The sequence below is a fragment of the Actinospica robiniae DSM 44927 genome, assembly GCF_000504285.1.
Taxonomy (GTDB): Bacteria; Actinomycetota; Actinomycetes; order Streptomycetales; family Catenulisporaceae; genus Actinospica; species Actinospica robiniae.
This window is the reverse complement of record NZ_KI632511.1, coordinates 2,587,691-3,044,201: the sequence shown is the minus strand read 5'-3', so window position 1 is coordinate 3,044,201 and position 456,511 is coordinate 2,587,691. Positions and strand designations below refer to the sequence as shown.

General features: G+C 70.8%; 406 protein-coding genes and 7 pseudogenes (2 of these 413 cut by a window edge). 223 read left to right on the top strand and 190 right to left on the bottom strand.

Features of this window, described 5'->3' with window-relative positions; translation table 11 throughout:
• Positions 1–252, top strand: the 3' end of a protein-coding gene (locus ACTRO_RS13075; RefSeq protein WP_157436128.1) for a hypothetical protein. It extends 1,902 nt beyond the left edge of the window; only the last 252 of its 2,154 coding nucleotides appear in the window; its start codon lies beyond the left edge, outside the window; its stop codon occupies positions 250–252.
• 59 nt (positions 253–311) lie between these two features.
• Here ACTRO_RS13075 and ACTRO_RS13070 read toward each other — a convergent pair whose 3' ends face one another.
• Positions 312–2,300: a hypothetical protein gene (locus ACTRO_RS13070; protein ID WP_157436126.1), complete on the bottom strand. Its 1,989-nt coding sequence runs from the start codon at positions 2,298–2,300 to the stop codon at positions 312–314.
• A 1,895-nt stretch (positions 2,301–4,195) separates the two neighbouring features.
• Here ACTRO_RS13070 and ACTRO_RS13065 point away from each other — a divergent pair.
• Entirely contained in the window at positions 4,196–4,591 is a 396-nt protein-coding gene (locus tag ACTRO_RS13065; protein ID WP_051450765.1) for a cellulose binding domain-containing protein, read from the top strand.
• Here ACTRO_RS13065 and ACTRO_RS13060 read toward each other — a convergent pair.
• The 7 genes from ACTRO_RS13060 to ACTRO_RS13030 all read right to left on the bottom strand — a co-directional run bounded on the left by ACTRO_RS13060 (position 4,588) and on the right by ACTRO_RS13030 (position 13,698).
• Positions 4,588–7,152, bottom strand: a complete 2,565-nt coding sequence (locus tag ACTRO_RS13060) for a tetratricopeptide repeat protein (protein WP_051450764.1) — start codon at positions 7,150–7,152, stop codon at positions 4,588–4,590. The two genes, ACTRO_RS13065 and ACTRO_RS13060, sit on opposite strands and share 4 nt — an antisense overlap.
• Before the next feature lie 76 nt (positions 7,153–7,228).
• Entirely contained in the window at positions 7,229–8,224 is a 996-nt protein-coding gene (locus ACTRO_RS13055) for a cellulose binding domain-containing protein (protein WP_034263399.1), read from the bottom strand.
• A gap of 104 nt (positions 8,225–8,328) precedes the next feature.
• Positions 8,329–9,222 carry a phytanoyl-CoA dioxygenase family protein gene (locus ACTRO_RS13050; protein WP_051450763.1) on the bottom strand — a complete coding sequence of 298 codons (894 nt, stop codon included), beginning with the start codon at positions 9,220–9,222 and terminating at the stop codon, positions 8,329–8,331.
• Between the two features lie 120 nt (positions 9,223–9,342).
• Positions 9,343–10,257 carry a LysR family transcriptional regulator gene (locus ACTRO_RS13045; protein ID WP_034263397.1) on the bottom strand — a complete coding sequence of 305 codons (915 nt, stop codon included), beginning with the start codon at positions 10,255–10,257 and terminating at the stop codon, positions 9,343–9,345.
• Between the two features lie 7 nt (positions 10,258–10,264).
• Positions 10,265–11,473 (bottom strand): glycine C-acetyltransferase, encoded by a 1,209-nt coding sequence (locus ACTRO_RS13040; RefSeq protein ID WP_034263396.1) that lies wholly within the window; start codon positions 11,471–11,473, stop codon positions 10,265–10,267.
• A 50-nt stretch (positions 11,474–11,523) separates the two neighbouring features.
• Positions 11,524–12,552, bottom strand: a complete 1,029-nt coding sequence (tdh, locus tag ACTRO_RS13035) for an L-threonine 3-dehydrogenase (protein WP_034263394.1) — start codon at positions 12,550–12,552, stop codon at positions 11,524–11,526.
• Between the two features lie 246 nt (positions 12,553–12,798).
• Positions 12,799–13,698 carry a DUF2382 domain-containing protein gene (locus tag ACTRO_RS13030; RefSeq protein WP_034263393.1) on the bottom strand — a complete coding sequence of 300 codons (900 nt, stop codon included), beginning with the start codon at positions 13,696–13,698 and terminating at the stop codon, positions 12,799–12,801.
• A gap of 170 nt (positions 13,699–13,868) precedes the next feature.
• Here ACTRO_RS13030 and ACTRO_RS13025 point away from each other — a divergent pair, with 170 nt between their 5' ends.
• Positions 13,869–14,957, top strand: a complete 1,089-nt coding sequence (locus ACTRO_RS13025) for an S-(hydroxymethyl)mycothiol dehydrogenase (protein ID WP_034263392.1) — start codon at positions 13,869–13,871, stop codon at positions 14,955–14,957.
• Positions 14,957–15,562 (top strand): MBL fold metallo-hydrolase, encoded by a 606-nt coding sequence (locus tag ACTRO_RS13020; protein ID WP_034263390.1) that lies wholly within the window; start codon positions 14,957–14,959, stop codon positions 15,560–15,562. Before ACTRO_RS13025 ends, ACTRO_RS13020 begins: the two co-directional genes overlap by 1 nt.
• Positions 15,563–15,644: 82 nt before the next feature.
• On the opposite strand, the gene ACTRO_RS47175 is transcribed toward ACTRO_RS13020, so the two are convergent.
• The gene (locus tag ACTRO_RS47175; RefSeq protein WP_157436124.1) at positions 15,645–15,782 is read right to left on the bottom strand and encodes a hypothetical protein; all 138 of its coding nucleotides are present in this window, start codon (positions 15,780–15,782) and stop codon (positions 15,645–15,647) included.
• Between the two features lie 194 nt (positions 15,783–15,976).
• Here ACTRO_RS47175 and ACTRO_RS13015 point away from each other — a divergent pair, with 194 nt between their 5' ends.
• Positions 15,977–18,022: an elongation factor G gene (locus ACTRO_RS13015; RefSeq protein ID WP_034263388.1), complete on the top strand. Its 2,046-nt coding sequence runs from the start codon at positions 15,977–15,979 to the stop codon at positions 18,020–18,022.
• A gap of 140 nt (positions 18,023–18,162) precedes the next feature.
• Positions 18,163–18,666 carry an NUDIX domain-containing protein gene (locus tag ACTRO_RS13010; RefSeq protein WP_063627991.1) on the top strand — a complete coding sequence of 168 codons (504 nt, stop codon included), beginning with the start codon at positions 18,163–18,165 and terminating at the stop codon, positions 18,664–18,666.
• A 20-nt stretch (positions 18,667–18,686) separates the two neighbouring features.
• On the opposite strand, the gene ACTRO_RS13005 is transcribed toward ACTRO_RS13010, so the two are convergent.
• On the bottom strand, positions 18,687–20,360 hold the full coding sequence (locus ACTRO_RS13005) for a cellulase family glycosylhydrolase (RefSeq protein ID WP_051450762.1): 1,674 nt from the start codon (positions 20,358–20,360) through the stop codon (positions 18,687–18,689).
• Positions 20,361–20,651: 291 nt separating this feature from the next.
• Between ACTRO_RS13005 and ACTRO_RS13000 the strand changes: the two genes are divergently transcribed.
• The 13 genes from ACTRO_RS13000 to ACTRO_RS12940 all read left to right on the top strand — a co-directional run bounded on the left by ACTRO_RS13000 (position 20,652) and on the right by ACTRO_RS12940 (position 34,586).
• Positions 20,652–21,056, top strand: coding sequence for a YciI family protein (locus ACTRO_RS13000; protein WP_034263384.1), 405 nt, complete (start codon positions 20,652–20,654; stop codon positions 21,054–21,056).
• Positions 21,053–22,222: an RNA polymerase sigma factor gene (locus tag ACTRO_RS12995; protein ID WP_034263383.1), complete on the top strand. Its 1,170-nt coding sequence runs from the start codon at positions 21,053–21,055 to the stop codon at positions 22,220–22,222. Before ACTRO_RS13000 ends, ACTRO_RS12995 begins: the two co-directional genes overlap by 4 nt.
• 69 nt (positions 22,223–22,291) lie before the next feature.
• On the top strand, positions 22,292–22,963 hold the full coding sequence (locus ACTRO_RS12990; protein ID WP_034263382.1) for a TetR/AcrR family transcriptional regulator: 672 nt from the start codon (positions 22,292–22,294) through the stop codon (positions 22,961–22,963).
• 13 nt (positions 22,964–22,976) lie between these two features.
• Complete coding sequence (locus tag ACTRO_RS12985) at positions 22,977–24,017, top strand: NAD(P)-dependent alcohol dehydrogenase (protein ID WP_034263381.1); 1,041 nt, start codon at positions 22,977–22,979, stop codon at positions 24,015–24,017.
• 40 nt (positions 24,018–24,057) lie between these two features.
• Positions 24,058–24,816: an SDR family NAD(P)-dependent oxidoreductase gene (locus tag ACTRO_RS12980; protein WP_034263379.1), complete on the top strand. Its 759-nt coding sequence runs from the start codon at positions 24,058–24,060 to the stop codon at positions 24,814–24,816.
• Between the two features lie 88 nt (positions 24,817–24,904).
• Positions 24,905–25,756: a GOLPH3/VPS74 family protein gene (locus ACTRO_RS48055; RefSeq protein WP_084316224.1), complete on the top strand. Its 852-nt coding sequence runs from the start codon at positions 24,905–24,907 to the stop codon at positions 25,754–25,756.
• Positions 25,757–25,924: 168 nt separating this feature from the next.
• On the top strand, positions 25,925–27,565 hold the full coding sequence (locus ACTRO_RS12970) for a glycosyl hydrolase family 18 protein (RefSeq protein WP_157436122.1): 1,641 nt from the start codon (positions 25,925–25,927) through the stop codon (positions 27,563–27,565).
• A 151-nt stretch (positions 27,566–27,716) separates the two neighbouring features.
• Positions 27,717–28,037, top strand: coding sequence for a hypothetical protein (locus ACTRO_RS12965; protein ID WP_157436120.1), 321 nt, complete (start codon positions 27,717–27,719; stop codon positions 28,035–28,037).
• Between the two features lie 225 nt (positions 28,038–28,262).
• A complete protein-coding gene (locus ACTRO_RS12960; protein ID WP_034263375.1) occupies positions 28,263–28,805 on the top strand; it encodes an RICIN domain-containing protein in 543 nt (180 codons plus the stop codon).
• 139 nt (positions 28,806–28,944) lie between these two features.
• Positions 28,945–29,919: a LysR family transcriptional regulator gene (locus ACTRO_RS12955; RefSeq protein ID WP_084316222.1), complete on the top strand. Its 975-nt coding sequence runs from the start codon at positions 28,945–28,947 to the stop codon at positions 29,917–29,919.
• A gap of 550 nt (positions 29,920–30,469) precedes the next feature.
• Entirely contained in the window at positions 30,470–31,426 is a 957-nt protein-coding gene (locus tag ACTRO_RS43270) for a hypothetical protein (RefSeq protein ID WP_157436118.1), read from the top strand.
• Positions 31,427–32,266: 840 nt separating this feature from the next.
• The gene (locus ACTRO_RS12945) at positions 32,267–33,871 is read left to right on the top strand and encodes a glycoside hydrolase family 6 protein (RefSeq protein ID WP_084317064.1); all 1,605 of its coding nucleotides are present in this window, start codon (positions 32,267–32,269) and stop codon (positions 33,869–33,871) included.
• A 169-nt stretch (positions 33,872–34,040) separates the two neighbouring features.
• Positions 34,041–34,586, top strand: a complete 546-nt coding sequence (locus tag ACTRO_RS12940; RefSeq protein WP_034263374.1) for a GNAT family N-acetyltransferase — start codon at positions 34,041–34,043, stop codon at positions 34,584–34,586.
• 81 nt (positions 34,587–34,667) lie between these two features.
• Here the strand turns inward: ACTRO_RS12940 and ACTRO_RS12935 are convergent, their stop codons facing one another.
• Both ACTRO_RS12935 and ACTRO_RS12930 read right to left on the bottom strand, forming a co-directional pair.
• Positions 34,668–34,961 carry a hypothetical protein gene (locus tag ACTRO_RS12935; RefSeq protein ID WP_034263373.1) on the bottom strand — a complete coding sequence of 98 codons (294 nt, stop codon included), beginning with the start codon at positions 34,959–34,961 and terminating at the stop codon, positions 34,668–34,670.
• Between the two features lie 93 nt (positions 34,962–35,054).
• On the bottom strand, positions 35,055–35,543 hold the full coding sequence (locus ACTRO_RS12930) for a carboxymuconolactone decarboxylase family protein (RefSeq protein ID WP_034263372.1): 489 nt from the start codon (positions 35,541–35,543) through the stop codon (positions 35,055–35,057).
• Between the two features lie 47 nt (positions 35,544–35,590).
• On the opposite strand from ACTRO_RS12930, the gene pdxR (ACTRO_RS12925) reads away from it, so the two are divergent.
• Positions 35,591–37,060: a MocR-like pyridoxine biosynthesis transcription factor PdxR gene (pdxR, locus tag ACTRO_RS12925; RefSeq protein ID WP_051450758.1), complete on the top strand. Its 1,470-nt coding sequence runs from the start codon at positions 35,591–35,593 to the stop codon at positions 37,058–37,060.
• Here the strand turns inward: pdxR (ACTRO_RS12925) and ACTRO_RS12920 are convergent.
• The 5 genes from ACTRO_RS12920 to ACTRO_RS12900 form a co-directional block, all read right to left on the bottom strand.
• Entirely contained in the window at positions 36,967–37,356 is a 390-nt protein-coding gene (locus ACTRO_RS12920) for a hypothetical protein (protein WP_034263369.1), read from the bottom strand. The genes pdxR (ACTRO_RS12925) and ACTRO_RS12920 overlap by 94 nt on opposite strands.
• Before the next feature lie 8 nt (positions 37,357–37,364).
• Positions 37,365–38,816 carry a ricin-type beta-trefoil lectin domain protein gene (locus ACTRO_RS12915; protein ID WP_034263367.1) on the bottom strand — a complete coding sequence of 484 codons (1,452 nt, stop codon included), beginning with the start codon at positions 38,814–38,816 and terminating at the stop codon, positions 37,365–37,367.
• Positions 38,817–38,921: 105 nt separating this feature from the next.
• Positions 38,922–39,932: a glycoside hydrolase family 5 protein gene (locus ACTRO_RS12910; RefSeq protein ID WP_157436116.1), complete on the bottom strand. Its 1,011-nt coding sequence runs from the start codon at positions 39,930–39,932 to the stop codon at positions 38,922–38,924.
• A 270-nt stretch (positions 39,933–40,202) separates the two neighbouring features.
• A complete protein-coding gene (locus ACTRO_RS12905) occupies positions 40,203–42,407 on the bottom strand; it encodes a sensor domain-containing protein (protein WP_051450757.1) in 2,205 nt (734 codons plus the stop codon).
• A gap of 118 nt (positions 42,408–42,525) precedes the next feature.
• The gene (locus tag ACTRO_RS12900; RefSeq protein WP_034274622.1) at positions 42,526–42,852 is read right to left on the bottom strand and encodes a hypothetical protein; all 327 of its coding nucleotides are present in this window, start codon (positions 42,850–42,852) and stop codon (positions 42,526–42,528) included.
• On the opposite strand from ACTRO_RS12900, the gene ACTRO_RS12895 reads away from it, so the two are divergent.
• Positions 42,803–43,507: a DeoR/GlpR family DNA-binding transcription regulator gene (locus tag ACTRO_RS12895; RefSeq protein ID WP_245594365.1), complete on the top strand. Its 705-nt coding sequence runs from the start codon at positions 42,803–42,805 to the stop codon at positions 43,505–43,507. The two genes, ACTRO_RS12900 and ACTRO_RS12895, sit on opposite strands and share 50 nt — an antisense overlap.
• A gap of 60 nt (positions 43,508–43,567) precedes the next feature.
• Here ACTRO_RS12895 and ACTRO_RS47165 read toward each other — a convergent pair whose 3' ends face one another.
• Complete coding sequence (locus tag ACTRO_RS47165) at positions 43,568–44,173, bottom strand: hypothetical protein (RefSeq protein WP_034263365.1); 606 nt, start codon at positions 44,171–44,173, stop codon at positions 43,568–43,570.
• 201 nt (positions 44,174–44,374) lie between these two features.
• Between ACTRO_RS47165 and ACTRO_RS12885 the strand changes: the two genes are divergently transcribed.
• From ACTRO_RS12885 to ACTRO_RS12870, 4 genes are all read left to right on the top strand, one after another.
• Positions 44,375–45,115, top strand: a complete 741-nt coding sequence (locus ACTRO_RS12885; protein WP_034263363.1) for an SDR family NAD(P)-dependent oxidoreductase — start codon at positions 44,375–44,377, stop codon at positions 45,113–45,115.
• Between the two features lie 790 nt (positions 45,116–45,905).
• A complete protein-coding gene (locus ACTRO_RS12880; RefSeq protein WP_034263362.1) occupies positions 45,906–47,213 on the top strand; it encodes an extracellular solute-binding protein in 1,308 nt (435 codons plus the stop codon).
• Between the two features lie 11 nt (positions 47,214–47,224).
• Positions 47,225–48,247 carry a carbohydrate ABC transporter permease gene (locus ACTRO_RS12875; protein WP_034263361.1) on the top strand — a complete coding sequence of 341 codons (1,023 nt, stop codon included), beginning with the start codon at positions 47,225–47,227 and terminating at the stop codon, positions 48,245–48,247.
• Complete coding sequence (locus ACTRO_RS12870; protein ID WP_034263360.1) at positions 48,247–49,131, top strand: carbohydrate ABC transporter permease; 885 nt, start codon at positions 48,247–48,249, stop codon at positions 49,129–49,131. Before ACTRO_RS12875 ends, ACTRO_RS12870 begins: the two co-directional genes overlap by 1 nt.
• A 59-nt stretch (positions 49,132–49,190) precedes the next feature.
• On the opposite strand, the gene ACTRO_RS45635 is transcribed toward ACTRO_RS12870, so the two are convergent.
• On the bottom strand, positions 49,191–49,646 hold the full coding sequence (locus ACTRO_RS45635; protein ID WP_084317063.1) for a LapA family protein: 456 nt from the start codon (positions 49,644–49,646) through the stop codon (positions 49,191–49,193).
• Between the two features lie 151 nt (positions 49,647–49,797).
• On the opposite strand from ACTRO_RS45635, the gene ACTRO_RS12860 reads away from it, so the two are divergent.
• Both ACTRO_RS12860 and ACTRO_RS47160 read left to right on the top strand, forming a co-directional pair.
• Positions 49,798–50,076: a hypothetical protein gene (locus ACTRO_RS12860; protein WP_034263359.1), complete on the top strand. Its 279-nt coding sequence runs from the start codon at positions 49,798–49,800 to the stop codon at positions 50,074–50,076.
• 36 nt (positions 50,077–50,112) lie between these two features.
• Positions 50,113–50,250 (top strand): hypothetical protein, encoded by a 138-nt coding sequence (locus ACTRO_RS47160; protein WP_157436112.1) that lies wholly within the window; start codon positions 50,113–50,115, stop codon positions 50,248–50,250.
• A gap of 19 nt (positions 50,251–50,269) precedes the next feature.
• Here the strand turns inward: ACTRO_RS47160 and ACTRO_RS12855 are convergent, their stop codons facing one another.
• From ACTRO_RS12855 to ACTRO_RS12840, 4 genes are all read right to left on the bottom strand, one after another.
• Positions 50,270–50,977, bottom strand: coding sequence for a histidine phosphatase family protein (locus ACTRO_RS12855; protein WP_034263358.1), 708 nt, complete (start codon positions 50,975–50,977; stop codon positions 50,270–50,272).
• A 1,547-nt stretch (positions 50,978–52,524) separates the two neighbouring features.
• On the bottom strand, positions 52,525–52,971 hold the full coding sequence (locus ACTRO_RS12850) for a response regulator (RefSeq protein ID WP_034263357.1): 447 nt from the start codon (positions 52,969–52,971) through the stop codon (positions 52,525–52,527).
• A gap of 5 nt (positions 52,972–52,976) precedes the next feature.
• Entirely contained in the window at positions 52,977–54,674 is a 1,698-nt protein-coding gene (locus ACTRO_RS12845) for a sensor histidine kinase (protein ID WP_063627989.1), read from the bottom strand.
• The gene (locus tag ACTRO_RS12840) at positions 54,671–55,993 is read right to left on the bottom strand and encodes a SpoIIE family protein phosphatase (RefSeq protein ID WP_063627988.1); all 1,323 of its coding nucleotides are present in this window, start codon (positions 55,991–55,993) and stop codon (positions 54,671–54,673) included. Before ACTRO_RS12840 ends, ACTRO_RS12845 begins: the two co-directional genes overlap by 4 nt.
• 350 nt (positions 55,994–56,343) lie before the next feature.
• Here ACTRO_RS12840 and ACTRO_RS43260 point away from each other — a divergent pair, with 350 nt between their 5' ends.
• Complete coding sequence (locus tag ACTRO_RS43260) at positions 56,344–58,230, top strand: hypothetical protein (RefSeq protein ID WP_157436108.1); 1,887 nt, start codon at positions 56,344–56,346, stop codon at positions 58,228–58,230.
• A 55-nt stretch (positions 58,231–58,285) separates the two neighbouring features.
• Here ACTRO_RS43260 and ACTRO_RS12830 read toward each other — a convergent pair whose 3' ends face one another.
• Complete coding sequence (locus ACTRO_RS12830) at positions 58,286–59,488, bottom strand: hypothetical protein (protein WP_034263356.1); 1,203 nt, start codon at positions 59,486–59,488, stop codon at positions 58,286–58,288.
• Positions 59,489–59,655: 167 nt separating this feature from the next.
• Between ACTRO_RS12830 and ACTRO_RS12825 the strand changes: the two genes are divergently transcribed.
• Positions 59,656–62,652 (top strand): AfsR/SARP family transcriptional regulator, encoded by a 2,997-nt coding sequence (locus tag ACTRO_RS12825; RefSeq protein WP_034263355.1) that lies wholly within the window; start codon positions 59,656–59,658, stop codon positions 62,650–62,652.
• Positions 62,653–62,680: 28 nt separating this feature from the next.
• Here the strand turns inward: ACTRO_RS12825 and ACTRO_RS12820 are convergent, their stop codons facing one another.
• Both ACTRO_RS12820 and ACTRO_RS12815 read right to left on the bottom strand, forming a co-directional pair.
• A complete protein-coding gene (locus tag ACTRO_RS12820) occupies positions 62,681–63,919 on the bottom strand; it encodes an acyltransferase family protein (RefSeq protein WP_169739886.1) in 1,239 nt (412 codons plus the stop codon).
• A 112-nt stretch (positions 63,920–64,031) separates the two neighbouring features.
• Complete coding sequence (locus tag ACTRO_RS12815; RefSeq protein WP_063628233.1) at positions 64,032–64,901, bottom strand: NAD(P)-dependent oxidoreductase; 870 nt, start codon at positions 64,899–64,901, stop codon at positions 64,032–64,034.
• 67 nt (positions 64,902–64,968) lie between these two features.
• Here ACTRO_RS12815 and ACTRO_RS12810 point away from each other — a divergent pair, with 67 nt between their 5' ends.
• Complete coding sequence (locus ACTRO_RS12810; RefSeq protein ID WP_034263354.1) at positions 64,969–65,469, top strand: GNAT family N-acetyltransferase; 501 nt, start codon at positions 64,969–64,971, stop codon at positions 65,467–65,469.
• A gap of 104 nt (positions 65,470–65,573) precedes the next feature.
• Here ACTRO_RS12810 and ACTRO_RS12805 read toward each other — a convergent pair whose 3' ends face one another.
• Both ACTRO_RS12805 and ACTRO_RS12800 read right to left on the bottom strand, forming a co-directional pair.
• Positions 65,574–66,455, bottom strand: coding sequence for a hypothetical protein (locus ACTRO_RS12805; protein WP_034263352.1), 882 nt, complete (start codon positions 66,453–66,455; stop codon positions 65,574–65,576).
• Between the two features lie 63 nt (positions 66,456–66,518).
• Positions 66,519–67,460, bottom strand: coding sequence for a hypothetical protein (locus tag ACTRO_RS12800; protein WP_034263351.1), 942 nt, complete (start codon positions 67,458–67,460; stop codon positions 66,519–66,521).
• Between the two features lie 412 nt (positions 67,461–67,872).
• On the opposite strand from ACTRO_RS12800, the gene ACTRO_RS12795 reads away from it, so the two are divergent.
• Together ACTRO_RS12795 and ACTRO_RS12790 are read left to right on the top strand one after the other, a co-directional pair.
• A complete protein-coding gene (locus ACTRO_RS12795; RefSeq protein WP_034263349.1) occupies positions 67,873–68,502 on the top strand; it encodes a muconolactone Delta-isomerase family protein in 630 nt (209 codons plus the stop codon).
• 107 nt (positions 68,503–68,609) lie between these two features.
• Complete coding sequence (locus tag ACTRO_RS12790) at positions 68,610–70,781, top strand: SpoIIE family protein phosphatase (protein WP_051450751.1); 2,172 nt, start codon at positions 68,610–68,612, stop codon at positions 70,779–70,781.
• A gap of 47 nt (positions 70,782–70,828) precedes the next feature.
• On the opposite strand, the gene ACTRO_RS12785 is transcribed toward ACTRO_RS12790, so the two are convergent.
• The 6 genes from ACTRO_RS12785 to ACTRO_RS12760 all read right to left on the bottom strand — a co-directional run bounded on the left by ACTRO_RS12785 (position 70,829) and on the right by ACTRO_RS12760 (position 78,089).
• Positions 70,829–71,344: a cation:proton antiporter gene (locus tag ACTRO_RS12785; protein ID WP_034263348.1), complete on the bottom strand. Its 516-nt coding sequence runs from the start codon at positions 71,342–71,344 to the stop codon at positions 70,829–70,831.
• Positions 71,345–71,466: 122 nt separating this feature from the next.
• On the bottom strand, positions 71,467–73,173 hold the full coding sequence (locus tag ACTRO_RS12780) for an aldehyde dehydrogenase family protein (RefSeq protein ID WP_034263346.1): 1,707 nt from the start codon (positions 73,171–73,173) through the stop codon (positions 71,467–71,469).
• A gap of 35 nt (positions 73,174–73,208) precedes the next feature.
• Positions 73,209–74,507, bottom strand: coding sequence for an MFS transporter (locus tag ACTRO_RS12775; RefSeq protein ID WP_034263345.1), 1,299 nt, complete (start codon positions 74,505–74,507; stop codon positions 73,209–73,211).
• Positions 74,508–74,619: 112 nt separating this feature from the next.
• The gene (locus tag ACTRO_RS12770) at positions 74,620–75,546 is read right to left on the bottom strand and encodes a TauD/TfdA dioxygenase family protein (protein WP_034263343.1); all 927 of its coding nucleotides are present in this window, start codon (positions 75,544–75,546) and stop codon (positions 74,620–74,622) included.
• Positions 75,547–75,641: 95 nt separating this feature from the next.
• Positions 75,642–76,238 (bottom strand): TetR/AcrR family transcriptional regulator, encoded by a 597-nt coding sequence (locus ACTRO_RS12765; protein WP_034263342.1) that lies wholly within the window; start codon positions 76,236–76,238, stop codon positions 75,642–75,644.
• Positions 76,239–76,262: 24 nt separating this feature from the next.
• The gene (locus tag ACTRO_RS12760) at positions 76,263–78,089 is read right to left on the bottom strand and encodes a glycoside hydrolase family 15 protein (protein ID WP_034263341.1); all 1,827 of its coding nucleotides are present in this window, start codon (positions 78,087–78,089) and stop codon (positions 76,263–76,265) included.
• Positions 78,090–78,309: 220 nt separating this feature from the next.
• On the opposite strand from ACTRO_RS12760, the gene ACTRO_RS12755 reads away from it, so the two are divergent.
• The 4 genes and pseudogenes from ACTRO_RS12755 to cydC all read left to right on the top strand — a co-directional run.
• Positions 78,310–79,692 (top strand): cytochrome ubiquinol oxidase subunit I, encoded by a 1,383-nt coding sequence (locus tag ACTRO_RS12755; protein ID WP_034263340.1) that lies wholly within the window; start codon positions 78,310–78,312, stop codon positions 79,690–79,692.
• A gap of 54 nt (positions 79,693–79,746) precedes the next feature.
• Positions 79,747–80,793 (top strand): cytochrome d ubiquinol oxidase subunit II, encoded by a 1,047-nt coding sequence (gene cydB / locus ACTRO_RS12750; protein WP_034263339.1) that lies wholly within the window; start codon positions 79,747–79,749, stop codon positions 80,791–80,793.
• Positions 80,790–82,475 carry a thiol reductant ABC exporter subunit CydD gene (gene cydD / locus ACTRO_RS12745; protein ID WP_034263338.1) on the top strand — a complete coding sequence of 562 codons (1,686 nt, stop codon included), beginning with the start codon at positions 80,790–80,792 and terminating at the stop codon, positions 82,473–82,475. Before cydB ends, cydD begins: the two co-directional genes overlap by 4 nt.
• A 26-nt stretch (positions 82,476–82,501) precedes the next feature.
• Positions 82,502–84,007 (top strand): annotated as a pseudogene (gene cydC / locus ACTRO_RS49635) (thiol reductant ABC exporter subunit CydC); the annotation flags it as partial.
• 150 nt (positions 84,008–84,157) lie between these two features.
• On the opposite strand, the gene ACTRO_RS50935 reads toward cydC, so the two are convergent.
• Positions 84,158–84,940 carry a DNA-formamidopyrimidine glycosylase family protein gene (locus tag ACTRO_RS50935; RefSeq protein WP_034263336.1) on the bottom strand — a complete coding sequence of 261 codons (783 nt, stop codon included), beginning with the start codon at positions 84,938–84,940 and terminating at the stop codon, positions 84,158–84,160.
• Positions 84,941–85,175: 235 nt separating this feature from the next.
• On the opposite strand from ACTRO_RS50935, the gene ACTRO_RS12730 reads away from it, so the two are divergent.
• The 12 genes from ACTRO_RS12730 to arfA all read left to right on the top strand — a co-directional run bounded on the left by ACTRO_RS12730 (position 85,176) and on the right by arfA (position 99,978).
• Entirely contained in the window at positions 85,176–86,435 is a 1,260-nt protein-coding gene (locus tag ACTRO_RS12730; RefSeq protein ID WP_051450749.1) for a glycoside hydrolase family 28 protein, read from the top strand.
• Positions 86,435–87,886 carry a pectinesterase family protein gene (locus ACTRO_RS44850; protein ID WP_051450748.1) on the top strand — a complete coding sequence of 484 codons (1,452 nt, stop codon included), beginning with the start codon at positions 86,435–86,437 and terminating at the stop codon, positions 87,884–87,886. Before ACTRO_RS12730 ends, ACTRO_RS44850 begins: the two co-directional genes overlap by 1 nt.
• A 113-nt stretch (positions 87,887–87,999) precedes the next feature.
• On the top strand, positions 88,000–88,632 hold the full coding sequence (locus ACTRO_RS12720) for a hypothetical protein (protein ID WP_051450747.1): 633 nt from the start codon (positions 88,000–88,002) through the stop codon (positions 88,630–88,632).
• Positions 88,633–88,771: 139 nt separating this feature from the next.
• Positions 88,772–89,284 carry a MauE/DoxX family redox-associated membrane protein gene (locus ACTRO_RS12715; protein WP_034263335.1) on the top strand — a complete coding sequence of 171 codons (513 nt, stop codon included), beginning with the start codon at positions 88,772–88,774 and terminating at the stop codon, positions 89,282–89,284.
• Positions 89,285–89,306: 22 nt separating this feature from the next.
• Positions 89,307–90,236: a DsbA family protein gene (locus ACTRO_RS12710; RefSeq protein WP_051450745.1), complete on the top strand. Its 930-nt coding sequence runs from the start codon at positions 89,307–89,309 to the stop codon at positions 90,234–90,236.
• Positions 90,237–90,528: 292 nt separating this feature from the next.
• Positions 90,529–92,196, top strand: a complete 1,668-nt coding sequence (locus tag ACTRO_RS12705) for a DEAD/DEAH box helicase (protein ID WP_084316220.1) — start codon at positions 90,529–90,531, stop codon at positions 92,194–92,196.
• A gap of 118 nt (positions 92,197–92,314) precedes the next feature.
• Positions 92,315–93,574, top strand: coding sequence for an MFS transporter (locus tag ACTRO_RS12700; RefSeq protein ID WP_063627987.1), 1,260 nt, complete (start codon positions 92,315–92,317; stop codon positions 93,572–93,574).
• A 357-nt stretch (positions 93,575–93,931) separates the two neighbouring features.
• The gene (locus tag ACTRO_RS12695; RefSeq protein ID WP_169739885.1) at positions 93,932–95,050 is read left to right on the top strand and encodes a LacI family DNA-binding transcriptional regulator; all 1,119 of its coding nucleotides are present in this window, start codon (positions 93,932–93,934) and stop codon (positions 95,048–95,050) included.
• Between the two features lie 126 nt (positions 95,051–95,176).
• Positions 95,177–96,460, top strand: coding sequence for an extracellular solute-binding protein (locus tag ACTRO_RS12690; RefSeq protein ID WP_084316219.1), 1,284 nt, complete (start codon positions 95,177–95,179; stop codon positions 96,458–96,460).
• 68 nt (positions 96,461–96,528) lie between these two features.
• The gene (locus tag ACTRO_RS12685) at positions 96,529–97,467 is read left to right on the top strand and encodes a carbohydrate ABC transporter permease (protein ID WP_034263334.1); all 939 of its coding nucleotides are present in this window, start codon (positions 96,529–96,531) and stop codon (positions 97,465–97,467) included.
• Positions 97,457–98,371, top strand: a complete 915-nt coding sequence (locus ACTRO_RS12680) for a carbohydrate ABC transporter permease (RefSeq protein ID WP_084316218.1) — start codon at positions 97,457–97,459, stop codon at positions 98,369–98,371. The genes ACTRO_RS12685 and ACTRO_RS12680 overlap by 11 nt, the downstream gene beginning before the upstream one ends.
• 92 nt (positions 98,372–98,463) lie before the next feature.
• Positions 98,464–99,978, top strand: coding sequence for an arabinosylfuranosidase ArfA (arfA, locus tag ACTRO_RS12675; protein ID WP_034263333.1), 1,515 nt, complete (start codon positions 98,464–98,466; stop codon positions 99,976–99,978).
• Positions 99,979–100,283: 305 nt separating this feature from the next.
• Here the strand turns inward: arfA and ACTRO_RS47155 are convergent, their stop codons facing one another.
• The gene (locus ACTRO_RS47155) at positions 100,284–100,895 is read right to left on the bottom strand and encodes a hypothetical protein (RefSeq protein WP_157436102.1); all 612 of its coding nucleotides are present in this window, start codon (positions 100,893–100,895) and stop codon (positions 100,284–100,286) included.
• A 741-nt stretch (positions 100,896–101,636) separates the two neighbouring features.
• Between ACTRO_RS47155 and ACTRO_RS12670 the strand changes: the two genes are divergently transcribed.
• A complete protein-coding gene (locus ACTRO_RS12670; RefSeq protein WP_034263331.1) occupies positions 101,637–102,314 on the top strand; it encodes an ATP-binding protein in 678 nt (225 codons plus the stop codon).
• 28 nt (positions 102,315–102,342) lie between these two features.
• Here the strand turns inward: ACTRO_RS12670 and ACTRO_RS12665 are convergent, their stop codons facing one another.
• Entirely contained in the window at positions 102,343–102,861 is a 519-nt protein-coding gene (locus ACTRO_RS12665; protein WP_051450743.1) for a GNAT family N-acetyltransferase, read from the bottom strand.
• Between the two features lie 79 nt (positions 102,862–102,940).
• Here ACTRO_RS12665 and ACTRO_RS12660 point away from each other — a divergent pair, with 79 nt between their 5' ends.
• A complete protein-coding gene (locus ACTRO_RS12660; protein ID WP_157436100.1) occupies positions 102,941–103,795 on the top strand; it encodes a hypothetical protein in 855 nt (284 codons plus the stop codon).
• On the opposite strand, the gene ACTRO_RS12655 is transcribed toward ACTRO_RS12660, so the two are convergent.
• The gene (locus ACTRO_RS12655) at positions 103,796–104,398 is read right to left on the bottom strand and encodes an HD domain-containing protein (RefSeq protein WP_034263328.1); all 603 of its coding nucleotides are present in this window, start codon (positions 104,396–104,398) and stop codon (positions 103,796–103,798) included.
• 121 nt (positions 104,399–104,519) lie between these two features.
• Between ACTRO_RS12655 and ACTRO_RS12650 the strand changes: the two genes are divergently transcribed.
• Positions 104,520–107,225: an ATP-binding protein gene (locus tag ACTRO_RS12650; RefSeq protein WP_034263326.1), complete on the top strand. Its 2,706-nt coding sequence runs from the start codon at positions 104,520–104,522 to the stop codon at positions 107,223–107,225.
• A gap of 196 nt (positions 107,226–107,421) precedes the next feature.
• A complete protein-coding gene (locus ACTRO_RS12645; RefSeq protein WP_034263324.1) occupies positions 107,422–108,699 on the top strand; it encodes a hypothetical protein in 1,278 nt (425 codons plus the stop codon).
• Here ACTRO_RS12645 and ACTRO_RS12640 read toward each other — a convergent pair.
• The 4 genes from ACTRO_RS12640 to ACTRO_RS12625 form a co-directional block, all read right to left on the bottom strand.
• Positions 108,696–109,772 (bottom strand): hypothetical protein, encoded by a 1,077-nt coding sequence (locus ACTRO_RS12640; RefSeq protein WP_063627985.1) that lies wholly within the window; start codon positions 109,770–109,772, stop codon positions 108,696–108,698. The two genes, ACTRO_RS12645 and ACTRO_RS12640, sit on opposite strands and share 4 nt — an antisense overlap.
• A 48-nt stretch (positions 109,773–109,820) precedes the next feature.
• On the bottom strand, positions 109,821–111,221 hold the full coding sequence (locus ACTRO_RS12635; protein ID WP_211244214.1) for a CoA transferase: 1,401 nt from the start codon (positions 111,219–111,221) through the stop codon (positions 109,821–109,823).
• A gap of 77 nt (positions 111,222–111,298) precedes the next feature.
• Positions 111,299–112,531: a cytochrome d ubiquinol oxidase subunit II gene (locus ACTRO_RS12630; protein ID WP_063627984.1), complete on the bottom strand. Its 1,233-nt coding sequence runs from the start codon at positions 112,529–112,531 to the stop codon at positions 111,299–111,301.
• Positions 112,532–112,547: 16 nt separating this feature from the next.
• Positions 112,548–113,966 (bottom strand): cytochrome ubiquinol oxidase subunit I, encoded by a 1,419-nt coding sequence (locus ACTRO_RS12625; protein ID WP_063627983.1) that lies wholly within the window; start codon positions 113,964–113,966, stop codon positions 112,548–112,550.
• Between the two features lie 187 nt (positions 113,967–114,153).
• Between ACTRO_RS12625 and ACTRO_RS12620 the strand changes: the two genes are divergently transcribed.
• Positions 114,154–114,795, top strand: a complete 642-nt coding sequence (locus ACTRO_RS12620) for an MBL fold metallo-hydrolase (RefSeq protein ID WP_034263322.1) — start codon at positions 114,154–114,156, stop codon at positions 114,793–114,795.
• 1,453 nt (positions 114,796–116,248) lie between these two features.
• Here the strand turns inward: ACTRO_RS12620 and ACTRO_RS12615 are convergent.
• The 8 genes from ACTRO_RS12615 to ACTRO_RS12585 all read right to left on the bottom strand — a co-directional run bounded on the left by ACTRO_RS12615 (position 116,249) and on the right by ACTRO_RS12585 (position 125,476).
• Positions 116,249–116,890 (bottom strand): HAD-IA family hydrolase, encoded by a 642-nt coding sequence (locus ACTRO_RS12615; protein ID WP_051450742.1) that lies wholly within the window; start codon positions 116,888–116,890, stop codon positions 116,249–116,251.
• Between the two features lie 31 nt (positions 116,891–116,921).
• Positions 116,922–117,305, bottom strand: coding sequence for a DUF302 domain-containing protein (locus ACTRO_RS12610; protein WP_051450741.1), 384 nt, complete (start codon positions 117,303–117,305; stop codon positions 116,922–116,924).
• 115 nt (positions 117,306–117,420) lie between these two features.
• Positions 117,421–118,125: a nucleotidyltransferase domain-containing protein gene (locus ACTRO_RS12605; protein ID WP_034263321.1), complete on the bottom strand. Its 705-nt coding sequence runs from the start codon at positions 118,123–118,125 to the stop codon at positions 117,421–117,423.
• A gap of 23 nt (positions 118,126–118,148) precedes the next feature.
• Positions 118,149–119,951 carry an ATP-binding cassette domain-containing protein gene (locus tag ACTRO_RS12600; protein ID WP_084316214.1) on the bottom strand — a complete coding sequence of 601 codons (1,803 nt, stop codon included), beginning with the start codon at positions 119,949–119,951 and terminating at the stop codon, positions 118,149–118,151.
• Positions 119,952–119,961: 10 nt separating this feature from the next.
• A complete protein-coding gene (locus ACTRO_RS12595; RefSeq protein ID WP_084316213.1) occupies positions 119,962–121,692 on the bottom strand; it encodes an ABC transporter ATP-binding protein in 1,731 nt (576 codons plus the stop codon).
• A 163-nt stretch (positions 121,693–121,855) separates the two neighbouring features.
• Positions 121,856–121,981, bottom strand: coding sequence for a SapB/AmfS family lanthipeptide (locus ACTRO_RS47150; RefSeq protein ID WP_157436098.1), 126 nt, complete (start codon positions 121,979–121,981; stop codon positions 121,856–121,858).
• Positions 121,982–122,080: 99 nt separating this feature from the next.
• Positions 122,081–124,714, bottom strand: a complete 2,634-nt coding sequence (gene lanKC / locus ACTRO_RS12590) for a class III lanthionine synthetase LanKC (protein WP_063627982.1) — start codon at positions 124,712–124,714, stop codon at positions 122,081–122,083.
• Between the two features lie 399 nt (positions 124,715–125,113).
• Entirely contained in the window at positions 125,114–125,476 is a 363-nt protein-coding gene (locus ACTRO_RS12585) for a TraR/DksA family transcriptional regulator (protein WP_034263319.1), read from the bottom strand.
• A 76-nt stretch (positions 125,477–125,552) separates the two neighbouring features.
• Here ACTRO_RS12585 and ACTRO_RS12580 point away from each other — a divergent pair, with 76 nt between their 5' ends.
• Positions 125,553–127,226, top strand: a complete 1,674-nt coding sequence (locus ACTRO_RS12580; RefSeq protein WP_034263317.1) for an ABC-F family ATP-binding cassette domain-containing protein — start codon at positions 125,553–125,555, stop codon at positions 127,224–127,226.
• 251 nt (positions 127,227–127,477) lie between these two features.
• On the opposite strand, the gene ACTRO_RS12575 is transcribed toward ACTRO_RS12580, so the two are convergent.
• On the bottom strand, positions 127,478–128,689 hold the full coding sequence (locus ACTRO_RS12575; RefSeq protein ID WP_051450740.1) for a cytochrome P450: 1,212 nt from the start codon (positions 128,687–128,689) through the stop codon (positions 127,478–127,480).
• Positions 128,690–128,922: 233 nt separating this feature from the next.
• On the opposite strand from ACTRO_RS12575, the gene ACTRO_RS12570 reads away from it, so the two are divergent.
• Both ACTRO_RS12570 and ACTRO_RS12565 read left to right on the top strand, forming a co-directional pair.
• Positions 128,923–129,375 (top strand): hypothetical protein, encoded by a 453-nt coding sequence (locus ACTRO_RS12570; protein ID WP_034263315.1) that lies wholly within the window; start codon positions 128,923–128,925, stop codon positions 129,373–129,375.
• A 112-nt stretch (positions 129,376–129,487) separates the two neighbouring features.
• Complete coding sequence (locus ACTRO_RS12565) at positions 129,488–129,949, top strand: HAD domain-containing protein (RefSeq protein WP_034263313.1); 462 nt, start codon at positions 129,488–129,490, stop codon at positions 129,947–129,949.
• Between the two features lie 10 nt (positions 129,950–129,959).
• Here ACTRO_RS12565 and ACTRO_RS43250 read toward each other — a convergent pair whose 3' ends face one another.
• The gene (locus tag ACTRO_RS43250; protein WP_051450739.1) at positions 129,960–130,583 is read right to left on the bottom strand and encodes a hypothetical protein; all 624 of its coding nucleotides are present in this window, start codon (positions 130,581–130,583) and stop codon (positions 129,960–129,962) included.
• 271 nt (positions 130,584–130,854) lie between these two features.
• Here ACTRO_RS43250 and mraY point away from each other — a divergent pair, with 271 nt between their 5' ends.
• Both mraY and ACTRO_RS12550 read left to right on the top strand, forming a co-directional pair.
• Complete coding sequence (gene mraY, locus ACTRO_RS12555; RefSeq protein WP_034263312.1) at positions 130,855–131,916, top strand: phospho-N-acetylmuramoyl-pentapeptide-transferase; 1,062 nt, start codon at positions 130,855–130,857, stop codon at positions 131,914–131,916.
• Between the two features lie 230 nt (positions 131,917–132,146).
• A complete protein-coding gene (locus ACTRO_RS12550) occupies positions 132,147–133,205 on the top strand; it encodes a glycoside hydrolase family 19 protein (RefSeq protein WP_034274558.1) in 1,059 nt (352 codons plus the stop codon).
• Between the two features lie 80 nt (positions 133,206–133,285).
• Here ACTRO_RS12550 and ACTRO_RS12545 read toward each other — a convergent pair whose 3' ends face one another.
• Positions 133,286–133,831, bottom strand: a complete 546-nt coding sequence (locus ACTRO_RS12545; protein ID WP_034263311.1) for a hypothetical protein — start codon at positions 133,829–133,831, stop codon at positions 133,286–133,288.
• Positions 133,832–133,926: 95 nt separating this feature from the next.
• Between ACTRO_RS12545 and ACTRO_RS12540 the strand changes: the two genes are divergently transcribed.
• Positions 133,927–134,526, top strand: coding sequence for a hypothetical protein (locus tag ACTRO_RS12540; RefSeq protein ID WP_034263310.1), 600 nt, complete (start codon positions 133,927–133,929; stop codon positions 134,524–134,526).
• A 28-nt stretch (positions 134,527–134,554) separates the two neighbouring features.
• Here the strand turns inward: ACTRO_RS12540 and ACTRO_RS12535 are convergent, their stop codons facing one another.
• Positions 134,555–135,214: a TetR/AcrR family transcriptional regulator C-terminal domain-containing protein gene (locus ACTRO_RS12535; protein WP_034263309.1), complete on the bottom strand. Its 660-nt coding sequence runs from the start codon at positions 135,212–135,214 to the stop codon at positions 134,555–134,557.
• Between the two features lie 69 nt (positions 135,215–135,283).
• Between ACTRO_RS12535 and ACTRO_RS12530 the strand changes: the two genes are divergently transcribed.
• A complete protein-coding gene (locus ACTRO_RS12530) occupies positions 135,284–135,745 on the top strand; it encodes an ester cyclase (protein WP_034263307.1) in 462 nt (153 codons plus the stop codon).
• Between the two features lie 193 nt (positions 135,746–135,938).
• Positions 135,939–137,660, top strand: a complete 1,722-nt coding sequence (locus ACTRO_RS12525; protein WP_034263305.1) for an NAD-binding protein — start codon at positions 135,939–135,941, stop codon at positions 137,658–137,660.
• A gap of 6 nt (positions 137,661–137,666) precedes the next feature.
• Here ACTRO_RS12525 and pdxR (ACTRO_RS12520) read toward each other — a convergent pair whose 3' ends face one another.
• Entirely contained in the window at positions 137,667–139,106 is a 1,440-nt protein-coding gene (gene pdxR, locus ACTRO_RS12520; RefSeq protein WP_211244213.1) for a MocR-like pyridoxine biosynthesis transcription factor PdxR, read from the bottom strand.
• 119 nt (positions 139,107–139,225) lie between these two features.
• Between pdxR (ACTRO_RS12520) and ACTRO_RS12515 the strand changes: the two genes are divergently transcribed.
• A complete protein-coding gene (locus tag ACTRO_RS12515) occupies positions 139,226–140,194 on the top strand; it encodes an aldo/keto reductase (protein ID WP_034263304.1) in 969 nt (322 codons plus the stop codon).
• Between the two features lie 22 nt (positions 140,195–140,216).
• Here the strand turns inward: ACTRO_RS12515 and ACTRO_RS50320 are convergent, their stop codons facing one another.
• The 3 genes from ACTRO_RS50320 to ACTRO_RS12500 all read right to left on the bottom strand — a co-directional run bounded on the left by ACTRO_RS50320 (position 140,217) and on the right by ACTRO_RS12500 (position 142,610).
• A complete protein-coding gene (locus tag ACTRO_RS50320; protein ID WP_051450738.1) occupies positions 140,217–141,035 on the bottom strand; it encodes an NUDIX hydrolase in 819 nt (272 codons plus the stop codon).
• 52 nt (positions 141,036–141,087) lie between these two features.
• The gene (locus ACTRO_RS12505; RefSeq protein ID WP_034263302.1) at positions 141,088–141,756 is read right to left on the bottom strand and encodes an HAD-IA family hydrolase; all 669 of its coding nucleotides are present in this window, start codon (positions 141,754–141,756) and stop codon (positions 141,088–141,090) included.
• 110 nt (positions 141,757–141,866) lie between these two features.
• The gene (locus ACTRO_RS12500) at positions 141,867–142,610 is read right to left on the bottom strand and encodes a glycerophosphodiester phosphodiesterase (protein ID WP_034263301.1); all 744 of its coding nucleotides are present in this window, start codon (positions 142,608–142,610) and stop codon (positions 141,867–141,869) included.
• Positions 142,611–142,748: 138 nt separating this feature from the next.
• Here ACTRO_RS12500 and ACTRO_RS12495 point away from each other — a divergent pair, with 138 nt between their 5' ends.
• Positions 142,749–144,197, top strand: a complete 1,449-nt coding sequence (locus tag ACTRO_RS12495) for an MFS transporter (protein ID WP_051450737.1) — start codon at positions 142,749–142,751, stop codon at positions 144,195–144,197.
• Between the two features lie 99 nt (positions 144,198–144,296).
• Positions 144,297–146,717, top strand: coding sequence for a glycoside hydrolase family 95 protein (locus tag ACTRO_RS12490; RefSeq protein ID WP_084316212.1), 2,421 nt, complete (start codon positions 144,297–144,299; stop codon positions 146,715–146,717).
• Here ACTRO_RS12490 and ACTRO_RS12485 read toward each other — a convergent pair.
• The 5 genes from ACTRO_RS12485 to ACTRO_RS12465 form a co-directional block, all read right to left on the bottom strand.
• A complete protein-coding gene (locus tag ACTRO_RS12485; protein ID WP_211244212.1) occupies positions 146,686–147,483 on the bottom strand; it encodes a metal ABC transporter permease in 798 nt (265 codons plus the stop codon). The two genes, ACTRO_RS12490 and ACTRO_RS12485, sit on opposite strands and share 32 nt — an antisense overlap.
• 17 nt (positions 147,484–147,500) lie before the next feature.
• Entirely contained in the window at positions 147,501–148,418 is a 918-nt protein-coding gene (locus ACTRO_RS12480; RefSeq protein WP_034263298.1) for a metal ABC transporter permease, read from the bottom strand.
• Complete coding sequence (locus ACTRO_RS12475; protein ID WP_034263297.1) at positions 148,415–149,227, bottom strand: metal ABC transporter ATP-binding protein; 813 nt, start codon at positions 149,225–149,227, stop codon at positions 148,415–148,417. The genes ACTRO_RS12480 and ACTRO_RS12475 overlap by 4 nt, the downstream gene beginning before the upstream one ends.
• A 54-nt stretch (positions 149,228–149,281) precedes the next feature.
• On the bottom strand, positions 149,282–150,268 hold the full coding sequence (locus ACTRO_RS12470) for a metal ABC transporter solute-binding protein, Zn/Mn family (protein WP_084316211.1): 987 nt from the start codon (positions 150,266–150,268) through the stop codon (positions 149,282–149,284).
• A 338-nt stretch (positions 150,269–150,606) separates the two neighbouring features.
• The gene (locus ACTRO_RS12465; RefSeq protein ID WP_034263295.1) at positions 150,607–152,742 is read right to left on the bottom strand and encodes an MSCRAMM family protein; all 2,136 of its coding nucleotides are present in this window, start codon (positions 152,740–152,742) and stop codon (positions 150,607–150,609) included.
• Between the two features lie 176 nt (positions 152,743–152,918).
• Here ACTRO_RS12465 and ACTRO_RS43240 point away from each other — a divergent pair, with 176 nt between their 5' ends.
• Positions 152,919–154,112, top strand: coding sequence for a serine/threonine-protein kinase (locus ACTRO_RS43240; RefSeq protein WP_169739884.1), 1,194 nt, complete (start codon positions 152,919–152,921; stop codon positions 154,110–154,112).
• Positions 154,113–154,119: 7 nt separating this feature from the next.
• On the opposite strand, the gene ACTRO_RS48845 is transcribed toward ACTRO_RS43240, so the two are convergent.
• Positions 154,120–155,802: a serine/threonine-protein kinase gene (locus tag ACTRO_RS48845; protein ID WP_051450734.1), complete on the bottom strand. Its 1,683-nt coding sequence runs from the start codon at positions 155,800–155,802 to the stop codon at positions 154,120–154,122.
• A 205-nt stretch (positions 155,803–156,007) separates the two neighbouring features.
• On the opposite strand from ACTRO_RS48845, the gene ACTRO_RS12450 reads away from it, so the two are divergent.
• Positions 156,008–156,634: an LbetaH domain-containing protein gene (locus tag ACTRO_RS12450; protein ID WP_034263293.1), complete on the top strand. Its 627-nt coding sequence runs from the start codon at positions 156,008–156,010 to the stop codon at positions 156,632–156,634.
• 170 nt (positions 156,635–156,804) lie between these two features.
• Here ACTRO_RS12450 and ACTRO_RS12445 read toward each other — a convergent pair whose 3' ends face one another.
• Entirely contained in the window at positions 156,805–157,359 is a 555-nt protein-coding gene (locus ACTRO_RS12445; RefSeq protein WP_034263292.1) for a DUF1697 domain-containing protein, read from the bottom strand.
• A 90-nt stretch (positions 157,360–157,449) separates the two neighbouring features.
• Here ACTRO_RS12445 and ACTRO_RS43230 point away from each other — a divergent pair, with 90 nt between their 5' ends.
• A complete protein-coding gene (locus ACTRO_RS43230; protein ID WP_169739883.1) occupies positions 157,450–158,070 on the top strand; it encodes a biliverdin-producing heme oxygenase in 621 nt (206 codons plus the stop codon).
• Between the two features lie 21 nt (positions 158,071–158,091).
• Here the strand turns inward: ACTRO_RS43230 and ACTRO_RS12435 are convergent, their stop codons facing one another.
• Together ACTRO_RS12435 and ACTRO_RS12430 are read right to left on the bottom strand one after the other, a co-directional pair.
• Entirely contained in the window at positions 158,092–158,934 is an 843-nt protein-coding gene (locus tag ACTRO_RS12435) for a MerR family transcriptional regulator (protein ID WP_245594671.1), read from the bottom strand.
• Positions 158,935–159,014: 80 nt separating this feature from the next.
• Positions 159,015–161,237: an alpha amylase C-terminal domain-containing protein gene (locus ACTRO_RS12430; protein WP_051450731.1), complete on the bottom strand. Its 2,223-nt coding sequence runs from the start codon at positions 161,235–161,237 to the stop codon at positions 159,015–159,017.
• A gap of 236 nt (positions 161,238–161,473) precedes the next feature.
• On the opposite strand from ACTRO_RS12430, the gene ACTRO_RS12425 reads away from it, so the two are divergent.
• Both ACTRO_RS12425 and ACTRO_RS43225 read left to right on the top strand, forming a co-directional pair.
• A complete protein-coding gene (locus tag ACTRO_RS12425) occupies positions 161,474–162,445 on the top strand; it encodes an L-threonylcarbamoyladenylate synthase (RefSeq protein WP_211244211.1) in 972 nt (323 codons plus the stop codon).
• A gap of 143 nt (positions 162,446–162,588) precedes the next feature.
• Complete coding sequence (locus tag ACTRO_RS43225) at positions 162,589–165,675, top strand: putative bifunctional diguanylate cyclase/phosphodiesterase (RefSeq protein ID WP_157436096.1); 3,087 nt, start codon at positions 162,589–162,591, stop codon at positions 165,673–165,675.
• Here the strand turns inward: ACTRO_RS43225 and ACTRO_RS51410 are convergent.
• The 5 genes from ACTRO_RS51410 to ACTRO_RS12395 form a co-directional block, all read right to left on the bottom strand.
• A complete protein-coding gene (locus tag ACTRO_RS51410; protein WP_051450729.1) occupies positions 165,612–166,472 on the bottom strand; it encodes a TMEM175 family protein in 861 nt (286 codons plus the stop codon). The two genes, ACTRO_RS43225 and ACTRO_RS51410, sit on opposite strands and share 64 nt — an antisense overlap.
• A gap of 197 nt (positions 166,473–166,669) precedes the next feature.
• Complete coding sequence (locus ACTRO_RS12410; protein ID WP_051450728.1) at positions 166,670–167,425, bottom strand: dienelactone hydrolase family protein; 756 nt, start codon at positions 167,423–167,425, stop codon at positions 166,670–166,672.
• 205 nt (positions 167,426–167,630) lie between these two features.
• Entirely contained in the window at positions 167,631–168,071 is a 441-nt protein-coding gene (locus ACTRO_RS12405) for a VOC family protein (RefSeq protein WP_034263290.1), read from the bottom strand.
• A 138-nt stretch (positions 168,072–168,209) separates the two neighbouring features.
• Entirely contained in the window at positions 168,210–168,866 is a 657-nt protein-coding gene (locus ACTRO_RS12400; RefSeq protein ID WP_034263289.1) for a maltokinase N-terminal cap-like domain-containing protein, read from the bottom strand.
• A 3-nt stretch (positions 168,867–168,869) separates the two neighbouring features.
• The gene (locus ACTRO_RS12395) at positions 168,870–169,742 is read right to left on the bottom strand and encodes a phosphatase PAP2 family protein (RefSeq protein ID WP_051450727.1); all 873 of its coding nucleotides are present in this window, start codon (positions 169,740–169,742) and stop codon (positions 168,870–168,872) included.
• Positions 169,743–169,837: 95 nt separating this feature from the next.
• Here ACTRO_RS12395 and ACTRO_RS12390 point away from each other — a divergent pair, with 95 nt between their 5' ends.
• Complete coding sequence (locus ACTRO_RS12390; protein WP_051450726.1) at positions 169,838–170,239, top strand: hypothetical protein; 402 nt, start codon at positions 169,838–169,840, stop codon at positions 170,237–170,239.
• A gap of 100 nt (positions 170,240–170,339) precedes the next feature.
• Here ACTRO_RS12390 and ACTRO_RS12385 read toward each other — a convergent pair whose 3' ends face one another.
• On the bottom strand, positions 170,340–171,503 hold the full coding sequence (locus ACTRO_RS12385) for an NAD-dependent epimerase/dehydratase family protein (RefSeq protein WP_034263288.1): 1,164 nt from the start codon (positions 171,501–171,503) through the stop codon (positions 170,340–170,342).
• Between the two features lie 217 nt (positions 171,504–171,720).
• Between ACTRO_RS12385 and ACTRO_RS12380 the strand changes: the two genes are divergently transcribed.
• The 3 genes from ACTRO_RS12380 (at position 171,721) to ACTRO_RS12370 (ending at position 174,552) form a co-directional block, all read left to right on the top strand.
• Complete coding sequence (locus tag ACTRO_RS12380; RefSeq protein WP_034263287.1) at positions 171,721–172,422, top strand: response regulator transcription factor; 702 nt, start codon at positions 171,721–171,723, stop codon at positions 172,420–172,422.
• The gene (locus ACTRO_RS12375; RefSeq protein WP_051450725.1) at positions 172,419–174,035 is read left to right on the top strand and encodes a sensor histidine kinase; all 1,617 of its coding nucleotides are present in this window, start codon (positions 172,419–172,421) and stop codon (positions 174,033–174,035) included. Before ACTRO_RS12380 ends, ACTRO_RS12375 begins: the two co-directional genes overlap by 4 nt.
• 61 nt (positions 174,036–174,096) lie before the next feature.
• Positions 174,097–174,552, top strand: coding sequence for a GtrA family protein (locus tag ACTRO_RS12370; protein ID WP_169739882.1), 456 nt, complete (start codon positions 174,097–174,099; stop codon positions 174,550–174,552).
• Positions 174,553–174,629: 77 nt separating this feature from the next.
• On the opposite strand, the gene ACTRO_RS12365 is transcribed toward ACTRO_RS12370, so the two are convergent.
• Positions 174,630–176,936, bottom strand: coding sequence for a glycosyltransferase family 2 protein (locus ACTRO_RS12365; protein ID WP_051450724.1), 2,307 nt, complete (start codon positions 176,934–176,936; stop codon positions 174,630–174,632).
• Between the two features lie 243 nt (positions 176,937–177,179).
• On the opposite strand from ACTRO_RS12365, the gene ACTRO_RS12360 reads away from it, so the two are divergent.
• Entirely contained in the window at positions 177,180–177,767 is a 588-nt protein-coding gene (locus ACTRO_RS12360) for a DUF3885 domain-containing protein (protein WP_211244210.1), read from the top strand.
• Between the two features lie 25 nt (positions 177,768–177,792).
• On the opposite strand, the gene ACTRO_RS12355 is transcribed toward ACTRO_RS12360, so the two are convergent.
• Entirely contained in the window at positions 177,793–178,668 is an 876-nt protein-coding gene (locus ACTRO_RS12355; RefSeq protein ID WP_034263284.1) for a fructosamine kinase family protein, read from the bottom strand.
• A gap of 298 nt (positions 178,669–178,966) precedes the next feature.
• Between ACTRO_RS12355 and ACTRO_RS12350 the strand changes: the two genes are divergently transcribed.
• Together ACTRO_RS12350 and ACTRO_RS12345 are read left to right on the top strand one after the other, a co-directional pair.
• Positions 178,967–180,529, top strand: coding sequence for an alpha-L-arabinofuranosidase B (locus ACTRO_RS12350; RefSeq protein WP_034263283.1), 1,563 nt, complete (start codon positions 178,967–178,969; stop codon positions 180,527–180,529).
• Positions 180,530–180,547: 18 nt separating this feature from the next.
• The gene (locus ACTRO_RS12345; RefSeq protein ID WP_051450723.1) at positions 180,548–181,273 is read left to right on the top strand and encodes an RNA polymerase sigma factor; all 726 of its coding nucleotides are present in this window, start codon (positions 180,548–180,550) and stop codon (positions 181,271–181,273) included.
• On the opposite strand, the gene ACTRO_RS12340 is transcribed toward ACTRO_RS12345, so the two are convergent.
• The 3 genes from ACTRO_RS12340 to ACTRO_RS12330 form a co-directional block, all read right to left on the bottom strand.
• Complete coding sequence (locus ACTRO_RS12340) at positions 181,258–182,754, bottom strand: glycoside hydrolase family 28 protein (protein ID WP_051450722.1); 1,497 nt, start codon at positions 182,752–182,754, stop codon at positions 181,258–181,260. The genes ACTRO_RS12345 and ACTRO_RS12340 overlap by 16 nt on opposite strands.
• Before the next feature lie 152 nt (positions 182,755–182,906).
• Entirely contained in the window at positions 182,907–185,282 is a 2,376-nt protein-coding gene (locus ACTRO_RS43215) for a Dyp-type peroxidase (protein ID WP_051450721.1), read from the bottom strand.
• 82 nt (positions 185,283–185,364) lie between these two features.
• A complete protein-coding gene (locus tag ACTRO_RS12330) occupies positions 185,365–187,134 on the bottom strand; it encodes a galactose oxidase early set domain-containing protein (protein WP_051450720.1) in 1,770 nt (589 codons plus the stop codon).
• A 151-nt stretch (positions 187,135–187,285) separates the two neighbouring features.
• On the opposite strand from ACTRO_RS12330, the gene ACTRO_RS12325 reads away from it, so the two are divergent.
• The 4 genes from ACTRO_RS12325 to ACTRO_RS12310 all read left to right on the top strand — a co-directional run bounded on the left by ACTRO_RS12325 (position 187,286) and on the right by ACTRO_RS12310 (position 190,239).
• Positions 187,286–187,687, top strand: coding sequence for a hypothetical protein (locus tag ACTRO_RS12325; protein WP_034263282.1), 402 nt, complete (start codon positions 187,286–187,288; stop codon positions 187,685–187,687).
• Positions 187,688–187,998: 311 nt separating this feature from the next.
• Complete coding sequence (locus tag ACTRO_RS12320) at positions 187,999–188,460, top strand: hypothetical protein (protein WP_034263281.1); 462 nt, start codon at positions 187,999–188,001, stop codon at positions 188,458–188,460.
• Positions 188,445–189,218 carry an IPT/TIG domain-containing protein gene (locus tag ACTRO_RS12315; RefSeq protein WP_051450719.1) on the top strand — a complete coding sequence of 258 codons (774 nt, stop codon included), beginning with the start codon at positions 188,445–188,447 and terminating at the stop codon, positions 189,216–189,218. The genes ACTRO_RS12320 and ACTRO_RS12315 overlap by 16 nt, the downstream gene beginning before the upstream one ends.
• A gap of 121 nt (positions 189,219–189,339) precedes the next feature.
• The gene (locus tag ACTRO_RS12310) at positions 189,340–190,239 is read left to right on the top strand and encodes a hypothetical protein (RefSeq protein WP_034274503.1); all 900 of its coding nucleotides are present in this window, start codon (positions 189,340–189,342) and stop codon (positions 190,237–190,239) included.
• Here ACTRO_RS12310 and ACTRO_RS12305 read toward each other — a convergent pair whose 3' ends face one another.
• Entirely contained in the window at positions 190,240–191,061 is an 822-nt protein-coding gene (locus ACTRO_RS12305; RefSeq protein WP_034263279.1) for a class I SAM-dependent methyltransferase, read from the bottom strand.
• Positions 191,062–191,188: 127 nt separating this feature from the next.
• On the opposite strand from ACTRO_RS12305, the gene ACTRO_RS12300 reads away from it, so the two are divergent.
• Together ACTRO_RS12300 and ACTRO_RS43210 are read left to right on the top strand one after the other, a co-directional pair.
• A complete protein-coding gene (locus ACTRO_RS12300) occupies positions 191,189–192,421 on the top strand; it encodes an NAD(P)/FAD-dependent oxidoreductase (protein WP_051450718.1) in 1,233 nt (410 codons plus the stop codon).
• A gap of 607 nt (positions 192,422–193,028) precedes the next feature.
• Positions 193,029–193,718, top strand: coding sequence for a hypothetical protein (locus ACTRO_RS43210; protein ID WP_051450717.1), 690 nt, complete (start codon positions 193,029–193,031; stop codon positions 193,716–193,718).
• Positions 193,719–193,774: 56 nt separating this feature from the next.
• Here ACTRO_RS43210 and ACTRO_RS12290 read toward each other — a convergent pair whose 3' ends face one another.
• Entirely contained in the window at positions 193,775–193,960 is a 186-nt protein-coding gene (locus ACTRO_RS12290) for a hypothetical protein (protein WP_034263278.1), read from the bottom strand.
• Positions 193,961–194,435: 475 nt separating this feature from the next.
• On the opposite strand from ACTRO_RS12290, the gene ACTRO_RS47140 reads away from it, so the two are divergent.
• A complete protein-coding gene (locus ACTRO_RS47140; RefSeq protein WP_157436094.1) occupies positions 194,436–195,284 on the top strand; it encodes a hypothetical protein in 849 nt (282 codons plus the stop codon).
• 14 nt (positions 195,285–195,298) lie between these two features.
• On the opposite strand, the gene ACTRO_RS12280 is transcribed toward ACTRO_RS47140, so the two are convergent.
• Both ACTRO_RS12280 and ACTRO_RS12275 read right to left on the bottom strand, forming a co-directional pair.
• Complete coding sequence (locus ACTRO_RS12280) at positions 195,299–196,459, bottom strand: carboxylate-amine ligase (protein ID WP_034263277.1); 1,161 nt, start codon at positions 196,457–196,459, stop codon at positions 195,299–195,301.
• A 567-nt stretch (positions 196,460–197,026) separates the two neighbouring features.
• Positions 197,027–197,569: a TetR family transcriptional regulator gene (locus tag ACTRO_RS12275; protein WP_281177966.1), complete on the bottom strand. Its 543-nt coding sequence runs from the start codon at positions 197,567–197,569 to the stop codon at positions 197,027–197,029.
• Here ACTRO_RS12275 and ACTRO_RS12270 point away from each other — a divergent pair.
• The 4 genes and pseudogenes from ACTRO_RS12270 (at position 197,537) to ACTRO_RS50915 (ending at position 200,008) form a co-directional block, all read left to right on the top strand.
• The gene (locus tag ACTRO_RS12270) at positions 197,537–197,893 is read left to right on the top strand and encodes an FAD-dependent monooxygenase (protein ID WP_281177965.1); all 357 of its coding nucleotides are present in this window, start codon (positions 197,537–197,539) and stop codon (positions 197,891–197,893) included. The two genes, ACTRO_RS12275 and ACTRO_RS12270, sit on opposite strands and share 33 nt — an antisense overlap.
• Before the next feature lie 114 nt (positions 197,894–198,007).
• Positions 198,008–198,907, top strand: coding sequence for an IS982 family transposase (locus ACTRO_RS12265; RefSeq protein ID WP_034263273.1), 900 nt, complete (start codon positions 198,008–198,010; stop codon positions 198,905–198,907).
• Between the two features lie 81 nt (positions 198,908–198,988).
• Positions 198,989–199,435 (top strand): annotated as a pseudogene (locus tag ACTRO_RS50920) (FAD-dependent monooxygenase); the annotation flags it as partial.
• A gap of 117 nt (positions 199,436–199,552) precedes the next feature.
• Positions 199,553–200,008 carry an aromatic-ring hydroxylase C-terminal domain-containing protein gene (locus ACTRO_RS50915; protein WP_342673761.1) on the top strand — a complete coding sequence of 152 codons (456 nt, stop codon included), beginning with the start codon at positions 199,553–199,555 and terminating at the stop codon, positions 200,006–200,008.
• 3 nt (positions 200,009–200,011) lie between these two features.
• Here the strand turns inward: ACTRO_RS50915 and ACTRO_RS12255 are convergent, their stop codons facing one another.
• Positions 200,012–201,238 carry a serine/threonine-protein kinase gene (locus ACTRO_RS12255; protein ID WP_034274489.1) on the bottom strand — a complete coding sequence of 409 codons (1,227 nt, stop codon included), beginning with the start codon at positions 201,236–201,238 and terminating at the stop codon, positions 200,012–200,014.
• A gap of 199 nt (positions 201,239–201,437) precedes the next feature.
• Between ACTRO_RS12255 and ACTRO_RS12250 the strand changes: the two genes are divergently transcribed.
• Positions 201,438–201,995, top strand: a complete 558-nt coding sequence (locus ACTRO_RS12250; RefSeq protein ID WP_084316199.1) for a DUF488 domain-containing protein — start codon at positions 201,438–201,440, stop codon at positions 201,993–201,995.
• A gap of 18 nt (positions 201,996–202,013) precedes the next feature.
• On the opposite strand, the gene ACTRO_RS12245 is transcribed toward ACTRO_RS12250, so the two are convergent.
• Positions 202,014–202,865, bottom strand: a complete 852-nt coding sequence (locus ACTRO_RS12245; protein WP_051450712.1) for an SDR family NAD(P)-dependent oxidoreductase — start codon at positions 202,863–202,865, stop codon at positions 202,014–202,016.
• A gap of 314 nt (positions 202,866–203,179) precedes the next feature.
• Here ACTRO_RS12245 and ACTRO_RS12240 point away from each other — a divergent pair, with 314 nt between their 5' ends.
• Both ACTRO_RS12240 and ACTRO_RS12235 read left to right on the top strand, forming a co-directional pair.
• The gene (locus tag ACTRO_RS12240; protein WP_034263266.1) at positions 203,180–204,910 is read left to right on the top strand and encodes a catalase; all 1,731 of its coding nucleotides are present in this window, start codon (positions 203,180–203,182) and stop codon (positions 204,908–204,910) included.
• Complete coding sequence (locus ACTRO_RS12235; RefSeq protein WP_034263264.1) at positions 204,907–205,377, top strand: DUF5709 domain-containing protein; 471 nt, start codon at positions 204,907–204,909, stop codon at positions 205,375–205,377. Before ACTRO_RS12240 ends, ACTRO_RS12235 begins: the two co-directional genes overlap by 4 nt.
• 145 nt (positions 205,378–205,522) lie before the next feature.
• On the opposite strand, the gene ACTRO_RS43200 is transcribed toward ACTRO_RS12235, so the two are convergent.
• The 4 genes from ACTRO_RS43200 to ACTRO_RS12215 form a co-directional block, all read right to left on the bottom strand.
• On the bottom strand, positions 205,523–206,110 hold the full coding sequence (locus ACTRO_RS43200) for a hypothetical protein (protein ID WP_157436092.1): 588 nt from the start codon (positions 206,108–206,110) through the stop codon (positions 205,523–205,525).
• Positions 206,111–206,150: 40 nt separating this feature from the next.
• Positions 206,151–207,158, bottom strand: a complete 1,008-nt coding sequence (locus tag ACTRO_RS12225) for a sensor histidine kinase (RefSeq protein WP_051450710.1) — start codon at positions 207,156–207,158, stop codon at positions 206,151–206,153.
• The gene (locus ACTRO_RS12220; protein WP_034263263.1) at positions 207,155–207,880 is read right to left on the bottom strand and encodes a response regulator transcription factor; all 726 of its coding nucleotides are present in this window, start codon (positions 207,878–207,880) and stop codon (positions 207,155–207,157) included. Before ACTRO_RS12220 ends, ACTRO_RS12225 begins: the two co-directional genes overlap by 4 nt.
• An 84-nt stretch (positions 207,881–207,964) precedes the next feature.
• Complete coding sequence (locus tag ACTRO_RS12215; protein ID WP_034263262.1) at positions 207,965–209,509, bottom strand: CYTH and CHAD domain-containing protein; 1,545 nt, start codon at positions 209,507–209,509, stop codon at positions 207,965–207,967.
• 118 nt (positions 209,510–209,627) lie between these two features.
• Between ACTRO_RS12215 and ACTRO_RS43195 the strand changes: the two genes are divergently transcribed.
• Both ACTRO_RS43195 and ACTRO_RS12205 read left to right on the top strand, forming a co-directional pair.
• Positions 209,628–210,188 carry a hypothetical protein gene (locus tag ACTRO_RS43195; RefSeq protein ID WP_084316197.1) on the top strand — a complete coding sequence of 187 codons (561 nt, stop codon included), beginning with the start codon at positions 209,628–209,630 and terminating at the stop codon, positions 210,186–210,188.
• A gap of 32 nt (positions 210,189–210,220) precedes the next feature.
• Complete coding sequence (locus ACTRO_RS12205; protein ID WP_034263261.1) at positions 210,221–211,141, top strand: EamA family transporter; 921 nt, start codon at positions 210,221–210,223, stop codon at positions 211,139–211,141.
• On the opposite strand, the gene ACTRO_RS12200 is transcribed toward ACTRO_RS12205, so the two are convergent.
• Both ACTRO_RS12200 and ACTRO_RS12195 read right to left on the bottom strand, forming a co-directional pair.
• Entirely contained in the window at positions 211,125–211,469 is a 345-nt protein-coding gene (locus ACTRO_RS12200; protein ID WP_034263260.1) for a transcriptional regulator, read from the bottom strand. The genes ACTRO_RS12205 and ACTRO_RS12200 overlap by 17 nt on opposite strands.
• Positions 211,466–212,260: a hypothetical protein gene (locus ACTRO_RS12195; RefSeq protein WP_034263259.1), complete on the bottom strand. Its 795-nt coding sequence runs from the start codon at positions 212,258–212,260 to the stop codon at positions 211,466–211,468. The genes ACTRO_RS12200 and ACTRO_RS12195 overlap by 4 nt, the downstream gene beginning before the upstream one ends.
• A gap of 268 nt (positions 212,261–212,528) precedes the next feature.
• On the opposite strand from ACTRO_RS12195, the gene ACTRO_RS12190 reads away from it, so the two are divergent.
• Positions 212,529–213,905, top strand: coding sequence for an ammonium transporter (locus tag ACTRO_RS12190; RefSeq protein WP_084316196.1), 1,377 nt, complete (start codon positions 212,529–212,531; stop codon positions 213,903–213,905).
• Here ACTRO_RS12190 and tmpA read toward each other — a convergent pair.
• Both tmpA and ACTRO_RS12180 read right to left on the bottom strand, forming a co-directional pair.
• Positions 213,884–215,050, bottom strand: coding sequence for a 2-trimethylaminoethylphosphonate dioxygenase (gene tmpA / locus ACTRO_RS12185; RefSeq protein ID WP_051450706.1), 1,167 nt, complete (start codon positions 215,048–215,050; stop codon positions 213,884–213,886). The two genes, ACTRO_RS12190 and tmpA, sit on opposite strands and share 22 nt — an antisense overlap.
• Positions 215,047–215,835, bottom strand: coding sequence for a GntR family transcriptional regulator (locus ACTRO_RS12180; protein WP_051450705.1), 789 nt, complete (start codon positions 215,833–215,835; stop codon positions 215,047–215,049). Before ACTRO_RS12180 ends, tmpA begins: the two co-directional genes overlap by 4 nt.
• A gap of 341 nt (positions 215,836–216,176) precedes the next feature.
• Between ACTRO_RS12180 and ACTRO_RS12175 the strand changes: the two genes are divergently transcribed.
• The 6 genes from ACTRO_RS12175 to ACTRO_RS12150 all read left to right on the top strand — a co-directional run bounded on the left by ACTRO_RS12175 (position 216,177) and on the right by ACTRO_RS12150 (position 222,559).
• On the top strand, positions 216,177–218,012 hold the full coding sequence (locus tag ACTRO_RS12175; RefSeq protein ID WP_034263257.1) for an SCO2524 family protein: 1,836 nt from the start codon (positions 216,177–216,179) through the stop codon (positions 218,010–218,012).
• 3 nt (positions 218,013–218,015) lie between these two features.
• Positions 218,016–218,978, top strand: a complete 963-nt coding sequence (locus tag ACTRO_RS12170; protein ID WP_034263255.1) for an SCO2523 family variant P-loop protein — start codon at positions 218,016–218,018, stop codon at positions 218,976–218,978.
• Positions 218,975–220,009 (top strand): SCO2522 family protein, encoded by a 1,035-nt coding sequence (locus ACTRO_RS12165; RefSeq protein ID WP_051450704.1) that lies wholly within the window; start codon positions 218,975–218,977, stop codon positions 220,007–220,009. Before ACTRO_RS12170 ends, ACTRO_RS12165 begins: the two co-directional genes overlap by 4 nt.
• Entirely contained in the window at positions 219,990–220,979 is a 990-nt protein-coding gene (locus ACTRO_RS12160) for an SCO2521 family protein (protein ID WP_034263253.1), read from the top strand. The genes ACTRO_RS12165 and ACTRO_RS12160 overlap by 20 nt, the downstream gene beginning before the upstream one ends.
• Positions 220,980–221,076: 97 nt before the next feature.
• Positions 221,077–221,691, top strand: a complete 615-nt coding sequence (locus ACTRO_RS43190) for a GNAT family N-acetyltransferase (protein ID WP_051450703.1) — start codon at positions 221,077–221,079, stop codon at positions 221,689–221,691.
• Between the two features lie 4 nt (positions 221,692–221,695).
• Positions 221,696–222,559: a hypothetical protein gene (locus ACTRO_RS12150; RefSeq protein ID WP_034263252.1), complete on the top strand. Its 864-nt coding sequence runs from the start codon at positions 221,696–221,698 to the stop codon at positions 222,557–222,559.
• A 37-nt stretch (positions 222,560–222,596) separates the two neighbouring features.
• Here ACTRO_RS12150 and ACTRO_RS12145 read toward each other — a convergent pair whose 3' ends face one another.
• The 6 genes from ACTRO_RS12145 to ACTRO_RS12120 form a co-directional block, all read right to left on the bottom strand.
• Positions 222,597–223,151, bottom strand: a complete 555-nt coding sequence (locus ACTRO_RS12145) for a GNAT family N-acetyltransferase (protein WP_169739881.1) — start codon at positions 223,149–223,151, stop codon at positions 222,597–222,599.
• A gap of 408 nt (positions 223,152–223,559) precedes the next feature.
• On the bottom strand, positions 223,560–223,997 hold the full coding sequence (locus tag ACTRO_RS12140; protein ID WP_157436088.1) for a hypothetical protein: 438 nt from the start codon (positions 223,995–223,997) through the stop codon (positions 223,560–223,562).
• Positions 223,998–224,017: 20 nt separating this feature from the next.
• Entirely contained in the window at positions 224,018–224,191 is a 174-nt protein-coding gene (locus ACTRO_RS12135) for a hypothetical protein (RefSeq protein WP_034263248.1), read from the bottom strand.
• A gap of 164 nt (positions 224,192–224,355) precedes the next feature.
• The gene (locus ACTRO_RS12130) at positions 224,356–224,712 is read right to left on the bottom strand and encodes an STAS domain-containing protein (RefSeq protein WP_051450702.1); all 357 of its coding nucleotides are present in this window, start codon (positions 224,710–224,712) and stop codon (positions 224,356–224,358) included.
• A gap of 72 nt (positions 224,713–224,784) precedes the next feature.
• A complete protein-coding gene (locus tag ACTRO_RS12125) occupies positions 224,785–225,267 on the bottom strand; it encodes an ATP-binding protein (RefSeq protein ID WP_051450701.1) in 483 nt (160 codons plus the stop codon).
• 114 nt (positions 225,268–225,381) lie between these two features.
• Positions 225,382–225,846 carry an STAS domain-containing protein gene (locus ACTRO_RS12120; RefSeq protein ID WP_084316192.1) on the bottom strand — a complete coding sequence of 155 codons (465 nt, stop codon included), beginning with the start codon at positions 225,844–225,846 and terminating at the stop codon, positions 225,382–225,384.
• Between the two features lie 232 nt (positions 225,847–226,078).
• Between ACTRO_RS12120 and ACTRO_RS12115 the strand changes: the two genes are divergently transcribed.
• From ACTRO_RS12115 to ACTRO_RS12105, 3 genes are all read left to right on the top strand, one after another.
• Complete coding sequence (locus ACTRO_RS12115) at positions 226,079–226,429, top strand: hypothetical protein (RefSeq protein ID WP_034263244.1); 351 nt, start codon at positions 226,079–226,081, stop codon at positions 226,427–226,429.
• 174 nt (positions 226,430–226,603) lie between these two features.
• Positions 226,604–226,984: an ATP-binding protein gene (locus ACTRO_RS12110; RefSeq protein WP_051450700.1), complete on the top strand. Its 381-nt coding sequence runs from the start codon at positions 226,604–226,606 to the stop codon at positions 226,982–226,984.
• A 50-nt stretch (positions 226,985–227,034) separates the two neighbouring features.
• On the top strand, positions 227,035–227,376 hold the full coding sequence (locus tag ACTRO_RS12105) for an STAS domain-containing protein (protein WP_051450699.1): 342 nt from the start codon (positions 227,035–227,037) through the stop codon (positions 227,374–227,376).
• A gap of 76 nt (positions 227,377–227,452) precedes the next feature.
• Here the strand turns inward: ACTRO_RS12105 and ACTRO_RS12100 are convergent, their stop codons facing one another.
• The 7 genes from ACTRO_RS12100 to ACTRO_RS12070 form a co-directional block, all read right to left on the bottom strand.
• Positions 227,453–229,072: a fused response regulator/phosphatase gene (locus ACTRO_RS12100; protein WP_051450698.1), complete on the bottom strand. Its 1,620-nt coding sequence runs from the start codon at positions 229,070–229,072 to the stop codon at positions 227,453–227,455.
• Positions 229,069–230,814: a sensor histidine kinase gene (locus tag ACTRO_RS12095; protein WP_034263241.1), complete on the bottom strand. Its 1,746-nt coding sequence runs from the start codon at positions 230,812–230,814 to the stop codon at positions 229,069–229,071. The genes ACTRO_RS12100 and ACTRO_RS12095 overlap by 4 nt, the downstream gene beginning before the upstream one ends.
• Entirely contained in the window at positions 230,811–231,911 is a 1,101-nt protein-coding gene (locus ACTRO_RS12090) for an ATP-binding protein (RefSeq protein WP_034263240.1), read from the bottom strand. The genes ACTRO_RS12095 and ACTRO_RS12090 overlap by 4 nt, the downstream gene beginning before the upstream one ends.
• Positions 231,899–232,318, bottom strand: coding sequence for an ATP-binding protein (locus tag ACTRO_RS12085; RefSeq protein WP_034263239.1), 420 nt, complete (start codon positions 232,316–232,318; stop codon positions 231,899–231,901). The genes ACTRO_RS12090 and ACTRO_RS12085 overlap by 13 nt, the downstream gene beginning before the upstream one ends.
• Complete coding sequence (locus ACTRO_RS12080) at positions 232,315–232,692, bottom strand: STAS domain-containing protein (RefSeq protein WP_034263238.1); 378 nt, start codon at positions 232,690–232,692, stop codon at positions 232,315–232,317. The genes ACTRO_RS12085 and ACTRO_RS12080 overlap by 4 nt, the downstream gene beginning before the upstream one ends.
• Before the next feature lie 150 nt (positions 232,693–232,842).
• Complete coding sequence (locus ACTRO_RS12075; RefSeq protein WP_051452364.1) at positions 232,843–233,655, bottom strand: STAS domain-containing protein; 813 nt, start codon at positions 233,653–233,655, stop codon at positions 232,843–232,845.
• A gap of 153 nt (positions 233,656–233,808) precedes the next feature.
• Positions 233,809–234,183, bottom strand: coding sequence for an STAS domain-containing protein (locus tag ACTRO_RS12070; RefSeq protein ID WP_245594363.1), 375 nt, complete (start codon positions 234,181–234,183; stop codon positions 233,809–233,811).
• Positions 234,184–234,390: 207 nt separating this feature from the next.
• On the opposite strand from ACTRO_RS12070, the gene ACTRO_RS12065 reads away from it, so the two are divergent.
• Entirely contained in the window at positions 234,391–235,170 is a 780-nt protein-coding gene (locus ACTRO_RS12065) for an STAS domain-containing protein (protein WP_169739880.1), read from the top strand.
• A 48-nt stretch (positions 235,171–235,218) separates the two neighbouring features.
• Here ACTRO_RS12065 and ACTRO_RS49625 read toward each other — a convergent pair whose 3' ends face one another.
• Together ACTRO_RS49625 and ACTRO_RS12055 are read right to left on the bottom strand one after the other, a co-directional pair.
• Positions 235,219–236,193 (bottom strand): ricin-type beta-trefoil lectin domain protein, encoded by a 975-nt coding sequence (locus ACTRO_RS49625; protein ID WP_245594362.1) that lies wholly within the window; start codon positions 236,191–236,193, stop codon positions 235,219–235,221.
• A 335-nt stretch (positions 236,194–236,528) separates the two neighbouring features.
• On the bottom strand, positions 236,529–238,205 hold the full coding sequence (locus tag ACTRO_RS12055) for a glycoside hydrolase family 130 protein (RefSeq protein ID WP_034263233.1): 1,677 nt from the start codon (positions 238,203–238,205) through the stop codon (positions 236,529–236,531).
• Positions 238,206–238,591: 386 nt separating this feature from the next.
• On the opposite strand from ACTRO_RS12055, the gene ACTRO_RS51400 reads away from it, so the two are divergent.
• From ACTRO_RS51400 to ACTRO_RS11995, 11 genes are all read left to right on the top strand, one after another.
• Positions 238,592–240,361, top strand: coding sequence for a phospholipase D-like domain-containing protein (locus ACTRO_RS51400; RefSeq protein ID WP_063627981.1), 1,770 nt, complete (start codon positions 238,592–238,594; stop codon positions 240,359–240,361).
• Between the two features lie 123 nt (positions 240,362–240,484).
• Positions 240,485–240,868 carry a gas vesicle protein GvpO gene (locus ACTRO_RS12040; RefSeq protein ID WP_084316187.1) on the top strand — a complete coding sequence of 128 codons (384 nt, stop codon included), beginning with the start codon at positions 240,485–240,487 and terminating at the stop codon, positions 240,866–240,868.
• Between the two features lie 46 nt (positions 240,869–240,914).
• Complete coding sequence (gvpJ, locus tag ACTRO_RS43185) at positions 240,915–241,334, top strand: gas vesicle protein GvpJ (RefSeq protein ID WP_063627980.1); 420 nt, start codon at positions 240,915–240,917, stop codon at positions 241,332–241,334.
• Positions 241,335–241,336: 2 nt separating this feature from the next.
• On the top strand, positions 241,337–242,074 hold the full coding sequence (locus ACTRO_RS12030; RefSeq protein WP_211244208.1) for a GvpL/GvpF family gas vesicle protein: 738 nt from the start codon (positions 241,337–241,339) through the stop codon (positions 242,072–242,074).
• Positions 242,075–242,081: 7 nt separating this feature from the next.
• Positions 242,082–242,348: a gas vesicle protein GvpG gene (locus tag ACTRO_RS12025; RefSeq protein WP_034263231.1), complete on the top strand. Its 267-nt coding sequence runs from the start codon at positions 242,082–242,084 to the stop codon at positions 242,346–242,348.
• Position 242,349: 1 nt separating this feature from the next.
• Positions 242,350–242,880, top strand: a complete 531-nt coding sequence (locus tag ACTRO_RS12020) for a hypothetical protein (protein ID WP_034263230.1) — start codon at positions 242,350–242,352, stop codon at positions 242,878–242,880.
• A gap of 5 nt (positions 242,881–242,885) precedes the next feature.
• Positions 242,886–243,869, top strand: a complete 984-nt coding sequence (locus ACTRO_RS12015; RefSeq protein ID WP_034263228.1) for an SRPBCC family protein — start codon at positions 242,886–242,888, stop codon at positions 243,867–243,869.
• Positions 243,856–244,212, top strand: a complete 357-nt coding sequence (locus ACTRO_RS12010) for a gas vesicle protein (protein WP_051450695.1) — start codon at positions 243,856–243,858, stop codon at positions 244,210–244,212. Before ACTRO_RS12015 ends, ACTRO_RS12010 begins: the two co-directional genes overlap by 14 nt.
• Positions 244,213–245,046 (top strand): GvpL/GvpF family gas vesicle protein, encoded by an 834-nt coding sequence (locus ACTRO_RS12005; RefSeq protein ID WP_034263226.1) that lies wholly within the window; start codon positions 244,213–244,215, stop codon positions 245,044–245,046.
• Positions 245,037–245,267, top strand: a complete 231-nt coding sequence (locus ACTRO_RS12000; protein WP_034263223.1) for a gas vesicle protein — start codon at positions 245,037–245,039, stop codon at positions 245,265–245,267. Before ACTRO_RS12005 ends, ACTRO_RS12000 begins: the two co-directional genes overlap by 10 nt.
• The gene (locus tag ACTRO_RS11995) at positions 245,264–245,554 is read left to right on the top strand and encodes a gas vesicle protein K (protein WP_034263221.1); all 291 of its coding nucleotides are present in this window, start codon (positions 245,264–245,266) and stop codon (positions 245,552–245,554) included. The genes ACTRO_RS12000 and ACTRO_RS11995 overlap by 4 nt, the downstream gene beginning before the upstream one ends.
• Here ACTRO_RS11995 and ACTRO_RS11990 read toward each other — a convergent pair.
• Positions 245,504–246,780 (bottom strand): annotated as a pseudogene (locus ACTRO_RS11990) (MFS transporter). The gene ACTRO_RS11995 and the pseudogene ACTRO_RS11990 sit on opposite strands and share 51 nt — an antisense overlap.
• Before the next feature lie 126 nt (positions 246,781–246,906).
• Between ACTRO_RS11990 and ACTRO_RS11985 the strand changes: the two are divergent.
• Positions 246,907–247,857: a LysR family transcriptional regulator gene (locus ACTRO_RS11985; RefSeq protein WP_034263220.1), complete on the top strand. Its 951-nt coding sequence runs from the start codon at positions 246,907–246,909 to the stop codon at positions 247,855–247,857.
• Here ACTRO_RS11985 and ACTRO_RS11980 read toward each other — a convergent pair.
• Complete coding sequence (locus ACTRO_RS11980) at positions 247,838–248,827, bottom strand: exonuclease domain-containing protein (protein ID WP_034263219.1); 990 nt, start codon at positions 248,825–248,827, stop codon at positions 247,838–247,840. The two genes, ACTRO_RS11985 and ACTRO_RS11980, sit on opposite strands and share 20 nt — an antisense overlap.
• Between ACTRO_RS11980 and ACTRO_RS11975 the strand changes: the two genes are divergently transcribed.
• Entirely contained in the window at positions 248,808–249,482 is a 675-nt protein-coding gene (locus ACTRO_RS11975; RefSeq protein WP_157436082.1) for a hypothetical protein, read from the top strand. The two genes, ACTRO_RS11980 and ACTRO_RS11975, sit on opposite strands and share 20 nt — an antisense overlap.
• On the opposite strand, the gene ACTRO_RS11970 is transcribed toward ACTRO_RS11975, so the two are convergent.
• From ACTRO_RS11970 to ACTRO_RS48830, 3 genes are all read right to left on the bottom strand, one after another.
• Positions 249,479–250,507: a 1-acyl-sn-glycerol-3-phosphate acyltransferase gene (locus ACTRO_RS11970; protein WP_051450694.1), complete on the bottom strand. Its 1,029-nt coding sequence runs from the start codon at positions 250,505–250,507 to the stop codon at positions 249,479–249,481. The genes ACTRO_RS11975 and ACTRO_RS11970 overlap by 4 nt on opposite strands.
• Positions 250,504–251,364 (bottom strand): patatin-like phospholipase family protein, encoded by an 861-nt coding sequence (locus tag ACTRO_RS11965; protein WP_051450693.1) that lies wholly within the window; start codon positions 251,362–251,364, stop codon positions 250,504–250,506. Before ACTRO_RS11965 ends, ACTRO_RS11970 begins: the two co-directional genes overlap by 4 nt.
• A 1,798-nt stretch (positions 251,365–253,162) precedes the next feature.
• Positions 253,163–254,260 (bottom strand): response regulator, encoded by a 1,098-nt coding sequence (locus ACTRO_RS48830; protein ID WP_063627979.1) that lies wholly within the window; start codon positions 254,258–254,260, stop codon positions 253,163–253,165.
• Positions 254,261–254,459: 199 nt separating this feature from the next.
• On the opposite strand from ACTRO_RS48830, the gene ACTRO_RS11955 reads away from it, so the two are divergent.
• Together ACTRO_RS11955 and ACTRO_RS11950 are read left to right on the top strand one after the other, a co-directional pair.
• Positions 254,460–254,819, top strand: a complete 360-nt coding sequence (locus ACTRO_RS11955) for a WhiB family transcriptional regulator (RefSeq protein ID WP_342673760.1) — start codon at positions 254,460–254,462, stop codon at positions 254,817–254,819.
• 80 nt (positions 254,820–254,899) lie between these two features.
• Complete coding sequence (locus ACTRO_RS11950; RefSeq protein ID WP_051452363.1) at positions 254,900–255,901, top strand: NAD(+)/NADH kinase; 1,002 nt, start codon at positions 254,900–254,902, stop codon at positions 255,899–255,901.
• A gap of 22 nt (positions 255,902–255,923) precedes the next feature.
• Here ACTRO_RS11950 and ACTRO_RS11945 read toward each other — a convergent pair whose 3' ends face one another.
• Positions 255,924–256,940, bottom strand: coding sequence for a phosphotransferase family protein (locus ACTRO_RS11945; protein ID WP_051450692.1), 1,017 nt, complete (start codon positions 256,938–256,940; stop codon positions 255,924–255,926).
• A 296-nt stretch (positions 256,941–257,236) separates the two neighbouring features.
• Positions 257,237–257,817: pseudogene (locus tag ACTRO_RS50900) on the bottom strand (PP2C family protein-serine/threonine phosphatase); the annotation flags it as partial.
• Between the two features lie 414 nt (positions 257,818–258,231).
• Between ACTRO_RS50900 and ACTRO_RS11935 the strand changes: the two are divergent.
• Both ACTRO_RS11935 and ACTRO_RS11930 read left to right on the top strand, forming a co-directional pair.
• Positions 258,232–259,758 carry an ABC transporter permease gene (locus ACTRO_RS11935; protein ID WP_034263216.1) on the top strand — a complete coding sequence of 509 codons (1,527 nt, stop codon included), beginning with the start codon at positions 258,232–258,234 and terminating at the stop codon, positions 259,756–259,758.
• 38 nt (positions 259,759–259,796) lie between these two features.
• Positions 259,797–260,498: an ABC transporter ATP-binding protein gene (locus ACTRO_RS11930; RefSeq protein WP_034263215.1), complete on the top strand. Its 702-nt coding sequence runs from the start codon at positions 259,797–259,799 to the stop codon at positions 260,496–260,498.
• A gap of 105 nt (positions 260,499–260,603) precedes the next feature.
• Here the strand turns inward: ACTRO_RS11930 and ACTRO_RS11925 are convergent, their stop codons facing one another.
• The 3 genes and pseudogenes from ACTRO_RS11925 to ACTRO_RS51395 form a co-directional block, all read right to left on the bottom strand.
• On the bottom strand, positions 260,604–260,885 hold the full coding sequence (locus tag ACTRO_RS11925; RefSeq protein ID WP_157436080.1) for a hypothetical protein: 282 nt from the start codon (positions 260,883–260,885) through the stop codon (positions 260,604–260,606).
• 45 nt (positions 260,886–260,930) lie between these two features.
• The gene (locus tag ACTRO_RS11920; protein ID WP_051450691.1) at positions 260,931–261,296 is read right to left on the bottom strand and encodes an STAS domain-containing protein; all 366 of its coding nucleotides are present in this window, start codon (positions 261,294–261,296) and stop codon (positions 260,931–260,933) included.
• A gap of 188 nt (positions 261,297–261,484) precedes the next feature.
• Positions 261,485–261,697, bottom strand: a pseudogene (locus ACTRO_RS51395) (NAD(P)-dependent oxidoreductase); the annotation flags it as partial.
• A 148-nt stretch (positions 261,698–261,845) separates the two neighbouring features.
• Here ACTRO_RS51395 and ACTRO_RS11910 point away from each other — a divergent pair.
• On the top strand, positions 261,846–262,454 hold the full coding sequence (locus tag ACTRO_RS11910) for a type 1 glutamine amidotransferase domain-containing protein (RefSeq protein WP_084316184.1): 609 nt from the start codon (positions 261,846–261,848) through the stop codon (positions 262,452–262,454).
• A 147-nt stretch (positions 262,455–262,601) separates the two neighbouring features.
• Positions 262,602–263,342 carry a GAF and ANTAR domain-containing protein gene (locus ACTRO_RS43180; protein ID WP_169739879.1) on the top strand — a complete coding sequence of 247 codons (741 nt, stop codon included), beginning with the start codon at positions 262,602–262,604 and terminating at the stop codon, positions 263,340–263,342.
• Between the two features lie 10 nt (positions 263,343–263,352).
• Here the strand turns inward: ACTRO_RS43180 and ACTRO_RS11900 are convergent, their stop codons facing one another.
• Both ACTRO_RS11900 and ACTRO_RS11895 read right to left on the bottom strand, forming a co-directional pair.
• A complete protein-coding gene (locus ACTRO_RS11900) occupies positions 263,353–263,637 on the bottom strand; it encodes an ANTAR domain-containing protein (protein ID WP_051450689.1) in 285 nt (94 codons plus the stop codon).
• 90 nt (positions 263,638–263,727) lie between these two features.
• Positions 263,728–264,432, bottom strand: a complete 705-nt coding sequence (locus tag ACTRO_RS11895) for a GAF and ANTAR domain-containing protein (RefSeq protein ID WP_051450688.1) — start codon at positions 264,430–264,432, stop codon at positions 263,728–263,730.
• Between the two features lie 362 nt (positions 264,433–264,794).
• Here ACTRO_RS11895 and ACTRO_RS11890 point away from each other — a divergent pair, with 362 nt between their 5' ends.
• From ACTRO_RS11890 to ACTRO_RS11865, 6 genes are all read left to right on the top strand, one after another.
• The gene (locus tag ACTRO_RS11890) at positions 264,795–265,253 is read left to right on the top strand and encodes an ATP-binding protein (protein ID WP_034263210.1); all 459 of its coding nucleotides are present in this window, start codon (positions 264,795–264,797) and stop codon (positions 265,251–265,253) included.
• The gene (locus ACTRO_RS11885) at positions 265,250–266,071 is read left to right on the top strand and encodes a SigB/SigF/SigG family RNA polymerase sigma factor (RefSeq protein ID WP_245594361.1); all 822 of its coding nucleotides are present in this window, start codon (positions 265,250–265,252) and stop codon (positions 266,069–266,071) included. The genes ACTRO_RS11890 and ACTRO_RS11885 overlap by 4 nt, the downstream gene beginning before the upstream one ends.
• A gap of 24 nt (positions 266,072–266,095) precedes the next feature.
• Positions 266,096–267,046, top strand: a complete 951-nt coding sequence (locus ACTRO_RS11880; RefSeq protein ID WP_034263209.1) for a sensor histidine kinase — start codon at positions 266,096–266,098, stop codon at positions 267,044–267,046.
• 164 nt (positions 267,047–267,210) lie between these two features.
• Complete coding sequence (locus ACTRO_RS11875) at positions 267,211–267,549, top strand: hypothetical protein (RefSeq protein WP_034263208.1); 339 nt, start codon at positions 267,211–267,213, stop codon at positions 267,547–267,549.
• Between the two features lie 37 nt (positions 267,550–267,586).
• Positions 267,587–269,641 (top strand): NAD(+) synthase, encoded by a 2,055-nt coding sequence (locus ACTRO_RS11870; protein ID WP_051450686.1) that lies wholly within the window; start codon positions 267,587–267,589, stop codon positions 269,639–269,641.
• A 4-nt stretch (positions 269,642–269,645) separates the two neighbouring features.
• Positions 269,646–270,017: a VOC family protein gene (locus ACTRO_RS11865; RefSeq protein WP_034263206.1), complete on the top strand. Its 372-nt coding sequence runs from the start codon at positions 269,646–269,648 to the stop codon at positions 270,015–270,017.
• A 28-nt stretch (positions 270,018–270,045) separates the two neighbouring features.
• Here ACTRO_RS11865 and ACTRO_RS11860 read toward each other — a convergent pair whose 3' ends face one another.
• Complete coding sequence (locus ACTRO_RS11860; RefSeq protein ID WP_034263204.1) at positions 270,046–270,570, bottom strand: pyridoxamine 5'-phosphate oxidase family protein; 525 nt, start codon at positions 270,568–270,570, stop codon at positions 270,046–270,048.
• A 232-nt stretch (positions 270,571–270,802) separates the two neighbouring features.
• On the opposite strand from ACTRO_RS11860, the gene ACTRO_RS11855 reads away from it, so the two are divergent.
• The 3 genes from ACTRO_RS11855 (at position 270,803) to trpS (ending at position 273,384) form a co-directional block, all read left to right on the top strand.
• A complete protein-coding gene (locus ACTRO_RS11855) occupies positions 270,803–271,252 on the top strand; it encodes a DUF6299 family protein (RefSeq protein WP_034263203.1) in 450 nt (149 codons plus the stop codon).
• A gap of 182 nt (positions 271,253–271,434) precedes the next feature.
• Complete coding sequence (locus ACTRO_RS11850; protein ID WP_034263200.1) at positions 271,435–272,100, top strand: class I SAM-dependent methyltransferase; 666 nt, start codon at positions 271,435–271,437, stop codon at positions 272,098–272,100.
• 207 nt (positions 272,101–272,307) lie between these two features.
• Complete coding sequence (gene trpS / locus ACTRO_RS11845) at positions 272,308–273,384, top strand: tryptophan--tRNA ligase (protein ID WP_034263199.1); 1,077 nt, start codon at positions 272,308–272,310, stop codon at positions 273,382–273,384.
• Positions 273,385–273,400: 16 nt separating this feature from the next.
• Here trpS and ACTRO_RS11840 read toward each other — a convergent pair whose 3' ends face one another.
• The 3 genes from ACTRO_RS11840 to ACTRO_RS11830 form a co-directional block, all read right to left on the bottom strand.
• Positions 273,401–274,096, bottom strand: coding sequence for a GAP family protein (locus tag ACTRO_RS11840; RefSeq protein ID WP_034263197.1), 696 nt, complete (start codon positions 274,094–274,096; stop codon positions 273,401–273,403).
• A gap of 134 nt (positions 274,097–274,230) precedes the next feature.
• Entirely contained in the window at positions 274,231–275,904 is a 1,674-nt protein-coding gene (locus ACTRO_RS11835; protein WP_034263196.1) for an amidohydrolase, read from the bottom strand.
• Positions 275,901–277,433, bottom strand: coding sequence for an APC family permease (locus tag ACTRO_RS11830; protein ID WP_051450685.1), 1,533 nt, complete (start codon positions 277,431–277,433; stop codon positions 275,901–275,903). Before ACTRO_RS11830 ends, ACTRO_RS11835 begins: the two co-directional genes overlap by 4 nt.
• Positions 277,434–278,417: 984 nt before the next feature.
• On the opposite strand from ACTRO_RS11830, the gene ACTRO_RS11825 reads away from it, so the two are divergent.
• Positions 278,418–279,251, top strand: a complete 834-nt coding sequence (locus ACTRO_RS11825) for a TetR/AcrR family transcriptional regulator (protein WP_211244204.1) — start codon at positions 278,418–278,420, stop codon at positions 279,249–279,251.
• Here the strand turns inward: ACTRO_RS11825 and chrA are convergent.
• Genes chrA through ACTRO_RS11810 form a run of 3 tightly spaced genes read right to left on the bottom strand, consistent with a single transcriptional unit; the run spans position 279,231 to position 282,245 of the window.
• A complete protein-coding gene (gene chrA / locus ACTRO_RS11820; protein ID WP_425394858.1) occupies positions 279,231–280,430 on the bottom strand; it encodes a chromate efflux transporter in 1,200 nt (399 codons plus the stop codon). The genes ACTRO_RS11825 and chrA overlap by 21 nt on opposite strands.
• A 34-nt stretch (positions 280,431–280,464) precedes the next feature.
• On the bottom strand, positions 280,465–281,370 hold the full coding sequence (locus ACTRO_RS11815; protein WP_034263195.1) for a glycosyltransferase family 2 protein: 906 nt from the start codon (positions 281,368–281,370) through the stop codon (positions 280,465–280,467).
• On the bottom strand, positions 281,367–282,245 hold the full coding sequence (locus ACTRO_RS11810) for a glycosyltransferase family 2 protein (RefSeq protein WP_034263194.1): 879 nt from the start codon (positions 282,243–282,245) through the stop codon (positions 281,367–281,369). Before ACTRO_RS11810 ends, ACTRO_RS11815 begins: the two co-directional genes overlap by 4 nt.
• 447 nt (positions 282,246–282,692) lie before the next feature.
• Between ACTRO_RS11810 and ACTRO_RS11805 the strand changes: the two genes are divergently transcribed.
• From ACTRO_RS11805 to ACTRO_RS11760, 10 genes are all read left to right on the top strand, one after another.
• Entirely contained in the window at positions 282,693–284,168 is a 1,476-nt protein-coding gene (locus ACTRO_RS11805) for a sugar transferase (RefSeq protein WP_051450684.1), read from the top strand.
• 11 nt (positions 284,169–284,179) lie between these two features.
• Positions 284,180–285,274 carry a Gfo/Idh/MocA family protein gene (locus ACTRO_RS11800; RefSeq protein WP_084316182.1) on the top strand — a complete coding sequence of 365 codons (1,095 nt, stop codon included), beginning with the start codon at positions 284,180–284,182 and terminating at the stop codon, positions 285,272–285,274.
• 68 nt (positions 285,275–285,342) lie between these two features.
• Entirely contained in the window at positions 285,343–286,329 is a 987-nt protein-coding gene (locus ACTRO_RS11795; RefSeq protein ID WP_034274395.1) for an NAD-dependent epimerase/dehydratase family protein, read from the top strand.
• Positions 286,326–287,480, top strand: coding sequence for a DegT/DnrJ/EryC1/StrS family aminotransferase (locus tag ACTRO_RS11790; protein ID WP_034274392.1), 1,155 nt, complete (start codon positions 286,326–286,328; stop codon positions 287,478–287,480). The genes ACTRO_RS11795 and ACTRO_RS11790 overlap by 4 nt, the downstream gene beginning before the upstream one ends.
• Positions 287,473–288,195 carry an acetyltransferase gene (locus tag ACTRO_RS11785; protein WP_051450682.1) on the top strand — a complete coding sequence of 241 codons (723 nt, stop codon included), beginning with the start codon at positions 287,473–287,475 and terminating at the stop codon, positions 288,193–288,195. Before ACTRO_RS11790 ends, ACTRO_RS11785 begins: the two co-directional genes overlap by 8 nt.
• 3 nt (positions 288,196–288,198) lie before the next feature.
• Positions 288,199–289,323: a DegT/DnrJ/EryC1/StrS family aminotransferase gene (locus ACTRO_RS11780; protein WP_034263193.1), complete on the top strand. Its 1,125-nt coding sequence runs from the start codon at positions 288,199–288,201 to the stop codon at positions 289,321–289,323.
• Positions 289,320–290,459 (top strand): hypothetical protein, encoded by a 1,140-nt coding sequence (locus ACTRO_RS11775; protein WP_211244202.1) that lies wholly within the window; start codon positions 289,320–289,322, stop codon positions 290,457–290,459. Before ACTRO_RS11780 ends, ACTRO_RS11775 begins: the two co-directional genes overlap by 4 nt.
• A gap of 137 nt (positions 290,460–290,596) precedes the next feature.
• Positions 290,597–294,262: a DUF4082 domain-containing protein gene (locus ACTRO_RS11770; protein WP_063627977.1), complete on the top strand. Its 3,666-nt coding sequence runs from the start codon at positions 290,597–290,599 to the stop codon at positions 294,260–294,262.
• Positions 294,263–294,330: 68 nt separating this feature from the next.
• Positions 294,331–295,377 carry a glycosyltransferase family 2 protein gene (locus ACTRO_RS11765; RefSeq protein WP_034263192.1) on the top strand — a complete coding sequence of 349 codons (1,047 nt, stop codon included), beginning with the start codon at positions 294,331–294,333 and terminating at the stop codon, positions 295,375–295,377.
• 50 nt (positions 295,378–295,427) lie between these two features.
• Positions 295,428–296,327 (top strand): class I SAM-dependent methyltransferase, encoded by a 900-nt coding sequence (locus tag ACTRO_RS11760; RefSeq protein WP_051450681.1) that lies wholly within the window; start codon positions 295,428–295,430, stop codon positions 296,325–296,327.
• A gap of 39 nt (positions 296,328–296,366) precedes the next feature.
• Here ACTRO_RS11760 and ACTRO_RS11755 read toward each other — a convergent pair whose 3' ends face one another.
• Together ACTRO_RS11755 and ACTRO_RS11750 are read right to left on the bottom strand one after the other, a co-directional pair.
• Positions 296,367–297,293 (bottom strand): RICIN domain-containing protein, encoded by a 927-nt coding sequence (locus ACTRO_RS11755; RefSeq protein ID WP_034263191.1) that lies wholly within the window; start codon positions 297,291–297,293, stop codon positions 296,367–296,369.
• 6 nt (positions 297,294–297,299) lie between these two features.
• Complete coding sequence (locus tag ACTRO_RS11750) at positions 297,300–297,707, bottom strand: hypothetical protein (protein ID WP_157436076.1); 408 nt, start codon at positions 297,705–297,707, stop codon at positions 297,300–297,302.
• Between the two features lie 361 nt (positions 297,708–298,068).
• On the opposite strand from ACTRO_RS11750, the gene ACTRO_RS50895 reads away from it, so the two are divergent.
• The 3 genes from ACTRO_RS50895 to ACTRO_RS11735 all read left to right on the top strand — a co-directional run bounded on the left by ACTRO_RS50895 (position 298,069) and on the right by ACTRO_RS11735 (position 299,810).
• Entirely contained in the window at positions 298,069–298,737 is a 669-nt protein-coding gene (locus ACTRO_RS50895) for a hemerythrin domain-containing protein (RefSeq protein WP_342673725.1), read from the top strand.
• Entirely contained in the window at positions 298,727–299,191 is a 465-nt protein-coding gene (locus ACTRO_RS11740) for a hypothetical protein (RefSeq protein WP_157436074.1), read from the top strand. Before ACTRO_RS50895 ends, ACTRO_RS11740 begins: the two co-directional genes overlap by 11 nt.
• Positions 299,192–299,396: 205 nt before the next feature.
• Positions 299,397–299,810: a DUF3592 domain-containing protein gene (locus tag ACTRO_RS11735; RefSeq protein ID WP_034263188.1), complete on the top strand. Its 414-nt coding sequence runs from the start codon at positions 299,397–299,399 to the stop codon at positions 299,808–299,810.
• A 50-nt stretch (positions 299,811–299,860) separates the two neighbouring features.
• Here ACTRO_RS11735 and ACTRO_RS11730 read toward each other — a convergent pair whose 3' ends face one another.
• Genes ACTRO_RS11730 through ACTRO_RS11715 form a run of 4 tightly spaced genes read right to left on the bottom strand, consistent with a single transcriptional unit; the run spans position 299,861 to position 304,350 of the window.
• On the bottom strand, positions 299,861–300,676 hold the full coding sequence (locus tag ACTRO_RS11730; RefSeq protein ID WP_034263187.1) for a glycosyltransferase family 2 protein: 816 nt from the start codon (positions 300,674–300,676) through the stop codon (positions 299,861–299,863).
• Positions 300,670–302,265 (bottom strand): oligosaccharide flippase family protein, encoded by a 1,596-nt coding sequence (locus ACTRO_RS11725; RefSeq protein WP_063627974.1) that lies wholly within the window; start codon positions 302,263–302,265, stop codon positions 300,670–300,672. The genes ACTRO_RS11730 and ACTRO_RS11725 overlap by 7 nt, the downstream gene beginning before the upstream one ends.
• A complete protein-coding gene (locus tag ACTRO_RS11720) occupies positions 302,262–303,632 on the bottom strand; it encodes an O-antigen ligase family protein (protein WP_157436072.1) in 1,371 nt (456 codons plus the stop codon). The genes ACTRO_RS11725 and ACTRO_RS11720 overlap by 4 nt, the downstream gene beginning before the upstream one ends.
• 4 nt (positions 303,633–303,636) lie before the next feature.
• A complete protein-coding gene (locus ACTRO_RS11715; RefSeq protein ID WP_051450678.1) occupies positions 303,637–304,350 on the bottom strand; it encodes a hypothetical protein in 714 nt (237 codons plus the stop codon).
• 397 nt (positions 304,351–304,747) lie between these two features.
• Here ACTRO_RS11715 and ACTRO_RS11710 point away from each other — a divergent pair, with 397 nt between their 5' ends.
• Both ACTRO_RS11710 and ACTRO_RS11705 read left to right on the top strand, forming a co-directional pair.
• Positions 304,748–305,419: a hypothetical protein gene (locus ACTRO_RS11710; RefSeq protein WP_034263186.1), complete on the top strand. Its 672-nt coding sequence runs from the start codon at positions 304,748–304,750 to the stop codon at positions 305,417–305,419.
• Complete coding sequence (locus ACTRO_RS11705) at positions 305,403–306,059, top strand: acyltransferase (RefSeq protein ID WP_051450677.1); 657 nt, start codon at positions 305,403–305,405, stop codon at positions 306,057–306,059. Before ACTRO_RS11710 ends, ACTRO_RS11705 begins: the two co-directional genes overlap by 17 nt.
• Here ACTRO_RS11705 and ACTRO_RS11700 read toward each other — a convergent pair.
• Positions 306,033–307,088, bottom strand: coding sequence for a TolB-like translocation protein (locus tag ACTRO_RS11700; protein WP_051450676.1), 1,056 nt, complete (start codon positions 307,086–307,088; stop codon positions 306,033–306,035). The two genes, ACTRO_RS11705 and ACTRO_RS11700, sit on opposite strands and share 27 nt — an antisense overlap.
• Positions 307,085–308,407, bottom strand: coding sequence for an MFS transporter (locus ACTRO_RS11695; protein WP_034263185.1), 1,323 nt, complete (start codon positions 308,405–308,407; stop codon positions 307,085–307,087). Before ACTRO_RS11695 ends, ACTRO_RS11700 begins: the two co-directional genes overlap by 4 nt.
• A gap of 197 nt (positions 308,408–308,604) precedes the next feature.
• Here ACTRO_RS11695 and ACTRO_RS11690 point away from each other — a divergent pair, with 197 nt between their 5' ends.
• Positions 308,605–309,822 carry a glycosyltransferase gene (locus tag ACTRO_RS11690; protein WP_034263183.1) on the top strand — a complete coding sequence of 406 codons (1,218 nt, stop codon included), beginning with the start codon at positions 308,605–308,607 and terminating at the stop codon, positions 309,820–309,822.
• 9 nt (positions 309,823–309,831) lie between these two features.
• On the opposite strand, the gene ACTRO_RS11685 is transcribed toward ACTRO_RS11690, so the two are convergent.
• The 5 genes from ACTRO_RS11685 to efeU all read right to left on the bottom strand — a co-directional run bounded on the left by ACTRO_RS11685 (position 309,832) and on the right by efeU (position 317,020).
• A complete protein-coding gene (locus tag ACTRO_RS11685) occupies positions 309,832–311,472 on the bottom strand; it encodes an FAD-dependent monooxygenase (protein ID WP_034274362.1) in 1,641 nt (546 codons plus the stop codon).
• A 120-nt stretch (positions 311,473–311,592) separates the two neighbouring features.
• The gene (locus tag ACTRO_RS11680) at positions 311,593–312,594 is read right to left on the bottom strand and encodes a hypothetical protein (protein WP_157436071.1); all 1,002 of its coding nucleotides are present in this window, start codon (positions 312,592–312,594) and stop codon (positions 311,593–311,595) included.
• Between the two features lie 236 nt (positions 312,595–312,830).
• Positions 312,831–314,129, bottom strand: a complete 1,299-nt coding sequence (gene efeB / locus ACTRO_RS11675) for an iron uptake transporter deferrochelatase/peroxidase subunit (protein ID WP_051450675.1) — start codon at positions 314,127–314,129, stop codon at positions 312,831–312,833.
• Complete coding sequence (gene efeO, locus ACTRO_RS11670) at positions 314,129–315,331, bottom strand: iron uptake system protein EfeO (protein ID WP_051450674.1); 1,203 nt, start codon at positions 315,329–315,331, stop codon at positions 314,129–314,131. The genes efeB and efeO overlap by 1 nt, the downstream gene beginning before the upstream one ends.
• 57 nt (positions 315,332–315,388) lie before the next feature.
• Entirely contained in the window at positions 315,389–317,020 is a 1,632-nt protein-coding gene (gene efeU, locus ACTRO_RS44830) for an iron uptake transporter permease EfeU (protein ID WP_211244200.1), read from the bottom strand.
• Positions 317,021–317,226: 206 nt separating this feature from the next.
• Here efeU and ACTRO_RS11660 point away from each other — a divergent pair, with 206 nt between their 5' ends.
• The gene (locus tag ACTRO_RS11660; protein WP_051450673.1) at positions 317,227–317,943 is read left to right on the top strand and encodes a thiaminase II/PqqC family protein; all 717 of its coding nucleotides are present in this window, start codon (positions 317,227–317,229) and stop codon (positions 317,941–317,943) included.
• Here the strand turns inward: ACTRO_RS11660 and thrS are convergent.
• The 6 genes from thrS to ACTRO_RS11630 all read right to left on the bottom strand — a co-directional run bounded on the left by thrS (position 317,932) and on the right by ACTRO_RS11630 (position 328,445).
• Complete coding sequence (thrS, locus tag ACTRO_RS11655; RefSeq protein WP_034263179.1) at positions 317,932–319,185, bottom strand: threonine--tRNA ligase; 1,254 nt, start codon at positions 319,183–319,185, stop codon at positions 317,932–317,934. The two genes, ACTRO_RS11660 and thrS, sit on opposite strands and share 12 nt — an antisense overlap.
• 204 nt (positions 319,186–319,389) lie before the next feature.
• The gene (locus tag ACTRO_RS11650; RefSeq protein ID WP_084316176.1) at positions 319,390–320,388 is read right to left on the bottom strand and encodes an arabinan endo-1,5-alpha-L-arabinosidase; all 999 of its coding nucleotides are present in this window, start codon (positions 320,386–320,388) and stop codon (positions 319,390–319,392) included.
• A gap of 186 nt (positions 320,389–320,574) precedes the next feature.
• Positions 320,575–321,978 carry a Re/Si-specific NAD(P)(+) transhydrogenase subunit beta gene (gene pntB, locus ACTRO_RS11645; protein WP_034263178.1) on the bottom strand — a complete coding sequence of 468 codons (1,404 nt, stop codon included), beginning with the start codon at positions 321,976–321,978 and terminating at the stop codon, positions 320,575–320,577.
• Positions 321,979–321,981: 3 nt separating this feature from the next.
• Positions 321,982–323,511, bottom strand: a complete 1,530-nt coding sequence (locus tag ACTRO_RS11640) for a Re/Si-specific NAD(P)(+) transhydrogenase subunit alpha (protein WP_034274347.1) — start codon at positions 323,509–323,511, stop codon at positions 321,982–321,984.
• 126 nt (positions 323,512–323,637) lie between these two features.
• Positions 323,638–326,928 (bottom strand): serine/threonine-protein kinase, encoded by a 3,291-nt coding sequence (locus ACTRO_RS11635; RefSeq protein ID WP_157436069.1) that lies wholly within the window; start codon positions 326,926–326,928, stop codon positions 323,638–323,640.
• A gap of 74 nt (positions 326,929–327,002) precedes the next feature.
• Positions 327,003–328,445, bottom strand: coding sequence for an arabinofuranosidase catalytic domain-containing protein (locus ACTRO_RS11630; protein ID WP_051450671.1), 1,443 nt, complete (start codon positions 328,443–328,445; stop codon positions 327,003–327,005).
• A gap of 560 nt (positions 328,446–329,005) precedes the next feature.
• On the opposite strand from ACTRO_RS11630, the gene ACTRO_RS11625 reads away from it, so the two are divergent.
• Complete coding sequence (locus ACTRO_RS11625; RefSeq protein ID WP_051450670.1) at positions 329,006–333,703, top strand: cation-translocating P-type ATPase; 4,698 nt, start codon at positions 329,006–329,008, stop codon at positions 333,701–333,703.
• Positions 333,700–334,560: an NAD(P)-dependent oxidoreductase gene (locus tag ACTRO_RS11620; RefSeq protein ID WP_034263177.1), complete on the top strand. Its 861-nt coding sequence runs from the start codon at positions 333,700–333,702 to the stop codon at positions 334,558–334,560. The genes ACTRO_RS11625 and ACTRO_RS11620 overlap by 4 nt, the downstream gene beginning before the upstream one ends.
• A gap of 92 nt (positions 334,561–334,652) precedes the next feature.
• Here the strand turns inward: ACTRO_RS11620 and ctaD are convergent, their stop codons facing one another.
• Positions 334,653–336,386: an aa3-type cytochrome oxidase subunit I gene (ctaD, locus tag ACTRO_RS11615; protein WP_034263176.1), complete on the bottom strand. Its 1,734-nt coding sequence runs from the start codon at positions 336,384–336,386 to the stop codon at positions 334,653–334,655.
• Positions 336,387–336,705: 319 nt separating this feature from the next.
• On the opposite strand from ctaD, the gene ACTRO_RS11610 reads away from it, so the two are divergent.
• From ACTRO_RS11610 to ACTRO_RS51390, 17 genes are all read left to right on the top strand, one after another.
• Positions 336,706–337,077, top strand: coding sequence for an STAS domain-containing protein (locus ACTRO_RS11610; protein WP_051450669.1), 372 nt, complete (start codon positions 336,706–336,708; stop codon positions 337,075–337,077).
• A 135-nt stretch (positions 337,078–337,212) separates the two neighbouring features.
• On the top strand, positions 337,213–337,833 hold the full coding sequence (locus tag ACTRO_RS11605; RefSeq protein ID WP_034274336.1) for an SIS domain-containing protein: 621 nt from the start codon (positions 337,213–337,215) through the stop codon (positions 337,831–337,833).
• A complete protein-coding gene (locus ACTRO_RS11600) occupies positions 337,830–338,036 on the top strand; it encodes a HypC/HybG/HupF family hydrogenase formation chaperone (RefSeq protein ID WP_034263175.1) in 207 nt (68 codons plus the stop codon). The genes ACTRO_RS11605 and ACTRO_RS11600 overlap by 4 nt, the downstream gene beginning before the upstream one ends.
• Entirely contained in the window at positions 338,033–338,737 is a 705-nt protein-coding gene (locus ACTRO_RS11595; protein WP_034263174.1) for a D-sedoheptulose-7-phosphate isomerase, read from the top strand. Before ACTRO_RS11600 ends, ACTRO_RS11595 begins: the two co-directional genes overlap by 4 nt.
• Complete coding sequence (locus tag ACTRO_RS11590; protein ID WP_034263173.1) at positions 338,737–339,006, top strand: HypC/HybG/HupF family hydrogenase formation chaperone; 270 nt, start codon at positions 338,737–338,739, stop codon at positions 339,004–339,006. Before ACTRO_RS11595 ends, ACTRO_RS11590 begins: the two co-directional genes overlap by 1 nt.
• Before the next feature lie 14 nt (positions 339,007–339,020).
• Positions 339,021–340,151, top strand: coding sequence for a hydrogenase formation protein HypD (gene hypD / locus ACTRO_RS11585; protein WP_034263171.1), 1,131 nt, complete (start codon positions 339,021–339,023; stop codon positions 340,149–340,151).
• Positions 340,148–341,248: a hydrogenase expression/formation protein HypE gene (gene hypE, locus ACTRO_RS11580; RefSeq protein ID WP_034263170.1), complete on the top strand. Its 1,101-nt coding sequence runs from the start codon at positions 340,148–340,150 to the stop codon at positions 341,246–341,248. Before hypD ends, hypE begins: the two co-directional genes overlap by 4 nt.
• Positions 341,249–341,250: 2 nt before the next feature.
• Complete coding sequence (locus tag ACTRO_RS11575) at positions 341,251–341,583, top strand: hydrogenase maturation nickel metallochaperone HypA/HybF (RefSeq protein WP_034263169.1); 333 nt, start codon at positions 341,251–341,253, stop codon at positions 341,581–341,583.
• A 1-nt stretch (position 341,584) separates the two neighbouring features.
• Positions 341,585–342,373 carry a hydrogenase nickel incorporation protein HypB gene (hypB, locus tag ACTRO_RS11570; RefSeq protein WP_063627972.1) on the top strand — a complete coding sequence of 263 codons (789 nt, stop codon included), beginning with the start codon at positions 341,585–341,587 and terminating at the stop codon, positions 342,371–342,373.
• Positions 342,370–343,755, top strand: coding sequence for a hypothetical protein (locus ACTRO_RS11565; protein WP_211244198.1), 1,386 nt, complete (start codon positions 342,370–342,372; stop codon positions 343,753–343,755). Before hypB ends, ACTRO_RS11565 begins: the two co-directional genes overlap by 4 nt.
• Positions 343,752–344,345, top strand: coding sequence for a hydrogenase maturation protease (locus ACTRO_RS11560; RefSeq protein WP_034263168.1), 594 nt, complete (start codon positions 343,752–343,754; stop codon positions 344,343–344,345). The genes ACTRO_RS11565 and ACTRO_RS11560 overlap by 4 nt, the downstream gene beginning before the upstream one ends.
• Before the next feature lie 51 nt (positions 344,346–344,396).
• Entirely contained in the window at positions 344,397–345,515 is a 1,119-nt protein-coding gene (locus ACTRO_RS11555) for an NADH-quinone oxidoreductase subunit B family protein (protein ID WP_051450668.1), read from the top strand.
• On the top strand, positions 345,512–347,305 hold the full coding sequence (locus tag ACTRO_RS11550; protein WP_034263166.1) for a nickel-dependent hydrogenase large subunit: 1,794 nt from the start codon (positions 345,512–345,514) through the stop codon (positions 347,303–347,305). Before ACTRO_RS11555 ends, ACTRO_RS11550 begins: the two co-directional genes overlap by 4 nt.
• Positions 347,298–347,885, top strand: coding sequence for a NifU family protein (locus ACTRO_RS11545; RefSeq protein ID WP_051450667.1), 588 nt, complete (start codon positions 347,298–347,300; stop codon positions 347,883–347,885). Before ACTRO_RS11550 ends, ACTRO_RS11545 begins: the two co-directional genes overlap by 8 nt.
• On the top strand, positions 347,882–348,526 hold the full coding sequence (locus tag ACTRO_RS11540) for a DUF5947 family protein (protein ID WP_034263164.1): 645 nt from the start codon (positions 347,882–347,884) through the stop codon (positions 348,524–348,526). The genes ACTRO_RS11545 and ACTRO_RS11540 overlap by 4 nt, the downstream gene beginning before the upstream one ends.
• Positions 348,519–348,728, top strand: a complete 210-nt coding sequence (locus tag ACTRO_RS11535) for a hypothetical protein (protein WP_034263163.1) — start codon at positions 348,519–348,521, stop codon at positions 348,726–348,728. The genes ACTRO_RS11540 and ACTRO_RS11535 overlap by 8 nt, the downstream gene beginning before the upstream one ends.
• A 30-nt stretch (positions 348,729–348,758) precedes the next feature.
• The gene (locus ACTRO_RS51390) at positions 348,759–348,863 is read left to right on the top strand and encodes a DUF6893 family small protein (RefSeq protein WP_425394857.1); all 105 of its coding nucleotides are present in this window, start codon (positions 348,759–348,761) and stop codon (positions 348,861–348,863) included.
• Here the strand turns inward: ACTRO_RS51390 and hypF are convergent.
• A complete protein-coding gene (hypF, locus tag ACTRO_RS11530; protein ID WP_034263162.1) occupies positions 348,850–351,183 on the bottom strand; it encodes a carbamoyltransferase HypF in 2,334 nt (777 codons plus the stop codon). The two genes, ACTRO_RS51390 and hypF, sit on opposite strands and share 14 nt — an antisense overlap.
• Positions 351,184–351,285: 102 nt before the next feature.
• On the opposite strand from hypF, the gene ACTRO_RS11525 reads away from it, so the two are divergent.
• Together ACTRO_RS11525 and ACTRO_RS11520 are read left to right on the top strand one after the other, a co-directional pair.
• Positions 351,286–352,119: a class II glutamine amidotransferase gene (locus tag ACTRO_RS11525; RefSeq protein ID WP_034263160.1), complete on the top strand. Its 834-nt coding sequence runs from the start codon at positions 351,286–351,288 to the stop codon at positions 352,117–352,119.
• Between the two features lie 93 nt (positions 352,120–352,212).
• Positions 352,213–352,938, top strand: coding sequence for a dienelactone hydrolase family protein (locus ACTRO_RS11520; protein ID WP_051450666.1), 726 nt, complete (start codon positions 352,213–352,215; stop codon positions 352,936–352,938).
• Positions 352,939–352,947: 9 nt separating this feature from the next.
• Here ACTRO_RS11520 and ACTRO_RS11515 read toward each other — a convergent pair whose 3' ends face one another.
• A complete protein-coding gene (locus ACTRO_RS11515; protein WP_211244197.1) occupies positions 352,948–354,858 on the bottom strand; it encodes a sigma-70 family RNA polymerase sigma factor in 1,911 nt (636 codons plus the stop codon).
• A 296-nt stretch (positions 354,859–355,154) separates the two neighbouring features.
• On the opposite strand from ACTRO_RS11515, the gene ACTRO_RS11510 reads away from it, so the two are divergent.
• Both ACTRO_RS11510 and ACTRO_RS11505 read left to right on the top strand, forming a co-directional pair.
• Positions 355,155–356,609 (top strand): MFS transporter, encoded by a 1,455-nt coding sequence (locus ACTRO_RS11510; protein WP_034263158.1) that lies wholly within the window; start codon positions 355,155–355,157, stop codon positions 356,607–356,609.
• Positions 356,606–357,202, top strand: coding sequence for a TetR/AcrR family transcriptional regulator (locus ACTRO_RS11505; protein WP_051450665.1), 597 nt, complete (start codon positions 356,606–356,608; stop codon positions 357,200–357,202). The genes ACTRO_RS11510 and ACTRO_RS11505 overlap by 4 nt, the downstream gene beginning before the upstream one ends.
• 1,691 nt (positions 357,203–358,893) lie before the next feature.
• On the opposite strand, the gene ACTRO_RS11500 is transcribed toward ACTRO_RS11505, so the two are convergent.
• Complete coding sequence (locus tag ACTRO_RS11500; RefSeq protein WP_051450664.1) at positions 358,894–359,523, bottom strand: TetR/AcrR family transcriptional regulator; 630 nt, start codon at positions 359,521–359,523, stop codon at positions 358,894–358,896.
• A gap of 125 nt (positions 359,524–359,648) precedes the next feature.
• On the opposite strand from ACTRO_RS11500, the gene ACTRO_RS11495 reads away from it, so the two are divergent.
• Positions 359,649–360,398: an SDR family oxidoreductase gene (locus tag ACTRO_RS11495; RefSeq protein WP_034263156.1), complete on the top strand. Its 750-nt coding sequence runs from the start codon at positions 359,649–359,651 to the stop codon at positions 360,396–360,398.
• Between the two features lie 28 nt (positions 360,399–360,426).
• Here ACTRO_RS11495 and ACTRO_RS43170 read toward each other — a convergent pair whose 3' ends face one another.
• Entirely contained in the window at positions 360,427–360,852 is a 426-nt protein-coding gene (locus ACTRO_RS43170) for a hypothetical protein (RefSeq protein WP_051450663.1), read from the bottom strand.
• A 176-nt stretch (positions 360,853–361,028) separates the two neighbouring features.
• Here ACTRO_RS43170 and ACTRO_RS11485 point away from each other — a divergent pair, with 176 nt between their 5' ends.
• Positions 361,029–361,538 (top strand): DUF1203 domain-containing protein, encoded by a 510-nt coding sequence (locus ACTRO_RS11485; protein ID WP_034263155.1) that lies wholly within the window; start codon positions 361,029–361,031, stop codon positions 361,536–361,538.
• A gap of 70 nt (positions 361,539–361,608) precedes the next feature.
• Here the strand turns inward: ACTRO_RS11485 and infA are convergent, their stop codons facing one another.
• The 4 genes from infA to ACTRO_RS11465 form a co-directional block, all read right to left on the bottom strand.
• A complete protein-coding gene (gene infA / locus ACTRO_RS11480; protein WP_034263154.1) occupies positions 361,609–361,833 on the bottom strand; it encodes a translation initiation factor IF-1 in 225 nt (74 codons plus the stop codon).
• 185 nt (positions 361,834–362,018) lie between these two features.
• Complete coding sequence (locus ACTRO_RS11475; RefSeq protein WP_034263153.1) at positions 362,019–362,912, bottom strand: carbohydrate ABC transporter permease; 894 nt, start codon at positions 362,910–362,912, stop codon at positions 362,019–362,021.
• Positions 362,905–363,894 carry a carbohydrate ABC transporter permease gene (locus ACTRO_RS11470; RefSeq protein WP_034263152.1) on the bottom strand — a complete coding sequence of 330 codons (990 nt, stop codon included), beginning with the start codon at positions 363,892–363,894 and terminating at the stop codon, positions 362,905–362,907. Before ACTRO_RS11470 ends, ACTRO_RS11475 begins: the two co-directional genes overlap by 8 nt.
• A gap of 109 nt (positions 363,895–364,003) precedes the next feature.
• On the bottom strand, positions 364,004–365,353 hold the full coding sequence (locus ACTRO_RS11465; RefSeq protein WP_034263150.1) for an ABC transporter substrate-binding protein: 1,350 nt from the start codon (positions 365,351–365,353) through the stop codon (positions 364,004–364,006).
• 226 nt (positions 365,354–365,579) lie between these two features.
• Between ACTRO_RS11465 and ACTRO_RS11460 the strand changes: the two genes are divergently transcribed.
• The 3 genes from ACTRO_RS11460 to ACTRO_RS11450 all read left to right on the top strand — a co-directional run bounded on the left by ACTRO_RS11460 (position 365,580) and on the right by ACTRO_RS11450 (position 369,456).
• The gene (locus ACTRO_RS11460) at positions 365,580–366,824 is read left to right on the top strand and encodes an ROK family protein (protein ID WP_034263149.1); all 1,245 of its coding nucleotides are present in this window, start codon (positions 365,580–365,582) and stop codon (positions 366,822–366,824) included.
• Positions 366,825–366,882: 58 nt separating this feature from the next.
• Entirely contained in the window at positions 366,883–368,085 is a 1,203-nt protein-coding gene (locus ACTRO_RS11455; RefSeq protein WP_034263147.1) for an ROK family transcriptional regulator, read from the top strand.
• A gap of 180 nt (positions 368,086–368,265) precedes the next feature.
• A complete protein-coding gene (locus ACTRO_RS11450) occupies positions 368,266–369,456 on the top strand; it encodes a GDSL-type esterase/lipase family protein (RefSeq protein WP_034263146.1) in 1,191 nt (396 codons plus the stop codon).
• Here the strand turns inward: ACTRO_RS11450 and ACTRO_RS11445 are convergent.
• Entirely contained in the window at positions 369,434–370,027 is a 594-nt protein-coding gene (locus ACTRO_RS11445; protein ID WP_034263144.1) for a TetR/AcrR family transcriptional regulator, read from the bottom strand. The genes ACTRO_RS11450 and ACTRO_RS11445 overlap by 23 nt on opposite strands.
• A gap of 104 nt (positions 370,028–370,131) precedes the next feature.
• On the opposite strand from ACTRO_RS11445, the gene ACTRO_RS11440 reads away from it, so the two are divergent.
• From ACTRO_RS11440 to ACTRO_RS11430, 3 genes are all read left to right on the top strand, one after another.
• A complete protein-coding gene (locus ACTRO_RS11440; RefSeq protein ID WP_034263142.1) occupies positions 370,132–371,037 on the top strand; it encodes an SDR family oxidoreductase in 906 nt (301 codons plus the stop codon).
• A gap of 152 nt (positions 371,038–371,189) precedes the next feature.
• Positions 371,190–372,002, top strand: coding sequence for an SAM-dependent methyltransferase (locus ACTRO_RS11435; RefSeq protein WP_034263141.1), 813 nt, complete (start codon positions 371,190–371,192; stop codon positions 372,000–372,002).
• Entirely contained in the window at positions 371,999–372,658 is a 660-nt protein-coding gene (locus tag ACTRO_RS11430; RefSeq protein WP_034263139.1) for a maleylpyruvate isomerase N-terminal domain-containing protein, read from the top strand. Before ACTRO_RS11435 ends, ACTRO_RS11430 begins: the two co-directional genes overlap by 4 nt.
• On the opposite strand, the gene ACTRO_RS11425 is transcribed toward ACTRO_RS11430, so the two are convergent.
• Entirely contained in the window at positions 372,647–373,531 is an 885-nt protein-coding gene (locus ACTRO_RS11425; protein ID WP_034263137.1) for an oxidoreductase, read from the bottom strand. The two genes, ACTRO_RS11430 and ACTRO_RS11425, sit on opposite strands and share 12 nt — an antisense overlap.
• 140 nt (positions 373,532–373,671) lie before the next feature.
• Between ACTRO_RS11425 and ACTRO_RS11420 the strand changes: the two genes are divergently transcribed.
• Complete coding sequence (locus tag ACTRO_RS11420; protein ID WP_034263136.1) at positions 373,672–374,511, top strand: helix-turn-helix domain-containing protein; 840 nt, start codon at positions 373,672–373,674, stop codon at positions 374,509–374,511.
• A 36-nt stretch (positions 374,512–374,547) separates the two neighbouring features.
• Here the strand turns inward: ACTRO_RS11420 and ACTRO_RS45605 are convergent, their stop codons facing one another.
• Together ACTRO_RS45605 and ACTRO_RS11410 are read right to left on the bottom strand one after the other, a co-directional pair.
• Positions 374,548–375,384, bottom strand: coding sequence for an aminoglycoside phosphotransferase family protein (locus ACTRO_RS45605; protein ID WP_051450662.1), 837 nt, complete (start codon positions 375,382–375,384; stop codon positions 374,548–374,550).
• Between the two features lie 36 nt (positions 375,385–375,420).
• On the bottom strand, positions 375,421–375,834 hold the full coding sequence (locus ACTRO_RS11410) for a VOC family protein (RefSeq protein WP_034263135.1): 414 nt from the start codon (positions 375,832–375,834) through the stop codon (positions 375,421–375,423).
• A gap of 390 nt (positions 375,835–376,224) precedes the next feature.
• Between ACTRO_RS11410 and ACTRO_RS11405 the strand changes: the two genes are divergently transcribed.
• Together ACTRO_RS11405 and ACTRO_RS11400 are read left to right on the top strand one after the other, a co-directional pair.
• Positions 376,225–376,779 carry an SPW repeat protein gene (locus ACTRO_RS11405; protein WP_245594356.1) on the top strand — a complete coding sequence of 185 codons (555 nt, stop codon included), beginning with the start codon at positions 376,225–376,227 and terminating at the stop codon, positions 376,777–376,779.
• A 134-nt stretch (positions 376,780–376,913) separates the two neighbouring features.
• A complete protein-coding gene (locus ACTRO_RS11400) occupies positions 376,914–377,192 on the top strand; it encodes a hypothetical protein (protein WP_034263134.1) in 279 nt (92 codons plus the stop codon).
• A gap of 22 nt (positions 377,193–377,214) precedes the next feature.
• Here the strand turns inward: ACTRO_RS11400 and polX are convergent, their stop codons facing one another.
• Positions 377,215–378,942 carry a DNA polymerase/3'-5' exonuclease PolX gene (gene polX, locus ACTRO_RS11395; RefSeq protein WP_034263133.1) on the bottom strand — a complete coding sequence of 576 codons (1,728 nt, stop codon included), beginning with the start codon at positions 378,940–378,942 and terminating at the stop codon, positions 377,215–377,217.
• A gap of 20 nt (positions 378,943–378,962) precedes the next feature.
• Positions 378,963–379,925 carry a DMT family transporter gene (locus ACTRO_RS11390; RefSeq protein WP_051450661.1) on the bottom strand — a complete coding sequence of 321 codons (963 nt, stop codon included), beginning with the start codon at positions 379,923–379,925 and terminating at the stop codon, positions 378,963–378,965.
• A gap of 29 nt (positions 379,926–379,954) precedes the next feature.
• On the opposite strand from ACTRO_RS11390, the gene pdxR (ACTRO_RS11385) reads away from it, so the two are divergent.
• Positions 379,955–381,475: a MocR-like pyridoxine biosynthesis transcription factor PdxR gene (gene pdxR, locus ACTRO_RS11385; protein WP_034263131.1), complete on the top strand. Its 1,521-nt coding sequence runs from the start codon at positions 379,955–379,957 to the stop codon at positions 381,473–381,475.
• A gap of 107 nt (positions 381,476–381,582) precedes the next feature.
• Here the strand turns inward: pdxR (ACTRO_RS11385) and ACTRO_RS50310 are convergent, their stop codons facing one another.
• Together ACTRO_RS50310 and ACTRO_RS11375 are read right to left on the bottom strand one after the other, a co-directional pair.
• The gene (locus ACTRO_RS50310) at positions 381,583–382,683 is read right to left on the bottom strand and encodes a glycoside hydrolase family 11 protein (RefSeq protein ID WP_034263130.1); all 1,101 of its coding nucleotides are present in this window, start codon (positions 382,681–382,683) and stop codon (positions 381,583–381,585) included.
• Positions 382,684–382,938: 255 nt separating this feature from the next.
• On the bottom strand, positions 382,939–384,399 hold the full coding sequence (locus ACTRO_RS11375) for an MFS transporter (RefSeq protein ID WP_034263128.1): 1,461 nt from the start codon (positions 384,397–384,399) through the stop codon (positions 382,939–382,941).
• A 121-nt stretch (positions 384,400–384,520) separates the two neighbouring features.
• Here ACTRO_RS11375 and ACTRO_RS11370 point away from each other — a divergent pair, with 121 nt between their 5' ends.
• The gene (locus tag ACTRO_RS11370) at positions 384,521–385,024 is read left to right on the top strand and encodes a MarR family winged helix-turn-helix transcriptional regulator (RefSeq protein WP_034263127.1); all 504 of its coding nucleotides are present in this window, start codon (positions 384,521–384,523) and stop codon (positions 385,022–385,024) included.
• Between the two features lie 504 nt (positions 385,025–385,528).
• A complete protein-coding gene (locus ACTRO_RS45600) occupies positions 385,529–387,427 on the top strand; it encodes an IS4 family transposase (protein ID WP_084316172.1) in 1,899 nt (632 codons plus the stop codon).
• Positions 387,428–387,891: 464 nt separating this feature from the next.
• Here ACTRO_RS45600 and ACTRO_RS11360 read toward each other — a convergent pair whose 3' ends face one another.
• Positions 387,892–388,929: a LacI family DNA-binding transcriptional regulator gene (locus ACTRO_RS11360; protein WP_245594354.1), complete on the bottom strand. Its 1,038-nt coding sequence runs from the start codon at positions 388,927–388,929 to the stop codon at positions 387,892–387,894.
• Positions 388,930–389,088: 159 nt separating this feature from the next.
• Here ACTRO_RS11360 and ACTRO_RS11355 point away from each other — a divergent pair, with 159 nt between their 5' ends.
• The 7 genes from ACTRO_RS11355 to ACTRO_RS11325 all read left to right on the top strand — a co-directional run bounded on the left by ACTRO_RS11355 (position 389,089) and on the right by ACTRO_RS11325 (position 399,094).
• Positions 389,089–391,053, top strand: coding sequence for a glycoside hydrolase family 127 protein (locus ACTRO_RS11355; protein WP_034263125.1), 1,965 nt, complete (start codon positions 389,089–389,091; stop codon positions 391,051–391,053).
• Positions 391,054–391,162: 109 nt separating this feature from the next.
• The gene (locus tag ACTRO_RS11350) at positions 391,163–394,243 is read left to right on the top strand and encodes an RICIN domain-containing protein (protein WP_034263123.1); all 3,081 of its coding nucleotides are present in this window, start codon (positions 391,163–391,165) and stop codon (positions 394,241–394,243) included.
• A 17-nt stretch (positions 394,244–394,260) separates the two neighbouring features.
• On the top strand, positions 394,261–395,550 hold the full coding sequence (locus ACTRO_RS11345) for an ABC transporter substrate-binding protein (protein WP_034263121.1): 1,290 nt from the start codon (positions 394,261–394,263) through the stop codon (positions 395,548–395,550).
• 32 nt (positions 395,551–395,582) lie between these two features.
• Positions 395,583–396,542 carry a carbohydrate ABC transporter permease gene (locus tag ACTRO_RS11340; RefSeq protein WP_034263120.1) on the top strand — a complete coding sequence of 320 codons (960 nt, stop codon included), beginning with the start codon at positions 395,583–395,585 and terminating at the stop codon, positions 396,540–396,542.
• Positions 396,539–397,381, top strand: coding sequence for a carbohydrate ABC transporter permease (locus ACTRO_RS11335; protein WP_051450659.1), 843 nt, complete (start codon positions 396,539–396,541; stop codon positions 397,379–397,381). The genes ACTRO_RS11340 and ACTRO_RS11335 overlap by 4 nt, the downstream gene beginning before the upstream one ends.
• Before the next feature lie 53 nt (positions 397,382–397,434).
• A complete protein-coding gene (locus tag ACTRO_RS11330) occupies positions 397,435–398,070 on the top strand; it encodes a TetR/AcrR family transcriptional regulator (RefSeq protein ID WP_034274297.1) in 636 nt (211 codons plus the stop codon).
• 97 nt (positions 398,071–398,167) lie between these two features.
• Positions 398,168–399,094, top strand: a complete 927-nt coding sequence (locus tag ACTRO_RS11325) for an alpha/beta hydrolase (RefSeq protein ID WP_084316169.1) — start codon at positions 398,168–398,170, stop codon at positions 399,092–399,094.
• A gap of 16 nt (positions 399,095–399,110) precedes the next feature.
• On the opposite strand, the gene ACTRO_RS11320 is transcribed toward ACTRO_RS11325, so the two are convergent.
• The 4 genes from ACTRO_RS11320 to ACTRO_RS11310 all read right to left on the bottom strand — a co-directional run bounded on the left by ACTRO_RS11320 (position 399,111) and on the right by ACTRO_RS11310 (position 402,210).
• Entirely contained in the window at positions 399,111–399,563 is a 453-nt protein-coding gene (locus tag ACTRO_RS11320) for a hemerythrin domain-containing protein (protein ID WP_169739877.1), read from the bottom strand.
• Positions 399,564–399,633: 70 nt separating this feature from the next.
• Positions 399,634–399,795, bottom strand: a complete 162-nt coding sequence (locus ACTRO_RS47125) for a hypothetical protein (protein ID WP_157436065.1) — start codon at positions 399,793–399,795, stop codon at positions 399,634–399,636.
• 134 nt (positions 399,796–399,929) lie between these two features.
• Complete coding sequence (locus ACTRO_RS11315; RefSeq protein ID WP_051450658.1) at positions 399,930–401,834, bottom strand: transketolase; 1,905 nt, start codon at positions 401,832–401,834, stop codon at positions 399,930–399,932.
• Positions 401,835–401,946: 112 nt separating this feature from the next.
• Positions 401,947–402,210: a hypothetical protein gene (locus tag ACTRO_RS11310; RefSeq protein WP_157436063.1), complete on the bottom strand. Its 264-nt coding sequence runs from the start codon at positions 402,208–402,210 to the stop codon at positions 401,947–401,949.
• Positions 402,211–402,380: 170 nt separating this feature from the next.
• On the opposite strand from ACTRO_RS11310, the gene ACTRO_RS11305 reads away from it, so the two are divergent.
• Both ACTRO_RS11305 and ACTRO_RS11300 read left to right on the top strand, forming a co-directional pair.
• On the top strand, positions 402,381–403,052 hold the full coding sequence (locus tag ACTRO_RS11305) for a phosphoribosyltransferase (protein ID WP_084316168.1): 672 nt from the start codon (positions 402,381–402,383) through the stop codon (positions 403,050–403,052).
• Positions 403,053–403,166: 114 nt separating this feature from the next.
• A complete protein-coding gene (locus tag ACTRO_RS11300) occupies positions 403,167–403,904 on the top strand; it encodes a DUF7873 family protein (RefSeq protein ID WP_034263115.1) in 738 nt (245 codons plus the stop codon).
• Between the two features lie 479 nt (positions 403,905–404,383).
• Here the strand turns inward: ACTRO_RS11300 and ACTRO_RS11290 are convergent, their stop codons facing one another.
• From ACTRO_RS11290 to ACTRO_RS11280, 3 genes are all read right to left on the bottom strand, one after another.
• Positions 404,384–405,310 (bottom strand): GH25 family lysozyme, encoded by a 927-nt coding sequence (locus ACTRO_RS11290; RefSeq protein ID WP_425394879.1) that lies wholly within the window; start codon positions 405,308–405,310, stop codon positions 404,384–404,386.
• 477 nt (positions 405,311–405,787) lie between these two features.
• Entirely contained in the window at positions 405,788–406,294 is a 507-nt protein-coding gene (locus ACTRO_RS11285) for a hypothetical protein (RefSeq protein ID WP_034263110.1), read from the bottom strand.
• A 35-nt stretch (positions 406,295–406,329) separates the two neighbouring features.
• Positions 406,330–407,844, bottom strand: coding sequence for a serine/threonine-protein kinase (locus ACTRO_RS11280; protein WP_425394878.1), 1,515 nt, complete (start codon positions 407,842–407,844; stop codon positions 406,330–406,332).
• 101 nt (positions 407,845–407,945) lie between these two features.
• Here ACTRO_RS11280 and ACTRO_RS47120 point away from each other — a divergent pair, with 101 nt between their 5' ends.
• Positions 407,946–408,197 (top strand): hypothetical protein, encoded by a 252-nt coding sequence (locus ACTRO_RS47120; protein ID WP_157436061.1) that lies wholly within the window; start codon positions 407,946–407,948, stop codon positions 408,195–408,197.
• A 38-nt stretch (positions 408,198–408,235) separates the two neighbouring features.
• Positions 408,236–409,198, top strand: a complete 963-nt coding sequence (locus tag ACTRO_RS11275) for a D-2-hydroxyacid dehydrogenase family protein (protein ID WP_034263108.1) — start codon at positions 408,236–408,238, stop codon at positions 409,196–409,198.
• A gap of 31 nt (positions 409,199–409,229) precedes the next feature.
• Here the strand turns inward: ACTRO_RS11275 and ACTRO_RS11270 are convergent, their stop codons facing one another.
• Positions 409,230–410,225 (bottom strand): hemolysin family protein, encoded by a 996-nt coding sequence (locus ACTRO_RS11270; protein ID WP_034263106.1) that lies wholly within the window; start codon positions 410,223–410,225, stop codon positions 409,230–409,232.
• 73 nt (positions 410,226–410,298) lie between these two features.
• Positions 410,299–411,702 carry a hemolysin family protein gene (locus ACTRO_RS11265; RefSeq protein WP_084317049.1) on the bottom strand — a complete coding sequence of 468 codons (1,404 nt, stop codon included), beginning with the start codon at positions 411,700–411,702 and terminating at the stop codon, positions 410,299–410,301.
• Positions 411,703–411,840: 138 nt separating this feature from the next.
• On the opposite strand from ACTRO_RS11265, the gene ACTRO_RS11260 reads away from it, so the two are divergent.
• On the top strand, positions 411,841–412,305 hold the full coding sequence (locus ACTRO_RS11260; RefSeq protein ID WP_034263105.1) for an HIT family protein: 465 nt from the start codon (positions 411,841–411,843) through the stop codon (positions 412,303–412,305).
• 10 nt (positions 412,306–412,315) lie between these two features.
• Here the strand turns inward: ACTRO_RS11260 and ACTRO_RS43160 are convergent, their stop codons facing one another.
• Positions 412,316–413,188: a polysaccharide deacetylase family protein gene (locus ACTRO_RS43160; RefSeq protein WP_051450656.1), complete on the bottom strand. Its 873-nt coding sequence runs from the start codon at positions 413,186–413,188 to the stop codon at positions 412,316–412,318.
• 140 nt (positions 413,189–413,328) lie between these two features.
• Here ACTRO_RS43160 and ACTRO_RS11250 point away from each other — a divergent pair, with 140 nt between their 5' ends.
• A complete protein-coding gene (locus ACTRO_RS11250; RefSeq protein WP_157436059.1) occupies positions 413,329–414,060 on the top strand; it encodes a hypothetical protein in 732 nt (243 codons plus the stop codon).
• A 60-nt stretch (positions 414,061–414,120) separates the two neighbouring features.
• On the top strand, positions 414,121–414,579 hold the full coding sequence (locus ACTRO_RS11245) for a GNAT family N-acetyltransferase (RefSeq protein ID WP_034263102.1): 459 nt from the start codon (positions 414,121–414,123) through the stop codon (positions 414,577–414,579).
• Between the two features lie 58 nt (positions 414,580–414,637).
• Here the strand turns inward: ACTRO_RS11245 and ACTRO_RS11240 are convergent, their stop codons facing one another.
• On the bottom strand, positions 414,638–415,567 hold the full coding sequence (locus ACTRO_RS11240; RefSeq protein ID WP_051450655.1) for an SGNH/GDSL hydrolase family protein: 930 nt from the start codon (positions 415,565–415,567) through the stop codon (positions 414,638–414,640).
• A 285-nt stretch (positions 415,568–415,852) separates the two neighbouring features.
• On the opposite strand from ACTRO_RS11240, the gene ACTRO_RS11235 reads away from it, so the two are divergent.
• Together ACTRO_RS11235 and ACTRO_RS11230 are read left to right on the top strand one after the other, a co-directional pair.
• Positions 415,853–416,221, top strand: coding sequence for a YciI family protein (locus tag ACTRO_RS11235; RefSeq protein WP_034263101.1), 369 nt, complete (start codon positions 415,853–415,855; stop codon positions 416,219–416,221).
• Between the two features lie 61 nt (positions 416,222–416,282).
• Positions 416,283–417,539 carry an RNA polymerase sigma factor gene (locus tag ACTRO_RS11230; protein WP_034263100.1) on the top strand — a complete coding sequence of 419 codons (1,257 nt, stop codon included), beginning with the start codon at positions 416,283–416,285 and terminating at the stop codon, positions 417,537–417,539.
• Between the two features lie 7 nt (positions 417,540–417,546).
• On the opposite strand, the gene ACTRO_RS11225 is transcribed toward ACTRO_RS11230, so the two are convergent.
• A complete protein-coding gene (locus ACTRO_RS11225) occupies positions 417,547–418,533 on the bottom strand; it encodes an STM4015 family protein (RefSeq protein ID WP_211244194.1) in 987 nt (328 codons plus the stop codon).
• Positions 418,534–418,657: 124 nt separating this feature from the next.
• Between ACTRO_RS11225 and ACTRO_RS11220 the strand changes: the two genes are divergently transcribed.
• Together ACTRO_RS11220 and hpnR are read left to right on the top strand one after the other, a co-directional pair.
• Positions 418,658–418,897, top strand: a complete 240-nt coding sequence (locus tag ACTRO_RS11220; RefSeq protein WP_034263098.1) for a three-helix bundle dimerization domain-containing protein — start codon at positions 418,658–418,660, stop codon at positions 418,895–418,897.
• A 118-nt stretch (positions 418,898–419,015) separates the two neighbouring features.
• Positions 419,016–420,533 (top strand): hopanoid C-3 methylase HpnR, encoded by a 1,518-nt coding sequence (gene hpnR, locus ACTRO_RS11215; protein WP_034263097.1) that lies wholly within the window; start codon positions 419,016–419,018, stop codon positions 420,531–420,533.
• Between the two features lie 17 nt (positions 420,534–420,550).
• On the opposite strand, the gene ACTRO_RS11210 is transcribed toward hpnR, so the two are convergent.
• Positions 420,551–422,347 carry an APC family permease gene (locus ACTRO_RS11210; protein ID WP_084316167.1) on the bottom strand — a complete coding sequence of 599 codons (1,797 nt, stop codon included), beginning with the start codon at positions 422,345–422,347 and terminating at the stop codon, positions 420,551–420,553.
• Positions 422,348–422,638: 291 nt separating this feature from the next.
• Here ACTRO_RS11210 and ACTRO_RS11205 point away from each other — a divergent pair, with 291 nt between their 5' ends.
• The 4 genes and pseudogenes from ACTRO_RS11205 (at position 422,639) to ACTRO_RS11190 (ending at position 425,014) form a co-directional block, all read left to right on the top strand.
• Positions 422,639–423,049 (top strand): TetR/AcrR family transcriptional regulator, encoded by a 411-nt coding sequence (locus ACTRO_RS11205; RefSeq protein WP_342673724.1) that lies wholly within the window; start codon positions 422,639–422,641, stop codon positions 423,047–423,049.
• Positions 423,025–423,708: pseudogene (locus ACTRO_RS11200) on the top strand (SDR family NAD(P)-dependent oxidoreductase); the annotation flags it as partial. The gene ACTRO_RS11205 and the pseudogene ACTRO_RS11200, both read left to right, overlap by 25 nt.
• A 75-nt stretch (positions 423,709–423,783) precedes the next feature.
• On the top strand, positions 423,784–424,254 hold the full coding sequence (locus tag ACTRO_RS11195; protein ID WP_034263096.1) for an SRPBCC family protein: 471 nt from the start codon (positions 423,784–423,786) through the stop codon (positions 424,252–424,254).
• A gap of 34 nt (positions 424,255–424,288) precedes the next feature.
• Entirely contained in the window at positions 424,289–425,014 is a 726-nt protein-coding gene (locus tag ACTRO_RS11190) for a GOLPH3/VPS74 family protein (protein WP_084316166.1), read from the top strand.
• Here ACTRO_RS11190 and ACTRO_RS11185 read toward each other — a convergent pair.
• Both ACTRO_RS11185 and ACTRO_RS11180 read right to left on the bottom strand, forming a co-directional pair.
• Positions 425,008–426,585, bottom strand: a complete 1,578-nt coding sequence (locus tag ACTRO_RS11185; protein WP_034263093.1) for an ATP-dependent DNA ligase — start codon at positions 426,583–426,585, stop codon at positions 425,008–425,010. The genes ACTRO_RS11190 and ACTRO_RS11185 overlap by 7 nt on opposite strands.
• Before the next feature lie 56 nt (positions 426,586–426,641).
• Positions 426,642–427,010 carry a MerR family transcriptional regulator gene (locus ACTRO_RS11180; protein ID WP_034263092.1) on the bottom strand — a complete coding sequence of 123 codons (369 nt, stop codon included), beginning with the start codon at positions 427,008–427,010 and terminating at the stop codon, positions 426,642–426,644.
• Between the two features lie 63 nt (positions 427,011–427,073).
• Here ACTRO_RS11180 and ACTRO_RS11175 point away from each other — a divergent pair, with 63 nt between their 5' ends.
• A complete protein-coding gene (locus ACTRO_RS11175) occupies positions 427,074–428,054 on the top strand; it encodes an aldo/keto reductase (RefSeq protein WP_034263091.1) in 981 nt (326 codons plus the stop codon).
• Positions 428,055–428,260: 206 nt separating this feature from the next.
• Here the strand turns inward: ACTRO_RS11175 and ACTRO_RS11170 are convergent, their stop codons facing one another.
• Positions 428,261–429,214, bottom strand: coding sequence for a phosphotransferase enzyme family protein (locus ACTRO_RS11170; protein WP_084316165.1), 954 nt, complete (start codon positions 429,212–429,214; stop codon positions 428,261–428,263).
• Positions 429,207–429,866, bottom strand: a complete 660-nt coding sequence (locus ACTRO_RS11165) for an NUDIX hydrolase (RefSeq protein WP_211244193.1) — start codon at positions 429,864–429,866, stop codon at positions 429,207–429,209. Before ACTRO_RS11165 ends, ACTRO_RS11170 begins: the two co-directional genes overlap by 8 nt.
• A gap of 110 nt (positions 429,867–429,976) precedes the next feature.
• Between ACTRO_RS11165 and ACTRO_RS11160 the strand changes: the two genes are divergently transcribed.
• The 4 genes from ACTRO_RS11160 to ACTRO_RS11145 all read left to right on the top strand — a co-directional run bounded on the left by ACTRO_RS11160 (position 429,977) and on the right by ACTRO_RS11145 (position 435,620).
• The gene (locus ACTRO_RS11160; RefSeq protein WP_034263088.1) at positions 429,977–431,731 is read left to right on the top strand and encodes an RICIN domain-containing protein; all 1,755 of its coding nucleotides are present in this window, start codon (positions 429,977–429,979) and stop codon (positions 431,729–431,731) included.
• A gap of 55 nt (positions 431,732–431,786) precedes the next feature.
• On the top strand, positions 431,787–433,268 hold the full coding sequence (locus ACTRO_RS11155; RefSeq protein WP_063627970.1) for an RICIN domain-containing protein: 1,482 nt from the start codon (positions 431,787–431,789) through the stop codon (positions 433,266–433,268).
• Positions 433,269–433,502: 234 nt separating this feature from the next.
• The gene (locus ACTRO_RS11150; RefSeq protein WP_051450653.1) at positions 433,503–434,111 is read left to right on the top strand and encodes a TetR/AcrR family transcriptional regulator; all 609 of its coding nucleotides are present in this window, start codon (positions 433,503–433,505) and stop codon (positions 434,109–434,111) included.
• Positions 434,112–434,354: 243 nt separating this feature from the next.
• Positions 434,355–435,620 carry a cytochrome P450 gene (locus tag ACTRO_RS11145; RefSeq protein WP_034263085.1) on the top strand — a complete coding sequence of 422 codons (1,266 nt, stop codon included), beginning with the start codon at positions 434,355–434,357 and terminating at the stop codon, positions 435,618–435,620.
• A 4-nt stretch (positions 435,621–435,624) separates the two neighbouring features.
• Here the strand turns inward: ACTRO_RS11145 and ACTRO_RS11140 are convergent, their stop codons facing one another.
• From ACTRO_RS11140 to ACTRO_RS11130, 3 genes are all read right to left on the bottom strand, one after another.
• Complete coding sequence (locus ACTRO_RS11140) at positions 435,625–437,124, bottom strand: IMP dehydrogenase (RefSeq protein ID WP_034263084.1); 1,500 nt, start codon at positions 437,122–437,124, stop codon at positions 435,625–435,627.
• 211 nt (positions 437,125–437,335) lie between these two features.
• Positions 437,336–438,613: an ATP-binding protein gene (locus ACTRO_RS11135; RefSeq protein ID WP_245594667.1), complete on the bottom strand. Its 1,278-nt coding sequence runs from the start codon at positions 438,611–438,613 to the stop codon at positions 437,336–437,338.
• A gap of 167 nt (positions 438,614–438,780) precedes the next feature.
• The gene (locus tag ACTRO_RS11130; RefSeq protein WP_084316163.1) at positions 438,781–439,809 is read right to left on the bottom strand and encodes a lactonase family protein; all 1,029 of its coding nucleotides are present in this window, start codon (positions 439,807–439,809) and stop codon (positions 438,781–438,783) included.
• A gap of 127 nt (positions 439,810–439,936) precedes the next feature.
• Between ACTRO_RS11130 and ACTRO_RS11125 the strand changes: the two genes are divergently transcribed.
• Both ACTRO_RS11125 and ACTRO_RS11120 read left to right on the top strand, forming a co-directional pair.
• Entirely contained in the window at positions 439,937–440,410 is a 474-nt protein-coding gene (locus ACTRO_RS11125) for a hypothetical protein (protein WP_034263081.1), read from the top strand.
• Positions 440,411–440,516: 106 nt separating this feature from the next.
• Positions 440,517–440,837, top strand: a complete 321-nt coding sequence (locus tag ACTRO_RS11120; protein ID WP_034263079.1) for a hypothetical protein — start codon at positions 440,517–440,519, stop codon at positions 440,835–440,837.
• A gap of 36 nt (positions 440,838–440,873) precedes the next feature.
• On the opposite strand, the gene ACTRO_RS11115 is transcribed toward ACTRO_RS11120, so the two are convergent.
• Positions 440,874–441,083: a hypothetical protein gene (locus ACTRO_RS11115; RefSeq protein ID WP_051450651.1), complete on the bottom strand. Its 210-nt coding sequence runs from the start codon at positions 441,081–441,083 to the stop codon at positions 440,874–440,876.
• 182 nt (positions 441,084–441,265) lie between these two features.
• Here ACTRO_RS11115 and ACTRO_RS11110 point away from each other — a divergent pair, with 182 nt between their 5' ends.
• The 6 genes and pseudogenes from ACTRO_RS11110 (at position 441,266) to ACTRO_RS11085 (ending at position 447,889) form a co-directional block, all read left to right on the top strand.
• Positions 441,266–442,303 carry an SDR family oxidoreductase gene (locus tag ACTRO_RS11110; RefSeq protein WP_051452352.1) on the top strand — a complete coding sequence of 346 codons (1,038 nt, stop codon included), beginning with the start codon at positions 441,266–441,268 and terminating at the stop codon, positions 442,301–442,303.
• Positions 442,304–442,379: 76 nt separating this feature from the next.
• On the top strand, positions 442,380–444,206 hold the full coding sequence (locus ACTRO_RS11105) for a thiamine pyrophosphate-requiring protein (protein ID WP_034263078.1): 1,827 nt from the start codon (positions 442,380–442,382) through the stop codon (positions 444,204–444,206).
• Positions 444,207–445,183 (top strand): annotated as a pseudogene (locus ACTRO_RS11100) (trehalase-like domain-containing protein). It begins immediately after the preceding gene.
• Complete coding sequence (locus tag ACTRO_RS11095) at positions 445,180–445,656, top strand: hypothetical protein (protein ID WP_051450650.1); 477 nt, start codon at positions 445,180–445,182, stop codon at positions 445,654–445,656. The pseudogene ACTRO_RS11100 and the gene ACTRO_RS11095 overlap by 4 nt, the downstream one beginning before the upstream one ends.
• Positions 445,657–445,673: 17 nt before the next feature.
• Entirely contained in the window at positions 445,674–446,264 is a 591-nt protein-coding gene (locus ACTRO_RS11090) for a gluconate 2-dehydrogenase subunit 3 family protein (RefSeq protein WP_063627969.1), read from the top strand.
• 32 nt (positions 446,265–446,296) lie between these two features.
• Positions 446,297–447,889: a GMC family oxidoreductase gene (locus tag ACTRO_RS11085; RefSeq protein WP_342673758.1), complete on the top strand. Its 1,593-nt coding sequence runs from the start codon at positions 446,297–446,299 to the stop codon at positions 447,887–447,889.
• Positions 447,890–447,896: 7 nt separating this feature from the next.
• Here ACTRO_RS11085 and ACTRO_RS11080 read toward each other — a convergent pair whose 3' ends face one another.
• The 5 genes from ACTRO_RS11080 to ACTRO_RS11060 form a co-directional block, all read right to left on the bottom strand.
• Complete coding sequence (locus tag ACTRO_RS11080; protein ID WP_051450649.1) at positions 447,897–451,844, bottom strand: DUF6531 domain-containing protein; 3,948 nt, start codon at positions 451,842–451,844, stop codon at positions 447,897–447,899.
• 70 nt (positions 451,845–451,914) lie between these two features.
• A complete protein-coding gene (locus ACTRO_RS11075) occupies positions 451,915–452,655 on the bottom strand; it encodes a WXG100-like domain-containing protein (RefSeq protein ID WP_211244191.1) in 741 nt (246 codons plus the stop codon).
• An 87-nt stretch (positions 452,656–452,742) separates the two neighbouring features.
• Positions 452,743–453,258, bottom strand: coding sequence for a hypothetical protein (locus tag ACTRO_RS11070; RefSeq protein WP_051450648.1), 516 nt, complete (start codon positions 453,256–453,258; stop codon positions 452,743–452,745).
• 105 nt (positions 453,259–453,363) lie between these two features.
• Positions 453,364–453,537 carry a hypothetical protein gene (locus ACTRO_RS11065; protein ID WP_034263070.1) on the bottom strand — a complete coding sequence of 58 codons (174 nt, stop codon included), beginning with the start codon at positions 453,535–453,537 and terminating at the stop codon, positions 453,364–453,366.
• Between the two features lie 75 nt (positions 453,538–453,612).
• Positions 453,613–454,029: a CBS domain-containing protein gene (locus ACTRO_RS11060; RefSeq protein WP_034263069.1), complete on the bottom strand. Its 417-nt coding sequence runs from the start codon at positions 454,027–454,029 to the stop codon at positions 453,613–453,615.
• 170 nt (positions 454,030–454,199) lie between these two features.
• On the opposite strand from ACTRO_RS11060, the gene ACTRO_RS11055 reads away from it, so the two are divergent.
• On the top strand, positions 454,200–454,700 hold the full coding sequence (locus ACTRO_RS11055) for a GNAT family N-acetyltransferase (RefSeq protein ID WP_034263067.1): 501 nt from the start codon (positions 454,200–454,202) through the stop codon (positions 454,698–454,700).
• Here the strand turns inward: ACTRO_RS11055 and ACTRO_RS11050 are convergent.
• Positions 454,697–456,193, bottom strand: a complete 1,497-nt coding sequence (locus ACTRO_RS11050) for an MFS transporter (protein WP_034263066.1) — start codon at positions 456,191–456,193, stop codon at positions 454,697–454,699. The two genes, ACTRO_RS11055 and ACTRO_RS11050, sit on opposite strands and share 4 nt — an antisense overlap.
• Positions 456,194–456,301: 108 nt before the next feature.
• Between ACTRO_RS11050 and ACTRO_RS11045 the strand changes: the two genes are divergently transcribed.
• Positions 456,302–456,511, top strand: the beginning of a protein-coding gene (locus ACTRO_RS11045; RefSeq protein WP_034263065.1) for a ferritin-like domain-containing protein. 324 nt of this gene lie beyond the right edge of the window; 210 of the gene's 534 nt are visible here — the first part of the coding sequence; its start codon is at positions 456,302–456,304; its stop codon lies beyond the right edge, outside the window.

Genomic DNA, 456,511 nt, shown 5'->3' with positions numbered 1-456,511 from the left:
GTCGCCACGTCCGCCGCCCAGCAGCCCGACAGCACGCCGCTCACGAGCAGCAGCCTGGGCACCTCGGCCGGCAGCGACCAGTGGTATCTGCAGGCGGTGGCCACGAACGGCACCTCGATCGCGGGCTCGACCACCTACCGCCTGGTGAACCGCGACAGCGGTCTCGCGCTCGAGTTCTCCCAGGGCCGCATGCGCCTTGAGCAGCAGAAGGCGGGCGACACGGGCCAGTTCGTGACGCTGAGCACGCGGTAGCCCCGAGAGCGGGCGGGCGGCATCGATCCCAGCGGATTGGTGCCGCCCGCGCGTTCGTGTCAGGGAGCGAGCATACTCAGGGCTCGCGCGGCGGCCGCGGTGGAGATGGGATCGGCCAGAGCCGCTTCGAGGCCGGGGATCAGTTCGAGGGCCTGCGGGCCGAGTTCGACGGCGTGGTCGGCGACGAATTCGGCCGCCCTGGCGACGGTCCAGCCGGTGAGGCTCTCACCAGCGAGATCGAGAACGTCGCGGAGCACCTCGATGACGAAAGCGGGCCGGGTCGTGAGATGCCACAGCGCGCGGCCGAGTGCCATGCGCGCCTGGTGGGCCGGCAGGCTCGGTGTCGGGACCGGAATATCTTGCAGCGCCTGGAGAAGCAGCGGGACGAGAAGGTCGGCATGCTCCGAGAGCTCGTCCACGGCGTCGGCCGCAGTGGCGCGATCATCTGGGTTCTTGCTCGTCGTTGTGAGCCCGAATTGCACCGCGGCCAGCAGCGGACCTGCTTCCCGTGTCAGCGTACGGATAGCCTGAGCCGCTGCCACGCGGGCTGGGACTGCGTCACGCCCGTCGGCGGACCGCGCGACGTCGTGCAGCGCCGCCACGCATGCGGGTGACTGCGCGCGGATCGCGGCCAACGCTCGGGCTGCGGAAACAGGCTTGAGGCCGAGAATCCGAGTCAGCTCCGGGGCGGCGGCTTGAGCGAGTGTGCCCCACGAGGTGAGGATCTTGGCGAGTTGAGCGGGCTCGTTGCTCGTCCGGACCAGGATGAACGGGTTCCCGACCTCGTCCGACGGTTCGTGCGCGGCATCGCAGATCTCGTTGAGGCGGCGCCGGATCGCAGCCAGCAGGTCGACATGGAAAGACATCGCGACGCCCTCGCGGTCTGCGCGATATCCCGCGACGGCGTCGAGCGTCTGGGGCCGATCGGTGAGCGCGCCAGCCAGCAGCCCTGGCACTACCGCGTCGTTCCAGCGGGCTAGGCAAGCGAGGGCTTCGTCGGCGAGCACCGCATCGTCGGAGTCTGGCTCGCTCTCCGTTCTGGCCAGCGCAACGAGACGATCCCGCGCGGCAGGGGCGGCTGCGGCAGGCTCAAGCAGCTCAAGCAGGCTCACGGCGCGGCGGGCGGGACCGGGCCAGTCCAGCAGACGCGCGAGCGGCGTCGCCAAAGGTCCCGATGCGGTGCGGTGAGCCGTTATCAGCCCTCTGGCCGCCAGCAGGTAAGGGTCGACCAGGCCGCTCGGCGCGCCGAGGGCGCGCTCCAGTCCCGCGACCAAGAGTTCGACCGCAGCCTGCGGACCCTGGCGTTCAGCCAGCTCATCGACGAGCACATAAAAGAGCTCTGAATCAGCCGGGATGGGAGCCAAAGCCGTATTGAGCGCGCGCTCGTCGAAGGCTCGCCCGGCGAGGATCCATGCGAGTGCGCAACTGACCCGCAGCACGGCCTCGTCCGGCGAGCGCTGGGCGGCGGCAGCGGTGGCCTCAAGCGCCTCGTCGGCCAGAACCGCGGCAGCAGGGGCATCCACGCGGACCATCGCGCGCAGCAGCTCGGCTCGCGGCAACGCCTCAGTCTCCGCGCGCCAACGCTGAAGAATCAGGGATCGTGCGCCGTCCTGCGCCGCACCGTGGACGAGTACGAGCGTCGCGGCCGTGCGGATCTCGGCGTCGGGATCGTTGAGGAGGGTTGCGATGGCGTCGTACTGCGCGGCAACCGCGCCGCGTACGGCGTCGGGCTCCTCGATCCCGCGCAGGTCCGTGCTCTTCGCGATGCGTCCGAGCAGCTGCAACACCTCCGCCGTGCGCGAGCCCGCTGCCCCGGACGCGGCGATCCCGGCCAGAAAGAGCACGGCCGGGACCGTAGCCGGATAGACCGAACCCTGATGCCAGATGCTGCCGTGCAGCTCGTCGAGCGCGGCTTCAGCCTGCTCGTCATCCCTGCTCGCGAGCGCGCGCAGCACAGCCGGAACGTCGTCAGCCAGTCCGTACGCATGCTCCAACGAAGCCCAGTCGACATCGTCGAGGCCTGCGAGGGCGGGAGGATCCGAAGTCATGAGCCGGATGATGGCAGAAGGCGCCGACAGAAGCGGCCACCGGTGTCAGTCCGATTCCCGCAGCGTGGTCAATCTCCCGGCGGCGTCGGTGCCGACAACGACGAAGCCCTCGGACTCGAAGAGCAGCCGTGCGCCATTGCCCTGCTCGACGCTCAGACTGATCCGCGCGAAGCTCCTAGCCGCCGCATCATCGAGAAGTCGACGCAGCAGCGAGCGCCCGATGCCTACTGCGAGTTGATGATCGTCTGGGTGCCGGTGGGATGTGGTGGCTTGTCGGTTCGGGGTGGTCGTGGGGTGTGGGCGGCCGCTTCGCGTCGCCCAGGTTCGTCTGACCGCCCGCCCACCCGTTGCGTTGGCGGGTGGGCTGAGGTTTCAAGATTGAAAAGCGCCGCTGGCGGGCCCTTCTCTCGGAGAGAGTGCCGGGTTCGCGTGGGTGCTGTCGTTGGTGGGGCGGGTTGACGTTGGGGGTGGTGGGGTTGCGGGGGTGTGCTCTCTCCTCGGCCGGTCCCCGGAGGCAATCAGGGACCTGCCGGGAGGTCAAGCGGCGGTGGCCCTCGTTGATGCTGGATCTTGCATGGCGCCGCTTGACCTCCCGGCAGAACCCTGATCGGGCTTCGCCTGCCCGACCGAGGAGAGAGCCCACCCCCTGGGGGAGTGGTGTGAGCTGTGCTCGGGCCGAGTCCCGTCCGGTGGCCCGGTCGCGCTTGATCCGGAGGGATTCTGCATCGCCGTGATCCGGCCTGGGCTTCCCGGTCCTCGATCCGCGCGAAGGTGTCGGTGCTCGGGTCGCGCCTGATGTGAGATCCTGCACCGCGCTGGTGCGTCGACCCCGATCCCAGACCTGCGGCAGAATTCCGCAGGCCGGCCGTGTCCGATGCGGAGGGATTCTGCATCGCCCCGGTCGGATCCGCCCGGGGCTCATGCACTGCACGGGATCGCGTGGCCCGGTCGCACGCCGAGGGGAATTCCTGCATCGTTTTCGGCCACACCCCTGGCGTCATCTGCCCGGCCATCCCGTCCACCACCCCTCCCGTCGCACGCCCCGATCCTCCGTACTCTCCATGCTAGACGCCACTACCGACAAAAGCCGTGAATCCGGCCTTTGCTGGAAAAGAAAAAATAATGGAGATTCCGGGCACTCGGGCGCGCTTCCCGGCGTTGAAGAAGTAGAGAAGAAGAGGGCGGTCTGGAACGGTGATGCAGGATTCTTCCGGATCGAGCGCGGCCGGGCCACGGGGCGGGATCCGGCCCGAGCGCAGCTCGCACCGGACCCTCAGGGGGTGTGTTCTCTCCTCGGTCGGGCAGGCGAAGCCCGATCAGGGTTCTGTCGGGAGGTCAAGCGGCGCGATGCAAGATCGAGCATGAGCGGAAGCCACCGCCGCTTGAGCTCCCGGCAGGTTCCTGATTGCCTCCGGGGACCGGCCGAGGAGAGAGCACACACCCGCAACCCCACCACCCCAAACAACAGCCCGCCCCGCCAACCACACCACCCCACAGAATCCGGCATTCTCTCCGAGGGAAGGGCCTGCCAGCGGCGTTTTTCGATCTCGAAACTGCAGCCCGCCCCGCCCCGCGACGCAACGGGTGGGCGGGTGGACAGAAGAACCGGGCGGCGCGGAGCGGCCGCCCACACCACGACGACCACCCGGCTGACAGGCCACTACGCCCCACCAGCACTCAGCTGATCATCCCTCGCGTTAGGCCACGCCACGGTTGCCGGAGTGCCAGCACCAACTCGGGCGTCGCCGCGTCGATAAAACCGTAGCCCGCAGTGTCGTCGGGCAGGGCCGCAGGGTAGGTCTCATGATCGAGCATCTGCTACTGGATTTCAGTTCGACCGTCAGTATGCTTTCACCGTGCTTGTCAGCATTCGTCGGCGGTGTCGAGGGGGCGGGATGCGCGGTCGGTTCTTGGCGGCCGGGGTCGGTGGGCTGCTTGTCGCGGCTGTGGCGGGAGCGCCTGCACAGGCGGCCACGTCGCCGGCGGTCTCGTGCACGTACACGATCGAGGATGAGTGGTCGGGCGGCTTCATCGCCCAGATCTCCATTGCCGACAACGGGCCTAGCGCCATCACGGGGTGGACGGTGCGCTGGACTTTCAACGAGTACACCACCGGCATTTCCGCTTGGCAGTCGAACCTGACGGCGCCGGACGGGTTCACCGCCGCCGCGACGAACGCGTCGTATAACGGGACGATCGCCAGCGGCGCGGTGACATCCTTCGGGTGGAGCGCACGTGCGGCTGCCACGTCCGTGCCGACGGACCTGACCGTCAACGGCATCCCCTGCTAGGGCGAACCGGGCCGATCGCCGTCGCGCTCGATGCCGAGCTTTCGGTGCAGGTCGTGGGCTAGCTCGCGGTATTTGCGGGCATCCTCGACGTATCCACCCTGCTCCAGTGCCGCGGCGAGGCCTCGTGCGGCTCGGGCGTGCTCGAAGCGGTCGCCGTTGCCTTCAGCCAGTTCGAGCGCGGCCTGGTGCCTGGCCTCGGCCGTGCCGATACGGCCGATGGCCAGCAGTGTCTCACCCAGGCAGTTCAGCGTCTCGGTCTCCAGGCTGCGGTCCCCGGTCTCCCGGCTCAATGCGAGCCCACGACGCAGGTACCCGAGTGCTGCGACGTGCCTGCCGGCGCGCCCGTGGACGGCGCCGATCGTGCTGAGTGCGCTGCCTTCGCCGCCGCGGTCCCCGCTCCGGCGGCACAGCTGAAGCGAACGCTCGAGGTGCGCCAACGCCTCCTCGGAGCGGCCGGATTCGCTGTGTACCAAGGCGAGATTGCCGAGCGCGTAGCCCTCGAGCCGCGCGTCGTTCAGCTCGACGAAGATTTCAGCAGCCTGCGATAGCTCACGGGCCGCCTGCTCGTGCTCGCCCAGCCGTCGATGGAGCGCGCCGAGGTTGATCAGCTGCGAGCCTTCGCCGTGCCGGTCTCCGGCAGCACGATGGCGCTCCAGGGCTCGGCCGAGGTGTTTCGCCGCGGCCTGATAATCGCCGAGCCGCTCTTGTACCAGTCCGAGCCGGGCCAGTGCCCGGGCCTCGCCGTCGTGGTCGCCGGCGTGCCGGTGTTCCTCCAGCGCCTGCTCGAAGTCCGCTCGGGCCGCTTGGTGGTCGCCGAGCCACCAGCGGATGCTGCCCAGGTTCGCCAGGACGGCCGCGTGCCCATGGCCGCAATCCTCTGCCGCGCCCACCGCTGCGGTGTGCAACGCCAGCGCATCCTGATAATGCCCACCCACCTCGAATGCGCGCCACAGCACACGCGATAGGTCGACGCAGTGCTGCGGCCAGCCGTGCCCCGCGGCGTGCACTCCTGCGGCAACCAGTGCAGTTCGCTGCCGATCAAGCCAGAGTGCTGCGTCGCTCGCCTGATGTACCGGCGGGACGGGAGTCAGGGGCGCAGTGACCTCGGGGCGGCTGTGCCGGTCATGCGGGAAGAGGGTGTTCATCGCCGCTGCCGCCGTGCCGAGGTAGTAGTCGAGGAGCCGGGAGAGCGCGGCATTTCGGTCGTCGCTGACGCAGCACTCTTCGGCTCGCTCGGCGGCATAGGCGCGTAGGAGGTCATGCAGGGCGAAGCCGTCACCCGCGGCGGCTTCGACGAGATGGGCACGGGTGAGCTGCGTCATCAGGTCTTCGGCGCCGGCCACGTCCAGATCGGTGAGCGCTGCCAAGGCGAAGGCGTCGAACTCGCGACTCGGGTGAAGCCCGAGCAGGGCGAACGCGCGCGCCACAGGCGCAGAGAGCTGACGAAACGACCACGAGAACACAGACCGCAGCGCTGTCCGCGGGTCCCCAGCGGCATCGAGCAGGTCGAGACGTCGTTGCTCGTCGCGCAGGCCGGAGAGCAGTCGTGCGGGTCCGTGCCCCGGCCCCGCCGAGGCCGACTCCGCGGCGATCCGCAAGGCGAGAGGCAGCCGGGCGCAACGCTCGGCCAGCTCGGTTAGTCCTGCCAGTTCCGCCAGTTCCGCCAGCTCCGCCGAGCCCGGAGTCCGCTCCTGCTCCTGCGGCTGCGTTCCGATCAGAGTACGAAGAAGCGCGGTCGCCTCATGCATCGGCAGCGCGGTCAGGCCGATCCGCCGCGCGCCCTCGCGCGCCACCAGCCCGGGCAGGTCGTCCCGGCTCGTCACCACGACGAAGCACGACGACGCGCCGGGCAGCAGGGGACGTATTTGCTCCGCGTCGGCCGCGTTGTCCAGCACGACGAGCGTGCGGCGCCCGGCCAGCAGCGTGCGGTAAAGCGCGGCGCGATCGGCGGTCTCGGCCGGTAGTCGCGGCTCGGACTCACCGAGTCCGCGCAGCAGCCGGGCCAGCGCCTCGGCCGGCTCCACCGGCGGTTCCGGGCCGTAGCCGCGTAGATCGAGGTACAGCTGTCCGTCGGGGAAGCGACGGGCGGCGCGATGAGCCCAGTGCACCGCCAGCGCGGTCTTGCCCACGCCGGCGGTGCCGGAGACGACCGAGATCGCGGCCGCGCGGCCATCCCCCTCGGATGGCGCGAAAGCCAACGCGTCCAAGGCCGCCAAGTCGGCCGCCCGGCCAGTGAACCCGTACACGTCCATCGGCAGCTGCCGAGGCGCGCGCTCCGCCACCCCCTCGTTTCGTGGCGGTCGCCGCGCCTCCTCGACCCCGTCCCGGGCCGTGGCCAACGCGCCCTGCTCCGCCGGGCTCGCACCGAGCAGGCGGACCAGGATGTCGAAGCGGTCGGTCGGCGGCAGCACCCGCCCGGTCAGGTACTCGCCGATGATCCCGTGCGACCAGCCGGTCGCCTCGGCCAGCTCGCGGTAGCTGGGCTCGGCCCGCCCGAGCCGCCGCGCGTGGCGGCGGCGCAGTTCGCGCAGGAGCCGGGCGAGCTCGGCGGTGGTGCGCACCGGGTCGCCCGGGTCTGTGCGCGGACGTCCGCCGACAGGGGAACCGGTGTCTATGGGCGACCAGACTAGCCGCGGATCAGGCTCCTGTGCAGGGCACGCCGTCGAAGCTGAACCCGCTCGGCGGGGTGGCCGCCGGCGCGGTGCCGGTGAAGCCGACGAGTAGCGATCCGCCTTGTCCGATCGTGCCGTCGTACGACGCGGCTGTGATCGTGCCGGTGTTGCCGCTGCGGGTGAGCACGCTGTTGAAGACGCTGCCGACGCTCGCGGTCGACACCAACGAGAATCCGAATGACCAGCCGCTGATATCAGAGGCCGTTGTGTTGACGATGTTCGCGGTGAGGGTGAATCCTCCGCCGCCGTACACCTGCAGGTTGGCCTGGCAGGACGGTGTGGCGGTGATGGCCAAGGTCGTGACGGTACCGGGGTCGGAGCGCGTCGAGGTGTTGCCTCGTGCGTCGAACGCGATTGCGGCGAATGTGTACGAGGTCGACGGAGACAGGCCACTGATACCTTGCGAGTTGCCCGACGGCGCGACGGTGCGGATCGTAGTCCAGGTGCCGTTCACCAGCTCCTGCAAGTAATAGCCGGCGACCTGGACGTTATCAGTGGACTGGCCCCAGAAGACGTTCACCACCGTCGTGGTGACGCCGCTGAAGCTCGGCGTACCGGGCTTGGAAGGCGGCACCGTGTCCGGCCCGGAAAGCGTGGTGAAGGAGACGGCGGCGGAAGGCGGGCTCTGCGCGTATCCGATGTCGGGCACCGCGGCCGAGTACACGCGGAACGTGTACGTCGTGCCAGGAGCCAGCCCGGTCAGCGCGAGGTATTCACAGCTCCCGGTCGCATAGGTCTGCCATGATCCGCTGACGTAGCGCTGCACCACGTCGCCCGTCGAGTAACACGAGCTGCTCCAGTACATGTCGGCCGTCGTGTCCGTCACGTGCAGGACTTCAAGCCCGGTCGGCGCGGGTAGCCGCGTGTCCGCATGGGCGGGCGCCGCGGCGAGCCCGCTCAGGCCCAGCGCGAGGGCCACGATGAGTCCGCGCAGGGTCCGCGGAATGCCAAGACGTGTCATGCCGTCATGGTGATGGCGACCCGGCCGCCCCGTGCCCGAACCTGGTCACGGTTGGACACGGTTGGACAAGGCGGCCGGGGCGAGTGCGCCCGGGGTCGAGCGCGTCATAGGCCGTCCGCGTCGTGCCAGTGGTTCTGCCACCGCTGGTCGATCTGGTCGGCGGCGGCCTGGTAACGGATGTCGGTGGACAGCCGCATCACGCCGCGCGGGTCCTGGTTGTCGAGCGAGGCGTGGATGATGTGCGGGCCGTGCACCATCATGTCGCCGGCCTGGAAGTCGGTCATCAGCCAGCGCGCGTCGTACTCCTCGGCCAGCGCGGGCAGGTCCGCGGTCATCGAGGCCGCGGGGCGCTTGAGCCGGCCGGCCGCTTCGTCCGCGCGCACCCGCAGGTGGCTGCGCTCCAGGTAGATCAGCGGGCCGCGCTCGATCGGGCAGTCGCCGAGCGGGATCCAGGAGGAGAGCACCCGATCCGTGCCCTCGCGCAGGTAGACGAGGTCGTAGTGCGCCTGCGTCGCCACACCGACGCCGGCCTCGCCGGGCCCGACGTGCCGGATGATCTTGCGGCGGTGCAGGTGCACTTCGTCGGCTCCGAGGAACCAGCGGTAGAACGCGACGATCCGCGGATCCCGGCACAGCGCCTCATACGCCGCACCCGGCACGATCTGCTGGAACAGCACGTGCCGCAGCCGCTCCCGGTCGAGGACGCCGCCCTCCGCCGCGATCCCGTCCGCAGGGTCGGTACCGAACCGTGTCAGCCCACTGTCAGCCAGCTGCGCGAAGTAGTGGCGACGGAAGTCCAGGACGCTCTCGCGGTCTAGGAATCCCGGCAGGAACAGGTACCCGTCCCGGGCGAGACGCGCCCTCAGGGCCTCGCGGTCATGGCGCTCGACGTCGGGCACGGGCTCGAGACGCCCGAGGCGGCGCGGATCGGCGTCGAGCTGGTAACCGTTGGAAGTCAGGACGGCTGTCGAAGTGGCGGGGGAGTGCGGTGCTGTCATAAGTCCATGTTCAGGGTGCGGCTGCCGTGATTGAATGCACGGATCACGAAGCAACTAGGACTTTTGTCGACCTCAGGGCGACGCAACGACACCCCACGCGATCGCGAGTACCGCGCGGCGTTACACGAGATGCGCGTCGGCCGCCGCGCAGCGAAGAGCGTCGAGAACAGGCCGGAGAAGGGGGTGTTCCTGCGCGCCGCGGCGGACGGCGGCGAACACGCGGCGGGTCGCCGGGGTGCCCACGAGCGGGAGCATGACGACGTCGGGCAGTTCGACGCCGCGCAAAGCCGAACGCGGCACGAGTGCGACGCCCGCACCCGCGCCGGCCAGCGCGGCCACTGCGCGGAAGTCGTCGGAAGAGTGGGCCAGCCGCGGCTGGAATCCCGCGGTCTCGCAGGCCAGCATCACCACGTCGTGGCAGGGATTGCCCGGGTAGGGGCCGATCCACGGCTCGTCCGCCAGATCGGCGACGGCGACGGCCGCCTGCTCGGCGAGCCGGTGGCCGCGCGGCAGCACCGCGTCGAAAGGCTCGGCGTACAAAGGGAATCGGGACAGCCGCTGGTCGTCCTCGCCGGGCGCGCCGCGATACTCCACCGCGACGGCCAGGTCCGCGCGGCCGTCCAGCACCAGCATCAGGCTGGCGTCGCCCTCGGCGTCGCGCACCTCCAGGCGGATCCCGGGCGCGCTCACCCCGAGCTCGCGCATCGCGGGCGCGACGATCGCGGCGATGCCGGTGGCGAACGAGGCCACCGTGACCTCACCCGCGGCGCCGGAGGCATAGGCGGCGAGCTCGGCCTGCGCCTGCTCGAGCTGCGCGAGCACGGCGTGCGAGTGGCGCAGCAGGATCTCGCCGGCGGCGGTGAGCCGCACCCCGCGGCCCTCGCGCACCAGCACCTGGTGCCCGACCTCCTGCTCCAGCGCCGCGAGCTGCTGGGAGACGGCCGAAGGAGTCAGGTACAGCGCGGCGGCCGCCGCGGTCACCGTTCCGTGGTCCGCGACGGCCCGCAGGGTGCGCAGCCGGCGGGAATCGATCACCCCTCGATCATCTCATCGACTCCCGCGCGGCCACGAACGCCGCCACCGCGCGCTCGACGTCCTCGGTCGAGTGGGCGGCCGAGAGCTGCACCCGGATCCGGGCCTTGCCGTGCGGGACCACCGGGAAGGAGAAGCCGATCGCGTAGACGCCGTGCTCGAGCAGGGCCTCGGCCATCCGCCCGGCCTGCTCGGCGTCGCCGATCATCACCGGGGCGATGGGGTGCTCGCCCGGCAGGATCTCGAAACCCTCCGCGGCCATCCGGGAACGGAAGAGCGCGGTGTTCGCGGCGAGGCGGGCGCGCAGCTCGGCGCCGGGGCCGCCGGCGTCCTCGAGCAGGTCAAGCACCTTGATCGACGCGGCGGCGATCACCGGCGCGAGCGAGTTGGAGAACAGGTACGGGCGCGAGCGCTGGCGCAGCAGCGCCACGATCTCGGCCCGCGCGCTGACGTAGCCGCCGGACGCGCCGCCGAGCGCCTTGCCCAGCGTGCCGGTGAGGATGTCGACGCGGTCCATCACGCCGTGCAGCTCCGGCGTGCCGCGCCCGCCCGGGCCGACGAAGCCGACCGCGTGCGAGTCGTCCACCATAACCATCGCGCCGTAGCGCTCGGCCAGGTCGCAGATCTCGGTCAGCGGGGCGATGTAGCCGTCCATGGAGAAGACGCCGTCGGTGACGACCAGCTTGCGCCGGGCCTCGCCCGCGGTGGCGTCTTTGAGCTGCTGCTCCAGGTCGGCCATGTCGCGGTTGGCGTAGCGCAAGCGCCGCGCCTTCGACAGCCGGATGCCGTCGATGATGCTGGCGTGGTTGAGCGCGTCCGAGATCACCGCGTCGCGCTCGTCCAGCAGGGTCTCGAACACGCCGCCGTTGGCGTCGAAGCAGGAGCTGTAGAGGATGGTGTCCTCCATGCCAAGGAAGCCCGAAAGCCGGGCCTCGAGCTCCTTGTGCACCTCCTGCGTGCCGCAGATGAACCGGACCGAGGCCATACCGTAGCCCCACCGGTCCAGCGACTCCTTCGCGGTCGCGACGACCTCGGCGTTGTCGGCCAGGCCCAGGTAGTTGTTGGCGCAGAAGTTCAGCACCTCGCCGGGACGCCCTCCGGCGGTGACGGCCACCGTGGCGCTCTGCGGCGTGCCGATCACCCGCTCGGGCTTGTGCAGCCCGGCGTCGCGGATCTCGTCGAGCGTGGCCTTCAGGTCCGCGCGGAGGGAGTCGAGCATCTTGGAACTCCTTGTTCTGCAGGTGGCGAAGCGGGCGGAAGCGAGCCGGCTCAGACGGTCCAGTCGAGGATGACCTTGCCGCAGCGGCCGCCGGCGGCGTCGTCGAAGGCCGCGTCGAAGTCCGCGTAGCCGTACCGGCCGGTGATCACCGGGCTCAGGTCCAGGCCGCCTTCCAGCAGCACCGACATGGCATACCAGGTCTCGAACATCTCCCGGCCGTAGATGCCCTTGAGGGTGATCATGGAGGTGACGATCCGGGCGAAGTCGACCGAGAACTCCTCGGCCGGCAGCCCGAGCATGGCGATCCGGCCGCCGTGCGTCATGTTCGCGATCATGTCGCGCAGTGCCTCGGGCCGGCCGGACATCTCCAGCCCGATGTCGAAGCCCTCGCGCAGGCCGAGCAGCTGCTGGCCCTGCTCGATGGTGGTCTCGGCCACGTTCAGCGCCAGGCTCACGCCCACCTTCTCGGCCAGCTCCAGCCGGTACGGGCTGACGTCGGTGATCACCACGTTGCGCGCGCCGGCGTGCCGGGCCACCGCCGCGGCCATGATGCCGATCGGGCCCGCGCCGGTGACCAGCACGTCCTCGCCGACCAGCGGGAAGGAGAGCGCGGTGTGCACGGCGTTGCCGAAGGGGTCGAAGATCGCCGCGACGTCCAGGTCGACGTCGACCCGGTGCACCCACACGTTCGAGGCCGGGAGCGTGACGTACTCGGCGAAGGCGCCGTCGCGCCCGATGCCGAGCCCGATCGTGCTGCGGCACAGGTGCCGCCGACCGGCCAGGCAGTTGCGGCACTTGCCGCACACCAGGTGTCCCTCGCCGCTGACCAGGTCGCCGACGGCGATGTCCGCGACGCCCGGGGCGAGCTCGACGACCTCGCCGACGAACTCGTGCCCGAGCACCCGCGGGGTCCGCACGGCCTGCCGGGCCCACGCGTCGAAGGCGCGGATGTGCAGGTCGGTGCCGCAGATCCCGGTACGCAGCACCTTGATCAGCACCTCGCCGGGGCCTAGCTCGGGCTCCGGCACGTCCATCAGCCACAGTCCGGGCTCGGCTTCGGCCTTCACGAGCGCTTTCACTTCGGCTGCCTCCAGGCAATGGCTGAACAGGGGAAACGGCGGGAATCGCGGCGTAGTCGCCGGCCGCGACCGCGTCCCCAGCCTGCCCTGTGGCGGCCGATGCGGTCCATCGAGAGTTGCTGAAGCCCGGGAGCAGCAAAACTTCACGATCGCGGGCAGGCGGCGTGGCGGCGGTTCAGCACCGCGTTTCCGCACCATGCTGAGTCGCCGCGTCGCCGCCTGCCCGCGTCGCCTGCCTCCGCTCGGTCAGCGGCTCTGATCGTCGTCGGGCGCGTCCTCGATCCGGATCTGCTCCCGGCGCACCGTGCCGCGGACGGTCTGCTGTTCGGTGTGCTCCTCGACCGCCAGGCGGACCCGCTCGGTCGGCTCCACCGTGGTCTCCACGACCGGCTTCTCCGCGTGCAGGGTCACCACGTGGTCGGACTCGGAGAGCTCCGGCCCGGCCACCGCGTCGCCGCGGTTCGCGTCGGTGATCGGCTCGCGGATCAGGCGCGCCTCCTCGTGGCGCAGCGGAATGGTCTCCTCGCGCTCTTCGGACTCGATGTACTTGTGCAACCTGGCCTGGCCGCTCTCGCGCCGCTCGACCCGCACGTGCATCTTCTCTTCCGACAGCGTCATCGCGTCGTCGGCCAAACCGGCGTCGGCGCTCATCGCGGCGTCCGCGCCTGCCTGCGGCGCCGCGGCCCGGGGAGCCGCTGCCTGCTGCTCCTCGGCCGCCCGCTGGCTCGCGGCCTGGCCGGACACCTGTCCGGCCGCTCGCTGGTCGGCTGCCGCCCGCTGCTCGTTCCCCATCCGCTGCTGCCCGGCGGCCCGCGGCCCGGGGGCGCTTCCGTCGATGCCGTAGAAGCTGTAGAGCCGGCGCTCCTCCTGCGCGGAGAGGTGGCCCTTCGCGTCGACGTCCACGTTCGGCGCGGACTTGATCTTGTCCTTGGAGTAGGGGACCTTCAGGTGGCCCTCCGATGCGACCGCGTCCCGGATCGGGATGAACGTCTCGTTGCCGCCCAACATGCCGGTCTTGACGGTGACCCACTCGGGCCGGCCGGTGGCGTCGTCGTAGAAGACGTGCTTGGCCTGGCCGATCTTCTGCCCGCTGCTGCCCAGCACCTGCTGGTTGAGCAAGCCGGAGATCTCCTGCTGCGTGATCATGGTGAACCCCTTCTCTCGACCTCAACTGGGTAACCTGGAGCGAGGGGTATGTAACGGGTGGCAAGGTAAAAACTTGGATCTTCCGGACGAATCGGATGCGTTACCCGTTCGGGCAGGTGCCGTGCGTACGATCCATGTGAAGTGTCCCCACTTGGAAAGGACCCCCCATCATGCCCCAGCAGGTCAAGGCGGTCATCGCGCGGACCAAGGGCGCGCCGGTCGAGCTGGTGACGATCAACGTGCCCGACCCCGGCCCGGGCGAGGCCGTCGTGAAGGTGCAGGCCTGCGGGGTGTGCCACACCGACCTGCACTACCGCGAGGGCGGGATCAACGACGAGTTCCCGTTCCTGCTCGGGCACGAGGCGTCCGGCATCGTCGAGGCGGTGGGCCCGGGCGTGACAGAGGTGGAGCCGGGCGACTTCGTCATCCTGAACTGGCGCGCGGTGTGCGGCCAGTGCCGGGCGTGTCGGCGCGGTGAGCCGTGGTACTGCTTCGCGACGCACAACGCGAAGCAGAAGATGACACTGGAAGACGGCACGGAGCTGACCCCGGCCCTGGGCATCGGCTCGTTCGCGGAGAAGACGCTGGTGGCCGCGGGTCAGTGCACGAAGGTGGACCCGGAGGCGCGTCCGGCGGCGGTCGGTCTGCTCGGCTGCGGCGTGATGGCGGGCATCGGCGCCGCGATCAACACCGGCGCGGTCACCCGCGGCAAGTCCGTCGCCGTGATCGGCTGCGGCGGCGTCGGCGTGGCCGCGATCGCAGGGTCCGCACTCGCCGGTGCCGATCCGATCATCGCAGTGGACATCGACGCGAAGAAGCTGGCCACCGCCCAGCGCCTCGGCGCCACCCACACCGTCGACTCCTCGGCCACCGACCCGGTCGCCGCGATCCAGGAGCTGACCGGCGGGTTCGGCGCGGATGTCGTGATCGAGGCGGTCGGGCGCCCGGAGACGTGGAAGCAGGCGTTCTACGCCCGTGACCTGGCCGGCACCGTCGTCCTCGTGGGCGTGCCCACGCCCGACATGAAGGTCCCGGACCTGCCGCTGATCGACGTCTTCGGCCGCGGCGGCTCGCTCAAGTCGTCCTGGTACGGCGACTGCCTGCCGAGCCGCGACTTCCCGATGCTGGTCGACCTCTACCGGCGCGGCAAGCTCGACCTCGACGCGTTCGTCAGCGAGGAGATCGGCATCGGCGACGTCGAGGCCGCCTTCGAGCGGATGCACCACGGCGAGGTCCTTCGCTCGGTGGTGATCTTCTGATGGCCGCCCGCATCGACCACGGCGTCACCTCCGGCACGTTCTCCCTCGACGGCGAGACCTTCGAGGTCGACAACAACGTCTGGGTCATCGGCGACGACTCCGAATGCATCGTCATCGACGCCCCGCACTCCGTGGACGGCATCCTCAAGGTCGTAGACGGTCGCCGGGTGAAGGCGATCGTGTGCACGCACGCCCACGACGACCACGTCCGCGTCGCCCCGGAGCTGCGCGAACGCGTCATCGCCCCGATTCTGCTGCACCCCGACGACCGCCCGCTGTGGGAGCTGACCCACGAAGACGAGCTCTGGGACGCGGAGCTGGCGGACGGCCAGGAGCTGACCGTCGCCGGCACCACGCTGCAGGTGCTGCACACCCCCGGCCACGCGCCCGGCGCAGTGTGTTTATACGCCCCCGAACTCGGCGCCGTCTTCACCGGCGACACCCTGTTCCACGGCGGTCCCGGCGCCACCGGCCGCTCCTACAGCGACCGCCCCACCCTGGTCGACTCCATCCGGGCCAAGCTCTTCGCCCTCCCGGACGACACGATCGTCCACACCGGCCACGGTGAGGACACCACCATCGGAGCCGAGCGCGCCGCACTCTGATTCAGAAGACGATTAGCCCGGCCGGGCGAAGAAGAGGCGGCGTTCTTCTTCGCCCGGCCGGGCTTTGCGTGTCGCGCTCGGGTCAGTGGAGGTAGATACCGACGACGTTGGCGATCGGTACGAAGGCGCCGTTGTCCGGTGTGGACAGCTGGTAGCGGCCGTCCACCGCCACCGACCGGTGGTCGTCGAGCAGCCGGAGCCGCCTCGAGGGCACCGTCACCGAGAAAGCGGTAAGGCTCGCGGTATCGCCGGGTGGAGAGTAGCGGACGGAGAAAACCGGTTGCCCCGCGGCTCGGCGTCCTGCTGTAGTGGCTGGCGTCCGAGTGAGCTCCCCGATAGACGGAGTTGAGATGCGAGCGCAGTTCATGTCCCACCACGTGGCCCTTTCCCCTGCCATCAAGGACATGAAGACCTTTGCGTTCGCTGAATCTCGGAATCCTGGCGCATGTCGACGCCGGTAAAACCTCGCTGACCGAGCGCCTGCTCTACGCCACCGGCGTGATCGGCGCCATCGGCAGCGTAGACGCGGGCAGCACCGTCACCGACTCATTGGAGTTGGAGCGTCGGCGCGGCATCACCATCAAGGCCGCCGTGGCCAACTTCGAGCTGGACGGGGTATCGGTCAACCTGATCGACACGCCCGGGCACTCGGACTTCATCGCGGAGGTCGAGCGCGCCCTCGCGGTGCTCGACGGAGCGGTGCTCGTCGTTTCGGCGGTCGAGGGCGTCCAGCCGCAGACGCGCGTGCTTATGCGTGTGCTGCGACGTCTGCGTATCCCGACGCTACTGTTCGTCAACAAGATCGATCGACGGGGCGCGCAGGCCGAGTCGCTGCTGACGAGCATCGCGGAGCTACTGACCCCGCACGTGCTGGCGATGGGCACCGTCCTGCATCCAGGGACCGCGAATGCTGAATACGTGCCCTTCGACGCGGCGGCCGACGACGCGTTCCGCAGTCGGTTGCTCGACCGCCTCACCGCGCTCGACGACGACCTGCTCGCCGCGTACGTCGACGGCGACGGAACGGTGGCCGGCCGCCGGGTGCGTCGGGCGCTGGCCGCACAGTCGCGGCGTGGACGGGTGCATCCGGTCTTCTTCGGCTCGGCGATCACCGGCGCCGGCGTGAGCGAGCTCCTCCAAGGAATCAGACATCTGCTTCCACTCGCTCCCGACGATGCCGACGCGCCTGCAGCAGGGATCGTATTCAAGATGGAGCGCGGCCCGGCTGGCGAACCCGTTGCCTACACGCGGATGTACGCGGGCACCGTGCGCGTGCGCGACCGGATCAGCTTCGGGGCCGTCGACGCTGCCGGGGCTTTCGCGGACTCCGTCGCCGTACGCGAGGGGCGCATCACGTCGATCGCAGTGTTCGAAGGTGGCGCTGCGGTACCGAGCGGACAGGCCACGGCCGGCGCGATCGCGCAGCTGCGAGGCCTTTCCGGGGTGCGGATCGGCGACGTCATCGGCACGGCCGACGCCCGGATCAGGGCACGGGCCGGGCGGCACCACTTCTCCCCGCCGACACTCGAGACCGTCGTCGAACCGCGCACCGACCGCGACCGGGCGCGCTTGCATCCCGCCCTCGCGCTCCTGGCCGAACAGGACCCGCTGATCGACCTGCGGCAGGACGACGTACGCCATGAGATCTCCGTCTCGCTTTACGGCGAGGTGCAGAAGGAGGTCGTGCAGAGCACGCTCGCCGAGCATTTCGGCGTCGAGGTGGACTTCCGGCCGACGACGACCATCTGCGCGGAGCGGGTGGTCGGCGTCGGCGAAGCGGAGGAGCGGATCAAGCAGGGCGAGAACCCGTTCATCGCCGGCGTCGGCCTGCGCGTCGAACCAGGGGAGCCGGGTGACGGCGTGCGCTTCGGATACGCGATCGAACTCGGGTCGCTGCCGTTCTCGTTCCACAAGGCGATCGAAGAGACCGTGCATGCCGTGTTGCGCGAAGGGCTGCACGGCTGGCAGGTGCGAGACGTGCGGGTGACGCTCATCTCGTCGCAGTACTGGCCGCGGCAGAGCCCGATGCACGCGACGTTCAGCAAAGCGTCGTCCAGCACGGCTGGAGACTTCCGGCAGCTGACGCCGCTGGTCCTGATGGACGCGTTGCGCCGAGCCGGCACGGTGGTGCAGGAGCCGATCCAGCGCTTCCGGGCCGAGGTGCCGGCTGAGGTCTTCGGGACGCTGCTGCCGGTGCTGACCGGGTTGCGCGCGGTGCCGCGCGAGTCCTCGGTGGCCGGATCGTCGTACCGGGTTGAGGGCGACATCCCGGCCGGGCGCGTGCACGAACTCGAACGGGCGCTGCCTCCGCTCACGCGCGGCGCCGGGGTGCTGGAGACGGCCTTCGACCGCTACCAGGACGTGGTCGGTGTCGAAATGCCCGAGCGCTCCCGCACGGATCTCAACCCGCTGGACCGGAAGGAGTACCTGCTCCGGCTGAGCCGGCGCGTGGCGACGTGAGCGGCGAGCGCGGCGGAGGGCCCCGAGAGTGCTAGGTTTACGCGATGCCGCAAGATCATGATCGCAGTGTTCGTGGACGTCGCAGTGCTCGTGGAAGTCGCAGTGCTTGTGGAAATCAAGATGATCACGAGCGTCGTGACGTGGTGGTGGCCGTCTGGCGCCGGCTGCGCCGGTACCAGTGGCGGCTGGTGTGGCTCAGGCAGAGCAAGTTCGTGGTCACCACTACCGGCCTGGTCCGCGACGACCAAGGCCGGGTGCTGCTGCTGCGCCACCGGTTCTGGCCCGTCGGCCGCCAGGCCGGGCTGCCCGGCGGCTATGCCGTCTCCGGCGAGCGACTCGAGGAGGCCGTGGCGCGCGAGGTGCACGAGGAGACCGGCCTGCACGTCGAGGTCGCGCACGTGATCCAAGTCCGCAGCGGCTACCGCCTGCGCGTCGAGACCGCCTTCGCCGCCAGCCTCGTGCCCGGCGGCGAACTGCGCATCGACGCGCACGAGATCCTCGCTGCGGACTTCTACGAGCTCGACGATCTGCCCGAAGACCTGATGCCCAACCACCGCCGGCTGATCCGGGAGAACGCCGACTGGTTCACGCGGCGCCCGCCGGCCCTTTCGAGCACCGAAAGGACCGGCGGACGAGGCGACTAGCGGATCAGCTCACTGATCTGCTAGCTGCAGGAGACGCTGGTCGGCAGCGCGTCGCTGCTCGACCAGGTGCCCTGGATACCGATGTTGGAGACGGAGGTGCCGGCGGCCACCGTGCCGTTGTACGAGGCGTTGGTGATCGTCACGTTCTTGCCGGACTGAGTCGCCGTACCGCCGTACGAGCTGGTGATCTGCTGGTCGCCCGGCCACGCGAAGCTGACGATCCAGCTTGTCAGTGCCTTGCTTCCCGCGGTGACCGTGATGTTGTCCACGAACCCGCCGGCCCACGAGCTCTGTGTGGTGACCGTCGCCGTGCACGTCCCCGACGATGGCGTCGTCGGGTTCGAAGATGGCGAGGCCGAGGCCGAGGCGGAATGGCTGGGCGACGCGCTCGCCGAGGCCGATGGCGAGGCCGAATGCGATGCGGAGGTCGCGCTCGCGCTCGGGGAAGTCGCCGTCCCGGATAGCGGGAACTGGATCGTGGCCAGCAGGGACTGCTTGGCGGCCAGTGCCGGTGTCGGATCGTACTGGCTGTCGAGCAGGGCGAACGAGTCCTCGCCGTTGAGCGCCCAATAGGTCCAGCTCAGATTATTGGACTTGATATACGAGACCAGACTGGAGAACCACTGGCCCTGCGATCCCGCAGCACTGCTCGAGACGTCGGCCGCGGTGTTGTCCGTGCCGAACTCGCCGACCCACAGCGGAGCGATGCCCTGCTGCGGAATGTAGCCCCAGTACTGGTTCCACACCGCGTCCAGGCTGGCGGACGTCGTGGACGAGTTGAACCACGTCTGCTGGAACAGGTCCGGGCCGTAGTCGTGCGCGGAGTAGACCACGTGGCCGGCCGAACTGAGCGTGACAGGGTACTGCGCCACGCCCTGCAGGTCGCCGCCCCACCAGGTGGAGTCGTAGCCGCCGGTGGCCGCGCTGTCCGGGAACTCGCTGATGCCCTCGCAGAAGATCAGTACATTGGGATCGACCTTGAGGATCGCGTTGCCCGCGGCCTCATAGGCCAGCCGCACGTCGGTGGACGTGTCGCCGGTGCCCCAGGTCGCGCCCTGGGCGTAGGTGTCGCCGGCCGGGGTGTGCGGCTCGTTGCGCAGGTCGAACCCGATGACGGTCGGGTTGTTCGCGAACGCGGTGGCCATGGTCACCCAGTCGTTGACCCAGTCCTGGTTCGTGTACGTGCTCGTGTACCACAGGCCGTTGGCCTCGGCGGTGTTGCCCGCCTCGGAGCGGTGGTCGTCCAGGATGACCTTGAGCCCGTCCTGCCCGGCGTAGGTCACGATCTTCTGCAGGATCTGCATCGAGGTCAGGCCCTTGAGATCAGTGTTGATCGGGCCGGTGCTGCCGTAGTAGCTGAGGTTGCTGGGCACGAAGGAGCTCTCCACCATCTGGTCGGAGAACGGGATCCGGATCGTGTTGTATCCCAGGTTCTTGATGTCGTCGACGATGCTGTGGTAGTCCTGCGCCCACAGGCCGTGGGCCAGCTCGTCGGTGGTCTCGAACCCGTACCAGTTGATGCCGGCGATGCGCACCGGGTTGCCGGCGGAGTCCAGGATCTGGCTGCCGGAGGTGTGCCAGTAGCCCGAGCCGACGGCCGCTGCCGTGGCTTCGGGCTGGGCGGCGGCCGAAGCCGCGGTGGTGAGTGTGGCGGCCGCGAGGCCGGCGGCGGCCACGGCGGCCAGCGCGGCCACGGCCCTTCGTCGGCGGTCCGGTTGACGCGAGAATCTGAGCACTGTCTTACCTCGGGAGGTCTCGGCGGAGTACGTGCTTCTTTCCAGCAGTGAACGTTCAGATTCGTTTGCGGGTCAAACAAACCCGGCCGCCGCGCGAGTGCCCCGGCGATCCTCCCCAGTACCGCGCCCAGTGGAGGGGGTGGGTCGGAGTGAAATTTTCTTGCTGATGTTGTCGAGAATGGGAGGGCGGCTCCGTCCCAGGGGGACGAGCGGCCGCGACCGGCCGCACCGGGAAGAAGGAGTACCGCCATGAAGTACCTGCTGCTCAAGCACTACCGCGGCGCGCCCGCGGCGGTCAACGACGTGCCGATGGACCGCTGGACGCCGGAGGAGGTCGACGCGCACATGCAGTACATGTACGACTTCGCGGCCCGGCTCGAACGCGGCGGCGAGTACGTCGACGGCCAGGCGCTGGCGCCGGAGGGGGCGTTCGTCCGCTACGACGGCGAGGGACGCCCGCCGGTGGTCGACGGGCCGTTCGCCGAGACCAAGGACCTGATCGCCGGCTGGATGATCATCGACGTGGAGAGCTGGGAGCGCGCGGTCGAGCTGGCCGGCGAGCTCTCGGCCGCGCCCGGCGCCGGCGGCCGGCCGATCCACGAGTGGCTCGAGGTTCGGCCGTTCCTGGCCGACGCGCCGTCGGCCACCGAGTGAACGAGCTGCTGCTGCGGGAGCTTGTGCCCGCGGTGATCGGCGTCCTCGTCCGACGCGGAGCGGACTTCGCGTCGGCCGAGGACGCCGTGCAGGACGCCCTGGTCCGGGCGTTGGAGGCCTGGCCCGAGGACCCGCCGCGTGATCCGAAGGCGTGGCTGGTGTCGGTCGCGTGGCACAGGTTCCTCGACGCCGCGCGGTCCGACGCGTCGCGGCGCAAACGGGAGCTCGCCCTCGAGGTCGAGCCGCCCGTGGGCCCGGCGTCCGCGACGGATGACACGCTGCGGCTCTACTTCCTGTGCGCGCATCCGAGCCTGCCGCAGGCCTCTGCGGTCGCGTTGACGCTGCGGGCCGTCGGCGGCCTGACGACGCGCCAGATCGCGGCGGCGTACCTCGTGCCGGAGGCCACGATGGCGCAGCGGATCAGCCGGGCCAAGCGGCGGATCGCCGGGACGACGCTCGACCAACCCGGCGATCTGGGCACGGTGCTCCGCGTGCTCTACCTCGTGTTCAACGAGGGATACAGCGGGAGCGTCGACCTGGCGGCCGAGGCGATCCGGCTGGCCCGGCAGCTAGCCGCCTTGACCGACGCTCCCGAGGTCGCGGGGCTGCTCGCGCTCATGCTGCTGCACCACGCACGCCGCGCCTCGCGCACCGGCGCGGGCGGCCGCCTGGTGCCGCTGGCCGAACAGGATCGGTCCCTCTGGGACACCAACCTGATCGCGGAGGGAGTGGCGATCCTGCAGGCGGCGCTGACCCGGGACAGGCTGGGGGAGTACCAAGCGCAGGCCGCGATCGCCGCCCTGCATGCGGACGCCCGCAGCGCAGCCGAGACGGATTGGGTGCAGATCGTCGAGTGGTACGACGAACTGCTGGCGCTCACCGGCAGCCCGGTAGTGCGGCTCAACCGCGCGGTGGCTGTCGGGGAGGCCGACGGAGCGCAGGCCGGGCTGGCCGCGTTGGCCGGAGTGGGCCCCGAGCTCGCCCGCTACAACGCGGTGCTCGCGCACCTGACCGAACGCGCCGGTGACCTCGAACGCGCCGCCGATCTGTACGCCGAGGCATCCCGCACCGCCGTCAGCGTTCCGGAGCGCGATCACCTCACCCGGGAGGCGGCTCGGGTTCGGCAGGCGCTGGTCCGCGGCGCGCGCGGCGCCCGCGGCGAATAATGTCTCGCTGAGACATATGTCTCGTCCAGACATATGTCCCACTGGGACACCAAAGCGTACGCTGGAAGCATGACGAGGACGCAGAGCGGCGGCGACCGCACCTCCGAAGACCGCAGGCGACTGCGGTCGCGCGAGACCCGCCGGACCATAGCGGCTGCCGCGGCGGACCTGGTCCTGGAACACGGCCTCGCCGCGGTCACTGTGGAGGACATCGCCGAACGGGCCGACGTGGCCCGGCGCACCTTCAGCCGGCACTTCGCCGGCAAGGAGGAGGCGGTGCTCGACGCCACCCGCGCCGACGGCGTCCGCATCAACGAGGCCCTGCGTGCGCGTCCGGCCGACGAGCCGCCGCTGACCGCCTACCGGGCGGCCGTCGACGAATGGCTGGCCGAGCACGAGCGCCTCGACGCCGTCGCCTACGCCCGCTGGCGCGACCTGGTCCGGCTCACCGAGATGGAGCCGACCCTCTTTGCCGCCTACGAGCGGATCCGGGTCGACGCCCAGGACGAGTCCGTGGCCATCACGGCCGCGCGGATGGGCTGCGACGCGGCGTCCGACTTCCGCCCTGCGATCGTGGTGTGGGCGGCGGCCGGGACGCTGACGGCGGCGTTGCGCGCATGGGCGCGGCAGGACCACGACCAGGTGGCCGGGCTGCGTGCGTGGGTGCGCGAAGCCTACCGGGCCCTCGTCGAACAGGCGGCCGAGGACATGGCCGCCGAAACCAGCACAGCAAAGCAATAAAGGTGCGTGAACCATGAAGGCATTGCAATACCGTGAGATAGGCGCGGCCCCCGAGGTCGTCACCGTGCCCGACCCCGAGCCCGGCCCTGGCCAGGTCCTGCTGAAGGTGACGGCGGCGGGCGTCTGCCACTCCGACATCGCCGTGATGAGCTGGCCCGCCGACGGCTTCCCCTACGCTCTGCCGCTGACCCTCGGCCACGAGGGAGTGGGCGTTGTGGCGGGCCTGGGAGCCGGAGTGACCGGCCTGGCCGAGGGCGATTCCGTCGCCGTGTACGGCCCCTGGGGCTGCGGCACGTGCGTGAAGTGCGCCGAGGGCAAGGAGAACTACTGCCTGCGCGCCGCCGAGCTGAGCATCATGCCGCCCGGACTGGGCGCGCCCGGATCCATGGCCGAGTACATGATCGTGGACTCGGCCCGCCACCTCGTCCCGATCACCGGCATGGACCCGGTGGCGACGGTGCCGCTGACCGACGCGGGCCTGACGCCGTACCACGCCATCAAGTCCTCGCTGCCCAAGCTCGTCCCCGGTTCGACCGCTGTGGTCATCGGCACCGGCGGCCTCGGCCACGTCGCGATCCAGCTGCTGCGCGCGATGAGCGCCGCCCAAGTCGTCGCGCTCGACGTGAGCGAGGACAAGCTCGCCCTCGCCCGCAAAGTCGGCGCGCACGAAGCGTTCCTCTCCGACGGCGAGGCGGCCGGTCGGGTTAGTGCACTGACCAACGGCCGCGGTGCGGCGGCGGTCTTCGACTTCGTCGGGATCGCGCCCACGGTCGAGATCGCCCGCCAGTCGGTCGGGGTCGAGGGCGACGCGACCATCGTCGGCATCGGCGGCGCCGGCCTCCCGGTCGGCTTCGGCCACACGCCGTTCGACGCGTCGGTCAAGGCACCCTACTGGGGCAGCCGCAGCGAGCTGTTCGAGGTGCTGGACCTCGCCCGGGCGGGCCTCGTCTCCGTGCACACCGAGACGTACTCGCTCGACGAAGCCCCACTGGCCTACGAGCGGCTGCACGAGGGCAAGGTCAACGGCCGAGCCGTCATCCTGCCCAACGCCTGAGCGATTCAGCACAAACCAGAACCAGAAGAAGTGATGCAAGATGAGCAATACGACGGAATTCTCGGGCAAGACGGCGCTGGTGACCGGCGCGGCCTCCGGCATCGGCCTCGCCGTGGCGCGTCGCCTTTCGGCCGGCGGAGCCAAGATCGTGGTGGCCGACTTCAACATCGAGGGCGCGTCGCAGGCTGTTGAGAACATCAAGGCCGACGGCGGCGAAGCCGCGGCGGTGCAGGTGGACGTCGCCGACCCGCAGTCGCTCGAAGCGGCCGTCGCTTTCGCGGTCAACACTTTCGGGGCGTTGCACCTGGCCGTGAACAACGCAGGCATCGGCGCGGACTCGACGCCGGTAGGCGAATACGACCTCGAAGTATGGCGCCGCGTCACCGGAGTCAACCTCGACGGTGTCTTCTACTCGATGCGCTTCGAAATCCCGGCGATGCTGGCCGCCGGCGGCGGCGCGATCGTCAACACGGCCTCCATCCTCGGTTCCGTCGGCTGGGCCGGATCGGCCGCCTACGTGGCCTCGAAGCACGCCGTGGTGGGCCTGACCAAGTCGGCTGCGCTCGAGTACGCCGACAAGGGCGTGCGGATCAACGCGGTGGGCCCCGGCTTCATCGAGACGCCGTTGCTGCAGGGCATGGACCAGGCCGCCTATGAGCAGCTGACCGCGATGCACCCGGCCGGCCGGCTCGGCCGCCCGGAGGAGGTTGCGGAGCTGATCGCGTTCCTGCTCTCCGAGCGGGCCTCGTTCATCCACGGCAGCTACCACCTGGTCGACGGCGGCTTCACAGCCCGCTGAGACCGACGTCGCGCTGCCCGATCCCCTGTCGCGTGGGCCGGGCAGCGCACGGCTGGTATGCCGGGGCCGCACCGGGTATATCAGTACCATGTATGCAATAGGGGAGGACGTCGTTCTGCTGGCCATCAAGCGGAACGGACGCGCCGTCGCGTCTGTGGGGGTGCACTTCGCACTCGGGGGCGCCGAACTCGCGCAACTCGCCGAGGCCGGGCGCATCGAGATCGACGACTCAGGGCACATCATCGTTCTGGACCGGAACGACGTCGGCGACCTGCCCGGCGACGCTCCCGTCAACGCGACGCTCAGGGCGCTCGGCCGAGAAGAAGTACCGCCCACCGCACGGGAGTGGGTGAGCGGTCGGCCCGTCACGTTGGCCGTCACGTATCTGGAATATCTCGCCGCGTCCGGTGTGCTCCGCGTCGAGGATCGCAAGGTACTGGGTATCTCACGTGGCCGGCGCTGGATCGTCGTGGACACCGCGCGGGTGGCCGAAGCGAAGAGCAGACTCGACGTGATCGCGACGTCCACCGGCGAGGTGACCGCGGAGCAAGCGGCCTTCGCCGGATCGATATGCGTGGCCGGGCTCACCTGGAGGCTGTACAAGGGCGCCGCCGAGCGCGCACGGATCGAGGAGATCGGCACGTGGGACGAGAGCGACAGACCCCTGGACCTCTCGGGGCCATCCACGCAGGACGCGGCCCTGTCCACCGACAACTCGCCGATTTCGGCGCCCCAGACCGCGGTCTGGTCCGCTATCCGCTCCACCCTGGACGCGACGCACCACGCGATGGACCAGTACGGCCATCCCGGCCACGACGGCGGATCCCATCACAGCGGCGGCGGATCCCATCACGGCGGCGGTGGATTCCATCACGGCGGCGGTGGATTCCACCACAGCGGCGGCGGATTCGACGGCGGCGGCGGTGGTGGTCACCACTGAGCCGGCCGGCCCTCCGGCCTCGACGGTTTCGACAAGCCCTACTTGACCGTCTCTTAAGGTCAGCGGGCTTGACGTCGCTATTGGTCTAGTCCAATCTTCCGTGGTGCGGTACCTTTCGGCGCGAAGAGGCGTCAGGGGCCGTCACCGTGAAGGGACCGAGACCCACCCATGACGCGAAACCAAGCGCCGAGCAGGCGCATGCGCGCCGCGCTGGCGACGACGGCCGCCGCCACCCTGGCCGCCGGCGGCGCGGTGTTCGCCGCCCAGGCCCAGGCGGCGAGCACCAACATCCTGACCAACGGCAGCTTCACCACCGGCACGCTGGCCGGCTGGTCCTGCGACGCAGGCACCGCCTCCGTCGTCACCAGCCCCGTCTACAGCGGCGACACCTACGCGCTGGCCGGCGCCGCGTCCGCCTCCGACGACGCCCAGTGCACCCAGACGGTCTCCGTGCAGCCGAACACCTCGTACACGCTGTCCGGCGAATTCGAGGGCGCATACGTCTACCTGGGCATCACCGGCGGCGCCGACAACTGGACCCCCTCGGCGACCTCGTGGACCCAGCTGTCGACCACCTTCACCACCGGCGCCTCGCAGACGTCTGTGACGGTCTACACGCACGGCTGGTACGGCCAGGGCACGTACTACGCCGACAACCTCGCGCTGACCGGCCCCGCCGGCAGCAGCCCTTCGGCCTCCGCCTCCGCGTCGCACAGCGCCTCTGCTTCCGCTTCCGCTTCCGCTTCCGCATCCATATCCGCATCGCCCTCCGCCTCCGCTTCGGCCTCGCATTCCGCCTCCGCCTCTCCTTCCGCTTCCGCTTCCGCGAGCAGCACCGGTTCGTCCGGCCCCAGCACCTGCGCGGTCAAGTCGCGGCCGACCGGCAAGGTGATCCAGGGCTACTGGGAGAACTGGGACGGCGCGCTCAACGGCGTGCACCCCGGGCTCGGCTGGATCCCGATCAACGACCCGCGGATCCAGCAGCACGGCTACAACGTGATCAACGCCGCCTTCCCGGTCATCCTGTCCGACGGCACCGCCGAGTGGCAGGACGGCATGGACACCAACGTGAAGGTGGACACCCCGGCCGACTACTGCGCCGAAAAGGCGGCCGGCGCCACGATCCTGATGTCGATCGGCGGCGCGGCCGCGGGCATCGACCTCAGCTCCAGCACCGTGGCCGACAAGTTCGTCTCCACGATCGTGCCGATCCTCAAGGAGTACAACTTCGACGGCATCGACATCGACATCGAGACCGGCCTGACCGGCAGCGGAAACATCAATACCCTGTCCACCTCGCAGGCGAACCTCGAGCGCATCATCGACGGCATCCTCGCCCAGATGCCCTCGAACTTCGGCCTGACCATGGCCCCCGAGACCGCCTACGTCACCGGCGGCAGCATCACGTACGGATCGATCTGGGGCGCATACCTGCCGATCATCAAGAAGTACATGGACGACGGCCGCCTGTGGTGGCTGAACATGCAGTACTACAACGGCAGCATGTACGGCTGCTCCGGCGACTCCTACGAGGCGGCCACGGTGCAGGGCTTCCAAGCCCAGACCCAGTGCCTGAACAACGGCCTCACCATCCAGGGCACGACGATCAAGGTGCCCTACGAGTACCAGGTGCCGGGCCTGCCCGCCCAGCCGGGCGCCGGCGGCGGATACATGACGCCGTCGCTCGTCTCGCAGGCCTGGAGCAGCGTGAGCGGCCAGATCAAGGGTCTGATGACTTGGTCGATCAACTGGGACGGCTCCTTGGGCTGGACCTTCGGTGACAACGTCAAGGGCCTAGAAGGCCGCTGACCTAGCCGCCATCGCATCGCGGGGTGCCGCGCCATCCAGGCTCGGCACCCCGCGCCGCGTCCCTCAGCAAGGCATCGGCCCGTCCGCCTGCGGCTACCCGAACGGTCGCCTGCGGGCGCGAACCCCGGGCCGCGAAGCCTAGCGTCCCACCATGGACGACTGCGTAATGATCATCGCCGGATTCCCCACCGAAGACGACGCCCACTCCGCCGTGCACGCGGCAGTGGCAGGAGAGGCCGCGGCGCGAGCCCGCCTCCTCGGCAAGCGCTTGACCACCTGGCGCGGCGCCGACGGCAAGACGACCGAGGAGTACGAGTGGACCGCCGTGTTCGAGACGGTGATCCTCAAGCGCCCGGACGTGGCCGGCCTGATCAAGCGGTACCGCGGCAGCGCTGAGACCGCCGCCTGCGCCAGCGTCCGCAATAGCGAGCCGGACTACCAAAGCTGGGTCCACACCGCCACCGGCACCTAGCAGCCGGCCAGCCGGCCCGGCTCGGCCTGCCTCGCCGCCGCTCTCGGCTTGTGTGCCCGCTGTCCGTTGTCCGGCGAAAAGAACCCGTCCTGTCTCCCCCTCGGCATGGAGCACTCCGCCACCCGGTTCTCCATAAGCGCGAAGTTATCCCTACGACAGCGCGCCGTCGCGGCTCTTGTTTTTCGACGGCGGCTACAAGGGCCGCTGCGGAGGGGGAGACAAGAGATGAAGATCGGTATGAGCACCGGCGTCGCGCGCACCCGGCGGACGCGGATCGCGGCGGCCGCGGGGGCGGTTGCGCTGGCGGCGACGGGCGTGGTCGCGGGCGCCGCCTCGGCGCAGGCCTCCACCGGATTCACCATCCACATCACGCCGGACAACACCGCGTTCCTGCTGCTGGACGTGAGCGGCGGTTCGACCTCGCTGGGCGGCGGGGTCATCGACTGGGTCGCCAACGGCGGGGCCAACCAGTCCTGGACCTTCATCCCGTACAGCACCAACGTCTACGAGATCGAGAACAACAACAGCGGGATGTGCCTGACCACTGACAACGTCGCCGGCGACCAGGTCTACCAGTTCACCTGCCTCGGCGCCTCGACGCAGCTGTGGTACACCCAGCTGACGCCGGGCTCGACCTCGGACTGGACGATCGAGAGCCAGTCCAGCGGGCTGTACCTGGACGTGAACGGCGACAGCCCGTGGCAGGGCACCAGCATCGACACCTGGTACTTCAACGGCGGCTACAACCAGTACTTCGGCGCTATCTGACGCCGCCGTACCAGCCGGCCGCGCTGACCCGGGAACCCTGAGCCGCATCCCGGGGGCCGTGGGCGCGTCCCGGATTCTCACCCGGCGCACGGGAGCGAATCCGGGGCGCGACGCCGTTTCGCGCTCTACTCTCACCGGCATGGCAGGGGGAATGGACACCACAAGGCTGCGGGCTTTCCGCGAGGTGGCGAGACAGGGTTCTTTTACCGCTGCGGCCACCGCGCTGCAGATCAGCCAGCCGGCTGTGTCCCAGCACATCACGCGTTTGGAGCAGGAGTTCGGCTGCGCGCTGTTGGAGCGCTCGAGCCGTCGGGTGCGGCTGACCTCTGCGGGGGAGGTGTTCCTGCGCTACGTCGAGACCCTGCTGGCCGGTCTCGCCGAGACTCGGCGCGAACTGGCAGCGCTTTCTCGTTCGGACAGCGGTCCGCTGCGGGTGGCGGTGTTCCCGAGCGCGGTGGCCACCTTCGTCCCGGCCGCTGTCGGTGCCCTGCGAGAGCGGTTCCCAAAAGTCAGCGTCCTGATGACAGAACTCGATCCGCCACAGGCTCTGCCGCGTCTGCAGGCCGGAGACGTCGATCTCGCGGTCTGCTACGACTACCCGACCGTGGCTACACCGCCCGATCCGCGCCTGCGGATCGCCTCGTTGGCCGTGGACCGCATGGCGGTCGCGGTTCCGGCCGATGCGGTCGCGATGCGGCGCGGCCCGGTGCCCTTGGCCGACCTCGCGGCCGAGCAGTGGATCGCACCCGGGCCCTCACTGTGCCGTACTGCTCTCAACGAGGCCTGCCGCCGGGCCGGATTCACTCCAGAAGTGGTGTCAGAGACCAACAATTACCAGGCGATGATCGGCCTTGTCGCGGCCGGCGTGGGAATCGCTGTGGTCCCACGCCTCGTCGCCGGGTTCGCCTTGGGCCGGCCAGTTCGACTGCTGCCGCTGTCCGGGACACGGCTGGCGCGTCGCGTCGACATCGTCGACCGGGCCGGCGGCGCCCGCACTCCGGCAATGGAGTGTCTGCAAGAGATCCTCGCATCCGAGCTGGAGAAGGTGCTTGCCGCAGCGACGACCGGAGCGCAGCCGCAGTCGACGACGGTGAGGTCCGCGGCCGCTGCCTGAGGCCGCCCATGGGCAGTAGCGTGCGGCCCAGTCGGACTTTGCGGGCAGCCGACATCCAGGCTGGTCAGGAGCTAATGCTGTGGGTCGCCTGCGGCTCCTGCGTGACGGGGCGTGTGGCCGCGTACGTGATTCATCTCGGGGTTGGCTCACGTATGGGGACCAGCCAGAGGCTGCGTGGGCTGGACCTGCTTGGTTGTCGATCGGTAAAGGTGTGGCGTGCCGATTCGCGTGTGGGGATACTGCGTCAGTGACCGGTTCCGCACTGCCTCGACTTCTTCGACCTCGTGCCCTGAGGCCCGCGATGTAGTACAGCCGCCAGGCCATTGCCGCGCTGCGCGAAGCCTTCGGGGCCTCGGGAGCCCCGGCCCGGGCTGTGTTTGCGTTCGAAGAGCGGCGTGGCGAGATGCGCCGGGTCTCTGAGGCAGACGTGGTCTGGCGAGCGGCTCATCACTGGTCGCGGCACAGTTGCAGTAAATCGCGTGGCGCCGCTGTTCGGTAGGGATACCATGCGATGTCTCAGTGTGGAAGTCATTGACCGGAGGTGGGGGCGGTGCGCGTGCGAGCGGCGCTGTCGGTGGTGCTGTGTCTGACATTCGCCTCGGTCGCGGGGCCGGTGGCCGCTGCCGCGGCCGCGAGTTCGGCGCCTTCGAGCCTCGCGGTCACGCCGGCGACTGCGGCGAGCTGCGGCTCGGGCGATCTGGCGATGTCCGCGTCCGGCGGTGGCGTCGAGGCCCTCTCTCCGGGAGCCCGCTCCATCGAGTCGGTCACCTTGCGCAACAGCAGCTCCGCTGATTGTCCGGTCAGCGGGTTCGACGTGGTGCTCCTCCAGAATGGGCAGAACCCGCCGGAGCCGACGCTCCAGTGGCGCGTCGACGGCGGCGCGTGGCGAGGGGCCTCCCTGTCGCGGGACCACGGCTCCTCCAGCGACCCCTTGTGTGCGAGCCCTTGCTGGAAGACGAACCTCATCGCGATCGATGTGCCGGCTAAGAGGACGCTCACGATCGACATCGCGCTGATCTTCCAATCCGCCGGCTACACCTCCGAAGGTTTCTCGGGCGCCGCGAGCTACGTCGACGACACCGCATTCCCGCAATATCTCAACGGACCCTTGCTCTACTGGTCGTACGACAACGCCCAGGCGAGCAGCAAGGGCAGCGGTACCGGCAGCGGAGGCGGCGTGTCCAGCAGCGGCTCCGGCGGCAGCAAGTCGTCGGTGGTCAGTTCCCGGACACCGGCGCCGTCGCCGACTCACTCCGCTGCGCCGAGCCCCAAGGCCAGCCCGAGCCCCAGCCAGTCGGCATCCGCCGCCAGCCCCTCGGCGAGGTCCTCCTCGCCCGCGGCCGTCCCATCGCCGCGCACCGCCGCTGTCGCCGACGTCCGCTCAAGCGGCTCCGGCATGTCGGGGGTCATCGCACTGATCGCCCTCGTGGTCCTCGCGCTGGCGGCCGGCGCCGGATTCGTGTTGATGAGGCGACGTCGTGCCGGTCAGGCGACCGGTGAAAGCTAGTACGTCGACTTCGTCGGCTGACACGCAGTGGGTGTCGTTGAGCTGCAAGGATTTCCGGGCCGTGAAGTGGCTCGAACGAGCGCAGGCCGCTCCGTGATCATCGTGTTGTGACTCGGTCTGATCAAGGAACGGCCTGCTCGGCCACTATTGCGGGAGGGTTCGAGGAGCGCTTCGCGGAGCTGACTCGACTGCTCGTGCCCGTCTTTGCCCGGTGTGACCTGCGATCGAACGCGGAAGCGTACGTGCGTGCCTTGCTGGTGCCGGGCATGGCCGGCAACTGTGACCGTGCTGACCGTCCCCGAGATCTAGTGCCTGCTGACCACGACCGACAGCCGGAGAACGCCTGCAACCCGGCACATCGAATTCCATCTGGCCCCCCGAGGCGAAGCTGTTGTGGATCCGGGTTTGCGGCGCCGCCGGGATTGAGCACTCGCGCGCGCCATCGGCAGCCTGGAGTGGGGGTTGGGGGGTCGGCAGGCGCGAACGGCGAGAGTCGAAGGCCCGTGGCAAGCGTGTCGGCGACGGCGGGAAGGATAGATGGGGCGGTGCTGGGTGTTCATGGTCGTTGATTGGCTGTCGTGGCGGGGTGCGCTGGGGTGCCCTTGCGGGCGGCCTGAAGTGCTGGTTAGTCACTGTAGAGCTGACTGAGGGTCAGGTAGTTGGCGACATGACAGGGCGGTCGGTATTGGGGTTGGGGGTGTAAGTAAGTTTCACGGCTGGTTATTCGGCTCTGGCGCAGATGATCTAGGCCTTACTTGCGCTGCTGGAGGGAAAGCGCTGGTGGTAGGGGTGATTGTGGCGGGTACGGATGGGTGTCGGCGGGTGGGGGATGGCCGGGAGATGGCGAGCGTTTACGTTGCGGCCTTGTCCGGATACTGTCTGGCAGCCCGTTGTGCCAGGAGAGGACGGAAAGCGATGCGTGTACCGAAAGTTGCTGAAGAGGGACCTCGGCGAACGCCTGCTGCGGGGCGGAGGCGACGTTGCGCGGCTGCTACCGGGGCTGCGGTGTTCGCTACGGTCACGCTTGCCGGGTTGACGCAGTTGAGCGGTGTTGCTGTCGCCGGGAGCATTGCCGGCAGCACCCAGTTCTACGTCGACCCGAACACCGCCGTGGTGCAGTGGGATGCGGCTAACGCCGGCGACTCGCGCGAGCCGGCGATTGCCTCGCGGATTGCTTCGCAGCCGCAGGGGATCTGGTTCTCCAACTACAGCCCGTCGACTGTTCAGTCGGATGCCTCGGCGATCACTTCCGCAGCGGCTACGGCGGGGAAGACGCCGGTGCTGGTCATGTACAACATTCCGAACCGGGACTGCGGCGGGGCTTCGGCTGGAGGTGCGCCGGACATCGCCAGCTACGAGACTTACATTCAGAGTTTCGCGAATGGACTCGGGACCCACCAGGTGATCGTCATCCTGGAGCCGGACTCGCTCGCGCTGCAGACTTGCCTCTCTGCGCAGCAGGCTACGGACCGCGACAACGCACTTGCTTTTGCTGGCAAGGCGATTCACACCGCCGACCCGGCCGCCAAGGTGTACATGGACGCGGGGCACTCCAGCTGGAACTCTGCCTCCGCCCAGGCTGCCGCGTTGAACGCGGCGAGCGTGAAGACGAGCGCGGACGGGATCTTCTCCAACGTCTCCAACTTCATGACGACCTCCGACGAGGTCTCCTTCGACAAGCAGGTCTTGGCCGCGCTGGGCAACCCGTCGAACCTGCACATCGTCGTGGACACCAGCCGCAACGGGAACGGCCCTGCCTCGGGTGACCCCTGGTGCGACCCGAGTGGGCGCGCGCTCGGCCAGACGCCCACGGCGAACACGGGCGACTCGGCGGTCGACGCTTACCTGTGGATCAAGCCGCCCGGCGAGTCGGACGGTTGCGCGGATGCTGCCGGCACCTTCGACCCGGCGCTCGCCTACGCGCTGATCGCCAACGGGCCGAGCCAGAGTGCTGTGCCGTCTGTCTCTGCGTCGGCTTCGCGTTCGGCCTCGGCCTCGGCCTCGGCCTCGGCCTCGGCCTCGGCGTCGCCGTCTGCGTCTGCGTCTGCTTCTGCTTCTGCTTCGCACTCCGCCTCGGCTTCCGCTTCCGCCAGCCCGTCGGCTTCGCGGACGACGAGCGCGCCGGCCGGTGGCTGCCACGTCACCTACGCGAACCAGAGCGAGTGGGCCGGCGGCTTCACGGCCAGCCTCTCGATCACGAACAACGGCAGTTCCGCCATCAGCAGTTGGACCGTCACCTATCGGTACGCCGGCGACCAGAAGGTCACCAGCGCGTGGGGGGCGACGGAGTCGCAGAGCGGGACGACCGTCACCCTCACGAGCCTGTCGTACGACGGCGCGATCGCTGCCGGTGGGACCCTCACGGGTGTCGGCATGCAGGGCACGTGGTCGGCGAGCGACGCCGCGCCGGGCAGCTTCACGCTCAACGGCGTTGCCTGCTCCTGACCTCTGCCATCTGAATGCGCTCGCCCCGGTGCAGGGGCCGGGGCGAGCGCTGACTCGGCAAGTTTCTGAGCCCCGAGGGTGGGAAAGCCCGACGTGGCGGCTGATTCTGCTAGAGCTTGGCCGTGCTTCGCGGCTGCGTGTTGTCGGACCCTCTGCATATCTTGTCTCTATGGCAACGATCTATGTTCCCCAAGTGAGCCTTGAGCCCTGGTCGGAGGGCGACCTGGAGCTGCTTCGTAAGACGAACACGCCCGCGATGACCGAGTACCTCGGCGGTCCGGAGACCGAAGAACAGCTCGTCGCGCGGCACCGGCGCTATCTCGACCCGGATGCGAATGGGAACATGTTTCGGATCGTGCTGCCGGAAGGCGAGGTTGTGGGGTCGACCGGCTACTGGGATCACGAGTGGCATGGTGAGCCGGCCTATGAGACTGGCTATGGGATCCTGCCGGAGTTCCAGGGGCGCGGCCTGGCGGTAGCGGCGACCGGCGCGGTCGTCGGGAAGGCTAAAGCCGACGGCAGGCACCGTTTTCTACAAGCGTTTCCCTCAATAGACCACCTCGCATCGAACGCGGTCTGCCGCAAGGCGGGGTTCGTACTCGTCGAGGAGTGCGAGTTCGAGTACCCCAAGGGTCATTTCATGCCCTCGAACGTGTGGCGGATGGACCTGGCGGATAGGCCTGGGGTGGTCGATGCCGAGTCGTTCGTCGGGTGAGCATGCTTACGAGGGCATAGCGCTGGTTTCGTCCAGACGAAGTAACGGGCTTGGAGGCGGAATAGCTCGCCGAAGATCGCCTCACCTGGGGGCATGTCCATGGTGCCGTCGCCGCGGGCCCGCCCGAACCGGCTGATGTACCCGGGATCCTCGAGATGTCTGATGGATGGCGACGCCATGGCCGATCGCCGAGGTGGGTCCGTCCACGAGTTCGCCGATGGCCATGGTGCTGCCGACCGGCGCCGCGCCGGCGAGGGCGGCCGTGACCGCGGTGAGCGTGGTCACGGCCGGCGCCTGTGCGAAGGAGGAGCCGATGAGGTTGGGTATCGCCCACCGCGTCGACGGAGACGGCAGCCGGCTGGCATCCATGATCACGCCCGTTCCTCGCGGCATGGGCCGATCAAGGCGCGGTCGGATCACCGGAGAAAATCATTTTTCTGCGACGCTCCCCGTCGGCGCACTGCCGGCTTAGTCAACTGGCCAGACATGTGCTGCAACGTTCACCCTGTTCCAGGCGTTGATAGTGGTGATCAGCCAGACCAGCTCGGCCAGTTCGGTGTCCTCGAACTCGCGGGCGGCCGCGGCCCACACCTCGTCCGTGACGGGCCCGTCGGAGAGCCGGGTGACGGCCTCGGTCAGGTCGAGCGCGGCACGTTCCCGGGCGGTGAACAGGCCCGTCTCGCGCCAGACCGGAAGGAGCAGGACGCGGCGCTGCTGCTCCCCGCCGGACAGGGCGTCGGTCAGGTGCGTCTCGACGCAGTAGGCGCAGCCGTTGATCTGGGAGGCGCGGGCACGGACCAGCTCCTTGAGTCCGCTCTCGAGCCCTGATTCGGCGGTGGCCTTGTCCAGGGCGTTCATGGCGCGCATGGCGGCGGGGGCGAGCTTGTCGGCGGCCACGCGTTGGGCCGGGGCTGGGACGTAGGCGGCGGTCGCGGCGGTGTTCGTGTTCGTTGTCATGTCTTCGAATCTACGCGCGGAGTGGACCGATGCTAAGGTCCACTTCTATGCGCAAGGATTGGTCCACTTCTACGGGGTCGGGCGTTGACCTGCATCTCGACCTCGCGGCCGGGGAGGGTCGGCGGGACGGGTTGGAGCGCGCGCTGCGGTCCGCGATCCGCTCGGGACGGCTCGCGGCGGGTAGCCGGTTGCCGGCGACGCGGGTGCTGGCGGCCGAGCTGGGCCTTTCGCGGGGGACGGTGAGTGCGGCGTACGACCAGCTGGTGGCGGAGGGGTATCTGCTGGCGCGGCATGGTTCGGGCACGACGGTCGCGCACGTGCCGGACGCCGGGACCCGCCGGTCCGCGCGTTCCGTGGCACCGCTGCCGCACGATCTTGTGCCGGGGACGCCGGATGTGACGGCGTTTCCGGTCGAGGTGTGGCTGCGGGCGGCGCGCCGAGCGCTGAACGCGGCGCCGTCCTCGGCCTTCGGGTACGCCGGTGACCTGCGCGGGCGACCCGAGCTGCGCGCGTCGCTCGCCGACTATCTCGGCCGGGCGCGGGGGGTCGCGGCAAGCCCGGAGCGGATCGTCGTGGTCGGAGGGTATGTACAGGGCCTGAGCTTGCTGGCGCGTGCGCTGGGTCCCGGTGCATTCGGGATGGAGGATCCGTGCCTGCCGTTCCACCGCGAGATCGTGACGAACGCAAGTCGAGAGATCGTCGCGCTGCCCGTCGACGGCGATGGCGCCGACGTCTCCGGTCTCGGCTCTGGCCGACGGTCCCCGAACTGTGCCGCGGTGGTCGTGACTCCGGCCCACCAGTACCCGTCCGGTGTGACGCTGGCACCCGCCCGGCGCAGGCTGCTGATCGAATGGGCGAGGTCGAGCGGCGGAGTCGTGATCGAGGACGACTACGACGGGGAGTTCCGCTACGGCCGGCAGCCGGTCGGCGCGTTGCAGGGGATGGATCACGAGCACGTCGTCTACGCGGGCACTTGCGCGAAGGCGCTCGCGCCCGCACTGCGCCTAGGTTGGCTGGTGCTCCCCGCCACGCTCGTGGACCCGGTGATCGAGCAGTTGCGGCTGACGACGCTGCAGGTGGAGGCGCCTGGCCAGCTCACGCTAGCGGAGCTGATCAACAGTCACGCGTACGACCGGCAGATCCGCCTCGGCCGCGCGCGCTACCGTCGGCGTCGAGACGCGCTGATCGAAGGGCTCGCGCGATTGCCCAGACTCGGCGCGGCGGGCATCAGCGCGGGTCAGCATGTTCTGGTGCGGCTGCCGCAGGACGGTCCGGGGGAGGCCGACGTGATCGAGGCGGCGCGGCGGCGCGGTCTCGCGCTCAGTGGTCTGGCAGAGCACTGGCACGCGGGCCACGCCGCCACACGGCCTGCCGATGGCAGCCAGGGGCTGGTCGTCGGCTACGGCACGGGTTCGGAGTCAGCCTATCGAGCGGCGCTCGTCGTGTTCTTCGACGTGCTCGCCGATTTGTACGGTGGGTTCGAGACGGCGACGAGCTCCTTGGCGAGCGTGTCGTAGTACGTCACGGTCCAGCCGGGGCCGAGGACCTCGGCGGTCCGGGCTGCGAGGCGCAGGCCGATCGCGTTGAACGCGGCTTCGACCGCGTCGTTCGCGAATCCTGACTTGGCCGGGTCATCGGGCACGTAGGTCGCCTCGTAGGCGCGCTCCCACGTGTCGATGTCGGCGGCCAACTCCTTCGGGACGCCCAGCGAGGCCGGATCGACGTTGTCGCGGAATCCCGCCTTCTCCACCCAGAACGAGTAGCACTCGTACTCGGCCATGATCTTCAGATCGCCGGTGCCCGGCCTGCGCATCGCGTCCCCTAGCCCATCTTCCAGGACTGGCTCGCCGCACCGTCGCAGGTGGCGACGTCGAGCAGGCTTCCGTCGGCAGTGGCCGCGCCCGTGGTGTCGAGGCACAGCGTGCTGTCAGCGGAGCTGACGATGCTGCCGTCAGTGTTGACGGTCCACTGCTGGGCGGCTGAGCCGGTGCAGCTCTCGATGACTACGCCCGAGCCCGCCACGGGAGTCGACGTGCCGGCCTGCATGCACATGTCGCCGTAGACGGAGAGCTCGTGCGTGCTCGTCAGGTCCCAGGTCTGGTTGCCGCCGCCGTTGCAGTCCCACAGGTCGAGCTGCGTGCCCGCGGTGGTCGAGAAGCCCGGCACGTCGACGCAGCGGCCGGATGCGGTGCCGCTGATCTGAACGCCGGGAGGCGCGGCCGGCTGGTCGTTGACTGGCGGAACGCTGCCGAAGCCGTAGCCCCACTTGAGCTGCGCGACGCCGGAGGCGCTGTTGTCCACCAGACGGCCGTCGGCGTTCACGCTCTCGATCGAGTAGGAGTCCCCGGTGCGCAGGCCGGGCCAGTAGACCAGACCCATACCCATGCCGCGGGCGATGTCCGTGGTCGCGGCCAGATAAGCGGTGGAGACGTTTCCGTTGTGCGCCCCGTAGTTCAAGCCGATCGTCATCGGGGAGCCCGCCTCGTCGATGATCGTACGGCTGGCGTAGCCGCCGATCCGCGGAAGCAGGTTGTTGATCCAGTCGGCTTCGGTGGTGTAATCGGCCCAGTAACCGTAGAAGTGCAGCGACAGCAGCGTGCCGTCCAGCGCCGCGCTCGCGCCGACGGCGGTGACGTTGTCGTTGTAGCCGGTGCCGCTGACCACGACGCGGCCGCGTGGGATGTCGGTGCGGTCGGCGAGCCACTGGGTGCAGATCTGGATCCACTGCGCGGCGGTATAACCGTAAGGCTCGTTCATCGGCTCGAAGAAGACGCGCGGGTTGCTGCGGTACGTGGCCGTGACCGTGTCCCACATCTGGTTCCAGGCGGCGGTGTCGTCGATGACGCCGTCGTTCGAGGACTTCTCGTCCCAGTAGCTCAGGATGACCTTGTCGCCGGCCGCGGTCGCCGCGTCGATCGTCGCGCGGTAGGACTTCCACCACGCGGTCCCGACGCTTGCCGGGTTGATCGGCAGCCGCAGCGTGTCAGCACCCAGATTCTTGCGGAAGCCGGAGACCATGCTCTGCGTGATCCGGTAGACGGTCCCGTAGCTGTCGGAGGTGCTCAATCCGCTCGGCACGACCGGGCCGCTGGCGTAGTTGTCGCCCGGGGCGGCCCAGTTCACGCCGTCGAAGCTGCTCGGCGCCGCAGGAGCCAACTTCGCCGCCGGTTCCGATGAGCCGGACGCGCCGGACGCGGTCGCGGTCACGCCGATGGCGAGCAGGCCGGTCACGACGGCGAGGGCGGCGGTGCGGCGCCACGTGGGCAGTCTCATGGTGTTCGTGTCTCCCTGAGGTTCGATGTGCGGGTGTGGCGGGTATGGCGGGTGTGGCGAGTGCGCGGCGGCGGCGTGCGGGCCGCCGCCGCGCGGGGGATGGAATCAGTACCCCCAGCCCCAGCGGACCTGTGTGACGCCGGAGGCGTTGTTGTTCGACAGGCTGCTGCCGCTGTGGGACTCCATCGAGTACGAGTCGCCGGTCTTCAACCCGGCCCAGTAGACCGACCCCATCGAGTCGGTGCGGGCGGTGTCGGTGACTGCGGCGAGATACGACTGGTATTGGCCGTTGCCATGGTTCGTCAGATAGTTGATGCCGGTAGTCATGGGTGCGCCGAACTCGGTGACGATCGTCCGGCTCGCGTAGCCGCCGATGCGGCTGTTGAAGTCGGACACCCAGGCCGATTCGGTCGTGTAGCTGTTCCAAGTGCTGTAGTAGTGCAGCGATAGCAGGGTTCCGCTCAACGCGGATGAGGCGCCTTCGCTGGTCACGTGGTCGTCGTAGCCGGTGCCCGCGACGATCACGCGCCCGTGCGGGACGCTGGGGAACTCGGAGAGCCAGGACGATGCGATGGAGATCCACTGGCTCGCCGAGTATCCGTACGGCTCGTTCAGCGGCTCGAAGTACACGTTGGCGTTGCTGCCGTACTCGCTGACGACCGTGCTCCACATGCTCTGCCAGGCCGACATGTTCGTGATCGTCCCGACGCTGGAGCTCTCGGTCCAGCAGGCGATGATGACTTTCATGCCGTCGGCCAGCGCCGCGTCGATCGCGCCGCGGTAGGCGCTCCACCACGCTTGGCTGACGGACGGGGGGTTGATCGGCAGGCGTACGGTGTTCGCGCCGAGGTTGGCCTGGAAGGCCTTCACGTCGGTGTTCGCGACCGAGTAGACCTGCGCGTAGGTGTCGGAGGCGCTCAGGCCGTCCGGGATCACCCACCCGGAGTTGTAGTTGTCCCGGGTGTCTGCCCAGTTGACGCCCTTGAACTGGTTGGTCGCCGCCGCAGCCGGCTGCGCCTCGGCGACCCACGCCGCCGACACCGCGACCATGCTCGCGACCAGCACGACCCGCGTCAGTACCCGATGCACCCGGTGCGACATTGCACGAGTGGACATGTTTGCTCCGATCGGAAAACGAACCGAGGAGTGTCTGATTGTGTTTGATTCAGTTCATGGTTACGTAACCATGGGCAGTGTGGCCGCGCGCCAGAGGGCTGTCAAGGGTCGGGCAGCAGGATCGGCCGCCGCGGGGCGGAGGGCACCGCGGTGAAGAAACGGAACTGAACGGAACCGCCGGACGGAAGTCACCGCGCCGACGGATCGGACCTGCGGGCCGGACCTGCGGGTCTTAGGGGAGGTCTTGGCGCGGATCCGATAGCCGACGCCTCACGGGTTGAGGCACGCGCCCGCCGGGTCGTCGAGGAGAGACGAGAACGCCTCCGGCTCGAGCGGCAGGGAGAAGAGGAAGCCCTGTCCGTAGTCGCAACCGAGCTCCAGCAGGCGGGCGCGCTGCTGTGCCGTCTCCACCCCTTCGGCCACCACCTTCATGCCGAGTGCATGGGCGAGGGTGATGACCGCGACGACGATCGCGTCGTCTCCGCGAGCGCCGAGGCCTGCGACGAACAGGCGGTCGACCTTCAGTGCGGCGACCGGGACGTCGCGCAGGTGGGCGAGCGAGGAGAAGCCGGTGCCGTAGTCGTCGAGCGCGAACTGCACGCCGGCCGCCGGCAGGGTTTCGAGAGACGAGCGGGCCAGGGGTGAGGCCCGGTGTACTGCGGTCTCGGTGACTTCGAGGCACAGCCGGCTCGACGGCAAGGCGTTGCGGCTGAGCGCGTTTGCGACCGCGTCGACCAGGTCAGGGTCGTGCGAAAGCTGCCGGGGGGAGAGGTTGACCGCCATGTTCAGCCGCCGGCCGGTCGGCTGGGCGCGGTCCCACTCGGCCAGTTGCCGGCAGGCGGTCTCCAGCGCCCACCTGCCGATCGGGATGACGAGGCCGGAGTCCTCGGCGATCCCGATGAACTCGGCCGGCGGTAGCAGGCCGCGCTCGGGATGGCGCCACCGGATGAGCGCTTCCGCGCCGGTGACCCGCCCGTCGGCGAGCTCGACGACGGGTTGGTAGACGAGTTCGAACTCGCTCTGCTCGCCGGCGCGGCGCAGCTCGTGTTCCAGGTCCACCCGGCGCACGACCGTCTTGCGGGCCGCGGGCGCGAAGAAGCGGTAGCCGCCGGTGGCACTCTCCGAGGCCTTCGCCTCGTACATCGCCGCGTCGGCGTCGCGCAGCAGCGAATCCGCCGTGCTCGAGCGGCCTTCGGACAGCGCGATGCCGATGCTCGCGCTCATGTGGACCTGCTTGCCGGCGCAGGAGAACGGCGGGGTCAGGCTCTGGCATACGTGCTCGGCGACCACGGCCGCCTCCCGCTGGTCCTCGAGGTTCTCGCACAGGACCACGAACTCGTCTCCGCCGAAGCGCGCCACCAGGTCGCCCCGGCGCACGGCCTGGCGCAGCCGGCCGGCCACGGCGGTGAGCAGCTCGTCCCCGACGGCGTGCCCGAGCCCGTCGTTGACCAGCTTGAACCGGTCCAGGTCGAGGAAGAGCAGGGCGAGCCGGCCGCGGTCGGCGTCCAGCTCGATCGCCTGCTTGATCCGGCTCACCAGCAGGGTGCGGTTGGGCAGGCCGGTGAGCGGATCGCGTACGGCCCGCTCGGCCAGCGCCTGCTCGATCCGCCGCCGCTCGGTCAGGTCCCGGCTCACCGTCAGGATGCTGCGGACCCGGCCCTCCTCCTCGGTCACCTCGGGTACGAAGCGGGTGTTGAGGAAGATCTCCCGGCCCCCCGCCAGCAGACTCAGTTCCCGTTCCACCCCGGCGCCGGTCTCCAGCACCTCCCGCAGCGCGTCGTCCCAGTCCCGGGTGAACTGCGCGGAGAAGCCCATCTCACCGATGGTGTGGCCCAGGATCGCGTCCAGCGAGAGCCCGGTCAGCTCCGCCGCCGCCGGGTTCGCGTAGGAGCAGCGCAGCTCCCGGTCGAACCGGGACATCGGGTCCGGGCTGGTGTCGATCAGCATCCTGAGCTCCCGGCCGACCCGGTCCAGCTCGGCCGTGCGCGCGACCAGCTCGCTCTCGGCGTTCTTGCGGGCGGTGATGTCGCGGCTGATGCCGAAGGTGCCGATGATCCGGCCGTCGAAGTCGCGCAGCGGCTGCTTGCTCGTGCTCAGGCACACCTCGTCGCCCGTGGGCGAGCGCATGTGCGATTCCTCGTGGTCGGTGACCGCGGTCCCGGTGCGCATGATCATCTGCTCGATCTCGACGGTGGCCGCCGCCTGCTCCTCGGTGAAGTACGCGGACGCCGGCCGGCCGATCATCGTGGCCGGATCCTTCGCGCCGGTGTACGCGGCGGCGCTGGCGCTCGCGCGCAGGAAGTTCGAGTCGCGGTCTTTGAAGTAGATGTTGTCCGCGCTGGCGGAGAGCAGGTTGTGCAGGCAGATGCGGTCGAGCTCCGACTCGTCGACCGCCGGCTCCCGGGCCTCGCCGGGCGCCGCGGCAGCGTCGGCCCGCCGTGCGCCGGCCTCGCCGTCTCCCGTATCCGCCGCCATCGAGGTGCCCGCTTCCTCACGTCGGGATGGGTCGCGCGCCGCGACCCGGGCGCCGGCCCCGCTCACTCCGCGCGTGCGGCTATTTTATCCGGGATACGGGGGTTTCACCCGGCGGTTCTCACGACTCGGCGCGAGGGATCTGGTCGAGCGAGGTGTAGACCGGGATGCCGCGTTCGCGGGCGATCGCGACGTCCTGATCGGCGCCACGGGACTCGCCAGGCAGGCGCAGCACGGCGTCGCAGTGCTGGAGCAGCCGCTCGGCGGTCGGGTACATCACCTGCGCGGCCAGGGGGTCCGCGGGGCCGCTCGGCCCGGCGCTCTCCAGCACCGGCAGCGCCACCCATTCGCCGATCTGCAAGGATCTACTGCTCGAACGCCTGAGCCGGGACGGGCGCGTGGTGGCCAAGGACCTCGCCGCCGAGCTGGGTATTTCGCCCGACAGCATCCGGCGCGACCTGCGCGAACTCGACGCGGCCGGGCTCGCCGTACGGGTCTGCGGCGGCGCTTTGCCCGCATCCCCGGCGGTCATCGACTACGCCGCCCGCACCGCCGTCGCCCTGGACAGCAAGCGTCGTGTCGCCGCGGCGGCGGCCACGCTCAGCCATCCGGGCGGCACGGTCATCCTCGACGGCGGGACCACGACCCGGGCTGTGGTCGACGCGCTGCCGCGCACGCTGGAATGCACGGTGATCACGCACAGCCCGACCATTGCCGCCGCGCTGCTCGATCACGCGGCCGAGGTCTTCTTGCTCGGCGGCAGGCTCTTCAAGCACTCCGCGGTGACCTGCGGCGCCGCGGCGGCGGAGGCTGCGGCGCAGATCAGCGCGGAGGTCTTCCTTCTCGGCGTTACCGGCGTGCACCCGAGCGCCGGCCTGACCACCGCGGACGCCGACGAGGCAGCGATGAAGCGCGTGCTGGCCGGCCGGGCCGCCGACACCTACGTCCTCGCGAGCGCGGAGAAGATCGGTACCGCCTCTCGCTACCGCGTCCTCCCGCTCGACGAGGTCACCGCGATCGTCACCGACGTGGAGGACGAGGGCGACACAGTGCTCGACGAGCTGGTCGCCCAAGGCGTGGAAATCATAAGGGAGCGTACATAGCGGCCCGGGTGTCTGACCGCTGTGCTGCGGTCGGGCACCCGGGCTCGTCTGAAGAGCTCGTCACTTCTTGACGATGGACTCCACCCAGGAGATGAAGTTCGCCGTGGACGTCGAGTCCCCGGTCGTCTCGGCGGTCGTGTGCGCTTGGGCCCACACAGTGGCGAACTGGATGTCGCGGACGCCGTAGTTCTGCAAGGCCAGCAGCAGGTTGATCTCGGTCGTGTTGGCGGTGTCGCCCTGCATGATGCCGGTGTGGATGCGCCAGTGCGGCGAGACCTTCGACTGGCGGTAGCCGCCGAAGGCCGGGGATACGATCGGAGCCGTGTGCGCCGAGTACCTGCCGAACCTACCCTTCGGGTTGACCCGCGCGGTGTACGTGCTGCCGTCGCTGTTGAGAGTCGCCGTCAGATACGCGCCCGGCACGTAGATCGAGAGGTTCTCGTAGTCCGGTGCCTCCGGGTTCGCGGCGTACACGTTCCCGATCTGGTAATAGACGTCGTTCGCAGCGTCGTAGGACCAGGCGGTCGAGTCGAACTGCAGCGAGTACGCGCCGTTCGAGGGCGAGCTGTCGGCGAAGGCCGTGCCGACCGAGCCCTCGGCGACTCCGAATGCGGCCAGTGCCGCGGCGCCGGCGCCCTGGAAGACGGTTCTCCGTCTGATCTCCACCCGTGGACCTCCTTGTACATCGGGGGTGCGCCGCCGGGGAGCGGCGGCCCGTCTGGAGGCTAACGGTCGCCATGATTGGTCTCAATACTATTGACAATTGTCTTCGGATGAAGATCCGAGTCAGGATCCTCATGAATCCCTCAGAACGCCAGGTCTGATTGCCGCCAGCGACTTTCCGCCGCGCCTGTGAAGCTCGTGGCCATGAACCGACTCGAAGGAAAAGTCGCCCTGGTGACCGGTGGGAGCCGGGGCATCGGCGCCGCCGTCGCGCTGCGCCTGGCCGAAGAGGGCGCCGATGTCGCGGTGACGTACGAGACGAGCGCGGAGCGGGCCGCCGAGGTCGTCGAGCAGATCAAGGGCCTCGGCCGACGTGCACTGGCCGTGCGAGCCGACTGCGCCGCCCCGGAGGCGCTGGTAGGCGCGGTGAATGAGGCTGCTGGGACGTTCGGCGCTCTGGACGTCCTGGTCAACAATGCCGCGGTGTACATCACCGGCCCGCTCGAGGAGCTGGGGGAGGCGGAGATCGACCGCACGTTGGCGGTGAACGTCCGCGCCCCGTTCCTGGCGGCTCAGGCGGCGGTGCGTCACATGGACGGCGGGGGCAGCATCGTCAACATCGGCAGCAACGTGGCCGGGCGCACGCCCTTTCCGCAACTGGCCCTCTACGCGATGAGCAAGACGGCCCTGATCGGCATGACCAAGGGCCTGGCCCGGGAGCTCGGACCGCGGGGCATCACCGTCAACCTGGTGCATCCCGGGCCGACCGACACCGATTCCAATCCGGCCGACGGCCCGGCCGCCGCCACGATCGCCGGCTTCACGGCCCTGGGCCGTTACGCCGAGGCTTCGGAGATCGCGGCCACGGTCGCCCACCTGGCGGGTCCGGACGGACGGTATATCAGCGGAGCGGTGCTCGCGGTCGACGGTGGATTCACCGCCTGAGAAGGACTCCCTACAGACGGCGATGTCCGACGCCGCGGGACCTCCGCGGCGCCGGGCATCGCTGACGGTTTTCGCCTCGCGGCGTGATGCGGCCAAAGAGCACGGCCGGGCCTGACGGCAGGACGGTCTCGAGGCACTCGGCAGGTCGGCGATCGCGCCGGCCTGCTTCGCGTTTTGATCACGGAATCGCGACGATTTGCTTGCCGGGCGGGTGCGGCGCGGACGGCGCGCTGATCGAAAGTTTCAGGCAATGGCCACGCCCCGCCCCGGCGGATCCCGGCCGTCGGCCGCGTGGAGCGACTCCAGTCGCACGTGGCTTCGACAACGCGTGGACACGAGTTGCGCAGCGTGTGCGCGAGGAATGTCCGGAAAGTCCGGTTAAAGAGGGAAATTCGAGGCCGATAGGAGCGCGAAGATCGAAACGTTTCGGGAACCGTCGCCGACTTCCTCTTGAATGTTTCGATGGGCTTTCGGAAATCAGTCATTGACTGGCGCCCCGCGCCGAGCGCATACTCTCCAGCGAGCGAAATCTCCCCGTGACGGAGACGAATCCGTGCGGTCACAGCCCGCCCACCTGGCCTGCCTACCCGGCATGCCCGGAGCCGGAAAGCAGGGTCGCCGTGCTCGTCACGACTTCGCGCACGCACCGAAACCAGAGGGTCGCGGCGGGTTTGTGGTGGACCGTTCCCGTTCAACCGTGCTCGAAAGTTTCGGTGCGCGGTAGGCCATCTCCATCCGCAAGCTCATCCCGCTCCATGCCACAACGACGACAGATCAGGGAGTTTCCACGATGACGAGGAAAACACGCGGCGCGACAGTTGCCGCGATCGGTTTGGGCATCGCACTGGCCGCCAGCGCCTGTGCGGGCGGCAGCAGTGGCGGCAGTGGCGGCAGTGGCGACTCCGCCGGTGGCAAGGTCACCGTGACGTTCTGGGAGAACGCGACCAACGGCCCGGACGGCCTCGCGTACTTCCAGTCCGCGGCCAAGGCGTTCGAGGCGATCCACCCGAACGTCACGATCCAGTACCAGACCATCCAGAACGAAGACTTCGACGGCAAGCTGCAGACCGCGCTCAACGCGAACTCGGCGCCGGACATCTTCCTGCAGCGCGGCGGCGGCAAGATGCAGGCCGAGGTGGATGCCGGGCAGCTGCAGGCGCTGAACCTCTCCGCCACGGACAAGACCAACGTCGGCGCGGGCGCGCTGGCCGGCCTGTCGATCGACGGCCAGGCCTACGCGGTGCCCTTCGACACCCAGCCCGAGGGCATCTACTACAGCAAGGACCTGTTCCAGCAGGCCGGCATCACCACGACGCCGACGACGATCGACGAGCTCGAGGCCGACGTCGCGCTGCTGAAGAAGATCAACGTCGCGCCGATCGCGGTGGGCGCCAAGGACGCGTGGCCGGCGGCGCACTGGTACTACAACTTCGCGGTGCGCGAGTGCAGCCAGGCCACTCTGGCCAGCACCGCCAAGTCGCTGCAGTTCTCCGACGCCTGCTGGACCAAGGCCGGTGACGATCTGGCCGCGTTCCTGAAGGTCAGCCCCTTCCAGAACGGCTTCCTGACCACCGCCGCCCAGCAGGGCGCCGGCTCCTCGGCCGGCATGCTGGCCAACCACAAGGCGGCCATGGAGCTCATGGGCAGCTGGGACCCGGGTGTGATCAGCAGCCTGACCCCGAACCAGAAGCCGCTGCCGGACCTCGGCTGGTTCCCGTTCCCCGCGGTGACCGGCGGCCAGGGCGACCCGAGCGCGATCATGGGCGGCAGCGACTCGTACTCGCTGTCCAAGAACGCGCCCAAGGAAGCCCTCGAGTTCCTCGAGTTCCTGGTCACGAAGGACCAGCAGGTGGCCTACGCCAAGGCCTTCCAGTCGATCCCGGTGAACCAGGCCGCGCAGTCGGGCATCACCGAGTCCTACAACGTCTCGGCGCTGCAGGCCGCCAACAAGGCCACCTACTCCGTGCTCTACCTCGACACCCAGTTCGGCCAGAACGTGGGTAACGCGATGAACACGGCCGTGGTCAACATGATGGCGGGCAAGGGGAACGCCGCGGGCATCGTCTCGGCTTCCAATGCTGCTGCCGCGAAGGGCTGAGTAGTTAGATTATGAGTGAGTCCCTGGGTACTGACACCGTCGCCGGGAGCCAGTCGCAGGGCACGTTCGGGGCCGGGGGCGCGGGTGTGACCGCGTCTCCGGCTCCGCCGCGAGCGGCCGCGCGCCGCCGCGGGCGTGCCCGGATGCGGTTGGAGATCACCCTGCTGTCCGGGCCGGCGATCATCATGTTCCTCGCGTTCGTGATCTTCCCGGTCGCCGTCGCCGCGTACTACGGCTTCTACCGGTGGCACGGGTACGGCCCGGCCACCGACTGGGTGGGCCTGAACAACTACAAGCTCATCTTCACCGACCCGGCGTTCCAGCAGGTGCTGTGGCACAACCTGCTGATCGTGGTGCTCTCCCTGGTGATCCAGGGCCCGCTCGCGATCATCATGGCGCTGTTGTTGAACCAGAAGATGCGCGGGCGCGGGCTGATCCGGGTGCTCATCTTCGTGCCCTACGTCATCTCCGAGGTCATCGTCGGGACCGGCTGGTCGCTCATGCTCCAGGCCAACGGCGCGATGAACGACCTGCTCGGGCACATCGGGCTCGGCGCGCTGCAGTCGGACTGGCTCGCGGATCCGAACCTGGCGCTCTGGACGCTGATGGCGATCATCTCGTGGAAGTACATCGGGTTCGCGGTGATCCTGATGCTCGCCGGGCTGCAGTCGATCCCGGACGAGATCTACGAGGCCGCCGCGATCGACGGGGCCTCGTTCTGGCAGATGCAGCGGCGTATCACGGTGCCGCTGCTCGGGCCCACGATCCGGATCTGGGCGTTCCTCTCGATCATCGGTTCGCTCCAGCTGTTCGACCTGGTCTACATCATCTGGGGCCAGTACGTCTCGGGTACCGCCGGGACCTCGACCATGGCGATCTACATGGTCGCCCAGGGCCGCGACGCGGGCAACTACGGGTACGGCTCGGCCGTGGCCGTGGTGATGTTCCTGATCTCGCTCGTGGTCGCCCTGATCTACCAGCGTTTCGTGCTACGCCGCGACCTGCGCGGGGCCGTTACCGAAGGGACCGTGTGATGGCCGCCGCCTCCAGTACCCGGGTCTGGACCCCGGCCGGACGCAACCGGGACCGGCGCCGCCAGAAGGAGCAGTGGGGCAACCCGGTCACCTACTTCATCGCGCTGATCTTCATCGCGGTGTGTATCGCCCCGGTGCTCTACCTCGTTCTGGGCGGGTTCCGTACCAACTCCCAGATCACCACCAGCCCCGCCGGACTGCCCCACCCCTGGGTGCTGTCGAACTACACCGGGATCCTGAAGTCCTCCACGTTCTGGGGCGAGTTCGCCAACTCCACCGTGGTGGCCCTGGTCAGCTCGGTGGGGATCGTGGCCCTCGGGCTGATGGTCTCGTTCGTGATCGCGCGTTACGACTTCAAGCTCAAGGGCGCGATGTACTCGCTGTTCGCCGCGGGCCTGATGTTCCCCCTCGTGATCGCGATCACGCCGCTCTACATCGTGATCAAGGATCTCGGGCTGATCGACAACCTGTTCGGGATCATCATCCCGCAGATCGCGTTCGGCCTGCCGACCACGGTGATCATCCTGGTGCCGTTCCTGCGCGCGATCCCCAAGGAGATCGAGGAGGCCGCCGCGCTCGACGGCGCCAGCCGCCTCGGGTTCTTCGCCCGCATGGTCCTGCCGCTCTCGCTGCCCGGGGTGGTCACCACCGGGATCCTCGCGTTCATCGGCAGCTGGAACAACTACGTCCTACCGCTCTACGTGATCAACTCCCAGCGCAACTTCACCCTCCCGCTCGGAGTCCAGCAGTTCTCCTCCCAGTACTCCACCGACACCGCGAAAGTCCTCGCGTTCACCTCCCTCGCCATGCTCCCCGCCCTGATCTTCTTCTCCATCTTCCAGAAGCGCATCGTCGGCGGACTCACCGGAGCAGTCAAGGGATAACAACACCCCGCTGAGACCACGGCTCCGCACCGGATGACACAACGCCCGGTGCGGAGCCGTCAGCGTGTGTGCAGCCGTCGGGCGGCCCGCTTGAGCTGGATGATCCGTCCGGTGCCGGGGACGACGACCAGCAGGACGCCGAACGCCGCAGCCATCAGGAGCGCGACCCCGACCGGGGCGTTCCAGTGCGCGCCGTAGAGATGGATCTCCACTCGTTGCCCGTTCTGGAGGACGAAGACGAGCAGGAGGACCAGGATCGCGGCGCCGAACGAGAGCATCACCCACAGGTCCCCGAGCCGGGTGCGCTGCACGGCCAGCGGGTCCGGATGTGCCGGCGCAGCGGGGCGGGCGCCCTCGTCAGGGGGAGATACGGGGTCTGGTTCCCGCCTCGGTTCCGTCCCCGGCGAGGTGTCGGCGCGGTCGAAGGTGCCGGTGACGCTGTCGCCGTCGGCGTTGTCGGGCTGCTGCGGCGGTTCGGCGCCGCGCGCTTCAGATGGTTCCGCTACTGATGCCATGGCGTCCTCTCCGACGGCGGGCACGGCAATCGCGGCCCTGCTATCCGCCGGATACCCGCACGCTGCGTTTTTCAACTCCGCGGCGGACGGCGCGGCGGGGGAGGGGAATACAAGTCGTGCGTCGGGATACTCGGCAGCCATGAGATATGAGATGACAAGACACCGTGGGATCGCGGCCGTGGTGATGGCCGTCGTCGGCGTGATAGCGCTGATCCTGGCGCTGCACATTATCTTCGTGCTGCTGGATGCCAACCGGGGCAATGCGATCGTCTCCACGATCGGCACGTGGTCCTGGCACTTGGCCGCCTGGTTCAGGGGTCTGTTCCAGACCGGAAGCGGCAACTGGAACACCGTCCTCGACTACGGCCTCGCGGCCCTGGCCTACCTGTTCGTCGGCCGGCTCGCGGCGAGCCTCGTCGAGCGTGTCTAAGCCGACTGAGAACCTTCGGATTCGAGAGGCACCGTCATGGCAGCAGTCTTCATCCTTGCACCGGTAGTCATGCTGCCGCTCGTCCTGCTGCTCGGACGCATCGAGCAGCGGGTGCTACGCCCGGAATCGCAGCCGGACGGCCCTGGCCGTCCGGCGCCGGGCGAGTCGGCCTAGCCCGGATCGTAGCCAGTCTCTACCCGGTCAGGTGAGCGGCGTCATTGAGCCGGACGAGGGTCCATCGCACCGGCAGACCCGGGTGGTGTTCCGGTTCCCACGGGGCTGACGGATCATCCTGCGTGACCCATTCGGTGATCGAGGTGGGGGTCACCTTGATGTCGAAGTCACGGTGAAGCGGAAGAGATCCGAAGGCGATCAACGAGGCCTCCACGGCCTCGGCGTGGGTGACCACCATTGTCGTCGTGCCGACGTGGCGTGTCGCGATGGCCGTGAGCGTCTTGCACACGCGCAGCACGAGGTCGGCCCAGGACTCGTTGCCTTCCTGGAAAGGGTGGAACACACCGCCGTCGGTGCGGCCGTGCTCGCGCCGGATCTCGTCCCACGACATACCGTCGGCCCAATCAGGCATGTGATACGTGCAGAGCCCGCAGTCCGTGATGACCTCAGCACAGGAGCCGGAAGCGGATGAGATCGGCCGGACCCCGGCGACAACCTCGGCCGTCTCGATCGCCCGTGGGATGATCGAACTGTAGACGACCGGATGATCGGAGACGTCGAGAGCGCCCAGCGCGACACCGTCTGACGACAGCCGGTCGCGCAGCCGGGCAGCCTGCTCGCGACCGAGGTCGGTCAACCCGCGACAGCCGCGCGGGCCGCCGTTAACCCCGTCGGCCTTGTGGTGAGAGTCTCCATGTCGTACCAACAGCAGGCGAGTCGTCGGCATGCTGCCTCCACTATTGCGATTTGGTGATCGGCTGAGCGCTGGTGGGGCGTGGGATGACGTGTCAGGTCAGGGTGAGTGCGGCCGCTTCGCTCCGCCCGGTTCGTCTGACCACCCGCCCACCCGTTGCGTTGGCGGGGCGAGCTGGAGTTTCAAGATCGAAAGTCGCCGCTGGCAGGCCCTTCCTCGGAGAGAGTGCCGGGGTCTGTGGGGTGGTGTGGTTGGTGGGGCGGGCTGGGGTTCGGGGTGGTGGGGTTGCGGGTGTGTGTTCTCTCCTCGGTTGGTCCCCGGAGGCAATCAGGAACCTGTCGGGAGGTCAAGCGGCGGTGGCTTCCGCTCATGGTCGATTGTGCATGGCGCCGCTTGACCTCCCGGCAGAACCCTGATCGGGCTTCGCCTGCCCGACCGAGGAGAGAGCCCACCCCCTGGGGGGATCAGTGCGAGCTGCGCTCGGGCCGAGCCCCGGCCCGTGGCCCGGTCGCGCTTGATGCACGATCATGCATCGCCGTTCTGGGCCGCTCTTTGCTTCTCTACTCCTTTCAACGTCGGGGAGTGCGCCCGAGTTCCCCGGAAATCTCCCGTATTTTTTCTTTTCCGGCAAAGGACGGATTCGCATCTTTTGTCGGTGGCGGCGTCTAGCATGGAAATGTACGGGGATCGCGGCTTATGACGGGAGGGGTGGTGGTCGGGATGGCTGGGCAGGTGGCGGCGGGGGTGTGGCTGAAAACGGTGCAGGATTTGTCCTCGGCATGCGACCGAGCCACGCGATCTTGCGCGTTGCGTGAGCTCCGGGCCAATCGGATCAGGGTGATGCAGAATCCTTCCGCATCGGGCACGGCCGGCCTGCGGGATTGCGCCGCGAGGTCTGGGATCGGGGTCGATCGCGCCGAGGCCATGCAGGATCCGACATCAGCGCGACCCGAGCGCCGACCTTTCGGGCGGATCGAGGATCGGGATGGCCGGGTCAAGGTGATGCAGAATCCTTCCGCACCGAGCGCGACACGGGACTCTTTCGCGTGGATCGAGGATCGAGATGACCGGATCAAGGTGATGCAGGATTCTTCCGGATCGAGCGCGGCCGGGCCGCGGTCCGGGACTGGGCCCGAGTGCAGCTCGCACCACTCCCCAGGGGGTGGGCTCTCTCCTCGGTCGGGCAGGCGAAGCCCGATCAGGGTTCTGCCGGGAGGTCAAGCGGCGCGAAGACGAAAACAGCACAGCGCGGGCCACCGCCGCTTGACCTCCCGGCAGGTTCCTGATTGCCTCCGGGGACCGACCGAGGAGAGAGCACACCCACGGCACCCGACCACCCCGAACCCCAGTCCGCCCCACCAACGCCAGCACCCACGCGACCCCGGCACTCTCCGAGGGAAGGGTCCGCGCCGGAGGCGAAAGCTTGAAACCCCAGCCCGCCCCGCCAACGCAACGGGTGGGCGGGTGGTCAGACGAAACGGGCGACGCGAAGCGCCGCCCGCAGCCAGACGACCACCCCGACCCGACCGGCCACCACCTCCCACCAACACTCAGCCGATCATCAAATCGCTCTAGGCGTATTAGAGGCGCTTCCCCTTGGGCAGCTTCACGACGGTGAGGAAGAAGTCGTCGATCTGGCGGATCGCCGAGACGAACTGGTCGAGGTCGACGGGCTTGGTGACGTAGGCGTTGGCGTGCAGGCGGTAGCTGCGCAGGATGTCCTCCTCGGCCGAGGAGGTGGTCAGCACGACGACCGGGATGCTCGAGAGCTCCTCGTTGGTCTTGATCTGCTGCAGCACCTCGCGCCCGTCGTACTTGGGCAGGTTCAGGTCGAGCAGGATCAGGTCCGGTCGCACCGCGTCGGTGTAGGCGCCGCGCCGGAACAGGAAGTCCAGCGCCTCCTCGCCGTCGCGCACCACGTGCAGGGTGTTGCCGATCTTGTTGTCCTCGAAGGCTTCCCGGGTGATCAGCTCGTCCGCGGGGTCGTCCTCCACGAGAAGCACGTCGATCGGAGTCGGTCCGGACATGGAATTCACAGGGCGCTTGCCTTCTCGACCGGGGCGGAGTCCTCGACGACGGCCGGGGACGGTTCTTCGGATTCTTCCACGTGCGGCGCCGTGCCGTCGGCCGGCGGCCGGGGCGCGGGGGACGCGGCGGGTGCGGCAGGTACGGCGGCCAGCGTGCCGGGCAGGGTGAAGACGAACCGGGTGCCCACCGCCGTCCCCGGCTCGATCCAGATCCGCCCGCCGTGGTGCTCGACGATCTTCTTGCACAGGGCGAGGCCGATCCCGGTGCCCGGGTAGGCCTCCCGCGAGTGCAGGCGCTGGAAGATGACGAAGACCTTCTCGGCGAACTCCGGCGCGACGCCGATGCCGTTGTCCGCGACCGTCAGCCGGATCACGCCTTCGCGCCCCGGCTCGGGTTCGGCCGTGATCTCGATCTCCGGCGGGCGGTCGGGGGAGCGGAACTTGATCGCGTTGCCGATCAGGTTCTGCCAGAGCATGCCGATCAGCGTCGCGTCTCCGGAGACGGTCGGCGCCGGCCCGTTCATCCGGACCACCGCGTCGCTGTCCTCGACGGCGTACTGGAGGCCTTCGAGCGCGCGGGTGAGCGAGGCGTGCAGGTCCACCGGCTCGCGCTCGTCGTTGAGCCGGCCTACGCGGGAGAACGCGAGCAGGTCGTTGATGAGCACCTGCATCCGCTTCGCGCCGTCGACGGCGTAGTCGATGTACTGCTTGCCGCGCTCGTCGAGGACCTCGCCGTAGCGCTTGTCGATCAGCTGGCAGAAGGAGGCGATCTTGCGCAGCGGCTCCTGCAGGTCGTGCGAGGCCACGTAGGCGAACTGCTCGAGCTCCTCGTTGGAGCGGCGCAGTTCGGCCGTCTGCGCGTCGAGCACGTCCTTCTGCCGGTGCAGGGCCGCACGCTGCTTCTGGGCGGAGGTCAGCGCCCTGGTGAGCCGGATCCGCATGGCCTCGAGGGCGCTCGCGAGCACCCGGACCTCGCGCGGGCCGGTGGCGGTCAGCGGCACGTCGAAGCTGCCCTCCTGGACCGCCTCGGCCTCCAGCCGCAGCCGGTTGAGCGGCCGGATCACGGTGGCTTGGACCAGGCCGGCGATCAGGCAGACGGCGGCGAGGACGACGATGAGCATGGCGATGAAGGCGCCGTCGCGGACGCGGTCGAGGTGGGCGAGGTTCGCCACATCCGCGGACCGCTCGGCCTCCAGGTCCTTCTCCGCCTTCATGAATTGCGCGCGCAGGTGGTCGAACGCGGTCTTGCTCGCGGCGATCTCGTCCGGGTCGACCGTCTTGCCGGCCCGGGCCGCGGCGATGAACGGCACCGCGTAGTCGTTCCTCCACGCGGAGACGGCCTGCTGCAGCGACGCCAGGTCGACCAGATCCGCCTGATGCCCGACGAGCAGGGTCTTGATCTGGGCCGTGTCCGCGGACTCCTGGGCCTGGCCCTGCGTGTACGGCTCGAGGAAGTCCTCCTCGCCGCTGAGCAGGTAGCCGCGGACGCCCGTCTCCTCGTCGATCAGGGCGCCTTCCATGTCGACCAGCGCGGTGCGGGCCGGGCTGACCCGGTTCAGCAGCGTGTCCGAGGCCTGGGACGCGTGGTCGAGCAGCACGGCGCCGATGGCGCTGAAGAGCAGCACCAGCACCGTCATCGTGCCGATCACGGCATAGAACCAGCCCCGGACGCCCAGCCGGGGTCCGGACTTCTCGTTGCTCATCGTCCGGAGACCTCTCTGAAAGTACTGTCATCGTGGCCGACGGCGCCGAGGTCGACGGCTCCGGCGCCGTCGGTCGTGCCGGTGTGGCGCAGGTGCAGCACGGCCACGTCGTCGTTGTCGCCGCGGCCGGTGCGGTCCCGGGTGGCGGCGATCAGCTGGTCCACGAACTCGGCGTCGGCGAGGCCGTCGAGGCCACGCGCGCACAGCAGCATCCGGTCCTGGCCCCACAGCAGGCCGTGTTCGTCCCGGTTCTCGTAGAGGCCGTCGGTGTACAGGATGATCTCCTCGCCCGGGCTGAGCGGGAGGAAGGTGACCGGCCAGTGCGAGAGGCCCGGGATGATGCCGAGCGCCGGGCCGTGCTCGCCCTCGTGCAGGGTGATCATGCCCGCTTTGCGGGTGAGGGCCTGCGGATGCCCGGCGCGGATGAACCGCACGTACGGCTCGCCCGGCCGCCACGTCAGGGTGGCGAGGGTGGTGTAGGTCTCGTCGTCGTTGCGTTCGGCCTGCAGCAGCCGCTCGAGGCTGTCGAGCAGTTCCGCGCCGTGCTGCCCGGCGAGCACGAGGGTGCGCCAGGCGACGCGGAGCGCGACGCCGATCGCGGCCTCGTCCGGGCCGTGGCCGGAGACGTCCCCGATCACCGCGTGCACCGCGCCGTCGCCGGTCTCGACCACGTCGAAGAAGTCGCCGCCGAGCAGCGCTCCGTCCCGGTGCGGCAGATAGCGGGTGGTGACCGAGATCGGCGCGTGGCGCAGCAGCGGCGTGGGCAGCAGGCCGCGCTCGAGCCGTACGTTCTCGGCGGCCCGCCAGCGCGCGGCGCGCAGGTCCGCGGCGGCGCGCTCGGTGCGCTTGCGCTGGACCGCGTAGCGGATCGTCCGCTCGAACCACTCCGGTTCGACCTGGCCCTTGACCAGGTAGTCCTGGGCGCCGGCCCGGACCGCGGCGAGCCCGGCCTCGCGGTCGTCGAGGCCTGTCATCACGACGACGCTGGTGGAGCCGAGCTCGGGCAGCCAGGAGCCGAGCTCGCCGATGCCGTGCAGGTCCGGCAGGTGCAGGTCGAGCACGAGGCAGTCGATGCCGCCCGCGCGCACGGCCGCGGCGGCCTCGCGCGCGGTCGCGACGCAGACCACCTTCGCGGTGAGGGCGGAGTCGTCGAGCAGTTCGACGGTCAGCAGCGCGTCGGCCGGATCGTCCTCGGCGACCAGGATCCTGAGCGTCTCCTGCTCGATCACCGAGTGCCGGGGCTCGGGCAGTCGCGCGCCGAGCGGGGATTCGGGTGGGCCGTCCGCCGAGATCCCGTCATACGAGACCGCGGAGCTCACGGACATCCTCGTGTCCGCAGGGGTCTGCGGGCAGCAGTCGACTCGAGCACGGGTCCTCCTCGGCGGCGTACAAACGACCACCGCTCGTACCCGGTCACGGCGGTTCCACACCCCTGGTCGCGCCACCACCGAAAGATCGAATCTGCACGCACGCGCCGTCACGCGCCGCTCGACGCCCCGCCGCGGCGGGCGCGGGCCCGACTTTGACGCCACTTTGACGCCCCCGGCGAGCATAGCGGCGAGCGGCCGCCGACCCGGTCACCGCCGGAACGCGGCCGAGATCCGCTCCGCACGAGAAGGGAACCGCATCCATGCTCCACGGCAGATATCCCGACCGGTACCCCCACCCGATGCGCAGGAGGCTGCGCCGGCTGCTCGGGGTGGCGGTCGTCGCGGTCACCGCCCTGGTGACGACCGCGGCGCTGGCTCCGGGCGCCTCGGCGCGCGCCGCCGCGACGGTGGCGCCGATGACCGCGCAGTCCTGGCACAGCGCCATCGCGCACGTCTCCACGCCCGCCAAGGGTTGTTACACCGCGACCTACCCCGCGCTGACCTGGCACAGCGTCAGCTGTGCGGCCGCGCCGAAGAAGACCTACGCGCCGCAGTCCGGCGCGGCCTCCACCGCCGGCGTCGGCACGGTCGGCCTCGCGCCCGAGACCGTCGGCAACGGCGTCGACTTCTCGGCCGGCGTGACCGGCCTGATGACCGGCGCGACCGGCTCGTTCCCCACCGTCACCGGCGTGACCGGCGAGACCAGCCTGGGCGTGGCGAACTCCTACTCGCTCCAGCTCAACTCGCGCCCGTTCCCGACGCCCGTCTGCGCGACCGGCGGCCCGAGCTGCCAGGGCTGGGAGCAGTTCATCCTGTCCAACCCGGGCTCGACCACCGGCTACGTCTTCATCCAGTTCTGGCTGATCAACTACCTGACGTCGACCGTCACCAGCTGTCCGACCGGGTGGACCTGGGCCCCGGGCAGCGCGCACTGCTACAAGAACGGCAGCGCCATCGGCGGGATCCCCTCGCAACCGATCACGACCCTGGGCAACCTAAGCCTGACCGGCACGGTGACCGGCGGCGCGAGCGGCTGGGACACCGCGCAGCTGAACATCGCGGGCAGCACCACCGTCTACTCGGCCTCGACCAGCGACACCACCCTCGACCTGTCCGGGGGCTGGACCGCCGCCGAGTTCATGATCGGCGGTGACGGCAACTCGTCCCAGGCCGCCTTCAACCCCGGTTCCACCATCACCGTCCAGACGGTCGTGCACAACGGCACGACGGCGGCACCGACCTGCATCTACGGCGGCTGGACCGGCGAGACCAACAACCTGACCCTGGTGGGCACGGCCACGTACGCGACCGGCGCGTCGCCCTCGATCCGCAGCGTCCAGAGCAACATCCCGGGCCTGCCGGCCTCCTGCAAGTCGGCCAGCGGCACCGGCGAACCGCATGACACGACCTTCGACGGGCTCTACTACGACTTCCAGGACCAGGGCACCTTCACGGACACGAAGACCTCGACGATGACCGTGCAGGCGGAGCACATCCCGGCGCCGCCGACCTACCCCAACCGCACAATGGCCGGCGCCGTCGGGACCCAGATGGGCTCGGACACGGTGGCCTTGTGCGGCGTCACCAACACCTCCCTCTACATCGACGGGGCCCTGACGACGCTCGCCAGCGGCAGCGCGATGGCCCTGCCGTCAGGGGACACGGTCACCCGCACCGGGAACACCTGGCTCGTGACCGATCCCCAGGGCGACTATCTGCAGGCTGACACCAGCAGTTCGATCTGGATGGACCTGCACGTCGGCCTCGGCACGTACCCGGAGGCGGTCGGCGGGCTGCTCGCCAACGCGCCCGGCAACCCCGGCGCGTTCGAGACCAGCACCGGCGTGATCATCCCCGCGCCGATCTCCGCCTCGGACACGACGACGATGTACCACGTCTACGGCGACAGCTGGCGCGTTCCCACCGCCAAGTCGCTGGTCGCGGTCTGCAAGATCCAGACCGCTGAGACCGATCCGACCACGACCGGCTGGGCGAACACCCTCCCGCAGGACGTCCAGGCCAAGGCGCTGACCGTCTGCCAGCAGGACGGCGTCAAGGACGTCACGCTGCTCGAGGCCTGCACGCTCGACGTCGCGGTCCTCGGGACCCCGCTCGCGGCGCGGTCGTTCATCGGCGAGCCGGCACCGGTGGTGGTCGGCTGGAGCGAGGACACCGTGGCCAAGTAACGGCGAACGGTGGCCGCGGGCCCGAAACCCCTGCCGGGTTTCGGGCCCGCGTACGTCAGGGGACTGCGTCGAAGGAGACCTCGAAGGGTTCGCGCACCGGATTGCCGTTGCCGTCCCAGCATTCGACCGGGATCGAGCCCTTGGACCAGTCTCCGGCGATCGCGCAGGACGCCGCGTCCGAGCCGACCGCGACGACCTGCGGGACGCCGGTGGCGAGGCTGAGCGGCATGGTGACGCTCGCAGTCAGCGTTTCGGGGTCATAAGACTGCGACCATCCGGCGCCGGTGCCAGGGTCCTTCGAGGCGAAGCGACGCGTCGGGTCCGGTGCCGATCCCGCGGTCGTGTCGACCCAGGCGTAGCCCGACGCCAACCCGCCGGCACTCCGCCCGGCGTCCGGCAAGCCGAGCAGGTTGCCCTGGGCGCCGTAGGTGAGCGTGAAAGGCGTGTCGGCGGGCGCTTTGCCGTTGAAGCAGGCCACGTCGGCGACGGAACTGCTGCTGTCGACGAGCTTGCAGGCGCTCAGACCGTTCGCCGCTCCGTACGCGGACACGAGATCGACTCCCGGCTGCGTACCCGATTCCGCGCGCGTGACGGTGTAGCGGCCGACTCCGGTCCGCCGCACCAGCGCCGGCACGCCGTTCCACGCGTACTGCTCAGTGGGCTGATACGCCTGCGCGCCGGGCTGGTCGGCGCGCAGGTAGCCGAAGACGGCGTACTTGGTCTGCTCGCTCGTGAACGACAGGCTGAACTCCCAGTCGACCGGAGCGCCCTTCGCGTCCGCGCAGAGGACTGAGACAGCCTCGTCGAACCCGTCCGGCCCCCACGCCCCGATCCGGCAGCGGTTCGCCGAGATCCCGCCGACGGCGGTGACCTGCGGGACGCCGTTCGTGCCGCCCAGGCCGGAGAACCAGACCACGTAGCTGCCGGTGCCGAGGTGCTCGACGGTGTTGGCCGTCGCGCCCGAGTTGTACTGCGCCCACGCCGGGGGGACCTCCCGGACGTCGAGCGGATCGCCGCAGCCCGGGTCGAGCACGAAGCCGGCGCCCGCGGGCAGCGATCGGCCCGCGCCGCCGCCGTCGGCCGGCGGCATCACCGGGAGGTTGGAGGCCGGTGCGCAGATGCCCATGTTCTCGTCGCCGTGCGCGGGCGGCATCCACTGGCCGGGCAGCACGCCGAGCGCCAGGCCGAACGCGACCGCGGCGGCCAGCGGAAGGCCGGCCCGCCGGCGAAGGAGGGGACGGGAATCTGCGCGATGCATCGTTGCCTCCGAGAAGTGGGTGCGGGCGGCGCGGCGAGGGGGCGCCCCCGGGTTCAGGTTCGGCGAAAACTCCCCGGAAGGGAAGAGCCCTGCGATGTCGGACAATCCCGGATCCGACGGCTATATTGACGATCAGGGCTCTCATCGACGCAGGCGGGAGGTCGCGGGTGGCCCACGAGCTCGCCGACGGTGCGCCTCGCCTGCTGCTGGTGACCGCGGCCGCGGGGTACGGCAAGACCAGCGCGGTGCGCTCCCGGCTGCGCGGCGTGCCCGTCAGCTGGTACTCCGGCTCGGCCGCGGCCGCGATGCTGCGACGGGCGGAACCCGGCCGCGCGGCGGCGCGCTGGCTGGTGCTCGACGAGCCGGCGCTGTCCCCGGCGGAGCTCGGCAGAGCGCTGACCGAGGCGATGGCGACGACGCCGGAGCGGCGGATCGCCGTGATCACAGCGCGATTGCCTGAAATTCCCACGGCGCGCTGGCGGGCGAGCGGGCTGATGGCGGAGCTCGGGCCTGCGCAGCTGGCGCTGTCCCCGTCGTCGGCGGCAAGGACGCTGCGCGGCGAATACGGGCTCGATGACGCGACAGCCGGGCTCCTCGTGCGGGCGACCGCGGGCTGGCCGGCGCTGGTGCGCCTGGCCGGGCAGGCGGCGGCGGGCCAGAGGTCGCCACACCAGGTGCTCGAGCTGTTGGGCGGACCGGAATCGGTCGTCGCGGACTACCTGATACAAGAGGTCTGCGACAAGCTGGATCCGAGGGTCCTGCGCGCGCTCGACCACGCCTCGCATCTCGGGTCGGTGACCTCCGATGCCCTGGACTTCGACGACGGCAGCGCCCTTACCGCGCTGGCGAGGGCCGGTCTGGTGGTACCGGCCGGGTTCGGCCCGCTGCGGTACCACGTCGTCCCGCTGCTCGCGGCCGTGGTGCGCGCACGTCGGCCGCAGAATACTGCGACGCGACGTCAGTGGTCTGAGCGGGCAGCGGCCGATCTCGTTGCAAAGGGCTGGCACGGTGAGGCGGCGGAGGCCCACCAGCGGGCCGGGGATCTGCGGGCGAGTGCGCAGATCCTCGAGCAGCACGGCGCGCGGATCCTGGCCCGGGACGGGCTGCTCGCGGTCATCGATCTCGTCGAAGCCTTGCCCGAGGAGCTACGCACAGCAGGCGTGCGGCAGGCTTACGGAGAGGCGCTGGCGCTGACCGGCGACACGGACGGGGCCCGCGCCCAGTACCGGCATCTGACCGGCGGCGCGGAAGCTACCGGCGGAAAACTGTCGCCGGGCCTGGCCAGGCGTCTGGGCTATCTCGACTACCGGGCAGGCGACCCGCTGTCGGCGCTGCGGCTCTACGCCCAGGGCTACCACGAAGAAGATCAGAGTGCTGAGGCGGCGCTGCTGGTCGCCTGGATGAGCGTCGCGCACTGGGCGGCAGGCGACACCAAAAGCGCTGCCACCGCAGCCGAAACGGCACAGCGCGTGGCACTTGCGTCCGGCGACTACCGCCCGATGATCGCCGCGCACGTCGCGCTGGGCCTGACCGCCGAGATCCGTGGCGAGTCCGCGGCGGAACAGCGCCACTTCGGCAAAGCACTGGAGCTCGCCGCCGCGAACGGCGACGTCGTGCAGGAGGCGATGGCCGGCAACAACCACGCCGCGCGCCTGCTGGGGGAGGGCCGCCTGGCCGAAGCCTTCGCGGCGGCCGAACGCTCGGTCTACCTGTGCGAGGCGATCGGCCTGCGCGCGATGCTCGGCATGGCCTTGAACAACGCGGGCGGCGCGCTGCGCCAGCTGGGTCGGCTCGACGAGGCGCTGGATCGGTTCGAGCGGGCCGTCGCGGTCGAGCACCGGGTCGGCTCGGCCTGGCTCGCGTATCCACTAGTAGACATCGGTGATATCCATCGCCTGCGCGGTAACGCGCAGCTGGCCCGCGCGGCGTACGAGGAGGCCGTCCGCATCGCCACCGACACCGAGGACCGTTACGGCCTCGTCCCCGGGCTCGCCGGCCTCGCCCTCGTCCTGGCAGACCTCGAGCCGGACGAGGCCCGGTACGCCGCTGAAAGGGCCCTGCGACACGCCGAAGGCCCGATGCGGGTGGAGGCGTTGCTGGCCGCGGGTCACGCCGCGCGTGGCCGGGGCGACGCGGCCGAAGCGGTCCGGATCGCCGACGAGGCGGCCGAGCAGGCTCGGTTCTTCCGCGACCGGCCCCGACTCGCGCACGCTCTCGAACTGGCCGCCGTAGCCGGGACGGTGCCGCGCGCGAGCAAGCGCGGATTGAACGAGGCATTGCAGATCTGGCAGGAGGTCGGCGCCGCGTTGGACGCCGACCGAGTGCGCGCGATCCTCGGTTCCCGGACCGACGCGGGCGCGCCCGAGCGCGTCGCCGCCAGACTGGCCAGAGAACGCCTGGCCGCGGCCGGGATGCCGCTGCCGGCCTACGCGGTGGGTGGCAGCGGCGGCGGTGTGGAGATCCGGACCCTCGGCCGACTCACGATCCTGATAGGCGGCGAGCCGTTGCCCGCCACGGCCTGGCAGTCGCGCAAAGCCCGCGATCTGCTGCGGATCCTGATCGCGCGCCGGGGCCGGCCCGTGCCGCGCGAGGAGATCGGACAACTGCTGTGGGGCGACGACGATCCGGGGCCGGTGGGCCATCGGCTCTCGGTGGCGCTCTCGACCGTCCGATCCGTGCTGGACCCCGGTCGGCGGCACCCGGCCGACTACTTCCTCATCGCCGACTCCGGCAGCATCGCCCTCGACACGACCCGGGTGGCCGTCGACGTGGAGCGCTTCCTGTCCGAAGCCGACCACGGGTTGCGCCTGCACGAACGTGGCGAGAGCGCGCAGGCCCTGGAAGCCCTGGCCGCCGCGGAGCGCGCCTACACCGGCGACTTCCTCGAGGACGAGCCCTACGACGAGAGCACCGTCGCCGTGCGCGAGACCGCCCGCGCGACGTACCTGCACCTTGTCAGGGTACTGGCAGAGCTGTACCGGCGGATCGGCGACACCGCCGGCTGCCTGCGCAGCCTGCACCACGTCCTGGATAAGGACCCTTACGACGAGCCCTGCCATCGCGAGATCATCGACCTGCTGGAGGCGGCCGGCTCGCACGGGCAGGCCCGTCGGGCGCGGGACCGCTACGCCGCGGCGATGCGCGATCTCGACCTCGACGAGTAGGCCAGCCCAAGCCCTGGCCCGATCCGGCTCAGTGCCCTCCGGTGGACACGTGCAGGGACTCGGTCAGCTTGCGCCGGATCGTCGGGCTCAGCGGCTTCTCCACGACCCGGTAGATCGACCACGCCGCCGCGATCATCGCCAGGATGAGGGTGACCAGCAGCAGATAGGCGTTGACGTGCCGGTCCAGCCGGCTGATCACGGTGAAGCCGATCTCCTGGTGGATCAGGTACAGCGGGTAGGTGATCGCGCCGAGGACGATCGTCCACCGGCCCCGGATCCAGGAGAGCCGGCCGGTCGCGACCAGGCCGATGAGCGCGAAGCAGACGGCCAGCAGGGCGAAGACGATCTGCAGGTTCAGGTGGTTGTGGGCGACCGTGCTCTGGGCCTGCACGTCGCCCTGGATCTGATCGGTGCCCACGACGTACGACACCCCGACGATGCACCACAGCAGCAGGTTCTGCCCGAACCGGTACATCAGGTAGAAGGCGATGCCGGCCACGAAGTACGAAGAGTACTGCGAAACCAGGATCTGCTCGGCGAAGTCCGGGGAGAAGGAGGGGACGAGGAGCGACGCCGTGGTCCACACCACGCAGAAGCCGACAGCACGCTGATACGTCAGGCCACGCCAGACGACGAGGGCGAAGAGCAGGTAGAAACGCAGCTCGATGAGCAGGGTCCAGTACACCGAGTCGATCGAACGGTCCCCGAGCAGGTTCTCGAGCATGGTGAAGTTCGCGAGGACCGTGCCGGTGTTCGTGTCCAGGCTGAAGCCGGGCCATATCGCCACCACCGTGGCGGTGAGGGCGACCGCTAACAGGTAGGCCGGGAACAGGCGGGCCACCCGGGAGACGAAGAAGGCGCCCACCGGGCGCCCCCAACTGCTCATGCAGATCACGAAACCGCTGATCAGGAAGAACAGCTCGACGCCCATCCAGCCGTACTGCGATACGGCGTGCAGCTTCGGGAACAGGTGCCGCACGGGAGTGTGCCAGCCGCGGCCGCGGGCCGAATAGTGGAACACCACCACCGTGATCGCTGCGACGAAGCGGAGGAGGTCGAGGGCGTGCAAGCGGTTGCCGGGCTTGGTTCGCGACGACGCGGCGGCCTCGGCCGGCGGCGCCTGCGCCGTGGCGGGGGCCGGGGAATCGGGCGCGGCGGGCGGGGAGGCGGCGACGTCGGTCGCCGAGCGGGCCTTCGGTACCAGAGCGGTGGATGAGGGCTCCGGTACGTCCGCCTTCGCGTCCGCCCTGGCAATGTCGTCCCGCACGCTTACGCCTCTCCATCGGCGCACACGGCTCGCAAGATGCCCCTTGCAACCGGGTCGCGTCGACTCGTCGGCGAAAGGCTATCACCGGCCGGTCGGCCGCTGTCTATCAACCTCAGAGCATGTTATCCGGATCATCGGCGCTGTTCACGCCCAGTTCGTCGAGTAGTCGCCGCACCGACACCGAGTCCGCGCCCTTGAGCGCGTGCCAGTGCTCGAACACGTCCGCGGCGGCCCGGGCGATCGCCGCGGGCGCGCCGACGGCGTCGCAGGCCTCGGCGATCTCGTGCATCTCCGGCGCCCACCGCCACGCGCGCGGGCCCGCGCCGGCGACCTGGTCCGGCCGGGCGAGCGCCGTCCCCGGCACCGCGTGCTCCGCCAGCTCGAGAAGCTCGTCGAGCACGCCGTGGCCGGACGCGAGGGCGTAGGCCTGGACGGCCAGCACGTAAGAGATCTTGTTGAAGGAGGCGAACGCCAGCTTGAGCGCGGAAGCGCGGCCCACGTCGCCCGCCAGCACATGCGGTTCGAGCGCGGTCGCCTCGAACAGTGCGCGGACCCGCTCCGCCGCGGCGCCCGGCCCGGAAAGGTAGAGCCGCGTCTCGCCCGGCCGGTGCGGCGGGCCGCCGACGATGCCGCCGTCCACCACCGACGAGGGGTCGGCGAACAGCGTGGCGATCGACGCGGCGTTCGCCGGGCTGATGGCGTTGAGGTCCGCGTAGATCCCGGCGAAGTCGAGGGCTGCGACCGAGCGCGCCACCTCGAGGGCGTTGGCCGGCGGGCATACGCTCAGGATGATCTGGCAGCGTTCGGCCAGCTGCTTGAGCGAGCCGGCGTCGCGCAGTCCCGCCTCCGCCGCCCGGGCACGGCTCTGTGCGCTGCGCCCCTCGGGCAGCCACCACACGATCGCGCCGTTGGCAGCCGCCTGCTCGGCGACCCTCGCGCCCATCGCGCCCGGATGAAGCAGCCCGATCTCGAATGCGGCCATGCTCTCCATCCTAGCTCTGTGATCAGCCCTCTTTCGCCTGCCACGGCGGCGGAACTACGCTCGCGCCATGATTGTGCGAGCGTTCGAGAGCGCCGACTGGGACCAGGTGTGGCCGATCGTCGAGGAGATCGTCCGTGCCGCGGACACCTACACCTACGATCCCGCGATGACCGAATCCGCGGCCCGGGACACCTGGATCGAGCCCGGCGACGGCCCCGGGCTGACCGTGGTCGCGACGGAGGACGACCGGATCTTCGGCACCGCACGGATGGGGCCCAACCGGCCCGGCCCGGGCAAGCACGTGGCGACCGCCAGCTTCATGGTCTCCGCCGACGCGCGGGGACGCGGCGTCGGCCGCCGGCTGTGCGCCCACGCGCTCGACTGGGCGCGGGAGCAGGGCTACGCGGGCATGCAGTTCAACGCGGTGGCGGCCTCGAACGTGCACGCCGTGCACCTGTACGAGACGCTCGGCTTCACCCTCGTCGGCACGGTCCCGGGCGCCTTCGAGCACCCGGAGCTCGGCCGGATCGGGTTGCACGTCATGTACTGCGACCTCGCAAAGGCCTGATCCACGCCGTTCGGTGGGCGGGCGCCGACCGGGGGCGGAAACACGGCGTCCTTCCCGCCCGCCGAGGCGGATGGGAAGGACGCCGGAGAGGTGCAGGGGGGCGATCAGGCCACCAGGTTGGTGAGATTCTGGTCGGGGCCGCCGTTGAGGATGGTGCCGCCGCACATGCTGTCCACGGCGGTGGTGTCCGCGTCCATCCGGCTCACGGCGGAGTCGAGCTGGTTCAGGGCGTTGTTGCTGAGGTTGCCGGTTTCGGCGGCCTGCATCGTCGAGATGAAGACCCCGAGGTCCTTGGCGACGGTGTCGACCGCGGCCTTGACCGAGGAGCGGCTGGAGAGCGCGCCGTCCTGCTCCAGAGCCGTCGAGAAGCCCTGCAGGTCCGAGACGTACTTGTCGACGGCGGCGAGGTAGGCGGAGATGCTGTTGCCCTGGTCCGCCTTGGCCAGCGCGTCGTCGTCTTTGCCGACCTTGGTCTCGAAGTCCGTCGTGGCCTGCGACTCGACGGCCACGCAGCCGGCGTCGACCAGGATCGAGTTCTGCGCGGCCGACTCCGCCGCCTTCAGCGGGGCGGCGAGGTTGCCGCCCTGGTCCGCGGCCTTGGCCGCGGCGGTGGCGTCGTTGTGCTTGCTGGTGAAGGAGCTGGACTCGACGCTGGTGCCGACGAGCAGCGCGACCAGCGCGAGGGCGGGCACCGCCAGGATCGCGGACTTCGCGAACACCGAGCGCCGCTTGGCCTTCTTGGCGGCCGCGGCCGCCTGCTCCTCCGGGCTCGGCATCTGCGTGTAGGCGAAGGCGGCGGCCTGCACGGCCGGGTCGACCGGCTGCGGCCAGGCCTGGACCTGCGCGGCGTCGGGCTGCTGCTGGGGGGCCTGGGCCTGCTGGGCCCACTCGGCCGGCACCGGCGGCTGCGGCGTCTCGGCGGGCTGGGCGGGCTGGGCGGGCTGGGCGGGTGCGGGCTCCGCGGGGAATTCTTCGGGCTGAGTCATGGGGTTACCACTCTTTTTGTGGTGAGGTGAAAAAGGTCTGGGGGAGGGGGCGTACCGCGCGGCCTAGTAGCTCGAGCAGAGCGCGTCGAGGTCCTTGCCCGTGCCGCTCAGCGTGGTCAGCGCCGCGGCGGCGGCGCCCTCGGAGGCGGTGGAGTGGTTCTGGATGTTGTCCAGCGCGGTCGAGAGGGCCTGCAGCTGGGAGTTCATCTTGTCCAGGTCGCCCTTGACGGGCGCGTGCGTGGCCCGGCCCGAGGCCTCGGTCAGGTCGGTCCCGATCGCGGCGATGTCGCTGGAGACGGTGGTGATCGAGCTGTTCGAGCTCGAGGCGCTGTCCTTGTTGGAGGTCAGCGTCGCCGTGTCGGCCTTCAGCGTGGCCAGATCGGCCGGCAGCTTCGACTCGACGCTCTTGCAGCCCTCGTCCAGAGCCGTCGAGGAGGAGACGGTGGAAGTGGCCTGCGACACCAGCGCGATGACCCCGCCGCCCACGATCACGGACACGACCAGGCCGATGATCGACAGGACCTTGCCGGTCTTGCGGCTGTAGGCCTTGAGCAGTCCGAGGGTGGAGAGGATCAGGCCGACCGGCCAGATGAGCACGGCGAAGATCACGCCGAGCACGGCCAGCACGTTGCGCTGCTTGGGCGCCGGCGGCAGGGCTCCGGCCAGCGCCGGGTCGAACGGCATGCCGGCGAACTGGGTCGCGTACGGGGCCGCGTAGGGGACGGGCGCGCCGTAGCCGGGCTGGAGCGGGGCGGTCGGCTCGGGGGCGATGGCGGCGGCGACGGGGACGATGTCGGTCGCGACCTGCTCGAGCGGGGCAGCGGGCTCGGGGGCGGCGACGGCGGCGGCCACGGCCACGACTTCGGTCGCGACCTGCTCGGCCGGGGCAGCGGGCTCGGCGTCGGCGGGCGCGGCCTGCTGGGGCAGCACGGCGATCGTTTCGGCCGCGGCGGCCTCGATACCGACGACTTGGGTGCTTTCGTCCCCTGCGGGCTCACTGTCCATACCCTGATCCTCCCCTTGGCTGTTCAACAGAATGCTCGTTTCTTTCAACGATGTGTGAGGTGAGCGGCGCAAGTATACTCTTGCGTTGACTGGCGCCATGCAGAAGGTTGATCAAGATTTGGGATCGGTCCCAGAACGGTTTCATGCCGCCTGGGAGGCCGCAAAACGTACATCGGGTTACGAATCAGGCCCCGAGTATACGAGGCGCCCTTGCGCCGGTAAGCCTGGTTTCTCAGGGCACGAACAGGCCCGACGTGCCGACGCGCGCGGACGGCGGGGCGCGCGCCGCGGGCTCGCCGGCCGATGCTTTCGACGACGTCCGCCGGAACCGTGATCTCCTCCGGCGTCGATTCCGGGACGGACGTAGCCTGATGCGGCCAGTCTGTTTGCCTCGATGCGAAAGGGCGGAGTCGTGGAGTTCCTCGTCACTATGACCACCCGCGTCCCCGAGGGGACTTCCGACGAGCAGGTCGCGCAGGTCAGGGCGCGGGAGGCGGAGAATTCCGCGGGGCTTGCGCGGGAGCGGAGACTGCTGCGGCTGTGGCGGCCGCCGCTTGGGCCGGGGGAGTGGCGCTCCATCGGCTTGTTCGCGGCGGCGGACGCCGAGGACCTGGAGCGGACGCTGGCCGGGATGCCGCTGCGCGTCTGGCGTACCGACGAGGTGACTGCGCTCGCGGCGCATCCCAACGATCCGACGGCGGTTTCGGACGACGGCCGGAATGTTGCGGAGTTCCTCACCGCTTTCCACGTCGCGGTTCCCGAGGGCGCTGCCAAGGCGGACTACGAGCGGGCCGACACCGCAGAGGCTGAAAGCGCGGCGACGCTGGCCCGCGAGGGAAGCCTGGTCCGCCTGTGGAAACTTGAGCCTTCAGCAACCGAGCCCGGCGTCAAGCAGGCGTTGGGCTTGTGGCGAGCGGCCGACTCGGACGAGCTCGCGGCGATTATGAGGTCGCTGCCGCTCGATCCGTGGATGACGGTCGAGACCACGCCGCTGACCAGGCATCCCAGCGATCCGGGGCACAACGCCGCCGACAAAGCTTAGCGTCAGGGGCTCGGCAGCCCGATCGCGCCGCCCCGGTGGCGGGCGTCCGCGATGGTGTGTTTTGATCGATTCGGCGGTTATTACCCGATCGTCTCCCAGGAGGCGCGATGAGTGCTGCGAGCGGTGCCGGCGGGGCCGCCGCGCGCGGCATGCGGGAGGTCAGCGAGCTCGACGCGGCCGTCCTGTCCGCGCTCTTCGAGTCGCCGATCAGCCTGTACGTACTCGATCCGGAACTGCGGCTGATCCGCTTCAACCCCTCCAGCCGGGGCATCCGCGACTTCCCGATGGCGGACATGCTGGGCCGGCCGATCCAAGAGGTGCTGCACCTGTTCAACCTGGACCGGCCCGAGGAGGCGGAGCGGCTCACTCGCCAGGTCCTGGCGTCTGGCGAGCCCGTGCTCGACGAGCGCTTCACGGCACGCAGCCGCGATCCGGTGGTCGAATCGGTGCACTCGGTCGGGTGCTTCCGCCTGCATGATTCGAAGGGTGCTGTGCTCGGCGTGCTCGTCGCGGTGACCGATGTCACCGAGCGGGCCGAGGCGGGGGCGCGGCTGAGCCTGCTCAACCTCGCCAACACGCATATCGGCACGACCCTGGACGTCTACCAGACGGCGCAGGAGCTGTGCGAAGTGTGCGTGCCGCAGCTGGCCGACGCCGTGTCGGTGGACGTGCTCGACTCGCTGTTGCGCGGCGAGGTGCCGGCGCCGGGTTCGAAACTGCGCGGGCAGTCGCTGCGGCGGGCCGGGTTCTTCTCGATCAGCGGCAACCCGGGCATTCCGGCCGTCGGCGAAGGCGCCTCGTACCCCTACGACACGCCGTTCGACAATGTCCTCTCGAGCTTGCATTCCACCCTGATCGGCCAGGTCGATCTGGGTGCCGAATGGCTCACGCACGACCTGCGGGGCACCCGGATGCGCGACGTCGGGCTGCATTCGATGATGTCGGTGCCGCTTTCCGCGCGCGGCGCGGTGCTGGGCATCGCCAGCTTCTACCGTTGGCGCAATCCGGTGCATCTGGGCCCCCCGGACGTCGAGCTCGCCGAGCAGATCGCCGCGGTCGCCGCGCTGAGCCTGGACAACGCCCGGCTCTACACCCGCGAGCGCTCGGTCGCGCGCCTGCTCGGGGCCTCGTCCCAGCGGCCCGGCGGAGAATCGGTGCGTTCCGCGGTGCAGATCGCGCACGCCTACCGGCCGGCCGGGGCGGGCGGGGCCTGGTTCGACGTGGTCTCCTTGTCCGGCTCCCGGGTCGCCCTGGTGATGGGGGACAGCACCGGCCTCGGCGCGCACGTCGCCGCTGCGATGGGCGAGCTGCGCGCCGCGAGCGCGGCCTTGTCCGGGCTCGATCTGCTGCCGGACGAGATCCTCGAGCGGCTGCACATCATGGCGGGTGGGCCGGACCGGCGCGCTTACGAGGCTTCGGCCGACGGCGGCGAGGGCCGATCCGAGGGCTCGGCCGACGCGGACGACGCCGACGAGGCCGGGGCGCGGCGGGAGACCTGCCTGTACCTCGTCTACGACCCGGCCACCCGGACGTGCTCGATCGCCAGCGCGGGCCACCCGCCGCCGATCGTGGCCTTCGCCGACGGCCGGATCGAACAGCTGGCCGTGCCGCAGGGGCCGCCGCTCGGGCAGGGCGAGGCGGAGTACGTCGCCTCCGAGCACGTCCTGCAGGAGGGCGCCGTCCTGCTGCTGCACAACGACGAGCGCCTCCAGCCCGGCCGGGAGGGCACCGAGGTCCCGTTCGAGCTGCTGGCCAGGGCCGCTTCGGGGCCCGGGGCCTCGCTCGACGAGCTGTGCGACGCGATCATGGACGCCGCCGCCTTCCCGCCGGAGCGGGACGCCATCGTGCTGCTGGCCCGCACCCGGGCGCTGCACGCCTCGCAGACGGCGTCCTGGATGCTGCCCGCCAGTTTCGAGGCGGCCGGGCAGGCCCGGCGGCTGGCCACCACCCAGCTCAAGGACTGGGGGATCGAAGAGCTCAGCGACAGCACCGAGCTCGTGGTCAGCGAGCTGGTCACCAACGCGCTGCGCTACGCGGAGGGCCCGATCGGCCTGCGCCTGATCTGCGATCGCGCGCTGACCTGCGAGGTCAGCGACGACAGCAACACCGCGCCGCGGCTGCGCCGGGCCCGCGACGACGACGAGGGCGGCCGCGGGCTGTTCATCACCGAGCAGCTGACCCAGAGGTGGGGCGCACGCCCGAACCGGCACGGCAAGACCATCTGGGCCGAGCAGCCGCTGGTGCGTTCGCCCGCTCTCGGCGCTACGCCGCCCGCGTGACGGCGCGACACATTCTCTCCGGTTGCTCCCGTGCGTGCCGACCGCACCTAGCTGAGGCCGCAGGCGCGGACCACGGCAGAGAGTGTCAGGCCTTGGATGCTCAGGGTGAGCGCGACGACGGACGCGGTGAGCACGAGAACCAGCGGCCGGTCCGTGGCCGCGTGCCCGCTGGCGTCGGCTAGCGGGATGGAGAGTGCGGCGGCCAGTGGCATCACGCCACGAGTGCCGGCCCACGTCATCACCCGGGTGGCTGGCCAGGCGGGGTAATGCCGAGTGGGCTCGGCAAGCGAGACAGTGGGGCGCATCCAGGCCAGGCGTACGGCGATCAGCGTCACGGCAAGGACGACGGCCTGCACCGGCCACCATCCGGTTCCCGGCGGCAGGTCGCCCACCAAGGCCGGGAGCTGAAGGCCGATCAGGGCGAAGACCACTCCGGGGATCACGGCGACGCCGATCCCGGCGAGCACCAACACCGAAGGCGCCGGCACGCTCCAGCGATCGGCGAACGTGGCCACCAGCGTGCTCGTGAGTACGAGGGCGAGAACGGCTCCGGCACCGGGCATGCGGACGCACCTCAGTCTGGATCACCGGGCCTCGCGCTGCTGCGCTGGATTCTTCCCCGGGCCGACCAGACTTCCCGGCACACCACCAGGCATTCTAACGGCCGTAAGGCAATGGGCCGTTGTCAGCCGCGGAGCGCGGAGGCGAAGACGGCGGGCAGCTTGCCGATCCTCGGGGCGGCGGTGAAGTCGGTCATGTGCCGGATGGTGGCAAGCCCCGTGCGGTTGGTGACGAAGTACGGCGGCCGCGGGGAGAGCGACGGCGAGCCGGAGACGAGGCCGCGCGGAGCCGGAGCGAACGGCGCGCGCAGCACGGTCTTCTCGATGTCTTCGAGCATGAACGCGTTGTGGACGAAGCCGATACCGCTTCCGATGGCCTGACGGGTGTGGCCGGGGTATGCGCCCCACGGCGTGTAGCCGAGCAGGAAGCCGATCGCGGACCAGCAGTTGACGCCTACCGTTCCATAGCGCAGCTCTGCGATAGCCCACGACAGGGCATTGCGAGCTGCGTTCTCGGTGCGGGGATGGACGATGACGGTCGCGCCGAGCGTTCCGGGGAGCTTCGTGTTCGCGAACTCGACGGCGTTGCGCAGGAAATCGGCCGTGCTTCCGCCCGCCAGGCGCACCACGCCGAGCGCACTGGCGAACACCTCCTCGGTCAGCAGGATGTCATCGTGGTCTGCGACGTTCGGGATCAGCAGGCGGCTGCCGGCCGCCCAGCATTCGGCGTGCGGGTGGGCGTCGCGGACGGCGGCCAGGCGCGATTCGGCGCCGGGGTAATAGTCGTGGCGCGGCGGCAGGTCCCGCAGCACCCCGCGGATCTCGTCGAGCAGCCGCTCGGTACCGTCCCATTCGCGCGGGAGGATTAGGATCTGGCTGGCGATGCAGTTGTGGCCGGAGTTGTTCATCTTGCTGGTGACGATGTGCTCCGCCTGGAAGCGGAAGTCCGCCGGGCTCCACTTTCCGGGCACGACGATGCACGGGCTCACCCCGCCGAGTTCGCTGCTGAACGGCTTGTCCAGCAACGGATCGTCCTCACGGCGGCGCCGTCCGGCTTGCCCGTCGATGCCCCAGACGATGGCGTCATGGGAGCGCTCGCTGCCGGTGATGTGGAGCGTGTCGACGTCGGCGTGCGCCGCGAGATAGCTGCCCACGTGCGCGCCGCCGTCGGCGAAACGCACCCAGTCGCGGTCGATGAACTCTGCGAACACCCGCTCGAAGTGCGGCCGCAGATAAGCGTTGACCGGGTTCATCTTCGCGATGACGACCTGGCCCTCGACGAAGAGCTTGTGCAGGACGTCCAGCGCCGTGATCGCGGCGACGTTGCCGGCGCCGAGGACCAGGGCGACGGCCGGCTTTCCGGGCCGGCCGCGGTACTCGCCGGCCGCCCGGGCCAGGGTCTGCTCGACGCCGACTGCGCCGCGCATCCGCACCCGGGCTGAGAAACCGCTCAGCAGAAGGCGATCCCAGCCGCTCGCGGGAAACACGTCCACCCAGGTGCGGCCCTCGGACTCGCGTACCGCCGAGGCGTCGAGCGGGCCGCGCCCGGTGGCTATGGTCCGCAGCACTCGTGAATAAGCACTCACGTTCTGCGCCAGCGCCCACGGCCCGCCGGCCCAGTCTTCTGCGGCCCACGGCGAGTCGGCTCCGTAGCCCTTGGCCCGGGCGCTCGCTGCCGCCGTCTCCTCGGCTCCGGACCGGATCCGCGGCAGCATCCTCTCCAGCAGGCCGATCCGCTCGTCGATGGAGGTCGCGGCCCAGAAGTGTGCGCCGCGGCGCAGCTCGGCCAGGTCGCGGTCGAGGCCGTCGGTGACGATGACGGTGCCGTCCATGAAGGTCCTTAACAGTGCGGGAGCGGAGCGGAAGGTCAGCCGGCGAGGCGGCGGGCGTCGCGGGCGGGATCGACAAGGGTGAGTGCCGCGATGCCACCGATCAGGAGCACAGCGGCGCAGAGCAGCACCGCGTGCCGGTACCCGGCCGGACCCTGGAGATCGACGAGCCGCCCGGTCACGGTCGGCGCGATCAGGCCCGCGGCGGTGCCGACCGCGCTCAGCAGTCCGAGCGCGCCGCCGCGCCGCCCGGCCGGCACCAGCTCGGCCACGGTGGTGAAGGAGATGCTCACCATGACGCCGGCGAGCCCGAAACCGACCACCAGCAACAGAATCACGGCCGGGCCGCGGTGAGCCGCCGCCAAAGCGACGCAGCCGAACGCGCCCAGCACCAGCGCGCAGCCGCCGACTCCGGCCCGGGCCCACCGGCTCGGCACGCCGCGGGCGGTCAGCCGGCTGGTCAAGCCCGCCTGCGCGAGCATCACGACGCCGGTGATCGCCCAGACCGCGGCGACGATCTCGGCGGCGGTGTCGGTCGGATAGCCCAGGCCGTCGTGCAGGTAAGAGGGCATCCACACCAGCGTCAGCGCGACCGCCCAGTACGCGGCGAAGTACGCGGCGGTGGCGCCGATCCACGTGCCGCTGCGCAGAATCCGCCGGTAGGAGGGCTGTCCCAGATCGGCCGAGGGGGCGAGCGCGTACTCAGTGGCAGGATCCTGTGCCACCGTCCCCTCGCGGCCGAAGCAGAACCAGAGCACTGCCCATACGAGCCCTGCGACGGCGACCACGGCGAAGGCGGAACGCCAGCCGTGCCGGTCGATCATCCAGGTCAGCGTCGGCGCGGCGATCACGACGCCGAGCGCGGTGCCGATGGTGATCAGCGCGCCCGGGAGATTGCGGCGCCGGTCGGTGAACCAGGTGAAGACGGTGTGCTGGGCCACGGGATAGGCCGGACCCTCCGCCGCGCCCAGCACGATCCGCGAGCCGACCAGCGCACCGAAGCCGGCGCCCAGCGCCATCGGCACCTGGGCCGCGGACCACACCACGGCCATCGCCAGCAGCAGCCACCGCGGCCGGATCCGGTCGGCCAGCAGGCCCACGGCCGCGCCGCTGAGCGAGAACAGCAGGAAGAAGGCGCTGTTCGCCAGGCCGAACGCGGTCGCCGAGAGCCCGAGGTCGCGGCGGATCGGGTCCGCCGCGAGTCCGAGCACGGACTTGTCCGCGAAGTTGACCACCATGAAGGCCATGAGCAGGGCGGTCACTCCCCAGGCCCGGCCCGCTCCGGAGGCGGCGGAGCGGGTGGCAGGGGTGACGGGTGCGACATCGTCGTCGATCACAAGGGCTCCGTCGGAGACTGCGGGAGGGGACGGGCGGTACGGACGGGCAGTGCTGGGCGGCCGATTCACCGCGGTCGGGTCAACGCTGTCGTTCCAGCGCAGGCGACGCTGCTCAGGCGAGCGGGACGCCGGCGATCGCGATGCGCTCCATCACGCGCCGCGCCGGGTAGTAGTCGTTGACCGCGTAGTGCTGGGTGGCGATGTTGTCCCAGATCGCGACCGAATCCGGCTGCCAGCGGAAGCGCACCTGGTACTCGGGGATGCGCGCTTGCAGGGCGAGCTCGTCCAGCAGCGCGCGGCTCTCGTCCTCGGGCAGGCCCACGATGCGGGTGGTGAAGGGCTCGTTGACGTAGAGCAGCTTGCGACCGGTGCGCGGGTGGCGTACGACCACCGGGTGCTCGACCGGCGGCAGGCTCGCCTGCAGCGCCAGGACCTGCTCGTCCGACATCGGGATGCCCCAGGTGGGGACCCAGTCGTGCACCGCGGTCAGGCCCTCGATCCGCGCCTTCAGATCGGGCGAGAGGTTCTCGTAGGCGGCGTGCATGTCCGCCCAGATCGTGTCGCCGCCCGCGTCGGGCACCTCGATGGCGCGCAGGATCGAGCCCAGCGCGGGCGCGGCCATGAACGAGTGGTCGCTGTGCCAGATGTTCTCCATCCCGATCGCCATGCCGTCCTTGGCCAGGCGGGAGACCCCGACGCTGGCGCCCTTGGGGAAGAACGGGTTCGGCTCGGGCTCGCCCCACACCGCGGCCAGGGCGCGGTGGGCGTCGTGGTCCAGGCCGTGCTGGTCGCGGAGGAAGAGCACCTTCCACTCCAGCAGCGCCGCGCGCAGTTCGGCGGCGAGGTCCGGGCCGAGCGGGCCGGCCAGGTCCACCCCGGCGACCCGGGCGCCGATGTGCGGGGTGAGCGGCGTGAGCTCGAGCAGCCGGTAGACGGCCGGCGGAGTGTCCGGAGCGGTCCGGTCGACCTGCCGGCGGCCGAAGTGGAAGAGCGTCTTGTCGATCGTGGGGCGCTTGAGCGCGGGCGCGGTGCCGGTCACGCGAGTCCTCCGTCGTCGCAGGTTTCGTTACCGGAAGTATCGATATTCGGCGACGGCGCGGCAAGGGTCCGTGCGAAGAAGTTTTCGACGCCCCGTCAGATCGCGACGGCGCGGGCTACCAGTTCCACCAGGTCCTCGACCAGCTTCTCGTCGGGCTGGGCGAGCTCGCCGATCATCCGGAAGATCAGCGGCGCGGCCACCAGCGTGGCCGCCGAACGGATCTCGACGTCCGGGCGCACGTCGCCGCGGGCGATGCCGCGCTCAAGCACGGCGCGGGTCTCGCTCATGATCCGCTCGGTGTAGGCGCCGTACGCGGCTCGCACCGGCCCGCCCTCGGCGGCCGCCGCGATCATCCCGGCGACGAGCCGGTCGGTGCCGGGTGTGCGGTAGGCGGCGAGCCGCGCGGTCAGGATCGCGTGCAGTTCGGCCCGGAAACCGCCCAGGTCCGGCACCGAGAGCACGCCGATCCGGGAGTCGGCCGCGGCGATGACCAGGTCCTGCTTGGTCGGCCAGCGCCGGTAGATGGCCGGCTTGCTCACCTCGGCCCGCGCCGCCACCGCGTCCATGGTCAGCGCCTGCAGCCCCTCCTCGGCCACCAGCTCGATCACCGCGTTCAACACCGCTGCCGTCACCCGTTCGTCGCGCGGGCGGCCCGGCCCCCGTTCACCCGGTCGGCCCTGTGCAGCAGTCATGGCGAGGAGCCTAACGCGGGCGCCTTAGGCTTCGCGCGCCTCGTTCAGCGCCCGGTCGAGTGCCGTGGCGGACATGATCAGGGCCAGATGAGTGAACGCCTGCGGGAAGTTGCCGAGCTGCTCCCCGGTCGGGCCGATCTCCTCGGCGAACAGACCGACGTGGTTGGAGTACGTCAGCATCTTCTCGAACGCGTAGCGCGCCTCGCGCAGTCGGCCGGCCCGGGTGAGGGCGTCGACGTACAGGAAGCTGCACAGGCTGAAGGTGCCCTCCGAGCCGCGCAGCCCGTCCGGCGAGGCGGCCGGGTCGTAGCGGTAGACGAGGCTGTCCGAGACCAGCGTGCGGTCCATCGCCTCCAGTGTGGAGAGCCAGGCCGGGTCGCGCGGCGCGAGCAGGCACATCCGCGGGATGACCAGCAGCGACGCGTCCAGCACGGCGTCGTCCCCGTAGTGCTGGACCAGCGCCTGCTCCTGCTCGTTCCAGCCCTTCGTCATGATCTGGTCGAGGATCGCGTCCCGGGCCCGGGACCACTTCGCCAGGTCGGCCGGCCGGCTCCAGTCGGTGGCCAGGTCGATCCCGCAGTCGAAGGCGACCCAGCACATCACCCGGCTGAAGGTGAAGTCCTTGCGGCCCCCGCGGGTCTCCCAGACGCCCTCGTCGGGCCGGTCCCAATTGTCGGCAAGCCAGTCCAGCATCCGCGAGAGCGCCTTCCAGCCCGCATATCCGGTACTGCGATGCACCTCCCGGCCCTCGGACAGGGCGTAGAGCGCCTCCCCGTAGATGTCCAGCTGGAGCTGGTCGGCGGCGCCGTTGCCGATCCGCACCGGGGCCGAGCCCCGATAGCCCTCGAGGTGGTCGAGGGTCTCCTCGGTCAGAGTCGGGTCGCCGTCCACCCGGTACATGATCTGCAACGGCTCGCCCGTCTTGCCTTCGCGCTCGTGCAGCCGGGCGCTGAGCCAGTGCACGAACTTCTCCGCCTCCTCGACGAAGCCGAGGTCGAGCAGCGCCCGGACGGACAGGGACGCGTCGCGCACCCAGGTGTAGCGGTAGTCCCAGTTGCGCTCGCCGCCGATCTGCTCCGGCAGGCCCATGGTGGCCGCGGCCACCGGCGCGCCGCTCGGGTGGTATGTCAGGAGCTTAATGGTGATCGCGGAGCGGTTCACCGCGCCGGACCACCGGCCCCGGTAGGTCGAGGCGCGCACCCACCGCTGCCAGAAGTCGATGGTGCTCCACGCGTCGCCCAGGATGTCCTGGACCGTCCGCGGTTTCGGTGCGGCGCCGTCTGGGTCGCAGACGGTGAAGGCGACCCCGGCGATGTCGCCCGCGTGCAGGACCACCTCGCCGACCACGTCCCGGCCGTCCTGGCTGATCGGGATGTTGCGGGACTGCAGGTACGCGGTGGCGCCGGGCGAGCGAAAGACGGCGTTGTCCCCGTCGACCTGCAGCTCGTGGTCCGCTCGCGCGTAGTCGAACCGGGGCCGGCAGGCCATCCTGAGGGTGACGGAGCCGCGCATCACCCGGATCCCGCGGTAGAGGGTGTGCCGGTCGGTGGGCGTCGGATCGGTGATCGGAGTCATCCAGTCGATGACCTCGCACACCCCCTCCGGCGACATGAAGCGGGTGATCAGCACCGCGGAGTCGGGGTAGTACAGCTGCTGCGCCATGACGTCGCGATGGGCCGGCGCGAGCGTGAAATGGCCGCCGCGGTCGTGGTCGAGCAAGGACGCGAACACGCTCGGCGAGTCGAAGCGCGGTGCTGCGAACCAGTCCACCACCCCGCCCGAGGAGACGAGGGCCGCGGTCTGCAGGTCGCCCACCATGCCGTGGTCGGCGATCAGTGGATAGCGGCTCATGGCGACTCCCTGGCTCGTGCGGACTAGGTCGATGCTCGCCGCCGCGTTCCGCCACCCGGCCGAAGCGGGTGGCCGGGGTCATCCGGACAGGTGAGTGAATGGGGCTGTCCGGGCTAGGCCGCGTCGGCGTGCCTACTGGAACGGGCCGGGTGTTTCTGGGTGGATATGCGTGACGCGCTATCTGCGTCGTGGACCGCCGTCACGGATCGGAGCTTGCCGCATGAGTCAGCTCGATCTCGCCCGGCTCCAGTTCGCCATGACCTCGATCTACCACTTCCTTTTCGTGCCGGTCACCATCGGCGTGTCCGGGCTGACCGCGGTGCTGCAGACCGCGTGGTACCGGACCAAGCGCGAGGAGTACCTGCGGCTGACCCGGTTCTTCGGGACGCTCATGGTGATCAGCATCGCGGTGGGCGTGGTGACGGGGCTGGTACAGGAGTTCCAGTTCGGGATGGACTGGTCGCACTACTCGCGCACGGTGGGCAACGTCTTCGGAGGGCCGCTCGCGCTCGAAGGGCTGGCGGCGTTCTTCCTCGAGTCGACCTTCCTCGGGCTGTGGCTCTTCGGGTGGGACAAGCTTTCCCCGCGACTCCACCTGGCCACCGTCTACGCCGTGGTGATCGGCGGCGCGCTGTCGGCGGCTTTCATCATGTCGGCGAACTCGTGGATGCAGCACCCGGTGGGCTATCAGACCAATGCGGCCGGGCAGCCGCAGCTGAACGACTTCTGGGCGCTGTTCACCAATCCGGTGTTCCTGCGTGGATATCTGCACGTGCTGCTCGCCGGAGTGGTGACCGGCAGCGTGGTGATGCTGGCCGTGTCCGCCTGGCAGCTGCGCAAGGGGCAGGAGCCGGAGGTGTTCCGGATCTCGGCGTCCCTGGCGCTGCTGGTGCTCGTGCCGTCGCTGCTGCTGGCCATGCTGGTGGGCAGCGAGCTGGGGGTGACCGAGGGCAAGTACCAGCCGATGAAGATCGCCGGCGCGGAGGCGCAGTGGACGACATGCCAGCCCTGCTCGTTCTCGATGTTCCAGATCGGCGGCGGGAACAAGGATCAGACCCCGACGAAGATCATCGCCATCCCGCACCTGCTCTCGCTGCTCGCCACCAACCACTGGAACGGCAAGGTCCTCGGCCTCAACCCGGTCAACGCCCAGTACAACCAGCAGTTCGGTCCCGGCTACTACGTGCCGAACATCTTCATCCAGTACTGGTCGATGCGGGTCATGGCGTATCTGGCCACTGTCGTGCTCGCCATCGGGGTCTGGGGGATCTGGCTGCTGTACCGCCGAAAACTGGGGCACGCCAAACTGTTCCAGCGCGTGGCCGTGTGGGCGGCGGTACTCCCGTTCCTGATGAACACCGCCGGGTGGCTGCTGACCGAGAACGGCCGCCAGCCGTGGATCGTGCAGGGCCTGATGCTCACCAGCAACGGCCTGTCCCCGTCCGTGAGCACCGCGCAGGTGGCCACGAGCATCATCGTGTTCTTACTGCTCTACGCCGGGCTCGCCATCGTCGCGGCCGTCGTGATGGCCAAGTACGCCCGCAAGCAGCTCGCTCCCGCCCGGGCCCACTCGGATCATCCGATCCCCGCGGTGAGCTACTAGCCGCGCCCGTCCGTCCCGATCTCTCGACCTCTTCCCGACCTTGCCGAGGTGCCCATGGGGTTCGCCACGTTCTGGTTCATCGCCATCGCCGTGCTGTGGACCGGTTTCTTCGTCCTCGAGGGCTTCGACCTCGGCGTCGGCATGCTGCATGCCTTCGTCTCCCGGGACGAGGCGGGCCGGCGCGCCTCGATCAACACCATCGGCCCGCTCTGGGACGGCAATGAGGTGTGGCTGATCGTGGCCGCGGCCGGGATGTTCGCCGCGTTCCCGGCCTGGTACGCGACCATGTTCTCCGGCCTGTATCCGGCTATGGTGCTGCTGCTCGCGGGCCTGATCATGCGCGGGGTCTCGTTCGAGTTCCGCGGCAAGATGGACAGCGTGCGCTGGCGTGCCGCCTGGGACGTGCTGCTCACCGTCGGCAGCCTGCTGGTACCGCTGCTGATCGGGATCGCGCTGGCCGACCTGCTGGGCGGGCTGCCGATCGCCGCGAACCAGGAGTACACCGGTTCGTTCGGCGACCTGTTCTCCGGCTACAGCGTGTTCACCGGGGTCACCATCGTCCTGCTGTGCCTGCTGCACGGATCCACGTTCCTGGCGCTCAAGACCACTGACGAGCTGCGGGCCAACGCCCGGCGCATCGCGCGCGTCGTCGGCCCGGTGACGACGCTGGCGGTGATCGCCTGGGTGGCCTGGACGCACAGCGTCGGCAGCGAGGGCGTGTTCCTCAACATTCCGGAACTGGTCACCGCGCTCGGTGTCGTCGGCGCCGCCGGGATGCTCGCGGCCGGGCGCGACGGCTGGGCCTTCGCCTCCACCACGCTCGCGATGGGGTCGGCCGTGGTGTCAGTGTTCGTAGAGCTCTATCCCCGCCTCATGGTCTCCAGCACGAACCCGGCCTTCGACATCACCGTGCACAACGGAGCTTCGGGTACTTACTCGCTCCAGGTGATGACCATCATCGCCGCCGTCTTCCTGCCGATCGTCATCCTCTACCAGGCGTGGACCTACCACGTCTTCCGCGCCCGCGTGTCCGCCGACCAGTACCGCAGCGGACCCGACACCGGCCCGGTCGAGCCCCCCGAGCCGTTGCCGGCCTCGTGAAACCCCTCGACCCGAGGCTGCTGCGCCACGCCTCCGCGGTGCGCGGCCATCTGATGCTCGCCGCTTTCATCGGGCTCTGCGATGGGGCGCTGCTGATGACGCAGGCTTTTGCGATCACCTCGCTGGTCATGCGCGCCCTGCACAAAGCGGACGCGACCGAATTGAGCGCCCCGGGGCTGACGCTGGCGCTGGTGGTGCTGGGACGCGCACTGCTCGCGTGGGCCGGTCAGGTCGCCGCACACGGGTCGGCTGCGCGCGTGAAGTCGCAGCTGAGGCGGGCGTTGCTCACCCACGTCGTGCGCCTGGGCCCATCGTGGCTCGCCACGCAGACCGCCGGCGACGTCGCCACTCTGGCCGTGCGCGGCACCGACGCGCTCGACGACTACTTCGCGCGGTACCTGCCCGCGCTCATCACCGCACTGCTCGTGCCGATCAGCGTCACGATCGTCGTGCTCGCCCGTGATCCGCTCTCCGGCGTCCTCGTCTTGGCGACGCTGCCACTCGTGCCGCTCTTCGCGGCTCTCGTCGGGATGACGTCGCAACGCCGCGCCCGGGCGCAATGGAGGGCACTGACGCAGCTCGGCGGCCACTTCCTCGACGTCGTCCAGGGCCTTCCGACGCTGGTGGTGTTCCGTCGCGCGCAGGCCCAGGCAGCCACGATCCGGCGCGTGGCCGAAGGCAACCGCCGCGCCACGATGGGCACACTGCGTCTGGCGTTTCTGTCCTCTGCGATCCTCGAGTTCCTGGCTGCCATCAGCGTCGCGCTGGTGGCGGTGACGATCGGTCTGCGCTTGCTGGCCGGGCGGATGGATCTGTCCACCGGCCTGCTCGTGCTGCTGCTGGCCCCCGACGCGTACTGGCCGCTGCGTCAGCTTGGTGCGCAGTTCCACGCCAGCGGCGAAGGGCTCGCTGCGGCGGAGCAACTGTTCGCCGTCCTCGAGACCGATCCACCCGGCGGCGTTCGCGCGCCGGCTGCCTGTGTGGCCGCGCCGGACTTCGCGGCTGCTGAGCTTCGGCTGGAGGGCGTTGCAGTGTCCTACGACCGTGCCAACGCGGCGCTACCCCCGCTCGATCTGACGGTTCGGCCTGGCGAATACGTGGGCGTGGTCGGTCCGAGTGGGTGCGGGAAGTCCACGCTGCTCGCGGTACTGCTCGGATTCGTCGCGCCGAGTGCTGGACACGTACGTATCGCAGGGCGCGACGGTGTGGTGGACCTCGCAGACCTGGACCTCGACGACTGGCGTGCGCAGATCGCCTGGGTGCCGCAGAATCCGTGGTTCGCCGCGCGCAGCGTCGCGGAGAACGTGCGGCTTGCGCGGCCGGAGGCCGACGACGCGCAGGTCGCTGAAGCCTTGCGGCTGGCCAACGCCGAGGAGTTCATCAGAGCCCTGCCGCACGGTGCCGACACGGTTCTCGGCGCCGGTGGGGCGCCGCTGTCTGCGGGCCAACGGCAACGTGTCGCTATTGCTCGGGCCTTCCTGCGTGACGCACCGCTGGTACTGCTCGACGAGGCGACCGCACATCTGGACCCTGACAGCGAGCGCGCCATCGCCGATTCCGTACGCCGCTTGGCCCGGGGCCGCACGGTGATCGCGGTCGCGCATCGGCCGGCGCTACTGGAGCATGCTGGCCGGATCGTCGAACTCGTGCCCGCACCGGTGGTAATGGCGATGGCGCAGTGAACGGGGAGCTGCGCCGCTTCGCGGCCATGGGCCGGCCTCCGGCCCGACGCCTCACCCTCGGCATCACCGCCGGCGCGGGGGCCTTGATGGCGAGCGCGGCGCTGACGATGACAGCGGGCTGGCTCATCACGCGAGCCTCGCAACGACCGGATATGTTCACCCTCTCGTTGGCGATCACCGCCGTGCGGCTGTTCGGCATCAGCCGTCCGCTGCTGCGCTATTGCGGGCGGCTGGGTTCCCACGACGCGGCGCTGCGGGCGTTGGCCGGACTGCGCGCGACCGTGTTCGAGCGCATCGTGCCGCTCGCTCCCGCGCGCCTCGGCCGGCATCGGCGCGGAGATCTGTTGGCCGGCCTCGTCAGCGACGTCGACGTGCTCGAAGACCTGTGGCTACGCCTGATCGAGCCTGCCGCCGTCGCCGCTCTCGTCTCCGTGTGCTGCGTCGGCTGCGCGGCCTGGGTGCTTCCGTCCGCCGCGACGACGCTCGCGGCGGGACTCGCCTGCGCGGGGCTTCTGGCGCCTCTGGCCGCCGCGGCTTCCTCGCGGCGGCTCGAGGCCAGGCTCGCGCCGGTGCGCGCTGCCCTGTCCAGCGCGGTCGTCGACCTGCTGCAAGGAGCGCCGGACCTCGTCGCCGCAGGGGCGGCCGAGGCCGAACTGGCCCGAATCGAAGGGCTCGACGCGGAGTTGACGCGCATCGCCCGCCGCTCCGCGTGGGCGACCGGCCTGGGTTCGGGCGTGGCGGCGCTCGCGTCGGGTGCTTCGGTGCTGATCACAGCCATGCTGGGGGCGACGGCCGTGCGCTCCGGGCAGTTGGCCGAAGTCAGTTTCGTCGTCATCGTGCTGCTGCCGCTCGCCGCCTACGAATCGCTCGTGCCGCTGCCCGCCGCCGCGGTGCTCGTCGCGCGGGTGCGCCGCGCGGGCCGTCGGTTGCGGGAGCTCCTCGACGCCGAGCCGGCCGTCACCGATCCGCCCGCGCCCGTCCCGCTTCCCACCGGCCCGCATGCCGTGGTGCTCGCAGGCGTGCGAGCGCGCTGGCCGCAGGCCGAGGCTTACGTGCTCGACGGGCTGGACCTCGAACTCTTGCCGGGACGACGCGTCGCTATCACCGGAGCGTCCGGCGCCGGTAAGTCGACCCTCGCGGCCCTGCTGTTGCGGTTCATCGACGCGAGGGAGGGCTCGGTATCGATCGATGGCGTGGACATGCGCAGGCTGCTGCTCGACGACGTCCGCCGAGTGATCGGCCTCGTCGCCGACGACGCCTACGTCTTCGCCTCGGATCTGCGGGAGAACCTCCGCCTGGCCAAGGTCGACGCCGATGACGCGCAGCTGGTGGCGGCCCTGGAGCGGGCCCGGCTCGGCGACTGGTACCGCGCACTGCCCGCCGGCTTGGACACGTGGCTCGGCGAGGGCGGCGCACTGATCTCCGGGGGAGAGCGCCGGCGCATCGCATTGGCCCGTGCCCTGCTCGCCGACCAGCCGGTGCTCGTGCTCGACGAGCCGACCGAGGGCCTCGACGTGCCGACCGCCCGGGCGCTGATCGCCGACCTGCTCGACGCGGCCTCCGGACGCAGCATCCTGCTGCTCACCCATCGGACCGAGGGGCTCGACCTCGTCGACGCCGTCTTCGAACTCCGCGACGGCCGCTTGCGTCCGACGGATCCGACGGACCCGACGGACCCGGCGTCACTTCTGGTCGTGCGGGCACCAGACGGCCGTCCGGCCGGCCAGGCGAGTGCGGCGCAGCGGGTTCCCGCAACGCGGACAGACCGGGTCGGGGTCGTCCCGGTGGCCGGTGAGCCACGAGTCGCGGGTCGGGACGCATCCCGCTTCGACGGCCCGGCGGAGGGTCGAGCGCATGTCGGAGTGGAGGCGGGTGCGATCGGCTCGGGACAGCTCGCGCGTCGGGTGGTCCGGACGGATCCGGGCCCGCCAGAGAATCTCGTCCACGAGCAGGTTGCCGAGACCGGCCACCACGGACTGGTCGGTGAGGGCTGATTTGATCTGGCCCCGACGGGACGCGAGGGCTTCGTCGAACTCCTCGCGTCCCACGGCCATCGCGTCGGGGCCGAGCGGGCCGAGCACCCGCTCGACGCCCGCTTCGTCGTGCGCCAGCCACAGGCCCTTGAGTTTGCGCTGGTCGCGGTAGCGCAGCTGGTGGCCGGAATCGAGGCCGAACAGGACGCGGTCATGCCTCTCCATCGCGTCCCCGGGCTCCGCGCAGACCAGGCGGCCGGTCATGCCGAAGTGCACCACGAGCGTCGGGCCGTCGTCGGTGCGGGCCAGCAGCCACTTGCCGCGGCGCTCCGGCTCGGCGAACCGCCGGCCTTTGAGCGCGTCGGCGAGGCCGCGGGCGCTGACGCCGTGCAGCACGCCGGCATCGCGCACCTCGACGCGACGGACGGTCCGACCCGTGGCGCAGGACTCGAACACCTTCCGGAAGCCTTCGACGTCGGGCAGCTCAGGCATAGGTGTAACGATATATCCGGATTGCGAAGTTCCCGGGCGGGCGCGCTGAAAGTTTCGAGAACGCCTCCGGCGGCGCGGCCGGCCCGTCCCTGGTGGACGAGCCGCCCCCGCCTTCCAGCGGCAGCCGGCTGTTAGCGGTGTCCGCGCGCTGCCGTCCCCTCAACGGAGAACACGCACCGCCGCTCGCGGCGACCAGCGTCGATCCTCACCCTCACCCACGAAGGATTCTTCTGTGATGTCCTCATACACGAATGATCGGCGGCCCTGGCCGGTGCTGGCGTTGGCCGTCACGACCTCGGTCCTGGTGGTCGGTTCGGTGGCGTCGGCACGTCCGGCGCACGCGGCTACGGTGTGCAGCGCGAAGTCGTACGGCGCGACCGGGAACGGCACGACCAAGGACACGGCCGCGTTGCAGAAGGCGCTCACGGCCTGTGCGAACGGCGGAGTCGCGGAGCTGACTGCGGGCAAGTACCTGACCGGCCCGTTGACCCTGCCGAGCGGGATCACCCTCCAGATCGACTCCGGCGCGACCCTGCTGGCCTCGCAGTCGGCCTCGGACTACCCGGCCTCCGGCGGCGACCTGACCCCGCTGCTGTCGGCGAACAAGGCGAGCAACGTCACGATCGACGGCGGCGGCGTGATCGACGGACAGGGCGCGCCGTGGTGGGCGGAGATCGAGGCGGAGAAGGCGGCCGGGCAGAGCCTCTCCCCGCGCCCCGCGATGATCAGCCTGAACTCGGTGACCACCGCGACGCTGACGAACATCACCGTCAAGAACGCGCCGAACGCGCACGTGACGATGAAGGAATCGACCGGGGTCACGATCACCGGGGTGACCATCAGCTCCCCGTCCACGTCCCCGAACACCGACGGGTTCGACATCTGGTCCTCGAGCAACGTGCACCTGACCAACAGCACGATCGACTGCGGGGACGACGACGTGGCGATCGACTCCTCGGCCTCGGACGGCGCTGCGCACGACATCACGATCTCGAGCGACACGATCCTGCACGGGCACGGCCTGTCGATCGGCAGCTACACCGACGGCGGGGTCTACAACATCAGCATGCACGACGACACGATGACCGGGACGGTCGCCGGCATCCGGATCAAGTCGGCCCGCGGGCGCGGGGGAGCGGTGCACGCGCTGACCTACACGCACATCACCATGACGAACGTGACCACGCCGATCCAGATCACCGCGTACTACCCGGACGTCCCGGCCGACGGCGACCCGGCGCAGACGGTGACGAGCACGACGCCGGACTACTACGGGATCGCGATCAGCAAGGTGACCGCAACCGGGGCGAGCGCGGCCGGCCAGATCGTGGGCCTGCCCGAGCAGACCATCACCGGCCTGACGCTCACCTCGGTCAACATCGCCTCGAAGACCGGTGTCACGGTGCGCAACGCGGCCGTGACCACGAGCTCTGTCACCATCACCGCGTCCTCGGGCTCGGCGTGGATCAAGCAGAGCAAGGCGTCGGTGAGCTGATGAAGATCGGGAAATTCACCTTCCTCGCCATCGCGGCCATGCTCGTCCCGACGTCGGCGGCGATCACCGTGGTGGTGCTGCCGAGCGCGGCCCAGGCGGCGACGGCGCCGGTGGCGGGCGGGATCTACACGCTGGTGCCGGGTGCGAGTGGCAAGTGCGTGCAGGTGCCGTCGAGTTCGAATGCGAGCGGGACGCTGTTGACGCAGGCGGCGTGCGCGACCGGGTCGACGTACCAGGAGTGGAAGGTCGTCGCGAGCGGCGGGAAGTACAACCTGGTCAACGTCGGCAGCGGGATGTGCATCGACGACCCGAGCGGTTCGACCACGTCGGGCACGCAGCTGCAGCAGTGGGGTTGTGGGGCGGCGCAGAGCAATCAGCTGTGGTCGCTCACCGGCTCCTCCGCGACCCCGGGCAAGTACGAGGTCGTCAACGGCGCGAGTTCCGAGTGCATCAGTGACCAGGGCGGCTCGACCGCCGGGAACAACCCGATCGTGCAGGAGACCTGCTCGGACATCTCCCGCATGCAGATCGCCTTCAACCTCGTCGGGTCCGCGCCGACCACCGGCACGACCACCCCGTCGAGTCAGCCGACCGTCGCTTCCGACGGCACCGGCAAGTACACGACCGTGCAGGCCGCGGTCAACGCCGTGCCCGCGAACAACACCAGCCGGGTCGTGATCACCATCAAGCCCGGCACCTACAACGAGATCGTGACCATCCCGTCGAACAAGCCCTACATCACGTTGGAAGGGCTCGGCACGTCCGCCAGCCAGACGGTCATCGTGGACAACCACAGCAACGCCGGCGGATACGGTACCGGCGGCAGCGCGACCGTCTTCGTCGAAGGACACGACTTCGAAGCCACCAACCTCACGATGTCGAACAGCTACGGCGTGGGCAGCCAGGCCGTGGCCGTGAACGTCGAGGCAGACCGGGCCGTGTTCAACAACGTCCGGTTCCTCGGCAACCAGGACACGCTGCTGGTCAACAGCTACCGCGGCTACTACGTCAACTCGTACATCGAGGGCACCGAGGACTTCATCTTCGGCGCCGCCGTGGCCGTCTTCAACGACTGTCAGATCTACGCGAAGGCGACCGGCGGCGGCACCATCACCGCGGCCAGCACGCCCTCCGGCAACACCTACGGCATCCTGATCTACAAGTCCACGATCACCGGCGCGGCCAACAACAAGACCACGCTCGGCCGGCCGTGGGGCGCGGCCGCCCAGGTGCTCTACAGCCAGGACTCGCTCTCGGCCACCATCGCGACCGCGCAACCCTGGATCGACATGGACGGCACGCCCTGGACCGGCGCTCGCTTCGACGAATACGACAACACCGGCGCGGGTGCCACCACCAACGGCAACCGTCCGCAGATGAGCAGTTCCACCGCGGCGAACTACACGCCGCAGAAGTACCTGGCCGGCACCGACGGCTGGAATCCGCTGTAAGACTGGATTTGCCGTAAGAAAAGCCGCTTCCGGAGCCGGGACCTGACACCCGGCTCCGGAACCCGCGGGGCTGCTTCCGCCGTAGCGCCACAGGTGGGAGGATGGCTGCCACGATGTCCGGTGAGTCCACTCTGCCGACACTGCGCGCAGCCACCTTCGCCGCGGTGTGCCTCGGCCTGGGCACGCTCATGCACGCGGTGACGTCGCAGGGCTCGATCCCGACCTCCGCGCTGACGTTCGGTGCGATCGGGGTGTTCGCGGCGGCCCGCCTGGCTGCCGGCCGCGGCGAGCGCAGCCTGCTGGCCATCGGCGGCCTGATGGGCGCGTCCCAAGTCGGCCTGGACGTACTCTTCGCCCTCACCCGGCACACCCCCGCGTTGCAGCTGGGGATCTGCCGGATGCCCGGGATGGCGCACACGGCGCTGCCGGCGCCGAGCGCGCGCATGCCGATGGAACCGGCCGCAGCCCGCTTCGACGCGACCGCCATCCTGCTGATCGCGCACGTGCTGGCCGCCCTGGTCTGGGTTCTTTGGCTGCGCCGGGGCGAGGCCGCGCTGCACGCCGTCATCCGCTGCGCCGCCTTCCGGCTGCGCCGGGTGTTGGTCGTCGTCGTACAAGCCCTCGCGCCCGCGGACCACGCCCCGCGGCGCCCGCGGGCCTTCTCCCGTGTTCGCTCCCTGCGGTCGCAGTGGATGCGCGGCATCCTCGAGCAGCGCGGTCCGCCGCGCTCGGCGGTGTACTGCTGAAGCCCGCGCGGGCCGGAACGGCCGCGCGCCGGGCGATCACCTGAGCTGTGCGCAACGCGCGTAACGACGTGCGTCGATCACGCCTGCCGCGGCTCGGGCCCGTATGCCTCCGGCTCCGCCGTGACAGGAGAACTCCACCTTGCCTGCTTTCCCGCTCCATCCGACGACGTTCCGCCGCCTCCAACCGTTGCTCAGCCTCCCCGCCCGCGCCGGCCTGTGCGCGATGTGGCTTTACTACGCGGTACCGAAACTGTCTTATTCGAACGACGCGCTCGGTCTGGCCGTCCGCGCCTACCGGATCGCGCCCGACGGTCTGGCCGACGCCTTCGGCACGGTCCAGCCCTTCCTCGAACTGGCTCTCGGCCTGCTCGTCCTCATCGGGCTCGGCACCCGTCTGGCGGCCGCGCTCTCCGCGCTGCTGCTGCTCGTCTACATCGCCGGGATCATCTCGCTCGGCGCGCGCGGCATCGCCATCAACTGCGGCTGCGGCGGCATCGCGAGCCAGGCCGCGGCCGGCCACACCCGCTACATCCTCGACGTGCTGCGCGACGTCGGCTACCTCGTTCCGGCCGGATGGCTGATCTGGCAGCCGCGCTCGCCCCTCGTCCTCGACTCCTGGCTCCTCGGCGAGCCCGAGCCGCGCTACCTCTAGACCTCACCGAAGGAGTACGACCATGACCAAGCCCGATCAGCGAACCAGATCCGACGCACGTCAGCGCGCGGCCGCCGCTCGAGCTGCCGAGCTCGCCCGGGCCCGCCGCAAGCGGCAGTGGCTGACCGGGGCGATGGCCCTGGTGGTGATCGCCGCGGTCGTCGGCATCGGCCTCGCCGCCAAGAGCTCGAACCAGAGCTCGAACACCGCCGCCACCTTCGCCGTCCCGAAGGGCGCGGTGGCCGACCCCTACGTCGACGCCAAGACCCACACGGGCAAGGCCACTGCGATCGAATACGGTTCGCCCGACGCCAAGGTGACCGTCTCCGTGTTCGAAGACGTGCGCTGCCCCTACTGCGACATCTTCGAGCTCGGCGCCCGCGGCGTGTACAAGCAGTACGCCGACGCCGGTGAAGTCAGAGTCCTGTTCCACGTCGTCAAGCTGATCGACGAGAACGACCAGGGCGCCGGCGAGAACGCCTCCGGCTCGCGCGCGGGCGGCAGCGCGCTGGCCTGCGCGCAGAACGCAGGGCTCTTCGACGCGTACCACGACGTGCTCTACGACGACCAGCCGGTGGAGACCACCGATCCGTGGTCCGATCCGTCCGCCCTGATCACGCTCGCGAAGAAGGTGCCCGGCCTCGACACGCCCACGTTCGAGTCCTGCGTCAAGAACACCACGTACGGCGGCTTCGTGGATCAGAACTGGTCCGACTTCAACGCGCTGCACATCGACGCGACGCCCACCGTGCAGATCGACGGCACGGCCCTGACCACGGCGCAGCTCTTCTCCGCCGCGTCCAAGTCCGGCGTCACCGCGAACACCGCCGAAGACGGCCAGGGCGCGAACGTCGCGGGCATCCAGTCGGCACTGCAGGCCGCGGTCGGCAAGGCCTACCCGGGCGGAGCCCCGGCTCCGTGGACCGCCGCCTCGGCGCAGCCGTCCTCCTGACAGGCGGTCACGACGCAGTCGGCCGGGCGGATCCGCCCGGCCGACGGCCCGATCGTGACTGTCGGTGAGCACGCATGCTGATAGCCGGCGAGGGCGCGGGGCGGAGGTGGACGACTGAGACGCGGTGATGAGGCCGTACACTGGTGGGTGTGAGCGCCATCCGGGCCTCATGCCGCATGCTTGATCCGCTCGCCGTATCCGCCGGACTTCACCGGCCCACGCAGTCACCCGCGTACCCCGGCCGGTGCCTGTCGTGCTCAGCCGCGGCCAGTCACGACGTTCGGAGTGCCCTATGGCGGCCCGCCGCCCAGCCGGTTCCACGGCGCCCACACGCGCACGCAAGCCCGCCCCGACGGCCGCGACCACGCTCGCGCCCGCGGCGCCCGCAGCCGTGCCCGCGGCCACCACCTTCACCGAGCTGGGTGTGCCGGAGAGCGTGGCCGAGGTGCTCGCCACGCAGGGCATCACCACGCCGTTCCCGATCCAGGCGGCCACCCTGCCGGACTCGCTGGCCGGGCGCGACGTGCTCGGCCGCGGCCGGACCGGCTCCGGCAAGACCCTCGGCTTCCTGCTGCCGGTGCTCATCCGGCTCGCCCGCGACCCGCGCAGGCGGCAGCCGAACCACCCGCGCGCGCTGGTGCTGGCCCCGACCCGGGAGCTGGCCACCCAGATCCACGCGGCCGCCGAGCCGCTGGCCAAGGCGCTCGGGCTGCGCACGGCCGTCATCTTCGGCGGCGTCGGCGCGCGCCCGCAGATCTCGGCGCTGCGCTCCGGCGTCGACCTGGTCATCGCCTGCCCGGGCCGGCTGCTCGACCACATCGAGGGCGGCCACGCCATGCTGGACGCGATCGAGATCACCGTGCTCGACGAGGCCGACCACATGGCCGACCTCGGCTTCCTGCCGATGGTCAAGCGCCTGCTGGACGCCACGCCGGCCGGCGGCCAGCGGCTGCTGTTCTCGGCCACCCTGGACCAGGGCGTGGACCAGCTCGTGCGCCGCTACCTGAACAAGCCGGTGACGCACGCGGTGGACTCCCCGCACGCCGAAGTGCCGACGATGACCCACCACCTGCTGCACATCGAGGCCGAGCACCGGCTCGCGATCCTGGTCGAGCTGACCTCCGCGCCCGGCCGCACGATCGTGTTCACCCGCACCAAGCACGGCGCGCGCAAGCTCGCCAAGCAGCTGCTCGCGAACCGGATCCCGGCCGTCGACCTGCACGGGAACCTCAACCAGGGCGCGCGCACGCGCAACCTGACGGCGTTCGCCGCCGGACAGGCCACCACCCTGGTCGCCACCGACATCGCCGCCCGCGGCATCCACGTGGACGAGGTCGCGCTGGTCGTGCACGCCGATCCGCCGGTGGAGCACAAGGCCTACCTGCACCGTTCCGGACGCACCGCGCGCGCCGGGAGCTCGGGCACGGTCGTCACGCTGATGACCGACGACCAGGTCGGCGAGGTGCGCGAGCTGACCCGCAAGGCGCGCATCTCGGCGACGACGACCCGGCTCGCCCCGGGCAGCCCGCTGCTCGAGCAGCTGGCCCCGGGCGAGCGCAGTTTCGGCGAGCCCGAGGTGCTCGCCGCGCTGACCGGCGAGCCGCGCGCGGCGAAGCCGGAGCGGTCGGCCGGGCCGGCGGCGGCCACGGCCGAGGCCGGGGAGCGCCGGCCGCGGCCGCGCGGCCGGGGCCGCGGCGGAGCCGGCGGCACCAAGACGAACGGCTCGGCGGCCAAGACGAACGGCACGGCGGCGAGGACCAACGGCACGGCGGCGAGGACCAACGGCGCGGCGGCCAAGACGAACGGCACGGCCAAGGCGAGCGGCGGCGCGGGCGGCGGTTCGGGCGCGAGCACGCGCGCGAAGCGTTCCGGCGGCTCCGGAGCATCGGGCTCCGGCGGTGCGGGCGGCCCGGGCGGCGCGGCCAAGGCCTCGCAGAACTTCCGCAGCCGCGGCCGCTGACCGCGGCCGGGCTCCTCGGCGTCCCGCTTCGGCGTAAGCGACTTCTCCCTCCTGGGGGAAGTCGCACGTCGTCGATATAGCTCCTTAACGGAGCTAAATATATACTGGGGACGTGGCTATGGTCTCCTCGCTGCGGCAGCGCAACTACCGGCTGTACTTCTTCGGGCAGCTCGTCTCCGTGATGGGCACCTGGATGCAGACGGTGGCGCAGTCCTTCCTGGTCCTGGACCTGAGCCACAGCGGGACCGTGCTCGGGCTGAGCACCGCGGCCCGGTTCGTGCCGATCCTGCTGTTCGGCCCGGCCGGCGGGCTGTACGCGGACCGGCACGACAAGCGGCGCATCCTCTACGCCACCCAGACACTCTCCGGCCTGCTCGCCGCGGCCTTCGCGATCCTCACCGCCACCGGCGTCATCCGGATCTGGTCGGTGGTGATGCTCGCGCTGGCACTCGGGTTCGTCAACGTCTTCGACAACCCGGCCCGGCAGAGCTTCATCACCGAGATGGTGCCGCCGGAGGACCTGGCGAACGCCGTCACGCTCAACTCGGTCGCGATGAACCTGGCCCGGGTGTTCGGCGCGGCGCTCGGCGGAATCCTGGTGGCCGCGCTCGGGCTGGCGACCTGCTTCGCCTTCAACGCGGTCTCCTTCGTCGCGGTGCTGGCCTCGCTGGCGGCGATGAACGCGGCGATGCTCTACCCCTCGAGACGGGTGAAGCAGCGCAAGGGGCAGATCCGGGCCGGGCTGGCCTACGTCCGCGAGACGCCGGGCCTGCTCATACCGCTGCTCATGATCGCTCTGGTCGGCATGCTCGCCTGGGAGTTCCCGGTGACGCTGCCGCTGATGGCGAGCCGGGTGTTCGGCGGGGGAGCGGGGACCTACGGGCTGATGACCTCGGTCATGGGCGCCGGCGCGGTCGTGGGCGGACTGGTCTCGGCCGCCCGGGCGAAGCTGCGGGCGCGCTCGCTGTGCCTGGCCGCGATCGGCTGGGGCGTCGCGATCACGGTGGCCGCGCTGGCGCCGTCGCTGTGGACCGAGCTCGTCGTGCTGCTGTTCGTCGGCTACGGCAGCATCACCTTCAACTCCTACGCCAAGACGACGCTCCAGCTCACCGCGCGGCCCGAGATGCGCGGACGGGTCATGGCGCTGTGGGGACTGGCCTGGCAGGGCTCGACGCCGATAGGCGGCCCGCTGGTCGGCTGGATCGCGCAGGCCACGGACCCGCGCTGGTCGCTGATCGTCGGAGGCGTGCCGACGCTGCTGTGCGGCCTGCTGGCGCTGCCCGCGCTCGCCCGCGTCGATCGCAGGGCTCTGGCAGCGGCGTCGGAGACGTCTGCGACGCCCGGTGCCGAGCGCGCCGCGGTCTCCGGCTCGGCCTGACCGGCGGGCCCGATTCGCCTCACCGGCAACGGTTTCCCGCTCTGAACGGCGCCGCGGCGGCGGCCATTGACGCCGCGCGCGCCGTGGACTACAGTCCCCGCCATGCTCAATCGTTAGAGCAGTTCGGCCATCGCCTCGAAAATCCGCGCCCCTGAACTAGGGGCGTTTTCGCCGGCCGACTGCTCAATCGATTCAGCTCAGGTGATCCGCAGTGGCGCGGCACAGATCGAAGGAGGCTGTCATGGGCAGGGATCGGGCACCACGAGCGGATGCGGCCCGGCCGCGCCGGGCCCCGGGTCATTGCCCGGCGGCCCGGTCGACCGCTAACCTCCGGGAAGACCCGTTCCGATGCCACCGGTGAAACGATTGACTGACCCGTCCGCCCCCCATGCGCCGACGCCCGCCGCGGGCCGCGCGCCGGTCACCCTGCGGGACATCGCGTCCGTGGTCGGGGTCTCGCCGAGCGCGGTGTCGATGGCCCTCGCGGACCACCCGCGGATCGGCCGGGCGACCAAGGACGCGGTGCGCACGGCGGCGCGCGAGCTCGGGTACGTGGCCAACTCGGCCGGGCGGGCGCTGCGGGCCGGGCGGGCGACGGCGATCGCGGTGGTCGTGCCGAACACGGCCCAGCACGTCTTCGGCCACCCGTACTTCTCGCACCTCCTGGTCGGCGTCACCACGTCGGCCAACGCGCACGAGTGCGGCGTGCTGATCTCGACCAACCCGGATCAGAACCATGAGGTGGCCGCGTACGACCGGATCCTGCGCTCGCAGGCGGCGTCCGGGGCGATCATCGCGTCGGCGGCGTCCAACGATCCGAACGTGAGCCGCATGGTCGACACCGGCCTTCCGGTGGTCCTGATCGGACGCTACCCGCATCTGCCGCAGTCGGTCTCGGTCGGCGTGGACGAGTACGCCGGGGCGGCCTCGGTCACCCGCCACCTCGTCGCCGACCACGGCCTGCGCCGGATCGGGCACATCAGCGGCCCGCTCGAGCACCAGACCGCGCTCGACCGGTACGAGGGCTTCCGGGCCGCGCTGGCCGAATGCGCCGAACCGTGCGCGCACACGCTGGCGATCGGCGACTTCAGCGAGGAGGCCGGACGCGCCGGAGCGGCCGAGCTGCTCGACGGCATGCCCGACCTGCAGGCGATCTTCGCCGCGAACGACGAGATGGCCTACGGCGCGCTGCTGGAACTGCGCTCGCGCGGACTGCGCGTCCCGCAGGACGTCGCGCTGGTCGGCTACGACGACTTCGGCGTCTCGCGGCTGACCTCGCCGGCGCTGACCACCGTGCGCGTGCCGGCCGAACAGCTCGGGCTGCACGCCGCGGACCGCCTGTTCGACCTCGTCGAAGGACTCGCCGGCGAGACCACGCACACCGAGCTGCCGACCGAGCTGGTCATCCGCGAGTCCTGCGGCGAGCATCCGCCCGCCGCCGCCGCCGCCGCCGCCGCCGCCGCCGCAGGCGACTGAGCCGGGCCGCCGCACCGCCTTCCCCCGAGACCGGGCACCGCGTCGCACGCCGACGCGCGCCTGATCATCCCCGAAGAGCCCCACCCGCACCACGCACGCCCCCACCGAATAAGGAGTTTGATTTTCATGGTCTCAATCAAGCGACGCGGGCGCACCGCGGCGGCCGTGGCCACGCTGACCGCCCTGTCCGCCGCCCTGGCCGGCTGCGGCAACAACGGCGTGAGCAGCACCACCTCCAGCGACGGGGTGGTCCAGCTGACCATGCTCACCGGCTTCACCGGTCCGGACGAGGCCTCGTACCAGGCGCTGGTCAAGGAGTTCAACCAGACACACCCCAAGATCCATGTCACCATGACCGTCGAGCCCTGGGCCACCGTGGCCCAGAAGCTGCCCGAGTCCTGGGCCACCGGGCAGGGCCCCGACCTGGCCACCCCGAGTTCCGACCCGGGCTCGATCTTCAACTACATCACCACGAACTCGGTGCTGCCGCTCACCGGCGCGACCGGCACCGGCGACGAGCAGATCGACTCGGCCGCCTTCCCCTCCTCGGTGCGCGACGCCTTCACCGTCAACGGCCAGCTCTACGCCGTGCCGGCGAACATGGCCACGCTCGTCCTCTACTACAACAAGGACATGTTCACCGCCGCCGGGATCACCTCGGCGCCGACCACCGAGGCCGACTTCATCGCCGACGCCAAGAAGCTGACGCTCGGTTCGGGCGGCAAGACGACGCAGTACGGGCTCTCCCTGGCCGACAACAACACGATCCAGATGTGGCCGATCCTGCAGTGGATGAGCGGCGGCGACATCATCGGCTCGGACGGCTGCGCCAAGGTGAACGACGCCGCCAGCGTCGCTGCGCTGACCCAGTGGAGCCGGCTGGTCATCCAGAACCACATCAGCCCGGTCGGCCAGGCCGGCGCGGACGCCGACACCCTCTTCTCCTCGAAGAAGGCGGCGATGGAGATCAACGGGCCGTGGGCCGCGGCCGGCTACAAGTCCGCGGGCATCGACCTCGGCATGGCGCAGGTGCCGGTGGGCTCGGCCGGACCGGTGACCCTGGCCTCGACCGTGCCGCTGATGATCGAGAAGGCCACGCCGCACGCCGCCGAGGCCAAGGAGTTCCTGGCCTGGTACACCAGCAAGACCGCGCAGACGAAGTTCTCCCAGATATCCGGCTTCCCGCCGGCCCGCACCGACCTGGCCTCGGCCGTGGCCGGCGACGCCACGCTCTTCGCCCAGGCTCTGCCGGACGCGCGGCTCTACCTGGCCGGCCAGCCCAAGGCCACCAGCATCGACGGCGACGTCTACGTGCCGATGATCCAGAAGATCGAGCGCGGCGCGAACGTCCAGTCCACCACGGACTCCGCGGCGCAGCAGATCAACCAGCTGACGGGCTGCAAGAGCTGACCCCGCCCCGGGCGGCGGGCGGCTCCGGCCCCCGCCGCCCGGGCGACCGACGAGTGGAGGAGGAAGAGATGGCACAGCTCGACCCCGCGCCCGCGGCGCGCGGCGGGCTCTCGCGCGGCCGGGCGCCCGCCCGGCGCGGGCGGCGGCGCTTCAACAGCGCCTACCTGTTCATCGCGCCGAGCCTGTTCATCATCGCCGTGTTCATCGCCGAGCCGATCCTGCAGTCCGGCTGGCTGAGCCTGGAGCACTACACGATCGGGGCGGGCAGCAGCCCGTTCGCCGGCTTCGGCAACTACACCGCGCTCTGGCACGACTCCCGGTTCTGGAACGCGCTGAAGGTCACGGTGATCTACACGGCCGTGGTCACCGTCGGCCAGGTCGTGCTCGGCCTGGGGATCGCCAGCCGGCTGCGGCGCACCACCTGGTACTCCTCGCTGCTGCGCACCGCGTACTTCTTCCCGTACATCGCCTCGCTCGTCGTGGTGGGCGTGATCTGGAAGTTCCTGCTCGACCCGCAGGTCGGCCTGGTCGACGCCTGGCTCTCCGACCTCGGCGTCTCCTCGCCGCCGAACTGGCTGCAGTCCACCGGCCTGGCCCTGCCCACCGTCATCGCGGTCGGGCTGTGGAAGAACGTCGGGTTCACCATGATCGTGCTGCTGGCCGGGATGCAGCAGGTGCCGGCCGACCTGTACGAGGCCGCGACCCTGGACGGCGCGGGACCCTGGCGCCGGTTCCGGCACGTCACCCTGCCCGCGCTGCGGCCGTCGCTGCTGTTCACCATGCTGATCGGCACGATCACCGGGCTGCAGCTGTTCGACCTCGTGTTCGCCATGACCGGCGGCGGGCCGGTCTTCTCCACCGAATCGGTCGTGATGTACCTGTACCAGAAGGGCTTCGTGGAATCCGACATGGGATACGCCAGCGCCATCGCCTGGGTGCTGTTCGTCATCATCCTGGCGGTCTCGGCCGTGCAGCTGAAGCTGGCGGGAGACCGCGATGACGATTAGCTCCCCGCAGCGGACGCTCGCTCCCGCCGGAGCCCGCGGCCTCGGCCGCGACGAGCCGCCGCCGATCCTTCCGCGGTTGCTGCGGCTGGCCTCCGGGCTCGGCGGTGTGGTGTCCTGGCTCATCGTGGTGGCCGGCGCGCTGGCCATCGCAGTGCCCTTCGCCTGGATGCTCGGCGTCGCCTTCCGTACCAACGCAGACCTCTACGCCGACCCCGCGCGGCTGCTGCCGGGCCAGTGGACCCTGCACGGCGTGCGCGCGGTGCTGACCCAGCTGCCGTTCGTCCGCCTGATCGTCAACACCTTCGTCTTCGCCGGCGGCACCACCCTGCTGCTGCTGTGGTTCGACTCGATGACCGCGTATGCGTTGGCCCGGCTCAAGTTCCGCGGCCAGAACGTGATCTTCCTGCTGATCCTGGCCACCCTGATGGTGCCGTTCCAGGTCACCCTGGTGCCGGTGTTCCTCAACCTGTTCCACCTCGGCTGGCTCAACAGCTATCAGGGCCTGATCATCCCGCGCGCCACCAGCGCGCTGGGCATCTTCCTGCTGCGCCAGTCCTTCCGGCAGCTGCCGCGCGAACTCGACGAGGCCGCCCGGATCGACGGGGCGAACGCGTTCACCGTCTACTGGCGGATCATCCTGCCCAACGCCAAGCCCGCGCTGGCCACGCTGTTCATCATCCAGTTCGCCGCGCTGTGGAACGACTTCCTCTGGCCGCTCGTCGTCAGCACCCTGACGCGGATGCAGACGCTGCCGGCCGCGCTCACGATGTTCTCCAGCCAGTCCGGCGTCGACCACGCCGCTCTCATGGCTGGCGCCGCGATCTCGTTGACCCCGCTGGCGATCGCCTTCCTGCTGCTGCAGCGCTTCTTCGTCCAGGGCGTGGCGACCACCGGCCTGAAGTAGCGCCGCGCATCCTCCCCGCAGCCGCATCCTCCACCACTGACCGTCCCCGGCCGGATCCGCAACGCCCGGCCTCCTCCCGAAACGGAGCACGCGTGTTCACCAGCACGGCGACCATCGACCCCGCCTTCGTCATAGCCCCCGTCCCACCCCGGCTGTTCGGGTCGTTCGTCGAGCACATGGGGCGCTGCGTCTACGGCGGCGTCTACGATCCCGGCCACCCGGCCGCGGATGCCGACGGCCTGCGCGCCGACGTGTTGACCCTCACTAAGGAGCTCGGCGTCAGCGTCGTGCGTTACCCCGGCGGCAACTTCGTCTCCGGCTACCGGTGGGAGGACGGCGTCGGCCCGCGCGAGGACCGGCCGGTCACCCTCGACACGGCCTGGCGCTCGATCGAGCGCAACACCTTCGGCCTCAACGAGTTCATGAGCTGGTCCCGGCAGGCCGGCGTCGAGCCGATGATGGCGGTCAACCTCGGCACCCGCGGCGTCGAGGACGCCTGCAACCTGCTGGAGTACGCGAACTTCGCCGGCGGCACCCGCTACTCCGACCTGCGCATCGCCCACGGCGTTCGCGACCCGCACGCGATCCGGTTGTGGTGCCTGGGCAACGAGATGGACGGCCCTTGGCAGATCGGGCAGAAGACCGCCACCCAGTACGGCCAGTTGGCCGCGGAGACGGCCAAGGCGATGCGCCGGATCGACCCCGACATCGAGCTGGTCGCCTGCGGCAGCTCCAACGAGCGCATGCCCACCTTCGGCAGCTGGGAGGCCGAAGTACTCGACCAGGCCTACGACTTCGTCGACTACATCTCCCTGCACGCGTACTTCGAGCAGACCCCGACCAACCGCGCGCAGTTCCTCGCCTCCGCCCACACCATGGACGCGTTCATCGAGGGCGTGGTGGCCACCTGCGACCACATCGGGGCGAAGAAGCGCTCGCGGCGCAAGCTCAAGCTCTCGTTCGACGAGTGGAACCTGTGGTACGAGAGCCGCTTCGCCGGCCAGGACAACCTGGACTGGGCCGAGGCGCCGCGGCTGATCGAGGACGAATACACCACCGAGGACGCGGTGGTCGTCGGCAGCCTGCTGATGAGCCTGCTGCGGCACGCCGACCGGATCGGCGTGGCCTGCCTCGCCCAGCTGGTCAACGTGATCGCGCCGATCCGCACCGAGCCGGACGGCACCGCGTGGCGCCAGACCATCTTCCACCCGTTCGCGCTCACCGCCCGGCACGCCCGCGGCCAGGTGCTGCGGGTCGAGCCGGCCTCGCCCGAGGTCGCCGCGCCGGACGGCGCCGGTGCGCCCTCGGTCGACGTCACGGCCACCCGCGACCCGGAGACCGGCGCGCTGACCGTCTTCGCGGTCAACCGGGACGAGCGGGAGTCCGGCCGGCTCGACCTGAAGCTGGTCGTCGGCGAGGACCTGCGCGTCGTCGAGCACCTGGTGATGGGCGGCGGCGACCTGATGGCGACCAACTCGCAGAGCGCGCCGGACCGGGTCACCCCGCGCGAGAGTGCGCAGCACGAACTGGCCGCGGGCAGCCTCTCGGTCGTCCTGCCGCCGGTGTCCTGGAGCGTTCTGCGGCTCGAGGCCGCCCCGGTCCGCTAGAGCGATTTGATGATCGGCTGAGTGTTGGTGGGGGTGGTGGCTTGTCGGGTCGGGGTGGTCGTTGTGGTGTGGGCGGCCGCTTCGCGTCGCCCGGTTCGTCTGACCACCCTCCCACCCGTTGCGTCGCGGGGCGGGCTGGGGTTTCAAGCTTTCGCCTCCGGCGGGGGCCCTTCTCTCGGAGAGAGTGCCGGGGTTGCATGGGTGGTGTGGTTGGTGGGGCGGGCTGGGGTTCGGGGTGGTGGGGTGCCGGGGGTGTGCTCTCTCCTCGGTCGGTCCCCGGAGGCAATCAGGGACCTGCCGGGAGGTCAAGCGGCGGCGATTTGCGCTGATGGCCGATTTTGCATGGCGCCGCTTGACCTCCCGGCAGAACCCTGATCGGGCTTCGCCTGCCCGACCGAGGAGAGAGCCCACCCCCTGAGGGTCCGGTGCGAGCTGCGCTCGGGCCGGCTCCTGGCCTGTGGCCCGGTCGCGCTCGGTGCGGAAGAATCTTGCATCGCCGTGATCCGGTCATCTCGATCCTCGATCCGCGCGGTCGAGTCCCGTGTCGTGGTCGCGTTCGGTGCGGAAGGATTCTGCATCGCCGTGATCCGGCCGTCCAGGTCCTCGATCTGCCCGAATGGACTCGGTGTGCTCGGGTCGCGCTTGATGTCGGATCCTGCATTGGCCTCGGCGCGATCGACTCCGATCCCGGATCTCGCGGCAGAATCCCGCATGCCGGCCGTGTCCGATGCGGAAGGATTCTGCATCACCCCGGTCGGATCCGCCCGGTGCTCACGCAACGCGCAAGATCGCGCGGCACGGTCGCACGCCGAGGGGAATTCCTGCACGGCTTTCAGCCACACCCCTGGCGTCAGCTGCCCGGCCATCCCGTCCACCACCCCTCCCGTCGCAGGTCCCGATCCTCCGTACTCTTCCATGCTAGACGCCATCACCGACAAAAGCCGTGAATCCGGCCTTTGCTGGAAAAGAAAAAATAATGGAGATTCCGGGCACTCGGGCGCGCTTCCCGGCGTTGAAGTAGTAGAGAAGAAGACGGCGCCTAGAACGGCGATGCACGATTCTTCCGCACCGATCGCGATCGGGCCGCAGGATGGTCTGCCCGAGCGCAGCTCACACCGGTCCCTCAGGGGGTGGGTTCTCTCCTCGGTCGGGCAGGCGAAGCCCGATCAGGGTTCTGCCGGGAGGTCAAGCGGCGCGATGCAAGATCGAGCATCAACGAGGGCCGCCGCCGCTTGACCTCCCGGCAGGTTCCTGATTGCCTCTGGTGCCCGTCCGAGGAGAGAGCACGCCCCCGCAACCTCACCATCCCGAACCTCAGCCCGCCCCGTCAACGCCAGCACCCACGCGACCCCGGCATTCTCTCCGAGGGAAGGGCCTGCCAGCGGCGCTTTTCGTCTTGAAACCGCAGCCCGCCCCGCCAACGCAAAGGGGTGGGCGTGGGTGGTCAGACAAACCGGGCGACGCGAAGCGGCCGCCGCCCGCCGCCCGCCAACCACCCCGACCTGACAAGCCACCACGCCCCAAGAGCATCAGCCGATCATCAATTCGCAGTAGAAGCCCGCCTTCGGGACGGCGCGGCGCCCCGGACTGATCCCGGTCCGGGGCGCCAGCATGACAAAGCACTGGTATACCGGGCGTGGCCACGGCATGATGGGCGGATGACCGACAAGCCGTTGAAGGTGATCCGCGGACAGTGGTCCGAGACGATCGTGTGCGGCGCATCCGGCACCGGCCGCACTCGATTCGCCTACAAGCTCGCCGACCGGTACAACGGCCACGTCGTCGACAGCAGCGACGTGCTCGTGGCGGCGAAGGCCATGGCCGGCGAGGGGCAGCATCCCGAGCTGTTCTACCGGGACGCCGAGGACTGGCGAGCGTTTCCCGAAGGCGAGACCCCCGCGACGGCGCAGGAACTGGCCGAGGCGAGGTTCCGTGCCGCGGACGTGCTGTTCCCGGCCGTCAAAGCCGTCCAGGTCGCGCAGCCTCGCCTGCACCTGGACGACTACTTCGAGTCTCCGCACACCGTCGTCACCGGCCGCCACGCCCTGCCCGCCCTCGGCTTCGACTTCGTCGTGCTCCTCATGGAGACCGAGGAGCAGATCCGCGCCAACCTCCGGTCCCGGTCCTGTCCCGACGACGTCCTCGACCTGCGGGTGCGCACCTCGATGCTGGTCCAAGCGGAACTCGTCCGCCGAGCCCAGGAGCACAAGGGCCGCCAGCCGCACTGCGACGTGATCTTCACCCAGGCGCGCCCCTGGGAGGACGTCGTCGAACGCGCTTACACCGCGATGAGTGATTGGTGGGACTACCGCACTGCTCTCGGCGGGATGTGGTGACTGGTAGTAGGCGCGCTCGGCGGACCTGCTACTCCGTGCGCATCGCGAGCAGCATGCCGGGCCAGTCCCCGGCCGGCGTCGCGACGGTGAACTCCTGCACCCGCGCGAAGCCGTAGCCCTCGTAGACGCGCACCAGCGATCCCTGCTCGCCGGCCCAGCAGTCGACACGGATCAGGCCGATGCCGCGCTCGTCGGCCTCCAGCCGGGCCCGGTCGATCAGTGCGGCACCGATGCCACGGCCGCTGTGGCGGCGCGAGACCAGCAGAAGATTGACGTAGAGTTCCCGCTCGTCGACGGCCGGGACGTAGGGCTGTGGGGTCTCGGTGATCACGAGGGCGCCGAGCACCGCGCCGTCCTCGTCGGCCATGATCCGCATGCCGCCGCCGTGCGCGCGTTCGCGCACCGTCGCTTCGCGCTTCTCGTTGCCGGTCCACGGCGTCGTGCCCCACTGCTGGGTGTTGCCGCGCTCGTTCATCCACACCACCGCCTCGTCGCCGAGCGCCAGGACCGCGGGGATGTCATCGGGACCGCCGTGCCGAATTCTCATGATCCCCTTCCTAGCAAACCCGTGCATTCCCGCGCGAGTGGATTCCCGTAGAGTAAGCGGGATTCCACGAGGGGGACTCTTGAGACTCAGCAGATCGATGCGCCGTGCCGCGGCTCCCGCCGTCCTCGGCCTGATCACGACGGTCGTGAGCGGTTGCGGGTCGATCATCGCCGACAACAACACGGACCCGATCACCGTGCAGCGATCGCAATACGTCCTTCTCATGCTCCAGGACTCCGTCGCGAACGGGCCGGGGGGCGAGGACGTCGCCACGTCGGTCGTCGAGGGCTACGGCGGCGGATACGTCACGCACACGAGCCTGTCGGGCGCGCCGGGGCCGTCCCAGGTGCTCACGCTCACAGTCGTCCTCGGCGGGGGCAGCCCACAGGACCACATGCAGGGTGAGACGGACATGGCCCCTTCGGGCATCGCCTGCTACACCTTCACCGTCGGGTACTACGGCTATAAGGACACGAAGTCGCATGCCTCGTGCGCGGCCTCGCTCACCACCGACGTGGCGAAGGCGACGGCCGCGCGGCAGCTCAGCGAGCAAGAGGACGCAGAGCACTACGGTGCCGGGATCGCGTTGAAAGCCATCCCGACGACGCTGTCCGCAGCCGAGAAGTCGATCGGGCTGAGCGGCCCCACCGGTGCTTCGGCGTTCGCCGGCGTCACCGCGGCGGACTTCGCCGGCGGCACGGACACGCTCCAGCACAAGCCCGACGCGGCCCTCGCGCTGCCGCAGCCCGGCGGCGGCTGCATCTATGTCAGCTATCGATGGATCCAGGCGTCCTGGGCCGACCACGGCTCGGCCGGCACCTCGGACTCGATGATGATGCGGGCATGGGCCGCGCCGACCGACGATCCGTGCACCGGAGCGGCGGCGCTCAGCGCCGGCGGCTTCCTGACCGCGGACACGAAAGCAGGGGGCTGATCAGCCGGTCGCGCCTAGCCCGGCGAACGCAATGCGCCAGGCGGCGAACCAGTCGCGGAACCACGGGTGGGGTTCGGCGAGCGGCAGGACACTGCGAACGGTCTCGTCGTAGTAGGCGCCGGCCTTCTCGCGCCGGGGATGGGTGTCGAGCCGCTGCGCGTTGCTGAGCCGGTCGGCCAGCTTCACCAGGATCGCCTCGTCCGGAGCGCCGCGCAGCCGCTCGAGATACGCCGCGCGCGCCTGCTCGCGGCTGACGCCTTCGTCGCGCGGAGGCTTGGTGACCCAGTCGACCAGGGTCGCGACGCGGTCGCCGAAGCGTTCCCGCACCTGATCGAGCGTGCAGTCGGTGTCCTCGACCACGTCGTGCAGCACCGCGGCCCGCAGGATGTCGGCGTCGGTGACCCCGACGGCATCCACGAGCACTGACGTCGCCTCGAGCAGGTGCTCCAGATACGGTTCGCCGGCCGGGCGCTTCTGGTCGCCGTGTTGGAGAAGTGCGAACTCCACGGCCTCGTCGAGGGCCGTCAGCACGTCCGCCGGCAGCCGGTCCGTCCAACGCCTGCGCGCGGCGGGCCATCCGTCCTTGACCGCGAAAGTCTGCATCACGCGCGATCCCCTCCGCCCCCGGGCGGGTCGGCCGCCTCGATCGGCGGCTGTGAATGACAGCATGTCACATCTTGTGAGAAGATCTCGTCTCCGCGTGTGGGTACCAGGGGAGTGGGTTGTGGCACACAGGAGCGGGTCAGAGCTTCCAGACGATCTCGAGCCACCGTTCCGGGCCCTGGTCAACGAACTCCGCATACTCAAGAACGTCCACCACCTGACACTCGAGGACCTCTCCGCGCGCACGCACTACGGGCGCTCGTCCTGGGAACGCTGGCTCAACGGCAAGCGGCTCGTCACGCGGTCCGCGGTGGAGAGCCTCACGGCCTCGCTCGGGATCGACGACGCGGCACTGCTGAGCCTGCTCGCCCAGGTGTCGCCGGGCCCGCGCACCCCGCACGAGGACGCACCGGCCCACGAAGCCGAGCCGCGCGCCACGGCGGGCGCCATATCGGCCGGGCCGTTCCAGCTCCCGGCCGACATCCGCACGTTCACCGGGCGGGCCGCCGAGATCGCAGAGCTCGAACGTACGATCACGGAGACGGCCGGGCAGAGCGACTGGCCGGTCGTCTGCTCGGTGGACGGCATGGGCGGGATGGGCAAGTCGGCGCTGGCCGTGCACGTGGCCCACCGCGTCAGCGGCCTCTTCCCGGACGGCCGGCTCTACCTGGACCTGCACGGCCACACCCCCGGGTTCGAGCCGCTGGAGCCGGTCAGGGCCCTGCTTCACCTGCTGCGGTCGCTCGGGGTGGCCCCCGAGCAGATCCCCGAGGGCGTGGACGCGCGGGCGGCGTGCCTGCGCGACCGGGTGCACGGGCGGCGGATCATGATCCTGCTGGACAACGCGGCCAACGCCGCCCAGGTCCGGCCGCTGCTGCCGGGCTCGGCGGGCTGCCTGGTAGTGATCACCAGCCGGGTGCGCATGGTCGACCTCGACGACGTGCTGCCGGTCTCGCTCCCGTCCCTGGCCGACACGGAGGCGCTCGACCTCTTCGTCAAGATCGCCAACCTGGGACCGGAGGCGCGCGCCGACCCGCGCCTGGTCGAGATCGTCCGGCTCTGCGGCAACATCCCGCTGGCGATCCGGATGACCGCCGCGCGCGTGCGCCACCACCCCGCGCTCGGGTTCGACGCGGTGATAGAGGACCTGCGCGACGAGCGCGGCCGCCTCGAAGCCCTGCGCACCGAGGACCGCGACGTGGCCGCGGCGCTGGAGCTGTCCTACTCCCGGCTGCCCGAGCGCGAGCGCCTGCTGTTCCGCCGGCTGGCCCTGGTGCCCGGCGTGCACTGGGACGCGTACGCGGCCGCGAACCTGCTCGGCACGGACATGCGCACCGCCGCGCGCGTGCTCGAATCGATCCACGATCACAATCTGCTGATTCCGTGCGGCCCTGGCCGCTACGGCTTCCACGACCTGGTCCGGCTCTTCGCCCGGTCCCTGTTCGAGCGGGCCGGCAAGATCAGCGACGACGACGAGCGCGCCTACGAGCGGCTGCTGGGCTACTACCTGCAAACCACGGCGCAGGCCTCTGATCTCAGCTCCCGGATGACGCGCAGCTGGCCGGTGTCTCGGACGCCGGCGCCGTGCTCGGTGCCGCAGCTCGCCTCCGAGGCCGCGAGCCTCGCCTGGCTGCGCACCGAGCGCGTGAACCTGATCGCCGCCATAGTGCATAGCCACGAGCAGGGAAGGCATCAGGTAGCTCACACGCTGCTGGCCGACCTGGCCGGATTCCTGCTGGGCGAAGGGCATTGGGAGCAGAGCAGGGCCCTGCATCAGCATGCCGCCGCCCGGGCCGAGGACGAGGCCGATCCGCTGTGGCAGGGCATCGCCCTGATGCATCTGAGCACGGCCAACCAGCTCTCCGGGAACAACGACGGCGCGTGCTCGGCCGGCGAGCGCGCGTTGGACATCTTCGAAGCGCTCGACCACTCCCTGGCCCGCGCCAACGCCCAGGTGCTGCTGGCCGGACACCACTACATGGCAGCGCGCCTTCCGGCCGCCGAGCAGCTCGCCACCGCGGCGCTGGAGACCTTCACCGAGCTGAGCGACCTGAGCGGGGAGAGCAGGGCGCTGTGGACGATCGGCCGGGTCAGATACGCCGAGGCCGACCTGGCCGGCGCCGCCGACCGGCTCACCCGCGCGGTCGAGCTCGCGTACGTGGTCGGCGACACCCAGTCGCTGGCCAACCGGCTGGTCGACCTCGGCCGGGTCTACCAGGGTTTCGGCGACCTCGACCTGGCCACCTCGCTCTACCTGGAGGCCAGGAGCGTGTTCGCGCAACTCGGCCGCAAGCACGGGGAGGCGAACGTGCTGTGGAACCTCGGCCGGGTGCACCTCGAGCTCGGCCGCTTCGCCGACGCGGCCGAGGCGCTGGAGGAGGCGCGCGCGCTGTACGCGGAGCTCGGCTCACGCAACGGCGAGGCGTACGCCCTCCTCGACCTGGGCCGGCTCTTCCTCGCCCGGGAGCGCACCGAGCTCGCGCGCCTGCACTTCGAGCGGGCCCGGGACCTGTTCCGCGACATCCGGCAGCTCGACGGGATCGCGAACGCCGAGCTGGGGCTGGGGAACACGGAGCTCGAAAGCGGCCGGATCGACGCGGCGGGGAAGCACCTGGAGTGCGCGCTGAGCAACTTCCGCACCACCGGAGACCAGCTGGGCCAGCGGATGGCCGGCTGCGGCCTGGCCGATCTGGCCGGGGTGAGGGAAGGCGCGATCTCCGCGCTCGACCGCTACACCGATCTCAAGCAGGACGCGCGGAAGTTCGCCAGCCCCAGCCTCGACGCCCGGATCCGCCTGGGTGAGGAGCGCTGGACCCGACGGCTCTGAGCCGGCGCGTCGCCGTGACTTCTCAGCGGTCCCTCTCCTTCTTCAGCGCGTCCGCCTTGTGCACGGCCCGGCCGCCGGCCTTTCCGAACGAGCGCGGGTACTCGCTGAAACGGATAAAACGCAAAGATCACTGACTACTCTACGAGCATGGACGGGAGCCCAAGGTGGGGCGCGGACGGCCATCGAAGGCTCTGACGTGGACGCGGCGCTGATCGTGGCGTCGTACGGAATCTTGAGGATCCGGAGCGCGTCCACCAGCTGTCAGCCGCCGATCGAGCGCTACAGCGAGGCGAACCTCGATCAGATCGCGATGTGGGCCGAGACGGTTTATCAGCTCCCGCAGATCGGTCTGGTCGCGCGGTTCTCCGGCCGCCGCGGCCGCGCGTGGATGACGGCGTTCTGGAGCGGCGCGGAGCAGCGGGTCCGGGACCAGTTCCTCGCCGGACTGCGGGAAGAGGGCTGCCATCGGCCCTGGACGCCACCCGCTCCGCGCGTCCGCCCGCCCGAGCTCCCCGTGCCACGTCGGCGCAGGGTCGGGGATTATGAAGCGGCGCTGATCATCGCCGGCGCGGCGCTCGCCGAGATCCGGGAGCTGGCCGATCCCGCTCGGCCGGCGAGCGAGCGGCTTGGCCGGGACACGCTGCAGCACATCTGGCAGCTGGCCGACCGGACTCACAACCTGCCGAGCGTGGCGCGGACGTCGCGGTTCGTCCCGCAGGGGATCGGCCGTCGGCCGATGGACTGGGAGTGGGGGATCGACTCGCCCGAAGTGCGCGAGCGGATGCAGGGCTGGATCGCGCAGGCCGGCTGCCGCTGGAGCCCGCCGACCCGGGTCGACCGTATCCTGCGGCGGGCAGAGCGCCGCGACCGCGGGGAGCGCAATCGCCCGCCCGACCGGCCCCGGGCGTGGGACCGGCTGACGGACCCGTTCGGCTGGCCGGTGCGGACCGGGCCGTTGCGCCGCCCCGTGCCGCCGGCGGCCCGTATCGTCAGGCCGATCGACGCCGAGACCTTCGTCGCGTGGACGATCGGATGCGACGAACCGAGCGGGCAACGCGACGCTCTGGCCGCCTGGACGATCGGCCACCTGGCCCCGGGCCCGGTCCACTTCCTGATGGCCGAACCGGACCGCTCACGTCGCCGGTCGGAGCACCCGGACGGACTGAGCTGGTTTCACGCCCTGCTCACGATGTCCGACGGGACTCAGCTCACTGGCTCGCGCCGACTCGCCGCCCGACTGGTGGACGCACTCCCCGCCACGCTGCCTCGTCCGCAGCAGTTCCGACTCGCGCACCAGATCGTGCGCCGCGCGAAGATCGACCTCCGCCGTCCCGGATCGCTCGGCGCATGGGAGTCACGCCACGCAGACGCATGCTCCGTCGAGCGCTGCGGCGCACCACCGTATCCGCATTCGTGGCGGAATCGACCGGCGGCGTGGTGCCCTGTAGACCCCCAGCCCGGGCCGCCTTTCTAGGCGAACCCGGCCTCTGAGAATGGCTGTATGAGCCAGCGGATGAGGCTGGTCTCGTCGCGTGCGGCCAGTTCCCGCGCGGTGCGGTGGTGGAGAGTCGGGTGGAAGTCCGGCACGGATCCCAGGCGGGCTCCGGTGTCGGGGTCCCAGACCTCGAGCCCTGATTCGGCGACGGCGTAGAGCAAGCCGTCCGCGGCGAAGAAACGGTCGCCGGGCCCGGCGAAGGCGAAAACCTCGGGGGCGGCGGACCGTTCGTGCGGACCGCTGGGGAAGCGGCGCAGGTCGAAGATCCGCGCTCCTGGGACGATGTTCGTCTCGCGGTCACCGATGCCGCCGACGGCGATCCGGTGGTCGTCGAGCCAGACCATCGCGTGGTCCCAGTAGTACTCCCGCCAGCACAGGGCCACCAGGCTGGCGCCGTCCTCCGACTCGAAGGGATTGTCGGCCAGCCACGGCTCGATCGACCACACCGAGACCTCGCCGAGCGGGTGCCAGAGCCAGCCGTCGTCGGCGATACGGGAGCCCGACGGGTTGGCGTGCAGCGCGCCGTGGAAGTAGTCGAGATAGTGGGGCGGGCTTTCGACTCCCGCGTCACTCGCGGGCTCGGGGGTCGCGCGCGCCGCCAGTTCTTCGCCGGTGACCAGGTCGGTGGCGTCGAGCCGGTTCCAATCGGTGCGGTGGATCAGGATCTCCCGGCCCTGGTGGTTCGCGAAGGCGATGGAGAACGGCACGTGCTCCTCGCAATAGGTCCCACCGTGAAGTTCGAGGACCTGCTGGCCGGTGGACAGATCGATGACCACGCCTTCGCTGCCGTAATCGATGACGACGGCGGCGAAACGGCCGCTGGGCGACGCGTGGATCCGCACGGAGGCGCGCTCGTGATCAGCGGCGTGCAGGGACGGGAGCTGCGCGACGAGTGTCGTCGTGCCGACGAGGTCGCACGCGCCGGAGTCGCTCTCCCAGCGGTGGATCCGGCCGTCCTCAGACAGGATCAGCCACGTCGGAGTCCCCGGTATCTCAAGGGGCGTCATCGCGTTGACGGGCAACGCCTTCGGCGGCAAGGGCGTGATGACCATTGCCGGATTATATCGAGCACTGATAAAGCGAGCGACGGCTTTTGAAGTTCAGCTCCATTGAGCGATGTCGGCGCCCCACACTGCGCCGACGCGCTGGTAGTCGTACGGCTCGGCCATCCGCGCCATGGGGTTGAACGCGGGCAACGGGTAACGCAGGCGGCCGGACGGGGTGTCCTGCTCGTTCATGCAGTCGTCCAGCTTCAGGGGCTCGTGCGTCGGGCCGGGCGAGTCCTCGCCGAGCTCGAGCAGCGCTTGCGCGGTACGCGCGAGGTGGGTGCTGACGTGCAGGCTTCCGCCTTGGCGCGTCTGCCGGGCCAGGGCGACGAGCACGCCGGCGGCGAGCAGGTAGCCGCTTGCGTGGTCGAGGGCTTGCGCCGGCAGCGCTCCCGGCCTCGTGCCGTCCGCCGATGTCAGCATCGAGATACCGGTCGCGGCCTGGACGATGCTGTCGAAGCCGCGGTGCTCCTGCCACGGTCCCGCGCTGCCCCAGGCGTCGAGCGTCGCGACCACGATCCCGGGGCGACGCCGCGTGATCTCTTGCGGGGTCAGGCCGAAGCCGTCCAGGGCGTGCGGGCGGTAGCCCGTCACGACGACGTCGGCCGTCTCCAACAGCTGGTCGAAGGTCTCGCGGTCCTGGGGCTTGCGCAGGTCGAGCAGCGCGGAGTGTTTGCCCATGCCGTTGTCGAGGTGCTGCGCCGCGATCTCCGGCAGTCCCGGGTCGTCGATGCGCAGCACGTCGGCGCCGAGCAGCGCCAGGGTGCGGGTGGCTACGGGGCCTGCGATCACGCGGGCCAGATCCAGCACGCGCAGCCCTGCGGCCGGACGGTTCTGGTCCCGCAGCTTTCCGCGCGACTCGCGGGCCGGCGCGTGCGCGTCGCCGAGTGCTGCGATACCGAGCAACGGCAGTCCGGCGACGGCCTTGGACTGCGGGTGGGCGGACCATTCCTTCGTCGTCCTGACCGCCACGGCAATGCCCTGATTCGCCCGGACGCGTTCCTCGACCTCGAGCGCGTCGATGTCCGCCAGTCGCGTGGTGAGCGCGGCACGATCGGCGTCGGGTGGCAGGTCGAGTGCGTCGAGCAGCCGCGCGCGGTGGTGCGCGTAGTTGGCGTGGGTGCGCACCCACCCCTCACGGGTGGGGAAGAAGCCTGATAGCTTGGCGAAGCCGGGGAAGCTCTCGCCGTCCACGCGCAGCAGCTGGTCGCCCCGGAACGAGGCCGCGACCCGGCGCGGATCCACCGTCCAGCGCGTGGTCACCGGCGAGGCCCCGCGCGCCCGGGCGAGATGCGCCGCGCCGGCCGCGGCGGCGGCGACCGCGCCCACGGCGAGTTCGGTGACGGCCAGTCGCGACGGCAGCGTCGGCTCGCTCTGCTCGATATAGGCCGAGGAGGCGGCGGACTCGTACGCGATACCGGTCGAGGTGCAGAAGTCAGCGAAGATCCGGTTCACCCGGCCAGTCTTCCACGGGGCTCGGGCCTGGGCGAACACCCGCGCGTGCGTGGCGTGCGGCGGGACCTGGCGTGCTGTCAGACGCCGGGCCGGTCCGGCTCCTGGGCGGCGAGCTGGTCGGGCCCGACAGCGGTGAAGCCCAGCACGGCCGCGACGGCGAAGGCGACGACGCCCACCACGTGCCCGGCGTCGTCGTCGGCGAAGATCAGCAGCACGGCCCCGGCGACGAAGCAGCCCAGCGCGGCTCGTCCGGCCCAGGCGGGACGGCGCGCGTCCACGCCGGCGGTGTGCGGCTTCGGACCGCGGCGGTCCGGCAGGAGCCTGCCGGAGAGGCTGAGCCGGAAGAGGAAGAACAGGCTGGGGAACAGGATCGCGCCGCCGATGATCACCGCGACCAGCAGCGCCACCAGGGTGGTGGTGTCGGCGGCCGCGGCGCTCACCGTCAGCCCCGGCAGCAGGTAAGGACGCTGCGCCGCGGCCCAGCCGCACAGCAGCGCGGCGACCGCGGCGACCGCGGCCAGCCGGGCGACCGCGTACCGGCGCCGCGAGACCAGGGTGATGCTGATCAGGCCCGCCAGCGCGGAGATGATCACAGCGGCCAGGCCGAGGCCGCGCGTCAGCCCGTGGAAGAGCGAGGGCGCGTCGTCGTGGGCCACGCCGAGCGCGGCCAGCGCCAGGATCCCGGTGGCGACCGCGGCGTCGAGGGCGCGGCGGCGGAAGGCGTCGTCGAGCCCTGCCACGGGCGAGCGGCGCGCGTCGGCGGCCAGGTAGATCGCGGCCAGGAACGCGCCGGTGCTCACCGCCATGAACCCGCTGAGCAGGGAGACCGAATTGGTCCAGCTGCTCCACAGCCCGCCCGCGGCGTTGCCGACCGGGACCCGGCCCGAGGCGATCGCCCCGACGCAGACGCCGAGCATGAACGGGGTGACGATCGAGGAGAGCGAGAAGGCCGTGTCGATCACCCGCCGTTCGCGCGGCACGTCGGTGGCGGTGTGCAGGGCGTAGCTCAGGCCGCGCAGGATGATGCCGAGCAGGGCGAGGAACAGCGGCACCGCCAGCGTGGAGAAGACCGAGCCGAAGAAGGCCGGGTAGCCGGTCCACAGCACCGTGAGCACGAAGACGAGCCAGACGTGGTTCGCCTCCCAGACCGGCGCGATGGAGCGGTGCGCCTGGTCGCGGATCTCCCGGCCGCGCTCGCCCCAGCCGGCCGACAGCTGCCAGAGCCCGGCGCCGAAGTCGGCTCCGCCGAGCACGGTGTAGAGCACGAGGCCGGCCAGCGCGATCGCCAGGATGAGCAGCCGCAGGAACATGGCGCCCTTTCGTCTCTCAGTCGGTGGCCGGGAACGCGCCGGGCACGCCCGGGCCGCCGGACGGGCCGGTGGTGGCGGGCGCCGGCGGTCCGGCCGCGGGCAAGGGGGCCTTGGCGAGCCGGTGCAGCGCCCAGAAGGTGGCCACGACCAGGACCGTGTAGGCGGCGGCGAGCAGGCCGAAGCCGACCGGGACGGACCGGGCGCCGGTGACCGCCGCGTCGGTGCGCATCACGTCGTAGACGACCCACGGCTGCCGGCCGACCTCGGTGGTGGTCCAGCCCGCGATCAGCGCCAGGTAGGCCAGCGGCCCGGCGGCGGCGACGGCCCAGTAGAACCACTTGGCGGCCGGCAGCCGGCGGTGGCGCCAGAGGATGAAGAAGAAGACCACGGCGAGCAGCGCCAGCAGGCTGCCGATCCCGACCATGGTCTGGAAGGCGTAGCGCACGAGGTTGATCGGCGGCCGGTCCGCCGGGAAGACGGTGTCAAGGCCCTGGATCGTCGCGCTCCAGCTGTGGTACGCGAGGATCGAGAGCAGGTGCGGAATGCCGATGCCGTACTCCACCCGCCCGTCGGTGTACCAGCCGAGCAGGTGCTCGGCCGCGCCGCTGGTGGTCTGGCCGAGCCCTTCGATCGCGGCGAGCTTGACCGGCTGCTCGGTGGCGACGTCGCGCGCGGCCCAGTCGCCGACGACCACCTGCATCGGCGCGGCCAGCACGGCGGCGGTCAGCGGCACGGTGAACGCGATGCGTTCGTAGCGGCCCCACCGGCCGCGCAGCCGGCCCACCGCGTAGGCGCCGGCCACGAGGAAGCCGGCGACCATGTTGCCGGCCAGGTACATGTGCACGAGCTCGTGCCAGAAGTACGTGTTGGCGAACAACGCCTGGAACGGGTGGATGTCGGTGACGTGGCCGTGCGCGTCGACGGTGAAGCCCTGCGGGTGGTTCATCCACCCATTGACGGCGATGACCATGAACGAGCCGAGGATCCCGGCGATGCAGATGGGCAGCGCGCACAGGAAGTGCAGCCGCGGGGGCAGCCGGTCCCAGCCGTAGACGTAGATGCCGAGGAAGATCGCCTCGAGGAAGAAGGAGAAGCCCTCGATGGCGAAGGCGAGGCCGAACACGCCGCCGAAGACCCCGGTGAACATCGGCCAGAGCAGGCCCATCTCGAAGCTCAGCACCGTGCCGGTGACCACGCCCGCCGCGAACAGCGCGACCATGACCCTGGTCCACCGCCGGGCCAGGGTGTGGAAGAGCGGATCGCCGGTGCGCAGGTAGCGCCACTCGACGAACGCCACCATCGCCGGGAACGCGATGCCGAAGCAGACCAGCGGGATGTGCACCACGAACGACATCGCCTGCATCTGCCGGGCCTCGAGCAGATAGGCCTGCATGACCGGCGGCAGCGTCGGAGCCGCGCTGAGTGTGGATGCCAAGGGTGCCAACTCCGGGATGCTCGTCTCAACCGCGTTATCGTCAGGCGTCCAATCTGTCAGCTCGTCGGCGCAGGTGCACGCGGCAACGCCGGGTGACTTCGGCATTCTCGCCGGAACCCGGCCGGGGCGAGCCAGGGCTCATACAATCCTGCCTGACAGACGTTCCGTCGCGACGAGGGATCCGAGAATGCAGCTGACCAAGCACGCCCACGCCTGCGTGACCCTGGCCAAGGACGACGTGCGCATCGTGATCGACCCGGGCGTCCTGACGCCCGACGCCGCCGAGGCCGTCGCCGACGCCCAGGCCGTGCTGATCACGCACGAGCACGCCGACCACTTCGACGAGGAGCTGATCACCCGGGCCCTGGACGCGCGCCCCGATCTGCAGGTCTTCGGACCGGGGTCGGTGGTGGGCCGCTGGGCGGCGCGCCGCGGCCAGGTCCGCGCGCTCGGGGCCGGGGAGCAGCTGAACATCGCCGGCTTCGACATCGCGGTCTTCGGCGAGCTGCACGGCCTGATCCACCGGGACCTGCCCAGCGTGGCGAACATCGGGTACCTGGTCGACTCCGAGCTTTACCACCCCGGCGACGCCTACCACGTCCCCGACGCCGACGTACCGACGCTGCTGCTGCCCACGAGCGGGCCGTGGACCAAGTTCGGCGAGGCGGCGGACTACGTGCGCGAGGTCAAGCCGCAGCGGCTGCTCCAGATCCACGAGGCCATGCTCAGCGAGATGGGCCAGCAGTCACTGGCCGGCCTCCTGAGCCCGGATCGGCTCACCCCGGTCCAGCTGACGATCGTGCCGGTCGGCAACACGATCGCGATCTAAGGCGAATTGATGGTCAGCTGAGTGCTCGTGGGGTGTGGTGGCTTTTCGGTTCGGGGCGGTCGTCAGGCTGTGGGCGGCCGCTTCGCGTCGCCCGGTTCGTCTGTCCACCCGCCCACCCGTTGCGTAGCGGGGGAGGCTGGGGTTTCAAGATTTCGCCTCCGGCGCGGGCCCTTCTCTCGGAGAGAGATGCCGGGGTCTGTGGGGTGCTGTTGTTGGTGGGGCGGGCTGAGGTTGGGGGTGGTGGGGTTGCGGGGGTGTGCTCTCTCCTCGGTCGGTCCCCGGAGGCAATCAGGGACCTGTCGGGAGGTCAAGCGGCGGTGGCTTGGGTTGATGGTCGATTGTGCATGGCGCCGCTTGACCTCCCGGCAGGACCCTGATGGGGCTTCGCCTGCCCGACCGAGGAGAGAGCCCACCCCCTGGGGGAGTGGTGCGAGCTGCGCTCGGGCCGGGTCCCGGCCTGTGGCCCGGCCGATCCGGAAGGATTCTGCATCACCCGGTCCGACCAACCCGATCCTTGATCCGTGCGATGGGGTCGGTGCTCGGGTCGCGCTTGCTGCTGGATCTTGCATCGCCGTCATGCTGTCGACCTCGGCCCCGTACCTCGCTGCAGAATCCCACAGGCTGGCCGCGTTCGATGCGGAAGGATCCTGCATCGGTCTGATCCGAGCGTCCCGATCCTTGATCCGTGTGAAGGCGTCGGTGCTCGGGTCGTGTGGCTCGGCCGCGCGCCGAGGGGAAATCCTGCACCGCTTTCGGCCTCACCCCTGACGCCATCTGCCCAGCCATCCCGTCCACCACCCTTCCGTCACAAGCCCCGACCCTCGCACTCTTCCATGCTAGATGCCGCCACCGACAAAAACCGCGTATCTGTCTTTCACCGGATAAGTAAAAATTCTGGATATTTGTGGGAACTCGGGCGTGCTCCCCGGCGTTGAAGGAGTAGATGGAAAGAGCGGCCCAGAGCGGTGATGCAGGATTCTTCCGGCTCGAGCGCGGCCGGGCCACGGGATGGGACTCGGCCGGAGCGCAGCTCGCACTGGACCTCAGGGGGTGTGCTCTCTCCTCGGTCGGGCAGGCGAAGCCCGATCAGGGTTCTGCCGGGAGGTCAAGCGGCGCCATGCAAGATCCAGCATCAACCCAAGTCACCGCCGCTTGACCTCCCGGCAGGTTCCTGATTGCCTCCGGGGACCGACCGAGGAGAGAGCACACACCCGGCACCCGACCACCCCGAACCCCAGCCCGCCCCGCCAACGACAGCACCCACGCAGACCCGGCATCTCTCTCCGAGGGAAGGGCCCGCGCCGGAGGCGAAATCTTGAAACCCCAGCCCGCCCCGCTACGCAACGGGTGGGCGGGTGGACAGACGAACCGGGCGACGCGAAGCGGCCGCCCACACCACGACGATCACCCCGACCCGACAAGCCACCACATCCCAGGAACATTCAGTCGATCATCAATGCGCAGGAGAGCCGGACAGGCCCTGGCAGCCTGTGCCGCCGATGAGAGCATCGCGGAGGTCTGCGAAAGTACGGAAGTGCAGGGCGGGCATGCCGAGGCTGCGGGCGGCCGCGACGTTTCCGACGGTGTCGTCGATGAACAGGCATTGATCCAGCGCTGCGCCTACCCGCCGCGCGGCATCGACGTACACGCGACTGTCGGGCTTCGCATAGCCGATGCGCGACGTGTTGACGATCACGTCCGCGACGTCTTCGAGCCCTTGCTTCGCCAGGTCCAGTTCAAGCCGCGTGGTGGCATTCGACACGAGCGCCACCGGTATGGTGCCTCGGGTCTGTCGGAGCAGGGCCGCGACCTCGGCATCGATCGTCGGCAGCTGCACCGACCACGCGGCGACCACGGCTCGTGCGGTGCTCCAGGAGCCGCAAGCCACTGCGAGGGCGGCTTCGACGGACTCCCGCCACTCCTCGTCGGTGACGAGCCCGGTGATGGCGGGGATCAGGCGCTCCGGCGCGAACGCCGCGCCGGCGAACGTACCCGAGGGCAGGGCGTGGTCCTGATCGAGGGTGTCCAGCGGAGGCCAGTGGCGCAGCACGCCATCGATGTCGCAGAGTACGGCCTTGTACGGCAACTCCGGCACGCTGCGTCTCGACAACCTGTCTCAGCCCGTTTCAGCTGGCGGCGGCCGCGGCGGCGGCGAGCTTCTCCACCATCCGCAGCGGGGCGATGACCTCGGCCGGGACGCCGTAGTCGGCGGCCAGGTCGTCGATCGGCCGGTAGAGCAGCTCGACCTGATCCTCCCGCTGCCGGATGAGCAGGCGCAACGGCAGCTCGTAGGCGATGTCCGGGCTCGCGTTCATCGCCGGCGTCCCGCCGCGCGCCGCGCCGAACACCAGCACGGTGGTCGGCGGCATCTGCAGGCCCGCTTCGCGCGCGTTCTCAGCGTGGTCGATGCGCGCGAAGAGCCGCACTCCGAGCGCGGCGAGCCGCTGCTCGACCCGGCTGACCGTCTCGGCGAAGCTGTGGGCGCTGGGGACGGACGTCAGCTGCGGCACTTCAGCTCCTGGTGTGCTGTGGGCATGGGCATACCCGATTATCCTCGCTCCCGCGCGCCCCGGGCGCCCGCCCGGACGGCCGAACGGGTCAGTCCGGGCCGCGAGCCCGGCATGATCATCTGACGGATGGCCGTTCACCGCCCGCGTGGAAGCCCTCGAACAGCGGCCCGCCGATCCGGTCGAGCATCTCACGGACGATCACCTCGATCGCGGCGACGTCGCCGAACGCGGCGGCCCATCGCTCGGCCAGCCGCGGATCCAGCTCTCGAAGCTGGCGCAGCAGCCACTTGCCGCCACCGGACCAGTGATCGGCGAAGGCGAGCACCTGCTGCGCGGCCGAAGTCCACGCCGTCCCGGCGATCACCGCTTTCTCTCCCGGGTCGACTGCGTGGACCAGGTCGTCGAGCAAGTCCGTCAGGTGGTAGCGGGCGTTGTCGCGTTCGTCCGTGCTCAGCGGCGCTGGCCCTTCGGCCAGAAGGCCCTCGCTCTCGGCCTGCCAACGCGACGGATCACCGACCAAAACCGCGCCGCGGGCGACCATCCGATGCATGGAGGGATTGCGCCCGTGCCGGCCTTGGTCGAGATAGTGGGTCAGGCTCTGCTCGTCGTGAACGAACAGCTCGACCGGCCAGCCGCGGAAGCGGCACGCGGCCCGATAAGGGGTCTGCGGATCGCCGTCCGGCAGCAGCACGACGATGTCGAGGTCTGATCCGGGGGTCCGCTGAGCCGTGATCACACTGCCCGCCAGCACCGCCCAGCGGGCGTGCGGGAAGCGCTCGTTGACCAGTGCGCGGGCGTCCGCCGCCGGATCTTGGTTCATGGGGGCAGAGTCTAGGGCGGGCCTTAGAACAGCGCGACGAGATTTGCGTACATCGGCGAGGTCTCGACGAGGTCGGCGTGGGTGCCGAGGTGCGCACGTGTCCCGTCGAGCAGCAGGATGCGGTCAGCTCGCAGGGCCGAGCTGATCCGGTGTGCGATGGTGATCACCGTGCCCGGCCGGCTGTGGAATGCCGCCTCCGCGCGGGCTTCGGCGGATGCGTCGAGGTGGCTGGTCGCTTCGTCGAGGATGACGACGTCGGCCGGCGACACGTAGGCGCGTGTGAGGGCGATGAGTTGGCGCTCTCCTGCGGACAGGCGGGCCGGATCGACCGGGGCGTCGAGGCCGCCGAGGCGGGTGAGCAGTGCGGTCAGACCGAGGCGGTCCGCGGCTTTGAGCAGCGTCTGATCGGAGCAGTCTTCGGCGAGATAGCGGAGGTTCTCGCGCAGTTCACCGGCGAATACGTAGGCCTCTTGCGGCAGCAGGACGCGGGCCTGGTGCAGGACGTCCGGTGCAATCCGCGGCAGGGGCACCCCGCCGATCAGCACGCTGCCGTCGTCGGGCGCGATGACGCCGGCGAGGATGCCTGCGAGCGTCGACTTTCCGATGCCGGACGGGCCCACCACGGCCAGGTGCTCGCCGGGGGCGACGACCAGGCTCAGATCGCGCAGGACGGGCTCCGCGCCGGGGCCGTACGCGAAGGTGACGTGCCGCACCTCCACCGGGCGCCGCTTCAGCAGGATCGAATGCTCCGGCGCCGGGGGAGCGGCCGGCAGCCGTGCCGCTTCAGCCAGCCGCTCGGCCGCCACGTTCAGCCGCAGGAACGAGCCGCCGAGCCCCTGTACGAGTAGGCGTAGGGCGGGTTCGAGGACGCCGACCAGGTAAGTCAGGACACCGACGATCCCGCCGGCGGTCATGCCGTGCCGCACCAGTGTCGGGGAGGCGAGCAGTACCAGCACGATCGGTACGTGCGCGCCGAGGGCGACGATGAGGCGTCGCAGTGCCGCGACCCAGGCGAGCGACCGCGCCGCGGCGGCCTGGGCCCGGGCGGCCCGCAATCCGCGGTCCACGCCCTGCTGCTCAGCCCCGCAGGAGATGAGGTCGCGCAAGGACTCGAGTGCGTCCACTGATACGCGTGCGAGCTGCTCCTCGGCGAGGAAAGCGGTCCGCTGACGGCGGATCATCATCGGCAGCAGCGTCACGAAGAGACACACCGCCGCGACCAGGGGCAGCGCGATGAGCGGCACGGCGGCCGGGGCGAGCGCCGCCGCGCCGAGCATGACGGCGACGGCGGTCAGGACGAACTGCCAGGCGATCATGAGCTGGCCGGACGCGGAGTCGCGCACCGCCTCCACTTGGCGGGTGATCTGTGAGACGGCGATGGCCGCGGAGTTCGTGCGTGGCGCGTTCGACCGCGCGGCGCGGTGCAGGGTGCCGGTGACGACGGATCGCAGCAGCGAGTCGCGCATCGGCTCCACGATGCCGGACAGGCTCGGATAGGTCTGCCGCTGCGCCCACGCCCCTGCCAGCGTCACCGCGGCGAACACGCCGAGCCAGCGCGCGGCCGCGGCCGGGTTGTGCGCGAGGAAGCCGTGGTCGACTGCTTCGGCCAGCACCTTTCCGGAGACGAGCGTCGGCGCGGCGGAGAGCAGCGACCACACCGACAGCGAGACCACGGCTCGGCGGCTGCGGCGCACGCTCGCGGCAATCAGATGCAGGCCGGCTCTGTTTCGGGCTTCGGCGCCGGGCCGGGCTTCGCGACGCGGCTCGGGGATGTGGTTCGCGCCCTGTTCCGGTCGTGCTTTGGTCGCGATCGCGCGGCCGGGCATCGTTCTCCTCTCAGGCCTGGGACGGGCGGAAGACGGCGCGGTAGTCAGGGTCCTGCCAGAGCTCGACGTGCGGGGCCATCGCGCGGATGCGGCCTTCGTCCAGCCAGGCCACCGCGTCCGCGCGGGCGGCGACGGCGGCGCGGTGGGTCACCACGAGCCGGGTCCGGCCGTCCAGCGCGCTGTCTAAGGCTTTTGCGACGACCGCCTCGGTGATCGTGTCAAGGCTCGACGTCGCGTCGTCGAGGATGATGAGCCGCCCGCCGTGCGCGATGGCGCGCGCGAGCCCCAGCCGTTGGCGCTCGCCGCCGGACAACGGCGTCTGCGCGATCGGAGTGAGGTAGCCGTCGGGCAGCCGGCGGATGAAGGCGTCGGCCTGGCAGGCGCGGGCGGCATCGTGCACCCGCTGGGTCGCCAGCGCTTGCGGTGCCAGAGCTATGACATCCTCGACGGTCTCCCCGGGCAGCGCGGGATCCGTGAACGCGTAAGCGATCGCCGCGCGCAACTCCTCCGGGCGGACCTCATCGATCGGCGCGCCGTCGAGGAGGACGCTGCCCTCGTCCGGATCCGTCAGTCGGCCGGCGACGGCCGCCAGCAAGGACTTTCCCGAGCCGGAGTTGCCGACCAGAGCGATGCAGGCCCCTGCTGGAATGGTCAGATCGAGTTTGTCCAGGATCGCTTTGCCTGCTCGAGAAACCCGGACCGCGCGCAGCTCGAGCTGCCCGAGGCCCGCCGGCAGACGGCGGGTTCCCGGGCTCCGGACCGGCTCGGCGAGCACCGCGGCGATCCGGGCGGCGCCTGCTCGCGCCCGGGCGAGGGCGAGCAGGGTCTGCGCGGTGCCGAAGAAGCTCAATCCGGTGGTGGTGTAGCCGATCGCGGCCACCAGGCCGCCCGTGCTCAGCGCGCCGGTGCCGACGCCGTAGCCGGCCACGGCGATGACGCAGAGCTGTGTGAACGGCGCCAGCAACGAAGTGGACCAGGCGATCCGCCGCTGGCTGTTCCACAGTGCGCGTCCACGCTCGGAGAGCGCGGGCACCGGCTGCATCACCCGTTCCACTTCGCGGTCCGCCGTGCCGGAAGCCGTGATCGTGCGGATCCCGGTGAGCGCGTCGAGCAGCCGAGCGGCGACGGCGGCCTGCCCTTGCTGGTACTCGACGACGAGGTTGGTCGTGCGCCGAAGGTAGCGCTGGACCAAGACGAAGCAGGCCGGCGCCGTCAGCAGGAAGGTCAGCGCCAGCGGGGGGTAGAGCAGGCCGAGCGCCACGACCGCTCCGGCGGACATGACGATCTGGGCCGCGAAGTAGACCACTGACGTCGAGGCCGCGCCGGCCTCCGCGGCGCTTCCGGTCAGTCTGGCCACCAGGTCGCCGGGGGCGCACCACTCCGGGAGGCGGCCGATCGCGGCGATGTGCTCCAGCAGCCGGCCGCGCAGGAACATGGTCGCGTCCGCGGTCGCGTGCGGGTCGGCTAGCTGGGTGAGCGCTTCGGCGAGGATCAGCACGCCGAGGGTGGCGAAGCAGGGGACGCAGGCGCGGGCGCCTTGCGCGGAGAGCGCGCCGTCCACCGCCTTGGCGAGAGCCGCGGGCAGGACGAGTGAGGCGGCGGTGCTGCCGAGGACGCAGAGTGCGAGCGCGATCGGCCATCGCGGGGTGCTTCGGGCCGTCTGCCGCAGCAGCCGGTCGGCGGCTGCGAAGTCCCGGTCGGGCCTTGAACCGGCCCGTCGGACGTACCCGGGTGTACGCATGGGAGTCCTTTCGGCGGGCGTAAGGTTCACGGCGGGGGGCGGCGGGAACCCCGACGGTGTCGGGGCCCGGAACGCCGGCCCGGGCGGGCTGATACCGCCCGGACCGGCTCCTGGATCAGCTCACTGCCTCAGGTTCGCGAAGTCTCGTAAGACCGGCGGAACCTCAGATGCAGAGCAGGGTGCTGACGGTGCTGGTCGTGCAGGTGACGACGCTGAGCGAGCTGAGCACGGAGCGGAACTCCGAGGAGGCCTCGGGGGCGCGCAGCGACTGCAGGTTCAGGATCGACATGGTTGTCTCCTTCTCAAGGGGTGAACTTCTTCGGTTGCCTTGCCATCCGGCGGGTTTCGCCGGAGTTCGGGGGCGACGGTGTCGCCGTCGCGAGGTGCTTCAGCCGTCGAGCGCCGGGGCGGCGTCCGCCGCGACGCCGGCCGTGACGCGGGCGGAGGCGGTGAAGGGGAGCGCGGTGACGTCCGCGAGCACGGAACCGAGGCCCAGGAGCACGCCGGCCGAGCCGGTCGCCACATCCATCGAGAGCCGCAGCAACTGGTCTCCGGGGAAGGCCGCGTGGCCCTGATAGGGCACCAGATGCCAGGCCAGCGAACGGATGTGACGGCGGATCACGGCGTCGAAGCCGTTCGAGCCGCCGCGCAGATGGGCGAGGTAGGCCAGGAGCCCCGCACGGCCGTTGAAGAGCCCGGACTGGACGATGAACTCGGGTTCCGCCGCCCGCCGGATCTGGTCCTCGAGCAGCCGCAGGGCCGGATCGGGCCGATGCGCCAGGTAGTCGTGCAGGACGAACCCGATCCCGGCGCTGCCGGTCTCGATGTACGGCAGCACCCGGGACCCCTCGTCCACCTGGAGCGTGCCGTCCTCGCCCAGCTGGCAGTGCGCCAGGTCCAGGTCGAGGGCTTCCCGGGCCAGGTCGAGCAGGGCACTGTCACCCGTGGTCTCGTAGAGCCGCAGGAACAACAGCGCGGAACCGCTGGCGCCGCGCAGGAGGCCCGTGCCCGCCACGAGGTCCGAGTCCGCGGCGTCGGCAGGCGACGCCGCGGCCGGCTGGTGCAGCGCGTCGGCCAGGCGGTCGGCGGCGTTCTCGGCCCAGTCCCGCAGCGCCCGGTCGCCGAGCACGGCGGAGAAGTGCAGCAGCGTCAGCCCGATCCCCGGCAGCCCGGCGAGCAGGTCGGTACCCGCCTCGTCGAAGGGACGGCCCATCAACTGGTCGAGCAGGTTCACCGCCTCCTCGGTGCGGCCGAGCCGCTCCAGCGCGTAGGCGACGCCGTGCGAGCCGATGAACAGACCCGGTCTGACCCGCTCTCGGTCGACGGCGTCGACGAGCCACTCGACGTGCTCGGGATCGACTGCGGCGCCGGAGACGTGCAGGGCGTGCAGGACTCCGGCCGCGCCGTAGGCCAAGCCGAGGCCGTCGTGGGTGAACTGCGCGGGGTCGCCGGGAAAGAGCCGGTCCTCGCGTTCGGGCGTGGCGCTGGCGGTGATCGCGGCGGCGATCGAGTCGCGCAACGCGGGCCAGTCGGCGCTATCGCCGCTCAGCAGGGCTCGAAGTCGCGGGCCGGGATCGCGCCGGGGCGCGTGGTCGGGCCGTGCGGCGGGTGACGTCGCCGACAGCCGGGTGCGTATGGACTCGATCATGTCGGCGGGCAGGTCGAAGCGCAGCCGGGCCGCTTCGGCGAGTTCGCCGACCTTGTTCGGATCCAGCGCGGTCAGAGGCAGCAGCGGGACGAAGCACCAGAGGGTCAGCGCGGCCATCGCGTACTCGTCCACCGCGAATCCGGTGACCGCCGCGGGCGCCGCGAAGCCGGCCGCGCCGAGCGCCGGACGCAGGAAGGCGTCCGCGGGCGAGGCGAGTTCGAAGTCGATGAAGGCGACCCGGCCGTCCGGCCGGACGATGAGGTTGCGCGGATGCAGGTCGCCGAACACGACGCCGCGCTCGTGGATGGCCCGCAGCCCCTCTTCGGCGCTCGCGAGGACCTTGAGCGCCTCCTGCCGGTAGTCGGCCACGGTCTGCTCGTCCGTGTCGGGGTGGATGAGCGGGAACCGCCGGCCGAACCAGAGGTTGAGCGGCTCGCCCTCGATGTACTCCTGGACCAGGAAATGGTGCTCCCACGCGGTCAGGTAGCCCAGGACCTCGGGCACCGCGTCCACCCCGCGCAGCCGCTCCAGGATGTCGCGTTCGTGGCCGAGCCGGGTCACCGCGTCCACGCCGCGCTGGTCGAGGCCGGCGTGCGGCCGGGCCTCCTTCAGGACGACCGGGCGCTTGTCGTCGCCGTCGGTGCGGGCGCCCAGGTAGATGCCGCCGCCGTTGGAGAAGTGCAGTGCCGACTCGATGCTGAAGGGGAAGTCGGCGACGCTGTTGGAGGCGCGCTGGGCCAGCGCGGTGGCCAGCACCCCCGGCACCGGCGCCCACTCCGGCACTTCGAACACGGCCCGGCGCACGTCCGGCCGCAGCCGGCCGGAGGGCTCGCGCAGCGCGAGCACGAGCTCGCCCGTCTCGGATCGGCAGTACTGCTCGGTGAATCCGCCGTAGCGCAGGTACAGCGGTCCGTCGCCCCACCGCAGATCGCTGAGAATATAAGGGCCCTGCTCCCCGGACAGAGCCGCGCCCAGATCCTCCAGACATCGTTCCAGCAGCTGGTCATCCGTCGGATACAGGGTGAGGAACTTCCCGCTGGAACCGCGGGCGGCGTACTTCGCGTTCTGCGTGTGCACGAGAGCCGGGCTGCGCAGGTATTTGAATGCCATCCGCTGCTCGAGGCAGTACGCGTGGACGATGGCGAGCACCCGCTCCGCATTCTCCAGCCGCGCCGAGACGTGGATCTTCCAGCCCTGTTCCGGCAGCTCCGCCTCCTCCGGCTGCAGGCCCACCCACACGTCACGGGCGTTGCGCAGCCACCCGGGCGGCAGCGGCTCGCCGGCCGCGGCGAACTCCTCGATCGAGCCCCAACGGACGGGCGAATCGTAGAAGAGCGCATCTGCGTACGAGTACGCTTCGTAAAGCATGTCCATGGCGGATCCTCCGTTGGCAGCACACGCAGAAGTCGAGACGCATCACATCATGCGAACGGCTCAGTAAATCAACGACGCGATCATACGCACCAACAATCAGGCTTCTGATAAATGTGGCGACACGAATCAACCTAACCCGGCCGACCCCGGGGCGTGAAGTCCGCATTCGAGGCGCACAAGACTGCGTGCCTGGGCTGGTGGCGCGCAGCCGGTGACTGTATGACAAGAGCGATGACCGTACGGCAGCGGGCGCACGCGGGGCGGCGGGTCGTGACGTGCACGCCGACGGGCGCCGATACGGATGCGGCCGGATTCCGTTGCGCGCTCGGGGAAATCCCGGCGTGCAGGCCTATCACGGAGTATGAAAGGGTTTTGCGATATATCCCGCCGCCCGGGCCGTCACGCGGGTCGCCGGAGCTTGCCGGCGCACCCCACGCAGGTGCTCGCCGCCGGCCGCACCTCGAGCCGTTCGGCCGGAATCTCCCCGCCGCACACCGCGCACCGTCCGTAGTCGCCCGACTCCACCCGCTCCAGCGCCTGGTCGAGCTGCGCCACGTGCTCCCGCGCCGCCCCGAGCAGCGAGGCCACATGAGCCCGCTCGAAAGCGGTGCTCGATCCCTCCGGATCGTGCTCGTCGTCGACCGCGACCAGGGCGTTCGCCTCCACCAGCCCGTCGAACTCCTCGCTCAACGCGGCGACCTGTGCGAGCGTGCGCTCGCGCGCGTCGGCCAGCCGTGTCCGCAGATCGGAGGAATCGCCCATATCGTTCACAGCGCCGGGGCGGGTGCGGGCATTCCTCGCACGCCGGGCCGCGGGCCCGACGGCTAAGATCGGTCGAATGAGCGCCACCCTGACTGTGAAGAACCTCAGCGCCGGGCACGGCGACCGCGTGCTTTTCTCCGGCCTCGACCTGGTCGTCGCGCCGGGTGAGGTCACCGGGCTCGTAGGCGTCAACGGCGCGGGGAAATCCACCCTGCTGCGCCTGCTGGCCGGGCTCGACGACGGCGCGGGGGAGGGCGGGACCATCACCTTGAGCCCGCCGACCGCGACCGTCGGGTATCTGCCGCAGGTGATCGGAGCGACCCGCCGGACGGCGTCCGACGAGGGCGCCGGCGAGAGCGTGCGCGCGTTCCTCGGGCGGCGCACCGGCGTGACGAAGGCCCAAGAAGCGCTGGACGCGGCCACCGAGCTGCTGGTGGAGCAGGCGCCCGGCGCGGATGACGCGTATGCCGTCGCGCTGGACCGCTGGCTCAACCTCGGCGGCGCCGACCTCGAGGAGCGGGCCGAGAAGGTCGCCGGGACGCTCGGCCTGCGGGTGAGCCTGGACCAGCCGATGGCGACGCTCTCCGGCGGGCAGGGCGCGCGGGCGAACCTGGCCTCGCTGCTGCTCTCCCGCTACGACGTCTTCCTGCTCGACGAGCCCACCAACGACCTCGACCTGGCCGGCCTCGAACTGCTCGAGGACTTCGTGCGCAACCTGCGCGCCGGAGCCGTGCTGGTCAGCCACGACCGCGCGTTCCTCGACCGCACGGTGCACCGCGTGCTCGAACTCGACCTCGCGCAGCAGCAGGTCCGGCTCTACGGCGGCGGCTACGGCGCGTACCTGGAGGAGCGGGAGCGGGCCAGGCGGCAGGCGCGCGACGCCTACGAGCAGTACGCGGACACCCGGGCCGGGCTCGAGGCCAGGATGCGCACGCAGGTCGGCTGGGCGGACAAGGGCGTGCGCGAGGCGAAGTCGAAGGCCACCGACAACGACAAGCACATTCTGCACGCGCAGGTCGCGCGCTCGGAGAAGCTGGCCGGGAAGGTCAAGGCGACCGAGCGGATGCTCGAGCGGCTCGACGTGGTCGAGGAGCCGCGCAAGGAGTGGGAGCTGCGGATGGAGATCGCCGCGGCGCCGCGCTCCGGAGCGGTGGTGGCGACGCTGCGCGAGGCGGTGGTGCAGCGCGGCGAGTTCACGCTCGGGCCGGTCAGCCTGCAGATCGACTGGGCGGACCGGGTCGCGGTCACCGGGCCGAACGGCTCCGGCAAGTCCTCGCTGATCGGCGCCCTGCTGGGCCGGCACGAGCTCGCCTCCGGGCAGGCTTCGCTCGGCTCCGGCGTGGTCGTCGGCGAGGTGGATCAGGCCCGCAGCCTGTTCACCGACAACTCGCCGCTGCTCGAGGCCTTCGCCGGCCAGGTGTCCGACCTCACTCCGGCGGATGTCAGGACGCTGCTGGCCAAGTTCGGGCTCAAGGCGGAGCACGTGCTGCGTCCGGCGGCGAGCCTGTCCCCGGGCGAGCGCACCCGCGCGGCGCTCGCGCTGCTGCAGGCCCGAGGTGTCAACCTTCTGATCCTGGACGAGCCGACGAACCACCTCGACCTGGCCGCGATCGAGCAGCTCGAATCCGCGCTGGCGAACTATCCGGGCACGTTCCTGCTGGTCACGCACGACCGGCGGATGCTCGACGCGGTCACCGTGAACCGCCGCTTCGCGGTCGAGGACGGCCGGGTGACCGAGCTCGACCGGTGAGCCGCGCCGCTGTCAGCCCATTGCCACATCAGCCCACTGCGACGGCTCACAGGTAGAGGCGGAAGGAAGACAGCACCTCGATATGGTCGATGAGGTAGGCGCCGAGCGTCCAGTGCTCGGCGTCCAACTCACCGGTGGGCCGGTATACGTGGCGTTCGTGGCCTCGGCCGTGTCTTCAAACTGTCGAACCGTCCGGCGCCCCCGGCCGCGAGGACGCCTCGGCCACCCGGGTGAGCCCGCGGCCCGCGCCGTCACCAGGCGGCGGGCAGCGCGATCATCGAGTCGACGATCTCGCCGCCGCTGAACTCCAGCTCCTCCCGTTCGACCGTCATCCGCAGCGTCGGCAGCCGCCGCAGCAGGGCGCCGAGGCCGATGCTCAACTCGGCCTTGGCCAGGTGCGCGCCGAGGCAGTAGTGCGGTCCGCCGCCGAAGATCAGCGGCATCGGGGCCCGGCGGTCGAACCGGATCGTGTCAGGGTCTGGATACGCCTCGGGGTCGCGCATCGCGCCGTTGCTGGGGATCGCGATCGCCTGGCCGGCCTCGACCCGGCCGGAGGGCAGGTCCACGTCCGCGACGGCGAGGCGCAGCATCGTGCTGTTGCTCAGGCCGGTGTAGCGCAGCAGCTCGTCCACCGCGGCCGGCACCAGGCTCGGGTCCGCCAGCAGGTCGTTCCACAGCTTGCGACCGTCGTTGAGCAGCTCGGCCAGGAACCGGCTCAGTGCGGTCGAGGTGGTCTCGTTGCCGACCGCGATCAAGCCGGTCACCAGGCTCAGCAGCTCGTGCTCGGTCAGCCGGTCCGCGCCGTCGCGCGCCGCGATCAGGTCGTCGATCAGATCCTCGCCGGGCTCCGCCCGCTTCGCCGCGATCAGCTCGGCCACGTACCCGAGGAACGCGCCGACCTGGGCCATCGTCTCCTCCGGCGTCATCTGCGCGCCGGAGGAGAAGGCGTTGGACCAGACCCGGAAGCGCAGCGCGTCGCGCTCCGGCACGCCCAGCAGCCGGCAGATGATGCGCACCGGCAGAGCGAAGCAGTACTCGGATACCAGCTCGGCCGGCGGCCCGGCGGTGACCAGGGCGTCGATCAGCTCGTCGGCCACCTGCTCGATCACCGGCTTCCACCGCTCGACCCGGCGCGGGGTGAACGCCGAGGCGACGATGCGCCGGATCCGCAGGTGGTCCTCGCCGTCCTTGTTGAGCAGGATGTCAGGGTCCTGCAGGAAGCTCGGCTCCACCGTCATCCGCGGCGCGTCGGGCCCGGTCAGATCGTGCGAGAGCCGGGTGTCGGCCATCGCCGCGGCCACGTCCCGGTAGGTCAGCAGCAGGATCGCCGGATCCCCGCTCGGCAGCCGCACCTGCCCGAACGGGCAGGTCGCCCGGCGTTCGGCGAACTCGGCCGGCGGGGTGAGCGAGTCGCTGGGGAACGGGTAAGACGGCAGATCGGCCGTCCCGACGGTCTCAGTCATGCGCGCGACCTTTCGGCTCTTGCGTGTCAGGACCGTGCGTTCGGCACGGTGCTCTTGAAGCTCAAGGTAATCCGGTCGCGTCGCCGCGCAAGGACCGCGCGGCACCTGATCCCCGGCGGCTGGGGCCCGGCAGTGCCACAGCCGCCGGGAATTGTCAACATACGCATCTGCCGATAGTGTCTGCTCGCCTCCGGGATCCCGGAAGGCGACCACCCGGAAGCAAGGGAACGAAAGTGCCCATCACCAAGAGCGGCATGCGCAACAAGGTCATCGAGACTCTGAGTCAGGTCGCGCCTCCCGGTGAGCAGTTCGTCGCCTGCGTGCACGGTATGACCGGCCCCAGCCCGTGGCTCGACACCGTGATCGGCAGCATCGGCGCGACCATCATGCAGGCCTTCCGCAAGTACTACTTCGTCACGGTCACCAACACCAGCGTGGTGGTCAACCGGGCCGGTCGGATCGCGGCCAACCCCAAGGAGATCGTCGCCGTCGTGCCGCTGGCGAGCGGGGCGATCGAGAAGGTCCAGAAGGGCGCGGTCTGGGGCAAGCTCTACGTCCGCTTCCCGGGCGAGGCCAAGGCCACCAAGATCAACATAGGCCGGATCTGGAACAAGGACCTCGACGTGCTCGCCGGTGCCGCCGCGCCGTTCGCCCAGGTCCCGACCGAGGTCGCCGCGCAGCAGTAAGCCCTGCGGCGGTAGAACCAAGGCTTGAGACCGGGGTGATGCCGGGAGCTACCCACCGCTCCCGGCATCACGCCAGTGTTCTGTGTCCAGCGCACGGCGGTAACGTTCGGCCATGGCCGATGACGCGTTCCTGCCGCTGGTCTTCCTGGACGTCGACGGGCCGGTGCTTCCGTTCACACGCGACCTGGCCGGGCTCAGCGCGTCGCTCGGGCTTCGGCTCGCCGCGCTGCCGGGCCGGCTCGTCTGGGCCACCGCCTGGGAGGACGGCGCGAACGCCGAGATCGCGCCGCGGATCGGGCTGCCCGAGCTGCCGGTGGTGATCTGGCCGGAGCCCGCGCCGCACCACGAGCGCGAGGACACCTGGTTCGGCCTGCACTGGAAGACCCGGGCGCTGGTCGCGTGGGCGCAGGGACGGGACTTCGTCTGGATCGACGACGAGCTCACGGACGCCGATCGGGAGTGGGTGGCGCGGGTCCACCCTGGCAGAGCCCTGCTTCACCACGTCGCTGCGGACCGGGGCCTGGCCGACGAGGACTTCGCAGCCCTCGACGAATGGCTGCGAGGGTCGCGGTAGCCGGATTCGGTCAGCGTGCCGGCGGCGAGCCCGGCTCGTCGGGCCACTCCGACCACGCCGCCGGATCCGCGACCAGGTCGCGCCGCAGCGCCTCCGCGTACCGCCGGGTCTGGCGCCCCGCGCGCAGACCGGTCAGGACGGCCGTAGCCGTCAGCAGCGTGCGGGCCTTCGGCAGCCGGCGACGGGCCTGGCGCGGCACCGCCCGGAGCGCCGAGAGAGCGAGACCGGGCACGGCCGCGAAGGACGCGAGATTTCCGTCCGGACTGCGCGAGACCCACTGCTTGAAGTGCTCGGCGGTGCCCTCGCGCGGCACGCTCGGGCCGCCCAGGCCGTACGCGGTGCGCAGTTCGGCGGCCACCCGAGCCCGCAGCGCGCCCGCCGCGGCCGACTCCCCGGCCGCCGCCAGCGGCGCCGCGCCCGGGAACGGCAACAGGGCGCAGGAGGCGCCGGCCGCGCCCACGGCGGCGGTGGAGCGCGCCGCGTCGGACACGAGCCGCTTGGCGAGCTCGTCGGGCCCGAGGCCCGGGTAGGCGCGCCGCAGCTCGGCCACGCTCCTCGCGTGGCGATGGGGCAGGTAGGAGGCCGTCCGCGACTTGAGCCGGGCCTTGAGTACGGGGACATGTACGAGGTCCATGTCTTCCGGATTACCTGATGAACCGCTCTCATGCGAGCCGGGGGAGGGCGTGAACCGCGACGAATTCCGATCCGGTCGCCGATTATCGGGCGCGCGCATCGAATGGCCTGGTCAAAACCCTTCGCGCAGCTCCCGTGGGCCGGGCACCCTCGTCCGTGCGGCCGCCATAGTGGGCGTGCCCGTCCCTACGATGTCGGATGTCCGTCCGGCGCCCGCCCCGTCGCGGCGTGATGGCCCTCGCTTTCCGACCCCTTGGAGGAGCCCCACCGTGATGAGAGCGGTTCTCTACGCCTCAGTCATCGCCCTGATCTGCTCGCTCGGCGGAACCCCGATCGCGATCAAGGTGTTCACCCGCCGCGGCTTCGGCCAGCAGGTGCGGACCGACGGCGTCCAGGCTCACCTGGTCAAGCAGGGCCGGCCCACGATGGGCGGCATCGTGATCGTGCTGTCCACGCTGGTCGCCTACTTCCTCACCAAGGCGTTGACCTGGCAGCGGCCGACGGCCTCGGCCCTGCTGGTGCTGTTGCTGATGGCGGGCATGGGCATGGTCGGGTTCGTCGACGACTTCATCAAGATCCACCGACGCCGGTCCCTCGGCCTGCGCGCGAAGGCGAAGCTCGTCGGCCAGTGGGTGGTCACGATCGCGTTCGCGTTGCTGGCACTGCGTTTCCACAACTCCATGGGGCTGACCCCGGCCAGCGACCACGTGTCGTTCCTGCACGACATCGGCTGGCTCGGCCTGGGCCCGGTGCTGTTCGTGCTCTGGAGCTATGTGCTGACCGCAGGCTGGTCCAACGCAGTCAACATCACCGACGGCGAGGACGGCATGTGCACCGGCGCCTCCGTGATGGCGTTCGCCGCGTACCTGGTGATCGGGGTGTGGCAGTACGGGCAGAGCTGCGGCTCGGGTTCCGCAAAGGGCTGCTACGAGGTGCGCGATCCGCTGGACCTGGCCGTCGTCGCGGCGGCGGTGATGGGCTCGTGCTTCGGATTCCTCTGGTGGAACGCCATTCCGGCGAAGATCTTCATGGGCGACACCGGCTCGCTGGGCCTCGGCGGCGCCTTCGCGGGCCTGTCCATCTGCACGCACACGGAGCTGCTCGCCGTGATCATCGGAGGCCTGTTCGTGTTCGAACTGCTCTCGGTGGTGATCCAGGTGGGCTGGTTCAAGCTTCGGCGCAAGCGGGTGTTCCCGATGGCCCCGATCCACCACAGCTTCGAGCTGATCGGCTGGCAGGAGGCCAACATCACCATCAGGTTCTGGATCATCGCAGGGCTCTGCGTGACGCTCGGGCTCGGCGTGTTCTACGGCGGCTTCGCGGCGAACGGCTGACGGCGGCGGCAGCGGCAGCGGGCTGACGGCCCCCGGTCCCCCGGTCCCCCGGCCCGGCGGACAGGTCCGACGAATGGTCTAGACCGATTCTTTGCCCGGGTGCTCTTGACTGGTCTGGACCAATGTAGCTAACTGTGAGGCGATGACACCACTCACCCACCATTTTCAAGGAGTGGCCCGTGTCCCACCTCCATGAGGCGCTGCGCCTCAGATTCACCGCCGTGCTGGCCATGCTGGTCGGCGCCCTCGGTCTGTTCGTGCCGGTCGCCACGGCGCAGCCGGCCGCCGCCGAAGCGGCGTGCGCCGCGGCGTGGAGCGCGAGCGCCGTCTACACCGGCGGCATGACCGCCTCCTACAACGGCGACAACTGGTCCGCCAAGTGGTGGACCCAGGGCGACATCCCCGGCAACAACGGCCAGGCCGTCTGGGCCGACCAGGGCGCGTGCAGCGGCGGCAGCAGCGGCGGATCCGGTGGCGGCGGCACCGGTAGTTGCAGTTACCCGGCGTGGGTCGCCGGTCAGAACTACAACGTCGGTGACATCGTCACCTACACCGCGAACGGCCAGCTTTACATCGCCACGAACGCGAATCCGGGCTACGACCCGACGATCAGCACCTGGTACTGGTCGCCGTACACCTGCTCCGGTTCCGGCGGCGGCGGTGGAACGGGAGGCGGCACCAGCGGGTTCGTCGTGAGCGAGGCGCAGTTCGACCAGATGTTCCCGGGCCGCAACTCGTTCTACACCTACTCCGGCCTGGTCGCGGCGCTCAGCTCCTACCCGGCCTTCGCCACCACCGGCGGCACCACGGTCGAGAAGCAGGAGGCTGCGGCGTTCCTGGCCAACGTCGACCACGAGACCGGCGGACTGGTCTACATCAACGAGATCGACCAGTCCGGGGACTACTGCGCGTCCGAGTCCTACGGCTGCCCGGCCGGCACCTACGCCTACTACGGCCGCGGCCCGCTGCAGATCTCGTGGAACTTCAACTACTACGCGGCCGGGCAGGCGCTGGGTCAGGACCTGCTCGACAACCCCAACCTGGTCTCCACCAACGCGGCCGTCTCCTGGGGGACCGCGCTGTGGTACTGGTTCACCGGCACCGGAAACGGCTCGGTGACCTCCCACCAGGCGATGGTCGGCGGCTCCGGCTTCGGCGCCACCATCCGGGCCATCAACGACATCGAATGCAACGGCGGCAACTCCGCTGAGATGCAGGACCGGGTCAACGACTACGAGTCCTTCGCCTCCATCCTCGGTGTCAGCCCCGGCGGCAACCTCACCTGCTGAGGCGGGGACTGTCCGGAAGCGACAGGCCGGTCGTCCCGCGGCGCGAGCCGCCGGACGACCGGTCGGCCCCGTTCCACGGATCAGGGCAGGTCGGGCAGCAGGGCTTCCCACGCCCGCAACCGAGGATCGGTCGGCTCCGCGCGCGCGGCACGCAGCGCCGACAGGGTCGGGGTGAGCATGTTCTTCACGCCGCGCAGACGGCGGATCGCCGCGATCTCGAGGTCGCGCCACCGCGGAGTCTGCTCCACGGCCTGGTCCAGCCCGAGCGGCACCTCGCGCAGGAACAGCGCCTCGATCCGCCGCGGATCGAGCAGCGCGGACTCTGCGCTGGGGTCGAGCACCTGCAGGAGCACGGCCGAGAGGTTCAGCCTCCGCACGACGGTGTCCTCGTGCGAGACACCGCCGGCGTGCTCCGCCGCTGAAAGCACCGCCGTGTACGTGCCGAGCGCCGCGATGACGCCCTTGCCGTCCAGCTGAGCGAGCTCGCCGGAGATCCGCGACGCCAGGACTTGGACGAGTCCGCGCCACTGACGGCGGGGCACCTCATCGGGCGCCTCGGCGACTGCCGTCGCCGCTTCGAGGAAATCGGGAAGCGCGAGCGATGAAAGCTGATTGAGGTCCGGCATCCGACGCAGTATACGAACTCTGCGTGCGGCGTGCGACGGTGTCGCACCGAGGCGGTAGGGTCCGGCTACCATCACCCGGACTTCGGGAGTACACCGTGGGCTTCAACGGCGACGTCGTCGTCTACCGCAGTCCGCACGCGCTGGCGGACCTTGACGCTTCGGTCGGCACCAGCGGGCATCCGGTCTTCGGCGAGTGGACGGGAAACGACGGCTGGCGCGTCGTGCACGTGAGCCACGACGACGACCCCGGCGAGTACGACCGGGAGTGGCTGACGGACATCGCCGAGGCCACCGGACATCCCGTGCTCGTGTGCAACGTCTTCGAGAGCGACGTGGCGCGGCTGCGGGGGGTGGCGGGCGCGCTCTTCGTGGACGGGTGGCTCGATCCGGATGCCGCGACGCATTCCCTTGCGGGCTGCTGGTTTCAGAAGCTCGCCGACGAGGTGAATGAGGACCCGTACTACGTCGGTGGCGACTTCGGCAGCGAGCAGTTCTATGACACACTCGCCGCGGAGGTCCGCGGGGCACTGGATCGGGCTCGGCCGGACGTGGTCGAGGCCGTGGTCGCCTGGGCGCGGGCGGCCGGCTACGACGTCGCCACGGAAGACGTGGATCAGCACTTGCAGCGGAAGAGAGAGCCGTACGTCGAGGATCTCTTCTTCGAACTGCTGCAGCTGATCGGGTTGATGCCGTAACCGGGACCGGAGCGTCTCGCCCCCTGAGCTACGAAGCGCTGTGCGCGAAGCCGGTGATGAGGCAGTCGACCGCAAAGGCGAAGCGCTCGGCGTCGTCGGTGCCGCGGCCGGTGGCGGCTGCCTCGACCATCAGCGGGTAGCGGGCGGGGTCCAGCGCGGAGAGCCACTCGGCGCCGCCGGCCTCGGCCTGCCGGGTCACCTGCGTCTCGGCCGCCACGTGGCCGACCACGAGGAGAACCAGGGTATTGATCATGTGCAGCGCGCGGCCTAGGTCGAATCCGGCGTGCGTCAGCATACGTAGATACACTTCCACGCGGTCGAGCGTTTCCGGGGTGACGGCCGGCCGCGAGGTGGCCAGCGGCAGGATCCCGGGGTGGCGCAGCAGGCCTTGGCGCAGGCCGTGGGCGAACTCGCGCAGGCCCTGCTGCCAGGAGGAGGCGTCGGCGTCGGCGCTGAGGGCGGGGGTGGCCAGGGTGAAGCTGCGTTCGAGCATGCCGTCGAGCAGGGCGTCCTTGGTGGGGACGTAGTGGTAGAGCGTCATCGCCTCGACGCCGAGTTCGGCGCCGAGCGCGCGCATCGTCAGTGCACTGAGCCCTCTGCGGTCCACGTAGTCGAGGGCGTGGTCGAGGACGGCTTGGCGGGTCAGGCCGGCCCGTTGGCCCGGGCCGCGCGGACGATCGGTTGACATTCTTACATCGTAAGGGCATGCTTGCGGTGTCGGAAACTTACAGCGTAAGAAAAAACGGGAGGGCTCCTCATGACCGCCACCGCCACGGCGCCCGCGCTGGCCGCGAACAAGCAGGTCGTCGTCGATTTCGCGAACGCTCTGAACGGCGGGCCGGACGCGGACTGGGACCGCTTCCTGGCGCCGGACGTGGTCGACCACAACAAGATCATCTTCGGTGAGCAGGACGCGCCGGGCGCGGCGATCGAGGGCTTCCGCCGGCAGCTGGAGGCCTTCAGCATCAGCGACGAGGGCGACGGCTTCCGGGTCGAGCAGCTGATCGCCGAGGGCGACGAGGTGACCGCCCGGATCCGGGTGGCCGGCGTGCACGACGGCTACCACCCGCGGATGCCCGAGCCCACCGGCCGGCGCTGCGACATCGAGCAGATCTGGATCTTCACCGTGCGCGACGGCCGGATCAGCGAGATCCGCGCGGTCAGCGACCGGCTGGGCATGTTCCTGCAGCTGGGCTGGGACTGGCCGGCCACCGACTGACGCCGGATCCGGAGCCCTGGCGACCCGGGTCGCCAGGGCTCCGGACCGTTCGGGCGCCCCCAAGGAGCTCAGAGGTCGTTCGGGGAGGATTCACCGGGCGAAACGGCTCTGGGTTCGAAGGCTGCAGGTCATCTCTGCCCGGGAGCGGCAGATCCTCCCCGGACGACCTCTCAGTGCTCTACCATCGGGCGTCATGTCGACTCGCGCGGACCATTACATCGTCTGCGGTTCCAACACCCTCGCGCACCGCTTGGTCGTCGAGCTGACCGAGCAGTACGACGTGCCGGTGGTCGCCATCGTGGCGAGCCGCGACCACGACCACGCGCCCGAGATCGGCAAGATCCTCGGGGCGGACGGCGTCGTGCCGGCCGCCACCGTCACCGAGGAGGCGCTGGCCGCCGCGGGCGCGGACGCCGCCCGCGGCATCGTCCTGGTCGGCGGGGACGACCAGAGCAACATCCACACCGCGCTGCGGGTGCAGGCCCTGAACCCGGGCATCCGCATCGTGCTGCGGATCTACAACCAGCGCCTCGGCGCCCACGTCGAGCGGCTGCTGAAGAACTGCTCCGCGCTCTCCCGGTCCGCCACCGCGGCGCCCGCCTTCGTCAACGCCGCGCTGCGCCGGCCGAACTCGGTCCGGGTCGGCGACCAGGCGGTCAGCGTCGAGATCAGCGCCGACCGGGAGCGCGAGGACTTCCTGTGCACCGTCGCCGACCGGATCGACCGGCAGGATCTGGCCCGGATGCGGATGCTGCCGGACGCGCCCGGCCCGGCCGCGATCTGGATCGGCCGGACCGAGCGGCAGCAGGTGGTCGATCCGGGCAGCCGGGCCGTACTGCGCTTCGTGGACGAGGAGCCCAAGCCGGTCGTCTCGCGCGGCGCCCGCACGGTCTGGCGGCTGGTCGACGTGGTGCGCTTCTTCACCGGCGTCCAGCTGCGGATGGTGCTGCTCGGCGCGGTCCTCGCGGTCATCTGCTCGTTCGTCCTGATCTGGGCGCTGGCCCGCCCGTTCGCCTGGGCGGTGTACCAGGCGCTGCTCGACTTGACCGGCTCCGCGGTGCCGGACGTCTACGGCCAGCTCGGGTCGGCCGGCGTCGGCGGAGCCTGGCAGCGGGTCGCCCAGGTGGCCATCACGCTCAGCGGCGTCCCGCTGATGGCCGTCGTCACCGCCGTCCTGGTCGAGAACGCCGCGTCTCGGCGCCGTTCGGCCCCGCGCCCGCCGAGCCGCGGCGTGCGCGGCCACGTGGTCGTGATCGGCCTCGGCAACGTCGGCACCCGTGTCGCGGCCCTGATACAGCAGCTGGGCATCCCGGTGGTCTGCATAGAGAGCGACGTCAGCGTGCGCGGCATCCTGGCGGTGCGGGCGCTCGACATCCCGGTACTCACCGGCGAAGCGCCGCTCGAGCACCAACTGCGCCAGGCGCGCGTGCACCGCAGCCGCGCGGTCATCGCGCTGACCGGTGACGACGCGGCCAACCTGGAGGCGTGCCTGGAGGCGCGGGCCATCGCGCCGGACGTGCGCATCGTCCTGCGACTGTTCGACGACGACTTCGCCGCGCACCTGTACCAGTCCTTTGACAACGCGGCCTCGCGCTCAGTCTCCTACCTCGCGGCGCCCGCGTTCGCCGCCGCGCTGATGGGCCGCGAAGTGCTCGGCACCCTCTCGGTGCACCGGCACGTCGTGCTCATCGCCGAGTTCGTGGCGGAAGAGGGCTCGGAGCTGGTCGGCCGGACGCTGCGCGACATCGAGGAGCCCGGCGAGATCCGGGTGATCGCAGTACGCTCACCCACCGCTCGCGACTACCTCTGGCGCCCGGACCACGGTCGGCACATCGGCGCCGGTGACAGGTACGTTCTCGTCACCACCCGCGCCGGGCTCGGCCGGCACACCAGTCGCGTCGCCCCGCCGCGCTGACACTCATCAGTGCTCTGCCATGACCACGGCCGCGCGAAGCAGGTCGGCCGCTCGTACCACCGCGTGGTCGGGCAGGCTGCCGTAGCCGATCACCAGAGCGCGGCCGACGTCCGCGCCGCTGCTGTGGAAGAAGTCCAGCGGCGAGAGCATCAGCCCTCGATCGGCCGCCGCCCGCACCAGCCGGGCGCTCCAATCCGGACCGCGCGGCCCAGGCAGCCGGATCACCAGGTGCAGGCCGGCGTCGGCGCCGCTGACCTCCGCCTGCGGCAACGCGGTCCGAATCGCCGCGATCAGCGCGGCCCGGCGGTCCCGATACCGGCGTCGCAGGGCCCGTAGGTGCCGATCGTAGCCGCCGGACTCGATGAACGAGGCCAAGGCCAGCTGGTCCACGACCGGCGGCGGCGTGGTCGGCGAGCGCCCGGCCAGCACCCTCGGCAGCCAGGCGGGCGGCAGCACCGCCCAACCCAGGCCGAGCCCGGGCGACAGGGTCTTGCTGACCGAGCCGAGCAGGGCCACCCGGGCCGGGGCGATGCCCTGCAGCACCCCGACCGGCTCCCGGTCATAGCGGAACTCGGCGTCGTAGTCGTCCTCGAGCACCAGGCCGTCCGCCGCCTCCGCCCACCGCAGCAGCGCGGCCCGCCGTTGCGGCGCGAGCACCGAGCCGGTGGGGAACTGGTGCGCCGGAGTCACCGCCACCGCCCGCAGCCGCGCGTACGGGTGTGAGCCGTCGCGCGCGTTCGCGAGCAGATCCGCCCGGATGCCGTGCTCGTCCACCGGAACGGGTACGCACGCGACCCCGGCCGCCCCCGCCGCCTGACGCACCTGCGCCCAGCAGGGTTCTTCGACGCCGATCTCCCGGATGCCTCTCTCGCGCAGCGCGACGCAGATCTGGCTGACCGCGTCCGCGATTCCGCGGCAGACCAACACATCTGGGCCGAGTGCCGCGGCGCCGCGGACCCGGCCGAGGTAGTCGGCCAGCACGGCGCGCAGGCGCGGATGGCCCCCGCGCGGGCGGGCGCCCAGATCGGCGTCGGCGGCCTCGGTCAGCGCCCGGTGCACCGCGGCTCCCCAGGCCCGCCGTGGAAAGGAGCGCAGATCCGGCTGCCCCGGCGTCAGGTCGAGCAGGGCGGTGGGCCGGACGCCGGTTCCCACCGGTACGGCCGGCGTCGGCGCAGCCGGGGTGTCCAGCACGCGCACCCGGGTCGCCGAGCCGGTCCGCGCCTCCAGATAGCCCTCGGCGATCAGCTGCCCGTACGCCTCCGTCACGACCCAGCGCGAACAGCCCAGATCCGCGGCCAGCTGCCGGCTCGGCGGCAAGGGCGAGCCCGGTGGCAGCCGCTGCTCCCGCACCGCCTCCCGCAACGCGTGGGCCAGCCGCCGATGCCGGCTCCCGGGGCCGCCCCCGCCCGCGATCTCCAGCCAGAACCCGCCGTCCGACGACTCCACCGCGATGCCCGCCCCTGTCCGTGATCGGTCTGGTTTTCCCGCGCGGTATTGGCCTGCTGAACCAGACCATTGACACGCTACCGTTTTCCGCGGAGCCCAGACCATCGGAAGGTAGATCAATGCTTTACCAAGACATCGGGCCGGAGGCGGCCGGCCTCCGGGTGAGCCGGCTGTGCCTCGGCACCATGTACTTCGGCACGTCCGTCGACGAGGCGACGGCCTTCGCCATCCTGGACCGGTTCCTCGACGCCGGCGGCAGCTTCGTCGACACGGCCGACTGCTACAACCAGTGGGTCGGCGCCAAGGACGGCGGAGAGAGCGAGGAGCTGATCGGCCGTTGGCTGCGCTCGCGCAAGGCGGCCGACCGCGTGACCGTCGCCACCAAGATCGGCTGCCGCACCACCGTGATCGGCCGGCCCGTCCCGGAGAACTTCGAGGGATTGTCCGCCGCGGTGGTGCGCAAGGCGGCTCTCGACTCGCTGCGGCGCCTCGACCTCGAGCAGGTAGGACTGCTCTACGCCCACTACGACGACCGGTCGACGCCGCTGGAGGAGACGGTGGGGGCATTCGCCGGCCTGGTGGAGGAGGGCGCCGCCGCCGTACTGGGCTGCAGCAATTCGGCCACCTGGCGGATCGAGCGGGCCCGGCGGATCGCCGCGGATCACGGTCTGCCGGGCTATAGCTGCGTCCAGCAGGCAGGCAGCTACCTGTGGCCCCATCCCGCTCCGGCACAGCTGCACGTGGTGACGGACGAGCTGATCGACTATGCGTCCGAGCACACTGATATGAGTATCCTGGCTTATTCGCCGCTGTTGGCCGGCTCGTACCTGCACCGGGACCGCCCGCTGCCCGGCAGCTTCGGCCACGCGGCTTCGCGCGAGCGCCTCCGCGTGCTCGACGAGGTGGCCGCCGAGCTGGGCGCCCCGGCGGGTCAGGTCGTGCTCGCCTGGCTGATGGGCGGCGCCCTTCCGATCATCCCGGTCTTCGGCGTGACTTCGGTCGAGCAGCTCGAGGATGTCCTGGGCGCGGCCGAACTGACCATCCCGGAAGAGCTGCGCGCACGACTCGATGCGGGCGGCTCCTGCTAGGTGGTGGAGACGACCGCGCTGATCAGGCCTCTCTCACCAGCGACAGGTAAGAGGCGTGCCGGTCGAACATCTCCAGCTCCCGGGCTGCCGCGAGGTCGGTCCAAGCGACGTCGGAGACCTCTGCTTCGGCGGGCGTGAGCACGGCGTCGGCCAGGTGGTCCTCGTCTCCGTTGACCAGCACGACCGTGTTCTCGGTCCACGCGTGCAGCGTGGTGATCGCGTTGGGGGAGCGCAGAGCGAGGGCTATCTCGGTGCGGGGCGCGGGCAGGACGAGGCCGGTCTCCTCGGCCAGTTCGCGCAGCGCAGCGTCCTGCACGGAGGCGTCTTCGCGGTCGACGAATCCGCCGGGCAGCGCCCACTTGCCGACGTCGCGCCGACGCACGAGCAGGATCTGGGTGCCGCTGCGGGCGCGGCGGGTGACGAGCGCGTCCACCGTCGCGTTCGGGCCCCAGCGCCAGAAGAAGCCGAGACCGGTGGGCAGGCCGATGCCCGGATGCGCGAGCAGGCCGCGCCAGTCCGGGTGGACGGGGCGTCCGTGCTGGTCGACGAGCAGGCCGGACGCTCGCCAGCGGGCGGTGAGCGCCGGGTCGACGATGGGCTCGCCGTCGAAGTCGGGCAGCTCGGGGTCGCTCATCGCGGCCGGCGCGTCGCGGCGGTTGCGGTGGCCGGTGACGTGCCAGGGGCCCGGCGGGACCCACAGGGTCGTCTCGTCGAAGCGCACCTCGGGGTGGGAGAGGAACAGCCGCGTGGAGGGGTAGCCGTCGGCGATGATGAGCGATGCTGCGTACCGATCGAGCTCTTCCGAGCCGAGCAGGACGTCACGCCTGGTGCCTACGTCCACGAGGCCCCCTTGTTCTCCGGGTGAATATGAGCTGCCGTCACCTGAAAGCGTCTCACACGCCCCCGACAGCGCCACCGCCCCTGATGTGCACGCCGCCGTCGGACGTCTTGGTGACCGAGAGGTCGTCGAAGTCCGTGACGTGCAGTGTCGGTCCGTGGGCGGCCGCCCGCTCGCCGATGCCGACCACACGCATGCCGGCGGCCTTCGCGGCGGCGATGCCGGCGCCGGAGTCTTCGAACGCGAGACAGTCGGCCGGATCCACGCCGAGCTCGGCGGCGGCCTTGAGGAAGCCGTCGGGGGCCGGCTTGCCCGCGCTGACCAGCTCGGCCGTGATCAGGACGGATGGCAGCGGGAGCCCGGCGGCGCCCATCCGGGCGCGGGCTAGCGGGTCGCTGGCCGAGGTCACGAGCGCGTGCGGGACGCCGGCGAGCGCGGCGAGGAGCCCGGCGGCGCCGGGGACCGGGATCACCCCTTCGAGGTCTGCGGTCTCCCCGGCGACCAGCTCGCGCGAGTCGGCCAGGTGCTGCGCCAGTGGCCGGTCCGGCAGGAGTTCGGCCATTGTGTCGTGCGACTGCCGTCCGTGCGAGATCCGGTAGGCGTAGCCGCCGTCGAGTCCGTGGCGGTCGGCCCAGCGGTGCCAGGCGCGTGCGACGGCGGCGTCGGAGTTCACCAGCGTCCCGTCCATGTCGAGCAGGATGGCGCGGGCGGCCGACAACGGCATCTGTCCTCCGCGAGTTCGTGGGGGCCACGTGTGCGTGATTTGTATTGCAATTGTACAAACGCGGCGGAGGGCGGCGGAACGCGGGGCCTGCGGCGCGGGCGGCGCGGGCGTCAGGCTTCTCCCAGCCGGTCGCGCAGGGCGCGCGCCCGGGCCGGACAGTTCGTGATCACCACCTCGACCCGGGGATCGCTCAGGAACTTCGCGATCAGCTCGTCCCGGTCCACCGTCCACAGCATCGTGCCGATGCCGTGGGCCGCGCACCGGCGCAGCACTCCGGCGTGGACGAGCCGGTAGTTCAGCGCGGCCCAGTGCGCCCCGCAGGCGCGCAGCCGCCGGATCGGGAACACGTCGCCCAGCCGCGCCGCGACGCGCCGGTCCGGACGCAGGCCCTGCAGATCCCCGCCGAGCGCGAGCGCGGTGCGGACCTCCGGGAACTCGCGGCGGATCCGGGCGATCGAGGCGTCCTCGAGCGTCGTGACCACGAACGCGTCCGGGCCGAAGGCGTCGAGCGCGAGCTTGACCGCCGGAGCCTCGTACCCGGCGCCCTTCAGGTCGAGGTGGCACGCGGCCTTGCCGGCGAGCACCCCCATCGCCTCCGCCGCCAGCGGCACGGCATAGCCCAGCAGTTCACACATCCGGCCGTATCCGAGGTCGGCGACGGCGCGGCCGTCCGGGCCGCAGAGCTCGTCGTGGTAGTCCACGAGCACGCCGTCACGGGTCTGGCGGATGTCGATCTCGACGTAGTCCGCGCCGCTCTCGGCGGCGGCCCGGTACGACTCGTGCGGCTTCGCGGAGCCGTCGGCCGCGTCGTGGCCGGATCCGCCGCGGTGCGCCGAGATCGCCGCTCGAGACATGGCCCGAACATAACAGCCCGCATGCTCCGTTCGGCCGTCCGCCGCGCCTTCTCCAGGGTGAACGTCCGTGATCCGCGGCCGCGTCTCGGCTTGGATGTCGCTCAGCCCGGGCCCGCCGATGAATGGAGAAGACGGCTCATGCGAAAGGGTCCGCTGGCCCGCCGGTATCCGGCGGTCGCGACGATGGTCGTCCTCGCGCTGGTGCCCTACCTGGCGCTCTCGGCGGCCCTGAACGCGGTCTCCCCGATCATCGCCGCCCAGCTGCGGATGAGCGAACAGACCATCAGCCTGGCCGCGGGCCTCGCCAACGCCGGCTACGCGGTGGGCACGATCCTGGCGGTGCAGCTCGCGCAGCACCAGCCGCAGCGCCGGATGCTGCTGGTGTACGGCAGCCTGCTGGTGATCGGCTCGGTGCTGGCCGCCGCGGCGACCGGCCCGGCGATGTTCATCGTGGGGCACGTGCTGCAGGGCCTGTGCACCAGCCTGCTGCTGATCGCGGCCGTGCCGCCGCTGATCCTGGGGTACTCGCTGGAGCGGATGCGCGAGACGGCGATGATCCTGAACGTGTGCATCTTCGGCGCGGTCGCGCTGGGTCCGGTGATCGGCGGGATCCAGGCCTCGGCGCACGGCTGGCGGCCGCTGTTCTGGATCATCGCGGGCATCGCCGTCGCCGCACTGGCCCTCTCGATCCTGACCTTCGAGGACGATCCCCCCGCCAACCCGGACGCGCCGCGCGATCCGATCGCGCTCAGCCTGGCCTTCTGCGGGTGCGTCGCAGCGTTCTACGGCGCGTCGGAGCTGCTCACGCACTCCTTCCGCAACCCCCTGGTGTGGGTTCCGCTGATCGGCGGACTACTGCTGATCGTGGGGCTCGTCGTGCACGAATACGTCGGCGCCAACCCCCTGCTGTGCGTGCGCGGCCTGGTCAGCACCTTCCCGATCGCCGGCATCACGGCCGCCGTGTGCGCGGCGGCGGCTTCGGTGTCGGCGATCTCGCTGACCGCGGCCGTGCTGACCGGCCGGTTCACGCCGCTGCACCTGGGCCTGCTCTACCTGCCCGAGTTCGGCGCGGCGTTGCTCACCGCGGTCATCTTCGGGATCGTCTTCAAGACGCGGCTGCTGCATTACTACGCCCTGGCCGGATTGCTGATGCTGGCCATCGGGATCCTGGTGGTGAACGCCGCGGCGCCGCCCACGGCCGTCCTGGTGGCGGTGGGGTCGGGGCTGATCGGCTTCGGAGTGGGCGCGTCGGTCGTGCCGGCGCTGTTCATCGCCGGATTCTCGTTGCGCTCGAACAACGTGCAGCGCGTGTTCGCGCTCATCGAGCTGATCCGGGCGGTCGCCGCGTTCATGGTGGCGCCGATCCTGCTCCGGGTGGCGCAGGTGGCCGAGTCGAATCCGATCGCGGGCACGCGCACGGCGCTGTGGATCTGCTTCGGGATCTCGTGCGCGGGCGTGGTGATCGCCGTCTGCCTGTACGTGCTCGGCGGCGTGCGGCCGCCGCGGCCGGCGCTCGAGCGGTGGCGGGCAGGCGCGGAGCCCGGCTGGGAGTCTCCGCCGCTGCTCGCGACTGTCCGCGCCCGCTAGGATGTTTAGCTCAAGGCCTTCTCGACGGTATCGGCTCTGAGCTGGGTTTTTACTAGACCGCTGGACAATCGAAGGGGTCCGCGACTATACAGACATCCTATGTATACGACGGTTTCCGGTATGCCGATGCTGTGGTTCACCGCTCCCGCCCGTGCGTGGGAGGAGTCCTTTCCCGTCGGCAACGGCCGCCTGGGCGCGATGGTGCGCGGTGGCCGGCCGGCCGAGCGGATCGCCTTGAACGAGGACACGTTCTGGTCCGGTCCGGGCGAGCGCGCGCTGCCCCAGGTGCCGCACGGACTGCTCGCCGAGGTAAGGGCCCTGATCGAAGCGGGACGGCACGCCGAGGCGGGCGAGGCGCTGCGGGCGACGCAGGGTGCTGACGCCGAGGCCTTTCAGCCGGTCGGCCATCTGGAGATCGAGCACCTCGAGGACGCGCCGCCGGATGTCTATCGGCGCTCGCTCGACCTGCGTGAGGGTGTGGCCGCCACGCAGTGGGAGTCCGCCGGACTGCTCGTGCGGCAGGAAGTGCTGGCGAGCGCGGTGGACCAGGTCATCGCCGTCCGCCTGGAGACGGGACATCCGCAGGGCCTGCATCTGCGGATCGGTCTCGGCTCACCGCAACCGCGCAGCGCTTGCCGCGTCGACGACGACGGCCGACTCTCGCTGCTGCTCGCGGCTCCCCGCCACGTCGTGCCGTGGCCGCGGACCGACGGGGTGATCAGCTCGGACGACGAGGTGCGTTCCGTGCGCGCGGCGGCGATGGCGCGGATCCTGGTCGAGCCTTCGCAGGAGTCGTCTTCCGCAGAGTCCTGCGTAGTGGCGGGCGAGAGCTCCATCGAAGTGCGCGACGCCGTGGCCGTGACGATCTTCGTGGCGATACGCACCGGCTTCACCCGCTGGGACGCGCTGCCGACCGACGACGCCGAGGCGTGCCTGCGCAACGCTCTGCTGGAGGTGAACGCCGCCGCGGACATGGGTTGGGAGGCGGTCCGTGCCCGGCACGTGTCGGAACATCGAGAGCTGATGGATCGGGTCACGCTCCGGCTGGAGACCGGCCAGGCGGCGCCGGATGTCCCGATCGACGAGCGGCTGGCCCGACGGGCCGCCGGCGAGTCCGACGAGGACCTGGCGGCCGCGGCCTTCGCCTTCGGGAGATACCTGCTCGCCGCGAGTTCCCGGCCGGGCACCCAGGCGGCGACGCTTCAAGGCATCTGGAACGAGCAGATCGCGCCGCCGTGGAACAGCCAGTACACCACCAACATCAATGTGCAGATGAACTACTGGCCCGCCGAGGTGGCCGCGCTCCCAGAGTGCCACGACCCGCTGCTGGGCTTGGTGGCCGACCTGGCCGAGGCGGGACGGGAGACTGCTCGGCAGCTCTATGGCGCCCGAGGCTGGACGTGCCACCACAACACCGACCTGTGGCGGATCACGGTGCCGGTCGGCGCCGGCGCCGGCGATCCGAAGTGGGCGCAGTGGCCGATGGCCGGGGCGTGGCTGTCCCTGCACCTGGCCGAACGGTGGCGCTTCGGCCGCGATCTCGACCACCTCGAACGCCAGGCGCTGCCGATCGCCGTGGACGCGGCGCGTTTCGTGCTGGATCTGCTCGTCCCGAACGAGGACGGCGACCTGGTCGTCTCGCCGTCGACGAGCCCTGAGAACTGCTTCGTCACGGAGCACGGCGTGGCCGGCGTGGACCGCGGCACCTCCTCCGACAGAACTCTGGCACGAGAGCTGTTCGGCTTCGTCCTCGAGGCTGCGGCGGCCCTGACTGCAGCGGGCCGGGCTCCGGCGGCCGAGGATCAGGCCGCGATCGGCGAGGTGCGAGACGCGTTCGAACGCCTGGCGCCGCTGTGCATCGGCAGCCGCGGCCAGGTGCTGGAGTGGTCCGGCGAGTGGGAGGAGACCGAACCACACCACCGCCACGTCTCCCACCTGATCGGCCTGTACCCCGGGAGCCTGCTGGCCACCGACCCGCGCCTGCGAGAGGCCGCACGCACGACACTGCACGAGCGCGGGGACGAAGGCACCGGCTGGTCGATCGTCTGGAAGATCGCACTGTGGGCCAGGCTGCGCGACGGCGCCGCCGCACACCGCCTGCTCGGGCACTACCTCCGTCCGGTCACCCCCAACGCTGACGGTGGCTGGGAGACCGCGGGCGGCGTCTACACCTCCCTGCTCTGCGCGCATCCGCCCTTCCAGATCGACGGCAACCTCGGCGTGACCGCCGCGATCGCGGAACTTCTGTTGCAGAGCCACGAGATCGACGACGATGGCACGCCGATCCTCGACCTGCTGCCCGCGCTGCCCCCGGCGTGGACCGCGGGGACGGTCACGGGTCTGCGGGCCCGCGGCGGGGTGACGCTCGAACACCTGTCCTGGCGCGACGGCCACGTCGAGTCAGCAGCGTTGCACGCGGCGCAGAACACGACCGTCGTCATCCGTTATCAGGGGACGAACGGCCAGTCGACGACTCGTAGCGTGTCGATCAAAGCCGACCAGACTGAGTACGTAGTCTGATGCTGATCTGACCGACCGCGCGAGCGAGCAGGTAGCAGCCGGCAGCGCCCACCCCGACGTAGAAGCCGATCGGCCAGTTCGTCTGATACGACAGCGCGATCGCTGCCCAGACCGTGACCAGTGCGAGCAGGACGCTCAGCAGCATCGCGGGCACGGGCTGCTTCGTCAGGATCCTGGCAGCGGCCGGCGGCCCGACCATGAGGCTGAACATCAGCAGCGCGCCGACCACCGGAACACTCGCGGTGGTGGCCAGGGCCACGACAGCGAGGAAGAGCAGGTCCATACGTCCGCTGCGGATGCCGCGCGCCGCTGCGGTCTCCGGCAGCGCGCTGGAAAGCAGCAGCGGCCGGTAGAGCAATGCGATCGAGGCGAGGCAGAGCACGCATAGCAGGGTCGTGAGGCCGACCTTCTGCGTGCTGATGCCGAGCACCTCGCCGAACAGCAGCGAGTAGACGGCTGGGGCGTATTCGTTGCTCCAGCTCAGAAACAAGGCGCCGAGCCCGAGCATCAGGGCGATGGTCAGGGCGGTGACGGCATCGTGGCGGCCACGCCGGGAGAGCAGGCCGATGCCGAGCGCACCGGCGAGTGAGAACGCGCCGAGCCCGAGCAGCGTGTCCCAACCGAGCAGGCTGGCTCCGGCCGCGCCGGCGAATGCGGCGTTGGGCACGGCGTGCGCGGCGAACGCGGCACCGCGCATCACGACGAAGAACCCGACGACGCCCGCGACCACGGCGACCAAGCTCGCGGTGATCCAGGTATCGGTCATGAAGGGGGCGAACACGATCAGGCCTCCGCGACCGTGGCGGCCGAGACCGTGCCCGTACCGACCGAGCGACGCTCGCGCAGCCGCGCGGTCGGGCCGCTGGCCAGGTACCCGAGGAAGATCAGGGCCATGATGAAGAAGCTGACCGGCCACCCGTCGCTTCCGGCCGGCGGCCAGTGGTAGCTGTCGTACGCCAGCAGCACGCCGAGCCACGTCGCGACGAGGCCGAGGGCCGCCGCCAGTGCCATCGCCGTGGCCGGGCGCCGGGTCAGGCGCAGCGCGGTCGCGGCAGGGCCGATCAACAGCGCTGGGCTGAGGATCGTGCCGACGGTCAGAGCCGAGAGCGAGACGGCGATGCCCATGGTGGCCAGGAAGGTCAGGCCGAGCAGGCGGACGTGCACGCCGCGGGCTGCGGCGAGGTCGTTGTCCACGGAGCTGAGCAGCAACGGCCGGTAGAGCAAGCCGAGCGTGGCAAGACCGAGTACGCCGAGGACGACCGTGGCGGGCAGAGTGTCGCCGGTGACCGTGAACAGCGAGCCGAAAAGGATCGTGACGGCCGCGCCGGTGGTCGAGGTCCGGGTCGCGTCGAGATAGAGGAAGAGGGCTGACAAGCCGAGTACGCCGCCGAGCACGATGCCGGTGGACACGTCGCGGGATCGCTTGCGCTCGGCGCCGAACAGGTCCATCAGCCCGGCCACGACCATGCCCACCCCGGCGATGCCGAGCAACGGGCTGGTCCCGGTGAGATAGGCGCCGGATCCGCCGAGCGTGCCGAGGTCGCTCAGCGCGTGGCCGGCGAAGGACTGGCTGCGCAGCACCGTGAACACGCCGACCGCGCCGGAGACCAGCGCCACCACCGCGCCGGTGACCAACGCGTCGCGGACCGGCCCGCTGCCGAAGAACCCGGGCTCGAATATGGCGGACAGCAGGGAGCTCATCGGGCGCTCACCCGCATCGGGCCCAGCGCCGGACTGCCCGTGGAGCCGGCGACGACCAGGATCCGGCCGTCGACCCGCAGAACCCTGACGGGGTGGCGGTAGAGCTCGGTGAGCACGTCGCTGCGCACGACCTCGTCGATACCGCCGGCCGCGGCCCGGCCGCCGGCCACGTAGATCACCCGGTCCATGACCGGAAGCAGCGGGTTCATGTCATGCGCGGTCAGCAGCACCGCGACCCGCTGCTCCCGGGCCACTCGGGCGGTGAGCTCGACGATCTCCTGGCCCGAGCGCAGGTCCAGGTTGGCCAGCGGCTCGTCCATCAGCAGCAGCTTCGGTCCGCCGATCAGGGCGTGCGCGATCAGCACCCGCTGCTGCTCCCCGCCGGACAGCGTGCCGACCCGCTCGTCGGCGAAGCCGGCCGCCCCGACGGCTTCCAGCATCTGCCCGACCTGCTCGTAGCGCCGGCGCGAGGGGAGCCGGGGCCCGAGCCGGTGCCCGTCGAGGCCGAGCGCGACCAGGTCGCGTGCGCGCAGTGGCGCGTCCGGCTCGATCTGCACCTTCTGCGGCACGTAGCCGATCGCGCGCCCGTGCCGGGCCGGCGGACGGCCGTCGATCAGCACGCTGCCCTCGTCGGGGCGGCGCAGCCCCATGACGATCCGCAGGATCGTGGTCTTGCCCGCGCCGTTCGAGCCGATCAGGCCGGTGAACTCGCCGGGCGCGAGCCCGAAGGCGACGCGGTCGAGGATCTGCCGGCCGCCGAGCCGGATGCTCACGTCCTGCAGGGTCAGGATCTCGGGCGGGTCAGTCATGGGAGCTCCTCACGGGCAGCGCCGGGACGGGGGAGTGTCAGGGCACGGCGATGGTCACAGGGTGGGCGCGGATTGGCCGGAGCCGATCGCCCCACTGAGCGCGGCCACCTCGGCGAGCATCCACTTCTGGTAGTCGTAGCCGGGGGTCGGCATGGTCTCGTAGACCCCGACGATCGGGATGCCGTTGTCCTTGGCCAGGGTGAGCAGCGACGTCGTCAGACTGTCGGTGACCTGCTGGTTGTAGACGAACGCCTTGATCTTGTGCTCGGTGAACAGAGCCTGTTGCGCGGCGACGTCCTGCGGCGAGGGGTCGGTGCCGTTCATCACGGCGGCCTGGAACGCCCACGGAGTCAGATTGCTGACTCCGGCGGCGTCCAGCAGATAGTCGGCCACCGGCTCGGTGGTGGCCACCGCCGCACCGCCGTAGCGGGTCTTCAGCTCGGTGATGGCGCTGGTGTAGGCGCTGAACGAGGTTTTGAACGTGGCGAGGTTCGCGGCGTAGTAGGCCTTGTGCGCCGGATCGATCGACGCCAGGTCCGCCGCGACGGCGGAGGCGACGGCCGGCATCGTCGTGGGCTGATACCAAAGGTGCGGGTTGGCGGTGGAGTCCGGCAGCGCGAGCAGTTGCTGCACGTCGATCACCTGCTGGCTCCCGTGGCCCGAGGACTGCTCGATCTGGTGCATGAAGTCGTCGTAGCCCAAGCCGTTCTGAACCACGAGCCTGGCCCGGCTGACCTCCGCCGCGACCTGCGGACTGGCCTCGTAGGTGTGCGGATCCGTGTTCGGGTTGCTCATGACGGCCGACACGGCGACGTACCGGCCGCCGATCTGGCCGAGCACGTCGGCGTACTCGTTCTCCGCGCCCACGACCACGATCTTGCTGTTCGCGGCGCTCCCGGCGGCGTCGGAGCCGGAACCGGAGCCGGACGGATACGAGCAGGCGCTGGTGAGCAGGGCGGCGGCGGAGAGCGCGAGCGTCGCGCAGAGTGCCCGGCCGAAGAGGCTGAGGCGGTGGGCGGGTCGGGCGGACGTCGAGGGCATGGTGAACAGCCCCTTCCTCGGTGTTGGCGGGGAGAACGAGCGCGCTGGCGGCGTGTCAGGAAGACGACCGCGCACTCAGGCCGGGCGCGCACTGGAAACGATAATGATTTTCATATCCATTGTCCAGGGCCCCCTGCCCCTCGTCCGCTTTGTCGCGTATATTCCCTTATTCACTCGAACCCGAACCCGCGATCGCCCCGGAACACCGGGCGATGCCTGGCGAACGCCCCGCCCGCGCGCGCTCCAGAGGCGGAAAAAGGCTCGTCCGGTCACCGTGGCCGGTGACCGGACGAGCCTGTCCCTCTGTTCGTTTCCTTACTCCAGGTGCGGTCTCCCGCTCAGCGACGGCTGGGCCGACGCCGCCGTGCCGCCACCGTGGCGAGTCCACCGGCGCCGAGGAGCGCGAGCCCCGCCAGTGCCCACATGCTGCCCTCGAAACCGGTCGAGGGCAGGTGGCCGTGGTGGTGTCCGTGCCCCCGCCAGTCCTTGACCTTGACCGTGGCGCAGGGGTGCTCCCGGTCCAGCGTGACCGTCGTCACCGACTGGCGGGGCCAGTAGCCGCGCGGGGCTGCGGTCTCCTGCCAGTAGTAGGTGCCGAGCGGAAGGTCCTTGGCCGAGCAGATGCCGGAGGCCGGGGTGACGCAGGGCCCGCCGACCTTGGAGTCCGGGTAAGCGCCCGTGGTCTGCAGACCGGGGATGCCGTTGGTCTCCCGCCACAGCTGGAAGGTCGCACCCGCCAGCGGCTTGCCGGTACGCCCGTCCACCTTCTCGACGGAGGTGAACCCAGGCTGCCGCTTGACCCGGTAGTCCTTCATCACGACGTTCGCGTAGGAGTGGTCGTATGACAGGACGACCTTCGTCACCGGCTGGCCGGGCAGGTCGTAGCCGAGAGGTGCCGCGATCTCCTGCCAGTAGTAGGTGCCGAACTGCAGGTGGTCCGCCGAGCAGACGCCGGAGTACGGGGTGACGCAGGGCCCGCCGACCTTGGAGTCCGGGTAGCCGCCCGTGCTCTGCAGGCCCGGGATGCCGTTGGTCTCCCGCCAGAGCTGGAAGGTCGCGCCGGCGAGCGGCTTGCCGCTGCGGGCGTCCACCTTCTTGACCGAGGTGGACCCGGTCTGCTTGATCATCCGGTAGTCCTTGGCGATCACGTCCACGTTGGTGTGGTCGCAGTCGATGACGACCGTCAACGTGGCGTGGTCGGGCAGATCGTAGCCGGGGGGCGCGCTGATCTCCTGCCAGTAGTAGGTGCCGAACTGCAGGTGGTCCGCCGAGCAGACACCGGAGTTCGGGGTGACGCAGGGTGCGCCGACCTTCGAGTCCGGGTTGCCGCCCATGGTCTGCAGACCCGGAACGCCGTTGGTCTCGTGCCAGAGCTGGAAGACGGCACCGGCCAGCGGCTTGCCGGTACGCCCGTCCACCTTCTCGTCGGAGGTGGATCCGGTCGGCGTCACGGTCTTGTAGTCCTTGGCCGTCACGTCCACCTTCAGGTGGTCGCAGTCGATGACGACCGGGATGGTGACCCGGCTGGGCAGGTCGTAGCCGGGGGGCGCCGCGATCTCCTGCCAGTAGTAGGTGCCGAGCTTGAGGTGGTCGGCCGAGCAGACGCCGGAGTTCGGGGTGACGCAGGGTGCGCCGACCTTCGAGTCCCGGTTGCCGCCCGTGCTCTGCAGGCCCGGGATGCCGTTGGACTCGCGCCAGAGCTGGAAGGTCGCGCCGGCCAGGGACCGCTGCGTGTACGCGTCCACCTTGTGCACGCTCGTCGACCCGGTGGAGTCGTCGCCCCAGCCGCCACCGTTGCCCCAGCCTCCGTTGCCGGAGCCGCCGTTGCCCCAGTTCTCGTCGTTCCGACCCGGCGAGCCGGCCTGGGTACTGTCCGACTGGGTGTTGTCGGCCTGAGTGCTGTCGGTCTGGGTGTTGTCAGCCTGAGTGCTGTCCGACTGGGTGTTGTCGGCCTGAGTGCTGTCGGTCTGAGTGCCGTCGGACGTGGTGTCGGTGCCCTGAGCGTCATCGCCCGGCGCGGCCGCGTCGCTCTGACCCATGCCGCTCTGATCCGAGCTGCTCTGACCCATGTCGCTCTGGTCGGTGCCGCTCGGGCTCGTGCTGTCCTGGTTGACGCCGCTCTGGCGGTCGTCGGTCGGGGCGGCCTGGTCGGCCTGGGTCCCGTCGGCCGGCGTCGACGCGTCGTCCTGGGCCCCAGCGGCGTTCCCGGCCGCTGGGACGTCGGAGGCCGTGCCGGTGTCGGACGCGTCCGTCCCGGTGTCAGACCCGTTGTCGCCGGCCGGCGTCGCGGCCTGGCAGTCCGCCCCGAGACAGGCTCCGGAACCGCCCGGAAGCGAGTCCGCCGAGGCGGTGGCCGGCGCCACCGTCAAGAACAGCGCCGTCGGCACCAGCGCCAGGGCCAGGGTGTGCCTGATCGGCTTGATCAGGCGTCCCCGGGTCGCAGCGTCCCGAGGCGCGGAAGCTTTCTTCACCATCACTCCTTTCCGTCAAGCAAGATCCATCAGGAGCCGAGTGTAAGAAGGCGATGGCCCGCATTTCCCGGACGCGACGAGGAATTGTTCAGAAAAGATCTGTGATACGTCCACTCGTGGTAAGTCGGCTTCCCGTACATCGCGAAAGGCATATGAGCGGATGGGCGTACGATGCGGCCATGAGTGTGAGCGTCGGCCAGGCGCTGGGGGACCGCTACCGGCTGGTCGAGCGGATCGGGCGCGGCGGCCACGGCGAGGTCTACCGGGCCCGGGACGAGAGCCTGGACCGATCGGTAGCCGTCAAGGTGCTGAGCCGTTCGAAGCACGCCGACCCGCGCACGACCGGCGAGTTCCACGCCCGGTTCGACCGGGAGGCCAGGGTGATGGCCTCGCTGCGTCACCCCAACATCGTCACCGTGCACGACCGCGGCGTGCATGGCGAGGCGACCTACGTCGTGATGGAGCTGCTCGCCGGGCCCGACCTGGGCACGCTGCAGCGTTCTGAGGTTGTTCTGCCCATCGAGCGCGTGACGGCCTACGGCGCGCAGACCGCGGCAGCGATCGAATACCTCCATCGCCGCGCCGAGCCGGTGGTGCACCGGGACCTCAAACCGTCCAATCTCGTCCTGGACGGCGAGGCGGTGAAGGTCTGCGACTTCGGTATCGCCGCAGTGCTCGAACCCGACCTGACGAAGATCACCCGCTCCGGCGAGATGGTCGGCACGCCCGTCTACGCGGCGCCGGAGCAGTGCCGCGGTGAGGACGCGACTGCGGCCTGGGACGTGTTCTCCTTCGGCACGGTGCTCTACGCGATGCTGGCCGGCGGCTCCCCGTTCGCCGGGCAGGGCGGCTGGGAGCTGGCCACCTACCGGGTGCAGTACGAGCAGCCCGCGCCGATCGCCGAGGTGCGCCGCGACGTGCCCGAGCCGCTGGCCGAGCTGATCGAGGCGATGATGGCCAAGACCGCGGACGACCGCCCGACGGTCTCCGAGGTGCGCCGGCGCCTGGCCGGCCTACTGGCGAGCGAGAGCCGGGCCGCCACCGTCACCCGGTCCGCGCCGCCCGAACCCACGCCGCCGACGCTGGCCCGGGCGCAGCTGCGGGCGGCCGAGCAGTTGCTCAACCTCGGCCGGTACGCCGAGGCGGATGAGGGCTTCGCCGCCGTCGGCCGCAGTCTCGACGCCGCCGGCTACGGCCGGGACTCGGCCCGGTTCGCGGCCGAGTTCGGCCGGGTCCGGGCCGGGTACGCGCGCGGCGAGGGAGTCAGCTGCGCGCTGCGCCTGGTGCGGCTGCTCGAGCATGCCGAGCAGGCGCTCGGCCCGGGCGACGAGCTGGTCCGCGCGCTGCGCCGGTTCCAGCAGGCCAGGAGCTGAGCCGGGTTCACTGGCTCGTCTGCAGCGCCCAGACCCGTGCGTACACGGTGGCGATGCCGTCGCCGGTGTCCACGCTCTGGATCTTCACCACGGCGAGCCGGTTGTTCAGGGTCTTGACGCAGATCAGTCCGCCGTCCGCGGCGACGCCTCCGTTCACGCTCGCGCCGCTGAGCAGGTTGGCGCACTGGGCGCGGCTGGGCACGCCGGTGCCGGTCCACAGCGCCATGCCCCACGAGGCGGAGAAGTCGTAGCCGGAGGACGAGTTGGTGCTGCCCACATAGAACAGGTCGTTGGAAATCGGGTTGTTGTCCGGCGGGATGTCGTCGAAGCTCAGCCCGTTCTTGCCGAACGTGGTCGAACCCTGCCACTGGACGGTGTCGTCGCTCTTGTCCGGGGCCGGAGATCCGCTGCCCAGCGCGCTGCCCTGGCCCACCTCCTGGTCCGCCGAGCTCGACACCTGCGGCGACGAGTTGTCCGCGGGCGTGACCTGACCGGTCGTGGCCGACGCGGACGGCGACGGCGGGTGCGAGCCGGCGCCGTTGGAACCGGGCGGGGAACGGAACAACGCCAGTGCGACGACCGCGCCGATCAGCACACCGAACGCGAGCGTGATCGCGCCCACCCGGAGCCGCGAGCTGAGCGCTCGGGCTGCAGGAGGCGGGACCGGCCCGCCCGCGAACCCGCCGTACTGCGTCGCCACGGTAGGCGGCACAGTCGGTTGCGGGACGGTCGACTGCGGCATGGTCTGCTGAGCGGTCACCGACGGGACGGTGGGCGGCGGCCGTGCCGCGATCGCGGCGATCGCGTCGGTGCGCGCCGCGACGGTTTGCGCGAGCGCCGGCGGCAGCCAGCCGGCCGCCGCGTCCGGCGGCGGCGTCTCGCAGGCCTGGCGGATCGCCCGGGTGTCCGGCCGCGCGGCCGGATCCTTGGCCAGGCAGGCGGTCACCAGCTCGAGCAGCTCCGGCGGAGTGCCCGTCAGATCCGGCTGTTCCTGCACGATCCGGAAGATCACCGCCAGATCCTCGCCCTCGCCGAACGCGGCCCGCCCGGTCGCGGCGAAGAAGGCGAGCGCCCCGAGCGCGAAGACGTCGAGCGCGGGCGTCGCCGGCAGCCCGCGGATCTGCTCCGGCGCCATGTACTGCGGCGACCCGACTCGCTTGCCGGTCAGCGACGCTGTGGTCGCGTCCGCGGCGCGGGCGATGCCGAAGTCGATCACCCGCGGCCCGTCCGCGGCGAGGATGACGTTGGCCGGCTTCAGATCGCGGTGGATCAGGCCGGCCGCGTGGATCGCGTCGAGCGCCTGCGCGATCCCGGCTATCAGCCGGCGCACGCAGGCCACCGGCAGCGGCCCGTGCAGCCGCACCGCCTCGAGCAGCGACGGGCCCGGGATGTACGCCGTCGCCAGCCACGGCGTGGCCGCGTCCGGCCCGGCGTCGAGCAGCTGGGCGATGTGGATCCCGTTGACCTGCTGCGCGGCCTGCGCCTCCTGGGCGAAGCGGCGGCGGAACTCCGGGTCCGCGGAGAACTCCGGGCGCACCACCTTGAGCGCCACGGGCCGTCCGCCGGGCAGGAAGGAGAGGAAGACCTGGCCCATCCCGCCCGCGCCGAGCCGCGCGTAGAGGCGGTAGCGGCCGATCTCGGTCGGTGCGCCCGGCTCGAGTCGGGAGAAGCCGTCGAACGGCGCGGTCATGGCATCCACCCCTACTTGGCTGCTCGCCGGACTCGAGACGATCTGAGTGGCGCTAGTATGACAGCCCGTCAGCGGACGTCGCACGCGTGCCCGCCCGCCTCGGAACGCGTGTGGTCGTGTCGGAACGCCCGGCTGGTGTCAATCGCATGACAACAGCCGAGGAAGCCGTCGAGCCGGCGTACCTGATCCTGCGTAAGGTGGGCTGATGGATCATTCGGATCTCGACGCACCCCGCATCGCGTACGGCTTCTTGACGATCGGCGAGTGCGTGGAGCTAGGGCGTCGCATCGGAGCGCTGTTCGACCCCTACTCGACCCTGCTTTCGCGCCACGCCCGGTTCGGTCCGGGCACGGTGATCTACCCCACGGTCAGCGTCGAGTGCGCGCCGGACGCGAGATGCGAGTTCGGCCCCGACAACATCCTGTATCCGGGCTTGCGGGTCACCGTCGGATCGGGCGCCGCGGTGGTGGTCGGGTCCGGGAACCGGCTTGGGGAGGGCGGGGCGCGGATCACTGCCGACGGGGCCGGGGCGAACGTGCACATCGCCGACCGCACGCGCGTGAGTGACGGCGCGATCCTCGGCGACGGCTGTGTGCTGGGTGTCGGCTCGCAGATCCTCGGGGCGATCAGCGCACGTGCGGTGCGCCTGGCCGCGGGCGGCGACTTCACCTGCCCTGATCCGGATCTGCGCGGCGCGGTGCTCAAGGGCCGCGGCACCGCACACGGCCTGTCGCTCGCGGTCGGTGAGGTCGTCAACGGCAACGGCCCGTTCGCCGACAGCCCGGTCGAGCGGCAGCGCGTCTATCACCCCGACGCTCCGCACGGATCATGACCGAACCGAGCGCGATCCGGGTGACCCTGCTGGTGATCTACACGCCGCAGTTGGAGGAGTGCCGCGAACCCGCCGCTGGCACCGGGACGTCACCAGATCAAGGATCCCGACGGCCGAACGGTCGAGGTCCAGGCCCGCTAAGGGCTTGGCTCCGGCCGGGGTCAGTGCCGTTACTCGTGCGCCGTCATCCCTGCCAGGGCCTTGACGGTGTTCCAGTTGCGGCCGGTCGCGGTGATTCCCTTGAGGCGGCTCGCCGGCCGGGACAAGGCGGTGGCCAGCGCCGAGCGGCCGATGCCGCCGGGGAGGTGCAGGTACATCACGCGGTCGCCGATGCGGAACTCCTCGGGCTCGAACGCTGCGCGGTCGATGTCCGCGTACCGCTCGTCGCCGATCTCGGCGGAGTAGAAGGTGGCGTGCAGATGCTTGCCGGCCACGTCGTCGGCGGGGAACGGGCAGGCCTTGATCACGGCGGCGAGGTAATCGCCGTCGCGGACGAGACAGGGGACGGAGAAGCCGAACTCCTCCTCGAGCGCCGCCTCGATGCGTGCGGACGCCGCGCCCTCGTCCTCGCCGTCGCGAGCGGTGAAGACGGCGTTTCCGCTGGCCAGGTATGTCTGGACGTCCGAGTAGCCCAGCCCGGCCAGCAGTTCGCGCAGCTGTGCCATCGGGACTTTGCGCTTGCCCACGTTGACCGCCGAGAGCAGTGCCGCGTAACGCGTCGCCATGTTCGGAGCCTACCCGCCCCCTCCGACAACGTCGTGCGGAGCGCCGTCGGCTCTTGCAAATTAGGTAAGCCTTACCTATGTTCTCTTCTTGTGGACGTATTCTCCCTAGTCGCGCGCGATGACGTGCCGCCGGTGTTCCTGCGGCTGCTGCTGGCGGGGGCGCTCGAGCCGCGGGAGTACGCCGAGTTGCTGGTGCAGTACCGCGAGATCTACGCGGCGCTCGACCGGGCCGCCGCCGCGCACGCCGCGGATGACCCGCGACTGCTCCGCCTCCGCGCGGGGATCCGGGCCGGGCTCGAGGATCTCGAGGCGGACTTGGCCGTGCTGCTCGGGCCGGGGTGGGCTGATCCCGACGCCGAGAGCCCGGAGGTCATGCCGGCCACCCGCGCCTACTCGGCGTGCGCCAGTGCCGCTGCGGCGAGCGTCGAGGGGCTGGTGGCCCATCACCTGGTGCGACATGCCGCCGACGGGCTCGGCGCAGGCCTGATTCACCTGACTTTGGGCGAGGCCTACGGACCGCTCGCAGGACGACTCGCCTTTCACACCGTCGCCGATTCGGCAGGCTCGAAGAAGCCCGGCGATGCGGCCATCGCCGATCCGTCCGCCTGGACGCGCGAGCAGCGCGAACGGGTCGCGGCCGAGGCGGCGGTCGCCGGTGCCTGCGACCGCGCACTTCTCGACGAGCTCGGCGCGGCGCTCGCGCGCCGTTGAAGCCTGCGAGCGATCACTGGATCATGCGAAGGGCACGGCGAACTCGCAGTCGGGCCAGACGGCCTCGCCCGGCTCCGCACTGGGCGTGTACGTGAGCCGAACGCCGAGGTCATCCGGTGTCGACGCGAGCTGCTCCGGATCGAGGCCCTGGTCCTCGGCCCAGGTGCGCAGCGCCTCCTCGGCCAGGCGCCACTGCGCCGTGCCGATCTGCTCGCCCGAGCCGAGGCTGACGTACGCCTCGCGGTGCGCGGGCTCGACGCGCAGCGTGAGCTGCGGGAACTGCGCGGCGATGGCTTCGGCCTCGGCTTCCGGCACCGGCTTGCACCACTCGACCGGACCGTCGCCGTCCGCGCTCACCTCGCCCCAGTAGATGCAGAAGAAGCCGCGCTCCCGGCCTTCTCCCTTGGGGAATCGCGGATCCTTGAGGATCCCCATGAACTCCTTGCCGAACGCCCACGCCCCGGACTCGTCGACGTTGCGCTTCAGGCACAGCAGACTGCGCGGTGGCATCTCCCGGCTTGCGACTTCGTACATGCCTCTGCTCCTCCCGGTAAGTCGGTCAACGAGGATGGTGACGAGCGTGGCTTGGGCGGCGTGGTCCGCCTCGGCTGCTCGCCAGAAGGCGGTCACCCGCTCCGCCAATTCGGGCGGGCCGAGACCCAGCCACTCCTTCGCCGTGGCGAGCGGGACCCCGACCTGGCGAAGCGTCGCGATCAGCCGCGCCTGCTCGAGCTGGCCGCTCGTGTAGTAGCGGTAACCGGACGCCTCGTCCACGCGTGCGGGCGAGAGGAGGCCGAGGCCGTCGTAGAGCCGCAGCGCCTTGGCGGACAGTCGCGACCGGCGGCCGAACTCGCTGATCCCCATCTCGTCCACATGCCATCATCTCCTCGTTCTCGGGCGAATCGCCCGATGGAGAGAGCGTGGCCTCTGCCCCAAGGGGAAGGTCAACAGGGACTGAACCCCGCCCACGCGCCAACGGCGTCGGCGGCGGTGTAGGAGCTGTCGACGCCGTTGAAATAGAAGCTGCGGTTCGCGACGCTGCCGCAGGACGACGTCTCCTCGACATTCGACCATGTGCCGTTCAGGTCGACTTTGTAGGCGAGCGTGGTGCCCGAGACGGCCGGGACGACGGCCTGCCACTCGTCGGCGGCGATCAGCGTCATCGGGTAAAGGCCGGGATTCCAGTCGTCGGCTGAGCTCATGCCCGTGCCGAGGGCGGAGAAGGCGCCGGCGATGTAGACGGTGTCGCCGCTCGGTGTGCCGGCCGGGACCGTCACGTCGATGATCGCCTGCGCGTTGCCGCACGTGTGCGGACCGGCCCAGTCGGCGACGGTGTCGGTGACGGTCGTGCCGTTGACGGTGAGCGATCGGTTCGCGGTCGCGGAGCAGGTTCTCGATTCCTCGATGTCGCTGAGCGAAGTGCCCAGGTAGTACTTGTAGGACAGCGCTGCTCTCGAGGTGGCGGTGATCGTGGCCTGATAGTGCGTATCGTCGACCTTTGTCATCGCGATTCCGTGGCCGGCACTCCAGTCGGAGCCGCCTTCGCCGAGGGCTGACAGGTTCCCGTTGAGGTAGACGTTCAGGCCCTCGGCCGCCGTGTCGACCGGAACGGTCACGTCGACGGTCTCGGTATACGTCGTAATCGCCGTGCCGATGAGCGAGTCGACGTCGAAGGCCACTGATCCGCCCGCCGGGACGGTGACGGTCGCCGATCCGCCCGAGACCACGATGCCGGTTCCGGAACAGGTGCCGCCGCTGTAGGTGTCGTTGACGATGTCGCAGTACGTCCCGTCGGGCAGCCCGGTGGCGAAGGTGTCGGTGAGCGCCGCGGAGCCGTTGTTCAGTGCGATCCAGGCGTCCGCGCCGCGGGCGAACGCGATCAGGTCGTTGCCGTCGGTGGTCCAGTGGGCGACGGCGTCGTTGTCGGTGTAAGCGAGGTTGTGCCAGCCGACCAGCGCGTCGATCGCCGCGTTGCGCTCGGTGCACTCCCACGCGCCAGTGCCGCACGTGGTGTCGGTGACGTCGCCGTTGGCGGTGTCCGGCGGTGCCTGGTTGTAGCTGCTGAACTCGAAGCCGGAGAAGATCTGCGGTGTGCCGTAGCCGTAGGCAAGCAGGAACTCGTCGGCCAGAAGGTAGGCGGAGCCGTCCGCGTAGTCGAGGGTCGGACTCGAGGCCCGCTCAGTGTCCTGGTTCGTCACGAAGGAGGATGCTGACGTGCTCGGCAGTGCGGGGCTGAGGCTGCCGAGCGCGGCGAGGTCGCCGTTCTCGAAGTCGTCGGTCAGGTCGTAGCTGTAGTCGAAGGAGGTGACGGAGCCCGTCGGCTCGAACGCGGCGGGGTTCAGCCGGGAATCCTGGCCGCTGGAGCCGGGATAGACCTCTTGGGTGATGAAGACGCCGGTTCCGGTACTCGCGTCGGGATCGAGCAGTGCATCGATGGCCGCGATGTCGCTCTCGCCGATCTCAGTGGCCGAATCCAGCCGGAAGCCGTCCACGCCCTGACCGATGAGGGTATTGAGATAGGCGGCCTCGATGTCGCGCACGGCCGCGGTGTTGGTCGCCAGGTCGGGCAGGCCGTCGAGCCGGCACGCGGTGACCTCGGTGTAGCTGAGCCAGTTGACGATGCTGTCGCTGGATTCGGGGCAGTCGGCCGGGTAGCTGTGGAAGTCGGCGGCGCCGTACGCCGGGTATGCCAGGGTGCTGGAATCGAACGAGGCGCCGCCGTAGCTGGTGTCGGAACCTCCGTCGCCGGCGGCCATGTGGTTGAGCACGACGTCCGCGTACACCTTCACGCCGGCGTCATGGCAGGCCGCGACCATCGACGCGAACTGCGCCGCGGTGCCGAGACGGCTCTCGAGCGAGTAATCGACGGGCTGGTAGACGTCCCACCAGTAGTGGTCGGCGTTGTCGTACGAGTCTTGCGGCGGTGAGATCTGCACGGCCGCGAAGCCGTCCGGGCCGAGGACGTCGGTGCAGTCGGCGGCGACCGAGTTCCAGTCGTACTCGAAGAGGTTGGCCGTGACGTTCCGGGACAGCGCGGTCGCGGCGTGGGCCGGCGTGGCGGAGGCGGCGAGCACGGCGGCGGGGGCGACCAGGGCGGACGAGAGGAGGGCGCCGACGGTGAACAGCGCGGATCTGGATCTGCGGGCAGGCGGGCGGGAGTCGTTCACGTTTGCTCCGTTGCATACGTGCGCCAGATTGGTTGTCTGTGCAAACAAACTCGGTGGGTCAGGCGCACCATAGCGAAGGAGACGGGGGCCTGGAAGGGTCGCGGACAACATCCTTCCGGCCCGGCCGCGGCGACTTTGTTGCCGGACAAGCGAAACCGGGAGCGGCCGCGGCCGATTTCTCCGCAGGTGGCCGGTCCTGGCAGGATCAAGTGCGGGGAAGTGAAAGGATGGCGGACGTGACGGGCGAGAGCGGCGGGATTCAGCAGGCGGCGGACGTGCTGCGGGCGGGAGGCCTGGTCGCCTTCCCGACGGAGACGGTCTACGGTCTCGGCGCCGACGCGGAGAACCCGGTCGCCGTCTCGCGCACCTTCCAGGTCAAGGGCCGGCCGCCGAACCATCCGCTGATCGTCCACATCGAGAGCGCGGCGCACCTGGACGGCTGGGCCGAGGACGTGCCGGAGACCGCGCGCGTCCTGGCGGAGCACTTCTGGCCCGGGCCGCTCACGCTGGTGCTGCGGCGCAGCAGCCGTGTGCCGCTCGAGGCGACCGGCGGGCTGGAGACGGTCGCCGTGCGCGTGCCCGACCACCCCGTCGCCCAGGCGTTGCTCGCGGCCTTCGGCGGCGGGCTCACGGCGCCCTCGGCCAACCGCTTCGGATCGGTCAGTCCGACCACGGCCGAGCACGTGCGGACCGAACTCGGCGACGCCGTGGACCTCGTGTTGGACGGCGGCCCCTGCCAGGTCGGCGTCGAGTCGACCATCGTCGACGTCAGCGCGGAGGCCCCCGCCATCCTCCGGCCCGGCGGCGTGACCCGCGAGGACCTCGAAGCGGTACTGGGATACCCCCTCGGGGTGCCCGCGACCAGCGACGTGCGGGTCCCGGGCCAGCACCCCTCTCATTACGCGCCGCGCGCGCGGGTCATCCTGGTCGAGCCCGAAAACGTCATCGCCGAGGCCGAGCAGGCCCAGCAGGCCGGGCGCCAGGTGGGCGTGCTGCTGCCCCCGACCTTCGCGGACGCCGAGGTCAAAGCGCACGCCGTGGTGAACGTGCCGGCCTCGCCGGCCGCGTACGCCCGCGCCCTCTACCGACTCCTGCGCGGCTTCGACGAGAGCGGGTGCGACCTCGTCGTCGCGTCGCTGCCGCCCGAGGACGGCATGGGCCTCGCGATCGCCAACCGGCTGCGTCGGGCCGCCGGACCCCGCGGTTAGGAACCTGCCGGACCGTCCCCTCATCCCGGTGGCAGACGGGCCGTGAGAGTTCGGCCACAGCGTGTTTTGATGGTCGTATGGCATTGCGGCCGGTAGAGGTCGGCGCACAGAGCGGTAAGCACATCGTGCCGCTACTGCGGTGGATGTATGCCGTCCTCGTGGCCGCGTTGATCGCCGCCCTGGTGCTTCTGCCGAACCACGTCGGCGCCGCCTGGGCCGTCTTCGGCACTGCCGCCTTCGCGGCCATGGTCGTCGGCGCCCTGATCCATCCGTCGAGCTTCCGGATCCCGCTGTGGCTGGGTGCGGGCGCCGGGGCGTCCATGCTCGCGGCCCAGCTGTGCGTGACCGCCGGCGTGAGACCCGGGCCACCCGACGGCATCACGCTGATCGACCTGTTCGCGCCGCTCGCCGCCATCTGCGCCTGCGGGTACCTGTTCGTGACGATCTCACGCCGGGTGCGGGGCTGGGACGCGGGCTTCCTGTTCGACGTGTGCATCATCGTGGGCGGCGCGACCGCGACGATCTGGCTCTATCTGATCGCGCCCTACCTTTCGCAAGGGCCGATGCCCTTGCTCGCGCGGCTGGCGCCAGGGATCTATCCGACGGTGTGCGCGGTGCTGCTGACGCTCGCGGCGATGCTGGTCAAGGGCGTGGGGCGGCGGCGCCGCGGCGTCGTGCTCACCGTGACCGGAGTCGCCGGGCTCGTCTACTCGAACCTGTTCATGGTGGTCACCCGGCTCAACGACCTCGAGGCCGCCGGCTTCTGGCGCCACGCCGCGCTGGCCGGGGCGGGCTGGATGCTGTTCCAGGCCTGCTGGGCGGTGGCGCCGCTGCACGTGCCCGGCCCGCGCTGCCCGAGCGCCGTCGGCCGCTGGCCGCGCCGGCCGATGAGCCTGCGGCGGCTGCTCGCCCTGCTCGTCGTGGTGCTGGCCAACCCGATCGTGCTGAACATCCAGATCAGCGGCGGCCGGGTGGCCCCGCTCGGCCACTTCCCGGTGGTCGGCGGACTGATCTTCATCGCGGTCATCGCGCGGCTGAGCTTCGTCGGCGCCGAGTACATGGCCTCGGTGCGGCGGCTGAACACGCTGATCGAGGCGCACCGGCAGCTGTCCGGCGCGCAGTCGGCCACCGAGCTGGCCCAGGTGACCGCCGAGGTCGCCGGCCGGCTGCTCGACGGGAAGGGCGAGGCGAGCGTCGCGCTGGTGACCGGCGGCCGGCTCACCTCGGCCACCTGGCAGGAGCCGTCCGCGCTGACCCGGTTCGATCCCGGCCGGTGGCGCTCCATGATCTCCGAGTGGAGACCGCTCGCCGGCGCCGACGAGCAGGCCGAGGGCCGCCCCGACCGGTCCGAGGACCGGTGCGCGGAGCGGCCCGGAGACCGGCAGCGCTTCCTGGTGTCGCAGGACGTGCCCTTCCGCGAGGGGGTCGGCTCGGCGACCGCGCTGGCCTGCCCGATCGACACGGCGCGCTCGCGCGACCGGGGCCGCCCGCTCGGGATGATCGTCGTCGCCGGCGCCGTCGGACGGGTGACCGGCGCCGCCGACCCGCTCGTCCTGCTCGCCGCGCAGGCGGGGGAGAACCTCGAGCGCATCGGCGTCACCATGCGGATGGCCCGCAGCCACCTGCGCGCGATGACCGCCAGCATCTCCGACGCCATCCTGGTCGTGGACGAGGACGGCCTGGTGCGCTACTCCAACATCGCGGCCGAGGCGATGTTCGGCGGCAAGGCGCGCCGGGGGATGAGGCTGTCCGATCTCGTCGGCCTCGACTACGCCCAGGCCGTCGCCGCGAGCACGCACGACGCGAACCTGCAGTGGGCGCTGCCCGGCCGCGACCAGATCGTCGACGTCGCCGTGGACGACCGGCGCGGCGACCCGACCGTGGAAGGCCTGGTGCTGACGCTGCGCGACGTGACCAAGCTCCACTCGCTGGAGAAGGAGCTGCGCCGGCGCGCCACCCACGACCAGGAGACCGGGCTGGAGAACCGGCTCGCCTTCACCTCCCGGCTGGCCCAGCTCCGGGGCGGGGAGGGGATCGCGCACGCCGTGCTCGCCGTGGCGATCGACGACCTGCCCGAGATCGCCGAGGAGTCGGGCCCGTCCACCGCGCACCGGGTCGTGGACGAGTTCGCCCGCCGGCTCGTCGGCGTGTTCGGGCTGGAGCGGCCCGAGGTGGCCCGCATCGACGCGACCACGCTCGCGCTGCTGATCTCCGGCACGCCCAACCTGCCTCCGGCCGAGGCGCTGCTGGCCCGGGTGCGCACCGCCGGCGCCCGCCCGGTCGCCATCGCCGACCGCGCGATCACCATCTCGGTCAGCGCGGGCCTCGCCGACTGCCCGCACGACCGCCCGAGCGAGGAGGCGCTGGAGGACGCGTTGCTCGCGATGAACACCGCCCGGCGCAACAGCCCGCGCGGCACGGCCGTGTTCTCGCTGGACCTGCGCGAGTCCAGCCGCGAGCAGGCCGAGCTGCGCGCCGGACTGAACGAGGCGCTGCTCGAGGGCGCGTTCTTCCTCCAGTACCAGCCCGTGGTCGACTTCTCGACCCGGGCGCCGCTGGGCGCCGAGGCGCTGATCCGCTGGCAGAAGCCGGACGGGAGCCGGGTGCGGCCGGACCTGTTCATCCCGTTCGCCGAGCAGACCGGCCAGATCGTCCCGATCGGCGGCTGGGTGCTGCACCGCGCCGTGCAGGACTACCGGCACTGGCCGCAGATCACCCGGGCCGCGGGCGATCCCCGGCAGCTGCGCGTGAACGTGAACGTCTCCCCGGTCCAGCTGCGCGAGCCCGACTTCCTCGACCAGGTGCGCGCCCTGCTCGGCGAGACCGGCCTGCCGCCCTCCTCGCTCGTGCTCGAAGTCACCGAATCAGGGATCGTCGAACAGGTGGAGACTCTGGTGCAGGCCCGCGAGCTCGGCATCGGGGTGGCGATGGACGACTTCGGCACGGGATATTCGTCCCTGAGCTCACTGCGCCGGCTGCCGATCTCGACCGTGAAGATCGACAAGGCCTTCGTCGACGGCATCGCCACAGACTCGGTGCAGTTCGCCCTGGTCGAGGGGATCGTCAGGCTCGCCGGCGAGCTCGGCCTGACGACCGTCGCGGAGGGCGTGGAGACCGAGGAGCAGCACGAGCGCCTGCGGGCCGCGGGCTGCCAGTGCGGACAGGGCTACCTGTACTCGCGTCCGCTCGGCGCCGCGGAGTTCGAATCCTGGCTGTTGGAGAGCGGGTAAGAGCCGGAAGAACCTGGTCGTCTTCGCCCACGGCCACGTGCGATCGTGGTCGACGTGAGTGCGTGCATCTTCTGCGAGATAGTCGCCGGCCGGCAGCGCTGCCATCGCGTCCTCGAAGGCGAGCACACGCTGGCATTCCTGGACATCAGACCCGCTAGACCAGGGCACACCCTTGTCGTTCCGCGCGTGCACGCGGGAGACCTCTGGGAGATTTCCGAAGCGAGCAGGTAGGCGGCCAAGCCGAGGGCGGAGCGCAGCTGGCCGTGGCGGACGTAGGCCGGCTCGACGGCCGGGTCGAGCAGCCAGGGGCGGCGGCGCAGGTAGGTGTACATGAGCAGCCAGCTGGCGCACATCGCGGCGGCGATCAGGGCGTAGGTCAGGACCGCGGTCTGGGAGTCGGCGCCTTCGACGTCCTCCTGCAGCGCGTCGGACAGGACACCGGTGGGGAAGGCCAGGGCGGCCGTCGTGCACAGGAGCAGCAGGTTCGCGGCTTGCAGCCCGCGGTCCACCTTCCGGATCCTGGCAAAGGCCTGATGGTGGTTGAGCCAGATGACGGCCAGGTAGCCGAACGACGCGAGGTAGCCGAGGTACGCGGGCCACTGTGCGAGCAGGGCGTGGCCGAGGCCGCCCGGGCCGTGGGCCGGGTCGTGGATCTCCAGGACCAGGATGGTGACGGCGATGGCGAACACGCCGTCGCTGAACGCCTCCAGCCGGGCCGAGTCCGAGCGGCTGAAGCGCGCGGCGGCGCGTGCGGCGGCGTCGGACGGGTCCGGCGGGTGGCGCGAGGGCTCGGGCATGGGCTGGTTTTCAGGGCGTCGGGAGGGTGTGCGGTCTGCGTGTGGCGTGCTTTGCCGATCATCACCCGACTCGGCCGTCCGGGGCTCGTTCGGCTGCTGCCGAAGTGATGCCGTGTCACCCGTTCGGTCCTACGCGGACGCCGCGTCCGGGCGGCCGGGGCACACGGCCCCGACCGCCCGGACGCCGCTGGTGCGGGTCAGCCGCACAGGTGCCGTTCGAAGAACCGGACCGCGCCCGCCGCCTCGAAGCGCGGCATGTCCATGTGCTTGCCCGCGTTCACGTGCAACGACTTCTCCGTCGAGGCGAAGGCGTCGAACAGGGCGAGGCCGCCTTCGCGCGGGATGTGCTCGTCGTCCCACTGCAAAGCGAACTCGATCGGGACGGTGATCCGCCGCGCCGCGTCGAGCAGCGTCGAGGGCCAGAACAGGCCGAAGACCGCGGCCCGGATCAGCGGCTCCTCGGCGACGAGCGGCACGCCGACCGCGGTGCCGAGGGTGATGCCCCAGAAGCCGACCGGCGCGTCGCCGATCTCGGGCCGGGCGAGCAGGCCGGCGAGCAGCGCGCGCCACTCGGGCACGGTGCGGCGGGCGAGATCGGCGTTGTAGGGCTCGACGATCGGGCCGATCGGCTCGCCCGCCCGCCGCGCCGCGTGCAGCGCGGCGACCACCTTTTCGTCCTCCGGCCCGCGCGGACGCGGGCCGTGGCCGTCGACGTCGAGCGCGACGGCCCGGAAGCCGGCGTCGGTCAGCAGCCGGGCGCGGCCGGTCATCGAGGGGTGGTGGCGGAACCGGCCGCCGCCGTGGCCGAGCGCGACGAGCGGTGTGCCGGGCTCGGCGTGCTCGGGTTCCCAGAGGGCGGCGGTCACGTCGCCGAGCACGAATTCGCTCGTGGTGACGCCGTCGGAGGCGGAGTGCGAGACCAGGCGCAGGTCAGCCGGGTTCAGGTCGTTCATGGGAGTACCTCTCACAAGGAAGGGCGGTGCTCCCGGCGGCTTCTCAGGCCGCACACCCCGTGACGGAACCGGGGAGCACCCACGATGGAGCGACGAAGTTGCTCACGGGGTCTCACCTCCCTGGTTCGGGTCACGGTCTCGGGTCATCGTACAGGGCGGGCGCGGTGCCGAAGTACGGCAGGTGTCGCGACCGATCGCCCGCCGGCTAGGCGACGTCGAACTCGTTGCCCTCGGGGTCGGCCATGGCCACGCCGTAGTGATCGAGGCCGGGCTCCGAAGGGCTGCCGAGCAAGGTCGCGCCGAGCTCCACCAGCCGCTGGGCCTCGGCGTCGACCCGAGCCTTGCGGGTCTCGATCGGGACCGAGCGGCCGCCGCCGACCTTGATGTCGAGGTGCAGCCGGTTCTTGATCGTCTTGGTCTCGGGTACGCGCTGGAACCAGATCCGCGGGCCCTCGCCGCGCGCATCCACGATGCTGTCCTCGCCGATACCGAGGTCTTCCTCGTCCACTCCGAGGTCGCGGTAGTAGGCGTCCCAGCTTTCGAAGCCGTCCGGGGCGGGCTCGAACGCGTAATGCAGCGCTTCGGCCCAGAAACGGGCGAGCCGGTCCGGGTCGCAACAGTCGATCACCAGCTGGAAGCGGACCACGTGCCGCGCCTTCCTCGAGACGGCCGCCGCGGAAGCGGCGGAAGGGCGCCATTATCGCGAAACCGGGCCGTCCGCGGCGTCCCCGCCGCCCGGGACCGTTCAGACCGGCGGATGCCCTGGAAAACGGGGCGAAACGTACTATTCGCGCAGTTCGGCGATCAGGCCGCGGGTGCGGGTGCCGTCGGCCGCCTCCCAGACGCCGGTGACCTGGCCGGCCGCGCCCGAGCGAAGCGCCGGCGCGTCGGTCGGCAGGGGGCGCAGAACCCGGTGCAGGCGCAGCGTCGCGCCGGACTCGGCCGTCAGCTCGGTCCCGTCCTGGTCGTCGATGGCGGCGGCGCCGGTGAAGTCGAAGTCCGTCTCGGTGCCTTCGACGTAGGCGGATGTCACGTCCTGGTCGAGCGCGTGGCTGACGCTCTGGGACTGGGCCACGACCTGGCCCTCGATCAGCGCCAGCAGTTGCGCGACCACCACCGGGTCGTGCGCGCCGTCGTAGATCCAGCGCGTCCCCAGCACTCCGTGCTCCATCGTGCCGACCAGCGCGTGCTCGGCGCCCTCGAGCGGGGCGCCTCGGTAGGAGAGCGGCACCAGGTAGCTCGCGGCCGAGGCGGTCGCACGGTCGGTGACCACGATGAACTCGATCCCGACCTCGCCCTCGGGATCGTCCAGCCGGAAACCGCCGGCCTTGACCAGTTCCGGCTGGTCCGCGCCGCCGAGGTACCACGCCCGGGTCGGCAGCCAGGGGGTGAGCAGTTCGGTTTTGGTCGGCTTGATGGTGGTGTTGTGGATGACGGCCATGATTCACATCCTGTCAGAGGTGAGTTCCACCCCGGCCAGCAGCCACAGCAGTGCGAGCGTGACCAGGCCGCTGCCGGCGAGCGCGATCAGGCAGCCCGCGTACAGCGCGTAGTGCGAGATCTCGTAACCGGGGGAGTAGTGGACACGGTGGTAGTAGGTCAGGGCGCCGCAGAGCACGGCGCCGCACACGGTGACGGCCGTGCCGGCGGCGATCGGGCCGTGGGTGAGCACGCTGCGGGCCGCCCGGCTGGCGAGGGTCCGCGGCGCCCTCGGCCGGACGTGCCGGAACGCGGCCAGGCCGAGCACGGCCAGGCTCGCGTAGCACAGCACGATCAGGTCGGCGCCGAGGGTGTCGCTCGGGCGGTGCCAGCGCGCGATGATGGTCAGCGCACCGATCTCCGTCGCCGCCGCGGCCGCGCACAGGGCTATCAGGCCGCGCAACCGGAACGGCGCGACCAGGATCAGCGCGAACATCACCGCCATCGCGATCGTGGTGTGCCCGCTCGGGAAGCTGTTGCCCGCGACGTACCCGTTCGGGTCCAGGTCCGGCCGCACCACGGTGCGCTTGAGGAACTCGGTCGTGCCGACGCTGGCCCCGATCACCGCCACTCCGGCGATCGCGGGCGCGATCTGCCGCCGCAGCAGGCCGATCAGCAGGACGACGGCCACGGCCGCGACCGAGGTCCAGGTCCCGATCAGGTTGAGCGCGCGGGTCGCCTGGGCCGGTCGCTGCATGGCGGTGTGTCCGGCGCCGCGCCAGACCGCGTCCTCGAAACGCTGTCCCGTCCCGGTGCGCACCGCGATGAAGTAGACGGCCGCAACGAGCAGGACGCTCGCGGCCGCGATGGCCAGGGACTTGCGCGTGGTGCTGGTCAATGTGTGTCCTGGATCTGTGGAGAAACGCGAGGCTACACATTCAAGGACGTCGGGACGGCGCGAGGTGTTGCGTCGGGCGCCGGGTCGGAGCCGGGGTGACCGTGCCGAGCCGGCCGGAACCGAGCCTGACCAGCGCCGGGAAGTACGCGCAGATCGAGCGTGAGCGTCGCTTCCTGCTGGCCGTCGCACCCGACGAGGGCATCACCCGGCAGCGGCGGATCACCGACCGCTACCTCCTCGGCACGCGGCTGCGCCTGCGCCCCGTCTGTGACCTGGAAACCGCCTGTGACCTGGAATCCGGCGTGTGCGAGCTGAAGTTCACCCAGAAGGTGCTGGCCGGAGAGCCCGGCCATGTGCAGGGGTTGATCACCAACACCTACCTGTCCGAAGCCGAGTACGACCTGCTCGCCACGCTCCCGGCCGCGATGCTCGCCAAGACCCGCCTGAGCATCCCGCGCCTGGGCGTCGACGTCTTCGATCCTCCCGGAGCGACCTGACCTTCTGGCTGGCGGAGTACGGCATCGCGTAGCGGTCGGAATGGCGGATAGGCCGGTGCGTGAGCAACCGGCCTATCCGCCGCTGTCTTCGCCGACGCCTCTACTCGCCTTGCGGCTTCAGAGCTCCGCGCCACCGCACGTTCGGGAGCAGGGCGGCGAGGTCGACCCGGCCGGTGTACTGGGCGACGATCGGGAACAGCGACTCGATCAGGGTGTTGGACAGCAGGTGCGGCTTGAGGCCCAGGTCGGGCAGGCCGGAGTGGACCACGTTGTAGTAGTGCTCCTCCTGCTCCACCCGCGGGTTCTCCAGGTGCTCGACCTCGACGTCGCCGGGGTAGACCTCGGCCACCGTCTTGGCCATCTCCTCGATCCGGAACGACTCGGTCATCTGGTTGAAGACCCGGAACTCGCCCACCGCGGCCGGGTTCTCGCAGGCCAGCCGGATGCACTCGACCGTGTCGCGGATCTCGATCATGCCGCGGGTCTGGCTGCCGTCGCCGTACACGGTCAGCGGCCGGCCGAGCACGGCCTGGATCACGAAGCGGTTGAGCACCGTGCCGAACACCGCGTCGTAGTCGAATCGCGTGGCCAGCCGGGCGTCCTGGGCGGTCTGGTCGGTGGACTGGCCGTAGACGATGCCCTGGTTCAGGTCGGTGGCGCGCAGACCCCAGACGCGGCAGGCGAACTCGATGTTGTTGCTGTCGTGCACCTTGGACAGGTGGTAGAACGAGCCCGGCTTCTTCGGGTAGAGCATCCGGTCGGTCCGGCCGTTGTGCGTGATCTCCAGCCAGCCCTCCTCGATGTCGATGTTGGGCGTGCCGTACTCGCCCATCGTGCCGAGCTTCACCAGGTGGATGTCCGGGTCGACCTCGGCGATCGCGTACAGCAGGTTCAGCGTGCCGACCACGTTGTTGGTCTGCGTGTACACCGCGTGCGCCTGGTCGATCATCGAGTACGGCGCGGCGCGCTGCTCGGCGAAGTGCACGATCGCGTCGGGGCGGAAGTCGCGCACCGCGCCGGTGGTGAACGCCGCGTCGGTCAGGTCGCCGACGTAGGATTCGAGGTTGAGCCCGGAGATCTCGCGCCAGGCGCTGATCCGGTCCTCGAAGGACTCGATCGGCACCAGGCTCTCCACGCCGAGCTCCCGGTCGTAGCCGCGGCGGGCGAGGTTGTCCAGGACGCCGATCTCGTGCCCGGCCGCGGACAAGTGCAGCGCCGTCGGCCAGCCGAGGTAACCGTCGGCGCCAAGAACCAGGATCCGCATGTAAACCACCTTTTCGGCATCGCGAACCGCCGGTCGGATCCGGTCGGATGACGGCGGCGGAGGGAAGTCAAGCCGAGCTTGCTGATCCGGTCCTGGCCGGTGTCTCGAAGATTCCTGCAGATCAAGGACGTGGCCGAGGTGGAGCGGGCGGGATTTTCAGGATGCCTGCAGCGGCTTGGTGGACAACTTTCAGGATCGGCGGCCAGGATGTCTTGCCATGGACACCACCCGGGAGCCGCTCGCCCACCTGCTGGTCGTCGACGACGAGCCGAACATCCGCGAACTGCTCTCCGCCAGCCTCAGATTCTCCGGCTTCGCCGTGAGCGCGGCCGCGGACGGGCGCGAGTCGCTCGCCGCCGCGGCCGCGCACCAGCCGGATCTGGTGATCCTGGACGTGATGCTGCCGGATCTCGACGGCTTCGAGGTCGCGGCCCGGCTGCGGGCCTCGCACCACGTGCCGGTGCTCTTCCTGACCGCGCGCGACGCGGTCGGCGACAAGGTCACCGGGCTCGCGCTGGGCGACGACTACGTGACCAAGCCCTTCAGCCTGGAGGAGGTCGTCGCCCGGATCCGCAACCTGCTGCGCCGCTCGCAGGGGCAGGCAGCGCCCGGCCGCTACACCGTCGCCGACCTCGAACTCGTCGAGGAGGCGCACGAGGTGCGCCGCGGCGGGCGCTGGATCGAGCTGTCCCCGACCGAGTTCAAACTGCTCAACTACCTGATGGCCAACGCCGGCCGGGTGCAGTCGAAGGCGCAGATCCTCGACCACGTGTGGAACTACGACTTCGCCGGGCAGCAGGGCATCGTCGAGTCCTACATCTCGTTCCTGCGCCAGAAGATCGAGGGCGACGGGCCGCGGCTGCTGCACACCGTCCGCGGCGTCGGCTACGTGGTGCGGGAGCCGAGGGCGGGCGAGTGAACATCCGGGCACCGGCCTCCCGGGTGCCGCTGTGGGCCCGGCTGGTGCTCGGCACGCTCAGCCTGGCCGCGATCGGATTGAGCGTCACCGGCCTCGTCGGGGTGCAGCTGTTCCGCGACTACCTGCTGGAGCAGAGCGGACACCAGCTGATGACCGAGGCGCACTCGATCTCCAGCGCGCATTGGAACAAACCCACCTATCAGTCCTTGAACTGTGGCAATGTGCCCAACGACAACGCCGTCGAGCTGATCAGCGAGGTACACGGCACCACGCTGCTCTCCTCCTGCGACGCCACAGTGCGCCAGACCACCGCCGCGTCGGCCGAGCCGACCGCCGCGATGCTGGCCGCCGCGGCGGCCGACGGCCAGCCGATGACGCTGACCAGCCAGGTCGGCGCGGGCAAGGTCACCTGGCAGATAGCGGTCGTCCGGGAGCGCTACCGCGACGTCTCCGCGGTGCCCGAGTACACCCCTCAGCCCGCCGACACCGACGCGGTCCACCACGTGGTGACGCCGACGCCCGACGGCGAGGCTGTGGGCGGCTACGTGCTGGTGGCCACGCCGCTGGACGAGATCGACGCGGCGGTGGGCCACCTGGTGGACCTCGATCTCGGCGTGGACGCCGCGGTCGCCCTCGCGCTGCTCGTGCTGGGCTACCTGCTGGTGTACCGCACGCTCCAGCCGTTGCGCCGGATCGAGTCGGCCGCGGTCGCGATCTCGGCCGGGGACCTGGCCCGCCGGGTCCCGCACGGCCACCCGAAGACCGAGATCGGCCGGCTCTCCGCCTCGCTCAACGGCATGCTCGGCCGGATCGAGTCCGCGTTCGGCGCGCAGGCGCGCTCCGAGGCCGAGGCGCAGCGTTCGGAGGCGCGGATGCGCCAGTTCATCGCCGACGCCGGCCACGAGCTGCGCACCCCGCTCGCGTCGATCCGCGGCATCACCGAGCTCTACCGCCAGGGCGCGGTCGAGGCCGGGCAGGTGCCGGACATGCTGGGCCGGGTCGAGAACGAGGCGACCCGGATGGGGCTGCTGGTGGAGGATCTGCTGCTGCTGGCCCGGCTCGACCAGCAGCGTCCGCTGGCCCGCGACCGGGTGCACCTGGTCGCGCTGGCCGCCGACTCGATCATCGCCGCGCGGGCCCGGGCGAGCGACCGCAGCATCGAGCTGGAACTCGGGCCGGAACGCGCGTACCGCGAGCGGGACGAGGGCGCGGAGTCGGCCGGTGAGCCGATCGTCATCGGCGACGAGAACCGCCTGCGCCAGGCCCTGGACAACCTGCTCACCAACGCGGTCTGCCACACCCCCGCCGGCACTCCGATCACGATGCGGGTGCGCCCGGCCGACGAGAGCGGCCACTGCGTGCTCGAGGTGGCCGACGCCGGCCCCGGCCTGAGCGCCGAGGACGCCGCCCGCGTCTTCGAACGCTTCTACCGCTCGGACCGCTCCCGTGCCCGCACCAGCGCCTACCAGGGCAGCGGCCTCGGCCTCGCCATCGTCGCCGCGATCGCGCACGCCCACGGCGGCACCGCTTCGGTGCGCAGCGAGGCCGGTCACGGAGCGTGCTTCACGCTGCGGCTGCCGGCCGCGGCCGCGGCCGAACCCCCGCGATCTTGACGGAGCTTTCAGCCGGATCCACTAGCCTTTGAGGCGATCAGTGGGAAGAAGGAGAGTGGCCGTGACCGAGATCGTCGCACCGTTTGCGCAGCGTTATGGGAGGTTGCTGCGCTACGCCGCCGGTTCCGTCGTCGCGACCGTCTGCAGTGAGGTGGCGCTCATCGCCGCCTACGGGCTTTTCGACGCCGACGCCCAGGCCGCGACCGTGGTCGGCTGGGTCGCCGGCGCGATTCCGAACTACGTGCTCAACCAGCGCTGGGCCTGGCGGGACCGTGGCAAGAGCGACAAGCCGCTGACCGAGGCCGCCTGGTACTGGGGGGTGACCGCCGTGACCGCGACGCTCGCGATCCTGGCCACCTCGGGCGTCGACTCCGTCGTGAGCGGCCACATCACCGGCCGCGGCGACCGCGCCGTGCTGCTCGGCGGCGTGTACCTCGCGGTGTACGGCGTGGTCTTCGTGGTGAAGTACATCATCTTCGACCGCTGGGTGTTCGGACGGACGCCCGAGGAAGCCTGACGCGCTCGCGGCCCTGACCCGCGGTGGAACACGGGGTCAGGGCCGCTTGAAGCGCGTTCGGCTTGCTTGCCTTCTTGCTAGATCCGCACTTCGGAACGCCCGCGGCCGAGGACGCGGCGGCGGGTGCGGCCCCACACCCACTCGCGCAACCAGGTGCCCAGGACGACCCGGGCGTAGCGGGTGCCGAAGACGAGGTTGTTGCCCTTCTTCGTGGAGCCGTGGCTGCGCAGGCGCATCGACATCGGCACGTCCGCGACCCGGTATCCCTTGGCCAGGGCGCCGATCAGGAACTCCGAGGTCTGATACTGCGACTGGGTCAGCCGCACGTTCACCGGCACCTGCGCCCGCATGGCCCGCCAGCCGGAGGAGGTGTCGGTGACCTTCGTGCCGGTCAGCTTCGTGACGCAGAAGCCGAAGAACCGCACGCCGGCGTGCCGGACCAGGTCCCGGTTCTCCCGGCCGCCGAGCACCCGGGAGCCGATCACCAGGTCCGCCGAGTCCTCGAGCAGGGGGGCGAGCAGCCGCGGCAGCTCCCCGGCGTCGTACTGGCCGTCGCCGTCGCTGGTCACGATGTAGCGGGCGCCGGCGGCGTGCGCCAGGTGGTAGCCGACGCGCAGCGCCGCGCCCTGGCCCCGGTTCACCGGCAGCACGCAGGTGGGGGCGCCGTGCTCGATGGAGATCCGGGCGGTGTCGTCGGTCGCGCCGTCCACCACGATCAACGGCTTGACGGCCATGCCGAGGCACTCGTCCGGCAGGTCGTCGATCACCGAACCGATCGCGTCCGCCTCGTTGTAGGCGGCGATCAGCACCACGATCGGGGCGAGCGCGAAGTCGGCGCCGTAGCGCTCGCGGAAGTCCGCGACGGCCGCCTCGTCCGAGGGCTCGGGGTAGGCGCGCATAGGCGGCCACATCCGGCCGAAACCGAGCAGCGCGGCGATGCCGTACGCGCCGCCGATAGGCAGGGTGACGAGCGCGGGCAGCTGGTAGCGCCAGGAGAACTCGAACACGTCCGCCGCGAGCAGCAGTACCACACCGGTGCTGGTCCACAGCGCGCACTTGGCCCGCAGCCCGCTGCGTCGCGCGCTGCGGGTCAGCCCGAGCGCGCCGCCGAGTCCGGCGAGCAGGAAGATGGCGTACAGCACGTTGGGCGTATAGCCGCCGCCGAGCTGGTAGTCACGCAGCAGTTGGGCGACGCCGGTATTGACCGCCGGGGCGCTCTGGCCGAACTTCGCCATCTCGGGTGCCGCCTGCAGCGGCGGGAACTCGGGGTAGGCGGTCTGGAACTGCCAGCGGGCCACGGCCGTGCCGCCGCTGACCTCCCCGTGCGGGGAGATGAACAGCTCGAGGAAGTCGTGGCCGACCGCCTCCGCGAACCGGAGTGGCTGATGCTCGATCACATAGCGCGAGAACTGGGCAGCGTTCTCCGGCGCGTGCTGGCCCGTAGCGGCCGCGACCGTGAAGTACGGCGACGTGTGCGAGCTCGAGTAGAAGTCCGGACCGAGCCGCTGCCGGTCGCTGACCGTCCCGGACGGGCACAGCGGCTTGAGATCGGCCGGCAACGACGCGCAGTCGGCGATCGTCGAGGTGCGCCCGTAGAGCATGACGCTGTTGCTCGCGCGGATGATCGCCGGCCCGGAGTAGGTGGCGGCGTAGATGGAGTAGGAGACCAGCGGCACGGCGCCCGCGACGACGAACGCGGCCGTCACCTTGAGCCGGCGCCGCCAGCTCGGTCCCGTCCCCAGCAGGACGAACAGCAGCGCCGGCACCAGCGCGGCCTCGCCGACGGCGCGCACCGCGACGGCCGCGCCGAGGATCAGCCCCGCCCCCGCGGCGAGCCACGGCCCGGGCCGGTGCCGCCAGGTCAGCAGCGTCAGCGCGGCCGTGATCATGACCAGGAACAGGCAGTCGGTCAGCAGGTTCTGCTCGATCTCCCACTCGTACGCGTCGAGCAGCACCGGCATGCTCGCCAGCGCGGCGACGGTCTTCGGCATGCGGTGCCGCACCATCAGCACGTAGACGCAGACTCCGATCGCGAGCCCCAGCAGGTGCTGGACCGCCGCGACGAAGGTGAAGTCGCCCACGTCGAGCAGCAGCTTGAGCATCAGCGGATACCCGACCGGCTCGGCGCCGGTCGGCCGGAGCGGCCCGGAGTTGGCGAGGTAGCCGAAGGAGTCGATGTAGAGCAGGGCGGGCCGGTATGCGACCATCGTCAGGACGCGACCGGTCAGGCCCACGGCGAACACGAGGGTGAAGAACCAGTGCGTGCGCAGGGCCGCGCCGATCGTCCGGAGCCGCGCGGCGCGCTCGGGAGACGTCGGGGCCGCGGCGGCCGGCGCGGAGGGCGCGGCGGGGGCCGCCAGGGAAGTCGTGAGCGGATCGGGCACGAGCGAGCCTCTCGAAAGCGGATTTCGAGGCCAGTCGACACCGCCGGGCTGAACCCTCCTTGAGTCCCGTCTGCAACGCCCCTGAACGCGCCAGCGCCGCGACGTGCCCGGCAGCGCGCCCGGCGCAGCGCCGAGCGCGGGCTTACAGCGAACGTTCGGGAAACCCACAGCGCGGCTTCAGGGCGGCGAGACGCGGAACCAAAATACTGACGCCGTCGACGAACGATAGCGTATGGTCGGGCCGTGAAGACGACGGAAGCGCAGCTCGCGGAGCTCGACGCCGCCTGGGAACGGAGCCGCGGCGGTCAGACGCCGCTGGGGTCGGAGTTGGGCCGGAACCGGCACGAGAACTGGGTGCGCTTCCACTCCCTGCCCGAGTCGAAGCGGTACGCGGAATCTGAGGAGGAGCACGCCGAGATCCTCAACCGGCACTACACGGTGCTGCGTGAACTCGCGTCCCAGAACGAGTTCTGGGTGATCTCCGCGCGCTGGACGGACGGGCCGGACCTGGGCCCTGACAATCCATTGCGGCACCGGCTGCATCCGTCGGGCCGTCACTGGCGCACCGTGCGCTGCGAGTCTGACGAGGAAGCCACCTTCTGGCAACTCCACGCTTCCCTCGAGCCCGCCGAACCCCAGCGGTTCGAAGGCCTTCTCCGAGCAGTGGCGGACTACGAGCTGGTCGAGGTGATCCTCGCCGATCGCGAACTCGGCTGGCTCTACCACCCGTACGACGGCGGCGCCGACGTCTACGCACGCGACGTCGCGCAACGCGATCGGCTGCGCGACGAGCACGCCGCTTGGCTCTCGAAGCATCCGCTCGGGTTCTGATGCCGCGGTCCCGGAACCACGCGTATCAGTGCCGGAATGGCTCCAGTATCGCGCGGACCTGTTCGGCGGCGCCCCAGTCGTAGTCGAACTGGGCGATGACGGCGAGGTGCTGGCGCAGCTGGATCAGCGGCATGCGGGTGCGCCAGTCGGGGTCCAGGCCGGTCAGTTCGGCGTAGGCGTCGAAGAAGCGCTTCGTTTCGGGCGGGTGCGGGGAGCACCAGAGGTGGGCCAGGTCGACCTCGGCCCACATGAAGGAGACCGCGGGGTCGATCACGGCGGGGCGGCCGTCCTCGGTGGCGAGGACGTTGTGCGCCCACAGGTCGCCGTGGGTCAGGCAGGCGGGGCGGGGCGGCAGCAGGTCGGGCAGGCGCTCGCACAGGCGTTCCAGGGCTCTGCGATACCCGGCGTCGAGCGCGGCTTGGACGCGGCGCTCGGGCAGCCAGCGCAGCAGACGGTGGCGGGCGAAGAACTCGAAGCCGTCTGTGGTCCAGGCGTTCTGCTGGCGGTAGCGGCCGAGCCAGTTGTCGCGCTCCCAGCCGAACCCGTCATGCACGGTGGAGGTGTGCAGCCGGGCGAGTTCGCGGGCGAACCGCTCCCAGAAGGCTTCGTCGGCCGGACGCGGCCGCAGCAGGGAGAGCACGAGGACTTCCCTCGTCGCGAGCACGACTTCGGGCGTGCTGAGCGCGCCGCGTTCCCGCAGGGCTTCGAGGCCCTCGGCTTCGGTCGCGAACACGTCGTCGGCCGGCACCTCGGTGAACGACTTGACGAACACGGGGGCCTTGCCGGGCCGGTGGGCGATGCCGGCGGTCGCCGCCTGACCGCCTTCGACCAGCTCGACCTTCGCGACGTCGTCGAAGCCCGCGGCGCGCAGGCGATCCTGGAGGAAGGAGGGTGTGGACACGGGGATCAAGGCTATCCCCGCCGCCGTCCGGGTGCTGCCGGAAATTTTCACGACCCGGGATCGCGCCTGACCTGCGCAGCGGACTGTGCGCGCTCACAACGCCTGGCGGCACGATATTGACGGCCTGTCAGTTCCGAGCAATGCTGTGCTTCGCAAATACCCACACATCCCCAAGCGGTTCCCGTAGACGAGGGTGACTTCCCGTCGCGTTTGTTAGCGTTAACATTGGTTGAACCAATTGTTTGCAGTGATCCGGGCCTGCGGGGGCCGGGGATTCGACCCGAACAATGGAGTTCAGATGAGCGATCGGCGATCGGTCAGGGCGCGTGCGGTGCGAAGGCGGTTGTGGGCGGCGGGAGGCGCGGTCGCCCTCGCCGCGGGGCTGGCGGTGGCGGCTGCTGCGCCGTCCCAGGCGGCGTCGCAGGGTCCGTGCGACATCTACGCGTCCGGTGGCACGCCTTGCGTGGCGGCACATTCGACGACGCGCGCGCTGTACGCGGCGTACAACGGCAACCTCTACCAGGTGCGGCGCTCCTCGGACAACTCGACGCTGAACATCGGCGTGACCTCGGCCGGCGGGTACGCGAACGCGGCGGCGCAGGACTCGTTCTGCTCCGGCACCTCGTGCGTGATCACAGAGATCTACGACCAGTCCGGCCACGGCAACAACTTGACCGACGCCCCGGCCGGCGGCGAAGCGGGTGGCCCGGACGGCCTGGCGAACGCGACGGCCGCGCCGACGACCCTGAACGGCCACAAGGCCTACGGGGTCTACATCGCCGCCGGTGACGGCTACCGTGACGACTCCACCAGCGGGATCGCGACCGGCGACAACGCGGAGTCCGAGTACGCGGTGCTCGACGGCACGCACTACAACGGCGGCTGCTGCTTCGACTACGGCAACGCCGAGAAGAACAACGACGACGACGGCAACGGCACCATGGAAGCGATCTACTTCGGCAATATCAAGGTGTGGGGTTACGGCACCGGGAACGGCCCGTGGATCATGGCCGACATGGAGAACGGCCTGTACTCCGGCGTGAACGCGGGCTACAACGCGAACGACCCGACGACCAGCTACCGCTACACCACCGCGATGATCGAGGGCGGCGCCAACAAGTGGGCCATCCTCGGCGGCAACGCCCAGTCCGGGGGCCTGGCCACCGACTACAGCGGCGCCCGGCCGAACGTCTCGGGCTACAACCCGATGAAGAAGCAGGGTGCGATCATCCTCGGCATCGGCGGCGACAACTCGAAGGGATCGGCCGGCACCTTCTATGAAGGCGTCATGACCACCGGCTACGCCTCGTCGTCCACGGAATCCGCCGTGCAGGCCAACATCGTTGCGGCCGGGTACGGCGCCGGCGGCAGCACCAGCTCTTCGCCGTTCACGCCCGGCGCCCGGGTGTCGATCCAGGCGACGACCCCCTGCTGCACCGGTGACTACATCCAGCACGACTCCGCCGACACGAAGGTGGTCATCGCCGCCGTCACCTCGAGCAGCTCCTCGACCGCGAAGGCGGACTCCACCTGGATCGTCGAACCCGGACTTTCCAACAGTTCCTGTATCTCGTTCCAGTCCGCCAACGAGTCAGGACAGTACCTACGCCATTACAACTTCGAGCTCTACCTCGAACCCAGCGACGGCACCTCGCAATTCGCGCAAGACGCGACATTCTGTGTCCAGCCGGGCAACAGTGGCACCGGGTACTCGTTCCAGTCGGTGAACTATCCGACCAAGTACATCCGGCACTACAACTACACCGCCTATGTGGCCGGTGACGGCGGATCCAACGCCTGGGACAGCACGTCGTCGTGGACGCAGGACACCTCGTTCCTCGCCGCAAGCCCGTGGAGCTGACAAAGGGCTGATGGCGAAGTGATCACGGCGGTCCGGTCGACGCTCGTGGAGGCGGCACGCGCCGGAGACGAAGCAGCGCTGACGCGGCTGCTCGGCGAGTACCTGCCCCTGGTGTACAACGTCGTCGGGCGGGCCCTGCAGGGGCACGCGGACGTCGACGACGTGGTGCAGGAGACGATGCTGCGCGTCGTGCTGCGCCTGCCGGAACTGCGGGACCCGGATCGCTTCCGCTCCTGGGTGATGGCGATCGCCAACCGCCAGATCCAGGACCGGGGCCGGGCGGTCGGCACCGCCTGGCCCCGGTTCCTGCCGCTCGAGGCGGCCGAGGAGGCCGCGCCCCCGGTCGGCGACTTCGCCGACGAGGCCGCCGACCGGCTCAGCCGGTTCGCCCAGCGGGAGGACCTGCTCGCCGCCGCGCGCTGGCTCAGCGCCGACGAACGGCAGGTGCTCTCGCTGTGGTGGCAGGAGCTCTACGGCCGGTTGACCCGGGCGCAGACCGCCGCGGCGCTGTCGGTCACACCGCAGCACGCGGCGGTGCGGGTCGCACGGGTCAAGGCGAAGCTGATGCTCGCCCTCACCGTGGTGCGCGCGTGGCGGGCCACCCCGCGTTGCCCGCGCCTCGCCTCGGCCGCTCCGGACTGGAACGGCCGAGGCGATGCGCGGGCCTTCCGACGGCTGTCAGAGCACGTACGCACCTGCCCGACGTGCAGCGCGGCGGGGAAGTCGGCCTACAGTGCCGGGTAAGCCGGGAACGAGCAGCTCGGCACGCTGCCGCTGCCGGAGACCGAGCTCGTGGTCACGCCGGTGCCGCTCGGGGTGAGGTTGGAGTTGTACAGGCCGACGCTGGCGTAGGCGGCGGTCGTGGTGGTCTTGTCCAGCGACACGTTCTCCAGCGTCAGGCCGATCAGGTGCGACGAGTCGTACCCGTTGATGACGTTGCCGCTGCCGGACATCGAAGAGGTCGACTTCAGGCCGTTGACGAGGATGTTCGTGTACACCGGGATCAGCGAGCCGGTGGAGCTGTTGTAGCGGGTGTCGAACACGAGCGGCTGCTTGACCTGGGTGACGCAGTTGTTCAGGTAGCTGACGGTGGAGACCGCGCCGCCGGCCGCGGAGTCGCTCTTGATCCGCAGGCCGATCGGGCTGCCGCCGACCGCGCCGTTGGCGTCCACGCCGGTGATGGTGTTGTTCTCCACCAGCATGTTGGTCAGCCCGCCGTTGGTCTCGCTGCCGATGGAGATGCCGTGGGTGCCGTAAAAGTGGTCGTTCTCGATGGTGATGTTCTTCGAGGCGGAGCCGGCCTTCACCGCCACGCCGTCGTCGCCGTCCATGATGTAGCTGTTCGCGATCGTGACATTGGTGGCGCCGGCCGGGTCGATCCCGTCGGTGTTGCCCGCGGTGGCCGGGGTCTTGATCCGCACGCCCCACGCGGTGAATCCGGTGCCGTTCTCGTAGACCACGTGGAAGTTGGCCGCGTTGAGCAGGTCGATGTCGAAGAGGGTGAAGTTGTTGGCCTTCTCCGCCTGGATCAGCCGCGGGTTGTTCTGGGTCAGGCTCTCCGACTTGGCCGTGGCGGCGAGGCCGAACCAGCTCGTGCTGGAGTTGTAGAGGTCGAGGTCGCCGCGGCCGTCGATCCGGCCCTGGGTCCCGCTGGACGCGCGGACCGCCTCGATCCCGGCGTTCGCGCCGCTGACCGTGATGAACGGGTGGCAGCCGCCGGAGTTGGCCGAGACCGTGCCGCAGGTGGCCGAGGACCCGCTGACCTGGTAGTTGGCCGGGTTCAGCGAGGCGTAGAGGGTGACGTTGCTGTCGAGCAGCAGGACCACGCCGGCCGGGATGGTGAGCGGGCCGCTGAGGAAGGCGGCGTGGGTGGAGTCGCTCGCGACGAGCTTGACCGCGACCGGCGTGGAACCGCTCTGGGAGCAGGAGTTGAGCGCCGACTGGATGCGCGAGGTGTCCGGCGGCGTGGCCTCCTGGGTGGTGCCGGACTTGCGGCTGGCCATCTGCAGGCCGGAGGAGATGGTCGCGCAGATGGTGCTCGGCACCGTGGGCTGGCTGACCGAGCGGCTGTCGCCGGTCGCGGTGGTGACGGCGGCGGGCGTGGCGGCCGCGGCATGCTGGGCCGCGCCGAGGATCAGGCCGGCCGGGAGCGCGAGCAGCGCCGTCGCGCCGGCGACCGCGCGGCGGGCGCCGCCGCCGACCCCGCCTGTCGTGGATCGAAGCATCTTGACGTCCGTTCTGAGTGGTGGGACAGAAGGGACGGGACCTGCCGGCCCCATCGGCTCGTAGACGGCCCGCCGACCCGCGCGATAACGGGTCGGCGGGCCGGGCGCCCGGATCCGCGGGCCGCCGACCGGGAGGGCTTCGAAAGTTTCACTCAGCCCAGGTTCACCCACTGCCCGAGCGCGCGGTCCGCGCCGACCAGCGTGTCCCGGTGCTGTTCGCCGTCTGCGATGGAGACGGTCCGCACGCCCTGGGGGTGCAGGACCCAGAAGTGGCTCTTGCCCGCGGCCCGCTGCATCGTCGGCACCGGGAGGAACGCGTCGACCTTCTCCACGCCGGCCAGCGACGTCCACCGACTCAGCTCACTGTCACCGCCCGCGCCGGAGTCGAGGTGCTCGTGGCCGTCGGCGATGGAGATCATCCGGCACTTCTGCGCGCCGTGCCCGGCCGCGGCAGCCGGCGTGTGGAAGATCCAGTAGCGGCTCTCTCCGCCCACGCGCTGCCGGTCCGGCACCGGCAGGATCGCGTCGATCCGGGCGACGCCCTGCAGCGAGCGCCACGCGCTGAGCGGCCGGTCGGCCACTTCGAGCTTGCTGGTATGCCTCTCGCCGTCCGCGATCGAGATGATGCGGTACATCTGGGCGCTGCCGATGGAGTGGAAGACCCAGTACCAGCTCTTGCCGCCCACGCGCTGTATGTCCGGAACGGGCAGCACCGCGTCGACGCGCCGGACGTCGACGAGCGCCGGCCAGCTCGCGATGTCGTCGGTGGGCCGCAGTACCAGGTCGGTGCCGTCGTCGCCGTCCGGTACGACGATGGTGCGCTGTTTGCCCTGCTGGAACAGCCAATACCGGCTCACTCCGCCGACCCGCTGCAGATCCGGCACGGCGACGATCTCGTCCACCCGCGCCGTCGTCGGCATGTGCCCGTCCAGCCGTCCCTCGGCCAGGGCCTTGAGGGTACTGATAGACGGCGCGAACGCGTACACGGCGCCCTCGGTCCGCACGAAGCGTCGGAGCGTGAGCGGCGTGCACCGACGCTCCGTACCCTCGGCGTCGACGCTCTCGAAGTGGATGCAGCCGTCGTTGATCGGTGCCTGGGCCTCGCCGGATCCGGGCAGCCGGCCGCTGATCATCGCGTCCGGCCCGGGCGGGTTCTCCCGGCCGCGCGGGAAGTCGCCGGTGTTGACCCAGTCCTTCTGGATGAACTCGAACTGCTCCACCAGATCCGCCTGGTAGCACACGAACAGCAGGCCGCGCGCGGCATCCGGGCCGCCGGCCGCTCCTCGGGCCGGGTCGAAGGGCTGCCCGTAGGGCGCGCCGCGCCGGATGATGCGGCGCGCGTCCATGAACTCCTCCGGGACCGGTCCGCCGTCGACGAGGCCGTCGCGCGGAGCGGTCTGGCGCAGGTGCGAGAACAGCGGGGTCTTCAGGCCGTCCGGATCGTCCTTGAAGCTGAGGTCGTTGTCCCCGGCGGCGGCGCGGTCGTTGATCGGGTCGTGGGCCGGGAACTTGTGCACGGGCGCGCCAGAGCGCCACCGGCCAACCATCCGCGCGGCGAGCCACTCGACCGTCGCGCCCTCCGGCGCGACGCCCTTGGCCTGCTTGAGCACCTGGAGCTGGTCGGCGACCTGCGCCCACCAGCCGGGAACGTCCTGCGCGAGCCGGCGGACCACCTGGAACGAGCCGTCGTTCATCCACGGCGGCACCGCCTCGGCCGGGTAGCCGCGGCGGTCGCCCGCCACCTCGACGCGGGGGCGGCCGATGACGAACTCGCCGGGCGGGATCAGCCGCGTGCCGGGGTGCTTCTTGACGTAGCCCGGGCGCTGCGGGTCCTCCTCGTCGAACCCGCGCACGCCCGGTTCGCTCACCCCGTCCTTGAAGCCGAAGTGCTCCTTGCCCCGCCGCTCGCCGACCAGCGTCGCAGCGTTCTGCTGGAACACCAGCAGCGCGGCGGCGCGGGTGGCCGCCTCGCGCTGGTCGTCGATCGCGCTCTGCAGGCCGCCCGCGGTGTCGGAGGCGATGGTGACCACGGCGTGGATCTCGCGGCCGTCTCCGTGCCCGAACAGCCAGCGGTCCGTCGCGCTGTCCTCGATGTCGCCGAGTTCCCGGGCCCGCGCCGCGGCGCCGTGGACGAACGCCTCCAGCGTCGTGCCCGCCGGCACGGTCGCGATCGGATCCGCTTCGCCCGAGAACAGCCGCAGGCCGGGGTAGGTGAGGCTGACGCCGAGCCAGGTGGCGTTGAGGGCCTCGGGATCGTCGCCGCCCGAGGTCCGGCGGGCCTGGCTGAACTTCTCGTTGAAGGCCGCGACCTGCCGGGTCGTGGCGATCCGGGGTGCGAGCTCGGCGAGCCAGGATCCGGCCCGCGCCGGATCCTCGAAGTGCAGGAACAGCAGGCTGACATGGTCCTTCTTGAACCCGGCCAGGATGTCGCCCTGGATCTCGGCGCTCTCCCGCAGCGGGAGCGGCGCGGCCTCGACGGCGCCGGCGCCGGGCGTGCCGGTGGTGGTGCTGATGCTGGTGCTGGTCAACGGTTTCTCCGAAGGGGAAAAGGAACCGGGGGCGGCCGCCGGAGGACGGCCGCCCCCGGAAGGTGGGCGGAAAAGGCCTGGATCAGGCCTGCGGGTCGAGCTGGACCCACTTCGCGATGCTGGGCACGCCCTTCGCGTCGAGCAGGAAGAGCATGTAGTAGCCGGGAGGCGCGTCCTCGGCGGTCTCCGGCGACTTCAGCAGAAGCTGGTTGCGACCGGTGTTGGTGATCGGCAGTTCCAGGATGCGCTGGCTGGTGTCCACCGAGTGGGTGGAGGTGATCGGCGCGACCAGGACCGCCTTGGTGATCCCGGTGCTGGTCGTGCTCACCGGGAAGTAGTGGCCGTAGCCGATGGGGGTGTCCGGGACCTTGGTCAGCTCGGGACGCGGGCCCTTGAACAGGTAGGACGGCTCGTAGATCTCGATGGTGCCGTTGACGGCGCGGTTCTTGATGTCCGGGTTGTTCGCCAGCTCCTGCAGCTCGTCCCCGGTCACCATGATCCGGCCGTCCGGCAGCAGCACCGCGTTGGAGTGGTAGCCGCGCGGCAGCCGCTCGGCCGGGCCGAGCGTCCACTTGCCGCTCGCGTCGCGCATCTCGACCTGCCGGTACTTCAGGATCGAGTTCGGGTTGTAGTCGCCGAAGCCGTAGTTGCGGATCCCGTACGAGCCGTTGAGCGTGATCAGGGTGCTGTCGGGCAGGATCAGCGTGTCGTCCATGGTGCGGCCGAACGCGCGCGAGGTGCCCTTGGTCCACCGGCCGCCGGAGAACAGGTAGGTGCTCGGGTCGTCCTTGTTCCCGCCCAGGATCATCACCGAGTTCGGGCCCTTGGTCCCGTTCGGCATGGCCACCGCCGAGCCGTACTCGCGCATCCCGCCGTCCGGCCGGTTCGGCAGCGAGGTACGCGCCTGCGTCTTCGGGTCGAACACGAACTGCTGGTCGGCGTCCCGGCCGAAGGCGTAGATCTTGCCGTCGTTGAGCGAGAACAGGTGCGGGTAGTCCATCCGGAACGGCGCGTCCGACTTGGTCCACGCCTCGTTCGGGTTGCCCTCGGTGTAGTCCTTGCCGTAGGGCACCTCGGCCGAGTTCACCGGGAACTGCTCGATCACCGGGGTGGGGGTGCCCCAGCCGAGCTCGCTCTGCCCGGACATGACCACCTCGCGGCCCTGGGCGGTCTCCACCACGCTCGGGTACCAGCGGCCGACCGACATGTCCTGCTGGCTCAGCCACTTCTCGTGCCAGGGGTCGAAGACGAGGACGAACTTGGCCCCGGATCCGTTGTTGCCGCCGAAGTTGCCGCCGAACACGGCCACCATGCCGTTGGGCAGGTAGGCGTGGCCGGCGCAGAAGATCGGCGCCGGGCGCGGCTCGTTCAGGCCGTCCGGCAGGTCGACCACCGGCGGCGGCACCGCCTTGAACGCGTTGAGCCCGGTGCCCAGGCTCGGGTCCCACAGGTAGGCGCGGCCGGCGTTCTCCTTGCCGATGGTCTGGGTCGGGGCGGGTTCCTGCTGCGGGTTGTCGGTGATGCGCTCGAACGAGAAGAGCAGCACCTTGCCGGTGGGCAGCAGCGCGACGTGGTCGCCGAAGTCGGGGGAGGAGAAGTAGTCGGTGAACCGGCCGTACTTGGCCAGGTCGGTGAACTGGGCGTTGAGCGAGGCCTGCGAATCCGTCAGGGATTTCAGGCGCACGGCGCGGATCGGGTCCGGGTAGTCGCCCACGGCGCGCACTTGCGGGGTGAGTTTCCCGTCGGGCTGGTCGGCGGCGTGGCCGGGGCCGGTGAAGGCCGCGGAGAGGGTCGCCGTCGTGGTCAGCACGAGGGTGGCGCGCACGAATGCCGCGGGCAGTCTGCGTGGCATGGCTGGAACACTCCTAGGGTTGTATGTGGCGGTTGTTATGGAAGCAGCTGAAGTGACGAATGTGATGCAGACACGCGTGGCGGAGGTCTGATTTCGCCCATGATCGTGATCCAATGACGCCGCAACCGGTCCGACTAGGTAAGGAACCTCCATGGCCCCCCGCGCCGCCCGCCTCACCCTCGCCGCCGTCGCGGCCCTGTTCGCGGCCGCCGTCGCCGCGCCCGCGCAGGCCGCCGCCCTGCACGCGGACTTCAACCCGCGCTCGATCACCGGGCCGACGATCCGTCAGGGCGCGGACGGCGCGGACCACACGCTGATGTGCCCGCCGGAGGAGAACGTGCTCGGCGGCGGCTTCACCGTCTCCGCCCCGGCCGGCCGCACCCTGGACGCGAAGTCGAGCGACCTGATCTCCAGCCGCCCGGACGCGGACGCCACCGGCTGGATCGTCGCGGTCCGGAAATCAGTCAAGCCCACCGACGGGCACGCCCGCGTCGCCGCCGACCTCACCGTGCAGATCGTCTGCACCGAGGGCGAGGTCTCGCCCGGGGCCTGACCGGCCGTCCGGCACCGGATAACGGCTGGTCACCGCAGCCGCCGACGGCGAGGCCCGCCGCCTCGCCGCCGGCGGCCGCCGCCATGCGCCACTCCCCGCCATCCCTCGGTCGTGTGGATCGGCAGATAGTGAGTGGTTTCATCCATGAATCGGTGAAAAGAATCCACTATCGACGCAACCTGCGCGACATGCACGGCCTCACGTGCATCGGGTAAGTCAGCGGGCGCCTTGGGGCGCCTCGGACGGGAGAGGGACGTGGTCCTCTCCGGTCCGGGAGCGTCCCGCGGGGCTCAGGGATATGGAGGGAACTGATGTCCATCTTCAGCAGGAGCGGCGGCGGGGCCGGGGCGGGCGGCGCGGCCGGACGGATCGCGCGCCGCGCCGCGGTTCCGGTGATCGCGGCGGCCTCGGTGGCCCTGGCCGCCGGACCCGCCCTGGCCGCGGGCACCTCGGTCGGCATCTCCACCACCAGCGCGGGCGTCTCGGTGGGGCAGCTGACCGTCAGCGGCGCCTATCAGTGCCAGGACGCCGCCCCGTACGCCGAGCTGGAGGTCTCGGTCAGCCAGGACGGCCCGCGCGGCGCGATCGAGGCGAACACCCGTGAGCGGGTGGCCTGCACCGGGTCCACCCTGGTCTGGCAGTCCATGCTCGCGCCGCGGCAGGCCGGGGAATGGTTCTCCGCCCACGGCACCAGGGTCACCGTGACTCTCTGGACGCCGGGCCGCTGGAACGAGCGGGCGAGCTCCTCGATCGTGCTGTGGCCTGCGGCATAGCCTGGCCCGCCGGCCGCGAACCGCGGCGGGTGTCCGGGCCGGCGACGAACGTCAAGGTGGTCAACGACTTCACCGTCACCGCCACGATCCCGCCGCACGCGCCCGGCGCCGTCGACGTGACCGTGGCCACGCCCGCCGGTACCAGCGCGACCGGCTCGGCCGATCAGTATGCGTACATTCCTCCTGCCCCCGCAGTCACCGGCGTGAGTCCGGGCAGCGGACCGGTGGCCGGCGGCAGCACCGTCACCATCAGCGGTTCGTCCTTCACCGGCGCCACCGCGGTCGACTTCGGCGGCACTCCGGCCACCACGTTCACCGTGTCGAATGACGGATCGATCACCGCCACCGTCCCGGCCGCCGCGGCCGCGGGCACCGTCGACGTCAAGGTCGTCACGCCGTATGGCACCAGCGCTTCGAGCGGCGCGGATCAGTACACCTACACGGTCGACGGAACGAAGCTGACCGCCGCTCCGCTGCTGTTCTCGCTGAGCCCCAGCCAGGTGACCGTCACCCTCGATCTGTCGGCCACCCTGACCGACACCGTCACCGGGCAGCCGGTGCCGGGGGCGACCATCACCTTCAGCGTCGGCGGCAAGACCGTGTGTACCGGTACGACCAACGCGCACGGCACCGCGACGTGCAACGCGCCGTGCTCGGTGCTGGCGGTCCTGCTGGCCGGCCGCTACACCGCGACCTTCGCCGGCTCGCCCGCGCTCGGACCGTCCAGCGCGACGGCCGGGCTGCTGAACATCGGTTAGCGCTACGTGGTCCGCGGGAGTTGCGGAACCTCGCCCGAGGCTCCGCAACTCCCGCGAGCGCCCGGCGTGTGTGACCGTTTCGTTCAAGACCGCAGCGCCCCGGCGTGGCAACGTGGGCCCCATGAGTATCGACTTGCAGAAGGCTGCTTCGTTCCTCGCCGGGTACGGGCGGGTGCTCGACCGGCGCCGCTTCGCCCTGCTCGCCACCGACGCGGGCCCGACCGTCGAGAACCGGCGGGCCGTGCTCGCGGCGCTGGACGGCTACCGCAACGCCGACGACGGCTACGGCTGGGGGATGGAGCCCGATCTGCGGGCGCCCGAGAGCCAGCCGGCCGGCGCGCTGCACGCGCTGGAAGCCATCGCCGACGTCGGGCCCGAGACCGCCTTGGCCACGCCGGCTCTGCTCGACTGGCTGCACCGGGCCACGCTCGAGGACGGCGGCCTGCCCTTCGCGCTGCCCGTCGCCGACCCGACGGCCTGCGCTCCGTTCTGGGCCCAGGCCGACACCGGCACCTCGTCGCTGCAGATCACCGCCGCGGTCGCGGCCCAAGCCCACCGCGCCGCCCGCTTCGACCTGCGGATCACCGGGCATCCGTGGCTGGAGAAGGTCACCCGGTACTGCTTCGACGCGATCGCAGCCCTCGATGAAGCACCCTTCGCCTACGTGCTCTCCTTCGTGCTGGGCTTCCTCGACGCCGCCGCCGACACCCGGCCGGAAGCGCTGGAGCTGTTGCGGCACGTCGGCAAGTTCGTGCCCGAAGACGGTGCGGTCCCGGTGGCCGGGGGAGCGGAGGGCGAGACGCTGCACCTGCTGGACTACGCCCCCAGGCCCGGCCGGCCCGTACGCGGACTCCTCGACGAGCAGGCGGTGATCCGGGACCTCGACCGCTTGGAGAGCGGGCAGCTGGAGGATGGCGGCTGGGCCGTCGACTTCACCAGCTACTCCGAAGCGGCCGCGCTCGAATGGCGCGGGTACGCCACCGTCGGCGCCGTGTCGATCCTTCGGGCGAACGGGCGATGATCACGCAGGCTCGACGGGCCGGCGCCCCCACGCGCTGATCATGCCGGGGGACAGGTCGGCCACGGCGGGCGAGGACAGGTAGTCCAGCGCCTCGTCGAGCACGCCGGGCTCCAGGGTGCCGCCCGGCTGCTCCAGCGCGTCGCGCATGCTCAGCCACGTGGTCCGCCAGAAGGCGGTGATCGGCGCGTCGGGAACCAGCGGCGGCAGCAGGACCTCCGCGCCGACCTCGAGCAGGCCCGACTCGCGCAGCAGCTGCGGGTAGCCGGTGACCCAGGAGACGTCCGTCCCGATCCGGCGGCGCAGCGCCTGCCACATGGCAGCCATGGTCCGCCGGTACGCGGGATGCGGCGAGCCGGCCGTGGTCAGGTCGACCGCGTCGCCGACCACCAGCCAGCCGCCGGGGACGACCCAGTCGGCGAGCCGTGCCAGCATCTGCGCGTATGAGGGCAGGTGCATGAGCACGAAGCGGCAGTGGACGAGGTCGAACGAGCCCGGGTCGAGAGCCGGGTCGGTGACGTCCGCCACCAGCGTCCGCAGCCGGCCGTCGGGACGGGTGGCGACGAACCTCGGATCGCGGTCGAGGGCCACCACCTCCTCGACCCAGGCCTGCTCGGCCAGCCAGCCGCTGATCGTCCCGGTCCCGGCGCCGACGTCGAGGCAGCGCCACCGCCTTCCGGCGCCCGCGCCGCCGCTCGAGGCGCCCAGCGCGCTCAGCCGAGCCTGAGTGAACCCGTCGTAGGCCCGGGCTCCGTGGTCGACGCGCGCGGCCTCTCCCGCGTCTTCCGGCTCGAACAGATCCCTGCCATACCCCGCCTCCGCCACATCAGGCTCCTTCCAGTCGCTGATCGCATTGTCACCTGCGCACAGCATCTCCGGTCGCCGACACCGGCGGCGCGTCGCCGCGCCGGGCCTGCCGACCGCTCCGGCCGCGCTGTGCCAGACTGGCGAGATGGCTGATCATGGGGACGCGGGCGCGGACGCGGACGTCGATGTCGCCGTGGTCGGCGCCGGCCCGGCTGGCGCGGTCGCCGCGTGCACGGCGGCTCGCCGGGGACTGAGCGTCGCGTTGATCGACCGGGAGACCTTCCCCCGGGACAAGACCTGCGGCGACGGCATCGGCCCCGGCGCCGTGCGGGTGCTGCGCGACCTGGACCTGGACTCCGTGCTCGGCGGACGGCGCCGGATCGAATCGGTCACCGTGTTCGGGCCCGCGGGGGAGCGGAGTGAGAACCCTGTCCCGGTCCTCCCGCGCAAGTCCACCGACGTGTTCGTGGTGCCGCGCCTCGAGTTCGACGAGCACCTGTTCCGCGCGGCGCTCGCCTCCGGAGCCGAGGACCTGAGCGGCACCCGCTATCTCGGCATGGCCGACGTCGGCGAGCACGGCCGCATCGTCGAACTGCGCGACGCCGCGGGCGCGCGCCGGCGGGTGCGGGCCCGCCTCGTGATCGGCGCGGACGGCGCGTACTCCGCGGTACGCAAGGACCTGGTCGGCGAGGACCGGACCAGCCGCAAGTTCGTCGGCGTCGCCATGCGCGCCTACGCCGAGAGCCAAGGCTTCGACGACGGCCCGAGCATGCTCTTCGAGTTCAGCCCCGACCTGCTGCCCTCCTACGGCTGGATCTTCCCGGTCGGCGAGGGCACGGTGAACATCGGCGTCGGCCTGCCCATCGCCCAGCTGCGCGACCGCGGCGTGGACCTGCGCATGCTGCTCGGCCAGTTCGCCGATCGCCTGCGGGAGCGCGGCGTCGCGCTGGGCGAGCTGCGGCAGGAGCGTGGGCATCAGCTGCCCGGCGTGATGGGGATGCCGCAGCTGGCCTTCGGCCGGGCGGCGCTGATCGGCGACGCCGCCTCGATGATCAACCCGGTCAGCGGCGAGGGCATCGCCTACGCCATGACCTCCGCCCGCCGCCTGGTCGACGCGCTGCCGGTGGACCTCGCCGACGGCGTCGCGCTGAGCACCGCGCTGGCCGGGTTCGAGCGGGGCTTCCGGTCGGACCATCGACTGCACTTCCTCTCCTGCCGCTTCACCATGGCGCTGCTGCGCCACGCCGTCCCCGCCGGCGTGGTCCTCCGGGCGATCCAGAACGACCCGCGCGTGCTGAGCGGCGTGTTCGACATGCTGTTCGGCGACGGACGCCTGCAGGCGGGCACCGCATTGCGGATCGCCAGGCACGCGCGATAACGCTGGGTGTTTGTATTGATTCATGAAGTGACATTGCGGCGGGGTGGTCGCTTTCCGCGTTTATGGAATTGCGGAGAATAGCGGCGGGCGGTCGTTGTTACGCTCGGCTATGGGTATTTCACGGAATGCGGCGAAAGGCGCTTGGTCGGGCGTCCGTGCAGGTGGGGCGGTGGTTCTGGGGTGTTTCGCGGGCTTTTCGGGTGGGTTTTTCCTGACCTCGGGTAATGGCGTCATCACGGTCGGTTGAGTTTCCGCCGGAATTTGGACATACCGGTCATCTCGGGTAATGTTCTTGTCGTGGCCCGGTCCACGCCGTGAAAACAAGTTCCGGCACCGGGCACCCGCCGAGTCCGATACCCGGGCGGCGCCGCGGTCGACGAAGCTCCCGCAGCGCGAACCCGATCGGAGCCGGGGACCCAATGAGTACCAGGCACTCAACCGTGCCGGTCCCCCGGGGTGAATCGGCCCCCCGCACCCAGCAGACGCACCCCGCACGGAGCCCCGTGCGTCCGCGTCACGGCGTGCACGGGGCTGTAGGGCGAACTCCCCTTCCGCCCGAACCCGTCAGCTAACCCGGTAGGCGGCCGAAGGAGAGGCCCCAGAACTCGTGCTGAAGAACCGCATGTCCACCTCCGCGTTCCGCACCTTCATCTCCAACCCGCGCCACTACCCCGCCGCCGCCCTCGCCCTGGCCGGCATCGCCGTCGGCGTCGCGCCCATCACCGCCTCCGCGGCCACCGCCCCGGCCAAGCCCGCCACCGCGCACGTCGCCCCCGCGAGCGTGACCACCACGGCCAGCCCCGCCCCGGCCACCGCCACCGCCACCGCGGCCAAGGCCGTGACCCCGACCAGCCTGTTCGCCGGCTCCACCACCGCGACCCTCGAGCCCACCGGCACCGTCGGAAGCCAGTCGCACATCACCCTGGACTCCGACCAGTGGTCCAACGCCACCTCCATCGTCAAGGCCGCTGAGGACATGCACCTGTCCCCGTACGCCGCGACCATCGCGGTTGCCACCTCGATGCAGGAATCCAAGCTCCAGAACCTCAACGTCGCGGTCGACCACGACTCCCTCGGCCTGTTCCAGCAGCGCCCCTCCTGCGGCTGGGGCACCCCGAGCCAGCTCAACGACCCGACCTACGCGGCCAAGGCGTTCCTGAAGAACCTGCCGTCGGGCTACCAGAGCATGTCCCTGCACCGCGCCGCCCAGGACGTCCAGGACTCCTTCAACGGCTCCCTGTACTCGCAGTGGGAGGACCAGGCCGCCCACATCGTCTCCACCATCGTCAACCACTGATAAACACGACGAAACCCCTCCCGGACACACCGGGAGGGGTTTCTCCATGTCCAGGGTCAGCCCGAGAAGCAGTAAGGCAAATGCCCGACGACCTCGGCGGGTACGGCCGTGCAGGTCATGGAGGAGCCGTACTCGATCACGCTCCAGGCACCGGTGCTCTGGTCGTAGCGGAACAACACCGAGCTGGAGTCCGCCGCGTCCCCCCTGCGCGGACGCGTCACCGCGCCGAACTCCGCCTCCACCGGCAAGCCTCCCCGCCCCGTTGCCGAGACCTCCGGTCGTGCGCCGGAATCCATCACTCGTGACCCCACACCGGTGCATACGCCGAGGGCACAGCGAAGGTTGCCGTCAACGCGCAGAGGATTCTCAGGCGCATTGCGGCAGGTGTGCGGCGATGTCGTCGGGAACGAGGCCCGCGCACAGGTCGGCACTTCCGACGTTCTTGGCCGTCCACCGGCGCGACGCCGGTGGAGACGAGCAGCGAGGTGGAACGGCGATTCATCAGAGGATTTCCTTCCCGGTGGAATCTGAGTTCTGTGAACACACCTGTGCATACGACGCGCACGCCGCCGAGGTTGCCGTCGGCCGCGGGCCGATCGCAAGCCGTTCACCCGGGCGCGTACCCCCGTGCGCCGGTGGCCAGGGTATGGGGAGTCTTCGTACCCTGTGTTTCGATGCGGTGGCGGGCGACGAGAGGGCGGAGCCGTGGAGCTTTCCGTGTCACGTTCCTGGAGCGACGGACGTGACGTGCTGTACGTGAACGACGCGCTCACCGGCCGGGAGCTGGGGCGCTACGACCGGCAGTCGGGCGAGTTCGCCGTCGGCGACCCGATCCGCGTGCACGCCGTGGCCCGGGCGCTCTGGGACTTCCTGGACTACGGCGTCGTCGCCGCACGGGTGGTCGAGGAGGTGTGGGCGGCACAGGCGCCGGCCGAGGCCGAAGCACCTGAAGCCCCTGAAGCTCCTGAAGCCCATCAGGATTCTGAGGCGGCTGAAGTACCCGAAGCGGTTCCGGCAGCCGAACTGCCGCCCGAGCCCGCGCCGGCTGCGGCGCCTGCTGCGGCACCGTCCCTGACGCCGCCCGCAGCACCGCCCGCCGCGCCGGAAGCCGGCCACCGGGCCGCGCGCGTGCTCGACCGCGCGCTGACCAAGCTGCGGCGGGACGGCTGGGTGGTGCTCTCGCCCGGCGGCAAGCGCGTCGGCGCGGACTTCGACCGGCTGATCATCGGCCCGGCCGGCGTCTTCGCCCTGACCGTCAAGCAGGCCGGGCCGCCCATCGGCTCGCACGAACGCGGCCATGACGCGGACTCGGCCACGCGGATCCTCAGTGACGCCACGGGTCTGGCGGTCAAGGTCCGGCCGGTGATCGTATGGGTCGGGGCCGGGATCGGGCGCCTCGACGCCTGCGCGTTCACCGGCCACGACGGAGAACCCTGCGACGTCCTCGCGGCCCGCGACGAGAACGTCGTGGACATGCTCTGGAGCCTTCCGGCCGTCTACTCCGCGAAGGAGCGGCACCAGTTCCTCGACGTCGCGCGTCACGCCGACTTCTGGCGCGCGGCCTGACGCCGCACGTCATCTCACCTCACCGGGGAGCGGGCCTCGTCGTCGCTGAGCGCAATGGTCTCGCGGGCGAGGTAGTCGACCAGGCCGGTCCAGGAGCCGGTGCGGGCGTACTCGGCGCGCTGGCGCTCCGCGCCGCCGCCGTCGCGCAGCAGGCGGTGCAGGGTGGACACGGCGAACGGCAGGTCGCCGAGGGCGTCGAGGGCCGGCTCGGCGAACTCGAGCAGCGCGTCCAGCAGCGCCGGCACCGGCTGGTCCTGGCCGGTCGCGGAGTCGAACAGGCGCGCGGCCATCCCGTACCGCGCCGCCCGGTAGTGGTTCTCGACGAGGCGGTCGTCGTCGATCTTGCCCGCGCCGGGGCGGTGGTCCAGGCGCTGTTCCAGGCCGGCCAGGATGACGGTGGCCAGGCCGCGGAGCAGAACCGCGAGCAGTACGGTCGTGTCGAGGTCGCCGTTCACGTCGGCCACGCGGGTCTCGAGCGTCGGGTAGTGCGCGCTCGGCCGGGCGTACCAGTAGAGCATCGCCGGGTCGATGATGATGCCGGTCGAGATGAGCTCGGCCACGGTCTTGTCGTAGCCGCGCTCGTCGAGGACCGGAGCCGGGCCGACGGTGGGCCAGCGTCCGTACGTCAGGCCGCGTCGGCTGGCCCAGCCGGTGTCGGCCTCGGCGGCGAAGGGGGCATTGGCCGCGAGCGCCTGCAGCACCGGGAGCCAGGGCCGCAGGGCAGCACTCAGCGCCAGGGACTCGCCGCGGCCGAGCGAGCCGAGGTGCACGTGCAGGCCGCTGATCTCGCAGTCGGCCTTCACCAGCACCGGGCCGAGATGCTCGGCGAGGCGCAGGTAGCGGCCGTAGCTGCGGATCGGCAGCGGCCGGCTGGTGAGGACCGCGCAAGGGCTGGCCACCAGCAGGCATCGCGCGTCCCGAGCGGCGCGTGCCGCTACGCGCCGGCAGCGGGCGAGATCGCGGCGCAGCTCGGCAGCGGTGCCGCACGGCTCGCTGTGCGTCTCGAGCTGACTGAGATAGAACTCGGACTCGATCTGGTCGCCGAGCTCCAACCGGGCCTGCGCGATGACCTGGTCGGACCGTGCGGCCGCCACCCGCGTCTCGGCGTCGACCAGCAGAAACTCCTCTTCGACGCCGAACGTCAAGCGGTCGCGCCCGAAAACCTGCTCCACCACGTCGCCTCCGTCGGTTGGGTGATCCGAGAGGAGGCGGATACCCGCGCAGCCGATTGATACGCCTGGCGAGCTACGAGGCGGAGCCCTGGATCCACGAGACAGCGCGGTGGCCACGCGTCACGACGAGCTCGCCGTACGCTACGAGGCCACCGCGCTGACAGCCGCCGTCAAGGCCGGCTATGACGTCCTGGGATGGCACGGCCTAGCCGGGGAAGCCGATCGCGTAGATGCCGACGTTCGGAAGGTCCAGCACCGCGATGACCTCCTACAGAACGCTACGAAGTTCGCGCTATCAGGGAACAGATTCCGTGGCAACAAGATTTTTTCGCATGGTTGCCGGCGTGATGTCAGCCAGGGGATGGAAACCCCATGCCAGGCAGAGATGAGCGCACAAGGCTCCGCAGGCCGAGCCTACCGGGGGCCCGTGTGTCCCTGTCTGGCAAAGGAGCCGCCATCGGGGTTCGTTGTGACTTTTGTGGCTACAGAAGACTGAAGTGTGCTTCCGAGTATTGAAGTTTCAGATTTCTGGTGAGTCGGGCCAGGTCTTCAAAGGAACGTCGGATGGGGTCAGGCGCCGCGGCCGTGCTCGAGGATGTCGAACGAGCGATTGATCAGGTCCCTGATCCGTTCCTTGGCCTCCACGTCCTCGACGCCCTGGGCGGTGAGCTCCTCCGCCACGCGCAGGGCGAGGGGGTGGATGCTGAGCACCTGGTGCGCGAGGATGCGCGGAGTCGGGTCGGCCGGGGCCGCGCCGAGGAGTTCGGCCAGGGCGGCGGCGATGGCGTCCTCGTGTGTTGCCCACATCTGCTGGCCGCGGCCCTGCAGGGCGGCGCTGCCGGCCATCACCCGGCGGAAGCGGGCGGTCCGGCCGTGCGGGTGGTCGTCGAAGCGGCCGAGCGATCTGCGGCGCAGCCCGGCCAGGACGCTCTCGTCCGGCGTGCGGTCGGCCACCGCTTCGAGCCAGCGCTGTTCGACCTCGTCGGCCCGGTCGAAGAAGAGGTCTTCTTTGGCGGGGAAGTAGTTGAACACGGTCTTGACCGACACGTCGGCCGCCGCGGCGACCTCGGCCACCGTGGTCTGGTCGAAGCCCTTGTCCGCGAACAGCTGCAGCGCGCAGTCCGCGATCCGGGCGCGCAGCTCGCGCTTCTTGCGTTACACGCGAGTATGGGCGCGGACCCGAGTCCGTCATCCTTCTGCTTCTGCCCGCAGGTGCTGCTCGAGCCGGTGCTGACCGGACTCGCCCGGGAACGCGGCGCCCAGGTGCACTTCGACGCCGAACTGACCGAGCTGCGCCAGGACGCGCACGGCGTGGCCGCGATCGTGAACGGACGCGCTCTCACGGCCGACTACGTCATCGCCGCCGACGGCGCCGCCAGCCCGATCCGCGAGACGCTCGGCATCACCAGCTGGACGCTGCCGCCCACCCACCACTAGATGACTGATCGGGTTTCATTGCGTGGGGGTGGCGAACCCGTCGATCTGCTGTGAACGATCACGAAGGGTGTCCAGGCTGGATAGCGAATAACCAATCTCACCTGGGAGTTCGCTATGCACATCGACCTGGACACCCTTCTGACTGCACTCTACGTGGCGCTGACCGACTGCATCATGCCTTCGCTGGAATCCGCCCCCGACCGCCCCGGTCGACCGCCGGAGGTTACCGACGCCGAGGTCGTGTGTATCGCCGTAGCCCAAGCCCATCTGCGCTTCAACGACGAGCGCCACTGGATCCGCTCGGCCCCGAAGCTGATCGGGCACCTGTTTCCCAGGCTCTTGTCTCAATCGCAGTACAACGTGAGACTGCGCGCCGTGGGCCCGCTGATGCAGCACACGGTGTTCTACCTCGCGACCGCGTGCCCCTCCAGTCAGGACGTGGTCCGTCTGATCGACGGGACCAAGGTGATCTGCGGAACCTCGCGCACGACGGTGCGCTGCTCGAACCTGTTCGGATACGCCGGCTACGGCTACGACAAGTCCCACAGTGTGTACTTCTGGGGCTGCAAACTCCTCCTCGAGGTCACCGCTGACGGCCTGGTCACCGGGTTCGTCCTGGTCAACCCGAAACTCATCGACGAGCGCCGGGCCGTGCTCCTGATGCAGGAACAGCCATACACGACGATGCCCCACGCCACCACGGCCGTGGGCGACAAGGGGTTTCGCAGCAAACCCTTCGAAGCGGAACTCCTCGATCAAGGCGTCGTCCTGGTGCGCCCGGCGATGCGCAACGAGACAGATCCGGGGGTGTTTCCCAAGTGGTTTCGCAACCGGGTCGAATCCGTCATCGACACCCTCAAGGGTCAACTCGGCATCGAGCATCCAGGAGCACATGAACCGTCCGGACTGTTCGCCCGCGTAGTCCAGCGCATCCTGGCCCTGAACGCCGCCGTCTGGCACAACTGGAGCACCGGCGCGCACGTCAAGCGCTCCCTGATCGCCTACGACCACTAACCAACGACCCGACCAGCCAAAACGCTCGCGCCACCCCCGCGCAATGAAACCCGATCAGTCATCTAGGTCAACGTCTTCGCCCGGGCGGATCTGTCCGAGCTGGTCGAGGGGCGCACGTTCAGCCAGTGCGAGGTCGCGAACGAGACCGTCCGCGGGGTGATCCTGTCCAAGAACAACACGGACGAGTGGTCGTTCCACTTCGAGTTCGACCCGCAGCGCGAGAGCCTGGAGGACTTTCCGCCGCAGCGCTGCGCCGAACTGGTCCGCGCGGCAGTAGGCGACCCTGATATCAAGGTCGAGATTCTGGCCGGCAGTACCTGGGACACCGGCGTGCACGTCGCGGACGCGTACCGCGTTGGCAGGGTTCTGCTCGCCGGTGACGCGGCGCACCGGCACGCGCCGTGGGGTGGATTCGGGGCCAACACCGGCATCGCCGACGCGCACAACCTCGCCTGGAAGCTGCCGGCGGTCTTGGCCGGCCACGCCGACCCCGCGCTCCTGGACACCTACCAGGCCGAGCGGCGTCCGCGCGCCGTGCTCGCGGCCGCACAGGCCAGGCTGCGCACGGATTTCCTGGCCAGGTACGGCGTCGTGACCACCGAGAACGAGAAGGACGTGGCTCGCCAACTCGACTCCGCCGTCATCATGACCCGCTACCGCTACATCTCCTCGGCCGTGGCCGACGACGTTGCCGCAGCTGATGGCGAGTGGGTCGAGCAGCTCAGCGGCCAGGTCGGCACCCGGCTGCCGCACGTGTGGCTCGAGGCCGGATCAGGGGCCGAATCAGGAGCCGATTCCAAGGCTGGCCAAGGCGAGCAGCTCTCGAGCCTCGACCTGTGCGGACCCGGATTCGCCCTACTCGTCGGCCCCGAGGCCGCCGACTGGTCGCAAGCCGTGCAAGCAGTGAGCCGCGAGACCGGCATCGATATTGCGTTGTGCCGCAAGGGCGAGTGGTTCGACGCCTGTGAGCTTCCCGCCGACGGCGCCGTCCTCGTGCGCCCGGACGCCCACGTCGCGGCCCGTTCGGACCGCGGCCTGAGCCCGGAAACCCTCCCCGGCATCGTGCGCGCGCTTCTCAGCCGCACTCCGGCAGGGTTCTGATTGCTACCGGCCGGAGACGTGCCCGGGCGGGGTCTTGCCGGGCTTCTTGGCCAGCCCCGGCGGCACCGGCTGGGTATGCGACGCCTTGTCACCGGCGTCCCCGGCGGCAGGCGGCGGCACCGCCGGTTTGCTGCTGTGACGCGGGGATGAGCTCGCAGTGCTCTTACTAGCGGAGCCGGCCGGCGTGGACGACGTCGTCGATCGCGGAGTGGGGTGTGTCACGGTGCTGCTGCTGACGGGCTGCGCGGCCGAGGACGAGGCGGCCAGCGGCACGCCGATCGCGCCGGCGAGGCAGAGGCTGCCTCCGGTCACGATCACCGCGGCGCGTGAACGGGCCGACCCTGAGCGCCAGCGGCTGGGGCGTCGCGCGGCGGGAACGGGCGCGGGTGCGGGCGGAGCGGCGCGGCGGGCCGGGTCGAGTGCGGCGGCGACGGCCGTGGCCGTCGGCCGGTCCGCCGGGTCCTTGGCGACGCAGGCCCGGTAGAGCGCGTCGATCCGCGCGTCTTGGCCGCGGTCGGGCAGCGCGGGCGGAGCGGCCTCGAGGTGCGCCACGGCGAGCGCGGGCAGCACCCGCTGGGCGAACGGTGCCTGGCCGGCCAGGCACCAGTAGAGCAGGCAGCCGAGCGCGTAGACGTCGGTGGCGGGCTCGGGCGTCTTGCCGAGCCACTGCTCCGGCGCCATGCACGCCGGCGTCCCGATCGCCGACGGCCCGGTCAGCTCGCTCTCCGCCTCGGTGCGGGCGATTCCGAAGTCCAGCAGCTTGACCCCGTTCGCGGTGAGCATGACGTTCGCCGGCTTGACGTCGCGGTGGATCACCCCGGCGCGGTGCGCGGCATCGAGGGCGTCGGCCACCTGCGCGCACAGCCGCAGCGTCTCGTCCAGCCCGAGCGCGCCGCGCCGGAGCCGGGCGGCCAGATCCTCGCCGGTCAGCAGTTCGGTGACGAGAGCGAGGGCGCCCTCGGCCGGGTCCGCGTCCTCGACCAGGTCGTACACCGCGGTGATGCCCGGGTGGTTCAGGTGCGCGAGCGCGTGCGCCTCGCGCCGCAGCCGCTGCTGCTCCGCGCCGCCGGCCTCGCCCGTCGCCCGCAGGATCTTGACCGCGACGTCGCGGTCGAGCCGGTCGTCGTGCGCGATCCACACATACGCGCTGGCCCCGGCGCCGAGACGGCGCACGAGCCGGTACCGGCCGCCGACGAACTGCCCGGGCCGTTGTGGCTCGACCGAGGGCACGGCGGTGTCGGCACCTTCGGTGTCTTCGGTGAGACTGCATGCGACTGTGGATGTTCCCAGATGGGTGAGGGGACCCATACGACTTGCCTCCGGCCTGGACCTCGGAGTCCGAGATCTTCCGGTAACCCCCGAATGGCGGATGAAACGCCGATGCGGCATCGCCGCCGGTGGGACGGGCCGAACGGGGTACCCGCCCGCCATGCCAACCGGATCGCTGCCGCTGTTCACCGTCGGCCACGGCACGCTGGAGCGCCCTCAGCTCGCCGAGCTGCTGCGCGACGCGTCGATCGGCCGGATCGTCGACGTGCGCACCGCGCCCGGCAGCCGCCGCAACCCGGACGTCGGCCGCGAGCGGCTGCTGCAGTGGCTGCCGGAGGAGGGCGTCGAGTACCGCTGGGAGGGGCGGCTCGGCGGCTTCCGCAAGACGGCCCCAGACTCGCCCGACACCTTCTGGCGCAACGATTCCTTCCGCGGCTACGCCGGCTACACCCGCGACCCAGAGTTCGTCGCCGCGATGGACGAGCTGCTGACCCAGGTGGGCGCCGACGCCGTCCGCACGGCCGTCATGTGCAGCGAGACGGTGTGGTGGCGCTGCCACCGCCGCATCATCGCGGACTTCGCCGTCCTGGCCCGCGGCGACGAAGTGCGACACCTGATGCACGACGGCAGGCTCGCGCCGCACACCCCGACCGCCGGGGCGCGGCTGCGCGACGACGGACTGCTGGTCTACGACCTCGATGGGAAGAACAACCCGTGACCGAGGTACCCGAACTCATCAGCCCTTGGAGTCGGAGCTGGAATCGGAACCCGACTCGGTCGTCGAACGCTGCGTCTTGGCGCCGGCGGTCGCCGGCATGACCCGGGCGGCCGCGGCCTGCGCCTTGCTCCGCCACGACCCGACGACCACGTGGTCCTTGCCCGCCATCAGGCCCTGGTAGGCCTCCCGGGCGACGTCGGCCGGGTCCTCCTTCGGGCCGGAGCCGGGTTTCGTGTCCTGCGTGCGGGCCCGCTTGAAGAACTTCGTGTCGGCCGGGCCGGGCATGAGCGAGGTCACCGTCACGCCGGTGTCGCGCAGCTCCTCGCGCAGCGACTGCGACAGCTGCCCGACGAACGCCTTCGACGCCTCGTACACGGCGTGGTACGGCCCGGGCGCGGCGGCCGCGATCGACGAGGTGAACAGCACCTTGCCCGCGTGCCGCTCGACCATGTCGGGCAGCATCCGCTTGGCCAGGTGGACCGAGCCGGCGCAGTTGAGCGCGACCAGGCGCAGCTCGGTGTCCAGATCGAGGTCGCGGGCGAAATCGCCGCCGCCGCCGCCGCCGGCGCCGACGCCCGCGTTCACCGCGAGCACCTCGATCGGCCGGCCGACCGAGCCGGTGGCGCTGACCAGCTGCTCCACCCCGTCGAAGGTGGACAGGTCGGCCCGCACCGGGCGGACCACCGCACCGCGGGCGGTGAGGCGCTCGGCCGTCTCCACGATGCCCTCGTCCTCGGCGGCGACGACCAGGTCGAAGCCCTGTTCGACGAGCTCGTCCGCCAGGGCGGAGCCGATGCCGCTCGACGCCCCGGTGACCACGGCCATCTGCCGCGTCGGCGCCATCCTCAGCGTTTCTTCCCCGGTAGTCATCGGTGCCGCTCTCCTCACGTCGGGCCGGGGGACCGCGGGCCGGGCAAAGCCCGCCGATCCGGCGGCTTGCGGACAGTCGCCTGTAGTGCCCGTTTCGGCCCCGGTCATGCGCGTGGGCGACAGGCCCGAACGGGTTGATCTCCACACCGCCGCGCATGTTTGCCCGGTGGGGGGGCATGGGTCGCGCCGCGTCGGAACGAGGTCCGCCGCTCCGGAGGCCGGCCCCAGAACCCGGCCGCCGACCGCGGCGGACCTCCCCGACTGCCGCAGTCCTCTGCTATCCGAACGAAGGCGTGCGTACGAGCGGGAGTGCCATGAACGAGCCTGGTCCGGTCAGGAAGATGGTCGAGAAGATGACGGAGGCGGCCTCCGGCGGCGATCGGCCGCACGCCGAGGCGCCGGGCGCGCCCGGCGCGGAGCCGGCGACGGTCTCCGAACCCACCGAGCCCCGGGCGCCGCTGCCGCCGAAGCCGGACCAGGCGCAGCCCGCGCCGCTCTCGGCCACCGGCCGCGGACCCGACGCGGGCGACGACGCCCGGGCGCAGAACGGCGAGTACCTCACCACCGCGCAGGGCGTCCGCCTCCCGGACAGCGACCACTCGCTCAAGGCGGGCCCGCGCGGGCCGATCCTGCTGCAGGACCACCACCTGCGCGAGAAGGTCATGCACTTCGACCACGAGCGCATCCCCGAGCGGGTCGTGCACGCGCGCGGAGCCGGCGCGCACGGGGTGTTCCGCAGCTACGGCACGGCCGCGAAGATCACCAAGGCGGCCTTCCTCACCGGCGAGGTCGAGACGCCGGTGTTCGTGCGCTTCTCCACCGTGCTCGGCTCGCGCGGCTCGGCCGACACCGTCCGCGACACCCGCGGCTTCGCCACGAAGTTCTACACCGATGAAGGCGTCTTCGACCTCGTCGGCAACAACATGCCGGTCTTCTTCATCCAGGACGCGATCAAGTTCCCGGACGTCATCCACGCCGGCAAGCCGCACCCGGACCGGGAGATCCCGCAGGCGCAGAGCGCCCACGACACCTTCTGGGACTTCGTCTCGCTGCACACCGAAGCCACCCACCACACCCTGTGGAACATGTCCGACCGCGGCATCCCGCGCTCGTTCCGGATGATGGAGGGCTTCGGCGTCCACACGTTCCGCCTGGTCAACGCGGCGGGGGAGAGCACCCTGGTCAAGTGGCACTGGAAGCCGAAGCTCGGCGTGCACTCGCTGGTGTGGGAGGAGGCGCAGCTGATCGGCGGCGCCGACCCGGACTTCCACCGCCGCGACCTCTACGACGCCATCGAGGCCGGCGCCTACCCGCAGTGGGAGCTCGGCGTGCAGACCTTCCCGGACACCCCCGAGCAGACCTTCGAGGGCATCGACCTGCTCGACCCCACCAAGATCGTCCCGGAAGAGCTCGCCCCGGTGCGGCCGCTCGGCCTGATGACCCTCAACGGCAACCCGACGAACTTCTTCGCCGAGGTCGAGCAGGTCGCCTTCCACGTCGGCCACCTCGTGCCCGGCATCGACGTCACCGACGACGCGCTGCTGGCCGGCCGGCTCTTCTCCTACCTCGACACCCAGATCACCCGGCTGGGCGGCCCGAACTTCGCCCAGATCCCGATCAACCGCACCCACGCGCCGGTCAACGACATGCTGCGCGACGGCTTCCACCAGGACGCGGTGCACACCGGCGTGGCGCCGTACAAGCCCAACTCGCTCGACGGCGGCTGCCCGTTCTTCGCCGGCGCCCCCGCGCCCGCCCCGGACGCGCACCCCAGCCGCGACGCCAAAGCGGGCGCCCCCACCGGCGCGCAGCACGCCGTGGACCCGCGAATCACCCTGCTGCTCACTGAGGCCTGGCGGCACTCGAAAGCCATCGGCGCCTGGGGAGACGGCGAACTCGCCCTACGGGCCACCGGCATTCCCGGCGACGCGCCGGGCATCGTCGTCGGCGCCGACGGCACGACCGTGCTGAGTCAGATCAGCGAGCTGATGGGCACGCACCGGGTCTGGGACCGCTTCCCCTCGCTCACCGGGGCCGCTTCATGAGCGACGACGAGATGGGCGACGACGTCTACCAGCCCGAGAACGAGGAACAGGCCGACGCGGCGCCCCTCGACCTCGAGGACGCGGTCGGCGAGCGCGACTACGACGAGACCCTCGACGAGGGTTACTCGCCGCCGGAGAAACCGCTGGGAGCCGAGAAGATCGGCATCACCGCGGCGGAGCAGCGCGAGGGCGAGACGCTCGATGAGCGGTTGGCCCAAGAGGAGCCCGACGTGGGCGAGGACCAGCAGCGGGACGGGGTCGGCGACCTGCCCGGCGGCACCGGCGAACCGATCGACCCGGAGGCGGGGGGCGCTCGGTCCGGCCGGCTGGTCGCGCCGGACGAAGGCACCCACTCCGACACCGACAATGAGCTGACGGCGTCCGACGTCGGCATCGACGCCGGTGCCGCGAGCGCCGAGGAAGCGGCGGTGCACGTGGAGGAGGACCCCGACATCGATCGGGAGTAAGAGATCTGCGTCAAAGCGAGACGGCTCGCAGTAGTCTGAAGACTACTGCGAGCCGTCTCGCTTCTTCGCGATGAGCATCCGCCTCGGCAGGGTCCATGACCGCAGGGTGTCGAGGAGCGACGACACTGGCGCCCCGTCCTCAGCGTCAGCCGCACGAAGACTTGGGGGTCGTGCCGGCCGGGGTCAGCGAGATCTCGACGGCGTTCTCGGCCATGTTGCCGGGCAGACTGCCCACGGAAGGATCAGCGGAAGCGTCCGCGCCGAGGTTGGCCATCGCGATGATCAGGCCCGTATATCCGTGGCCGGTGAAGGTGAACTCCGCCATGCCCTTCGCGGCCCCGGTGGTGGGGTCGGAACTCAGTGTGTTGACCGTGATCTGGTAGCCCGCCTGAGGAAGAGCCGCAGTGTAGAAGGTCGACGCCTGAGTGGGGGTCACCGAGCCCAGCTCGATGAGGACCTCCTTGCCGCAGGGCATGTTCGCCACCACCTGCGCACCGCTCGGAATCGGGAAGGAACCGATCGGCCCGTCTACGTGGACCGTACCGGCCGCAGCGGCGGAAGCCGACGTCGCATGAGTGGGGGACGCGGTCGGCGAGGATCCGGCGCGGCTCACGGCAGCGGAGACGGGCGTCTTCGGGTCCGCCGAGGTCACCCCGGCGGAGCACGCGCCCAGCGACGCGATTGCCGCGCAGGTCGTCGTTACGGTCATGGCCATGCGGCGGTACGTGTTCATCGAATGCCTCCAGGTAAGTCCGGTCGTTGCCAAATTCACCCTAGGCACGCGCTTTGCCGCGGAAATCGCGGCGCTGTCGCGGGACTGCGACAGCGGGCGCGATTCCGGTACGGCCCTGCACCGGAAGCCGGATGCTGACCACCGTGCCCTGCCCGTCCCGGCTGCGGATCGCGACCTGCCCGCCGTGCCGGGTGATCACGACACGGACCAGGGCGAGCCCGATCCCGGTACCGGGCACACTGCGGGCCGCGCGGCCCCGGGCGAGCTCGTGCCAGACCTCGCCGATCTCGTCCTCGGGGATCCCCGCCCCGGTGTCGGCGACCTCCAGCAGCACCCAGTTGCCGTCCTCGCTGGCGCGTATCTCCACCGTGTCGCCGGGTGCGGAGAACTTGACCGCGTTGGCGACGAGGTTCTGCAGCGCGATGAACAACAGGTCCCGGTCGCCTTCGACGAGCGGAAGCGGCCACGGCGCCTGCGGCACGTTCACCCGGACGACCCGCTCGCTCGCCAGCGGGATCGCCTCGGCGGCTTCGGTCACCTCGTGCAGCAGAGCGGGCAGGTCCACCGCCGCGGCCTCGATCGCCCTGGTCTCCAGGTCCGCCAGCTTGCGCAGATCGCCGACGAGCCGGGCGATCCTGTTCGCCTGCGCCGAGACGCTGGCCAGGGCGGCGCTCGCGGAGGTCTCGGCCGCCACCACCGGCCCGACCTGCTCGATGTTCGCCAGCCCGGCGCGGATGGCGGTCAGCGGGTTCTTCAGCTCGTGGTCGAGCCGCATCAGGAAACGCAGCCGGTCCTCGGCCGCCTTGGCCACCGCCTCGCCCACCGCCGCCTCGGTCGCCGCGGCGGACCGCTGCCGGATCACGGTGAGGAAGGCCGGAACCACGGTGCCGAGCAGGCCGGCCACGCCCACCAGCAGCGCGGGCGAGACCAGCGCGTACAGCCTGGTCTCGGGTTCGGTCAGCTCGATGACGAGGCCGAGGGCGATTCCGCCCAGCAAGGGAGCGAGCAGCCGCAGCCGTAGCAGGCTCCCGGGTACCAGCCGCGTCATCGCACCTCGTCCACTCGCGCGACGAACCGATACCCCTGGCCGGGCACGGTCGCTATCCACTCCGGGCGGGTGGGCTCGTCGCCGAGCGCCCGCCGCAGTTCCGCGATCCGGTTGTCCACGGCGCGCGTTCCGACCGGGAAGTCGAACCCCCACAGCACCTCGAGTAACCGATCTCGGCTCATCAGCTCGTCCGGGTGGGTGAGCAGGTAGTCGAGCAGCAGCATCGCCTTCGGCGTCAGCAGGAGTTCGGTGTCCTTGAGCCAGGCCCGGCGCGAGATCCGGTCCATCCGCAGGCTGCCGGCCCGCAGCGCGGGCGACGCGGACAGCGGCCTGCGCCCCGGCCGGGCGCGGCGCAGCACCGCGCGCAACCTCGCCAGCAGCTCGTACGGGTCGAACGGCTTGTTGAGGTAGTCGTCCGCCCCCTCCTCCAGGGCGATCGCGCGTTCGGTCGATTCACCCACCTGCGTCAGGAGGATCACCGGCAGCCAGTGGCCGTCGGCGCGCAGCCGGCGCAGCACCTCCCGGCCGTCGGCACGGGGCATGAGCACGTCGAGTATGCATCCGTCCGGGTCGAGCCGTTCCACCAGTTCCAGTGCGGCCTCGCCGTCCGAGGCGACGTGCACGGCAAGCCCGGCCCTTTCGAGGAAGGGGGCCAGGTTGGACGTGATCGCGTCATCGTCGTCGGCGAGAATCACCACAGGACGTGAATCTTGTCTTCCCATGCCCGGCATTATCGTCCGTACGGGCGGACGGCATGACGTCGCAATAGTGGTACTCGGCGAATCAGTGGCAGTTGATCAATATTCTTACGATTTCATCCAGGCTGTGCGCTTGCGCCGGTTCGCCCGTAGCCAGTCGTGGCGCGCGTGCTCGGCGGATCGGTCGCGGTGTGCGGCCAGCCGTTCGTGCAGCAGGCCGTACGTGTACGCGTTCTCGCCCTCGGCATGGGCCCGCAGTGCCACGGTCCGCAGCACGTCGGACGCGATCGCCGCGTCCTGATGACGGCCGAGGCTCGACTGAAGCTTCTTGAGTGCCTTCGCCGACTTGCGCGGCTTCTTGCCGAGGGCGAGCGACGCGGCCTCCGCGGCGTATCGCGCGCGTTTCGCGGCCTTGCGCGCGGAATGCAGGGCACTGTCACGCTCGCCGGGAAGCGACTGCGTCGCCGCGCGCATTCTGCGCCCGACGCGGCGCTGGGAGCGGCGCACCATCCGCGGGAGCGCACGCTTCGCAGGACGCTGAGCTTCCTCCGCGTCGGCCTCGATCGACGGCGGGGCAGCGACGAAGTCCTCCAGATCGTTGAGCAGGTCCAGATACCGCGGCGAGTTCAGCACTTCGCCGACACGCCTTTCCGCGTCGGCGACGAGCGGCGCGAAGTGGCCGGCGATGCGGGCCCGCACCGGACCGAGGACGGACTCGACCGGGATCTCATCGAGCTGGCGGAGAAACAGATCCCGCAGCACCTCCTGGTCGCGGGCCGCGCCGAGCTCTTGGCCGAGCCAACGCAGCTCATTGATCAGCTGCTGGGTGCGCAGGCCGCCGAACAGCGTGCCGAACTCCTGCAACGCGGCCCGGCTGCGGCGGGCGGCCACCCGCATGCGGTGGATCGCGTCGGCTTCGGAGCGTCGCACGAGCAGGTCCATCCGCAGGAGTTGTTCGCACTGCTCGCGCAGGTAGGCGCGCACGACGTCGGCGGCACCCGCCTTCTGCAGCCGCAACTCCGGCTCCTGCGGCAACGCGTCCGCCAGTGCGGCGGCGAGCTTCATCCGATGCGCAGACGGCGTCAGCCCCCTGCTACGCAGCGTGCGGTCGGCCGCCTTCAGCAGCCGCGCGCCCTGGCCGGCGTCCACGTCGGCGGCGAGCTCGACCTCGACCTCGGTCCACCGCTTGAGCGCCGCCTCGCTGCCCATGGCCGCGGCCGTGACGGTGTCGTGCGCGATCTCGGCCAGCGGGCTACCGTCGGCGTCGACGAGAGCGCACAGGCTGCGCCGCGTGGTGATCGTGGCCACCGGGTGCAGCGGCCGGCCCCGCAATCGCGCGGTGAGCAGCTCGACGAACTCGGCCGGCGGCTCGGACCCCTGCGGAAGCCCCAGCTCGGTCCGCGTGCTCGCGGCACCCTCCGGAACCTTCAGGTGCCAGCCGGCGTCCTTGCCGCCAGTCCGTCGGCGCAGCGTGATGCCGGCCCGGGCGAGGTCGTACGCGGCGGTGTCGTAGTACGTCGCGTCCAACTTCACGGTCGCTGCCGCCGACTGCGAGGCCACATGCGGCAGCTCGCCCAGGTCCAGCAGCTCGGGCAGCGGTGTGCCGGCCGGTGCGTCGTACTTGAGCTCGGTCTCATGAATCGCGGTAGCCATGCGCATTCGGCTACCCGAATTGTGGCGAATGATGAGCCGTTGTAGGCCGTCCTTCACAGGGCGAGGGCTCACCGATATCAGTGGCGCCCCGCGCGCCGACCTTGGCATGCTGACCTCCATGGACACGCTCGCGACCCCGCCGGCACGCCCCGCGTACGAGAGCACCGCCCGCCGGATCGGCTGGGACGGGCTGCCGGCCGGAGTGCGCGCCGTGATCTCCGCCCGGGTCGGCGGGCAGGCACGCGCGGAGGCGAGCGCGGGCTGCGGGTTCACCTCCGGCTTCGCCGCCCGGGTGCGCGGGCGCGGCGGCTGCTGGTTCGTGAAGGCCGCGGGCGCGCGCGAGGCGCCGTTCGCCGCCGAGAGCTATGTGATCGAGGCGCGCATCAACTCGCTGCTCCCGGCCGGGGTGCCCGCGCCCCGGCTGCGCTGGACCGAGCGGACCGACGCAGCCGCGGACGGACACGATGCCACCGCCCTGCTGGCCCGGCATCCCGCCGCGGCGGGGGCCGACCCGGAGCAGGTCGACAGCGTGCTCGCGGGCATAGCCGGCTTCTTCGTCGGGCGCTGCATCCAGCCGGAAGACGCGCTGTCGCCCTCCCTGCGCATGCACCAGCGCTACAGCGCGCACACCATGCTCAGCTGGCTGGCCGAGCGGCGCGCCGACCTGAAGGCCGCGTGACGCGGCAAGATCCGGCTGGAGATAATCCCTGAATGGCCACCACCTTGCACGTCGACGACGGGGCCGGCCGCGCGCCGGCCCTTCGGCTCGCACCGACCGTCTCAGCCCGCCGCGCCTTCGGCGAGATCCCGCCGCCGGCGCTGGTGCTGCTCGGCATCATCAGCGTCCAGGTGGGCGCCGCGCTGGCCACGCACCTGTTCGGCACGGTGGGCAGCCTCGGCACGGTTTCGCTGCGGATCTTCTTCGCGGCGGCGGTATTGATGCTCGCCTGGCGGCCGTCGCCGCGGCTGACCCGCCGCACCTGGGCGGTGATTGCCGGCTACGGGGTGACCCTCGGCGCGATGAACCTGTGCTTCTACCTCGCGCTGGCCCGCATCCCGCTCGGCGTCGCGGTGACGATCGAGTTCCTCGGCCCGCTGGCGGTGGCGCTGCTCGGGTCCCGGCGCTGGCTCGACGGCCTCTGGGCGCTGCTCGCGGCCGGCGGCGTGGTGCTGCTGATGGACGCGGGAGGAGGCGGCCTCGACCTCGTCGGCATACTGCTCGCCCTTGCCGCCGGGACGTGCTGGGGCGTGTACATCCTGGCCGGCGCGGCACTGGGCCGGCACACCACGGCCGGCAACGGCCTGGCTCTGGGCATGGCCGTCGCGGCGTTGATGGTGGTGCCGTTCGGCATCGCGCAAGGGGGAACGGCGCTGCTGCGCCCCTGGGTGCTCGCGGCCGGCCTCGGCGTCGCGCTGATGTCGTCGGTGATCCCGTACTCGCTCGAGCTCGAGGCGCTCCGCAAGATCCCGCCGCGGGTCTTCGGCATCCTGATGAGCCTCGAACCCGCGGTGGCCGCCCTCGTCGGCCTCGTCGTGCTCGGCGAGTCGCTGCACTGGCCGCAGTGGCTCGCGGTGCTGTGCGTGGCCGCCGCGTCGGTCGGAGCGAGCCTGAAGGCTAAGGCGGAGAGGTAGGCCCGGCCTGGTGGCGTCGCAGCAGCTGCTCGAGGGCGGACATCTCGCGGGCGAGCGCCTTGCGCCCGGACTCGGTGATCTTGACCCAGGTCTTCGGGCGGCCGCCGCGGGTGTCCTTCTTGCGCAGGGCGATCAGGCCGGCCTTGGACAGCACGGCGAGGTGGCGGTTGAGGTTGCCGGCGGTCAGGCCGAGGACGTCCTGGAGGAAGGAGAACTCGGCCTCGTCCGCCTCGGCCACGACGGTCAGGATGCCGAGCCGGTTGCGCTGGTGGACGACGTCGTCGAGGTCTGCGGTGGGGTGGGCGGCCGGCGGGTTCTCGAGCGTCATCGGGCGGCACTCTTCCGCTTCGGCAGGTGCGGCGGGCCGGCGGCGACGGCCGCGCCGATGAGCAGCACGGCGGCCGGGAACAGGACCGCGGCCATCGGCGCGAGTGTATACGGCATCTGATCGTCGCGCACTCCGCACCAGGAGAGCACCCGGAAGACCGTGTTCTCCGGGTCGCCCAGCATGCTGTAGACGGCGGTCGCGCAGAAGGCGAGAGCCGTGACGGCGAGGAACAGGCTGCGTTCCGTCGCGGCCAGGACGCACAGGCCCAGGCCGATCACGAGCAGCGCGAGCGTGCCGCGGTAGCTCGCGTTCCACCCCAGCTCCGAGATGAACCAGTTCCGGCCGAAGAGCGGCAGGCCGATCACGAGCGCGCTGACCGCCGCCCAGGTCAGGATGCTCGGCGCCACGCGGCTCCGCACGCCGGTCTGCCGGGCGTGGCGGCGGTACCACAGCACCATCGCCGCCGCGCCGACCGCGATGGCGGCGAGCCAGAACACGGCGAGCGTGACCGGAGCGGAGTCGCGGTAGCCGTCCACCATGCCGCCGAAGCTCTGGACCCAGGCCGGATCCGGCCCCGACACCCCGGCGCTCAGGCCCGGATGCGGCTCATGCTGGACGTAGAGCGGAGCGGCCGCGGCGATCAGGACCCCGAAGACCAGCAGCGGGAAGCCGTACGCGCGGCGGAGGCGGCGGGTGCGCCGCCGGATCGAGCGCAGCTCGGCGACCAGGTCGCCGGCCGCGGCGGCCGCGCCTCGATCGGGCTCGGGAATCTCTGCCGGCACGGTGGTCACGTCGCCCCCTGGCTCGTCGCGTCAAAGTTTGCATCGCAAAGTTTGCACTGCAAAGTGTGCGCTGCCGGGCCCGTGGACGCAACCCCCGCCGCGTCCCGCCGGGGCGCGCGTCAACTAGACGTAACCTTCGCGTTGCATCTGTCACCGGAACGAAACATCTCGCGCCGCGCCCGGTAACCGGGCGCGGAGATCGTATGGGCGCATCGCATCGCGCTTGCTGACCTTGACGAGAGCTGCGCCGACCGGAGGAACCGTAATCGTGCCGACTGTGGACACCGGCAACACCGCGTGGGTGCTCGCGAGCTCCGCGATGGTCCTGCTCATGACGCCCGGACTGGCGTTCTTCTACGGCGGCATGGTCCGCGCGAAGAGCGTGCTGAACATGCTGATGATGAACTTCATCTGCATCGCCGTGGTCAGCGTCGCGTGGGTTCTCTACGGATGGTCCGTGGGGTTCGGTAACGCGAACGACGCACACGGCAACGGTTTCTGGGGCACCTTCGCGCAGTGGGGCATGCACGGCGTGGACACCGGGATCAAGCCCGGCAGCCACCTCGCGCTCTACGGCTCGAGCGGCGTGCCGATCTTCGCGGTGGCCTGCTTCCAGCTGATGTTCGCCATCATCACCCCGGCCCTGATCTCCGGCGCGATCGCCGACCGGACCAAGTTCGTCGGCTGGGCCGTGTACGTGGCCGGCTGGGTGACGCTCGTCTACTTCCCGATCGCGCACTGGGTCTTCTCGCCGAACGGCTTCATCAACGCGAAGCTGCACGTCATGGACTTCGCCGGCGGCACGGCCGTGGAGATCAACTCCGGCGCCGGAGCGCTGGCCTGCGCGCTGGTGGTGGGCAAGCGGATCGGCTTCCGCAAGGACCCGATGCGCCCGCACAACGTGCCGCTGGTGATGCTCGGCGCCGGACTGCTGTGGTTCGGCTGGTTCGGCTTCAACGCCGGCTCCGCGCTCACCTCGGCCGGCCAGGCCTCGGTGGTGTTCCTCAACACCCAGATCGCCGCGTGCACGGCGGTGTTCGGCTGGCTGGCCGCGGAGAAGGCCCAGCACGGGACGTTCACCACGGTCGGCGCCGCCTCCGGCGCGGTGGCCGGCCTGGTCGCGATCACCGCCGCCTGCGGCTCGGTCTCCCCGACCGGCGCGCTCTTCGTCGGGCTCATCGCCGGATTCGTGTGCTGTTACGCGGTGAACCTCAAGCACCGCTTCGACTTCGACGACTCGCTCGACGTGGTCGGGGTGCACCTGATCGGCGGCATCGTCGGCACGCTCTGCATCGGCCTGTTCGCCGCGCCCGCCGAGGTCGCCGGGTTCTCCAACGGGGCCAGGGTCGGGCTGTTCTACGGCGGCGGCTTCGACCAGCTCGGGGCCCAGGCCGAGGGCGGCGGGATCATCCTGGTGTACTCGTTCGTGCTCTCCTTCGCGCTGGCCAAGCTGGTGCACGCCACCGTCGGCCTGCGGGTGAGCGCGGAGGCCGAGATCACCGGCGTGGACCAGACCGAGCACGCCGAGACCGCCTACGACTGGGGCGGCCTGGCCGGGACCCTGCACCGCGCGGCGGTCAGCTTCGGCGGGGCCGCGTCGGCCAGGCCCGCGCCGGCGCCGTTCTCGGCGAGCTACGAGGACTTCGAGCCCTGAGCCGCCTCCGCCCGCGCCCGTCGCAGGATGCTGCGGGCGCTGGCGGCGGCGTCGAGGTCGGCGTAACAGCCCTGCAGGTGCCGGTGCCCGCCGGCGGTGAAGCCGGTGCGCGCGTGCAGGGTGCGGGTGTTGTCGAAGACCACGCAGTCACCCGGCTCGAGCCGGAAGTTCAGCTGGGCCCCGGGCCGGTAGAGCAGCTCCGCGAACGCCCGGTAGGCCTGGTAGAACTCTGCGACCCGCTCGACCGGCAGCCGGCCGGTCAACGGCCGCATCGAGCGGTTGTTGAAGCGGATCCCCTTGATCCGGCCGAGCACGTCGACGTCGATCATCGGGTTCGTCGCGGCCAGATCGGCCGATTCGTCGGCGTACCGGAAGGTGACGGGCGTACGAGCCAGCAGGTCGAACGCGTCAGGGTTCTGCTCGCGCAGCGCGGCCGCGGCTTCGAAGCCGTCGACCAGCCCGGACTCCCCGCCGCCGGCCGCGTTCGCCAGGCAGTGCAGGAGCTGAATGGTCGGCACCGGGTCGCGGTACGGGTTGTCGGTGTGCGGCGTGATCGGCAGCGAGCTGAAGGCGAGATTCGCAGGATTCTGCTCCACGCGCACGTCGAAGAGCGAGCCGTAGTTGGTCTCCCGCACGTACCCGAACGTCTCGGCGACCTCCAGGACGGCGCGTTCGCGGACCGCGACGTCGTGGAGCAGAAAGAAGCCGTACGTCAGCAGGGCATCGAGGCAGCCGAGGCGGGTGGACTCGTCACGAGCGAACTGCGCGAACGAAGCGCCCGGAAGCGAATCCGCGGAGGCGAAGGTCGCTCTGTTCCAGAGCACCTTCGCATCCTCGGCCCGGTCGTCGTACGGCAAGTTGGCGCCGAGCCGGTGCGCACGAAGCCAGGACTCTGCGAAGCGCGAGGTGTGGCCGCCGGGCGCGAAGCGGACGGATACTTCGCCGGACCCGTATGCGGCCTCGACGATCGTCAACTCGGCGGGGGAGGGGAGGTCGGTGATGCCGAAAAGCTTCTGGCCGCTGCCGGGTAGCGCGCAGTCGGCACACGGGCAGTTGTCCCGAAGCCAGATGGCGGGGTAGCGGGCATCGTCGAGGACGAGTTCGGCGCCGCCGGCTTCGATCCGGGCGGTAGGTTGCGGGTTCACGGAGCGCTTCCTGTCGGGGGCGGGGTCGGGGTCGGGGGAACGGCCCGGTCGCGCGTCAACGGCGCCAGGGCGAGGGAATTGCGAACGGTGAAGGCGACGCCGTCGCCGATGTAGCGGTCCTCCGACCACTCCAGCGGCCGGCCCTGCGGGTCGGTCGTGCGCCGGCGTTCGCGCAGGATCGCGCGCCCCAGCTCGATCTCGAGCAGGCGCGCGTCCTCGGCGCTCGCGTTGACGGCGTCGATGGTGTGCTCCGCGTGGGCGAAGACGATCCCGTGCTCCTCCAGCCGCTCCGAGATCGACTCCCGCTCCAGGTCGAGGAAGGACAGCCGCAGCCCGGCCCGCTCCGCGTACGCCGTCCGCTCGATCATCATCGGCACGCCGCTCAGCAGCCTGACCCGGACCAGGTAGACCAGCGGATCCCCGGCGGCCAGGCCGAGTTCGCGGGCCTGCGTCTCGGTGGCGGCCCGCCGCTCGAGCAGCTCCACCCGCCCGCCCGGCACCTCCCCGATGGACTGCGCCCAGCGCGAGAAGGAGCGCAGCCGGCTGAAGCTCTGCACCCGCGGCTGCGCCAGCACCGTCCGCCGCGCCCCCTGCTGCGTGGCGATCACCCCGTCCTCCGCCAAGATCCCCAGCGCCCGCCGCACCGTGCTCCGCGCCAGCCCGTGCACCCGGGCGAGCTCGTGCTCCGAGGGCAGCTGCGACCCGGGCGGATACGTGCCGTCGCCGATCGCGCGCCGAAGCCCGGCCGCGAGGTCCTGGTAGAGCGCCGCGTTCTCGGCCGCCATGAAGCCTCCTCACACTTGTAGGTACAAGCTAGATCCTGTTCCTACAAGTTGGCAACTGCCGTGGCCCCCGCGACCACCGGGGTCCATGGGACTGGAAGCGACCCCCGCGAACGGAAGATGAAGTGAGTGCCCTTATTCGCAGAAGGGGTCGGAAATGGCGTCGTGCGCCCAGATATACCGGGCGTTGAGCGTGTCGAGCCGGTCCTAGGAGTGGGGTTCGATACACCCATTGTTCAAAGAATCAGAGCTCTTCATCATGGGTAGGAGGTCGGCAGAATTCAGTCGCAGCCACGGCCACCGCCCGCTTGGGAAGGACCGGCCGGCAGGGGGCGGGAGCCGCATTGAAGACCAATCCGAGACAACGCCTGCTCGATCTGTGGACTGCCTACGCGCGGTACTGCTACGGCGAGGAGCAGTGGCGCTGGGGCGGGCGAGACCAGTCCAGTAGCATCAACGACGCCGAGCAGCTGCTGATCCTGCTCTACCCGTCCACGGAGATCGAATCGCTGGCCCTGGACCGGCCGGACTCGATCCGGGACGACGTTCTCGAGACGCTCAAACCGCTGGGCGACGAGCGCGACATCCCGCGACTGCTGGTCCGGCAGATCACCGAATACCTCGACCGGTACACCGACGACGCCGGCAACCCGATCTTCAGCTCGAAGAGCTACCTCTCCGCGCTCTCGGCCGACGAGACGATCTCACCGGAGCAGACCGAATACGAGGTCGTCGACGCCTACTCGATGGCCCTGACCTTCTGCCTGGCCGCCAAGGGCTTCGCCCGCAGCTTCCAGCGCCAGCTCACCCGCAAGGATCTGGTGGACGAGATCGACGTCGTCTGCAGCCGGCTCGACCGCCGGCTCGACGCCTCGATGGTCGGCCTGCTCCGGTCCTTCTCCATCAGCGTCATGCCGACCGGCTCCCCGGCCGAGCAGGCGCTGGTGCGCACCATCAGCCAAGGGCGCAACACCGGGCGCACCGCCAACAACGCCCTGCTCACCCGGCTGGCTCCGATCCGGGCCAAGCTGCGCGACCTGACCTTCGGCCTGCGTTCGGTGGAGGACGAGCTGGACGCGGGCAAGTTCTTCGAGTGCGGCTGGGCCTGGGGGGTGACCAACAACGCGCCCGAGGTCGACATCGGCTCGGCGGCCGAGGTGAAGCAGAGCGACGGCCTGGCCGAACCGCGCCCGTCGCTCTACTTCACCGTCCAGGCGCTCGACGGTCTGATCGACCTCTTCTCCGAGCGCACGAACCGGCTCGGCCTGCTGACCGGGCAGCAGCAGGTGATGCGCGAGGCCCTGCAGCTTCGCTGGGGCCTGACGCTCGAGTACTGGTCCGCGATCGCGCTGTTCGGCGACAACAAGCTGCCGGTCGAGGACATCCCCTGGGCCACCACCGACGACCAGGTCTCCGAGTACTATTCGCTGCTGGCCGCGGCCCTGGTCGTGCAGCGAGTCGGCAACTCGCGCGAGCCGACCCAGGAGCAGCTGCTCGTGCGGCTGGCCGCGATCTCCGAGGAACTGGCCCAGCGCGGCCGGATCAGCCGCCGCGCCCTGAACGCGCAGGACGGAGCCGTCGCCCTGCACCACCCGGGCCTGCGCATTCCGATGCCCGGCTCGGAGAAGGGCGGCCCGGCGCTGGCCTGGAACGTCGTCGACTTCGCCCCGCAGCTGGGCAAGACCGCCCTGCGCGCCGCGCGCAACTCGCTGGACTGGCGTACCCGCTCCCGGCTGCTGCGCGTGTCCGACGACATCGGCGAGCACATGCAGACCCGCCGGCTCGCCAACGGCCTGTGGGACAACGTGGCCGGCGCGTTCGCCTTCGAGACGAACGACTCGGACCTGCCGGTCTGGGGCATCACCGAGCGGGTCATGGAGATGCTCGTCTCCGCCTCCCTGTTCGCCGAGTCCCCGGTGGCCCCGGACAACAGCCTGGTCGAGACCGCCCAGGCGGAGGTCGCGGAGGCCGATCACCTGCTCTCCCAGGAGCAGCTGACCGCTCCCTCCGACCCGCGCTCGCCCACCCAGGAGCGGCTGCGCGAGGCCGGGCTGCGCCTGCAGCGCGCCGAGTTCCTGGTCGCGAGTCGTCCCGCCAGCGCCCGCTCGATCGTGGAGCAGGTGCTGCGGGATCTCGACGAACTGGCCGCGGCCCGCCAGGACGCGGATCGGAGGCTGTGACCGGTGATCGTCTTCGCCACATCCGACAAGGGCGGTACGGGGCGTTCGGTGACGAGTTGCAACATCGCCTACCGGCGCGCGCTCATGGGCGACGACGTCGCGTACCTCGACTTCGATTTCGGTTCGCCCACCGCCGGAGCGGTGTTCGACATCCCCAAGGCCGAGCGCGGAGTGGACTCCGGGGACGGCCTGCACAGCTATTTCCTGCGCGGCAAGCGGCCGCAGCAGCTCGAAGTGGCCGCCGTGACCGACAACGACAGTCTGCGCGACCTGCGCCGCAGATCGGCGGGCCGGCTGGTGCTGATCCCCGGCGACCTCGACGGGGGTGAATTCGACACCCGCAGCCGGCCGGGACCGCGCGGCCGGGCCGGCCGCGGCGAGCCGAACTCGATGGCCGAGAGCTGCGCCCGGCTGCTGGTCGACCTGGACAACGAGTTCGACTTCATCATCGTCGACCTCTCGGCCGGCCGCTCCTACGCGGTGGACCTGGTGCTCGAGGCCACCGCGCTGCCGCAGATGGACCAGGCGATCTGCCGCTGGCTGGTGTTCCACCGCTGGACCCGGCAGCACATCATCGCCGCGGAGGGCCTCGTGTTCGGCCGCAAAGGCCTGATCGAAGGGGGCGTCGACCGGGGCCACGACCGCGAGACGCTGCGCAAGTCGCTGCGCTACGTGCGCACCGCCGTGGTCAACCTGAAGGAGGCCAGATTCGGCGCCGAGACCGCCGCACAGGAGTCCTGGCTGCGCGAATACGACCGGAAGCTGACCGAGCTGGCCGACCAGAAGAGGCTCGGCCGGGCGAACACGGCCGGCCAGATCCCGTTCGACCCGGTGCTCCAGTGGCGCGAGCAGATCGTCTCCAACGCCGACGTCGAAGTCTCGAAGGTGGCCAACCAGGCGACGGTGCGGGCCTTCGTGTCGCTGGCCGAGAACCTGAGCAACGAGACGCTGTGGGAGGACTGGTGAGCGAGGACATCGCCGTCGAGTACCACGAGGCGACCGAGTCCGCGGGCGTCGAGCGGGTGCCCTTCGCCCACCTCTCGGTCGAGGCGGGGCATCTGTATCTGCGTCAGCTGGCCGACCTCGGTCTCGTGCGCGACCAGTTCGCGGCGGTCCTGCCCCGGGTCGCCCTCGCGGTCGAAGAGGCCCGCGCGGCGCACGGCAAGGACGCCCGGATCAGCACCTGCCTCATGATCGACGACTACAACACGAACCCGACCGATCCGAGGCCCAGCCCGGCCGTGGCCCTGGCGATGCTGAACGAGGCCATGCGGGAGACCGGACTGCGCATCGACTACGTCGCGCGCGAATCCGGGTGCGTCGACGCGAGCAGCATGTTCTACCCGGACTCCCGCTCGCGGGTGCCGCTGGCCGAGATCGTCCTCGGGTTGATCACCCCCGAGCCGATCGAGGGGTCGAACGGCTCGGGCAGCTCGCCGCTGCTCAGCGGCTGGGTCAGCAACGGCCGCCGCTCGGAGGACGTCGGCGCCGCGATGGAGGCGATCGAGTGGCGCCAGCCCGAGGAGTACGGCAATCACGGTCACTCCGTGCTGATCGACGCCGAGCTCTACAACGACCGCGTCGCCGCCGTGCCGGAACCCGGGGGCGGCAAGCGCATCGAGCGCGTGTGGTCCTGTTCGATGCTCACGGCGGTCTGGCATCTGCTGCGCCTCGGCATGCTGCGCAACGACGGCCGCCGGGTGGCCGTGCCCTGCGACATCTCGGCCGCGACCAGCCTTCCCCGCACCTGGGAGGAACTGCCGACCGTGATCAAGGTCAACCCCGCCGCGGCGCCGTTCTGCGCCTATCGGGCGGTGTCGATCCTGCCCAGCTCGGCTTCGATCACGGAGGTCGCCGCCGACGTGGTGATGAACCACATCTCCCTGGTCGACGAGGCCTTCGAACTCGCCACCAAGGCGGCCGCGGCCGAGCCGTACCCCTACTCGATCTCCTCCAACTGCTCGCATCGGATCCGCCGTGAATACCTCTGGGACTGAGCGGATCGGTCCGCAGGACGGCGGCGCGCTCGTCCTCGGGGCGGTCGAGACCTGCCTGGTGCAGAACACGGCCGTGCTGACCGACGAGGTCGGCCGGGAACTGCTGCAGTTCATTCCCGGGCGCACGGTCAGCCGGGTCGACTATCCGGTCAAACGCGCCGTCTCGCCGGATCAGCTCGAGGGCGTGGACTGCCGGCTGCGACTCAACGGCAAGGGCCGGGCCCGCGGCATCGGCACGGTGGCCTGGCACGCCGTGCTCAGCGGCGGCCGGGTGCTGCAGGGCTCCGCGTACTCCCGGCTGGTGGCGGCCACGGCCGACTACCGCCGCACCTGGGACCACTACCTGCGGCAGCCGGGCGTCGTCGAGGTCATCGGCAAGCACGACTCCATCGCGCTGGAGGACGGCTATCTGGACGTCGCCGACAACCAGGCGGAGGCCGCGGAGGGCGTGGACATCGCCGCCATCGGGAACAAGGCGGTCCAGGCGGTGCATCGGACCATGGGCGAGAAGAGGCTCGACTACCGCACCCCGTTGAACACCACGCCCGGGCAGCTGCGCTGGGCCGCGATCCTTCAGCAGGGCGGCCGGCAGACGGTGGGCATCCGTAAGGAGAACGCCGGCAAGAACTCCTACACCTTGCGGCTGACCGGCGGCCCGGATGACCTGAAGACCTTCGTCCGGTTCGCCGAGGACCTGGCCCTGCACATCTGGCTGCTCGGCGTCGCGGCCAGTGCCAACGAGAAGGCCACGCGCGGCGAGGCGTCCCGGATCGTGCCGGTCTTCATCGACGAGTTGTACGGGCTCTGGCTCCCGGCGCGCGGAAAGGCGATGCGGAGGCTGTGGGAGGGCGTGTTCGAGGTCACCGGATACCAGGACAGGTGGGAGATAGAGATCAACCGCCTGATTTCGAAGGCGCCGGCCGGGCGGGAGGCGATCGGGTACCGCAGATCCCCGGTCCGGGACCGGTGACCGTCCGGGCCGAGCGGTCACCGGGAACCTCGTCGTCCCCTCGCCTCGGCCGAACCTCGGGTCGGGCGCGCTTCGCACGCCCAGTATGGAGTAGCTCATGAACTCGTCCGGCGACGCCTCGACAGTCAGCCGTTCCGATCACAGATCGGATCAGGACCGGGCTTCGGCCGCCGGGGCGGAGTTGCGCTGGGCGAGGCGTGAGGATCTTGAATCGGTGGCGGACCTGGACCGCGAGGTATTCCCCGAGATGCCTTATCCGCTGTTCGTCCTACGCCAGCATATGGACGCCCGGCCGCAGAGCATCTTCCTGGTGATCGAGGCCGACGAGACGATCTGCGGATACGCTCTGGCGACGGTGGTGTCGAACCACCGCAAAGCATGGCTGCTCGCTCTCGCGGTCTCGGAAGACTACCGGGGCCAAAGCTACGGCGACCGGTTGTTAGCGGCGGTCTTGGCCAGTTGCGCGTCCCGGGGTGCGCGGCGGGTATTGATCACCGTCCGGCCGAACAACGAAGCGGCCCTGGGTCTCTACAAGAAGTACGGCTTCCACAAGACCTCCAGCGAAGAGAACTACTACGGAAATCGGGAGCCCAGGGAGATCATGCAGGCCAAGCTCCAGGGCGACCCCATACGGGCGAGATTGGGGGGCGGCCTCTCGCACGGCTTCGGTTCGAAACCAGGCGGCCTGCTCAGCGGCGAGGCAGGATCCTGAAAGAGTGTCGGACTTCTTCGAAAGCCCGGCAGACAGCAGTATCGTCATCTGGATCGAGCGGCGCGTGAACGAGTACGCGCCGATGCTGGAGGAAGCTCTCCAGCCCGGTCCGGCGAAGGAGAGCCAGGCGGCGCCGCCGAACGAGGAGGCCCTGCTCGCCGACTTGGACGACCGGCTCGACCGGGCGGTCGAGCTGTTCAACATCAGCTTCGCCAGCCGACCGTACGGCCGAAGCGGCAGTCTGCGGCTCGAGCCGGTCGAACTCGATCCCCGGATCGAGTCCGAGAACCCCGCCGTGCGCAGGCGGGCGCTGGTGCGCGGGCTGCTGGCCGCGGAGATCGAGTCGCAGGGCGAGTACCGGCTGCACCGGGCCCAGAACACCGCGCTGGCTAAGCGCTACGAGACCCTCGGCGCCGAGTTCGGCCGGGTCGGTTGCTTCGCCCACGCCGCGTTCGCCTTCCAGCGCGCGGCGAACGTCTACCTGTCGCTGCAGGATCACAAGGCCCAGGACCGCTGTGCGCTGGCCGAACGGCAGATGAAGTGCCGGTACCGGCCGCCGGGACTCGTGCGGATCGGCATGCGGCTGGCCGATCTGCTCTGCGGGTACGGATACCGCCCCGGCCGCCTGCTGCTCGTCATGGTCGTCCAACTGGCCGTGTTCAGCGGCCTGCTGACCCTCTTGTCAGCGGACGACTTCGCCCTGGCGCTGCACATCTGCCTGGTCAACTACCTCAACCCGCTCGGCCTCAGCGATCTCAAGGGCCTGCCGCTGCCGGGCATCTACACCGTGACGGTGGAGTGCTACGCGGGTGATTTCTCCATAGCGATCTTCAGTGTGCTGCTCACGCGCAAATGGTTCCGGCTCTGATGGGGGGCTTCATGCCGGCGGCTTGTGGGGCGAAGACCTAGGCGCTGTAACTGAACGGGCTCGGAGCCTCGTAGAGTTTAGACCGCAGGATCTCCCTGGGCTGCAGATCCCCGTAGTAGTTCTCTTCGCGTGAGGTCTTGCGGAAGTGGTACTTCTTGTACAGGCCCAACGCGGCGTCGTTGTTCGGACGCACGGTGATCAACACCTGCCGCACGCCCTGGTTCCGGCACTGTTCCAGGACCGAGGAGAGCAGTCGGTCGCCGTAGTGCCGGCCTCGGTACTCCTCCGCGACCGCGATCCCGAGCAGCCAGGCCTTCCGGCGGCTCGAGATCACCAGTGCCAGCGCGTACCCGCCCACCACCCCGTCCTCCTCGATCACCAGGAAGATGCTCTGCGGCTTGGCATCCAGATGCTGGCGCAGCACGAACAGCGGATACGGCATATCGGGGAAGGTCTTATGGTCCAGATCCGCGATCGCTTCGAGATCCTCACGCTCCACCCAACGCAGCTCGACCTTCCGGTCCGAACTCCCAGCCTGGCCCGGCGCGGCCTCGGCAGGCCCGGTGCCCGGAGCGCGGGTGGGTAAGCTCATGAGCGACTCCATACTGAGCGGACGAAGCGCCCGACCAGAGGATTCAGCCGAACGAAGTCAAATAGTAAACGATTCGTCGAGGTCTTGGAGACAAAGGCACTAGCTGCTCCCATAGATCACTCTGAGGCAGTAATGGGAGGGGAATCGATCTTGCTCGAGTCCTGGTCGGGCGGCTGCCGCCCACCAAGGCGGCGTACCGCGGCGACGACGCCCGGCGCCGTTGCGCAAAGATTCAGGTCATTGATATAAGCGCGATTCGCGCAGAGCCCGGGCGGCGACGACTGCGTCTGATCCGAAACGATGGGGAACATCAAAGCGGTGGGGCTCCCCGATTTCACGGGGAGCCCCACCGCTTTGACGTTCAGCGCGGCGTTCGGCCGCTGGGTCGGTCCGCCCGGGCGTCGCCGGCTACGCGCGCGCGGTGCCGAAGGCCGCGGTGTGCGCCGCCTGCAGGCGGTCGAAGTCCTCGTGCCGGCGGTGCAGCCGGTCGAGTGCGGCCTGGTGCACGCGGCGCAGCTGCCCGTCGATCTCGGCGAGCTCGAGGCGGGCCGCGGCGAGGTCTTCGGTGAGGTTCGTGCGGGCCCGGCCGAGCATGCGGCGGGCGGTGGCGATCTCACGTGCGTCCCCGCTCCCCTCGGCGTGCTGGAGCAGCTTCCAGGCCGCCTGGGCGGTGTCGCAGGAGGCGCGGACCTGGTCGGAGACCCGGCGGCGCAGGGCGGCGAGCTGGTCGACCCAGGCGTGCCCGAGGATGTCCTCGGCCACGTCCACCGCCTGATTCGCCCGGACCTGCGCGCGGGTGTGTTCGTACCGCGCGACGAGGATGGCGCTGTGCTGGCCCTCGGTCATCTCCACCACCGCCCCCCGGCCTACCAGCGGCCGTACCAGCGGCGCCGGCCGCCGGACGACTCGCCGCTCCTGATGCCGAAGCCGATGAGCCAGGCCACGAAGACGATCACCGCGATCCACCACAGCACGTGCGCGGCGAAGCCGAGCCCGCCGAGCACGAGCGCGAGCAGCAGGACCAACAGAATGACACCCACGATGGAAAACCCCTTATCTGTCCGGTATCGCGTGACGGCTTACTGATGCGCGTCAGGATTCGCTGAACTCGGGGTTGCCGATCGGACCGGGCCCAAACGGGTCGGGTTCGCAAGGATGTTCTTCTCGCCGGGGGCCGGTGCCGGGGCCGGCGGCCGGCCGGGGCTCAGCCCGCCGCGAGCGCGCTGGCCACGTCGGGGTAGGTGGCGATGATGCCGGTGGCGCCGGCCAGGTCGAACACGCGGGTGAGGGCGGCCGAGGGGGCGGCGATCCGCAGGGCGGTGCCGTACTTCTGGGCGTGCCGGTGCGCTTCGATCACGGTGCGCAGGCCGGCCGAGTCGCAGAACGTCAGCTCCCGCATCTCCAGCACGACGGTGTGCTCCCGCAGCGCCCGCAGCAGGATCAGCCGCAGCTCGCCGGCGGAGGCCAGGTCGAGCTCTCCGGCCGCGGCGAGGAGCAGATGGCCGGTCGCGTCGTCCACGGTCGGCGGCGTGCTCAACGCGAAGCCCTGATGCTCGTCCACTTCCGACACCTTGTTTCCGGGGGTTCAGGGGCGGCATGGCGTGGCGCGGACCGCGTTGTGCGATCCTACCGGTCAACGGCCTTGCGCCGTGAGCCGGTGCGGCTCGTCCGCCTCGCGGCACCACACCGCCCGCACGGTCTTGCCGCCCGCGGGCACGCCCGCCTCCACCTCGAATCGGGAGACGAGGCGGGCCACGATGTGCAGGCCCAGGCCGCCCTCGCCGGTGTAGTCGGGCCGGCGCGGTTCGGGCGGGGCCGGGCTGCGGTCCTCGATCTCGACCGCCAGCTCCTCCTCGCCCGCGCGTACGCGCAGCAGCCACCAGCCGTCGGCGTGCCGGATCGCGTTGCTCACCAGCTCGGAGACTGCCAGTACGACGCCCTGCGGGGAGACCCAGGGGCAGTGCGCGGTGACGTAGTCGGCGACGGCGGCGCGCGCCTCGGCGATGGTGGCGTCGCCGGATCCGCGCTCGAGCGGCTGCGGATCCGGGCCGTACGAGGTGTCGGCGAGCTGCGTGTCGGCGAGCTGCGGGGACGGCACGCGGCGGTCTGACGACATCACGCCGGCGCCTCCTTTCCAGCGGCACTCTGATCGCGCCGCCCGGAGCAGCTTATCGACTCGGCCCGGCGCGGTTCACCCGGCATTCGCCGGAGCTTCGGGCCGGGTGCGGGCTCAGGCCGCCGCGAGGCCGGCCGCGGCCGGCCGGGCCACGGCCGGCTTGCGCGCCGGGACCGGCTCCCACGCGGGCCCCGCACCGATGCCGTCCTGTTCATCCAGTTCAGTATATTCGTCTCCGAAATCCGCGCAGGCCTGCCGGAGGAACTCGCGGATCCGCGGGCGGATCGCGGCCAGCGCGAGCCGCCGGCCGGCCGCGGCGAGCGAGGCGGCCAGCTTCTCGAATTCGGCCAGGCCCGCCAGGTCCAGGAAATACAGGCGGCTGAGGTCGAGTACGACGACGTCGCCGGGCTGCCCGGCCGCCTCGGCCACCGTCGCCCGCCACTCCGGCGAGGCCACCGTCGAGCGGTCCAGCTCGCCCTCGATCGAGAGCACCGGAGTGCCGCGGCGCCCCCGGATCGGCCCGGACGTGCGCAGGCGCAGGCTCAGGTGGGCGAAGGCGTCGGGATCCACAGGCGGCATGGCGGTACTCCTCGAGCGGGTGACGGTGGGGCTCCCGCATACCCGAATGTGCGCGAGTCATTCGAGTCAGGCGTGAGTCAGGCGTGAGACGGGCGGGTCTGAGCGGATGCGGCAAAAACCCGCGGGGGCCACCGTTTGGCCGAGATCACGCCGGGCATACGGACTCGCCGGTCTCGACGGGTTCCCGGCGCCGCAAGATCGGCCGGAGTCATTCGTGGAAAGGACATGGTTATTGAGCCCGCAGCACGTTGCCGAGCCGCCCGGCTCCACCAGCTACCAGCTGCGCCTGCAGCCGCACGCCGACATACGCAGCCCCGAGCCGGCGTTCATCGCCGCGCTCGGCGAGCAGTTCGACCAGGCCGCGTCCCTGGCCGGGGGGCGCCTGTGCGTCACGGTGTCCGGCGCGGTGGCCGGCGATGACACCCAGGCGGCAGTGGCGACGCTGCTGCGCGCCGCCGCCACCCGCCGCGCGGCCTCGAACCTCGATTCCGTACGGGTCCTGGTGGACGAGGCGCATTACACCGACGACGGGCACTGCCACGTCCTCGCGCACTGCGAGACCGACGGCCATGCGCGCGACTGAGCGCCGTACGCACCGTGACCACGCCGAGGTGGCAGCGTGATCGACGAGGCGACGGATACGGAGACCGGCCCGACCCCGCGGGGGTACGCTCGGGCGCGGACGATGTCGCACCCCGCGCGGCAGCGAAGAGGACAAGTGGGGCTGAGCAGCATTGTGGATGACGACAAGCGGTGTATGACGCGCGAGCTGCCGGGGGGCTCCGGTTCGATTCCCGCCGCGCGCGAGTACGCGCGTGACTTCCTGGAGCGGGCCGAGCCGGCGGTGGCCGAGACCACCGTGCAAGACGCCCTGCTCGCGATCAGCGAGCTGGTGACGAACGTGGTGCGACACGCGCCCGGGCCGTGCACGCTTCGGCTCGCGCTGGACGAGGGGTACGTGCACATCGCCGTGAGCGACACCTCGAGCGTCGTGCCCCGGGCCAAGCCGCCGCAGCCCGAGGGCCTGGGCGGTTTCGGCCTGCACATGCTGCGCAAACTCGCCGGCGAGGTCGAGACCCGGGTGCACGCCTCGGGCAAGACGGTGTCGGTGTCCCTGGCCCGTGGCCGGGCCGGATGACCGGCCGGTCGGCCGACATCGGAATAAGCATGAGTGGATGGGTGGCAAGGATGGATGTGGCGGGCGAACTCGATGTCCGGATCGACAGGTCCGCGCAGCACACCGTCGTCCGGCTGGCCGGCGACCTCGACCTGGGGTCCTGCGAGCGGATGCGGGAGGCGGTGGCGGACCATTTGCTCGACGGCCCGGTGATCCTGGACATGTCGGGGCTGGGGTTCTGCGACTCCTCGGGGCTGCGGGCGCTGCTCGACATCCACCGCCGGGCGGTGGACCACCAGGCCTCGCTGCGGCTGGCGGGTGTCGGGATGGAGGTCAACCGGGTGCTCGAGCTGACCGGGACGCTGGAGTACTTCGATCTCTACCCGGACGTGGAGCACGCGGTGGCGGGCTGACCCCGACCCATGGCCGCCGGCCCGGCCGGTCCCACTCTGTGTCAGAGCGGGACCGGCCGGGCCGAAGCCGTCCGGGTCAGGCGCCCGGCGTGAGATCGGCCGCGAGCAGGGCGATGTCGTCGTCCTTGGCCCGGCCGAACTCGTCCAGCAGGGCGTCGCAGAACTCTTCCAGTCCGGCCGGGCCGCGGCGCGCCGCGTCGGCGAAGCCGGCCAGCGACTTGCTCAGATCCTCCCGGCGCACCTCGACCAGGCCGTCGGTGCACAGCACCAGCCGGGTCGGCCCGGCCAGCTCGATCGCGGTGGCTTCGTAGCTGCCGCCGCCGAGGCCGAGCAGCCGGCCGTGCTCGGTGACGAAGCGGTCTCCGTCGGCGGCCAGTAGCAGCGGCGGGACGTGGCCGGCGTTGGCGATGCGCACCCGGCGGCAGCCCGGCTCGACCAGCACCAGGCAGAGCGTCGCGGTGGCCAGCTGGGTCCGGCCGTGCAGCAGCACACTGTCGAGCAGACTCAGGATCCGCTCCGGCGGATGGTTCTCGATCGCGTAGGCCCGCAGCGCGTGGCGCACCTCGCCCATCAGGATGGCCGCCTCGAGCGAGTGCCCGACCACGTCGCCGATCGCCAGCAGCAGGCCGCCCGGCGTCTCGATCGCCTCGTAGAAGTCCCCGCCGATCTCGGCCTGCGCGCTCGCCGGGACGTAGCGCACGGCCAGCCGCACGCCCTGGGTCTCGGGCGGGCGGCTGGGCAGGAAGGAGCGCTGCAGCTCGAGGGCGAGCGCGTGCTGCTCGGTGTAACTGCGCAGGGATTCCAGGGCCAGCGCGCAGGCCTGGGCGATCTGAATCAGCAGCATGCGATCGTCGTCGGCGGGGGCGCGTTCGCACGAGATCGCGACGCAGACCGGTGGACGGTCGGCGCGGGCGCGCACCGCCGCGACCAGGATGTCCCCGCTCAGCCGCGGCTTGGGCACGATCTCGCGCCACTCCTGCTGTGTCATCAGCGCTATGCCCGCGCCCGGCCTCGCGCCGAGCGCGCGGTAAGCGATTTCTTCGAGCAGCTCACTCGAGATCGGCTCGTTCACCACCGCGTCCTCGCCGGTGAGCCGGTAGGTGCGCACCGGCCGGCCGGAGACGCTCAGGTACACGCCGGCCGCTTCGACCCCGAGCACGGTCCGGGCGCCGGAGACCGCGGCCATGGCGAACCGGGCGAAGTCGGTGGCGCGGTACAGGTCCAGAGTGGCCTCGTTGAGCCGCAGCAGCCGGTCGGCCAGCCGCTGCGCGATCCGGCGGGCCCGGGTGTAGCGCAGCACCGCGGTGAGGGTGGCGAGCAGCTCGTCGTGGTCGACCGGCTCGGTCAGGTAGGCGTCGGCGCCCTCGTGCAGGCCCTGCGCGCGGTCGGCGACGGAGATCGCGGTGGCCGAGACGTGGATCACCGGCATGTCCGCGGTCGCGGGCGCGGCCTTGATCCGGCGGCAGAGCTCGAATCCGGTCATGTCCGGCAGGATGACGTCGAGCACGGCGACTTCCGGCGTGGCGTCCGGCGAGAGCCCGGCCAGGGTCTCGAGCGCCTCGGTGCCGTCGAGCGCCTCGACGACCTCGTGGCCGGCCCGGCGCAGCCACTGCGCCAGCAGATAGCGGTTGGCCGCGTTGTCGTCGACGATCAGGACGCGGCCGGTCTCGATCCCGGCGGCGCCGTCGGCGATCATCGGGACTCCGGTTTCCGGGCCGGCACGCCGAGGGCGCGGGCGAGTTCGGGGACGTCGACGCTGTCCTTCGCCAGGACGGCCCGGGCGTGGGCCAGCCGGGTCCGATCCACTTGCTCCGGCGGGAACGCGGTGACCACCACGACCGGGACGTCGACCAGATCCGGGGCGTCGGCCAGCCGGCGCACCGCCTCGTAGCCGTCCACCTGCGGCATGTCCAGGTCGACGACCAGCGCGGCCGCGTGCTCCTGGCGGGCCGCGGCGAGCAGGTCGGCGCCGTCCGCGACCTGCACCACCCGCTCGGCGATGCGGTCCAGCAGCGGCCGGAACGCTGCCGCGAAGGCCGGGTCGTCGTCCGCGCTGACCAGGCACGGCACCTTCGCGAACGAGGTGGGCGCCGGGTCGGCGGCGACGGGCAGGGTGACCGTCATCCGGGTGCCGCGGCCGGGTTCCGAGTCGACGGTGAGGCTTCCGCCGAGCAGCTCGGTCAGCCGGCGCGCGTAGGGCAGGCCGAGCCCGGTGCCGGCCTTGCCGCGCTGGTGCGCGCCGCGGACTTGGTAGAACTCTTCGAAGATCCGCTCGTGTTCGGCCTCCGGGATGCCGATCCCGGTGTCCTCGACCAGGATCGCGATCCGGCCCGAGTCCGGTTCGGGCTCGGCCACCTCTATCCGCACGTGGCCGGACTCGGTGAACTTGACGCTGTTGGAGATCAGGTTGCGCAGGATCCTGATGAGCATCGTCTCGTCCGTCACCAGGGCCGGCAGTCCGGTGGGCCCGGGGAAGCGCAGCTCGACCTGCGGCCGGGGGAGCGAGGGCCGGATGACGGCTTCGAGCTGCACCAGCACCAGGCCGAGATCCACCTGCACCGGCTGCGGCACCAGCTGCCCGGCCTCGGCCTTGGCCACGTCCAGCAGCTCGTCGACCAGGGCCCGGAGGGTCTCGCCGGACGCTGCGATCAGCGCGACCTGGTGGCGCTGCTGCTCGCCGAGCTCCCCGTCCGGGGCCTCGGCCAGCAGCCGGCTCAGGCCGATCACCGAGTTGAGCGGCCCGCGCAGCTCGTGGCTGACGTTGGCCCAGAACCGGGTCTTGGCCTCGCTCGCCTCGCGCAGCCGCCGGCTCTTGTCCTCCAGCTCGGCGTGCAGGGCGACCACGCCGATGTTGGTCTGCTCCAGCTCGCTGGAGAGCTCGGTGTAGAGCGCCATCACGCCCGCGTTGGTCTGCTCGAGCTCCGCGTTGAGCGCTTGGAGCTCGTCCCCGTGGGCGCGGGCCTGTTCGAGTGCGAGTATCAGATCTCTGGTCTGCATGCGCAGGTCCTCCTCCCGGCTGGTGGCCGAGCCGTCGTGGACGGCCGCCGCGACGCGTTCGGCCGCCTCGGCGAAGTGTGCTTCGGGCAGGCGCACCGGCTGGCGCAGCACGATCCGGCCGCCGGTGCCGCAGATCTCGTGGTCCAGGTCGCTCACCAGCCGGTGCGCGGAGCGCAGCGCGTCGGCGCCGGGGGCCGGCCCCCCGGCCCAGCGCAGCGTCACCTCGAGGGTGGCGGCGGGCTGCGCGAGCAGGGTGAAGCGGATGGTGACCTCGGCGCAGCCGAGCCGGTCGCGGCCGAGTTCGCTGAGCGCGGTGGCGAGCCGGATCTGGTCCTGCGGGGCGAGTCCGAGCACCTCGGCCACCGTGCGCCCGTCGCGCCGCAGCGCGAACACGTCCGGCTCGCTCGACAGGGCCGTGGCGAGCAGCGGGACGCCGGTCACGGCCGGCCTCCCGGCGCCGCCTCGGCCGTCTTGACCACCACGACGCCGGCGTCGTCGCGGCGCACCCCGGCCTCGCGCAGCAGCTGCGCCGCGATCACCGTGCCGGGATGGCGCAACAGGCCGGCCATCGAGGACGGATCCCAGCGCTCGGTCAGCCCGTCGGAGTGCAGTACGAGGCTCGCGCCGGCCGGCAGATCGGCCTCGAAGCCGCGCAGCCGGGGCAGGTGGTGGCCCACGATCCCGGGCGCGGAGAGCAGGCTGGAGCGACCGAGATCGGTGACGATGAAGGCACTGATATTGCCCACGCCGCAGTAGGACACCCGTCGCGTGCGCAGGTCGATCCGGGCCACGCCGAGGGCGCCGCCGCGAGTGCCGGCCATCGCCGAGTGCAGAGCCCTGACGATCTCGGTCGGCTCGGTCGCGGCCGCCCGGCGGAAGGCCGTCACCGCGTGCGCGCTGGCGCGGGCCGCCAGCGGCCCGTGGCCGAGGCCGTCGCAGAGCACGACCAGCAGCTGCTCGGCGCCCGGATCGGACTCCTCGCCGGCCGGCTCCGCTTCGGCCGGCTCCCCGACCGTGCGCACCGCCCAAGCGTCGCCGCACACGGTCTCGCCGCTGAGCGGCCGGGTCAGCCCGACCACCGCCGGCTCCGGGTACGGCGCGTCCGCGCGGTCCTGGAACCTCGCCAGCAGCACGGTGCCCCGGCCCATCAGCGACTGGACGTCGAAGGTGTCGGCCATCCGCTGCACCACGCCGAGGCCCACGCCCAGGGTGCCGGCCGAGGAGTAGCCGTCCCGCCGCGCCGTGGCCAGGTCCGCGATGCCCGGCCCGTGGTCGATGGCGAGCAGTTCCACCGTCGGGCCGGCGGCTGTGCGCAGCAGCCGCAGCAGCAGGGAGCCGTCCTCCGCGTGCCGGTTGAGGTTCACCGCGACCTCGGTCACGGCGAGTTCGATCTCTGAGATGCGGTCCGCGCCCAGGGCGGCCCGGCGCGCGAACTGCGCGGCGGCCCGGCGGGCCTGGCCCGGCAGCGCGACCTGCTGGCGCAGCCAGACGCCCTCGTGCGGGTCGGGCGGCAGATCAAGCGCGTTCAGTGGGCCCACTTGGTCACCGTCACCGTCGTGCCCTCGCCCGGCCCGGTGCGCAGGTCGAACTCGTCGACCAGCCGCCGGGCGCCGCTCAGGCCCAGGCCCATGCCGCTGCCCGAGGACCAGCCGTCGCTCAGCGCCAGGTCCACGTCCGCGATCCCGGGCCCGTCGTCGGCGAAGCTCAGGCGCACCCCGCGCCGGCCGGTGCGTTCGAGCACCCCGCCGGACATCAGGCCGCCGCCGCCGTAGACCAGGGTGTTGCGAGCGAGCTCGCTCGCGGCGGTGACCAGCTTCGTCTGGTCCACCAACGACAACCGGCACTCCACCGCGAGCGTGCGCGCCAGCTGCCGCGCACGCACCACGTCGTCGGAGGTGGTGATGGGTTGGGTTCGGCCGGCCGCCGCGTTCGTGGGCGTGGTCACGGACCCGCCGTGGTCGCGGCGGAGCGCTCGGCCAGGATCGCCAGCCCCTGCTCCAGATTCAGCGCGGTGCGCACGCCGCCGAGGGAGAGTCCGAGCTCGACGAGGGTGATCGCCACCGCCGGACGCATCCCGACCACGACCGTCTCGGCGTCCAGCAGCCGGCTGATCGCCGCGATCGTGGCCAGCATCCGGCCGACGAAGGAGTCGACGATCTCGGCCGCGGTGATGTCGATGATCACGCCGCGGGCACTGTGTTTGACTACCTCGTCGGCCAGGTCTTCTTGCAGGTTGAGCACCGTCTGATCGTCCAGGTCGACCTGGATGGAGACCAGGAGGGTAGAACCGATCCGCAAAATGGGCAGTCTTTCGCTCACGACGCGACCTCGCTAGAGCTCGGTCGGCGCGTTCGCGCACACTCTGTGCTCATTGATTCGCTCGCAAGCTCGCTCACGACGCGACCTCGCTAGAGCTCGGTCGGCGCGTTCGCGCACACTCTGTGCTCATTGATTCGCTCGCAAGCTCGCTCATGCGCTCGCCTCCGTGCGCCGGGCATTGGTCTCGGCGGAGCGGCGGAGCGTGTGACGCAGCGCGTCGGCGAGGGTGGCCTTGGTCACGATGTCGCCGAACTCGATGCCCAGCGCCACGATCGTCTGGGCGATCTGCGGCCGGATACCGGACACGACGCACTCGGCGCCCATCAACCGGGCCGCGACGACGGTCTTGAGCAGGTGCTGGGCGACTTCGGTGTCCACCGCCGGCACGCCGGTGATGTCGATGATCGCGTGCTCGGAGCCGGTGTCCACCAGGGCTTCGAGCAGCTTCTGCATCACCACCTGGGTGCGCGCGGAGTCGAGGGTGCCGACCAGCGGCACGCCGATGACCCCGTCCCACAGCTTGACCACCGGCGTGGAGAGCTCGAGCAGCTCCTCCGCCTGCGCGCTGATGATCTCCTCGCGGGTGGCGGCGTAGCTGTCCACGGTGAACATGCCGAGCTCGTCGGTCAACCGGCTCAGCGCCAGGTACGCGCCGATGTCGGCGGACGAGCCCTCGTCGAGCAGCTGCTGCAGGCTCTGCTTGAGGGCGAAGACGCTGACCGCGGTCTCGGCCGGGGTGAAGCCCTGCCGCGCGCGGTTGCGCGAGAGTTCGGCCAGCAGCGCCCGCACCTCGGTGTAGTGCTCGCCGCCCGCCTCCAGGCCGCCGGTGTGCACGGCCTGGACGATGGCCGCGTAGAGCTCGTGCAGTTCCCGGTCGATCTCGGCCTGGCTGATCCGGCCGGCCAGGGTGGCGGAGACCACCTCGATCCAGTTGGCGGCGAGCTCCTCCCGCCGCGTCGTCATCAGACCGAGCAGGTGATCTGCGGACCCCTGATTCACTTTTTTACCTCTTCCCTCGGCGCGCAGCGCCTAGCGCGGCCCGTGCGTCCATTCGCCGGGGCCTGCTTCGCGTTACCCGGTCGCGCCGGAAGGAAACGGGGTCTACGGCCGAAACGTTCATGGAGAATCCGGCGGGTGCTCGGGCGGGAAGAGCGCGCGAATCCCGGTGAGCTCCAGCAGATGGCGCAGATGTTCGGGCTGCCGGCGCAGGCTCAGGCCCACCCCGGCCTCCTCGGATCGCTGCCGCGCCAGCAGCAGCGCGGCCAGTCCGCTGGAGTCGCAGAAGTCGAGCCGGGCGCAGTCGATCTCCAGCCGCGCCATGCCGTGCCGGCCGCAGTCGGCGAGCCGCGCGAAGACGACGTCGAGCAGCACCGGCGCGGTGTCGATGTCGAGGTCGCCGTGCAAGGCGAGTCGCGGGCCGTCGGCGATCACGCGTATGCCCCGCTCGATCCGCGCCATGGTCGGGGTGTCGAAGTTCTCCACGTCACTCACTCCGCGCACTAATGGTAATACACTGATTTGTTGTCGGCGCGCGCGCAGTCGGCCGCCGCGAAGCCCACCGGTCCGCGTTCGCGCCGTCAGCCTGCGGCGTCCGTCTTCGGGTGCCCGACCAGCGTCGGGTTATTCGGTGCGACGTGATGCGCGACGCGACGGCCGCGGAGGCTATGGTGGGTGGATGTGCTGGATCGGAGTCAGGCAGTGAGGTGGTCGTCCCCGGGCTCGGCCTTGCGCTCCGCGGTCACCGTGAGCGAGCGCACGGTGCTGCTGCATGTGGCGGGTGAGCTGGACTACGGCTCGGTCTCGGCGTTCGAGGCGCTCCTCGAGCGGGTCCGGTTCCGGGCCGCGAACCGGCTGACCCTGGACCTGAGCCGGCTGACGTTCTGCGACGTCCCGGGTGCGCGGGCGATCTACCGGCAGTATCTGCGGCTGGCGGAGCTCGGCATCCGTCTCGACATCGCCAACCCGCACAGCTCGGTGCGCTATGTGATGCAGGCCACCGGTCTGCCCTACCCCTGGGACTTCGGGCTCGCGGTCGCGGCCGAGGACGCGGCGCAGGCGCACGTCGAGACGCTGTCCGACGCGCTGGCCCAGGCGATGAGGGCGACCGGTGCGCGGATGGGCAGCGCGCAGTACTTCCACCAGGCCACCGGGACGCTGCGGCTGGTCGCGACTCCCGGCTTCGGCCAGCGGTTCTCCTCGTTCTTCGAGACGGTGCGGGGCTACGGCACCAGCTGCGGCGCCGCCGCCACCGATCAGCGCCCGGTCTACGTGCGCAACGTGTCCAACTCGCCCATCTTCGCCGGCAGCCCCGAACTCGAGGTGCTGATCCGCTCCGGGGTCGGCTCCTGCGTCTCGATCCCGGTCGTCACCGCGGACGGGCTGCTAGGCGTCGTCTCGACGCATCAGCCGGTCTCCGAGGAGTGGCGCGGCGATCCGGAGGAGCTGACCGCCGAAAGTCTCGCCGACCTCGCGCTGTGACCGGCCCGCCCTCGGCGAAGTGCCGGGGCGGGCCGAGACGGAGTGTGCTTAAGGCACGGTCCAGTCCTGGTTGGACGTGCCGGTGCAGGACCAGATCTGCACCTGCGTGCCGGCGGCGCCGTAGCCGGTGTCGTCGAGGCACTTGCCGGAGGCGGGATTGAGCAGCTCGCCGTTGGACTGGTGTTGCCAGACCTGGGCACCGGTGCCGTTGCAGGAGTAGAGATCCACCTTGGTGCCGTTGGCGGTGCCGGCCGCGTCCACGTCGAGGCACTTGCCGAGCACTTCGAGGCTGCCGTTGGACTCGGCCGTCCACGACTGCGCGGTCGTGCCGTTGCAGGTGTAGACCTGGATCGGGTTGTAGTTCGCGGTGCTCGCGCTGCGGTCGTCCAGGCAAAGCCCCTGATATCCGGTGACCGGGCCGGTGGAGCCGCCCGGCGGAGGTGTCGTCCCGCCGCCGCCTCCGCCCCCGGTGAAGCCGGCCGGGTTGTAGCAGGCGTTGGTGGAGGAGTTGAACAGCGGCGTGGTGTCCACCGGCTCGTTGCTCGGCGGATCGACGATCACCGGGGCGGAGTCCTGGGTCAGGTCGTCCTCGCAGTTGATCACGTCGTTGGAGTTGCCGCCCTGGCCGCCGATCCACAGGTCGATGTGGTAGGACCCTGATCCGCTCCAGTCCTGGTCGCACTCGACGCAGTCGTCTTCCATGATGAAGTACCGGTGCAGATAGGAGTAGTAGACGATGGTGCCGACGGCCAGCTCGGACTCGTCGGTGGCGTAGGTGATCGGGTTGGCGTAGGTGCCGGTGCCGCCGGCCGCGTTGTGGAGGGTGGGGTTGCCGTCGCTCGCCGGGTAGGCGATGTCGTTCCCGGGCGGGGAGTTGTCCGGCCAGCCGTAGAGGGTGACCAGGAAGTTGCGCGTCGTGCTGGCCTGGGCCGTGCCGGTCGCGGCGACGATGCCGAGGGCGGCCATGGCCGCCGTCAGCAGCGCCGTGACCAGCATGGTCAGGTGGCGCTTGGTCAAGCGCATGGGTGTGGGTCCCTTCTGGTGGTGGTCTGCCGAAGGTGGGTGTGGCGGCCGCCGCAGATGGTTAGGTAACTTTACGAACCTTGGCCGGACCGTACGCCCGGCCCGGAGCAGTGGTCAAGACCACTTCGGGTAAAACCGCCGCGAATGCCGATTTCCGGAACCGGCCCGGACCGCCGGGACGCAGGGCGGAATCAGGGCACGGATCCGCTTGGGCTGCGGCCTCGGCCGGAAACGCGCCGGCCCGCGGCAGGGCGGAAGCCGTTGCCGCGGGCCGGATTTGTTGTATCAGTTCACATATGTCGGCAGGCCGGCCGGGGCCAGCCGGATCAGCCAGGTCAGCCGGTCAGGCTGATGTCGTCCACGTAGCCGCGGTAGGTGCCGTTGCCGCCCGGCTGGTCGTAGCCGAGGTCGATGCGCTGCAAGGTCTTGCCCGCGGCCACGGCGCCGATGTTCGCCGTGACGTGGTTCCACTGGTTGAGCGTCAGATGCCCGCATTGGGAGGCCGGATGCAGACGGTTGCCGCTCTGGTCGACGGCGCCGAGATTGCGCAGCGCGGTGCCGTCGGAGAAGACCATGTCGAGCGCGACGCACGTGCTGGCAGCCGAGTTCTGCGGGTAGATCCAGTACGACAGCGTGGTGCCGGAATCGATGGCCGGTGGATGCGCCGACGTGTCGAACACCTTGGTGTAGGCGTAGTCGGCGGTGCCGCCCGTCGCGTCTCCCGAGTACATCAGGGCCGTGGTTCCGCTGTGCGCGTTCTCCTGGCGCATGCTGGTCTCCGGCCCGGTCAGGCCGTAGCCGGGATACGCCGTGACGTTGCTGATCCCGCCGCTCTGGCCGCCGCCGGTGTCGACGACGTCCGCCCAATCGGGATACCGCTGCCCCGGCTCGAATCCGGTCGAGCTGAACGCGGTCTGCGCGCTCGGCCGCAACGGCGCGGTGGCCAACCCGATCGAGGTGTCGGCGGCGCCGTAGTACATGTACCACTGGTTGTTGTGGAACAGGATCGAGTTCATGAACACCGTATTGGCCGTGCGCCCGTTGAGCTCGTAGGGCTCGGCCGGACTCAGTGAGGCCTCGGTGAGCTGACCCAGCTGCTGGGTGAGGTTCGTCGAGGAGAACTCGACTTCGCTGATCCCGTAGTACCAGCGGTCGTGCGCCATCAGAGTGCCGGCCACGAACATGAGGATGTTGTGGTTAACAGGCCCGTTCGCGACGGTCTGGTAGTTCGTGACGGTCACGCAGATCTCCCAGGGCGCGTAGTCGCTCGGGAAGTTCATGGTGAACGGTGTGATGTTCGTCCAGTGCAGCATGTCGGTCGAGTAGGCGATGAACCGGCCCTTCGCCGGATCCGAGTCGCCGAAGTACATCACGTACCGCTGGCCGTACTGGGTGTTGATCAGGACCGGGGTGTCGTTCCCGTCGGTAACGACCGCCGGGTCGTAGTTGGTGTTGATGATCGGCACGGCCGTCGTCCAGTGCACCAGGTCGGTGGACGTGGTCTCCATGATCGTCTGCGGCGGGCTGTTGGACCAGTCGTAGCCGGAGATGAAGCTGTAGTACGTGCCGTTGAGCTCGTAGAGCCGCGGATCGTCGACCCCGCCGGATTCGTAGGGGTCGACGTTGTTCGTGATGACCGGGTTGCTCGCGCTGCGGGTGAAGCTGAGCCCGTCGGTGCTGGTGGCCAGGCCGATCTGGTCGGGGTTGCCGCCGTCGGCCCGGTAGAGCATGTCGAACTGGTTGTTGCGGTACACCACGCCCGGGTTGAGCACGTGCTGCGATTCCCAGCTGTCGTTCGGGTTCGCGGTCAGGACGGGCGCCGGATTCGCCTGCGGCTGGCGGGTGAACGGTCCGATCGCCCAGTCCGGCAGGTTGCTCGCGGTGTAGTCCGAGGCGTACGAGGCCGTCGCCGGCAGCGCGAACAGCGCTCCGACGAGCAGGCACAGCAGCGCGAGGACGCGCGTCGGCCGGCGCCGGCCGGTCGTGCAGGTGAGTGTGCGTAACAGGTGCACCGGTCCTCCTTGATCACGTGGTGGCGGAGTAGACCGTGGCAGACATATGACATCGTTGTCACGGCTCGCAGACAGGGTTACACCGGCACTGCGGCGCGTCAAGGCAGAGCACCGACCTTTTGCGGGCCCTGCGATCAGTGATCGACGATATCCGCAGGCCGTGGTCTCGGGGCTCGATTAAATCATCGGATGCATCGCGGTCGAGGGCTGCCGATCGCGGCGCCGATCAGTGAGCAGATGTGACGATCCGTCAAGTCTTCGCATCGGCCGTTCACGCGAGCGTCATGACGCGGGCGCCCCTGGGTAATCAAGCCTCTGCATCGTCCGGGAAACCTGCCGGATGCCGCTTCATCGGCGACCCACCGATCTCGAAAGGCCCCACCCACATGCCCCGCAAGCGCAATCGCACAGCCGCCGCGACCCGGCGGCTCGGGCTCGCACTCGCCGCCGCCACCACCGCGGCGGCCACCGCCCTCGCCGCCGCGCCGGCCCACGCGGCCGGCGGCACCTATTCGCTGCTGATCCTGCCGGACCAGGGCGAGAGCTCGATCTACAGCTTCGTCAACGCGGCCACCAGCTCGATCGACATGACCATGTACGAGCTGCGCGACACCACCATGGAGAACGACCTGATCGCCCGGGAGAAGGCGGGCGTGAACGTCCGGGTCATCCTGGACGGCCAGGAGACCTCCGTCAACAGCGCCGCCTACAGCGCCCTGCAGGCCGGCGGTGTCAGCGTCACCTACTCCTCGTCGTCGTTCACTTACACGCACCAGAAGACGGTCACCGTCGACAACAAAGAGTCCTACATCTCCACCGGCAACCTGGACACGACCTACTACTCGACCTCGCGCGACTTCGGGGTCTTCGATACCGACTTGAACGACGTCAACGCGATCGTCGCGGTCTTCAACGCCGACTTCGCCAAGACCTCGATCACCCCGGGCGACGGCGACGACCTGGTCTGGTCCCCGACCGACTCGCAGACCCACATCGTCGCGCTGCTCAACGGCGCCCAGCACACCCTCGACATCGAGCAGGAGGAGTTCTCCGACTCCGCCGAGCTCAGTGCGATCGTGGCCGCCGAGAACCGCGGCGTGACGGTGCGCCTGGTGCTCGAGAACGAGAGCAACGAGTGGGCCTCCGGCATCAGCCAGGTCGAGGCCGCGGGCGCCAAGGTCACCACCTACACGTCCTCGACCGGCTTCTACGTGCACGCCAAGACGGTCGTGGCCGACTACGGCACCTCGAGCGCGAAGGTGTTCCTCGGCTCCGAGAACATGACCGCCAACTCGCTGAACAGCAACCGGGAGCTCGGCCTGATCGTGTCCGACGCCGGCGTGCTGAGCGGGGTGGAGAACACCTTCGACACCGACTTCGGATCGAGCACGAGCAGCGGCTCGGTGACGGTGACCAACCCCGGCAGCCAGACCGGCACCGTCGGCACCGCCGCGAGCCTGCAGATCTCCGCCTCCGACGCGGCCGGCGGCACCCTGGCCTACACCGCCACCGGCCTGCCCGCCGGCCTGTCGATCAACTCCAGCACCGGCGCGATCTCCGGCAAGCCGACCACCGCCGGCACCTACTCGACGACGGTCGTGGCGACCGACTCGACCGGCCCGTCCGGCTCCGCGTCCTTCACCTGGACCATCAGCGCGTCCGGCGGCGGCAGCGGCTGCACCGCCGCACAGCTGCTCGGCAACCCGGGCTTCGAGACCGGCACCGCCGCCCCGTGGACGGCGTCCTCCGGCGTCATCGCCGACAACAGCAAGGAGCCGCCGCACAGCGGAACCTGGGACGCGTGGCTGGACGGCTACGGCAAGACGACGACCGACACGCTCTCCCAGTCCGTCGCCGTGCCCAGCGGCTGCTCGACGTACAAGTTCACCTTCTACATGCACATCGACACGGCAGAGACCAGCACCACCACGGCCTACGACACGCTGAAGCTGCAGGTGCTCAACAGCTCCGGCACCGTGCTCACGACGCTCTACACCTACTCCAACCTCAACGCGAACACCGGCTACACCCAGCACACGTTCACGACGCTGGGCAGCTACGCCGGACAGACCGTCACGTTGAAGTTCACCGGCGCCGAGGACTCCGTGGACCAGACCTCGTTCGTCATCGACGACACGGCGTTCAACGTCAGCTGAGCCCCGTGTTCTGATTGCTTTTCGATCGTCCCGAGGCGGGGCGGGCCGCGATGGCGGCCCGCCCCGCCACTTTCGGCTCATTCCGGAGTGCACCCCGGTCCGGCCCCACGAAGACTGGGGACCATGGAATCCGAGGCCGCCACCGCCGAGCGCCGCTCCGCGCGCTCCAGCCGCCCGCGCGCCGGGAAGCGCGCACCCCAGCGCGAGTCCGGCCGTGCGTCCGGCCGTGAGTCCAAGCGCGCGTCCCGGATCGCCAACGCCGAGGACGCCGCCCGCCGCGCGGCGGCGAGCCTGAGCGGGCTCATCGACCACCCGGCCGAGGGCAGCTCGGAGGTCAGCCGCGGCGAGGAGGGGAACTGGCGGGTCTGCGTGGACGTCGTGGAGCTGCGCCGGATCCCGGACACGATGAGCCTGATGGCCACCTACGAGGTCGACCTGGGGCAGGACGGCGACCTGCTCGGCTATCGCAGGCTTCGACGTTACCACCGGGGCACCGCCGACGCGTGAGCACGCCCGCCGCCCGGACCATCCCGACCCGAGGAGCAACGCCGCCGTGACTGTCCTGACCAACGACGTCATCTACGCCCGCCGGAGCGGCACGTTGTACGACGTGCTGGAGCTGATCCTGGACCGCGGCATGGTCATCGACGCCTTCATCCGAATATCGCTGGTGGGCATCGAGATCATCAAGATCGACGCCCGGATCGTGGTCGCCAGCGTCGACACCTACCTGCGCTTCGCCGACGTCTGCAACCGGCTTGATCTGGAGCACGACCGCACCACCCGCACCGTGCCCGAGCTGTTCGGCGGCATGTCGGGCAGCGCCGCCAAGGGCGCGGCGAAGAAGGGCGGCAAGAAGGCGATCAGCTCGGCCGGCGAGAAGGCCAAGGGCCTGAAGGACTCGCTGATCGGCGGCGACGAGGACGAGCACGGCTCGCGACGCCACAAGGGCAAGCAGAAGCAGGAGGCCTGATCGTGCGCCTGTATGTGTACGGCGTGACCACCGCGGCCGAGGGCGCCGTGCCCGCCGGGCTCAGCGGCGTGGGAGGAGCGTCCGCGCCGGTGCGGCTGCTGCCGGCCGGGCCGATCGCGGCCGTGGTCAGCCCGGCGCCGGCGCTGGTGCGCGCCCGGCGCCGCGACGTGATGGCGCATCAGGAGGTGCTCACCCGCCTCTCCCGCACGGCACCGCTGCTACCGGCCACCTTCGGCCTGATCGCCGAGGACGAGCCGTCGCTGCGCGCGTCGCTCGAGCGGGACGCCGAGGCGAAGCTCGCCGCGCTCGAGCGGGTGCGCGGCCGGGCCGAGATGAACTTGAAGGTCGCGGCGGTCGAGCGCGGGCTGGCCGAGCTGGTCCGGGGGAGCGAGAAGCTCCGCAGGCTGCGTGCCGAGGTCGAGCGCAACCCCGACTACACCGCGCGGATCCGGCTGGGAGAGGCCGTGGCCGACGGTCTGCGGCAGCGGGCCGAACTCGTGGCCGAGGAGGCACGGCGTCTTCTCTTCGACCTGGTCGAGGACGCGGTGCCGGGTCCCGAGGCCGACGGGTACGTCGCCAACATCAGCTTCCTGGTGGACCTCGGGCAGCTCGACGCGGTCTCCGAGGCGGTCGAACGCCTCGCCGCGGAAGCCGCCTCGCACGCGGAGCTGCGCCTGACCGGCCCGCTGCCCTGCTACAGCTTCTGCGCGCAGCCGACGCCGCAGCCGGTCGGGGTGTGACGGGGTCATGGGACTGATCTCGGGACTGCTGCTCCTGCCGCTGGCGCCGGTGCGGGGGACGGCGTGGGTGGCGGATCTGCTGCTGGACACGGCGGAACGGGAGCTCTACAGCGCCGACGCGCTCCGGGCCCAGCTGGCCGCGCTCAACCACGCCTACGAGGACGGAGACCTCGGCGAGGAGGAGTTCGAGGCGGAGGAGGACCGCCTGCTCGACCTGCTCGAGCAGGCCCAGGAAAAAGCCAAGGCAGGCCACGGAGCGAGAAGAGACACGTGAAATGGACAAAACCTGCAGGACTGCGATGGCCGCGGCGGTGGCGGGCGGCTACTTCTTGGGGCGGACGAAGAAGGCGAAGCTCGCCCTGGGACTCGCCATGTTCGCCGCGGGGCGACGGCTGAAGCTCTCGCCCGGCGACCTGGCCGCCGCGGGCATGCGCCAGCTAACGGAGAACCCGCAGCTGGCGGGCCTGCGCGATCAGGTGCGCGACGATCTTCTCGGCGCGGTCAAGACGGCCGCGACCGCCGCGGTGGACCGCCAGGTCAGCTCGTTGAGCGGTTCGCTGCGCGACCGGACCGAGGCGATGGCGAAGCTGCACGAGCAGGGCGGCCCGTCAGAGGACGAGGAAGCCGAGGAAGACGAAGACGAGGGCCAGGAGGCCGACGAGGACTACGAGGACTACGAGGACGAGGCAGAGGACGAAGGCTACGAGGAAGAACCCCCGCGTCCGAAGCCGAAGAAGCGCGCGGCCGCCAAGAAGGCGCCGGCCAAGAAGACGCCGGGCCGCCACCCTGCCAAGGCGGGGCGGTGAGCGGGATGGCGAAGGAGGATGAGGACTCGAAGAAGGGCGGCGGGCTCGAGGAACTGGGCAAGGAGCTCGTCAACTACCTCAGCCATGTGGCCCAGGGCCTCGTCGACAAGTCCGAGGGCAAGATCGGCGACGTCGTCGGGCGGCTGACCGACTCGGCGATCTCGTCGGAGGACGCCTCGCCCGCGATGAAGGCGGGCGCGCGGGCGCTGAAGGGTGAGAACCCGGCGAGCTCGTTCTTCAAGGAGCGGGCCAAGGGCTTCGGCGGCAAGGTCAAGAACGCCATCCCGGGGATGGGCGGGGGCGACGGCGACGGCGGCGGAGGCGGTGGCGGAGGCGGTGGCAACATCAAGGTCATCAACATCATCGAGTCCATCGACGTGCCCGTGCCCCTCCGCAAGGTCTACGACCAGTGGACGCAGCTCGAAGAGTTCGGCTCGATGGTCAAGGGCGTGCAGAGCGTCGACGCGAAGGACGAGGTCACCACCAGCTGGAAGGCCAAGATCGCGTTCTCGAACCGGAGCTGGACCGCGACGGTGCAGGAGCAGGTCCCGGACGAGCGGATCCACTGGACCTCCGAGGGCGCCAAGGGCAGCACGGAGGGCGTGGTCACCTTCCACGAGCTGGGCCCGAACCTCACCCGGATCGTCGTCGTGGTCGAGTACACGCCGGCCGGATTCTTCGAGAAGACCGCGAACATCTGGCGGGCCCAGGGCCGGCGGCTGCGGCTCGACCTCAAGCACTTCGCCCGGCACGTGTCGCTGCACCTGGACGAGGACGTCGAGGGCTGGCGCGGCGAGATCCAGGACGGCGAGGTCGTCAGCTCCGGCGAGGAAGAGGAGCCGGAGGAGGGCGAGGAGGAGTACGAGGGCGAGGACGGCGAGGGCGAGGGCGAGGAAGAGGGCTACGACGAGGACGAAGACGAAGACGAGGACTACGACGACGAGGACTACGACGAAGACGAGGATGAGGAAGAGGATGACCGGCGTTAACACGGCGACCACGGACCGCTACGGACACCGCACCGACCGAGATCCCTCGCCCTGGGCCGCACCGGCGACCGCCAGCCTCGCCGACGTGCTGGAACGGGTGCTGGACAAGGGGATCGTGATCGTCGGCGACGTGAAGATCGACCTGCTCGACATCGAACTGCTGACGATCCGGCTGCGGCTGTTCATCTCGTCGGTGGAGACGGCGCGCAAGGCCGGGGTCGACTGGTGGGAGACCGATCCGGCGCTCTCCTCGACCGGCGCGCTGCACGAGGCCGAGCGGCAGCAGCTGCTCGAACGCGTCGCCCAGCTCGAACAGCTCGTCGGCGAATCGGCGGGAGCGTGAATGGTGGGCGCGTTCGCCGAAATCGAGGTCAGCACCCTGACGTGTATCTTCGCGGTTCAGGACACTGACGGCGGCCCGCCCGTCGGCTGCGGCGGATACGCGGGCGGCTCGGCCCCCTACCGGCTGGCGCTCGGTGGCGAGGCCGCCGGCCTGGTGGTGGTCGCGCAGGACGTGCCCGCCGCCGAGTTCTCCGAGGAGGCGTTGCGCGGCCGGCTCGCCGATCCGGCGGATCTCGAGGTCCTCGCGCGCACGCATCACTCGATCGTCACCACGGTCGCGGCCTCCGGCCCGGTGATTCCGCTGCCCTTCGCGACCCTGTTCACCGACGCGGACCGGGCCGCCGCGTCGCTCGAGGCCAAAGCCGGCCAGTTCCGCGCGCTCCTCGACCGACTGCGCGATCACGCGGAGTGGGCGGTGAAGGTCTACGCGAAGCAGATCGGCGCACCCCGAGACGGCGCGGAGCCGCCTCGATCGCCGTCGGCATCCGTGCCCGCGCCCGGGGCCGGCCGGGCGTATCTCGACCGGGTGCGCGCCCGTCGGCAGGATCAGGAGGCCAAGCAGGCGGCTGCACTGGCCGAGGTCGAGCGGATCGACGCGGCTATCAGGGCTCTGGCCGACGGCGCGGTCCGCCGCCGTCCGCACGGCGCTCAGGTGACCGGCAAGCACCGCGTCCAACTGTTCAACGGCGCGTATCTGGTGAACGTGGACCACGCCGAGCAGCTGCACGCCGCGATCGACGCGCTGCGGGCGGACACCGTCGCCGTCGAGATCGAGGCGTCTGGGCCCTGGGTGCCGTATTCGTTCGCTGAAACGAGTACTGAATCATGCCTCTGATCGAACGCGCTCACCCCTGGACCGGCCCGGACAGCGACGCGCCGGTCGGCGTGCCGCTGGTGGACCTGCTCGACCGGGTGCTGGCGACCGGCGTGGTCGTCGAAGGCGACCTCGTGATCGCGCTGGCGGACGTCCCGCTGATCCGGCTCTCGTTGCGCGCGCTGCTCGCCTCGGTCAGCGACAGCCTACCGGCGCCCTGGCACGAGGGCGGGCCGCTGTGAGCACCGCGACCACCGCACGGGTGGACCTCGACCCGGCCGAACCCGCGCGTGATCTGGCTTGCCTGGTCCTGACCGTAGTCGAGTTGCTGCGCCAGCTGATGGAACGCCAGGCGATCCGGCGGATCGATCGGGGCGATCTTTCGCCTGACCGCGAAGAGCGGCTCGGCACCGCGCTGATGCTGCTGGACGAACGTATGACGCAACTGTGTGAAAGCCACGGCATCGGGCGCGAAGACCTAGGCCTGGACCTCGGCCCGCTCGGCACTCTGCTCGCCGACGACTGGTGATGCGGACGCGTCCGGCACGGGTTGCTCACGACGCGGCAGCAGTAGCGGGCTGGCGAGGATGAGCAGCCCGGCGACCGTAAGGGCCGTCTGCGTGCTCGTCACTCCGGCGAGCAGTCCACCGAGTGCGGTGAACGTCGCGATCGAGGCCTGCTGCCCGATCGACCAGGCCGACAGAGTGCGGGCGACGCGGTGCTGCGGGGTCTGCTCGAGCCGGTAGGTGGCGAGGACCGGGTTGTACAGGCTCATGCTGACGATGATCGCCAGCTCGACGGCTATCACGGTGAGCAGGCCGACGACGCCGGGGCGGATGAAGGCCAACCCGATCAGCCAGACCGCGCGCAGCGCGCCGACGATCCGGAACACCCGGTGCCGGCCGTAGTGGGCCACGAACCGGCTGGCGAGGCGCGAGCCGATGAGACCGCCGACACAGGGTGCTGCGAAAGCGAGACCGTACTGCCAGGGCGGGAATCCGAGCTGGCGCAGCAGGCGCACCGCCAGCAGCGGCTCGGTGGCCATGATCAGGCCGCCCACGGTCAGGTTGTTGAGGTAGAGCGCGCGCAGGACCGGATGGGTCAGGATGTGGCGCCAGCCCTCGAGCAGGTCCCCGGCCCGTACCCGGCCTTTGCCGGCCGACGGCGCCGGAGCCTCGTCCCGGCCGCCGATCGCCAGGACGCCCAGCGCCGAGAGCAGGTAGCTCAGTCCGTCGGCCACCACCGTCGTCACCGGGCCGAACACACCGATCGCCGCGCCGCCCAGCGGCGGCCCTACGGCGATGGAGCTCCAGTTCGTCGACTCGAACCGCGCGTTCGCCACCAGCAGGTCCGCCGGTTGAACCAGGGTCTTGAGATAAGCGCCGCTGGCCGAATTGAAGACGATCTTGGCTGTGGCCAGCACGGCTGAGACGGCGAGCAGTTGCGCGAAGCTCAGCACGCCGAACGCGTAGGCGACCGGAACCGTGGCCATCGCCGCGAACCGGGCCAGGTCCATCGCGATCATGACCGGGCGTTTACGGCGCAATTCCACCCACGGTGCGAGCGGTAGCGCGAGCAGCGCGCCCACGGCCGTCCGATCGCGGAGAGCGCGGAGACCTGCGCCGGTCCGGCGTGCAGCACCAGGACGGCGATCAGCGGGAACGCCCCGAAGCCCAGCCCCGACCCGTACGCGCTGACCGCATACGCCGCCCACAGCCAGCCGAAACGCCGCCCCAGAGTCCGTCGTCCGGCCACCCCGCACACCCGCCTTCCACAACGCTTCGTTGACCGTGCCGAATCCAATCAAGGCGAAGCCGGCGGGTCAAGCAACTGACTCTGCGGCAAGGCACAACCTCTGGTTGTTCAGGTAGAGTCCGGCGCGTGGACATCGAAGCCGTGCGCACCTTCGTCGCCGTCGTGGACAACTCCAGGTTCCAGGAGGCCGCCGACGCGCTCTCGATCACCCAGCAGGCCGTCTCCAAGCGCATCGCGGCACTGGAGAAGGACCTCGACGTGCGCCTGTTCATCCGCACCGCTCGAGGCGCCCGGCTCACCGTCGACGGCCAGGCGTTCCTGCCGCACGCGCGCGAACTGCTGCGGGTGGCGGAGCGGGCGGACGCTTCGGTCCGGCCCGGCCGGCGCGCGCTGCGGATCGACGTCGTCAACCGGCGCGTCGCGTCCGCGGTGCTGCTGCAGGACTTCTACCGCACGCACCCCGAGATCGAGCTGGACGTCGTCACCCTGGACGCCGACGTCGACGCCGCGGCTGCCGCCGTCGCGGCCGGGACGATCGACGCGACCTTCCACGGCGTGCCGCCGCAACGGCTTCTGCCCGAGAAGGTCCGCACCGGCCCGGTGATCGCGGAGCCGCATGAGCTTCTGGTCGGACCGCGCCATCCGCTCGCCAACGCCCGCTCCGTCACGCCCGCGCAGCTGGCCGGACACCGGATCTGGATGCCCGGCCTGGGCGCCCGGGGCGAGGTGGCCGACTACTACGCCGAGCTCGCCGCCGCGTTCGGGCTCACCATCGACATGATCGGCCCGGTGTTCGGCAACGAGGCCCTGCTCGACGAGCTCGCCGACTCGGCGGACCTGGCGACGCTGGTCGGTGTGCGGTCCCGGTACATGTGGCCGGACAGCTACGACCTTCGCCGCATCCTGATTCGCGACCCGTCGCCGATCTACCCGCTGTCGCTGATCTGGCGCGGCGACAACGCCCATCCGGCGCTCGCGACCCTGCGCGACTACCTCGGATCCAGGCGGTCAGACACGCCGGAAAGCGCGTGCTGGACACCGAAATGGGACGTCCCGGCTATCCGGCGTGCAGCTTGAGCAGAGCCATCAGGTCCTCATGGCCGATCGAGCGGATCAGCTGCTTGCGTTGCCCGGTCCGCTTGCGGTTCTCGGCTTCGAGGGCGATCCCCTTGCCCGGTGCGGAGGCCATGCCGTCCCACGCCAGGATGTCCACCCGGCCCGAGATCGCGCTGACCGCCCTCGCCCCGGCCCGCGCCAGCGCCGACTTCAGATCGCTCCGGCTCAGCCCGCCGTGCTCGCCGCTGACCAGGATCGTCTTACCGGCCAACGGACCCGTCGCCGTCAGGGCACTGAACCAGTTCGGCGCGGGCCTCGTGCCGGCCGCGCGGACGGCCCAGCTCGACGGCCCGCCGCCGAGCGGCCGGGAGACGTCATCCGGTGCGGCGAGCGGCCGCGGCAGGGCGGCGGCCAGCTGCCTGGTCCGCACACCTGCGGCGAGAATCAGCTCTCGTATGCCGCCGGCGTCCACCGTGCGGGCCGCGGCCTCGAGGAGACGGAACGCGGTGACCGCGTCGTCGAGCGCGCGGTGGTTCGGCTGGGCCTGAAGATTCAGCGTCTCGGCGAGATTCGAGAGTTTGTAGGACCGGGCCGGCCAGACCCGCCGCGCTGTCTCGAGCGAACACAGGAATTCGAGGTCTGGCAAAGGAAGTCCGAACACCGCACAGCTCTGCTCGAAGACCTTCATCTCGAAGCTCGCGTTATGCGTGATCAGCAGCCGGCCGTCGATGAACTCGAGCATCTCCTTGAGTACGACGTCGAATTCGTCGGCGTCGCGGGCCTCCGGCGGCATCAGCGCGTAGGCCGGATCCCACCGCCGCTGCACGTCGTAGGGTGCTCGAGGCCTGATGAGCCGGTGGAAGGTGGCGATCGGAGCCCACTGCTCGGACACCGCCACCATGCCGACCTCCCACACGCTGGCGCCGTGCAGGTTCGCGGTCTCGAAGTCGATCGCGACCCAGGATTCCCGGGTGGACGGCGGCTGCTGCAACTTCGACTCCTTCTCGCCCGGTCACGGAGGTGGCGATCATGAGCACCTTAGCAAACCGGGTTTGCGCCCGGCGCCGCGCGGTTACCCGACGCTTCCGAAAACGACTGAGTCGGCTGGAGGCTGGAACCTGATGGCTGGTGAAGTACGTGAAGCAGAATTGGAGTCCGATCGGACGGCGCGGCAGATCGGGCGGATGGCGCTGACTTTCCTCGCCGTCGCCGCCCTGGTGGTGAGCGCGTTCGTGGATTGGGCCGGGCCGCTGGTCGGCGACAAGCTGACGCTCAAGGCGCTCGTGAACACCGAGTTCCACACCCAGAGTGATTTCACCAAGACGGTCGGTGCGCTGGCCATTCTGGTCGCACTGGTCGCGTTGCTCGGTCTGGTGGATCGCACCGGCTGGGTGACGCGGCTGGCCGGAGCGGCGTCGCTGATCATCTTCGTGATGTTCGCGGTGCAGGCCTACCGGTACTTCGGCGACGACGCGGGCGCGGCCGTCCACCACAGCCGCGTCGGCGTCTGGCTGCTCCTCGGCAGCGGGGTGCTGCTGCTGATCGGCGGCTTCCTCGGCGCGAGGGTGGTGGCCGTCCCCGCGGTCGTCGAGGCCGAGATGGCACGCGAGGCGCGCGCGGAGAACCGGGCGCGCCTGCGTGACTAGGCCGTCGAGTCCCCACTCGCGGTGATCGCCTGTTGCCGGTTCGTGCTGAGCGAGCCGGCATCGGCGTCTTCCGGCGCCGGCGCGTTCCGCTCGATCCAGGCGTCCATCCGGAGCCACTGCTCGCGCAGCCACTGCTCGCGCTGCGCCTCCTCGGCCGGGATCGCCTCCACCGGGACCGTCCACCAGGTCGCCTCCACCGGCGTGGTCAACGGCACCGCGACCCAGGCGTCGCGCACCGACTCGATCCAGTCCAGCCCGGTGTGCGCCAGGAACGCGACCTGGGTGCCGGCCGGCGCGGCGTCGATCGCCGCGAACAGGCCGGAGCTGTGCGGCGGCAGGACGTGCTCGAGCTTGCGGGCCGTCGGCAGCAGCTTGGCGCGACGCGCGCGCAGCCGCTCGATCAGCCTGCTGCGACGCGCGGTGGTGAACTTGCAGCCCTCCGGGAAGATGACGAGCGCGTCGTCCGGCCCGAGCGTGCCCGCGATCGTGGCGATGCGGTCGGGGACGCGGCGCCGCTGGTCCGGCTCGAGCCCGACGAAGCAGTTGGGCGTGCGGCGCAACAGTATGTCGATGAAGGGATCCATCGTCAGCAGACGGCTGAGCACCACCCGGGGATGGTGCCCGGAGACCGCCAGCAGGCCGTAGACCAGCAGGAAGGAATCGCCCGGACCGGCGTGCCGCGCGGCGAGGATCATCGGCCCGCGCGGAAGCAAGGGAGCGGGGGAGGGCGGCGCTATCTGCAGGTCGAAATGCCGGCAGGCGGTGCGGTAGAGGCGTCCGAGCGATCGGTGTAAGAGCTCGTAGTGGGCCTCCGGCCCGGCCCTGCGCAGCCGAGCCAGCTGCCACAGGCCGGTCGCCTCCACCGCCAGATAGCTGCGGGCGAACGCTGCGAAGCGGCCGGCGCGCCGGCTGACGAGCGTCGCGACGGGCAGCAGAAGCGCCGCGAGCAGCACGCAGAGTGCGAACAGGGCGAAGCCGGCGATCCGGCGCGGCAGCGTGTGGCGTAGCAGAAACCTGATGATCACAGCCCGGCCGCCCCGAGGTACGCGGCGGACGCGACGTACGCGCGCTCGATGCGGTCGCCGGTCCGTCCGTAGTCCCGGTAACGCAGGTAGCGTCCCCAGTCGCCGGACGCCGGCGGCGTGGCGCCGGAGGGCAGCAGGTGCGCCTCGACGCCGTCCGGCAGGTCGGCCAGGGTGCGGTGCAGGCGATGGCGCCGGGAGATCTCGAAGGCCACGGAGGCCACCTCCCACGGCTGACGCGGAACGCCCAACGCGTGCTCGACCCGCCCGGCGTGCAGGATGAAGATCCGGGTGGCGCCGAGCTCGACCGCGCGGCCCGCGGGCACGCTGTCCACCAGGCCGCCGTCGAGGAAATGCTCGCCCCGGTAGGCGACCGGCGGGAGCAGCCCGGGCACGGCGCTGGAGGCGAGCACGGCCGGCACTACCGGCCCGGAGTCGAACCACACCTCGGCGGCGCGTTCGATACACGCCGCTACACACTCGAAACGCACCGCGAGGTCAGCGAACTCATAGTCGCCCAACGCGTCCTCGAGCAGCCGCCGCAGCGGTACGTTGGAGTGGAAGTGGGTCCGGCTGCGCAGCGCGGTGCTCACCCGCCCGGCGAACGAGCCCTCGAACACGCCGCTCGCCTCCAGGCCGGTCCACACCGCCTCGAGCCGGGCGACCCGCTCCGGGCCCGGCTGCGCGGCGAAGAACGCGCCGTTGACGGCCCCGACCGAGGTGCCCAGGATCAGATCCGGCTTGATCCCGGCGTCCATCAGCGCGCGCAGCATCCCCACCTCGCAGGCGCCGCGCGATCCGCCCCCGCCGAAGACGAAGGCCGTGGTCGGATTGGTCGCACCGCGTGGTCGCACGGTCATCCTCTGTTCTCCTCCGCTGGGCCGCAGGACAGGAGACGGATAACCGCTGCGAACCGGGTTATTACGTCCGGGTGCGGGTGAGCGAGTCCGTCAGGGCACTGTCGACGTCGGGGAACCTGCGAAGAGCTGATCCGCCCAGCCGGGCTCGGTATCGCCCGGTCGTGGGCGGTACTCGCCGACCTTCGGCTGTCCGCAACGGCGCTCGGCTTGGATGAGTGGGGGCATTCGATACTGGAGACGACCGCGCTGACGGACGGTGACGACGCACCGGAGACCTCAAGCGGCGCGCTAATGCGATTTGATGATCGGCTGAGTGTGGGTGGGGCCTGGAGTGGCTTGTCGGGTCGGTGTGGTGATCGTTGTGGTGTGGGCGGCCGCTCCGTGTCGCCTGTTTTGTCTGTCCACCTGCCCACCCGTTGCGTTGGTGGGGTGGGCTGGGGTTTTAAGCTTTCGCCTCCGGCTGGGGCCCTTCTCTCGGAGAGAGATGCCGGGGTCTGTGGGGTGCTGTTGTTGGTGGGGCGGGCTGACGTTGGGGGTGGTGGGGTTGCGGGTGTGTGCTCTCTCCTCGGTCGGTCCCCGGAGGCAATCAGGGACCTGTCGGGAGGTCAAGCGGCGGTGGCTTGGGTTGATGCTTGATTCTGCATGGCGCCGCTTGACCTCCCGGCAGAACCCTGATCGGGCTTCGCCTGCCCGACCGAGGAGAGAGCCCACCCCCTGGGGGAGTGGTGCGAGCTGCGCTCGGGCCGAATCCCGTCCGGTGGCCGGCCACGATCGATGCGGAAGGATCCTGCATCACCGTGATCCGCCATCCCGACCTTCGATCCGTGCGATGGGTCGGTGCTCCGGTCGCGCTTGCTGCTGAATCGTGCATCGCCTTGGTGCGGTCGGCCCCGATCCCAGATCTCGCGGCAGAATCCTGCAGGCCAGCCGTGCCCGTCGCGGAAGAATGCTGCATCGCCGTGGCGCGATCCATCCGGTGCTCCCGCGATGTGCGGGATCGCGCGGAGCGGTCGCACCCCGAGGGGAGATCCTGCACCGTTGCCGGCCCCACCTGCCCAGCCACCCCGTCCACCACTCTCACGTCACAAGCCCCGACCCTCGTACTCTTCCATGCTAGATGCCACCACCGACAAAAACCGCGTATCTGGTCTTTGCCGGATAAATAAAATTTCTGGGGATTTGCGGGCACTCGGGTATGTTCCCCGGCGTTGAAGGAGTAGAGAAGAAGACAGCGGCCTGGAACGGCGATGCAGGATTCTTCCTGATCGAGCGTGATCGCGCCGCGGGACGGGAATCGGCCCGAGCGCAGCTCGCACCACTCCCCAGGGGGTGGGCTCTCTCCTCGGTCGGGCAGGCGAAGCCCGATCAGGGTTCTGCCGGGAGGTCAAGCGGCGCGATGCAAGATCGAGCATCAACGAGGGCCGCCGCCGCTTGACCTCCCGGCAGGTCCCTGATTGCCTCCGGGGACCGACCGAGGAGAGAGCACACCCCCGGCACCCGACCACCCCGAACCCGAGCCCGCCCCACAAACGACAGCACCCGAAGGACCCCGGCACTCTCTCCGAGGGAAGGGCCTGCCAGCGGCGCCTTTCGATCTTGAAACTGCAACACGCCCGGCTAACGCAACGGGTGGGCGGGTGGTCAGACGAAGCGGCCGCCCACGACCCAACGATCACCACGCTGACCCGGCAAGCCACCCCACCCCATGAGCGCTCAACCGATCATCAATTCGCAGTGAAGCCGCGCATCACCATCCGGAAGTCGCCGAGACGTCCTGACGATTGCCTGACCCGCGCGGTCAGGCAGCGATCAGGCCTCTGATCAGACTTAAGAGCAGTTCGACTTCCACCGGCTTGGTCACGTGCCCGTCGAAGCCGGCGGCGAGGCTGCGTTCGCGGTCGGCTTCGGCGGCGCGGGCGGTGACGGCGATGATGGGCAGGTACGCGGACGAGGGGGTGGCGCGTATCCGCGCGGTGGTCGCGTAGCCGTCGAGGCCCGGCATCATCAAGTCCATCAGGATCAGGCTCACGTCCGGGGTGCGCTGGAGCATCTCGATCGCCTCGAAGCCGCTGTCGGCGGCGAGGGCGGTCAGGCCGTACAGCTCCAGGGCGCTGACGAGGGCGAAGACGTTGCGCACGTCGTCGTCGACGATCAGCACCTTCTCGCCGCCGAAGCGGATCCTGCCGTAGCCGGGGTCCGCCACCTCGACGGTGAGCTCGTCGGCGCTGGGGGCGCTGGTGAGCCAGTGCAGGGTCAGCCGCTCGGTGGCCTGCCCGGCCGAGCGGGCGATCTCGGCCCGGGAGTGGCCGCGGGCGGCCTCGGCCGCGCGGTCGGCCGCCGAGGGGTCGCCGTCCGGGGCGAAGAACACGGCCGGGATGTCGGGCAGGGCGGAGGCGAGTCGGTCGGCCATGGCGGCCAGCGCCTCGTGCGGCCCGCGCGCGTCGAGCAGGGCGCACAGGATCTGGTAGCGCGCGGCGGCTTCCCGCAGCTGCTCGGGGGAGTGCACCCGCAGCACCTTGGCACTGTCCCAGGCGCCGCCGAGCCCGCGCACCACGTTGCTCGCCATCGCGTACATCGGCTCGAGCCCGTCCGGCGTGTCCGCGTTCTCGAACACCGCGATCGCCGGCAGGTCGTTCGCCCCGATCCGCGGCGGCTCGGACCCGGTCCGGGAGGCGCGTGTGGATCCGTCGGCCGCGGCGCGGGCGGCGCTGCCCCGCTCCTCGAGCAGCTGCGCGCGTTCCGCGATCGCGTTGAACAGCCGGACCAGCTCCGCGACATCGTCGGTCTCACCCGGCACGATCGGCGCGCGCGCCGCGACGTCTCCGGCGTGGAACGAGCGCATCGCCCGCAGCAGGCCGGCGAGACGTCCGCCTCCGGCCTCGTGGACGCCGCTCAATTGCTCCTCCTGCCTTCACCGTCACGGTGATCGCGGTCCGCCCGCACAGCGAAGCTATCAGGCCGCACCCCCCTCGCGGCACCCGTGGTGCGCCGCCGAGTCGCGGTTTATCCGTGCCCTGAGCGGTTATCCGTGAGGCCGGGCCGATGCGGGGAGGTCCGCAGATCAGCGACGTGAAGGGTTGTGGGAATTGAGCACCGTGGACACCATGCCGGTGCCCCGCGCACGAATCGTGGGCCGCGCCCGGCCCGGTGGCCGAGGACGTTCGCTCGCGCCGCGGGTGCGCACCACCGAGATGCGAGCGCTGGACTGGCAGCTCGCCGGCGCCTGCCGGACCGAGACCGAGGAGCTGTTCTTCGGCCCGGTGGCGATCCGGGAGGAGCGCCGGGAGAAGTCGCGGCGGATACGCGAGGCCAAGCGCGTCTGCGCACGCTGCCCGGTCTGGGAGCTGTGCCGCGGCTATGCGCTGGAGAACGAGGAAGAGTTCGGGGTGTGGGGCGGCCTGAGCGAACTGGAGCGCTGGGAGCTGATCAACGAGCAGCGGGTCCGGCGGCGCTGACCACGCGCGTCGCCCCCGCAATGGACGCCCCGACAGGACAACGCACCCCGACCGGCCGCAGGATCGAGCCGGAGGCGAACGTGGCGGTCACCAATGTGGGCCTGGTCGTGCACGGCGGGCGGCCCGAAGCGGCGCAGGCCGCCGAGGACGTCCGGCAGTGGTGCTCCCGCAACACCGTGCAGTGCACCGACCTCGACGTGTGGAGCGAGGGCGGTCGGCGCAGCGCGCGCGAAGAGATGCGCGCGGCCGGCCGGCCCGACCTGATCGTCACGCTCGGCGGGGACGGCACGTTCTTGCGCGGCGCCCGGCTCGCGGCCAAGAACGACGCGCTCGTGCTCGGCGTCGACGTGGGGCGGGTGGGCTTTCTCACCGAGGTCCCGGCCGCGCGGGTGCGTTCCGCGCTGAACGCGGTGCACGAGGGCCGGTTCGAGACCGACGTCCGGATGCTGCTCGCGGTGCGCGCCTCCCGGCGCTTGGAGGTGCCCTCCGAGCTGGAGAGCCTGATGGTCTACGACCGCGGCCGTCGGTTGCCCCCGCCGCAGGTGACCGGGGACGAGGCCGGCGGCGAAGGCGTTCCGCTCGACGTGCACGCACTGAACGATGTCGTGGTGGAGAAGCTGGCTCGGGACCGGCAGGTCTCGGTCGGCGTGTACGTCGACGGCCGGCTCCTGGCTTCGTACTCGGCCGACGCGCTGCTGGTCGCCACCCCTACCGGCTCGACCGCCTACAGCTTCGCGGCCGGCGGCCCGGTCGTCTCGCCGTGCGCCGAGGGCCTGGTGTTCACGCCGGTGGCGCCGCACATGACGTTCAACCGATCGGTGGTCACGGGGCCGGGGGAGCAGGTCGGTCTGCGCATCCTCGAGAAGTCCGCGCAGGCCGTCGTCACGATCGACGGCGAGGTCCGCGGCGTGCTCGACCCGGGGGACTGGATCTCGGTGTATACGGCCATGGATCGGCTGCGGGCCGTGCGGCTGGCGCCGATGGACTTCTACAGCCGGCTGCGCAACCGGATGAACCTGACCGACGCCCCGGCCGCGGTCGCGGATGGCGCGCCCGTGCCCCCTCCGCCGCTGGCCCGCTGAGGGAGCGCCGCCGGTCCGCTCCTCAGCGCAGGCGTTGCGCGGCCGCGAAGATACGTCGGGGGCACTCGGTGGCGAACCATTCGAGGTAGCCCGGGTCCGTGTAGCCGCGCGGCGTCATCTCGATCAGCAGCAGCAGTTGCATGTAGAGGTGGTAGAGCGAGATGCGCCGTTCCGCGGCCTGGCCGGCCTCGATCGTGCCGCCCGCGCGCAGATATCCGGCTCTGATATCAGGGTCCTGGTCGGCTCGGCCGAACACGTCCATGCCGACGAACTCCATCAGCGGGTCGCCCCAGATCATCCGCTCGCCGTCTATCAGACCCGTGATGCGGCGCGCGGTCCCGTCGGGCGGAGTGGAGACGAAGATGTTGCCAGTCCACAGATCGAAGTGGACGAGTACGGGTTCGATGATCTCGGCAAGGTGGACGGTGTTGTCCGCGACCAACTGCCGCAGCTCGTCGGCTGGCAGCGGCAGCGCGACGTTGTAGCGTTCTGCGTCACGCAGCAGTTCGCCGAGCATCGCCGTGTAGGCCTCCGGCCAGGAGTCGGCGGACAGTTCCCGGACGGCCGGGTAGCCGAATCTTCCGTTGGGGTTGGTCACCGTGTGCAGGCGCGCTGCCGTCGCCCCGAGTTCGGTGCGCAGCGCAGCTTTCTCCGCGTCGTCGAGGTCGGCGTCGACCGAGTCCCAGGTGACGCCCTCGAGCGCGGCCAGCACCAGGAAGTCGCCGTCGATGGCGGCACGTTCGAACCCTGAATAGAGTACCTCGGGCAGCGGCACGCCCGAGATCGCGGCGGCCCGGAAGAACACGTCCTCGCCGCGCATGATGTCCCGCTCGTAGCCGAGGAGCGCAGCCGCGGGACCCGGGGAGATCTTGAGCACGACGTCCCGGCCGTCCTCGAGCAGGATCCGGTACGCCGCATTGAAGAAGCCGTCGTTCAGCTCGGTGCACCGGGCGATCGCGGCCCCGGGCCCGAAGGCCTCGCGCAACAGCACGGCCACGGTCGCTTCGTCGACGCGGCGCTTGGTCAGACTGTCGGGCACAGGCGGCATCCTTCGATCAGATGATCGTCCTTCGGGTGGCTGTCACCTTAGCGGGAACGGGCCCGCACAGCGCGGCGCCCGCCGACGTCTTGGCTGCCAGTCGGCGGGCGGCGCTGGGCCCTCCCGCGGGCTTGAGGGGCGGGGCGGGAGGCTCGGCACCGCGGAACGGGGGGAGAGTCCGTCGGTGCCTCGACGTCGGGTACCCGGGCCGCGGATCCTGACACGGGGGCGCACCATGATTCTTTCGGTGCGCGGCCGGGACCCCTCCGGAGCAGGGTCCTTACTGGTCGGCCCCGCCGCGCGCGGCGTGCGCCCGCGTCGGCGCCGTGCCAGTCCAGGCACAGCACCGTGGCGTCGTCCTGCATGTTGCCGTGGGAGGCCCGGATGACCGCTTCGGTCACGCTGCGGACGAACTCGCGCGGGCGCTCCGCGGTCTCGCGCATCAGGCGGCGCAGGTCGACGGCCTCCGCCTGGCGTTCCTGCGCGCCGTCGGTGTAGAGCAGGAGGCGGTCGCCGGGGCGCAGGTCGAGATCCTGGACCCGGTGCGGACGCGCTTCGAGCAGGCCGAAGGGCATGTCGACCTCAAGGTGTGGTGCCATCACCGCGCCGTCGCGCAGGATCAGCGGCCAGGGGTGGCGGGCGTTGACGATCTGGGCGCTGCCGCCGTCGAGGGCGAGGCGCAGCAGCTGGCCGGTGGCGAAGGTCCCGCGGCCGTGGTGTCGTAGTCGAGCACGTAGTCGTAGCTGTCGCCCGCGATCGCGTTGGCCGGCACCAGCGCACAAGCCAGAGCGAACTCGGCCGCTTCGCAGGAGGGGGCCGTGGGCAGCAGCTGCCGCTGGATCTCCGCGGCCAGGCTGATCGGCGCGGCGCGCCGGCCCTGCTGGGTGTCGGTCTCCTCGGTCACCCGGACCATCTTCAGCCCGACGATGTCGAGGTGCTACCACGTCCAGCGACGCCACCGGCGAGGCGTTCTCCGCCTCGGCGAGGACGTCCGCCAGGATGATCCTGTCCCCGTTCATGCTCCGCCTTCCCGCGCTGCCCGCCCTCTCCTCAAGGAGGCGCCGCGTACCCGCGAGAGTCGATCTTCAAGCGCAGCCGGCCGCGTGAATCCCCGGCGCTTCCTTCGCTTCTCACAGCTTCGGTCAAGGTCCGCTGCACATCTCATGGCAATCTCATGGAGCGCTCACTGGACCTAGAGGTGATCGGCTTTAGATTCTCAGGCCGACCGGGGGCGTGGCGCTCGTCCGCCGCCGGTCCCCGTCTCGCCCGAATCAATGATCGAGGACCTTGTATGTTCCTTACCTATCTGGGCCGTGAGCTGCGCAGGCGCAGCCGCCAAGCCCTGGTCATCGCCCTGGGCCTCGCCATCGGGATCGGGCTGGCCATCTCGGTGGACGCGGCCTCCAACGGCGCGAAGGCCGCGCAGGCGCAGGTGCTCAAATCCCTTTACGGAGTCGGCACCGACATCACCGTGACGCAGACCGCGACCCGCGGCACCGGCGGCGGCCAGTCCTTCGGCATCACCGGCCAGCAGCAGACCTCCGGCGGGACGAAGAGCACCTCGGCCACCCAGGACGTCGCGTCGGTCGCGCCCGGCACCGGGACGATCGCCACCTCGACCCTGGACGAGATCAAGGGCGGCACCGGCGTCTCCGCGGCGGTCGGCAGCCTCAGCCTGGTCGACTTCAAAGTGTCCGGCACGCTGAGCCAGACCATCACCCAGGACAAGTCGAGCGGCAACTCGGGCAGCGGGTTCCCCGGCGGTTCGCGCCAGCCGCAGCCCGGCTTCACCGCCGGCCCGCCCCGGGGCAACTTCGACTTCAATCAGACCACGATGGAAGGCGTCGACGTCACGGCGCCCGCCATGGGCCCGATGTCGACGCTCGCGGTGAGCTCCGGCCGGGCGCTCGCGGCTTCTGACGCCTCGTCCGCGGTGGCGCTGGTCAACAGCAGCTACGCGACGCAGAACAGCATCAAGGTCGGCGCGACCGAGTCCCTCGGCGGCACCAAGTTCACCGTCGTCGGCATCGTGAGCACCACCGCGGCGCAGGACTATTTCATCCCGCTGGCCGAGGCGCAGAAGATCTCGAGCCAGACGGGCAAGGTCACCACGGTCTACGTCAAGGCCGCCAGCAGCACCCAGATCGACTCCGTCGCCGCGCAGATCAAGAAGACCGCGTCCGGCGCCACCGTCTCCACCTCGGCCGACCTGGCCAACTCGGTCTCCGGCTCGCTCGCCTCCACCACCTCGCTGCTCGACAGCCTCGGCAAGTGGCTCGCCATCGGCGTGCTCGCGGTCGCGTTCCTGGTCGCGGTGCTCTTCACGATGTCCGCGGTGGGCCGGCGCACCCGGGAGTTCGGCACCCTCAAGGCGATCGGCTGGACCTCGCGCCGGGTGGTGCGCCAGGTGGTCGGCGAGTCGATCGTCACCGGCCTGGTCGGCGGCGCGCTCGGCATCGGGCTCGGCTTCCTCGGTGCCTACACGATCGACAAGGTCGCCCCGGCTCTGTCCGCCTCGTCCTCGACCAGCAGCGCTAGCAACACCGCGGGCGGCTTCCCCGGCGGCGGCGGTTTCCCCGGCGGTGGCGGTGGCGGCGGCTTCGCGACCGCGGCGCCCAACGGCGGCGGCGGCGCGCGGACGGCCGGAGCGGGCCGCGGCGCCGGCGACATCACGGTGCACCTGACCGCGCCGGTGCACCTGAACATCCTGCTGATCGCGGTCGGTCTCGCGGTGCTGGGCGGCCTGATCGCCGGTACGGCCGGCGGCTGGCGTGCCTCCTCCCTCCGCCCGGCCGACGCTCTGAGCAAGGTCGCCTAGGACCTGCGTCTCCGGGCTTTCGCTTCCGAAGGAACAACATGTATGAGATCAGTGGTCTGACCAAGGTTTATCAGGGCAAGGGCAAGAACGAGAAGGTGAACGCGCTTCAGGGCGTGGACGTGGTGATCCCGGACAACGACATGCTCGCGATCCAGGGTCCGACCGGGCATGGGAAGTCGACGCTACTGCAGTTGCTGGGCGGTCTGGACCGGCCGACGGGCGGTTCGCTGAAGTTCGACGGCCAGGAGATGGCGAAGATGGGGGAGATGTCGCTGACGAAGCTGCGTGCGCAGAACTTCGGCTACATCTTCCAGGGCTTCAACCTGATCCCGACCCTCACCGCGCAGGAGAACGTCGAGACGGCGCTCGTGCCGATGGGTGTCTCCAAGGCCGAGCGGCGCGAGCGCGCGGCGAAGGCGCTGGCCGAGGTCGGTCTGGGCGACCGGAGCGGCCACCTGCAGACGGAGCTCTCCGGCGGCCAGCAGCAGCGTGTCGCGATCGCGCGGGCGCTGGTGAAGGAGCCGAAGGTGATCCTGGCCGACGAGCCGACCGGAAACCTCGACGAGGAGACCCGGGACGACATCTTCGGCCTGCTGGAGAACCTGTGGGCGGACCGAGGCCTGACCGTGATCATGGTCACGCACGACTCCGTGCTGGCCAAGCGCGTGCCCCGGCTGGCGCAGATCAAGCACGGCAAGCTCACCATCAAGCGTGACGGCAGGGCCAAGCAGGCGGCGTGACCCGCCGACGGGTGCCCCGGGCGCGGGGCACCCGTCTCGGTCGGCTGGCTGCTGATACAAGCGCGGCGCGGCGGTGTGCCGATCGCGCGCGCTCGGGCACGACCCCTAGCGGCGCGCGCCGACGCCGTTCGCGCTGGTCATCTGGTAGCTGCGCCAGGCCTGCGCGCCGGCCATGGACGCGTGCCGCGCCTGGCGCATCCGGTCCGCCGCCATGGTGCTGGGCGAGACCTCCTTGCGCGCCATCCACTGCCGCGTCGCGCGGGTCAGGGCGAGGCCGATCAGGCCGCTGCCGGCAGCGGCCACCATCATGCCCGCGCCGGCCACGATCGCGCCGATCTTGATCATCCGGAAATCGAGCATGAACGCCGCTTCTTCGGAATTCGTCATACATTCACCCTGCAACACCTCGGCGCCCTCGCGCGCCCGCACCGCTCATCCGGGTGACGGCGCCGCCACTCTCGCGCGGGCCTCGTCCAGCGTCTCGGTGGTGGGGAAGAGCACCTGGGCGCCGCTGAGCGCGAGCAGCCGCACCACCTGCTCCGGCGGCGCGGCCAGCACCAGCCGGCCGCCCGCCTCCTCGGCCCGGCGGCGCAGCCGGATCAGCGCGTTGAAGCCGGACGAGTCGCAGAAGGTGACCGCGGACAGGTCCAGGATCAGGTTGTGCCGCTCCTCCACCGCGTGGGCGCCGCGCTGGTAGAGCTCGGGAGCGGCGAGCAGGTCGAGGTCGCCGGACATCGCCAGCACCGCGGCCTTCTCGTGCTCCCCGGTGATCTCGCGGATCTCCATCGGGCTGCTCATGACGCTCGCTTCCTCGAGGCTTGGCTTGCTTGCCGGCGCTCGGCCATCTCAGCCCGACGCGATCTCGCCGCCGAGGGCGGAGAGGACCTTCTCGGCTCCAGTGTGGAGGGGATCAGCGGCGTCCACACCGGTCCGGGCGCGACGGCGTTGACCCGGATGCCGCGTTTCGCCAGGGCCTGGGCGAGCGAGTAGGCGACGGCGACGTCCGCGCCTTCCTTCGCGGAGCCGACGGCCGTGGCGCGGCCGATGCCCGAGTCGCCGCCGGTGATCAAGGCCTTGCGGCCGGCCGGCAGGCCCCGGCCGCGGTATCCGGCCATCGAGTCCCGAGGCAGCGGGTACACGGCGCCGATGGTGCCGGGCGCGTCCTGCTGCCGGCGCAGAAAGGCCGAGCCCTCGCGCATGCAGTCGCTCATGTCTGCTCCTGCCCGGGTTCGGTCGATCATTCCGGGACTCCGTCCGTTACCCGGCCCGGCCCGTTCCATGCGTGCGTATCCAGCGGATTCCCGGGTACTGGCCGTGCCGTTTCATCGTCGGAGAAGGAGAAGCGAGATGGGCACGAACAACACCAGCACGGCCTCGGCGCGCTCGTTCGACCGGCCCTCGCTCGAGGGCAGGGAGATCGCCTTCCTGATCGCGCCCGAGGGCGCCGAGGAGTCCGAGACGATGCGGCCCTGGGAAGCGGTGGCCCAGGCCGGCGGCCACCCGGTGCTGATCAGCCCGACGGAGGGCGAGGCGCAGCTGTTCGACCATCTCGACCGCGGCCGCACGATGCAGGTGGACCGGACCCTGACGGCGGCCAGCCCGGCCGATTACGACGCGCTCGTGCTGCCCGGCGGAGTGGCGAACCCCGACATGCTCCGCACCGACCCGGAGGCCGTCGCGTTCGCGCGCGCGTTCTTCGAGGCCGGCAAGCCGGTCGCGGCGATCTGCCACGCGCCGTGGCTGCTGGTGGAGGCGGGCCTGGTCGAGGACCGCGCGCTGACCTCGTGGCCGAGCCTGCACACGGACGTGACGAACGCCGGCGGCAACTGGCGCGACGAGGAGGTCGTGGTCTGCGAGAGCGGCCCGAACACGTTGATCACCAGTCGCAAGCCGCAGGACCTGCCGGCCTTCTGCGACACTTTCGTCGAACAGTTCGCCCAGGCCGTCGCCCGCTGACTTACCGTGCCGGATCTGGCAGGGTGTCGGATCGCCTTCAGGAGCCGGTCTCTGACGAGTCGTCAGTCAGTACGTCACGCGCGGACCGATTCGGCGGCGCCGGCGCGGGCAGATGCTAGGGTCCGAATGAATAAGAGCGGTGTGAAGATGACGGAGCTGGGAACCTCGGTGGACAGGGTCAGCCTTTCGGCGAAGCTCGCCGGGATGGCGGAAGCGGTCGCCGGGTGCGCTTCGACGAAGACCGCCGGCGAGCAGATCGTGCGTACGGCGGCGGACGTCGTCGAGGGCACGGCCATGGCGGGCTTGACCGTCTTCACGCACACGGGCCTGATGCGGACCCGCGCGTACACCAACACCCACGTCGTATTGCTCGACCACCTGCAGGCGCGCTACCGCGAAGGCCCCTGCCTGGCCGTCGCCTCGGTCCGCGGCCGGGAGGTCATCGTGGTCGAGAACATGGCCCGGGAACGGCGCTGGCCGCGCTTCGCCCCCGCGGCGGCCCAGCTCGGCGTGCGCAGCACGCTCGTGTGCGGCCTGCCCCTGCCGGGCGGCGGCACGGTGGCGCTCAACCTGCACGCGTACGAGCCGGACGCCTTCGACGCCACCGCGGTGGAGCGCGCGGCGCTGTTCGCCGCCTACTCCTCGGTGGCCTACAGCCAGGCCCGGCTCGCCGAGAACGTGGTGACGGCGCTGACCAGCCGGCAGTGCATCGGCGAGGCCACCGGCATCCTGATGGAGCGTCGCCAGCTCGGCTCGGCGCAGGCGCTGGAGCGGCTCTCGCTCACCGCGCAGCGGCTGAACGTGCAGCTGTGGAGAGTGGCCGAGCACGTGGTGCGCACCGGCGCGGATCCGGACGAGATCACCGCCGCGGACCTGCCCGAGGAGTAAGCGCTGCCTCTCAGAGCAGCTCGCCGGTCGGCTTCGCCTCCGGCATGGGCACCGGTCCCAGCACGTCCTCGGCGCGCAACGCCCGGTGCACGACCGCCCGGGCCGCGTCGGTCATCCGGACGCCGTGCTGCCGGGCGTAGACGCGCAGCGCCGTGCCGGCCTCCTCGATGGAGATGTGGCCGGACTCGGCCAGGAAGCCCTTGGCCTGCTCGATCGCGACCTTGTTGCTGATGGTGGCCTGCAGCCGGGCCAGCACGTCCTCCGGGCCGGTGCGCCGGTCCGGGCGGCCGAGCATCGCGAACGCGGCGACGTCGGCGAACGCCTCAGCTGCAGTTCCCGGCTCATCTCCGCTTCCTCCTCCCGTCCGCGCGGTCCGATCCTCGTCTCACTCATCCTCGTCCAATCGCACGCGGCGCGAAACCACCTCGCGGGACAATCCGGTCAGATCCATCCCGACGGCGAACGCGCGCGCCCGCAGCCGCAGCAGCGCCTCCTCCGGACCGACCCCGCACTGCACCATCACCATGCCGGTGGCCTGGTGCACCTCGTCGTAGTCGGCCTGGCCGGGCAGCCAGGAGGACAGTTCGCCCTCGCCGCGCTCGTACTCGGCCTCGCCGCCGGTCGCGTAGAGCCGCAGCACGCCGAGGGTGACCGCGTCGGCCAGCAGCAGCGCGGCGCCGATCTCCGGCTCGGCCAGCGGACCGGGGCGGCGGCGGTACAGGTCCATCGTGCCGACGGCGATCGCGCCGACGGACAGCGGGAAGGCGAAGAGCGCGGCGGTCTCGAGCTCGAGCGCGCGGTGCGCGAACATCGGCCAGCGCTCGGCGTCCGAGGCCCGCCCCAGGTCGGCCACCAGGACGGGGCTGCCCTCGGCGAAGGCGTGCAGGCCGGGGCCGCTGCCGAGGGAGAGCTGTGCCTCGCACAGTTGGGCGGCTGTGTCGTCGGTGGAGCAGAGCAGCTGCCGGGCCGCCCCCTCGGCCAGGAGCGAGACCGAGGCGCCGTCTACCGGGAGCAGCCGGGGCCCGAGGTGGCACAGCCGGCCGACGAACTCGCCGGGCGGGGCCGCCTCACCGGCGCAGGCGGCGATCATCCGTGCCGCCTCGGCGGGGTCGCTGTCGATCTCCTCGCTGTCCAGCGGACTTCACCTCCGGGCCTTCGCTTCGCGGGTCCGATGATCCCACAAGGCTTTCCCGAATACCCGGATCCCGGTGGGCCACGCCCGCGGCGGGTGCCTCAGTCGCCGCTTTCGCCGAACAGCGCGCGGCGAACGCGGGGCGGCGACGTCCGCGCGCCCCGGACAACCTCGGCCCGAACGCGGAACCACCCGAACGAGTGATGACTGGGCTATCGGAAGAGTGGTATGCGACTTCTGCATTGAATTCCCGGTTTATCCGCGCTCCAAAGGGTTATCCGTCGGCGCATCCCCCCGACACGAAGCCGAGGAGCCGTCCCATGCACTCCGATGGCCACGATGGATCCGTCCGCGCACCGGCGCCGCCCGGGTCCCGCGCCCGCACCTGCGAGCTGCTGGCGGAGCTGACCATACCGGCCGAAGCCGACTCGCTGGGCCTGGCGCGGCTCGCCGCCGTGCACGTGGCCGGCGTGCTCGGGGTGCCGGTGAGCCGGCTCGCCGAGCTGCGGCTGGCCGTCAACGAGGCCTGCGCCCTGCTGTTCCACGCCCCGCCCGCCGCGGCCGCCGAGCGGGTGGCGCCGCCGTCGGCGGTGTCGCTGCGGTTCGAGCGCGACGGCTCGCACCTGTGCATCTCGGCCCGCGGCGCCGCGCCGTACCGCGGTCCCGCGCCCGGGGAGATCGGCTGGGTGCTGCTCCAGGCCCTGGTCGAGGACATCCGGATGGAGACCTCCGGCGGCATCATGACCCTGACACTGCGCGAACCGCTGCCGGCTTCGTGAGCACCGGCGTACACGAGGAGCCGGGCCCGTTCGCCGCCCCGGCGCGGGCGATCGGGCCGGTCGAGCGGGCGGAGCAGCGGGCTGAGACGATGCGCACGCTGACCCGGCTCTCCGCCCTGGACGCCGATCACCCGCAGCGGGCCCGGCTGCGCGCGGAGGTGATCGAGGATCACATGGCCTACGCGCGCCACCTGGCCGGCCACTACAGCCGGCGCGGGGTGAGCGACGAGGACTTCGCCCAGGTCGCCTATCTGGGGCTGGTCAAGGCGGTGGACAACTTCGACCCCGGGCGCGGCACCGGCTTCCTCGGCTACGCGACCCCGATGATCATCGGCGAGATCAAGCGCTACTTCCGGGACGCCACCTGGGACGTGCACGTGCCGCGGCGGATGCAGGAGATCACCGGCGCGCTGCGCCGCGCCCGGGAGGAGCTGACGGTGCGACAGGGCCGGGAGCCGACGATCTCTCAGCTCGCCGAGCACGTCGGCCTGGACGCGGACGAGGTGGTCGAGGCCCTCGACGCGGCGGAGGCGTATTCGACCTCTTCGCTCGACCGCCCGGTCGGCCTGGAGGAGGGCGGCGCGACCCTCGGTGAGACGATCGGGCACGACGACCCGGGCTTCCGGCTGACGGAGGACCGCGAGGTGCTGCGCGGGCTGGTGGCCGGACTGAGCGAGCGGGACAAGCGGATCCTGCTCATGCGGTTCTTCCGGGGCATGACCCAGGCGGAGATCGGCGAGGAGCTCGGCATCTCCCAGATGCAGGTCTCCCGGCTGATCACGAAGGTGCTGGGGCAGTTGCGCGAGGGCTTCGGCTGACGAGACGGGTGCGAGAAGGAGGCGGTGGAAAGGGTGACGGGGCCGGACGAGACGCGGTTCGCGCATGAGGCGCTGCTGTACCGGGGCGAGCGCGGGTTCGCCGCGCAGGTGGCCGCCTTCGTCCGGGAGGGCCTGGACGCGGGCGAGCCGGTCGCGGTCGCGTTGACCGCGCGGCACGCGGACGCGCTGCGGGACGAGCTCGGCGCGGACGCGGCGCGGGTGCGGTTCCCGGACGCGGCCGATCTCGGCCGCAACCCGGCCCGGCTGGTGCCGTGGTGGCGGGACTGGGTCGCGGGCAACTCCGGCGGCGGCCGGTGCCGCGGTGTGGGCGAGCCGGTGGGCGGCGGGAACGGCGCGGCGTGGGACCGGGCCTGCCGGGTGCACGAGCACATGACCAACGCCGCGTTCGAGGCCGGTCCCGGCTGGCGGCTGCTTTGCCCCCACGACCTCGGGCTGCACTCGCCCGCGATGATCGAGGCGGTCGCCCGCTCCCACCCCCGGATCTGCGGCCTGCCGCTGCCGCCCGGCGCCGGCGGTTTCGACCCGCGCGGCGCGCTCACCGCGTTCGAGGAGCCGCTGCCCGAGCTCGGCAAGCCGCTGTTCGAGACGGCGTTCAGCCTGCCGGATCTGCCCCGGCTGCGCGGAGCGGTCCGGGACCACGTGCCCGCGCTGGGCCTGCGCGGCGGCCAGGTGGCGGACTTCGTCCTGGTGGCGGACGAGCTGGCCGGCAACAGCGTCCAGCACGGCGGCGGCGACGGACGCATGGCCCTGTGGGTGGCCGAGGGCCGCGCCGTGTGCGAGGTAAGCGACAAGGGCTTGATCATCGACCCGTTGGCCGGACGGCGGCGCCCCGACCTGCGCGAGCACGGCCCCGGAGCCGGGCTGTGGAGCGCCAACCAGATCTGCGAACTGCTGCTCATTCGGTCCGCCCCGAACGAGGGGACCACCGTGCGCGGCTACTTCGACGTGCGCTGAAGCCCGAAGCGCGACGACAGGCACAGCTCGCGGGCCGGGTCGCGCACGTCACCCGGGAGGCGGGCGTGCGCCAGCGGCTGTGAGCGATCCGTTCGTATGGTCTTGTTTATCCGGTTCTTTCCGGGCTAACCGGCAGAGACCGGGCCGAGCGGAAGGTGGAGAGCATGCGATGGGGTAGGCGAGCACACAAGCCGCAGGAGACGCCCGACACAGCGGACACGGGCGAGACCTACGCGCTGCAGGAGGCGCGCAAGGGCACGGCGGCCGAGCACCCGGCCATCGTCGTCACGCCGGACAAGAAGGCGCACTCCGGGGCCTTCGTCGACGGCGTCTTCGTCGAAGCCCGGGAGAGTTCGTACACCGAGCATCCTCCCGGCGAGCCGGAGCGGCACGAACGCGACGTCGCCGCGGGCGAGGTGCCCGGCGAGAACGAGACGATGAAGGACAAGTGGTGGGTCGGGCGGGGCGGCGGCCCGAACGTGGGCGGAGACGAGGAAGGCTAGAGTCGTCTCGTCTGTCCACGACAGTTGGGGAAGCGCGTTGAACTTCTGGTCCATTTATCAGCATGGCTTCGCGCGCGTCGCGGCGTGCACCGGCCACACCGCGATAGCCGACCCGCTCGCCAACGCGGCGGCCGTGGTGCGGCTGGCGCGCAGCTGCGCGCAGGAGGGCGTCGCGCTCGCGGTCTTCCCCGAGATGTGCCTGACCGGGTACTCGATCGAGGACCTGCTGCTGCAGGACGTCGTGCTCGACGAGGTCGAGACGGCGCTCGGCGAGGTGGTGGCCGGCTCGGCGCAGCTGCTGCCGGTGATCGTGCTCGGGGCGCCGCTGCGGCACCGCAACCGCGTCTACAACTGCGCCGTCTTCGTCCACCGGGGCCGGATCCTCGGCGTCGTGCCCAAGTCCTACCCGCCGAACTACCGGGAGTTCTACGAGCGCCGGCAGATCGCCTCGGGCGAGGACGAGCGCGGCGGGCAGATCCTGCTCGGCGGCGCGAACGTGCCGTTCGGCGTGGACCTGCTCTTCGAGGCGCAGGACGTGCCCGGCCTGGTGGTCGCCGCAGAGGTCTGCGAGGACATGTGGGTGCCGATCCCGCCGAGCGCCGAGGCCGCGCTGGCCGGCGCGAGCGTGCTGGTCAACCTGTCCGGCAGCCCGATCACGGTCGGGCGGGCCGAGGATCGCAAGCTGCTGTGCCGCTCCGCGTCCGCGCGGTGCCTGGCCGCCTACGTCTACTCCGCGGCCGGGCTGGGCGAGTCGAGCACCGATCTGTCCTGGGACGGCCAGACGATGATCTACGAGAACGGCACGCTGCTCGCCGAGACCGACCGGTTCCCGACCGGCGACCAGTACGCCGTCGCGGACGTCGACCTGGACCTGCTGCGCCAGGAACGGGCGCGGATGGGCACCTTCGACGAGAACCGCCGGACGCACCGGGCCCGGACCGACTACCGCCGCATCGACTTCGAGCTCGACCCGCCGGTCACCGACCTGGGGCTGCGCCGCGAGGTGGACCGGTTCCCGTTCGTGCCCGCGGACCCGGACCGGCTCGCCCTGGACTGTTACGAGGCCTACAACATCCAGGTCGCCGCGCTGCAGCAGCGGCTCGCCGCGATCGGCGGCCCGAAGGTGGTCATCGGCATCTCCGGCGGCCTCGACTCCACCCACGCGCTGATCGTCGCCGCGCGGGCGATGGACCGGGCAGGCCGGCCGCGCAGCGACATCCTGGCCTACACCATGCCCGGCTTCGCGACCGGGGACCACACCAAGGGCAACGCGCACAAGCTGATGAGCGTTCTCGGCGTCACCGCGCACGAGCTCGACATCACTTCCACCGCTCGGCTGATGCTGCAGGAGATGGGCCACCCGTTCGCGGGCGGCGAGCCGGTGTACGACGTCACCTTCGAGAACGTCCAGGCCGGGCTGCGCACGGACTACCTGTTCCGGCTGGCCAACCAGCACGGCGGGATCGTGCTAGGCACCGGCGACCTGTCCGAGCTGGCGCTCGGCTGGTGCACCTACGGCGTGGGCGACCAGATGAGCCACTACAACGTGAACTCGGGCGTGCCCAAGACGCTGATCCAGCACCTGATCCGATGGGTCGTCAGCAGCGGCCAGTTCGATCCGGAGGCGGACGAGACCCTCACCGCGATCCTGGACACCGAGATCAGCCCGGAACTGGTGCCGGGGGAGGAGCTGCAGTCCACTGAGGACCGGATCGGGCCCTACGCGCTGCACGACTTCACCCTCTTCTACGTGCTGCGCCACGGGTTCCGGCCCTCGAAGATCGCCTTCCTGGCCTGGCACGCCTGGCACGACGCGGACGCCGGGGCGTGGCCGCCGGGCTTCCCCGCGGCCAAGCGGGCGGCCTACGACCTGCCGGTGATCCGGCACTGGCTCGAGTACTTCTGCCGCCGCTTCTTCGGCTTCGCCCAGTTCAAGCGCTCGGCCATGCCCAACGGGCCGAAGGTGCTGGCCGGCGGCTCGCTCTCGCCGCGCGGGGACTGGCGCGCGCCCTCGGACGGCTCGGCGGACGCCTGGCTGCGCGAACTCGACCGGGTCGTGCCGAGCGACCCGGCGTCCGGAAGGTCAGAATAGGGACATGATCGACCACGTCTCCGTCCAGGTCCGCGACTTCGCCGCGAGCTGCGCGTTCTACGACTCCGTCCTCGCCCCGCTCGGCGGGCGGCGGCTGATGGACGAGGGCGACGCGGTCGGGTACGGCACGGAGCAGGCGGACTTCTGGATCTCCGACAAGCAGTCCCGGGAACCCGCGGCGGAGGTGCACCTGGCTTTCTCCGCCGCGACCCGCGACCAGGTGCACGCGTTCTACGCCGCGGCCCTCGCGACCGGAACCGAGATCATGCACGCGCCGCGGGTGTGGCCGGAGTACCACGAGTTCTACTTCGCCGTGTTCGTGCGCGACCCCGACGGCAACAACGTGGAAGCGGTCTGCCACGCGCCCGAGGGCTGAGCTCGCTCCGGCGCAGCCCGTCCGCGTCTCAGTGCGCGAAGGTCCAGCGCGTCGCGCCACCGGGTTCCGTGGTGGTCAGGCCGACCGCGGCGTGCAGGGTGAAGCGGTACACGTGCCAGGGTGCCGGGCCGGCGCTGGGCGCGCTGTAGGGCGCGGTGAGCGCGTCGTCCTGCACCTCGGCGGGCCAGCCGCCGGCCCGGTAGCCGGCCGCGATGCGCTCGAGGGTGGCCGCGTCCGTCTCCCGGCGCGCCTCGCCCTCGAGGACGAGGTCGACGCCGGGCAGCCGCACCGACATCGTGCACCGCGGGTTGACGGCCAGATCGCGGGCCTTGCGGGTGGTCGGGTTGCTGGTGAAGTAGAGCGCGCCCTGACTCCACTGGGCGCCGAGTCCGGCGGCGTGCGGCGTGCCGTCCGGCCGGCAGGTGCCGATGAAGTAGGTGACTTCCGGCGTCGGCCCCTGGGCCAGCGCCTCCTCGGCGCGGGCCCAGTCGACGACCGGCAGGCCGTAGCGTTCGCCGAGGTTCTTGGACGCGAGGGGGGTCAGATCGGTCATAGCTCATTCGAGCGCACGGGGACGAGCCCGGCAATCCCCGCGGCGGTTCCGACACGCCGTCACGTCCAGCGTAGAGCCCGCCACCATTCGCTATCGTCCGGCGCGTGGCGCGGCGGCATGGTGAGGCGGAGCGGCGGCGGATCGCATGCCATAAAAGGCTCATGACGATCAATCACGTATGACGCGTGGTTGAACCCTACGGGCGCGATCGCGCCTACGAGGAGGCTTTCCCATGAGCTTGTCGTTCTTCTTCACCAAGGCCGGCGCCGTCAAGACCGCTCGCTGGGCGACCGTGCCCGCCATCGCCGCCGGCGCCGTCGCGCTGGCAGCCGGCCCGGCCCTCGCCGCCGGTTCGCACGCCCGCGTCTCCACCACCTCCGCCGTCGTCTCGCACGGGCAGGTCACTGTGAACGGGCGCTACCAGTGCGCGTGGCGCTCGCGGTCCGAGGAACTGCAGGTCTCCGTCAGCAGCGCGGACCGCCGCGGCCGCGCCGAGGCCACCCGCGAGGTGCGGGTGAACTGCAACGGCTCGCTGCAGACCTGGCGTCTCACGTTCGCCTCGAACCACCGCGGCCAGCAGTTCTCGCCCGGCGCGGTGCGGGTGGACGCGACCCTGTGGAGCCCGCAGAACCGCTACGACCGGGCCAGCTCCTCGCGCACCCTCATCGCCCGCTGGATCTGATCCGACCCACCTTCCAGACCGGCCGGGTAGGCCGGGCGCGGCCCCCGACCGGGCCCGCCCGGCCTACCCGGCTTTCACGGGCCGGCCGCGAACAGGCCCGGATTACTCCATTCGGGTGAGGATCGGCGAGAACGTGGCGCAGCTCGCGCGGCGTGGCAGGATCGAGGGAGAGGTGATGCATCGTGTCCGCAGCAACGAGCGACCTGTCCCGCGATCCCTACGGCGACCGGCGGCGCACCAGCCACGAGCGGCTCGCCGGGCAGCCCTGGGAGGCCTCCTACCTGGGCGAACCCGCGCCCTGGGACATCGGCAGGCCGCAGCCGGCCGTCGCGCGGGTGGTGGCGGACGGCGGGTTCACCGGGACGGTGCTCGACGTCGGCTGCGGGACCGGCGAGAACAGCCTGCACATCGCCGCCACCGGCCTCGACGTGCTCGGCGTGGACGTCGCGCCCACCGCGCTGGCCATAGCCCGGGCCAAGTCCGAAGCCCGCGGCATCCCGGCCCGCTTCGCGACCGCCGACGCGTTCCGGCTCCAGCGCCTCGGCAGCACCTTCGACACCGTGCTCGACTGCGGGCTCTTTCACACCTTCGACGAGGACGAGCGCCGGGACTACGTCGCCAGCCTCGCCCTGGTGACCGCGCCCGAGGGGACGCTGCACGTGCTCTGCTTCAGCGACGAGGGCCCCGAGCCCGGCCCGCACCCGGTGGGCCGCGCCGAGTTCGACGTCTCGTTCAACGCGGAGTCCGGCTGGCGGATCGAAGCGCTCGAGAGCACGCGCATCCAGACCCGCTTCCATGGCGAAGACGGCGCTCCCGCGTGGCTGGCGACCATCGAACGAATCGCGTAACGCAGTCCCCTCCGGCGCCGATCTTCGCTAGAATGCGGGCATGCGATCTTCCTCGTGTCTGGGCTGGTGGCGCTCCACTTAGGAGCGGCCGCCTCGCAGGCGCGAAACAAGGGCCGTTCGGATGAACGGCCCTTTCGTCGTCCCCTGGGGAGCACCGGGTCGTGACGTCCTGACGGCGTATGCGACTGACCTCAAGGAGACTTCGACATGTCCGCCATCGCCACTACCACTCCCGCCGCGCCCATCTCCATCTCCGCGGCGCAGGCGCGCAGCAGTGATCTGGAAGAGCTGATCAGCGCCGACCCGGGGCAGTTCCGCATCCTCACCGGCGACCGGCCCACCGGCCGGCTGCACCTCGGCCACTACTTCGGCACGCTGCACAACCGCGTCCGGCTGCAGGACCTCGGCGTGGAGACGTACGTGCTCATCGCCGACTACCAGGTGCTGACCGACCGCGACGTCGCCGACAACCTGACCGAGTACGTCGAGGAACTGGTGCTCGACTACCTCGCCATCGGCATCGACCCGGCGCGCAGCACGATCTTCACGCACAGCGCCGTGCCCGCGCTCAACCAGCTGATGCTGCCGTTCCTCAGCCTGGTGTCCATCGCCGAACTCGAACGCAACCCGACCGTCAAGGACGAGATCGCCCACTCGCGCCAAGCCGCGGTCAGCGGCCTGATGTACACCTACCCCGTCCATCAGGCCGCCGACATCCTGTTCTGCAAGGCCAACCTGGTGCCGGTCGGCCGCGACCAGCTTCCGCACGTCGAGCTCACCCGGACCGTGGCCCGGCGCTTCAACGAGCGCTACGGCGTCGTCTTCCCGCGGCCCGACGTGCTGCTGTCCAACGCGCCGCTGCTGCTCGGCACCGACGGGACGAAGATGAGCAAGAGCCGGGGCAACGCGATCGCCCTCGCCGCCGACGCGGACGAGACGGCCCGCCTGATCAAGGGCGCCACGACCGACGTCGAGCGCCACATCACCTACGACCCGGTCGCGCGGCCCCAGGTCGCGTCGCTTCTCCTGCTGGCAGCCCTCTGTCAGGACCGCGCTCCGGAAGCCGTCGCCGAGGAGATCGGCTCAGCCGGAGCCGCGGCGCTGAAAAGGACGGTCACCGACGCCGTCAACAGCTACCTCGCGCCGATCCGCGCCCGCCGTGCCGAGTACGCCGAGGACCGCGGCTACCTCCGGCAGATCCTGCGCGCGGGCAACGAACGGGCGAACGCCGTCGCCGACGCCACGCTCGTCGAAGTCCGCCAGGCCATGGACGCCCTCTATTAGGGATCCGCGCGGCCGCTCAGCCGATCAGACGCGCGAGCCCGTTGATGGTGAAGTAGACCCCTGCTCCGGTCAGCGCCACGATGACGATCGTGCGCCCGTGCACGGCCAGCCATGCGTTGGCGCTGTGGAGCAGGGCCGCGGTGCGGTCCGGGGCCAGGGCGAACAGGATGATCGGCACCTCGGCCATGAGCAGCACGACGACCGCGAGCAGCAGCACCTCGAGGGCGCCGACCGCGCCGCCCGGGCGGCCTTTGGTGACCGAGTGCAGCGAAGCCAGGTAGAGCGGCGAGGGCGAGCCGACGAACGCGCCGAGCGCGATGACGGCGAGCAGCCCGGTCTTGCGCTCCCACCACGCCCGCGAGTCCGTGGACTTGCGGTGGAAACGGGAGGTCCGGGCCGGCCGGTCCTTCGGGTCCGGTTTCGGCTTCGGCGACCGCCGGGCGAAGTAGGGCACGAAGACGAGGACGGCGATCCCGAGGCCGAGGTCGATCGCCGGGGAGACGGAGTGGTGCTGGTGCCGGTTCTCCAGGTCGGTGTTGCCCAGCGCCTCGACCACGAGGAAGCCGACGAGCAGGGTGATGGCCGCGGCCGTGGCCAGGAAGATCAGCGCGTGATGCATCGGACGCTCGCGGCTGAGCAGCGTGGCCACGATCAGCAGCGTCCACGGCGCGAATCCCGCGATCAGCGCCGCGAGCACCGCCTCCCACAGCATCCGCCGCTCCGCGTTCGCGCCCTGGTCGGCGCGGCCGAATCCGGCGAGCGCACCCTGCCAGCTGCCAGGCTAGTTCCGGGCGGTCCGGTCTCCTGGCACTGACACGCGGGCGCGTCCGCCGGTCGGCCGACTCGTCAGGCCTGGAACACCGCCTGCCCGGCCACGTACGTGGCGGTCACCCGGGCCTCGTGGATCTCCTCCTCCGGCGCGCCGAACGGGTCGCGGTCGAGCACGGCGAGGTCGGCGAGCATGCCGGGGGCGATCCGGCCGGCCTGGTCGACGTGGTTGACCCGTGCGGAGCCGGCCGTGTACGCCGCGAGCGCCTGAGCGAGCGTCAGCTTCTCGCTCGGGATGAGCGCCGCGCCCCCCTCACCGGGCGCGACGCGGTTGACCGCGACGTGGATGCCCTGGATCGGGTCGGGGCTGGTGACCGGCCAGTCGCTGCCGGCGGCGAGCTCGGCTCCGGCGGCGCGCAGCGCCGCGAACGGATACTGCCATTGGGCGCGCTCGGGGCCGAGCAGCGGGATGGCGAGCTCGTCCATCTGCGGTTCGTGGCAGGCCCACAGCGGCTGGATGTTGGCCGTGGCGCCGAGCGCGGCGAACCGGGGCACGTCGTCGGGGTGCACCACCTGCAGGTGGGCGAGGTGGTGGCGATGGCCGAGGCCGCCGTTGGCCGCGAGCGCCGCCTCGAGCGCGTCGAGAGCCTCGCGCACGGCCCGGTCGCCGAGGGCGTGGAAGTGCACCTGGAAGCCGAGGCGGTCGAGTTCGGCCACGTATCCGCCCAGCTTGGCCGGGTCGACGAAGCTCAGACCGCTGCCGCTCTCGCCGGCCGGCTCCCCTCCGTGCCCGCGGCAGGCGCAGGGCTCGAAGTAGGGCGAGTTGAGGGCGGCGGTGCGGTTCTCGATGATGCCGTCCTGCATGATCTTCACGCTGCCCGGGTCGAACCGGCCGTTTCCGGCACCGCGCCCGATCCGGCGCCGCTCGAGCAACCCGGCTATCTGCTCGGCGCCGCGCTCGCGTTCCCACCACAGTGCGCCGCGTACCCGTGCGGTGAGCCGGCCGGAGACCGCGGCCCGCAGGTAGACCTCGAAGTTGTCCGGCAAGCCGATGCCGGCGCCGACCAGCGCGTCCTGCCAGCCGGTGATGCCCAGCGAGTGCAGCAGCGCCTGCGCCCGGTCGAACGCCGCGTCGTACTCCTGCTCCGAGATCTTCGGCAGCAGCGACTCGACCAGGACGACCGCGCCCTCCTGCAGCACGCCGATCGGCTCGCCGCGCCCGTCCCGCTCGATCCGCCCGTCCGCCGGATCCGGCGTGTCCCGGGTGATCCCGGCCAGTCCCAGCGCTCGGCTGTTGACCCACGCGCCGTGGTGATCGCGGTTGGGCAGGAAGACCGGGCGGTCCGGGACCACGGCGTCGAGGGCCGAGGCCGTGGGCAGCCCGCCCGGGAAGGACTCGAGCGACCAGCCGCCGCCGGTGATCCACTCCTGCTCCGGATGCGCGTGGGCGTAGTGGCCGATGGCCGCCAGGTACTCCTCGGCCGTCTTCAGAGCGCTGAGATCGCAGCGGCCGAGTTCGAGGCCGCCGAAGACCGCGTGGATGTGCGAGTCCTGGAAGCCGGGGACGAGCAGCCGGCCGGCCAGGTCGACCCGCTCGGTGCGCGGGCCGGCCAGATCCAGGGCCTGCGCCCCCACCGCGAGGATCCGGCCGTCCGCCACCGCCACTGCCGTGCGCGCCGGTCCGGACGCGCCGTCCGCGGTGAACACCGATCCAGAGTGGAAGAGCAGTTCTGCCTGAGGTGTGCTGTTCATGCCGCGCTTTCTTCTTCCGTCAACGAGACCACGAGGCTATGCGAACCGTCGAAGGCGCCGCGCGCGAAGTAGGCGGACCGCCGACCCCACTTGGCCCAGGCCGACAGCACGATCCCGGCCGCCACGACCGCGATCGGCACGAGCGCGAGGAACCGGCCGTTCTCGGCGCTGAACGCGAAGTCGGGGCTGGCCTGCCAACTGCTGACGGACAGGAAGATCCCGAGTCCGAGCAGAAGCAGGGAGCTGATCGCGGGGATCACGACCGCGACCAGCGCGCTCCTGACCCCGGCGGTCAGATCGCGGCGGAAGCGCCAGGCGCAGGCCAGCCCGGCCAGGCCGTAGTAGCCGGAGACGAGCGTGCCGACCGAGGTCGCCATCGCCAGCACGAACTGGTTGAGCGTGCCGATGCCGATGCCGAGGACCGCGATGACGGCGGCGATGCCCGCGATCAGCAGGCTGCCGACGGCCGGCGTGCCGTACTTCGGGCTCACCCGGGTCCAGGCGCGCCCGAGCGTGCCGTCGCGGCCCATGGCCAGCGCGCCGCGGGCGTTGGGCAGCACGCCGGTCTGCAGCGAGGCGATGGAGGAGAAGAGCATGGCCAGCAGCGGCAGCGCGGCCAGCGGCTGCTTGGCGATCGCGGTGCCGAGGTAGGGCAGCAGCTGCGCGCCGTTCGCGCCCATCGTGTCCAGTGAGAAGTAGCGCTCGAAGCCGAAGGCCGCGAGCAGGAACATGCCGAGCATCAGGAAGATCGAGCCGAAGCCGGCCCGGGCCGAGTCGCGGGCGCTGCGGGTCTCCTCGGTGAGAGTGAACGCGCTGTCCCAGCCCCAGAAGCAGTACACACACAGGATGAAGCCGGTCGCCGCGAGCTTGGCCGAGGGCGCAGCGAACGGGTTGAACCAATCCAGCGTGATCGGGTGGCTGCCGCGGATCGCGGCGTAGCCGCAGAAGCCGATCAGCACCAGGTACTCGAACGCGATCATCGGGGTCTGCAGCCGCGCGACCACGTCGGCGCCACGCAGCGCCAGCAGCGTCAGCCCGGCCAGTACGAGAACGCCGATCACAGTGGTCAGCGCGATCGAGCCCGGGTCGAGCTCGAGGCCGAAGACGCTGGTCCAGTGGCATTCGCGGGCGAAGGTGAGCACCATCGAGCCGCAGACCTGGCTGCCGTAGGCGAGGTAGAGGGTAGAGCCGGCCAGGTTCACCCAGCCGCACTGGAAGCCGAGCCAAGGGCTCAGCGCACTGCCGACCCAGCTGTAGCTCGCGCCCAGATTCCGCTCGACCCGGTTGAGCCGGCTGAAGGCGAGCGCGATGCCGAGGATCGGCAGCGCCGCGAGCAGCACCATCGCCGGGACCGCGGCGCCGGTGTCCAGGCTGATCAGGCCGAGCCCGATGCCGATGCTCAGGGTGGGGGCGGTGTTGGCCATGGCGATCACGGCGGTCGCCCCGGCGCCGACGCTCGGCCGCAGGCGCGCCTGCCCGGCCGTGTCGGGGGCGGGCTCGGGGTGGTCGGGCGCGGGGCTCTCGGTCATCGCACGTCCTTCGCGTCGGGGAGGGCGGAGGTAAATGCCCAGGGGTTGCCGACGATAGTGCGGCCTCCGGAGCCATCAGTCAACAGTGTTGACCGAACTTTTTTCCAGGCCGGGCCCCATGTCGTCCGAATCGGCTGCGCAGATGACTTCGTGAGTGCGAAGGGCGGCGCCGGGACCGATCCAGTCGCCCGCGCCCCGTGATGCCTCGGCACCTTCCTGCGCGCGGTTGGAATCCTCAGATGTCTCTCTAAGACTATGACCCGCTTTCGCAGTATTTGTCGCGAGCAGCGTTTACGCTGAGGGCAACCAGATGAATACGAAGTGCAATGGCGTGCACGATGGCCGATCAGAATTCTGCGGCGCGACCGGCCATGAAGAATCTCCCCCGGACCCGCCCCCGGCGAGGGCACCGGGCACCGGCCCGGCGCAGGATTCTCCCTCGAGGTGGTGCTCTCTCGGCGTCGGGCATGCGCGGCACGATCAGCGTCGTGGCGCAGGCGCAACCGGCGAATGCGGAATCCTGCGACAGCCGGGCCGAGCCAACGCCGGTTGCGCATGCGCCACGACGCTGATAGCCCCTCGGGTGTCCGGCGCCGGGAGAGCGCCGCCGAACCCCACCACCACGAACCCCACCACCACGAACCCCACCACCACGAACCCGACCACCTGCGAACCGAGACCTCGCCCGGCTACCTGCTCGGCGGAGGGCCCGCCGGAGGCGCACGCCTTTGTCACGCCAGGAGCCGGCGTGACCCGACCCCGCGCAACGCCGCGCGTGGTTGAGCCCCCGAGCGTGCGAGGGTCGCGCAGCGCAGTGCCTCGACGACCGGAGGGAGGTAGAGCTGAAGGCCAATCAGCAATCGGTACTCCAACCGGTTCGGTTCCAGCAGAGCCAAGGGCCTGGCCCCGTTACCATCCCGTGGCAGCCACCGGCCCGAAGCCGTCCGTGATTGAATGTGCGGCGACCAGGAACGAGGGCGGCAGGTGGCAGATGACGTGGCGGGCAAGCGGGCCGAACGGGCGGCGGACAGTTCCGCCGGCGAGCCGCCCAAGCGGTCCGAATTGTCCGAGCCGTCCGAGCCGTCCGAGCGGTCCGAGCCGGCCGAGCCGGCCCCGCGGGAGCGGGTGATCGCCAAGCGCACCCGCAACACCCGGACCCGCTCCGGCGCGGTGCTCTCCAAGGAGCTGATCGTGGACACCGCGATGGGCCTGGTGGGCGAGCACGGCGCGGCCTCGCTCTCGGTGCGCCGGCTCGGCGCTGCGCTCGGCTGCGACCCGACCGCGATCTACCGCCACTTCGCCGGGATGGATGCGCTGATGCTCGCCGTCGCGGACCGGCTGATCGGCCAGGCGCTTTCGAACTACCGCCCCGGCGGAAGCTGGAAGGAGAACCTGCGCTCGCTGGCCCGCGCCACCTACGCGGCGTACCTCGCCCACCCGCGGGTGGCCATCGCCGTGGCCGCGCGGGTGACCGGCGGCGAGAACGAGGCTCGGGTGATCGACCTGCTGCTCGGGCAGCTGCGCACGGCCGGCTTCGAGGGCGAGCAGGCCGTGCGGCTCTACCGCAGCCTCGGCGACTTCATCCTCGCCTTCAGCGCCGTCGACGCCGACTACCTGGCCAGCCCGGCCGAGGAGCAGGAAGCCGACAGCCGGCGCTGGCAGGAGGCGTACGGCGACGTCGATCCGGAAAAGCTGCCCAACCTGGCCGCGTTCGGTCCGCTCGTGGTCGAGCACGCCCAGATGAGCGCCTTCGAGTCCTGCCTCGGACTCCTTCTCGACACCTTCGAGCGGCTGGCGTCAGACGGGCGCTCCGGCTAGCGCCGCGACGACGCCGACGAGGGCGGCGAGCAGCAGGATCGAGACCACGCCGCGCCGGCCGAGGAAGAGCCCAGCGGCCGCGGCGGCGAGCAGCGGGTACTGCCAGCCGTGGCTGAGGGCGAGTGTCAGCGGGACGGCGGAGCCGGCGATCGCCCCGATGACGGTCGGACCGGCGCCGGTGAGGAACGCCTGGACCGGCTGGTTGCGGCGCAGCCGGTCGAAGTGGTGTGCACCGAGCAGGACGAAGAGGAACGACGGACTGAATGCGACGGCCACGGCCAGCAATCCGCCGCCGATCCCGGCCGCCGCGTAGCCGACCGCGCCCGTGGTGAGCACCACCGGGCCGGGGGTGACCTGGCCGAGGGCGACCGCGTCGAGGAACTGCGCGCCGGACATCCAGTGGTACGTGGTCACCGCGTCGTGCTGCATCAGCGGAATGATGACGAATCCGCCGCCGTACGAAAGGGCGCCGACCTTGAGCGCGGTCCACGCCAGCGCGCCGAGCCCGCCGGTGCCGACGCCCGCAAGCGGCAGCGGCAGCCCTGCCGGGGACAGTGCCGCCGGCTTGATGCGCACAGCGATCTCGATCAGGCCGCAGGCGAGCAGGACCAACACGAGGAACGGCCCGATCGTGGCCGCCGCGACGCCGCCGATCACGGCGTAGCCGATCCAACGTCGGCGCGACGACGCGGGCGCGTGCCGGCCGGGCTGGGCCGGGTCCTGCATCCGCTTCCAGCTGGCCGGGGCGAGACCCCACGCCGCGTGCACCGCGACGGCTGGAACGGCGGCCCCGGCGCCCGCCGCGGCGCCGAGCACCCAGGTCGGCGGGTGTGCGGCGAGGAAGAGCGCTGAGAGCGCGAGGATCAGGACCAGGCCGGGCACGATGAAGCAGACCCCGGCGACGACGGCGCCGAGCCGGCGGCGCAGCCGGTAGCCGCACCAGATCGCCAGCTGGGTGGAGGCGGGCCCGGGCAACAGGTTGCAGGTGGCGATCGCGTCCTCGAACTCGTCCGCCGGGATCCACTTCCGCTCGGCGACGCACAGCTTGCGCAGCAGCGCGATGTGCGCGGGCGGGCCGCCGAAGCCCGTGATCCCGATCCGGCCCCATTCCCGGGCGATCCGGGGTAGCGGCACGTCGGGCGTGGTCTGCTCAGGCAGGGACTCGGTCACGGCGCGCACGATAGCGCGCCCGGGCGAACTTTCGGAGAAGTCGTCAGGGCACGGTGACGGGGCGTAGCCGCAGCAGCGCCGTGACGGCGGCGCGGCTGGTGCGGCGGCCGAGCACGGCTCGCGGGGTCTCGCGGAGCATGACCGCGGACCAGTAGAGCGCGGTGGCCGGAGCGCTGTGCCGGCGTCGGTACAGGCGCACGCGGTTGACCGAGAGCAGCGCCCACAGCCGGGCCGAGGTGTTGGACTCGCCGCCGAGGTGGGTGACCCTGGCCTCGGGCGCGAGGCGGGTGGCGAAGCCGTGATCGCGGGCGCGCAGGGCGAACTCGGTCTCCTCGGAGTAGAGGAAGAACGATTCGTCCCACAGCCCGCACTTCTCCAGGCACTGCGCCGAGATCAGCATGATCGCACCGGTGGCCCAGTCCACCGTCGTCGCCTCCTGATACGCGGCGGGGTCGAGCACGCTCTCGCCGAGCCACCCCACCCGGCCCGCCCGGCCGCCGAGCACGGCCTCGCCGAAGGCGCGCGGGATCGAGGGCTCGCGGCGCAGCGAGTGCGCCAGTTCGCCGGTCGCACTATAGATACAGGGTACGACGATACCCGTGCCCGGAGCGTCGAGCGCCGCCAGCAGCCGCGCCGCGGTGCCGGGCTCGAGCCGGATGTCAGGGTTCAGAATCAGGGCCGAGGTATAGGGCTCGGCCGCTCGCAGGCCCGCGTTGATCGCGGCCGCGTAGCCGGCGTTGCGGCCGGTCTGCAGGACGCATCCGTCCACGCTCTCGTGCGCGCGCAGCCAGGTCTCGGCCAGGCGCACCGTCTCGTCCGCGGAGTCGTTGTCGACGACCGTCAGGTGGTAGGCCAGCCCGTCCAGGCCGGCCGGAAGCGAGTCCAGCAGACCGCCGAGGATCGCCGCGCTGTTCCAGGTGACGACGACCACCTCTATATGAGTACTCATACGCTCGTGCCTCCCGTGGACGTGGCCGACTCCCGGCTGCTCTCGTCGCGCAGCCAGGTCGCGAAGTCGCCGGCCGCGACGGCTTTGCGGGACTTGCGCCGCGTGACCACGGTGACGTACAGGAACCAGGCCACCCGCGGGGTCATCCGGACCGGCGCGCTGCGTATCAGGGCCATGAGGTCGGCGCGGCTGGTGCGGGCCTCCGCGCCGGCGCCGGCGAGCTCGGCGCGCGCTCCGGCCTGGGCGGTGACGGTGTTGACCCGGGTCCGCCGGCGCACCAGGTCCGCGAGCGTGCGCGGCGGGTATATCAGAGCCCGTGCCTGCTCCACCACGGTGCGCTCCTGCTCGCTGAACGCGAGCGAGGCGGCGAGGTCGTCGCCCATCAGCTCCGGGATCGCGGCCAGCCGCTCGTATCCGGCCGCGGACACGGCGATCACGCCGCGGCCGAAGAGCCCGGAGCGCACCACCGGCAGCCGCAGCCACACCTCGTAGTACCAGCGCACCGTCCAGGAGCAGCCGGCCAGCGGGATCTCCCGCTCCGGCGCGGCGGCCAGCACCGGGCCGGCCTGCACCGCCGCCGCCAGCGCCCGCGCGTCCGCGCAGCCGAGTTCGACGTCGGAGTCGAGGTAGATCCGCGGGAAGCTGCCGGCCGCCTCGTCGCCCAGCCGCAGCGCGCGGAACTTGTTGGCCACCGGGGTCTCAAGCACCCGCACCGCCGGGCCGAAGGAGCGCGCCGCCTCGGCCGAGTCGTCGGTGCAGCCGTTGGCGATCACCACGACCTCGAACTCGTCCGGCTCCGCGCCCGCCAGCAGGCGCGGCAGAAGACGGCGAAGGGCCGGGGCCTCGTTGTATGCGGGGACGATGATGCTGGGCACGCGGGCCAGTATCAGGGCCGCTCGTCGACGCTGTCCACCGGAACCGGGAAAATATCAAGTAACGGCAATCTACGGTAAAGTACGGCCAAGATCGAGGATCTCGGCGGTCCGATGGCTGCCCGATTGGTTCCAAGCGTCCTGTTATGCCGACATCGAAACGTAAGTCGAGCCTCACTCCGCGTGACAAGTCACGCGGGGCGCGCGCTGTCACCGCAGCTCGCGCCCCTGTGCACCAGGCGGCTTTATGAAGCTTTGGTGAAACCCTTTCAATCGGACCCCGTTTGCCGCTAGCTTGCTGCCGTGTAGGAAGCTGCTGCCGCTTCTGGTTCCCCAGGCTGTCAGGGTGTTGAAGGGGAGGGACCTTCACCTGTGACAGAGGTGGTGGCATTCGCGTTTCCACGTGCACTGTCTGTTCCGCCGTACACTGATCATTGTCCGGGGAGAGCGATGACTTCAGTCAGTTTCACCTCCACGCGTCGAGAACCGGATGCGGAGTTCCGCGGGCTGCTGGCGGGCCCGCGCCGCCCCCGAATCTGGACCCTGGTCCTATCCGATGCCTGCGCCGCCGGGGTCGCGGCGGCGCTGACCACCGTCTGGCACCTGGGCGGGAGCGATGCCGCAGGGCTGCGCGGCACCGCCACCCGGGTGGCCACGGCGGCGATCGTGCCGCTGTGGGTGCTCGGCCTGGCCGCCTGCGGCACCTACGGCCGGCGCCTGCTGCCCGGCGACGACGGCCTGGGCGGACGCGTGCTGCGCGCCGCCGCCCGCGTCGGCGTGCTGCTGGCCTTCGCCGGCCTGCTGGTCGACAGCGTGGCCCTGCTGCGCCGGGTCGTGCTCGCGGTGGTGCTCGCCGCGCTGTTCACGCCCTTGCTCAGGGTCCTGGTCCAGCGCCTCGGCGCGCAGGGCTACGGCCAGCGGCACGGCCCGCGCCGCGGCCTGATCGTCGGTCAGGCCGGGCCGATCGACGAGTTCCTGCGCCACCTGCGCCCGGCCGACGCCCGCCGGCTGCGCGTGGTCGCCGCCTGCGTGCTCGGCGAGGACGAGCCGGACGGCCTGCTCGACCTGACCGTCCCGGTGGTGGGCGGCGCCAACGAGATCGTCCGCGCGGCCCGGGCCAACGGCTGCGACGCGGTGATCCTGCTCGGCGGCTCCGGCCTGAGCCGGGCGGCGCTGCGCCGGATCTGCTGGGAGCTGCACGAGGCCGGCGTCGACGTGGCGCTGGCGCCGATACTCGCCGACGTGGCGGCCGAGCGGATCGCGGTGGCCAGCAGCGGCGGCCTGCCGCTGCTGCACCTGCGCGCGCCGGTGCTCACCGGCCCCTCGCGCTGGGCCACCGACCTCTGCCAGCGCCTGGCCGCGCTGCTCATCCTGACCCTGCTCAGCCCCCTGATGCTGACGCTGGCGGTGCTGGTGCGCGCCACCAGCCCGGGCCCGGCGCTCTTCCGGCAGACCCGGGTGGGTAAGGGCGGCGCCGAGTTCACCTGCCTGAAGTTCCGCACCATGGTGGTGGACGCCGAGGCCCGGCTGGCCGCGCTCGCGCACCTGAACGAGATGCCCGCGGACTCGCCGCTGTTCAAGATCAGCAACGACCCGCGGCTGACCCGGATCGGCGCAGTGCTGCGCCGCTACTCGCTGGACGAGCTGCCGCAGCTGTTCAACGTCGTCGGCGGCTCGATGGCGCTGGTCGGACCGCGCCCGCCGCTGCCGGCCGAGGTGGCCCGCTACACCGAGGAGATGCGCCGGCGCCTGGTGGTCAAGCCGGGCCTGACCGGCCTGTGGCAGATCAGCGGCCGCTCGACGCTCTCGGGCGCCGAGTCGGTGCGCCTCGACCTGAGTTACGTGGAGAACTGGTCGCCCAGCCTGGACGCGATGATCCTGCTGCGCACCACTACGGCCGTCGTGCGCGGCGACGGAGCCTACTGATGGGGGAGAGTATGACCACGGAGATACCCGGAGCCCGAGCGGCGGAGGCCGACGGCCGGCTGGGGGTGGCGGTGGTCGGCGGCGGCTACTGGGGCCCGAACCTGGTGCGCAACTTCCAGGCCTCGGAGTCCTTCGAGCTGCGCTGGATGTGCGACCTGCAGATCGAGCGGGCCCGCCGGGCCCTGGGCCGGTACTCGACGGTGACGGCGACCGACGACTACGCCGCGGTGCTGGCCGACCCGAAGGTCGCGGCCGTGGCCATCGCCACGCCGGCGGCCACCCACCGCGACCTCGCCCTCGCCGCCCTGCGCGCGGGCAAGCACGTGCTGGTGGAGAAGCCGCTCGCGGCCAGCTACGCCGAGGGCCGGGAGCTGGTCGAGGTGGCCGCCGAGCAGGGCCTGACCCTGATGTGCGACCACACCTACTGCTACACCCCGGCCGTCACCTACATCAGGGATCTGATCGCCTCGGGCGAGCTGGGCGAGGTGCACTTCCTCGACTCGGTCCGGATCAACCTCGGGCTGGTGCAGCCGGACGTGGACGTGTTGTGGGACCTGGCTCCGCACGATCTGTCCATCCTCGACTTCATCCTGCCCGCCGGGATGGAGCCGATCTCGGTGGCCGCGCACGGCGCCGACCCGATCGGGGCCGGACGCGCCTGCGTCGGCTACCTCACCCTGCGCCTGACCGGCGGCGCGATCGCGCACTTCCACGTCAACTGGCTCTCGCCGAGCAAGGTGCGCACCACCATGATCGGCGGCTCCAAGCGCACTCTGCTGTGGGACGACCTGAACCCGGCCCAGCGGATCGCGCTGTTCGACCGCGGCGTCGACCTGACCCCGCTGGACCAGCAGAACGAGCAGACCCGGCGGCAGATGCAGATCAGCTACCGCTCCGGCGACATGGTCGCGCCCGCGCTGGTCGAACGCGAGGCGCTGCGCGCCATGGTCGAGGCCTTCGCCACCGCGATCACCACCGGAACCCCGCCGCCGACCGACGGACGCGCGGGCCTGCGCGTGGTGGACATCCTCGAGTCCGCCTCGCGCAGCCTCGAACTCGACGGGGCACCCGTCGCTCTGAAAGGTATGAAGGGAACCAGCGCGTGAACAGCTTGCACAACGCCTCGGCGGAGCACAACGCCTCGGCGGAACACGGCGAGGCGCAGGGCGCCGCGGTGCCGGTCGCGGGACGCCGCGTCCTGGTCACCGGCGGCGCCGGCACCATCGGGTCCAACCTGGTGGACCTGCTGGTGCGGGAGAAGGCCGCGGAGATCGTCGTGTTCGACAACTTCGTGCGCGGCCGTCCGGAGAACCTGGCCTGGGCCCTCGCGAACGGCCCGGTGCAGGTGATCGACGGCGACGTGCGCGATCGCAAGGCCCTGGCCGAGGCGACCGCGGGCGCCGACCTGGTCTTCCACCTCGCCGCGATCCGCATCACCCAGTGCGCGCAGGAGCCGCGGCTGGCCAACGAGGTCCTCGTCGACGGCACCTTCAACGTGCTCGAGGCGGCGGTGGAGGCGGGCGTGCGCAAGGTCGTCGCCTCGTCCTCGGCCTCGGTGTACGGGCTGGCCGACGTCTTCCCGACGCCGGAGGATCAGCACCCTTATCACAACGACACGTTCTACGGCGCGGCCAAGGCCTTCAACGAGGCCACGCTGCGCAGCTTCAAGGCCATGTACGACCTCGACTACGTCGCGCTGCGCTACTTCAACGTCTACGGCCCGCGGATGGACATATTCGGGCTCTACACCGAGGTGCTGATCCGCTGGATGGAGCGGATCGCCCAGGGGCAGCCGCCGCTGATCTTCGGCGACGGCGCGCAGACGATGGACTTCGTGCACGTGCGCGACATCGCCCGGGCCAACCTGCTCGCGGCCGAGGCGCCGGTGACCGACGAGGTCTTCAACGTGGCCTGCGGGGTCGAGACCAGCCTGCTGCAGCTGGCCGAGGGCCTGCTCGCGGCGATGGGCGCGCAGGGCCTCGCGGTCGAGCACGGCCCCGAGCGCGCGGTCAACGGCGTGCGCCGCCGGCTGGCCGACATCTCCGCGGCCGAGCAGCGGCTCGGCTTCCGGGCCGAGATCGGCCTGGACGAGGGCCTGCGCGACCTGGTCGACTGGTGGCGGGCCGAGCGCGCGGCCGAGGCCGAGGCGGCCGCCCGATGAGCACCCTGACCGACCGGATCCCGGTGATGGTGCCCTACCTGGGCATCGAGGAGGAGCAGGCCGCGGCCGAGGCGGTGGCCTCCGGCTGGATCGCGCAGGGCCCGCGGGTGGCGCAGTTCGAGCGCGCCTTCGCCGAGAGCGTCACGGCCGCGCACGGCGTGGCCGTCAGCTCCTGTACGACCGCGCTGCACCTGTCCCTGGTGGCCTGCGGGATCGGCCCCGGCGACGAGGTCGTGGTGCCCTCGCTCTCCTTCATCGCCACCGCCAACGCCGCGCGCTACGTCGGCGCCGACCCGGTGTTCGCGGACGTGGACGAGACCACCGGCAATCTGACCCCTGACACCGTGCGCGAGGTGCTCGGCCCGCGCACCCGGGCGATCGTGCTCGTGCACCAGGGCGGCGTGCCCGCCGACGTGCGCGCGATCAAGGAGCTGGCCGAGCCGCTCGGCATCGCCGTGGTCGAAGACGCGGCCTGCGCCGTCGGCTCGGTCTACCGCGGCGCCCCGGTCGGTGCCGAGGCGCAGGTGGCCACCTGGTCCTTCCACCCCCGCAAGCTGCTGACCACCGGCGAGGGCGGCATGCTCACCCTCGACGACGCCGACCGGGCGACCCGGCTGCGCCGGCTGCGCGAGCACGGCATGTCCGTCTCGGCCGCCGACCGGCACGCCAGCGCCGGGCCGGTCTTCGAGCAGTACCTCGAGGTCGGATTCAACTTCCGGATGACCGACATCCAGGCCGCGGTCGGCCTGGTCCAGCTCGGCCGGCTGGCGGAGATCGTGCGCCGCCGCCGCGAACTGGCCGCGTACTACCACGCGCTGCTGGCCGGCGTGCCCGGGCTGCGGGCGGTGCGCGACCCCGAGTACGGGCAGAGCAACTACCAGTCGTTCTGGGTGCTGCTTGACCCGGACTTCCCGGGCGGCGGCCGCGACGGCGCGCTGGCCCGGCTGGCCGAGCGCGGCATCTCGGCCCGGCGCGGGATCATGGCCGCGCACCTCGAGCCGGCCTACGACACGGTCAAGCACGTGGACCTGCCGGCCACCGAGCGGATCACCCGCGACTCGCTGATCCTGCCGATGTTCCACACCATGACCTCCGCCCAGCAGGAGCGGGTGGCGGCCGCGCTGCTGGAGCCGGTGGCCTCAGGTGTCTGATCACGCACCAAGCCAGAGCCCGTCCGAGCTGCTGATCGTCGGCGCGGGCGGGCTCGGGCGCGAGACCGCCCAGGCCGTCGCGGCCGCGTGCGCGGCCGGGCGGGACTGGCGGCTGCTCGGTTTCCTGGACGACAACCCCCTGCTGGCCGGGGGAGAGGTGGCCGGCACGCCGGTGCTCGGCGGCAGCGAGGCCGCCGGCGCGATGCCGCATGCCAGAGTCCTGCTGTGCGTGGCCGGCGTGCGCGACCCGCTGATCCGGCTGCGGGTGGCCCGGCGGATGGACCTGCCGGCCGAGCGCTACGCCACCTTCGTGCACCCCTCGGTCGAGGTCTCCCAGGACTCAAGCATCGGTGCGGGCTCGATCCTGCTGGCGCAGAGCGTGCTCACCGCCGCGGTGCGGATCGGCGAGCACGTGGCCGTGATGCCGCGGGTCGTGCTCACCCACGACGACGTGGTCGAGGACTACGCGACCATCGCCTCCGGGGTCGCGCTGGCCGGCGGCGTGCACGTCGAGCGCGGCGCCTACATCGGCGCCGGCGCGACCGTGCGCGAATACGTGCGGGTCGGCGCCGGCTCCGTGGTCGGCATGGGCTCGGTGGTGCTCGATGACATCCCGTCAGGGCAGGTGTGGGCCGGGAACCCGGCGCGGCACTTGCGGACCCTGGCGTTTTCCGAAGAGGGCCGCGCCGCGGCCGCGAACAGGGGAGGATCGTAAGTCATGAGGGGGATACCGCTGGTCGACCTCAAGGCCGCGCACGAAGAGGTCGAGGAGGAGGTGCGCGAGGGTTTCGCGCGCGTCCTGGCCACGACCGGCTTCGTCGGCGGGCCGGAGGTCGCCGCGTTCGAGCAGGAGTTCGCCGCGTTCAGCGGCGTGAGCCGGTGCGTCGGCGTGTCCAACGGCACCGACGCGCTCGAACTGGTGCTGCGCGCGCTCGGACTCGGCGCGGGTGACGAGGTGGTGCTGCCGGTCAACACCTTCGCGGCCACCGCCGAGGCGGTCAGCCTGGCCGGCGCCACGCCGGTGTTCGTGGACTGCGACCCGGACACCCAGCTGATCGACGTCGAGGCTGCGGCCGCGGCGATCGGCCCGCGTACCAAGGTGCTGATCCCGGTACACCTCTACGGCCAGCTCGCGCCGGTCGAGCGGCTGCGCGAGGCGCTCGCCGGCGCCCCGGTGCGCATCGTCGAGGACGCCGCCCAGTGCCAGGGCGCTACCCGTTTCGGCCGGCAGGCCGGGGTCGGCGGCGTCGCGGCCACCAGCTTCTACCCGGGCAAGAACCTCGGCGCCTACGGCGACGCCGGCGCGGTGGTCACCGATGACGCCGAGCTCGCGGACGCGGTGCGGATCCGGGCGAACCACGGCGGCCGGAGCAAGTACGAGCACGTCGTCGTCGGCCGCAACAGCCGGCTCGACGCGCTGCAGGCGGTGGTCCTGCGGGCCAAGCTCAAGCGGCTGGCCGGCTGGAACGAGGCGCGCCGCGCCGCCGCCGCGCGCTATCACGCGCTGCTGGCCGGGCAGGACGGGATCCAGCTCCCGGCGGTGCTCGAGGGCAACGAGCACGTCTGGCACCTCTACGTGGTCAAGGTCGGCGAGCCGGGCGAGGGCGCCGAGCGCCGCGACGCGGTCGTGGAGAAGCTCAACGCCGACGGCATAGGGGCCGGGGTGCACTACCCGTACCCGCTGCACCTGACGCCGGCCTTCGCCGACCTCGATCATTTCCGGGGCGCGTTCCCGCACGCCGAAGACGCGGCGGACCGGATCCTGTCCCTTCCCCTGCACCCCCATCTGACGGCCGAGGAACAGGAGCGGGTCGTGGAGAGACTCTTGGCGGCGGTCGGGTGACCGCGAGAAGGCACGGCGGCTCTTCCACCCCGCGACGGGCCCTGCTGGTCGCGGGGTTCGTCGCGTGCGGACTCGGCCTGGCCGCGTGGCTGGTGCTCGGCTCCGGCGGCTCCGGACCCTCGAAGATCGTGGTCGGCGAGCCGTTGACCGGCAAGACGGTCCCCGGATCGAGCGCCGGCGCGCCGCTCTCGCCGAGCGCGAGCAGCAGTGCGAGCGCGACCGGCACCGCCAAGGCCTCGGCCGGCGCGGTCCCGTCGCACACGCTCACCGGCACGGCCGCCGCGGCCGCCTCCTCGTCCGCCGCAGCCGCCGCGGCGCAGGCGTGCTCGACCCCGCAGGCCTGCGGCTACCCGAGCGCGTCGAGCACCGGGCCGCGCACGAGCAGTCTCAGCGCGCACTCCGGCGACATCGAGGTGAAGACCAACGGCACGACGATCAGCGGCTGGAACCTCTCCGGTTCGCTGGACATCTACGCCGACAACGTCACCATCATCGACACCAAGATCGATTCGAAGAACTGGTGGGCGGTGAACCTCCGCTCCGGCTACACCGGCCTGAAGATCCTGCACAGCAACCTGACCGGGACCCCCGGCGCCGGACCGGACAACGGCGGCGAGGACTACGCCGTGTCCAACATGGGCGAGGGGAACATCGAAGTAGGCTGGGACGACGTCTCCGTCTTCGCCAACGCCCTGTCCATGGGCCACGGCTACATCCACGACGACTACGTGCACGACATCGTCCCGTTCATCAACCGTTCCGGCGGCTACGCCCACCTGGACGTGGTGATCAGCGACGGCGACGACACCGCGGGGCTGCGGGTCGTCCACAACACCCTGATGAACCCCGTGCCCACCGGGCAGGGCACGACCTCGGTGATCGGACTGCTGCCGAACACCGGACCCATCTCCAACACCACGATCACCGACAACTGGCTGGCCGGCGGCGGTTACACCATCTACGGCGGAGGCACCGGGGCCAGCGGCGTCGTGGTGACCGGCAACATCTTCTCCACGACGTACGCGAGCGGGTGCGGGTACTACGGGCCGGTCGCCTACTGGAACACCGGCGGCAGCGGGAACCAGTGGTCGGGCAACCGGCTGACCAGCGGGGCGCAGGTCGTCCCGTCGAAGTGACGGGATAGCTCAGCACAGGCACGACGGCGCTGCCGGCAGCCGGCAGCACATCCGAGGGAGGGCGGCGGGTCCTGGTGGGGTCCCGCCGCCCGAGAAGGGCGAAGAGAAAGATGAACTTGCGAAGATGGACGCGCAGCGTGCGCACTGCGATTTTCTCCGCGGCGGTGGTCCTGGTCGCGACGGTGGCCGCGCCCCAGGCGGCCTCGGCCGACACCGGCCCCTGCGGGCCGGGCTCCAACGCGATCGTCTGTGAGAACTCGCAGCCGGGCACGCCGCTGTCCGACTGGTACTCCCCGGGAGCCTGGGGCGACATCGAGGCCTTCCCGACCACGACCAGCGTGGCCGTCGGCGGGACGATCAACTTCTCGGTCAGCTCGCCGGTCGGCTACAAGGTGGAGATCTACCGGCTGGGCTGGTACGGCGGCGACGGGGCGCGGCTGATGCCGACCTCGCCGACCGCGGTCTACCCGGCCGTCACCCAGCCGGACTGCGACAAGTCCGCCTCCACCGGCATGGTGGACTGCGGCAACTGGTCGGTCAGCATGAGCTGGACGGTGCCCTCGAACGCGGTCTCCGGGGTCTACCTCGCCGAGTTCGACCAGAGCGACAACCAGGGCCTGATGCCCTACCCGTTCGTGGTCACCAACCCGTCGAGCACGTCCGACATGGTGGTGCAGACCTCCGACCAGACCTGGCAGGCCTACAACATGTGGGGCGGCGCCGACCTGTACGAGGGCAACGGACCCGCTCCGGACGGCCGCGACTACGCCGTGAGCTACAACCGGCCGATGAACATCTCCGGCGAGAACGGCATCTTCGGGTCCGAATACCCGATGATCCAGTTCCTCGAGCGCAACGGCTACGACGTCAGCTATCTGTCCTCGGTCGACATCACGCAGCATCCCTCGCTGCTGCTCAACCACAAGGTCTTCGTCTCCTCCGGGCACGACGAATACTGGGACCAGCAACAGTTCGACGCGGCCACCGCGGCCAAGGACGCCGGCGTGAACGAGGCGTACTTCAGCGGCAACGACGTGTTCTGGCGCACCGTGCTGCAGCCGAGCATCGCCAACGGCGCCGCGAACCGGACCATCGACGAGTACAAGATGACGAAGCTGGAGTATCCGCAGCCGGACGGCGTGGCCGACCCGAGCGGCCAGTGGACCGGCACCTGGATGGACCCGGCCGGCGCTGCCACCGGAGCCGAACCGGAGAACCAGCTGACCGGAACCCTGTTCAACGTCAACGGATACCGCGCCGACGCGATCACCGTCTCCTACCCGTACAGCCAGGACCGGATCTGGCGCAACACCCAGGTCGCCTCGCTCACCTCCGGCCAGACCTACGAGATGCAGACCGGCACGCTCGGCTACGAGTGGGACTCGGACATCAACGACGCCACCCGGCCACCGGGTGAGATCGACATGTCCTCGACCACGATCTCCATCACCAACGGCACGCTGCGCCAGGACTGGGGCAACCTCTACGGCAACGGCACCGCCACGCACAGCCTGACCGAGTACCGGGATCCGAAGTCCAACGCGCTCGTCTTCAGCTCGGCCACCGTGCAGTGGGCCTGGGGCCTGGGCACCGTGCACGCGGACCTGACCACCACCGAGGACCCGGTGATGGAACAGGCCACGGTCAACCTCTTCGCCGACATGGGCGTGCAGCCGAGCACCCTGCAGTCCGGCCTGGTGGGCGCCGCGAAGTCGACGGTCGGCACCGGCCCGACGGTCAACGTGGCCACCCCCGCGCCGAACGTGTCCACCCCCGCCATGTCCCCGCTGACCATCAGCGGCACCGCGACGCCGGCGAGCGGCGCGGTCGTGGCCCGGGTCGAGGTCTCCACCGACGGCGGCACCACCTGGAACCCGGCCAGCGGCCTGGGGAACTGGACCTTCAGCTGGACGCCGCTGCAGACCGGCGCGGCCACGATCCTGGTGCGGGCCGAGGACGACAGCGACAACATCGGCGCGACGGCGAGCATCCCGGTCACCGTGACCGCCGCCGTGTGCCCCTGCTCCGTCTTCCCCGACGCGTCCACCCCGGCCAAGCCGGACAGCGGTGACGCGCACGCGGTCGACGTCGGCATGAAGTTCAGCCCGACCCAGTCCGGCGAGATCACCGGCATCCAGTTCTACAAGGCCGCGACGAACACCGGCACGCACGTCGGCTCGCTGTGGACCTCGACCGGGACCCTGCTCGGCAGCGTCACCTTCACCAACGAGACGACCTCCGGATGGCAGGAGGCGAACTTCACCCAGCCCATCCCGGTCACCGCCGGCACCACCTACGTGGTCTCCTACTACGCCCCGAGCGGCCACTACTCCGCCGACGCGAACTACTTCGCCACGCAGGGCGCCGGCATCGCGCCGATCCAGGGCCTGTCGAACACCGCCGCCAACGGCAACGGCGTCTACAAGTACGCCAGCGCCACCGCCTTCCCGACGACCGCGTACCAGGCCAGCAACTACTGGGTGGACGCGATCTTCCAGGGCAACGTCAGCAGCACCACCCCGCCGACGGTCACCTCGACCACCCCGGCCACCGGTGCCACCGACGTCCCGGTCAACAGCACCCTGACCGCGTCGATGAGCGAGGGCCTGACCGCGAGCTCGGTCAAGCTCACCGTCACCGACCAGAACGGGGTGAGCGCGCCCGGCTCGATCACCTACGACCCGGTCGGCCACACCGTGACGTTCCAGCCGGCCGGCCAGCTGGCCATGAACGACACCTACACGGCCTCGCTCACGGCCACCGACCTGTGGGGCAACGTCATGCCGTCGCCGTACACGTGGACGTTCACCACGTCCGCCACGCCGCCGGCGTACACCTGCCCCTGTTCGCTGTGGAACGGCACGGCCGTGCCCGCCAACACGAACACCAGCGACCAGCACGCGGTCGAGGTCGGCATGCGGTTCCAGTCGGCCGTGGCCGGCTACGTCACCGGAGTCAGCTTCTACAAGGGCACCAAGAACACCGGGACGCACATCGGGAACCTGTGGACGAACACCGGCACGCTGCTGGCCACCGGCACCTTCACGGGTGAGAGCGCGAGCGGCTGGCAGACGCTGACCTTCGCGAACCCGGTGGCGATCACGGCGAGCACGCCGTACGTCGTCTCCTACTACACGCCGACCGGCTTCTACTCGTCCAACTCGCAGTACTTCACCGCGCCGATCAGCAACTACCCGATCACGGCGCTGGCGAGCGTGGCAGGATCCGGCAACGGCATCTACCACTACGGCACCGGCTCCGCGTTCCCGACCACCAGCTACAACGCGACGAACTACTGGGTGGACGCGGACTTCACCACCCAGGCGCCGTCGTCCGGCGGCAGCGGCGCCGAGGACGCCTCCGCCACGATCGGGACCTCGACCATCACGCCGACGACCAGTTCCTGGGAGAACGCGGTCTACCCGGCCACCGTCGGCTTCTCCCAGGCGATCGAGCCGCAGAGCCTGAAGGTGACCGTGACCACCACCCAGGGCTATCAGGGTTCGGAGTCCGCCGCCGGCACCGCGGTGACCGGCACGGTCTCCTACAACCCGAAGACCTTCACCGCCTCGTTCCACCCCACCACCGCGCTGGTGCCCGGCCAGACCTACCACGCGACGGCGACGGCGACGACGGTGGCGGGCAAGGCGGTGGCCCCCATCACCTGGACCTTCACCGCGGTGGCGGCCCAGCCGGCCACGCCGGCCGGCGGGACCGTCCCGGCGGACGGCACCTCGCCCCCGGTGGTGCTGGCGGTGGAGACCAAGCTGCCCAAGCGTTACTCCGTCCCGCTCGACGTCTGATACCGCACCTTCGATATCAGGCTCCAGATAATGCAGTGACACGATGACAAGCTGGAAAGGCTGACCGCGTGAGCACGGTGAGCGTGATCGTCCCCTGCTACAAGTACGGCCACTATCTACAGGAGTCCGTCGGAAGCGCGTTGAACCACCAGGACGGCGTCGACGTGCGCGTCCTGATCATCGACGACGCCTCCCCGGACGACTCGGCCGACAAGGCCAGGGCGCTCGCGGCCGAGGACCCCCGCGTGCAGGTGCTGGTGCATCCCCGGAACAAGGGGCACATCGCCACCTACAACGAGGGCCTGCTCGAGTGGGCCGAGGGCGACTACGTCGCCCTGCTCTCGGCCGACGACCGGCTCACCCCCGGTGCGCTCAGCCGCGCCGCGGCGCTGCTCGACGCCCACCCGGAAGTCGGGTTCTGCTACGGCCACCCGGTGCGCTTCCAGCACGGCTCGGCCCTGCCAGCGGCGAGGACCGCGGGCCGGGGCTGGACCGTCTGGGACGGCCAGTGGTGGCTGCGGCGGCACTTCGAGACCGGGCACGGGTGCATCACCTCGCCCGAGGTGGTGGTGCGTACGAAGCTGCAGCGGCAGGTCGGCGGTTACGACCCCGGCCTGCCGCACTCCGGCGACATCGAGATGTGGATGCGCCTGGCCGCCCACGCCGACGTGGGCTACCTGCGCGGCGTGGACCAGGCGTACTACCGGGTGCACGGCGCGAACATGTCCACCACCGACTTCGGCGGCCAGCTCGACGACCTGCGCCAGCGCAAGGCCGCCTTCGAGGCGGTGCTGGGCCGGTGCGGCGAGCAGATGAAGGACCGGGACGAGCTCGACCGGCTCGTCCACCGCAAGCTCGCCCGCCAGGCCCTGCGCCGGGCGGTGCGCGCGTACGACCGCGGCCGCACGGAGCAGGTGCCGGTCGACGAACTCGTCGGCTTCGCCCGGGAATGCTGGCCCGAGCACGAGGACCTGCCGGAGTACCGCGCGCTGAAGATGCGCCGGCGCATAGGCACGAAGGCGATGCCCTACCTCCAGCCGCTCGTGCTCACCGCCGTCACCCACAAAGTGCGCGAGCGGATGTGGTGGCGCACCTGGCGGCGCACCGGAATCTGACGAGGGCCGGCCGGGCCCGCAGGAGCAGGAACCGACGAGGGGAGCCGTAGATGCTGGGAAACGTCAGACGCCTGCTGACGGCGGGGACCGCGATCCTGCGCGAGCCGCCGTGGGCCGCGCCGGGCCACTTCTACTCGCCGATGCCCGGCGGCGCGGACACCGACCGCGCCGTGCGGCGGCGCGAGGAGGAGCTCGAAGCGGCGGCGCAAGCCGGCCTGCCCGGCATCGACCTGAACGCGCAAGGCCAGCGGATCCTGTTCAAGGAGCTCGCCGCCACCTTCGCCGACGTGCCGACCACGGCGGCGGAGGGGTGGCGTTACCGCCCGGAGAACAACATGTACGGCCTCGGCGACGCCGCCGTCTACCACGGCATGCTCCGCCGCTTCCCGCCGAGCAGGATCGTCGAGGTGGGCTCGGGCTTCTCGTCCGCGGTCGCGCTGGACACGGCCGACCGCTTCCTGTCCGACGCGGACCTGAAGTTCACCTTCATCGAGCCCTACCCCGACCGCCTGCTCGCCCTGCTCGGCGATCGGGACCGCGAACGCTGCACCCTGATCCGCAAGCCGGTGCAGGATGCCGGCACCGAGGTGTTCGAGGAACTGGAAGCCGGCGACCTCCTGTTCATCGACTCGTCCCACGTCAGCAAGGCCGGCAGCGACGTCAACCTGCTGTTCTTCGAGATCCTGCCCCGCCTCGCCGACGGCGTGCTCGTGCACGTCCACGACATCGTGTGGCCCTTCGAGTACCCCGAGCGCTGGCTCCGCCAGCGCCGCGGCTGGACCGAGGCCTACCTGCTGCGCGCCTTCCTGGCGTTCAACAGCGCCTTCAGCATCGAGCTCTTCAACGCCTGGCTGTGGCACTGCGAGCCGGAGCTGGTGCGCGAAGCCCTCCCCTCGGCCGCCGGCCAGGTGCCCGGCGGCATCTGGCTGCGCAAGGGCAGGCGGCCGTAGGAGTGCCATAGTAGGGGTCTGTTGTTCCGGGCGACGAGCTCAGGACGAGTTGTCGATGTTGAACAGCTCGCTGCCGCTGTCTCCGGTGCACGACTGCATGGTGATGGAGCCGTTGTCGGGCACCGTGCTGATACACAGCGCAGTGTCGGACTCGATGACGTAATTGCCCGAGACCCGGTTGAAGGTCCAGCGTTGGCCGGCGCTGTTCTGGTTGCAGGAACTCGTCACGGTGGGAGTGCTGCCCGCGGAACCGGCGGCCAGGCAGCGGCCGCCGGAGTCGATCTGGATCAGGCCGGTGTTCACGTTGTACTGCCAGTCGCCGCCGTACTCCGATTCCTCACACGGGTTGCCCTCATTGTTGTCGAGGCCGACCCAGAAGTCGGTTCCCGCCGGATTCTGCTGATAGTGCAGGCAGTAGAGCGTGTTGCTGACCGGTTGGAAGCCGATCACGCTGCCGTTGCTCGCGCCTGAGGGCAGAGCGCGGCTGGTCTTGGCCGGAGCCGGCGTGGGCGAGGCGGCGGCAGGGTGGCTGGCGGCGGCCCCGTTGGCGGTGGTCTTCGCGGGGGCCACCACGTGGCTTGCCGTGGAGGCGGCGACCTGCGGATTGTTCGTCTGGTCGGTGCTTCCACGGGTCAGCGAACTGCGGCTGACGTGCGACGCGGTGGCCGACGCCCCGGGGCTGGCCGCGCCGGTACCGCCCGTCCCGATGTCCAGCCCTCCGCCGCCGCGTACGACGTTCGAGTTGGCGCCGCCACCGGTGCCGCCGAGCGCCCGGACGCCGTAGTAGCCGCCGACCCCGAGGCCGACCACCACCACGAAGACGATGGCTGCGACGGCCCGGTAGGAGAGCCCGGCGACGTAGGTCTGCCGGTTGCCCGTGCCGCCCTGCTGGATCTGCGTGGGGCCGCGGAAGTCATTTCCCTCGACGCGGTTGGAGCCGCCTCGACGGTCGCCAGTCGTCGGCACGCGGACTCAGCGACGGGTCTGGGTGTTGTGGTGGCCGCCCTGCTGAATCTGGGCCTGGCCGCGGAAGGTGTTGCCGTTGATCTCGTGGCGCCCGTCGGCCGGCCCGGCGGAGCCTTCGAGCTCGGCGAGCAGCCGTGCGAGCAGTCCGGCCGCGTCCCCGTCTTCGCGCATCAACCCATGAAGACGTACTCGCCAGTAGGCTTCGAGATCCGCCGCGGCCCGGGCGTCCCCGTGCCGCCGTGCCTCCTCGAGCGTGGCTCGAGAGGTCCTGAGCTCCTCGGCGGCCTTGCCCGGATCCTTTTCGCCGCGGCCGAGAAGCGCGGCGAAGCGGTCCTCGGCCGCCTTCCAGCCGTCGGTCACCATCAGATTGACGAGTGTGCTTGCTCCCGCCGACACCAGTGCGGAGACGTCCACCAAGCCCCCTATGCCACAGCTGCGATGAAGTGTTCGCGTCGATTGTAGAGGCGAGGCTAATCGCAAAAGTCTGAGGATATCGATTCGTGTCCCCGGCGAAGTCGATTCGATTCCCATGAAGCGGTGAGGTGTCCGGAACGGAGTGATCCCGGCGGCATCGCGTTCGGCTTGCTTTCGAATCACCCACGGATGGGTCAGGAGAAGCAGGATTTTCCGGACACCAATGCAGGGGAGTTCCCTGTTGCGGCGAGGCTCTCCCGGCGTCGGGCATGCGCGGCACGATCGGCGTTGCGGCGGGGTGCTTTCACCCGATCATCAATCACCCGATCGACTGGACCGGCTTGCCGCCTGACCGCGGGATGTGATCGGCTGGGGGCAGCATCGCGTGCTGGTGACGGACTGCGTCAAGCATGGAGGTGTTGAACCGAAGGGACCGCCACCCGTGGCTTCCCAAGAAGGCGATCGCGTGATCGCCCTTAGTTTGCAGCTCGCCGCGGCACATCGACGACTCCGTCATCAGATCACTGAGGTCAGGGCGGGCCTCGGGCAGCGCCGGATGCGCGATGACACACTCGTGACCCACTGCCTCGCTTTCTGCGACGCGCTGACGGCACACCACCTCGGCGAAGACGAGGGGATCTTCACTGCCCTCGTGGCTCAGCGCCCTGATCTCGCCGGGACTATCGCGAAGCTGGTCGAGGACCACGGGATGATCGCCGCGATCCTCTCGCGCGTCCGCGAGCTCGCCGACGCGGCCGCCGTGTCGGACGGCGCCGCAGTGGAGGCGATCAGGCGTGAGCTCGACGGGTTGGCGGCGATCATGGAGTCCCACTTCCGCTACGAGGAACGGGCCGTCGGCCGGGCGTTGGACGAAGACGTGGCCGAACATCCCGAGGCCCATCGAAAGGCTCTGCCACGGTCGGTAGGATCCGATCGACACCCATCGGCACTCCGTCGGGCCGCTGACGACGCTGGCGGGTCGGGGCAGGTTCACCCACAACGAAGCAAGGACCAGAGAAGTGATCAGTAGGGGCAAGCAGATGGTGGTCGGTCTGGCCGCAGCCACCGGTATCGCGTTCGGCGCCGCGGGCACGGCGCATGCGGACACGGTCGGCACCCTCGGCTCCAGCAGCGCCGTCAACCAAGCCACCGCGAACGGCTCGGGTGACGCGACGGTGTCTTGGACCGACCGGAGCGGGACGATTTTCCTCGGTTCCAAGACCATTCCCGCCTACGCGATGGCGGACTGCATTGACTACAACACCGACTACACCATGGACTGTTGGCTGGAGCGGAGCACCGACGGCGGCGCGGACTGGTCCCAAGTCTCCGGCACTCACGAGCTGACCAGTTCAACCTCCGAGGCATTCCAGCCGGGCACGGCCACGGGTGGCTACTACGACGGGCCCGGCTACCTGGCCCGCGCTTGCTTTCGGTTCACGTCGTGGTCCGGTGCGGCAAAGCACTGCACAGACGGCATCTGACCGTTCAGGTCGAAGCGGCATGGCGGAGTCGTCAATGCCCTGACGTCCAGTGGTCCCGCGGCTTCGAGTCGCGGGACCGCGCCTCTGCGGAGGTTGAGATCATGCCTTGATTCCGCACGCCGAGTGAGCGACGATTGCGGACATGGGGAGGAAGCAGGCGTTGGGGCGTCCGCGGGACACACGACGGAGCCCGAGGAGGACCTGGGTGCGGGCCGCGCTCTTCGCGGCTTTCGGCGTCGGGGTCAGTGTGTGGGCCGTTTCAGCGGCGTACACACAGTTCGCCTTGCGATATGACGGAATTACCACGCAAGCACGGGTAGTGGTGACCCAGGCGGCCGGTAAGGTCGTGCAATGTGAGGTCTCTTATCAGGACTCCGCAGGTGTCCGGTACGAGGCGTGGCTCGACAGCCAGTGTGGGGGCGCGCAAGCAGGGCAGAGCGTCCTGGTGCGGTATCTGCCGAGTCGACCGACGACGGTCGCCGCTGTCAGCTCCCTGACCTTGCCGTCGATCCTGAGCAACGAGTCAGGCTATCTGTTCCTCGGGCTTCTGGCGTGCGCGGTCGCCGTGGTGGGCATCCTCGCGGTCACAGGAGTGCTCGGGCGCTGGGCCGCACTTTGAGAGCCCTGAAGGAACCGCTTCAGAGCGGCAAGCTCAGCCGCCCGCGCGAATCAGGAGGCTGCGGCTGCCGCCTCGTCGCCGTCCCAGGTCGTGTAGTACGTCTGCGGGTTCACCAGGTAGCGGACGGTGCCGCGGGGGATGTGGGTGACGCGGTGGCGGCGGGCGAAGGGGTAGAGGGTGGCCCAGTCCTCGCGCGGGAGCACGCCGCGGTCGCGTCGCAGCCTGCTGAAGCGGAGCCTCGCGTCGGCGCGGACCACGAAGGCGTTGGCGTCGAGGTAGGCGCGCTCGCGGGCGGTGCGGACGTCGAACGGCTCCGATATGACGTCGTAGTCCGTGCCGTCCGGGAGCATCCGGCGCAGCGCGGTGTAGACGCCGGCCAGGCGCGGGTCGGCTTCGAGCGCCTCGATCGTGACGGCGAGGTGGTCCGGCTCCCAGGTGTTGTCGTCGTCCAGGAACGCCAGGTACGGCGAGTCGGCGAGGCGGATGCCGACGTTGCGCACGACGCCGAGGACCGCGCAGTTGCGGGACAGGCTCAGCGCGGTCAGGCGCGGATCGTCCGGCAGGTCGGGCAGTCCGGCGCCGTCGTCCACGACCAGGACCCGGTGCTCGCGCACCGTCTGTTCGAGAGCTGATACCACTGCCGCGCGCAGCTGTTCCGGGCGCCGGTAGGTGGGGATGACCGTGGTGACCAGCGGCGGTTTGCCCGCCGGCGGCGGTAGCAGGGCCCTGAGGCTCTTGACCTGCGCGTTCTCGAAGCGCAGGACCGCCGGCACGGTGTGGCCCAGCAGTACCTTGTTGCGCAGCTCGTACGGCGGCAGCCAGCCGACGCGGGCCCGGACCGCCTTCTTGACCTGTGCCTTCACCACTGAGGCTCTCCTTGGGGGACGTCCCAGGTGTTCGGGGGACGGGGGTCGGTACGTCTCAACCGCGCGGTCCGCCATTTCGGCCGGCGGTGCAGCCGACCGGGGCGCCGGCCGCGCATGCGGGCCACGGCCGGCCAGATGATCACGGCGTAGACGGCCAGCGCGGGCACGGAGGCGACGAACAGCACCGGCGTCCCGTGCAGGCCGCCGAACCGGGCCACCGCCAGCGAGACGGCCGCCATCGCCGCGCCGCCGACCACCGGGCGCCAACAGGCCCGCAGTACCACCCCGGGCTTGATCCCGGCCCGGGACAGAGCCCACAGGAAGAACGGGGTCACCAGCGGGCCGGCCACCAGGATGTGCCCGGCGCCGACGCCGGCGATGCCGCGCATCCGGGCGGCGAAGATCAGGGCCGGAATGAGGGCGACCAGCCACCAGCCCTGCACCAGGATCAGGGCCCGCTGACGCCCGGCCGCGACCAGGCAGTCGTAGGCGAGCTCGAAGGCCACCCGCAGCACGCCCAGCATGGCCAGGAAGCTCAGCGCGCCGGAGGCCCCGGTCCATTCGTGCCCGTAGACGAAGGAGATGGCCGGCTTGGCCAGCGTCAGCAGCAGCACGCAGGGCGGCATCGCGGCCGCCATCAGCAGGCTGAGGCTGTTCTCGAAGCCCTTGGCGATCCGGCCGGTCTCGGCCAGCCGGGAGAAGCCGGCGAAGGACACCCGCCGGGCCACCTCGGAGACCGCGCGCACCGGCCAGCCGGACATGTTGAACGCCAGCTGGTAGAGCCCGAGCGCGACCGGTCCGAGCGTCGCGCCGACCACCACCGAGTCGACGTTGAGCATGCACAGCACCAGCAGGCTCGCGCCCGCCAGCGGCGCGCCGAACCGGATCAGGGCCTTGGCCTGCTCCCGGTCCCAGCCGGGCTTGAGGTATCCGGGGGCGCAGACGGCGCAGCCGACCAGGCCGACCACGTTGCCCGCGACCGAGCCCCAGGCGAAGCTCATCGCGCCGATCCCGGCCACGGCCAGCCCGATCGTCAGGCCGCTGCCGACGACGAAGTTCGCCGCGTCGATCCACATCCGGCGCTGCTGGGCGAAGGTGCGGTTGAGCACCCCGGCCGGCACGCAGGAGATCCCGTCGATGATCACGGCCAGGCCCAGCACCCGCAGCACGCCGGTGGCGTCGCCCGAGCCGAGCAGCCGGGCCGCCTCCGGCGCGATGACGAAGAGCACGGCGTAGAGCACGGTGGACGAGAGCGTGGAGAGGGTCAGCACGGTCGGCGCGAACCGGCGCACGTCCCCCTCCCAGCGCACGATGGCCAGGCTCACGCCCATCTCGTTCGCGGCCAGCAGCACCGCAAGCGCGGCCAGCCCGATCGCGTACAGGCCCCAGTCCCGCGGGCCGAGCAGCCCGCGGGCGAGCACGACGCCGGTCAGGAAGTTGCCGATCCGGATCACCACGGTGTTGACCAGGCTCCAGCGCACTCCGCGCCGTACGTTGCCGTGCAGGTCCTCGTGCGGATCGGTGGGCTGGTCGGTGGGCTGGTCGGGGTCGGGTGCCGGGATCTCCCCGACGCGCGGCCGGACCCTCACGCTCCGCCCCCCGCCCCGTCGATCGCGGGCACCCGCTCCATCCGGATGGTGGCGGCCTCGGCGAACAGCGCGTCGCGGCGCTCGGCCGCCTCGCGCCGCATGATGCCGAGATAGGCGCCGGACAGGCCGATCAGCAGGAAGAGCAGGCCCGCGAACATCGGGAAGCCGAGCGAGTCGAAGGTGGCGCTCAGGATCAGCGACGCGGCCATCGCGGCGGCGAAGCACTGCCCGAGCTCGCGCCGCACCGGATCGTCGGTCAGCCGACGGCCCAGCCGGGCGCAGCGCCAGCCGGTCAGGTACAGCCCGAGGATCGCCAGCACGCCGACGACGCCGATCTCGACGATGGCGAGCAGGTACATGTTGTCCGTGTACCGGTACAGGCTCGGGATGAACGTGCCGTAGCCGCGGCCGAACCAGGGCCGCTGCTCGATGTACTGCGCCACCCCGGCGTAGTCGGCGGTGCGCGCCTGGGTGCTGTCGTCCGAGTTGCCGAGGAAGGAGGCGAACAGGCCGAAGGTGGTCGAGACCAGCCCCGGCACGGCCAGCTTGAGCAGCCCGATCCCGCACACGATCACGCCGAGGGCGGGCCACCGGCGGTGCGACGGCCAGGTCGGGATCAGCAGCATCAGCACGACGGCGAGCCCGATGATCGAGGTGCGCGAGACCGTCAGCGGCATCGCGCCGCCGATGCAGATCACCGGCACCCAGCGCCGGGCCCAGCCCTCGCGGGCCGGGTCGAGCGCCTGCTGCAGCGCGAACGGCAGCAGCAGGGCCAGCACGGCGGCGAGCTCGAGCGGCTGTGAGGTGTTCGAGGACGGCCGGATGTAGGCCCCGCGCGTCATCAGGGAGCTGACCAGGCTGCTGGCCCGCAGGCCCGGGATGTGCACCCGGGCCAGCAGGTTGCTGGAGGTGAAGAACTCGACGATGCCCAGCGCGCCGACGAAGGACCCGTAGACCACCGCCCGGCGCAGCAGCAGCTGCAGGTCGGCCAGGTCGCGGATGCCGGCGGAGGCGATCACCACCACCCCGATCCAGGCCGCGAAGCCGATCAGCCCGCGGTCGGCGGCCTGGATCTCCAGGGCGGCGGCCTGCCGGTCCGAGGAGGCCAGGGCCAGGTAGGCGAGCAGGATCGAGGCGCCGAACACCCACATGGCCACGCGCACGGCGCCGGTGCCCGGGGCCGGGCGGACCCGCCCGGCCAGCCAGGACGCGGCGTACCAGATCAGCGCGACCAGCGCGAAGATGTTCGCCGGCGTGCCCACGTCGCCGAACGAGGGCAGCACCCAGCCCGAGGGGATGAACTCGACGAGCACCAGGTAGGTCGTGAGGACCACGACGCTGCGGGCTCGGATGCGCGGGGTTGCCACGTTCTCAGTCGCGCACTTCCGACAGCGGGCTGATCAGCTCGCTGGTGATCTGCGTGCTGCGGTCGCCCGGCCGGGAGGAGCGGCGGCGCACGTGCGCCGGCTCGCCCGTAGGCCCGGCGGCCGGCGGCGCCGGCGGCTCGTAGGAGGACGACGGGGGAGCGGCGCGCCGCTTGCCGGCGCGGCGGCGCAGGGCCAGCGCGTCGACGGCGAAGGTGGCCAGCAGGGCCAGGGCGAAGCCGCCGGCGCCGGCGCCGAGGGAGTCCTGGGTGCGCTTCTTGGTCTGCGCCAGCGCCGGGCTGCCCGGCACGATCACCGCGGACTCGATCATCGCCTGGGCCGGCACGCCCTGCTGCTGCTGGAGCTGCTGGAGCTGCTGGCTGGTGTAGGCGATCAGCTTGCTGATGGCGGCGCTGGCCGCGGCCGGGGTGGACCCGTTGGCGGTCAGCTCGATGAACGGGCCCTGGCTCGCGGCCAGCACGGCCGTGTAGCCGGAGACGCCCTCGTCGCCCAGCTGCTGGGCCGCGTCGGTGGAGGCGAGCCTGCGCACCAGGAAGTCGGCCGTGTCGTTGAGCGAGGAATCGAAGTTCATGAACGGGTTCGAGGTACCCGGGACCGTGGACGTGCCCTTGATCGACTGCTGTGACGCCAGCAGACTCATCATGGCACTGGTTTGATACTGCGCGGGTATGGACACGTAGACGCCCGCGGTCAAACCCATGACAAGCAGGATGGATGGCAGCAACACGTACCATCTCCTGCGTATGACCCGCCACATTTCGGCGAGGCTCATCGACCCCTCCAGGGACACCGGGGCGGACCCCGGTAAGGCTGTGCTCGATCAGATCACTTGCACACTGGCTCGCGCTCCGTGCGGGAGGAACCCACCTTGCCACTCCCCCCGGAGCACGTACGGATGCGGACTCGCTGTGCCCGCGGGGCCAAGTCTGTCAGACGCGGCGCGGGATTTCACCGTCCTCGCGTGAAATCCGTGCCGAGCGCGCCTTCCATGCGCCGCGCGCGCGCCGGTACGCTGGCCGCCGACGGGGCGCGACCGGCCGTACACCGACCGCTGCTGCGAGACCGTCTGTGTACGACGTCCTTAGGGAGAGAGGCCGTTGACGTTCCAAGAGGTGCTCACCGCGCTGCGCGCGCGCTGGTATGCCTTCCTCGCCGTGCTGCTGTGCGTGGCCGCTGTGGGTTACCTGGCCATCCGGGAGAAGCCGCTCTACCAGGCGACCGCGGTGGTGGCCCTGGTCCCGCCGAAGGAGCCGAGCGTGCCGAACCAGCTGGCGGCGGCCACGCCCTCGCTGGCGGCGGTCGGGGTGGCCGTGGACGACCTGCTCACCAGCGGGGCCGACGCGGACGGGCTGCGCGCCCAGGGCGTGACCGACACGTTCACCATCGCGCCGAGGAACAACGGCACCAGCGAGACGCCCGCGTACCGGGTGCCCAGCGAGCTGATCACGGTCACGGGTCCGGACCCTGACGCGCTGGTGCGGGAGGCCGGGGTCCTGATCCAGGCCTATGGCGCGGGCCTGCACACCATGCAGGCGAACACCGGCGTGGTGGACAAGGTGCAGATCAGCGACGCCACCCTCGCGCCGCCGACGGCGGTGCAGTTGCACGGCTCGCATTCGCGCGGCGCGATCGGCGTGGCGTTGCTGGGCTTCGGGCTGGCGGTCGCGGTGTCGCTGCGGCTGCACAACCGCCGCAAGGGGCGGTCGGGCTCGGCAGCGTCCTGGGATCAGGAGACGAACACGGAGGAAGCGGATGCTGTCATCGTCTGAGCCGGACACCGCGGCGGCACCGGAGCCGGCAGGCGTCCGGATCGCGCCGAGCGCGAGCGTGGAGCCGGGGGCGAGCGTCGGCGCCGGCTCTTCGGTGTGGGACCTGGCCACGGTGCGGCAGGACGCCAGCGTCGGAGAGAACTGCGTGATCGGCCGCGGGGCGTATCTGGGCCCGGGCGTGCGGGTCGGGAACAATGTCAAGATCCAGAATCAGGCCCTGATCTACGAGCCCGCGGAACTCGGGGACGGCGCGTTCGTCGGCCCCGCGGTGGTGCTCACCAACGACACCTACCCGCGCGCGGTCACCCCGGAGGGCCGGCTCAAGACGGCGGACGACTGGGAGGCCGTGGGCGTGCGCGTCGGGGAGGGCGCCTCGCTCGGCGCCCGCAGCGTGTGCGTGGCGCCGGTGCGGATCGGCCGCTGGGCGCTGGTGGCCGCGGGCGCGGTGGTCGTGCGGGACGTGCCCGACTTCGCCCTCGTGGTCGGTGTGCCGGCCCGGCGGATCGGCTGGGTGGGCCGGGCCGGAGTGCCGCTGGTGGACGAGGGTGAGGGCCGGTTCCGCTGCCCGACCACCGGGCGGCTGCACCAGGAACGCGACGGGGTGCTGACCGAATCAGGAGCCGCCGACCACCACGGGTGACTTCCCGTTGCGGATCAGGAGACGGGGAGTGCCGGTGCCGTCCGCCGGCACCGCCCAGATGTCGTAACCGGCGGGCGAGGGCACCTGGTACATGACGGTGTCGTCGCCGAGCCACGCGGCCTGGTCGTCGATGCTGCGCGTCTCGGCGAGCGGGGTCTCCTTGAGCGTGGCGAGGTCGAGCACGTAGAGGCGCCACGGCGTGGCGAGATTCGTCGAGACCCGCTTCTTGAACACGATGCGGGTGCCGTCCGGCGAGAGCGAGGGGCATTCGACGTTCGAGATCACCGAGGTCAGTGTGCGCGTGGCCAGGTCGCCCCGCATCAGCCAGGTCTGGCCGGCCGAGCCCATGGTGACGTAGAAGTGGACGTCGTCGGGTTCGAAGGTAATGCCCCAGTAGTTGATGTCCACAGCCTTATAGATCTTGCCGTTCACCTTGGCGGTGAAGGTCTCCAGGCTCTGGATGACCGTGCCCGTCTTGACGTCGTACACGCCGGTGCGGGTGGAGAACTGCGGCCCGTTGTAGGAGTCTCCGCTGACGAACACGGTCCAGGCGACCAGTCGTCCGTCCGGGGAAACCCTGGTCCGACTGGGATTTCCGGGCAGGGGGATCTTCGTGAGGAGTTTCGGCGTACCGGTCGTGTCCTGATACACCTCGGTGTACTGCGTCGGATTGAGCGCACTGCCGGCGTTCAGGCAGGAGAGGGTTCCCGCAGCGGCGTACGACCGTTCGCACTTGAGCGTGGACAGGTCCGGGGAGGCTCCGGCATCGGACTCGGGAACCTCGGCGAGGTGGTACTCGTCCGCACCCACCGCCGTGGACATGTAGAGGATCTTCGGTGTCCCGGACAGCGGCACGGTGCTGGAGAACGCGTGCGCGGTCGACGCGACCTCCGAGGAATGCCGCTGCGCCGCGTAGACGCTGTAGCCGGCCGCCGCGCCCAGGAACAGCACGCTGCCGAGGACGAACGCCCAGATCCGCCACCGCGCGATCCCGGGGCCGTCAGTGGTCTGGTTGCGCGTGGCACTCATGACGTCGAGCTCATCTCTTTCTCGGGGCGGAGCAGCTTCTCCGGACGGGCCAGCTTCACCGCGACGACGAGGGCGAGCACGAGGGCCAGGACGTAGCCGCCGACGACCGCGCGCGAACCCGCCATCGACCAGGCGAAGCCGAAGGCCAGCGACGAGACGAACGCGCCGAGCGCGCGCACGCTCTGCAGCAGGGCCAGGCCCGCCGTCCGCAGCTCCCGCGGCAGCATCGGACCGGCGTGCGCCATCAGCACGCCGTCGGTCATCGCATAGAAGAGCCCGTGGATCGGCAGCGTCACGACCAGCAGCACGACGCCGCCGATCGGCCCGGCCAGCAACAGGTAGACGGCCAGCAATGCCAGGTGCCCGTAGAGGAAGATGCGCCAGCGCCCGACCCGGTCCGCGATCCGCCCGGCCGGGATCGCGAGCAGCAGGTAGGAACCCGAGGTGCCGACGGCGAGCAGGGCGTATTCGACGGCTGTCAGGTCGAGCCGTTGCTGGATCACGAGATAGATGAACGTGTCGCTGATCCAGGCGGCGCCCAGCACCGTCGCGGCCACGCACACGCGCCGGAACCTCTTGTCCGCCAACAGCCGCAGCGCCGCGCGGAACGAGGTCCGCTCGGACTTCCCGGCCGCGGCCGGCTCGCGGTGGTCGGACACCAGCAGGATCAGGGCCAGCAGGCCGATCGTCGCGATGCAGAAGCTGACCACGAACACCGCGTCGAACGCGGTGGCGGCCACCGACAGGCCGAGCGCGACCACGGCGATCAGCGGGCCCAGGAAGGCGCCGATGGTGTCCATCATCCGGTGCACGCCGAAGGCCCGCGCCTGGATCGGCGCCGGGCTGGAGAGCGAGATCAGCGCGTCCCGCGGCGCCGTGCGCAGGCCCTTGCCGAGCCGGTCGGCGCCCTGCACCAGCCCGAGCCCGGAGATCGAGCGGCCCACCACCGGGAAGCCGAGCTTGCTCACCGCGGACAGGCCGTAGCCGACCCCGGCGAGCAGCTTGCGCCGCTGGAACCGGTCCGCGAGGTACGCGGCGGTCAGCGAGAGCAGCACTGGCACCGCGGAGTAGAGCCCGTCCAGGAAACCGACCGTGACCGTGGAGACCTGGAGGTAGACCAGCAGGTAGTAGCCGACCACCGAGGTGATCATCTCGGCCGAGACGTCCGTCAGCAGGCTGACGAACCCGAGCGCGTACACGTTGCGCGGCACCCGCTCCGGGGCCGCGCTCGGCCGCGGTTCGCCCGCCTTCCCGACCCGCGCCCGGGCAGGGTCGCGCGTCGCGGAAGCAGTCGCCGCGCCACCACGCGGGATGTACATGAAAGCCTCCCCTTCGCCCCCGATGATAGGGCTGCCTCAGTACCGCGCGCAGGCAGTGTGCGAAGATCCCGCCCGGAGATCACGGATCCGTCACAGTGCTGCCACGCCGCGACCGGGTCGGGCCCGGGCCGTTATCGTCGGTCCCGTCCGTGTCGTCGAGCTCGCATACCCGCCTCGGGTGGAAGCCGGGAGAGCCCGTGCCCTCACGCAAGAACCCTGACCGCGCCGCCGTGGCGACCGGCCCGGGAGCGGTGATCGTCGTTTTCAACCTGCCCGTCCCGGACGATCACCGGGTCTGGGCCGAGGCGCTCGCCCTGCGGGACGCCGGATTCCGGGTCGCCGTCGTGTGCCCGTCCATCCGCGACGCCCGACCCGGACGGCGCCGGATCGACGGCGTGGAGATCCGGTGCTTCCGCTCCTTCGAGGGCGAAGGCAGGCTGGCGACGATCTTCGAGGGCGCGTGGACCACGTTCGCGGCCGGCCGCGAGGCGCGCAGAGCCCTGGCGGAGCTGCGCGGCGCGCCACGCGCACTGCAGGTGTGCAACCCGCCGGACCTCGCGTTCGGGCTGCTGCGCCGGGCCCGCAGGCGCGGCGTGCGCACGCTCTACGACCAGCACGACGTGGTGCCGCTGCTCGCTTCCTCGCGTCCGTCCTTCCGCAAGCTCGCGCCGTTCTTCCTGGCCTGCGAGCGCCGGACCGTCGCCGCCGCGGACGCGATCCTCACGCCCAGCATCGAACAAGCCGACCGTCTCAGGGAGCTGTACGGGCGCGAAGCGGTCATCGTGCGCACCGCGCCGGTCGAATCCTCGGCGTCCGCGGAGGCGGAAACGGATGCGGGCCGCGGCGACGGCGAGGGCCACGAGATCGTGCTCGGCTACCTCGGCGTCATCGGCGAGCAGGACGGCGTCGGCGACCTGATCGAGGCCGTGCACGCGCTCAAAGCCAAGGGCCGCAACGGGTTCCGGGTCGACCTCGCCGGTGACGGCCCGGCTCTGCCGGCGGTCCGAGCCCGCACCGCCGAGCTCGGCCTCGAAGACGTGGTGCGGATCAGAGGGTGGCTCGGCCGCGACCAGATCGACCGGTTCTTCCGCGGCATCGACGCCATGCTCGTGCCCGACCCCGACATCGAGTTCAACCACTACTGTGCGATGAACAAGGTGACGCACGCGATGGCCCGCGCCATCCCCGTGGTGCTGCGGCCGCTGCGCGAGAACGCCCGCCTCGTCGCAGGGGCCGGATTCGTCGCCGAGGACATGGGCCTGCCCGCGTTCACCGCCGCGATCGAGCGCTTCCTGGACGCCTCCGTCGCCGAGCGGGAGGCCCAGGGAGCCCGGCTGCGCAAGACCTTCGAGGCCGAACTCGCCTGGGAGGCCTCGAGCGCCCGCTACGTCGCCGCGTACCGATCAGCGCTCTGAGCCGAGGCGTCAGGCCGCTGCGAAAATGCGGTCCAGGTGCTCGAACAGGGTGCTGTCCTCGGTCAGGTCGACCCGGGTGCCGAGGTAGCCGTCGGGCCGGATGAGGAACGCCTCGGCGTCGTGCGGCGCGTACGCGGCCCGGAACTGCCCGGCGGAGTCGTGCACGACCGGGATCCCATCACCGACCACTTCGACGCCCTCGGCGAGCACCGCGTAGGCGTCGAGGTGCCCGCCGGCCCGGTAGGCCGCGTCGGCGGCTAGACGCGGGAAGACGGTCTCGGCGGCCGCCGCGTTCTGCGCGTAGAGCAGCAGGGTGGGGTCGGTTCCGCGCAGCAGGTCGAACAGCCGCAGCGGATAGGTGGCGATCGCGCTGTGCAGCTCCCGGCAGTCGGGCGCCCGGCCGCCGGGCCGCGCGCCGGAAGCGGCATCGTCGGACTGCGTAGGCGTCGGCCCGGTGAGCGGGCTGTCCGGATACGCGACGAGCAGCTGGGCCTCGCGCTGCATGATGGTGGACGGGTCGTCCGGGTCTCCTTCGAAGCCGCTGCGGGCGTGGCGCACCGTGCGGCCGACGACCTCTTCGGCCACCGGGCGCCGCTCCGCCTCGTAGCTGTCGAGCAGTCCGTCGGCGGACTGGCCGTGCACGGCCAGCGCCAGCTTCCACGCCAGGTTGTACGCGTCCTGGATGCCGGTGTTCATGCCCTGGCCGCCGGTGGGCGGGTGGATGTGCGCGGCGTCGCCGGCGATGAACACGCGCCCGTGCCGGTAGTGGTCGACCAGCCGGTGGCTGATGCGGAAGACTGAGGACCAGCGCAGGTTCGAGGCCGTGACCGGCTCGGGGGAGAGCCGGTCGAGCACCGCCTGCAGGTCCGAGAGCTCCGGGGCCCGGCCCGGCTGCAGACCGTGCACGACCTCGTCGCGGGCGGCCTGGCCGGACTCCGCCGAGGGCGTCGGCAGCTGCATCGACATCCGGTACCGGCCGTGCCCCGGCAGCGGCACGCACACCAGCAGGTCGTCGGTCTTGCCGTCGGTCTGGTGCATCGCGCGGATCCCGTAGCCGCGCGGCAGCGACCAGTCCACCTCGAGGTCGCCGATCATGTACTCCTCGGGGAACGCGTCCCCTTCGAAGCGCAGCCCGAGCCCTCTGCGCACGGTGCTGTGCGCGCCGTCGCAGCCGACCAGGTAGCGGACGGCGATCCGATCCTGGGTCTTGCCGCCGGGCGCCCGCTCCAAGGTCGCCTGCACCACGTCGGCGTCCTGAGCGAAGGAGACGAGCTGGGTGTTGTGCTCGACCTGCACACCGAGCGCCGCCAGGTGCTCGGTCAGGATCCGCTCGACCTCGTACTGCGGGAGGGCGGCGAAGCCGTAGGGCACGTCCGACGGCAGCTCCAGCGTGAGGGCCGAGACCTCGCGCCCATTGAGGTAGACGCGCTGGCCCAGCAGCGGTTCGGCGGCGTCCAGCGCCTCCCGGACGACGCCCATCGCGTCCCAGACCTCCAGCGTCCTGGGCTGGATGCCGACGGCCTTCGCGTACGGCATCGGCGCGGTGAGCTGGTCGATCACGCGGCACTTCACGCCGCGCCGGGCCAGCTCCGCGGCCGCGGTCAGCCCGACCGGGCCGGCCCCGACCACCAGGACATCGCAATCCACCACCATGGCAACCTCCTCCTGCCGCTCCTTCCTACGGCAGCACGGCCCGCCGGGCGGGGCCACTCGAGCCTGCCCGGCGGGCCGTGGGGTGCTACTGCATTCGGTGGATGCCGTCCGCGGGGCTCACGCGAACGTCAGGAGCAGCAGCGATACGAGAGCGCCGAGGAGCAACTCGGCGGTGAGGGCCGCGGCGACCAGGCCGACCAGCACTTTCTTCCATCCCGCGGCCCTGCGCACGCCGCTCAGGTCGAGCGGTGGAGCCGTGGCACCGGTCGCGGCGCGCCACCAACCGTCGACGGCCCACGCCTTGGCCGCGAAGTCGTCGTCCCACAGCAGGAAGCCGATCCGGGGGCCGGAGAGCCGGGTACGCCGCCCGGACACCTCATGGGCGACGAGGCGGCTGCCGTGCCAGGTGGTCTCGACCGAGAACGAGGCGATCTCGGTCCACGGCAGCAGGCGGCCGCGCTGTTTGTGTACCTGCAGCCCTTCGGCTCGGGCGGTGACCCCGGCGTTCACCGCGAAGACCCTCGCCGCCTCGACGAGCAGGCAGGTGACGACCAGGCAGATGGTGGCGGACAGGACGCCGGGACCGCCGTCCGAGTCGCCGGCCGGTGCGAGGACGAAGCCTGTGAACGCCTGAAGGGTCAGGGAGCCCAGCAGCATCAGGATCATCACGATCTGCACGGTGGCCAGGCGTATGCGCGAGGTCGGGCGCCACCACGCGCCCGGGTTCCGCGCGTTCCAGCCGCCCGCGCCCCACCCGCCGCCGAGCTCGACGCTGGCCTGGACGGAGTCCTGGACGCCGCGATGCGTCTCCCACCACCGGCCGATGACGTCGGCCTTCTCCTCGAACCGCTTGTCCCAGTTCAGGAATCCGGTACTCGGCGCGCGCAGCCGGGTGCGCCGTCCGCCGGCTTCGTAGAGCACGACGACGCGATTGCCGGAGAAGCGCTGGATCTGAACGTACTGGACGTCGCGCCACGCGATCTGCCGTCGGCGCAGGGTGCGGACGATCGCGCCCTCCGGGGTGAGTTCGACCCCGGCACGACCGAGCAGGAGCCAGGTGCCGAGCGCCGCGGCCAGCGGCGGAGCCGCGAGGGCGATTCCGACGGACGGGGAGATCACTATCATCTCCGTCGGCAAGATCGCGAAAACCAGTAAGAACGGCGCCCGCTGCCAAGCCGTCGGGCGCAGACGCACCTGCGCGCCTGCCGTCCATGCGCCCTGCGCATCCACCGAGATCCCCCTTTAGAGCCCGCACCGATGTGCGGGCAAGGAAATCTAGAGCTTGAGGCTGCGCGTAGGCAAGCAGGGGTGTCCGGTGCCCGTCGGCCGATCCCGACGGGCACCGGGCACCGGTCCTAGATGAACAGCTCCTTGCCCCACCAGTCGCCGGCCGCGGACAGCCCCGGCGGCACCGCGAACAAGGCGCTGCCGGTGTGCCGGATGTACTCGTTGAGGCTGTCCTGCTGGCCGAGCTTGCGCTGGATCGGCACGAACTGCTTGCGCGGATCCTTCTGGTAGGCCAGGAAGAACAGGCCGGCGTCGAGCAGGCCGGTGTCCGCGTCGATGCCGTCGGTGTAGGAGTAGCCGCGGCGCAGGATCTTCTGGTTGGCGTTGGTCGACGGGCTGGCCAGCCGGATGTGCGCGTTGAGCGGGATGACCGGCTTGCCGTCGGCGCCCTTGGCGGCCAGGTCCGGGGTGTCGAACTCGTTCTTCCCGCCCAGCGGCGCGCCGTTGGTCTTGTACCGGCCGAAGACGTTCTCCTGGTCGGAGAGGAAGTCGGTGTCCCAGGACTCGATCAGCATCCTGATCCGGCGGGCGACCAGGTAGCTGCCGCCGCGCATCCACGGCTGGTCGGTCTCCCGGCCCACCCACACGTAGTCGTCGAGGTCGGCGCCGTCCTCGCCCTTGATGTTGCGGGTGCCGTCCTTGAAGCCCATCAGGTTGCGCTCGGTCTGCTGGGTCGTGGAGGTGGACGAGGTGCGGCCGAAACCGAGCTGGGACCAGCGGATCACCGCGGTGCCGCGGGCGAGCCGGGCGAAGTTGCGGATCACGTGGAAGGCCACCGTCGGGTCGTCCGCGCAGGCCTGCACGCACAGGTCGCCGCCGCTGCGGGCCTGCTGCAGCGAGCCGTCGCCGGGCAGCGTCGGCAGGTCGGCCAGGGCGGCCGGGCGCTTGGAGGCCAGGCCGAAGCGCTGGTCGAACAGGCCCGGGCCGAAGCCCACGGTGACGGTGAGCGAGGAGGCGCCGAGCCCGTCGGCCTCGCCGGTGTCGATCGGCGGGGCCTGCGGGTCGGTCTCCACCGCGCCGATCGGCAGGCCGCGGGTCATCTGCGCCGCCGCGGCGGCCCAGGTGCCCAGCATGACCTGCAGATCGGTGGCGCTGGTGCTGGTGACGTCGAACGCGGCGAAGGCCAGCCGGTCCTGCGCCGGGGTGGCGATGCCGCCCTGGTGCCCGCCGTAGAAGGCGACCAGGTCGGAGGTGGACGCCGCGGGGGCGGCGCCGCCGGAGGATCCGGCCGCCCGGGCCACGCCGTACCCGGCGCCGCCCGACGCCGCGACCACTCCGGCGGCGCCGAGGGTGCGGCCCAGCAGCGTGCGCCGGCTGGTGCCGCCGCCGCCCGCGGGGCCCGCGCTCACCGTCTCAGGCTCGTCCATCAGGCGCTCGCGACCTTCGCCGCGACCTGCGAGAGCGGCTCCTGCACGGCCTTGACCGCGGCGGCGAGCTTCTGCTTGTCGGTGTCGGTCAGGGCGGTGTAGAGCTGGAAGCCGGAGGCGTTCGCACCGGTGCGGTAGGTGTCCACCAGCTTGTCCAGCGCGCTGAACTGCTGCGCGATGTTCGAGGTCAGCGACGCGTCGATCTTGGCCAGCGCGGGCTGCAGCGCGGCGAAGGCCTGCTCCGCGCCCTCGTCGTTGGCCTGGAAGTCGAGCAGGTCGATGTGCGAGTAGCGCTCCTCCTCGCCGGTGATCTTGCTGCTGGCCACCTCGTCGAGCAGGTCCTGCGCGCCGTTGGCGAGCTCGTACGGCTTGTAGGTCAGGCCGGTGGTGAGCGACTGGAGCTTCTTGACGTCGGCCACCAGGCCGTCGCCGTAGGTGGCCAGGCCGCTCAGGCTCTTGTCCTGGAACAGGCCCTTCTCGATCCGGTGGAAGCCCTCCCACTGGCTGGCCGGCACGTCGTCGACGCGGGCGTCGATGTCGCTGTCGAGGTTGTCCTTGCCGACGGTGAAGGACTCGGCGACCGGCTCGATCTTCTCGTAGTACGGCCGCGCCTTCATGTAGGCCTGCTGAGCCGCGGTCAGATCGCTGCCCTGCAGGGCGGTGTCGAGCGCCTGGGCGGTCTGCAGCAGGTAGGTGATCTGGCTGGTGACGTAGGTCGCGTACTCCTTGGTGCCCTGCGCGAGCAGCGCGTCCACGCTGGAGTCGCCGCTGCTCGCGGCCTTGCCGGTGACCGTGATCGTGGTGTTCTCCTGCGCCGCGCCGGGGCAGTAGAGGGTGTACGTGCCGGCGTCCACGGTCACCGAGAAGCTGCCGGAGAAGCCGGGCGGAAGGTTCTCCTTCTCGCCCACGATCCGCTGCCCGCTCTGCAGCTCGACCTCGCTGACGGCGGTGGCGTCCTTGTTGGTGATCGCGAAGGTGATCGCGCCCGCCGCGAAGCTGGTCTTGTCCGAGCTGCACCCGCTCGCCGCGGTGATGGTGACGCTCGCCTTGTGCGGGTCGCCGCCGGCACTCTGCGTGCTCGCGGCGTCGGCCTTGGCCGAGGAGGACGAGCTGCATCCGGCCAGGGCGCCGGCCGCGGTGACCGCGGCCAGGGATATCGCGAGGACGGCTCGCGGGCGGCGGGCGGCGGGGATGGTGGGCACGGGTTCTCCTGTCGAGGAACGAAGCGCTGAGCTGTTGTTAGGTAAGGCTAGCCTAAGTCAGACCTGATCGGCAGTCGACGCGGCCGGGGCGCGGGTGACGTGCGTCACCGCGACGCGCTCACGCTTCCGACGCTCCGTCAGCACCAGCGCGGCCGTGCCCAGCAAGGCGAGCACGGCGAGGGTGCCGGCTGCCTCCGCGCCCTCGGCCAGGCCGGAATGCCGGTCCAGGGCCGTCAGATCCGCGCGAGCGGCCGACGCGGCGGCGGCCGAGTCGGCCGCCGGCATCGCGGCCGTACCGGTGGCGACGGGGCTGTCCAGCGGAACCGTGCCGACCTGAGTGCCCGTCAGGGTGGCGAGCACGCTTTCGGTCCAGCGCAGGTCGAGGACGCGGCCGGTGCGCGGCTCGACCCACGCGGTCAGCACGCTGCTGTCGGTGTAGTGCACCTGCACCGTCGCGTTCGCGTCGGTCGTGCGCACGCCCAGCGGCAGCCTGCCCCCGTTGAGCGCGGCGACCTGCTCGAACGTCAGCTGCGCCGGCCGGCTCGCCGACGCGCCGCCGGGCACGGTGGCCGTGTAGACGTCGGCGGCGAGCCCGGCGTGCTGCGCGGATCCGCTGCGGTGCAGGGTGATCGACGTCGCGGCGGAGCCGGACGTGCCGCCCGCCGGGCTCTGCGCGATCGTCCGCACCACGGCCGTCTGGCCGGGCGTGCCGGCGAGCTGCGCACTGAAGGAGCCCGCGCTGGTGGCCGGATCCGCGGCGGGGGCGGACGGGGCGAAGGCGACCAGCAGCGCCGTCGCCAGGACGCCGAGCCCGGCCAGCGCCGAGCCGCCCTTGATCAGCGCGCGCCGGGAGACCGGCCGGTTCGGCGGCCAGGCCACGAACGCGCCCACCGGGACCAGGTAGGCGAACCAGCCGATCACCTCGATCAGCACCGGGTGCTCCTGCACCCCGAGCATGCCGGTCAGCAGCGCGGACTGGACCGAGCCGGGAGACACCAGCCAGGTCAGGTCCACCGTCGAGCTCTGCCCCGCGTCCAGCCAGCCCGCCTCGTGCGCGGTGTGCAGCGCCGTGACCACGAGCCCGGCCGCGACCAGGACCAGCACGATCCCGGTGCCGCGGAAGAACTTGGAGAGGTTGAGCTTGACCCCGCCGCGGTAGATCCCGTAGCCCAGCAGCACCGCGAGCAGGATGCCGGCCACCGCGCCGCCGGCCGCCTCGGCCGTGCCGCCGTTGTTCTCGTTGAACGCGGCGAGCAGGAACACGACGGTCTCGAAGCCCTCGCGCAGCACGGCGAGGAAGGCCATCACCACCATCGCCCGGCCGCCGCGTCCGCCGCCCTCGCCCATCGCCTCCGCGGCCAGCCCCTCGAGCTGCCGCTTGAGTTCGCGCGAGTGCTGCTTCATCCACACGACCATGTACGTGACCATGCCGACGGCCAGCACACCCACGACCGTCTCGAGGCCCTCCTGCTGACGCTGCGGCAGGTCGGCCGAGACCGCTTCGAGCGTGGCGCCCACCCCGATGCACAGCAGCACCGCGAGGCCGACGCCGAGGTAGACCCAGCGCAGCAGATCGCGGCGGCCCTGCCGGCTGAGGAAGGCCGCGATGATCCCGACGATGAGCGAGGCCTCGAGTCCTTCCCGCAGGCCGATGACGAAGGTAGGCAGCATCGCGAGCGTCCCGTCCAATTCGATAAGGGTAGGCAGTCCTTATTAAGGTATGCCTAACCTAGGTTAGCCGACAGGGCGCGCGTTCCCTCACGCGCCCCCGTCCGCCCGGCGCAGTGGCCGCCGGGCGCGGCCCGGCGCGGGCTGACGCGGTTTCCGATGTGTCCTGATTTAGGCTGTTCGCCGACTGCGGTTCGGCGCAGCGCCCGGCGACGGAAGAAGGCTCCATGCTGCTCACCTCGGCCCGCTCAGCGCGCGACGTGCTCGCCATGGCCCGCGGGACGCTCGCGCCGGCCGAGGGCGGCAACCGGCTGCTGCCGCTGCTCGCCTCCGGCCGGGCGCCGCGCTCGGTGTTCGCGACCATCGCGGCGGAGGAGACGCGCATCGTGCACAGCGACTGGCGCAGCTTCCTGACCGTCGCCGGCCGCTGCGCCGAACCGCACAGCCGGCGGCTGTTCTCCGCCCTCGCCGACGGCGAGGCGCTGGCGCTGAGCCGGCTCGCCGCGCTGCGCACCGCGATCGGCATGTCCCCGGCCATGCTCCGGGCCTACCAGCCCAAGGCGGGCTGCCAGGCGTATCCGGCGTACGTGGCCTGGCTCTGCCTCTACGCCGAACCCGCCGACGTGATCGTCGCGCTGCTGGCGAACTTCGCCGCGTGGGGCGGATACTGCGGCGCCGTGGCCGCCGCCATGCGCGAACAGTACGGGTTCGACGACGAGGCGTGCGGTTTCTTCGACTTCTTCGCCGCCCCGGCCCCGGACATCGAGGACCTGGCGGCCGACGCACTCCAGGCCGGGATCGACGCGGGGCGGGACAGCGAGGAAGCCTTCATCTACGGCCGGCTGTTCCAGTCGTACGAGCTGATGTTCTGGAACACCGTCGCCGACGAGTGCGCGCCCGACCTCGTCGATGCCGACGCCCGCGCACTCACGTCACTCGCCTGACTTCGGCGCGGACGCGGCCGGCTCTTCGTCCCAGAGTCGCGCGCCGTCCCGGCGGGCGATCTGCTCGAGCACGCGCGCGAGTACGTGCTCGATCTTCATCGCCGCGAGCCGCCGCCCGTCCCGCAGGCGCAGCGAGATGTCGCCGCTCGCTGCTTCGCTCGCGCCGACCACGGCCTGATACGGCACCAGCCGGGCCTCGCGGATGCGGGCTCCGAGACTGCCGCGGTCCGGAGCGTAGAGCTCGACGCGCAGACCCCGCTCCAGGCAGCGGTCGCGGATGGCCTGTGCGTACGGGAGTTCCGCGTCGCTGAGCGGGAGGACGGCCACCTGGACCGGAGCCAGCCACGCCGGGAACTTGCCCGCGTGCACCTCGAGCACGTGTGAGATGGCGCGCTCGATGCTGCCGATGACACTGCGGTGCACCATCACCGGCCGGTGCTTGTTGCCGTCCGCGCCGATGTAGTGCAGGTCGAACTGCTCCGGCTGATGGAAGTCGACCTGGACGGTGGACAGGCTGAACTCGCGGCCGGCGCTGTCGGCCAGCTGCACGTCGATCTTCGGGCCGTAGAACGCCGCCTCGCCCTCGGCCTCCTCGTAGTCGAGCTCGGACGCCGCCAGGATCTCGCGCAGCAATGCGATCGAACGGCTCCACATCGCCGGGTTGTCCACGTACTTGGCGCCCGGGCCGGGCAGAGAGAGCCGGTAGCGCGCGCCCACGATGCCCAGCGCGCGGTGCGCCTCCCCGATGAGAGCCAGCGCGGCCCTCGCCTCCTGCTCGACCTGGTCCTCGCGGCAGAAGACGTGCGCGTCGTTGAGCTGGATGGCGCGCACCCGGTTGAGGCCGCCGAGGACGCCCGAGCGCTCCATCCGGTACATGCCGCCCAGTTCCGCCATCCGCAGCGGCAGCTCGCGGTAGCTGTGCGCGCGGGACCGGTAGATCACGGCGTGGTGCGGGCACAGGCTTGGGCGAAGCACGAGCTGCTCGCCGCCGACCTCCATCGGCGGATACATGTCCTGGCTGTAGTGCGACCAGTGGCCGGAGATCTCGTAAAGCTCGCGTTTCCCGAGCACCGGCGAGTACACGTGCTGATAGCCGGCGCGCCGCTCCAACTCGCGCACGTACTCCTCGAGCGCGTGGCGCACGGCCGCGCCGTCCGGGAGCCAATAGGGCAGACCCGCGCCGATCAGCGGGTCGGTGTCGAAGATGCCGAGTTCACGGCCGAGCTTGCGGTGGTCGTTCATGGTGGCCTCCTGCGGTGAGAAGGGCGCACGGCCACGGGAAACGTGAGAACGACGAAGCCCCGGGGCCGCTCGCCCCGGGGCTTCGAGAAAGGTGACGGAAGTCAGCGCGCCGGGACAAGCTCCGGCGTCGTCGTCTGCAGGTGCAGGGGTCGCTGATTCACGGTGTCGAGTCTAACAGCACGCACCGCGCCGCGACCAGGTGTTTCAGCTCGTCACCGTGGGCCAGCCGTTCGAACCCCAGGTCAGGTGATTGAGTCCGAGCTGCGCGGTGCCGTTGAGGTTGCCGCTGTAGTAGTGGTAGACGAGCACGTCGCCGTCGGTGTCGTGCAGGACCGTCTGGCCGCCCGGGCCGATCACGTACCCGTGCGTCCCCAGGATCTGCGTCCCGCCGCCGGACATCGCGGCCACGCCGCTCTCGTCCGCGTACGGGCCGGTGATGCTGGTGGCGCGGGAGACCATGATCCGGTACGTGCTGCTCGTGCCCTTGCAGCAGTAGTCGAAGGAAGTGAACAGGTAGTAGTAGCCGCCGTGCGGATAGACGTAGCTGGCCTCCTCCGCATCCGGGCTCGGCCGCTCGGAGATGTTGTAGCGGGTGGTGTTGCTCGCGAGCTGCTTGCCGGTGGAGGGGTCGATCTGGATCATCTTGATGCCCGACCAGAACGAGCCGAAGGACAGCCACCACTTGCCGGAGGTGTCCACCACCAGCGCCGGATCGATCGCGTTGTAGTTGCTCGAACTCGACGACGAGTAGACCAGGCCCTTGTCCGTCCAGGATCCGGGCGCGGCGGTGGTGCTGGTGGCCAGGCCGATCGCGGAGACGTTGGAGCCGAACGAGGAGACGGCGTAGTAGAGCCAGTACACGCCGTTGTGGTACGAGACGTCGGGCGCCCACAGGTCGTTCCAGCCGCCGTAGGCCTTGGCCCACGTGGCTCCGCCGGAGAGCACCTGGCCGTCCGCGCTCCAACTGGTGCGGTTGGTAGAGGTGCTGATCTCGATGCCGCCGCCGGTGTAGAACAGGAAGTAGCGGCCGGCGGAGGTCTTGACCATCGACGGGTCGTGGGCGTAGGTGGAGCCGCTGATGGTCTCGGGGTTCGGATAGGTCGCGGCGCTCGCGCGCCCGGCCGGCAGCAGCGCGGCGGCCAGGGTGGCGAGCGCGGTCAGGAGCAGGAGTGCGACGGAGAGCCGGGCTCGGTGGGTGGTCAAGTGCGTCTCCGTTTCCGGTGAGCGCGTCCCCGGCTCCGTTGCCGTGAACGCTCCCAACGGAACGTACGGAGAATGCGGCGCTTCAGCAAACAGGGCTTCGAAAGTTTCAGGGGCGGTGGACCGCACGGCCGCCGGCCGCCGGTCCACCGCCCCTTCTGAAGACGCGTCAGGCCGCGTCGGGCGGCGTCAGATCGCGCGCAAGACCTCTTCGACCATGGTCTTGGCGTCGCCGAACAGCATCTGGCTGTTCTCCCGGAAGAACAGCGGGTTCTGCACGCCCGCGTAGCCGGCGGCCATCGAGCGCTTGAACACCACGACGTCCGAGGCCTCCCACACCCGCAGTACCGGCATGCCGGCGATGGGGGAGCCGGGGTCTTCGGCGGCGGACGGGTTGACGGTGTCGTTGGCGCCGATGACGAGGACCACGGAGGTTTCGGCGAAGTCGTCGTTGATCTCGTCCATTTCGAGGACGATGTCGTAGGGGACCTTCGCTTCGGCCAGCAGGACGTTCATATGCCCGGGCAGGCGGCCGGCGACGGGGTGGATGCCGAAGCGCACCTGGACGCCGCGTTCGCGAAGGCGTGAGGTGAGGTCGGCGACGGGGTACTGGGCCTGGGCGACGGCCATGCCGTAGCCGGGTGTGATGACCACTGATTTGGCGTTGGTCAGCAGCGAGGCGACCTCGGTGGAGGTGACTTCGCGGTACTCGCCGAGGTCGGCCTGCGTGCCGGTGGGCGCCTCGATGCCGAAGCCGCCGGCGATCACCGAGATGAAGGAGCGGTTCATCGCCTGGCACATGATGTAGGACAGGTACGCGCCGGAGGAGCCGACGAGCGCGCCGGTGACGATCAGGAGGTTGTTGTCGAGCAGGAAGCCGGAGGCGGCCGCGGCCCAGCCGGAGTAGCTGTTGAGCATCGAGACCACCACCGGCATGTCGCCGCCGCCGATGGAGGCGACCAGGTGCCAGCCGAGGGCGAGTGCGACCACGGTGACCGCGACCAGCAGCCCGAGGCTGGGCGAGCCGACGAAGAAGCCGGTCAGCACGGCGAACGCGGCGAGCGCGCCGAGGTTGAGCAGGTTCTTGCCGGGCAGCATCAGCGGCGCGGATTTGATCCGGGCGGAGAGCTTGAGGTTGGCGACGATCGAGCCGGTGAAGGTGACCGCGCCGATGAACACGCCGATGAAGACCTCGGCGTGGTGGATGTGCAGCAGTGAGCCGGTGAACTCGGTCTGCGCGCCATCGTGCTCGACCGAGTAGTAGCCGTCCCAGCCGACGAGCACGGCGGCGAGGCCGACGAAGCTGTGCAGCAGGGCGATGAGTTCCGGCATCCCGGTCATCGCCACGATCTTCGCCCGCCACAGGCCGATCACGGCGCCGCAGGCCATGGCCACCACGAGCAGGGTGACCGCGATGGCCGCGGCGTTGTGCACCGCCACCCCTATGGTGGCGGCCAGCGCCACGGCCATGCCGGCGATGCCGTAGACGATGCCCTGGCGCGAGGTCTCGTGCTTGGAGAGCCCGGCGAGGGTGAGGATGAACAGCAGGGCCGCGATGATGTACGCGGCGTCGGCGATGCTCTGCGCGGTCACGGATCAGCCCTTCGAGAACATGCCGAGCATGCGGCGGGTCACGGCGAATCCGCCGAAGATGTTGATGGAGGCGAGCAGGATCGCCACGAAGGAGAGCACCCGGATCACCGTGCTGTCGCTGCCGATCTGCAGCATCGCGCCGACCACGATGATCCCGGAGATCGCGTTGGTGACCGACATCAGCGGCGTGTGCAGCGCGTGGTGCACCTTGCCGATGACGTAGTAGCCGATCACGGTCGCCAGCATCAGCACCGTGAAGTGCTCCGGCAGCGGCGCCGGCGCGAACGCGTTGACCAGCCACAGCGCGAGGATCCCGATCCCGGTGAGGGTCAGCTTCCGGGTGTGCGACATCTTCGGCTTCTCCGGCTTGGCCGCCACGGCCGCCACCGGGGCCGCGGGCGCGGCCGAGACCTGCACCGCGGGCGGCGGCCACAGCTTCTCGCCGCGGTGCACGACCGTGATGCCGCGCTGGACCACGTCCTCGAGGTCGAGCACGAGCGCGCCGTCCTTGCCCGGGGTGAGCAGCTTCATCAGGTTGACCAGGTTGGTGCCGTAGAGCTGCGAGGCCTGCGCGGGCAGCCGTCCGGCCAGGTCGGTGTATCCGATGATCGTCACGCCGTTGCCGGTCACCACGACCTCGCCGGCCCGGGTGCCCTCGACGTTGCCGCCCTGGGCCGCGGCCATGTCCACGATGACGCTGCCGGAGCGCATCGAGGCGACCATCTCCGCGGTGATCAGCCTCGGTGCCGGGCGGCCGGGGATGAGCGCGGTGGTGACGATGATGTCGACCTCGGGTGCTTGGGCGGCGTAGAGCCGGGCGGCCAGGGTGTTGTAGTCCTGCGACATCTCCTTGGCGTAGCCGCTCGCGGAGACCTCCGCCTCGGCCGACTGCACTGCGAGGTACTCGCCGCCGAGCGACTTGACCTGGTCGGCGACCTCGGGGCGCGGGTCGGTGGCCAGCACTATGGCCCCGAGGCTGCTGGCCGCGCCGATCGCGGCGAGTCCGGCCACGCCGGCCCCGGCGATCAGCACCTTGGCCGGGGGCACCTTGCCGGCGGCGGTGACCTGGCCGGTGAAGAAGCGCCCGAAGACGTGGGCGGCCTCGATCACGGCGCGGTAGCCGGCGATGTTGGCCATGGAGCTGAGCACGTCCAGGGACTGCGCGCGGGAGATGCGCGGAACCGCGTCCATCGCCAGCACGGTGATCGGCCGGGCCGAGAGGGCCTCGACCAGGTCGGGGTTGAAGGCCGGGGCGAGCAGGGAGACGAGGGTGAGCCCCTCGTGGGTCTGCTCGATCTCCGCCGCGTCCGGCGCGTTCACCTTCAGGACGACGTCGGCGGCCCAGGCCTCGTCCGCGCCGCCGATGCTCGCTCCGGCCGCGGTGTACGCCTCGTCCGGGAAGGACGAGAGCGTACCCGCGTCGGCTTCGATGATCACTTCGTAGCCCAGGGCGCGCAGTTGCTCGACGGTTCGCGGAGTCGCCGCCACGCGTGTCTCGCCGGCCAGGCGCTCCCGGGGCACTCCGATGCGCATGTTCATGGTTCGAGCCCTCCTCAAGCGGGTCTCGATCGTGTCCTGCCATGGGTCGAATGCGGCAGGGCTGGTGAGAGCACCTTAAAGAAACTCGGGACGCCGATCCAAGACTTGTATTTCGCGTCGTCATCCCCTAAGCCGCGAAGAGACGAAAGACAGGAGTCGATCCCTGATGCACTTGGCGTCGGCGTGCATGCCGATACGCTCGTAGATCGTCAGGGCCTCCCGCAGCCGCGCGGCGGCCTGATCGTTGTCTCCCTCGGCCTGGTAGTGGTCGGCGAGCCCTTCGAGCGCGACCGCCTCGTCGTCGGGCTTGTCCAGCTCCCGGTTCATGGCCCGGGCCTGCTGGTAGAGCTCGAACGCGCGCACGCGGCGGCCGGACGCGGCGAGGGCGGAGGCGAAGTGGTTCAGCGCCCAGGACTCGTTGCCGCGGTCGCCGAGCTCCCGGTAGTTCTCCAGGGCCTGTTCGAGGGCGGCGACGGCGCCCGCGTAGTCCCCGTCCGCCTGCCGTACCCGGCCGAGATTGGTCAGGGCGTTGGCCTCGCCTCCGCGGTGGCCGGCCGCGCGGCAGATCTCCATGGCGTCGACGAGGGAGGTAGCGGCGGCGGTGAGGTCGCCGGTCTCGAGCTGCACCTGACCCAGCATGGTCAGGGCGTTGGCTTCGCCGAGGCGCAGGCCGAGCTCGCGGTAGCTCTCCAGCGCATGGCCGAGGGCCTCGATCGCGCCGGGGAAGTCGCCGAGCAGGTGCCGGAGGTTGCCGAGGCTGGCGAGCGCGGTGGCTTCGCCGTGACGGTGGCCGAGCTCGCGGAAGATCTCCAGGGCTCGGGTGAGGGTTTCCGCAGCTGCCGCGTTCTCGCCGCTGAGGTACTGCATCTCACCCAGGTCGTTGAGCGCGGTGGCTTCGCCGTGGCGGTGGCCGAGCTCGCGGTAGAGCGCCAACGCGCCCGCGTGGGCCTGCATGGATTCGGCGTAGTCCCCGGTCATGTAGCGCACTCGGCCGAGGTCGTTGAGGGCGTTGGCTTCGCCGGAACGATCGCCGGCCGCCCGGGAGATCTCCAGTGCCCGCTCGATGGCTTCGCCCGCGCCCGGATAGTCGCCGATCAGCTGACGTACACGGCCGAGGTCGGTCAGGGCTGCGGATTGCGCGACCCGATCGCCCTGGGCGTCTGCGGCCTGGGCGGCTGCTTGGTGGATGTCGAGGGCGCGGCTCCAGGGACCGTCGCTGAGCAGGATCTCAGCCAGCCCGGCGGCCAGCGACGTCTGTATATCGCGGCCCTCGGCGTGGGCGTGGGTGAACGCCGCGTCCAGGTTGGCGTGTTCGGTGCGCAACCACGAGCGGGCGGCTTCCGGGTCGGACAGTGCGGGGGAGTACGAGGGTGACGCGCCGTCAGGTTCGGGCCTGGGGTGGCGGGCGACGAGCAGCGTGGCGCGCTGCGCGGTGTGGGCGTAGTAGCGCAGCAGCCGGTCCATGGGCGCCGCCCGCTCGGCCTCCGGGTCTAGGGTCACCGCTAGGGATCGGGCGTGGGCGCGGATCAGGTCGTGGAGGCGGTAGCGGCCGGGGCCGGCCGCGATCAGCAGGCTGTGATCGGCGAGCCGCTGGAGCGCCCGTGCGGCGGTGTCCGGGTCGCTGTCGAGCAACGCCGCGGCCGCGTGCGCGTCGATCTCCGGGCCAGGATGCAGGCCCAGCCGTCGGAACAGCAACTGCAGATCCTCGGGCAGCTGCCGGTAGGAGAGATCGAACACCGCTTCCACGCTGCGCGTCTCGTCCGTGTAGGCCGCGAGCTCCTGGCCGGGACGACGCGCGGTCAGCCGGTCGATCAGGATGCTCAGGTTCCAGGCCTCGCCGCCGGTGCGCAGCAGGGCTCCGGCGATCAGCAGCGCAAGCGGGAGGTGGCCGCACAACTCGGCTGCCTGCTCCAGCAGCGGCTGGTCCTGCTCGCGCTCATGCTCGCCGAGGCGGGCGGCTTTGCGCAGCAACGCGACGGCTTCCGGCTGCGGCAGCACGTCGAGCGGCAGCGGCAGTGCGTCGTCCAGGGCCTTGAGGCGCCGACGGCTGGTGACCAGGACGAGGCAGGCCTCGGTAGCCGGTAGCAGCGGTCTGACCTGCGCCTCGTCGGCGGCATTGTCGAGCAGGATGAGGGTGCGGCTGCCGGCCAGCCGGTCTCGGTAGTAGGCGGCGCGCGAGTCGGTGTCCGCGGGGATCTTCTGCGGCGGCACGCCGAGACCGCCGAGCAGGGCGGCCAGCGCGTCGCCCGGATCCCGGGGCGCGGTGCCCTGGGTGAACCCGTACAGGTCCAGGAACAGCTGGCCGTCCGGATAGTTCGGGGCGAGCCGGTGCGCAGCGCGGATGGCCAGTGCGGTCTTGCCGATGCCGCCCATCCCGTCGATCGCCGAGATCACGACCGTCCCGGCGGCGCCCGCGGTGCGCGTCTGCTGCGAGAGCGCGAGCAGGGTCTCGAGCTCCCGGGCGCGTCCGGTGAACAGGCCGGTGTCCGGCGGGAGCTGGCGCGGACCGCCGCCCCCGACCGGCCCGGAGGGTCGTTGGCGTTCGGTGGGCGGCGCGGACAGGGCCTCGATCGAGGTCGTGCCCGGATCGCTCACGCCCGTGCGGAGTTCGGCCAGCCGTTCGCGCACCTCCCACGCGCTCTGCGGACGTGCCTCGGGTGCACGCGCCAGCAAACGCGCGACCAGGTCGGCGAGCGGGGGCGGCGTCCCGGGCCGCGCCAGCTCCAGCCGTGGCGCGTCGGTGGTGGCCTTGGCGGCCATGACTTCCCACGCCGTGTCACCGGTGAACGGCGCGCGCCCGGTGAGCATGGTGAACAGCACGCCGCCGAGCGCGTACAAGTCAGAGCGCGCATCCCCGCGTTCCGCGGTGAGCTGCTCCGGCGCCGCGTACTCGAGCGTCGCGGCCGGAGCCAGCCGCGAGGAGTCGACCACCGAAAGGCGCCGCGCCTGCAGGAATCCCGCGATGCCGAAGTCCACGACCTTGGCGACGCCCGCGGTTGTGATCATCACATTGCGCGGCTTGATGTCGAAATGCACGACGCCGGCCGCGTGCGTCGCCTCCAACGCGGCGCAGACCTGCTCCGCGAGCTCCAGCGCGCGGTCCGGCGGCAGCACGCCGGAGGTCTTGATCAGGGCGCTGAGCGGAACCCCGTCGACCAGCTCCATGGTCAGAAAGAGCGTGCCGTCGTGCACGCCCCGGTCGTAGAGCGCGACCACGTTCGGGTGATTGATCTGCGCCGCCGCGACCGCCTCCCGCTCGAAGCGCGCGGTCAGGTCCGCGGCCGAGCCTTCACCCAGCGGCAGCAGCTTGAGCGCGACATCGCGTTGCAGCACTCTGTCACGGGCGGACCAGACCTCGCCCATGCCTCCGCGCCCCAGACGCTCGCCGACCTCGTACCGACCGGCTAGCAACGTTCCATGTTCCACGTTCGCCCCTCTCCGACGCTCCTACTATGCCCGGTCGGCCGGAGAGGGGCGACGGGGCGTCAGTCGAAGATCAGATCGAACTGCTCTGACGAGGTGGAGATCGAGGCCTGACTCGCGATCAGGGGCGAGGTGCCGGAGTTGGGCGTGGTGACGTAGTCGTCGTCCGCGTGGGCGCGGAGGCTCACGCTGCCGTTGCCGTTCGCGATCAGGTCGAAGGTCTCCCAAGGGCCGATCGCGGTGCGGTTGGCGATCAGCGGCGAGGCGCCGTCGCTCTCGGCGGTGACCCATTGGTTGTCGTTCAAGGACTTCAGGTTCACTGTGCCGTCAGTGCCGGTGACCATCTCGAAGGTCTCCGCCTTGCCGATCGAGGCGGCGTCCGCGATCAGCGAGGTCGTGCTGTTCGCGGCGTCCACGTACTTGCTGTTGGCGTGCGCCTTGAGACTGACCACCGAGACATTCGTGGAGAACGCGGTGGTGTTGTCGGCGTAGCCGGCCGCGACGACGTTGGCCTGGACGGCGTTCTCGGTCGCGTCGGAGGGGTAGCCCGCGGTGACGGCGCCTTCGAAGAACTCGCCCTTGCCCAGGTCGCTGTTGTCGCCGCCGGTGCCGAGCTCGATCGAGTTCTGCACCTTCATCGGGTTGTAGCCGCTCGGCAGCGCGCCCGAGTACGCCGTGGTCAGGCCGCCGGACTGGCCGTTGCCGTACTTCAGGGTGAAGTTGGTCGTGCCGTTGTTCTTCTCCCACGCGGTGAGGAAGGAACCGGTCTCGCTCGGGATGCTCGCCGGGTTGTTGCCGGTGTCGCTGAAGTACATGCCGTTCTCGAGGTCGCCGCCGACCCACGGGCCGACGCCGGTGCAGTTGCCGGTCCAGCAGGCGGTGCCGTAGTAGATCGCGTTCATGGTCGCGTTGCCGTCGTCGCTGTCGTTGGTCTCGGCCGACCCGAAGTCGAAGCAGCAGCTGCCGCTCGTGAGGTTGGACGAGGTCAGCATGTAGACGCCCTCGGGCTGCGAGCCGGTGGGCACGTTCTTGGCGGCGTTGTTCCGGTAGCCGGTGCCGACGGCGTTGAACAGTGCGCCGTACGTCGTCTGGCCGCCGACGGTGACCGGCAGCGCCATGGCGTTCGCGCCGATGTCGGCGCGGTTCGCGGCGGGGCCGCCGAGGCCGTTGGAGCAGCCGGAGCAGGACTTGCCGGGGGAGACGGGCAGGTTGTTGCCGTTGGCGGTCTGATCGTAGATCAGGGTGATGGTGCAGGTGGTGCCGTTGCAGAAGGAGACCTGCGGCGCGGAGTTCGCCACGCCGCCGGCCGACTTCGGCGCGACGTTCAGGGTGCTGCCGTCCGAAGCCCGCTGGATCCGGTAGAGCGAGCCGTTGTAGGAGGCGAACAGCGCGCGGGTGGTGCTGTACGCGGCCTCGCACGGCGTTCCGGCCGAGGCGAAGATGTCGCAGGGCAGGGTCGAGGCCGCGGCGGCGGCTCTGGTGGCGGTCGTACCGGATAACGGCACTGCTATCGCGAGCGCCAGCAGCAGCGCACCAGCAGACGCGCGCGTCGGCGGACGGTGGAGAGGGCGAGCACGTGGACCTCCGTCGGGTCGGTGAGCGGTCGGCCGGTCGCGCGGGCAGGGCGGAGCGCGGCGCGGCGCCGCGGTGGCGTCGCCGTCGCCGGATCAAGGGGTGCGCGGCCGAGCGGCCGTGACGTGTCATCGGTTTGTGCCAGGGCCCTGCGTCGCGGAATGGTGTGGGCTCGCGAGCCGGTCCCGGGGTGATTCAGGACCCATATTCTGCCGACTCTAGGTCGAAGTCAAGGGCGCGCAATCCCCGTCAGCGGGACATTTCGACGGTGGTTCGGGCTGGATCCGGCTTTACCCAGGTGGCGTGCCGGACCGGTCCGAGAGCGCTCTCCGGAAGCCCGGGTTCCGGAACCGGGCGCCTCCGACCATGGGCTCTTCCGCGGACCGCGCGTCCCCCGGGCGGCCCATCGGCGAGGGGCTGTGGCGCGATCGGTTAAGCCATTCGGCGCTATCGCGATGTCGTTTGAATCCGATCTGTCGGGTACTAGGCCCGCATGCCCCGACTGCTCGCAAGCCCGCTCGCCCTGGTCTCCGCCACCCGGTACGCCGGGGCCACGGGGTACCAGTCGGCGCGGCTGGCGTGGACCGCCGCCGCCGGCGCGGCGACCGTGGCGCGGGCTGTCGGCACGGCGGCCGTGGCACAGGCGGCCCAGCGCCCCGGGCCGGTGCTCGCCGCCATGGCCGACGTCGGGGCCGGCCGGCACGTGCGCCGGGTCTGGACCCGCTCGGGGCACGCCCACGTGGAGGTGCGCGGGCTCAGCGGGCGCGGTGCCCGGCATCAGAAGGTGGCCGGCGACGTCACCGAGGCGCTCGGCCGGCTCGAAGGGGTGCACTGGGCCCAGGTCAACTCCGTCACCCGGCAGGTCCTGCTCGCCTTCAACGAGGACGCGATCGGCCTGGACCAGATCGTCTCGGTGATCGAGTCGGTCGAAGAGCAGCACGGCACCGACGACGGTGAGTTCGCGGCGGCAGGGACGGAGGTGACGCCCGAGCATCCGGCCGACGACACGCCGATCGCCGTCACCGCCGTCGCTCTCGCCACCGACCTGGCCGGGCTGGCCCTCGCCGGCGCCGGCCGGATGATGCACGTCGGGCTGCTCCCGCGCTCCGCCCGGTTGCCGCTGCTGATCGCCAACACACACCCCTGGGCCCGTCGGCGACTCGAGCGCCGGCTCGGCCACCTGCAGGCGGAGCTCCTGGTCGCGCTGGGCACCGCGGGCGTCAACGCGGCCAGCCTCGGCCCCGGTCCACTCGCCGTGGACAGTGTGCACCAGGCGCTGCGCCTGACCGAACGGCTCGGCCGCCGCTCCGTGTGGCGCCGGCGGGAGCCCGAGCTGGTCGGCGACGGGGTCGGACTCGGCCACGAGACGCCCGACGTCGGGGAACGGCCGCAGCCGCTGCCCGAAGGGCCGGTGGAGCGGCTGGCCGACGAGACGGCACTCGCCTCGCTGCTCGAGGCCGCCGGAGCGCTGGCTTTCGCCCGCGACCCCGGACGTGCCGCCGAGCTCATGCTCACGACCATGCCGATGGCCGGGCGGCAGGGTCGGGACGCGTACGTCGCGATGCTCGGCTGGAACCTCACCCGGCACGGAGCGGTGCCCATGGACGGCACCGCGCTGCACCGGCTCGACCGCGTGGACACCGTCGTCATCGACTCGGCCGCGCTGTTGACCGCGCAGCGTGTCGTGCTGCAGGCCGAGGTCGCCGGACGCGCGACGAAGATGACGGACGCGGACGTGTGGCGCATCGCCGAACAGCTCATCGCCCCCGCGGCGCCCGAAGGCCGGGAGGCGGGCGCCAAGGACTGGAGGCTTCGGACTCCCCGGTCCGCGAAGGCGAAGCCGCAGCCGCAGCCCGGCGCCGAGGAGTTCGACCTCGTCGACCGCTCCGGCCACCGCCGTGGCCGCGTGGCGCTCGGCCACGCGCTCGACCCGCTCGCCGAGGCTCTGCTGGAGGCCGCGCACCAGGCCGCCGACCGGATCCTGCTCAGCCACGACGCGAGCACGGCCGAGCTGGTGCAGTGGGCCGACGACGTGCTCCCTGCGAATGAGGATCTGCACCCTCATATCAGGCGTCTGCAGAATGAAGGCCGCGTGGTGCTGCTCGTCTCCGGCGCGGACGAGGCGGCGCTGGCGGCCGCGGACGTGGGCGTGGCAGTGCTGGCGCCGACCGCAGAAGGAGCCGGACCGGCCGCGTCGAGCTGCTGGTCTGGCGACCTGATCACCGGGCCTGGGCTGGCCGAGGCGTGGCGGGTCGTCAACGCGGTGCCCACAGCGAAAGCGGTCAGCCGCCGGTCGAGCCGGCTGGCGCTGGGCGGAGCGGCACTCGGCGCGCTGCTCACGGTCCGCGGCGGACGGCGGCGGACGCGCGTGCCGCGGATTCAGGTGTCGCCCGTGCACAGCGCCGCGATGGCCGCCCTCCTCGCGGGCGCTTACAGTGGCCTGCGATGCGGTCGACAGGATCTGCCCGAAGGAACTTCGCGGGCTCCGTGGCATGCCCTCACTGCTCAGGATGTGTATAACAGGCTTCTGCAGAGTCGACGCGACGCCGATCGGGAGGCGGCTGCGGCGCGACGTGCTCCTGCGCCGGTCCGGGCGACCCGTGCGGCGGCGTCACGCGTCGCGGCCTTCACACCGGTGCGCGTGTCCGGTGAATTCGCACAGTCCGTCGCCGACGAGCTGCGCGATCCGCTCACCCCGGTGTTGGCGCTCGGCGCCGCAGCCTCGGCCGTGGTGGGTTCGAGTATTGACGCGTTCCTCGTCTCCGGAGTCATGGGCGGCAACGCGATCATCAGTGCCGGACAACAGATGCGCGCCCGCAAAGCCCTGCGGCGCCTCATGCTCGGCGAACGCCCGGCCGCGCGCCTGGCCCGGTGGGAGCCGCTGGGCCTGGCAGACGAGGGCGAGGACTGGATCGACGGGCTCGAAGACGCTCGGACGCGCAGCCTCCCGGCCGCGCGGCTTCGCCTGGGCGACGTGATCGTGCTGCGGTCGGGAGACGTCATCCCGGCCGATGCGAGGCTCATCCGCGCGGAAGAACTCGAAGTCGACGAGTCCGCACTGACCGGCGAATCGTTGCCCGTGGCCAAGTCCGTCGAGCCGACGCCGGGCGCCGACCTGTCAGAACGTGCCTGCATGGTGTACGAGGGCTGCGTCGTCGTGGCCGGCACCGGGTACGCCGTCGTCAGCGCCGTCGGCGCGAAGACCGAGGCCGGCCGGGCGACCGCGGCGGCAGGGACGGCCCGCGCGCCGCGCGCCGGAATCCAGGCGCGGCTCGTCGAACTGACCCGGATCGCCCTGCCCGCCACGGCGATCGGCGGCGGCGCGGTGACGGCTTTGGCCGCGGTGCGCGGGGTGCCGCTGCGCCAGGCGCTGGCCTCCGGGGTGGCGGTCGCCGTTGCGGCCGTGCCCGAAGGCCTTCCGCTGGTGGCCACGGTCGCGCAGCTCGCCGCCGCCCGTCGGCTGTCCGGCAAGGGCGTGCTGGTGCGGTCGGCCAACGCGCTCGAAGCTCTCGGCCGGGTCGACACCGTCTGCTTCGACAAGACCGGCACGCTGACCGAGGGACGGCTCTCGGTGGCGCGCATCGCAGCATTCGACGAGGTGCTTCCGGCAGACCGGTCGGCGGTCGTGCTGCACACCGCCGCGTGCGCGTGCCCCGATCCCGGCGACGAGAAAGGCGCCACCCGCAGTTTGGTGCACCCGACGGACATCGCCGTCGTGCAGGCGGCGCGGGAGCACCCGGCTGAATCCGACGCATGGGAGCGCGTCGCTGAACTGCCCTTCGAGACCACCCGTGGCTATTCGGCGGGCCTGTGCGCTCGTGACGGCCACCGACTGCTGGCAGTCAAGGGTGCGCCGGAGACCGTACTCGAGCTCTGCGTCACCGTGCATACCGAGAAAGGCGACCGGAAACTGACTCGTGAGCGTCGCAGCAAGGCCGCGGCCACGTTGCGGCAGCTCGCCGACGACGGATTGCGCGTGCTGGCCGTGGCTCGGCGTGAGCTAGACGGGCAGCAGCTCCCCGACGACGCGCAGGCACAGCTGGCCGAGCAGGTCAGGGAGCTGACACTGCTCGGTTTCGTCGCCATCGCCGACACCGTGCGTCCGAGCGCGGCCGAAACAGTCCGCCTGCTGACGGAAGCGGGCGTGCGTACCGTCATGATCACCGGCGACCACCCGCGCACGGCCGTCGCCATCGCCCGGCAGCTCGACATCCCGGACACCGAGACCGTGCTCACCGGCGCCGAACTCGACCGGCTGCCCAAGACCGAGCGCGATGCGAAGATCGCCGCGAGCACGGTGTTCGCGCGGGTGTCGCCTCAGCACAAAGTGCGCATCATCCAAGCTCTGCAAGGCGCGGGCCGCGTCGTGGCGATGGCCGGCGACGGAAGCAACGACGCCGCCGCGATCCGTCTGGCCGACGTCGGGGTCGCGCTTGGCGGCGCCGGCAGCCGGCCAGCGCGCAACGCCGCCGACCTGGTGCTGGCCGAGCCCGACCCGGTGGGTATCGTCGCGGCTCTGCAGGAAGGGCGCGCACTCTGGCGCAGCGTGCGCGACGCCGTGGCGATCCTGGTCGGCGGCAACGCCGGAGAGATCGCCTTCACCCTGCTCGGCACCGCCATCGGCGGACGCGCGCCGCTGGGCACCCGCCAGTTCCTGCTCGTCAACATGATGACGGACATGCTGCCCGCGCTGGCCGTCGCCCTCGCCCCGGCCCGCCCCGCCGCCGAGGGCGCCGCGCAGGGCCCGGATTCCGCCCCGGTTCCCGGCACCTGGGGCCCGGAACTGGTGCGCGACCTCGCCGCGCGCGGCGGCGCCACCGCGCTCGGTGCGATGCTCGCCTGGCAGGCCGCGCGGGCCACCGGCCGGGAGCGTCGCGCATCCACGGCGAGCCTCGCCGCGCTGGTGATCACGCAGCTCGGCCAGACCGCGGTCACGAGCCGGCACAGCCCGCTCGTACTGGCCACCTGCGTCGGTTCGGCGGCCATGCTCTTCGCCGTCGTCGAGACGCCCGGCGTCAGCCAGTTCTTCGGCTGCACGCCGCTGGGACCGGTCGCCTGGACGATGGTCGGCGCCTCCGCGGCGACGGCCACCGCCGCCGGCGCGCTCGCTCCGGCCCTCATCGAGAAGATCGCCGCGCATCTGCACCCGACAAAAGCCCGCATGAACGAGACGAAGGAGGCAGGACGATGACGAAGGTCACGGTGCTCGGCACCGGTTTGATGGGAGCGGGGATGGCCCGCAGCCTGGCCAGGGCCGGAATGACGGTGACGGTGTGGAACCGTACCGTCGAGAAGGCGCGGCCGCTGGAGGCGTTCGACATCGCAGTGGCCGAGGACGCCGAGTCCGCGGTCCGCGACGCCGACGTCCTCGTCACGATGCTCTTCGACGCCAACGCCGTGGACGAGGTGATGACTCCGATCCTCGGCACCTTGCAGGACCACGCGGTGTGGGCGCAGTGCGGGACGGTCGGGATCGAGGCGACCGAGCACCTGGCCAGGACGGCCGAGAGCCGCGGTGTCGCGTTCGTCGACGCCCCGGTTCTCGGCACGCGGGCGCCCGCCGAGAACGGCCAGCTGATCGTGCTGGCCGGCGGGCCGGGCGGGGTCAGGGACGCCGTCACCCCGGTCTTCGACGCCATCGGCTCGCGCACGGTGTGGGTCGGCGACCAGCCGGGGGCCGGACACCGGCTCAAGCTCGCCGCCAACGCGTGGGTCCTGTCCGTCACCGGCGCCACCGCCCAGAGCGTCGGACTGGCCAAACGACTCGGCGTCGATCCGGCCCTGTTCCTCCAGACCATCGCCGGAGGAACGCTGGACTGCGGCTACGCGCAGCTCAAGGGCAAGTCGATGATCGAAGGGGACTTCGCCGTGTCGTTCAGCCTGGCCGGCGCGATGAAGGACGCGGACCTGATCGAGCGGGCCGCGGACGCCGCGGAGAGCGACGGTCGGCTGATGGGCGCCCTGCTCGGCTGCTTCGAGGCCGCCGCGCAGGGCGAGGGCGACCCGACGGAGCTGGACATGTCCGCCGTCATCCGCGCTTTCACCTGAGCCGGTATCAGAAGGCGAAGAGCACGAGAAAGCGAGGAACACGAAGGCCCGCGGCTCAAGCGCCGCGGGCCTTCGTCGATCGAACCGTTCGCCTACTGGTCGCGGCTCTTGTGCGCCTGTTCCTTCAGCAGCGCCTTCTTCGCGGCGTGGCCGCGCTCGCCGTTCTGGATCTCCATCAGCGCCACCTCGGGGTGGTGCAGGTCGAAGGCCGGGGACTCCGAGCGGACCCGGGGCAGCGAGTTGAAGTTGTGCCGCGGCGGCGGGCAGGAGGTGGCCCACTCGAGTGAGCGGCCCCAGCCCCACGGGTCGTCGACCGTCACCCGGCGGCCGACCTTCGAGGTCTTCCAGACGTTGTAGAGGAACGGGAACATCGAGAGACCGAGCAGGTAGGAGCCGATCGTGGACACGGTGTTGAGCGTGGCCCAGCCGTTCGAGGCGAGGTACGTGGCGTAACGGCGGGGCATGCCCTCGGCGCCGAGCCAGTGCTGGACCAGGAAGGTCGTGTGGAAGCCGATGAACAGTGTCCAGAAGTGGATCTTCCCGAGCCTTTCGTCGAGCATCTTGCCGGTCCACTTCGGCCACCAGTAGTAGAACCCACCGAACATCGCGAATACCACCGTGCCGAAGAGTACGTAGTGGAAGTGGGCGATGACGAAGTATGAGTCCTGCACTGCGAAGTCGATTGGGGGCGAGGCCAGCATGACCCCGGTCAGGCCGCCGAAGAGGAACGTCACCAGGAAGCCCACGGACCAGAGCAGCGGTGTGTCGAACGATAAGGAACCTCGCCACATCGTGCCGACCCAGTTGAAGAACTTCACGCCGGTGGGCACCGCGATCAGGTACGTCATGAACGCGAAGAACGGGAGCATGACCGCGCCGGTGGTGAACATGTGGTGCGCCCACACCGTCACCGACAGGCCCGCGATGGAGAGCGTCGCGAAGACCAGGCCCGAATATCCGAACACGGGCTTGCGGCTGAAGACCGGGATGATGTCCGAGATGATGCCGAAGAACGGCAGGGCGACGATGTAGACCTCGGGATGGCCGAAGAACCAGAACAGGTGCTGCCAGAGGATCGGTCCTCCGTTGGAGGCGTCGAAGACGTGCGCGCCGAGCCGGCGGTCGGCCTCGAGCGCGAACAGCGCCGCGGCCAGGACCGGGAAGGCGAGCAGCACGAGCACCGAGGTCAGCAGCACGTTCCAGGTGAAGATCGGCATCCGGAACATGGTCATACCCGGCATGCGCATCGTGATGATGGTGGTGATGAAGTTCACCGAGCCGAGGATCGTGCCGAAGCCGGACAGCGCCAGGCCCATGATCCACATGTCGCCGCCGGCGCCGGGCGAGTGCACGCCGTTGGACAGCGGCGAGTACGCGAACCAGCCGAAGTCCGCCGCGCCCTGCGGGGTGAGGAACCCGCCGATGGCGATCAGCGAACCGAACAGGAACAGCCAGTAGGCGATCATGTTCAGCCGCGGGAAGGCGACGTCGGGGGCGCCGATCTGCAACGGCATGATCGCGTTCGTGAAGCCCGCGAACAGCGGGGTGGCGAACATCAGCAGCATCACCGTGCCGTGCATGGTGAAGGCCTGGTTGTACTGCTCGGGGGAGAGCACGTCCAGGCCGGGCCGGGCGATCTGGGTGCGGATCAGCAGGGCCATGATGCCGCCGAGGCCGAAGAAGATGCACGAGGTGATCAGATAGAGGAAGCCGATCACCTTATGGTCGGTGGAGGTGATCCACCTGATGAACACGCTCCCCGGTTGGCGGGGCCGGACCGGCTTGACCGTGGAAGCCCGCGGCTCCCGCTCCTCGACAGTAGTCACATGGACGCCTTAGCTGGACGGTGGTTCGGTGGACCGTGGCGCTGCGGCCGCGCGGCGTGGCGGACCGCGCGACCGTGACGATGCGTCAGGGCATCGGCGGAGGTGGATGTCCGGAATTAGAGCACTTAAACCCTATTGATGGCAAACGCCACTGAACGCCAGCGTTTGACCGTTCATCACACCGCGGTGGCCCGGCACCGCCCGGAACGCCTCCGGAACGCGCCCGGGCCCGCGTGCCGAGGCCGCCTTGCCGCGCCCGGCCGCCCGGGCCGGGTACCGTCGAGCCGCCGGAAGAATCCTGACCTGGACGGATCCGCTCGTGCCGACCCACCTCTCCCTCGTCTCCGAACACCGCGGCGGCACCGAGATGCTGCTGGTCTCGGGCGAGGTGGACCTGTCCACCGCGCCCCGGCTGCAGGAGGCGATCGCCCGCGCCGCGGAGCCCGGCCGGCCGCTGGTCCTGGACCTGACCGGGGTCGAGTTCCTCGACTCGGCCGGCGCCCGGGTGCTCGCCGAGGGCCACCAGGACCTCGACCGGCGCCGCGGCAGGCTGCTGATCGTCCCGTCCGGCGCGGTGCGCCGGGTCTTCGACCTCGGCGGGCTCGAGCAGGTGCTGCACGTGCACGCCACCGTGGACGACGCGAACGAGGCCGGCCGCCGGTTCCTCGCCTCCCACCGCCACGACGGCTGAGGGCGGCTCAGGTCGTCGCATTGCTCTCAATGGATGAACTTGGCCGCGACCGGCCGGAAGCACCGTTTAGCCCGCGGCCGGGCTGGCAACACCAGCCGTCGAACTCGACCCGGACAGGACGGAACCGCCGTGACCTTGGCAGCCGACACCTCCGCGCCGGCGGTGAGCGCGATCTTCGAGCGGCGGGCCGACCCCCTGCGGGCCCTCGCCGACCAGGCTCGGGCGCTCGCCGACGCCGCCCGCGCCATGGCCGCGCGCTTCCAGGCCGGCGGCAAGCTGATCGTCTTCGGCAGCGGCGGCACCTGCACCGACGCGCAGCACGTCGCGGTCGAGTTCGTGCACCCGGTCATCGTCGGCAAACGCGCGCTGCCGGCCGTCTCGCTCACCTCGGACGTGGCCACGCTGACCGGCGTCGCCGAACGGCACGGGCTAGCCGAGGTGTTCGCCCATCAGCTGCGGCTGCTCGCCGAGCCGGGCGACATCGCGCTCGGCCTGTCCCCGGACGGCGACACCGCGCACGTCCTGCGCGGCCTGATCCACGCGCGCGGCCAGGGGCTGCTCACGGTCGCGCTGCTCGGCGGGGACGGCGGCGCGGTGGTGGCCCGGGGCGCCGCCGAGCACGTGCTGCTGGCCCGCTCGGACGACTCGCGCGTGGTCAAGGAGGTGCACGTGACGGCCTATCACATCCTCTGGGAACTCGTGCACGTCTTCCTCGAGCATCCCGGCGCGCTCGAGTCCGGGGCGGTGCGGCCGTGACCGAAGGATTCTGCCTCACCTGCTCGGACACCGCCCTGCCCGTCACCGTGCTGGAACTGCTCGAGGACGACCTCGCCGTGGTCGACGCCGGCGAGGGCCGCCGGGAGACGATCAGCGTGGCGCTGGTGCCCGCGGGCGTCGGGGACACCGTGCTCGTGCACGCGGGCGAGGCGATCGGCATGGTCAGGGAGCTGACGAGATGACGGCGACCGGTCTCGAGGCCCTCTACCCCTTCCTCTACGCGGACGGCGGCGCGCTCGAAGCGCTGCTGGAGGCGGCCCGGTGCTCCACCGAGGCCAAGGCCGCCGAGATCACCGAGCTGCGGGCCGAGCTCGCCCGCGCCCACGGCGCCCGGCTCGAGCTGTGCGCGCGTCAGATGGCCGGGCGCTTCGCGTCCGGCGGCCGGCTGCTGGCCTTCGGCAACGGCGGCAGCTCGACCGACGCCCAGGAGCTCGCGACGCTGTTCCTGCACCCGGGCGGGCGGTTGCCGCCGCTGCCCGCCATCGCCCTGACCAACGACGTCGCGGTGGTCACGGCGCTGTCCAACGACGTCGGGTTCGAGGTCGCCTTCTCCCGCCAGATCGCCGCCTTCGCCCGCCCCGCGGACGTCGCGGTGGGCATCTCCACCAGCGGCAACTCGGCGAACCTGCTGCTCGGGCTGGAGGAGGCGGCCCGCAGGGGCCTGCTGACGGTGGGCATCGCCGGGTACGACGGCGGCCGGATGGCCGAGCTGGAGTTCCTCGACCACCTCTTCACCGTCCCCTCGCCCTCGGTGCACCGGGTGCAGGAGGCGCAGACCACGCTCTACCACGCCCTCTGGGAGCTGACCGTGGCCGCGCTCGCCCCGGCCGCCACCCCCATCCCCGCGCCGACCGGGCGCGCCGAGACCCGCGGGAGCAACTGATGTGCCTGGCCATTCCGGGCGAGGTGATCGAGGTCGGCGTCGGCCGGCCGGAGCTGGCGAAGGTGGAGGTGAGCGGGGTCCGGCGGACGGTGAACCTGGGACTGCTGGCCGAGCCGCCGGAGCCCGGCGCGTGGGTGCTGATCCACGTCGGCTTCGCGCTGTCCGTCATCGACGAGGCCGAGGCGCGGGCCACCCTCGCGCTGCTCGAGGACCTCGGCCAGGCGTACGAGGACGAACTGGCCGCCATGGCCGGTTCGACGATCGAATAGGAACGGGACCGGCGATGCGCTTCGTCGACGAATACCGCGACGCCGAGACGGCGCGGGCGCTGGCCGCCCGGATCGCCGCGCTGTGCGAGCCCGGTCGGCGCTACACCTTCATGGAGGTGTGCGGCGGGCACACGCACACGATCTACAAACACGGCATCGAGGACTACCTGCCCGAGCAGGTCACCCTGGTGCACGGCCCGGGCTGCCCGGTCTGCGTCATCCCGATGGGCCGGGTGGACGACGCGATCCACCTCGCCCGGCAGCCGGACGTGCTGATGACCTCGTTCGGCGACATGATGCGGGTGCCCGGCGGCGACGGCAGCTTCTTCGACTCCAACGCCGCGGACACCGACATCCGGATGGTCTACTCGCCGCTCGACTCGCTGCGGCTGGCCCGGGAGAACCCGGACCGGCAGGTGGTGTTCATGGCCATCGGCTTCGAGACCACCGCGCCCTCGACCGCGATGACGCTGCTGCGCGCGGCCGCGGAGAAGCTCGAGAACTTCTCCGTGTTCTGCAACCACGTCACCATCGTCCCGGCGATCAAGGCCATCCTCGACTCCCCGGACCTGCGGCTCGACGGCTTCCTCGGCCCGGGCCACGTCTCGACCGTGATCGGCTGCCGCCCGTACGAGTTCATCGCGCGCGAGTACCGCAAGCCGGTGGTGGTGGCCGGGTTCGAGCCGCTCGACATCCTCGAGTCCATCCACCGCCTGATGGTCCAGGTGCGGGAGGGGCGCGCGGAGGTGGAGAACCAGTACGCCCGGGTGGTGCCCTGGGAGGGCAACCCGGTGGCGCTGCGGGCGATCGGCGAGACGATGCGGCTGCGGCCCTACTTCGAGTGGCGCGGGCTCGGCTTCATCTCGCACTCCGCGCTGCGGCTGCGCGAGGAGTTCGCCCGCTTCGACGCCGAGGAGCGCTTCGAGGTGCCCGGCGTCCGCGTCGCCGACCCCAAGGCGTGCCAGTGCGGCGAGGTGCTCAAGGGCGTGCTCAAACCGTGGGAGTGCAAGGTCTTCGGCACCGCGTGCACCCCGGAGACGCCGATCGGCACCTGCATGGTCTCGCCCGAGGGCGCCTGCGCCGCGTACTACAACTTCGGCCGCTTCAGCCGTTCCCGGGTGCGCGAGGCGGCGGTGAGCCGATGAAGTCCGCCGACATCCCCGCGCAGGACGCGCGCGAGCGGGAGGTGCTCGACCGGATCGACCGGGCCCGGCGGGCCCGCGCCCGGGTGCGCGAGGAGCGGGTCACCCTCGCCCACGGCTCCGGCGGCAAGGCCACCCACACGCTGATCGAGGCGATCTTCCTCGAGGCCTTCCGCAATCCCCTGCTGGAAGAGCTCGACGACGCCGCGCAGCTGCGCCTCGGCGACGCCGGCGTGGCCCTGACCACGGACTCCTTCGTGGTCAGCCCGCTCTTCTTCCCGGGCGGGAACATCGGCGACCTCGCCGTCAACGGCACGGTCAACGACCTGGCCGTCTCCGGGGCGGTGCCGCGCTACCTGTCCGCCGGGTTCATCCTGGAGGAGGGCTTCCCGATCGCCGACCTCAACCGGATCGTCGCGTCCATGGCGGCCGCGGCGCGCGAGGCCGGCGTGGAGATCGTCACCGGGGACACGAAGGTGGTCCAGCGCGGCAAGGCGGACGGCTGCTACATCAACACGGCCGGCGTGGGCGTGCCGCGCCGCCCGCCCGGCGCGCTGAGCCTGGCCTCGGCGCGGGCCGGGGACGCGGTGCTGGTCTCCGGGCCGATCGGCGAGCACGGCATCACGATCATGCTGGCCCGCGGCGGCCTCGACCTCGAGGCCGACCTGGTCTCGGACACCGCGTCGGTGGCCGGCCTGGTGGCCGGACTGCTCGAGGCCGTGCCGGGCGTGCGCGCGATGCGCGACGCCACCCGCGGCGGCGTCGCCACCGTGCTCAACGAGCTCGCGATGGCCGCGGAGGTCTCGGTGGTGCTCGACGAGGGCGCGGTGCCGGTGCGGCCCGAGGTGCGCGGGGCCTGCGAGCTGCTCGGCATCGACCCGCTGTACGTGGCCTGCGAAGGCCGGATCGTGGTGGTGGTCGACGGCGACCAGGCCCAGGACGCGCTGGCCGCGCTGCGGGCGCACCCGCTGGGGGAGCAGGCGGCGGTGATCGGCCGGGTGGCCGCCGACCCGCCCGGCCTGGTCCTGCTCTCCACCGCCTTCGGCGGCACCCGCATCGTCGACATGCTGGTCGGCGACCCGCTGCCGAGGATCTGCTGACCGTGCACGAGCTCTCGATCACCCAGAGCGTGGTGGACGCCGTCGTCGAGCGCTTCGACGGCGCGCGGATCGCCGGCGTGCGCCTGGAGATCGGCCGGCTCTCCGGGGTGCTCCCGGACGCGGTCCGCTTCTGCTTCGACGTGGCCGCGGCCGGCACCCCGGCCGAGGGCGCCCGGCTGGAGATCGACGAGCCGGCCGCCCGGGCGCGCTGCCGGGATTGCACAGACGAATTCGAACTCGAGGACCCGATCCCGCTGTGTCCCTGCGGCAGCGCCCACATCGAGGTGCTGGCCGGAGCGGAGCTGCGGATCGTGTCGGTGGAGGTGGCTGCCTAGCATGTGCGGAACCTGCGATTGCGCGGAGGGCGGGCGCGGCCCGGCCGAGCCGCACCGGCACGCGGCGACGCGGACCGAGGACCTCGAGCACCGGGTGCTGGAGAAGAACCAGCACCTCGCCGAGCAGAACCGGGACTGGCTGCGCCGGCACGGCGTGGTGCTGGTGAACCTGATGAGCTCGCCCGGTTCCGGCAAGACCAGCCTGCTCGAGCGGGCGGTGGCGGATCTGCGCGGGCAGCGGCCGATCTGCGTCATCGAGGGCGATCAGGCCACGCCGCTGGACGCCGAGCGGATCCGGTCGGCCGGCTGCCCGGCCGTGCAGATCAACACCGGGGCCGGCTGCCACCTCGACGCCTCGATGGTCGGCGACGCGGTGCGGGCGCTGGAGCCGGCCCGCGGGGCGCTGGTGTTCGTGGAGAACGTCGGCAACCTCGTCTGCCCGGCGCTGTTCGACCTCGGCGAGGACCACCGCGCGGTGGTGATGTCGGTGACCGAGGGCGTCGACAAGCCCCTGAAGTACCCGCACATGTTCGGGACCGCGGACGTGGTGCTGCTCAACAAGATGGACCTGCTGCCGTACGTGGACTTCGATCCGGTCGGCTTCCACGCCCGGGTCCGCCAGGTGAACCCGGACGCCGAGGTGCTCGAGCTCTCGGCGACCCGCGGCGACGGCCTCGAGGCCTGGTACGACTGGCTCCAGGAGCGTTCCCGTTCGATGTCCCTGCTGCAGCCGGCCGGCTTCGGTGAGACGGCCGCGGTCACCGTGCCCGCCGAGAGGCCGGCGTCGTGAGCACGGCCGCCGTGTCAGCCGGCGGAGCCTCCGGCGCCGGCTTCGACGGCGCCCGGGCCGTCGCCGACGCCGTCCTGTACGAGGGCTACCTGCTCTACCCGTACCGGCGCTCGTCCGCGAAGAACCGGATGCGCTGGCAGTTCGGCGTCCTGGCGCCCAAGCCGTGGCTGCCGGCGGACGTGCTTCAGGACACGAACGTGGCCGGTTCCGCCGACGCCTGGCGGCAGCAGACGGAGTGTCTGATCCAGGTCCGTTCGCGCGACGCCGCCACGATCACGGTGTGCGTCCGGTTCCTGCAGATGCAGCACCGCCGGGTGGAGGAGCGCACCGAGGCCGGATACGCCCCCGTCGACGCGCTGACCGTGTCAGGGGTGCGCTTCCTCACCTTCGACGAGGCGGTCCCGCGCGAGCACGAGTTCGTGGTCGGGCTCGCCGGCCTTCGCGAGGCTCCGCTGCTCGCCGAGATCGAGGTGCCGGGCGGCGAGGAGATCGAGCAGCTCGCGGACTCGGGCCGGATCGTGCGGGTCCGCCGGCCGCTGCACGCCGTGCTGAGTCTGTCGGCGACGCCGCTCGAGGCGGTCGTGCCGCTGTTCCGGCTGCGGCTCGAGGTGAGCAACGCGGCCGCTGCCCCCGGTGCGGGGGCGCCGCGGGCCGAGGCGCTCGGCGCCTCGCTGATCGCCACGCACAGCCTGCTCGGCGTGGCGGGCGGGCGCTTCGTCTCCCTGCTCGACCCGCCCGCCTGGGCCGAGGACGCGGCGAAGGGCTGCCGCAACATCCACACGTTCCCCGTGCTCGCGGGCGCCCCGGACGAGTGGGGCGTGGTGCTCTCCGCGCCGATCCTGATGGAGGATCACCCGCGGGTGAGCCCGGAGAGCCCCGGCGACCTGTTCGACGCGACCGAGATCGACGAGATCCTCTCGCTGCGCACGCTGACCCTCACCGACGAGGAGAAGAGCGAGGCGCGGGCGACCGATCCGCGTGCCGCCGCGATCATCGACCGGGTCGAGACGATGCCGCCGGAGGTGCTCGGCCGGCTGCACGGGACGATCCGGGGGCAGCGGCCCGCGGCGCCGGTGGAGGAGCGCGCCTGGTGGGAGCCAGGCGCGGACGACGCGATCGATCCCGCGACCGACCGGGTGCTGGTCGACGGCGTCCCGGTGACCAGGGGCGGCCGGGTCCGGCTCAACCCCCGCAAGCACGGCACCGACGTGCACGACATGTTCCTGATCGGCCGCACCGCGCGGGTCGAGGCCGTGCTGACCGACGTCGACGGCACCCGCTACGTGGCCGTGAGCATCGAGGACGACCCCGGCGCCGACCTGCACGGCCGCCACTATCACTTCACGCCGGAAGAGCTGACCAGGATCGAGGGCGAGCGGTGACGGCGGATCAGCCGCGCGGCGTGCTGGTCGCCGGCGTCGGCAACGTCTTCCTCGGCGACGACGGCTTCGGCGTGGCCGTGGTCCGGCACCTGGCCGGCCGCGAACTGCCGGAGGGCGTGACCGTCGCCGACTACGGCATCCGCGGCCTGCACCTGGCCTACGACCTGCTCGACGGCCGTTTCAGCACGCTGATCCTGGTGGACGCGGTGCCGGTGGACGCGCCGCCCGGCACCATCGTCGTGCTCGAGATCTATCCCGAGACCGAGGACGGCGCCGAGGCCGAAACCGAGTACTGCGTCGAGCCCCAGCCCGAGGACGGCGCCGAGGCCGAGGCCGGGCCCCGGTTCGCCGGCGTCCCGGACGCGCACGGGATGGATCCGCAGACGGTGCTCGACCTGCTGCGCACCCTCGGCGGGCTCGGGCCCGGCCGGGTCGAGCGGGTCTGCCTGGTCGGGGTCCGCCCGGCCCGGCTGGAGGAGGAGATGGGCCTGAGCGAGCCGGTCGCCTCGGCGCTGGAGCGGGCCGCCGAGGCGGTGTTCGGCCTCCTGGGTGTCGCGACGGCCGCCCCGGTCGCCCACACGTATAAATAGACGCATATTAGAGATGGAATCATTGGCGTCCGAGCACAGAGGAGAGCGGCGATGACCGCCACCGAGGCAACACACCGGCGCGAGCAGCCGCAGCGCGGCGTCGAGGAAGTCCACATCCTCTGGATCTCCGAGGGGATGAGCTGCGACGGCGACACCGTCTCGATCACCGCCTCGTCCCAGCCCGCCATCGAGGACGTGGTGGCCGGGCTGATCCCGGGCCTGCCCAAGGTGCACCTGCACAACAAGGTGCTCTCCCCGTCGCTCGGCGGCGAGGACTACCTCGCCCCGTTCCGCGCCGCCGCCCGCGGCGACCTCGACGCCCCCTTCATCCTGGTGATCGAGGGCTCCATCCCGAACGAGCGGATCAACGGCGAGGGGTACTGGACCTCCTTCGGCAACGACGAGCACACCGGCGAGCCGCTCACCCTCAACTGGTGGATCGACCACCTCGCCCCCAAGGCCTGGGCCGTGGTCACGGCCGGCACCTGCGCCGCGTACGGCGGCATCCACGCGATGGCCGGCAACCCCACCGGCTCCATGGGCCTGGCCGACTACCTCGGCTGGGACTTCCGCTCGGCCGGCTCGCTGCCGATCATCAACGTGCCCGGCTGCCCGGTCCAGCCGGAGAACTTCATGGAGACCCTCACCTGGGCGCTCTTCCACGCCGCCGGCAGCGCGCCGCCGCCCCCGCTGGACGCGCAGCTGCGGCCGCAGTGGCTCTTCGGCCGGACCGTGCACGAGGGCTGCGACCGGGCCGGGTACTACGAGCAGTCCGACTTCGCCAAGGACTACAACTCGCCCAAGTGCCAGGTGAAGGTGGGCTGCTGGGGCCCGGTGGTCAACTGCAACGTGCCCAAGCGCGGCTGGATGAACGGCGTCGGCGGCTGCCCCAACGTCGGCGGCGTCTGCATCGGCTGCACCATGCCCGGCTTCCCGGACAAGTTCATGCCGTTCCTGGACGAGCCCCCCGGCGGCGGCTTCTCCTCGATGGCCTCCAAGCCCTACGGCATGTTCGTGCGCCGGCTGCGCGGCATCACCAACCGCACGATGAACGCCGAACCCAAGTGGCGGCACAACCAGGACGCGCTGACCTCCGGCTACGACCCGCGTTGGCGCCCGAACCGCTCCACCGGCACCGCAGGCACACCGACCAAGGAGACGAACAGATGACAGCGACCCGCGAAGCGCCTTCGAGTACGGCGCCGGGCCAGCTCGTGGAGATGTCCTGGGATCCGATCACCCGGATCGTGGGCAACCTGGGCATCTACACGAAGATCGACTTCGCCAACCAGCGGGTCGCCGAGTGCCACAGCACCTCCTCGATCTTCCGCGGCTACTCGGTGTTCATGAAGGGCAAGGACCCGCGCGACGCGGGCTTCATCACCAGCCGGATCTGCGGGATCTGCGGCGACAACCACACCACCTGCTCGATCTACGCGCAGAACATGGCCTACGGCATCGCCAACCCGCCGCTGGCCGAGAACATCATCAACCTCGGCGAGGCGGCCGAGTACATCTTCGACCACACCATCTTCCAGGACAACCTGGTCTTCGCCGACTACTGCGAGGCGATGGTCAAGGACACCAACCCGAGCGTGCTCGCCCGGGCCGAGAACACCCAGGCGCCGCACGCCGCGATCCACGGCTACCGCACCATCGCCGACATCATGCGCGCCTTCAACCCGTTCGAGGGCGAGATCTACCGGGAGGCGCTGAAGGTCAGCCGGGTCACCCGGGAGATGTTCTGCCTGATGGAGGGCCGGCACGTGCACCCCTCCACGCTGTATCCCGGCGGCGTCGGCACGATGCCCAGCCCGACCCTGTTCACCGACTACCTCTCCCGGCTGATCAGCGTGCTCGACTTCATCAAGAAGTCCGTCGCGCTCAACGACGACGTGTTCGACTTCTTCTACGAGGCGCTGCCCGGGTACGAGGAGGTCGGCCGCCGCCGGGTGCTGCTCGGCTGCTGGGGCGCGTTCCAGAACCCGGAGATCGTCGACTACAAGTACGAGCACATGACCGAGTGGGGCCGGGCCATGGGCGTGACCCCCGGCATCGTCGTGGACGGCAAGCTGCTGACCACCGACCTGGTCGAGATCAACCTCGGCCTGCGGATCCTGCTGGGCAGCTCCTACTACGACGACTGGGTCAACGAGGACCCGTTCGTCACCCACGACCCGCTCGGCAACCCGGTGGACCAGCGCCACCCGTGGAACCAGACCACGCTGCCCGCGCCGGGCAAGCGCAACTTCGAGGACAAGTACAGCTGGGTGATGAGCCCGCGCTGGTACGACGGCCTGAGCGGCGAGCACCTCGCGCTCGACACCGGCGGCGGCGCGTTCGCCCGGCTCTACACCACCGCGCTGGCCGGCCTGGTCGACAGCCCGTACGTGAAGTCGACCGGCCGCAGCGTGCAGATCTCGCTGCCGCGCAGCCGGGAGCTGCCGGAGCAGACCCTCGAATGGCACATCCCGAAGTGGTCCAACGCGATCGAGCGCAACCGGGCCCGGGTCTACTTCGTCGCCTACGCCGCGGCGATGGCGGTCGGCTTCATCGAGGAGGCGCTCGGCCGGGTGCGCTCCGGCGACACCCGCACCTTCACCGACTTCGAGGTGCCCGAGGAGGCCATCGGCTGCGGCTTCCACGAGGCCGTGCGCGGCGTGCTCTCGCACCACCTCGTCATCCGCGACGGCAAGATCGCCAACTACCACCCGTACCCGCCGACGCCCTGGAACGCGAGCCCGCGGGACAGCTACGGCACCCCCGGCCCGTACGAGGACGCGGTGCAGGACATGCCGATCTTCGAGGAGAACGGGCCGGACAACTTCAAGGGCGTCGACATCATGCGCGCGGTGCGCAGCTTCGACCCCTGTCTGCCCTGCGGCGTGCACATGTACCTCGGCAAGGGCCGCACCCTGCAGAAGACGCACTCGCCGATGTTCGGCGCCAACCATGGCTGAGGCGGCGCGGCGCGATCCGGTGAGCCGCTCCCGGCTGCCGGACGAGGAGGTCCGGGCCCGGCTCGTCCGGCTCGAGGAGACGCTCGAGCTGATCGAGAAGACGCCCGGGCCGGCCGGCGAGCTGGCGTTGTCGGCGGTCGCGGAGCTCGCCCACATCTACGGCGAGGCGCTGGCCCGCGCGGTCGACCACGCCGCGGCCGCGCAGCAGCCCGAACTGCTCGACGCCCTGGTGCGCGACGAGCTGATCGACCATCTGATGGTGCTGCACGAGATCCACCCTGAGCCGCTCGAGCCCCGGGTGGAGCGGGCCATCGCGCAGCTGCGCCCGGCGATCGAGGAGCGCGGCGGGCGGATCACGCTGCGCGGCGTCGAGCACGACGTGGCCACGGTGGAGCTCACCGTCGAGGGCTGCGGCTCGACGGCCCAGGGCATGCACGACGCCGTGCGCCAGACGGTGCTCGACCTCGCGCCGGAACTGGCCGACGTCGCGGTCATCGCGAAACGCCCGCCGTCCACGGCCGCGCCCGCCTTCGTGCCGTTGACCAAGCTGACCACGCAGACGACGGGCGCGAACTCGTGACGGCCGTCGCGGCCGAGGCCACGACCGCGCTGGCGCGGGCGATCCGCCGGCCGCCGGTCCGGGACGAGGCGGAGGAGCGCTGCGACGTGTGCGGCGTCGCGCTCTCCCCGACGCATCGTCACCTGGTGGACGGGCAGAGCGGGGAGCTGCAGTGCGCCTGCCCGGCGTGCACGGTGCTCTTCCAGCGGGACGCCTCGGCGGCGGCCGGCCCGCCCGGCACGGTGGGCCGCTTCCGGCTCGTGCCCACCCGGCGCGAGCAGCTGCCCGAGCTGCCGGTGGACGAGCTCGCCGAGCTCGGCCTGCCGGTGGGTCTGGCCTTCATCGTCGCCCACCCGGACGGCACGGCGCTGGCGCACTACCCGAGCCCGGCCGGCGCCACCCGCTGGGACCTGGACGCGGCGGACTGGCGGCGCGTCACCGAGCGCTGTCCGCCGCTCGCCGCGCTGGAGCCGGAGGTGCAGGCACTGCTGCTCAACACCGCGCGCGGGCGGCACGACCACTGGATCGTCCCGATCGACGACTGCTACCGCCTGGTCGCGCTGATCCGCCGGGAGTGGCGCGGCCTGTCCGGCGGGACCGCGGTGTGGCCGGCGATCGCGGGCTTCTTCGCAGACCTCGGAGAAAGGAAGGACCATGGCTGAAATCCGCGTCGGCGAACCCGACGTAGAACCGGACGCCTCCAGCCACATCAAGGGCGTGGCCCAGGGCAACGCCAAGGGCGCGTACGACAAGGAGGTCGGTCACAACGACGACGGCACCGCGGACTCGCGCCGGTCCACCGGGGTGAACCCGAAGGCGCACAACCCCATCCTGCCGGTCATGCCGAACCTGCCCCCGGGCTGAGCGCCGGGGCGAGAGAAGGAGCGAAGCGTCATGAAGCGCCTGTTGTTCTCCATGATGGCCGTCGGCGGTCTCGCCGCGATGGTGTGGCGGGAGTACCCGACCCTCCAGCGCTATCTCAGGATCAGAGGCATGTGAGGTGCCCCTCCCGCGGGATCAGCCCTCGGGCCTGCGCTGCCGCGACGGCCGCCTGGCCCAGGCTGATCCCGCCGTCGTTCGCGGGCACCTGCCGGTGCGTCAGCACCCGCAGGCCGGCGCCTTCGAGCCGCCGCACGACGCCGGTGGTCAGCAGCACGTTCTGGAACACGCCGCCCGACAGCGCGACGGTCCGCACGCCGTTCTCCTCGCTCAGCCGCTCGCAGACCCGTGCGATCGCGTCCGCGACGCCGTGGTGGAAGCGGGCTGCGATGACGCCGGGATCGACCCCGGCCAGCACGTCCACCGCCGCCGCGCGCACGAGTTCCGCGCCGCGCAGTCTCAGCGGTTCCTCCGCTCCGGCGGGCTCGGCCACCGGTAACAGGTAGGCGCCCCGCTCATCGAGGTCGGCGATCTGTTCGAGCGCGATCGCGGCCTGGCCTTCGAAACTGATCTCGTCGCGCAGCCCGAGGAGCGCGCCGACCGCGTCGAACAGGCGGCCGGCACTCGACGTCAGCGGCGCGTTCAACCCGGCCCGCGCCAACACGACGACCTGCGTCCACCGGGCCTCGTTGCGGCGCAGTACCGCGAGTTCGACCGGCGCCCCCTCGTCACCGAACGCGGCGTCGAGGTACGCGGCGGCCATCCGCCACGGCTGCCGGATCGCCGAGGTGCCTCCCGGCATCGGCACCGGCTCGAGGTGGGCCGCGCGCCGCGCCGAGCGCAGGTCCGCGAGCAGAAACTCGCCGCCCCACAGCGTGCCGTCGGTGCCGTATCCGAGCCCGTCGAAGGCGACGCCGATCACCGGGCCGCACTCGCCGTTGTCCGCGAGGCAGGAGGCGATGTGCGCGTGATGGTGCTGCACCTCGACCCGGGTCAGCCGCTCGTCGCCCTCGGCGAGTTCGAGCGCGTACTTCGTGGACAGATACTCCGGGTGCAGGTCGTGGGCGATCACGGCGGGGTCGAGGTCGAGCAGGCGACGCAGATGAGCGATGCCCTGGTGGTAGGAGCGGAGCGTCTCGTGGTTCTCCAGATCGCCGATGTGGTGCGAGACGACGGCGCGCCGGTCCCGGGCTAGGCAGAACGTGTTCTTCAACTCGCCCCCGCACGCCAGGATCGGGCGATCGGCCGCCACCGGCAGGGTCACCGTATCCGGGACGTAGCCGCGTGACCGGCGGACCATCATCGGGCGGCCGAACAGGGGCCTGACGACGGAGTCGTCGGTGCGGGTCTGGATCGGCCGATCGTGCACAAGGAACGCGTCGGCGATGCCGGCCAGCCGCTTGGCCGCGTCCCCGTCGAGGTGCGCGATCGGCTCATCGGAGACGTTTCCACTCGTGAGGACGAGCGCCTCGCCGACTTCGCGCAGCAGCAGGTGGTGCAGCGCAGTGTACGGCAGCATCAGCGCGAGGTGCCGATTGCCCGGAGCCACTGCCGACGCCACCCGCGCCTCGGGCAGGCGATCGAGCAGCACCGCAGGACGCTGACGGCAGCTCAGACACTCCGCGCCGACCTCATCGACGCGGCACAAGGTCCGAGCCTGCGCGAGATCCGCGACCATGAGCGCGAACGGCTTCTCCTCGCGGCGCTTGCGGCGTCGGAGCTGCGCAGTCGCCTCCTCGTCCGCGGCGAGTACAGCGAGGTGGTAGCCGCCGAGCCCTTTGACCGCGAGCACGCCGCCGTCGCGCAGCAGCCGGGCGGCCGCGGCGATCGGCTCGCCCATGTCCCCGGCGCCGTCGCGCTCGAAGCGCAGCCGTGGACCGCAGGCGGGACAGCAGGTCGGCTGGGCGTGAAAGCGCCGATCCGCAGGATCGTGGTACTCGGCCGCGCAGGCTTCACACATCGGGAACCCGGCCATCGTCGTCAGCGGCCGGTCGTAGGGCACGCCTTGGACGATGGTGAAGCGCGGCCCGCAGTCGGTGCAGTTCGTGAACGGATACCGGAACCGGCGATCGGCCGGGTCCTCGACCTCGCGCAGGCAGTCCGCACAGGTCGCGGTGTCCGCCGGGATGGGCGCGGGCCGCGTTCCGCGCGCGGCGCTGGCCACGATGCTGAAGCCGGGCGTGCCGGTCGTCGGCGCGGGCGCCCATTGCACGCGCTCGACGCTGGCGAGCGCCGGGGCCTCGAGCCTCAGCCCGCTGAGGAACTGCGCCAGCCGCGGCTCGGGCCCCTCGACCTCGATGAAGACCCCGTCGACGTCGTTGCCCACCAGCCCGTCCAGCCCCAGCCGCCCGGCGAGCGCGTAGACGAACGGCCGGAAGCCGACCCCCTGCACCACGCCCTCGACCCTGACCACGCGCCGTTCCCGCTGCTCCGCCGTCATGGCGCGATTCTGCCAGCGCGCGCCCGCCGGGCCGGGCGGCGGCGCACCGGCGGCCCGGCGTGTCGGCGTGCGCGGCGGCCGGGGCTTGGGCACAGTGGCGGCATGTGTCGCTGGCTCGCGTATTCGGGCTCTCCCATGCTGCTCTCGCACGTGCTGTACACGCCGATGCACTCGATGATCGACCAGAGCCTGCACGCGAAGATGGGCGCCGAGCCGACCAACGGCGACGGCTTCGGCATCGGCTGGTACGACGACGCCGGTCCGGTCCCGGGCGTCTTCCGCAGCACCGAGCCGGCCTGGAACGACCAGAACCTGCGCGAGGTCAGCGGCCACGTCACCTCCCGGCTCTTCTTCGCGCACCTGCGCGCCGCGATCGGCTCGTCGGTGCAGCAGTCCAACTGCCACCCGTTCCGGCACGACCGGCGGCTGTGGATGCACAACGGCTTCATCGACGGCTTCCACCTGGTCAAGCGCGACCTGGTGCTGGCGATCGACGAGTCGCTCTTCCCCGAGATCGCCGGCACCACCGACTCCGAGCTGCTCTTCTACACCGCGCTCACCTTCGGGCTCGAACAGGACCCGCCCGGCGCGGTGGCCCGCGCGATCGGACTGGTGGAGCAGCTCGGCCGGGCCCGCGGCGTGGAGAACCCGTTCCAGGGCACGATCGCGACCAGCGACGGCGAGACGCTGTGGGCGTTCCGCTACTCCAGCGCCGGCCAGTCGCGGTCGCTGTTCTTCAACCGCACCGTGCCGGAACTGCGGAAGCTGTTTCCGGGCCGGGAGATCCTGCAGGAGGCGTCCGACGACGCGCGCCTCGTGGTCTCCGAGCCGATCGGCGACCTGCCCGGCGCCTGGGTCGAGATGCCCGAGTCGTGTTACGCGGTGGTGCGCGACGGTGACGACGAGCTCAGGGAGTTCTCGCCGCGCAAGCCGTAGCGAGATCCGGATGTGACCCGGCACATCTCGTATACATTACATTATTGTGATACGGTGTCAATAGATCGCAGGAATCTGGGATAGCCTGCGTCCATGAGCATCGAGCGCACTCTCTCCTACGCCGACGGGGACACCCCGCTGCGCGGATATCTGCACGTGTGCCACGCGGCGGCCGGACGGCTCCCGGGCATCCTGCTGGTGCACGGCGGCGCCGGCCTCGACGCCCACGCCCGCGAGCAGGCCGGGCGCTACGCCGACCTGGGCTACGCCGTGCTGGCCGCCGACATCTTCGGGCCGGCCGTCCCCGGCGCCGGGCGCGAGCAGACGGTGGCCGCGATCAAGGCGCTGCGCGACGACCCGGACACCCTGGTCCGGCGCGCGACCGCCGGGATCACCGCCCTGAACGAGGCCCCGGAGTCGGCGGGCTGCTTCGCCGCGGTCGGGTTCTGCTTCGGCGGCATGACCGTGCTCACCCTAGCCCGCGCCGGAGCGGACCTCGCCGCCGTGGTCAGCATGCACGGCTCGCTCGCCACCGGCCGCCCGGCGGAGCCCGGAGCGGTACGTGCCCGGGTGCTGGCCTGCCACGGCGCCCGCGACCCGCACGTCCCGATGGCCGACGTCGCCGCGTTCTCCGAGGAGATGATCAAGGCCGAGGCGGACTGGCGGCTGGCGATGTACGGCACCGCGGTGCACGGCTTCACCCACCAGCACGCGGTGCCCGGCGAGATACCGGGCGTGGACTACGACCGCACGGCCGACGAGGAGTCCTTCGAAACGGCCAGCGCGTTCCTCTCGGCCGCCACGCCGGGCATCGGCTAGCACCCGCGCTCACTGCGCCGCCTCGAACGCCGCGCCGACCGGAGTGATCACCGGCCCGGCTTGGAACAGCCCGGTGTTCGGCAGCGCGCTGGTCGCGGGCAGGCCGAACCAGGCGTAGCGCTTGACGTAGGAGAGCTTGTCGAGCATCGCCGTGGCCTGGGTCAGGAACGCCGCCTGCACCGACTCGCTCGGATACTGCTCGCCGCCGGAGAAGCTGATCAGCGCGAACTCGGTGAGCCAGATCGGCAGGTGGTACTTGGCGTAGACCGCTTCGATGTACGACTGCAGCTGTCCGGTCGCGGCGCTCGGGTCGAAGTCGGAGCCGTACCAGTGCAGCGTGATGAAGTCGACACGGTAGCCGTCCTGCCGGGCGCCGGACATGAACTGGTCCAGCCACCCGCCGGAGTCGGCGCCGCCCGCCGCGACCGCGGGGGAGCCGAGTTCCAGCCCGGTCGACTGCAGTTGCGGCCAGAGCGCGAGCGCCTGAGCCGGCGTCATGTTCGACTGGCCGCCGTTGTCCGGCTCGTTGAAGCCGAGGACGCAGCCGCAACTCGTGGTCTGCTTCGCCTGGGCGAGCGCGCCGGCGGTGACGCTGCTGCTGCCCCAGATCATCGGCACGAAGCCGGCGTGCGGGGCGGATATGCCCTGAGCGCTGGTTGACCACGTGTAGAACCAGGAGGCGCCGGACTCGGCCAGGGCCTGGTTCTGGCCGGTGAAGGTCCAGACGCCGACGCCCTTGCGTGAACTCGTCTGCGCGCTCGTCGCCGGAACGACCACGGCCGCCGCGGAGGTGCGCGCCGCTTTGCTCGGACTGGCGGACGGCGACGCCGAGGCAGCAGGGCTCGCGCTCGCCGTCACCGTGTCCGTCGGCTCGGCGGACGGGCTGGGCGAGGAGAGCCCGATCCCCGAGGCCTGCTGCGTGCCCGCCGTCGGCGTCGTCGCCGGGTGGGCGTTGGGGATCACCGCGTACGCGGCCACCGCCACGGCGACCACGGCGACGCTCGTGATCAGCGCCGGATGGCTCGACGCGAGCGACTTCGGGCCCGAGCGCCGCGGCCTGGCCCGCCGCCCGCCGTGGCCGGTGCGCGCGGGCTGCGCGACGTGGCCGCTCGCACTGCCGTGAGCAGCGGCCGCCAGCAGCGTCGGCGGCAGCGGCACCAGCGGAAGCCCGCGCAGCAGGCTCGCCACGGGCACCAGCGCGCGGTCCCGTGCCGAGCACACCGCGCAGTCGCGCACGTGCCGGGCGAAACGCTTGCGCCACAAGGGATTCGGTGTGCCGTCCCAGCCAGCCGCCAGCTCGCCGAGCGCTTCGCAGCGGCCGACGTCCCGCAGCGCGCGGACCACCGAGCGCGCGGTATCAAGCTGCTGCTTCATCCGGTGCACCCGCACCGCCGCGTGCGGCGCGGACAGGCCCAGCGCGTGGGCGAGCTCGGGCCGGGCGAGGTGCCCGCTCTCCTCCAGCCACCACAGCGAGAGCAGCTCGCGGTCCTCCGGGTCCAGCCAGCGCGTCGCCTCGGCCACGTCGCGCCGCTGCTCGGTCAGCCCGAGTCGCAGCACCGTGACGGAGGCGAAGTCCGAGTCCCGGTCGGCGTGCTCGCGCCCCGGCTCGGAACGCGTCGTGCGCGCCGTGGCCACCCGCTGCCGTGCGCCCTGGTCCCGGGCCTGGCGCAACGCGATCGCCACCAGCCAGGACCGGTAGGACTCCGGCCGCTCCAGGTCCCCGATCCGGCGCACCACCCGCAGCATCGTCTCCTGCACGACGTCGTCCACGTCCGCGTGGCCGCGCAGCGCCCGGCCCACCAGGTTGTAGACCAGCGGAAGCGACGCCGAGACCAGGGCGTCGAGCGCGCGCGGGTCGCCGGCGCGCGCGGCCGAGACGAGTTCGGGCGCGGGGTCTTCCTGCCGGACTGACATCGACATGGTTCCTCTTCCGGTCGTGGGGCGCGGTCTTCGGGCTCTCGCCCCGCTGGTGCACAGGAGACCGGCGCGTGCGCCCCAGGATTACCGAAAATCTCCGGCCAGGGCGCACGGAGGTGTGCCGGGGCGGGTGGAATCCCGTAAACGGAGAAGCGACTCCGCTTGTGTTATGCTCCGACTATCCGGAGTTCGCCTCCGCTTAGCTTCCCCTGCGGATCGGTCATCGGTGCCCGGCTCCGGCAGGTCCGGCTCCGCCATCCCCGCCGGCTTTCGGCTCTGTGATCTTCGAAGGAACCGCCATGGCCTTGGCCAACCGACGTCCGCATTACACCGTGACCTTCACCGTGCTGGTGGTCGCGGTCACCGCCTACTCGCTGCTGCAGTCGATGATCGCGCCGGTGCTGCCCACCATCCAGGGCCACCTGCACAGCTCGGAGGCCGCCACCACCTGGCTGATGACCGGCTACCTGCTCTCCGCCTCCATCGCCACGCCCATCCTCGGGCGCATCGGCGACCTGGTCGGCAAGGAGAAGATGCTGGTCGTCACGCTGATCGGGCTGACCGTCGGGTCCGCGCTGGCGGGCGTGTCGCACAGCATCGGCCTGATGATCGTGGCCCGGATCGTGCAGGGCGCCGGCGGCGCGATGCTGCCGCTCGCCTTCGGCATCGTCCGGGACGAGTTCCCGGCCGCCAAGGTGCGCGGCGCGGTGGGCGTGATCGCGGCGCTGACCGCCGTGGGCGGCGGGCTCGGCCTCGTGCTGGCCGGCCCGATCGTGAGCCACCTCGACTACCACTGGCTGTTCTGGTTCCCGATGTTCGCCACCGCCGCCGCGGCCGTAGGGGCGTTCGTCTTCGTGCCCGAGTCCCCGGTGCGCGGCAAGGGCGGGCTGAGCTGGCTCGGCGGCCTGCTGCTCTCGGCCTGGTTGGTCACCCTGCTGCTCGGGGTGAGCGACGGCTCGTCCTGGGGCTGGGGCTCGGCCGGGATCATCGGCCTGTTCGCCGCCACCGCGGTGCTGATCCCGGTGTGGATCTACGCCGAGCTGCACTCGGCCCACCCGCTGATCGACATGAAGATGATGCGCATCCCCGCGGTGTGGACCGCGAACCTGGTCGCGCTGCTGTTCGGCGTGGTGATGTACACCTGCATGACCTTCCTGCCGCAGCTGCTGCAGACCCCGAGTGCCACGGCGGGCTACGGCTTCAGCGCCGACGTGACCAAGTCGGGCCTCTACCTGCTGCCGATGACCGCCACGGTGTTCGTCGGCGGCGTGCTGGCCGGCCGGCTCGGCGAGCGCTTCGGCTCGAAGCTCGTGCTGTTCGCCGGCAGCGCGCTGAGCGTGCCGCCGTTCGTCCTGCTGGCCCTGGCGCACGACAGCAGCTGGCAGATCTACGTGGGCGTCAGCATCATCGGCCTCGGCATCGGACTGGCCTTCTCCGGGATGTCGGCCCTGGTGGTCGAGTCGGTCTCGGCCGACCAGACCGGCGTGGCCTCGGGCATGAACGCCAACATCCGCACCATCGGCGGCGCGATCGGCAGCGGGATCGGAGCCAGCCTGCTGACCTCCGGCGTCACCGCCGCCCACCCGCTGCCCGCGGACTCCGGCTACACCCACGTCTTCTGGATGCTCTCCGGTGCGGCGGTGCTGGCCGCCCTGGCTGCCATGATGGTGCCCAACGCCGCACGCCTCCGCGTCGCCGGAGATCGTGCGCCGATCGGCGAGGCCAGTGACGTGAGCGAGGGAGTAGCGGCATGAGCGAGCAGCAGGCGCCCGAATCCTCCGCCGCCAAGCCCCTTCGGCGGGACGCGGCGGAGAACCGGGAGCGCCTGCTGCGCGCCGCGTTCGACCTCTTCGCAGAACAGGGTCCGGAGGTCGGGGTGAACGAGATCGCCCGCCGCGCCGGGGTCGGCCCGGGCACCCTGTACCGCCGGTTCCCGACCAAAGAGGCGCTGATCGACGAGCTCTACGAGGTCGTCATCGACGAGATGCTCGCCGCCGTCCACCAGTCGCTGGCCGGGGACGTGCCGGGCGAGGCGCTGGAGCAGTGCCTGCGCCGCACCGGCGAGATCATGGCCGCCCACCGCGGCTGCCTCGCCCGGCTGTTCGCCACCCGCCCCGAGGGCGCCGCGGAGCGGGGGCCCGAATGGTGGGCGGCCGTGGAGGCCATGCTGGTGCGGGCGAAAGGCGCCGGCCGGGTGCGCGAGGATGTCTCGGTCCAGGACGTGCGGCTGTGCCTGATCAGCCTGCGCTGCGTGGTGGAGGAGACCGTCGCGGCCACCCCGGAGCTCTGGCGCCGCCACCTCGACCTACTGCTGGCGGGCCTGCGGCCGATGGTCGAACCCGGCTAGGTGTCGTGTCCTGTGAGGTTGGGGACGCAGCCGCCTGCCTCGGACAAAGGTGCGTACGGTGGGGCATGAGGGCCTTTCTGATCGCAGGTGCAGATGTCGCAATCCACACCAAGCCAGAGGGCCCTCAGCCATTTCAAGACCACTGAGCCGTTTAACCCCGTCACCGACCTCTGTGGTGAGTACATCTAGATCAGCCGTTCCGCCTGGATCTGAACCTCGAACAGGCCCTATAGCGGGTTGATGATCGGCTTAGCGCCCGTGGGGTGTGGTGGCTTGTCGGGTCGGGGGCGGCCGCTTCGCGTCGCCCGGTTCGTCTGACCACCCGCCCACCCGTTGCGTTGGCGGGGCGGGCTGCGGTTGCAAGATTTCGCCTCCGGCTGGGGCCTTCCCTCGGAGAGAGATGCCGGGGTTGCGTGGTCGCTGGCGTGCCGGGGCGGGCTGGTGTTCGGGGTGGTCGGGTGCCGGGGGTGTGCTATCTCCTCGGTCGGTCCCCGGAGGCAATCAGGGACCTGCCGGGAGGTCAAGCGGCGGTGGCTTTGGTTGGTGGTGGATTTTGCATGGCGCCGCTTGACCTCCCGGCAGAACCCTGATCGGGCTTCGCCTGCCCGACCGAGGAGAGAGCCCACCCCCTGGGGGAGTGGTGCGAGCTGCGCTCGGGCCGGATCCCGTCCGGTGGTCGGGTCGTGCTCGATGCGGAAGAATCCTGCATCGTCGTGGCCCTGCCATCCCGATCCTTGATCCGTGCGAGGGCATCGGCGTCTGGTTCGCACTTGCTGCTGAATCCTGCACCGCCTTGGTGCGACCGGCCTCGATCCCTGGCCTCGCGGCAGAATCCCGCAGGCCGGCCCCGTTCGATGCGGAAGGATTCAGCATCGCCCTGATCCGGTCCACCCGTGCTCACAACTGCACAGGATCGCGTGGCCCGGTCGCACCCCGAAGGGAAATCGTGCGCCGCCTTGAGCCACACTTCTGACGCCATCTGCCCAGCCACTCCGTCCATTACCCCTCCGGTCACGAGCCCTGACAACCCCGTACGTTTCCATGTTAAACGCCGCTACTGACAAAAACCGCGTATCCGGCCTTTGTCGGTTAGGGAAAATCAAGGATATTTCCGGGGAACTCGGGCGCGTTCCCCCGCGTTGAAGTAGGAGAGAAGAGGAGAACGGACCAGGACGGCGATGCAGGATTCTTCCGGATCGAGCGCGACCGGACCACCGGCCGGGACTCGGCCCGAGCGCAGCTCGCACCGGACCTCAGGGGGTGGGCTCTCTCCTCGGTCGGGCAGGCGAAGCCCGATCAGGGTTCTGTCGGGAGGTCAAGCGGCGCGATGCACAATCGAGCATCAGCGGAAACCTCCGCCGCTTGACCTCCCGGCAGGTTCCTGATTGCCTCCGGGACCCGGCCGAGGAGAGAGCACACCCCCGCAACCTCACCATCCCGAACCCCAGCCCGCCTCGCCACGCCAGCACCCACAAACCCCGGCATCTCTCTCCGAGGGAAGGGCCCGCCAGCGGCGCCTTTCAATCTTGAAACCCCAGCCCGCCCCGCCAACGCAACGGGTGGACAGGGCGGGCAAACGAAACCTGGGCGACGCGAAGCGGCTGCCACCACCCGACGACCACCCCGACTCGACAAGCCACGCTCACGCCCCAAAAGCACCCAGCCGATCATCAACTCGCGTCAGGGCGGATTCAGTCCGCGGCGGGCGCTATACCGCCGAAGAGGTTGGCGATCAACGCGTCCGCGAACGCTTCGTCCACCGGGTGCTCTGGGCGGACGGGCAGCATCAGCCGGTGGTAGCAGGCGCCCCAGAGCTGGTCGACGATCGCGTCGAGGTCGGCGTCCAGGCGCAGCTGCCCGGCATCCTTGGCCTTGCGCAGACGTTCGACCGCGAGCTGTCGGCGCCGGCGCACGTACTGGTTCGAGAGCGCTTCGATGAGTTCTGGTTCGCTCTGCGCCGCGCCGATGATCTGCGCGATCGTCGCGCCGCTGCGGGAGAACAGGCCGACGAGCGCGTGCAGTTGGGTGGTCAGATCGGCGCGCAGGTCCCCGGTGTCGGGGAACGCCAGCGTCTCCTCGAGCGCGCTGAAGTAGGCCTCGAACGCGAGCACGCCGGGGGAGCTCCACCACTTGTAGAGCGTCATCTTGCTGACACCCGCGCGGGTCGCGACCTTCTCGAACGTCACGCCCCTGATCCCCTCCTCGAACAGCAGCGCGCTGGTCGCGGTCAGGGCGGCATGGCGCACGTCCTCGGCCCGGCGCCGGCCGCGGCCGGGCTTGAGCAGAGGCGGGGGCGGGGTGTCGCGCTCGGTGTGCTCCATGCCTGGTCTCCTCGGCCACTCTAACCGCGCCGTTCCCCGGGCGCGGCCTGCCCGCGGAATATATGGATGGTTCGTACACTTGATGCTAGTGTACAACTCGTCCACTTAACTCGAGGGAGCCTCCCATGAACGCCACCAGCAGCACTTCCGACCGCGTCGCCCTGGTCACCGGCGGCTCGGGCGGGATCGGCACCGCCGTCTCCCGGCGCCTAGCCGCGGCCGGGATGACGGTCGTGGTGCACTACGCCGGCCGGGCGGATCAGGCCGAGAAGGTCGCCGCCGAGATCGAGGCGGCCGGCGGGCACGCCGTCGCCCTGGGCGGCGACGTGGCCGACCAGGACCAGATGACAGAGCTCTTCGACACCGTGGAGCGGCGCTTCGGCGGGATCGACGTGGTGGTCAACACCGCCGGCATCATGCTGCTCGCCCCGCTGGTCGAGTTGAACCTGGACGACTTCGACCGGATGCACCGGGTGAACGTCCGCGGCGCCTTCGTCGTCTCGCAGCTCGCCGCCCGCCGGCTGCGCGCGGGCGGCGCGCTGATCAACTTCTCCACCTCGGTCACCCGGATCCAGCAGCCCAACTACACGGCCTACGCCGCCACGAAGGGCGCGGTCGAGGCGATGACGCTGATCGCGGCCCGCGAGCTGCGCGGCCGGGACGTGACCGTCAACGCCGTGGCGCCCGGCCCGACCGCCACCCCGCTCTTCCTCGACGGGAAGTCGGAGCAGCAGATCGAGCAGCTCGCCCACGCCGCCCCGCTGGAGCGGCTCGGCACGCCCGAGGACATCGCCGAGTCGGTCGCCTTCCTGGCCGGCCCGGGCGGACGCTGGACCAACGGCCAGATCCTGTACGCCAACGGCGGCATCGCGTAGCCGCAGCCGGCGAGGCGGCCTTCGCCGGTTATTGAACCTCGGTCGGAACCTGGGCCTGGGCGGCGTTGTGCCGGGCGTGCGCCTCGGCCAGCGCGGTCTGGATCTCGGCCTGCCGGCGCGCGACCTCGCCCGCCATCGCCTTCTCGCGGCCCTTGAGCCGGTTGTTGCCCCGGCGGCGGAGATTGGCGTACCGCAGCTCGCGGACGGCGTTCACGATCAGCACGATCGGAACGATGAAGGCCTTGAAGAGCAGGAAATACGTGCCGCCGTGGAACATGAAGACCAGGTAGATCCCGTAGCCGAGGAAGCCCAGACCGAACAGCAGGTTCGCGATCCGGGAACCGCGGCTGAGCCCCGGCACCGGGCCGAGCACGAGCAGGGCCACCCCGGAGACGAGCAGGAGTATGCAGTACCAGGAGAATCCCGGATGGTTGGTGAAGTCGAGGTTGCCCACGATGTCCTCTACTGATGATGTCGCCGATGGATGATGCGGGCGCTCAGTGTACTGACCTGAGCTTTGATCCACAACGGGATATCAAACGACTCATCAGCGGGCATCGACGCGCGGCTCCGAACGCGCCGTCGGAATCCCGCCAGCCCGGAGCCGCGGCCTGGATGACCATGGTGGGTATGAATCGACGTTATGAGATGAGCGCCATCGCCCCCGAGGTTCTGCGCGTCCTGCGCGGGCACGACGACGCCGGGAACGCCCCCCGGATCGTGGTGGACGAGGACGGCGGCAACCCCTTGCGCTGCTGCCTCGGCCGGTCGAAGGCGGGCGAGACCCTCGCACTGGTCTCCTACGCGCCGTTGCGCCGCTGGGCCGAGGAGACCGGCGCGCAGCCCGGCCCGTACAACGAAGTCGGCCCGGTCTTCATCCACCTCGACGACTGCGGCGGCGCCGCGCCCGAGGTCGCCGAGGGCGTTTTCCCGGAGGGCGTGCGCGGCAAGCACCGGGTGCTGCGCGCCTACGACGCCGACGGCTCGATCCTCGGCGGCCGCCTGGTGCGTGAAGGCGCCGAGGCTACCGCTCCGATCGAGGAAGAACTCGAGGAGCTGTACGGCGATCCGGCGGTGGCCGTCGTGCACGTGCGGGCTGTGGAGTTCGGCTGCTTCCTGATGGCGACGCGCCGCAGCTGAGCCGCGAGCGCCGGGCCCGAGACAAAGGGTTCGTATCTCAGGCCCGGCACTCACCTGTGTCTTGCCGGCATCAGTTGCGGTAGCGGAACGTGATCCGGCCGCGGCTCAGGTCGTAGGGTGTGAGCTCCACCAGCACCCGGTCCTCCGGCAGGATCTTGATGTAGTTCTTGCGGATCTTCCCGCTGATGTGGGCGAGGACGCGGTGCCCGTTGTCCAACTCGACCATGAACATGGCGCTGCGCAGGCACTCGACGACGTGCCCCTCGACTTCGATGCCGTCGCGCTGTCTCGTCATTGTGCTGACCGTCTCCTTCGGGAGCCTTGAGGTCAGGCGCTCCCGGCGACACCGAAGGTCAGCCGCAGGACCGTGACCAGCTGAGGGAGCACCCGTGGGGGTATGTGTTCACGAGTCTCACCTCCTGTTGTCGTTGCACGGCCGAGCGCGACACTAGCAGGGCCGCGTCGCGCTCGGCCAAGGGATTATTTGACCGACCCGGCGGTGAGCCCGGCCACAAGATACCGCTGCAGCAACAGGAATCCGACCACCACCGGCACGCTCACGACGAGCGAGGCGGCCATGATCTGGTTCCAGTACACGTCGTTCTCCGACGCGTAGTCGCGCAATCCGACGGCCAGCGTCCGGCTCGCGTCGTTCGTCATCACGGAGGCGAAGAGCACCTCGCCCCAGGCCGTCATGAACGTGTACACGGCGACGGTGATGATGCCCGGCCGTGCGGCCGGGACCACGATCCGCAGCAGAGTGCTGATGGGGCCGCTGCCGTCCACCGCCGCGGCCTCGTCCAGCTCCCGCGGGATCGAGTCGAGGTAGCCCACCAGCAGCCAGACCGAGAACGGCAGGGTGAAGGTGAGATAGGTGACGATCAGGCCGAGCCGCGTGGTCGAGAGCTCGATGCCGGTCGCGTTCCCGATGTTGACGAAGATCAGGAACAGCGGCAGCAGGAACAGGATCCCGGGGAACATCTGGGTGGAGAGCACCGCCACCTTGAACGCCTGCCGCCCGAAGAACCGGTACCGGCTCACGGCGTAGGCCGCGAAGATGGCCACCACGACCGAGATCGCGGTCGAGCTGCTCGCCACGATGGCGCTGTTCTCGAAATAGTGCGCCAGCGGGACGGTGCTCCAGATGTCCACATAAGGACTCAGCGTCAGCCTCGAGGGGATCCACCGGAACGCGGCCTGCACGTCCACCAGCGGCTTGAGCGAGCTGGTGATCATCACGTACAGCGGCAGCGCGGTGAACGCGGCCAACAGGGTCAGGCATATCCGCCTGGTCCACAGGAACGAGCGCGGCGGAGCGGTGGGCCGCCGGCGCGGGGCCGGGGCGGCCGCGGCGGTCACGGGCTTGTCAGGCATCTGCGCCTCTCCGTCCGCGGTTGGTGATCAGCAGGTAGACGGCGGTGACGACGAGCAGGAACAGCAGCAGCAGCACGGACATCGCCGAGCCGGTGCCGAAGTTCCAGGTCTGGAACGAGGTGTCGTAGATCTGCAGCGAGAGCAGGTTCGCCTGGGTCGGCGCGACGTTGCCGAAGAGCACGAACGGGGTGGAGAAGTCGTTGAAGTTCCACAGGAACAGCACCAGCACCAGCACCTGGTTGACCGGCCGCAGCGAGGGCAGGGTGATCTTGCGGATGCACTGCCACACCCCGGCCCCGTCCACGGCGGCCGCCTCGTAGAGGTCGGTCGGGATGGACTGCATGCCCGCGGTGACCACCAGGAAGGCGAACGGCCAGGTGCGCCAGACGGCCGTGATCACCAGCGCGGCGAAGCTGTTGCCGCCGATCAGCCAGAACGGCAGGTGCGAGGTCAGGTGCAGGTCCCGCACGATGATCTGGTTCACCGCGCCGTGGTCCCGCTGGAACATGAACTCCCAGGTGATGGTCGCGGTGTAGGCGGGCAGCGCGTACGGGACGAGGAAGTAGGTGCGCAGCGCGCCGCGGCCGCGGAACGGGTTCTGCATCAGTACCGCGGCCCCGGTGCCGAGGAGCCAGGACAGCGCGACCACGAGCACGGTGAAGCCGAGCGTGACGTAGAACGAGTGCAGCAGCGACTGGCCGACCGCCTCGTGGAAGTTGAGCGCGAACCGGTAGTTGCCCAGGCCGATGTTCGGCGCGGTGGACCAGTTGCGGATGAAGAAGACGGTCAGCTGCTTGAAGCTGATCCAGATGCCCACCAGCATCGGGACGATGTGCACGAGCAGTTCGAAGCAGACGGCGGGCAGCAGCAGGACGTAAGGCAGGGCCTTGCGACGGGTCCGAGACCAGGTGAGACGGCTGCGGCCGGCGCGCGTCGGCGGCGGCGGGCTCGGGGGACGGTCGGTTTCGGCGGCGAGAGCCATCGCGCGTGGTTCCTTCCGGACAGGCGGGGCGGTGGGACGGCAAGCCGGAAGGTGTCGCCGGGCCCTAGGGCCCGGCGACACCTCGGCTGGACGTCAGAGCGCGCGAGACTCAGCCCGCGGACGCCATCTGCTGCTGGGCGCTGGTGAGCGTGGACTGCACCAGCGCGTCGGTGATCGCCGTCCCGTTCGCCGCATCGGAGAACAGGGTTTTGAGCGCCGCGCCGATCGCCGTCTCGAACTGGCTCTCCGCCGCGATCTCCGGCATCGCCGTGGCCGAGGTGGCCAGCACGTTCTGGAACACCTTGTCGTCCGCGGTCTGGAAGGCCGGGTCGGTGTAGGCGTCGGTGACCGAGGGCAGCGAGCCGTAGGTCTTGTTCAGCGAGATCTGCGTGTCCTTGCTGGTCATGAACTTCACGAAGGCCAGCGCCGCCGCCTGGTTCTTGGTGTTGGCGAACACGGAGAGGTTGATGCCGCCGACCATCGAGTCGATGTGCTGGGAGCCGGCCGGCGGGCTCGCCGGGAACGGCAGCGGCGCGACACCCCACTGCGAGGACTGCATGCCGTACTTGGTCAGGTTCGCCCCGGCCGGCTGCCACATCAGCATGGCCGCCTTGCCGCTGGCGAACTCCTGCAGCGCCTCGGTGCCGTTGGAGTTCTCGGCGTCGCTCGGGTTGGTGATCTTGTCGGTGCCCATGAATGAGACCAGCTGCTTGATCGCGGCCACGTTCGCCGGGGTGTTGAAGGTGGGGTTGCCGGAGGAGTCGAACCAGGAGCCGCCCTGCTGCTCGCTCAGCACGAACGCGGCGTGCGCGTTCTCCGGCGTCTGCGCGGCTTCCAGGGTCAGGCCCCACTGGTTGCCGTGGGTCAGCTTCTGGCCGTCCGCGATCAGGTCCTCCCAGGTGGCCGGGGGACTGGAGATGCCGGCCGCGGCGAACATCGCCTTGTTGTAGTAGAGCCCGTACGCGGTGGAGTAGATCGGCACGCCCACCGGGGGCTTGCCGGCCGCGCCGGTCGCCGCCAGCGCGCCGGGCAGGAACCGCCCGGTGTCGCCGATCTGGTTCATCACGTCCGGGCTGATCGGCAGGAAGGCGCCGGTGGCCTGGAGCGAGGCGGACCAGGTGTTGCCGATGTTGACCACGTCCGGGCCCTGACCCGAGGCGGTGGCCGCCAGGATCCGGTTGAGCAGGTCGTTCCACCCGATGACCTGGAGGTTGACCTTGACCCCGGTCTCCTTGGTGAACTCGTTGAGCTCCGGGGTGAGCACCTGGACGTCGTCGCTGATGGAGCTGCCCTGGTCGCTGGCCCAGTAGGTGATCGTCTGGCCCTTGAGCGAGCCGCCGGCCGTGGCCGAACCGCTGCCCGAGCCAGAGTTCCCGCTGCTGCAGGCCGAGACGATCAGTGCCGTGGCCAGGACGGCGGCGGTATTCGCGAAGCGATGGGAACGCGAGATTCTGAGCATGGGACATCCCTTCTTCACTGCGGCCGCCGGCATGGCGGGCCGCGAAGGCGGCGGAGGATGGATTGAGCCCCGTGCGGACGGCTGCGAGCGCCGTCGTGACTTCTTTCACACCTTAGTTCGTGTTCCGATTTAACTTCCGCAGTACTCTGCCGTCAAGAGCCGGCCGCCTCGCCCGTGTGTGACGGGCGGGCTAGGCCGGCGCCGGTGCGGTCCTCGGAGGGGGTCGATGGCGGAGCCGCGCGGACGCAACGTCCGGGACGTGCGCAGGTCGAACAGGTCGCTGCTGTTGCGGCATCTGTACTTCCACCGCGCCTCCAGCCGGTTGGAGCTGAGCCGGGCCACCGGGCTGAGCGGAGCCTCGGTCAGCTCCGTCGTCAGTGAGCTGATCGAGGCGGAGGTGGTGATCGAGTCCGGCGCCACCGAGTCCGCGGGCGGGCGGCCGCGGATCCTGCTGGACGTGGCGGCCTCCCGTTTCCAGGTGATCGGGGTCGACGTGGGCGAGACCCGGATCCGGGTGGAGCGCTTCGATCTGGCCCTGACCGAGCTGGCCCGGGCCGAGATCCCGATGGTGCCGGGCCGCTGCACGCCGCGGGACGTGGTGGCCGGCGTGGCCGCGGGCCTCGCGGAGGTCGGCGCGCCCGCGCCGGACAGCGGAATCCGTATGCTGGGCATCGGAATCGGGGTGCCCGGGATCGTCGAGGTCCGGCCCGAGGCGGCGGTGGTGCACTGTCAGACCATCGGCTGGGACGCGGCGCCGCTCGAGGCGCTGCTGCGCGAGGTGACCGATCTGCCGCTGTTCCTGGACAACGGGGCCAACGCCCTCGGCCAGGCGGAGATGTGGTTCGGTGCCGGGCGCGGGGCGAGCGACACGCTGTTCCTGCTGATCGGCTCCGGCATCGGCGCCTCGGTGATGCTCGACGGCGTCACCTACCGCGGCTCGAGCACCGGCGCGGGGGAGTGGGGCCACGTCACCGCCGCGATCGGCGGCCGGCTGTGCCGGTGCGGGACCCGGGGATGTCTGGAGGCTTATATCGGGGCGGAGTCGATCATCGCGCGCTACGCCGAGGCGTGCCCGCAGGCCGCGGCCGGCCTGTCCGGCGCCGACGACGAGGAGAGCGCGATGCTGCGGATCCTGGCCGTGGCGCGGGCGGAGAGCGATGCCCCGGACGTGCTCGCGGCCCGGGCGGTGCTGGACGAGACCGCGCTGCACCTCGGCGTGAGCATCGGCAACCTCATCAACCTGTTCAATCCGGAGCGGATCATCATCGGCGGCTGGGCCGGCCTCCTGCTCGCCCGCGAGCTGCTGCCCAGGGTGCTCGAGGTGGCCCGGGCGCACGCGCTGCGCCATCCCTTCGCCAAGGCCGCGATCGAGGTCGGCCGGCTCGGTCCGGACGCCGTCGCCCTCGGCGCCGCCACGCTTCCGGTCGCCCGCTTCCTGCAGACCGCCGGCGCCGCACCGCGGCCGAGTTAGGGGGCCTATATTGCCTACCTGTATAAGTTTTCCGCAAGGACGAGCTGATGGGGAGCTGATGCAAGACCGCAGACGGGCGACGGTGAAGGACGTGCGCCGGGAGAACCGCTCGGCTGTGCTGTGGCGGCTCTACTTCCACCGCCCCTGCAGCCGGCAGGATCTGGCCGAGGCGACCGGCCTGAGTCAGGCCTCGATGACGAGCGTGGTACGCGAGCTGCTCACCGAGGGCGTGGTGACCGAGGCTGGATCGCAGGACTCTGACGGCGGACGTCCGCGCACGCTGCTGGAGATCGATCCGGACTACGGGTTCGTGGTCGGCGTCGACGTCGGCGAGACCCGCATCCAGGTGGGGCTCTACGACCTGACCCTGGCCGAACGCGCGCAGACCGAGTGCCGGCTGGCCGACCCCACCGAGCACGAGCCGGAGACGGTTGCGCAAACGATTGCCACGGGCCTCGAGGCCGTGCTGCGCGACGCCGCGGTCGACGCCGGCTCGGTCCTCGGCGTCGGAGTCGGGGTGCCGGGAATCGTCGAGCAGGGAGACGAAGCGCTGGTGCACGGCCAGACCTACGGCTGGGACGCGGTGCCGCTGGAGCGTTTGCTGCGTGCCCACACCGACCTGCCGCTGCGTTTCGAGAACTGCGCCAAGACGACCGGCCAGGCAGAGCTCTGGTTCGGTGCGGGACGCGGCGCGCGCAGCGCGGTGGTGGCGATCCTCGGCTCCGGGGTCGGCGCGTCGCTGATCACCGGCGGCGGCATCTACCGCGGCGCCACCTCCAGCGCTGGCGAGTGGGGCCACACGAAGATCGTGGCCAACGGCCGGCGGTGCCGCTGCGGCTCGACCGGCTGCCTGGAGGCGTACGTCGGCGCCGAGGCCATCCTGGACCGCGCCGGCATCGCGCTGCCCGCCGACGGCGACGAGGAGTCCGCGCTGGCCGCACTGGCCGCCGATCCCTCGCCCGTCGCCGCGGAGGTCATGGCCGAGACCGCGGAGTACCTCGGCGTCGGGATCGCCAACCTCGTCAACTTGTTCAATCCCGAGCGGGTCGTGCTGTGCGGGTGGGCCGGCCGGCTGCTCGGCGTCCGGCTGCTGCCGGCCATCCGCGCCTCGGCCGGCCGGCACGCGCTGCGGCATCCGTTCGCGGCGACCTCGATCGAACTCGGCCTGCTCGACTCGGACCGCAGCGCCCTTGGCGCGGCCACACTGCCGCTGGAGAGCGTGCTGGACAGCCGGATCCGCCGCGCCGCGCCCTGCCGCTGACGACGCGGCGGCCGGCCCCGCCGACGTCGCGCCGCCCAGGTCCGGCCGCTCTTGGACACGTTCGAGCGACCTTCGCGTGTCGTCCTTCCCTCTCGGTGATCCGCGCCGAACCGTGCGACTACGTTTGCCGGTGTTTGTTACTCATGGGGTGTTTGAGTCGCACCGAGGGAAAGGGCTTATATGTTCACCACACGTCGCCGACTCGGCCGGATCGGGGTGCTCGTCGTCGTCGCGCTGACCGGCCTCGGCACCCTCGCGCCGGGCGCGCTGGCCGCCGCGTCGCCCCAAGACGCGCGCCCGACGGCCGCGGTCTCGATGGGAGACAGCTACATCTCGGGCGAAGCAGGGCGCTGGCAGGGCAACGCGGTACCGCCGAGCACCTCCGGGGACGTCTGGGGTACCGATCGCGCGGCGTACGACTGCGACGCCACGAGCTGTCAGCATGATCCGAGCCGGGTCTACGGGGCCTCCTACGGCAACGGCTGCGACCGCTCGGACGTCTCCGAGATCCAGTCTGCCACGCTGCCGGTGGATCAGCGGGTCAACCTCGCCTGCTCCGGCGCGGTCACCGACAACGTGCTGCCCGCCGCGGACGGCGGCCAGACGTTCAAGGGCGAGGCGCCGCAGGTCGACCAGCTGGCCACGCTCGCGGCGCGCGACGACGTGAAGCTGATCGTGGTGTCCGTCAGCGGCAACGACCTGAACTTCGGCGGCGTGCTCACGACCTGCTTCCGGGACTTCACCCTGGGCCTCGGCCCGTGCGAGGCGTCCCAGCAGCCCGCGCTCACGCAGGCCATCACCGCCGTGGAGCCCAAGGTCGAGGCGGTGCTCGCCTCGATCCGCGCCACCATGGCGGCGGCCGGGTACAAGAACTCTGATTACCGGCTCGTGCTGCAGTCCTACCCCTCCCCGTTCCCGGACGGCGGCGACTTCCGCTACCCGGAGACGTACGCGCGGCTGACCACCGGCGGCTGCCCGATCTACGACACCGACGCCACCTGGGCCCACGACGTCGTGGTCGCCCAGATCGCCGCGATGCTCGAGCAGGCCGCTGCGGCTCAGGGTGCTGAGTTCCTCGACGTGCAGCGCGCCGACGCCGGGCACGAGGTGTGCGCGACCAGTGCCGCACAGGCCACGTCCGCCGACTCGCCGGCGAACCCGATCCCGGCCGCGCAGGCCGAGTGGATCCGCTTCGTGACCACCGGCGCCACCCAGGGCATCCTGCAGGAGTCGATCCACCCGAACGCCTACGGCCAGGCGGCCCTCGGCAGCTGCCTGACCAAGTTCTGGGCCCAGGCGCCCGGCCAGTACGCCTGCACGGCGACGGCGAATCAGGGCCTTGAGGGAATCAGCCTGACTCCGGAGTCCTGAGCGCCGACCCGGCCGCGGTCACCGCCTGCAGATCGCGCAGTGTCGCGTGCAGCAGTGCCCTGAACGCGGCCGGGTCCTCCTGCCGCACCCAGCGGCCGAACCCGACATGGAAGACCGCCACCCCGGCCTGGGCGGCGAGGGCCGCGGCGTTCTCCGGCACGCCCCGCCCCAGCAGGGCGCCGGTGATCGCCTCCCCGAGCGTGTGCAGCTTGATCAGTTCCCGTTCCTGCAGCTCCGGATTCGCCGCCACGATCCCGGCGCGGATCCGGGAGAACGGATGGCGCTGCCCGAACACCTCCGCTACCGGGTCGAGCCCGGCCATCACGGCGCTGAGCGCGTCGGCGTCCGCGGGCGCCTCGGCGATGCCCTCGAGCCACACGCTCTGCAGCTGCTCCGAGCCGTTGAACAGCGCCTCGCGCTTGTCCGGGAAGTGCCGGAAGAAGGTGCGCTTGGTCAGCCCGGCGCGCTCGGCGATCTCCGCCACGGTCGTGGCGTCGTATCCCTGCTCGTCGAACAGTTCGAGCGCCGCCTTGGTCAGGCGGCCGGCGGCGTCGGGCTCCCAGCGTGTCATCGGCTCCAGGGTACTGGACCACACTCGAGGTTGATGGCACTTGGTGTCATGAGTCGTGTTAGGCTGAATGACACCAAGTGCCATCACTTCCACGGGAGTCCCTCATGCGCGTGTTCGTCACCGGCGCCTCGGGCCACATCGCCTCCGCCGTCATCCCCGAACTGCTTGCCCACGGGCACCAGGTCCTCGGCCTCGCCCGATCCGACGCCGCGGCCGAGCGGGTCGCCGCCCTCGGCGCCGAGGTACGCCGCGGCCACCTGCACGACCTCGACGTCCTCAAGGCCGCGGCGGCCGAGGCCGACGGCGTCATCCACCTCGCCTTCGACCACTCCCTGACCCAGACCGGCCAGATGGTCCGGGCCGCCGAGGCGGACCTCGAGGTCGCCAAGGCCTTCGGCGAGGTACTGGCCGGCACCGGAAATCCGCTGGTCACCACCTCCGGCGTGCTGATGCTGGCCTTCGGCAGCATCACCGGCCGGCTCGGCACCGAGGCCGACGTGATCGCAGGCGGCCCGCGCGTCGACACCGAGAACCTGACGATCAGCCTGGCCGAGCAGGGCGTGCGCTCCTCGGTCGTGCGCCTCGCCCCGCTGGTCCACTCGGATCTGGACAAGCACGGCTTCACCCCCTCGCTCATCGCGTTCGCCCGGCAGAGCGGCGCGGCCGCGTACCTCGGCGACGGTGCCAGCCGCTGGGCCGCGGCCGACTCCCGCGACATCGGCGTGCTCTACCGGCTCGCCCTGGAGAAGGCGCCGGCCGGCACCCGGCTGCACGGCGTGGACGACACCGGCATCCCGTTCAAGACGATCGCCGAGACCATCGCCGGGCAGCTCGGGATCGAGGCCCGCAGCGTCACCGAAGAGGAGGCGCCGAAGTACCTCGGTTTCCTGGCCGCCTTCGGCGCGCTCGACGCCCCGGTCTCCAACGCCGTGACTCGCGAGGTGCTCGGCTGGGAGCCGACCCGCCCCGGCTGGGTCGAGGACGTCGAATCAGGCCACTACTTCAGCTGAGGCATCCCTCCGCGCCCGCCCGCGGCGTCCGGTGCGCCGAGGCCGGTCCGAGCACGCCGCACGGACCGGCCCGGCGCCCTATCATCACTCGAGTGCGGCCGGGCGCCATGGCCGCGCCACCGTCTGTCAGCCGCCGGAGAAAGGCCACCGCGATGACGAACCGCCCCTCCTGGGCGCCCGACGACATCGACATCGAGCGTCCCGCCCCGGCCCGCATGTACGACTTCTACCTCGGCGGCTCGCACAACTTCGCCGCCGACCGGGCGCTCGCGTCCCAGGCGCTTGAGGTCTGGCCGGACTCGCCGCACATAGCCCGGGCCAACCGGGGTTTCCTGCGCCGGGCGGTCGCCTTCGCCATCAGCCGGGGCGTCGACCAGTTCCTCGACCTCGGCTCCGGCATACCGACCTCCGGCAACGTGCACGAGATCGCGCACAGCCTCGACCCCACGGCCCGGATCGTCTACGTCGACAACGACCCGGTCGCCGTCGCGCACAGCCGCAACCTGCTCGCCGGCAACGAGCGCACCGCCGTCGTGCACGCGGACCTGCGCGACACCGAGACCGTGCTGGCCGAGGCCCTGCGCCGACTCGACTTCGACCGCCCGGTGGCCGTGCTGATGTTCGCGGTGCTGCACTTCGTCCCGGACGAGGACGACCCGGCCGCCGTCGTCGAGGCCTACCACCGTGCCACCGTCCCGGACTCGCTGCTGGCGGTCAGCCACGCCACCAACGACTTCGAGCCCGAGCGACTCGAGGAGATGGAAGAGGTCTACCGCAGCGCGACGGCCGGCCTGACCGGCCGCGGCCACAAGGAGATCCTCGACCTGCTCGGTCCCTACGAGGTCGTCCCGCCCGGCCTGGTGAGCATGATCGACTGGCGTCCCGATCCCGAGTCGGGCCCCGACCCGCTGGGCGGCGACGCACGCCGCTATTCCGCCTATGCGGCCGTTGGAATGCACCAATGAGTATTCGTCTTCTTGCTCAGTCGCGCAATCGCGGGCTCTACCTCGAGGTCGCGCAGACGGCGGCGGCGCTGCTGGCCGCCGAGGATGTCGCGGACCACTGGGACGAGCCTTCGGCGCTGGCCGACTTCAGCGTCCGCGGGCTGGCCGGGCACCTGGCCGGGCAGATCTTCTTCCTGCCCGCCATGCTGGCCGAGCCGATCCCGGCCGAGCCCGTCATCGACATCGAGGACTACTACGCGCGGGTCGAGTGGATCGGCACGGCCCTGGATACGCCGTTCAACCAGCGGATCCGCACCGGCGGCGAGCAGGACGCGGCCGGAGGCCCGGCGGACCTCGCCGCGCGGGTCGCGGCCTGCGTGGCCGAGCTGCGCACCACGCTGCCCGGCGAGCCCGGCCGGCCGGTGCGCCGACCGACCTGGGGTGCCTGGTCGATCAGCTTCGACGACTTCGTCACCAGCCGAATGCTCGAACTGCTGATCCACAGCGACGACCTCGCCTGCAGCGTCGGCGTCCCGACGCCCGAGTTCCCGGCCGAGGCGGTACAGACGGTGGTCGACCTGCTGTCCCGGATCTCCTTGCGCCGACACGGATCCACCGCCGTCCTGCGCGCGCTCAGCCGGGCCGAGCGCGCACCGGCCTCGATCTCAGCCCTCTGACGCCGCCTCCGCGGCGATCGCGTCCAGTTCGGCGACGGCGTCGGCCGGCAGCTCCAGCGCGGCGCCGGCGATGTTCTCGCGCAGGTGCTGCGCCGAGGACGTGCCGGGGATCAGCAGCATGTTCGGCGAGCGCTGCAGCAGCCAGGCGAGCGAGACGGACATCGGCGTCGCCTCCAGCCGCGCCGCGACCTTGTGCAGGGTCTCGGACTGCAGCGGCGAGAAGCCGCCGAGCGGGAAGTAGGGCACGAACGCGATGCCCTGCCGCGCCGTGCTCTCCACCAGCGCGTCGTCCCGGCGGTTGGCGATGTTGTAGAAGTTCTGCACGCACACCACCGGGGCGATCGCCTGGGCCTCGGCGAGCTGGTCGGCGTCGACCGTGCTCAGGCCGAGGTGCCGGATCAGGCCCTGCTCGCGCAGCTCGGCGAGCGCGCCGAACTGCTCGGCGATCGACCCGGGCTCGGGCGAGTCGAAGCCGCCGACCCGCAGGTTGACCACGTCCATCGCCTCCAGGCCGAGCCGCTCGAGGTTCTGGTGGACCTGCTCGACCAGCTCGGCCGGCGTCCGGGCGTGCGGCCACCCGCCCTGCTCGTCCCGGCGTGCGCCCACCTTGGTGACGATGCGCAGGCCGTCCGGGTAGGGCGCGAGCGCCTCGCGGATGATCTCGTTGGTCACGTGCGGGCCGTAGAAGTCGGCCGTGTCGATGTGCGTGATGCCCAGGTCCACGGCCGTGCGCAGCACCTCGAGCGCGGCGGCGCGGTCCTTCGGCGGCCCGAACACGCCAGGACCGGCCAGCTGCATCGCGCCGTAGCCGAACCGGGAGACGCTGAGATCGCCGAGACGGTAGCTGCCGCCGGGCAGCTCGATGCCTGACATGAGGGTTCCTCTCCGCTCGCCGGTGCCTCCGGGAGCACTTCCCACCGTAGCCAGCCCGGGCCGGCGCAGCCGAGGCCCTGCTCATCCTGGGAGTGAGGGGACCAGGCACCCCCGGCCCCCGGTTTCGTAGGATCGGAGGCATGAGCAAGACGGCGAACGCACTGGGGGAGTACCTGCGAGCGCGCCGGGAACTGATCGACCCGGCGCTCGTCGGCCTGCCGGTCGTCGGCGTGCGCCGCACCCCGGGCCTGCGCCGCGAGGAGGTGGCCACCCTCGCGGGCATCAGCGCCGACTACTACCTGCGGCTCGAGCAGGGCCGCGACCGCAACCCGTCCCCGCAGGTGCTCGAGGCCCTGGCCCGGGTGCTGCGGCTGGACGAGATCGCCACCGAGCACCTGCTGAGCCTGACCGCCGCCCGCCCCGCCGCCCGGCGCCCGCGCCGAGAGGTGGTCCCGGCGGGCATCCGCCAGCTGCTCGAGGTGATCAACGTGCCGGCGTTCGTGGAGAGCCGCTCCTTCGACGTCCTCGCCGCGAACCGGCTGGCCGAGGCCGTCTCCCCGAACATCCGCCCCGGCCTGAACCGGCTGCGCGCGATCTTCCTCGACCCCGGCGAGCAGGCCCTCTACGAAGACTGGGAGAAGGCCGCCCGCGGCCTCGTCGCCGGCTTCCGCGCCTCCGTCGGCAGCGACGTCGGCGACCCGCGGATCGCACAGCTCGTCGGCGAGCTGTCGCTGGCCAGCGAGCCCTTCCGCCGCCTCTGGGCCCGCCACGACGTCACCGCCCTCGCCGGCGGCACCCTGCGCCTGCGCCATCCCAGCCTCGGCCCGCTCGAGCTGCGCCGCGAGAAGCTGCCCCTGACCGACACCGGCGGCCAGATCCTCGCCCTCTACCACGCCGAGCCCGGCTCCGAATCCGCCCGCGCCCTCGACCTGCTCCGCTCCGCCCCGGACGGCGAACCGCGCGGCGTCGAAGCCGGCTAGGGCGAGCAACGCGGGTAGGGTTGTGCGATCAGTCGGTCAGAGCAGCGACTGCAAGTGCGCGGCCTGATCCTCCAGCGATCCGGGCGGGTTGCGCCGGTGGGCCGGGCCGTCCGGCAGCAGCATCAGGAACCAGAACGCTGCGAACGCCGGCCGATACGCCCGGGCCCGCTCGTGTTCGTCGGGCCGCAGGCGCAGCCGACCTATCAGGTCTTCCGGGGCGATCGCGGCTCCTAGGCGCGTGGAGATGTGCTCGACTACGTCGGCGACGTCGTACGCGCGATCGTTCCTGCCGGCGCTTTCGAAGTCGATGATGCGAATCTCGTGGCCGTCCCACAGGTAATTGGCCAGGTTGCCGTCGCAGAGGCCGAAGACCGGAGAGGGCTCGCCGATCAGCGCGGCTCGCGTCGGCCAGTCGGAGTCGATGAATGCTGCGACAGCGTCGAAGGCGGCGTGCACGGCGTCTGACGCGTCGTCCGACGGTCTCGCGCGGGTGGCGCGCATCTTCCGGAGCAGTTGCGCCATGTCGGCCGGGGTGTCCTGCGGCTCGGCTGTGGCCAGGATGTCCGGTGGCACGCAGCGATGCATCCGGTCGAGTGCCGCGGCCAGGGCGTCGACTTGCTGCGAGGTCGCTCGCTGCGTGGCGAGTGGTTTGCCGGGCACGCGGCTCATCACGATCCGGGGCGGCTCGCGGTCGAGTTCTCCGCTGATCGGCTCGGGGCCGAGGCCGGGAGCGTAGCGGTGCAACAGGTTCAGCCCGCGCCATTCGCGCAGATGTTCGCCACGGTCCCAGCTGCGGAAGGTCTTCACGGCGCGAGCTCCGTCGAGGCTGACGCCGTGTGTGGTGAAGACGTCGGCGGGCTGATTCTCCGTCATCCCGCGAGGGTATCCGGCGCGCTGGTGCCCGGCTGGTCAGGCCCCCGGCGCGGCGATGTTGACCAGCCACGGGACGCCGAACTTGTCGGTGCACATGCCGAACTCGTCGCCCCACACCTGCCGGCGCATCGGCATGGTGATGGCGCCGTCGGCCGAGAGCTTGTCCCAGTACTCGCGCAGCCGGTCGGCGTCGTCGCCGCTGAGGCTGACGCCGAAGCCCTGCATGCCCTGGAACTCCATCCCGGTGGGCAGGTCCGCGGCCATGATCGTGTAGCCGGCCTCGGTGTCGAGCTGCCCGTGCATGATCTTCTCGGACTCCGGCGAGTCCTGGGCGCCGAGGTCGGCGAAGGTGCTCAGGTTGAGGCTGCCGCCGAACACCTCGGCGTAGAACTCCAGCGCCTGCCGGGCGTTGCCGTCGAAGTTCAGGTAGGGGTTGAGCCGGGACGCCATCGTCTCCTCCAGCCGCTTTGCCGCGAATCGCACCTGATGGTGAACCTAGCGTGCGGGAGCCGGTGCGCCGGTCCGACGCGCCGCGCCGTCGCCCTCTCCGGCGGTGGACTGGACGGCGGACACGCAAGATCTCACTTGCGGGTCCGTGCGGGGGTCCTGTCGGCGCGGCGCCCTACCCCGTCGGCCGAGCGCTGTCATCGCCGGTGCGCCGTTAGAGGAGCGGACTGGGTCGAAATCGGTTGAAAACGGACGCGCGGACCCCGCGGCATCCGCCATTCGGGTGAAAAGATCGCGGTATCCGGAACTCATGTTCTTTTTTCTCTATCAGCCTGCCGGATCCTCGCCGCACAGTGGTGTGAGGAGGACATGCAGCGACTAAGGAGATCCGCGATGTCTGACAGCCCCATGAACCAGCCCCGTGGCGAGACCCCCGGGTCAAGCTCGGTCCGGCCCGCGGCCGGAGCCACCACCCCGGCGGCGCACGGCCGCCCCGGCGCCGCCGTGCACGACGCGCCGGACATCCACACCCACCCGGACTCGGCCGAGATGCGCCAGCGCTTCGACAAGGTGCTCGAGGGGCCGCGGGCCACCGCCGTGGACGGCCTGGCGGTGATCACCGGCCTGTACGCGGCCATCTCGCCGTGGGTGATCCACTTCCAGTCCACCAACTCGGTCATGACCGTCAACAACCTCATCATCGGGTTGGCGATCGCCGGCCTCGGCATCGCCATGGCGGCGCGGCCGCTGCGGCTGATGCAGCTCGGCTGGGTGCTCTCGGTGCTCGGCGCCTGGCTGGTGGTCAGCCCCTGGATCGTCTCGATCGCCCACCACGCGCCTCGGGCGCTGATCTGGAACAACGCCTTCACCGGCGGGGTGGCGGTGGTGCTCGGCCTGGCCGCGATGGGTGTCATCGCCACCGGCCGGCACCGGGCGCACCGGGTCTAGCCCGGCGCGTCGTCCCGGCCCGGTTCCTTCTCACCCCCGTCCCCGTCCGACGCGCGGCCGCTGGCGCCGCGCGCCGGGGCCGGGGACGCTTACGGCTCCAAGCATCAACCGCTCTCATCTCGAGGGGATCTCCCATGAACTGGGCATCGTGGACGACGACCCGCATACTCACCGGGCACGCCGGGGTCAGCACCGCCGAGGCGGGCGTGCTCCGCGGGGAAGTCGACGTCCACACGACCTGGGCCGACGGCCAGGCCATCGTCACCGCGCAGTACAGCGGCTCGTCCGACTGGTACACGGTCACCGGCAGCCCGGTGCCCTGTGAGACCGAGAAGGAGAGCCGGGACCTGCACCAGAGCATCGTCGACGGCGCCCGCACGAGCGAGGTGCCGCTGTCGCTGGGCATGGTCTAGCCCGGGCGGGCCGCGCGCGGCGCTAACCGCGCGAGACGTCCCGCAGGAACGCCTGCAGCCGCCGCAACGGCCAGGTGTTGATGACGTCGTCGGGGGTCAGCCAGCCGCGCTGGGCGGTGCCGACGCCGTACCGCAGGTTGTCGAGGTGCGGCACCGCGTGCGCGTCGGTGTTCACGGCGAACTTCACCCCGGCCGCGCGGGCCGCGATGATGTGTTCGTCGTTCAGGTCGAGGCGGTTGGGCGAGGCGTTGATCTCGAACGCGGTGCCGGTGCGGGCCGCCGCCCGGAAGACCGCGTCCCAGTCCGCCGCCACCGGCCCGCGGCGTCCGAGGATCCGCGTGCTGGGGTGGCCGATCACGTGGATGTACGGGTTCTCACAAGCCTTGATCAGCCTTCTGGTCATCGCGTCGGCCGGCTGGTTGAAGTGCGAGTGCACCGAGGCCACGCACACGTCGAAGCCGGCCAGGATGTCGTCCGCCCAGTCCACCCCGCCGTCCGGGTCGATGTTCAGCTCCGTGCCGTGCAGCAGGCGCAGCCGCTTGTAGGCCCGGTTGAGCTCGCGCACCTGCTGGCGCTGCTCGAGCATCTTGTCGGTCGACATCTGCTGCATGTAGAGGTTCGGCGCGTGATCGGTGATGGCGAAGTAGGCGTAGCCGCGCTCCGCCGCCGCCTGGACCATCTCGGGCAGCGAAGCGATGCCGTCGGTGAGGTCGGTGTGGGTGTGCAGGTCCCCGCGGATGTCGCTCTCGGTGACGAGCCCGGGTACCGTGCCCTCCTGGGCGGCCGCGATCTCCCCGCGGTCCTCCCGCATCGGCGGCGGCACCCACTGCAGGCCGAGCCGTTCGTAGAGCTCCTCCTCGGTCCGGGAGGCGATCAGCTCGTCGGTCCCGGCGTCGAAGAGCCCGTATTCGGACAGTTTCAGCCCGGCCCGCACCGCGATCGTGCGCACCCCGACGTTGTGCGCCTTCGAGCCGGTGAAGTACTGCATCGCCGCGCCCCATGACTCCGGCGGCACCACCCGCAGGTCCACCTGCAGGCCCGCGGTCGTGCGGATCGAGGTCTTCGTCGGGCCGCTCGCGATCACGTCGGCCACGTCCGGCATCGCCTTCAGCGCCCGCATCAGCGGCTTCGGGTCGTCCGCGGCGGCCAGCACGTCGACGTCGCCGATGGTCTCGCGGAAGCGGCGCAGCGACCCGGCGTACGCGCACCGGGTGCAGCCGGGCACCGCGCCGATGACCTCGACGATCTGCTCGGCGGCGGACAGGGCGACGTCGAGGTGCACCCGGCCGGCGCCGTGCCGCAGGATCTCCACGCCGTGCATGATGTTCTCGGCCGTCTTGGGGCCGAAGCCGCGCAGCTCGTCCAGCCGGCCCGCCTGCACCGCGTCCACCAGCTCGTCCACGGAGGTGATCCCGAGCTCCTGGTAGAGCACCAGTGCTTTCTTCGGCCCGAGTGTGGGGATGTCGATCAGCTGCCGCAGCCCGGCCGGGATAGCAGTGCGCTGCATCTCCAGGGCGGGGAACGTGCCGCTGTGGCAGAACTCGACGATCTTGTCCGCGATCGCCTTGCCCACGCCCGGAATCTGCCGCAGCTGGGCCGCGTCGAGGGTACGCACCTCGACCTGGTGGCCGGCGACGGCCCGCGCGGCCTTCTCGTACGCGCGCGCCTTGAACGCGTCGCCGCCGCTGATCGAGGTCAGCTCGGCCAGTTCGGTCAAGGCGGCGGCGACCTCGTCGTTCGACACAGCCATACCGTCCAGGCTAGGCCGGGTCAGCTCGGCCCGGTGCGCCGACGCGGCACCCGGGTGATCGCACGGCCGCCGGCCAGCCCGACGGCCAGGCCGCAGAACACCACGAGCATGCCGCACCACACGCACACGGCCGGCGTCCGGCCGTCGAGGACGACGCCGGTCAGGGCGGCGGCGACCGGCGCGATCCCGGTCAGCACGCCCGCGGCGCCGGGACCGAGCGCGGCGACGGTCGAGTACCAGCAGATGAAGGCGACCGCGGTCACCATGAGAGCGAGGTAGGCGAGCGCGGCCCACTGGCTCGCGGTGATCCGGGCGACCGAGCTCGGACCCTCGGTGGCGCATCCGAGCACCGCGAACATGATCGCGCCGATCCACACCGAGTGCACAGAGACGCCCCACGCACTGTGCCGCGGCAGCACCGGGACGGCCAGCAGGGTGAAGCAGGCCTCGCACGCGAGCACGACCGCCGCCCAGGCGAGCCCGATCGCGTCGGTGCGGCCGGTGCCTTCGACCAGGGCGCTGCCCGCGGTGACCGTGGCCGCCGCGATCAGGATCCTGCGACTAGGAACGCGTCGCTCGAGCAAGGGCCCGACGACGCCGAGCACGATCGGGACACAGGCCACTGCGACGGCGATGACCGCGGGCTCGGCATGGTCGAGCCCGCGCACGATCGCGACGTTGAAAAGGACGAGCCCCACCGCGGCGATCCCGGTGAGCCACAGCCATTCCCTGCCGCGCGGCCAGACCAATGCGGCGCAGGCGCGCTTGGCCATGGCCAGCAGGACCAGCCCGGCCACGAGATAGCGCAGGGCCTGCGCGGTGAAGAGCGGAGCCGTGGTCAGCGTGCGGGAGACGCCGACGCTCGCGCCGAGCAGGGTCATCGCGACGGTGCCGGTGGCGAGGTTGCGGGCCCGGACCGGCCGGCGCGGTCCGGATCCGAGATCGGCTTCCGCTGCCGGAGCCGAGTCCGTTCGTAAACTCATGCGGCCAGCGTGCCTGAGACAATGGCCCGGTGGACAGATCCAATGCGGCCCGATCCGACCGGTCCAAAGTCGCCGGCCGGGAGAATCCGGGCACTGACTTCCTGCAGCTGGGTCTGGCCCAGGCGCCGGACGGCGGGCTCTCCGCGTACCTGGCCGACCAGTTCCGCGCCGCCATCGCCGACGGACGGCTGCCGATCGGCGCGCGGTTGCCTCCGGGCCGAGTGCTTGCGGAGGAGCTGCGCGTCTCGCGCGGTGTGGTGACCGAGGCCTACCAGCGGTTGATCGAGGACGGGCAGGTGGCCGGCCGCGGCCGGGCCGGCACGTTCGTCGTCGCCGCTCCGCTCGCCCCGATTCCGGCGGGGCCGGCCGCGGCGCCGACCGACGAGGTGCGCGCAGAATCTCTGCCCGGCCTGGACTTCGGCCTCACGCCGACCGCCGACGTCTTCGACGCGCTGCGCCTCAGCCCGGCCCGGATCGACCTGACGCCCGGGGTGCCGGACTTGGCCGCGTTTCCCCGATCCGCCTGGTTGCGGGCCGAACGCCAGGTGCTCACCTCGCTCACTCCGGCCGCCTTCGGCTACGGGGATCCGCGCGGCGTCGCCCGATTCCGGCAGTCCGTCGCGCACTGGCTCGGGCGCAACCGCGGCATCCGGGTCGATCCGCGGGACGTGGTCGTGGTCACCGGCGTGGCGCAGGCGCTCGGCCTGGTCGCGCACGTGCTCAAGCAGGAGGGCATCGGGGAGATCGCCCTGGAGGACCCGGGTTCGCTCGGTGTCCGCCAGCATCTGACGAGCCAGCACCTGCGCACGCCGCCGGTCTCCGTCGACTCCTGCGGGCTGCGGGTGGATGAGCTGCGGGCGAGCGGTGCCGCGGCCGTCGCGCTCACTCCGGCGCATCAGTTCCCGACCGGGGTCGTGCTCGACGGCGCCCGACGGCGCGAACTGGCGCGCTGGGCCGACGAGGGCGGGCTGATCCTGGAGGACGACTACGACGCCGAGCACCGCTACGACCGGCCGCCGGTCCCGGCCATCCGCGCGATGCTCACCGAGCAGGTCTTCTACGCGGGCAGCGTGTCGAAGATCCTCGCGCCTGCCCTGCGGGTCGGCTGGCTGCTCGCGCCGCGGCGGTATCAGGAGGCTGTGGTCGACGCCAAGCGGTACGCGGATCTCGGCAATCCCTCGCTCTCGCAGCTGGTGCTGGCCGAGTTGATGGACTCCGGCGAACTCGAGCGGCATCTGAGGATGCTGCGACGTCGGCACCGCCGCCGTCGCGACGCGATGATCGAGGCGATCGGGATCCACTTGCCTCAGGCGCGAATCCACGGCGCCGCGGCCGGTCTGCACTTGATGATCACGTTCGACGCGTCGTTCGCGGACACCGACCTGGCGGCCGCCGCGCTCGCGCGTGGGGTCAAGGCGCAGCCGTTGTCCTGGCACTACCAGCGGCCGGGCAAGCCCGGCCTGGTCCTCGGCTACGCCGCGGCGACTCCGGCCGACATCGCGCAGGCCATCGCGATCATCGGCTCGGCGCTGCGCTCGGACCTGCCCTGACGAGTCGCGCTCGGACCGCGCCCGGAAGAAGACGAGGCCGGCCGGCCCGGGGTGAGCCCGGGCCGGTCGGCCGTCGTGTCAGGTAGTGCCGTATCAGGTGCTGATCATCACGGGGTCGAGCAGGAGATGCTGGTCGGGGTCGACGCCGTGCCGGTGGCGGTCCATCCGAACGAGGTCGAGGCCCCCGCGGAGAGGGCGCCGTTGTACGGCTCGTTCTTGACGGTGATCGCCCCGGTCGTGCCGCTGTTCACACCGTTCCACAGACTGCTGATGGTCTGTCCGCTGGCCAGCGTGAGCTTCACGGTCCAGCTGCTGATCGCGGACGAGCCGGCCGTCACGGTCACGTTGCCGTTGAAGCCGCCGGTCCAGCTGCTGCTGGTCGAGTAGCTCGCGCTGCAGGAGCCTGAGCCGCCGGCCGGAGGCGTCGTAGGCGCCCCGGTGGTCGGCGGAGTCGTGGTCGGCGGTGTCGTGGTCGGCGGGGTGGAGTTGCTGCCGCCGGAGGTGACGGTGATGTTGGAGCTGCCGCTGGACTGGTAGCCCTCGGTGGCGAGGATCTCGTAGTTGGGGGTGCCGAGGTTCAGGCCGATGCTCTTCCAGGCGTTGAAGATGTTGGACACGGTGATGGTGCCGCCGGTCCGCTTCGATTCACGGATCGCCCAGTACTGGTTGAACGTGGCGGTGCCCTGGATCGAGGGTTCGTTGGTGCGGGTGGTCTCGTACAGGTCGTAGGTGCTGCCGTCGCTGTTGACGGAGCCGAGCTTGGTGGCGCCGGAGCTCGGGTTGTAGTTGCCGTAGTTGTCGACGATGTAGTACTCGACGAGCGGGTTCGTGGTCCAGCCGTACAGCGAGAGGTAGCAGTTGCCGTTGCAGTTCCACGAGCCGGAGTAGGTCACGGTGTTGCTCGTGCCCGGGTTCCATCCGGTGCCGGCCACGACGTTCTGCGAGCCGGTGTTCCAGGTCAGGCTGTAGTTGCTGCCGGATCCGAGCGTCATCGTGGCGCCGCTGGCCTGCTCCCAGAACGAGTAGAAGTACCCGTTGTTGGTGCCGGTCGAGTTCGAAGTGATGCTCGTGGCGGCGCTGGCGGTGGTGCCGGGCAGCAGGGTCATGGTCACGGTCATGGCCGCGACCACGATGGTCGAGCAGGCGCCTGTGATCAGTACCTTGAGGCGGCCGCTTCTGCTGCTCGGCCGCAGGGAGGCATCGTCCACGTGGGTGCTCCTTCTTCGTCGAAGGGGACTGGGTCGATCCCGAAGTATGGTCTTGGCCGAACCGGACCGCAACAACTTCCGGAGATTTCTTCGAAACTATTCGATCTTTGCTGGCGGCTCTGTCAGATTCTTCGCTGTTCAGATAGGGTGCCGTGATCAGGAACATTCGAATTCTGCCGAGTGAAAGCTGCAGCGGCCCTGATTACTACCGAGATTCGGCTCGAATGTTTCGAACTTCGATCGAAAGTTTCTGGCTTAACCGCGGTCCGGCCGCAGCACGGTCAGCGCCACCACGATCGCCGCCGCCAGCAGCCCCGCGCCGACGCCGAAGGCGAGGTGGTAGCCGCCCATCAGCGCGTCCGCGGAGCTCTCGCCGCGGCCCAGCAGGGTGCTGCTCCGCGCGGCGGAGAGGGTGGTCAGGACGGCGGCGCCGGCCGCCGAGCCGAGCTGCTGCGTGGTGTTGTAGATCCCTGAGACGAGACCGGCGTCCTGCTCCCGCGCGCCCGACATGGCCAGGCTCGCCGCGGCGGGCATCGCCAGGCCCCCGCCCGAGATCAGCAGCATGGTCGGGAGCAGATCGGCGGCGTAGCCGGCGTGCGTCGAGAGCCGCGGCAGCAGCGAGAGCGCGGCGGCCAACATGATCAGGCCGCTGATCAGGACCCGCCGGGCGCCGAACCGGCCGATCAGCCGGGCCGAGACCAGCAGCGCGGCGGCGCCGATGGAGAGCGCGGCCGGCAGCATGGCCAGTCCGGTGGCCGCCGCGCCGTATCCCAGCACGTGCTGCATGGCCAGGGAGACCACGATCTGGAAGGCGAACATGGCCGAGATCATCAGGATCTGCACCAGGTTCGCGCCCACCAGGCTGCGCGAGCGCAGGATGCGCAACGGCATCAGCGGCGTGGCCGCGAAGGCCTGCCGGACCAGGAATCCGGCGGCCAGCGCCGCGGCCAGCGCGCTGAGGCCCAGCGTGCGGGTCGAGGCCCAGCCGTACTGCGCGGCGCCGACCACCGCGTAGATGCCGAGCATGAGCCCGGCGATGATCAGCAGGGCTCCGGACGTGTCCGCGCCCGCCTTCACGCCGAGGCCGCGGTCGGCGGGCACCGCGCGGGCGGCCATGGCCAGCGTGGCCAGGCCTATCGGCAGGTTGATGAAGAAGATCCAGTGCCAGCTCAGGGTCTCGGTCAGCACGCCGCCGAGGACCTGGCCGAGCGACGCGCCGGCCGCGCCGGTGAACGAGTAGACGCCGAGGGCCTTGCCGCGCCGGCCCGGCTCGGTGAACAGCGTCACCAGGATGCCGAGGCTCACCGCCGCCGCCGCGGCGCTGCCGACGCCCTGCAGGAACCGCGCGGCCACCAGCAGCGCGGGCGAGGTGGCCGCCCCGGCCAGCATGGAGGCGGCGACGAACAGGACGGTGCCGCCGAGGAACATCCGCTTGCGCCCGATCAGGTCGCCGAGCCGGCCGGCGAGCAGCAGCAGGCCGCCGAAGGCGAGCAGGTAGCTGTTCATCACCCAGCTGACTCCGGCCGCGGAGAAGCCCAGGTCGCTCTGGATGGAAGGCAGCGCGACGGTGACGATGCTGCCGTCGAGGATGGTCATCAGCGCGCCGGTGGAGACGGCGGCGAGCGCCAGGGCGCCGCGACGGTCGAAGCCGGAACTCTCGGCGGGCGGAGCGGAGGCGGCAGGGGCGCGGTCGGCGCTTCGGGTCTGTGCGGACATCGGATTCCGGCTCTCTGTAGGCGGGGCCTGCGGTACTTCCGACTGTAGCAGATAGTTCTGTAGTAGACGATCCTTAAGTAGAAGATCCGCTTCAGAGCGTCCGCTGCGGTAGAATGGGCTCATGACCTCCCTCGCGCCGACCCGGTCGGCGGGTGCCGCCCCTACCAGGGGCGTGCCCGACCTGTCCTTCCTGCTCGACCACGCCGGCCACGTCCTGCGCACCCGGATGAGCGCGGCGCTGGCCGAGATCGGCATGACCGCGCGCATGCACTGTGTGCTGGTCAAGGCGTTGGAGGAGGAGCGCACGCAGGCGCAGATCGCCGAGCTCGGCGACATGGACAAGACGACGATGGTGGTCACCGTCGACGCGCTGGAGAAGGCCGGGTTGGCCGAGCGCCGCCCCTCGCCGACCGACCGCCGAGCCCGCATCATCGTCGTGACGCCGCAGGGCGCCGCGGTGGCGGCCAAGAGCCAGGCGATCGTCGACCGCGTCCACGGCGACGCGCTCGGTTCGCTGCCCGAACCGGCCCGCGCGGCGCTCATCGAGGCGCTCGGCGCGCTGGTGGCGGGCCATCTGGCCGAGCCGGACGACGCGTCGGCCGGGGTGCGCCGGGCCCGCCAGTAACGGCGTTACCGTGATTGGGTCGGGTTGATCGTCGGGGCAGCTGGGGTTTCAAGATCAAAAAATGCCGCTGGCAGGCCCTTCCCTCGGAGAGGGTGCCGGGGTCGCGTGGGTGCTGTCGTTGGTGGGGCGGGCTGTGGTTGGGGGTGGTGGGGTTGCGGGTGTGTGCTCTCTCCTCGGTCTGTCCCCGGAGGCAATCAGGAACCTGCCGGGAGGTCAAGCGGCGGTGGCTGTGGCTGGTGCTTGATTCTGCATCGCGCCGCTTGACCTCCCGGCAGAACCCTGATCGGGCTTCGCCTGCCCGACCGAGGAGAGAGCCCACCCCCTGGGGGAGTGGTGTGAGCTGCGCTCGGGCCCGGGTCCTGTCCGGTGGCCCGGCCGCGCCCGATGCGGAAGAATCCTGCATCACCGTTCTGAGCTGCTCTTTCTCCCTACTTCTTCAACGCCGGGGAGCGCGCTCGAGTGCCCGGAAATCTCCGGTATTTTGACTTTTCTGGCAATAGACGGATGCGCGGCTTTTGTCGGTGGTGGCGTCTAGCATGGAAGCGTACGAAGGTTTTCGGGACTTGTGGCGGAAGGGGGGGTGGACGGGGTGGCTGGGCAGATGGCGTCGGGGGTATGGCTGAAAGCGGTGCAGGAATTCCCCTCGGCGTGCGGCAGGGCCAGGGGCCCGAGCTCCGACGCCTTCACACGGGTCGGGGATCGGGATGCTCGGATCAGGGCGATGCAGGATTCTTCCGCGCCGAACGCGGGCCGGCTTGCAGGATTCTGCCGCGAAGTCTGGGATCGGGGTCGATCGCACCAAGGCGATGCAGGATTCAGCAGCAAGCGCGACCGGAGCACCGACCCTCTCGCATGGATCAAGGGTCGGGCTGTTCGGATCATGGTGATGCAGAATCCTTCCGGGTCGGGCGTGGCCGGGCCACGGGACGGGTCTCGGCCCGAGTGCAGCTCGCACCCGTCCCTCAGGGGGTGGGTCAATGCCGTTCGTTTCAGTTGGTCTGTTTTTCGTATCGTTCGGTGTGGTGGCTCGTTGGAGGGGGTGTGAAGCATCCTTGGGCTGGTAGGACGGATCGGGTCAATCTAGGCGTGTTGACGCGGTGGGTTGCTCCGGGGTTGGTGCGGCAGGCGGTGCAGGCTCGTGCGCGGCCGGATCTGGTTCCCAATGCTTTGCCGTTGGAGTTCATGGTCTATTACGCGCTGGCCTTGGCGTTGTTTGCGCAGGACTCGTACGAGGACGTGATGGACAACCTGGTGGGCGCGATCGAGGAGTTGGCCGGGGACGTGCCGGCGAAGTCCTCGATCCACGCGGCGCGTGTGCGCCTGGGCGCGGGAGTGATGGAAGAGCTCTTTCACCTGGTGGCCGGGCAGGTCGCGGGCGAGCGGACGGCCGGGGCGCGGTGGCGTGGGCGGCTGGTGTGCGCGATCGACGGGTTCGTGCTCGATGTGCCCGAAAGCGCGGGGAACCGGGGGTTTTTCGGCGGTCCGTCTACCCGGGTGGGTGGGCGGATCGAGTCGGGCGGCTATCCGCAGGCGCGGGTGGTGACGCTGGTGGAGACCGGGACGCGTGCGGTGCGCGAGGCGGCGATCGGCCCGTACGCGACCGGGGAACGCGATCTGATCAAGGGCGTGGTCGCCGCGACCGGCCCCGAGATGATCGTGATCATGGACCGGGGGTTTCCCGGCCGGGAGCTGATCAGACGGTTCAACGAGCAGGGCACCGCGGTGCTCATGCGCGGATCCACCCGGATCGCCCGCGCCGACGTCCGCGTGCTCGCCGACGGCAGCTACCTGGCCGCGCTGTGGGAGCAGAGCGTGCGCGGACGCGGCCAGCCGGTATGGGTCCGGGTGATCGAGTACACCGTGCGCGGCGGGGAACGCGTCAGGCTGCTGACGAACCTGCTCGATCCGGGCGAAGCCCCGGCCGCCGAACTGGCCGCGCTCTACGCCGAGCGCTGGGAATCAGAGGGCAGCAACCGCTCGCTCAAGACCTACCAGCAAGGCCACGCGTTCGTGCTGCGCTCCGGCAGCCCCGAACTGGTGCTCCAGGAGATCTGGGCGCACCTGACCGTCAACCACGCGCTGACCCGTCTCAACGGCCTGCTGGCCGACGAGCGCGGGCGCGACCCGGACGAGATCTCCTTCACCAAGGTCTTGAAAGAGGTGCGCCGCTCGGTCATCCGCCAAGCGGCACACACCCTGGCCCGAGCAGTCACTAAAACCCTTGATATAGCAGACGACCTGCGCCGCTACGCACACAGACCCGTACCCGGACGCACCGCCGAACGCACCGTCAAACGCTCATCCCACCGCTATGACGGCCGACCCAGAACCGCCACCGGCCGCCCCGTCACCACCCTCAGACAGCCCCCAACACCCACACTCCTCCCACTATTGAGCACATGAAACGAACGGCATTGGGGGGCGTGCTCTCTCCTCGGTCGGGCAGGCGAAGCCCGATCAGGGTTCTGCCGGGAGGTCAAGCGGCGCGATGCAAAATCGACCATGAGCACGAATCACCGCCGCTTGACCTCCCGGCAGGTTCCTGATTGCCTCCGGGGCCCGACCGAGGAGAGAGAACCCACCCCCGGCACCTGACCACCCCGAACCCAGCCCGCCCCACCAACGCCAGCTCCCACGCGACCCCGGCACTCTCCGAGGGAAGGCCCCAGCCGGAGGCGAAATCTTGCAACCGCAGCCCGCCCCGCCAACGCAACGGGTGGGCGGGTGGTCAGACGAACCAGGCGACGCGAAGCGGCCGCCCCCCACCCTCACGACCAGACCAACCCGACAAACCATCCCACACCCCGCGAGCGCCCAGCAGATCATCAAATCGCTCTACGCCGTACCCCCGAACGCCTGGGCCCACGTCACTCGCGCGGCTCAGGAGGGCCGCTGGAGTCGCGTACCACCAGCCGACAGGGTACTGACTCAATGCCCTGGTGCTCGCGGCCGTCGATCGCGTCCATCAGATGCAGGGCCGCGGTCCGGCCCACTTCCAGCAGGTTCGTGTCCACGGTGGTCAGCGGCGGGCGCGAGGACATGGCCATGACATCCCAGTTGTCATATCCGACCACTGCTATATCCTGCGGCACCCGGATACCGTTCTCCCGCAGGCAATCCGCGACACCGCGGGCTATCTGGTCGTTGCCGCAGAAGAACGCGTCGCACTCCGGGTCCGCGCGCAGCACGATGCCGGCGGCGGAGCGGCCCCAGGCCTCGCTCCACTCCCCGTGGTGCGCCCGGCCGGAGGCGGGTTCGAGGCCGTGCTCGGCCAGCGCGGCCGCGGTGAACGCGGCCCGCCGGGAGGCGGCCGCGTGGTGCTCCGGGCCGCTGACGTGCGCGATCCGGATCCGGCCGGTGGTGAGCAGATGCCCGATGGCCAGGCGGACGCCGTGCTCGTCGTCGGAGATCACCGAGGCGTCGGCCGGATCGGTGGAGGGGCCGAGCGCGTAGACGGCCGGGATGCCGAGCAGGTCCGGCAGCGGCGGGCGGGGGTCGACCCGGCGCCCGGCCACGATGATGCCGTCCACCCCGCGGGCCGCGAGGGTGCGCAGGTAGTGCCGCTCCCGGATGGCGTCCCCGCGCGAGTCGCACAGCAGCACCGAGATCTGGCCGGCGCCGAGCGCGTCCTCCGCGCCGAGCAGCACCGGGATGCTGAACCGGCCGATGCTGTCGGTGGTGATCAGCCCGACCGTCCTGGTCCGGCCGGTCAGCAGAGACTGGGCGAGCGCGTTGGGGTGGAAGTCGAGCCGCTCGGCCGCCGCCAGCACCCGCTGCCGGGTCTCCGGGCGCAGCCGGCCGCGGTTGTTGAGCGCGCGCGAGGCGGTGCCCGGGGTCACCCCGGCCATCGCCGCCACGTCGCTCAACGTGGCCCGGGCGGGCGGCTTGGCTGCTGGATCTGCCACAGGCAAACCATATCCCACCTGTTTCTCCCGTTCCAGTGCGCTGATGATCCAGGTTTGACGAGATCAGAGCCTACGTAGATCAAAGAAACAGAGTGTTGACGCTCTCTCAGATAGGTCTTAGTTTCCTACTGCGCAAAGGTTTTCCCACAAGGAGGGCGCATGATCGTTCCACCGGTTCGCGTCGGCACGGCGCTCGGACCCGTCCGGCTCACCGAGGCCGCGCACACCCGGCTGCGGCCGGCCGCGGCCGCGGTGACCGGCGGGTTCTGGGGCCGGCGGCGCTCGGTGATCGCGGAGGCGAGCATCCCGCAGGGCCCCGGCCTGCTCGAGTCGGCCGGAAACCTGCACAATCTGCGGGTGGCCGCGGGCACCGAGTCCGGCGAGTTCCGCGGCCGTTACCCCTTCGTCGACTCCGACGTCTACAAGTGGCTCGAGGCCGCCTGCTGGCGTCTGGCCGAGATCGGTCCCGGCGAGGGCGGACCGAGCGCCCGGCGGCTGGCCGACGACGTCGAACGCATCAGTGCCCTGATCGCGGCGGCGCAGCAGGACGACGGCTACCTCAACACGTGGGTGCAGCTGGGCCGGGGCGAGGGCCGGTGGACCGACCTGACCTGGGGTCACGAGCTTTACTGCGCCGGCCACCTGATCCAGGCCGGGATCGCGCACCGCCGGGCCACCGGCCGCACGGTCCTGTTCGACGCCGGCCGGCGGTTCGCGGACCTGCTCGAGCTGGTCTTCGGGCCGGGCGCGCCCGGCGGGATCGACGGCGTCGAGGGGCACCCGGAGATCGAGACCGCGCTGGTCGAGCTCTACCGGGAGACCGGCGAGGCACGCTACCTCGCCCTGTCCGGCCACCTCGTCGACCGCCGAGGCCACGGCCTGCTCGGCGGCGGCGCCTACTTCCAGGACCGCGTCCCTCTGCGCCAGGCCGAGACCGTCGAGGGCCACGCGGTGCGCCAGCTCTACCTGCTGGCCGGGGCCACCGACGTGGCCACCGAGACCGGGGAGAGCGCCCTGATATCAGCGGTCGAACGCATGTGGACGGCGATGGCGGGCGCCAAGACCCACCTGACCGGCGGGCTCGGCGCCCGCCACGAGGGGGAGTCCTTCGGCGACCCGTACGAGCTGCCCACCGAGCAGGCGTACTGCGAGACCTGCGCGGCCGTGGCCTCGGTGCACTGGAACTGGCGGCTGTCCCTGCTCACCGGCCGCGCCCGCTACGCCGACCTGGCCGAGCGCACGCTGTTCAACGCCCTGCTCGCCGGAGTGTCGCTGGACGGCACCCGGTGGCTGTATGTCAACCCTCTGCAGGTGCGCGACGGCTACACCGACCCCGGCGGGGACAAGACCAACCGGCGCACCCGGTGGTTCCGCTGCGCCTGCTGCCCGCCGAACGTGATGCGGCTGCTCGCGGCGCTGCCGCACTACCTGTCCTCCGCCGACGCCGACGGCGTGCAGATCCACCAGTACGCGGCCGGCCGCATCTCCGCGGAGATCGCCGAGGGGCCGGTCGGGCTCCGCGTGGAAACCGATTACCCCTGGCACGGCACCGTCCGGCTGGCCGTCGAGAACTGCCCGGAGGGGGAGTGGGAGCTCGCGCTCCGGCTGCCGCACTGGTGCTCGCGCTACGTGCTGCGGGTGGCCGGCCGGGATCTGCGCCCGGAGGACGGCGACGGCTGGCTCCGGATCCGGCGCGCCTGGCAGCCGGGCGAGGAGGTCGAGCTCACCTTCGACCTGCGCCCCCGGCTGACCGCGGCCGATCCCCGGGCCGACGCCGTGCGCGGCTGCGTCGCGATCGAGCGCGGCCCGCTGGTGTACTGCGTGGAAGAGGTCGACCACGCCGGCGGCGGCCTCGACCGCTTCGTGCTCGACACCTCCACCGCGCTGACCGAGGAACACCGCCCCGAACTGCTCGGCGGAGTGGTCACCGTCCAGGCCTCGGGCTGGCGCCGCCGGTCCAAGCGCTCCGGCGACTGGTGGCCCTACCGCCCGGCCCAAGCCGCGCCCGTCCGCCGCGCCGAGGCCGCCGAGCCCGGCGAGCGGCTGACCCTGACCGCAGTGCCCTACTACGCCTGGGCCAACCGCGAGGACGGCGCCATGCGGGTGTGGCTGCCCACCGGCTGACCGCGCCCGCGCCCCTGAAAAACGCAAGGCCCATACTCACCAGGAAGGATCCGGGCATGACCCGTGGAGTTCACCCGTGGCGCGATGAGGCGAGGCGGGTGAGTGCGCGATGAGGCGCACCCGACCGACGCGCAAACCGCGTCGCACCCTCGCGGCCGCAGTCGCCGGCCTGCTGCTGGCAGTCGCGCTGCCCGTGCTGACCGCGGCCACGCCGGCCGCGGCCGCGAGCACCTTCACCACCACCGCCGTCAACAAGGGCAGCGCCGACTGCCTGGACGACCCCAACAGCCAGACGACCACCGGCATCCAGCTGATCCAGTGGTCCTGCAACTCCGGCACCAACCAGAACTGGACCTTCACGCCGGTCTCCGGCACGACGGCCACCTACACCATCTCGAGCTTCGCAGGGCTCTGCGTGGACGTCTCGGGCAAGTCGACCGCTGACAACGCCACGGTCATCCAGTACACCTGCAACAGCCAGTCCAACCAGCAGTGGACGCTGCAACCGGTCTCGATCAGCGGTGCCACCAACACCTTCAACCTGGTGTCGGTCAACTCCGGCAAGTGCATCGTGCCCACCGGGGACAGCACCGCCAACGACGCCCTGCTCGTCCAGCTCCCGTGCACGAGCGCGACGACGCGCGTCTGGGGCCTGACGTCCTACCCGGGCGGCACCACCGGCACCGGGAACACCGTCACCGTGGGCAATCCGGGATCGCAGACCTCGACCGTCGGCACGGCCGTCTCGCTGCAGGTCTCCGGCTCGGACTCGGCCAGCGGCCAGAGCCTGACCTACACGGCAAGCGGGCTGCCCGCCGGTCTGTCGATCAGCTCCTCCGGCCTGATCTCCGGGACGCCGAGCACGGCCGGGTCCTCGACGGCCACGGTCACCGCCAAGGACAGCACCGGCGCGACCGGCTCGACGAGCTTCTCCTGGACCGTCAACGCCTCCGGCACCACCACGACCTACCAGGGCATCCCGGCCGTGGCGCCGAACGCCTGCCACAACTCCAGCCTGCCCAACGCCTACGGCACCGGCTTCCCGACGCCGAACGACCCGTACGGCCAGGGCTACTACAACGAGTCCGCCCTCGGCTGGGACGGCAACTACTGGCCGGTCTTCAGCTACCTGTCAGGCTCCTACTTCGCCCGCGGCGTGCCCACCACGTACAACTCCGGCGGCACCAACATCTGCGGCGCGATGTACTCCTTCAGCATCTACCAGACCGGCGGCGCCCGCCCGGCGCAGTCGGTGCAGTGGACTGAGGACAGCGGCTACCTGCCGGCCCTGACCACGTCGTTCACCAGCGGCACGACCGCGGTCTCGATCAAGGACTTCGCCGACAAGGTCACCATCTCCGGCAACTCGTTCATGCTCGTCTACACCCGGGTCTCGGTGACCAACAACGGCAGCTCCGCGATCACGCTCGACCCGGGCGGCACCGGCACGAACCTGGTGCGCCTGACGAGTTCCTCGCTCAACACCGTCCAGCCCGGCGCCACGAGCAACCACGACTACGTCGCCGCCGTGGACAACTTCGGCTCCGGCGTGGCGCTCCCGAGCACCTCGACGCTCAGCTCCAGCGCGCCGACGCTCGACAGCGCCTACAGCGCGATGACCTCGTACTGGAACGGCCGCGTCGCCGAGACCCCGACGATCTCGCTGCCGAACCTCACCCTGCCGAACACCGGCAGCCTGGCCAACCCGGGCACCGCCCTGGTCAACGCCTACAAGGCCGGCACGATCTACAACCTGATCATGCAGGTCGGCGAGGCCCAGTTCTCCGCCGCGAACAACTACGCCTGGCTGCTCAACCACGACGTGCCCGGCGAGCTGATGGCACGGTTCGAGACCGGCGACCTGCACGACGCGCAGAACCTGTTGCTCACGGCCCGGATCTCGGAAAGCCCGAGCTTCAACGAGCAGGGCGCCAACTGGTACTACGACGGCGACTGGAAGACGCCCGCGGTCTGGGCCGAATACCTCGCCAAGACCAACGACACCGCGTTCGTCAGCCAGTACTTCCACGACGACGCCAGCGGCTCCAGCCAGTGGGGTCCGAGCCTCTACACCATCATGCACACCATCTACCAGGGCCAGCTCTCCTCCGACGGCGTCCTGGCCAGCAGCTTCGACAACGACTCGTCCGGCCGCTGGCTCTTCGACGACTACTCGGCGCTGCAGGGCCTGGCCGCCTACAAGTACATCGCCACCCGCCTCGGCAACACCACCGAGGCCGAGTACGCCGACAGCGCGTACACCTCGCTGCTGAGCCACCTCAACACCCTGCTGGGCAACACTGAATCAGCGAACGGATTCAGCTACCTGCCGTGCACGGTGAACCAGGCCGACTCGGCCAACCGCTGCGGCACCTACAACGACGCCAACTGGGCCTCGGCCGAGTGGGTCGGGCAGGACCAGTGGTCGACGATGCTCCAGGGCGGTCCGCTCAGCGGCATCGCCGGCGACCCGGCCCAGGGCGACGCGCTCTACGCCTACGGCTTCGGCCGGCTCTCCTCCAACGGACTGCCGTACCCGACCTTCGGCGCGTTCAACGGCTACTCCACGGCGTACAACACGGCCTACGCGATCAACGGCCTGTACGGCACCCAGTACCGCGACCTGCCGATCACCAGCTACGCCTGGCAGCTGTCGACCACGACCGGCGGCCCGAATGCGTGGTGGGAGGCGAACGGTTCCGGACCCAGCTCCGGCAACCCGTGGATCGGCAACCACGCCGGCCCCGAGTTCGGCGCCTGCCCGTACGCCTGGCCCACCTCGGCCCAGCAGCAGGGCCTGCTCGAATCGCTGGTGGCCGAAGGGTTCACCGCGAGCGGCACCGGTCCGTACACGTACACGTATCCGCTCTACATCGGACGCGGTGTCCCGAACACCTGGATCACCGCCGGACAGAACATCTCCGTCAATAACCTGACGAACTCCTACACGGCGAGCAGCGGCTCCCGGTCCACCTTCGGCGTCTCCCTCGCGGTGACCAAGCCGAGCAGCGTCCGGGTGGTCACCGTCTCGCTCACCGGCACCCTGCCCTCGGGCAGCATCCAGATCCAGCTGCCGATCTTCAACACGGTGAACGTCACCGCGGTGAGCGGCGGCACGTACAGCTCGTCCACGCACAGCGTCACCGTCACGCCCGGCACCACCACGATCACCATCACGCTGGCCAGCTGAGATCGAGGAGCGCGACCATGTTCCGCACCAGACACCTGCGAAGAGCCGTCAGCGCGGCCATGGCCGCGCTCGTCCTCGCCGTCACCGGATCCGCCTGCTCCAGCGGCGGATCCGGGCAGCCGGCGGCCGGCGCGACCACCGGGGTCACCATCACCATGTGGACCCGCGCCGGCACCCAGTCCCAGACCCAGGCTTTGATCGACGCCTACAACGCCTCGCACAAGAACCACGTCGTGCTGACCGTGTACCCCAACGAGCAGTACCCGGCGAAGATCGCCTCGGCCGCGGGCGCACACGCCCTGCCGGACATCTTCACCTCCGACGTGGTGTTCGCGCCGAACTACGTCTCCCAAGGCCTGTGGGCCGACGTGACCAGCCAGTTCAACGCGCTCTCGTTCAAGAGCGACGTCGTGCCCTCGTTCATCCGGGCCGGCAGCGCGAACGGCAAGGTCTACGCCATCCCGCACGCCCTGGACCTGTCCGTCATGTACTACAACAAGACCCTGTACAAGAAGGCGGGCCTCGACCCGGACAAGCCCCCGACCACGCTGGCGGAGTACGCCACCCAGGCGCGCGCCATCGCCAAACTCGGCGGCGGCGTCTACGGTACGTACGAAGGCGGCAACTGCGGCGGCTGCGTCGAGTTCACGGTGTGGCCCTCCATCTGGGCCGACGGCGGCCAGGTGATGAACGCCGCCGGCACCCAGAGCACCATCGACTCGCCGCAGGCCCAGGCCGTCCTGCAGGTCTACCGCGGCCTGTTCGCGGACGGGACGATGGCCCCGGCCGCGAAACAGGAGGACGGGACCACCTGGCTCGGCGCCCTGGAGAACGGGAACATCGGCATCGCGCCCGGTCCGTTCTCCTGGTACAGCCTGCTCAAGCAGAAGGGCCTGGACATGGGCGTCGCGCCGATCCCCGGCGTGAACGGCGGCCAGTCCACCTTCATCGGCGGCGACGTCGCCGGCATCTCGGCGACCAGCTCGCACGAGGCCGCGGCCTGGGACTTCCTGTCCTGGACGCTCGGCCAGCAGGCCCAGGTGGACGTCATCGCCAAGGCCAGCGAGATGATCGCCCGCACCGACCTGGCCGACAACCAGTACGCCGAGGCCGACCCGAACGTGCTGGTCGGCAACCAGGTGCTGGCGAAGGGCCAGACCCCGTACGCGCTCAACTTCAACGCCAGCTACAACGATCCGCAGAGCCCGTGGACCACGACGCTGCGCGGCGCGTTCTTCGGGCCCAGCCTCACCCAGGCACTGGCCACCGGCCAGAGCGCGATCACCTCTTCGCTGCAGCAGCAGTAGCGGGCGTCCGCCCGCGCTACGAAGGAGCCGCCATGCAGACCACCACGGTGAGCCCGCAGGACGCGCCCCCGGACGCCGGCCCTCCGGCCGGCGCCCGGCCGGGGCGCCGGTCCCGGCGCGCCACGCGCCGAGCCGTCTCCGGCTGGGCCTACGCCCTGCCCACGGCCGCCGTGGTGGCCCTGCTCTTCCTGACGCCGCTGGTGCTGGTGGTGTGGATGTCTCTGCACCACTGGCCCCTGCTCGGCAACCCCACCTTCAACGCTCCGCAGAACTACTCGGAACTAGCCCAGAACAATCTGCTGATGTCAGCAGTCTGGTTCACGCTGCGGTACACCGTGATCATGACCGTGGTGCTCTTCGCCGTCTCCCTCGGGCTGGCCCTGCTGGTGCAGAACCCCCGGCCCGGGGTCGGCCTGCTGCGCACCGCCTACTTCCTGCCCGCGGCGGTCGGCTTCGCCACCGCCTCCCTGCTCTTCCTCGGCTTCCTGAGCTCCGCCGTCGGCCCGGTCAACCCGATCCTGCAGCACCTCGGCCTCATCAGCGCCCCGGTGGACTGGATCTCCGGCAGCCCCGGCGGCGCGCTCGGGTCCATCGTCACGCTGGTCACCTGGCGCTTCGCCGGCTTCAACATGATCATCCTGCTGACCGGGCTGCAGGCCATCCCGGTGGAGCTCTACGAGGCCGCGCGGGTCGACGGCGCGAACCGGCTGCAGTGCCTGCGCCGGATCACCCTGCCGCTGCTGCGCCCGACCATCGCGCTGGTGCTGATCATGATGATCACCGGCTCGCTGCTCGCCTTCGACCAGTTCTACATCCTGACCAAGGGCGGCCCGGACGACTCGACCACCTCGGTGGTCATGGTCATCGTCCGGGAGGCCTTCGTCCGCTTCGACCTCGGCTCGGCCGCCGCGCTCTCCGTACTCGCGCTCGTGGTCCTGCTCATCCTCAATGTCCTGCAACTGTCCATCCTGCGCCGGAGGAACGACTCGTGAGCACCCGCCGGACCGATCGCAGACCCCGGACATACCGCTCGCGCCGGGCGGCCGGGAAGCTGGGCTACTACACCACCGCGACCGCGCTGGCGATCCTGTTCCTCTTCCCGCTGCTGTGGAGCGGGTGGGCGTCGGTGCGCACCTCGAACGGCTTCGGACTGGCCAACTACCGCAACATGGTCCACTACGGCGACGGCATCGGCACCTACCTGATGAACAGTGTCGAGGTCACCGCGCTGACCGTGGCCGGCACCCTGACCGTCTCGCTGCTCGGCGGCTACGCCTTCGGCCGCTTCCGCTTCCCGGGCAAGAACGCGCTGTTCCTGGCCACGCTGGCGATCCTGATGGTGCCCTATCCCACGATCCTGATCCCGCTCTACGTCCTGCTCGGCTGGCTCGGCCTGCAGAACTCGCTGCTGGGCCTGGCCGCGGTGCTCGTGATGTTCCAGCTGCCGTTCGCCACCTTCCTGATGCGCAACGCGTTCGAGGCGGTGCCGCAGGAGTTCGAGGACTCGGCCGCCGTCGACGGCTGCGGCACCTTCGCCACCCTCAGCCGGGTGATGATCCACGCAGTGCGCCCCGCGGTCGTGACCGTCGGCCTGTTCGCGTTCCTGGCCGCGTGGAACGAGTTCTTCGCCGCCCTGATCCTGCTCAACTCCTCGGACAAGTTCACCCTCCCGCTCGCCGTGGTGGCGATGGAGGGGCGCACCTTCGGCTCCATCGACTACCCGACGCTGCAGGCGGGCGTGGTGTTCATGGCCATCCCCTGCCTGATGCTGTTCCTGGTGCTGCAGCGCAGCTACGTCCGCGGCTTCATGGCCGGCGCCCTGCGGAGTTGAGGAGCGGCCGGCGGCGGGACGCGGCGTCCGGATGAGAAGCTGGCAGGGTGAACATGGCCTCTGACCCGGATCCGGACGCGGCGTCTCCGGCCGGATACCGGCGCTCGGCCGGCTCCCCGCGCGGCCAGGCGCGGCGGCGCGAGCTGCTCGAGTACGTCACCGCCGACCTCGCCGCGCACGGACTGGTCGACTTCTCCCTGCGCCGCGCGGCCAAGGCCGCCGGGACGACGCACAAGGTGCTGCTCTACCACTTCGCCGGCGCCGAGGAGCTGCTGCGCGAGGCGGTGGAGCTGCTTCGGGAGCGGCGGGCGAGCTCCGGGCAGGCCGCGGCGCTCGATCCGGCGCACCCGCAGAGCCTGGCCGAGCGGGTCAAGGCGATCTGGCCGCTGCTGGTCGGCACGGGAGAGGGCCAGCGTGCGCTGGACCAGGCGCTCGGCCTCGCGATGTACGACCCGCAGCGCCACGGCATGCTCGCCGCCGACTCCTCCGAGCGCTTCCTTCCGCTGCTGGCCGGCCTGTGCCCGCAGGAGTGGAGCGCGCAGCGCAGGGAGCAGGTCGCGGAGCTGGTGTTCGCGGCGTTGCGCGGGTTCCTGGTCCAGCGGCGCACCAGCCCCGACGGCGAGACCGGCGGCGAGGCGGGCCTCGCGGCGCTGCTGCGGATGCTGGAGCGTGAGCAGGCCGAATCCTGACCGGAACGGAAGCGGGACCCTGCCCTCGCGCATTTGTGAACCACGTGGTTCACTTGTGTCGAGGGGCGGTTCCGTTCCCGCCCGCAGGGAGGCTTCCATGTCCGGCACATCCCGCACGACTTCCCCCACCCGCGAGGCGGTGTCCTTCACCGTCGCCGGCGCACGGCTCGCGGCCTGGCACTATCCCGGCACGGACGGCTCGTGCGTGGTGATGGCCGGCGGCTTCGCGGTGACCAAGGAACCGGCCACCGACCTGTTCGCCGCGCGCTTCAACGCGGCCGGCTTCGGCGTGCTGGCGTTCGACTATCGGCACCTCGGCGAGTCCGAAGGCGAACCGCGCCAGGTGATGCGGGTGCGCGAGCAGCTCGCCGACTGGCAGGGCGCCATCGACTACGCGGCGACGCTGCCGGGTGTCGACCCCGCCCGGATCGCGGTGTGGGGCTTCTCCGCGACCGGCGGCCACATCTTCCAGGTCGCCGCGCGCAACCCGCGTCTCGCCGCCGCCATCGCCCAGACCCCCAACGCCGGCGGCATGACGGCCGCCCGCGCGGCCATGCGGTTCCAGACCCCGGCCGCCTCGCTCCGCCTCACCGCCCGCGGCGTCCTCGACGCGCTCGGCGGCCGCTTCGGCCGTGCGCCGCTGACGGTTCCGCTCTGGGCGGACCCGGGCACCGTCGCGGTGCTGACCACGCCGGACGTCGTCGACAGCCAGCGCGCGCTCGATCCCGAGAACAAGCACGCGCAGGACTGGCGCAAGGAGGCCGCCGCACGCTCCGTGCTGCGTCTCGCGGCCTATCGCCCCGGCCGGGCCGCGGCGCGGATCAGCTGTCCGTTGCAGGTGATCGTCTGCGCGGATGACAAGTCCGCCTATCCGCCCGCCGCGATCGCCGCGGCCCGTCGCGCCAAGAACGCAGAGCTCGTAGAACTTCCGGGCGGGCACTACGCGCCGTTCCTGGCCGCGCACGAGGAAGCGGCCGAAGCTCAGATCAAGTTTCTGACACGCCGTCTTCGATCAGGGCACTGAGTCGCGCTTCCGGGCGCTACCGGTCGCCCTCGCGCTCGGTCAGCAGGGCGTGGCGCACCTGCCGGCCGATGTGGTTGACCTCCTCGCGCCCGGCGGCGTCGAGCAGGGCGGGCAGCAGGACCGTGTCCTGCCGTTCGATGTGCCGCTGGGCGTCGAGGACGAATCCGTTGACCAGGGCGTTGAACTCGTCGTCATCGCCGTGTTCGATCCCTTCGACGGTGGCCCGGATGTCGTGCACGTGCCGCTCCTGCTCGACCGCCTCGCGCTCGCCTCCGGGCAGGTAGCGCCGGAACGCGGGCAGCAGGAACTGCTCCTCGGCCTTGGCGTGGGTGAGGAAACGGCTCGTGGCGTCGCGCACGAGCAACGCGCGCTCCAGGCAGGGTTCGAGCGTGGCGATGCGCAGCACCAGCCGCTCGATCTCCGCGTGCTCCCGGCTCAGTTCCGTCGTGGCATCGGCTCCCTCGGGCATCGTAGCCTCCTTCATCAGGTCGGATCCGGCTCCCGTACCCGGGCCGCCGCGCATCATGCGCATCGGACGGTCAGGGCGCTTCGCCCTCGGCCCGATCGGCCACGTAGTCCGTCCACGCGCGCATCGCGAACCCGCCCACGCACAGCGCGACGAACAGTCCGACGCCGATCCACAGCAGCACGCGCGGGCCGAAGGCCAGGCCCTCGCCCGCCAGCAGGAACGACGCCAGCATGCGTGGCCGGCGGGTCCGCGGTGGACACCGACCACGCTTTCATTCCGGGTCCGTCCGCGGGGGTTGCCGGTGACCGCGGCGGCGGGAGTCGCCTTCGCCGCCGCGGTCACGGTGTTCGGGTCCTAAGTCCCGACTCAGCCCTGCGGCCCGACGGCCTCGCGCACGGCCGCCGCGATGCTCTGGGCGTCGATCCCGGCCGCCGCGAGATTGCGCTCCGGCGAGTCGGACCCGGGCAGCGCGTCGACCGCCAGCCGCCGCAGCGTGCACGGCACGTCCGCGAGCGCCGCCGCGACGGCCTCGCCGATCCCGCCCTCCGGCCGGTGGTCCTCCACCGTCACCATCAGGCCGGTCTGCTCGGCGCAGGCCTGCAGCGCGACGGCGTCGATCGGCTTGATCGAGTACAGGTCGAGCACCCGCACCGGCAGCCCGTCGTGAGCCAGTTCGGTGGCCGCCTTCAGGCACTCGTGCAGGGTCACGCCCGCGCCGACGAGGGTGGCCACGTCGTCGGCGCCCTCGCCCCACAGCTTCGACCCGCCGATCGGGAACGCCTCGTCCGGCTGGTAGAGCACCGGATACGAGCCGCGAGTGGTGCGCAGATAGCTGATACCGGGGATCTGGTTCATCGCGACGGTCAGCTTGGCCGCGCTCGCCGCGTCGGACGGGTAGAGCACGGTCGAGCCGTGCAGCGCCCGCATCATCGCCAGGTCCTCCAGGCCCATCTGGGAGGGCCCGTCCGGGCCGATCTCCACCCCGCAGTGCGAGCCGGCCAGCCGGATCGCCGGGCCGTCGATCGCGCTCATCCGCAGGAAGTCGTGCGCCCGGCTCACGAAGGCCGCGAAGGTGGCCGCGTACGGACGCCAGCCGCGCTCGGCGAAGCCGACCGCCGTCGCGACCATCTGCTGCTCCGAGATGTAGAGCTGGAAGTAGCGCTCCGGGTGCGCCTTCTCGAACTGCTGCGACCCGGTCGAGTTGCCCACCTCGCCGTCGAGCACGACCACGTCCGGATCGTGCTCGCCGAGGGCTACCAGCGCTTGGCCGTAGGCCTTGCGGGTGGCCATCTCCTCGCCGACCTCGTAGGTCGGCGCCGTCACGTGCGGCCGCGACTCGCTCGGGGTGCGCCGCAGCGCCGCGTGCACCTGGTCGGGCTCGTCCGCCGCGTCGCGCGGGATCGGGCCCCGGACGCGGACGTCGCTGACGCCGCCGAGCTCGGCGATGGCCTCCTCGGCCATGTCCTGCGGCAGCGGCTTGCCGTGCCAGTCCGGCGAGTCCGCCACGCGCTTGTACCCGCGGCCCTTGACCGTGCGGGCCAGGATGACCGTCGGCCGCTCGGCGACCGTCGCGTTCTGCAGCGCGGCGTCGATCGCGCCCAGGTCGTGCCCGTCGATCACCTGCACGTCGGCGCCGAAGGCGCGCATCCGCGCGGCGTAGGCGTCCAGGTCCCAGCCGAACTCGGTCGGCCCGGTCTGGCCGAGCCGGTTGACGTCGACGATCACGGTGAGGTTGTCGAGCTTGTGTAGGCCGGCCTTGTCCAGCGCCTCCCAGACCGAGCCCTCGGCCATCTCGCCGTCGCCGCACAGCACCCACACCCGGTAGGGCCGGTCCGGCATGGCGCGTCCGGCCAGGGCCATCCCGGTCGCGTAGGCGATGCCCTGGCCGAGCGAGCCGGTGGCCACCGGGACCCAGGGCAGCCGCGGGGTGGGATGGCCCTCCAGCCGCCCGCCGCGCCGGTAGGTCTCGAGCAGCTCCTTCTCCTCGATCGCGCCGACGGCCCGGTACATGGCGTAGAGCAGCGGCGAGGCGTGGCCCTTGGACAGGATGAAGTAGTCGTTGTCCCGCCGCGACGGATCGGACCAGTCGTACCGCAGGTGGCGGGCGAGGAGCACCGCGGCCAGGTCGGCGGCGGACATGCTCGAGGTGGGGTGGCCGGAGCCCGCGGCGGTGGTCGCGCGGATCGAGTCCACCCGCAACTGCCGGGCGAGGTCGGCCACGGAATCGAGATCCGCGCCCGCCGACGAAACCCCGGCGCTGATGCTGGTCATATGTGTCTGCCTCCTTCGTGCCGGCGCCGCGCACGGCCCGGCGTCCCCCGGTCCGGACCGGGCGCGGGTTGCCGCTCGGCCGGTCGGCAAACGCCGGAACGCGGGCGGCCGCCTACTCCGTTCGGTCGGTCCCGCCCTGATCCTGCTCGCCCCGCCCCTCGTCCTCCCGGTATTCCTCGTCCTCCTCGTCGGCACGCCCGCCCACCGAGCCCACCGAGCCCTCTCCCCGCTCGTCGCCCGGCATCGCCATGGATTCGGCCTTCGTAGCGCGGCGCACGGCCTCGCGGGCCTCGTCGATATGCCGGTCGAGCTGGTCGGTCTCCTCCTCGATGCGGCGCAGCCGCTCCGCCGGCGTGGTCGGGTCCGGATCGGACATGGCGAGCTCCTCTGGGTCGATCGGGTCGATCCTCAAGTGATCCGGTATCCCGTTTCCCCCCGAAACGGACGGTCACACCGTGCATGCTTCCGGCGATCTCGGGCAACCGCACCCCATGAACGAGATGATCATGTACGTCTTCCGGCTGACGACGACGGTCGTGGGCGCCCGTGTCCGGTGAGACCGTGCCGTTCGCGGACCGCGAGGACGCCGGCCGCCGGCTCTCCGTCCGGGTGGCCCAGCTGGGCCTGCACGACCCGGTGGTGCTGGGACTGCCGCGCGGCGGCGTGCCGATCGCGCGCTGTATCGCGGACCGCCTCGGCGTGCCGGTGGACGTGTTCGTCTCCCGCAAGATCGGCCTGCCCGGCTCGCCCGAACTCGGCATCGCCGCGATCGCCGAGGGCTCCGCCGAGGTCGTGCCCGGTCCGTACTTCCACGACTTCGGCCTGGACGAGCGGCAGGTGGAGGCGCTGGCCGAGGGCGAGCGGCGCGAGCTGCGGCGCCGGGTCGCGCGGTACCGGGGAGAGCGGGCGCTGCCGGATCTGGCCGGGCGCGAAGTCGTGCTGGCCGACGACGGACTGGCCACCGGCGTCACCGCCACCGCCGCGGTCCGAGCCCTGCGACGCTGGGATATGCGTAGGCTGATTTTCGCCGCCCCGGTGTGCGCTCCCGACGCGGCGGCGCGGCTGGTCCCGCTGGTCGACGTCGTCGTCAGCCTGCTGACTCCGGCCCGCTTCGAGGCGGTCGGCCAGTGGTACGAGCGGTTCGAGCAATTACAGGACTCTGATGTGATCCGGCTGCTGGCGGGCGCGCATCCGGAAAGCGGCCGGGCGGGCCGTTGATAACGCTTTGACCATGCCGCGCCGGTGACCTACGTTGTCCTCCATCGAACACGAAGAACGTGTTCGAACACAGCAGGGGCGAGGTCCGGCACGGGCCGGGGGAGGGGTCGGAGCGTGGCGGTCACCAAGCTCAACCAGATCATCGCGGTGGAGAAGGGCGTCAAGGCCAAGTCGTTCTCGGAACTCACCGAGGCGCACCACCAGCTGCTCAAGCCGGCCCTGCTCTCCGGCATCGCGCGCACGTACCAGCCCAAGGACGACGAGGGCGAGCAGCTGCCGCCGGAGTCGACGAAGGTGCAGGTGAAGGCCGAGGAGGTGCTCCAGCGCACCGCGGTCTCGCTCACCCGGCTGTTCGACGTGACCGCCACCAAGGACTGGGCCAACTGCGCGGCCAAGGCGAACGTGATCGTGGACGGCACGGTGCTGATCGAGGACGTCCCGGTCACTTACCTGCTCTTCCTGGAGAAGCAGCTGACCGACCTGCACACCTTCGTCAAGAAGCTGCCGGTGCTCGACGCCGCCGAGTCCTGGGTGCTCGACGCGTCCGCGGACAGCTGGAAGACCGAGCCGGTGCAGACCTACCGGACCAAGCGCGTGCCGCGCAACCACGTCAAGGCCGAGGCCACCGAGAAGCACCCGGCGCAGGTCGAGGTCTACTACGAGGACGTGACCATCGGCTACTGGACCACGGTGAAGTTCTCCGGCGCCCTGCCCGCCAAGCGCGTCAACGACCTGCTCGAGCGGGTGGAGAAGCTACAGCAGGCGGTGAAGTTCGCCCGCGAGGAGGCCAACGGCACCGAGACCGCCGACCAGCACGTCGGCGCGGCGGTGTTCGGGTACCTGTTCGGCTGACCCGGCCCCCGCCCATCAGAAGGCTCCTTCCCGGTTGAGCCCCGGGGAGGCGGCGCGCAAGCGCAGACTGAAACTCAAGTGGAGACTGACGAAGCCGCGTCCCAAGAGCAGGTTCGACTCCTGCCCCCGGCACCACGCGCCGGGGTAGCCCAAAAACGGTAGAGGCAGCGCGGCCATCACCAGCAGACTATCGCTCGAGACTCGGTCATCGCCGCTCCTGCCCCGAATCGAACGGACCTGGACGACCACGTGAAATGCCGGTTCGAATCCGGCCCGCCGCTCTTCCTGCGGCGGTAGGCCTAATGGCAAGGCCGCGCGTTCGATCAGAATGATCCAGGCCCTTAAACGTGTCGGGGCGTCGATAGAGCGGCACCCTTTCAGGCTGTACGCCTGCTGGGGAACCCAGGATCCCGGTGGATGGACACTCCACCGGGATCCGCCCCTTTTTCCGGCCGGGGCCATGGACCCCGGCGCCGGTGTCAGGTGTTGTTGGCGAGGGCGAGCAGGCGCGCGGCGGTGCCGTTGAACTTGTCCCGGTCCACGGCGCCGGAGACGCCGCTGACCGAGCCCGAGTCCGAGTACTGCCACAGCGTCGCGTACGAGAACGCGGCCGGGATGGTGGGGCTCGCGGCGGTGGTCCAGTCCGCGATGAACAGCGGGCTCTTGGCGGTCATTCCGCTCCAGTCGGCGGTGCAGGTGTCCCACCAGCTCGGGCTGGTGTAGATGACCACGTCGCGGCCGGTCTTCGACTTGTAGGTGTTGTAGAAGGACAGGATCCAGGAATCCATCGCCGAGGTGGACAGGCCGTAGCAGCCGCCCTCGAGGTCCAGCATGCCCGGCAGCGTCAGGTTGTCGGCCGACCAGGCGCCGCCGTGCGCGGCGAAGTAGGTGGCCTGCGCGGCGCCGCTGGATGAACCGGGCTGGGCGAAGTGGTACGCGCCGCGGATCACCTTGGCGTTGTACGCGTTCAGGTAGTTCGCGCTGAAGTCCGGGTCCGTGTAGGTCGTGCCCTCGGTGGCCTTGATGTAGGCGAACGAGATGCCGGCGGACTTCACCGAGGACCAGTTGATCGAGCCCTGATAGTGCGAGACGTCGATGCCGAGCGGACCCCAGGCCGCCGCGAGCGGGGTGATCGTGGCGGCGGAGGTGAGGTCGAGCTGGCGGGTGTCGGGCTTGAAGTTCTTCGCGTCCTGGACGTAGCCGACGCCCATGTAGCCGTCGCCGAGCGGGATGGTGCTGCCCTTGGGCAGCGCGGACGAGGCGCTGGTCGAGGCCGCGGAGGTGGCGGACGCGGTCGCGGCGCCCGCCGTGATGGTCGCGGTGAGGGCGAAGCCGACGGTCAGGGCGCCGACGGCGAGCAGCCGTCGCCGAGCGGTGGTCGCGGCATGGGTCGAGAACATGGGTATTCCTCCTGGGGCGCTGTGTGGGTAGGCGCTCCGGGCAGGCCGTCCGAGCCGCACGCGGGGTCGCGTCCGGCCACCGGGCCGTGTCCGGCGACGGGCTCGCGACTGGTGGTGTCCTCGTCCGCCCGTTGTTCCCGTCCCGCCGCGCGCGGCGAAGCCCGGGCAGCGCCGGGCCTCGCCCACGACGACGGCGTGGACGGGCGCCCGGATCCGGCCCCCTCGTCTTCGAGGTCTGAGTCGTATCCGGGCTCAGACGATTTTCTAGCAGCCGGAACACCATGGCGCGGCAAAGGGCGCGTCATGAATCAGAGTTCTTTCTTAAACGCCCAGGTGGACCGCCCCGCCGGGGTGTTGCTGACTTACCGGCTCACCGTGAAGTGCAGGTGAATTCCCACGTCCTCGGGTGCGGCGGCGCGGCGAATGCCTGGCTGCGGCGGCGGTCCGGTCAGATGATTCCGCCGTTGATGCCCGGTGGATCGCCTAAGAACTCCGCTCCTCGCGCAGGCGCGCCCGCCGACGTCGTCGATGCTTGATTCCGGAGGCCACGCCCACGACGAACGCCGCGGCCGAGATGCTCACGTAGCCGATCCACGGCCGTGGTTGCGGGTAGCTGATGGTCATGCCCGCCATCACCAGGTCGGCGAGCAGCATTCCGCCCAGCCCGTAGCCCAGGTACCGGGCGGCGACGCGCAGCCAGCGCGGCGCGTTCGGCGCGATGGGCCGCTCCCCGATCAGGGCGGCGAGGGCGATGAAGGTGAGCAGCCCCTGGACCAGAGCGATCAGCACCAGCGGGACGGCCAGGGCGAAGCGCCAGAGGCCGAGCGACTGCTGCGCGAACTCCGCGAGCGCCCACGCGCCGACGATCTCGGCCAAGACCAGGGCGGACGAAACCGAGATCTGCAAGGGCGTCTCGACCTCGATCTCGAATGAGAACGTACGCCCCGCCTCGTCGTCCGGCCGCGGCGGATCTGACGCGTGTCTGCTCATAGCGAAAGCGTACGTCCGCCTCGACGTCCGAGTCTCTAACTCCCAGCCGGTATCTTGTCGAGGATCTTCCCGTGGATGTCCGCGAGCAGGTATCCGCCGCCGTAGTCGTTGGCGCAGTAGACGCGCAGAGACGTGCCGGGAGCGAAAGCCCAGTTGGGGTCGACGATGACATAGTGCATGGTCGGATTCTCGACGTTGAGTTCCTGGTCGGACTTCTGGATCAGCCCTGGTATGACGCTCCAGTCGATCGTGGTGAGGTCGGCCGAGTTCTCGCCGTCCTCCACGTAGCCGCCGGGATCGTCGGACGTGATCTTGCCGTCCTCGTACGTGTACTCGTCGTACTCGCCGGCGCCGTCCTTGGCGGGGGCCTCGAAGTCGGCGTAGTCGGCGTAGAGAGCCAGGGTATAGATCTTCGTGGTGCCGATCAGTGATGGCAGAGCCTTGACGAAGGCCTCGATCCCGGCGGGGGTGAGCAGAGCGCCCGGCGCGGCGCTCGCGGACGCCGCCTGAGCCGTCGGTGTCGCCGCGCTCGAGCCCGGCGCCGTGACGCCGCGAGCAGTCGGCTGCGTCGAGCCCTGTCCTTCGGCGGACGGCGCGGCCCGATGCGAGTGCGTCGCCCACAGCACGGCCCCGACCAGTACCGCTACAGCGGTGAGCGCCACGGTGACGCCGAAGCGCGCTCCCATCCGGGGTCGGCCGGCCGCGCGGGCGGGCACGGGTACAACCCCGCCGGTGGACAGGGTCGGCGGCGGCGCGTCCCAAGGCTGCGGCATGCCGCTGATGCTGAGCGGCGCGGCCGCCTCGGCGAGCAGGCGGTCCACCGCGTCGGCCTTGAGCCGAGCGGCCGGATCGCGTTGGAGCAGCCCGGCGAGGACGGGCATGAGCGGGCCGGCGTGGACCGGATGCGGGATCGGTGCGTCGAGCACGGCCGCGAGCGTCGCCATCGTCGTCGCCCGGCGCATCGGGCTGTGCCCCTCGACCGCGAGGTAGAGCAGAATCCCGAGGGACCACAGGTCCGAGGCCGGATTCCCCTCCAGGCCACGCAGCCGCTCCGGCGCCATGAACTCGGGCGAGCCGATGATCGAGCCGGTGGCGGTCAGCTGGGTCGAATCCCGCACCGCGGCGATGCCGAAGTCCGTCAGCACCGGCGTCCCGTCCGGCCGCAGCAGCACATTGCCAGGCTTCACGTCGCGGTGCTGGATCCCGGCGCGGTGCGCGGCATCCAGCGCGGCGAGCACGCCGCGGCCGATCCGGGCCACCTCCGCCGGCGGTCGCGGGCCGCCGCGCAGCAGGTCCTCCAGCGAGCCCCCGGTGACGAGCTCCATGACGAGCCAGGGGTGACGCAGGTTCGGCGTGTCGACGATGTGGAAGATCGCCACCACGTTCGGGTGCTGCAAACGTGCCAGTGCCCTGGCCTCCCGTAGCACCCGCTCCCGCTGCCGCGCCGCCGCGGTGTCCCCGGCCGAGCCCGCGTCGTCGCCGGACCGGACCTCCTTGAGGGCGACCTCGCGCTGAAGCGCCAGGTCGTAGGCGCGCCAGACCAGGCCCATGCCGCCACCGCCGAGCTGGTTCAGCAGCTGAAAGCGACCATCGATGACAACGGGCTCCACCGGCCCCTCGTTAATCACGCGAGTCATTGTAGGGAGGTCTGATGACAGATCCACACCACGCGGGCACGCCCGGTACCGCAACGGAATCCGCGTACGGAACTCAGTGGTGCGCACCTGCGGGGGACTTCACCGCCGTCGTCACCAGCGGCGCCGCTCGAGGCCGGGTGGTCACCCTGTTCTACGAGCTCGGCGAATGGACCCTGGGCCCGGCCTTCCTCGACTACTACGAGGACTGGCTTGAGCGTGCCATCCGGCAGCTGCGCACCGAGCCGGGTCGGATGACGATCGTGTGAGTGGCGGTGAGCGCGGATATGCGTGATATACGTACCCGATGACCATGAACTGCGTCGTCCTCGACGACTATCAGGATGCCGCGTCCGCCAGCGCCGACTGGAGCCCGTTGGCCGGCCGGGCCGAGGTGCGGGTGCTGCGCGCGCACATCGACGACCGCGAGGCGCTGGTCGCGGCGTTGGCCGAGCAGGAGATCGTGGTGGCCATGCGGGAGCGCACGGCCTTCGACGCGGATCTGCTGCGGCGCCTGCCGAAGCTGCGCCTGCTGGTGACGACCGGCATGCGCAACGCGTCCATCGACGTGGCCGCCGCGAACGAGGCCGGCGTGACGGTCTGCGGCACGGCCGGCAGCTCGAGCTCGACCGGCGAGCTCACCTTCGCGCTGATCCTCGGCCTGGCCCGGCATCTGACGGCGGAGAGCAACGGGTTGCGCGCGGGCGGCCCCTGGCAGCTGACGCTCGGCCGGGACCTGAGCGGCGCCACCCTCGGCCTGCTCGGCCTCGGCCGGATCGGCAGCCAGGTCGCCCGGATCGGCGCCGCCTTCGGCATGGACGTGGTCGCGTGGAGCCAGAACCTGACCGGGCAGCGCGCCGCCGAGGCCGGGGCCCGGCTGGCCGAGAGCAAGCAGGATCTGCTGCGGCAGGCCGAGTTCGTCTCCGTCCACCTCGTGCTCTCCGACCGCACCCGCGGCCTGCTCGGCGAGGAGGAGCTGCGCGCGATGCGTCCGGACGCCTACCTGATCAACACGTCGCGCGCGCCGATCGTGGACCGGGACGCGCTCGTCCGCGCCCTGACGGAAGGCTGGATCGCCGGCGCGGGCCTCGACGTCTTCGAGTCCGAGCCGCTCCCGGCCGACGATCCGCTGCGTACGCTGCCGAACGTGCTGGCCACCCCGCACCTCGGCTATGTCACGGAGCGCAACTACCGCACGTTCTACGGCGAAGTCGTGGAGGACATCGTCGCGTTCCTGGACGGCGCGCCGGTCAGGGTTCTGCCGTCCTGAAGCCGCGCGAGGGCTGCACAGTGGCGGGAGTTCAAGCCAGGTCGGCGAGTACGTCCTGCAGCGTGACCAGCCCGGCGGGTGCTCCGTCCGCATTCGTCGCGACCGCGAGGTGGGCGCCCGAGCGTCGCATCGCGTCGAGCACGTCGTCGAGCGGCGTCTCCGGGGCGACGCGCGCGACCGGGCGCAGGTCGGCGGCCGGGAACGGGACCCCCGGCACCGCCCCGAGGACGTCCTTGACGTGCAGGTACCCGAGGATCTGGCCGTCCTCGCACACCGGGAAGCGCGAGTAGCCGGTGCGCGCCGCGAGTTGTTCGAGCTCTGCCGGAGTCACGCCCGGGTCGGCGCACACGGCGTCGGCCAGCGGGCGCAGCACCCGTTCCACCGGTCGGCGGCCGAGATCGAGCACCTCGCGGGCCAGCTCGGTCTCGCGCTCCGGCAGCAGATGCGCCCGCGACGAGTCCGCGACCAGCGCCGCGAGCTCCTCCTCGGTGAACACCGAGGCGACCTCGTCGCGCACCTCGACCCGCAGCAGCCGCAGCACCCCGTTGGCCGTCGCGTTGATCGCCGCCACGAGCGGCCGCAGCGCCCGGGTGAGCCCGACCAGCGACGGCACCAGCAGCAGGGCCGTGCGCTCCGGAGCGGCCAGGGCGATGTTCTTCGGCACCATCTCGCCGAAGAGCATGTGGGCGTAGGTCGCGAGCGCCAGCGCGATCACGAACGCGATCGTGTGGATCAACCCGGACGGCAGCCCGATGTCGGCGAGCACCGGTTCGAGCAGGTGCGACATCGCCGGCTCCGTCACGGCGCCCAGCACCAGTGACGATGCGGTCACCCCGAGCTGAGCCGTCGCCAGGAGGCCGGAGACGTGTTCGAGCCCCCACATCACCGTCCGGGCCCTGCGATTGCCGGCCTCGGCCCGCGGCTCGATCTGGCTGCGGCGCACCGAGACCAGGGCGAACTCGCCGCCGACGAAGAACGCGTTGGTCACCAGCGTCAACACGCCGATGAGGAGTTCCACGACGCTCATGACACCACCTCGCTGGCGCTCGGTAGGCGCATTCGCGGGCGCACTGTGCTGAATGATGAGCTCGCAAGCTCGCTCATGCCTCCTCCTTTTCCTGCCCGTCGTGGTGATCCCCGTGTCCGTACCCGAACCGGTGTCTGTGCTCGTGATCGTGACTGTCGTCGTGAGCACCTGACTCAGCCGCCGGCGTCGTGATCTCCACTCGCTCCGCCGTGTGGTGCTCGACGCGCTTGACCCGCAACTCCCACCCGCCCGCTTCGATCCGGTCCCCGACCTTCGGGATGCGGCCGAGGTCCGCCGCGATCAGCCCGGCCAGGGTCTCGTAGGGCCCGGCGGGCACCACCAGCCCCAGGGCGCTCAGCTGGTGAATCCGCACGACGCCGTCCACGCTCCATCGCCGGCGTCCGGCGCCCGCCTCCAGTTCGACCATCTCGCCGTTGCGCTCGGGATCGTGCTCGTCGCGGATCTCGCCGACGATCTCCTCGAGGACGTCCTCCACGCTGACCACCCCGGCCATCCCGCCGTACTCGTCGAGCACTACGGCCAGGCCCGGCACTCCGCGCACCCGTTCCAGGAGCACGTCGGCGGGCAGCGACTCGGGCACCAGCAACGGATCTGACATCAGGTCGACGACCGGCATGCGGCCGCGCAGTTCGGCCGGGATGGTCAGCGCGGCCTTGATGTGCACCACGCCCACCACGTCGTCGAGCGAATCGCGCCAGACCGGGAAGCGTGAGAAGCCGGTCGCCGCGCTCAGTTGCGCGACCTCCCGCGCGGTCGCGTCGAGACCGAGGGCCTGGACGTCGACCCGGGGCGTCATCACGTTCTCCGCCTTCAGCTCGCGCAGTCGCAGAGCCCGGACGAAGTGCTCGGCCGTGTCCCGCTCTATCGTCCCCTCGCGGGCGGAATGCCGTGCCAGCGCCACCAATTCCTGCGGAGTGCGTGCGGAGGCGAGCTCCTCGGTCGGGGACAGCCCGTACGCGCGCACGACCCGGTTCGCAGCCCGGTTCAGATGCCTGATGAACACGCTGAACGCGGTGGCGAACATGCGCAGTGGCCCGGTGACCGCCTTCGCCACGCCCAGCGGGTTGGTGATCGCCAGGTTCTTCGGGACCAGCTCGCCGGCCACCATCAGCACGCCGGTCGAGACGAGCAGCCCGATCACCAGCGCCGCGCTCTGCGCCGTGTCCGGCGAGAGCCCGAGCGCCCGCAGCGGCCCGCGCAGCAGGGTCGCGATCGACGGCTCCGCCGCCATGCCGATCACCAGGCTCGTCACGGTGATGCCCAGCTGGGCCGCGGAGAGCTGGATGGTCAAGTGCCGCACCGCGTCGAGCACCCCCGCCGCCCGCCGGTCCCCGGCCGCCGCGGCCTGCTCCACCCGCGAACGCTCGACCGTGGTCAGCGAGAACTCCGCGGCCACGAACACGGCGCACAGTGCGGTCAGCACGACTGCCAGCAGGATCAACAGCGCCTGGATCACCCGCGCCACCCTAGCCTGCCCGCGCGCCTCCAGGGCGGGCGCTGGGCGCGCGGAGCCGACGTGTCGTCAGAGGGCCGGGCCGCTCGGGCCCGGCCCGGGCTTGCTCCGTGGCAGGCTGACGGGCCATGGTCGTTCCCTGTGACGATCACTCATGCGCCCGCCGGCTACGTGTGCCCCTTCTGCCGCCTGGCAGCCGGTGGCGAGGACTGGCTGAACTCCCAGCGCGACATCGTGCGCCGCACGCCCGAGGCGATGGCGTTCATCGCCCCGCGCTGGTGGCCGAACAACCTCGGCCACGTCCTCGTCGTTCCGACCGGCCACTACGAGAACCTGTACGGCCTGCCGCCCGATGCCGGCCACGCCGTCCACGACGTGGTCCGCGAGGTGGCGCTCGCCATGCGCGATACATACGGCTGCGACGGGATCTCGACGCGACAGCACAACGAACCAGCCGGCAACCAAGACGTCTGGCACTACCACGTGCACGTCTTCCCGCGGTACGCCGGCGACGATCTGTATCGGACGAAGCCGATGGCGCAGAGCGCTTCGCCCGAGCTGCGCCTGCCTTACGCGGAACGGCTACGGGCCTTTTGGGGCGGATGAGCCGCCGGCCTCAGACTGCGGTGAAGACGAAGCCGCGGTCGAGCAGTTCCGGGAGGAAGATCTGCAGCGCCGCGACGGTGTTGCTGCGGTCGCCGCCGCCGTCGTGCTCCAGGATGATGTCGTGCTCGTGGGTGGTGCGCAGCACCGTGTTGACGATGTCCTGCGTGCTCACGTGCGCGGTGTCCCAGTCCTGCGGGTCCACGGACCAGCCCAGCGGGGTGAGCGAGCGGGTGGCACAGGCCGCGAAGACGGCGGGGGTCCAGTAGCCGTAGGGCGCGCGGAAGATCGTGGGCTGCTGATTCGCGTCGGCGAGGGCGTCGTTGCAGGCGTCTATCTCGGACACGATGCGGGCGGCCGAGTACTTACGCATGTCGGCGTGGTCCCAGGTGTGGTTCGTGATCGTGTGGCCGGCGGCCGAGACCTCGCGCACCAGGGCGAGGTTGCCGCGGACCTGCTTGCCGATCATGTTGAACGTGGCCTTGATGTCGTAGCGGTCAAGGATCTCGAGGATCTGCAGCGTGTAGATCGGGTGCGGGCCGTCGTCGAGGGTGAGCGCGATCGCCGTGGGCCCGGCGGAGTCGTCCACGTAGTAGCGCGGCGCCGAGGCCAACCGGGACTGCGGCTTGTCGGTGGGCGAGGTGCCGGACGGGTCGCTGCCGTCGGGCAGGGAGGGGTCGTCCAGGCCCGGTGCGGGGTCGAGCGCCTGCGGGTGGCTGCCGCCGGCGTTGCTCATCGCGGTCGAGCCGCGCCGGGTTATGGAGTTCGTCGTGGTGATCGCCAGCAGCATGAACCCGGCGGCGGAGAGCAGCATGCGGCGCCGCGGCGGCTGCTCCGTCTCCTCGTCCGACTCCCCGGACGGGTCGTTCGCGTCTTTGTGCTCCAAGGCCCGACCGCCTTCCCGTGTCGAGATCGCCCTTCCCCGCTGCGCGCCAGATGATCACACGACTGGGCCGTTGAGGTGGACGGACAGGCCTGACTCCACCCGTTCGGACTAATGCAAGGGTTTTGTCTTACACTGACGCCGTGCTGGAACTGGGGGAACGGGGGACGGAGCCGGCCATGCGCCGACGGATGGCCCGGACGGTGGCCGTGACCGGCGTCGCCGTCGTGCTCGTGGCGGGGGCGCTGGAGATCTTCGGCGGATCGGTGGACACGTCGGTGAGCGCGCCGACGCGGTCGGCGCCGCTGCGCGCGACGACTGAGGTATACGACAACGACTACTGCTCGTTCCTCGCACCATGTTCGGCGAGCCCCGATGCGGTCCACGTGGACGACGTGGCCCGGGCCACGATCGAGCCCCCGAGCTCGCCGAATCCCAACGCGTGCTGGTATTGCCTCATCCACGGCGTGGAGATCACCTACGGCCAGTGGTACACGGGCCTTGATTATGCTCATCCCGTGGCGTCACTGAAGATCGCTGACGCGTCGTCGCCGCCCGTGCTGCACCTGACCAGTGCCCAGCTCCACGCCGCTCTCGTCAGCGACGGCTACGACCTGGACGCGCCCGTCACCGTCCACGACGAGGTCTGCGTGCCCGGAGTCCCGTGTGCGGCGAGCGAGGTCCCGATGGATGCTGACGGATTCAGTGCGTCCATGTCCGGGCCGGCGCGGCCCGGGGAGACGTGGGAAGTGGTTCCGATCGTGGCGGAGCGCGCCTACGCCCAGACGGACAACAGCTGGAAGCATCTCGGCGAGACGCGGACCAGCGGCGAACAGAAGGTACTGATAGGCGTCGAGGAAGTAGTCCTCCAGTAGGCCCGCGGCCGCGCTTCCTTACATCGGCTGGATGTCAGTGGCGGCGGATAGTGTCGCGGGATGACTTCATCACTGCAGCTTGAGGCGATCACGCCGGAGAACGTGGGCGCTGCGTGCCGTCTGAAGGTGCGGCCGGAGCAGGAGGACTTCGTGGCCCCGGTCGCGTGGTCGCTCGCGGAGGCCTATGCGAGCCCCGAGATAGCCTGGCCGCGGCTCGTGCGCGACGGCGATGACGTCGTGGGGTTCGTCATGGGGGGCTTCGACCCGCAGAGCCCGGTCGAGGCCTTCCGCTGCGGGATCTGGCGGCTGAATATCGCAGCCGACTGCCAGGGGCGCGGGTACGGCCGGTTCGCGGTGGAGTCCGTGCTGGCCGAGGCGCGTCGTCGCGGGCAGAAGCGGGCGACGGTGCTGTGGATCCCGGGCGAGCACGGCCCGCAGGACTTCTACCTCAGGCTCGGGTTCCGGCCGACCGGGGAGGTGATGGGCGATCAGATCGTCGGCGAGACCCTGCTCGGCTGATCCTCCGAGCGCGCGGCCGCGCTGAGCTGTAAGCCCCACTGATCCGCGCCAAGCCGCGCTAGGTCGCCTTGGCCGCCAGCGTCTGCTCGATCAAGCGCGCGGCGCCGGCCATGCCGGCGGGGGTGGGGTGGTACGGCCAGTCGCCGGAGGTCGTGTAGAACGCGTTCACCCACGGCTGCGTGGAGCAGGCGTCGTGCTGCTCGCTTGCGCCCGCCAGGTCGACCAGGGTCGCGCCGGTCGCGTGGGCGGCAGTGGCGGTGTCCTGGGCCAGGGTGGCGGCGAGTGAGCGTTCGAAGGCGAGGTGGCCGGCGCTGAGCGGCACGTTCGCGCAGCCTCCGGCGGCCGGCAAGACGGTGAAGTAGGTCACGAGCAGCACCCTGGCATGCGGCGCGCGCGCCCGGATCGCGGTCACGACGTTCTCCAGACGGCCCGTCAGCGAGGGCAGCGTCCGCTCGATCGCGCCGACGTCGACGAGGTGGCACGACGTGCTGCCGCCGTCGTGACAGGAGTAGGCGGACAGGCTGCCGAAGTAGTCGATGTCGTTGCCGCCGATCGTCACCGTGACGAGCCGCGTCCCCCGGCCGACGGCGTCGATCTGCGGCGGCCGGCCGCCCTGCCTGTGCGTGAGGATGTTGTCGGTGGTGGCGCCGATGCACGAGACGTCGGTCAGCCGGGCGCCGATCTGCGCGGCGACGAGGTTGGCGTAATTGCGCGCCGAGCGCACGCAGCCGGCCGGGCTGCCCGGCTCCGCCGGCTCGATGCCCGGGCCGGCCGCGAAGGAACTGCCCATCGCGACGTACGACAGCCCGGACGCCGCCCTGGACGCCGCCCTGGACGACGCGGTGGACGAGGCTGCGCGCGACGCGGCGGCCGCGGTCCGGGACGAGCCGGCCGGGTTCGTGGAGCAGCCGGCCGCGAGCAGAGCGAGGGTGAGGAGCAGCGCAACCAGCCGGAAGCCGGCCGGCTTGGCGGCACGGGTGGCGCGCAACTGCGTCTCCTTTGGCGGCGATGAGGGATCGTGCTCAGACAACACCGTCAGCGCACCATGGCTGAGAGCAGCCTGCTGGCCGCGCCGGATGCTTGTCAAGGCGATGTGACGCCGGCCCGCCGACCCCCCGATGGAGACCTCAGCCGGGGACCGAGCCGGAGACCCGGCCGGAGAACGCTCAAAAATCTCCCGGAAGATTCTCGCGGGTGATGTCGAGAACCCCGTCCCGGCTCCGATAGAGGAGTGAAGAGGCGCACCGGCGCCTCACCGAACGAGGAGCGACCCATGAAGTACCTGATCATGCTCTACCCGGACGCCGAGGTCCTGGACGCACTGTCGCAGGAGGAGCGCAATGCCGTCTTCCAAGGTCACGGCGATTTCATGGAGGCGGTCAAGGCTTCCGGCGAGTTCGTCGGGACCTTTGCCCTGGCCGGTCCGGACCAGGGCGCCGTGGTCCGCGTGCGCGGCGGCGTGCCCGCGGTGACAGACGGCCCCTACGCCGAGGCCAAGGAGCTGGTCGGCGGCGCTTACGTGATCGACGTCAAGGACCGGGAGCGCGCGATCGAGGTGGCCGCGATGATCCCGGACGCGAAGATCGAAGGCCTCGGGGTCGAGGTGCGGCCGATCGTCTTCAGCGACGGCGCCGCGGCTTGATCGACTCGCCCGGGGGCCCGTCGAGGCCCCCGGGCCCGGCTCAGGCTAATCTTGCGCTCGTATGCCTGCTGCGGACCGAGACATCGACGAGCTGCTGCGAGACCTGGTCCCGCAGGTGGTGGGCGCCCTGGTGCGCCGCTACGGCAGGTTCGAGGAGTGCGAGGACGCGGTTCAGGACGCGCTGCTCGACGCGATCGTGCAGTGGCGCGAGGACGGCGTCCCGGAGAACCCGGTCGGCTGGCTGACCCGGGTCGCCCACCGCAGGCTCGTCGACCGCGGACGCAGCGACCTCGCGCGCAGGCGCCGCGAGGCGGCCGTGGCGGCGATGGTCCGTGCGGAGGAGCCGACCGAAGACGCGCCGGGCGACCTGCCCCGGCCGGACCGCGACGATTCTCTGGTCCTGCTCTTCCTGTGCTGCCACCCGAGCCTGTCGCCGCCGTCGCAGCTGGCGTTGACGCTGCGGGCCTGCGGCGGGCTGACCACGAGTCAGATCGCGCGCGCCTTCCTCGTTCCCGAGGCGACGATGGCGCAGCGGATCAGCCGGGCCAAGCAGCGGGTGCGCGGCGACGGCGCGAAGTTCGAGCTGCCGCCGGCCGCGGAGCTGCCGGAGCGGCTCGGCGTGGTCCTGCACGTCCTCTACCTGATCTTCAACGAGGGTTCGACGAGCACCGCCGGCGAGGACCTGCACCAGGTCGAGCTGAGCAGCGAGGCGATCCGGCTCACCCGGCTCCTGCGCCGATCGCTGCCGGGTATGCCGGAGGTCGCGGCCCTGCTCGCGCTCATGCTGCTGACCGACGCCCGCCGGCCCGCGCGCACCGACGACGCCGGCGATCTCATCCCGCTCGCGGAACAGGACCGCACGCGGTGGGACGCCGCCGCGATCGATGAAGGCCTCGCGCTGACGGCCGAGGCGTTGTCCGGCGGATCCTCCGGCCCTTACCAACTTCAGGCCGCCATCGCCGCCGTGCACGCAGAGGCGCCCAGCGCCGAAGAGACCGACTGGCGGCAGATCGTCCTGCTGTACCGCCTGCTCGAGCGGGCGTCACCCAATCCCGTGGTGACGCTGAACCACGCCGTCGCCGCAGCCATGGCCGACGGCCCGCAGGCCGGCCTCGACCTGCTCCGCCCGTTGGACGAGGACGAGCGGATGGCCGGCCACCACCGGCTGCACGCGGTACGCGCGCACCTGCTGGAGATGGCCGGCGATCACTCCCGCGCCCGCGAGAGCTACCGCGAAGCCGCGCGGCGCACGGCCAGCGAGCCAGAGCGGCGCTTCCTGGAGTCCCAGGCTGACCGGCTGGCCGAGGGCCGAGACTGACGGCGGCTCACTCGGAGACGGCGACGTAGCGGAACAGCTCCCGGTCTCCGTCCGCGATGTGACCCCACGAATCGGGTTCCTGCTGCTCTGCCAGGTCCAGCTCCACTCCGGGCAGCTCCTGCCGCAGCCGCTCCATCATCGCGTCGGACAGGAAGTGGTGGTGCAGGTCGAGCTGTTTGAGGTGGGTGAGCGGCTGGCCCGCGAGCAGAGCCGCGGCGCCGACGTCGCTCAGCGTGCCGAGCGAGAGGTTGAGCGATGTGAGCTGGGCCACGACCGGGGCATGCGCGAGCGCGGCGGCCAGCTCGTCCGCGTCCTGCGCGTCGCGCAGACCCAGGTGGCGCAACGCGGGGAAGGCGGCACCGGACAGAATCGGCTCGAGGTCCCGCGAGGTGGCGCCGCCGCCGTACTCCGTGATCCCGAGATAGAGGTCCAGGCTCGCGAGCGCGGGCAGGTTCGAGGCGGCAACGGCGCGGACCGCCCGCGGCGCGAGACCGCCGCTCTGCATGACGAGCTCTTCGATCCCGGCGTGGTTCAGCGGCTCGAAGGGCCCTTCGATCCCGCCCCGCAGCCCGAGCACGCGCAGCCGGGGGAACGCGGCGATCAGCGCGGTCGGATCCCGCTGCTCGATCCAGGAGATCTCGGACAGATCCTGCGGGATGTCCGAGACGAACAGCGCCTCGAGCGCGGGGAAGCGGTCGGCCGCCGCGGCCAGGGCCGCCTGGAACTTGTCGACGTCCTCGCCCGAGACGTCCCCGTCCCAGGCCGCCAGTATTAGTGCCCTGATGCGGGTGGTGTCGACGTGCTCCAGGAACAGCGGGAAGATGTCCTGCGAATTGGCGTCGCCGTACTCGTCGACCCCGACGCGCCAGGCGAAGGCCTCGACGTCGGCGGGTATCTCCGGGCGGGGCGGGTCCTCGTCGCCGTCCCAGGCGAATACGCGTACGGGCAGGCCGTCGAACGTGCTGAGCGCATCGCGGCGAAATTCTTCGATCACCCGCGCAGGCTACTCCCCGGCACCCACACGGGAGGCGGCACTGATCGATCGAGGCCTGATTGTTCTCCCGTCGCCGGGCAATACGGATGGCCAGAATGACGCAACCGGCTCCAGGAGGCCTTAGATGCCTGCGAACATGCCCGCTCGCCCCGACTCGCCCACAGCCCCCTCGCCCGAACTCGAACACGACGCGATCGGCCTGGTCAAGCAGCGCCTGCGCCGCCGTTACCCCGACGTCGCGCCGGAACGGGTCGGCGCCGCGGTCGACGGTGCGTACCACCGCTTCGACCACAGCCGGGTGCGCACCTTCGTGCCGATCCTGGTCGAGCACGAGGCGCGCGAGGAACTCGCCGGACCGGCCTGATCGGGCGTCACTCGTCCGGTCTTCTCGGCGCGACAGCGCCAGGGGACGAAACGGACAATGGAAGACGCCTGGCTCGTCGGGGCCGCGCGTCCCCGTCCGTCCCACGCCGAGGTGATCCATGCGCCTGCTGCTCGTCCACCCCAGTGCCCTGATGTACTCGGAGATCTTCCTGCGGCTCGAACCGCTCGGCCTCGAGCGGGTGGCCGGGGCGGCCCGGGATGCGGGCCACGAGGTCCGGCTCGTGGATCTGCAGGTGAGCGACGCCAAGGAGCTGGCCCGGGAGATCGCCTCGTTCCAGCCCGAGGCCCTCGGCGTCTCGCTCAACTACCTGGCCAACATCCCCGAGGCGATCGAGCTCGCGCACAAGGTGAAGCGGACCGTCCCAGGCTGCTTCGTCTTCTTCGGCGGCCACAGCGTCTCCTTCGTGGCCCAGGAGGTGATCGAGCAGGCCGAGGGCGCCGTGGACGCGGTGGTGCGCGGCGAGGGCGAGACCGCCGTCGGCCCGCTGCTCCAGGCGGTGCGCGATGGGGGCGTGGCGGACGTGCCCGGCATCGTCACCTCGGCCGGCCAGGGACCCGAGCCGCTGATGCTGCACAGCATCGACAGCCCGCTGCCGGCCCGCGATCTGACGCGCCATCGGCGGCGCTACTTCATCGGCGAGCTCGACCCCTGCGCCTCGATCGAGTTCACCCGCGGCTGTCCGTGGGACTGCTCGTTCTGCTCCGCCTGGACCTTCTACGGCCGCAGCTACCGCAAGGCCTCGCCCGAGGCCGCCGGCGCGGAGATGGCGAGCATCCGCGAACCGAATGTGTTCATCGTCGACGACGTCGCCTTCATCAAGCCCGAGCACGGCCACGCCATCGCCGCCGAGCTCGAACGCCGCAAGATCCGCAAGCGCTACTACCTCGAGACGCGCAGCGACGTCCTGCTGCGCAACGAGGAGGTCTTCGAGCGCTGGACCAGGCTCGGGCTGCGCTACATGTTCCTCGGCATGGAGGCCATCGACGCCGAAGGCCTGGACCTGTACCGCAAACGGGTGAGCCCCGATGACAACTTCCGTGCGCTCGAGGCGGCCCGCCGGCTCGGCATCAACGTGGCGATCAACCTGATCGTGGACCCGGCGTGGGACGAGGAGCGCTTCCGCGTCGTGCGCGAGTTCGCGCTGGCGGTGCCGGAGATCGTGCACCTGACGGTGATGACGCCGTACCCCGGCACCGAGATCTGGCACACCGAGTCGCGCCGGCTGACCACCCGCGACTACCGGCTCTTCGACATCCAGCACGCCGTCGTGCCCACCACGCTGCCGCTGCCCGAGTTCTACCGCGAGCTCGTCCGGACCCAGGCCGTGATCAACCGCAAGCACCTCGGCCTGCGCACCGCGCTCGGCGCGGCGCAGCTGCTCGGGCGCAACCTGCTGCACGGCCAGACGAACTTCGCCCGGATGCTCTGGAAGTTCAACACCGTCTACAACCCGAAGCGGCAGCTGGCCGACCACCGTCGCCCGGTGGACTACCAGCTGCCGCTGCCGAGCCGCCTGGATGTCGGCGACCGGCGCAAGCTCTACATCCACAACCGGCCGATCGTCGTCCGGGGCGAGGCCGCGGTCACGGACCCCGCGGCCTCCCCGGCCAACTAGCCGGCTTTCAGTGGATCTCAGGGTTCGGTCGGCGGCGGATCGGTCGCCGCCGGATCCTCCGGAGCCGCGGCCGCGTCGTCGCCGGCCGCGACCTCCGCGAGCGGCGCGCTGCTGGTCGCGGCGTCGACCACCGCGCTCTCCGGGGCGGTCTCGTCGGCCGACCCGATCTGCGCGTTCACGTCGCCGATGTAGGTCAGTGCCTGCTCGTCCGGCAGACGTACGGCCATCGCCCAGAAGTAGATCAGCAGGCTGAAGACCAGGACGATGGCCAGGTCCCACCACTGCGGGATCCGGTTGGTGGCGAAGCACTGGGTGGTGGAGGCGGGACCCGCGCTGCAGTAACGGCCCTGCCAGGAGATCGTGCCCAGGCCGATCAGGTAGACCGGCAGCCACTGCGCGGCCTTCCAGTCCAGCCGGGGCAGCCGCGGATTGAGCTTGAGCAGGAAGTTCGCGCCGATCAGCAGGTAGCCGATGACGATGGCGAAACCGAGCTTCTGCAGCGTGTCCCAGCCGGACCAGTAGATGACCAGGCCGGAGACCATGAAGGCCAGCGGCGAGATGATCGAGCCGCCGCCGAGCTTGAACGGCCGGTAGCGGTCGCGGTCCTGCTGCCGCAGCGCGCCGAAGGCCAGTGGCGCCCCGGCGTACATCAGCACGCTGGCCGAGGTGACGAAGCCGACCAGCGATTTCCAGGTCGGGAACGGCAGGAAGGCGATACAGCCGATGACGAAGGCGACCAGCAGGCCGAACCACGGCACCCGCCGCTTGTCGGTCTTCTCGAACAGGGGTGGCACGTAGCCGTTGCGGGACAGGCCGTAGGACACCCGGGAAGAGGCGGTGGTGTAGATCAGCCCGGTGCCCGAGGGCGAGATGATCGCGTCGATGTACAGGATCGCGCCGAGCCAGCTGAGCCCGATCAGGCTGGCCAGGCCCGCGAACGGACCGGCGTCGCCCTTGAACGACAGGCTCGCCCAGCCGTGCGCGAACGAGGACGAGGGCAGCGCCGCGATGAAGACCACCTGCAACAGCATGTAGACCAGCGCGCCGATCAGGATGGAGCCGATCACCGCCCGCGGGATGTCCTTCTGCGGGTTGCGCGCCTCGCCGGCCAACTGGTCGGCCTGCTCGAAGCCGAGCAGCGCGAACATGATGCCGCTGGTGGAGACCGCGGACAGCACGCCCTCGGTGCCGGACGGGGCGAACCCGCCGGCGCCGAAGTTGGAGCCGTGGAAGTGGGTGGTCGCCAGGACGATGATCACGAAAACCGGGACCGCGAGCTTCCACCAGGTGGCCGCGGAGTTGGTGAACGCGAGCCAGCGCACGCCGAGGAAGTTGATCAGCGTGAACAGGGCCATCATCCCGATCGCGATGAGCAGACCCTGCCAGGTCAGTGTGCCGTTGCTCTTCTGCAGCCAGGTCAGGTGGACCGAGGCGTACTTGATGGCGGCGTAGACCTCGATCGGGGCGACCGCGACGGCCTGCAGGTAGGAGAACCACCCGAAGGACGCTCCGGCCACCGAGCCGAACGCGTAGTGCGGGAAACGTCCCGTGCCGCCCGCGACCGGATAGGTGCCGCCGAGCTCCGCGTGCACGAGCGCCAGGATGATGATCGCGATCGCGCCGATACCCCAGGACAGGAGCGCCGCGGTACCCGCGGCCTGGGCTGCGTAGAGGGCGCCGAACAACCAGCCGGAGCCGATGATCGAGCCCATCGAGGACCAGGTGAGGCCGATGAAGCCGATCTCACGCTTCAGTGCGATCCCGCCTGGAGCGCCGCGCGCGGCGCCGGATGCGGAGTGCGAGGACAGGGCCATGAATCTCCCCACAAGATCGGGTATATGAGTGTTCAGGTGCACTAGTGCGTGCAAAGTAGGGCGGGAGCGGCGACCCGGCCAGGGGAGGCGGCGCCGTCGCGCGGCCAGTGGTCTCTGCGGGACGCCGAACGGTAGAAATTCCTGAGAAAACGCTGTCCGGTCTTGACGGCGGCGGGCGCGAGAGGAGTCAGGGTACGCAGGGGGTCTGGGCGGTGTCGGCGGGGTGTACGGGGCGCGCGAGGGGTTAAGGTAATGGACTGATCGGTCCACTTCGTTCGATCACTGACTTTCATGCGATCACTGTCTGAGCGGGAGGCGCGTCCCATGGCCCGGGAGCTGACGGCGAAGGGTCGGGCGACCCGTCTACGGATCATCGACGGCGCGGCCGAAGTGCTGCGGGAACGCGGCGTCGCGGCGGTGACACTCGACGACGTGATGGCGCGCACGCGCACCAGCAAGAGCCAGCTGTTCCACTACTTCCCCGGCGGCAAGGACGAGCTGCTGCTCGCTGTCGCGCAGTACGAGGCCGACCGCGTGCTCGAGGATCAGCAGCCTTATCTGGGCTGTCTGGACTCGTGGGAAGCCTGGGGGCGCTGGCGCGATGTCGTGGTCCAGCGCTACGAGGAGCAGGGCGACCACTGCCCGCTCGGCTCACTGCTGCTGCAGGTCGGCCGTACTACGCCGAGGGAGCGCACGTCGTGATCTCCGGCCGCAGCGCCGACCGCGGAGCCGAGGTGGTCGAGGCCATCCGCGCCCGCGGCGGCCGCGCCGACTTCGTCGAAGCGGACCTCGACGGCACTCCCGAGGCCTCGCGCGCCCTCGCCGACCGAGCCGCCACGGTGCTCGGCGGCCGGATCGACATCCTCGTCAACAACGCCGGCATCTACCCGCCCTCGACCACCACGACCGTCGACGACAAGACGTTCGACCTGGTCTACGCGGTGAACGTGAAGGCGCCGTTCTTCCTCACCGCCGCGCTCGCACCGGCCATGGCGGAATCCGGCGGCGGCGCGATCGTCAACCTGGGCTCGTGGATCTCCCGCCTCGGCATCCCCGTCAGCGCGCTCTACAGCTCCACCAAGGGTGCGATGGAGACGCTGACCCGCGCGTGGGCGGCGGAGTTCGGGCCCCAGGGTGTCCGGGTCAACGCCATCTCGCCGGGCGTGGTGCACGAGCCGATGACGCACGGCGCGCACCCGGGCGACGTCATGATGAACGGCACGCCGGCCGGTCGGGTGGGCACCCCGGAGGAAATCGCGTACGCCGCCGTCTACCTGGCGAGCGACGAGGCGAAGTTCGTGCACGGCATCGTGCTGGACGTCGACGGCGGACGGACGACCGCGGCCGTAGTCGCCGCGTAGCCTCACCCGTTCGTGTGCTCCGGCTCCCGTGGTGTCGGCGAGGGCGCGGGCGCAGGGTCGGGCAAACTAGACCATATGAGTGAGAGTCAGGTCTCGATCAGTGTCCGGGTCCGGGTCGCCGCCGACGATGTCTGGGCGGCGCTGACCGACTGGCGTTCGCAGAGCGCGTGGATCACGGCCACGAAGGTGCGCACCGTCGACGGGGACGGCCGGGGCGTCGGCGGGCGGATCGAAGCGTTCACCGGCTTCGGTCCGCTCGGCTTCCTCGACACCATGGTGGTGACCGAATGGGAGCCGCCGAAGCGCTGCGTGGTGCGCCACACCGGCAACGTCGTACGCGGCACCGGCGCCTTCGAGGTGGCCGGGGACGAGGACGTGTCCCGTGGCACGACCCTGACCTGGTACGAAGACCTCGAGATCCCCGGCGGGACCGTCGGCGCGTTCGGATACGCCCTGGCCAAGCCGGTCGTGGAGTACATGGTCACGCGCTCCCTCAAACGCTTCGCCCGCCTGCTGGAGGAGCGTTCGGCCCCACCCGGCGAGTGAACCGCGCGACGGACGTCGCGGTTATCGTCGAGGTATGCCAAATCTTGGGGAGGAGATCGTCCTCGTCGCGCTGCGCCCGGACGGTCGGGTGAGCGGGGCCACCACGTTGCACTTCGCGCTGGCGGGGGCCGAACTGGTGAGCCTGGTCATCGCGGAGCGGGTCGGCATCCGGGACGAGCGGATCGTGATCCTCGATCCGGCGCCCACCGGGGACGTGCTGCTCGACGCCGCGCTGGCCGACATCGCCAAAGTCACCGGCGGCGGCCGCCCGCCGAAACCGAAGACCTGGGTGGCGCGGAGCCGGTCGCACCCGGTCACCACGTACCTGCGGCAGCTGGCCAAGCTCGGCATCGTCCGCGAGCAGCGAAGCAAGGCGCTGGGCGTCTTCACCAGCACGCGGTGGATCACCGTGGATCCCACGCCGGTCGCCGCGGCTCGCGCGCGCCTCGACGGGATCGCGCTGTCGCAGGAGCCTGTCGCGGCCGTGGAGGCGGCGTTCGGCGCTCTGGTGCACGTGATCGGCCTCGACAAGGTGCTGTACCCGGGCCGCGAGGGAAGCCCCGCGAGGGCTCGCCTGAACCTCATCGCCAAGGGCGACCCGGCTTCGCGTGCAGTCGGCGAGGCGATGGAAGGCGTGCAGGCGGGGGTCGACGCAGCCGTGGAAGCCGCCGTCGACGCCGCGATCCACGCCTCAGTGGCGGCCGCGCACCACGCCGCCACGGCCCACCACGCGGGAGGGGCGGGAGGCGGCCATCACTGATCCGGTCGGCCGCCCGGCAGCAGCGCGCGGACCGCGTCGATGGTGTCGGCCTGCGCCGCCTCCTTGTCCGGGCGGTAGCGCACGACCCGGGCGAAGCGCAGCGCGACGCCGCCGGGGTAGCGCGGGCTGACCTGCGCGCCGTCGAGCGCGATCTCCACCACCAGCTCCGGTCGCAGGAAGACGGCCGCCTTGGTGCGTCGCTGCTCGTACTCGGGAAACGTCGTGGTCTGCCAGGCCAGCAGTTCGTCGGTGAGCCCCTTGAAAGTCTTGCCGACCATCACCGGCGCTCCGCCGTCCGGGTCGCGGGCGCCGAGATGCAGGTTGCTGAGCATCCCGGTCCGGCGCCCGTGCCCCCATTCGGCGCCGAGCACGACCAGGTCGAGGGTGTGCACCGGCTTGACCTTCTGCCAGGCCCGGCCTCGCCGTCCGGCTGCGTACGGACTGGCCAGCGCCTTGACCATGACCCCTTCGTGGCCGTCCGCGAGCGCGGAGGTCAGCAGCGTCGCGGCCTGCTCGGCCGTCGGCTCGGCCACGCCCGGGATCAGGTGGGTCGCCGCGACCCGGCGCAGCGCCTCGACCCGTTCCGATAACGGCGCATCGAGCAGGTCGGTGCCGTTCAGGTGCAGGCAGTCGAAGAAGTAAGGCCGCAGCAGCAGTTCGTGCGCGGACGCGGCACCGAAGCGGCTCATCGTCTCCTGGAACGGGCGCGGCCGGCCGTCGTCGTTCAGGGCCAGCGTCTCGCCGTCCAGGACCACCGATTCGCACGGCAGCGCCCGCACCAGAGCCACCAACTCCGGCACGCTCTCGGTGATCTCGCGCAGGGTCCGGGTGTAGATGTGCACGTCGTCGCCGTCCCGATGCACCTGCACGCGCGCGCCGTCGAGCTTGTACTCGACCCGAGTCGCGCCGAGCTCGTCGATCGCCTCGGCCAGGGACGCGGCCGGAGAGGCGAGCATCGGCCGCAGGGGCCGGCCGATCTCGAGTCCGAACGCGTCCAGCGCCTCGACCCCGTCGAGCAGCGCGGCGGCAGCCGTGTCGGGCAGTGAGCCGGAGAGCATGAAGGCGCGGCGTACCCGCTCGCCCTCGGCCGAGCACGCCCGGGCGATCGCGTCGAGCATCACGCCTTCGAGGGCGCCTTGGCGCAACTCACCGGTCAGCAGCCGCATCAGGAAGTCCTGCTCGACGGCCGTGGCGCGGCCGAGCAGCTCGGAGAGCAGCGTCTCGCGCCGCGCCTGCGACCCCGACCCGCTCGTGCCGGCCAGCGCGGTCAGGGCGGCGTCCACTTCCGCGACGGTCAGCGACGGCGCCGCGGCGGGCGGGCGTTCGAGGCGGACCAGGGTGCGCCAGCCGGTCCCGATCCGGCCCTGGACCGGAAAGCCCGTCAGGAAGCCGGTGACGGAACGGATCGCGGTGCGTGTCGCGTCGGCGGCCTTGCCGGCGGCGGACGACCTTGTTCCGGGCTCGGGCGCGGCGGCTGCCTGCAGAGCGGCGGCCAGGACGTCGACCTTGGCCAGCCGGGACCGCGTCGCGGCGACCGCGGCGGAGGCCTGGACCACGTCGGCGAACAGCATTCTTCCATCCTGCATCGCCCCGGCGTCCTACGCTGCCCGACGCACCCGGCTGGGGATCAGCCGAGGCTCGCCCGGTAGAAGGCGATCTTCTCCCGAAGCTTGGCCCGCTGCCGCTCCAGCAGCTCGATCTGCTCCGCGACGCTCTGATCGTGCTCCTCGAGCAGGGCCAACCGGTCAGCGACCGTCTCGTCCCCGCCGCGCGCCTGTTCGGCGTACTCGCGCATCTGCGCGATCGGCATGCCGGTGTCGCGCAGGCAACGCAGGATCCCGAGCCACTCCACGTCCTCTTCGCTGTAGCGGCGCTGGCCGCCGACCGCCCGATGCACCGGATCGATCAGCCCGATCCGCTCGTAGTAGCGCAGAGTGTCGAGGGAGAATCCGGTCAGCTCCACGGTTCGGCCGGGTGAATGAATGCCGCTGGACATGACGGCAGCTTGCCACATCCGCCGACTTGACCTGGAGTGCGCTCCAGCTGTGAGGCTCGAGGCATGGAGTTCACGTCATTGGGCGGACCGGGTGGTCCGCAGATCAGCACCCTGTGCCTCGGCACCCTTCCCTTCGGCAGCGCGGTCGACGAGGCCACCTCGTTCGCCATTCTCGACCGGTTCCGCGAGGCCGGCGGCACCTTCCTCGACACAGCCGATTGCTATGCGTTCTGGCGGGAGGGCTGCACCGGTCGGGAGAGCGAGCTGCTGCTCGGCCGCTGGCTCGCCGATCGCGGCTGCCGCGACGAGCTGGTCATCAGCACGAAGGTGGGCGCGCAGCCGGTCGGTACGACCGGGGGCGGGAACGTGGGGGAGCTCACCTGGTCTCGGACCGCAGAGGGTCTGTCCCGACGGGTCGTGGCGTCGGCAACCGAGGGCAGCCTGGGCCGCCTCGGTATCGAGCGGATCGACCTGCTGTTCGCGCATATAGAGGACCGCAATGTGGAGTTCGTCGAGACCGTCGGCGCGTTCGGCGAACTGATCGAGCGCGGCGTTGTAGGCATGGCGGGTGTGTCGAACCACCCGACCTCGCGCATCCGTCAGGCTCGCGCGGCTGCCGCGGAGCTTGGCGTGCCCGGATACCGGGTGGTCCAGCAGCGTCACAGCTTCCTGCGGCCCAACCCGGGCGCGAGCTTCACGAATCAGGAGGCTGCGGACGAGGAGCTGCTGCGGTACGTCGGCGAGCAGCCGGACATGTCGCTGATGGCCTACTCCGTATTGCAGGACGGCGCGTTCGTGCGGGCCGACCGGCCGATCGCCCGCCAGTATCAGAGCCCGGGGAACGCGGAGCGCATCCGAAGCCTGCGAAAGGTCGCCGAGCAGGCCGGCGTCACACCGAACCAGCTCGCACTCGCCTGGCTGCTGCGCGGCACGCCGGCCGTCGTCCCGGTCCTGGGGGTGAGTACGGTGGCGCAGCTCGAAGAGGCTCTCGGTGCGTGCGAAGTGCCGGCGCAAGCAGTGGAAGAGCTGCGCGAACGCTGCTGACCGGCGACCGCCGGCAGAGGATATGGCGGAGCCCGCCGGCATCTTGGCTGCAGCCGGCGGGCTCCGCTGGCCTCCCGCGGGTTGAGGAGAGGAGCGGGAGGCGGCGTCACGGGACGGGGGGGAGATCCCGTGCGCCTGAACCCCGGGTACCCGAGGTTCAGGCGCACACACGGGGTGTCGCCAAGATTTTCTTCGCCGCTTCCCGATCAGCTCAGAGCCAGTGCGACGAAGCCGTCTTCGGCGAAGTTCGCCCGCAGCATGCGCAGCGCCGTGGCGCGCCACTCCACCTCGAAAGCTCCCGCGCGAAACGCTTCCTCGGCCAAGCCGGCCACGTCGACCAAAGCGCGGGAGCAGCGCCAGTAGGCGAGTCGGAGCGGGTCGATCGAGGCCTCGCCGTAGCCGTCGAAGAACCAGCTGCGTTCCCGGTCGCCGATGTGCTCGTCGCCGTAGGTGCCGCCGAGCACGAACATCAGGTCTTGCTCCGACGTCGACCACGCCGCGTCATCCCAGTCGATCAGCCAGATCCGTCCGGGGGCGGCCAGCACGTTGCCGAGGTGGGGATCGGTATGGCAGATAGTGCTGGGCGTCACTGCTGGGGCAAGGCTTTGCGCGCGCGCAGCCAGCATTTCGATGTGCTCGGCGTGCTCGAACCAGACCTGTTGCGCATCGGCCGCCGTCGCGTCGAGCGGGTTGCCCTCGCGCAGGAACGCGTCGGCTTGGCGGGCGGCGGCGACGTCTGCGTGGTGCGCCGCACGAGGTAGGACAGCTGCGAGATTCGGCGTCAGGGGAAGCGCGTGCGTCGTGGCTAGCAAGCGGCCGAACCCGCGCCACTGCTCCTCATCCAGCCCACCATCAATACCCTGCCGCTCGCCGACCCAGGGCGTCACGGAAAGCCGCCGCCCCTCGCGTTCGGCATAGAGCCGGCCGTCGAGGGTGCGCAGCGGAGCCGCGACCTCCCGCACTCCACGTGAGGAAAGCGCGCTGGGTACGGCCAAACCGGCTACAGACCCGCCCGACGACCACTTGATGGCGTAGGCCGATGCGCCACCCGCGCCTCCGCGGTAGTTCGATGCCGCACGGTCTACGCCCGCGTCGATCGACTCCAGCGACGTCAGTTCGATGCCGAAGTCCTCTGCGACATAAGCGCGCACATCAGGCATCGTTGAAGCCCATCGCTGTGCCGAGCTTGCGGGCGAAGCGGTGCATGTGCGGGTCCATGCCTTCGATCGGCTCAGCCAGCAGTTCGTCGAACGAGACCCAGCGGACGCCGTCGAACTCGCCTGGATCGGGTCGCAGCCGGGCGTCCGTGCGCGCGAGTTCGATCACATACCAGAGGCTCACGTCCGTGTGCTTGCGTACCGTAGGGCCCTGCGTCTCCGTGACGGTGACGAACAGCGGCTCGGCACCGAGCGACGGCAGCGCGACCGCAGGCAGGCCGAGCTCTTCCTCGCACTCCCGCCGCACCGTCTGCCAGGGCAGTTCGCCCGGTTCGCAGTGCCCGCCGGGCGGAAGCGCGAGGCCTGACTTGCGATGGGCTGTCAACAGCACCGCGCCCGTCGCCGGATCACAGGGCACGAAGCAAGAAACCAGATGCATCGGCGGCTGATCCGGCGGGACGAGCCGGCACAGCGGCACACCCGAGTCGACCCACTCGAGCACGGCGCGCCGGTGCTCTGCCTCCAAGCCGTCGACGGGAACGATCGCGTCGACCGTCCGGGCGATCTCTGCGCGGTGGTGGTCTGTGTGCACGAAACCAGACTCTACCGAGGCCGCCGGGCACGGAGCTGAAAACTTCATCCCCTTGCTTGCCAAGTTTGCGAAGCCGCCGTATTTTACCCCACGCGAAGCTCTTCGCACGGCTGCTATGAGGGTGGCGGCTTTTTTAAGCTCCCTTATTCGCTCAGGCCGTGGAGGCTTTGAAGATGAATCTCCCCAGCAATACCGGACCCGGGCGTGCCCGCACGCGGGCGCGGGCGTACGCCGCCGTCGCGGCGGCGGCCGTGGCCACGCTGATCGGCGCGCTCTTCGTCGTGGCCCTGCCCGGTTCGGCCAGCGCGGCGGCCGGCGCCGGCAGCTACACCATCGTCAACGCGGGCAGCAGCCTCTGCCTCGACCTGCCCGGCTCCAGCTCCGCCAGCGGCGTCCAGGCCGACGTCCAGAGCTGCACCGGATCCTCGAACCAGACCTGGGCCCTGGCCGCATCAGGCTCCGGATACAGCATCAGCTCCGCGGCCAGCAAGCTGTGCCTGGGCGTCGCCGGATCCTCGACCTCGGCGGGCAAGGCGATCGAGCAGCTGGCCTGCGACGGGTCGACCAACGAGCAGTGGACGCTCACCGCGAGCGGCAGCACGTACCACCTGGTCGACGTCAACAGCGCCAAGTGCCTGAACACCTCGAGCAACGGCACGACGGCAGGCACGCTGGTCGTGCAGAACAGCTGCGACTCCACCACGACGAAGTCGTGGACGCTGAACGCCGCCTCCGGTACGACCACCACGCCGCCCGCGAGCCCCTCCGCTTCGTCGAAGCCCTCGGCATCCGCATCGGCATCGCCATCAGCGTCCGCTACCCCCACCGGCTCCCCGGTGACCGGCGCCCTCTACGTGGCCACCAACGGCACGGACTCGGCGGCCGGCACGCTCGCCGCCCCCACCACGCTCGCGTCCGCGATCACCCGCATTGGCGCCGGCGGCACCATCTACATGCGCGGCGGCACCTACAACTACACCCAGACGATCACCATCGCGCCCGGCAACAACGGCACCGCGAGCGCCCTCAAGACGATCTCGGCCTACCCGGGCGAGACCCCGATCCTGGACTTCTCCGCCCAGAGCGAGGTCTCCAGTAACCGCGGCCTGCAGGTCAACGCCACCTACTGGCACATCTTCGGCCTGATCGTGCAGCACGCCGGGGACAATGGAATCGCCATCGGCGGCAGCAACAACACCATCGAGCGCGTCGTCGTCCGCGACAACCGCGACACCGGACTGCAGATCTCCCGGATCGACTCCACCACCGCCCAGAGCGCCTGGCCCGCGAACAACCTCGTCATCAGCTCCGAGGCGTACGACAACGACGACTCCTCCGGCGAGAACGCCGACGGCTTCGACGCCAAGCTGACCGTCGGCCCCGGCAACGTGTTCGAATACGACGTCTCGCACAACAACATCGACGACGGCTACGACCTGTTCACCAAGTCCGACACCGGCGCCATCAGCCCGGTGACGATCGAGTACTCGATCTCCTACGACCAGGGAACGCTGACCAACGGGACCCAGGCTTCCAACGGCGACAGGAACGGATTCAAGCTCGGCGGCGACAAGATCGCGGTCAACAACATCGCCGTGCACGACATCGCCTTCGACAACGGCCACGACGGGTTCACCTACAACAGCAACCCCGGAAACATGACGATCACCAACGACGTGAGCATCGACAACGGCGAGCGCAACTTCCACTGGGAGTCGGGCAACTCGGTGTTCAGCAACGACACCTCGTGCCGCTTCAACGTCAGCGGCACGAACGACAAGCTGGTCGGCCAGACCGACTCCACCGACCAGTTCTGGACCGGTACCAACGGTTCCCGCTGCTCCTCCTACAGCGGCGCCATCGGCTGGTCCTTCGCCTCCAACGGCCACCTGAACGTCACCTTCGGAGGCACCGCGGTGACGCTGTGACCTGACGGAAAGCGGCCCGACCGGGCCGGCCCGACGAGAACGAAAGGAGACATCCTTGAAAATCAGGACCCTGCTCTCTACCGCGCTGGCTGCCGCCATCGGCCTCGCGCTCGCCCTCGCCGGGCCGGCCTCGCCCGCAGCGGCCGCCGACCTGACCGCGACCTTCACCCCCGGCGCCGCCTGGAACTCCACCTCCGGCTCCGCCCTGCAGATCCACGGCCTCGGCATCATCAAGGTCGGCAGCACCTGGTACGCCTACGGCGAGGACAAGACCGGGGAGACGAGTTCGAACACGTCGTTCCAGGACATCCCCTGCTACAGCTCGACCGACCTGAAGAACTGGACCCTGCAAGGCAAAGCACTGACGTTGCAGTCCAGCGGCGACCTCGGGCCGAACCGGATCGTGGAGCGGCCGAAGGTCATCTACAACTCCTCGACCCACGAGTACGTGATGTGGATGCACATCGACAACTCCGGTTACTCGGCCGCCGAGGCCGGCGTGGCCGAGAGCTCCACGCCCTGCGGCCCGTACACCTACCTCGGAGCCTCGCAGCCGCTCGGCTTCCAGAGCCGCGACATCGGCCTGTTCCAGGACTCCAACGGCACGGCATACCTGCTCACTGAGGACCGCGCCAACGGACTGCGCGTCGACAAGCTCTCCTCCGACTATCTCAGCGTCGTGAGCGCGGGGAGCTCGAACGGCGGCAGCGTCTCGCTCCTGGCCGACTACGAGGCACCGGCGATGGTGCACGTCGGCAGCACGTACTACCTGCTCGCCTCGCATCTGACCGGCTGGTCCACCAACGACAACATCTACGCGACGGCGAGTTCACCGGCCGGGCCGTGGTCGGCGGTGAAGAGCTTCGCGCCCGCCGGGACGAACACGTACAACACGCAGACCGCGAACATCATCACCGTCAGCGGCAGCTCGGGCACCACGTACATCTACGCCGGCGACCGCTGGACGACCTCGAACCTCGGCACCTCGCCGCTGATCTGGCTGCCGATGGACATCTCCGGCGGCACGGTCGCCGTCGGATGGCAGAACTCGTGGACGCTCGACCAGAGCACCGGGACGTGGACCGGCACGTCGAACCCGGCCAATGCCACGCACTATCTGACCAACGCCAACAGCTCCCTGGTCATGGACGTCAACGGCGGGTCCACCGCGAGCGGCACCAAGATCATCCAGTGGACCAACCACAGCGGAACGAACCAGCAGTGGCAGCTCAAGGCAGTGATCGGCAATATCTACACTCTGACGAACGTGAACAGCGGGCTGTGTCTTGAAGTGCCGGGCAGCTCGACCACTCAGGGCACTCAGTTGGATCAGTACGCGTGCAACGGCGGCGCGAACCAGGAATGGGCGCTGAACGCCGTCGGCTCGTACACGTCGTCGAGCAACGCGAGCTACGAACTCGAGAACCTCAACAGCGGCCAGGTCGTGGACGTCTCCGGCGGCTCGACCAGCACCGGCGGCATCGTCATCCAGTGGCCGACGGACGGGGGAACCAACCAGGAGTGGACCCTCGGATAGCCGCTCCCCGCACCGCCGGGCTCTTCTCGCACCCGACCGCCGGTATCAGTACCCTTCTGCCTCAAACGGCGGGAGCGGGCTGAGGCGGCCCGCGGCGGACGGGAAGGGCCCGGTGGCGGAGCGGTGGAAAGCGGCGGGAGCGGCGATGCGCGGCGGGCGGGGCGCGCCGGGCAGATAGGGCGGGCGGGACGGACAGGCCATGCGGGGCCGACGCCGGGCACCCGCGAGCTGATCATGGCGACGGCCGAGCGGCTGTTCGCTGAGCGGGGGATCGCGGCGGTCTCCGGCCGCCAGATCAGCGAGGCGGCGGGGCAAGGCAACAACGCGGCCGTCGGCTACCACTTCGGCACCAAGAACGACCTGATCCAGGCCGTCGTGCACCGCCACCTCGAGCAGGTGGAGCAGCGCCGCCGGCGTATGCTCGATCACCTCGGCCCGCAAGCCGCGCCGCGGGACTGGTTCGCGTGCCTGGTGCGCCCCCTCACCGACCACCTGGCGTCGCTCGGCGTCCCGTCCTGGTACGCCCGGTTCTCGCTGCAGGTGAGCACGGATCCGGTGCTGGGCCGGACAATCCTGGACGAGACGCGTACCGCCCCCGGCATGGCGCGCATCGCCGCCGGGCTCGGACCCACCCTCGCCGCGCTGCCCGGCGGCGTGCGCGAGCAGCGCCTGCGGATGATCAGGTACCTGATCGCGCACACCTGCGCGGAGCACGAGGGGGTGCTCGCGGAAGCGGCGAAGCCGGGGGCCGGCGGCGGGGGAGCGGACTGGGATCCGGTCGCGCGCCTGCTCGTCGACGCCGTCTCCGGGCTCCTGCTCGCACCCGTATCCGTCGACCGCTGATGCCCCAGCAGAGTCTTCGGGAGCTGACTATCTAATCGCCTGCGCACATCATCGATCCCTGATTGATACGCCCAGTCACGAATTCCCGAGATTGTAAGTCGGACGCTTGACTTATCATCACTTGGCGCAGTTGACTTCTCACGTACGGCGATCTGCGCGAGGAGGATGACCGTGGCCAGTGTCGGTGGAACAAGACCGGTGCTGTGCTTCCGGCCAGTGCGTGCTCGATCAGGAGGCGGCTTCATGAGCATCCTCGACCACCCCGCGGACAATCCCACTGACAACCCCACGGCCGCGGCGATTCCCGACTACCCCATGCGCAGGGCGTCCGGCTGCCCCTTCGACCCGCCGCCGCTGCTGCAGGAGCTCCAGCAGCAGACGCCGCTCATCCGGGTCCGGCTGTGGGACGGCAGCACGCCCTGGCTCGTCACCCGCCACGCCGATCAGCGTGCGCTGCTCGGCGATCCGCGGCTGAGCGCGGACCCTGATTCGCCCGGCTACCCCCGGCAGGCCGCGTCCACGCCCTCGCGCAAGCACCCCGTGCCCGGCCAAGGCGGCATCAGCTTCATCGCCATGGACGACCCCGAGCACGCCCGCCAGCGCCGGATGGTCACCGCGTCCTTCGCCATCAAGCGGATCGAGGCGTTGCGCCCGAGCGTGCAGACGCTGGTGGACGAGCTGATCGACGCCATGCTCGCCGGCCCGAACCCGACCGACCTGGTCCAGGCTTTCGCGCTGCCGCTGCCCTCGCTGGTGATCTGCCGGCTGCTCGGCGTGCCGTATCAGGACCACGGCTTCTTCCAGCGCAACAGCAGCACCCTGCTCCAGCTCAGCGGCTCCGACGAGGAGCGCACCGCCGCCCGGTCCGCCCTCTACCTCTACCTCGACGACCTCGTCGGGCGCAAGCTCGCCGAGCCTGGCGACGACCTGATCTCGCACCTCGTCGAGCGGATCCCGGAGGGGGAGCTGACCCGCGAGGACGTGGCCCAGATGGCCGTCCTGATGCTCGTCGCCGGCCATGAGACCACTGCGAACATGATCGCGCTCGGCACCTTCGCCCTGCTCCAGCACCCGGAGCAGCTCGACCGCCTGCGAGCCGTCGAGGACCACGCGCAACTCGCCGCCGCCGTCGAAGAGCTGTTGCGCTACCTCAGCATCGTCCACACCGGCCGCCGCCGCGCCGTGCTCGCCGACATCGAACTGGGCGACCAGAGGATCCGGGCCGGCGAAGGAGTGATCCTCGCGAGCGACCTCGGCAACCGCGACCCCGCCGCCTTCCCGGACCCGGACCGCCTCGACCTGACCCGCAACGCCCGCCGCCACACCGCCTTCGGCTTCGGCGTGCACCAGTGCCTCGGCCAGCCGCTCGCCCGGATGGAGCTGCAGGTCGTCTACGGCACCCTCTACCGCCGCATACCCACCCTCCGCCTCGCCATCGACCCGGCCGAAGTCCCCCTCAAGCACGACGGCATCGTCTACGGCGCCTACCGCCTCCCTGTCACCTGGTAGCACTTCAGCTGGCGGTTCCGGTGGTCTCGCGGAGTATCACGGTCGCGTGGCCCTCCTGGAGGCTCTGCTCCGAGACCAGCGTCAGCCGGGCGGTGGTCTGGAAGCGCGGCACAGTGGTGGCACCGCAGGAGACCATCGTGGCCTTGAGCTTCGCGATCGTGGATGCGAGTCCTTCGGAGAGGTCGCCGGCGTAGGGCACGAAGCCGTCGACGCCCTCTTCGAACAGCAATCCCTGATTTCCCCCCTGGCCGTAGCGCTGCCAGTTGCGCGCCCGGTTCGAGCCTTCACCCCAGTACTCTTTGACGAATCCTTCGCGGGTCCGCACCTTCGCTCCGGGTGCCTGGTCGAAGCGGGCGAAGTAGCGGCCCATCATGACGAAGTCCGCGCCCATCGCGAGTGCCAGGGCCACGTGGTAGTCGTGCGCGAGCCCGCCGTCCGAGCAGAGCGGCACGTATTGGCCGGTCTCCTCGCAGTAGGCGTCGCGGGCCCCGGCCACATCGATGATCGCGCTGGCCTGGCCGCGGCCGATACCCTTCTGGTCGCGGGTGATACAGATCGCGCCGCCGCCGACACCGACCTTCACGAAGTCCGCCCCGGCCTCGGCCAGGAAGCGGAAGCCGTCGCCGTCCACGATGTTGCCCCCGCCGATCGGCACGTCCGGGAAGTGCTGCTTGGCCCAGCGCAGCGCCTCGGCCTGCCAGTCGCTGTATCCGTCGGAGGAGTCGAAGCACAGGACGTCCGCGCCGGCCTCGACCAGGGCCGGTACTCGCTGCCGATAGTCATGCGTGTTCACGCCCGCGCCCACCCGCAGCCGCTTGGCGTCGTCGACCAGCTGCACCGGGAACCGCTTGTTGTCGGTGTAGTCCGCCCGGAACACCAGATGCTTGAGGTGCCCGTCCGGGCCGAGGACCGGCAGGCAGTCGAGCCGTTCCTCCCACAGCCGGGCGTTGGCCTCGGACAGCGTCACCTCCTCGGCCGCGTGCGCGACCTCGGTGATCGGCCGCATCCGGCTGGAGACCGGCGCATCGGGATCGTGGCGCTGCGGGTGGAAGTCGCGCGAGGTGACCAGGCCGAGCAGCCGCCCGGTCGCCGTGCCGTCCTCGGTCACGGCCGCCGTGCTGTGCCCCGTGCGCGCCATGACCTCGCTCAGCTGCCGCAGGCTGTCTTCGGGGCGGACGTTGGTGTCGCTGACCACGAAGCCCGCCTTGAAGTTCTTCACCGTCACCACGTCCGCGACCTGCTCGTCGATCGACCGGTTGTGGTGGAGGAAGCCGAGGCCGCCGTTGCGGGCGAGGGCGATGGCCAGTTCGGGCGAACTGACCGCCTGCATGATCGCCGAGGTGAACGGGGTGCGCAATTCGATCGCCGAGGCCTGTCCCCTCGCGTGGCGCACGAGCGGAGCGCGCAGGTCCACGGCTGCGACCGAGCAGTCCGTGGAGGTGCGGTTCGGCAGCAGCAGGTACTCGGTGAACGTCCGTGAGACCCCTGCGATGATCTGCGCCACTGGCACTCCCGTGTCCTCGGGTCGGCGGGCTGCCCGCGCGACCGCACCGTCGAGCCCCCCTTCCAGCTCGGCGGGTGCCCGGGGTACGCCGGAGCACGGACGCCGAACCGCCGAAAGGAGGTGAGCGACCGCTGCCGAACGTCGAGGGGGTGCTGTGATCCCGAACCCTACTGATCCAGAGCCGGAGACTCCAAACCCGGTGCGCTGGAGGTCATCGCGTTACCTGGCAGGGGAATCCGGCGCTCGTCAGGGCCGCGCGCAGACCTTGGACCAAGAGCTCGATCTTCTCCGGCGAACCGGCGTGAGCCGCCCAGTAGATCCGGCCGGTCGGCGGCTGCAACGTGGCGCCGGTGAGCAGGACCACGCCCGCGCGGCTCCCGCCCTCCCACGCGAGGTCGGCGTCGCGGACGGCCGTATCGAGGCGTGCGTCCAGGTCCTCGTACTTCGTCCCCTCGGCCACCGGGGCGTTGAACGAGCCCAGGCTGCTGCACAGACCCGGCGCCCGTCGGTCGAGCTCCAACCCCGCGCGTCCCATGGAAAGGCGGGCGTTCACTTCGAGGACCGGCACGAGCGTGCCGTCCCGCGTGACGAGGCCGTCCACGCTCACCGGCCCGAAATAGCCTGCCTCGGCGAGCTCTACGCCGAGCTGCCACAGTGTGGCGGTGTAGTCGGGGTCGGAGCGCAGGCGCTGCGCCAGCGACTCGTCGAGCGTGTCAGAGCTCGAGAACGCCAGGCCCTGGCAGGTCATCCCGCGCAGGCCGACCAGCCGGGTGGTGCCGCACGCGTCGACGTCCAGGTGGGCGGAGAAATCGGCGGTGCGTACCAGGTACGGCTGCACGAGCAGGGCGGTGTCGGCATTGTCCAGGCGTGCGCCGATGCTGGTCAGGACCCTGCGTTCGTGCACAAGCAGCGAGCCGCGGCCGGCCACGCCGTGGGCGCTCTTGAGGACGACCGGGCCTTCGATCCCGGCCGCCGCGGCCTCGAGCTCGGCGCTCGAACGCACCACCGTCGCCGCGCCCGGCAGGCCGTGCCGGACGCTGAACGCGTTCGACCAGACCTTGGAGTTGACGGTGGCCGCAGCCTCCGCCGGCGGGCTGTGTTCGGCGATGCCCAGCGCCTGGATGGCCCGCGCTGTAGCGGGGATCACGGCGTAGGGCCGCGCGCGGTTGCCGGGCGTGCTCAGCTGGCCGGCCAAGCCGGCGATCCGCTCCTCCACGCACACGTCCGCGTCGCCGGGCACGCCGCGCACCGAGCCGCAGGATCCGTATACGGCCAGCCGGTCGAGCAGCCCCGGCGTCGGCTCGCGGCTGCACAGCACCGCGTCGCCCGGCGTCGAGAGCATGATCAACAGTTCGTCGGCCGACGCGAGCGCCGACGCCGTAGGGCGCGCGGCTGCTTCCGGGAGGGCGCTGCGGTCAGACTTCTGCCAGAAGCGCTCGGCATCGAAGGTCCCGAAGAAGGTGCCGGACGTCTGCGCGGAGGCGTCCACCGTCTTCAACTCTCTTCGCTCATGGTCAGACCCCGTCGAGATAGAGCAGGATGCACGGGAAGCACAACGGCACGCGCGACATCCTGAGCCAATCGGTGCCTCCGGGAGACTATCCGCCGACCCGGCGAGAGAACGCTCTCCCAAGGTGGCGGGTGCGCCTTATTTCATCATCGAGTATTGAGTGAGTCAAGCGATCGACGGTCCGGTTCCAGACTCAGCACGCAGGTGGGCCGTTCGACCTCGGCCACACTGCGCGGATCACCCGGCTTTCCTGTTCCGGCCTCGATCATCAGCGTCGTAATGCACGCGGAACGCTCGTTGGCCACGTAGAGCCGCGATCCGACCAAGGCGAAGTGACGCGGCCGGACGCCGCCGGCAGGCGTTTCGCCGAGGTGGCGCAGCCGCGGTCCGTCCACCGTGAAGGCGGCGATGGTGTCGGCGCTCCGGTTCGCCACGTACAGGAACCGGCCGTCCGGTGAGAGCGCGATCTCCGAGGGGCGGTTGGGGTCGCCCGGAACCGGCTCGGCCAGCGAGGCCGGGACCGATCCGCTCCAGCGTACGCCGCCGGCCTGGTCAGGCAGGTAGACCGACACGGTCGAGCTGAGCTCGTCGCTGACGAACCACGGCCCGGCCGGGTGGCGGACGAGATGCCGTGGGCCCGCCTTGGGATCGTCGGCGTGCGCGGTCCACGCGAGTGCGAGCGCGCCTTCGGGGTCGATGCGGTATCCGCGGATCTCGCCGAGCCCGAGGAACGTGATGACGGCCTCGTCGTCGCACGTCGAGACGTGGTGGGAGATGGCACGCCGGTCACCGGCGGGCACCTCGACGTGGTGAGGGGCTCGCAGGGAGCCGTCGTCGGTGACGGGCAGCACCGAAACGACGCCGGAGCCGCCGTAGTGGCTGCAGATCAGGAAACGGCCGTCGTCGGTGACGGCCGCATGGCTCGGCTGAACGCCGCCGCTCCGAGAATTCGAGAACTGCGTCAGTATTCCGTCGCCGTCGACGGAAAGGGCGGTGACGGCTCCTTCTGCCAGAGTATTGACGGCGTAGACGACCGGCAGGCGCGGATGCGAGGTGAGAAAGGTCGGAGAGGGAATCCCGACCGGCGCGCCGGTGCTTTCCAAAGATCCATCAGTGTCCTGCGAGAAGACCGTGACTCCCCGTCCTCCTGCGGTAGATCCGACGATGATCAGCATCCTGGCATGTTAGCCCGTCCGGCCCAGCGGGTCCCGGCCCGCTGTTCCCGGCCCCGGTTTGCGCGCGGCGGGGACGGTTACCCGAGATCCGTTCGGTTACCAGCAGGAACCGTCACCCGGAGGTGTGATGATGGTACGTACGAACGGATCCGGCAGGGTCCTCGCCAGCGTCTTGGCAGTGGTCGCTCTGGTCATCGGCGCATTCCAGGGCTGGACCTCGTTCCGGACCGGGGACAAGCTGACGCTGCACGTGTTGACGGGCGTGGACTTCGGCGCGACCGGCGACATCGTCAAGACCGTCGGCGGGCTCAGCATCCTGATCGCGCTGGTCGCGGTGGTCGCGCTGGTCGATCCCAGCGGCTGGCTGACCCGGCTGGCCGGGGCGGCGGCCGTGATCGTCGCGGTGATGTTCGCCATCGAGGCCTTCCGCTACTACGGGCACCACTTCGACACCGCCCTGCACAACGTGCGGGCCGGCTTCTGGCTGGAGCTCGGCGCTGGTGTGCTGCTGCTGCTCGCGGGCAGCTTCAACTCCCGGCGCGCGGTCGTGGTCCCGACAGCGGACGAGAACGCCGAGACCCTGGTCGAGACCCGGCACTGACGACGTTCAGGCGCAATGCCGAGGCCCGGCCGTTTGGGCGGCACGACGGCGGGCACCCGCCACGCCGTCGTGAACTTCAGGGGGACGACTCCAAGGAGGTGCACATATGCCGAGCGGATCGAGCCCCAAGCGGGAGCGGCAGTACGAGCACATCGAGAAGAGCCAGCGCGCCCGGGGCACGAAGCCGGGGCGGGCCAAGGAGATCGCCGCGCGCACGGTGAACAAGGAACGGGCGCGCACCGGCGAGGCCAAGACGGCGAGCAAGGAATCGTTGCGGGACATGTCCTCGAGCCGGCGCGGCGGGCAGCGCTCGCACAGCGGCTCGGGCGGGCAGACCTACCGCCAGCTCTATGCCGAGGCCCAGCGCCGCGGCGTCGACGGACGATCGAAGATGAGCAAGGCCCAGCTTGAACGCGCCGTGGGCTGACCTGCGCAGCGGGCCGCGCCGGACGACGTGCGGTAGTTAGCGGGGATCGAGGACCTGCGCCTGGTCGAGCAGGCGCTTGGCAGTGCGCAGGTCCTCGATCATGCCCGCCGGCATCTTGTCCCGGTCCGGCGCGCGCAGCACGGCGCGGTAGACGCCTACCTGGAAGGGCGAACCGAAAAGCGCCTGTCCGGCTCTCACGCCGAGCGCCACGGTCACGTGGGGGTGCGCGACACGCAGTTCGGCCAACCACCATCAGCCATTACGGGCGGCAGGCGAGGACCTCGCCGGAGTCCGGGCGCTGGTGGATCGGACGCTTGCCGCTGTGCGGTTCGGGCCAGCCCTACCCCGCCTATATCGGTACAAACAGTCCGTGACAAAACCGAAAGTACGTGATGTTTGGCCTCGATCGCCCGGGCAACATGGTGCCCATGGTCGCGAGGAACGGCAAGGCTGCGGGGATCAAACCCGGCGACGTGGTGGTGGTGACCGGCGCGAGCGCCGGGGTCGGGCGTGCGGCGGCCTCGGAGCTCGCCCGGGCCGGCGCGAAGGTGGCTCTGGTGGCCCGGGGCGAGTCCGGGCTGGACGGCGCGGTCAAGGAGATCACCGAGGCCGGGGGGACGGCCAGGGCGTTTCCGGCGGACGTGGTCGACCCGCAGCGGATCGAGCAGGTGGCCGCGGAGGTCGAGGACTGGCTCGGTCCGATCGAGGGCTGGGTCAACGTGGCGTTCACCTCGGTCTTCGCCCGCTTCATCGACATCATGCCGGACGAGTTCCGGCGCGTGACAGAGGTCGACTACCTCGGCTACGTGTACGGCACCCGCGCGGCCCTGGGGCGCATGCTGCCGCGCGACCGGGGCACCATCGTGCAGGTCGGCTCGGCGCTGGCCTATCGCGGGATCCCGTTGCAGAGCGCGTATTGCGGCGCCAAGCACGCCATCCAGGGCTTCAACGAATCAGTGCGCTGCGAGCTCATGCACGACAAGAGCGGCGTCAACGTGACGATGGTGCAGCTGCCGGCGGTCAACACCCCGCAGTTCGACTGGGTCCGCTCCCGCCTCGGCAAGCCCGCGCAGCCGGTCCCCCCGATCTACCAGCCGGAGCTCGCCGGGCGCGCCATCGCGTACGCGGCCGTGCATCCGCGCCGGCGCGAGTACTGGGTGGGCGGCAGCACGGTCGGCACGCTGCTGGCCAACGCCGTCGCACCGGGCGTGCTGGATCGCTACCTGGCGAAGACCGGGTTCTCCTCGCAGCAGGTGGACCGGCCCGAGCCCGAGATCGAGGACAACCTGTTCACCGCCGCCGACGGCGCGGACGGCCACGACCACTGCGCGCACGGCAGCTTCGACGAGAGCGCGAAGGACCGCAGCGTGCAGCTGTGGGGCTCGCAGCACCACGGCGTGCTCGCCGCGGCGGCCGGCGGCGGGCTGGCCGCCGCCGCGCTGGGCCTGCTCGGGCGCCGCCGCTGAGCTTTCGAGCCGGCGGCCCGCGACGGCCCGCGCCAACCCGCGAAAGAACCACAGCTCAACCCTCCAGGAGGACATCATGGTTGGTCAGACCGTAGCCGATTATCTTCTCGACCGCTTGCGGGACTGGGGCGTGGAAACCGTCTTCGGCTATCCCGGGGACGGGATCAACGGCCTGGTGGCCGCCTGGGGCGAGGCAGATAACAGGCCCAAATTCGTGCAGGCCAGGCACGAGGAGATGGCCGCGTTCGAGGCGGTCGGCTACGCCAAGTTCTCCGGCAAGGTCGGGGTCTGCGCGGCCACCTCCGGGCCGGGCGCGATCCACCTGCTCAACGGCCTGTACGACGCCAAGCTCGACCACGTGCCGGTGGTCGCCATCGTCGGGCAGACCGCGCGCAGCGCCATGGGCGGCTCCTACCAGCAGGAGGTCGACCTGCACGCGCTGTTCAAGGACGTGGCCGGCGCCTTCCTGGAGACGGTCAACGTCCCCGAGCAGCTGCCCAACGTGCTCGACCGGGCCATGCGCGCCGCCATGGACCAGCGTGCCCCCGCCGCCCTGATCATCCCCTCGGACGTGCAGGAGCTCGAGTACAGCGCGCCGCAGCACGCGTTCAAGCAGGTGCCCTCGAGCCTGGGCGTGGAGTGGCCCACCACGGCGCCGGACGCCGAGGCGGTGCGGCGGGCCGCGGAGGTGCTCAACGCGGGGGAGAAGGTGGCGATCCTGGCCGGCGCCGGCTCGCGCGGCGCCCGCGGCGAGGTGATGCAGGCCGCCGAGATCCTGCAGGCGGGCGTGGCCAAGCCGCTGCTCGGCAAGGACGTGCTCTCGGACGACCTGCCGTATGTCACCGGCTCCATCGGCCTGCTCGGCACCCGGCCGAGCTACGAGCTGATGAAGGAGTGCGACACCCTGCTGATCGTCGGGTCGAGCTTCCCCTACACCCAGTTCCTGCCGGAGTTCGGCCAGGCCCGCGCGGTGCAGATCGACATCGACGCGAAGTTCGTCGGGCTGCGCTACCCGAACGAGGTGAACCTGGTCGGCGACGCGGCGTCCACCATCAGGGCCCTGATCCCGCTGCTGGAGCAGAAGGAGCGGGGCAAGTGGCGCGAGGGGATCGAGTCCGGCGTGGCTCGCTGGCAGGAGACGATGACCGCCGAGGCCATGGTGGACGCCGAGCCGGTCAACCCGATGCGGCTGTTCCACGAGTGCTCGGACCGGCTGCCGGACAACGCGATCGTCACCGCCGACTCCGGTTCCTCGGCGAACTGGTACGCGCGGCACCTGCGGTTCCGCGAGCAGATGCGCGGCTCGCTCTCCGGCACGCTGGCGACCATGGGGCCGGGCGTCCCGTACGGCATCGGCGCGAAGTTCGCCTGTCCGGACCGGCCGGTGATCGCCTTCGTCGGCGACGGCGCGATGCAGATGAACGGCCTGGCCGAGCTGATCACGATCAAGCGGTACTGGCCGGAGTGGGAGGACCCGCGGCTGATCATCGCGGTGCTGCACAACAACGACCTGAACCAGGTGACCTGGGAGCTGCGCGCGATGGGCGGGGCGCCGAAGTTCACCGAGTCGCAGAGCCTGCCGGAGGTCGACTACGCCGGCTTCGCGCGCAGCCTCGGGCTCGGCGGCATCTCGGTGGACAAGCCGGAGGAGATCGGGGCGGCCTGGGAGCAGGCGCTGATGGCGGCCGGGCCGGTGGTGCTCGACGTGCGCTGCGACCCGAACGTGCCGCCGATTCCGCCGCACGCCACGTTCGAGCAGGCCAAGGATACCGCTGCCGCGCTGATCAAGGGCGACGAGGACCGGTCCGGCATCGTGAAGCAGGGCTTGAAGACGAAGATCCAGGAGTTCCTGCCGCACAAGGACGCCAAGGACGCCAAGGACGACCAGGGCGACGGTGCCTGAGTGGGACAAAGGCCCGAGTATCCGGTGCACGTGCTGCGCGACTACGCCCTGATCGCCGATGGGGAACGGGGCATCCTGGTCGGGCCGCGCGGCGAGCACGCGTGGCTGTGCGCGCCGGTGTGGGACTCGGCGGCGGTGTTCGGCGCGCTGATCGGCGGTGGCGGCCTCTATGCCGTCACGCCGGTCGGCGACCCGTTCGTGTGGGGCGGGTATTACGACGAGGCGACGCTGATCTGGCGCAACCGCTGGGCGACTGATACCGGCATCGTCGAGTGCTGTGATGCGCTGGCCAGGCCCGCCGATCCGCACACTGTGGTGGTGCTGCGGCGGATCGAGACCGTGGACGGGCCCGCCCGGGTCCGTGCGGTGCTCGATCCGCGGGCCGACTTCGGCCGGCACCGGCTGACCCGGCTGCGTTGCCGGGACGGGGTGTGGGCCGGGCGCTGCGGCAGCCTGTACGTGCGCTGGTCCGGCGCGCCGGATGCGGCGCCGTGCGAGGACGGCGGCCTCGAGGCGGTGTTCGAGGTGCCGGAAGGCGAGCACCACGCGTGGATCCGCGACCAGTGCTATGCGGGCCAGGCCGTGGCGGCCGTCGGCCGGCATACGCTGATGAATCGCGCCGTCGATTTCGTGGCCGACCGGCTCGCCGAGGACGGAGCGAAGCTGCGGCCCGCCTACACCGTGCGCGGCGGCTCGGCGATCTCCCGCTCGGCGAGGGCGAGGGCGCGTTCCTGCTGTGCGGCTTCGCCACCAGCCTGGCCCTGCACCAGCAGGGTGACGAGGCGCGGGCGAACCGCTGGTTCGAGCGTTCCCGTTCCGGCTGCGGCTCGCCCGGCCTGCTCGCCGAGGAGTACGACGTCGAGCAGCGCCAGCTGCGCGGGAACCTTCCGCAGGCCTTTGTGCACGCCATGCTGCTCGAGGCGGCGACGCGGCCGGCCCGCCCGCCGTCCACGATGATCGGAGGTACCGGCACATGAGATCCCTGACGAGCTTGACGAAGAAGCCTGAGACAGTGGTCGCCGCCCAGGGCATCGACCGGCTGTTGCGCGACGTGCGCACCGGCCGGTTCGAACGCTCGCTCTCCGCCCTGACGGCGGCGGGCGCGCTGGTGACCGCGGCGGAGATCTACTTCGAGCACGACTCCGCGAGCTTCGGCAACAAGATGATGTGGGTGCCGGTGGCACTCGGCCCGGTGGGCGCGGCGGCCGGCGTCGCCGGGGTGGTGAGCCGGCGGATGGCCAAGACCGTGCTGCCGATCACCTCGGCGGCCATCGTCGCCAACGGGTTGCAGGGCACGTATCTGCACGCGCGCGGCATCGCGCAGAAGCCCGGCGGCTGGTCCAATGCCCGCTACAACCTGGAGATGGGTCCGCCGCTGTTCGCTCCCTTGCTCGTGACCATGGTCGGCGGCATGGGGCTGCTCGCCTCGGTGCTGCGCCGGGAGCAGTGAGGGGAGGGGAAGGACAGATGGAATGGCGTGACCGCTTCCCCGGCTTCGATGTGACGGACCAGTGGAAGCACTGGGACGCGACCACCGTGGGCACCGTGCTCGCGCGGGTCGGCCAGCCGCCGCCGATCCGCTACTTCAATCCGGAGGAGCACGCGACGGCCGACGCGCTGTGCTCGCGGCTGCTCGCGTTGGGGCCGGACTGCCCGGTGCCGGTGGTCGCGATGATCGACTCCCGGCTGGCCGAGCAGGAGACCGACGGCTGGCACTACGAGGACATGCCCGAGGACGGCCTGGCCTGGCGGCTCTCGCTGGCTGCGCTCAAGGCCGACGCCGTGGACCAGTACCAGCTGCCGTTCTACGACCTCGGCGAAGCCGAACGGGACCGGCTGATCGGGCACGTGCACGATCTGGGCAGCAAGCCGTGGCACGAGATGCCGGCCGGGCACCTGTGGAGTCTGTGGACCCGCTACGCGTGTACGGCCTTTTACTCGCACCCGTATGCGTGGAACGAGATCGGCTTCCCCGGTCCGGCGTATCCGCGCGGCTACAAGCACCTGGGCGTGGACGCGCTTGACCCGCGCGAGGCGCCGGATCGGGGGGAATCGTGAACTCCGTACGCGAGCGCAACGCCTCGGCTTGGCTGCTGCCGAACGACGGCACGCGCACCAACCATCAGCTGCGCCGGGGCATGCGCCGCTTCGACGACACCGACGAGGTGGACGCGGTGATCGTCGGCTGCGGCGCGGGCGGATCCGTGCTGCTGCAGCGGTTGGCCCGGGCCGGCTGGAAGGTGGTCGGGTTCGACGCCGGCCCGTTCTGGGACCCGGACACCGACTGGGTCAGCGATGAGGCCGGGTCGCATCACCTGTACTGGACCGATCCGCGGGTGATCTGCGGCGACGACCCGGTGCCGCTCGGATCGAACAACTCCGGGCGCGGGGTGGGCGGCTCGATGGTCCACTTCGCCGGGTACGTCCCGCGGTTCCATCCCAGCGATTTCAGGACCCTGAGCCAGGACGGGGTGGGTGCGGACTGGCCGATCGAGTACCGCGACCTCGAGCCCTACTACAGTGCGATCGAGCAGGAGCTCCCGGTGGCCGGCGAGTCCTGGCCTTGGGGCGACCCGCACGGCTACCCGCATCGGCCGCATCCGGTCGGCGGCAACGGCGAGATCTTCCAGCGCGGCGCCCGCGAACTCGGCATCACCGCGAAGGTCGGGCCGGTCGCGATCCCCAACGGGCGCTTCGGAAACCGGCCGCACTGCATCTACCGCGGGTTCTGTCTGCAGGGGTGCAAGGTCAACGCCAAGGCCTCGCCGCTGATCACGCACGTGCCCGACGCGCTCGCGCACGGGGCCGAGATCCGGGCCGACAGCATGGTCGCGCGCATCGACGTGGACGAACACAGCGGTCGCGCCACCGGCGTGCACTACATCCGCGGCGGCGTCGAGCACTACCAGCGGGCCAAGGTGGTGATCGTCGCAGGGTACTCCATCGAGACGCCGCGGCTGCTGCTCAACTCGGCGTGCCGGGACTTCCCGGACGGGCTGTGCAACAACTTCGACCAGGTCGGCCGGTACGTGATGGTGCAGGGCGCGCCGCAGACCGCGGGCCGCTTCGCGTCCGAGATCCGGATGTACAAGGCCCCGCCGCCGGAGGTGAGCAGCGAGGACTTCTACGAGACCGATCCGACCCGGCCCTACCGCCGCGGCTTCTCGGTGCAGAACGTCTCACCGATGCCGATCACCTGGGCCGAGCACGTCGCCGCGCAGGGCCACTGGGGCGAGAATCTCCGCAAGCTGATGAGCGACTACGTGCACTGGGCTACTCTCGGCTCGCTGTGCGAGTTCCTGCCGCAGCCGGACAACCGGGTCACCCTGGACAAGGATCAGACCGACCGGCACGACCTGCCGATCGCGCGGCTGAGCTACAGCCAGTGCGACAACGACAAGGCCCTGCTTTCGGCCGCGCGCCAGACGATGGAGCAGATCCTGCAGGCGGCCGGGGCCGAGGACGTCATGACCATCGAGCGCTACGCCCACCTCGTCGGCGGCGCCCGGATGGCCGCGGACGAGCAGCACGGTGTGGTCGACGCCGACTGCCGCAGCTTCGCCGTGCCGAACCTCTACATCGCCGACGGCAGCGTCCTGCCGACCCAGGGCGCGGCCAACCCCGCGCTGACCATCATGTCCGTCGCCGCCCGCGCCGCTGACAAGCTGGCGGGGCGGAGGTGAGCCCCGGCTACCACGCGAAAGTGCGTTGTCCCGGCCCGTTGCCCGGGTAGACGGTGCCGAACAGGTGGGCGCCTTCGCCCTGGAGGTAGCTCGCGCAGTTGTCGCAGCAGTTGCGGCTCGCGCCGCCGCCCTGCGGGGTCCAGCCCTGGCTATGGATGTATTCGAGGGCGTTGACCTCGGCATGCTGGTTCTTGACCTTGCTGCTGGGGGCGACTTGCCATCGGTCCGTGCCGCCCTGGCCGCTCAACTGGACCATCGTGACGGCCGCGTCGAGGTCGTTGCGCAGGCCCGGCGAGAGCAGGCTCGCGCCGTTCGTCGCGGCGATGCGGACGCGGTTGCCGCTGCCGTCGAGGGCGGAGACGACGGCGGTGGTGCGGTAGCCCTGAGAGCTCGTCGGCAGCGCGCTGTGCAGTTGGGAGGCGATGTTGTAGTCCTGTACCGCCCAATCCTCCTGCTGGGTCAGGCCCAGCGGGTCGACCTGGGTCAGCGGGTTGCCGACGTAGGTGCGGGGATTGGGCTTGGGGTCGATGCCGAGGGGGTCGGCGCACACGTACGTCCCGGTCTCCGGGTCGTAGTAGCGGTGCAGGTTGTAGTGCAGCCCGCTCTCCGCGTCGAAGTACTGGCCCGGGAATCGCAGCGGGCACTCGGTTTCCGCTTCGGGGGCTGTGATCGTCGCGCCCCACAGGTCGGCGGTGCGGTGCCAGGCTATTCGGCCGTCCATGGCGACGAGTTCGGCGGGTGTGCCGACCAGGTCGGTCACGATCGCGTAGAAGCGCTGGTCGTACGTGCGCTGGTCGGCCGTGCCGGCCCAGATCTGTTCCCGCTGGGTCGCCGGGCGGTAGTTGCCCGGTTCGTAGTCCCACGTCAGGACCCTGGCTTCGCCGTGCGGGGTATTCGTGGTCTGTTCTGCTAGGCGGGTCTCGTCCCAGTCGAAGCGGGTCTCTTCGACCAGTTCGCCGGCTTCGTCGAGGCGCTGCTTACTGCGGCGCCGTCCCAGCGGATCGTAGACGTAGCGCCATCTCGTGCCGTCAGGGGTCTGTGTCTCGACGAGCTGGCCGAGGCTGTTCCAGGTGTACGTCCAGGAATGGCGCTGGCCGGACAGGGTGCGTCGCAGCACACGTACCAACTGGCCGGCATCGTCGTACTCGTAGTGTGTGCGTCCGGCGCTGCGCAGCAGCAGCCCGTCGTACTGCCTCTCGCGATCGGTCTCCGTCCCGTCCGGCACCTCCGGCGCCCCCACGGTGGATCGGGCGATGTTGCCGAGCGCGTCGTAGGCGTACTGCTCCACGCGCGCCGGACCGGTCACGCCCGTGACGCGGCCGAGCAGGTCGAGGTCGAAGCGCCGGTCTCCGCGCAGCCGGTCGGTGATCTCGAGCGGCACGCCGTCGGCCCGGTAGCTGACCGCTCGCTGCTGAAGAAGCTGGTACGCCTGGCTCGGATCGTCCTGGACGCCGGTCTCGCCCGGCCGGTACGCCCAGACCGCCTGCGCGGTGAGCCGACCGACTTCGTCATAGCTCTGAGTCAGGGCGCCGTGGGTGCCGAAGCGGCGGCTCGTCTCGCGGCCCATCGCATCGTGTTCGAACGCGATCACCGCTTCCGCGGCCGTCAGCGCGACCGGCCGGCCCGCTTCGTCGTACGTCCATGTCGTGGACGCGCCGCCGGGAGTGCTCCGCCGCACGTGCTGCCCGACCGCGTCGTACTCGTGCGTGACGGTGTGCCCGTTCCAGGTCTCGCTCAGCAGGCGGCCGAGCGGGTCGAGAGTCAGATCCAGCACGCCGTCGCCGTTCGTGGCCCGCCGCAGCCGGCCGAGCTGGTCGTACTCGAACGACTGCTCCACGTCCGGGCCGCGCACCGAGGTGATGTGCCCGAGCGCGTCGTAGCCGAACTCGATCGACCGGTTCTCGCCTTCGGTCTGGCCGATCAAGCGGCCCGCGAGGCCGCGGCGGTACTCGATGGTGCGACCCGCATAATCGGTCTGGGCGCGAAGGTTCCCGGCCGGATCGTAGGCGTAGCGCCAGCTCTGGCCGTCGGGGCCGGTCACCGCCGTCGGGCGCAGTTCGGTGTCGTACGCGAAGCGGTGGCGTCGGCCCGAGGGATCGGTGCGGGCGATCAGGGTACTGAATGGTCCGTACTCCAGGCGAGCCGTGGTCCCGAGCGGGTCGTGGTACTCGACAGCGTTGCGCATGTCGTTGTAGGACCAGACCTCGCGCTCGCCGTTGGAGTGCTCCCGCGAGACCAGGAGCCCGCGTGCGTCCCAGGCGAAGCGGACTTCCGTGTCGTCCGGGTGCACGATCAGGGTCATCCGACCGGCGGCGTCGTATGCGTAGCGGGTGACGTCCCCGAGCGGGTTCGTCTCGGCGACTGGCAGGCCGGCGGCGTTGCTCTCGAACGTCGTGGTGTGCCCGAGCGCGTCGGTGATGGTGGCGAGATGGCCCTGCCGGGTGTGCGTGTACCGGGTCGTCGCGCCGGTCGGATCCGTGTAAGCGGCCAGGTTGCCCCGCTCGTCGTAGTCGAACCGCCAGGAGTCGCCGTTCACCTCGGAAAGCGTCGTGAGCAGGCCGAGATCGTTGTAGGCGAGCTCGGTCGCCGTGCCGTCCGGCCGCGTCACCCTGACCGGGTCGCCTGCCTCGTTCAGCGTGTACTCGGCGCGCTCGTCAGCGCCGTTGGTCTCGGCCAGCAGTCGGCTGTTCCGGTCGTACGCGTAGCAGCGGGCACTGCCGTCGGGCTCTTCGATGCGCACCGGCCGTCCGTGCGCGTCGAAACCGTATGTGGTGCGGTGCCCGAGGCTGTTCGTGGACGTCGTCACCCGCGCGTCGTCGTCGTAGGACATCGCCATGGAGAGCATGCCGTCTGGACCGTGGCCGGCGATGACGCGTCCGCGCTCGTCGTATTCGTACCCGTACGCGAATCCGTCGCGCCTGGTGATCAGGCTGATCCGGTCCTGCTCGTCCCACTCGTAGAGTTCGGCGGCATCGGCGCTGTCGGTCACCGCGATGAGCCGGCCGCGCGCGTCGTAGTCGTAGCGCACCAGCGTCGTGGACCCGTGCGGCGCGGCATCGTCGGCCAGATGCAGGGCCTGCACGCGGAATCCGGCCGGTGTGAACACCGTGTCGACCTTGATCCGGTAGCCGCCGACGTGCCGCACCTCGACGGGCAGGCCTTCGTCGCAGACCACGTCGATGCGGTTGCCGTCGCCATCGGTGATGGCTGTCAGGGGTCGCTGATACGCCTGCGCCGCTTCAGACGCGTCGGGCGTGTCGGCCGTCACCGTGAACTCATAGGAGATCCGGCGCCGCGGGTCGGTGATCCGCACCGTGTCGAAACGACGGTCCCAGGTCAACGGCCAGCGCGCGCCCTCAGCCGGGAAGACCTGCGCATCGTCCCGCTCGGGCGTGGGGTAATGCAGGATCCTGCCGTCGTCGTCGGTGAAGTGGATGCCGTCCGCGTCGATCTGGATCCGGGTGTCGAGCGTCGAGGACCAGCCCGGGCCGAACAGACGCCCGCCCCGGTAGCCCGAGGCGTAGACCCGGTGCAGGATCAGCGGTAGCCGGCCGGGCAGTTCGACGTCGGTCTCCCCGGTGATCATCTGGCCGGTGGCGGTGTCGACCGGGTCTCCGGCCACGGTGGACTTCTTCGCACCGTCGTGTTCGAGGACGTTGCCCTCGTCCTTGGACAGGTCGCCGGCGGCCTTGCCGGTCGCCTCGCTCTGGCTCTTGCCGCTCGAGCTGCCGGGATCCTTCGACGCGTGCACGTCCTTGGGCGCGTCGCCGTCGTGCAGCGCGCTGAAGTCCTTGGCGGACTTGGAGTCCGAGGCCACGCTGCGTTCGATGTTGCCGTTGATGCCCTGGTGGGCCTCGCCGTAGAACCTGCGGAAGACGTTGGGCACGCCCTTGCCCAGCCCCTCGCCGAGCTTGTCCGCGCCGTCCTTGAGTGCCTTGGCGATCTCAGTACCCACGAGCTTTGACCTCTTCGAAACGTGCGGGGAGCGCTTACCGGAAGGGCAGTGCTTATCGGAAGGACAGCGCTTACTGGAAAGACAGTGAGGAGACCGCCGACGTGAACGTCTCCGCATGCTGATTCATCGTGTCCGCGTGCGTCAGCAGCTCGCTCGCCTGCTGGCGCAGGGCATCGGGATCCATCATGAAGGACTCTGCCGCCGACCCGGCCGCCTGCGCGGTGCTCGCGGCCTGGAAGGTGAAGCCCTCGACGGCTTTCTCGATCACCCCGATGAGCGGGGTGACGGCGGCGTCGATCACCTTGCCGACGATGTACTGCGTCAGCTGGTCCTCGAGGAACTGGACGAGCTTCTTGCCGGCCTGCTCGACCGCCACCAGCGCCGCTTCGGCCAGGCCGAGGGTGGCCACGGCGGCGGCCTGGTCCGCCACGAACGCCACGGCCATGACGACCAGTTCGGCGATCGCCACGCCCTTCTGCGCGACGATGAAGTCCGCTGCCGCGTCCAGCGCCGTGGCGAGCACCTCGCAGGCCTGCGTCAGCTCACTGAGGTGCTGTGAGGACAGATCGGCCCAGCGTTGGACCAGCGCCTCGTAGGAACTGCCCTGATACGACTGGCTCATCGCCGAGACGGTGGAGGTGGCGTCTTGGTGGGTACCCTCGACGTTGCTGGCGAAGGTACGCACGTGCGAGGCCAGATCCCGCACTTGGTCCTCGTTCACCTGAGGCCAGTCGATGCCGATGAAATTGAGGAACTGCACGACTTCCGCCGGCGGATCGAGCGCCACGCCGTCCTCCTTGCCAAGATCCATGGTGCACACGGAACTTATCAGAAGACTGTATGTCCCGAAAGCAACTGCATGAATGCTCTGCGTTACCATCGGAGCGGCGTCGACCTGCTACGGGGCATCCTCGTGCTCGATCCGCAGCGGTTCCGCGGGCGGCAGGCGCAGGCTGAATCCGGCGTCCGGCCGGCGTTCGTCACCGCGGAAGACGACGTTCAACGTCAGTTCGGGGCGGGGGAGCCGGCCGAGATCGGCCGGCGGCTGGTGGCGGCGCACCCCCTGCACGCGGACGCGCTTGGGCGGGATGCCGACGGCGCACGCGTCGCCGACGCTCAGGCCGCTGAGGTCATCTGCTTCGATACGCCATGGTGTGTTGTGCCACTCGGGATGGTCCGGGTCTCGCGGGAAGGCGAAGGTCCCATCCCAGCGCACGCCTGTCGAGGCCGGATCCACCGTCCCCCACGGCCAAACCAGCATGAAGTGTGTTGCGCTCACCCCGACGACGCGGGCCTGGGCCGACGCGCAGGAGATCCGCAGGACCTCGCCGATGCGGAAGCCACCCGAGCCGGGGCCGAGCGCAACGTCGCCCTCCGCGCGGTGCGCTCGTCGCGAGCGGGAGAACGGGAACACCGGAGCCTCATCTCGCGCTCGACCGTCGAGGACCCGTCCACGCTAACAGAGCCGGAAAAGCCGAGCGGGCGGGCCGAAGCCCGCCCGCTGACAATAGCTTGCCGCTCACCACCTGCCGTACCAGCGCCGACGCGATCCGGCGCCTTCACCCCGGCTCACACCGAAGCCGATCAGCCACGCGATGAACACCACGACGGCGATCCACCACAACACGTGCGCCGCGAAACCGAGGCCGCCGAGCACGAGGGCGAGCAGCAAGACCAACAGAATGACACCCATGTCGTTACTCCTTCTGTGTCGCTGCTGTCAGGTTGCCGATCCGCCCCGGCTCAAACCGGTGCGCCCGAAAACGCGTCACGGGCTCGGATGGGCGGCGCTGATGTCGGCCAGCGCCGAGCGCTGATCCCGCTCGATCGCGAGGTCGCCCAGGCTCACCACGCCGACCGGCCGCCCGTCCTCGACCACCGGAAGCCGCCGCACCGCGTGCTCGCGCATCAGCGCCAACGCGCGGTCGACCTCGTCGGCGACGCGGCAGGAGACCACGTCTCCGGAGCAGATCTCCATCGCGGTCGCCGTGTCGGAGCGCTCCTCGGCGACGGCCCGCACCACGATGTCGCGGTCGGTCAGCACGCCGTACAGCCGCCCCTCGTCGGTCACCAGCACATCCCCGATCTCTCGTTCGCGCATCAGCCGCGCCACCTCGGAGATCGGGACCTGTCCGGGCACCGTGGCCGGGTCGGTCGACATGATCTCGCTCACTGTCTGCGCCATGATGTGCCTCCTGGTCCTGGAGGGTTCCGGGATCCGTTCCTGGAAAATCCGACAAGTGCCCCGAAAATGCCGTTTCATGCAGGTCAGTCGCCCTGGAGCAGCACCTGCTTCGCGCCGGGCGCGGCAAAATCCCGGTGAACGCGTCGGCAGGCCGGTGTAGCGTTTCGATCATGAGCTGGCTGCCCGCGGACTTCTCCCATCCCGTCCGCGTGCCCGTCCCCGGCACCGGGCTGCACCTGCGGCCGATCCGGGAGGCGGACACGCCGCTGGACTACCCGGCCGTGATGGGCTCGCAGCCCCGGCTGTGGGAGGTCTTCGGCCCGGCCTGGGACTGGCCCAAGCCGACCATGACCTACGACGAGGACCGGGTCGACCTGCTGCGCCACGAGCGCGAGATCGCCGCGCACCAGTCGTTCAACTACTGCCTGCTCGACGAGCAGGAATCCGCGATCCTCGGGTGCGTCTACATCGACCCGCCCGAGCGTGTCGGTGCCGACGGCGAGATGTCCTGGTGGGTCGTGGACGAGCTGGCCGGCAGCGACGCGGAGCGGGCGCTGGACGCGTGGGTGCCGCAGTGGATCGCGGCCGACTGGCCGTTCCAGCTGCCGCGCTGTCTGGGCCGTGACATCAGCTGGGCGGACTGGCTCGCCCTGCCCGCCGTCGCGGCCTAGGCCGCGACGTCTTCTTCGCGCCGCGCCCTCTTACCGCGGGTGCCGACCACGTCCACCAGGGCGATCAGCAGCGACGCGCCGACCAAGGCCAGAATGACCGTCAGGCCGCGGTCGAACGCGTCGGCCCACATCTGCGGGTTCGCGCCCGCGGTGCCGGTAGCCTGGCCGCCCCCGGGAATCTCGCTGAAGAACATGGCACCGACCACGGCGATGCCGACGGCCGAGCCGATCCGCTGGGCGGTCTGCAGCACCCCGCCCGCCGTGCTCGCCTCGCTGACCGGCACCTCGGAGAGGGTGATGGTCTGGTTCGGCGCGATCACCAGGCCGCTGCCGATCCCGGCCAGCAGCAGCGGCGCCGCGGTGGCCCAGGCCACGCCCGGCCCGCTGACCAGCCGCGCGGCCAGCATCGTCGCGCCCAGACCGACCAGCACGGCGACGATGCCGCCGGCCACCAGCGTCCGCCCGGCCCGCTCCACCAGCCGCCCGCCGACGGCCGCGGAGATGGCCGATCCGGCCGCGAACGGGGTGATGGCCAGGCCCGCGATCAGGGCGCTGCGGCCCAGCCCGTTCTGCAGGAACAGGGTGAAGATGAAGAAGAGCGCGGTGAACCCGGCGAAGTAACACAGCGCCAGGGCGGTGCCCAGCGAGAACGACTGACGGCTGAACAGGCTCAGGTCCACGGCCGGATCGGCCTGCCGCCTTTCCCAGAACACGAACGCCGTCAGCAGCACCAGGCTGACCGGGATCAGCAGCCACTTGCCGGAGCCGTGCCACTCCTGCGCCTCCACCAGCGGCATCAGCAGCGAGATGACGGCGAGGCCGAGCAGCCCGACGCCCACCGGGTCCAGCCCCCGGGCTCTGCGCCCGCTGCTGCGCTCGTCCTCCTCCTCGCCCTTGCCCGGCAGATACCTGCGAGCCGCGGGCAGCGCGAGCACGCCGATCGGCACGTTCACGTAGAACACCCAGCGCCAGCCGTCGCTCGGCCCGCCCGCCTGGATCAGCAGGCCGCCCAGCAGCGGGCCGATCGCGGTGGAGATCCCGATCACCGCGCCGAGCAGGCCGAACGCGCGGCCGCGGGCGGCGCCCCGGTAGAGCTGCTGGATCAGCCCGACCGTCTGCGGGCTGAGCATCCCGCCGGCCAGCCCCTGCGCGAACCGCGCCGTGACCAACCAGATCGGACCGGTGGCCAGGCCGGCCAGCGCGCTGGTGAGGGTGAACACGGCGAGCCCGAGCATGAACATCAACCGCCGTCCGTGCGCGTCCCCGAGCCGGCCGGAAGGCACCAGGATCAGGCCGAAGGCGAGGGCGTAACCCGAAAGCACCCACTGCAGGTCGCCGGACGACGCGCCGAGGCCGGCCTTGATGGAGGGCAGTGCGACGTTGACGATGCTCACGTCCAGCAGCGTCATGAAGCCGCCGACCAGGCACACCGCGAGTGCGGCCGAGCGGCGCCGGTCGTTCGCATACGCAGTTCGCCCGCTTTGTCTGAGCATGCGGGTGAGGCTACCCCGTCAGCGCGCGTGTATTCGGGATCAGCCGGGTAACCCGAGCGTTTGCGCGGGGCGACCCGCGGGTGGAGCCGATATGAGGAGAGTAAAGACGTGAGCGACGATTTCGTGCTCGATGTGGAGCGGATCCGGGCCCAGGCGCGGCAGAGGATGGAAGCCGGACCGCGCACCCCGGCGCTCGGCGCGGACCCGGAGAAGGTGGTCGCCGTGCTCAACGACGTGGTCGCCACGGAAGTGGTGTGCTGGACCCGCTATATCCGGCACGCGATCTCGGCCAGCGGGATAAACCGCTCGCAGGTCTCC

What these genes read in the sequence shown, in the direction of transcription:
- ACTRO_RS13070 (WP_157436126.1), bottom strand. Translation starts at nt 2,300, where the DNA reads ATGACTTCGGATCCTCCCGCCCTCGCAGGCCTCGACGATGTCGACTGG.
- ACTRO_RS13065 (WP_051450765.1), top strand. Translation starts at nt 4,196, where the DNA reads ATGCGCGGTCGGTTCTTGGCGGCCGGGGTCGGTGGGCTGCTTGTCGCG.
- ACTRO_RS13055 (WP_034263399.1), bottom strand. Translation starts at nt 8,224, where the DNA reads ATGACACGTCTTGGCATTCCGCGGACCCTGCGCGGACTCATCGTGGCC.
- ACTRO_RS13050 (WP_051450763.1), bottom strand. Translation starts at nt 9,222, where the DNA reads ATGACAGCACCGCACTCCCCCGCCACTTCGACAGCCGTCCTGACTTCC.
- ACTRO_RS13040 (WP_034263396.1), bottom strand. Translation starts at nt 11,473, where the DNA reads ATGCTCGACTCCCTCCGCGCGGACCTGAAGGCCACGCTCGACGAGATC.
- ACTRO_RS13030 (WP_034263393.1), bottom strand. Translation starts at nt 13,698, where the DNA reads ATGATCACGCAGCAGGAGATCTCCGGCTTGCTCAACCAGCAGGTGCTG.
- ACTRO_RS13025 (WP_034263392.1), top strand. Translation starts at nt 13,869, where the DNA reads ATGCCCCAGCAGGTCAAGGCGGTCATCGCGCGGACCAAGGGCGCGCCG.
- ACTRO_RS13020 (WP_034263390.1), top strand. Translation starts at nt 14,957, where the DNA reads ATGGCCGCCCGCATCGACCACGGCGTCACCTCCGGCACGTTCTCCCTC.
- ACTRO_RS13000 (WP_034263384.1), top strand. Translation starts at nt 20,652, where the DNA reads ATGAAGTACCTGCTGCTCAAGCACTACCGCGGCGCGCCCGCGGCGGTC.
- ACTRO_RS12990 (WP_034263382.1), top strand. Translation starts at nt 22,292, where the DNA reads ATGACGAGGACGCAGAGCGGCGGCGACCGCACCTCCGAAGACCGCAGG.
- ACTRO_RS12985 (WP_034263381.1), top strand. Translation starts at nt 22,977, where the DNA reads ATGAAGGCATTGCAATACCGTGAGATAGGCGCGGCCCCCGAGGTCGTC.
- ACTRO_RS12980 (WP_034263379.1), top strand. Translation starts at nt 24,058, where the DNA reads ATGAGCAATACGACGGAATTCTCGGGCAAGACGGCGCTGGTGACCGGC.
- ACTRO_RS48055 (WP_084316224.1), top strand. Translation starts at nt 24,905, where the DNA reads ATGTATGCAATAGGGGAGGACGTCGTTCTGCTGGCCATCAAGCGGAAC.
- ACTRO_RS12970 (WP_157436122.1), top strand. Translation starts at nt 25,925, where the DNA reads ATGACGCGAAACCAAGCGCCGAGCAGGCGCATGCGCGCCGCGCTGGCG.
- ACTRO_RS12965 (WP_157436120.1), top strand. Translation starts at nt 27,717, where the DNA reads ATGGACGACTGCGTAATGATCATCGCCGGATTCCCCACCGAAGACGAC.
- ACTRO_RS12960 (WP_034263375.1), top strand. Translation starts at nt 28,263, where the DNA reads ATGAAGATCGGTATGAGCACCGGCGTCGCGCGCACCCGGCGGACGCGG.
- ACTRO_RS12955 (WP_084316222.1), top strand. Translation starts at nt 28,945, where the DNA reads ATGGCAGGGGGAATGGACACCACAAGGCTGCGGGCTTTCCGCGAGGTG.
- ACTRO_RS12945 (WP_084317064.1), top strand. Translation starts at nt 32,267, where the DNA reads ATGGCGAGCGTTTACGTTGCGGCCTTGTCCGGATACTGTCTGGCAGCC.
- ACTRO_RS12940 (WP_034263374.1), top strand. Translation starts at nt 34,041, where the DNA reads ATGGCAACGATCTATGTTCCCCAAGTGAGCCTTGAGCCCTGGTCGGAG.
- ACTRO_RS12930 (WP_034263372.1), bottom strand. Translation starts at nt 35,543, where the DNA reads ATGACAACGAACACGAACACCGCCGCGACCGCCGCCTACGTCCCAGCC.
- pdxR (WP_051450758.1), top strand. Translation starts at nt 35,591, where the DNA reads ATGCGCAAGGATTGGTCCACTTCTACGGGGTCGGGCGTTGACCTGCAT.
- ACTRO_RS12920 (WP_034263369.1), bottom strand. Translation starts at nt 37,356, where the DNA reads ATGCGCAGGCCGGGCACCGGCGATCTGAAGATCATGGCCGAGTACGAG.
- ACTRO_RS12915 (WP_034263367.1), bottom strand. Translation starts at nt 38,816, where the DNA reads ATGAGACTGCCCACGTGGCGCCGCACCGCCGCCCTCGCCGTCGTGACC.
- ACTRO_RS12910 (WP_157436116.1), bottom strand. Translation starts at nt 39,932, where the DNA reads ATGTCCACTCGTGCAATGTCGCACCGGGTGCATCGGGTACTGACGCGG.
- ACTRO_RS12905 (WP_051450757.1), bottom strand. Translation starts at nt 42,407, where the DNA reads ATGGCGGCGGATACGGGAGACGGCGAGGCCGGCGCACGGCGGGCCGAC.
- ACTRO_RS12900 (WP_034274622.1), bottom strand. Translation starts at nt 42,852, where the DNA reads ATGCTGTCGGGCGAAATACCCAGCTCGGCGGCGAGGTCCTTGGCCACC.
- ACTRO_RS12885 (WP_034263363.1), top strand. Translation starts at nt 44,375, where the DNA reads ATGAACCGACTCGAAGGAAAAGTCGCCCTGGTGACCGGTGGGAGCCGG.
- ACTRO_RS12880 (WP_034263362.1), top strand. Translation starts at nt 45,906, where the DNA reads ATGACGAGGAAAACACGCGGCGCGACAGTTGCCGCGATCGGTTTGGGC.
- ACTRO_RS12875 (WP_034263361.1), top strand. Translation starts at nt 47,225, where the DNA reads ATGAGTGAGTCCCTGGGTACTGACACCGTCGCCGGGAGCCAGTCGCAG.
- ACTRO_RS12870 (WP_034263360.1), top strand. Translation starts at nt 48,247, where the DNA reads ATGGCCGCCGCCTCCAGTACCCGGGTCTGGACCCCGGCCGGACGCAAC.
- ACTRO_RS45635 (WP_084317063.1), bottom strand. Translation starts at nt 49,646, where the DNA reads ATGGCATCAGTAGCGGAACCATCTGAAGCGCGCGGCGCCGAACCGCCG.
- ACTRO_RS12860 (WP_034263359.1), top strand. Translation starts at nt 49,798, where the DNA reads ATGACAAGACACCGTGGGATCGCGGCCGTGGTGATGGCCGTCGTCGGC.
- ACTRO_RS47160 (WP_157436112.1), top strand. Translation starts at nt 50,113, where the DNA reads ATGGCAGCAGTCTTCATCCTTGCACCGGTAGTCATGCTGCCGCTCGTC.
- ACTRO_RS12855 (WP_034263358.1), bottom strand. Translation starts at nt 50,977, where the DNA reads ATGCCGACGACTCGCCTGCTGTTGGTACGACATGGAGACTCTCACCAC.
- ACTRO_RS12850 (WP_034263357.1), bottom strand. Translation starts at nt 52,971, where the DNA reads ATGTCCGGACCGACTCCGATCGACGTGCTTCTCGTGGAGGACGACCCC.
- ACTRO_RS12845 (WP_063627989.1), bottom strand. Translation starts at nt 54,674, where the DNA reads ATGAGCAACGAGAAGTCCGGACCCCGGCTGGGCGTCCGGGGCTGGTTC.
- ACTRO_RS43260 (WP_157436108.1), top strand. Translation starts at nt 56,344, where the DNA reads ATGCGCAGGAGGCTGCGCCGGCTGCTCGGGGTGGCGGTCGTCGCGGTC.
- ACTRO_RS12830 (WP_034263356.1), bottom strand. Translation starts at nt 59,488, where the DNA reads ATGCATCGCGCAGATTCCCGTCCCCTCCTTCGCCGGCGGGCCGGCCTT.
- ACTRO_RS12815 (WP_063628233.1), bottom strand. Translation starts at nt 64,901, where the DNA reads ATGGCCGCATTCGAGATCGGGCTGCTTCATCCGGGCGCGATGGGCGCG.
- ACTRO_RS12810 (WP_034263354.1), top strand. Translation starts at nt 64,969, where the DNA reads ATGATTGTGCGAGCGTTCGAGAGCGCCGACTGGGACCAGGTGTGGCCG.
- ACTRO_RS12805 (WP_034263352.1), bottom strand. Translation starts at nt 66,455, where the DNA reads ATGACTCAGCCCGAAGAATTCCCCGCGGAGCCCGCACCCGCCCAGCCC.
- ACTRO_RS12800 (WP_034263351.1), bottom strand. Translation starts at nt 67,460, where the DNA reads ATGGACAGTGAGCCCGCAGGGGACGAAAGCACCCAAGTCGTCGGTATC.
- ACTRO_RS12790 (WP_051450751.1), top strand. Translation starts at nt 68,610, where the DNA reads ATGAGTGCTGCGAGCGGTGCCGGCGGGGCCGCCGCGCGCGGCATGCGG.
- ACTRO_RS12785 (WP_034263348.1), bottom strand. Translation starts at nt 71,344, where the DNA reads ATGCCCGGTGCCGGAGCCGTTCTCGCCCTCGTACTCACGAGCACGCTG.
- ACTRO_RS12780 (WP_034263346.1), bottom strand. Translation starts at nt 73,173, where the DNA reads ATGGACGGCACCGTCATCGTCACCGACGGCCTCGACCGCGACCTGGCC.
- ACTRO_RS12765 (WP_034263342.1), bottom strand. Translation starts at nt 76,238, where the DNA reads ATGACTGCTGCACAGGGCCGACCGGGTGAACGGGGGCCGGGCCGCCCG.
- ACTRO_RS12760 (WP_034263341.1), bottom strand. Translation starts at nt 78,089, where the DNA reads ATGAGCCGCTATCCACTGATCGCCGACCACGGCATGGTGGGCGACCTG.
- ACTRO_RS12755 (WP_034263340.1), top strand. Translation starts at nt 78,310, where the DNA reads ATGAGTCAGCTCGATCTCGCCCGGCTCCAGTTCGCCATGACCTCGATC.
- cydB (WP_034263339.1), top strand. Translation starts at nt 79,747, where the DNA reads ATGGGGTTCGCCACGTTCTGGTTCATCGCCATCGCCGTGCTGTGGACC.
- ACTRO_RS50935 (WP_034263336.1), bottom strand. Translation starts at nt 84,940, where the DNA reads ATGCCTGAGCTGCCCGACGTCGAAGGCTTCCGGAAGGTGTTCGAGTCC.
- ACTRO_RS12730 (WP_051450749.1), top strand. Translation starts at nt 85,176, where the DNA reads ATGTCCTCATACACGAATGATCGGCGGCCCTGGCCGGTGCTGGCGTTG.
- ACTRO_RS44850 (WP_051450748.1), top strand. Translation starts at nt 86,435, where the DNA reads ATGAAGATCGGGAAATTCACCTTCCTCGCCATCGCGGCCATGCTCGTC.
- ACTRO_RS12720 (WP_051450747.1), top strand. Translation starts at nt 88,000, where the DNA reads ATGTCCGGTGAGTCCACTCTGCCGACACTGCGCGCAGCCACCTTCGCC.
- ACTRO_RS12710 (WP_051450745.1), top strand. Translation starts at nt 89,307, where the DNA reads ATGACCAAGCCCGATCAGCGAACCAGATCCGACGCACGTCAGCGCGCG.
- ACTRO_RS12705 (WP_084316220.1), top strand. Translation starts at nt 90,529, where the DNA reads ATGGCGGCCCGCCGCCCAGCCGGTTCCACGGCGCCCACACGCGCACGC.
- ACTRO_RS12700 (WP_063627987.1), top strand. Translation starts at nt 92,315, where the DNA reads ATGGTCTCCTCGCTGCGGCAGCGCAACTACCGGCTGTACTTCTTCGGG.
- ACTRO_RS12690 (WP_084316219.1), top strand. Translation starts at nt 95,177, where the DNA reads ATGGTCTCAATCAAGCGACGCGGGCGCACCGCGGCGGCCGTGGCCACG.
- ACTRO_RS12685 (WP_034263334.1), top strand. Translation starts at nt 96,529, where the DNA reads ATGGCACAGCTCGACCCCGCGCCCGCGGCGCGCGGCGGGCTCTCGCGC.
- ACTRO_RS12680 (WP_084316218.1), top strand. Translation starts at nt 97,457, where the DNA reads ATGACGATTAGCTCCCCGCAGCGGACGCTCGCTCCCGCCGGAGCCCGC.
- ACTRO_RS47155 (WP_157436102.1), bottom strand. Translation starts at nt 100,895, where the DNA reads ATGGAAGAGTACGGAGGATCGGGACCTGCGACGGGAGGGGTGGTGGAC.
- ACTRO_RS12670 (WP_034263331.1), top strand. Translation starts at nt 101,637, where the DNA reads ATGACCGACAAGCCGTTGAAGGTGATCCGCGGACAGTGGTCCGAGACG.
- ACTRO_RS12665 (WP_051450743.1), bottom strand. Translation starts at nt 102,861, where the DNA reads ATGAGAATTCGGCACGGCGGTCCCGATGACATCCCCGCGGTCCTGGCG.
- ACTRO_RS12655 (WP_034263328.1), bottom strand. Translation starts at nt 104,398, where the DNA reads ATGCAGACTTTCGCGGTCAAGGACGGATGGCCCGCCGCGCGCAGGCGT.
- ACTRO_RS12640 (WP_063627985.1), bottom strand. Translation starts at nt 109,772, where the DNA reads ATGGTCATCACGCCCTTGCCGCCGAAGGCGTTGCCCGTCAACGCGATG.
- ACTRO_RS12630 (WP_063627984.1), bottom strand. Translation starts at nt 112,531, where the DNA reads ATGTTCCTGCGGCTGCTCATCCTGGCGATCGCGCTGGCCGGCCTCGTG.
- ACTRO_RS12620 (WP_034263322.1), top strand. Translation starts at nt 114,154, where the DNA reads ATGCAGCTGACCAAGCACGCCCACGCCTGCGTGACCCTGGCCAAGGAC.
- ACTRO_RS12605 (WP_034263321.1), bottom strand. Translation starts at nt 118,125, where the DNA reads ATGAACCAAGATCCGGCGGCGGACGCCCGCGCACTGGTCAACGAGCGC.
- ACTRO_RS12600 (WP_084316214.1), bottom strand. Translation starts at nt 119,951, where the DNA reads ATGCCCGGCCGCGCGATCGCGACCAAAGCACGACCGGAACAGGGCGCG.
- ACTRO_RS12595 (WP_084316213.1), bottom strand. Translation starts at nt 121,692, where the DNA reads ATGCGTACACCCGGGTACGTCCGACGGGCCGGTTCAAGGCCCGACCGG.
- ACTRO_RS47150 (WP_157436098.1), bottom strand. Translation starts at nt 121,981, where the DNA reads ATGTCGATCCTGAACCTGCAGTCGCTGCGCGCCCCCGAGGCCTCCTCG.
- lanKC (WP_063627982.1), bottom strand. Translation starts at nt 124,714, where the DNA reads ATGGACATGCTTTACGAAGCGTACTCGTACGCAGATGCGCTCTTCTAC.
- ACTRO_RS12585 (WP_034263319.1), bottom strand. Translation starts at nt 125,476, where the DNA reads ATGGGCGATTCCTCCGATCTGCGGACACGGCTGGCCGACGCGCGCGAG.
- ACTRO_RS12580 (WP_034263317.1), top strand. Translation starts at nt 125,553, where the DNA reads ATGAGCGCCACCCTGACTGTGAAGAACCTCAGCGCCGGGCACGGCGAC.
- ACTRO_RS12575 (WP_051450740.1), bottom strand. Translation starts at nt 128,689, where the DNA reads ATGACTGAGACCGTCGGGACGGCCGATCTGCCGTCTTACCCGTTCCCC.
- ACTRO_RS12565 (WP_034263313.1), top strand. Translation starts at nt 129,488, where the DNA reads ATGGCCGATGACGCGTTCCTGCCGCTGGTCTTCCTGGACGTCGACGGG.
- ACTRO_RS43250 (WP_051450739.1), bottom strand. Translation starts at nt 130,583, where the DNA reads ATGGACCTCGTACATGTCCCCGTACTCAAGGCCCGGCTCAAGTCGCGG.
- mraY (WP_034263312.1), top strand. Translation starts at nt 130,855, where the DNA reads ATGAGAGCGGTTCTCTACGCCTCAGTCATCGCCCTGATCTGCTCGCTC.
- ACTRO_RS12550 (WP_034274558.1), top strand. Translation starts at nt 132,147, where the DNA reads ATGCTGGTCGGCGCCCTCGGTCTGTTCGTGCCGGTCGCCACGGCGCAG.
- ACTRO_RS12545 (WP_034263311.1), bottom strand. Translation starts at nt 133,831, where the DNA reads ATGCCGGACCTCAATCAGCTTTCATCGCTCGCGCTTCCCGATTTCCTC.
- ACTRO_RS12535 (WP_034263309.1), bottom strand. Translation starts at nt 135,214, where the DNA reads ATGTCAACCGATCGTCCGCGCGGCCCGGGCCAACGGGCCGGCCTGACC.
- ACTRO_RS12530 (WP_034263307.1), top strand. Translation starts at nt 135,284, where the DNA reads ATGACCGCCACCGCCACGGCGCCCGCGCTGGCCGCGAACAAGCAGGTC.
- ACTRO_RS12525 (WP_034263305.1), top strand. Translation starts at nt 135,939, where the DNA reads ATGTCGACTCGCGCGGACCATTACATCGTCTGCGGTTCCAACACCCTC.
- ACTRO_RS12515 (WP_034263304.1), top strand. Translation starts at nt 139,226, where the DNA reads ATGCTTTACCAAGACATCGGGCCGGAGGCGGCCGGCCTCCGGGTGAGC.
- ACTRO_RS12505 (WP_034263302.1), bottom strand. Translation starts at nt 141,756, where the DNA reads ATGCCGTTGTCGGCCGCCCGCGCCATCCTGCTCGACATGGACGGGACG.
- ACTRO_RS12500 (WP_034263301.1), bottom strand. Translation starts at nt 142,610, where the DNA reads ATGTCTCGAGCGGCGATCTCGGCGCACCGCGGCGGATCCGGCCACGAC.
- ACTRO_RS12495 (WP_051450737.1), top strand. Translation starts at nt 142,749, where the DNA reads ATGCGAAAGGGTCCGCTGGCCCGCCGGTATCCGGCGGTCGCGACGATG.
- ACTRO_RS12490 (WP_084316212.1), top strand. Translation starts at nt 144,297, where the DNA reads ATGTATACGACGGTTTCCGGTATGCCGATGCTGTGGTTCACCGCTCCC.
- ACTRO_RS12485 (WP_211244212.1), bottom strand. Translation starts at nt 147,483, where the DNA reads ATGACCGATACCTGGATCACCGCGAGCTTGGTCGCCGTGGTCGCGGGC.
- ACTRO_RS12480 (WP_034263298.1), bottom strand. Translation starts at nt 148,418, where the DNA reads ATGAGCTCCCTGCTGTCCGCCATATTCGAGCCCGGGTTCTTCGGCAGC.
- ACTRO_RS12475 (WP_034263297.1), bottom strand. Translation starts at nt 149,227, where the DNA reads ATGACTGACCCGCCCGAGATCCTGACCCTGCAGGACGTGAGCATCCGG.
- ACTRO_RS12470 (WP_084316211.1), bottom strand. Translation starts at nt 150,268, where the DNA reads ATGCCCTCGACGTCCGCCCGACCCGCCCACCGCCTCAGCCTCTTCGGC.
- ACTRO_RS12465 (WP_034263295.1), bottom strand. Translation starts at nt 152,742, where the DNA reads ATGGTGAAGAAAGCTTCCGCGCCTCGGGACGCTGCGACCCGGGGACGC.
- ACTRO_RS43240 (WP_169739884.1), top strand. Translation starts at nt 152,919, where the DNA reads ATGAGTGTGAGCGTCGGCCAGGCGCTGGGGGACCGCTACCGGCTGGTC.
- ACTRO_RS48845 (WP_051450734.1), bottom strand. Translation starts at nt 155,802, where the DNA reads ATGACCGCGCCGTTCGACGGCTTCTCCCGACTCGAGCCGGGCGCACCG.
- ACTRO_RS12450 (WP_034263293.1), top strand. Translation starts at nt 156,008, where the DNA reads ATGGATCATTCGGATCTCGACGCACCCCGCATCGCGTACGGCTTCTTG.
- ACTRO_RS12445 (WP_034263292.1), bottom strand. Translation starts at nt 157,359, where the DNA reads ATGGCGACGCGTTACGCGGCACTGCTCTCGGCGGTCAACGTGGGCAAG.
- ACTRO_RS12435 (WP_245594671.1), bottom strand. Translation starts at nt 158,934, where the DNA reads ATGGGGATCAGCGAGTTCGGCCGCCGGTCGCGACTGTCCGCCAAGGCG.
- ACTRO_RS43225 (WP_157436096.1), top strand. Translation starts at nt 162,589, where the DNA reads ATGTATGCCGTCCTCGTGGCCGCGTTGATCGCCGCCCTGGTGCTTCTG.
- ACTRO_RS51410 (WP_051450729.1), bottom strand. Translation starts at nt 166,472, where the DNA reads ATGCCCGAGCCCTCGCGCCACCCGCCGGACCCGTCCGACGCCGCCGCA.
- ACTRO_RS12410 (WP_051450728.1), bottom strand. Translation starts at nt 167,425, where the DNA reads ATGAACGACCTGAACCCGGCTGACCTGCGCCTGGTCTCGCACTCCGCC.
- ACTRO_RS12400 (WP_034263289.1), bottom strand. Translation starts at nt 168,866, where the DNA reads ATGGCCGTCATCCACAACACCACCATCAAGCCGACCAAAACCGAACTG.
- ACTRO_RS12385 (WP_034263288.1), bottom strand. Translation starts at nt 171,503, where the DNA reads ATGCGGATCCTGGTTCTTGGCGCCGACGGTTACCTCGGCTGGCCGACG.
- ACTRO_RS12380 (WP_034263287.1), top strand. Translation starts at nt 171,721, where the DNA reads ATGGACACCACCCGGGAGCCGCTCGCCCACCTGCTGGTCGTCGACGAC.
- ACTRO_RS12350 (WP_034263283.1), top strand. Translation starts at nt 178,967, where the DNA reads ATGAGCGATCGGCGATCGGTCAGGGCGCGTGCGGTGCGAAGGCGGTTG.
- ACTRO_RS12340 (WP_051450722.1), bottom strand. Translation starts at nt 182,754, where the DNA reads ATGCTTCGATCCACGACAGGCGGGGTCGGCGGCGGCGCCCGCCGCGCG.
- ACTRO_RS12330 (WP_051450720.1), bottom strand. Translation starts at nt 187,134, where the DNA reads ATGCCACGCAGACTGCCCGCGGCATTCGTGCGCGCCACCCTCGTGCTG.
- ACTRO_RS12325 (WP_034263282.1), top strand. Translation starts at nt 187,286, where the DNA reads ATGGCCCCCCGCGCCGCCCGCCTCACCCTCGCCGCCGTCGCGGCCCTG.
- ACTRO_RS12320 (WP_034263281.1), top strand. Translation starts at nt 187,999, where the DNA reads ATGTCCATCTTCAGCAGGAGCGGCGGCGGGGCCGGGGCGGGCGGCGCG.
- ACTRO_RS12310 (WP_034274503.1), top strand. Translation starts at nt 189,340, where the DNA reads ATGAGTATCGACTTGCAGAAGGCTGCTTCGTTCCTCGCCGGGTACGGG.
- ACTRO_RS12300 (WP_051450718.1), top strand. Translation starts at nt 191,189, where the DNA reads ATGGCTGATCATGGGGACGCGGGCGCGGACGCGGACGTCGATGTCGCC.
- ACTRO_RS12265 (WP_034263273.1), top strand. Translation starts at nt 198,008, where the DNA reads ATGCACATCGACCTGGACACCCTTCTGACTGCACTCTACGTGGCGCTG.
- ACTRO_RS50915 (WP_342673761.1), top strand. Translation starts at nt 199,553, where the DNA reads ATGACCCGCTACCGCTACATCTCCTCGGCCGTGGCCGACGACGTTGCC.
- ACTRO_RS12250 (WP_084316199.1), top strand. Translation starts at nt 201,438, where the DNA reads ATGCCAACCGGATCGCTGCCGCTGTTCACCGTCGGCCACGGCACGCTG.
- ACTRO_RS12245 (WP_051450712.1), bottom strand. Translation starts at nt 202,865, where the DNA reads ATGACTACCGGGGAAGAAACGCTGAGGATGGCGCCGACGCGGCAGATG.
- ACTRO_RS12240 (WP_034263266.1), top strand. Translation starts at nt 203,180, where the DNA reads ATGAACGAGCCTGGTCCGGTCAGGAAGATGGTCGAGAAGATGACGGAG.
- ACTRO_RS12235 (WP_034263264.1), top strand. Translation starts at nt 204,907, where the DNA reads ATGAGCGACGACGAGATGGGCGACGACGTCTACCAGCCCGAGAACGAG.
- ACTRO_RS43200 (WP_157436092.1), bottom strand. Translation starts at nt 206,110, where the DNA reads ATGAACACGTACCGCCGCATGGCCATGACCGTAACGACGACCTGCGCG.
- ACTRO_RS12225 (WP_051450710.1), bottom strand. Translation starts at nt 207,158, where the DNA reads ATGACGCGGCTGGTACCCGGGAGCCTGCTACGGCTGCGGCTGCTCGCT.
- ACTRO_RS12220 (WP_034263263.1), bottom strand. Translation starts at nt 207,880, where the DNA reads ATGGGAAGACAAGATTCACGTCCTGTGGTGATTCTCGCCGACGACGAT.
- ACTRO_RS12215 (WP_034263262.1), bottom strand. Translation starts at nt 209,509, where the DNA reads ATGGCTACCGCGATTCATGAGACCGAGCTCAAGTACGACGCACCGGCC.
- ACTRO_RS43195 (WP_084316197.1), top strand. Translation starts at nt 209,628, where the DNA reads ATGGACACGCTCGCGACCCCGCCGGCACGCCCCGCGTACGAGAGCACC.
- ACTRO_RS12205 (WP_034263261.1), top strand. Translation starts at nt 210,221, where the DNA reads ATGGCCACCACCTTGCACGTCGACGACGGGGCCGGCCGCGCGCCGGCC.
- ACTRO_RS12200 (WP_034263260.1), bottom strand. Translation starts at nt 211,469, where the DNA reads ATGACGCTCGAGAACCCGCCGGCCGCCCACCCCACCGCAGACCTCGAC.
- ACTRO_RS12180 (WP_051450705.1), bottom strand. Translation starts at nt 215,835, where the DNA reads ATGGCGGCCGAGAACGCGGCGCTCTACCAGGACCTCGCGGCCGGGCTT.
- ACTRO_RS43190 (WP_051450703.1), top strand. Translation starts at nt 221,077, where the DNA reads ATGAACTCGTCCGGCGACGCCTCGACAGTCAGCCGTTCCGATCACAGA.
- ACTRO_RS12145 (WP_169739881.1), bottom strand. Translation starts at nt 223,151, where the DNA reads ATGAGCTTACCCACCCGCGCTCCGGGCACCGGGCCTGCCGAGGCCGCG.
- ACTRO_RS12140 (WP_157436088.1), bottom strand. Translation starts at nt 223,997, where the DNA reads ATGACCGAGGGCCAGCACAGCGCCATCCTCGTCGCGCGGTACGAACAC.
- ACTRO_RS12125 (WP_051450701.1), bottom strand. Translation starts at nt 225,267, where the DNA reads ATGTCGTCAGACCGCCGCGTGCCGTCCCCGCAGCTCGCCGACACGCAG.
- ACTRO_RS12120 (WP_084316192.1), bottom strand. Translation starts at nt 225,846, where the DNA reads ATGCCGCCTGTGGATCCCGACGCCTTCGCCCACCTGAGCCTGCGCCTG.
- ACTRO_RS12110 (WP_051450700.1), top strand. Translation starts at nt 226,604, where the DNA reads ATGACGCGCGAGCTGCCGGGGGGCTCCGGTTCGATTCCCGCCGCGCGC.
- ACTRO_RS12105 (WP_051450699.1), top strand. Translation starts at nt 227,035, where the DNA reads ATGGATGTGGCGGGCGAACTCGATGTCCGGATCGACAGGTCCGCGCAG.
- ACTRO_RS12100 (WP_051450698.1), bottom strand. Translation starts at nt 229,072, where the DNA reads ATGATCGCCGACGGCGCCGCCGGGATCGAGACCGGCCGCGTCCTGATC.
- ACTRO_RS12075 (WP_051452364.1), bottom strand. Translation starts at nt 233,655, where the DNA reads ATGACGACGCGGCGGGAGGAGCTCGCCGCCAACTGGATCGAGGTGGTC.
- ACTRO_RS49625 (WP_245594362.1), bottom strand. Translation starts at nt 236,193, where the DNA reads ATGCGCTTGACCAAGCGCCACCTGACCATGCTGGTCACGGCGCTGCTG.
- ACTRO_RS51400 (WP_063627981.1), top strand. Translation starts at nt 238,592, where the DNA reads ATGCCCCGCAAGCGCAATCGCACAGCCGCCGCGACCCGGCGGCTCGGG.
- ACTRO_RS12040 (WP_084316187.1), top strand. Translation starts at nt 240,485, where the DNA reads ATGGAATCCGAGGCCGCCACCGCCGAGCGCCGCTCCGCGCGCTCCAGC.
- ACTRO_RS12025 (WP_034263231.1), top strand. Translation starts at nt 242,082, where the DNA reads ATGGGACTGATCTCGGGACTGCTGCTCCTGCCGCTGGCGCCGGTGCGG.
- ACTRO_RS12020 (WP_034263230.1), top strand. Translation starts at nt 242,350, where the DNA reads ATGGACAAAACCTGCAGGACTGCGATGGCCGCGGCGGTGGCGGGCGGC.
- ACTRO_RS12015 (WP_034263228.1), top strand. Translation starts at nt 242,886, where the DNA reads ATGGCGAAGGAGGATGAGGACTCGAAGAAGGGCGGCGGGCTCGAGGAA.
- ACTRO_RS12010 (WP_051450695.1), top strand. Translation starts at nt 243,856, where the DNA reads ATGACCGGCGTTAACACGGCGACCACGGACCGCTACGGACACCGCACC.
- ACTRO_RS12005 (WP_034263226.1), top strand. Translation starts at nt 244,213, where the DNA reads ATGGTGGGCGCGTTCGCCGAAATCGAGGTCAGCACCCTGACGTGTATC.
- ACTRO_RS12000 (WP_034263223.1), top strand. Translation starts at nt 245,037, where the DNA reads ATGCCTCTGATCGAACGCGCTCACCCCTGGACCGGCCCGGACAGCGAC.
- ACTRO_RS11965 (WP_051450693.1), bottom strand. Translation starts at nt 251,364, where the DNA reads ATGACCGTGCGACCACGCGGTGCGACCAATCCGACCACGGCCTTCGTC.
- ACTRO_RS11935 (WP_034263216.1), top strand. Translation starts at nt 258,232, where the DNA reads ATGTTCCTTACCTATCTGGGCCGTGAGCTGCGCAGGCGCAGCCGCCAA.
- ACTRO_RS11930 (WP_034263215.1), top strand. Translation starts at nt 259,797, where the DNA reads ATGTATGAGATCAGTGGTCTGACCAAGGTTTATCAGGGCAAGGGCAAG.
- ACTRO_RS11925 (WP_157436080.1), bottom strand. Translation starts at nt 260,885, where the DNA reads ATGACGAATTCCGAAGAAGCGGCGTTCATGCTCGATTTCCGGATGATC.
- ACTRO_RS11920 (WP_051450691.1), bottom strand. Translation starts at nt 261,296, where the DNA reads ATGAGCAGCCCGATGGAGATCCGCGAGATCACCGGGGAGCACGAGAAG.
- ACTRO_RS11910 (WP_084316184.1), top strand. Translation starts at nt 261,846, where the DNA reads ATGGGCACGAACAACACCAGCACGGCCTCGGCGCGCTCGTTCGACCGG.
- ACTRO_RS43180 (WP_169739879.1), top strand. Translation starts at nt 262,602, where the DNA reads ATGACGGAGCTGGGAACCTCGGTGGACAGGGTCAGCCTTTCGGCGAAG.
- ACTRO_RS11900 (WP_051450689.1), bottom strand. Translation starts at nt 263,637, where the DNA reads ATGCTCGGCCGCCCGGACCGGCGCACCGGCCCGGAGGACGTGCTGGCC.
- ACTRO_RS11895 (WP_051450688.1), bottom strand. Translation starts at nt 264,432, where the DNA reads ATGATCGCCGCCTGCGCCGGTGAGGCGGCCCCGCCCGGCGAGTTCGTC.
- ACTRO_RS11890 (WP_034263210.1), top strand. Translation starts at nt 264,795, where the DNA reads ATGCACTCCGATGGCCACGATGGATCCGTCCGCGCACCGGCGCCGCCC.
- ACTRO_RS11875 (WP_034263208.1), top strand. Translation starts at nt 267,211, where the DNA reads ATGCGATGGGGTAGGCGAGCACACAAGCCGCAGGAGACGCCCGACACA.
- ACTRO_RS11865 (WP_034263206.1), top strand. Translation starts at nt 269,646, where the DNA reads ATGATCGACCACGTCTCCGTCCAGGTCCGCGACTTCGCCGCGAGCTGC.
- ACTRO_RS11860 (WP_034263204.1), bottom strand. Translation starts at nt 270,570, where the DNA reads ATGACCGATCTGACCCCCCTCGCGTCCAAGAACCTCGGCGAACGCTAC.
- ACTRO_RS11855 (WP_034263203.1), top strand. Translation starts at nt 270,803, where the DNA reads ATGAGCTTGTCGTTCTTCTTCACCAAGGCCGGCGCCGTCAAGACCGCT.
- trpS (WP_034263199.1), top strand. Translation starts at nt 272,308, where the DNA reads ATGTCCGCCATCGCCACTACCACTCCCGCCGCGCCCATCTCCATCTCC.
- ACTRO_RS11840 (WP_034263197.1), bottom strand. Translation starts at nt 274,096, where the DNA reads ATGCTGTGGGAGGCGGTGCTCGCGGCGCTGATCGCGGGATTCGCGCCG.
- ACTRO_RS11835 (WP_034263196.1), bottom strand. Translation starts at nt 275,904, where the DNA reads ATGAACAGCACACCTCAGGCAGAACTGCTCTTCCACTCTGGATCGGTG.
- ACTRO_RS11830 (WP_051450685.1), bottom strand. Translation starts at nt 277,433, where the DNA reads ATGACCGAGAGCCCCGCGCCCGACCACCCCGAGCCCGCCCCCGACACG.
- ACTRO_RS11815 (WP_034263195.1), bottom strand. Translation starts at nt 281,370, where the DNA reads ATGAGTACTCATATAGAGGTGGTCGTCGTCACCTGGAACAGCGCGGCG.
- ACTRO_RS11805 (WP_051450684.1), top strand. Translation starts at nt 282,693, where the DNA reads ATGACTTCAGTCAGTTTCACCTCCACGCGTCGAGAACCGGATGCGGAG.
- ACTRO_RS11800 (WP_084316182.1), top strand. Translation starts at nt 284,180, where the DNA reads ATGACCACGGAGATACCCGGAGCCCGAGCGGCGGAGGCCGACGGCCGG.
- ACTRO_RS11790 (WP_034274392.1), top strand. Translation starts at nt 286,326, where the DNA reads ATGAGCACCCTGACCGACCGGATCCCGGTGATGGTGCCCTACCTGGGC.
- ACTRO_RS11780 (WP_034263193.1), top strand. Translation starts at nt 288,199, where the DNA reads ATGAGGGGGATACCGCTGGTCGACCTCAAGGCCGCGCACGAAGAGGTC.
- ACTRO_RS11760 (WP_051450681.1), top strand. Translation starts at nt 295,428, where the DNA reads ATGCTGGGAAACGTCAGACGCCTGCTGACGGCGGGGACCGCGATCCTG.
- ACTRO_RS11715 (WP_051450678.1), bottom strand. Translation starts at nt 304,350, where the DNA reads ATGGGTTTGACCGCGGGCGTCTACGTGTCCATACCCGCGCAGTATCAA.
- ACTRO_RS11705 (WP_051450677.1), top strand. Translation starts at nt 305,403, where the DNA reads ATGCTGTCATCGTCTGAGCCGGACACCGCGGCGGCACCGGAGCCGGCA.
- ACTRO_RS11700 (WP_051450676.1), bottom strand. Translation starts at nt 307,088, where the DNA reads ATGAGTGCCACGCGCAACCAGACCACTGACGGCCCCGGGATCGCGCGG.
- ACTRO_RS11695 (WP_034263185.1), bottom strand. Translation starts at nt 308,407, where the DNA reads ATGTACATCCCGCGTGGTGGCGCGGCGACTGCTTCCGCGACGCGCGAC.
- efeB (WP_051450675.1), bottom strand. Translation starts at nt 314,129, where the DNA reads ATGGACGAGCCTGAGACGGTGAGCGCGGGCCCCGCGGGCGGCGGCGGC.
- ACTRO_RS11660 (WP_051450673.1), top strand. Translation starts at nt 317,227, where the DNA reads ATGCTGCTCACCTCGGCCCGCTCAGCGCGCGACGTGCTCGCCATGGCC.
- thrS (WP_034263179.1), bottom strand. Translation starts at nt 319,185, where the DNA reads ATGAACGACCACCGCAAGCTCGGCCGTGAACTCGGCATCTTCGACACC.
- ACTRO_RS11640 (WP_034274347.1), bottom strand. Translation starts at nt 323,511, where the DNA reads ATGCGCATCGGAGTGCCCCGGGAGCGCCTGGCCGGCGAGACACGCGTG.
- ACTRO_RS11625 (WP_051450670.1), top strand. Translation starts at nt 329,006, where the DNA reads ATGCCCCGACTGCTCGCAAGCCCGCTCGCCCTGGTCTCCGCCACCCGG.
- ACTRO_RS11620 (WP_034263177.1), top strand. Translation starts at nt 333,700, where the DNA reads ATGACGAAGGTCACGGTGCTCGGCACCGGTTTGATGGGAGCGGGGATG.
- ACTRO_RS11595 (WP_034263174.1), top strand. Translation starts at nt 338,033, where the DNA reads ATGACGGCGACCGGTCTCGAGGCCCTCTACCCCTTCCTCTACGCGGAC.
- ACTRO_RS11590 (WP_034263173.1), top strand. Translation starts at nt 338,737, where the DNA reads ATGTGCCTGGCCATTCCGGGCGAGGTGATCGAGGTCGGCGTCGGCCGG.
- hypD (WP_034263171.1), top strand. Translation starts at nt 339,021, where the DNA reads ATGCGCTTCGTCGACGAATACCGCGACGCCGAGACGGCGCGGGCGCTG.
- hypE (WP_034263170.1), top strand. Translation starts at nt 340,148, where the DNA reads ATGAAGTCCGCCGACATCCCCGCGCAGGACGCGCGCGAGCGGGAGGTG.
- hypB (WP_063627972.1), top strand. Translation starts at nt 341,585, where the DNA reads ATGTGCGGAACCTGCGATTGCGCGGAGGGCGGGCGCGGCCCGGCCGAG.
- ACTRO_RS11555 (WP_051450668.1), top strand. Translation starts at nt 344,397, where the DNA reads ATGACCGCCACCGAGGCAACACACCGGCGCGAGCAGCCGCAGCGCGGC.
- ACTRO_RS11550 (WP_034263166.1), top strand. Translation starts at nt 345,512, where the DNA reads ATGACAGCGACCCGCGAAGCGCCTTCGAGTACGGCGCCGGGCCAGCTC.
- ACTRO_RS11545 (WP_051450667.1), top strand. Translation starts at nt 347,298, where the DNA reads ATGGCTGAGGCGGCGCGGCGCGATCCGGTGAGCCGCTCCCGGCTGCCG.
- ACTRO_RS11535 (WP_034263163.1), top strand. Translation starts at nt 348,519, where the DNA reads ATGGCTGAAATCCGCGTCGGCGAACCCGACGTAGAACCGGACGCCTCC.
- ACTRO_RS51390 (WP_425394857.1), top strand. Translation starts at nt 348,759, where the DNA reads ATGAAGCGCCTGTTGTTCTCCATGATGGCCGTCGGCGGTCTCGCCGCG.
- hypF (WP_034263162.1), bottom strand. Translation starts at nt 351,183, where the DNA reads ATGACGGCGGAGCAGCGGGAACGGCGCGTGGTCAGGGTCGAGGGCGTG.
- ACTRO_RS11525 (WP_034263160.1), top strand. Translation starts at nt 351,286, where the DNA reads ATGTGTCGCTGGCTCGCGTATTCGGGCTCTCCCATGCTGCTCTCGCAC.
- ACTRO_RS11520 (WP_051450666.1), top strand. Translation starts at nt 352,213, where the DNA reads ATGAGCATCGAGCGCACTCTCTCCTACGCCGACGGGGACACCCCGCTG.
- ACTRO_RS11515 (WP_211244197.1), bottom strand. Translation starts at nt 354,858, where the DNA reads ATGTCGATGTCAGTCCGGCAGGAAGACCCCGCGCCCGAACTCGTCTCG.
- ACTRO_RS11510 (WP_034263158.1), top strand. Translation starts at nt 355,155, where the DNA reads ATGGCCTTGGCCAACCGACGTCCGCATTACACCGTGACCTTCACCGTG.
- ACTRO_RS11505 (WP_051450665.1), top strand. Translation starts at nt 356,606, where the DNA reads ATGAGCGAGCAGCAGGCGCCCGAATCCTCCGCCGCCAAGCCCCTTCGG.
- ACTRO_RS11500 (WP_051450664.1), bottom strand. Translation starts at nt 359,523, where the DNA reads ATGGAGCACACCGAGCGCGACACCCCGCCCCCGCCTCTGCTCAAGCCC.
- ACTRO_RS11495 (WP_034263156.1), top strand. Translation starts at nt 359,649, where the DNA reads ATGAACGCCACCAGCAGCACTTCCGACCGCGTCGCCCTGGTCACCGGC.
- ACTRO_RS11485 (WP_034263155.1), top strand. Translation starts at nt 361,029, where the DNA reads ATGAATCGACGTTATGAGATGAGCGCCATCGCCCCCGAGGTTCTGCGC.
- infA (WP_034263154.1), bottom strand. Translation starts at nt 361,833, where the DNA reads ATGACGAGACAGCGCGACGGCATCGAAGTCGAGGGGCACGTCGTCGAG.
- ACTRO_RS11475 (WP_034263153.1), bottom strand. Translation starts at nt 362,912, where the DNA reads ATGCCTGACAAGCCCGTGACCGCCGCGGCCGCCCCGGCCCCGCGCCGG.
- ACTRO_RS11470 (WP_034263152.1), bottom strand. Translation starts at nt 363,894, where the DNA reads ATGGCTCTCGCCGCCGAAACCGACCGTCCCCCGAGCCCGCCGCCGCCG.
- ACTRO_RS11465 (WP_034263150.1), bottom strand. Translation starts at nt 365,353, where the DNA reads ATGCTCAGAATCTCGCGTTCCCATCGCTTCGCGAATACCGCCGCCGTC.
- ACTRO_RS11460 (WP_034263149.1), top strand. Translation starts at nt 365,580, where the DNA reads ATGGCGGAGCCGCGCGGACGCAACGTCCGGGACGTGCGCAGGTCGAAC.
- ACTRO_RS11455 (WP_034263147.1), top strand. Translation starts at nt 366,883, where the DNA reads ATGCAAGACCGCAGACGGGCGACGGTGAAGGACGTGCGCCGGGAGAAC.
- ACTRO_RS11450 (WP_034263146.1), top strand. Translation starts at nt 368,266, where the DNA reads ATGTTCACCACACGTCGCCGACTCGGCCGGATCGGGGTGCTCGTCGTC.
- ACTRO_RS11445 (WP_034263144.1), bottom strand. Translation starts at nt 370,027, where the DNA reads ATGACACGCTGGGAGCCCGACGCCGCCGGCCGCCTGACCAAGGCGGCG.
- ACTRO_RS11440 (WP_034263142.1), top strand. Translation starts at nt 370,132, where the DNA reads ATGCGCGTGTTCGTCACCGGCGCCTCGGGCCACATCGCCTCCGCCGTC.
- ACTRO_RS11435 (WP_034263141.1), top strand. Translation starts at nt 371,190, where the DNA reads ATGACGAACCGCCCCTCCTGGGCGCCCGACGACATCGACATCGAGCGT.
- ACTRO_RS11430 (WP_034263139.1), top strand. Translation starts at nt 371,999, where the DNA reads ATGAGTATTCGTCTTCTTGCTCAGTCGCGCAATCGCGGGCTCTACCTC.
- ACTRO_RS11425 (WP_034263137.1), bottom strand. Translation starts at nt 373,531, where the DNA reads ATGTCAGGCATCGAGCTGCCCGGCGGCAGCTACCGTCTCGGCGATCTC.
- ACTRO_RS11420 (WP_034263136.1), top strand. Translation starts at nt 373,672, where the DNA reads ATGAGCAAGACGGCGAACGCACTGGGGGAGTACCTGCGAGCGCGCCGG.
- ACTRO_RS45605 (WP_051450662.1), bottom strand. Translation starts at nt 375,384, where the DNA reads ATGACGGAGAATCAGCCCGCCGACGTCTTCACCACACACGGCGTCAGC.
- ACTRO_RS11410 (WP_034263135.1), bottom strand. Translation starts at nt 375,834, where the DNA reads ATGGCGTCCCGGCTCAACCCCTACCTGAACTTCGACGGCAACGCCCGG.
- ACTRO_RS11405 (WP_245594356.1), top strand. Translation starts at nt 376,225, where the DNA reads ATGTCTGACAGCCCCATGAACCAGCCCCGTGGCGAGACCCCCGGGTCA.
- ACTRO_RS11400 (WP_034263134.1), top strand. Translation starts at nt 376,914, where the DNA reads ATGAACTGGGCATCGTGGACGACGACCCGCATACTCACCGGGCACGCC.
- polX (WP_034263133.1), bottom strand. Translation starts at nt 378,942, where the DNA reads ATGGCTGTGTCGAACGACGAGGTCGCCGCCGCCTTGACCGAACTGGCC.
- ACTRO_RS11390 (WP_051450661.1), bottom strand. Translation starts at nt 379,925, where the DNA reads ATGAGTTTACGAACGGACTCGGCTCCGGCAGCGGAAGCCGATCTCGGA.
- ACTRO_RS11375 (WP_034263128.1), bottom strand. Translation starts at nt 384,399, where the DNA reads ATGTCCGCACAGACCCGAAGCGCCGACCGCGCCCCTGCCGCCTCCGCT.
- ACTRO_RS11370 (WP_034263127.1), top strand. Translation starts at nt 384,521, where the DNA reads ATGACCTCCCTCGCGCCGACCCGGTCGGCGGGTGCCGCCCCTACCAGG.
- ACTRO_RS45600 (WP_084316172.1), top strand. Translation starts at nt 385,529, where the DNA reads ATGCGCGGCTTTTGTCGGTGGTGGCGTCTAGCATGGAAGCGTACGAAG.
- ACTRO_RS11355 (WP_034263125.1), top strand. Translation starts at nt 389,089, where the DNA reads ATGATCGTTCCACCGGTTCGCGTCGGCACGGCGCTCGGACCCGTCCGG.
- ACTRO_RS11350 (WP_034263123.1), top strand. Translation starts at nt 391,163, where the DNA reads ATGAGGCGCACCCGACCGACGCGCAAACCGCGTCGCACCCTCGCGGCC.
- ACTRO_RS11345 (WP_034263121.1), top strand. Translation starts at nt 394,261, where the DNA reads ATGTTCCGCACCAGACACCTGCGAAGAGCCGTCAGCGCGGCCATGGCC.
- ACTRO_RS11340 (WP_034263120.1), top strand. Translation starts at nt 395,583, where the DNA reads ATGCAGACCACCACGGTGAGCCCGCAGGACGCGCCCCCGGACGCCGGC.
- ACTRO_RS11330 (WP_034274297.1), top strand. Translation starts at nt 397,435, where the DNA reads ATGGCCTCTGACCCGGATCCGGACGCGGCGTCTCCGGCCGGATACCGG.
- ACTRO_RS11325 (WP_084316169.1), top strand. Translation starts at nt 398,168, where the DNA reads ATGTCCGGCACATCCCGCACGACTTCCCCCACCCGCGAGGCGGTGTCC.
- ACTRO_RS11320 (WP_169739877.1), bottom strand. Translation starts at nt 399,563, where the DNA reads ATGCCCGAGGGAGCCGATGCCACGACGGAACTGAGCCGGGAGCACGCG.
- ACTRO_RS47125 (WP_157436065.1), bottom strand. Translation starts at nt 399,795, where the DNA reads ATGCTGGCGTCGTTCCTGCTGGCGGGCGAGGGCCTGGCCTTCGGCCCG.
- ACTRO_RS11315 (WP_051450658.1), bottom strand. Translation starts at nt 401,834, where the DNA reads ATGACCAGCATCAGCGCCGGGGTTTCGTCGGCGGGCGCGGATCTCGAT.
- ACTRO_RS11310 (WP_157436063.1), bottom strand. Translation starts at nt 402,210, where the DNA reads ATGTCCGATCCGGACCCGACCACGCCGGCGGAGCGGCTGCGCCGCATC.
- ACTRO_RS11285 (WP_034263110.1), bottom strand. Translation starts at nt 406,294, where the DNA reads ATGAGCAGACACGCGTCAGATCCGCCGCGGCCGGACGACGAGGCGGGG.
- ACTRO_RS11280 (WP_425394878.1), bottom strand. Translation starts at nt 407,844, where the DNA reads ATGGGCCTGGTCTGGCGCGCCTACGACCTGGCGCTTCAGCGCGAGGTC.
- ACTRO_RS47120 (WP_157436061.1), top strand. Translation starts at nt 407,946, where the DNA reads ATGACAGATCCACACCACGCGGGCACGCCCGGTACCGCAACGGAATCC.
- ACTRO_RS11275 (WP_034263108.1), top strand. Translation starts at nt 408,236, where the DNA reads ATGACCATGAACTGCGTCGTCCTCGACGACTATCAGGATGCCGCGTCC.
- ACTRO_RS11270 (WP_034263106.1), bottom strand. Translation starts at nt 410,225, where the DNA reads ATGAGCGTCGTGGAACTCCTCATCGGCGTGTTGACGCTGGTGACCAAC.
- ACTRO_RS11245 (WP_034263102.1), top strand. Translation starts at nt 414,121, where the DNA reads ATGACTTCATCACTGCAGCTTGAGGCGATCACGCCGGAGAACGTGGGC.
- ACTRO_RS11235 (WP_034263101.1), top strand. Translation starts at nt 415,853, where the DNA reads ATGAAGTACCTGATCATGCTCTACCCGGACGCCGAGGTCCTGGACGCA.
- ACTRO_RS11230 (WP_034263100.1), top strand. Translation starts at nt 416,283, where the DNA reads ATGCCTGCTGCGGACCGAGACATCGACGAGCTGCTGCGAGACCTGGTC.
- ACTRO_RS11220 (WP_034263098.1), top strand. Translation starts at nt 418,658, where the DNA reads ATGCCTGCGAACATGCCCGCTCGCCCCGACTCGCCCACAGCCCCCTCG.
- hpnR (WP_034263097.1), top strand. Translation starts at nt 419,016, where the DNA reads ATGCGCCTGCTGCTCGTCCACCCCAGTGCCCTGATGTACTCGGAGATC.
- ACTRO_RS11210 (WP_084316167.1), bottom strand. Translation starts at nt 422,347, where the DNA reads ATGGCCCTGTCCTCGCACTCCGCATCCGGCGCCGCGCGCGGCGCTCCA.
- ACTRO_RS11205 (WP_342673724.1), top strand. Translation starts at nt 422,639, where the DNA reads ATGCGATCACTGTCTGAGCGGGAGGCGCGTCCCATGGCCCGGGAGCTG.
- ACTRO_RS11195 (WP_034263096.1), top strand. Translation starts at nt 423,784, where the DNA reads ATGAGTGAGAGTCAGGTCTCGATCAGTGTCCGGGTCCGGGTCGCCGCC.
- ACTRO_RS11190 (WP_084316166.1), top strand. Translation starts at nt 424,289, where the DNA reads ATGCCAAATCTTGGGGAGGAGATCGTCCTCGTCGCGCTGCGCCCGGAC.
- ACTRO_RS11185 (WP_034263093.1), bottom strand. Translation starts at nt 426,585, where the DNA reads ATGCTGTTCGCCGACGTGGTCCAGGCCTCCGCCGCGGTCGCCGCGACG.
- ACTRO_RS11180 (WP_034263092.1), bottom strand. Translation starts at nt 427,010, where the DNA reads ATGTCCAGCGGCATTCATTCACCCGGCCGAACCGTGGAGCTGACCGGA.
- ACTRO_RS11175 (WP_034263091.1), top strand. Translation starts at nt 427,074, where the DNA reads ATGGAGTTCACGTCATTGGGCGGACCGGGTGGTCCGCAGATCAGCACC.
- ACTRO_RS11170 (WP_084316165.1), bottom strand. Translation starts at nt 429,214, where the DNA reads ATGCCTGATGTGCGCGCTTATGTCGCAGAGGACTTCGGCATCGAACTG.
- ACTRO_RS11160 (WP_034263088.1), top strand. Translation starts at nt 429,977, where the DNA reads ATGAATCTCCCCAGCAATACCGGACCCGGGCGTGCCCGCACGCGGGCG.
- ACTRO_RS11150 (WP_051450653.1), top strand. Translation starts at nt 433,503, where the DNA reads ATGGCGACGGCCGAGCGGCTGTTCGCTGAGCGGGGGATCGCGGCGGTC.
- ACTRO_RS11145 (WP_034263085.1), top strand. Translation starts at nt 434,355, where the DNA reads ATGAGCATCCTCGACCACCCCGCGGACAATCCCACTGACAACCCCACG.
- ACTRO_RS11130 (WP_084316163.1), bottom strand. Translation starts at nt 439,809, where the DNA reads ATGCTGATCATCGTCGGATCTACCGCAGGAGGACGGGGAGTCACGGTC.
- ACTRO_RS11125 (WP_034263081.1), top strand. Translation starts at nt 439,937, where the DNA reads ATGATGGTACGTACGAACGGATCCGGCAGGGTCCTCGCCAGCGTCTTG.
- ACTRO_RS11120 (WP_034263079.1), top strand. Translation starts at nt 440,517, where the DNA reads ATGCCGAGCGGATCGAGCCCCAAGCGGGAGCGGCAGTACGAGCACATC.
- ACTRO_RS11110 (WP_051452352.1), top strand. Translation starts at nt 441,266, where the DNA reads ATGGTCGCGAGGAACGGCAAGGCTGCGGGGATCAAACCCGGCGACGTG.
- ACTRO_RS11105 (WP_034263078.1), top strand. Translation starts at nt 442,380, where the DNA reads ATGGTTGGTCAGACCGTAGCCGATTATCTTCTCGACCGCTTGCGGGAC.
- ACTRO_RS11095 (WP_051450650.1), top strand. Translation starts at nt 445,180, where the DNA reads ATGAGATCCCTGACGAGCTTGACGAAGAAGCCTGAGACAGTGGTCGCC.
- ACTRO_RS11090 (WP_063627969.1), top strand. Translation starts at nt 445,674, where the DNA reads ATGGAATGGCGTGACCGCTTCCCCGGCTTCGATGTGACGGACCAGTGG.
- ACTRO_RS11075 (WP_211244191.1), bottom strand. Translation starts at nt 452,655, where the DNA reads ATGGATCTTGGCAAGGAGGACGGCGTGGCGCTCGATCCGCCGGCGGAA.
- ACTRO_RS11065 (WP_034263070.1), bottom strand. Translation starts at nt 453,537, where the DNA reads ATGGGTGTCATTCTGTTGGTCTTGCTGCTCGCCCTCGTGCTCGGCGGC.
- ACTRO_RS11060 (WP_034263069.1), bottom strand. Translation starts at nt 454,029, where the DNA reads ATGGCGCAGACAGTGAGCGAGATCATGTCGACCGACCCGGCCACGGTG.
- ACTRO_RS11055 (WP_034263067.1), top strand. Translation starts at nt 454,200, where the DNA reads ATGAGCTGGCTGCCCGCGGACTTCTCCCATCCCGTCCGCGTGCCCGTC.
- ACTRO_RS11050 (WP_034263066.1), bottom strand. Translation starts at nt 456,193, where the DNA reads ATGCTCAGACAAAGCGGGCGAACTGCGTATGCGAACGACCGGCGCCGC.